The 461,373-nt window shown below is 29.8% G+C and carries 378 protein-coding genes, 3 tRNA genes, 3 rRNA genes and 1 riboswitch (2 of these 385 cut by a window edge); of the genes, 206 read left to right on the top strand and 178 right to left on the bottom strand.

What is annotated here, in order from left to right; all coding sequences use genetic code 11:
- The 3 genes from BLV71_RS11140 to BLV71_RS11150 all read right to left on the bottom strand — a co-directional run.
- Positions 1–1,926: the 5' portion of a SusC/RagA family TonB-linked outer membrane protein gene (locus BLV71_RS11140; protein WP_093870622.1), read on the bottom strand. 1,176 nt of this gene lie to the left of the window's left edge; 1,926 of the gene's 3,102 nt are visible here — the first part of the coding sequence; it begins with the start codon at positions 1,924–1,926; the stop codon falls past the left edge of the window.
- Positions 1,927–2,156: 230 nt separating this feature from the next.
- The gene (locus BLV71_RS11145; protein ID WP_093870623.1) at positions 2,157–3,656 is read right to left on the bottom strand and encodes a hypothetical protein; all 1,500 of its coding nucleotides are present in this window, start codon (positions 3,654–3,656) and stop codon (positions 2,157–2,159) included.
- Positions 3,657–3,719: 63 nt separating this feature from the next.
- On the bottom strand, positions 3,720–4,763 hold the full coding sequence (locus tag BLV71_RS11150) for a glutaminyl-peptide cyclotransferase (RefSeq protein ID WP_093872011.1): 1,044 nt from the start codon (positions 4,761–4,763) through the stop codon (positions 3,720–3,722).
- A 189-nt stretch (positions 4,764–4,952) separates the two neighbouring features.
- On the opposite strand from BLV71_RS11150, the gene BLV71_RS11155 reads away from it, so the two are divergent.
- The 3 genes from BLV71_RS11155 (at position 4,953) to BLV71_RS11165 (ending at position 7,943) form a co-directional block, all read left to right on the top strand.
- A complete protein-coding gene (locus BLV71_RS11155) occupies positions 4,953–5,204 on the top strand; it encodes a type B 50S ribosomal protein L31 (RefSeq protein ID WP_093870624.1) in 252 nt (83 codons plus the stop codon).
- A 95-nt stretch (positions 5,205–5,299) separates the two neighbouring features.
- Positions 5,300–6,811 carry an FMN-binding glutamate synthase family protein gene (locus tag BLV71_RS11160; protein ID WP_093870625.1) on the top strand — a complete coding sequence of 504 codons (1,512 nt, stop codon included), beginning with the start codon at positions 5,300–5,302 and terminating at the stop codon, positions 6,809–6,811.
- Positions 6,812–6,851: 40 nt separating this feature from the next.
- Entirely contained in the window at positions 6,852–7,943 is a 1,092-nt protein-coding gene (locus BLV71_RS11165) for a class I SAM-dependent methyltransferase (RefSeq protein WP_093870626.1), read from the top strand.
- Between the two features lie 90 nt (positions 7,944–8,033).
- Here BLV71_RS11165 and BLV71_RS11170 read toward each other — a convergent pair whose 3' ends face one another.
- Together BLV71_RS11170 and gcvP are read right to left on the bottom strand one after the other, a co-directional pair.
- A complete protein-coding gene (locus tag BLV71_RS11170) occupies positions 8,034–8,678 on the bottom strand; it encodes an outer membrane beta-barrel protein (RefSeq protein WP_093870627.1) in 645 nt (214 codons plus the stop codon).
- A 309-nt stretch (positions 8,679–8,987) separates the two neighbouring features.
- The gene (gene gcvP / locus BLV71_RS11175; RefSeq protein ID WP_093870628.1) at positions 8,988–11,843 is read right to left on the bottom strand and encodes an aminomethyl-transferring glycine dehydrogenase; all 2,856 of its coding nucleotides are present in this window, start codon (positions 11,841–11,843) and stop codon (positions 8,988–8,990) included.
- 128 nt (positions 11,844–11,971) lie between these two features.
- Here gcvP and BLV71_RS11180 point away from each other — a divergent pair, with 128 nt between their 5' ends.
- Together BLV71_RS11180 and serA are read left to right on the top strand one after the other, a co-directional pair.
- Positions 11,972–12,784 (top strand): UbiA family prenyltransferase, encoded by an 813-nt coding sequence (locus tag BLV71_RS11180; RefSeq protein WP_093870629.1) that lies wholly within the window; start codon positions 11,972–11,974, stop codon positions 12,782–12,784.
- A 134-nt stretch (positions 12,785–12,918) separates the two neighbouring features.
- Entirely contained in the window at positions 12,919–14,820 is a 1,902-nt protein-coding gene (gene serA / locus BLV71_RS11185; protein WP_093870630.1) for a phosphoglycerate dehydrogenase, read from the top strand.
- Between the two features lie 52 nt (positions 14,821–14,872).
- Here serA and BLV71_RS18590 read toward each other — a convergent pair whose 3' ends face one another.
- Together BLV71_RS18590 and BLV71_RS11190 are read right to left on the bottom strand one after the other, a co-directional pair.
- Positions 14,873–15,040 (bottom strand): hypothetical protein, encoded by a 168-nt coding sequence (locus BLV71_RS18590; protein ID WP_176974391.1) that lies wholly within the window; start codon positions 15,038–15,040, stop codon positions 14,873–14,875.
- An 8-nt stretch (positions 15,041–15,048) separates the two neighbouring features.
- Positions 15,049–15,741: an IclR family transcriptional regulator gene (locus BLV71_RS11190; protein ID WP_255405163.1), complete on the bottom strand. Its 693-nt coding sequence runs from the start codon at positions 15,739–15,741 to the stop codon at positions 15,049–15,051.
- A gap of 242 nt (positions 15,742–15,983) precedes the next feature.
- Between BLV71_RS11190 and kynU the strand changes: the two genes are divergently transcribed.
- The 17 genes from kynU (at position 15,984) to BLV71_RS11275 (ending at position 30,430) form a co-directional block, all read left to right on the top strand.
- Positions 15,984–17,243, top strand: a complete 1,260-nt coding sequence (kynU, locus tag BLV71_RS11195) for a kynureninase (RefSeq protein ID WP_093870631.1) — start codon at positions 15,984–15,986, stop codon at positions 17,241–17,243.
- Positions 17,240–17,674 (top strand): SRPBCC domain-containing protein, encoded by a 435-nt coding sequence (locus BLV71_RS11200; RefSeq protein ID WP_093870632.1) that lies wholly within the window; start codon positions 17,240–17,242, stop codon positions 17,672–17,674. The genes kynU and BLV71_RS11200 overlap by 4 nt, the downstream gene beginning before the upstream one ends.
- Positions 17,675–17,683: 9 nt before the next feature.
- Positions 17,684–19,078 carry an FAD-dependent oxidoreductase gene (locus tag BLV71_RS11205; protein ID WP_093870633.1) on the top strand — a complete coding sequence of 465 codons (1,395 nt, stop codon included), beginning with the start codon at positions 17,684–17,686 and terminating at the stop codon, positions 19,076–19,078.
- Positions 19,079–19,603 (top strand): DUF1697 domain-containing protein, encoded by a 525-nt coding sequence (locus BLV71_RS11210; RefSeq protein ID WP_093870634.1) that lies wholly within the window; start codon positions 19,079–19,081, stop codon positions 19,601–19,603.
- The gene (locus BLV71_RS11215) at positions 19,603–20,010 is read left to right on the top strand and encodes a RidA family protein (RefSeq protein ID WP_093870635.1); all 408 of its coding nucleotides are present in this window, start codon (positions 19,603–19,605) and stop codon (positions 20,008–20,010) included. Before BLV71_RS11210 ends, BLV71_RS11215 begins: the two co-directional genes overlap by 1 nt.
- Before the next feature lie 4 nt (positions 20,011–20,014).
- Positions 20,015–20,710 (top strand): phytanoyl-CoA dioxygenase family protein, encoded by a 696-nt coding sequence (locus BLV71_RS11220; RefSeq protein ID WP_093870636.1) that lies wholly within the window; start codon positions 20,015–20,017, stop codon positions 20,708–20,710.
- Positions 20,707–22,149 carry an aldehyde dehydrogenase gene (locus BLV71_RS11225; RefSeq protein WP_093872012.1) on the top strand — a complete coding sequence of 481 codons (1,443 nt, stop codon included), beginning with the start codon at positions 20,707–20,709 and terminating at the stop codon, positions 22,147–22,149. Before BLV71_RS11220 ends, BLV71_RS11225 begins: the two co-directional genes overlap by 4 nt.
- Positions 22,142–22,360 carry a DUF6500 family protein gene (locus BLV71_RS11230; protein WP_093870637.1) on the top strand — a complete coding sequence of 73 codons (219 nt, stop codon included), beginning with the start codon at positions 22,142–22,144 and terminating at the stop codon, positions 22,358–22,360. Before BLV71_RS11225 ends, BLV71_RS11230 begins: the two co-directional genes overlap by 8 nt.
- A gap of 2 nt (positions 22,361–22,362) precedes the next feature.
- Positions 22,363–23,139 (top strand): SDR family oxidoreductase, encoded by a 777-nt coding sequence (locus BLV71_RS11235; protein ID WP_093870638.1) that lies wholly within the window; start codon positions 22,363–22,365, stop codon positions 23,137–23,139.
- Between the two features lie 112 nt (positions 23,140–23,251).
- Positions 23,252–23,812: a hypothetical protein gene (locus BLV71_RS11240; RefSeq protein WP_093870639.1), complete on the top strand. Its 561-nt coding sequence runs from the start codon at positions 23,252–23,254 to the stop codon at positions 23,810–23,812.
- Positions 23,813–23,997: 185 nt separating this feature from the next.
- Positions 23,998–24,528 carry a 3-hydroxyanthranilate 3,4-dioxygenase gene (locus tag BLV71_RS11245; RefSeq protein ID WP_093870640.1) on the top strand — a complete coding sequence of 177 codons (531 nt, stop codon included), beginning with the start codon at positions 23,998–24,000 and terminating at the stop codon, positions 24,526–24,528.
- Positions 24,529–24,569: 41 nt separating this feature from the next.
- On the top strand, positions 24,570–24,938 hold the full coding sequence (locus BLV71_RS11250) for a PaaI family thioesterase (RefSeq protein ID WP_255405166.1): 369 nt from the start codon (positions 24,570–24,572) through the stop codon (positions 24,936–24,938).
- Between the two features lie 33 nt (positions 24,939–24,971).
- On the top strand, positions 24,972–26,060 hold the full coding sequence (locus BLV71_RS11255) for an amidohydrolase family protein (protein ID WP_093870642.1): 1,089 nt from the start codon (positions 24,972–24,974) through the stop codon (positions 26,058–26,060).
- 4 nt (positions 26,061–26,064) lie between these two features.
- Positions 26,065–27,177: a hypothetical protein gene (locus BLV71_RS11260; RefSeq protein WP_093870643.1), complete on the top strand. Its 1,113-nt coding sequence runs from the start codon at positions 26,065–26,067 to the stop codon at positions 27,175–27,177.
- Positions 27,174–27,911 carry a carbon-nitrogen hydrolase family protein gene (locus BLV71_RS11265; RefSeq protein WP_093870644.1) on the top strand — a complete coding sequence of 246 codons (738 nt, stop codon included), beginning with the start codon at positions 27,174–27,176 and terminating at the stop codon, positions 27,909–27,911. The genes BLV71_RS11260 and BLV71_RS11265 overlap by 4 nt, the downstream gene beginning before the upstream one ends.
- Positions 27,912–28,033: 122 nt before the next feature.
- On the top strand, positions 28,034–29,581 hold the full coding sequence (locus BLV71_RS11270) for a peptide MFS transporter (protein WP_093870645.1): 1,548 nt from the start codon (positions 28,034–28,036) through the stop codon (positions 29,579–29,581).
- 45 nt (positions 29,582–29,626) lie between these two features.
- Positions 29,627–30,430 carry a class I SAM-dependent methyltransferase gene (locus BLV71_RS11275; protein ID WP_093870646.1) on the top strand — a complete coding sequence of 268 codons (804 nt, stop codon included), beginning with the start codon at positions 29,627–29,629 and terminating at the stop codon, positions 30,428–30,430.
- Positions 30,431–30,529: 99 nt separating this feature from the next.
- Here the strand turns inward: BLV71_RS11275 and BLV71_RS11280 are convergent, their stop codons facing one another.
- The 6 genes from BLV71_RS11280 to rsfS are packed head-to-tail and all read right to left on the bottom strand — an operon-like array spanning position 30,530 to position 35,180.
- Positions 30,530–31,156 (bottom strand): YceI family protein, encoded by a 627-nt coding sequence (locus BLV71_RS11280; RefSeq protein ID WP_093870647.1) that lies wholly within the window; start codon positions 31,154–31,156, stop codon positions 30,530–30,532.
- Positions 31,153–31,431, bottom strand: a complete 279-nt coding sequence (locus BLV71_RS11285; RefSeq protein WP_093870648.1) for an acyl-CoA-binding protein — start codon at positions 31,429–31,431, stop codon at positions 31,153–31,155. The genes BLV71_RS11280 and BLV71_RS11285 overlap by 4 nt, the downstream gene beginning before the upstream one ends.
- 19 nt (positions 31,432–31,450) lie before the next feature.
- A complete protein-coding gene (locus tag BLV71_RS11290; protein WP_093870649.1) occupies positions 31,451–32,248 on the bottom strand; it encodes a phosphatidate cytidylyltransferase in 798 nt (265 codons plus the stop codon).
- A 3-nt stretch (positions 32,249–32,251) separates the two neighbouring features.
- On the bottom strand, positions 32,252–32,839 hold the full coding sequence (locus BLV71_RS11295; RefSeq protein WP_093870650.1) for an LUD domain-containing protein: 588 nt from the start codon (positions 32,837–32,839) through the stop codon (positions 32,252–32,254).
- Positions 32,840–32,852: 13 nt separating this feature from the next.
- Positions 32,853–34,787: an ATP-dependent zinc metalloprotease FtsH gene (gene ftsH / locus BLV71_RS11300; RefSeq protein ID WP_093870651.1), complete on the bottom strand. Its 1,935-nt coding sequence runs from the start codon at positions 34,785–34,787 to the stop codon at positions 32,853–32,855.
- A 24-nt stretch (positions 34,788–34,811) separates the two neighbouring features.
- Positions 34,812–35,180 (bottom strand): ribosome silencing factor, encoded by a 369-nt coding sequence (rsfS, locus tag BLV71_RS11305; protein WP_093870652.1) that lies wholly within the window; start codon positions 35,178–35,180, stop codon positions 34,812–34,814.
- 86 nt (positions 35,181–35,266) lie between these two features.
- Between rsfS and BLV71_RS11310 the strand changes: the two genes are divergently transcribed.
- Positions 35,267–35,998, top strand: a complete 732-nt coding sequence (locus BLV71_RS11310) for a biotin--[acetyl-CoA-carboxylase] ligase (protein WP_093870653.1) — start codon at positions 35,267–35,269, stop codon at positions 35,996–35,998.
- 16 nt (positions 35,999–36,014) lie between these two features.
- On the opposite strand, the gene BLV71_RS11315 is transcribed toward BLV71_RS11310, so the two are convergent.
- Both BLV71_RS11315 and pyrE read right to left on the bottom strand, forming a co-directional pair.
- The gene (locus tag BLV71_RS11315) at positions 36,015–36,404 is read right to left on the bottom strand and encodes an orotate phosphoribosyltransferase (RefSeq protein WP_093870654.1); all 390 of its coding nucleotides are present in this window, start codon (positions 36,402–36,404) and stop codon (positions 36,015–36,017) included.
- Positions 36,405–36,419: 15 nt separating this feature from the next.
- Positions 36,420–37,070 carry an orotate phosphoribosyltransferase gene (pyrE, locus tag BLV71_RS11320; RefSeq protein WP_093870655.1) on the bottom strand — a complete coding sequence of 217 codons (651 nt, stop codon included), beginning with the start codon at positions 37,068–37,070 and terminating at the stop codon, positions 36,420–36,422.
- Between the two features lie 7 nt (positions 37,071–37,077).
- On the opposite strand from pyrE, the gene BLV71_RS11325 reads away from it, so the two are divergent.
- From BLV71_RS11325 to BLV71_RS11395, 15 genes are all read left to right on the top strand, one after another.
- Positions 37,078–37,680, top strand: a complete 603-nt coding sequence (locus tag BLV71_RS11325; protein WP_093872013.1) for an NUDIX hydrolase — start codon at positions 37,078–37,080, stop codon at positions 37,678–37,680.
- A 133-nt stretch (positions 37,681–37,813) separates the two neighbouring features.
- Positions 37,814–39,718, top strand: a complete 1,905-nt coding sequence (gene dnaK / locus BLV71_RS11330) for a molecular chaperone DnaK (RefSeq protein ID WP_093870656.1) — start codon at positions 37,814–37,816, stop codon at positions 39,716–39,718.
- Positions 39,719–39,862: 144 nt separating this feature from the next.
- Complete coding sequence (locus tag BLV71_RS11335; protein WP_176974392.1) at positions 39,863–42,724, top strand: sensor histidine kinase; 2,862 nt, start codon at positions 39,863–39,865, stop codon at positions 42,722–42,724.
- Between the two features lie 131 nt (positions 42,725–42,855).
- Positions 42,856–44,091, top strand: coding sequence for a sensor histidine kinase (locus BLV71_RS11340; RefSeq protein WP_093870658.1), 1,236 nt, complete (start codon positions 42,856–42,858; stop codon positions 44,089–44,091).
- A gap of 2 nt (positions 44,092–44,093) precedes the next feature.
- Positions 44,094–45,311 (top strand): sensor histidine kinase, encoded by a 1,218-nt coding sequence (locus tag BLV71_RS11345; protein WP_093870659.1) that lies wholly within the window; start codon positions 44,094–44,096, stop codon positions 45,309–45,311.
- A 1-nt stretch (position 45,312) separates the two neighbouring features.
- Positions 45,313–46,539 (top strand): sensor histidine kinase, encoded by a 1,227-nt coding sequence (locus BLV71_RS11350; protein WP_143032782.1) that lies wholly within the window; start codon positions 45,313–45,315, stop codon positions 46,537–46,539.
- A 2-nt stretch (positions 46,540–46,541) separates the two neighbouring features.
- A complete protein-coding gene (locus BLV71_RS11355; protein ID WP_093870661.1) occupies positions 46,542–47,756 on the top strand; it encodes a sensor histidine kinase in 1,215 nt (404 codons plus the stop codon).
- On the top strand, positions 47,749–48,492 hold the full coding sequence (locus BLV71_RS11360; protein ID WP_093870662.1) for a LytR/AlgR family response regulator transcription factor: 744 nt from the start codon (positions 47,749–47,751) through the stop codon (positions 48,490–48,492). Before BLV71_RS11355 ends, BLV71_RS11360 begins: the two co-directional genes overlap by 8 nt.
- A 98-nt stretch (positions 48,493–48,590) precedes the next feature.
- On the top strand, positions 48,591–53,600 hold the full coding sequence (locus BLV71_RS11365; protein ID WP_093870663.1) for an InlB B-repeat-containing protein: 5,010 nt from the start codon (positions 48,591–48,593) through the stop codon (positions 53,598–53,600).
- A gap of 75 nt (positions 53,601–53,675) precedes the next feature.
- The gene (locus BLV71_RS11370; RefSeq protein WP_093870664.1) at positions 53,676–53,993 is read left to right on the top strand and encodes a hypothetical protein; all 318 of its coding nucleotides are present in this window, start codon (positions 53,676–53,678) and stop codon (positions 53,991–53,993) included.
- A 257-nt stretch (positions 53,994–54,250) separates the two neighbouring features.
- Positions 54,251–55,600, top strand: coding sequence for a hypothetical protein (locus BLV71_RS11375; RefSeq protein ID WP_143032783.1), 1,350 nt, complete (start codon positions 54,251–54,253; stop codon positions 55,598–55,600).
- A 23-nt stretch (positions 55,601–55,623) separates the two neighbouring features.
- Positions 55,624–56,841 (top strand): hypothetical protein, encoded by a 1,218-nt coding sequence (locus BLV71_RS11380; protein ID WP_093870666.1) that lies wholly within the window; start codon positions 55,624–55,626, stop codon positions 56,839–56,841.
- Positions 56,842–56,919: 78 nt separating this feature from the next.
- The gene (locus tag BLV71_RS11385; protein WP_093870667.1) at positions 56,920–57,459 is read left to right on the top strand and encodes an NUDIX hydrolase; all 540 of its coding nucleotides are present in this window, start codon (positions 56,920–56,922) and stop codon (positions 57,457–57,459) included.
- Between the two features lie 20 nt (positions 57,460–57,479).
- A complete protein-coding gene (locus BLV71_RS11390) occupies positions 57,480–57,902 on the top strand; it encodes a secondary thiamine-phosphate synthase enzyme YjbQ (protein WP_093870668.1) in 423 nt (140 codons plus the stop codon).
- Between the two features lie 200 nt (positions 57,903–58,102).
- Positions 58,103–61,345, top strand: a complete 3,243-nt coding sequence (locus BLV71_RS11395; protein WP_093870669.1) for a M36 family metallopeptidase — start codon at positions 58,103–58,105, stop codon at positions 61,343–61,345.
- 86 nt (positions 61,346–61,431) lie between these two features.
- On the opposite strand, the gene BLV71_RS11400 is transcribed toward BLV71_RS11395, so the two are convergent.
- The 15 genes from BLV71_RS11400 to BLV71_RS11470 form a co-directional block, all read right to left on the bottom strand.
- A complete protein-coding gene (locus BLV71_RS11400; protein WP_093870670.1) occupies positions 61,432–62,379 on the bottom strand; it encodes an MBL fold metallo-hydrolase in 948 nt (315 codons plus the stop codon).
- A 4-nt stretch (positions 62,380–62,383) separates the two neighbouring features.
- The gene (locus BLV71_RS11405) at positions 62,384–62,896 is read right to left on the bottom strand and encodes an endonuclease V (RefSeq protein ID WP_093870671.1); all 513 of its coding nucleotides are present in this window, start codon (positions 62,894–62,896) and stop codon (positions 62,384–62,386) included.
- Between the two features lie 20 nt (positions 62,897–62,916).
- Positions 62,917–63,987 carry a hypothetical protein gene (locus BLV71_RS11410; protein WP_093870672.1) on the bottom strand — a complete coding sequence of 357 codons (1,071 nt, stop codon included), beginning with the start codon at positions 63,985–63,987 and terminating at the stop codon, positions 62,917–62,919.
- Positions 63,988–63,997: 10 nt separating this feature from the next.
- The gene (locus tag BLV71_RS11415) at positions 63,998–64,399 is read right to left on the bottom strand and encodes a glycine-rich domain-containing protein (RefSeq protein ID WP_093870673.1); all 402 of its coding nucleotides are present in this window, start codon (positions 64,397–64,399) and stop codon (positions 63,998–64,000) included.
- Positions 64,400–64,402: 3 nt separating this feature from the next.
- Positions 64,403–65,410, bottom strand: coding sequence for a potassium channel family protein (locus BLV71_RS11420; RefSeq protein WP_093870674.1), 1,008 nt, complete (start codon positions 65,408–65,410; stop codon positions 64,403–64,405).
- Positions 65,407–65,703 carry an S-adenosylmethionine decarboxylase family protein gene (locus BLV71_RS11425; protein WP_093870675.1) on the bottom strand — a complete coding sequence of 99 codons (297 nt, stop codon included), beginning with the start codon at positions 65,701–65,703 and terminating at the stop codon, positions 65,407–65,409. The genes BLV71_RS11420 and BLV71_RS11425 overlap by 4 nt, the downstream gene beginning before the upstream one ends.
- 6 nt (positions 65,704–65,709) lie before the next feature.
- Positions 65,710–67,272 (bottom strand): polyamine aminopropyltransferase, encoded by a 1,563-nt coding sequence (locus BLV71_RS11430; protein WP_093870676.1) that lies wholly within the window; start codon positions 67,270–67,272, stop codon positions 65,710–65,712.
- Complete coding sequence (locus BLV71_RS11435) at positions 67,260–68,138, bottom strand: DUF350 domain-containing protein (RefSeq protein ID WP_093870677.1); 879 nt, start codon at positions 68,136–68,138, stop codon at positions 67,260–67,262. Before BLV71_RS11435 ends, BLV71_RS11430 begins: the two co-directional genes overlap by 13 nt.
- A 28-nt stretch (positions 68,139–68,166) precedes the next feature.
- Positions 68,167–68,991 carry a hypothetical protein gene (locus BLV71_RS11440; RefSeq protein ID WP_093870678.1) on the bottom strand — a complete coding sequence of 275 codons (825 nt, stop codon included), beginning with the start codon at positions 68,989–68,991 and terminating at the stop codon, positions 68,167–68,169.
- 2 nt (positions 68,992–68,993) lie between these two features.
- Complete coding sequence (locus tag BLV71_RS11445; protein WP_093870679.1) at positions 68,994–69,548, bottom strand: DUF4178 domain-containing protein; 555 nt, start codon at positions 69,546–69,548, stop codon at positions 68,994–68,996.
- Between the two features lie 38 nt (positions 69,549–69,586).
- On the bottom strand, positions 69,587–74,443 hold the full coding sequence (locus BLV71_RS11450; protein WP_093870680.1) for a DNA repair ATPase: 4,857 nt from the start codon (positions 74,441–74,443) through the stop codon (positions 69,587–69,589).
- A gap of 118 nt (positions 74,444–74,561) precedes the next feature.
- Complete coding sequence (locus BLV71_RS11455) at positions 74,562–76,631, bottom strand: flotillin family protein (RefSeq protein WP_093870681.1); 2,070 nt, start codon at positions 76,629–76,631, stop codon at positions 74,562–74,564.
- Positions 76,632–76,649: 18 nt separating this feature from the next.
- Entirely contained in the window at positions 76,650–77,354 is a 705-nt protein-coding gene (locus tag BLV71_RS11460; protein WP_093870682.1) for a hypothetical protein, read from the bottom strand.
- Positions 77,355–77,356: 2 nt separating this feature from the next.
- Positions 77,357–78,073 (bottom strand): PspA/IM30 family protein, encoded by a 717-nt coding sequence (locus BLV71_RS11465; protein ID WP_093870683.1) that lies wholly within the window; start codon positions 78,071–78,073, stop codon positions 77,357–77,359.
- 12 nt (positions 78,074–78,085) lie between these two features.
- On the bottom strand, positions 78,086–78,481 hold the full coding sequence (locus tag BLV71_RS11470) for a type III secretion system chaperone family protein (RefSeq protein WP_093870684.1): 396 nt from the start codon (positions 78,479–78,481) through the stop codon (positions 78,086–78,088).
- Positions 78,482–78,721: 240 nt separating this feature from the next.
- Here BLV71_RS11470 and BLV71_RS11475 point away from each other — a divergent pair, with 240 nt between their 5' ends.
- Positions 78,722–79,477 (top strand): XRE family transcriptional regulator, encoded by a 756-nt coding sequence (locus BLV71_RS11475; RefSeq protein ID WP_093870685.1) that lies wholly within the window; start codon positions 78,722–78,724, stop codon positions 79,475–79,477.
- A 5-nt stretch (positions 79,478–79,482) separates the two neighbouring features.
- On the opposite strand, the gene BLV71_RS11480 is transcribed toward BLV71_RS11475, so the two are convergent.
- On the bottom strand, positions 79,483–80,127 hold the full coding sequence (locus BLV71_RS11480; RefSeq protein WP_255405173.1) for a response regulator transcription factor: 645 nt from the start codon (positions 80,125–80,127) through the stop codon (positions 79,483–79,485).
- On the bottom strand, positions 80,127–81,998 hold the full coding sequence (locus BLV71_RS11485) for a sensor histidine kinase (protein ID WP_093870686.1): 1,872 nt from the start codon (positions 81,996–81,998) through the stop codon (positions 80,127–80,129). The genes BLV71_RS11480 and BLV71_RS11485 overlap by 1 nt, the downstream gene beginning before the upstream one ends.
- Before the next feature lie 148 nt (positions 81,999–82,146).
- On the opposite strand from BLV71_RS11485, the gene BLV71_RS11490 reads away from it, so the two are divergent.
- Both BLV71_RS11490 and BLV71_RS11495 read left to right on the top strand, forming a co-directional pair.
- A complete protein-coding gene (locus tag BLV71_RS11490) occupies positions 82,147–83,367 on the top strand; it encodes a beta propeller repeat protein (protein WP_093870687.1) in 1,221 nt (406 codons plus the stop codon).
- A gap of 11 nt (positions 83,368–83,378) precedes the next feature.
- Entirely contained in the window at positions 83,379–84,653 is a 1,275-nt protein-coding gene (locus BLV71_RS11495; RefSeq protein WP_093870688.1) for a metallophosphoesterase, read from the top strand.
- A gap of 27 nt (positions 84,654–84,680) precedes the next feature.
- Here BLV71_RS11495 and BLV71_RS11500 read toward each other — a convergent pair whose 3' ends face one another.
- A complete protein-coding gene (locus BLV71_RS11500) occupies positions 84,681–85,124 on the bottom strand; it encodes a DUF7738 domain-containing protein (RefSeq protein WP_093870689.1) in 444 nt (147 codons plus the stop codon).
- Between the two features lie 86 nt (positions 85,125–85,210).
- On the opposite strand from BLV71_RS11500, the gene BLV71_RS11505 reads away from it, so the two are divergent.
- From BLV71_RS11505 to BLV71_RS11520, 4 genes are read left to right on the top strand one after another with little or no spacing between them, the layout of a single operon-like run.
- A complete protein-coding gene (locus BLV71_RS11505; RefSeq protein WP_093870690.1) occupies positions 85,211–86,515 on the top strand; it encodes an NAD(P)/FAD-dependent oxidoreductase in 1,305 nt (434 codons plus the stop codon).
- Positions 86,508–86,819 (top strand): hypothetical protein, encoded by a 312-nt coding sequence (locus BLV71_RS11510; protein WP_093870691.1) that lies wholly within the window; start codon positions 86,508–86,510, stop codon positions 86,817–86,819. Before BLV71_RS11505 ends, BLV71_RS11510 begins: the two co-directional genes overlap by 8 nt.
- A complete protein-coding gene (locus BLV71_RS11515; protein WP_093870692.1) occupies positions 86,816–87,172 on the top strand; it encodes a hypothetical protein in 357 nt (118 codons plus the stop codon). Before BLV71_RS11510 ends, BLV71_RS11515 begins: the two co-directional genes overlap by 4 nt.
- A complete protein-coding gene (locus BLV71_RS11520) occupies positions 87,169–88,095 on the top strand; it encodes an AraC family transcriptional regulator (RefSeq protein ID WP_093870693.1) in 927 nt (308 codons plus the stop codon). Before BLV71_RS11515 ends, BLV71_RS11520 begins: the two co-directional genes overlap by 4 nt.
- Before the next feature lie 57 nt (positions 88,096–88,152).
- Here BLV71_RS11520 and BLV71_RS11525 read toward each other — a convergent pair whose 3' ends face one another.
- The 3 genes from BLV71_RS11525 to BLV71_RS11535 are packed head-to-tail and all read right to left on the bottom strand — an operon-like array spanning position 88,153 to position 89,554.
- A complete protein-coding gene (locus BLV71_RS11525; protein ID WP_093870694.1) occupies positions 88,153–88,626 on the bottom strand; it encodes a DUF6428 family protein in 474 nt (157 codons plus the stop codon).
- Between the two features lie 31 nt (positions 88,627–88,657).
- Complete coding sequence (locus BLV71_RS11530; protein WP_093870695.1) at positions 88,658–88,987, bottom strand: ArsR/SmtB family transcription factor; 330 nt, start codon at positions 88,985–88,987, stop codon at positions 88,658–88,660.
- 57 nt (positions 88,988–89,044) lie between these two features.
- A complete protein-coding gene (locus BLV71_RS11535) occupies positions 89,045–89,554 on the bottom strand; it encodes a flavodoxin family protein (RefSeq protein ID WP_093870696.1) in 510 nt (169 codons plus the stop codon).
- 146 nt (positions 89,555–89,700) lie between these two features.
- Here BLV71_RS11535 and BLV71_RS11540 point away from each other — a divergent pair, with 146 nt between their 5' ends.
- Genes BLV71_RS11540 through BLV71_RS11555 form a run of 4 tightly spaced genes read left to right on the top strand, consistent with a single transcriptional unit; the run spans position 89,701 to position 94,880 of the window.
- Positions 89,701–90,555 carry a PPK2 family polyphosphate kinase gene (locus tag BLV71_RS11540; RefSeq protein WP_093870697.1) on the top strand — a complete coding sequence of 285 codons (855 nt, stop codon included), beginning with the start codon at positions 89,701–89,703 and terminating at the stop codon, positions 90,553–90,555.
- A gap of 37 nt (positions 90,556–90,592) precedes the next feature.
- On the top strand, positions 90,593–91,420 hold the full coding sequence (locus BLV71_RS11545; RefSeq protein ID WP_093870698.1) for a 3'-5' exonuclease: 828 nt from the start codon (positions 90,593–90,595) through the stop codon (positions 91,418–91,420).
- Positions 91,421–91,438: 18 nt separating this feature from the next.
- On the top strand, positions 91,439–91,924 hold the full coding sequence (locus tag BLV71_RS11550; RefSeq protein ID WP_093870699.1) for an ABC transporter ATPase: 486 nt from the start codon (positions 91,439–91,441) through the stop codon (positions 91,922–91,924).
- A gap of 37 nt (positions 91,925–91,961) precedes the next feature.
- A complete protein-coding gene (locus tag BLV71_RS11555; RefSeq protein ID WP_093870700.1) occupies positions 91,962–94,880 on the top strand; it encodes a glycoside hydrolase family 3 N-terminal domain-containing protein in 2,919 nt (972 codons plus the stop codon).
- Here the strand turns inward: BLV71_RS11555 and BLV71_RS11560 are convergent.
- The 7 genes from BLV71_RS11560 to BLV71_RS18595 all read right to left on the bottom strand — a co-directional run bounded on the left by BLV71_RS11560 (position 94,867) and on the right by BLV71_RS18595 (position 102,360).
- The gene (locus BLV71_RS11560) at positions 94,867–95,910 is read right to left on the bottom strand and encodes a lysophospholipid acyltransferase family protein (protein WP_093870701.1); all 1,044 of its coding nucleotides are present in this window, start codon (positions 95,908–95,910) and stop codon (positions 94,867–94,869) included. The two genes, BLV71_RS11555 and BLV71_RS11560, sit on opposite strands and share 14 nt — an antisense overlap.
- Positions 95,910–96,827: a bile acid:sodium symporter family protein gene (locus tag BLV71_RS11565; RefSeq protein ID WP_093870702.1), complete on the bottom strand. Its 918-nt coding sequence runs from the start codon at positions 96,825–96,827 to the stop codon at positions 95,910–95,912. Before BLV71_RS11565 ends, BLV71_RS11560 begins: the two co-directional genes overlap by 1 nt.
- The gene (locus BLV71_RS11570; protein ID WP_093872015.1) at positions 96,811–97,452 is read right to left on the bottom strand and encodes a DUF4159 domain-containing protein; all 642 of its coding nucleotides are present in this window, start codon (positions 97,450–97,452) and stop codon (positions 96,811–96,813) included. Before BLV71_RS11570 ends, BLV71_RS11565 begins: the two co-directional genes overlap by 17 nt.
- A gap of 490 nt (positions 97,453–97,942) precedes the next feature.
- Positions 97,943–99,013 (bottom strand): helix-turn-helix domain-containing protein, encoded by a 1,071-nt coding sequence (locus BLV71_RS11575; RefSeq protein ID WP_093870703.1) that lies wholly within the window; start codon positions 99,011–99,013, stop codon positions 97,943–97,945.
- Positions 99,014–99,155: 142 nt separating this feature from the next.
- Positions 99,156–99,866: a 16S rRNA (uracil(1498)-N(3))-methyltransferase gene (locus BLV71_RS11580; protein WP_093870704.1), complete on the bottom strand. Its 711-nt coding sequence runs from the start codon at positions 99,864–99,866 to the stop codon at positions 99,156–99,158.
- Entirely contained in the window at positions 99,866–100,984 is a 1,119-nt protein-coding gene (locus tag BLV71_RS11585) for a GNAT family N-acetyltransferase (RefSeq protein WP_093870705.1), read from the bottom strand. The genes BLV71_RS11580 and BLV71_RS11585 overlap by 1 nt, the downstream gene beginning before the upstream one ends.
- Positions 100,985–101,007: 23 nt before the next feature.
- On the bottom strand, positions 101,008–102,360 hold the full coding sequence (locus BLV71_RS18595; protein WP_176974393.1) for a transporter: 1,353 nt from the start codon (positions 102,358–102,360) through the stop codon (positions 101,008–101,010).
- 162 nt (positions 102,361–102,522) lie between these two features.
- On the opposite strand from BLV71_RS18595, the gene BLV71_RS11595 reads away from it, so the two are divergent.
- Together BLV71_RS11595 and BLV71_RS11600 are read left to right on the top strand one after the other, a co-directional pair.
- On the top strand, positions 102,523–102,798 hold the full coding sequence (locus tag BLV71_RS11595) for a DUF4834 family protein (protein ID WP_233487098.1): 276 nt from the start codon (positions 102,523–102,525) through the stop codon (positions 102,796–102,798).
- Positions 102,799–102,800: 2 nt separating this feature from the next.
- Positions 102,801–105,209, top strand: a complete 2,409-nt coding sequence (locus tag BLV71_RS11600; RefSeq protein WP_093870707.1) for a YfhO family protein — start codon at positions 102,801–102,803, stop codon at positions 105,207–105,209.
- On the opposite strand, the gene BLV71_RS11605 is transcribed toward BLV71_RS11600, so the two are convergent.
- Positions 105,206–106,900 (bottom strand): AraC family transcriptional regulator, encoded by a 1,695-nt coding sequence (locus BLV71_RS11605; RefSeq protein WP_093870708.1) that lies wholly within the window; start codon positions 106,898–106,900, stop codon positions 105,206–105,208. The two genes, BLV71_RS11600 and BLV71_RS11605, sit on opposite strands and share 4 nt — an antisense overlap.
- Before the next feature lie 309 nt (positions 106,901–107,209).
- Between BLV71_RS11605 and BLV71_RS11610 the strand changes: the two genes are divergently transcribed.
- From BLV71_RS11610 to BLV71_RS11635, 6 genes are read left to right on the top strand one after another with little or no spacing between them, the layout of a single operon-like run.
- On the top strand, positions 107,210–107,731 hold the full coding sequence (locus BLV71_RS11610) for a methyltransferase domain-containing protein (protein WP_093870709.1): 522 nt from the start codon (positions 107,210–107,212) through the stop codon (positions 107,729–107,731).
- Positions 107,732–108,823: a non-hydrolyzing UDP-N-acetylglucosamine 2-epimerase gene (wecB, locus tag BLV71_RS11615; protein ID WP_093870710.1), complete on the top strand. Its 1,092-nt coding sequence runs from the start codon at positions 107,732–107,734 to the stop codon at positions 108,821–108,823.
- Positions 108,820–110,034 (top strand): glycosyltransferase, encoded by a 1,215-nt coding sequence (locus tag BLV71_RS11620; protein ID WP_093870711.1) that lies wholly within the window; start codon positions 108,820–108,822, stop codon positions 110,032–110,034. Before wecB (BLV71_RS11615) ends, BLV71_RS11620 begins: the two co-directional genes overlap by 4 nt.
- A gap of 1 nt (position 110,035) precedes the next feature.
- A complete protein-coding gene (locus BLV71_RS11625) occupies positions 110,036–111,316 on the top strand; it encodes a glycosyltransferase family 4 protein (RefSeq protein WP_176974394.1) in 1,281 nt (426 codons plus the stop codon).
- Positions 111,313–112,398: a non-hydrolyzing UDP-N-acetylglucosamine 2-epimerase gene (gene wecB / locus BLV71_RS11630; RefSeq protein WP_093870713.1), complete on the top strand. Its 1,086-nt coding sequence runs from the start codon at positions 111,313–111,315 to the stop codon at positions 112,396–112,398. Before BLV71_RS11625 ends, wecB (BLV71_RS11630) begins: the two co-directional genes overlap by 4 nt.
- 1 nt (position 112,399) lies before the next feature.
- Positions 112,400–113,899 (top strand): lipopolysaccharide biosynthesis protein, encoded by a 1,500-nt coding sequence (locus BLV71_RS11635; RefSeq protein ID WP_093870714.1) that lies wholly within the window; start codon positions 112,400–112,402, stop codon positions 113,897–113,899.
- A gap of 134 nt (positions 113,900–114,033) precedes the next feature.
- Here BLV71_RS11635 and BLV71_RS11640 read toward each other — a convergent pair whose 3' ends face one another.
- From BLV71_RS11640 to BLV71_RS11670, 7 genes are all read right to left on the bottom strand, one after another.
- The gene (locus tag BLV71_RS11640) at positions 114,034–114,612 is read right to left on the bottom strand and encodes a Crp/Fnr family transcriptional regulator (RefSeq protein WP_143032784.1); all 579 of its coding nucleotides are present in this window, start codon (positions 114,610–114,612) and stop codon (positions 114,034–114,036) included.
- 47 nt (positions 114,613–114,659) lie between these two features.
- Positions 114,660–115,277, bottom strand: coding sequence for a WbqC family protein (locus BLV71_RS11645; protein WP_093870716.1), 618 nt, complete (start codon positions 115,275–115,277; stop codon positions 114,660–114,662).
- Entirely contained in the window at positions 115,277–116,860 is a 1,584-nt protein-coding gene (lepB, locus tag BLV71_RS11650; RefSeq protein WP_093870717.1) for a signal peptidase I, read from the bottom strand. The genes BLV71_RS11645 and lepB overlap by 1 nt, the downstream gene beginning before the upstream one ends.
- Positions 116,861–116,933: 73 nt before the next feature.
- Positions 116,934–117,635, bottom strand: a complete 702-nt coding sequence (gene dapB, locus BLV71_RS11655; RefSeq protein ID WP_093870718.1) for a 4-hydroxy-tetrahydrodipicolinate reductase — start codon at positions 117,633–117,635, stop codon at positions 116,934–116,936.
- Positions 117,636–117,639: 4 nt separating this feature from the next.
- Entirely contained in the window at positions 117,640–118,221 is a 582-nt protein-coding gene (locus BLV71_RS11660) for a DUF5683 domain-containing protein (protein ID WP_093870719.1), read from the bottom strand.
- Positions 118,222–119,109, bottom strand: a complete 888-nt coding sequence (locus tag BLV71_RS11665) for a ParB/RepB/Spo0J family partition protein (RefSeq protein ID WP_093870720.1) — start codon at positions 119,107–119,109, stop codon at positions 118,222–118,224. It lies immediately after the preceding gene.
- Positions 119,110–119,116: 7 nt separating this feature from the next.
- On the bottom strand, positions 119,117–119,881 hold the full coding sequence (locus tag BLV71_RS11670; RefSeq protein ID WP_093870721.1) for a ParA family protein: 765 nt from the start codon (positions 119,879–119,881) through the stop codon (positions 119,117–119,119).
- Positions 119,882–120,271: 390 nt separating this feature from the next.
- Here BLV71_RS11670 and BLV71_RS11675 point away from each other — a divergent pair, with 390 nt between their 5' ends.
- Positions 120,272–121,228 (top strand): hypothetical protein, encoded by a 957-nt coding sequence (locus BLV71_RS11675; RefSeq protein WP_143032785.1) that lies wholly within the window; start codon positions 120,272–120,274, stop codon positions 121,226–121,228.
- A 77-nt stretch (positions 121,229–121,305) separates the two neighbouring features.
- Here BLV71_RS11675 and dnaN read toward each other — a convergent pair whose 3' ends face one another.
- Complete coding sequence (dnaN, locus tag BLV71_RS11680; protein ID WP_093870723.1) at positions 121,306–122,424, bottom strand: DNA polymerase III subunit beta; 1,119 nt, start codon at positions 122,422–122,424, stop codon at positions 121,306–121,308.
- 71 nt (positions 122,425–122,495) lie between these two features.
- The gene (locus BLV71_RS11685; RefSeq protein ID WP_093872017.1) at positions 122,496–123,446 is read right to left on the bottom strand and encodes a lipid A deacylase LpxR family protein; all 951 of its coding nucleotides are present in this window, start codon (positions 123,444–123,446) and stop codon (positions 122,496–122,498) included.
- Between the two features lie 69 nt (positions 123,447–123,515).
- Here BLV71_RS11685 and ppk2 (BLV71_RS11690) point away from each other — a divergent pair, with 69 nt between their 5' ends.
- Positions 123,516–124,373, top strand: a complete 858-nt coding sequence (ppk2, locus tag BLV71_RS11690; protein WP_093870724.1) for a polyphosphate kinase 2 — start codon at positions 123,516–123,518, stop codon at positions 124,371–124,373.
- Positions 124,374–124,377: 4 nt separating this feature from the next.
- Positions 124,378–125,160 (top strand): polyphosphate kinase 2, encoded by a 783-nt coding sequence (gene ppk2 / locus BLV71_RS11695; protein WP_093870725.1) that lies wholly within the window; start codon positions 124,378–124,380, stop codon positions 125,158–125,160.
- A 25-nt stretch (positions 125,161–125,185) separates the two neighbouring features.
- On the opposite strand, the gene BLV71_RS11700 is transcribed toward ppk2 (BLV71_RS11695), so the two are convergent.
- Entirely contained in the window at positions 125,186–125,641 is a 456-nt protein-coding gene (locus BLV71_RS11700) for a low molecular weight phosphatase family protein (protein ID WP_255405180.1), read from the bottom strand.
- On the bottom strand, positions 125,610–125,825 hold the full coding sequence (locus BLV71_RS18875) for a hypothetical protein (protein WP_255405181.1): 216 nt from the start codon (positions 125,823–125,825) through the stop codon (positions 125,610–125,612). The genes BLV71_RS11700 and BLV71_RS18875 overlap by 32 nt, the downstream gene beginning before the upstream one ends.
- Before the next feature lie 81 nt (positions 125,826–125,906).
- On the opposite strand from BLV71_RS18875, the gene BLV71_RS11705 reads away from it, so the two are divergent.
- The 5 genes from BLV71_RS11705 (at position 125,907) to BLV71_RS11725 (ending at position 149,595) form a co-directional block, all read left to right on the top strand.
- Complete coding sequence (locus BLV71_RS11705) at positions 125,907–126,452, top strand: Smr/MutS family protein (RefSeq protein ID WP_093870726.1); 546 nt, start codon at positions 125,907–125,909, stop codon at positions 126,450–126,452.
- A 15-nt stretch (positions 126,453–126,467) separates the two neighbouring features.
- Entirely contained in the window at positions 126,468–127,604 is a 1,137-nt protein-coding gene (locus BLV71_RS11710) for a cysteine desulfurase family protein (RefSeq protein ID WP_093870727.1), read from the top strand.
- Positions 127,605–127,984: 380 nt separating this feature from the next.
- A complete protein-coding gene (locus BLV71_RS11715) occupies positions 127,985–146,494 on the top strand; it encodes a tandem-95 repeat protein (RefSeq protein WP_093870728.1) in 18,510 nt (6,169 codons plus the stop codon).
- A gap of 34 nt (positions 146,495–146,528) precedes the next feature.
- Positions 146,529–147,452 carry a PorP/SprF family type IX secretion system membrane protein gene (locus BLV71_RS11720; RefSeq protein WP_093870729.1) on the top strand — a complete coding sequence of 308 codons (924 nt, stop codon included), beginning with the start codon at positions 146,529–146,531 and terminating at the stop codon, positions 147,450–147,452.
- Positions 147,388–149,595, top strand: a complete 2,208-nt coding sequence (locus tag BLV71_RS11725) for an OmpA family protein (RefSeq protein WP_255405183.1) — start codon at positions 147,388–147,390, stop codon at positions 149,593–149,595. The genes BLV71_RS11720 and BLV71_RS11725 overlap by 65 nt, the downstream gene beginning before the upstream one ends.
- Positions 149,596–149,651: 56 nt before the next feature.
- Here the strand turns inward: BLV71_RS11725 and BLV71_RS11730 are convergent, their stop codons facing one another.
- The 9 genes from BLV71_RS11730 to BLV71_RS11770 all read right to left on the bottom strand — a co-directional run bounded on the left by BLV71_RS11730 (position 149,652) and on the right by BLV71_RS11770 (position 158,465).
- Positions 149,652–149,849 carry a hypothetical protein gene (locus BLV71_RS11730; protein WP_093870730.1) on the bottom strand — a complete coding sequence of 66 codons (198 nt, stop codon included), beginning with the start codon at positions 149,847–149,849 and terminating at the stop codon, positions 149,652–149,654.
- Positions 149,850–149,960: 111 nt separating this feature from the next.
- On the bottom strand, positions 149,961–150,227 hold the full coding sequence (locus tag BLV71_RS11735; protein ID WP_093870731.1) for a hypothetical protein: 267 nt from the start codon (positions 150,225–150,227) through the stop codon (positions 149,961–149,963).
- 94 nt (positions 150,228–150,321) lie between these two features.
- On the bottom strand, positions 150,322–151,014 hold the full coding sequence (locus BLV71_RS11740; RefSeq protein ID WP_093870732.1) for an HAD family hydrolase: 693 nt from the start codon (positions 151,012–151,014) through the stop codon (positions 150,322–150,324).
- Positions 151,007–151,747 carry a 3-deoxy-manno-octulosonate cytidylyltransferase gene (gene kdsB, locus BLV71_RS11745; RefSeq protein ID WP_093870733.1) on the bottom strand — a complete coding sequence of 247 codons (741 nt, stop codon included), beginning with the start codon at positions 151,745–151,747 and terminating at the stop codon, positions 151,007–151,009. The genes BLV71_RS11740 and kdsB overlap by 8 nt, the downstream gene beginning before the upstream one ends.
- A gap of 176 nt (positions 151,748–151,923) precedes the next feature.
- On the bottom strand, positions 151,924–153,072 hold the full coding sequence (locus BLV71_RS11750) for an energy transducer TonB (protein ID WP_093870734.1): 1,149 nt from the start codon (positions 153,070–153,072) through the stop codon (positions 151,924–151,926).
- 363 nt (positions 153,073–153,435) lie between these two features.
- The gene (locus BLV71_RS11755; protein WP_093870735.1) at positions 153,436–154,113 is read right to left on the bottom strand and encodes an energy transducer TonB; all 678 of its coding nucleotides are present in this window, start codon (positions 154,111–154,113) and stop codon (positions 153,436–153,438) included.
- A 191-nt stretch (positions 154,114–154,304) separates the two neighbouring features.
- A complete protein-coding gene (locus BLV71_RS11760; protein WP_093870736.1) occupies positions 154,305–155,234 on the bottom strand; it encodes a peptidylprolyl isomerase in 930 nt (309 codons plus the stop codon).
- Positions 155,235–155,261: 27 nt separating this feature from the next.
- Positions 155,262–156,851, bottom strand: coding sequence for a hypothetical protein (locus BLV71_RS11765; protein ID WP_255405184.1), 1,590 nt, complete (start codon positions 156,849–156,851; stop codon positions 155,262–155,264).
- Between the two features lie 24 nt (positions 156,852–156,875).
- Positions 156,876–158,465 (bottom strand): peptide chain release factor 3, encoded by a 1,590-nt coding sequence (locus BLV71_RS11770; RefSeq protein ID WP_093870737.1) that lies wholly within the window; start codon positions 158,463–158,465, stop codon positions 156,876–156,878.
- 107 nt (positions 158,466–158,572) lie between these two features.
- Between BLV71_RS11770 and idi the strand changes: the two genes are divergently transcribed.
- From idi to BLV71_RS11785, 3 genes are read left to right on the top strand one after another with little or no spacing between them, the layout of a single operon-like run.
- Positions 158,573–159,094: an isopentenyl-diphosphate Delta-isomerase gene (gene idi, locus BLV71_RS11775; protein ID WP_093870738.1), complete on the top strand. Its 522-nt coding sequence runs from the start codon at positions 158,573–158,575 to the stop codon at positions 159,092–159,094.
- Between the two features lie 3 nt (positions 159,095–159,097).
- A complete protein-coding gene (locus BLV71_RS11780; RefSeq protein WP_093870739.1) occupies positions 159,098–159,511 on the top strand; it encodes a 6-pyruvoyl trahydropterin synthase family protein in 414 nt (137 codons plus the stop codon).
- Between the two features lie 6 nt (positions 159,512–159,517).
- The gene (locus BLV71_RS11785) at positions 159,518–160,498 is read left to right on the top strand and encodes a type I phosphomannose isomerase catalytic subunit (protein ID WP_093870740.1); all 981 of its coding nucleotides are present in this window, start codon (positions 159,518–159,520) and stop codon (positions 160,496–160,498) included.
- Here BLV71_RS11785 and BLV71_RS11790 read toward each other — a convergent pair.
- The 4 genes from BLV71_RS11790 to BLV71_RS11805 form a co-directional block, all read right to left on the bottom strand.
- Positions 160,495–160,956: a hypothetical protein gene (locus BLV71_RS11790; protein WP_093870741.1), complete on the bottom strand. Its 462-nt coding sequence runs from the start codon at positions 160,954–160,956 to the stop codon at positions 160,495–160,497. The two genes, BLV71_RS11785 and BLV71_RS11790, sit on opposite strands and share 4 nt — an antisense overlap.
- A 2-nt stretch (positions 160,957–160,958) precedes the next feature.
- Positions 160,959–161,516, bottom strand: a complete 558-nt coding sequence (locus BLV71_RS11795) for a hypothetical protein (RefSeq protein ID WP_093870742.1) — start codon at positions 161,514–161,516, stop codon at positions 160,959–160,961.
- A 30-nt stretch (positions 161,517–161,546) separates the two neighbouring features.
- Positions 161,547–162,092, bottom strand: coding sequence for an RNA polymerase sigma factor (locus BLV71_RS11800; protein ID WP_093870743.1), 546 nt, complete (start codon positions 162,090–162,092; stop codon positions 161,547–161,549).
- A 61-nt stretch (positions 162,093–162,153) separates the two neighbouring features.
- Complete coding sequence (locus tag BLV71_RS11805; protein WP_093870744.1) at positions 162,154–163,596, bottom strand: nicotinate-nucleotide adenylyltransferase; 1,443 nt, start codon at positions 163,594–163,596, stop codon at positions 162,154–162,156.
- 81 nt (positions 163,597–163,677) lie between these two features.
- On the opposite strand from BLV71_RS11805, the gene BLV71_RS11810 reads away from it, so the two are divergent.
- Both BLV71_RS11810 and yaaA read left to right on the top strand, forming a co-directional pair.
- Positions 163,678–164,460 (top strand): MBL fold metallo-hydrolase, encoded by a 783-nt coding sequence (locus BLV71_RS11810; protein ID WP_093870745.1) that lies wholly within the window; start codon positions 163,678–163,680, stop codon positions 164,458–164,460.
- A gap of 100 nt (positions 164,461–164,560) precedes the next feature.
- Positions 164,561–165,319, top strand: a complete 759-nt coding sequence (gene yaaA / locus BLV71_RS11815; protein ID WP_093870746.1) for a peroxide stress protein YaaA — start codon at positions 164,561–164,563, stop codon at positions 165,317–165,319.
- Between the two features lie 35 nt (positions 165,320–165,354).
- Here yaaA and BLV71_RS11820 read toward each other — a convergent pair whose 3' ends face one another.
- The gene (locus BLV71_RS11820) at positions 165,355–166,782 is read right to left on the bottom strand and encodes an L-serine ammonia-lyase (RefSeq protein WP_093870747.1); all 1,428 of its coding nucleotides are present in this window, start codon (positions 166,780–166,782) and stop codon (positions 165,355–165,357) included.
- Between the two features lie 86 nt (positions 166,783–166,868).
- Positions 166,869–167,210, bottom strand: coding sequence for a DUF2853 family protein (locus tag BLV71_RS11825; RefSeq protein WP_093870748.1), 342 nt, complete (start codon positions 167,208–167,210; stop codon positions 166,869–166,871).
- Positions 167,211–167,416: 206 nt separating this feature from the next.
- Between BLV71_RS11825 and BLV71_RS11830 the strand changes: the two genes are divergently transcribed.
- From BLV71_RS11830 to gap (BLV71_RS11845), 4 genes are all read left to right on the top strand, one after another.
- The gene (locus BLV71_RS11830; RefSeq protein WP_093870749.1) at positions 167,417–168,787 is read left to right on the top strand and encodes a tetratricopeptide repeat protein; all 1,371 of its coding nucleotides are present in this window, start codon (positions 167,417–167,419) and stop codon (positions 168,785–168,787) included.
- 342 nt (positions 168,788–169,129) lie between these two features.
- On the top strand, positions 169,130–170,116 hold the full coding sequence (pfkA, locus tag BLV71_RS11835; RefSeq protein ID WP_093870750.1) for a 6-phosphofructokinase: 987 nt from the start codon (positions 169,130–169,132) through the stop codon (positions 170,114–170,116).
- Positions 170,117–170,125: 9 nt separating this feature from the next.
- Positions 170,126–171,124 carry a type I glyceraldehyde-3-phosphate dehydrogenase gene (gene gap, locus BLV71_RS11840; RefSeq protein WP_093870751.1) on the top strand — a complete coding sequence of 333 codons (999 nt, stop codon included), beginning with the start codon at positions 170,126–170,128 and terminating at the stop codon, positions 171,122–171,124.
- A 153-nt stretch (positions 171,125–171,277) separates the two neighbouring features.
- Positions 171,278–172,270: a type I glyceraldehyde-3-phosphate dehydrogenase gene (gene gap, locus BLV71_RS11845; protein WP_093870752.1), complete on the top strand. Its 993-nt coding sequence runs from the start codon at positions 171,278–171,280 to the stop codon at positions 172,268–172,270.
- A gap of 68 nt (positions 172,271–172,338) precedes the next feature.
- Here gap (BLV71_RS11845) and BLV71_RS11850 read toward each other — a convergent pair whose 3' ends face one another.
- Both BLV71_RS11850 and BLV71_RS11855 read right to left on the bottom strand, forming a co-directional pair.
- The gene (locus BLV71_RS11850; RefSeq protein ID WP_093870753.1) at positions 172,339–172,719 is read right to left on the bottom strand and encodes a Rid family detoxifying hydrolase; all 381 of its coding nucleotides are present in this window, start codon (positions 172,717–172,719) and stop codon (positions 172,339–172,341) included.
- Between the two features lie 26 nt (positions 172,720–172,745).
- Positions 172,746–175,454 (bottom strand): putative LPS assembly protein LptD, encoded by a 2,709-nt coding sequence (locus tag BLV71_RS11855; RefSeq protein WP_176974395.1) that lies wholly within the window; start codon positions 175,452–175,454, stop codon positions 172,746–172,748.
- 92 nt (positions 175,455–175,546) lie between these two features.
- Here BLV71_RS11855 and BLV71_RS11860 point away from each other — a divergent pair, with 92 nt between their 5' ends.
- From BLV71_RS11860 to BLV71_RS11880, 5 genes are all read left to right on the top strand, one after another.
- Positions 175,547–176,773 (top strand): N-acetylmuramoyl-L-alanine amidase family protein, encoded by a 1,227-nt coding sequence (locus BLV71_RS11860; protein WP_093870754.1) that lies wholly within the window; start codon positions 175,547–175,549, stop codon positions 176,771–176,773.
- Positions 176,774–176,838: 65 nt separating this feature from the next.
- Complete coding sequence (locus tag BLV71_RS11865) at positions 176,839–177,798, top strand: MlaD family protein (RefSeq protein ID WP_093870755.1); 960 nt, start codon at positions 176,839–176,841, stop codon at positions 177,796–177,798.
- A gap of 14 nt (positions 177,799–177,812) precedes the next feature.
- Positions 177,813–178,415, top strand: coding sequence for a carboxymuconolactone decarboxylase family protein (locus tag BLV71_RS11870; RefSeq protein ID WP_093870756.1), 603 nt, complete (start codon positions 177,813–177,815; stop codon positions 178,413–178,415).
- A gap of 16 nt (positions 178,416–178,431) precedes the next feature.
- Positions 178,432–179,748: a 4Fe-4S dicluster domain-containing protein gene (locus BLV71_RS11875; protein ID WP_093870757.1), complete on the top strand. Its 1,317-nt coding sequence runs from the start codon at positions 178,432–178,434 to the stop codon at positions 179,746–179,748.
- A 78-nt stretch (positions 179,749–179,826) separates the two neighbouring features.
- Positions 179,827–180,606 (top strand): (Fe-S)-binding protein, encoded by a 780-nt coding sequence (locus BLV71_RS11880; protein ID WP_093870758.1) that lies wholly within the window; start codon positions 179,827–179,829, stop codon positions 180,604–180,606.
- Positions 180,607–180,683: 77 nt separating this feature from the next.
- Here BLV71_RS11880 and BLV71_RS11885 read toward each other — a convergent pair whose 3' ends face one another.
- Positions 180,684–180,941 carry a hypothetical protein gene (locus BLV71_RS11885; RefSeq protein ID WP_093870759.1) on the bottom strand — a complete coding sequence of 86 codons (258 nt, stop codon included), beginning with the start codon at positions 180,939–180,941 and terminating at the stop codon, positions 180,684–180,686.
- A gap of 549 nt (positions 180,942–181,490) precedes the next feature.
- On the opposite strand from BLV71_RS11885, the gene BLV71_RS11890 reads away from it, so the two are divergent.
- From BLV71_RS11890 to BLV71_RS11935, 10 genes are all read left to right on the top strand, one after another.
- Complete coding sequence (locus tag BLV71_RS11890) at positions 181,491–182,678, top strand: glycosyltransferase (RefSeq protein WP_093870760.1); 1,188 nt, start codon at positions 181,491–181,493, stop codon at positions 182,676–182,678.
- Between the two features lie 82 nt (positions 182,679–182,760).
- The gene (locus tag BLV71_RS11895; RefSeq protein ID WP_093870761.1) at positions 182,761–183,975 is read left to right on the top strand and encodes a response regulator; all 1,215 of its coding nucleotides are present in this window, start codon (positions 182,761–182,763) and stop codon (positions 183,973–183,975) included.
- 101 nt (positions 183,976–184,076) lie between these two features.
- Complete coding sequence (locus BLV71_RS11900; protein WP_093870762.1) at positions 184,077–184,475, top strand: hypothetical protein; 399 nt, start codon at positions 184,077–184,079, stop codon at positions 184,473–184,475.
- Between the two features lie 89 nt (positions 184,476–184,564).
- Positions 184,565–185,512 carry a 1,4-dihydroxy-2-naphthoate octaprenyltransferase gene (gene menA, locus BLV71_RS11905; RefSeq protein ID WP_093870763.1) on the top strand — a complete coding sequence of 316 codons (948 nt, stop codon included), beginning with the start codon at positions 184,565–184,567 and terminating at the stop codon, positions 185,510–185,512.
- Between the two features lie 20 nt (positions 185,513–185,532).
- Complete coding sequence (locus BLV71_RS11910) at positions 185,533–186,339, top strand: DUF4349 domain-containing protein (protein WP_093870764.1); 807 nt, start codon at positions 185,533–185,535, stop codon at positions 186,337–186,339.
- A 4-nt stretch (positions 186,340–186,343) separates the two neighbouring features.
- Positions 186,344–187,021 carry a metal-dependent hydrolase gene (locus tag BLV71_RS11915; RefSeq protein WP_093870765.1) on the top strand — a complete coding sequence of 226 codons (678 nt, stop codon included), beginning with the start codon at positions 186,344–186,346 and terminating at the stop codon, positions 187,019–187,021.
- A 19-nt stretch (positions 187,022–187,040) separates the two neighbouring features.
- Positions 187,041–187,556, top strand: coding sequence for an SRPBCC family protein (locus BLV71_RS11920; RefSeq protein ID WP_093870766.1), 516 nt, complete (start codon positions 187,041–187,043; stop codon positions 187,554–187,556).
- A complete protein-coding gene (locus tag BLV71_RS11925; RefSeq protein ID WP_093870767.1) occupies positions 187,556–188,593 on the top strand; it encodes an o-succinylbenzoate synthase in 1,038 nt (345 codons plus the stop codon). Before BLV71_RS11920 ends, BLV71_RS11925 begins: the two co-directional genes overlap by 1 nt.
- 3 nt (positions 188,594–188,596) lie before the next feature.
- Entirely contained in the window at positions 188,597–189,565 is a 969-nt protein-coding gene (locus BLV71_RS11930; RefSeq protein ID WP_093870768.1) for a CPBP family intramembrane glutamic endopeptidase, read from the top strand.
- A gap of 1 nt (position 189,566) precedes the next feature.
- Positions 189,567–190,604 (top strand): AMP-binding protein, encoded by a 1,038-nt coding sequence (locus BLV71_RS11935; RefSeq protein ID WP_093870769.1) that lies wholly within the window; start codon positions 189,567–189,569, stop codon positions 190,602–190,604.
- A gap of 11 nt (positions 190,605–190,615) precedes the next feature.
- On the opposite strand, the gene BLV71_RS11940 is transcribed toward BLV71_RS11935, so the two are convergent.
- Positions 190,616–191,722, bottom strand: coding sequence for an alkene reductase (locus tag BLV71_RS11940; protein ID WP_093870770.1), 1,107 nt, complete (start codon positions 191,720–191,722; stop codon positions 190,616–190,618).
- A 97-nt stretch (positions 191,723–191,819) separates the two neighbouring features.
- Between BLV71_RS11940 and BLV71_RS11945 the strand changes: the two genes are divergently transcribed.
- Positions 191,820–192,665 carry an AraC family transcriptional regulator gene (locus BLV71_RS11945; protein ID WP_093870771.1) on the top strand — a complete coding sequence of 282 codons (846 nt, stop codon included), beginning with the start codon at positions 191,820–191,822 and terminating at the stop codon, positions 192,663–192,665.
- Positions 192,666–192,673: 8 nt separating this feature from the next.
- On the opposite strand, the gene BLV71_RS11950 is transcribed toward BLV71_RS11945, so the two are convergent.
- The 5 genes from BLV71_RS11950 to meaB form a co-directional block, all read right to left on the bottom strand.
- Complete coding sequence (locus BLV71_RS11950) at positions 192,674–193,546, bottom strand: aldose 1-epimerase family protein (RefSeq protein WP_093870772.1); 873 nt, start codon at positions 193,544–193,546, stop codon at positions 192,674–192,676.
- A 151-nt stretch (positions 193,547–193,697) separates the two neighbouring features.
- Entirely contained in the window at positions 193,698–194,798 is a 1,101-nt protein-coding gene (locus BLV71_RS11955) for an SMP-30/gluconolactonase/LRE family protein (RefSeq protein ID WP_093870773.1), read from the bottom strand.
- Between the two features lie 67 nt (positions 194,799–194,865).
- Positions 194,866–195,441 (bottom strand): Crp/Fnr family transcriptional regulator, encoded by a 576-nt coding sequence (locus tag BLV71_RS11960; protein ID WP_093870774.1) that lies wholly within the window; start codon positions 195,439–195,441, stop codon positions 194,866–194,868.
- Positions 195,442–195,526: 85 nt separating this feature from the next.
- Entirely contained in the window at positions 195,527–195,877 is a 351-nt protein-coding gene (locus BLV71_RS11965) for a tRNA-binding protein (RefSeq protein WP_093870775.1), read from the bottom strand.
- A gap of 43 nt (positions 195,878–195,920) precedes the next feature.
- Positions 195,921–196,991, bottom strand: a complete 1,071-nt coding sequence (meaB, locus tag BLV71_RS11970) for a methylmalonyl Co-A mutase-associated GTPase MeaB (RefSeq protein ID WP_176974396.1) — start codon at positions 196,989–196,991, stop codon at positions 195,921–195,923.
- Positions 196,992–197,090: 99 nt separating this feature from the next.
- Here meaB and BLV71_RS11975 point away from each other — a divergent pair, with 99 nt between their 5' ends.
- From BLV71_RS11975 to lgt, 7 genes are all read left to right on the top strand, one after another.
- The gene (locus BLV71_RS11975) at positions 197,091–197,639 is read left to right on the top strand and encodes an RNA polymerase sigma factor (protein WP_093870776.1); all 549 of its coding nucleotides are present in this window, start codon (positions 197,091–197,093) and stop codon (positions 197,637–197,639) included.
- On the top strand, positions 197,632–198,210 hold the full coding sequence (locus BLV71_RS11980) for a hypothetical protein (protein WP_093870777.1): 579 nt from the start codon (positions 197,632–197,634) through the stop codon (positions 198,208–198,210). Before BLV71_RS11975 ends, BLV71_RS11980 begins: the two co-directional genes overlap by 8 nt.
- A complete protein-coding gene (locus tag BLV71_RS11985) occupies positions 198,191–199,648 on the top strand; it encodes a hypothetical protein (protein ID WP_143032786.1) in 1,458 nt (485 codons plus the stop codon). The genes BLV71_RS11980 and BLV71_RS11985 overlap by 20 nt, the downstream gene beginning before the upstream one ends.
- 104 nt (positions 199,649–199,752) lie before the next feature.
- Positions 199,753–201,231 carry a cysteine--tRNA ligase gene (gene cysS / locus BLV71_RS11990; protein ID WP_093870779.1) on the top strand — a complete coding sequence of 493 codons (1,479 nt, stop codon included), beginning with the start codon at positions 199,753–199,755 and terminating at the stop codon, positions 201,229–201,231.
- A gap of 5 nt (positions 201,232–201,236) precedes the next feature.
- A complete protein-coding gene (locus BLV71_RS11995) occupies positions 201,237–201,752 on the top strand; it encodes a GNAT family N-acetyltransferase (protein WP_093870780.1) in 516 nt (171 codons plus the stop codon).
- Positions 201,739–201,990, top strand: a complete 252-nt coding sequence (yidD, locus tag BLV71_RS12000; RefSeq protein WP_176974397.1) for a membrane protein insertion efficiency factor YidD — start codon at positions 201,739–201,741, stop codon at positions 201,988–201,990. The genes BLV71_RS11995 and yidD overlap by 14 nt, the downstream gene beginning before the upstream one ends.
- 72 nt (positions 201,991–202,062) lie before the next feature.
- Positions 202,063–202,929 carry a prolipoprotein diacylglyceryl transferase gene (lgt, locus tag BLV71_RS12005; protein ID WP_093870781.1) on the top strand — a complete coding sequence of 289 codons (867 nt, stop codon included), beginning with the start codon at positions 202,063–202,065 and terminating at the stop codon, positions 202,927–202,929.
- A 71-nt stretch (positions 202,930–203,000) separates the two neighbouring features.
- Here lgt and pepT read toward each other — a convergent pair whose 3' ends face one another.
- The 3 genes from pepT to BLV71_RS12020 are packed head-to-tail and all read right to left on the bottom strand — an operon-like array spanning position 203,001 to position 205,921.
- Positions 203,001–204,242, bottom strand: a complete 1,242-nt coding sequence (pepT, locus tag BLV71_RS12010; RefSeq protein WP_093870782.1) for a peptidase T — start codon at positions 204,240–204,242, stop codon at positions 203,001–203,003.
- Between the two features lie 26 nt (positions 204,243–204,268).
- Positions 204,269–204,820 carry a hypothetical protein gene (locus tag BLV71_RS12015; protein WP_093870783.1) on the bottom strand — a complete coding sequence of 184 codons (552 nt, stop codon included), beginning with the start codon at positions 204,818–204,820 and terminating at the stop codon, positions 204,269–204,271.
- 33 nt (positions 204,821–204,853) lie between these two features.
- Complete coding sequence (locus tag BLV71_RS12020; protein WP_093870784.1) at positions 204,854–205,921, bottom strand: DUF3810 domain-containing protein; 1,068 nt, start codon at positions 205,919–205,921, stop codon at positions 204,854–204,856.
- 129 nt (positions 205,922–206,050) lie between these two features.
- Between BLV71_RS12020 and dnaB the strand changes: the two genes are divergently transcribed.
- Positions 206,051–207,577, top strand: a complete 1,527-nt coding sequence (dnaB, locus tag BLV71_RS12025; protein WP_093870785.1) for a replicative DNA helicase — start codon at positions 206,051–206,053, stop codon at positions 207,575–207,577.
- A 72-nt stretch (positions 207,578–207,649) separates the two neighbouring features.
- Complete coding sequence (locus tag BLV71_RS12030) at positions 207,650–208,909, top strand: asparagine synthetase B (protein ID WP_176974398.1); 1,260 nt, start codon at positions 207,650–207,652, stop codon at positions 208,907–208,909.
- 180 nt (positions 208,910–209,089) lie between these two features.
- Here the strand turns inward: BLV71_RS12030 and BLV71_RS12035 are convergent, their stop codons facing one another.
- The gene (locus BLV71_RS12035) at positions 209,090–212,344 is read right to left on the bottom strand and encodes a S41 family peptidase (protein WP_093870787.1); all 3,255 of its coding nucleotides are present in this window, start codon (positions 212,342–212,344) and stop codon (positions 209,090–209,092) included.
- Positions 212,345–212,548: 204 nt separating this feature from the next.
- Here BLV71_RS12035 and BLV71_RS12040 point away from each other — a divergent pair, with 204 nt between their 5' ends.
- The 3 genes from BLV71_RS12040 to BLV71_RS12050 all read left to right on the top strand — a co-directional run bounded on the left by BLV71_RS12040 (position 212,549) and on the right by BLV71_RS12050 (position 215,254).
- Entirely contained in the window at positions 212,549–213,394 is an 846-nt protein-coding gene (locus BLV71_RS12040) for a transketolase (RefSeq protein WP_093870788.1), read from the top strand.
- A 140-nt stretch (positions 213,395–213,534) separates the two neighbouring features.
- Entirely contained in the window at positions 213,535–214,665 is a 1,131-nt protein-coding gene (bshA, locus tag BLV71_RS12045) for an N-acetyl-alpha-D-glucosaminyl L-malate synthase BshA (protein ID WP_093870789.1), read from the top strand.
- 16 nt (positions 214,666–214,681) lie between these two features.
- Positions 214,682–215,254: a sigma-70 family RNA polymerase sigma factor gene (locus tag BLV71_RS12050; RefSeq protein WP_093870790.1), complete on the top strand. Its 573-nt coding sequence runs from the start codon at positions 214,682–214,684 to the stop codon at positions 215,252–215,254.
- A gap of 95 nt (positions 215,255–215,349) precedes the next feature.
- On the opposite strand, the gene BLV71_RS12055 is transcribed toward BLV71_RS12050, so the two are convergent.
- Both BLV71_RS12055 and aroB read right to left on the bottom strand, forming a co-directional pair.
- On the bottom strand, positions 215,350–220,575 hold the full coding sequence (locus BLV71_RS12055) for a M43 family zinc metalloprotease (RefSeq protein ID WP_093870791.1): 5,226 nt from the start codon (positions 220,573–220,575) through the stop codon (positions 215,350–215,352).
- A 377-nt stretch (positions 220,576–220,952) separates the two neighbouring features.
- Positions 220,953–222,011 (bottom strand): 3-dehydroquinate synthase, encoded by a 1,059-nt coding sequence (aroB, locus tag BLV71_RS12060; RefSeq protein ID WP_093870792.1) that lies wholly within the window; start codon positions 222,009–222,011, stop codon positions 220,953–220,955.
- Positions 222,012–222,116: 105 nt separating this feature from the next.
- On the opposite strand from aroB, the gene BLV71_RS12065 reads away from it, so the two are divergent.
- From BLV71_RS12065 to typA, 3 genes are all read left to right on the top strand, one after another.
- Positions 222,117–223,280, top strand: a complete 1,164-nt coding sequence (locus tag BLV71_RS12065) for a proline dehydrogenase family protein (protein WP_093870793.1) — start codon at positions 222,117–222,119, stop codon at positions 223,278–223,280.
- Positions 223,280–223,585 (top strand): LETM1 domain-containing protein, encoded by a 306-nt coding sequence (locus BLV71_RS12070; protein ID WP_093870794.1) that lies wholly within the window; start codon positions 223,280–223,282, stop codon positions 223,583–223,585. The genes BLV71_RS12065 and BLV71_RS12070 overlap by 1 nt, the downstream gene beginning before the upstream one ends.
- Before the next feature lie 139 nt (positions 223,586–223,724).
- The gene (gene typA / locus BLV71_RS12075) at positions 223,725–225,497 is read left to right on the top strand and encodes a translational GTPase TypA (RefSeq protein ID WP_093870795.1); all 1,773 of its coding nucleotides are present in this window, start codon (positions 223,725–223,727) and stop codon (positions 225,495–225,497) included.
- Between the two features lie 81 nt (positions 225,498–225,578).
- Here typA and BLV71_RS12080 read toward each other — a convergent pair whose 3' ends face one another.
- Positions 225,579–227,120 (bottom strand): sodium/proline symporter, encoded by a 1,542-nt coding sequence (locus BLV71_RS12080; protein ID WP_093870796.1) that lies wholly within the window; start codon positions 227,118–227,120, stop codon positions 225,579–225,581.
- A gap of 274 nt (positions 227,121–227,394) precedes the next feature.
- Between BLV71_RS12080 and BLV71_RS12085 the strand changes: the two genes are divergently transcribed.
- The 14 genes from BLV71_RS12085 (at position 227,395) to BLV71_RS12150 (ending at position 243,339) form a co-directional block, all read left to right on the top strand.
- Positions 227,395–227,928, top strand: a complete 534-nt coding sequence (locus BLV71_RS12085) for a cysteine dioxygenase (RefSeq protein WP_093870797.1) — start codon at positions 227,395–227,397, stop codon at positions 227,926–227,928.
- Positions 227,929–227,956: 28 nt separating this feature from the next.
- Complete coding sequence (locus BLV71_RS12090) at positions 227,957–229,345, top strand: pyridoxal phosphate-dependent decarboxylase family protein (protein WP_093870798.1); 1,389 nt, start codon at positions 227,957–227,959, stop codon at positions 229,343–229,345.
- Positions 229,346–230,185: 840 nt separating this feature from the next.
- Positions 230,186–231,715 (top strand): tetratricopeptide repeat protein, encoded by a 1,530-nt coding sequence (locus tag BLV71_RS12095; protein WP_093870799.1) that lies wholly within the window; start codon positions 230,186–230,188, stop codon positions 231,713–231,715.
- Positions 231,716–231,789: 74 nt separating this feature from the next.
- Positions 231,790–232,695 (top strand): ABC transporter ATP-binding protein, encoded by a 906-nt coding sequence (locus tag BLV71_RS12100; RefSeq protein ID WP_093870800.1) that lies wholly within the window; start codon positions 231,790–231,792, stop codon positions 232,693–232,695.
- An 11-nt stretch (positions 232,696–232,706) separates the two neighbouring features.
- A complete protein-coding gene (locus BLV71_RS12105; RefSeq protein ID WP_176974399.1) occupies positions 232,707–234,923 on the top strand; it encodes an ABC transporter permease in 2,217 nt (738 codons plus the stop codon).
- 301 nt (positions 234,924–235,224) lie between these two features.
- Positions 235,225–236,082, top strand: a complete 858-nt coding sequence (gene hisG, locus BLV71_RS12110; RefSeq protein ID WP_093870802.1) for an ATP phosphoribosyltransferase — start codon at positions 235,225–235,227, stop codon at positions 236,080–236,082.
- Positions 236,083–236,093: 11 nt separating this feature from the next.
- Positions 236,094–237,380 (top strand): histidinol dehydrogenase, encoded by a 1,287-nt coding sequence (gene hisD / locus BLV71_RS12115; protein WP_093872023.1) that lies wholly within the window; start codon positions 236,094–236,096, stop codon positions 237,378–237,380.
- On the top strand, positions 237,373–238,398 hold the full coding sequence (gene hisC / locus BLV71_RS12120) for a histidinol-phosphate transaminase (protein WP_093870803.1): 1,026 nt from the start codon (positions 237,373–237,375) through the stop codon (positions 238,396–238,398). Before hisD ends, hisC begins: the two co-directional genes overlap by 8 nt.
- Entirely contained in the window at positions 238,395–239,528 is a 1,134-nt protein-coding gene (gene hisB / locus BLV71_RS12125) for a bifunctional histidinol-phosphatase/imidazoleglycerol-phosphate dehydratase HisB (RefSeq protein ID WP_093870804.1), read from the top strand. Before hisC ends, hisB begins: the two co-directional genes overlap by 4 nt.
- A gap of 5 nt (positions 239,529–239,533) precedes the next feature.
- The gene (gene hisH / locus BLV71_RS12130) at positions 239,534–240,115 is read left to right on the top strand and encodes an imidazole glycerol phosphate synthase subunit HisH (protein ID WP_093870805.1); all 582 of its coding nucleotides are present in this window, start codon (positions 239,534–239,536) and stop codon (positions 240,113–240,115) included.
- Between the two features lie 24 nt (positions 240,116–240,139).
- The gene (gene hisA, locus BLV71_RS12135; RefSeq protein WP_093870806.1) at positions 240,140–240,853 is read left to right on the top strand and encodes a 1-(5-phosphoribosyl)-5-[(5-phosphoribosylamino)methylideneamino]imidazole-4-carboxamide isomerase; all 714 of its coding nucleotides are present in this window, start codon (positions 240,140–240,142) and stop codon (positions 240,851–240,853) included.
- Positions 240,847–241,599, top strand: a complete 753-nt coding sequence (gene hisF / locus BLV71_RS12140; RefSeq protein ID WP_093870807.1) for an imidazole glycerol phosphate synthase subunit HisF — start codon at positions 240,847–240,849, stop codon at positions 241,597–241,599. Before hisA ends, hisF begins: the two co-directional genes overlap by 7 nt.
- Complete coding sequence (gene hisIE / locus BLV71_RS12145) at positions 241,596–242,180, top strand: bifunctional phosphoribosyl-AMP cyclohydrolase/phosphoribosyl-ATP diphosphatase HisIE (RefSeq protein WP_093870808.1); 585 nt, start codon at positions 241,596–241,598, stop codon at positions 242,178–242,180. The genes hisF and hisIE overlap by 4 nt, the downstream gene beginning before the upstream one ends.
- A gap of 196 nt (positions 242,181–242,376) precedes the next feature.
- The gene (locus BLV71_RS12150) at positions 242,377–243,339 is read left to right on the top strand and encodes a fasciclin domain-containing protein (RefSeq protein WP_093870809.1); all 963 of its coding nucleotides are present in this window, start codon (positions 242,377–242,379) and stop codon (positions 243,337–243,339) included.
- A gap of 87 nt (positions 243,340–243,426) precedes the next feature.
- On the opposite strand, the gene BLV71_RS12155 is transcribed toward BLV71_RS12150, so the two are convergent.
- The 3 genes from BLV71_RS12155 to BLV71_RS12165 form a co-directional block, all read right to left on the bottom strand.
- On the bottom strand, positions 243,427–245,271 hold the full coding sequence (locus BLV71_RS12155) for a PLP-dependent transferase (RefSeq protein WP_093870810.1): 1,845 nt from the start codon (positions 245,269–245,271) through the stop codon (positions 243,427–243,429).
- 109 nt (positions 245,272–245,380) lie between these two features.
- Positions 245,381–245,929 (bottom strand): hypothetical protein, encoded by a 549-nt coding sequence (locus tag BLV71_RS12160; protein ID WP_093870811.1) that lies wholly within the window; start codon positions 245,927–245,929, stop codon positions 245,381–245,383.
- 19 nt (positions 245,930–245,948) lie between these two features.
- Positions 245,949–246,287: a hypothetical protein gene (locus tag BLV71_RS12165; RefSeq protein ID WP_093870812.1), complete on the bottom strand. Its 339-nt coding sequence runs from the start codon at positions 246,285–246,287 to the stop codon at positions 245,949–245,951.
- A gap of 91 nt (positions 246,288–246,378) precedes the next feature.
- Here BLV71_RS12165 and BLV71_RS12170 point away from each other — a divergent pair, with 91 nt between their 5' ends.
- Positions 246,379–247,530, top strand: a complete 1,152-nt coding sequence (locus BLV71_RS12170) for a class I SAM-dependent methyltransferase (protein WP_093870813.1) — start codon at positions 246,379–246,381, stop codon at positions 247,528–247,530.
- A 4-nt stretch (positions 247,531–247,534) separates the two neighbouring features.
- Here the strand turns inward: BLV71_RS12170 and BLV71_RS12175 are convergent, their stop codons facing one another.
- Positions 247,535–249,046, bottom strand: a complete 1,512-nt coding sequence (locus BLV71_RS12175; RefSeq protein ID WP_093870814.1) for a hypothetical protein — start codon at positions 249,044–249,046, stop codon at positions 247,535–247,537.
- 149 nt (positions 249,047–249,195) lie between these two features.
- Here BLV71_RS12175 and yiaA point away from each other — a divergent pair, with 149 nt between their 5' ends.
- Together yiaA and BLV71_RS12185 are read left to right on the top strand one after the other, a co-directional pair.
- Positions 249,196–249,675, top strand: coding sequence for an inner membrane protein YiaA (gene yiaA, locus BLV71_RS12180; protein ID WP_093870815.1), 480 nt, complete (start codon positions 249,196–249,198; stop codon positions 249,673–249,675).
- Positions 249,676–249,981: 306 nt separating this feature from the next.
- Positions 249,982–250,905 (top strand): EamA family transporter, encoded by a 924-nt coding sequence (locus BLV71_RS12185; RefSeq protein ID WP_093870816.1) that lies wholly within the window; start codon positions 249,982–249,984, stop codon positions 250,903–250,905.
- Here BLV71_RS12185 and BLV71_RS12190 read toward each other — a convergent pair.
- From BLV71_RS12190 to BLV71_RS12230, 9 genes are all read right to left on the bottom strand, one after another.
- Positions 250,880–251,695, bottom strand: coding sequence for a DUF1853 family protein (locus tag BLV71_RS12190; RefSeq protein WP_093870817.1), 816 nt, complete (start codon positions 251,693–251,695; stop codon positions 250,880–250,882). The genes BLV71_RS12185 and BLV71_RS12190 overlap by 26 nt on opposite strands.
- Before the next feature lie 4 nt (positions 251,696–251,699).
- Positions 251,700–252,203, bottom strand: coding sequence for an OmpH/Skp family outer membrane protein (locus BLV71_RS12195; protein ID WP_093870818.1), 504 nt, complete (start codon positions 252,201–252,203; stop codon positions 251,700–251,702).
- Positions 252,204–252,291: 88 nt separating this feature from the next.
- Positions 252,292–253,620 carry a glycoside hydrolase family 25 protein gene (locus tag BLV71_RS12200; protein ID WP_093870819.1) on the bottom strand — a complete coding sequence of 443 codons (1,329 nt, stop codon included), beginning with the start codon at positions 253,618–253,620 and terminating at the stop codon, positions 252,292–252,294.
- A 153-nt stretch (positions 253,621–253,773) separates the two neighbouring features.
- The gene (locus tag BLV71_RS12205) at positions 253,774–254,967 is read right to left on the bottom strand and encodes a hypothetical protein (protein ID WP_093870820.1); all 1,194 of its coding nucleotides are present in this window, start codon (positions 254,965–254,967) and stop codon (positions 253,774–253,776) included.
- Position 254,968: 1 nt separating this feature from the next.
- Positions 254,969–255,280 (bottom strand): hypothetical protein, encoded by a 312-nt coding sequence (locus tag BLV71_RS12210; RefSeq protein WP_093870821.1) that lies wholly within the window; start codon positions 255,278–255,280, stop codon positions 254,969–254,971.
- Between the two features lie 169 nt (positions 255,281–255,449).
- Positions 255,450–256,352 carry a tRNA (adenosine(37)-N6)-dimethylallyltransferase MiaA gene (miaA, locus tag BLV71_RS12215; protein ID WP_093870822.1) on the bottom strand — a complete coding sequence of 301 codons (903 nt, stop codon included), beginning with the start codon at positions 256,350–256,352 and terminating at the stop codon, positions 255,450–255,452.
- Entirely contained in the window at positions 256,352–257,170 is an 819-nt protein-coding gene (locus BLV71_RS12220) for an ion transporter (RefSeq protein ID WP_093870823.1), read from the bottom strand. The genes miaA and BLV71_RS12220 overlap by 1 nt, the downstream gene beginning before the upstream one ends.
- A 107-nt stretch (positions 257,171–257,277) precedes the next feature.
- Positions 257,278–257,832, bottom strand: coding sequence for an acyl-CoA thioesterase (locus tag BLV71_RS12225; protein ID WP_093870824.1), 555 nt, complete (start codon positions 257,830–257,832; stop codon positions 257,278–257,280).
- Positions 257,813–258,202: a 6-phosphogluconate dehydrogenase gene (locus tag BLV71_RS12230; RefSeq protein WP_093870825.1), complete on the bottom strand. Its 390-nt coding sequence runs from the start codon at positions 258,200–258,202 to the stop codon at positions 257,813–257,815. Before BLV71_RS12230 ends, BLV71_RS12225 begins: the two co-directional genes overlap by 20 nt.
- 172 nt (positions 258,203–258,374) lie before the next feature.
- Between BLV71_RS12230 and BLV71_RS12235 the strand changes: the two genes are divergently transcribed.
- Both BLV71_RS12235 and BLV71_RS12240 read left to right on the top strand, forming a co-directional pair.
- Positions 258,375–259,160, top strand: a complete 786-nt coding sequence (locus BLV71_RS12235) for a choice-of-anchor V domain-containing protein (protein ID WP_093870826.1) — start codon at positions 258,375–258,377, stop codon at positions 259,158–259,160.
- Between the two features lie 88 nt (positions 259,161–259,248).
- The gene (locus BLV71_RS12240) at positions 259,249–260,424 is read left to right on the top strand and encodes a GlmU family protein (RefSeq protein ID WP_093870827.1); all 1,176 of its coding nucleotides are present in this window, start codon (positions 259,249–259,251) and stop codon (positions 260,422–260,424) included.
- A 37-nt stretch (positions 260,425–260,461) separates the two neighbouring features.
- Here BLV71_RS12240 and BLV71_RS12245 read toward each other — a convergent pair whose 3' ends face one another.
- Genes BLV71_RS12245 through BLV71_RS12255 form a run of 3 tightly spaced genes read right to left on the bottom strand, consistent with a single transcriptional unit; the run spans position 260,462 to position 263,695 of the window.
- The gene (locus BLV71_RS12245) at positions 260,462–262,210 is read right to left on the bottom strand and encodes a M14 family metallopeptidase (RefSeq protein ID WP_093870828.1); all 1,749 of its coding nucleotides are present in this window, start codon (positions 262,208–262,210) and stop codon (positions 260,462–260,464) included.
- A 3-nt stretch (positions 262,211–262,213) separates the two neighbouring features.
- Positions 262,214–262,666: a pantetheine-phosphate adenylyltransferase gene (gene coaD / locus BLV71_RS12250; RefSeq protein ID WP_093870829.1), complete on the bottom strand. Its 453-nt coding sequence runs from the start codon at positions 262,664–262,666 to the stop codon at positions 262,214–262,216.
- A gap of 54 nt (positions 262,667–262,720) precedes the next feature.
- The gene (locus BLV71_RS12255) at positions 262,721–263,695 is read right to left on the bottom strand and encodes a D-alanine--D-alanine ligase (protein WP_093870830.1); all 975 of its coding nucleotides are present in this window, start codon (positions 263,693–263,695) and stop codon (positions 262,721–262,723) included.
- 114 nt (positions 263,696–263,809) lie between these two features.
- Here BLV71_RS12255 and BLV71_RS12260 point away from each other — a divergent pair, with 114 nt between their 5' ends.
- Together BLV71_RS12260 and BLV71_RS12265 are read left to right on the top strand one after the other, a co-directional pair.
- Positions 263,810–264,391 carry a PASTA domain-containing protein gene (locus tag BLV71_RS12260; RefSeq protein ID WP_093870831.1) on the top strand — a complete coding sequence of 194 codons (582 nt, stop codon included), beginning with the start codon at positions 263,810–263,812 and terminating at the stop codon, positions 264,389–264,391.
- Between the two features lie 17 nt (positions 264,392–264,408).
- On the top strand, positions 264,409–265,449 hold the full coding sequence (locus BLV71_RS12265; RefSeq protein WP_093870832.1) for an RluA family pseudouridine synthase: 1,041 nt from the start codon (positions 264,409–264,411) through the stop codon (positions 265,447–265,449).
- 215 nt (positions 265,450–265,664) lie between these two features.
- Here BLV71_RS12265 and cmk read toward each other — a convergent pair whose 3' ends face one another.
- Entirely contained in the window at positions 265,665–266,354 is a 690-nt protein-coding gene (gene cmk / locus BLV71_RS12270; RefSeq protein WP_093870833.1) for a (d)CMP kinase, read from the bottom strand.
- A 39-nt stretch (positions 266,355–266,393) separates the two neighbouring features.
- Positions 266,394–267,443: a type IX secretion system protein PorQ gene (gene porQ / locus BLV71_RS12275; RefSeq protein ID WP_255405191.1), complete on the bottom strand. Its 1,050-nt coding sequence runs from the start codon at positions 267,441–267,443 to the stop codon at positions 266,394–266,396.
- Between the two features lie 176 nt (positions 267,444–267,619).
- On the opposite strand from porQ, the gene BLV71_RS12280 reads away from it, so the two are divergent.
- From BLV71_RS12280 to BLV71_RS12320, 9 genes are all read left to right on the top strand, one after another.
- Positions 267,620–269,845, top strand: coding sequence for an Ig-like domain-containing protein (locus BLV71_RS12280; protein ID WP_093870834.1), 2,226 nt, complete (start codon positions 267,620–267,622; stop codon positions 269,843–269,845).
- A 6-nt stretch (positions 269,846–269,851) separates the two neighbouring features.
- Entirely contained in the window at positions 269,852–271,699 is a 1,848-nt protein-coding gene (locus BLV71_RS12285) for a PorP/SprF family type IX secretion system membrane protein (protein ID WP_093870835.1), read from the top strand.
- Between the two features lie 49 nt (positions 271,700–271,748).
- Complete coding sequence (locus tag BLV71_RS12290) at positions 271,749–293,330, top strand: T9SS type B sorting domain-containing protein (RefSeq protein ID WP_093870836.1); 21,582 nt, start codon at positions 271,749–271,751, stop codon at positions 293,328–293,330.
- Between the two features lie 2 nt (positions 293,331–293,332).
- Positions 293,333–294,280, top strand: coding sequence for a PorP/SprF family type IX secretion system membrane protein (locus tag BLV71_RS12295; protein ID WP_093870837.1), 948 nt, complete (start codon positions 293,333–293,335; stop codon positions 294,278–294,280).
- 75 nt (positions 294,281–294,355) lie between these two features.
- Positions 294,356–295,177 carry a 23S rRNA pseudouridine(2604) synthase RluF gene (gene rluF / locus BLV71_RS12300; RefSeq protein ID WP_093870838.1) on the top strand — a complete coding sequence of 274 codons (822 nt, stop codon included), beginning with the start codon at positions 294,356–294,358 and terminating at the stop codon, positions 295,175–295,177.
- An 81-nt stretch (positions 295,178–295,258) separates the two neighbouring features.
- Positions 295,259–296,389 (top strand): tRNA guanosine(34) transglycosylase Tgt, encoded by a 1,131-nt coding sequence (gene tgt / locus BLV71_RS12305; RefSeq protein ID WP_093870839.1) that lies wholly within the window; start codon positions 295,259–295,261, stop codon positions 296,387–296,389.
- A 1-nt stretch (position 296,390) separates the two neighbouring features.
- Complete coding sequence (locus BLV71_RS12310; protein ID WP_093870840.1) at positions 296,391–297,476, top strand: LptF/LptG family permease; 1,086 nt, start codon at positions 296,391–296,393, stop codon at positions 297,474–297,476.
- Entirely contained in the window at positions 297,463–298,368 is a 906-nt protein-coding gene (locus tag BLV71_RS12315; protein WP_093870841.1) for a DMT family transporter, read from the top strand. The genes BLV71_RS12310 and BLV71_RS12315 overlap by 14 nt, the downstream gene beginning before the upstream one ends.
- Before the next feature lie 93 nt (positions 298,369–298,461).
- Positions 298,462–299,415 carry an acetyl-CoA carboxylase carboxyltransferase subunit alpha gene (locus BLV71_RS12320; protein ID WP_093870842.1) on the top strand — a complete coding sequence of 318 codons (954 nt, stop codon included), beginning with the start codon at positions 298,462–298,464 and terminating at the stop codon, positions 299,413–299,415.
- A 78-nt stretch (positions 299,416–299,493) separates the two neighbouring features.
- Here BLV71_RS12320 and chrA read toward each other — a convergent pair whose 3' ends face one another.
- The 6 genes from chrA to BLV71_RS12350 are packed head-to-tail and all read right to left on the bottom strand — an operon-like array spanning position 299,494 to position 304,614.
- Entirely contained in the window at positions 299,494–300,636 is a 1,143-nt protein-coding gene (chrA, locus tag BLV71_RS12325) for a chromate efflux transporter (protein WP_255405192.1), read from the bottom strand.
- Between the two features lie 26 nt (positions 300,637–300,662).
- Positions 300,663–301,775: an ABC transporter substrate-binding protein gene (locus BLV71_RS12330; protein ID WP_093870843.1), complete on the bottom strand. Its 1,113-nt coding sequence runs from the start codon at positions 301,773–301,775 to the stop codon at positions 300,663–300,665.
- A 6-nt stretch (positions 301,776–301,781) separates the two neighbouring features.
- Entirely contained in the window at positions 301,782–302,312 is a 531-nt protein-coding gene (gene cobC / locus BLV71_RS12335; RefSeq protein ID WP_093870844.1) for an alpha-ribazole phosphatase, read from the bottom strand.
- Positions 302,297–303,064 carry an adenosylcobinamide-GDP ribazoletransferase gene (locus BLV71_RS12340; RefSeq protein WP_093870845.1) on the bottom strand — a complete coding sequence of 256 codons (768 nt, stop codon included), beginning with the start codon at positions 303,062–303,064 and terminating at the stop codon, positions 302,297–302,299. The genes cobC and BLV71_RS12340 overlap by 16 nt, the downstream gene beginning before the upstream one ends.
- Before the next feature lie 3 nt (positions 303,065–303,067).
- A complete protein-coding gene (gene cobT, locus BLV71_RS12345) occupies positions 303,068–304,105 on the bottom strand; it encodes a nicotinate-nucleotide--dimethylbenzimidazole phosphoribosyltransferase (protein ID WP_093870846.1) in 1,038 nt (345 codons plus the stop codon).
- Between the two features lie 5 nt (positions 304,106–304,110).
- Positions 304,111–304,614: a bifunctional adenosylcobinamide kinase/adenosylcobinamide-phosphate guanylyltransferase gene (locus tag BLV71_RS12350; RefSeq protein WP_093870847.1), complete on the bottom strand. Its 504-nt coding sequence runs from the start codon at positions 304,612–304,614 to the stop codon at positions 304,111–304,113.
- A 103-nt stretch (positions 304,615–304,717) separates the two neighbouring features.
- On the opposite strand from BLV71_RS12350, the gene BLV71_RS12355 reads away from it, so the two are divergent.
- The 7 genes from BLV71_RS12355 to BLV71_RS12385 all read left to right on the top strand — a co-directional run bounded on the left by BLV71_RS12355 (position 304,718) and on the right by BLV71_RS12385 (position 313,423).
- A complete protein-coding gene (locus BLV71_RS12355) occupies positions 304,718–305,638 on the top strand; it encodes an ABC transporter substrate-binding protein (RefSeq protein WP_093870848.1) in 921 nt (306 codons plus the stop codon).
- A 27-nt stretch (positions 305,639–305,665) separates the two neighbouring features.
- Positions 305,666–305,864, top strand: a riboswitch (cobalamin riboswitch).
- A 32-nt stretch (positions 305,865–305,896) separates the two neighbouring features.
- A complete protein-coding gene (locus BLV71_RS12360; protein ID WP_093870849.1) occupies positions 305,897–307,768 on the top strand; it encodes a TonB-dependent receptor domain-containing protein in 1,872 nt (623 codons plus the stop codon).
- Positions 307,769–307,770: 2 nt separating this feature from the next.
- Entirely contained in the window at positions 307,771–308,841 is a 1,071-nt protein-coding gene (locus BLV71_RS12365) for a DUF5074 domain-containing protein (RefSeq protein WP_093870850.1), read from the top strand.
- A 256-nt stretch (positions 308,842–309,097) separates the two neighbouring features.
- Entirely contained in the window at positions 309,098–309,799 is a 702-nt protein-coding gene (locus BLV71_RS12370) for an ABC transporter ATP-binding protein (protein ID WP_093870851.1), read from the top strand.
- Positions 309,800–309,801: 2 nt separating this feature from the next.
- A complete protein-coding gene (locus tag BLV71_RS12375; RefSeq protein WP_093870852.1) occupies positions 309,802–311,031 on the top strand; it encodes an ABC transporter permease in 1,230 nt (409 codons plus the stop codon).
- Between the two features lie 2 nt (positions 311,032–311,033).
- Positions 311,034–312,251, top strand: a complete 1,218-nt coding sequence (locus BLV71_RS12380; RefSeq protein WP_093870853.1) for an ABC transporter permease — start codon at positions 311,034–311,036, stop codon at positions 312,249–312,251.
- Between the two features lie 35 nt (positions 312,252–312,286).
- Positions 312,287–313,423, top strand: a complete 1,137-nt coding sequence (locus BLV71_RS12385) for an efflux RND transporter periplasmic adaptor subunit (protein ID WP_093870854.1) — start codon at positions 312,287–312,289, stop codon at positions 313,421–313,423.
- 390 nt (positions 313,424–313,813) lie between these two features.
- Here BLV71_RS12385 and BLV71_RS12390 read toward each other — a convergent pair whose 3' ends face one another.
- Positions 313,814–314,227 carry a DUF1573 domain-containing protein gene (locus tag BLV71_RS12390; RefSeq protein ID WP_093870855.1) on the bottom strand — a complete coding sequence of 138 codons (414 nt, stop codon included), beginning with the start codon at positions 314,225–314,227 and terminating at the stop codon, positions 313,814–313,816.
- A 173-nt stretch (positions 314,228–314,400) separates the two neighbouring features.
- Here BLV71_RS12390 and BLV71_RS12395 point away from each other — a divergent pair, with 173 nt between their 5' ends.
- Positions 314,401–317,040 (top strand): valine--tRNA ligase, encoded by a 2,640-nt coding sequence (locus tag BLV71_RS12395; RefSeq protein ID WP_093870856.1) that lies wholly within the window; start codon positions 314,401–314,403, stop codon positions 317,038–317,040.
- A gap of 79 nt (positions 317,041–317,119) precedes the next feature.
- Here BLV71_RS12395 and folD read toward each other — a convergent pair whose 3' ends face one another.
- The 7 genes from folD to BLV71_RS12430 all read right to left on the bottom strand — a co-directional run bounded on the left by folD (position 317,120) and on the right by BLV71_RS12430 (position 322,645).
- The gene (gene folD / locus BLV71_RS12400; protein WP_093870857.1) at positions 317,120–317,998 is read right to left on the bottom strand and encodes a bifunctional methylenetetrahydrofolate dehydrogenase/methenyltetrahydrofolate cyclohydrolase FolD; all 879 of its coding nucleotides are present in this window, start codon (positions 317,996–317,998) and stop codon (positions 317,120–317,122) included.
- Between the two features lie 89 nt (positions 317,999–318,087).
- Complete coding sequence (gene ffh / locus BLV71_RS12405) at positions 318,088–319,416, bottom strand: signal recognition particle protein (protein WP_093870858.1); 1,329 nt, start codon at positions 319,414–319,416, stop codon at positions 318,088–318,090.
- A 74-nt stretch (positions 319,417–319,490) separates the two neighbouring features.
- Positions 319,491–320,105 carry a hypothetical protein gene (locus BLV71_RS12410; RefSeq protein WP_093870859.1) on the bottom strand — a complete coding sequence of 205 codons (615 nt, stop codon included), beginning with the start codon at positions 320,103–320,105 and terminating at the stop codon, positions 319,491–319,493.
- Between the two features lie 46 nt (positions 320,106–320,151).
- Complete coding sequence (locus BLV71_RS12415) at positions 320,152–320,688, bottom strand: GNAT family N-acetyltransferase (RefSeq protein WP_093870860.1); 537 nt, start codon at positions 320,686–320,688, stop codon at positions 320,152–320,154.
- 18 nt (positions 320,689–320,706) lie between these two features.
- Entirely contained in the window at positions 320,707–321,261 is a 555-nt protein-coding gene (locus BLV71_RS12420) for a DUF1572 family protein (protein WP_093870861.1), read from the bottom strand.
- Between the two features lie 53 nt (positions 321,262–321,314).
- On the bottom strand, positions 321,315–321,776 hold the full coding sequence (gene msrB / locus BLV71_RS12425) for a peptide-methionine (R)-S-oxide reductase MsrB (protein ID WP_093870862.1): 462 nt from the start codon (positions 321,774–321,776) through the stop codon (positions 321,315–321,317).
- Entirely contained in the window at positions 321,773–322,645 is an 873-nt protein-coding gene (locus tag BLV71_RS12430; protein ID WP_093870863.1) for an alpha/beta hydrolase, read from the bottom strand. The genes msrB and BLV71_RS12430 overlap by 4 nt, the downstream gene beginning before the upstream one ends.
- A 123-nt stretch (positions 322,646–322,768) precedes the next feature.
- Between BLV71_RS12430 and BLV71_RS12435 the strand changes: the two genes are divergently transcribed.
- The 3 genes from BLV71_RS12435 (at position 322,769) to BLV71_RS12445 (ending at position 329,867) form a co-directional block, all read left to right on the top strand.
- Entirely contained in the window at positions 322,769–323,578 is an 810-nt protein-coding gene (locus BLV71_RS12435) for a M48 family metallopeptidase (protein WP_093870864.1), read from the top strand.
- Positions 323,579–323,648: 70 nt separating this feature from the next.
- A complete protein-coding gene (locus BLV71_RS12440) occupies positions 323,649–324,944 on the top strand; it encodes an MFS transporter (RefSeq protein WP_093870865.1) in 1,296 nt (431 codons plus the stop codon).
- 150 nt (positions 324,945–325,094) lie between these two features.
- Positions 325,095–329,867, top strand: coding sequence for an excinuclease ABC subunit UvrA (locus tag BLV71_RS12445; protein ID WP_093870866.1), 4,773 nt, complete (start codon positions 325,095–325,097; stop codon positions 329,865–329,867).
- A gap of 40 nt (positions 329,868–329,907) precedes the next feature.
- Here BLV71_RS12445 and BLV71_RS12450 read toward each other — a convergent pair whose 3' ends face one another.
- The 3 genes from BLV71_RS12450 to BLV71_RS12460 form a co-directional block, all read right to left on the bottom strand.
- A complete protein-coding gene (locus BLV71_RS12450; RefSeq protein WP_093870867.1) occupies positions 329,908–330,630 on the bottom strand; it encodes a hypothetical protein in 723 nt (240 codons plus the stop codon).
- A gap of 180 nt (positions 330,631–330,810) precedes the next feature.
- Positions 330,811–331,530 carry a hypothetical protein gene (locus BLV71_RS12455; protein ID WP_143032787.1) on the bottom strand — a complete coding sequence of 240 codons (720 nt, stop codon included), beginning with the start codon at positions 331,528–331,530 and terminating at the stop codon, positions 330,811–330,813.
- 50 nt (positions 331,531–331,580) lie between these two features.
- Positions 331,581–331,937: a hypothetical protein gene (locus BLV71_RS12460; protein WP_093870869.1), complete on the bottom strand. Its 357-nt coding sequence runs from the start codon at positions 331,935–331,937 to the stop codon at positions 331,581–331,583.
- A gap of 203 nt (positions 331,938–332,140) precedes the next feature.
- Between BLV71_RS12460 and BLV71_RS12465 the strand changes: the two genes are divergently transcribed.
- From BLV71_RS12465 to BLV71_RS12475, 3 genes are all read left to right on the top strand, one after another.
- Positions 332,141–334,507, top strand: coding sequence for a TonB-dependent receptor (locus BLV71_RS12465; RefSeq protein WP_093870870.1), 2,367 nt, complete (start codon positions 332,141–332,143; stop codon positions 334,505–334,507).
- Between the two features lie 63 nt (positions 334,508–334,570).
- The gene (locus tag BLV71_RS12470) at positions 334,571–335,632 is read left to right on the top strand and encodes a sensor histidine kinase (RefSeq protein ID WP_093870871.1); all 1,062 of its coding nucleotides are present in this window, start codon (positions 334,571–334,573) and stop codon (positions 335,630–335,632) included.
- Positions 335,629–336,372: a LytR/AlgR family response regulator transcription factor gene (locus tag BLV71_RS12475; protein WP_093870872.1), complete on the top strand. Its 744-nt coding sequence runs from the start codon at positions 335,629–335,631 to the stop codon at positions 336,370–336,372. The genes BLV71_RS12470 and BLV71_RS12475 overlap by 4 nt, the downstream gene beginning before the upstream one ends.
- Before the next feature lie 85 nt (positions 336,373–336,457).
- On the opposite strand, the gene BLV71_RS12480 is transcribed toward BLV71_RS12475, so the two are convergent.
- The 10 genes from BLV71_RS12480 to BLV71_RS12525 all read right to left on the bottom strand — a co-directional run bounded on the left by BLV71_RS12480 (position 336,458) and on the right by BLV71_RS12525 (position 348,255).
- Positions 336,458–337,249 carry a helix-turn-helix domain-containing protein gene (locus tag BLV71_RS12480; RefSeq protein ID WP_176974400.1) on the bottom strand — a complete coding sequence of 264 codons (792 nt, stop codon included), beginning with the start codon at positions 337,247–337,249 and terminating at the stop codon, positions 336,458–336,460.
- 8 nt (positions 337,250–337,257) lie between these two features.
- A complete protein-coding gene (locus tag BLV71_RS12485; protein WP_093870874.1) occupies positions 337,258–337,536 on the bottom strand; it encodes a putative quinol monooxygenase in 279 nt (92 codons plus the stop codon).
- Between the two features lie 66 nt (positions 337,537–337,602).
- The gene (locus tag BLV71_RS12490; protein ID WP_093870875.1) at positions 337,603–338,610 is read right to left on the bottom strand and encodes a formimidoylglutamase; all 1,008 of its coding nucleotides are present in this window, start codon (positions 338,608–338,610) and stop codon (positions 337,603–337,605) included.
- A 2-nt stretch (positions 338,611–338,612) separates the two neighbouring features.
- Positions 338,613–339,845 (bottom strand): imidazolonepropionase, encoded by a 1,233-nt coding sequence (gene hutI / locus BLV71_RS12495; protein ID WP_093870876.1) that lies wholly within the window; start codon positions 339,843–339,845, stop codon positions 338,613–338,615.
- 170 nt (positions 339,846–340,015) lie between these two features.
- On the bottom strand, positions 340,016–340,897 hold the full coding sequence (locus BLV71_RS12500; protein ID WP_093870877.1) for a hypothetical protein: 882 nt from the start codon (positions 340,895–340,897) through the stop codon (positions 340,016–340,018).
- A 101-nt stretch (positions 340,898–340,998) separates the two neighbouring features.
- On the bottom strand, positions 340,999–341,877 hold the full coding sequence (locus tag BLV71_RS12505; RefSeq protein ID WP_093870878.1) for an AraC family transcriptional regulator: 879 nt from the start codon (positions 341,875–341,877) through the stop codon (positions 340,999–341,001).
- Between the two features lie 110 nt (positions 341,878–341,987).
- Positions 341,988–342,785, bottom strand: a complete 798-nt coding sequence (locus BLV71_RS12510; protein ID WP_093870879.1) for a TrmH family RNA methyltransferase — start codon at positions 342,783–342,785, stop codon at positions 341,988–341,990.
- Between the two features lie 81 nt (positions 342,786–342,866).
- On the bottom strand, positions 342,867–344,162 hold the full coding sequence (locus BLV71_RS12515) for an amidohydrolase family protein (RefSeq protein WP_093870880.1): 1,296 nt from the start codon (positions 344,160–344,162) through the stop codon (positions 342,867–342,869).
- Positions 344,163–344,181: 19 nt separating this feature from the next.
- Complete coding sequence (locus BLV71_RS12520) at positions 344,182–347,136, bottom strand: amidohydrolase family protein (protein ID WP_093870881.1); 2,955 nt, start codon at positions 347,134–347,136, stop codon at positions 344,182–344,184.
- Positions 347,137–347,211: 75 nt separating this feature from the next.
- Positions 347,212–348,255 (bottom strand): WD40/YVTN/BNR-like repeat-containing protein, encoded by a 1,044-nt coding sequence (locus BLV71_RS12525; RefSeq protein WP_093870882.1) that lies wholly within the window; start codon positions 348,253–348,255, stop codon positions 347,212–347,214.
- A gap of 39 nt (positions 348,256–348,294) precedes the next feature.
- Here BLV71_RS12525 and BLV71_RS12530 point away from each other — a divergent pair, with 39 nt between their 5' ends.
- Both BLV71_RS12530 and BLV71_RS12535 read left to right on the top strand, forming a co-directional pair.
- Positions 348,295–349,221, top strand: a complete 927-nt coding sequence (locus BLV71_RS12530; RefSeq protein WP_093870883.1) for a patatin-like phospholipase family protein — start codon at positions 348,295–348,297, stop codon at positions 349,219–349,221.
- On the top strand, positions 349,218–350,111 hold the full coding sequence (locus BLV71_RS12535) for a DUF72 domain-containing protein (RefSeq protein ID WP_093870884.1): 894 nt from the start codon (positions 349,218–349,220) through the stop codon (positions 350,109–350,111). The genes BLV71_RS12530 and BLV71_RS12535 overlap by 4 nt, the downstream gene beginning before the upstream one ends.
- Before the next feature lie 54 nt (positions 350,112–350,165).
- Here BLV71_RS12535 and BLV71_RS12540 read toward each other — a convergent pair whose 3' ends face one another.
- The gene (locus BLV71_RS12540; RefSeq protein WP_233487081.1) at positions 350,166–351,575 is read right to left on the bottom strand and encodes a S41 family peptidase; all 1,410 of its coding nucleotides are present in this window, start codon (positions 351,573–351,575) and stop codon (positions 350,166–350,168) included.
- Position 351,576: 1 nt separating this feature from the next.
- Entirely contained in the window at positions 351,577–353,025 is a 1,449-nt protein-coding gene (locus BLV71_RS12545) for a S41 family peptidase (protein ID WP_093870886.1), read from the bottom strand.
- A gap of 159 nt (positions 353,026–353,184) precedes the next feature.
- On the opposite strand from BLV71_RS12545, the gene BLV71_RS12550 reads away from it, so the two are divergent.
- The 6 genes from BLV71_RS12550 to msrA all read left to right on the top strand — a co-directional run bounded on the left by BLV71_RS12550 (position 353,185) and on the right by msrA (position 358,630).
- The gene (locus BLV71_RS12550; RefSeq protein ID WP_093870887.1) at positions 353,185–353,694 is read left to right on the top strand and encodes an RNA polymerase sigma factor; all 510 of its coding nucleotides are present in this window, start codon (positions 353,185–353,187) and stop codon (positions 353,692–353,694) included.
- Positions 353,681–354,157, top strand: a complete 477-nt coding sequence (locus BLV71_RS12555; RefSeq protein WP_093870888.1) for a hypothetical protein — start codon at positions 353,681–353,683, stop codon at positions 354,155–354,157. Before BLV71_RS12550 ends, BLV71_RS12555 begins: the two co-directional genes overlap by 14 nt.
- A 53-nt stretch (positions 354,158–354,210) precedes the next feature.
- Positions 354,211–354,711 carry a DUF4252 domain-containing protein gene (locus BLV71_RS12560; protein WP_093870889.1) on the top strand — a complete coding sequence of 167 codons (501 nt, stop codon included), beginning with the start codon at positions 354,211–354,213 and terminating at the stop codon, positions 354,709–354,711.
- Between the two features lie 66 nt (positions 354,712–354,777).
- Positions 354,778–355,317: a DUF4252 domain-containing protein gene (locus BLV71_RS12565; RefSeq protein ID WP_093870890.1), complete on the top strand. Its 540-nt coding sequence runs from the start codon at positions 354,778–354,780 to the stop codon at positions 355,315–355,317.
- Between the two features lie 246 nt (positions 355,318–355,563).
- Positions 355,564–357,939 (top strand): M1 family metallopeptidase, encoded by a 2,376-nt coding sequence (locus BLV71_RS12570; protein WP_255405194.1) that lies wholly within the window; start codon positions 355,564–355,566, stop codon positions 357,937–357,939.
- Positions 357,940–358,006: 67 nt separating this feature from the next.
- Complete coding sequence (gene msrA, locus BLV71_RS12575) at positions 358,007–358,630, top strand: peptide-methionine (S)-S-oxide reductase MsrA (RefSeq protein ID WP_093870892.1); 624 nt, start codon at positions 358,007–358,009, stop codon at positions 358,628–358,630.
- 79 nt (positions 358,631–358,709) lie between these two features.
- On the opposite strand, the gene BLV71_RS12580 is transcribed toward msrA, so the two are convergent.
- From BLV71_RS12580 to BLV71_RS12600, 5 genes are all read right to left on the bottom strand, one after another.
- Positions 358,710–359,135 (bottom strand): DUF2147 domain-containing protein, encoded by a 426-nt coding sequence (locus tag BLV71_RS12580; protein WP_093870893.1) that lies wholly within the window; start codon positions 359,133–359,135, stop codon positions 358,710–358,712.
- Positions 359,136–359,205: 70 nt separating this feature from the next.
- Positions 359,206–359,661 (bottom strand): DUF1772 domain-containing protein, encoded by a 456-nt coding sequence (locus BLV71_RS12585; RefSeq protein WP_093870894.1) that lies wholly within the window; start codon positions 359,659–359,661, stop codon positions 359,206–359,208.
- Positions 359,662–359,856: 195 nt separating this feature from the next.
- On the bottom strand, positions 359,857–360,432 hold the full coding sequence (locus BLV71_RS12590) for a Crp/Fnr family transcriptional regulator (protein WP_093870895.1): 576 nt from the start codon (positions 360,430–360,432) through the stop codon (positions 359,857–359,859).
- Positions 360,433–360,459: 27 nt separating this feature from the next.
- Positions 360,460–360,987, bottom strand: a complete 528-nt coding sequence (locus tag BLV71_RS12595; protein ID WP_093870896.1) for a KdsC family phosphatase — start codon at positions 360,985–360,987, stop codon at positions 360,460–360,462.
- On the bottom strand, positions 360,971–361,723 hold the full coding sequence (locus BLV71_RS12600; protein ID WP_093870897.1) for a Rossmann-like and DUF2520 domain-containing protein: 753 nt from the start codon (positions 361,721–361,723) through the stop codon (positions 360,971–360,973). Before BLV71_RS12600 ends, BLV71_RS12595 begins: the two co-directional genes overlap by 17 nt.
- Positions 361,724–361,875: 152 nt before the next feature.
- Here BLV71_RS12600 and BLV71_RS12605 point away from each other — a divergent pair, with 152 nt between their 5' ends.
- From BLV71_RS12605 to BLV71_RS12635, 7 genes are all read left to right on the top strand, one after another.
- Positions 361,876–363,285, top strand: coding sequence for an MATE family efflux transporter (locus BLV71_RS12605; protein ID WP_093870898.1), 1,410 nt, complete (start codon positions 361,876–361,878; stop codon positions 363,283–363,285).
- Positions 363,286–363,322: 37 nt separating this feature from the next.
- On the top strand, positions 363,323–364,480 hold the full coding sequence (locus BLV71_RS12610) for a trans-sulfuration enzyme family protein (RefSeq protein ID WP_093870899.1): 1,158 nt from the start codon (positions 363,323–363,325) through the stop codon (positions 364,478–364,480).
- A complete protein-coding gene (gene bshB1, locus BLV71_RS12615) occupies positions 364,477–365,193 on the top strand; it encodes a bacillithiol biosynthesis deacetylase BshB1 (RefSeq protein WP_093870900.1) in 717 nt (238 codons plus the stop codon). The genes BLV71_RS12610 and bshB1 overlap by 4 nt, the downstream gene beginning before the upstream one ends.
- Before the next feature lie 55 nt (positions 365,194–365,248).
- Positions 365,249–365,324, top strand: a tRNA-His gene (locus tag BLV71_RS12620).
- Between the two features lie 559 nt (positions 365,325–365,883).
- Entirely contained in the window at positions 365,884–366,834 is a 951-nt protein-coding gene (locus BLV71_RS12625) for a DUF2157 domain-containing protein (RefSeq protein WP_093870901.1), read from the top strand.
- The gene (locus BLV71_RS12630) at positions 366,822–367,898 is read left to right on the top strand and encodes a DUF4401 domain-containing protein (RefSeq protein WP_093870902.1); all 1,077 of its coding nucleotides are present in this window, start codon (positions 366,822–366,824) and stop codon (positions 367,896–367,898) included. Before BLV71_RS12625 ends, BLV71_RS12630 begins: the two co-directional genes overlap by 13 nt.
- Positions 367,899–367,926: 28 nt before the next feature.
- Positions 367,927–368,373, top strand: a complete 447-nt coding sequence (locus BLV71_RS12635) for a GDYXXLXY domain-containing protein (RefSeq protein ID WP_255405195.1) — start codon at positions 367,927–367,929, stop codon at positions 368,371–368,373.
- Positions 368,374–369,859: 1,486 nt separating this feature from the next.
- On the opposite strand, the gene BLV71_RS18880 is transcribed toward BLV71_RS12635, so the two are convergent.
- The 3 genes from BLV71_RS18880 to BLV71_RS18605 all read right to left on the bottom strand — a co-directional run bounded on the left by BLV71_RS18880 (position 369,860) and on the right by BLV71_RS18605 (position 371,285).
- The gene (locus BLV71_RS18880; protein WP_255405196.1) at positions 369,860–369,994 is read right to left on the bottom strand and encodes a hypothetical protein; all 135 of its coding nucleotides are present in this window, start codon (positions 369,992–369,994) and stop codon (positions 369,860–369,862) included.
- Positions 369,995–370,434: 440 nt separating this feature from the next.
- Positions 370,435–370,605 carry a hypothetical protein gene (locus BLV71_RS18600; RefSeq protein WP_176974401.1) on the bottom strand — a complete coding sequence of 57 codons (171 nt, stop codon included), beginning with the start codon at positions 370,603–370,605 and terminating at the stop codon, positions 370,435–370,437.
- Between the two features lie 521 nt (positions 370,606–371,126).
- Entirely contained in the window at positions 371,127–371,285 is a 159-nt protein-coding gene (locus tag BLV71_RS18605) for a hypothetical protein (RefSeq protein WP_176974402.1), read from the bottom strand.
- A 185-nt stretch (positions 371,286–371,470) separates the two neighbouring features.
- On the opposite strand from BLV71_RS18605, the gene BLV71_RS12640 reads away from it, so the two are divergent.
- The 3 genes from BLV71_RS12640 to BLV71_RS12650 all read left to right on the top strand — a co-directional run bounded on the left by BLV71_RS12640 (position 371,471) and on the right by BLV71_RS12650 (position 373,021).
- Positions 371,471–372,013 carry an HD domain-containing protein gene (locus BLV71_RS12640; protein WP_093870904.1) on the top strand — a complete coding sequence of 181 codons (543 nt, stop codon included), beginning with the start codon at positions 371,471–371,473 and terminating at the stop codon, positions 372,011–372,013.
- 77 nt (positions 372,014–372,090) lie between these two features.
- Positions 372,091–372,714 carry a Crp/Fnr family transcriptional regulator gene (locus BLV71_RS12645; protein WP_093870905.1) on the top strand — a complete coding sequence of 208 codons (624 nt, stop codon included), beginning with the start codon at positions 372,091–372,093 and terminating at the stop codon, positions 372,712–372,714.
- Between the two features lie 67 nt (positions 372,715–372,781).
- Positions 372,782–373,021, top strand: coding sequence for a hexameric tyrosine-coordinated heme protein (locus BLV71_RS12650; RefSeq protein ID WP_093870906.1), 240 nt, complete (start codon positions 372,782–372,784; stop codon positions 373,019–373,021).
- 1,014 nt (positions 373,022–374,035) lie between these two features.
- Here BLV71_RS12650 and BLV71_RS18610 read toward each other — a convergent pair.
- The 3 genes from BLV71_RS18610 to BLV71_RS18620 form a co-directional block, all read right to left on the bottom strand.
- Positions 374,036–374,176 carry a hypothetical protein gene (locus BLV71_RS18610; RefSeq protein ID WP_158530800.1) on the bottom strand — a complete coding sequence of 47 codons (141 nt, stop codon included), beginning with the start codon at positions 374,174–374,176 and terminating at the stop codon, positions 374,036–374,038.
- 156 nt (positions 374,177–374,332) lie between these two features.
- Positions 374,333–374,482, bottom strand: coding sequence for a hypothetical protein (locus BLV71_RS18615; RefSeq protein ID WP_158530801.1), 150 nt, complete (start codon positions 374,480–374,482; stop codon positions 374,333–374,335).
- 200 nt (positions 374,483–374,682) lie between these two features.
- Positions 374,683–374,859: a hypothetical protein gene (locus BLV71_RS18620; RefSeq protein WP_158530802.1), complete on the bottom strand. Its 177-nt coding sequence runs from the start codon at positions 374,857–374,859 to the stop codon at positions 374,683–374,685.
- Positions 374,860–375,119: 260 nt separating this feature from the next.
- Here BLV71_RS18620 and BLV71_RS12655 point away from each other — a divergent pair, with 260 nt between their 5' ends.
- From BLV71_RS12655 to BLV71_RS12665, 3 genes are all read left to right on the top strand, one after another.
- Positions 375,120–376,769: a DUF4419 domain-containing protein gene (locus BLV71_RS12655; RefSeq protein ID WP_176974403.1), complete on the top strand. Its 1,650-nt coding sequence runs from the start codon at positions 375,120–375,122 to the stop codon at positions 376,767–376,769.
- Positions 376,770–376,793: 24 nt separating this feature from the next.
- Positions 376,794–377,378: a Crp/Fnr family transcriptional regulator gene (locus tag BLV71_RS12660; RefSeq protein WP_093870908.1), complete on the top strand. Its 585-nt coding sequence runs from the start codon at positions 376,794–376,796 to the stop codon at positions 377,376–377,378.
- 139 nt (positions 377,379–377,517) lie between these two features.
- Complete coding sequence (locus BLV71_RS12665; RefSeq protein WP_093870909.1) at positions 377,518–378,198, top strand: type 1 glutamine amidotransferase domain-containing protein; 681 nt, start codon at positions 377,518–377,520, stop codon at positions 378,196–378,198.
- A 655-nt stretch (positions 378,199–378,853) separates the two neighbouring features.
- Here the strand turns inward: BLV71_RS12665 and BLV71_RS12670 are convergent.
- Positions 378,854–379,801 (bottom strand): tRNA dihydrouridine synthase, encoded by a 948-nt coding sequence (locus BLV71_RS12670; protein ID WP_093870910.1) that lies wholly within the window; start codon positions 379,799–379,801, stop codon positions 378,854–378,856.
- Positions 379,802–379,893: 92 nt separating this feature from the next.
- Here BLV71_RS12670 and pbpC point away from each other — a divergent pair, with 92 nt between their 5' ends.
- Positions 379,894–382,239, top strand: a complete 2,346-nt coding sequence (pbpC, locus tag BLV71_RS12675; protein WP_255405197.1) for a penicillin-binding protein 1C — start codon at positions 379,894–379,896, stop codon at positions 382,237–382,239.
- Here pbpC and BLV71_RS12680 read toward each other — a convergent pair.
- Together BLV71_RS12680 and BLV71_RS12685 are read right to left on the bottom strand one after the other, a co-directional pair.
- Complete coding sequence (locus BLV71_RS12680; protein WP_093870912.1) at positions 382,223–384,442, bottom strand: SulP family inorganic anion transporter; 2,220 nt, start codon at positions 384,440–384,442, stop codon at positions 382,223–382,225. The two genes, pbpC and BLV71_RS12680, sit on opposite strands and share 17 nt — an antisense overlap.
- 5 nt (positions 384,443–384,447) lie before the next feature.
- Positions 384,448–385,275: a universal stress protein gene (locus BLV71_RS12685; protein WP_255405198.1), complete on the bottom strand. Its 828-nt coding sequence runs from the start codon at positions 385,273–385,275 to the stop codon at positions 384,448–384,450.
- 78 nt (positions 385,276–385,353) lie between these two features.
- Here BLV71_RS12685 and BLV71_RS12690 point away from each other — a divergent pair, with 78 nt between their 5' ends.
- From BLV71_RS12690 to BLV71_RS12710, 5 genes are all read left to right on the top strand, one after another.
- On the top strand, positions 385,354–387,177 hold the full coding sequence (locus BLV71_RS12690; RefSeq protein WP_093870913.1) for a cation:proton antiporter: 1,824 nt from the start codon (positions 385,354–385,356) through the stop codon (positions 387,175–387,177).
- A 98-nt stretch (positions 387,178–387,275) separates the two neighbouring features.
- Complete coding sequence (gene recN / locus BLV71_RS12695) at positions 387,276–388,928, top strand: DNA repair protein RecN (protein ID WP_093870914.1); 1,653 nt, start codon at positions 387,276–387,278, stop codon at positions 388,926–388,928.
- 88 nt (positions 388,929–389,016) lie between these two features.
- Positions 389,017–389,829, top strand: a complete 813-nt coding sequence (locus BLV71_RS12700; RefSeq protein WP_093870915.1) for an enoyl-ACP reductase FabI — start codon at positions 389,017–389,019, stop codon at positions 389,827–389,829.
- A 79-nt stretch (positions 389,830–389,908) separates the two neighbouring features.
- Entirely contained in the window at positions 389,909–390,688 is a 780-nt protein-coding gene (locus BLV71_RS12705; RefSeq protein ID WP_093870916.1) for a DUF3050 domain-containing protein, read from the top strand.
- Complete coding sequence (locus tag BLV71_RS12710) at positions 390,688–391,641, top strand: glycosyltransferase family 2 protein (protein WP_093870917.1); 954 nt, start codon at positions 390,688–390,690, stop codon at positions 391,639–391,641. Before BLV71_RS12705 ends, BLV71_RS12710 begins: the two co-directional genes overlap by 1 nt.
- Positions 391,642–391,692: 51 nt before the next feature.
- Here BLV71_RS12710 and BLV71_RS12715 read toward each other — a convergent pair whose 3' ends face one another.
- The 3 genes from BLV71_RS12715 to prfB all read right to left on the bottom strand — a co-directional run bounded on the left by BLV71_RS12715 (position 391,693) and on the right by prfB (position 396,091).
- Positions 391,693–394,515 carry a M16 family metallopeptidase gene (locus BLV71_RS12715; RefSeq protein WP_233487085.1) on the bottom strand — a complete coding sequence of 941 codons (2,823 nt, stop codon included), beginning with the start codon at positions 394,513–394,515 and terminating at the stop codon, positions 391,693–391,695.
- Between the two features lie 113 nt (positions 394,516–394,628).
- Positions 394,629–394,970, bottom strand: a complete 342-nt coding sequence (arsC, locus tag BLV71_RS12720) for an arsenate reductase (glutaredoxin) (RefSeq protein WP_093870919.1) — start codon at positions 394,968–394,970, stop codon at positions 394,629–394,631.
- A 14-nt stretch (positions 394,971–394,984) separates the two neighbouring features.
- Positions 394,985–396,091, bottom strand: coding sequence for a peptide chain release factor 2 (gene prfB / locus BLV71_RS12725; RefSeq protein WP_093872027.1), 1,107 nt, complete (start codon positions 396,089–396,091; stop codon positions 394,985–394,987).
- Positions 396,092–396,185: 94 nt separating this feature from the next.
- On the opposite strand from prfB, the gene BLV71_RS12730 reads away from it, so the two are divergent.
- Both BLV71_RS12730 and BLV71_RS12735 read left to right on the top strand, forming a co-directional pair.
- Positions 396,186–398,570, top strand: coding sequence for a zinc-dependent metalloprotease (locus BLV71_RS12730; protein ID WP_093870920.1), 2,385 nt, complete (start codon positions 396,186–396,188; stop codon positions 398,568–398,570).
- 25 nt (positions 398,571–398,595) lie between these two features.
- Positions 398,596–399,615: a threonine aldolase family protein gene (locus BLV71_RS12735; RefSeq protein ID WP_093870921.1), complete on the top strand. Its 1,020-nt coding sequence runs from the start codon at positions 398,596–398,598 to the stop codon at positions 399,613–399,615.
- 34 nt (positions 399,616–399,649) lie between these two features.
- Here the strand turns inward: BLV71_RS12735 and BLV71_RS12740 are convergent, their stop codons facing one another.
- Positions 399,650–400,264 (bottom strand): hypothetical protein, encoded by a 615-nt coding sequence (locus BLV71_RS12740; RefSeq protein WP_093870922.1) that lies wholly within the window; start codon positions 400,262–400,264, stop codon positions 399,650–399,652.
- Positions 400,265–400,272: 8 nt separating this feature from the next.
- The gene (locus BLV71_RS12745) at positions 400,273–400,767 is read right to left on the bottom strand and encodes an RNA polymerase sigma factor (RefSeq protein WP_093870923.1); all 495 of its coding nucleotides are present in this window, start codon (positions 400,765–400,767) and stop codon (positions 400,273–400,275) included.
- Positions 400,768–400,962: 195 nt separating this feature from the next.
- Here BLV71_RS12745 and BLV71_RS12750 point away from each other — a divergent pair, with 195 nt between their 5' ends.
- Genes BLV71_RS12750 through BLV71_RS12785 form a run of 8 tightly spaced genes read left to right on the top strand, consistent with a single transcriptional unit; the run spans position 400,963 to position 405,130 of the window.
- Positions 400,963–401,376 (top strand): DUF2141 domain-containing protein, encoded by a 414-nt coding sequence (locus BLV71_RS12750; RefSeq protein ID WP_093870924.1) that lies wholly within the window; start codon positions 400,963–400,965, stop codon positions 401,374–401,376.
- A gap of 12 nt (positions 401,377–401,388) precedes the next feature.
- The gene (locus BLV71_RS12755) at positions 401,389–402,744 is read left to right on the top strand and encodes a 2TM domain-containing protein (RefSeq protein WP_093870925.1); all 1,356 of its coding nucleotides are present in this window, start codon (positions 401,389–401,391) and stop codon (positions 402,742–402,744) included.
- 32 nt (positions 402,745–402,776) lie between these two features.
- Entirely contained in the window at positions 402,777–403,061 is a 285-nt protein-coding gene (locus BLV71_RS12760; RefSeq protein WP_093870926.1) for a 2TM domain-containing protein, read from the top strand.
- A gap of 5 nt (positions 403,062–403,066) precedes the next feature.
- Positions 403,067–403,354 (top strand): 2TM domain-containing protein, encoded by a 288-nt coding sequence (locus tag BLV71_RS12765; protein ID WP_093870927.1) that lies wholly within the window; start codon positions 403,067–403,069, stop codon positions 403,352–403,354.
- A 2-nt stretch (positions 403,355–403,356) separates the two neighbouring features.
- Entirely contained in the window at positions 403,357–403,674 is a 318-nt protein-coding gene (locus BLV71_RS12770; protein WP_093870928.1) for a 2TM domain-containing protein, read from the top strand.
- A gap of 20 nt (positions 403,675–403,694) precedes the next feature.
- Positions 403,695–404,030 (top strand): 2TM domain-containing protein, encoded by a 336-nt coding sequence (locus BLV71_RS12775; RefSeq protein WP_093870929.1) that lies wholly within the window; start codon positions 403,695–403,697, stop codon positions 404,028–404,030.
- The gene (locus BLV71_RS12780) at positions 404,014–404,331 is read left to right on the top strand and encodes a 2TM domain-containing protein (protein ID WP_093870930.1); all 318 of its coding nucleotides are present in this window, start codon (positions 404,014–404,016) and stop codon (positions 404,329–404,331) included. The genes BLV71_RS12775 and BLV71_RS12780 overlap by 17 nt, the downstream gene beginning before the upstream one ends.
- A gap of 43 nt (positions 404,332–404,374) precedes the next feature.
- Entirely contained in the window at positions 404,375–405,130 is a 756-nt protein-coding gene (locus BLV71_RS12785) for a LytR/AlgR family response regulator transcription factor (RefSeq protein ID WP_093870931.1), read from the top strand.
- Positions 405,131–405,214: 84 nt separating this feature from the next.
- On the opposite strand, the gene htpG is transcribed toward BLV71_RS12785, so the two are convergent.
- Positions 405,215–407,128, bottom strand: a complete 1,914-nt coding sequence (gene htpG / locus BLV71_RS12790) for a molecular chaperone HtpG (RefSeq protein WP_093870932.1) — start codon at positions 407,126–407,128, stop codon at positions 405,215–405,217.
- 185 nt (positions 407,129–407,313) lie between these two features.
- Here htpG and BLV71_RS12795 point away from each other — a divergent pair, with 185 nt between their 5' ends.
- Positions 407,314–408,321: a 3-oxoacyl-ACP synthase III family protein gene (locus tag BLV71_RS12795; protein WP_093870933.1), complete on the top strand. Its 1,008-nt coding sequence runs from the start codon at positions 407,314–407,316 to the stop codon at positions 408,319–408,321.
- A gap of 69 nt (positions 408,322–408,390) precedes the next feature.
- Here the strand turns inward: BLV71_RS12795 and BLV71_RS12800 are convergent, their stop codons facing one another.
- The 3 genes from BLV71_RS12800 to BLV71_RS12810 all read right to left on the bottom strand — a co-directional run bounded on the left by BLV71_RS12800 (position 408,391) and on the right by BLV71_RS12810 (position 416,383).
- Complete coding sequence (locus BLV71_RS12800) at positions 408,391–411,225, bottom strand: M20/M25/M40 family metallo-hydrolase (protein ID WP_093870934.1); 2,835 nt, start codon at positions 411,223–411,225, stop codon at positions 408,391–408,393.
- A 153-nt stretch (positions 411,226–411,378) separates the two neighbouring features.
- Positions 411,379–413,772 carry a TonB-dependent receptor gene (locus BLV71_RS12805; protein ID WP_093870935.1) on the bottom strand — a complete coding sequence of 798 codons (2,394 nt, stop codon included), beginning with the start codon at positions 413,770–413,772 and terminating at the stop codon, positions 411,379–411,381.
- Positions 413,773–413,971: 199 nt separating this feature from the next.
- A complete protein-coding gene (locus BLV71_RS12810; protein ID WP_093870936.1) occupies positions 413,972–416,383 on the bottom strand; it encodes a TonB-dependent receptor in 2,412 nt (803 codons plus the stop codon).
- A gap of 104 nt (positions 416,384–416,487) precedes the next feature.
- Here BLV71_RS12810 and BLV71_RS12815 point away from each other — a divergent pair, with 104 nt between their 5' ends.
- Positions 416,488–416,850 (top strand): CoA-binding protein, encoded by a 363-nt coding sequence (locus tag BLV71_RS12815; RefSeq protein WP_093870937.1) that lies wholly within the window; start codon positions 416,488–416,490, stop codon positions 416,848–416,850.
- On the opposite strand, the gene BLV71_RS12820 is transcribed toward BLV71_RS12815, so the two are convergent.
- The 5 genes from BLV71_RS12820 to pyrR are packed head-to-tail and all read right to left on the bottom strand — an operon-like array spanning position 416,847 to position 419,995.
- Positions 416,847–417,788 carry a ribonuclease Z gene (locus BLV71_RS12820; protein WP_093870938.1) on the bottom strand — a complete coding sequence of 314 codons (942 nt, stop codon included), beginning with the start codon at positions 417,786–417,788 and terminating at the stop codon, positions 416,847–416,849. The two genes, BLV71_RS12815 and BLV71_RS12820, sit on opposite strands and share 4 nt — an antisense overlap.
- Before the next feature lie 2 nt (positions 417,789–417,790).
- Positions 417,791–418,111: a T9SS type A sorting domain-containing protein gene (locus BLV71_RS12825; protein ID WP_093870939.1), complete on the bottom strand. Its 321-nt coding sequence runs from the start codon at positions 418,109–418,111 to the stop codon at positions 417,791–417,793.
- A gap of 36 nt (positions 418,112–418,147) precedes the next feature.
- Positions 418,148–418,480 carry a hypothetical protein gene (locus BLV71_RS12830; RefSeq protein ID WP_093870940.1) on the bottom strand — a complete coding sequence of 111 codons (333 nt, stop codon included), beginning with the start codon at positions 418,478–418,480 and terminating at the stop codon, positions 418,148–418,150.
- 3 nt (positions 418,481–418,483) lie between these two features.
- On the bottom strand, positions 418,484–419,416 hold the full coding sequence (locus BLV71_RS12835) for an aspartate carbamoyltransferase catalytic subunit (protein WP_093870941.1): 933 nt from the start codon (positions 419,414–419,416) through the stop codon (positions 418,484–418,486).
- A 36-nt stretch (positions 419,417–419,452) separates the two neighbouring features.
- Positions 419,453–419,995, bottom strand: coding sequence for a bifunctional pyr operon transcriptional regulator/uracil phosphoribosyltransferase PyrR (pyrR, locus tag BLV71_RS12840; RefSeq protein ID WP_093872028.1), 543 nt, complete (start codon positions 419,993–419,995; stop codon positions 419,453–419,455).
- A gap of 147 nt (positions 419,996–420,142) precedes the next feature.
- On the opposite strand from pyrR, the gene BLV71_RS12845 reads away from it, so the two are divergent.
- On the top strand, positions 420,143–422,035 hold the full coding sequence (locus BLV71_RS12845; protein ID WP_093870942.1) for a SulP family inorganic anion transporter: 1,893 nt from the start codon (positions 420,143–420,145) through the stop codon (positions 422,033–422,035).
- A gap of 64 nt (positions 422,036–422,099) precedes the next feature.
- Here BLV71_RS12845 and BLV71_RS12850 read toward each other — a convergent pair whose 3' ends face one another.
- Positions 422,100–423,041 (bottom strand): hydrogen peroxide-inducible genes activator, encoded by a 942-nt coding sequence (locus BLV71_RS12850; protein ID WP_093870943.1) that lies wholly within the window; start codon positions 423,039–423,041, stop codon positions 422,100–422,102.
- 114 nt (positions 423,042–423,155) lie between these two features.
- Here BLV71_RS12850 and BLV71_RS12855 point away from each other — a divergent pair, with 114 nt between their 5' ends.
- Together BLV71_RS12855 and BLV71_RS12860 are read left to right on the top strand one after the other, a co-directional pair.
- A complete protein-coding gene (locus BLV71_RS12855) occupies positions 423,156–423,626 on the top strand; it encodes a Dps family protein (RefSeq protein ID WP_093870944.1) in 471 nt (156 codons plus the stop codon).
- Positions 423,627–424,115: 489 nt separating this feature from the next.
- Positions 424,116–429,050, top strand: coding sequence for a GEVED domain-containing protein (locus tag BLV71_RS12860; RefSeq protein WP_093870945.1), 4,935 nt, complete (start codon positions 424,116–424,118; stop codon positions 429,048–429,050).
- A 117-nt stretch (positions 429,051–429,167) separates the two neighbouring features.
- Here the strand turns inward: BLV71_RS12860 and BLV71_RS12865 are convergent, their stop codons facing one another.
- The 3 genes from BLV71_RS12865 to BLV71_RS12875 form a co-directional block, all read right to left on the bottom strand.
- A complete protein-coding gene (locus BLV71_RS12865; protein WP_093870946.1) occupies positions 429,168–430,193 on the bottom strand; it encodes an NAD(P)/FAD-dependent oxidoreductase in 1,026 nt (341 codons plus the stop codon).
- Positions 430,194–430,195: 2 nt separating this feature from the next.
- Entirely contained in the window at positions 430,196–432,619 is a 2,424-nt protein-coding gene (locus BLV71_RS12870; RefSeq protein ID WP_093870947.1) for a LodA/GoxA family CTQ-dependent oxidase, read from the bottom strand.
- A gap of 126 nt (positions 432,620–432,745) precedes the next feature.
- Complete coding sequence (locus BLV71_RS12875; protein ID WP_093870948.1) at positions 432,746–433,519, bottom strand: sulfite exporter TauE/SafE family protein; 774 nt, start codon at positions 433,517–433,519, stop codon at positions 432,746–432,748.
- 116 nt (positions 433,520–433,635) lie between these two features.
- Between BLV71_RS12875 and acs the strand changes: the two genes are divergently transcribed.
- Positions 433,636–435,552 carry an acetate--CoA ligase gene (gene acs / locus BLV71_RS12880; protein WP_093870949.1) on the top strand — a complete coding sequence of 639 codons (1,917 nt, stop codon included), beginning with the start codon at positions 433,636–433,638 and terminating at the stop codon, positions 435,550–435,552.
- On the opposite strand, the gene BLV71_RS12885 is transcribed toward acs, so the two are convergent.
- From BLV71_RS12885 to BLV71_RS12900, 4 genes are all read right to left on the bottom strand, one after another.
- The gene (locus BLV71_RS12885) at positions 435,545–435,823 is read right to left on the bottom strand and encodes an STAS domain-containing protein (RefSeq protein ID WP_093870950.1); all 279 of its coding nucleotides are present in this window, start codon (positions 435,821–435,823) and stop codon (positions 435,545–435,547) included. The two genes, acs and BLV71_RS12885, sit on opposite strands and share 8 nt — an antisense overlap.
- 101 nt (positions 435,824–435,924) lie before the next feature.
- Entirely contained in the window at positions 435,925–436,467 is a 543-nt protein-coding gene (locus tag BLV71_RS12890; RefSeq protein WP_093870951.1) for an RsmD family RNA methyltransferase, read from the bottom strand.
- Positions 436,468–437,298 carry a DUF3822 family protein gene (locus BLV71_RS12895; protein ID WP_093870952.1) on the bottom strand — a complete coding sequence of 277 codons (831 nt, stop codon included), beginning with the start codon at positions 437,296–437,298 and terminating at the stop codon, positions 436,468–436,470.
- Entirely contained in the window at positions 437,276–438,010 is a 735-nt protein-coding gene (locus tag BLV71_RS12900) for a hypothetical protein (RefSeq protein WP_093870953.1), read from the bottom strand. Before BLV71_RS12900 ends, BLV71_RS12895 begins: the two co-directional genes overlap by 23 nt.
- A 103-nt stretch (positions 438,011–438,113) precedes the next feature.
- Between BLV71_RS12900 and BLV71_RS12905 the strand changes: the two genes are divergently transcribed.
- The 3 genes from BLV71_RS12905 (at position 438,114) to BLV71_RS12915 (ending at position 443,002) form a co-directional block, all read left to right on the top strand.
- Entirely contained in the window at positions 438,114–439,541 is a 1,428-nt protein-coding gene (locus BLV71_RS12905; protein ID WP_093870954.1) for an ATP-dependent DNA helicase, read from the top strand.
- A gap of 157 nt (positions 439,542–439,698) precedes the next feature.
- Complete coding sequence (locus tag BLV71_RS12910; protein ID WP_093870955.1) at positions 439,699–440,394, top strand: energy transducer TonB; 696 nt, start codon at positions 439,699–439,701, stop codon at positions 440,392–440,394.
- A 112-nt stretch (positions 440,395–440,506) separates the two neighbouring features.
- Positions 440,507–443,002: a PIG-L family deacetylase gene (locus tag BLV71_RS12915; RefSeq protein WP_093870956.1), complete on the top strand. Its 2,496-nt coding sequence runs from the start codon at positions 440,507–440,509 to the stop codon at positions 443,000–443,002.
- A 78-nt stretch (positions 443,003–443,080) separates the two neighbouring features.
- Here the strand turns inward: BLV71_RS12915 and BLV71_RS12920 are convergent, their stop codons facing one another.
- From BLV71_RS12920 to BLV71_RS12940, 5 genes are all read right to left on the bottom strand, one after another.
- A complete protein-coding gene (locus BLV71_RS12920) occupies positions 443,081–444,703 on the bottom strand; it encodes a class I SAM-dependent methyltransferase (RefSeq protein ID WP_093870957.1) in 1,623 nt (540 codons plus the stop codon).
- A gap of 110 nt (positions 444,704–444,813) precedes the next feature.
- Entirely contained in the window at positions 444,814–445,356 is a 543-nt protein-coding gene (locus tag BLV71_RS12925) for an NUDIX hydrolase (protein WP_093870958.1), read from the bottom strand.
- 36 nt (positions 445,357–445,392) lie between these two features.
- The gene (locus BLV71_RS12930) at positions 445,393–446,481 is read right to left on the bottom strand and encodes a M42 family metallopeptidase (RefSeq protein ID WP_093870959.1); all 1,089 of its coding nucleotides are present in this window, start codon (positions 446,479–446,481) and stop codon (positions 445,393–445,395) included.
- Positions 446,482–446,516: 35 nt separating this feature from the next.
- Entirely contained in the window at positions 446,517–447,320 is an 804-nt protein-coding gene (locus BLV71_RS12935) for a lysophospholipid acyltransferase family protein (RefSeq protein ID WP_093870960.1), read from the bottom strand.
- A gap of 58 nt (positions 447,321–447,378) precedes the next feature.
- On the bottom strand, positions 447,379–448,005 hold the full coding sequence (locus BLV71_RS12940; RefSeq protein ID WP_093870961.1) for an NUDIX hydrolase: 627 nt from the start codon (positions 448,003–448,005) through the stop codon (positions 447,379–447,381).
- 103 nt (positions 448,006–448,108) lie between these two features.
- Between BLV71_RS12940 and BLV71_RS12945 the strand changes: the two genes are divergently transcribed.
- On the top strand, positions 448,109–448,405 hold the full coding sequence (locus BLV71_RS12945; RefSeq protein ID WP_093872029.1) for a hypothetical protein: 297 nt from the start codon (positions 448,109–448,111) through the stop codon (positions 448,403–448,405).
- Positions 448,406–448,458: 53 nt separating this feature from the next.
- On the opposite strand, the gene BLV71_RS12950 is transcribed toward BLV71_RS12945, so the two are convergent.
- From BLV71_RS12950 to fdhD, 3 genes are all read right to left on the bottom strand, one after another.
- The gene (locus tag BLV71_RS12950; RefSeq protein WP_093870962.1) at positions 448,459–449,961 is read right to left on the bottom strand and encodes a hypothetical protein; all 1,503 of its coding nucleotides are present in this window, start codon (positions 449,959–449,961) and stop codon (positions 448,459–448,461) included.
- 36 nt (positions 449,962–449,997) lie between these two features.
- The gene (locus BLV71_RS12955) at positions 449,998–450,627 is read right to left on the bottom strand and encodes a hypothetical protein (protein WP_093870963.1); all 630 of its coding nucleotides are present in this window, start codon (positions 450,625–450,627) and stop codon (positions 449,998–450,000) included.
- A 69-nt stretch (positions 450,628–450,696) separates the two neighbouring features.
- A complete protein-coding gene (fdhD, locus tag BLV71_RS12960; RefSeq protein WP_093870964.1) occupies positions 450,697–451,494 on the bottom strand; it encodes a formate dehydrogenase accessory sulfurtransferase FdhD in 798 nt (265 codons plus the stop codon).
- A gap of 117 nt (positions 451,495–451,611) precedes the next feature.
- On the opposite strand from fdhD, the gene BLV71_RS12965 reads away from it, so the two are divergent.
- From BLV71_RS12965 to BLV71_RS13000, 8 genes are all read left to right on the top strand, one after another.
- Positions 451,612–452,343: a DUF4294 domain-containing protein gene (locus BLV71_RS12965; RefSeq protein ID WP_093870965.1), complete on the top strand. Its 732-nt coding sequence runs from the start codon at positions 451,612–451,614 to the stop codon at positions 452,341–452,343.
- A 653-nt stretch (positions 452,344–452,996) separates the two neighbouring features.
- Positions 452,997–454,516: ribosomal RNA gene (locus BLV71_RS12970) — 16S ribosomal RNA — on the top strand.
- 82 nt (positions 454,517–454,598) lie between these two features.
- Positions 454,599–454,673, top strand: a tRNA-Ile gene (locus tag BLV71_RS12975).
- Positions 454,674–454,762: 89 nt separating this feature from the next.
- Positions 454,763–454,839, top strand: a tRNA-Ala gene (locus tag BLV71_RS12980).
- 159 nt (positions 454,840–454,998) lie between these two features.
- Positions 454,999–457,876 (top strand): 23S ribosomal RNA (locus BLV71_RS12985).
- 101 nt (positions 457,877–457,977) lie between these two features.
- Positions 457,978–458,086, top strand: a 5S ribosomal RNA gene (rrf, locus tag BLV71_RS12990).
- Together the 16S, 23S and 5S rRNA genes with 2 tRNA genes alongside form the textbook arrangement of a ribosomal RNA operon.
- Before the next feature lie 279 nt (positions 458,087–458,365).
- A complete protein-coding gene (locus BLV71_RS12995; RefSeq protein ID WP_093870966.1) occupies positions 458,366–458,686 on the top strand; it encodes a hypothetical protein in 321 nt (106 codons plus the stop codon).
- 3 nt (positions 458,687–458,689) lie between these two features.
- A complete protein-coding gene (locus tag BLV71_RS13000; protein WP_093872030.1) occupies positions 458,690–459,397 on the top strand; it encodes a LytR/AlgR family response regulator transcription factor in 708 nt (235 codons plus the stop codon).
- A gap of 8 nt (positions 459,398–459,405) precedes the next feature.
- Here BLV71_RS13000 and BLV71_RS13005 read toward each other — a convergent pair whose 3' ends face one another.
- Positions 459,406–460,890, bottom strand: coding sequence for a tetratricopeptide repeat protein (locus BLV71_RS13005; protein ID WP_143032788.1), 1,485 nt, complete (start codon positions 460,888–460,890; stop codon positions 459,406–459,408).
- 143 nt (positions 460,891–461,033) lie between these two features.
- Between BLV71_RS13005 and BLV71_RS13010 the strand changes: the two genes are divergently transcribed.
- Together BLV71_RS13010 and BLV71_RS13015 are read left to right on the top strand one after the other, a co-directional pair.
- The gene (locus BLV71_RS13010; RefSeq protein ID WP_093870968.1) at positions 461,034–461,324 is read left to right on the top strand and encodes an STAS domain-containing protein; all 291 of its coding nucleotides are present in this window, start codon (positions 461,034–461,036) and stop codon (positions 461,322–461,324) included.
- Positions 461,325–461,332: 8 nt separating this feature from the next.
- Positions 461,333–461,373 carry the start of an oligosaccharide flippase family protein gene (locus BLV71_RS13015; protein WP_255405199.1) on the top strand. 1,210 nt of this gene lie beyond the right edge of the window, so the window shows 41 of its 1,251 coding nt (coding positions 1–41); the start codon lies at positions 461,333–461,335; its stop codon lies off the right edge, out of view.

Below are 461,373 nucleotides of genomic sequence, written 5' to 3' on the forward strand. Positions count from 1 at the left end.
ATCACCCCATCTAACTGATTCATCAAATTTTGTAGAACCATCACGTCTGTATGACCCTTCAAGGTAATACTTTTCATTATAGTTATAAGAAAGTCTACCTAAATAAGATTCTAATCTTTCTTCATTGATAAATCCACCAACATTTTCTGGAGTTGTACTACCATCTAATACTTGTACGTTTGGTAAAAATCCAACACCTTGAGCATTTAAACCTTCAGTTTTTAATTTGTATGCCTCTTGAATTAAACTAGCAGAAAGACTATGATTTCCAAATGTCTTAGAATAATTTAAAGCATTAATAAAGTTAAGAGTAGAAGTAATATTTCTATTTTGTGTAACTCTACCACCAACATTAGCAGCAAATCCAAATTCATTATGAACATATGCATAAGAATCAAAAATTACTTTTTCAAAACCTAAAGTAGATCTAAAGTTTAAATCTTCAGTTAAGTTAAATTGAATATGTCCATTAGCCTGTAAGTTATCACGCTTATTAACATTGATATAGTTAAAAAGAGCACCATACCCATTTTCTCCTTCAAAAACAGCTCTTGTTCCGTTTACTGCTTGACCTGCAGTATTACCGTAATCAAAAATTTTATTTCCTTTGTTATCTAATACAAATTGACCGTTTGCATCTCTTCTGTATACAGGGTATAATGAAGAAACACTTGTTGTCCATTGTGTAGCAGCTTGGAAAGAATTTCCAGATTGTGTAGGGTTATTTTGGCTTGACGTAGAATAAGAAGTATTGAAACCTAATTCTAACCAATCTTTTAACTTACCTGAGTAGTTTAACCTTGTAGTAACACGTTCAAAATCAGATTTTGAAATTGTACCTTCTTGATCTAAGTAATTAACTGAGAAGAAGAAACTAGAAGTTTCACTACCACCAGATGCAGTTAAACCATGCTCTGTTCTAATAGCAGAATCATTAAATAATAAAGCTCTCCAATCAGTATCCCATAATTTGTTAGATGTAACAAGGTTACCATTAGCATCTACTGGATTTGGAACACTTGGTCCGTAAGGGTTGTAACCAAGACCAGATACTAAACTATTAGATGCGTTAGTTCCAGCTAAAGCTGCAGATTGACCATTTACATACTGATTAGTATTTCTAATTGCTTCCCAAGTATATCTAAACTGATCATCAGTACTCATTAACTCATGAGGCTTAACAGCTTGATTTGCGAAACCAACAGAAGATCTAACAGTTACTCTTGTAGGTGCATTAAATTTACCTTTCTTAGTAGTAATTAAGATTACCCCGTTTGAACCCCTAGATCCATAAAGAGCGGTAGAAGCAGCATCTTTTAATACTGTCATAGACTCAATTTGATCAGAACTAATAGAGTTAATGTTACCATTATAAGGAGTACCATCTAAAACGATAAGTGGAGAAGCATCTGCATTAATCGAAGCTACACCACGAACACGAATCGTTGGGTTATCACCAGGTTGACCCCCAGCAGAAATAATATTTACCCCAGGAACACTACCTTGAAGTGCATTGGTAACAGATACTACTTGTTGCTTTTCTATAATCTCATTATTTAAAATAGAAACCGAACCTACAATAGCTTTTTTACTTTGAGTACCATATGCTACAACTACAACTTCATCAAGAAGATTGTCATTTTGTAACGTGATATCAATTCTATTTGAAGATCCAACAACCTTTTGAGCAGTTTTCATTCCTACAAAGCTAAAAACAAGAATATCACCTGTTTTAACTTTTAAAGAATAATTACCATCAAAATCTGTCTCAGTACCATTTGTGGTACCTTTCTTTAAAATAGTAACCCCAGGTAAAGGACCAGATTCATCTGAAACAGTACCTGAAATGACTTTATCTTGCGCATAGGTAACATGAACAAGAAACGCTAACAAGAGCGTTAAAATTCCATTAAACTTTGTTCTCATTATATAATTATTTGAATTAATTAGTCGCTAAAATTTTAATTTATTCTTAAAAAAACAACTTTTTTAACAAAAACTATCTAGCAGAAGCCTTTATTTTATTGAAGATTTTATAAAATATTTAAAGATTTAAACTAATTTTTTTAATAATTATTAATTAGTGAAAAGGAAGATGTGTGTTTCTTATGGTGTTAATTAATAGTTAGTTAAGTGGGGTGTGTTTGTGATTGAGTTTAAAAAGTAATGTGTTGATATGCACCTAAATCTATATTTGTTGCTCTGCTAACCCCAAGAATATCAGAAGTAACTATAGTGGGGATTCCTTTGTTAATAGCTTCGCTTTTATCTCCAATAATAAAACTATTAGAGAAAACATCTTTAAAATTTGAAGGTTTATTTAAATAAATATTTTGATAATGTAAAGTATTGTCAAATTTTAGCTCTAGATTATTTGTAAAGCTATTATTAATGTCATTAAATTTAATCATACAGTTCTTTATGTTATAATTAAATAAACTTTTATCACTTTTATCTAAAATAAATTCAATATTGTTATTGCCATCAATAATACAGTTAGTGAAATTAGCTGCAAATAAATCTCTTGTTAAAGTGTTTTCTTGACCATTACTATTTGTGAAAATTATAAAATTATTAACTAAAACAGCAGGTAACTGTCGTAAACTGTTGTTCCAAAAATTAGAGAAGGTAGCATGAGTAAAATTATAAGTGCCACCAAATGTGCAAGCCAAAGAGGATTGTCCTGTGTTTCCAATAACTAAATTCTCACCTAATATATTGGTATTTCTACCTAAAATCCCATAACTAGAATTGTTGTAAATCTCTGTGTTTTTAATTGTTAAAGTAGGAGTGCTATTATGCCCTATACTGTCTACTAAAATACCAACAATTCCGTTTTTTATTAAAGTATTGTTTAATACATTTTCCTTACTTCCTGCTCGCATCCATATTGTACCCCATTGTCCTGGTACATCTTTAAAACTATGTTCTAATCTATCTCCTTGAAAAACTATTTTTTTGTTTAAAGTTCCATTTGCTTTTAAACTTGCTTTCGTATCTATAATTAATCCAGAATTTCTATGGAAGTGAAGTTTAGCACCAGGATTTATAGTTAAAGTTTTATCATTAGGAACAGCTGCATATCCATAAATTACATAGGGTTTATCATCAGTAAAAATTAGTTCATTGTCTTTAAGAAAGCGTCCTTGTATTTTTGAATCTTTACCATCTATAGTAAGTGTTTCAATTCCCACATTGTTTTTAGCAGGGAAAATAAAATGAGCATCTTGAACCAAAGTAACTAAATCTACATCTTGTTGATTATTACCATTATCAAATAAAATTTTATCAGTGTAAAGAGGGTTTGTTACAGTATTGAAATCAATAGTAGTTTCAACGAAAACATACATACTGTCATTTGCTAAAATTTCAACATTTTTAAAATCCTTTCCAGGTGTTCCATCTACATTTAAACGATAGTTAGATGTTGTTCCGTTCTCTAGCTTTATTTCAGGGATGGTGATAGCTTTATTACTTTTATTATAAACTTTTAAATTATAGGTAGCTGAACCTATATTACTAAAAATAGTATCTAAAAAAACTGTGTCTTTTGAGAATTCTAGGCTTCCAAAACTTGGAATAGTTTCAAAATCTTTTCTGCAAGAACTACTAATAATTAATAAAAAAACTAATAAAAAGCAATAAACATACCTCATAAGTAAAGTATCATAAGTTTAACAAAGTGATAAAAATAACAATATAACCTTAGATTATTGAAATTATTGTTTTACCAATTCAATTTCAAATAATTTACCCCAATGCTTACCTGTAACATATAAGTGATTATTTTCTGAATTGTAAGCTATTCCATTTAAAACATCATCTTCATCTACTAATTTTTGTGTTTTTTGCATTTCTTTTACTAAGCCTTTTAGATTTATAATTCCTTCTACTACACCATTTTTAGGATTGATAATAGCAATTAATGGTTTTTGCCAATAATTAGCGTAAATTTTACCATTAATTAATTCAAGTTCATTTAATTTTTCTAAAGAAAGTTTATTGGTGTAGGCTTGTATATTTCTTTTTTCTTGTTGATTATTAGGGTTTAAAAACCAAATTTTATTTGTGCCATCAGATTTTATTAGTTCATCTTTACTATGAGTTAATCCCCATCCTTCATTACTATTATTGTAATTAAATTCTCCTAACTTTTTAAAACTTTCTAAATCATAAATAAAACCTTTACGAGCTTGCCAAGTTAGCCAATAAATTTTGTTTTTAAAGATGGTCATTCCTTCTCCAAAGTATTTTTTATCTAAGTCAATTTTTTGTATAACTTTTCCTGTTTCCAGTTCTACTTTTCTTAAAGAAGATTTCCCTCTTTTTCCAGTTGTTTCATATAAAAAACCGTTATAGAATTCTAGTCCTTGTGTATAAGCATTTTTGTCATGAGGATAAGTATTTATAATTTTATATTTATAACTATCATATTTTTTGTTAGCTAAAACCTCAATAGAATTATTTAGTTTTTTTGATTTTTTCGGATAAAAAACAACTGCAGTTACAGCATGTTTACCGACTCCAAAATCATTTGTATTTATAGCAATACTGGTTTCTTTATTATTAATACGTTTACTGTTTACATATAAATGAACAGAATCAATTGCATCTCCCTTTAATTGTTCAAGTTTAACAGCAGCCTTATCTCCTAATTTAACTTTCTTGCTTGTGCTTAATTTGAATTTATAACTGGTTTCACTACAGGATGTTAATGCGATGATAGGTAGTGCTAGTATTGTTAAGTATTTATAGATGCGCATATTTTGTTGTTTGATTTTCAATTTATGTATTAATACTACAAATTAAAACATTTTTTTGTTTGGAAATTAAAAAAAAGAATTAAATTTGCAACTTCAAATAGCCATTGCAGGTTTTTGATTTTACTGAAAGCGTTTATAATCTTACCAATTATAAATAATTTCACTATAAAGTTTAAAGTTTTTTAAAAGATGAAAAAAGGTATACACCCAGAAAATTATAGAATGGTAGCATTTAAAGATATGTCTAACGGAGATGTATTTTTAACTCGTTCAACAGCTAATACTAAAGAAACATTAGAAGTTGAAGGGAAAGAATATCCATTATTAAAATTAGAAATTTCTAGAACTTCTCATCCGTTCTATACAGGTAAATCTAAATTAGTAGATACTGCAGGACGTATTGATAAATTCAAAAATAAATATTCAAAATTCAAAAAGTAATTTTGTTTATTCACATATAAAAAAAGCTCTGATATTTATCAGAGCTTTTTTTATGATGAAAATCTTGTATTTTAGCGAGTAAAATTCAAAAAAAAATGAGAGACACTATTTTGGCAGTTGTTATTATTGCAAATGTTTTATGTGGCGTATTGGTTTATTTTATACCTGATATGGGGAATTACATTTTGCTAACCATTGCATCGGCATTCACCATGTTAGCGATATATGATGCTTTTTTACAAAAAAAACATTCATTAATGAGGGCGTTTCCAATAGTAGCTAGATTACGTTGGGTTTTTGAAGAAGAGCGTGAAAAAATTCAGCAATATTTTATAGAGGATGATTTAAATGGAACACCAATAAATAGAGAGAAGAGAAGTATAGTGTATCAACGCTCAAAAAAAGAAATTGAAACAGTTCCTTTTGGTACACAGCATAATGTATATGAAAAGGGGTATGAGTTTGTAAAACATTCTCTGTTTCCAAAAGATCATCATAAAGTAAAAGGGGATAGGGTTTTAATAGGTTCAGATAAGTGTATTCAAAAGTATGATACTTCTATTATAAATATTTCAGCAATGTCTTTCGGTTCTTTGAGTAAAAATGCTATAATGGCGCTAAACCAAGGAGCAAAAATGGGGGATTTTGCACATAATACAGGTGAAGGTGGTATTTCACCCTATCATTTAGAAGGTGGTGATTTAATTTTTCAAGTTGGAACTGGTTATTTTGGTGCTGGAAAAACAGTTAAAGGTAAGCGTGTTTTTGATGAGGAGATTTTTAGAGAAAATGCTGTAAGACCGGAAGTTAAGATGATTGAAATTAAAATTTCACAAGGAGCAAAACCAGGACATGGAGGTATTTTACCAGCTAAGAAAAATACAGAAGAAATTTCTAAAATTCGTTCTGTTGAGCCATATACTAGGGTTGACTCTCCACCCAATCATGATGCCTTTTCTAATTTTGAAGAAATGATAGCTTTTATTCAAAAGGTTAGAGATTTAAGTGATGGAAAACCTGTTGGAGTTAAGTTTTGTGTAGGCGATAATGATGAGATTGAAGAAATGATTAAAACTTTTGCAGAGGTTAAGAACTATCCAGATTTTATTTCAGTTGATGGAGGAGAAGGAGGAACAGGTTCAGCACCTCTTGAGTTTTCTAACTATGTTGGTACTCCTTTGCTAGATGGATTGGTTTTTGTGAATAAAACATTAAAAAAGTATAAATTAAAAGAACAAATTAAAATTATAGCAAGTGGTAAGGCAATTGATGCTTTTGATGTGGTTAAATATTTAGCATTGGGAGCAGATGTAATAGGTATGGCTAGAAGTTTTATGTTAAGTTTAGGGTGTATTCAGGCGCGTGAATGTAATTTAGATACTTGTCCCGTTGGAGTGGCAACACAAGATGAAGATTTAGTAGAAGCCCTGGTTGTTAAGTACAAAAACGTTAGGGTTAAAAATTATCATAGTAAAACAATTGATGCAGTTAAGGAGGTAGTTGCAGCCATGGGTAAAGATAAAATTAGCGATGTTACTTCAAAACATGTATTTAGAAGAGATAAAGCTGGAGCTATTATTTCTTTAAATGAAATTTATGAAAATTAAATTTTCATAAAAATTTATAAATCAAAACAAACAAGATTTTTTGGAATCAACTCTTACTATAAACAATCAGAAATATCAATTAGAACGTTATCCAAAAACAAAAGATAATACTTTAAAGGCATGGAGTAATGCTGAGTTGTTGGTGTTGAATAATGTTATAAGTAAAGACGTAAAAAATATTCATTTATTTAATGATCGTTTTGGTTTTTGGAATTGTACATTAAATGATAAAAAAGTAACTACTATTTGGAATTACGCAAGTCAGCAAAAGGCAATTAATCATAATAAAAACCTTAATGAATTAAATTCGAATATTATTTATAAAACTTCTTTAGATGATTTAGAAAAAGTAGAGTTGGCATTGATTAAGATACCTAAATCATTAGAGTTATTTGAATTGTTTTTACAACAAGTCCATAAAGCTTCAATTTCTTCTACGGAAGTTGTATGTGGATTTATGACTAAGTATTTTTCACCTTCTTTTTTAAAAATAGCTTCAAATTATTTCGAAATTTCGGAACAATCAAAAGCATGGAAAAAAGCTAGATTGTTAGTGTTAAAACAACCAAAAGAGGATATTGAATATAAAGAATGTAGTAATAAAATAGGTTACAAAGGAAAAGAATTTAATCAATATTACGGAGTGTTTTCATCTGGGCAAATTGATATTGGGACACAGTTTTTTTTGAAACATATAAAAGTGTTACCAAGTGAATTGAAAGTTTTAGATTTAGCTAGTGGTAATGGTGTAATTGCTCATGAGTTAATAGGTAAATATCCAAATATAGAAGCTACTTTAATTGATGATTTTAATTTGGCAATAGCTTCGTCTAAACTTAATTTAAAAAATAAAAAAGCTACTTTTATTTGTGATAATAATTTAAATAATTTAGAAGAAGGGTGTTTTGATTTGGTGGTTTCTAATCCACCTTTTCATTTTGAACATGAAAATAATATAGAAGTAGCTTTAGAGTTATTTAAGGGAGTAAAGAGGGTTTTAAATGGAGACGGTCGTTTTCTTTTAGTTGCGAACAAACATTTGAATTATAAAACTCATTTAACTATTCTATTTAATAACGTTACTGTAATGGCTGAAAATGCAAAATTTATAATTTATGAATGTGTTAATTAGAGGTAAATATGATAAAGAGTAGTTAGAATTTATTAAAATATAAAAAAGCCACATGTTTAATGTGGCTTTTTTGTTGATTTTAAAAGTTAATTACCAATAATATGACATTCCAAAAATTAATTGAGAAGGGTTTAAGTTAAGATCAAATCTATTTTGATTTTCTTTAAATGAAGTACCATTTTTAATAGTAGTATTTGTGTATCCTAAAGATCCAAAGTAGGCTTGAATAGCTATTTTATTTGTTAAAAAATAGCTTACTCCTGGTCTAATTCCTATGAAAAATGTATTAATATCACTGGTTGGTATATTACTTGAGTTTTGAAAAATAGTTTTTGTTTTTCCAGTTTGATAATTCACTTCACCCTGTAAGAAAAAAGATAAATTTGAAACAATAAAATAATGTTTTTTGATGTAAGAGTTGAAACTAAAAGTATTTGTGTTTTGTGTAGTTAGATTTTGATTGTTGTCTGTATTATCATTGTTTCTATAATTATACCCTATTCCAAAGCCAAGACTAAGGTTATCACCAATAAAATAATTTAGTTTTGGTGTGATATTAAATGAAAAAGTTGAGTTTTCATTTTTAATTTGGTCATAGCTTCGATTAAAGCTGTAAACAGAAAGATCAGTTGTGAAATTCCATGTTCCTTTTTCGATTTTAGTGACTCCCTTATTTTCTTGAGCATTTAAAATTCCGCTTGCGATAAAAATTGCAGCAATTATTATTTTTTTCATAAAGTTATTTATTTAAATCTAATGTAAAAAAACATTATTTCTATTATAGGTGAGTTGATTAATTTCCGAATGGACTAATTTAATTTCCAGATACAAAATATGTTAATAATTATTGTACTAGTGGGTGTTTTTTTATTAAGGATAATTAGAGATAATTAATACTGGTAAGTAGCTAGTGTTTTTGTGAAATTAATATGGAAAATAAAATTGAGTTAATTAGAAAGCGTAGAAAGGGGGTAGAGAGTTAAATAAATAAAAAACCACCTAAAGTTTCTTTTAGGTGGTTTTGTGAATATAAAGTATTTGCTTTTAAGCTTCAACTTCCATGTAGTCTTCAATAGGGTTGCATGAACAAATTAAATTTCTATCTCCATAAGCATCATCAACTCTTCTAACAGACGGCCAAAATTTATTTTCAGCTATATATTCTAGAGGAAAGGCTGCTTCTTTTCGAGAATAAGGTAAGTCCCATTCATCAGCAGTTAACATCTCTTGAGTATGAGGAGCATTCTTTAAAACATTGTTGTTGTTATCTTTTACAGCTTCATTAATTTCTTTTCTGATGGATATTAATGCATCACAAAAACGATCTAGTTCAGTTATGCTTTCACTTTCTGTAGGTTCTACCATTATAGTTCCAGCTACAGGGAAAGATACAGTTGGTGCATGGAAGCCATAATCCATTAATCGCTTAGCTATATCTACTACTTCAATACCGTTTTGTTTAAAAGCTCTACAGTCTAAGATCATTTCATGAGCCGCGCGCCCCATTTCACCTGTATATAAGGTGTCAAAATGACCTTGCAATCTTTCCTTTATGTAGTTTGCGTTTAATATTGCATTTTTAGTAGAGTTTGTTAATCCATCTGCACCTAACATTGTAATATACCCGTAAGAAATTAAACAAGCTAAAGCAGAACCCCAAGGAGCTGCTGAAATTGCTGTGATGGCATTATCACCACCTGTACTAATAATTGGGTTTGTTGGTAAAAAAGGAACTAATTGAGGAGCAACGCAAATTGGGCCAACTCCAGGTCCACCACCACCATGAGGTATAGCGAAAGTTTTATGTAAATTTAAATGACAAACATCAGCTCCAATTGTAGCAGGGTTTGTTAAACCTACTTGAGCATTCATGTTAGCACCGTCCATGTAAACTTGTCCTCCATTATCATGAATAATTTGTGTAACCTCTTTAATGGCTTTTTCATAAACTCCATGAGTAGATGGGTAGGTAACCATTAATGCCGCTAAATTATCTTTGTGTAATTCGGCTTTGACACGTAAGTCTTCAACATCAATGTTTCCTCTTTCATCAGTTTTAGTAACAACTACTTTCATACCAGCCATGATAGCAGAAGCAGGATTGGTACCATGTGCAGAAGCGGGTATTAAACAGATGTTTCTGTGATCATCACCGTTTGATTTATGGTATGCTCTAATAACCATTAATCCAGCAAACTCTCCTTGTGCGCCTGAGTTAGGTTGTAAAGAAGTACCTGCAAAACCAGTAATAACATTTAATTGTTGCTCTAAATTGATAAGCATTTCTTGATACCCTTGAGCTTGATTTAAAGGAGCAAAAGGGTGAATATTACCCCATTGAGGGTTGCTTAAAGGTAACATTTCAGAAGCTGCATTTAACTTCATAGTACAAGAACCCAAAGAAATCATAGAGTGATTTAAAGCTAAATCTTTGCGTTCTAATTTTTTAATATAACGCATCATATCTGTTTCAGATTGATACGTATTAAATACTTCGTTTTCTAAGAAAGTAGTATTTCTTTGAATGTTTGTTGGTATTACATCAACAGAAGTAAATTCAGTTATAGTAATATCTTGTATATTGAAAGTTTGTTCGAAACAATCAATAATTGTGTTTATTTCTTTTAAACTAACAGTTTCGTTTACAGAAATTGAAACATGATTTTCATCAATGTAGTTAAAGTTTATTCCATTTGATTCAGCTACAGAACGTAACTTACTAGTTTCTACTTCAACTAAAATAGTATCAAAATAAGAACTATTTTTTTGTTTGAAACCTAATCTTTCTAACCCGCTAGCTAATGTTGTAGCAGCAGTGTGAACTTGATTAGCAATGAAATTTAAGCCGTCTTTACCGTGGTATACGGCATACATACCAGCCATAACAGCTAATAATACCTGAGCAGTACAAATATTTGAAGTAGCTTTTTCTCGTTTGATATGTTGTTCACGAGTTTGTAAAGCCATACGTAAAGCACGGTCTTCATTTCTATCTTTAGTAACACCTATAATACGACCAGGTATACTACGTTTGTAAGCTTCTTTAGTAGCAAAATAACCAGCATGAGGACCTCCATATCCTAATGGAATACCAAATCTTTGTGTAGTACCAACAACTACGTCAGCTCCAAATTCAGCAGGTGCTTTTAATAAAACTAAAGATAAAATATCAGCAGCTACAGCTACTTTTATGTTGTTTTCATTTGCTTTAGCAACGAAATCAGTATAGTCATATACTTGTCCATGTTTTCCAGGGTATTGAACAATGGCCCCAAAAAACTCATCTGAAAAATCAAAGTTTTCATGGTTGTCAATAACTAGTTCAATTCCAATAGGAATAGCTCGAGTTTGTAATACCGATAACGTTTGCGGTAAAATATCTTCAGAAACGAAAAATTTGTTAGCACCAGCTTTTTTCTTAGCTCTTTCACGAACATCAAATAATAAAGCCATTGCTTCAGCAGCGGCAGTACCTTCATCTAATAAAGAAGCATTAGCTAATTCCATTCCAGTTAAATCACAAACCATTGTTTGATAATTTAATAAAGCTTCTAAACGTCCTTGAGCTATTTCAGCCTGGTAAGGAGTATAAGCAGTATACCATCCTGGGTTTTCTAAAATGTTACGTTGAATAACACTAGGTACAATACCTTCGTGGTAACCTAAACCTATATAACTTTTAAAAACTTTATTTTTGGCAGCTAGTTCATTTATATGCCCTAAATATTCATATTCACTCATTGCGGGAGCTAAATTTAACTCTTCTTGTAATCGAATATCGTCAGGGATAGTTTCATTAATAATTTGATCTAAAGAATCTACACCGATGGTCTTTAGCATGTTTTCTTGATCCTTAACACGAGGACCAATGTGTCTTAATTGAAATGAATTCGTGTTCATTTGTGCTGTTTGTTTTAAGTGCCTCAAAAATAATTAAAATAGATGATTTAATAAGCATGTTTTTATCGTAAACTATATAATTTATTACCTATATATATAATAATAAACATATGTGTTATTTTTGTTTAATGGATTACTTAAAAAAAGTTGTAAATTTTTATATAAATTCAAGTATTCATGTAGGGTTTTCTGTGTATGCTTTTATGAGGTTAACAGAATTGTATTTTGGATTACCTTATAATGAACCGTTAGATTTTTTTGTGTTTTATGGAACAATAACAGGTTATAACTTTGTTAAGTATGCAGGTGTAGCAAAATTACATCATAAAAGCTTGACTAATAATCTGAAATATATTCAAGTTTTTTCTTTAGTGTGTTTTCTCTTAGCGTGTTATTATTTAGCTCACTTAAAAGTAAAAACACTAATACTAACTCTACCATTTGGTTTATTGACTTTATTTTATGCTGTGCCTTTTATAGGGAAGCTTCAAAAAAATTTACGAAATATTAGTTATTTGAAAATTATAGTAGTTGCATTAGTTTGGGCTGGAGTAACTGTGTTGTTGCCAATATATGATGCGGGCAATCAGTTAGATGTTAAAACTTTTTATATGTTATTTCAACGTTTTTTATTTGTAATAGTATTAATTCTGCCTTTTGATATAAGAGATATAAAGTTTGATGCTATTTCTCTTCAAACGATACCAAGAAAAATAGGAATTGAAAATACTAAAAAAGCTGGCTTTTTTATTTTAATGATATGTTTGTTTCTAGAGTTTTTAATAGCAGAGGAGAATGTTTTTAGAAAGGTGTTTTTTATTGTTTTTCTACTTTTTTCTACAATGTTAATGAGAGCGAAAGAAGAACAGTCAAAGTATTATAGTTCTTTTTGGGTAGAAGCTATTCCTTTGTTGTGGTGGGGAATGCTTTTGATTTTTTAAAAAATAAGGGGTAAAAGTTTCTTTTTTTAAGCAAATTAACTTAAAAAAGAAAATGTTATCATTTTGTGATACTTTTTTAACACATCCTTTGTAATTTGCGCTGACACAACACAACATACTAAAATATTTAAAAAATGAACACAGTAAGTACTTTAAAAAGAAATTATATTTTTGATTTTGATAGTACGTTAACTAAAGTAGAAGCACTAGATGTTTTAGCTGAAATTACTCTAGTTAATAATCCTAAAAAAGAAGAGATTATTAATGGTATAGTTAATATAACAAACTTAGGGATTGATGGCGAAATTTCTTTTCCTGAATCTTTGGAAAGACGAATTCAGTTATTGGATGCTAAAAAATCAGATTTGACAGTTTTAATAGAGGAGTTAAAACAAAAAGTATCTTTGTCAATTGAAAGGAATAAAGAGTTTTTTGAAAATTTTTCTGATGATATTTATGTTATTTCCGCTGGTTTTAAAGAGTTTATTGATCCTATAGTTGCCGCATATAATATTCCATCTGAAAGAGTGTATGCAAATACTTTTGAGTTTGATGAAAATGATGTTATAGTTGGTTTTGATAAGGATAATGTGTTATCAACTCATAATGGGAAGATCCAATGCTTGAAAAATTTAGAGCTTGAAGGAGAAATTCAAGTGATAGGTGATGGATATAGTGATTATGTAACTAGAGAAGCAGGAGTAGCAGATAAATTTTTTGCTTATACTGAAAATGTATCAAGAGATAAGACAGTTGCTAATGCTGATTATATTACTCCAAATTTAGATGAATTTTTATACGTAAACGATTTGCCAAGAAATATTTCATACCCAAAGAATAGAATTAAAATTTTATTATTAGAAAATGTACATGCTGATGCTTTTACAAAACTTTCTGCTGATGGTTTTTCTGTAGAAACTGTGTCAAGAAGTTTATCAGAAGAAGAGTTGATAGAGAAAATAAAAGATGTACATGTATTAGGTATTCGTTCTAAAACTCAAGTTACTGAAAAAGTGATTAAGGCTGCTGAAAAATTAATGGTCGTATCAGCTTTTTGTATTGGTACTAAACAAATAAATTTAGAAGCTTGTAAAGAAAATGGAATTGTAGTTTTTAATGCGCCATATAGTAATACACGTTCGGTAGTTGAGTTGGCTATTGGAGAAATTATCATGTTAATGCGTAGTGTTTTTCAACGAAGTACAGAATTACATAACGGAGAATGGAATAAAACAGCACAGGGCTCTAGAGAGGTTAGAGGTAAAAAGTTAGGGATTGTTGGTTATGGTAATATTGGTAAACAGCTTTCTATATTGGCAGAAGCTTTAGGTATGGATGTGTATTATTATGATGTTGAAGATAAATTAGCATTGGGTAATGCAACGAAAATTAACACTTTAAAAGAGTTGTTAAATATCTCAGATGTAATTACGTTGCATATTGATGATAACGCTGCAAATAAAAATTTTATTGGAGCAAAAGAGATAGCTGAAATGAAAGATGGTGCACACTTAGTTAACTTGTCAAGAGGTTTTGTAGTGGATATTGAAGCTTTAGTTGAAGGGTTAAAGTCAGGGAAATTATCTGGCGCAGCTGTAGATGTGTATCCTGAAGAGCCAAGGAAAAATGGTGATTTTTATACTGAATTGAAAGGGTTGAATAATGTTATATTAACACCACATGTAGGAGGAAGTACTGAAGAAGCTCAAAAAGATATAGCGGATTTCGTACCAAATAAAATCATGAGTTATATTAATTCTGGAAATACGGTAGATGCTGTAAACTTCCCTAATATTAGATTGCCAAAGCATAAAAACGCACATCGTTTTTTGCATATTCATAAAAATGTACCTGGTGTTATGGCAGAAGTTAATAAGGTGCTTGCAAAATATGAATTGAATATTACAGGTCAATACCTTTCTACTGATGAGAAAGTTGGATACGTTATTACTGATGTTGATAAAGAGTATAACCAAGAAGTGATAGGTAAGCTTAAAAAAGTAAATGGTACAATTAAATTTAGAGTATTGTACTAGTAATTAAGTTTAAAATTTATTAAAATGCCTTGAAGTTAATTCGAGGCATTTTTTATGGTAAAAAAATAAGTTTAAGCAATAAGTAATTTTCAGTTTGACCATTAGAAAGAATAGTTTCTTTTTTATTGAATTCAATTTTTTTTAATTTAGAAGAGAAATATGTCCAGTCAGCGTCTGAAATGTTAGATAATTCATTTAAAGAGTTTCTTATTTGATTCATAATGTATTTTATAAAGTGTCAAAACTACTTAACTCTGTTTCAATAATATTTGCGCCTTTTTGTAATGTTGTAATATAGTTAGTGATGTTTTCAACTTTAAATCTACTTAAAGGCCCAGAAGCACTAATGCTAGCGATTACTTTTTTATTTTTGTTTTTTATTGGAATAGCAATACACACTAGACCAGATTCTAACTCTTCCATGTCTAAGGCATATTCTTGTTTTTGTATTTTTTCTAACTCTTTTTTTAATAAAGAAATAGAAGAGATAGTGTTTTTATTATAAGAAGTTAATTCAATATTTTCTAAAATATTTTCTTTGATAGAGGTAGAAGAGAATGCTAATAATAATTTTCCTGAAGCTGTAGCATGAATTGGTTCAAATGATCCAATTGATGTGTTGATCTTTAAACCATGTAAGCTATCTGCTTTGTCTATATGAAATACCTTATTGTCTTTAAGTATACTAAATAAAACTGTTTCTTGTATTTCAAGAGCTACTTTTTTTATAGACTTATTGGTGAGTTTAGTGATTGCTTTATATATGGAAACTCGATTGCCTAATTCAAAAATTTTACTACCTAAACTGTATTTTTCGTCACTGTTTTGATGAACAATATTTAATGAAGTTAATGTGTGCAATAAACGATAAGTTGTGCTTTTGTTGTAACCAGTTTTTATAGCTAGTTCTCTAACCCCCACGAAGATTTTTCTTCAGTAAAAGCATCTAAAAGTTTAAAAGCTTTTATGATAGATTGATTTAATTTATTGTCGTTAACTTCTTTCATCTAATAAAAAATAATTGTATTACTTATTTGCTAAAGTAATAAAAAAGATATAAATTTATAAAACACCGTTTTAAATAGTGAAACACTTATTGTTTTTTATGTTATATAAATTGAGCATTTAAAAGCTCTTTTTACTAGGTGATTTAAAAAGAAAGTATGTATAAAGCAACATTAGAATACGCGTTAGGGTTAGATAAAGAAGATAAATTATCATATTTACGTGAAGAGTTTCATATACCAAAAGATGAAGATGGGAATGATTGGTTATATTTTACAGGAAACTCTTTAGGATTGCAACCTAAACAAACACAAAAATATATTCAACAAGAATTAAATGACTGGGCTAATTATGGAGTTGAAGGTCATTTTGAAGGTAAAACACCATGGTTACCTTATCATGAGTTTTTAACGGAAACTATGGCAAAAATAGTTGGCGCAAAACCATTAGAAGTTGTTGTAATGAATACATTAACAACAAATTTACACTTGTTAATGGTTTCTTTTTATCAGCCTAAAAAAACAAAATATAAAATAGTTATTGAAAGTGATGCATTTCCATCTGATAGATATGCAGTTCAGTCGCAATTAAAATTTCATGGTTTTGATGTTGAAGAAGGATTAATTGAATGGAAGCCAAGAGAGGGAGAAGAGCTTTTAAACATAGAAGATTTAGAAAGTATTGTTTCTGAGCAAGGTGATGAAATTGCTTTATTGTTAATAGGAGGAGTAAACTATTATACAGGTCAATATTTAGATTTAAAAAGAATAGCAGAAATAGGTCATGCTAAAAACTGTTTTGTAGGTATCGATTTAGCGCATGGAGCAGGTAACATATCTCCAGAGTTACATGATTCAGGAGTGGATTTTGCTGCTTGGTGTACATATAAATATTTAAATTCAGGACCAGGAAGTTTAGGAGGCTTGTTTGTACACGAGAAACATGCAGAAAATAAAGAGTTACCGCGCTTTTCAGGTTGGTGGAATCATAATAAAGAAACACGTTTTAATATGCGTCAACCTTTTGACGTAATGGCTGGAGCAGAAGGCTGGCAATTGTCAAATCCTCCTATATTATCAATGGCAGCAATTAAGGCTTCTTTAGATATGTTTAATGAAGTAGGGATGGAAGCATTACGTGAAAAATCTGAAAAACTAACAGGTTATTTTGAGTTTTTAATAAATGAAATAAATTCTGATGACATTAAGATAATTACTCCTTCAAACCCAAAAGAAAGAGGTTGTCAGTTATCTATTCAAGTAAAGAATGCAGATAAAAGTTTACATAAAAAGTTAACTGAGAATAATATTATTACTGATTGGAGAGAGCCAGATGTTATTCGTTGTGCACCAGTACCAATGTATAATAGTTTTGAAGATGTTTATAAAATGGTTTCAATTTTAAAAGGACTATTATGAGTTTAGAAGTTCATATTAAAGATGTAGTTAAAAGAGATGTAAATACTGTTTTTAATGCAGTAGTAAATAAAAATATAATTTCAAAATACTTTGTTTCTAATGCAAGTGCTGATTTAATTGAAGGAACGAAAGTAAAATGGGAGTGGAAAGATTTTTGTGCCGAATGTTTGGTTACCGTATTATCAATTAATGAAAATAGTAAGATTATTTTTAGTTGGAAGGGAAATAAAGTTACCACTGAAGTTGAAATGGAATTTAATAGTCAAAGTGATAATGTAACTGAAGTAAGTATTAAAGAAAGAAGTTATGATAATAATGAAGAAGGGATTAAAAAAGTAATGCAACAAACTCAAGGATGGACAGATTTTATTTGTTCATTAAAAGCGTATTTGTATACAGGGATAAATTTAAGAAACGGAGAAATGAACTAATTTAGTTTTATGAATAAAAAAGATAATATACTTATTATAGGAGCTGGTTTATGTGGTTCATTGTTAGCTTTACGATTAGCACAAAGAGGATACAAAGTTGAATTATTTGAAAGTAGGCCAGATTTACGAACTAATGATATATCAGCAGGTAGATCTATTAACTTAGCATTATCGGATAGAGGCTTTAAAGCATTGCGTTTAGCTGGAGTTGAAGATAAGGCACGAGAGATATGTATTCCAATGCACGGGCGTTTAATTCATGATGCTAAAGAAAATACATTTGCTTCAAATTATTCAGGAAGACAAGGGGAATATATTAACTCAATTTCTAGAGGAGATTTAAATGGTATTTTGTTAACTGAAGCAGAAAAGCATGAAAATGTAACCATACATTTTAACAAAAAATGTATTTCAGTAGATATTGAAGAAACGGTAGTACGTTTTAAAGATTATAAAACAAAAGAAGAGTTTTCAGTAAATGGAGATGTGATTTTTGGAACTGACGGAGCCGGTTCTGTATTGAGGAAAAGTTATTATTTAGAAAGGAAATTTTTGTTTAGTTATTCTCAAAATTACTTAACACATGGATATAAGGAGCTTGAAATCCCTGCAGACGCATTAGGAAATCATCAAATAAGTAAAGACCATTTACATATTTGGCCTCGTGGAGAATACATGTTAATAGCTTTGCCAAACTTAGATGGAAGTTTTACCGTTACTTTATTTTTAAGTTATGATGAAGGAGAATATAATTTTAATAACTTAACAACTGAAAAGAGAATAACTGAATTTTTTGAAAAAGAATTTCCAGATGCGTTAAAATTAATTCCAAGTATAAAAGATGAGTTCTTTAATAATCCAACAGGAGCATTAGGAACAGTAAAATGTTCTCCATGGTTTTATAAAGGAAATACAGTGCTTATGGGAGATGCAGCTCATGCGATTGTTCCATTTTATGGGCAAGGTATGAATGCTTCTTTTGAAGATGTAACAGTTTTTGATACAATTTTAGATAAACATGAAGGTAACTGGGAAGCTGTTTTTAAAGAATACCAACTGGTTAGAAAAGAAGATACAGATGCAATAGCCGATTTAGCAATAGATAATTATTATGAAATGCGTGATCATGTTGCTAACCCATTATTTAAGCAAAAACGTATGTTAGAAATGTCGTTAGAAGAAAATTTTCCTAAAGAGTATTTCTCAAAATATTCAATGGTTACTTTTAATGAAAACATACCCTATTCAGAAGCAATGAAGAAGGGAAGAGCGCAAGACAAAGCATTGTTAAATATGGTTGCTCATAATGATTTGAATTCAGTTTCTAATTTAAAAGAGGTACTTAGAAAGGTGCAAGAAGAAACGAATGAGATTTTAGAGGAAGATAAGATAGCAGGTTTATAGATGAGAAGATACATAGTTTTATTACGAGGTATTAATGTGTCAGGAAAAAATAAAATTCCTATGGCAGAATTACGAGAGTTATTAAACAATTTGAAATTTAAAAATGTACAAACATATATTCAAAGTGGAAATGTTATTTTAGATTCTGACGATTCAAAGGAAGTTATCTGTCAAAAAATAGAAAAAGAAATTACTAGCAAATACGGGTATAAAGTTCCTGTATTTGCAAGAAATCAAGAAGAATGGGAAAAAGCAATTACAGCTTATCCTTTTTCATTAGAGAATGAAAAAATAGTTGCATTTTCTTTTTTAAATAAAAAACCAGCATCTACCGAGATAGAAGTAAAAGGGATTAAAGATGATAAATATAAAGTTGATGGTGATGTTGTGTATTTAAATTGTGTGTCTGGTTTTGGAAAAACGAAACTGACAAATAATAGCATTGAAAAAAAATTAAATGTAGTAGCAACTACAAGAAACTATAAAACAACTGTAAAATTATTAGAGTTGGCAACAAAAGAATAATGGGAGAAAAAAAAGTAACACCAAGAGGAGCTTATCCACATGTTAAGGTAGTAGGAGATTTTATTTTTGTATCAGGAACAAGTTCGCGCCGTGCAGATAATTCAATTGCTGGAGTAGATATTATTGATGAAATGGGAACCAAACGTTTGAATATAGAAACACAAACGCGTGAAGTTTTAAAAAACATTGATAAGAATTTACAAACAGTTGGTGCTAGCATAAAAGATGTAGTAGATGTTTCTACTTTTTTGGTAAACATGAATGATTTTGCAGGTTATAATAAAGCATATGCTGAGTTTTTTGAAAAAGAAACAGGTCCTACACGTACTACTGTAGCTGTACATCAATTACCACACCCTGATTTAGTGGTAGAAATTAAAGTTACAGCATATAAAAAAGCAAACTAATTTAATGAGTGAATTCAGTCAAAATAAAAAAGAGCTAATTAATAAAGGTTATTCAATTACTGAGTCTATTTTTAGTGATGAAGAACGTTTACAATTAATTCATTTGATTGAAAGTTCAGAAAATAAATATGCTATTAGGCAATTAGTAAACAAGGTGCCAGAAATAAAAGAAGTTATTTTTAAAAATGAAAAATTTAAAAAACTATATGCTTCTGTTTGTTGTACTGATTATTTTTTGTCAAAAGCTATCTTTTTTAATAAAATAGGGAAATTTAATTGGTTTGTTAGTCATCATCAAGATTTAAGCATTAGTGTAAAAAAGAAATTAATTATTGAAGGCTATACTAATTGGACTAATAAAAACGCGCAGTTAGGAGTTATACCTCCTAAAGAAATTTTAGAAAACATAATCACTTTTAGAATACATTTAGATAAAACAGACGAAACTAATGGTGCTTTAAAAGTGATATTAGAGAGCCATAAAAATGGAATTATTAGAATTGATGAAAATTTTAAAAAAGAAAATATAGGTAAAGAAGAGTTGTGTATTGTAAATGAAGGTGGAGTTATGTTAATGAAACCATTACTATTACATGCATCTTCTAAATCAATAACAAATCATGATAGAAGAGTAATTCATTTAGAATTTTGTAATCAAGAAATTCCAATGGAGTGGTTAGAAAGAAAAGAGATTATATGAACATAAAAAACTACATAAATGGCGAGTTTCTGTCTCCAATTAATGAGAATTACATAGATAACTATAATCCATCAATAGGAGAAGTATACGGTACAATACCTAACTCGACTAAAGAGGATGTTGCATTGGCTTATAAAGCAGCAAGTGATGCTTTTCCTGAATGGTCTAATAAAACATTGGAAGATCGAAGTAGAATTCTAATAAGAATATCTGAGTTATTAGAAGCTAATCTTGAACGTTTCGCTAATGCAGAAGCTAAAGATAATGGTAAACCAGTTTCGTTAGCAAGTGTGGTTGATATCCCAAGATCTGCAAGTAATTTTCGTTTTTTTGCAAATGCCATTACTCAGTTTTCATCAGAGTCTCATGAAAGTATTGGATTAGGTGCTGTCAATTTTACATTACGTCAACCTATTGGCGTAGTTGGTTGTATATCACCATGGAATCTTCCCTTATATTTATTTACATGGAAAATAGCTCCGGCAATTGCAGCAGGTAATTGTGTTGTAGCAAAACCAAGTGAAGTAACGCCAATGACTGCGTATTTATTAGGGGAAATATGTAATGAAGCTGGATTACCAAAAGGAGTATTAAACATAGTTCATGGTTTAGGACAAACTACTGGACAAGCAATTATTGAGCATCCTGAGGTAAAAGCAATTTCATTTACAGGAGGTACAGCAACAGGAGCACATATTGCAAGAACTGCAGCACCTATGTTTAAAAAGTTGTCTTTAGAACTTGGTGGAAAAAATCCGAATGTCATTTTTGCAGATTCTGATTACGATAAGATGTTAACTACAACGGTACGATCTTCATTTGCTAACCAAGGTCAAATTTGTTTATGTGGAAGTAGAATTTTTGTTGAAGAATCTATATATGAGCAATTCAAGAAAGATTTTGTAAAAAAAGTATCTGAATTAAAAATAGGTAACCCTTTTGATAATGATACAAATGTAGGAGCACTTGTTTCAAAACAACATTTAGAAAAAGTAAAATCATATATTGATATAGCCGAAAATGAGGGAGGAAGAATTCTTTATGGAGGAAATCGAGTAGTGGTAGAGGGAAGTGAAAACGGATACTATTTACAACCTACAATTATCGAAGTTGGAGATAATAAATGTGTATTGAACCAGGAAGAGATATTTGGACCTGTAGTAACCTTAATGTCTTTTAAAACGGATAAAGAAGCTCTATTGTTGGCTAATGATGTAAAGTATGGGTTATCAGCAACTTTATGGACTAATAATTTAAACAGAACAATGCAGTTTTCTAAACAATTGAATACTGGAATTGTTTGGGTAAATACATGGATGTTGCGAGATTTAAGAACGCCTTTTGGTGGACAAAAAGCGAGCGGAGTTGGACGAGAGGGTGGTTTTGAAGCATTGCGTTTTTTTACTGAACCTAAAAATATTTGTATAAAATATGAATAATGAAATACGACAAAGAATTGTTGAGGTTTGTGATAAAAAAATAGCTCAAAAAGGAGATCAAGTTGGAGTTTCATTCTACGCATTTTTTAAAAATAAAAATGATGATCCTAAATTACTCATGGAAGTGGCAACTTGGTGGATTCAAACACATCAATTAGATCATTTTGAAAAAGCAATTAAAATTAAAAGAAAGGTTAAGAATAACGAATAGATATGAATTTAAATATACAAAATAGGAATGCCTTAGTTTGCGGAAGTACACAAGGTATAGGAAAAGCTTCAGCAATTCAATTAGCTGAAGAAGGAGTTAATGTAACCTTAATAGCTCGTAATGAAGAAAAGTTAAAAAAGGTTTTAGACGAGCTACCAAATAATAATCAAAGGCATGCTTATATTGTTGCCGATTTTTTAAACCCTAAAGAGTTAAAAGAAAAAATAGAAGCTACATCTTTAGAATTTCATATTTTAATAAATAATACAGGAGGCCCTGCTGGTGGTCCTGTTTTCAATGCTCAATTAGATGAGTTTGAAAGAGCATTTACTCAGCATTTAAAATGTAATCATGTGTTGGCTCAGGCAATAGTGCCGTTTATGAAAAAAGAAGGATATGGAAGGATTATAAATGTAATTTCTACTTCTGTAAAACAGCCACTTGACGGATTAGGAGTGTCTAATACAATAAGAGGTGCAGTAGCTAGTTGGTCTAAAACATTAGCAAATGAATTAGGACAGTTTGGAATAACTGTAAATAATGTATTACCAGGAGCTACAGGAACCGAGCGTTTAAACGAAATAATAAATAACAAAGCAACAAAAACGGGTAAAACAATAGAAGAAGTATCTGAAGCAATGAAAAATGCTTCACCAGCTAAACGTTTTGCAAAACCAGAAGAAATAGCAAATGCAGTAGTTTTTTTAGCAAGTGATAAAGCAAGTTTTATTAATGGAATTAATGTCCCTGTTGATGGGGGTAGGACTAAAAGTTTGTGATGATTTTAAGGTTAAAATACTAAAAAAAATAAGGGGTAGCTAAAAAATATATATAAATATAGTAACTTTATAACTTAGTAAATAATTAATTAACCAACTTAAATATTAAAGTATGAATCGCAGAAAATTTATTACAACTTCAGCTATTGGAGCAGGTGCATTAACAATGCTTCCAACTTCAACTATTGCTAGTAACAATGTAAACTCTTTGTCTAGTTTAAATAAAATTAAAAATATTTCATTGAGTAGTTTACCATTTAACTTTACAAAGGCACATGAAGGTTTAATAGCAGAGCTGAATCAATTAGGGTATATGTATGATTCTAATAAACTAGTTAAATTATCTAGTAAGTGTTATGCTATTTCGGTACAGAAAAAATCCTTATTAGGGTTTACAAGTGATGAGTTAGCAATACTTATTGAAGAGAACGGAACGAGTAAGTATTATATTTTAGAAGAGAAGTTAGCTGTTGAGTTTAATACTTTAATAAAAAACTATAGCTATAATATGGATGCAAATGGTTTTAGCTATGATTTAGCTGAATTCGCTTTTCCTGTAAAAATACAAGAAGCTAAAAAAGGTAAGGAAAGTATTTTTTCTTATAAAAATAAATTGAATAATACTATTACGTTAAAAAGTAATAGAAAAAAATCTAGAGCAATTATCTGTTAGATTAAAAAAGTAACTAAGGTTTCTTAAAAGGAGATTGTCTAGAAAGTATATCATTTAAAATAAATCAATAGAGTCTTATATAAATCATAAATTTTGATTAAGGCTGTTTTTGTAAATTGTTTTTTATGAAAAAGTGTTACTTTTTTAGACAATCTTTTTTTTGACCTATTATAGAATAATAAAAAATGAGCAAGTTAGTACAACCTTTAAATTTTAAAAAGTGGATTGATGAAAATCGTCATTTATTAAAACCACCAGTAGGTAACAAACAAGTTTGGGATAATGGAGAGTATATTGTTATGGTAGTTGGAGGCCCAAATAATAGAAAGGATTATCATTATAATGAAACACCAGAATTTTTCTATCAAGTAGAAGGAGATATGGTGTTGAAAATTATTGATGATAAAGGAGAAATGATAGATGTTGAAATTAAAGAAGGAGATATTTATTTATTGCCAGGAAAAGTACCTCACTCACCACAACGTAAAGCTAATACCGTAGGTTTAGTTATTGAATATCCAAGAGATGAGGGTATGTTAGATGCTTTAGAATGGTATTGTGAAAAATGTGGTACGCAGCTTTATAGAGAAAAATTTGCTTTAGATAATATAGAAACTGATATGCCTATTATTTTTGATAAGTACTATTCTAATACGGAAAAATGTACCTGTTCTAACTGTGGAACAGTAATGGAATCTCCTAGTAAAGTAAAATAATGATTGATGAGATAAAGAAAAGTTTTTCTAAACAGGGTTTTATGAAAACTCTAGGAGCAAAAATTCTTCATATCAAAGAAGGAGAAGTGAAAATACAGTGTATGAAGGTAGATAATCTTACCCAGCAACATGGTTTTTTTCATGCTGGCGTACTAACAAGTATTATGGATGTTGCTTGTGGTTATGCAGCGTTAACAGTAATGCCAGAAAATTCAGATGTTTTATCTGTAGAATTTAAAACAAATTTATTACGACCAGCTAATTCTAAATTAGTTGTAGCCACAGGAAAGGTGGTAAAGTCGGGAAAAACTCTAGTGTTTTGTGAAGCTAAAGTTGAAGATGAACAAGGCACATTGTATACTACTATGCAGGCTACAATGATTTGTTTACAGAAAAAGAATGCTAATTAATATTATAAATTATAGTTGCAATTAAAATAAAAAATGAAACAACGAAAACTACGAATAAACGGTCACTCACACTTATTACCTTATCCAGAACAAATTCCTCAATTTATGAAGGAAAAAGAAATTTTTTGGGTAGATGATGAACGTAAACATATGCTTCAAAAAGGATGGAAAAGACCTGTAACTGACTCTAGTTTTTTCTTAGATGAGAAATTGATTTGGATGGAGAAAAATAGATTAGATCATGCAGTGGTTCTAAATCTTTCTCAATTATATGGTAACGGGTTGCGTTTAGAAGAAATGAAAAAAGCATTGCGTTTTCAAAATGATTTTAATGCAAAAGTTCAGCATGATCATCCAGATAAGTTTACTTGTGGTTTTGTAGTTCATCCAGGGTTTATTTACGGAGCATTATATGAAATGGAACGTTGCGTAGAAGAGTTGGGGTTAAAAGTATTGTGTTTGCCAACTCATTTTATGGATTCAATTGGTCAATGGCGTTGTGTATTTGATAAAGAAAATGACCGTATTTTTGAGTTAGCAGATAAGTATAAGTTAGCTATTGAAATTCACCCGTATGATGGAGATAAAATGATAAAATTAGAGAACACTAATTGGCGTTTTCATTTAATTTGGATGTTGGCGCAATGTGGTGATGCTTATCATTTTTATACATTAAATGGAATGCAAGAACGCTTTCCAAATATTAGAACATGTTTTGCACATGGAGGGCAATTAGCTCAAATGAATTTAGGACGACGTATTCAAGGATTTGATGGAAGGCCAGATTTGTTTGAAGGAAAAACGCATCCAAGGAAGGCGGTAGGGCATCCTAATATCTTTTTTGATACGTTAGTTCATGATACAGATTCTTTAAAATTAATGATAGATCGTCAAGGGTCAAATCAAATAATAATGGGGCTAGATGATCCATATCCGTTAGGAGAAATGGAAAGTGATGCCCAATCATCATATCCAGGAAAATTATTAGATTTAGCAATTGATAGAGATATTATCGACCAGAAGCAATATGATGAAATTTGGGAAGATAATACTTTACGATGGTTATTTGGAGATGATGTAAAAGCAAAACAGGATTTGGTAAATAAGATACTTTCAAAATAAAAGTATGTCAGAAGTAACACAGTTTCATAACCTGTCACATATTTTTATCTCATTAATAGGTGCTGTTTTACTATTGGCAATTTATTATAATATAAGAAAACGTTTTTTTTCGGTATTAGAAGATGGAAACGGAATTAAACGAGTAGATAAAGGGTTATTATATTTTAGCTTTGGTATGTTGGTGTGGGTGTTTTCAGGTTCATGGGGACTCATTGCTAATTATTTTAATTTTCAAGACACATTATCGTACCAAATAGGAATAAATATATTATCTACTATAAATAATTTATTTTGGTTATTGGCGCTACATTATGTGCACGATGCTCCTAAGTTTATTTATAGAAATGAAAAAAATGTAAAAATTATTTCTATTATTATAATTATAGCTGCTTCATTAACATTATTGTTATCTTTTATAATTGGTACTAATATTTACTATGGAATTAAACTTGTTGGAATTCCTGATTTCTTATTAACAACTTTTCTATGTTATTTAATGGGGGTTTCATTTTATAGAACCTTTATGCATAGAGATTTAAAGTTAGTAGCTGTTATTTCAATAATTGCAATTTTTTTATTGTTTATTTCACAGTTTTCAGATGTGTTCACAGTCTTGAATAACGATTTTTTTAATCAGCTTATTAGAATTATAACTAAAACCTCGTTAGTTTCCGTTTTTCTAGTTTTAGCAACAAGTTGGGTTATTCAACTAGCGAATACACCAAAACCAAATGAAATGAAAATAAAGTTTCTAGATTGGTCTTTAGTCGAATTAACTATTCCTTCTAAAGGAATTATAGCAGAGAAAATTGATTTTGGTTCAAAAACTACTCAGTATAAAAATTTACTGAATTTTGCATATAAAAGAAAGTTTAATGAAGTTAATAAGCAAAGTATTGTTGTTAGTTATGGAGGTGAGATAAAGAGTCAAACATATTTAACAAGGATTATAGATAATATAAATGTAATACTTCAATTAACAGATGAAAATAAATTAGAGCGTAAAGATTTAATTACTTTTATAGGAGAAAGTAAATATAGATTACGAATTATTCCAGAACATATATTTGTTGATGAAGCATTATTAGAAGAGTATAAAAAACTTGTAATTAAATGAAAATAGCAGCAACTCAAATTGATGTAAGTGTAGGTAAAATTGAAAAGAATATTATTGCTCATATCAAAGCTATAAAAGAAGCTGTAAAAGAAAAAGTAGATTTAATTACATTTCCTGAAATGTCAATAACTGGATATTGTAGAGAAGAAGGAAAAAGATTAGCCTTTATAAAAAAGGATAAAAGATTAAATAGCTTAAGAAAATTATCTAAAGAGAATAATATTATAATTGTTGTTGGAGCTCCAATATTGTTAGATGATATGTTATACATAGGGTCTTTCATACTAAAACCAAAAGGAGACGAGGAAATTTATACAAAGCAATATTTACATTCAGGAGAAGAGATGTACTATAAAAGTTCTTTTTTATACAATCCAAAAGTAACTATAGTAAATGAACAATTGTCTTTTGCTATTTGTGCTGATATCGATAATGTAGAACATCCTAAACAAGCAAAGTTAGATAAGTCAACAGTTTATGTTCCTAGTATATTCTTTTCTAAAGAAGGTATTGATAAAGGGTATTCGTCTTTAAAAAGGTATTCTGAAAAATACATGTTACCAATTCTTATGAGTAACTTTTGTGGAGAACATTGGGGTGTTAAAGCTGGAGGTAAAAGTGCCTTTTGGAATGAAAAAGGAAAAAAAATAGTAGCCTTAGATTCTGAAAAAGAAGGGTTAATTATTGTTGAAAAAGATAGTGTAAATTGGAAGGTTAAGTCTATTATGTTTTAAAACTCTTAAGCGCTGATTTTTAGTGTTACAGAAACTCACAAAAGGTTATTTTTTATTACAATTAACTACAATTGTAGAAAGTGGTTTTAGCAGATTTTATATTCGCTCAAAACTATTTTTATATGAAAAATCATACATCAACAAAAGATGTTTTAGGTCATCCTAGAGGATTGTTATATTTATTTTTTGCAGAATTATGGGAACGCTTTTCTTTTTATGGAATGCGAGCATTATTAGTTCTATACATGACCAAACATTTGTTATTTACAGATGAAATGTCTTTTGGTATTTATGCAGCCTATATGTCATTAGTATATGTAACGCCAATGATAGGAGGAATGTTAGCAGATAAAGTATTAGGTTTCAGAAAGGCAATTGTTTTAGGTGGGGTATTAATGGCTTTAGGACACTTTTTTTTAACTTTTGAACAACCTATATTTTTTTATGGATCACTTTCTTTAATAATTATTGGAAATGGTTTTTTTAAGCCTAATATATCTTCTTTTGTAGGGAAGTTATACAATGAAGGAGACACAAGGCGCGATGCTGGTTTTACTATTTTTTATATGGGAATTAATATTGGTGGAGCTGTAGCTCCATTATTGTGTGCATGGTTAGCTGAATTGTATGGATGGCATTACGGATTTGTTTTAGCAGGAATAGGAATGCTTTTAGGGCTTTTAGTGTTTAAAAAAGGATTAAATAATAATGTATTTGATAAGCATGGTGCTGTTCCGAATTTAGCGGTATATAATCAAAAAAAGTTTGGTATTAAAATGGGGAGTTTAATAACAGTCTGCGCTTTATTATTCGTGCCTGTTTTTGCTTTAATTGTAAGATATCATCAGTTTGAACACTATTTAGTTTGGATTGTTTCGTTGTTTTTGGTTTTATATATAATTAATGTTTTACGAAATGTAACTGTTTCTGAACGCCAAAAATTATTAGTAGCCGTTTACTTTACAGTATTGTATACTGTGTTTTCAGCAATATTTGAACAAGCTGGTAGTTCACTAACGTTATTTGCAGACAGAAACGTGAATTTAATAGGAATAAATGCTGCTCAAACTAATAGTATAAATTCAAGCTTTATAATTTTATTTGCCATACCATTTTCAATGTTGTGGATGTACTTAAATAAAATAAACAAAAATCCAAATTCTGTCATTAAGTTTGGCGTAGGTATAGCTCTTTTAGGATTAGGGTTTGTAGTTTTTGCAATGTCTGCATACCAAGTTGATGAGTTTGCTAAAACACCAATGAGTTATTTGATAGTAGGTTATTTAGTGTTAACTATGGGGGAGCTTTTTTTATCTCCAATAGGGTTGTCAAAAATAACAGAATTATCTCCAACTAAATATGTAGCTTTTATAATGGGAGTTTGGTTTTCTGCTAATTTTTATGGGCATTTTTTTGCAGGGAGAATAGCAAAATTAACAACAGTGTCAGATGGTGATTTAGGAGTTTTTTCAAATGGCTTATTAGGAGAAATAACAACATTTATAACAGGAATGTCAAGTGAAGTAATTTTATCTAAAGAACCAATATTTCATCAATTATATTCTTATGTTTCTGTGTATTCTGGTTTTGGATTTTTTACTTTTTTAATAGGTGTGTTGGTAATGATATTTTCAAAAAAAATAAAAAGAATGATGCAAAATGTACATTAGTATTAGCTTAAGGGTTTAGTTTTTATTTTTTTATATATTGGTACTATGGAAACTACTGAACATTATTTTAAAACAAATAAAGAAACTTGGAATAAAAAAGTTGCTGTGCATGCTAAAAGTGAAATGTATAATTTAAAAGCATTTAAGGAAGGTGAAAATTCATTAATGAAATATGAGTTGGATGCTTTAGGAGATGTCTCAGGGAAGTCATTATTACACTTACAATGTCATTTTGGACAAGATACTTTAAGTTGGAGTAGAAAGGGGGCTAAATGCACTGGCATCGATTTATCAGATGAAGGAATTAAGTTAGCAAGAGAGTTAAATGAAGAATTAAAGCTAGATTCTAAATTTATATGTTGTAATGTATATGATGTAAATAAACATGTTTCCGAGCAATTTGATATCGTGTTCACAAGTTATGGAACCATTGGTTGGTTGCCAAATTTAAAGCCTTGGGCAAAAATAATAGCATCTAGATTAAAAGAAGGAGGGGTTTTCTTTATTGCAGAATTTCACCCAATCGTGTGGATGTTTGATTATCTAAAGAAACCTGCAGAACTTAGTTTTGGATACAATCAAAAAGAAGTTATCTATGAAGAATATTCAGGTACTTATGCAGATGAAAAAAATGAAGTTATCAGTAAGGAATATGGGTGGAATCATGGTTTAGGAGAGATAATTACAGCCTTAACATCTGAAGGATTGCAGATAGAGTACCTAAATGAGTATGACGAAAGCCCCTATGATGTTTTTCCTGATCTTGTAAAAACTGAAAATGGAATGTTTACGACAAAAGATAAATTATATCCATTAATATTTACATTAAAAGCAACAAAAAAGAGTTAAACAAGCATCTTTGTATATTTAAATAAGAAAATGTATTTAAGAAACTAAAAAAGGTCGTCTAAAAAATTAGACGACCTTTTTTATTATGTTTATTTCTTTTTATTTAAATACAGAAACTATATTTATAGCTACTTCATCCCAGGTTTTAGAAACTCCATCTGCTCCCTTATGCAAGTCTTTGCATATTGTGTTTAATGAATCTAAAGCTTTTCGTGCTTCCCAGTTACTTACTTTCATAGTTGCATTTAAACTAAATTTTTTTCCATCTAAAGTATAAGTAAAAGGTAATTTTTTAGTAACATTATTCATTGTGATGTCAGAATACCCAATAGAATCATTCTCTAAAACTAATTTTCCAGAAAGTAATTCAGTCTTGTCCATGATACCAAAAAAGAATTTTTTAATTTTAAAATCTCTTCCAGAGTCAGAAGTGAAAATACTGCTTACAGGAATTGAAAATTCAGCGTTATTAAGTGCTTCTTTAGCAGAGTTTCCTTCACCACCAGCGGTGATGTTTACTTTTTTAAATTGACCTTTTACAGGTATTTTTTCTGTGGTTTTATAAGCTGTCCAGTTTACTTTATTATCAGCATTTTTTAATGAAAAAGGAGCTTGTTTTTTTTCAACTTTAGCTTCCTTTTGCTCTTCTTTTTTTGTTTCTTTTTTACAAGAAGTTAGCTGTAAAGTAATAGCACATAATAAGAGAGGAAAGATTAATTTTTTCATAAGTATTGTTTTATAATAGTATTTACTAAGTTAATATATTCTTTTTTTGCATCTTCAGGACTCATGCCTTTCAACTGTACCCAAGCATTGAATTTAAATGCACTTCTCAGGCCTGTAGTTGTGTTATTATTAGCGTTAAAAGAAAATTGATCTCCTTTCATAGCTTGTTTATAATACGCATATAATTTAAGCATAATATCTTGAGGTAATTTACCTTGCATGTTTGAAGCTATTTTATAAGCCTCCTGAAATTGTATGTCTAAATCATTTATCATAAATAATATGTAAATGGTATTACATTAAAAAGTGTATATACAAATATACAAAAGGAGCAAGGAAATATAAACTATCTAAACGATCAAGTAATCCACCATGTCCTGGCATTATGGTTCCGCTATCTTTAACATTTGCTCTTCTTTTAAACATCGATTCAACTAAATCACCAAAAGTACCAGCTGTAGAAACAATTAAAGCAATGATAATCCAGTTAAATATAGATAATACAGAAGAATAATAACCAATTAAAACACCAACAATTAAAGAGAAAAATAAACCTCCAATAAATCCTTCAATAGTTTTTTTAGGAGAGATTCTTTCAAATAATTTAGTTTTACCAAAATTCTTTCCAACTAAAAAAGCAAAACTATCGTTAGTCCATATAAGAACTATAATATATATTATAACATATGGATGATAGTTGTTGTTTATAAAAGGAAGTAAAGTTAAAAAAGTAAAAGGTAAAATAATATAACGAATACCTACATCTAATTTATCCATAAATGTTTTTGGATATTCTGAATTTTTACTTCTATATAGGTTATAAATCATCTGAAAAGAACAAATTAATGTAATAATCAGTATGAATAAAAGAGTTCTTCTAGATGCTATTTCTTTAGTGTAATATATAGCTATAGGGAGTATTATATATGGAATATAATTTTTGAAATTAATGATTTTATTAAATTCCCACAAGCATATAGCAGAGAAAACTGCAATTAAGGCAGTATATGATTCTGCTGAGTATAATATTGCAGAGATAAAAATAATAGCATAAACAAGTCCAGAAATACTTCTTATTACTAAGTTTCGCATGTTTTAGAGGTCTTCAAAAAGAAGTAAGTATAAATTTTTTGAATTGCTATTACCGTAATTCAAAAAATCATCATTATTCTTTTGTATTGTATAATTGGTTATAGAACTAATATTAGTAGGGATATTACCTTTAAAATGGGTTTTAATACCTGTTAAACCTTCACTAATGTTTTTCACTAGTTGACTTGTGGTTGCGTAAATAATAAAGTTCTCAGATAATTCAGATATTTTATTACTTCCTAATTGGTTTGAAGAAAATAATATGTCTCCTTTATTAGCAATTAAATGCTCACAACTAGTAAAAAAAGGAATAGTATTGTTAGGTGTATCTTGAGATTTTATTTTTAATTGCTGGGTGATTTTTAATAAATCAAAATCAGTACAAGTTATATTTTCCCAGTTATTCTCTTTCAAAATATTTTCTAAATTGATGATAACTTCATTAATACTTGTAGAATATAAAAATTTCCCTCCTTTGTTAATAAAATGATGTACAAACAAATCATCTAAAGAAAGATTAACCGGTTGACGATTAATTTCTTCTTTAGATGATTCTGTATATGATTTAAATAGTTTTTTAAAAAAATTCATTAAAACAAAAAACTTATTCTTCTGTTATTGGATTTGTATTTTCTTTTGTTTCGTCTTTTTCAAATGGTCTTTTACCAAATAATTTAATTAAATCGTCTTTAAAGATAACTTCTTTTTCTAGTAAACGATCAGCCAATAGTGTTAATTTATCTTTATGTTGCTCTAATATTTCAATAGCTCTAACATATTGACCTTCTATTATTTTTGAAATTTCTTCATCTATAGTTTTAGCAGTAGCATCACTATAAGGTTTTACAAAACCATCATTACCAGATGAATCATAATATGTAATATTTCCTACTTTATCGTTTAATCCGTATACAGTAACCATTGCTCTTGCTTGTTTAGTTACTTTTTCTAGATCACTTAAAGCTCCAGTAGAAATTTTGTTAAACATTAATTTTTCAGCAGCTCTTCCTCCCATGGTAGCACACATTTCATCTAGCATTTGTTCAGTTTGAACAATCTTTCTTTCTTCTGGAAGGTACCACGCTGCACCTAATGATTGTCCACGTGGTACAATAGTAACTTTAACTAAAGGAGCAGCATGTTCTAACATCCAACTTACTGTAGCATGACCTGCTTCATGAAAAGCTATTACTTTCTTTTCTTTAGGAGTAATTACTTTGTTTTTCTTTTCTAAACCTCCAACGATTCTATCAACAGCATCTAAGAAATCTTGATGTTCAATAGCTTCTTTATTATTTCTTGCAGCTATTAAAGCAGCTTCATTACATAAATTGGCAATATCAGCACCAGAAAACCCAGGAGTTTGTTGAGCTAAAAATTCTAAATTAGCATTGTCTGCCAATTTCAAAGGCTTTATATGTACTTCAAAAATTTCTCTTCGTTCGTGTAAGTCAGGTAAGTCAACATAAATTTGACGGTCAAAACGACCAGCACGCATTAAAGCTTTGTCTAAAACATCTGCACGGTTTGTTGCGGCAAGTACAATAACATTTGTATCAGTACCAAAACCATCCATTTCAGTTAATAATTGGTTTAACGTGTTTTCGCGTTCATCGTTACCACCAGTCATACTATTTTTACCTCTTGCTCTACCAATAGCATCTATCTCATCAATAAATATAATTGAAGGAGACTTTTGTTGAGCTTGTTTAAATAGGTCTCTTACACGTGAAGCACCAACACCTACAAACATTTCAACAAAATCAGAACCAGATAAAGAAAAGAAAGGTACACCAGCTTCACCAGCAACAGCTTTAGCTAATAAAGTTTTCCCAGTTCCAGGAGGTCCTACTAATAAGGCCCCTTTTGGTATCTTTCCACCTAATCTTGTATATTTTTCAGGACTCTTTAAGAAATCTACAATTTCTTGTACTTCTTCTTTAGCACCTTCTAAACCAGCAACATTTTTAAAAGTAGTTTTTACTTTAGTGTCTTGATCAAAAAGTTTAGCTTTAGATTTACCAATGTTGAAAATTTGTCCACCACCACCGGCACCACCACCAGATCCTGACATTCTTCTCATAAAAAATAACCAAATAACAATTAGTAAAATAAAAGGTAAAAAACTTATAATGGTATCCATCATACTAGTTTTACTATCATTCCCTTTATCAAAATCTAAAGAATATGTATCTTTTGCTTTTTGAAGTTCTTTTTCAAAATTTTGTAAATCCCCAAAATTATATTTGTAAAGTGGAGCCCCTTTTCTGTAAAAAGGAGAATTACTTAATTTTTTATGAGATTCTTTACTCAAAGATTCATCTTTAATAAATATTTCTGCGTATGATTTATTGTATATAAAAATTTTAGAAATATCATTATCCTTAAGAATTTGATTGAATTCGTTTTCAGATAAATTTTTAGAACCCATTGAACCTGAGTTAAAAAAAGTTAACCCTATAAATAAAACTGCTATTGGAATATATATCCAAAGAGAATTAAAGGTTAGTTTAGGTGTGTTTTTTTTCTTATCACTCATAAAATTTGTTTCAAAATATATTAATTATGCCGGATTTATTTGCGTTATTTTTGCATCTCCCCAAAGGCTTTCAATATCATAAAATTCACGTGTTTGTTTTTGAAAAACATGTACTACTACGTTTACATAATCCATCAAAACCCATTCAGAGTTTCCTTGACCTTCTACATGCCAAGGTTTATCCTTTAGTTCCTTACTAACGACTTTTTGTATTGAACCAGATATAGCATTAACTTGTGTGTTTGAATTACCAGAGCAAACTATAAAATAATCGCATACGGTATTATCAATTTCTCTTAAATCAAGTAGTTGAATGTCTTCTCCTTTTACGTCATCAATCCCCTTTATAATCACAGCTATTAAATCGTCTGTGCTTGCTTGTTTTTTAGTCATTAAAAAAAATTAAATTTTAGCAAAGTTATTATTTTTTTGCGAGTAAATAGTGTATTATTGATACTACTTTTACTTATAAAATATTTATGAAAATAATCAAACTTGATGCCATTGATTCAACAAATACTTTTTTGAAAGAAATGGCAGGAAATTCAATACTAGAAAATTTTACAGTTGTTGTAGCTAAACATCAAAGGTTAGGTAGAGGGCAAATGAAAACTGAATGGAATTCTAAAGAGGGTAAAAACCTGACTTTTAGTGTTTTTGTTAAGTTTAAAGGTTTGTTGGTAACAAGTCAGAGATATTTAAACTTTTCTGTTGCTATAAGTGTATATGAAGTACTTAATGAGTTGAAATTGCCAAAAATGTCTATAAAATGGCCTAACGACATTCTGGCAGAAGGAATGAAGATATGCGGAATTTTAATAGAGAATTCTTTGAAAGGCAATGAAATACAATCGTCAGTAATAGGTGTTGGGTTAAATGTTAATGAATCTTTTTTGTCTAATAAAGAATTAAAAGCTGTTTCAATTAAAGATATTTTAAAAGAAGAATTAGGTTTGGATGATTTATTAAAAAAAGTAGTTGTTAGATTAGAAAAAAATATAGAAATTTTAAATGCAAAAGAGTATGACTATCTTGAATCAAAGTATTTAGATGTGTTGTATAAAAAAAACGTTCCGAGTATGTTTAAAACAAATCAAAACGTTTTATTTATGGGTAAAATAGTTGGAGTATCTAAAAATGGTAAACTCCAAATAGAATTAAGCGATGAAACTATTAAAGAATTTGAAATTAAAGAAGTTTCATTTGCTTAGTACTAAAAATATACTGTTATAATTTAGCTATATTTTCTGTTAGGGTTTCGATAAATTTAGTTAAAGGTTTTTTTACCATCATGGCCATCATAGGATTAAAATCTCCATTAAATTTTAATGTAACCTCACTTTCATTTTCAGATATTTCTTTGATGTCTGAAGCCAAGGTAAAAGGTAATTTACTACTAGCAGCACCTAAAGTTACATTTGAAAACTCAGTTTTCTCTTTCATAACCAATCTAATTTCTGGCATACCTTTTAATCCAAAAATAAAACTATCACCATCAACTTCAAATTTTTGAGTGTTTTCAGGCATTAATTGCTCATAATTCTCAAGTTTAGTAAAAAAATTAAAAAGTTCTTCCGAAGATTTTTTTACTCTTACAATATTTCCTTCAATATTCATTAATCTATTTTTTAACTATTCTTCTTTTTGTTTCCAAGTACTAGGAGAAACTCTCCAATCTTCTAAAGTACGAAGTTCTTCACTAGTTATATATTTGCTATCTAAAGCTTGTTCTAATAAAAACTCGTAATTACTTAAAGTGGTTAATTCGACATTATCATTTTTAAAGTTTTCAGAAGCTATATCAAATCCATAAGAAAATATAGCAACCATACCTTTTACAGTAGCGTTTGCTTCTTTTAAAGCTTTAACAGCATTCAAGCTACTTTTACCAGTACTTATCAAATCCTCAATAACCACAACATTTTGTCCACTTTCTAAGTAACCTTCTATTTGGTTTTTTCGACCATGCTTCTTTGGCTCTGGTCTTACATATATAAAAGGAACACCTAATTCTTGAGCAACCAATACACCTATGGCTATTGCTCCAGTAGCAACACCTGCAATAACATCAGGCTTACCATGCTTATCTTCTACAATTTTTGCTATTTTTTCTTTTAAAAAATTTCTAACTGAAGGGAAAGATAATGTAATTCTATTATCACAATAAATTGGAGACTTCCATCCTGAAGCCCATGTAAATGGCTCTTTAGGGCTAAGTTTAATCGCTTTTATTTGTAAAAGGAGTTCAGCCGTTTTTTTTGCCGTATCTTTGTTAAAATCCATGTCGCAAATGTATAAAGTTTTTGTTAATGATAAACCAATAATATTAACAACTTCGATAAAAAAAGAAGAAAACTATCCTGTTTATCTTTTTAAAAACACTGTTATAGAGGAGCTAATTTATAAGTTAAAAGCAAATATTTTATCAGGTGTTTACCTGTTTTCTACAAATTTAGATGAAGATTGGAGAAGATTTAGAGAAAAATTTAATCCTATTGTAGCGGGAGGAGGGTTAGTTTTGAATGAAGAAAAAGAAGTTTTATTTATATACAGAGGAAATAAGTGGGACTTGCCAAAAGGAAGAATTGAAAGAGGAGAAGAAATTGAAGAAACTGCCATTAGAGAGGTAGAAGAAGAATGTGGTATTGAAAATTTAGTAATAAAGAAATTCTTGTTAAATACATACCATCTTTTTTTACAAAATGGAGAAAAAAGACTTAAAGAAACATATTGGTATTTGATGCACTCAAATTATAAAGGAGAATTAAAGCCTCAAATAGAAGAAGGAATTACCGATGTGTGTTTTAAGAATGAAAAAGAAATAGAAGAAGCACTACAAAATACATACGCTAATATTAAATTAGTTTATAAAGAATACCAAAAAGACATGTAAAATGACATTGTGTCATTGAATACTTCTGTTTTTTTATTAATTACTGACAAATTATTGCTAAATTTCTATTGGCATACAGTTTGTCTATCTCTACTCGTAAAATTGAATTAAAAATAAAAAAATAAATAGTATTATGAGTAAAATTATAGGTATTGATTTAGGTACTACCAACTCATGTGTTTCTGTAATGGAAGGAAATGAGCCAGTAGTAATTCCAAATGCAGAAGGAAAAAGAACTACACCATCTATTGTGGCTTTCGTAGAAGGAGGAGAGCGTAAAGTTGGTGATCCAGCAAAAAGACAAGCAGTTACTAATCCAACTAAAACTGTTTATTCTATAAAACGTTTTATGGGGAATAAATTTTCTGAATCTTCTAAAGAAGCAGGAAGGGTTCCTTATAAAGTTGTTAAAGGAGATAACGATACACCTCGTGTAGATATTGATGGACGTTTATATACGCCACAAGAAATATCTGCAATGGTATTACAAAAAATGAAAAAAACTGCTGAAGACTATTTAGGTCAAGGAGTTTCTGAAGCTGTTATTACAGTTCCAGCATATTTTAATGACGCACAACGTCAGGCAACTAAAGAAGCTGGAGAAATTGCAGGATTAAAAGTTCGTAGAATTATTAACGAACCAACTGCTGCAGCTTTAGCTTATGGATTAGATAAATCTCATGACGATAAGAAAATTGTTGTATTTGATTTTGGAGGAGGTACACATGATGTTTCTATTTTAGAGTTAGGAGATGGAGTATTTGAAGTATTAGCTACTGATGGAGATACACACTTAGGAGGAGATGATGTTGATGAAAAATTAATCAACTGGTTAGCTGAAGAGTTTAAAGCTGAAGAAAACATGGACTTACGTCAAGATCCTATGGCTTTACAACGTTTAAAAGAAGCTGCAGAGAAAGCGAAAATTGAGTTATCTAGTACAACTTCTACTGAAATTAACTTACCGTATATTACTGCTACTGCAAGTGGACCAAAGCACTTAGTTAGAACAATGACTAGAGCTAAATTTGAGCAGTTAATTGATGATTTAATTAAAAGAACTATTGAGCCTTGTGCTACTGCTTTAAAAAATGCAGATTTATCAATTGATGAAATTGATGAAGTTGTTTTAGTTGGAGGTTCTACTCGTATTCCTGCTATTCAGGAAGCGGTTGAGAAGTTTTTCAAAAAAGCACCAAGTAAAGGAGTAAATCCTGATGAAGTAGTTTCTTTAGGAGCTGCAATTCAAGGAGGAGTTTTAACTGGAGATGTAAAAGACGTTTTATTATTAGATGTAACGCCTTTATCTTTAGGAATCGAAACTATGGGTAACGTATTTACTAAGTTAATTGATGCAAATACAACTATTCCTACAAAAAAATCTCAAGTGTTTTCTACAGCAGTAGACAACCAACCTTCTGTTGATATCCATGTTTTACAAGGAGAAAGAGCAATGGCTGCAGATAATAAAACAATTGGACGTTTCCAATTGACTGATATTCCACCAGCGCAAAGAGGAGTTCCTCAAATTGAAGTAACTTTTGATATTGATGCAAATGGAATTATCAATGTTTCTGCTGCAGATAAAGCTACAGGGAAATCTCAAGATATTCGTATCGAAGCTTCTTCAGGATTATCTGATGAAGAAATTGAGAAAATGAAAGCAGAAGCCGAAGCAAATGCAGATGCAGATAAGCAAGCTAAAGAAACTGCAGAGAAAATTAATGGTGCAGATTCTATGATTTTCCAAACGGAAAAGCAATTAAAAGAATTTGGAGATAAATTATCAGCAGATAAAAAAGAGCCAATAGAAGCAGCTTTAGAGGAGTTGAAGAAAGCTCACGAATCTAAAGATTTAGCGCAAATTGATACTGCAATGGAGAAGATTAATGAAGCATGGAAAGTTGCTTCAGAAGAAATGTATGCTGCACAGCAACAAGCTGGTGGAGCAGATGCAGGAGCTCAACAACAAGCACAACCTGAAGGTGATGCTCAAGGTGATAATGTTGAAGATGTAGATTTCGAAGAAGTGAAGTAATTACATTCTAATATATACATTAAACCCATTGCAATTTATTGCAATGGGTTTTTTCTATTATAATAATAACTACATTTGAAAATATAGATCTGAAGAAGTATTATGAATAAAATAACCCTTTACTTTTTATTTTTTTTACTGTTTTTGAGTAAGTTAACTTTTGCTCAACATCCAGTATATAATCACTTAACAGAAAAAGATGGTTTACCAGATATTGAATTTTATGGCGTTATAGAAGATAGAGAAGGTTTTGTATGGCTAGCTGCAGATAAAGGTCTCTTTCGTTATGATGGAAAGGAATTTAAAAATTATTCACACCCTGACAAACGAGGGTTATCAGTATTCGGATTGAAATTGGATGAAAAAGGTAGGGTTTGGTGTAATAATATTTCTGGTCAGTATTTTTATATAGAAGATGATAAACTAAATTTATCTGTAGATATAAAAGAACATGCAAGTGGCCAATTAGCAAGCTTTTTTTTATACAAAAATAGTTTGATAGCTTCAAATTTAGGTTATGTAGCAAGAATTGATTTAGAAACAAAAGAAAAGAAAATATTTAAAGATGGTGTTAATGTAGTTGCTTCGGTTTTTAGAAGCAAGGACTCACTGTTCTTATTAAGTACTAATTATTATAAGTATAGTCTTAATGGTAAGGAATATTCCAATGAGTTTTCATTGGGCTCTAATATTTCAATAGAAGGAGCTACAAGTTATTTTACTCATAAAAATAAGCAGTTTGTTTATTCCTTTAACTTTCAGGCTGATGGGGTGAATGTTGAAAAACCATCAATTTTAATGAAGCAAGGTAAATCTTTTAAAAAGATATTACTTCCAAGAATTTTAAGAGGTAATACAATTGTAAAAAGTTTTTACGATGCCGGAGATGAATTTTGGTTTGGAACTAATAAAGGAGTAATAATTTGTGAATATAAAGAAGGAGAGTTTTTTTATAAAAGAACAAATTTTGAAGGAAAGTATATAACTGGTTTTTTAAGAGATAGATATAACAATTATTGGTATACCACTCATAGAAATGGTGTTTTTATAGTACCAAATTCTTATTTGAATAAGTATGAATTAGATGAAAGCAGGCAAAATATTAGTGCCATGGATAGGGTAGGGGATAATAGTGTATTGTTTGGGGCTACTAATGGAGATATTGGTGTTATTGATATTAAACAAAAAACACTTAAGAAATTTGATTTAAATGATAAACAAAAAGTGTTTGCTATTATAGGATTGACTGATGAACTAGCTTTAATAAGTTTTGCTACCTATTGTTATGTTTTTAATATAAAAACTGAAGAGTATAAAAAATTCCAGATGAATGGTAATGTAAAAGACTTTTCATTCATAGATAAAAATAGAGTAGTGATGGCGGCCTATTCCTCAGCAGCTATTGTTTTAGTAGATAATCCAAAAAAGAATAAAAGAATTGGATCTAAAAGATCATACTCAACCTATTATAGTAAAAAAAGTAAAAAAATTTATGTAGGATATGTGTACGGGGTAAAAGAATATGATGAGAATTTAAAAAGTAGGACAATAACTTTTAAAAATAGAGAAATTTTTGCAGTTGATATTGATGAAACAGCTAATGGTGTGGTGTGGTTTTCTACATTTAAAGATGGTATAGTTGGTTTAAAAGAAGATGGGACAATTATTAACTACACACAAAAAAATGGGTTGCTTTCTAATTTAACAAGTGTTATAAAAAGTGATGGAGATTATTTATGGATTTCTACTAACAAAGGTGTACAAGTATTAAATACAATAACTGGTAGGTTTAGAAATTTAACTAAGAGGCATGGATTAAATTCTTTTAATATTTCTGATATCTCAATTTTTGATAAAACTGTTTTTTTAAGCTCTAATAAAGGTGTTTTTCAAATAGATAAAGAAAAGGTTTTTACCAATACTGTTCTTTTAGATTTCTATTTCACTAAGATTTCAGTTGAAGATAAGCAGGTTTCTATAAAGGAAAGTTATAAGCTTGATTCTAATACAAAAAAAATTCAGTTTAGTTTTCATACCAATGGCTTTTTAGCTGAAGACAACATTGAATATAAGTATCGATTACTAGGAGCATCAAAAGAATGGAGTTTGATTTCACAAGGTGTTAATCAGGTTACTTTTAATAATTTGGCTGCTGGATCTTATACGTTTGAATTAAAAGCTGTTCAAATAAATGGAAAAGAAGAAACAGCAGTAAAAACCATTAAATTAAAAATAAATCCCCCTTTTTATAAAGAATGGTGGTTCATTGTAGGTGGCTTGTTGTTGTTGTTTGTATTTGTGTGGTTTTATTTTACGAATAGGATAAAGAGCTTAAGAATAAAACAAAAACAATTGTTAGAAAAAGAACGAATGCAAAAACAATTGGTATCTTCTAAATTAGAAAGCCTTCAATCTCAAATGAATCCACACTTTACGTTTAATGCGTTAAATTCTATTCAAAACTTAGTATTAAAGGGTGAGAGGCATGAAGCGTATGATTACTTAACTAAATTTTCATTTTTAATTAGAGAAAATTTAAATATGAGTAAAAAAAGTTTTGTTCAATTTGATAATGAATTACAGTTGTTAGTTAAGTATTTAGAATTAGAAAGACTTCGTTTTGGAGGGGAGTTTGCTTATGAAATTAAAGGAGATAGTAAGGTTGAAGATATAAAAATACCTACAATGATAATTCAACCTTATCTAGAAAATGCTTTAAAACATGGTTTATTACATAAGAAAGGAGATGATAAAAAAATAATTTTAGAATTTTCTCAAGAAGATGGTGTTTTAAAATGTGTTGTATTTGATAACGGAATTGGGGTAGAAGCAGCTAAGAAAATTAAAAAAGAAAGTAACATAACTCGTGAGTCATTTTCTACTAAAGCAATTAAAGATCGACTAGTTTTTTTGAAAGATTATTATAAAACTGATATAGGAGTGGTCTATGAAAAAGTTCCTATAGGAACTAAAGTTGTTATTAAAATTCCATTTACAAAAGTGTAAAATATTCATTTGGAAACAAATTTGCTTGATTAGGAAGAAGATTTAAGTTATCGAAAAAAATAAAAATATATTACAGGAATATTCTTGAAAAAAGAAAGTGTTTTTCCTTGTTTTAAGATTATAAAAGCTCAATGAATTCTATTGTAAAAAAAATATTTGATACAGGTATACAAAATACTAAGGGGACAAAAGAAAATAAAAAGATAAAACTTTTAAATATATTTTGTTTTACATGGTCTGTAATGATTCCTGTGATAACTATTTTTGATATTATTTTTGGAAGAGAGTTGGAAGGTAGTTTGATAATGCATGGTGTTTCTTATATTTTAATAGCATTCATTTTTTATTTTCAAAGTAAACAATTCTATACATTAGCAAGGGTCTTATTTTTGAGTTCTATAATTGGTGTTACATTTGTGTTTGCAAATTATACTACTCCATTAAATTTAATTGAAAATTTTTACTTTGTTTACCCTCTAATAGCTTTGATACTAGTAGATAAAAAATGGATTAATATAGTTATTCTTGTAGTATGTTTTCTATTATATTTTGTGCCAAATTTATATTACGAACACTATCCTAAAAATACCATTTTACCAGTCTTAGTGTTTTCAGTATTTGTTGCTGCCTTCGTAATTTTAAATTATGCCGAAACTTTAAATAAAAAGCATGAAAAAGAATTGTTACTAAATAAAGAGCAGTTAGAACAGGCGTTTTTAGAGTTAGAAGAACGTAAAAAAAGTGAGTTGGCTAGTTTACAGTTAAAAGCATTAAAAGCTCAAATGAATCCACACTTTTTATTTAACGCAATAAACTCAATACAAAATTTAATACTTACAAATAATAAAGAAGAAGCATATAAATACTTGACAAAATTTTCTTTATTAATGCGAGAAAGTTTAAAAACAAGTGAGAAAAGTTTTATAGGTTTTGATGTAGAATTATCAATGTTAAAAAAGTATTTAGAACTTGAAAAATTACGTTTTGGAGAAGATTTCATATATGAAATAAAAGGAGAGAAAGAAATTCAAAGAATAAAAATACCGTCTTCAGTAATACAATCGTTTATAGAAAATGCTATTCGTTATGGTTTGCTGCATAAAACTGATGGAAAAAAAATAATTACAATAGAGTTTTATCAGAGTAAGATATTTACTTGCGTAATAACTGATAACGGTATTGGTATTGAAGCATCTAAAAAGGTAAGTGTACTTAACACTAAATCGAATATTAATGAATCATCAATAATAGCAATACAGAATAGGTTACAGTTATTAAATGAATTTTATAAAATGGATATTGGAGTTTCCTACGAAGAGGTTGAAGAAGGAACAAAGGTTGTTATAAAATTACCATATACAATATAGAGATGGAGGTTTTAAGAAGAGGATATAAATTTGCTTTAAATATTGGTATTTATGATACTAATGAAAGAGAACATAAAAAAATAAGGTTACTGAATGCGTTTTGTTTAACATGGGCTATTTGTATTTGTTTTTTTATGATTTTAGATCCTTTTTTTTCACAAAGCTTAGATAGAAGTATTGTTTTACATTTATTTTCATTTGTAACTATTGTATCTGTATATGGATTACAGAAACATAAGAAATATATTACAGCAAGAGTCTTATTTATAGTAACGTTAATAGTAGTGACGTTTATTTTTGCAAATTTTATAGAGCCATCTAGAATGATGGAAAATTTTTACTTTGTATATCCATTAGTTGCTCTTATTTTAATAGATAATAAGAAAATAACAATTTCAATAATGATATTTTGTTGGTTGTTATATTATGTACCCTATAAATTAATACCAGGTATTTATCCCATTGAAATATTTAATCCATTATTATTGCTTTCTGCTTTTGTAGGATGCTATGTAATTCTTAATTACTCACAGTCATTAAATTTAAAAAATGAAAAAAAATTAGAAAAGGCTTATCAAGAGCTCGAAGATAAAAAAAAGAATGAATTAGCACATTTACAATTAAAATCACTGAAGGCACAAATGAATCCTCACTTTATGTTTAACGCCTTAAATTCAATTCAAAGTTTAATTTTAAAGGAAGATAAACATGCAGCTTATGTGTATTTAACAAAGTTTGCATCATTGATTCGAGAGAATTTAAATATGAGTGAAAAAAGTTTTGTTCATTTCGAAGAAGAATTATCGTTACTGAAGAAATATTTAGAATTAGAAAAACTACGTTTTAAAAATGATTTTAAATATCAAATAAAAGGAATAGAAAATATTGGTGATATAAAAATTCCATCAATGATAATTCAACCTTTTGTAGAAAATTCAATAAAGCATGGATTACTTCATAAAATTGAAGGAATAAAAGAATTAACAGTATCTTTTTCTAAAGGAGAAGTTTTTAAATGCGAAATAATAGATAATGGAGTAGGTCTTGAGAAATCAAAAGAAATAAATAAGCTGAATAATAAAGAAAAATCGTTTTCTACAAGTGCAATTTATGAAAGGTTAAGTTTATTAAAAGAATTTTATAAAACAGATATAGGTTTTGTTTATGAAGAAGCTTTAGAAGGGGTGAAAGTTGTTATTAGAATACCATATACTATATAAAATGAATGGAATAAAAAATGTATACAAGAGTATTATAAGTATTGGTGTTCATGGCTATTTATCTCAGAAAACCGTAAAGAGGATTAAAATATTAAATTTTGCAGCTTTTTTTATGGGGTTAAATCCATTAATAGCATTAGTGGTTAAATACTTTACAAATGATTTACCTGATAAAATGGCTTTGTTATTTTTGTTAGAATCAGTATTGTATTTTTCAGTTTTAATTGTTAGTTATTTTAAAAAATACGAAGCTGCCAAGTTTTTATTTATCATATTATTCACTTCAATTTTATTTTTACATAATAATTTCTTGTATAAAGGGGAGTATACGGAATACTATTATTTAGTAGTTCCAATTGGAACATTACTGTTTTTTGACAACAAGTGGGTCCATTATATTTTTTTAATAATTGCTTTATTACTGTTTTTTATACCCAATTACTATTTAAATATTTATGAAAAGGAAAGCTTTGGTTTCTTTCATGTAATTCCTTTTTTTTTAGGAATGTTTGTGGCTGTGCAATATTTCAGGAATGAAAATATTAAAAACGAAGACAAGTTAAAAAAAGCTTATGTTGAATTAGAAGACAAGAAAAAAAATGAATTAGCACATTTACAATTGAAATCATTAAAAGCGCAAATGAATCCTCATTTTATGTTTAATGCATTAAACTCTATTCAAAGTTTAATTTTAAAAGAAGACAAGCATGAAGCATATACTTATTTAACCAAATTCGCTTCTTTGATAAGAGAAAATTTACAAATGAGTGAAAAGAGTTTTGTGTATTTTGAAGAAGAATTATCGTTATTAAAAAAATATTTAGAATTAGAAAAGTTACGATTTAGAGATAATTTTGAATATAAAATAAAAGGAATTGAAAATATAGAAGATATAAAAATACCTTCAATGATAATTCAGCCTTTTGTAGAAAATTCAATAAAACATGGATTACTTCATAAAGTTACTGGATTAAAAAAAGTAAACATACATTTTTATCAAGAAGAAGTTTTTAAATGTGTAATAATTGATAATGGAATTGGAATAGAAAAATCAAAAGAGATAAATACTTTAAATAGTAAAGTAGCGTCATTTTCAACAAAAGCAATACAAGAACGATTAACTTTTTTAAAAGATTATTATAAAAGTGATATAGGTTTTGAATATGAAAAAATAAATGAAGGAACAAAAGTGATTGTTAAAATTCCTTATGTAAATAAAGATGAATAAGAATGAGTCTGTTATATAAAATTATTCATACAGGAATAGTAAAAGAATTAACAACAACAGATGTTAAAAGAATTAAAGTTTTAAATTACTGTTGTGCTTTTGGTTTGTTGTCAGCTGTATTTTTTTTAACAGTTGATTTTTTTTTAGGTCAATTAGATATAAGTAAAACACTTTCTTTTGTTGTGCAAATTGTTGTTTTTATAACTATATATTATTTACAGAGTCAAAAAAAGTATAAAATAGGAAGGGTGTTATTTGTTATGCTAGTGATAATAGCTTTATTTTATAATACAAATTTTGCTTTTAGAGGTTTTTATGGAGAGTATAGTTATATAATACTACCATTATTGGCATTGTTTTTTTTCGATAATAAAGTAATTCATTTTGGTGTGCTATTCTTAGCAATAAGTTTATATTATTTGCCAAATTATATAAACCCTATTTATCCAGAAAAATATTTTGGTTATCTGAATGTGTTATTTCAATTTTTTGGAACATTTATTTTAGTAAATTATTTTAAAAAACAAAATCAAAAAAATGAAAATGAGTTAGCGTATGCATATAAAGAACTAGAAGATAAAAAGAAAAATGAATTAGCACATTTGCAATTAAAATCATTAAAAGCACAAATGAATCCTCATTTTATGTTTAATGCGTTAAATTCTATTCAAAGTTTAATTTTAAAAGAAGATAAGCATGAAGCATATACTTATTTAACAAAATTTGCTTCTTTAATTAGAGAGAATTTACAAATGAGTGAAAAGAGTTTCGTTTATTTTGAAGAAGAATTATCGTTATTAAAAAAGTATTTAGAGTTAGAAAAACTTCGATTTAGAGATGATTTTGTATATGAAATAAAAGGAATTGAAAATATTGAAGATATAAAAATACCTTCAATGATAATTCAACCTTTTGTAGAGAATTCAATCAAACACGGTTTACTTCATAAAATTACTGGACTAAAAAAAGTAACTATTAATTTTTATCAAGAAGAAGTTTTTAAATGTGTGATAATTGATAATGGAATTGGAGTGGAAAAGTCAAAAGAAATAAATATTTTAAATACAAAAAAAGCTTCGTTTTCAACCAAAGCAATTCAAGAACGATTAACCTTATTGAAAGATTATTATAAAACCGACATAGGTTTTGAATATGAGGCAATCAATGAAGGAACGAAAGTAATTGTTAAAATACCCTATGTAAATAAAGATGAATAAAATACAAGCTGTAATAGTCGATGATGAATTAAATGCAAGAGAGAATTTAAGATACTTATTAAATGCATTTTGTAAAGAAGTTGAAATTGTTTCAGAAGTAGCAAATGTAGATGAAGCTACTGTTGCTATAAATAAACATAAACCGCAATTAGTTTTCTTAGATATTGAAATGCCTAGAAAAAATGGATTTCAATTATTGGATGAGTTTTCAGAGATTGATTTTCAAATTATTTTTATAACTGCTTATGATATGTATGCTATAAAAGCTTTTGAGGTAGCAGCAATTGATTATTTATTAAAGCCTATAGATATTGAGCGTTTACAAGAAGCGGTAAAAAAGGTAAAAAAATCAATTAAAAACACTGAATTTTCAAAAGCCAATTTAAATGTTTTAAAAGAGAATAAAAAAGCATTGCAAAAAATTGCGATACCATATAAAACAGATTATGTAATATTAGATATTGATAATGTATTGTGTATTGAAGCAGATAGAATGTATTCAGTAGTATATACAAAAAATAATAAAAAATATATGGTAGCAAAAAAATTAAGCTATTATGAAAATTTATTATGCAATAAAAAAGATTTTGTAAGGCTTCATCGTTCGTGGATTGTAAATATCAATAAAATAGAAGTATATTCTAAAAAAGAAAAAGAAGTAACGTTAGAATCTGATTTTAAAGTACCAGTAAGTAAAAGCTATAAGGAGAACTTCGAAACACTTTTTTACACATAAAAAGAGAAGAAATATTTAGTAAAAAGTTCATTTGGAAAATAAAATACTTCATTCGGAAGTAAAAATGAATTCTACTACTTGGGTTAAACTTTCTTTGTTTGAGAAATAATATAAAATTCTTTAAACTTAGAGATGTTATGGTAAAAAAAATACTATTAATATGTTTGTTTGTAACTAGTGTTGTAAGTGCACAATTCCCTACGAATAACTTAATTGTTCAATATGGCTTCAACAATGGAAGTGTTTTGGTTGATGGAGTTAATGGGGGGGCGCTTTCGGTTTCAGGAACAACATACACTGAAATAAATGATAGGTTCAATGTTGCACCAACTAGTGCAGTTAAATTAAGTGGTAGTTCATTTAATACTAATTATTCAACTAGTAATTCAACAATTGATACAAGTATTAGTTTTTGGGTTAAAACAAGTGAGGTGTCATCAGATTCAAAAATAATTTTTGAAAAAAGCTCAAGAGGTAATGCAGCTAGCTCAACTAATATGTTAGGGTATTCAGTAAGACTAGAAAATGGCAAAATAAGAGTAGAAAATGGATATGAGTTTACTTTTTATAATGGATTAAGAAGGTTAGATAGACATTCAGCTATATCAAATAGAATTGTGAGTGATGGTGAATGGCATCATATAGTAGTTTCAATATTTAATAGATCAGATAATATTGGAACAAGTAAAGGAGTTGACAATTTTATAAGAATATATGTAGATGGGGCTCTAGATACAAATCATAAAAAGAACAAAAGACCAAATACTTTCTTAAATAGACAGTTAAGGGTTACTAATGGACATTCTCAAAATGTACGTAAATTTCAAATCGCAAATTTAAATGGTGGTAATGCTCCTGTAAATTACAAATATGCTAACGATATTGATGATGTATTAGTGTATGGAAGATTATTAACTGCAACGGAAATTAATAATATAGGTTCTTATAATAATTTTTGTAGATCAATTTCAGCAGAGATATTATCAGCTTCTAATGTAACAGAGGATACAATTAATATTAATATTTCAGGATCTCAAGCTATAGATGTAGCTTATCATAAAATTGCTGACTCTTTTTCTTCAGCAACTATTATTACAAATAAAACAGGGAGTTTTACTCTTAATAATACTTCTCCTAGTACGTACAAAGTTTATGTAAGAAGAAATTGTGGGGCAAGCACTACTTCTCCATGGTCTGAGTATAAAATATTCAAAAATGAAAGGGTTCCAGTTTATGTGAATAAAAATGCAACAGGAAGAAATGATGGTTCTAGTTGGGTAGATGCTTTTGTAAATTTAAATGATGCTTTGACAGAGGTTTATGAAAATAATGAAATATGGGTTGCAAAAGGAACCTATTTACCATCAACTTCGGGGAGATCTAATTCTTTTACAATTTCTAAAAAAGGAATTAAAATATATGGAAGTTTTGCAGGTACTGAAACAGAAGTATCTCAAAGAAATATAAATGCAAATAGAACTGTATTATCTGGTGATTTATTAGGGAATGATAATTCTACTTTAGAGTTTACTAACACTACAAGAAATGATAACTCTTATCATATTATAAAAGTTAATAATGATGATGTAGTTCTTGATGGTTTAACTATTCAAGGAGGTCATGCCAATGGAACAGCGTCTGATGATCAGTCTGGAGGGGCTATTTTCAAAGGTCATTCAGTGATAAATTTAGAAATTGCAAATTGTATTATAGATAATAATGTATCGACTTCAGCAGCGGCGGCTATTTTATCAAGGTTTGAAGAGTCTGGATATTTGAAAATTAGAAATACGATTGTAAAAAATAATTTATCAAGATATGGAACTGCGATATATAGTTATACTGGAAATAACAAAATAGCAACTATAAAAATTAAAAACTCTGTTTTTGATAATAATATAGCTAAAGATAATGGTACAAATAAAGGTCATGCAGGAAGTGCAGGCTGGTTTAGAGCTTATGGTACTGGATCTACAATGAATTGTGATTTAATAAATAATACTTATGTTAATAATGTTAATTTAGGAACAACAAGTGGTCTAAATAATTTTAATAGGTCAGCTGTTGGTATGGGAAGAACAAACGGAGTGTTTAATGGAAATATGGCAAATTGTATTTTTTGGAAAAACACAACTACTGGAGGTGTTGTTAGTAAATCTATAGCTCAAGTTCATACAACATTAGGGCAAAATATTACTGTAAAAAACTCAATTGGAGAAGATAGCTTTTCAAATTTACCAAGTTCAAGAGTAACAAATGTATCTAATTCTGATCCTTTATTTACAGATTTGGCAAATAATGATGTTTCATTAACTACAGCTTCTCCTGCAAAAGATACTGGGGACAATGCAGTAATGATTGGAGCTTCTGATGTAATAGGGAACGTAAGAATTCATAATGGAACTGTTGATATGGGGGCTTATGAGTTTGGTGCGTCTACTTATGTTAGTAGAATGTTGAAAATAAAAGCTGAAAATGGAAGTGTTACTGCAAATCCAGTAGCTGTTGATGGTGGGTATAGTCAAGGAACAAGTGTAGTATTAACAGCAACTCCTGATGCTGGATATAAATTTGATGGATGGGCTAGTGATGCAAGTGGAACAACTAATCCTTTGACAGTAGTAATGAATTCAGATAAAACAATTACTGCAAAATTTAGTAGAATAAAATACACATTAACAGTAGCCAGCACTAATGGTACAGTAACTACAAATCCTAATCCAGTAAATGGAAAATATAACGAGGGGCAAGTGGTGGCATTAAATGCTACTCCAAATCCTGGTTATCAATTTGATGGTTGGACAGGTGACGCTACTGGTATTGCTAATTCAGTAAATGTTACCATGAACTCTAATAAAATAGTAACAGCAAAGTTTAGTGTTATCTGTATAGTATCTATACCGGATGTTAATTTTAAGAATGGACTATTAAATCATACGCCAAAAATTGATATAAATAATGATGGTAAAATACAATGTACAGAGGCAAATGCTTTTACAGGAACTTTAAGTATACGTGTTAAAAACATTAGTGATCTAACGGGTATTGAGGAGTTTAAAAATATCACAAAATTTAATTTTGAAAGAAATAAGCTAACAAGTATAGATTTATCAAGTAATATTGCTTTAACAGAAATTGATTGCTCACAGCAGCAAGCATCATTAACAACTTTAATTTTACCTCAAACAGGAACTTTGACTAAGGTTAATTGTTTTAACAATGATATAACAGCTTTAGATTTATCTGGTAACCCAAATATGATTGAATTGAAGTGTTCTGTGAATAAAATTGTTACTTTGAACACTACTGGATTAACAAAACTAATAAAGTTAGATGCTCAAATTAATAAAATATCAAGTTTAGATTTGACTACGAATACAGCTTTAAAAGAATTGATTAGTGCTGATAATGAGCTTACAGCTATTAATGTTTCTTCTAATATAGCTTTAGAGGTTCTTAATTGTAGAAAGAATAATATATCAAGTTTAAACTTATCTAATAACACTTCATTAAAAACCGTAAACATTTACCAAACATTAATTAGTAGTTTAGATGTGTCTCAAAATTCTAACTTAACAGGGGTAGATGCTAGAAATAGTAAGTTAACGAGTTTAAATGTAGCTAATGGTAATAATACACAGTTTATTTATATGACGGTAACTGGAAATCCAAATTTAAGTTGTATTCAGATAGATTCAGGATTTACGCCAACTTCGGTATGGAATAAAGATGCTACTGCTAGTTATAGTGTTAATTGTACAGCTAAATATTCACTTACAGTTAATGCAACAAATGGAGCAGTAACAACAAATCCGAATCCAACAAGTGGAACGTATGATGATGGAGCAAGTGTTGTGTTAACTGCTACGCCAAATGCTGGATATCAATTTGACGGTTGGAGTGGAGATGCAAGTGGAACTACGAATCCAGTAACAGTTGTAATGAATGCTAATAAAACAGTAACAGCTACGTTTAGCAAAATCCAACGTATATTAACAATCAATGCTACTAACGGGGCAGTAACAACGAATCCGAATTCAACAAATGGAAAATATGATGATGGAACAAGTGTTGTGTTAACAGCTACCCCAAATGCAGGATATCAATTTGACGGCTGGAGTGGAGATGCAAGTGGAACTACGAATCCAGTAACAGTTGTAATGAATGCTAATAAAACAGTAACAGCTACGTTTAGCAAAATCCAACGTATATTAACAATCAATGCTACTAACGGGGTAGTAACAACGAATCCTAATCCAACAAATGGAAAATATGATGATGGAACAAGTGTCGTGTTAACTGCTATGCCAAATGCAGGATATCAATTTGATGGTTGGAGTGGAGATGCAAGTGGAACCACGAATCCAGTAACAGTTGTAATGAATGCTAATAAAACAGTAACGGCAACGTTTAGTAAAATCCAACGTACGTTAACAATCAATGCATCTAACGGAACAGTAACAACGAATCCTAATCCAACAAGTGGAACGTATGATGATGGAACAAGTGTTGTGTTAACTGCTATGCCAAATGCAGGATATCAATTTGATGGTTGGAGTGGAGATGCAAGTGGAACTTCGAATCCATTAACAGTTGTAATGAGTGGAGATAAAACGGTAACAGCAATGTTTAGTACAATAATGAGAACATTAACTGTAACTAAAGCAGGAAATGGAACAGTAACTACAAATCCAAATGTTACAGGTGGATATGTTGATGGAACAAATGTAACATTAACAGCTACTCCTGACTCTGGATGGAAGTTTGATGGTTGGAGTGGTGATGCAAGTGGAACTACCAACCAAATTACAGTTACTATGAATGCAAATAAATCGATTATAGCAACGTTTAGTCAAGTAACAGCTGGGATAGAAGATGAGAAAAGATTAAAAGATTTTGCTGTATATCCTAATCCAGTAGAAACAATTTTAAGATTACAATTAAATGAGCAGGTTAAAGAAATAACTATATATAGTATTCAGGGACGAGAAGTAAAAACATCAAAAGAAAGAGAAATAAATATCAGTGACTTATCTTCAGGTATTTATTTAATAAAAGTACAAACAGACAATGATAAAATAGGAATCAAGAAGTTTGTTAAAAAGTAGTGTTGTTAAAAACTGTATGAGATACATATTGTCTCATGCAGTTTTTGTTTTTAAAATTAACTAAAAAATAATCAAATGAAATTAGTATTTATTATTGTATCAACAATTGGAGCTTTATTATTTAACTCACCAAAAGAAAGTAAAACCTTTAAAGAAGTAAAGACAGAAAAAATAATTGGAAGCAGTTTTTCATTAATAAATGATACTAAAAGTAAAGTGTCAATTTATACAGGAACTGGTTTTGTATCCTTAAATAAAGGGTCAAAAACAAGTATTTCATGTAAAGTGGGAAAAGAAGTACGTTGGGCAAAAAGTGGTAGAAAAGGAAAAGTAATTTTTAAAATAGAAAGTAAGCATTGTGGCAAGGTTTTAAAATTGTCAAAATTATTATAACGTAAATTTTTTTAAAGAGATTAATAGCCAAAACTAGGATACTAGTTTTGGCTTTTTTTATTGGAGGTTATTTTTTGATGTTTCAGGTTTTTTAATTGTTTGCGTGTTCAAATTATTGGTTTATAGGTTTTTGTATGTTTTTCATTCGGAAGTAATTTAGTGTGTTTGGGAAGTAATTTTCTGCTTTTTTGATATTAGCAAGCGTTATTTGTATAAGAATTAAAGAGGGGTATAAACAGAATTAAATAGAAGTAAACATGAAGAGAATTTTATTAATAATAGTAGTGCTTTTTACATTGATAGCTTCTGCACAACAAAACCAGAATGAAATATTAGCAAACTATAATTCTGGAAAATATACAGTGTATAAAGTTAAAAAAGTTTCTTATGGTAAGTATAAAATGGTAAAAGTTAAGAAGCAATGGCCAATACAATTTTCAAAATCAGGAGATAAAACCAGCACAGTTTTAGTAAAAAGAGCAGGTATTTTAGATGAAACTTTTAAACCAGACGTACCAGGTCATCCAGCATATTTTTCTTTTTCAACATATCGTTTAACTTTTATAGATGGTATAGGGGTTTATTATAGTTGGAATGGAAAAGAGCAAGCAACAACAAAATATGTTTTTACAAAAGGTGGTTTAAATAAAAACTATAAAGAGCTAAATAAGTTAGTAGAAAATTATTCAAAAGCTGTATTTAAAAATCAAACGAATGCCAGAGCAGAAGTAAAAGAACAAAAATCAGCTATAGCCGAAGCAGAAAGAAAGAAAAATTCTTTACAAAATAGAGAGGTACGTAAAATAGAAATTGAGTTAGTGAATACTCCTAATAAAGTAGCTCATTTTTCTGAAGCTATAAAATATGGTGTTGTTGCAATTCTTAAAGATGGAAGTAAATTATCAACAGAAAATTTAGGAGGTAAAATTCCTTGGAGTGATTTTATTCTTAAAAACAAAGGTTGTAGTAATACAATTGATGAAGTAAGAATTGATGAAGATGCTAAAACTTTAAAAGAAGATAGAATTACGCTTCAAGCTATTTCAAAATTTCATAAAACATTGAAAGCTACTAAGCATATTAACACAACAAACAACTTGTCTATACAGGTAAATCAAACAGGTTTTTGGGGGCATGAAAGACATAAATATGTAACTGTTTTTCAAGGTCAAAATGGACAACATGCTGGAAGAGGTGATAATTTAACAATTAAAGTTAAAACGGTTTCACACAAACAAACTGGAGTGAAATTAAATAAAATAGAAATATTCAATACAACTAAAAATAAATTGGTTGTGAGGTATAAGTTAACACCAAACACTAAGCTAATTGTAAATAATAATGGTGGTCAGGGAATGAATGGGTTTGAAGGAAGAAAAGGCTCTCCAAATGGAGGAAATGGAGGAAATGGTGGAGCAGGAGGTAATATTTTATTAATTAAAGATCCTTCTGTTACCAAATTAAATATTGTTTTAAATAATGCAGGAGGAGCAGGTGGAAAAGGAGGAGCTCCTAAATATTCATATGCAAGTAGAGGAAGAAATGGAGTAAGAGGAGATAAAGGAAGAATTAATAAACAAGTAAAAGCAGTTAAATTAAGTTTCTAAATAAACTATTAAATTCAAGTATAATGAGAAAACAAATATTAGTAACATGTGCGTTAAGTATAGCAATGCTATTCGGAACAAGTAATGAGTCAAATGCTCAGTTTAAAAGATTATTAAAAAAAGTAACTTCTAAAAAAAGTTCATCTAAAAAATCTAAATCTGGAGGAGCTTCAGGGGGAACGTTTTCATATTTAAACAATGAAAAAGATGATTTAGGTTTAAGTGGTGAGTATCATGGATTAAAAGATAAAAAAGCATTTGGCTTTAGATTTGTAAAAGAAAATGAAGGGAAAGTTGTTAATGAATTACATTATTGGGAAAAAAAACAAGAAAAGCCTCAATTAAAAATGAACTTTAAGGAGAGTTATTACAGAAAAAAACAAGTAAAAATGTTTTTTGTATGGATGTCTTCTTATGCAAAGTCTTATGTTGAGGTTTTTGAAGTGGCACCAGGGGTTTTAGCACAAACTCAACAAACAAGTAGAAGTATTAATAAATACGAAGAGTCTGTTCCATTAGATTCAAAAAGAACAGTAATTGAGGTAATGGCAAAAAATAAAGCTGACTTAGATACTTGGGATATTGAAACAGCACAAGCTAAAGTTGATATGTTAATAAGTAGTTTAAATACTGCTAAAATAGCTAAAACTAAAAAGAAATTAATGCGTTTTGAAACGTATAAAAATTACCATGGTAAAGTTGCATTTGCTAAGCAAACGCACTATTTAAAAAGTTCAAAAGCTAATCAACCGGTTGAAAAATCTGCTAATTTTATAACAAAAAGAGAGTTGGGTGAAACAGTAGCTTTTAAGCCTTACTTTGAGCAGCCGTTATCAGTTTCTCATCCAGGAGCGTGGTTTAATATTACGTATGAGATGGCAGGGCAAAAAACCAGTAGAGAGGCTTTAAGAAAAACGAGTACAAAGTTTTCTAAAAACATTCCTCAATTAACAGATTATAAAAATGATTTTTACTTTTTTTATCCTAAAGTAACGATTAATACTTCTAACAATATTGCTGATTATGCTTTTTTAGAGTTATTAAGATTAACGCAAGATAATTTAACTCAAGGAAAAGTATATGATTTAAAAGTAACTGTATGGGCTTATAAAGATGGTCAAAATATTGATCCTGTAGCTACAGGTACAATTCAATTAGAGTATACTAAAAATACTGAAAAACTATTACTAGATCCAGTTAAGGGGTGGATCACAGTTTTAGAGGATTATTTAGATGAATAAATCCATTTTTTGATTATTTAAGTTTGAACCGAATAGTGGAAAACACTATTCGGTTTTGTTTTTAAAATATATAATAGAATGAAGATAATTTTGTTAATAGTATTGTTTTTAATAAGTGCAAAAATTGTAGGTCAGTCTGAAGTAGTTTCTACCAATTATTCTTTCTTTAAATTAATTATAACAAATAATAAAAAAGAAATTTTATTAGTTAAATGGGGAGATTCATGGGAAATACAAGGGAGAAAATATAAAGGCAACTATTCGCTATATAAATTTATTGAGAGAATGGGTGACGGAGTTGGGGCTAAAATTAAAAAAATTAAACTAAGAGGGTTGTTTACTTTTCATTATAAAGGTCGTGTAAAACCAACATTAATGCATTATTATCAAGCCTCGTACAAATCAGGCGATTTAAAAATACCTAAGTCGTGTTCTGATATCAGATGGTTTTCATTGGTAGATGCAATGAAGGTTATTGAGTATTCAGATATGAAGGCTATAATGAAACAACTAAAAGGCAATGATAAAGTATGGGGAGGTGCTTTAGAAATAACTACTAAGAGTGAAAACAATGAAAGAATGTTTAAAAAAATAGATGATTTTTATGAATTAAATTAATAGTCTTCTATTTTTAGCAAATGAAAATTTACCAAAGAGAAATTCAATTAAATGAATATAGAAGAGGTTATCATTTAATAACAGATATTTTAGTTAGAGAAATGCCTGAAATAGGAGATATTATAACCGGACAGTTTCAAGTGTTTCTTAAGCATACTTCTGCTAGCTTAACAATTAATGAAAATGCTGATCCAACTGTAAGATTAGATTTTGAAACACATATAAATGAAATGATACCGGAAGGAATGTCTTACTATAAACATAATTATGAAGGTGATGATGATATGCCTGCTCATATTAAAAGTTCAATATTAGGTTGTCAAGTTTTGATTCCTGTAACGAATGGTAAATTGAATATGGGGATTTGGCAAGGTATATATTTAGGAGAACATAGAAATTGTGGAGGGAAAAGAAAGCTGGTACTAACTTTGACGGGAGTGTAGACTTTAATTATGTTTTATTGAAAAATTTAATGTTTTTTCACTGTTAATTTGTGGTTTAATTTATTTTGTTGTTAAAAAAATGATTTAAAAGTGTGTTTTTTTGTTAAAAAACGATATTATGTTTATTTTTTTAACATTTTAAAGTTTTGGGAGATGGTTTGTTAACTTTACGTAGATATAAATCCCTCAAAACCAAACAAATGAAAAAAAACTACCTGTTTGTTGTATTACTTTTAATATGCCAAACAAATTTTTCGCAAACACAAACCCCTAAAAATTTAGGACTGATCCAACAACATTTTAATGATTTACAGAAAGCTCGAAAAACGACATCTTTAGATTATGCTGAATGGAAAGTAACTAGTACTGCGTCTTCCTTAAAAAAAGGATTGACGCATTATTATTTAACACAGTATTATAATGGTATTCCTATTGTAAATGGTACTTATAATTTATCAATTATAAATAATAAAGTTAATTATTCAAAAAATCAATTTGTTAATGATATAAAGATAAAAACATCTAAACAAAAATCAATATCTATAACGGAAACACAAGCTATAAATGAAGTTATAAGAGCTCATAAATTAACTAGTGCTAAATTAGTTAAAACAATGAGAAAAAGTAAAGGAGATGATTTAGTTGAGTTTAAGAATTCAGGAATTACAGAAGATAATGAACCCATTCTTGTTAAAAAGGTATACTTCTTACATGAAGGTGAATTACGTTTGTGCTGGAATGTTAATTTATATGAAAAAGGAGGTAAAAACTGGTGGAATAGTTACGTAGATGCTTCTTCAAATAAAATTATATCGGAAAGTAACTGGGTTATAACTTGTAATTTTGACACTCATCATGGTCATGATTCTCATACAACTCATGATTCTTCTGAGTTTTTTAATTCAAATAAAGAATCTAGTACTCCATATTTAAAAGAATCTAGCATGTTAGCGCCAGATTCTTATAATGTATATGCAATGCCATTAATTAACCCAGATGATGGAGGAAGAACAGTTGTTACTAATCCAGCTAATTCTGTAGCATCACCTTATGGGTGGCATGATACAAATGGTGTTGCAGGTGCTGAACATACAATTACAAGAGGTAATAATGTATGGGCTCAAGAAGATGCAAACGGAAATAATGGCACTGGAGCTTCTCCAAGTGGAGGTTCTAGTTTGGATTTTAATTTCCCAGTTAATTTAACTCAAGCACCTAGTACTTATCGTGATGCTTCAACTACTAACTTATTCTATTGGAATAATATTATGCATGATGTATGGTATCAATATGGTTTTGATGAAGCTTCAGGAAACTTTCAAGAAAACAACTATGGAAAAGGAGGAGCAGGAAGTGATTCTGTAAATGCTGATTCTCAAGATGGAGGAGGAACTAATAATGCAAATATGGCAACTCCAACAGATGGAGGTAATGCAAGAATGCAAATGTATTTATGGACTAGAACAAATCCTAATAGAGATGGTTCATTTGATAATATGATTATTGCTCATGAATATGGACATGGTATTTCTACAAGATTAGTAGGTGGAAGGAATGCGAATGTGTTAGGAGGATCTGAACAAATGGGTGAAGGTTGGTCTGATTGGTTCGGATTAATGCTAACCATGAAAGCTGGTGATAAAGGAACTGATAGAAAAGGAGTTGGTACTTATGCGTTAGGTCAGGCTTTAGATGGAGTAGGAATTAGGCCAACGGTGTATTCAACTGATAGATCTGTGAATAATACAGATTATGCTGATATAGGCGGATTAAGAGTACCGCATGGAGTTGGTTATAGTTTTGCTTCAATATTATGGGATATGACTTGGTTGATTATAGATCAAGAAGGTTTTGATCCAAATTTTTATACCGGTACTGGAGGTAATAATGTTGCAATGGCTTTAGTTATAGAGGGTTTAAAAAATACAGCAAGTAATCCTGGTTTTGTATCAGGTAGAGATGGTATTTTACAAGCTGATCAAGATTTATACGGAGGAAAATACAAATGTTTAATTTGGAAAGCTTTCGCAGGTAGAGGAGTTGGAGAAGGAGCTGTAGAAAATAATAATGGAGGTAGTAATACTAACTCTGATCAAACAGTATCGTATACCAATCCATGTGATGGAGGTAATCCAGATCCAGGAAGTTGTGCTGGAGATGTTACTTCGTTCCCTTTCAATGAAAGTTTTGAAACTAATTTAGGCTTATGGAAAGATGCAACCACTGGAGATGATTTAAACTTTACAAGAGATTCTGGAGGAACTCCTTCAAGTAATACTGGACCAAGTAATGCAGCTGATGGTTTTACGTATTTATATGTTGAAGCTTCAGGAAATGGTTCAGGGTACCCTAATAAGAGAGCTATTTTAAATTCTCCTTGTTTAAATTTTGGTTCGGTAGCAAATCCTAAATTGGCTTTTCAATATCACATGTATGGTAGCGCAATTGCGACTTTAAAAGTTGAGGCAAGAAAAGACAATACAGGTACTTGGACATCAGTGTTTAGCAAAAGTGGAGATCAAGGAAATAGCTGGAAAACTGCAACTATTGATTTAGGTGCTTATGCTAATGAAGCAAGTGTACAATTAAGGTTTAATGTAGTTACTGGTTCTGGAAATAGTGGTTGGCAAAGTGATATTGCTATAGATGCAATATCTATTACTAATGGAGCAGGAGACCCAGGAGGTGATTGTACAGCTTTGAATTTTAACGATTTTACTATAAGTCCATTTTCTAATCAAGATTCAAGTGGAAATTATTCTATTGGAGGCTCAGGAGGTTCACTAGCATTAACGAATAATACTTGGAAGTATATTTTAATGAATTATACAGTTACATCTAACACTGTAATAGAGTTTGAGTTTAGCAGTACGTCTGAAGGTGAGATTCACGCAGTAGGATTTGAAAATGACAATAATTTAACTTCTTCAAGATATTTCAAAGTTCATGGAACTCAAAATTATGGAGTAACTAATTTTGATAATTATGTAAGTGGAACAAAAAAATATGTAATTCCTGTAGGTAGTTCTTATACAGGAACCATGGATAGGTTAGTTTTTATTAATGATAATGATGCTGGATCAGGAAATAATTCTACTTTTTCTAATGTGAAAATTTATGAAGGCTCTTGTGGAACATCATCAATTAATGTAAGTGAATTTGGCATTCGAACAGACGTTATTGGTACTCAGGATGAAGGTGTGTTTTCTTCAATCGAAGTAGCTCCGAATCCAGTTAAAAGAGGAGAGCTTCTTTATTTAACAGGAAATAGTAAGAATTTATTAAATGCTTCTTATAGTGTTACGAATATGTTGGGGCAGGTACTGGAAACTGGAAAACTAGCAGGAAGAAGTATTCAAACAGATAAATTAAAAACTGGTATTTATATTTTAACAATAGAAAATAAATATACCAAAGAAGATAAACGATTTATTATTAAATAACTTATGGTTATTCTAAGATAATAAAAAGAAGTTGTTTTTTATTTATTTTAAACCCTTTGAGCTTTTATAAAATTCAAAGGGTTTTTTTAGTTTTTGAAAACTGTTTTAAATTCTGAAATAATTTCCTCTATTTGTTGTTCGTTATATTTTCTAGAAAAGTGTACAGGTATTGCCTCATTTATTTTAGATGCGTTCATTATTTCTCCTGATTTTTCTGAGTAGCTATGATAATTAAGGTGAGCATATTCTTTGTCTTCATTTTTATAAAAACATTCTATGTATATTTTATTAGATTGAAAAAAATGCTTTTTAATCTTAGAATGATTTTCAAAATTAGCAGCATGATCCATAATAACTCCTATCGAATCTCCTTCTTGGGTGTGTAGTAAATGAAATAAATCTTTAGATTCATAGTTTTTACCTTCAATATTTATAGCAACGGTTTCTTCTTTTTTTAGAAAAGCGTTTTTTAAATCATTTACCCATTTTCCTCCTTTAAAATTACTGTTTTTAAGGTTGATTTTAAGTGTGTCTTTTTCTTTAAATTTATAGCTTAGAGAAGGTGTTTTATGGTTAAGCAATATTCCAGTTACTATAAAGTTATTTTCTTCAAAAAGAATGTTGTTATGTTTAATAGAAGTTTTTTTAAGTTCCCATACAGGAGGTTCTATTTCATAGATATGAATTTCATTGTCAGAAATCATTTCACGTATTTCGTAAATAATAGCATCTTTTTCAATCAAATTCCAAGTGTAACTTTTTATTCTATTTTGAACTTGTTTAGCTATATTTTTAGGGCCACAGATAAGAATTCTTCTTTGTGTACCTATTTGATGTCTTATGATAGCGTCAAAGTTTACAAAGTGATCTATATGGGTATGACTAATAAAAACCGCATTCGTATTTTGTATCTCTTTTACGGTTAAGTTACTAGCATCACCACATTCACAAATATAATTCCAAGGGTGATTATCTGGTTTTATTAAGATAGAGATATCTTCGTTGTAATTACTTTTTATTTCAGAAAAGAACATAAGTTTAGTTTGTAAGGTTTTCTCTACCTAGTGAGTCTACTTTTTTTAATAAATCAGGAAAACGAAACTCTCCGTGCATTTCTTTAATTTTTTTGGCAGCAATGTTTACATCCATTCCTATTGCAGTAATATGTAATGCTTTTTTACTAGTACCTCTTACAATCGATGTTTTGTGAGTATTGATATTTTTAAAATCATTTTTGGCTACACCAATTACAGGAATGTTATCTTTTAATGATTTATAAAGGTGTCCACCTAGTCCTAGTTTTTTGTTGTCATCTAAAAAAACAAATCCATCTATAATTATTGCGGAACAATTATCTAGGTTAATTTTTTTAAGTAAGCTTAAAATGCAAGGTAATTCTCTTTTGTAAAATTCTCCAGGAATATAGTCAGAAATACCAGTTAAAGTTTCTTCATAAACCTTAGTAGTTTCCTTACTGTTCCAGTTATTAAATTGTATACAAACGGTTTTTGCTTGGTTTTCAAAATAATAGGTATCAAATGCTAAAATCAATTTTCAATATGTTTTTAATATTAATCACCACCACAAGAAGCACAGCTTGAACATGATGAACAGTTAGAGCATGGGCTACTACTGAAATCAAATCCATTTGAATCTGAATCACCACCCCAAGAATTGAAATCAAACCAGTTACTTGATTCATCTGTTGGTGGTTCATTAATACTTAAAGGGTCTTCTTCAAAAGTGACAGAATCTGTTAAGTCATTATTAGATTCACTATTAAAAGCATCATTTGAAACTTCTAACTCTTTGGCATATCCAATATCTTCTCCAGAATCATTTTCATAATAAGAATCTGTTATAACTATATTGTTATTATGATGCATGATATCTGACCAAATTAAACTATAAAAAAGATAGTCATCAAAGCCATGATATCCACCATAAATCCCCCCTCTTTTTGTATTGTATCTAATATCTTCTTTTGTATTTACTTTTTGTTTAGGTAGTACGTGTTTGTTTTTAATGAAAGATTGAATATCATCAGTTTCTACTTGTTTTTTTAATTCAAGTTTTATTTTGTTTAAAAAATAATCAAATCTTGAAGTCTTCTTTTCTTTAAACTGGTCAAATTTTAATTGAGAACTGGTTGCCTGAGATATAGTTTTATTAGGATTTCCTGATTCAAGTTCTTTAAATAACCCTGAAATTTTAATAACTAAAGGGAAAACTCCTATTTTGTGATCTCTATTTATTTCAATTTCTATCAGGTATTTAAAATCGAAATCTTCATGCTCTAAAACAAGTTTTAGTTGCTTGAAATGAATAGACATAGCATCGTTTACCTCTATTTCATATTTATCGAGAGCATGTTTTAAATCATTTTCTTTTCCATCTTTATCATGATAGAAATCAATATCATCATGTGATATTTTAATGATATTGTTGATTTTTAAACTTCTAAATGTGGCGTTTAATTGTTGCAGTATTGCTACAGCAGTAAAAGTTTCGCGTTCTTCTTTATCTGAAATAACTCCAAGCGTTAGGTGATGGAAGAATTTTTTAAAAGCTTTTGTTGGTTTTACTTTTTTAATTTCTGTTAATTGACTAGGGTCAATGGTAATAATTCCTTCTAAATACATAGGCTAATTTTTAATTATGACAAGCCCCACAATTATTAGATTCCCATTGGGTCATAGCATAAGATCCCCAAATAGATTCTGGTGGTTTATTATAATGTTTAATATATAATTTTATTGTTTTTTGATAAATAGTATAATCTTCATTTTCACTAGGAGTATGATGTATAAACCTATTATAATGAGTAGAGCAAAACTTTTGGTAATACCTAGTGAATAAAATAAATTCATGCCATGCTAAATCAATTAATAAGGATGGACTTAATTTTGTTTTTGTAATATGAATAAGGTTAAGAAATTTTAGCATTTCTATTAATAATTCATCTTTATCTATATTATTTTCAAAACTTATTTTTTCAACTTTTTTCCTTAATAAAGGAATGTTTGTTAGTATATCATTTAATTGATTGTCCATAGGCTAATTTATAAACTGTTTATTTTCCCCATTAGCTATATATATTATAACATCATTCTCTTGAAGTGTAAGATGGTTTTCAGGGTTTTTAATGAGTTGTCCTTTTCTGCTAAGTGCTACTAGTGTAATACCATATTTTTCTTTTAAATGAATAAAAGTTTCTAAATAAGTGGTGTTAATATAAGTATGTTTACTTGATAGCTTAGTTTCGCAAATGTCTAAATTACTTTTGTCGTTAGAAGTAGAAATTAAATCTTCTGTAAGTAAAGCAACATTAGGTTCAAATATATAACTAGCTATAAATTTTGAAACAATTTCATTTTTTGGAATAATGAACTGAACTCCCAAATAGTTGAAAGAAGATTTTAATTCTATGTTTTCTATAGCAACTACACAATTAATGTTTTCAAATCGTTTTTTTAGACTAATTGTATAAACTAATGTGTCGGTATCATTTTCAAAACTGATATAAACTCTTCTTGATTCTTTAAGCTTTATTTTATCTAATGCCTTGTAATCATTAAGGTCAGTAAGTAAAACAAAGCAATTTTTATCAGAGTATAATTGCTTAATAGTTTTTAAGTCAGATTCTTTATTCACAACTATTGCTAAGTCTTCTTCAGCCTTAATAATTTGATCTGCTACTTGTTTAGAAAAAGCATTCCATCCAATAATTATACAGTGGTTATTCATGTCTGTTCCAAAGTATCCCATTTCTCTTTTTTTTAAGTATTCTGATATTTTTAAGCTTAATTCTGTTACGATGTATCCTAAGACACCAAGACTTCCCAATACAAATAAAATACCGATGAGTCTTCCCCAGAATGTTATAGGATAAAAATCACCATAACCAACAGTTGTTAATGTAACAATAGAATACCAATAAGCATCAGCAAGGTTATTTATATTAGTATTTTCAAAATTAGATTCAAAATGATATAGGCTATATACTAGTATATTATAGATTCCAGCAACTAGTATAAAGAATATTAATTTTTGTTTGGAACTCATGCTTGCATCAAGTTTTTAAATACGTTCAATTTTTCTTGATTACAGCTACTAAGTTCTATATAGGTTTTGTTACTCTCAGGAAACGTATGAATGGCTAAATGACTTTCTCCTAGTAGCCAAAAACAGGTGTATCCTTGTTGTTCAAAATGATGTTCGTTAAAAGCTAATAAAGTAAATTTACTTTGTTGTAATAAATTTTCAAAACTCGTTTTTAAAATCTCAGGATTAGTTTCAGAAATCCATTCTTGAAAATTATATATATTGGCTTGTATGTGTTTGTAGTCAGTGTTCATTTTGTGTTAGTATAAATCCCAATTTCCTTTTAAATAATATTGATATAATACTGGGTTTTGAATTTTATTAACTTCAACTTTATTTGTGCCAATATTAAAAAAATCTTTCTTACCAAAAGAAGTGATTAGTAACATAGCTTCCTTATTAATCCATTTTGTTGATACTGATGAAAATTGTAGGTTTCGAAGTTTTTGCTTAAATTTCTCTTTAGAAACATCTTTGTTTTTTGTTCCTATAATCCATCCCCATTCTCCCATAGATATAATTTGATTGTGCATTGGAACTGTAGTGAAACCTGCAGATTGCATTGTTAAATCAATACATTGAAAAGCTTTGGTTGCAAAATAAGGACTACCAGATTGTGTGATGATTAATCCATGAGGTCTTAATTTACGTTTGCATAATGTATAAAATTCATGAGAATAAAGTCTGCCCAATTCAACACTTCTTGGATCAGGTAAATCTATGATAATAACGTCGTAGAAAGATTGATTGTCTTGTTCTAGATGCACGTAAGCATCTTTGTTGTAAATTTTAAGTTTTTCACTATTCATTGACCCTTCATTAATGTTGATAAGAATTGGACTGCTTTTTCCAAGTTCAGTCATGTTAGGGTCAAGATCTACCATATCAATTTTATCAACTGAAGGATATTTTAGTAGTTCTCTTACAGCGCATCCATCACCTCCTCCTAGAATTAGTATTTTTTGAGGATTTGGGTGTAGTTGCATAATTGGGTGTACCAAAGGTTCATGATACATTTCTTCATCTATTGAGCAAAATTGTAAGTTTCCATTTAAGTATAGCCAATGTTCATCTTTCCATTCAGTTAGCACAATTTTTTGATATTTACTTTGGGTTGAATAAACAATTTTATCTTTATATTTTTTTTGTTCACCCCAGGTAATAATTGTGTCAGTAAAACTCATTCCCATGATAAGTGTAATTAAAACAATACTTATCATAGCTAACATTGATTTTAATTGGTTTTTTATCATTTTACCTTTAAAGCGATAAAACACTAAACAGGCTACAAAAAAATTAATGAACCCTAAAATAAAAGGAGTATAGGTGAGTCCTAGTATAGGTAAGCCTATAAAAGCAAAGAATACTCCACCTAATAAACTTCCGTAATAATCTTTTTCTAAAATTGAAGAAATGTTAGTTTTTAAATCTTCATATTCTTTATTAATTCTTACAACTAAAGGGATTTCTAAACCAATTAGTAAACCAACAAGCATACTTAAAAAATAGATAACTGCATCATAGTATGATGATACTGCTGCTAGTGTATACACTAATACAGATGAAAAAGCAACAATTAGTGATAAAGCTAATTCAAGTAATAGAAAATTTCTAATTAAGTTCTTAGTAAACCTTTTACTAAGTCTGCTTCCTAATCCCATACAAAATAGCATTAAAGAAACAATCATTGTCCATTGAAAAACTGAATTTCCAATAAAATATGTAGCTAAAGTTGATAGCACATATTCAGCTACAATTCCGGCAAAACCTGTAGCGAAAATGGCCGATTTTAGAATAAATGAATTGTTTTTTAGATACTCCATGTAATTAATATAGCTGAACCAACATAAGCAAATGCTTCTATTAATCCTGCACCGATATTTGGTTTTTCTTGATTAATGATTTCATCAGTTAATTTTCTTCCAGGTAATAATATTTTGTCTGTTAAGAAGCGCATAATTGGTAACAAGATAATTCCTAAAATAGTTTGTAAGCTAACATCGATAAGAGTTGTTGTCCAATCAATAAAAGGATCAATTAATGCATTCATTATTATAATCCCAATAGCAAGTATGGCTCCTCCAAAACTAACACCTACCGCTACATTATCCTTTTCAATGTGCTTGTGTACATCAAAATTAATCCATAAAGTAAAGATTTTTGTTGCTATAATGAGCATAAAGTTTCCTATTGCCCAATAGCTAATAAATGTTAAAAGTCCTTCTTGTAAACTAGTAGATTCACCAATAAGAGCTCCATGAAGTAACAATGCATTGGCGATATATATACAAGCCTCTATAATTCCAGTACCTTCATTTTTATCTTCTATAATCTCTTTTTTAATGTCGAATTTTGGAAGGATTAACTTGTTGCTAATTAAAATTGATATATGCAATAAAATGACCCCTGCTATTCCATAAACTCCAATATGAATTAGGTCAGTATAAAAACCAGCACTTTCTCCTACAATTGCTCCTCCAAGGATAGTAATAAGTCCGATAAAATACCCAACATATGAAAGGATAAAAGCAAAATTATCTTTTTCTATAAGTTCGTGTGTTATATTAATTTTAGGGTTTAATAATTTATAAATTATTTTCCCTAAGTAAAAAATTATAAAAGCAGTTGCTACATATCCCAAAGAATGTAGTAAGCTGTTAATGTTTATATATTCGGTTAGATTTTCCATCTATTTTGTTTAGTTTTTTAAATCGTTGTTATTTACCAAATCCGCCACTTCTAGAACGAGAGGATGATCTACTATATCTTGAACTACTTCTTTTTGTTTTACTATAGCTTTTACTAGAAGTATATCCTCTAGACTTTAAACTAGAAGCACTTTTACTAACCTTTGAATTTACTCTGCTTTTAAATGTTTGTGGTTTTTTACTCCATGAAGTATTGGTGTTACTTCCATATTTCGTTCCGTATTTATTTGAACTACCATAGTATGATTTTTTATTTCTATAATTTCTATTATAGTCATTCCAATCATTTCTAGGGTAGCCATATCCATAACCATATCTAGACCCATAAAATAAATCAGAGAATAAACGATAACGACCGTAAAAAGCCCAAAAAGAACTACCATTGCTATGAGTTCTCCATTCACCGTATCTAGAATTTCCAACGTAACTATTTACACCAGCTGGAGCTGAGTTTTTGTCGAGTTTACCATTTTTCTTACTCAATATGGTCATTCCTAAATCATTTTTGTATTCGTCAAAAGTTATAGGAGAAACCTCTTTCCAATCAGTGTTTACAATTTTTACATCAGTAGGTTTATTAATTGTGTCATTTAATTCTTCTTTTGTTAAAAAAGGTTTAGATTCTTCAATTAGAATTCGATATTTATGAAAATACTTATCAGTATCTTCTTTATAATCCATATCTGCTAATATGACATTGTAATTATTCTTATCAATATATTTTGTAATTATATTGTCAATAGGTGATTTTACAAATTTTGGTTTTCTACTTGCACCACATGCATTTATTAATAAGCATATAGTTAATAGAAAAAAGTACTTAATAAGGCGCATAATTATTCGTTATATGATGGTAAAATATTACTAATTTCAAATGTTTTAAGTGTTTTTCCAACGCTGGCTTCAAAATCATTTTCATCCCATTGTTCTATAGTTAAACATTTATTTTCATCTTCATTTAAATAGTCAAAAGAAATAAGCTCCTCCCAGTTTTCAGCTTCTACATTTCTATAGTATCCTGAAGCTTCTTCATCTAAATAATAGGTAATATCTTGGTAAGAAATTTCTTTAGGTGGTTTTCCGTTATTTTCTATATAGGTTGTAACGGTTGTACCAAGTTTTCTATATTTTAATTCTTCTGAAAGAGTGATAATAAGTTCATCATCATCCTCAATATGAAGAAATCTTTTTTTTCCTTTTGATTCTATAGTAAATTCTCTAGTGAAAAAATTATTACCCCAATCATATTCAGACATTTTAGTAACAGTCCAGGTTTCTAAGTCGTAATCTAGTAAGTATCCTTTTTCTAAATCCGTTATTTTAATATTTGTAGGGTCGTAATGTTTTTCTTCTTTTTCTTTGTTGTTTTTGAATAGGTCAAAAAATCCCATAGTGTTAGTTTTAGTTAGTTTTTTATGTAAACATAATATTATTTATCTAAGCCTTTTTTTAAAACAGCTTTAATTCCTTCTAAATTATCAGAAAAAGCCATCATTTGACTTAAGATTTGAGCCATTTCATTTTTATCACCAAAACCTTTTAATTTATTATTTTTAATAAATATTTGTTTGATGCTATCCCATCGAGTTAACTCATCATTTGATAAATTATTTATTAATTCTCGGTATTTTAATAAATTAGCTTCAGCCGATGAGGTTAACGTTTGAGATTCACTTTCATAATGAGATAATAGTAATCGTTGCAATTCATCATCATTCATTATAGGTACAATTTTTGCAACCAATTTATTCATATCACGATATGATCCTTGTAATTTGAATGAAGGTTCAGTTCTATATGCATCCTCCATTGCAGCCGATTGTATATAGGTTTGATTTACTTTTAAAATAGTATCACGAACTGTAATCACTTTTTCTAAAACAGCAGTATAGTCTTGTACTTCTTGTTTTGTATGATTTCCTTTTAAGTTAATTTCTTGAGTATTGTTTTCAACTTTATCAATAAGCGTATATACGTCTTCAAAATATTTACTACTAAGTTGATGCAGTACAGGGTTTGAAGTCATTGAATTTTCTATTAAACTCAACTTGAATAAATGTTCAGTATCTCCGATTATATCTCCTAAGTTATATATGTCAGCTCTATTGGCAAGCATATCTGGTATTTGAAACTTATCACCACTTTCAGTATATGGGTTTCCAGCCATTATTACACAAAACTTTTTACCACGTAAATCGTAGGTTTTAGGTTTTCCATTATAAACACCTTCAATTTTACGAGTACCATCAGACAGTGAAATAAATTTTTGTAAAAATTCAGGATTACAATGTTGAATATCGTCGAGATATAACATAACATTGTCTCCCATCTCAAATGCAAGATTTAATTTCTTTAGTTCTTCTCTAGAGGCTGAGTTATTAGCAGACATAGGATCAACAGAAGTGACTTCATGTCCAATAGCTGGGCCGTTTATTTTCATAAATACCAAACCTAAACGATTTGATAAATATTCCATTAAAGTAGTTTTACCATATCCAGGAGGAGAAATTAATAATAACATTCCCATCCTATCGGTACGTTTATTATTGCCAACAGTTCCTAGCTGTTTTGCTAAATTATCTCCAATTAATGGAAAATAAACTTGATCTATCAATTTATTTCTAACAAAAGAAGAAAGTACTCTTGGTTTAAATTCTTCTAATTTTAATTCTTCTTTTAAATTTTCAGTAATCTGATGTTTTGCTTCTCTGTACTTTTCAAAATTAGGAACTTCAATTTCAATAAACTGTTGTAAGTCTGTTATAAATTGATGGTAATTGAAATTAAAAACACCATCATTTATGGTTAAATGATTTCCTTTTAAATCTTTTAAACTTGTATTAGGATGTACACTTACAATGTTTGATTTAGAAAGGGTTTCAAAAAGAAGTAAACATACTACTTCATGAGTATAGTTTTTAAAAGCTGGCTTTTTTGTGCTAATAAAAGAGGTTACCCATTGTGTTGCTAATTGTATTTTAGCGGTATATTTTTCAAGTTTTTGTATTCCAGATTTAAACTTATGCAAGGCATCTTGTTTGTCTAAAGTTTTAATAAATAGATTTTTAATATCTATAGCATCCGTACTAATTTGAAATGTGTTATTTTGTTGAAATTCTTTAAAAATGTATTCTGCTACCTCTCTACAATTAGTAATGTTTAATAATTGTGATTCTTTATTGAATATTTGAACAGCGTTTTCTAATTCACTAATTATAAAATCGTAAGAAGTACTGTTTGGAAAAATACTTAGTACTTCACCAGAGGCTTTTATAGTTGTGTTATAGCTGTTTTGTTGGTTTTTAGTTAAGTGATGCCAAAAATATTGAGCAAATGCTCTTGTATTTGACGAATAGGTGAGTAGCCCTAGTTCATGATTTTTGTGAGTTAAAGTATATAAAATTTTTGTAGCATCAACATCGTGAACCCCTTTTAAATAGCCTTCAGAATATAAATTACTACTTTCTTTTTGAACAAGAGTTAGTAAATTTTCTTCTGATAAATTAATCAGTTCTTGCTCAGGGAATTTTCTAAATAATTTATAAGCTAAATAAGAAGAACGATAAACAGTGTCATTTTCAGATATTAATTCCTGGTTCCAATATTTTTTGGAAGATAAAAGAGTTTCATTCGTGATTTCTTCATAAAAATTAGTTCCAGTTAAATGGTAAAAAAGGCCTTCATTTTTATAAACAATAGTAAGGTCTAATGATTGTTTGTTAACACCAAATTTATGTTTTCCTAGTCTAATTACATTTTCACCATCTTCATAAAGTTCTTGTTTGTCTTTAAGCTTACGTAAAGAATCTTCTTTGGCAACTTTTAATTGTGTTTCTAAGGTTTCAGCTTTACCTATATCATCAAGTTCTTTTAATTGATTAATGATGTCTCTAACTTTATTAATCATTAAATCAGCTGCAAAATAGCCATTTATGTCTTCGATTGTGGTAAAAGATTGAGCTTTTTTATTAACTCCTTTTAAAATACGTTCAGAAGCAGTTTGTAATGCAACTGTTTTTTTATTTCGTTTTTCAATTAAACTATTTTTCCTACTATCAAACGCATTATGAATTTCTTCCCTTTTCTCAATTATTTGGGTGATAAACTCTTCAAAATCGGCAAATTTACCTTCTAATTCTTCTAATTGAATAGCAGTTTTAGTAAGAAATTCATCACATTTTTCAGGAGTGGTAGCCATGTCAATATAATTAATGATACTTTGATCAATTAACTTTAATTGAGCTGTAAAATCAGCTTTAGCTTCTTTACTACCTAAACTTTTTATAGTGTTTTTTATACCAGATTTTAATTGATTTAAACTGGCAAAAATTAAAGATATATTATCTATTATTTTTGTTGATTGTGAGGTGTCTTCAATTTCTAAATTAGTCACAATTTCGATTAACATTTCTAAATCAGCTGTAATTTGATTTACTTCTTTTTCAAGTGATTTAGCGTCAATTACTTTTTTTATTGTAGGTAAGGCTTCTTGTTTTTCATTAACTCTTTTATGATATGGAGCTAATGCTTTATCATTAAGTAAAAACTGAACACATCGTTTAGATATTAAGTTATTTTGTTCTGCAACTTGAGTTTCTAAATCAGTTAATAATTCGATATTTATATAACGAATATCATGAAGGCTAATAACTTCACCTCGTAAAGTTCTAAGTTTACTTAATAGTACTACAAAATCATCAATAGATTTAAAGGAAGTACTTTTTATTTTACTAAAAAGTTCATCAGATTTTTGATTGATAATTTTGGTTTCTGATTCTGCTTGTTTTTTTAATTGTACTACTTTTTCAAATTCATCAATAGCGGCATTTGCAGCTTCATTAATTTGTGAAATAGGAAGGTTTAATTGATGAGTTTCTTGTTCTAGTATCCAGTAGTAAGCATCATTGATGTTTTTTGATATTCGAGCAATATCATCGTATAAACCAGTATAGTTATCTTCTTTGTTTAAAAGGTTTATTAATTCATGGCATTCAGCCATTGCACTAACAATATCTTTATTCCCTATTTTGTATAATAGACTATCTTGATGTTGAGAAGGTATAAAATCGCCTTTTAAATATGGTGTTTGCCAAATTTGAACAACATGGTGTTTGGTTTGTTCGTTTTCTGTACGAAAATAACAAAGTTCACCATTTTCTAAAACGGTAAATCCATTACATATTATTGGGGTTTTTACTTCCTGTTCAATAATATTGTAAGACATTAATATGTATAATCCACGAATGGTTGCGTAAAATACATATAAGAAATCTTCTCCATTTGGTGAAATTATTTTTTCTTGAAATTTAACATCTTTCGTGTCGCTTTCAAATAATTTGTATTCTCCAGTTTGAAGGTAATAACCGTTAGGGAAAATAATACCATGATCATCAGGTAACTGAACAGCTGTATCTTTTATACTATCAATTTTTTTTACTTCTTGTAACTTATGATTGTAAACAAAGTATCTAGGGTCTTCCTGGAATGGTTTTACTTCAAGAGTAATTAAATTTCCTAGATTTCCATAACGAAACTGACCATCGTCTAAAGTTTGATCAATATGTTCAACAGGTTCTGACAATACACCTTTTCCATCATTTGTATTATCTTCAATTTTAATAGTTAAGTCACCACCAATAGTTTCAACAAAAATTTTATCTAAAATGGAAATATGTGGGTGTGAACCATAACGATGCATATCTCTAGATACTTCTTGCCATTTAAATTCATGTTGGGTGGGAAACTTGTATTCATGTTCACTTCTGTTGTCAATATATTGAAGTGAGTTTTCTTTAATAAGCCATTTAAAAGCTTTAATATCGTTTTTATTTTCACTTAATTGGAAAACCATATATAGGTAGTTTCCAATAATAGCAAACTTAGAAAAAATAGTATTTCTGTAGTATTTATATAAATTGGTAAAATCATCAGTAAAAATAGCATCATTTAATAAGTTCAATGATTGTAGATGAAAGTGATTGTCTTTAAATTCATAAATACTAAATACATCTGAAAGTTTTATATCGGTTCGTAACCCAAAGTGTACGTTGTATCCAAATATTGAAGTGTTACCTAGAGAAACAATATCTCTGGCAATACAATTGTTATCAGTATTTATTCTATCATTAGCAATTAATTTGGTTTCAATGGTGCCAAAAACATGTTTTCTAGCATCATTTAATTTATGCAATCGTTCTAGTAAATCTTGCTTTTGTTTTTGCAATCTACCTTGAATAATTTCATAAGTTCCGCCGTCTAATTGTTGAGTAGTATTTTGGTTTTCCATATGTTTTTTATAAGGTAAAGAAAGGAGTTCTTTTTCGGAATTATGGCTTTTATTCTTGTAAAGTATTGTGAAATACAAACTATGAGGTTAGTTTTAAATTAACCTCATAGTTTATGTATTATGATAACTTATTATCAGATAGTCCTAAACCTTTAGCAAGATTAAATAGGTTACCAAATAAGTTTTCTTCATCTGAATTTGTTGCTTTTCCTTTTAAATCCATTAAAAGGTTGGCAATCGTTAAATTTTTAATATCCTCAGTTGAAATTCCATACTGGTTAGCGAAATCTTTTACTTTTTCTAGTAAATTCCCCTTAACATCATCACTTCCCAAAATAGCATCTTTTACATCTTGAATATTGGTACTGTGCTTAACAAGTCTATCCACTCCTTTAGCTTTAGTAATTTGACCAATTATTTGATCGAAGAACATTGTTTCTCCACCTACAATATCAATATTGGCAGCTTTTAAAGCATCTCCAATAACTTGAGCTTGTGCATCTGCAATATCTTTTTGAACGTTAATATGAGCTAAATCAACTTTTAATTCTTTTTCTAAGCGTAATTTAAACTCTTCGTGCTCTTTACCAACACCATCAAGTTTTTTCATTGCCTCCGCTTTTTCTTCAATTCCTGTAGCTTCTGCTAATGCTTTTTCTTTAATAACTTCAGCTTCAGCAATCCCTTCTTCTTTTAAAGCTTCTGCTTTTGCTAAAGTTCCAGCAGCTTCCGCTTTCGCTTTTTTCTCAATAATAGTTGCATCAACAAGTCCTTGACGTTCGTTGGCATCTGCCTTTGCATGCATTACTTGTGCTTCAGACATTCCTATAGTAGCTTCTTCTTTAGCTTTAGCTTCTGCTAATGTTTTTCTTGCCTCTGCTTCTTTTTCACTCGCTTCTTTTTGTGCTTGAGCTTCAATATTAATTTCTTCAGCTTTTTGCTTAGCAGCTTCTTTTTGTGCTTCAGCAGCTTTTATTGTTTTAATTAAAGCTTCTTCTGCATCTGCTTCAGCAACTGTAATTTTTACTTGTTTGTTACGATCGGCAGTTTTAAAAGCTTCAATATCTTTCATGTTTTCTTGTTCTTCAACCACGCCTTTTTCTAAAGTTACACGATCACGAATAACATCTTGAATATTTTTCTTTTCTACTTCAACTACTTTTTCTTTTTCAATTTGAGCAAGAGTAACAATACGTTCACGTTCTGTAGCTTCTAGCATTCTGTCTTTTTCTACACGTTCAGTTTCTACAACATCGGTACGTTGTTTGTTTTTTGCAGCAACAATAATTTGACGTTGCATATTCTCTTCTGCAACTTGTACTTTTTCTTCGGTTGCGATTCTTGCTGTTTCTGACTTTAAACGTTCTTCTTCAGAAACTTTTAAAGTTTCTGCTTGTTCACGTGCCTTGATGTTAGCAATTTCACGTTTTTGTTGTTCTTCTTTTTCTGCTAATTGCTTATCTAACTCTAAAATTGCTTCACGAGCTTCAACATCTTGTTTACGAATTACTTTTTCTTCATCACGCATAATTAAGTTAGACTTAATGTTTTGTGCTGCTGTTAATTCAGTGATTTTTTTAATCCCCTGAGCATCTAAAATATTATCAGCTTTTAAGAAAGAAACAGGTGTTTGTTCTAAGTAATCAATAGCACAATCTTCTAAAGTGTAACCATTTAAATCAGTACCAATAATATCAACAATTTCATCTCTAAATTCACGACGAGCTTCATATAATTCTGTAAACTGAAACTTCTTTCCAACCGTTTTTAATGCTTCAGAAAACTTAGCTTCAAATAATTCTTCTAATGTTGTATGATGTGAAGCTCTTTCACATCCAATTGTTTGTGCTACTTTTTTTATAAACTCTACTTCATTATTAACACGAACAAAAAAGGCTACTTTAATATCAGCTCGCATGTTATCTTTACAAACAAGTCCATCGTTACCTAAACGTTCTATTTGAATTTTCTTAACAGAAATATCCATGATTTCTACACGGTGAAATACAGGAACTACATACATTCCTCTGTCTGTAGCAACTTTGGTTCCCTTAAAACCTGTACGAACCAAAGCTTGTCCTTGAGGTACTTTTTTGTAAAACATTGCAACGATTGCAAAGTATGCAATTACCAAGAATAAGATTAACCCGATTGCAATAGATCCTATTTGTATTAAATTTTCTAGCATAGTAATTAATTAGTTTTTTTAGTTGATATATTTTTGTGCGTAATAAAATGTTTTGTCTGCGCTTTGTTTTATGATTAATATTTGATCTCTAAATTCGATTAACTCTCCATTTAAGGACTTAATATTAATAGAAAGAGTAACTCCTTCTGCTTTTATTTCAGCAGAACCTAATTTTTTGTTTGTTATTTTTGATAATGAAACACCAGTTCTACCAGTAATGTCAATTGGTTTATCACCATCTTGATTTAAGTTTTTGAAAAAACTTTTAAAGGGCGATGTGAAAACTTTAGTAATAAATAATGAAGGAAAGAATCCCGCAAGCATTAATACAAAACCAAAAGTGGTATTAAAGCTATTTGTTATTGTAGTACTAACTGTTGTGCAAATCCACCAAATGAATATCCAAGAGGTAAAAGTAAACATAAATGGAAGTCCAACAAAGTTGAAGTAAATAAGGATTACTTGCCACCATTTTAATGGCTTTCGTCTCTTACCTACTACATCTTCTTTATTTACTTCTGTATTTGCAATATCATGAAAGTCAACATTTCCTCCTTCAATACCTGCATCCACATCTACATCAACGTCTACATCGATGTCCACATCAAGGTCAAAATCAATACCAGAAACCATAGTTACAAGCCAATAAATAACTAGTATAATAACTAATATGGTTAATGTAATGTTTACATTAGAGAATATTATGTCGGTTAGTGAATTCAATATTATGCTTCTTTATCGTTATTAATACCTAATTTTTCTTTTAATTTTTCTAAATCACTTAAAGCGCTATCTTCTGTAGTGTCAGTAATAGCATCAAGCTCATCATCTATACTTTTTGATTCGTTTGCAATGTCTCCATAAGCTTCAGCTAAAGCTTCTTCTTGTTGCACCTTTTCTTTCATTCGTTCTAACATTGTTACAGTACTAGAACTATCAATTTCAGCCATTTGTTTGTTTAAGTTTTTAGTAGCATTACTAACTTTAACTCTAGCTTTTAATGTTTTTAATTCATTTTCCCATTTACTAATGTTTGATTTTACTTCAGAAACATTTTTTTCAAGTTGAGTAACAGATTTGTTAAATTTATCAGCCTCTTCAGAAGTTCTAGCTATGTGTTTTGTAGCTTCTTCCTTTTTAATTAAAGCCTCTTTAGCTAAACGATCTGCTTCTGAAACATCTAAATCACCATTTTGAGCTTTTTTCAAAATAAGCATTGCTTTATTTTGGTAATCTTCTGCTTTAGAAGTATACTCTTCTTTTTCATTGTTGGCTCTAATTGCCATTGCTTTTACTTGTGCTAAAGCTTCAAGACTTTTATCTAAATCTTGCTTCATATCTCTGATACCTTGTTCGGTCATCTTAATTGGATCTTCCATTTTATCGATGGCAGAATTTGCTTCAGCTTTTCCTATTTTAAATAATCTTCTAAATATGTTCATGATAATTTTTTTTTAATATTTTGAATATGTTATAATTTGTTCTGAGTATTCACTCAATAATAAACTAAGTGAGTTTAAACTTCCTTCTAATTCGTTTAAATCTAAATTTTCTAATTGTAAAGTGTCTCTAAAAATAACGCGTTCACCACTGTCGTCTAGAACAAAAGCTCCGTGAATTATATCTCTATTTTTCTTTAAAAGATTTTTGAAAATTTCTTCATTTGGTTGATTTACTTTAAAAAGAAATTGTTCCATAATAACTATAGGATATGCTACACCTACAATTAAGTTTTTTATACCAAAACTTTCCTTTTCAATGACAAAAACCCCATCAGCTTCATTTTCTTTTGTGATGTTAAAATTAAGTTCTTGTAAAAAGTTTTTAGTCTTAGTGAAATGATTGATCATAAGCAATTGAGTTAGTTAATTTAATTGTTTTCTTTAAACGTGTAATATTACAAAAAAGATCCTAAAATAAGACTTGTAACATAGATAGTTATTAATACCATTTTTTTTAGTTTTGAGGTTGTAAATTTAATTTTTTTTGAAATTTGACTAAAAATTTTAGCAAAAACCAAAAGTATTAGCTAATATTGTTAGTGTAAAAGTACACAATATTTTTAATATTGCAAATAAAATTAGCAAATAATGTCTTTTTTTGGAAAAAATATAAAAAAAATAAGGGGAGTTAAAGGGTTAAGTCAGCAGGCTTTTGCCGAGTTGTTTGATCTAAAGAGGGCTACTTTAGGGGCTTACGAGGAAGGTAGGAGTGAACCTAAGATAGATACTTTAATTAAGATTGCTAATTTTTTTAGCATTCCTATAGGTGATTTGTTAACGGCTGAATTAACTGTAAATAAATTATTACAATTTAAAGATGATTTAACGCTTCAGGCTGAAAAAGTTGAAAAAGAAGAATTGGCAAGTGTACCATTAATAACTGATGTAAATAGTGGTGAGTATGTAAAATATTTTGATAAGAAAAATTTTATAAACGATTTGCCAATGATGCAATTACCATTAAATTTATCAAAAAACTTTAGAGCTTTTACTGTTAGTAATCTTGAAATGTCAATGCATGACAAAGGCTTATACCCTAAAGATATTGTTGTAGGAGAATATGTTCCTTTGGCTATTATACCTAAATTAAATAATGGAGATTTAGTTTTGGTATTAGTGAAAAATGAGTTGATATTAAGGCGTTTTTATGTGGCTAAAAAAGAAGTTGTTTTGAGGGCAGATCATAAAAATATAGATGACAAAACTTTTAATTTAGCAGATGTAAAAGAGTTATGGCGTATTAGATATGTGTTTTTTAAACGCTTGCCAGAACTCGGTGATCCTTTAGAAGATAAGCTCCTTTTTTTAGAAAAAGAATTTGCTAAACTTAAAAATAAAATGTGATTCGTTTAGTTTACTAAACCTTGTTGGATAGCATATTTTACTAAACCAACCATGTTTTTTGTTCCTATTTTCCGCATTAAATTTTTTCTATGAGTTTCAACTGTATTGAATGAAATGAATAATTCATTGGCAATTTCTTGTGTGTTTTTTTCTTGAGAGATTAAAAGTAGTACCTCATTTTCTCTACTGCTTAATTTTACCGATTGTTTTTTTGTTTTAATTGGGTTGAATATGCTGTTACTAATTATTTCTTTTATGTTGTTTGAAAAATAATTTTGCCCACTAATAACTGTTTCAATAGCTTTAAAAAGTTCTGTTTTACCAGTGTTTTTTAATAGGTAACCATTAGCTCCTTTTTTTATAGCTTTAGTTATTGTTTCTCCATTTGCATGAGAACTAACAATTATGATTTTAATATTATTGTGTGTGTGTGTTATTTTTTGAGTAAGTTCTATACCGTCCATAGAAGGCATATCAATATCGCTTATAACAATATCAAAATTAGTGTTTTTTAAAGTTTTTAATGCTTCTTCTCCATTTGTAGCTACGTGAATATTTTTAATTATGGGTGATTTTTGTAAAATAGATTGAATTCCTTCTAAAAACATTTTATGGTCGTCAACAATTAAGATATTTACTTTTTCAATCATTATTTCACAGGTATATTTATATTAATAGTAGTGCCTTTTTTTAAAGTTGAATCTATTTCTAAGTTTCCATTGAGTTTTGTAACTCTTGAAGTAATGTTGTTTAAGCCAATTCCTTTTTTACTTTTATTGATGTCAAAACCTAAACCATTATCTTCAACTAATATATTTAAATAATTTTCATGAAGAGTTGTATTAATCATAGTTTTTGTTGCTTCAGCATGCTTTATAACGTTGGTTATTAGTTCTTGTACTATTTTGTAAACTTCAGATGAAATAATTTGAGATATCTTGTTTATTTCTTTTTCAGGGTAACTGTCAAATTCAATTTTTAAATCGTTTGATTTATATAGGTTAATAAGTTCATTAATATTAGTTGTAAAGCTTATGTTCTCTTTTGGAAGTAAATTGTGAGATATAATACGAACTTCATTGTATGTGTCGTCAATGTTTGCTATTATTTTTTTTATTTCAGAAGTATCACTGCTATTTATATTTGTTAATTTAATTTTTATAGCAGCTATATTTCCACTAATACTATCGTGTAAATCTTTGGCAATTCTTTTTCTTTCTTTATTTTGACCATTTAAATGAGATTGCATTGTTTTAACTTTTTGAGATTCTAAAAGGGTTTTTAATTTCTCTTTTGATAGTTGTTTTTGTGTATGTAATTTTTTACGGTATAATAAAATAGTAAAAACAAGAAGAACAAGAATTAATATAAGAGCAATAAATAGTATTTTGTTTCGACTGTTTTGTTTTTGGATATGTACTTTTTGCTTTTTTATTTCATCTTCTTTAGCTAGGTTCATGTATTTTGACTCTAGTTCTTTTGCTAAAAAAATATTATCTCTGTTATGAATGCTGTCCTTAATTTGTTGAGCTTTTATTTGATATTTACGTGTTTTGTTAAAGTTTCCTTTTCTCTTATAAAAATTTGTAAACCGTTTGTATAGTATTTCTATATCAAATTTATAGTTGTCGTTAATTAAATAACTTTCAGCCTTAGTTAAGTATTTTAATTCTTGCGAAGTGTTTTTTTCGTGAAAAGCAATTTCAGATAATAAAAGGTAAGTTTTACCTAGAAAAATAACATTATCATGTTTTTGTTGATAATTCTCAGCGTTTAATAACATTTTTTTTGCCTTATTTAGTTTTCCCTTTTTTATGAATACTTCAGCAATACTGGTATTATTGGCAAAAAATGTTGGGAGATTATTTTTTTTAAAAAATAAAGATGCTTTTTGATAAAAATATAAAGAAGAGTCTAGGTTTGAGGTTAGGTAAATTTTACCTAGAGTTATATAATTTAAATTTTGAGTTAGTTTAGTTGTGTTTGGTGTTTTTAATACTTTTAAAGCGTTTTTTTTAGCTTTAGATTTGTAGTTCATTAGTAAATTTAAATCAGCTAAACTACTTAGTATCCTGCTTTTATTGTTGATGTTAAATGTGTCTAAATTTTTTAAAGTATTTGAGAGTATTGAAAAAGCGTTATAATAATTCCCTTTACTCTTTTCATAGTGAGAAATACCTAGTGCTAATGAAGTATATTTTTTTGGAAGTTGCGTTATAAGTACTCTATTCTGATTGAAAAAGTTAAGAGCTTTTTTAAATTCTGCTTGAGCTGAATCAGCTTTTTGTAATATAAAAAAACTTATACCCTTTATATGATGAGCTTTTATTTTATAGATATTATGGTTTGGGGTTGATTTAAGTGTATACAGTATTGAATCAGCTATACGTATGTTTTTCAAAGGAGTTTTACCATTTGTTATTTCATTTATTATTAGGTCTAATTTGTTCTTTTCTTCTTGAGAATAAGAATGTAAAGAAGTGAGAATAATAAATAAAAAAAAACTAAATGAAAGTTTCATGTGTTTTACTGATGAATGTATACAAATTAAAGAAAAATAAAAAAAAGAGCTATAACGGAATTCAGTTATTATAAAATTACCTGAATATGGTTATTTAATTACGAAATACAATATTCAATTTTGTGTCATAATTTTAAATAATCAACTTGTGAATAAAATATTGTACATATTTACTTGCCTTTTTTTAGTTGTATCATGTAAAGAAAAAGAAAGCTTTTTTTTAGAAGGTAGTATTGATGAACTTTCATCGAACTTTGTAGAAAGAAATACTCAGCTAAAGTTGTTTGGGATTGATATTCCTAAAGATATAAAGGTGTATTTGAATGAAGATCTATTAGATATTATTTCACTATCTAAAAATAATTTAAAAATTAAAATACCTGCAAATGCTTCAAGTGGAGTTTTAAAAATATTATTAGGAAATCATAATAAAGAAATCTTTCAGCATTATTTAAAAGTAAAAGATTTCAATTGGCAGAAATATGATTTACCTGAGTCTTTTAATTATGTAGAATTTGTAAATGATAAAATTGGTTTTGGTGTTACTATTAATTCTAATGTTTTTAACAAAAGTTTTATTTATAAAACTATTGATGGGGGGAAATTATGGGATGTACTTATAGATGAGTCTGATGTTTTTTTAGACTTTAAAGTAGTAAATGAAAATTTTATTTATTCTAGAATGAGTGATAAGTATAAGATCTCAATAGATGGAGGTAAGAACTGGTTAGCTGTAAGTGTTCCAAAAATAGAGTACCTAACTAGAGATTTCATATGTTTTAACTCTAAAGACATGTTAATGTTAGCAAATAAAAGAGGGAAAGGGTATGTTTTACAATCTTCAGATGGGGGCAGTTCATGGAAGGAAGGATTTGAATTAGCTAATATTAGAGGTAGTTATAGGGATGTTAAATATATAAAAGAAGTATACCTTAATAAAGATACGGTTTGTTTGTTTGATACAAAGGCCAAAAGTCTATTGAGGAGCTTTGATAAGGGGGCTACCTGGGAAGAGGTTAAATTAGATTTGAAAAAAACTAGTTTGTTGGCTTTTGATTTTTTTGATGAAACTAATTTTTTGTTTTATGACTTTTTAGAAGAGGAACTTTTTATGTTCGGTGAAGGAGGAGTTAAAAAAAATAAAATACAATTACCAGTTTTATCGAATGAAAATGAGAAAATAGAAAAAATAAAAATATTAAATCGTGATAAAATAGTTGTTTTAACAAATCAAGGAGGTTTAGGTTATACTAATAATAGAGGTTTAGATTGGGAGGTATTTTATTTAGAAAATAACTCTATAACTATGATTGGTAGTTTACAAAAGAGTATTTACATGTTGAAAGGTAATGAGTTATTTCGTAAGTAAAAAATTGGGTAATGAAAAAAAACAGTATAAAAGTTTTAAAGTGGAGCGGTGTTTTAATGATTGCTTATTTAGTGTTAACAACAATAATATTAGGGTACCAAGATACAGATACAAAAAAAGGAAAACACAATTTTTATTGGTCAGGGTTGAATGCATTATGGTTAAAAAATAAAGTTTTTGGGTTTAAGATTAATGAGCAAGTAGAAGTTGCTTTTAATGGAGTTGATGGTCCTTATATTGTTAAAGATAGTTTGTTTTTTGTAACTGATAAAAATGAATTTAAAAGAGCGAAAAAAGAAAACAACAACATAGTAGTAAAAACAAATTGTAGGGAGCTGAGTAAGTTTAATGTTAACTTAAAGAGTTCTTTAAAAAAGGAAGTAGATGTATATAAAATGCCTAATAAACTTATTGCTATATCAGACATAGAAGGTAATTTTAATGGTTTTTATAGCTTTTTGAGAAGTAATAAGATTATTGACAAGTATGCTAATTGGATTTTTGGAAATGGACATTTAGTTTTAAATGGTGATTTTTTTGATAGGGGAAATCAAGTAACACAGGTTTTATGGCTAATTTATCATCTTGAAAGTGAAGCTGAGAAAAGTGGAGGAAAAGTACACTTTATTTTAGGGAATCATGAAATTATGAATATGTATGGTAATGTTTCTTATAATGATGAAAAATATATAGAGGTAGCTAAAAAAATAAGTAAAAAAACAAGTTGGGATGATGCTTTAAGGTTTTTATATTCAAATAAAACGGAGTTAGGAAAATGGTTAAGAACAAAAAATATAGTTGAGAAAATAGGAGATTTAATATTTGTTCATGGGGGGTTAAATAAATTTCATTACGAAGGTAATTATAGCATTACTGAACTAAATAATATAGCCAAGAATTATTATGGAATTGTAACTAGCCTTAAAAACCTTAAAGAAGAAAGAGACAAGTATGTTATTGGTTCAATTAATAGTCCATATTGGGATAGAAGGTTAAACTTAGATATTAAGCATAGTACAGCTCTTTTAATGAATGGAACTTCTGTAGAGAAAACATCAGGTGATGATTTATCAAATATTTTAAAAATGTATAACGCTTCAAAAATTATTATTGGACACTCATTAGTTGATGATGTTTCTAGTGATTATAATAATAGAGTTATTAAAATAGATGTAAAGCACGGGGAAACATTTGAGTCTGGAGAAACAAAAGGAGTGTTAGTTGAATATGCAGCTTTTTATAAAATAAATGATTTAGGTGAAAAAAATAAACTTTTTAAAGAATAAAGAATGATGTAAAGTATTGGAGTGATCCTATAAAAGTTTATAGCTTTTGTTTACTCCAATACTAAAACCATAACGGATTTCGTTTTCACTACCCAGCCTTAGAATTGAAATATCTCCTAATGAAATTTTATCAAATTCATTATTAGTAATATTTTCATCATTTAAAAATAATTCTCCACTAAATTGTTTTTTAGTATTGTATTCGCTTCTATCTTTTTTGTTTTGAAAAAAGTTAATAGAAAAAATTTCTTCGGTATCGGTATATCTACAAAAAACGCCTAATGAATCCCAAAAAACATAATTTTTACTTTTGTTTAAATTTCTGTTGGGCTCTCCAAAAATAGCTACTAAAGAGTTGTAATTGGTAGGGAAAGTAAATTTCTGATCATTGATTATAACTTCATCAGTTTTACAGCTAACTATTATGTGTTTTTTATTTTTTCTGAAAAAACGTAGTACAAAATTTTTCATTTTATAAAGCTATAAAAAAACTGAATATAAAGAAGAATTTTTAGCTAAATTTGTTCTTACAATAATATATTTAATTACTAAGATATATGAATATACCTCAAACCAGTTTTCCGCGTGTTATAATAGTAGGTGGAGGTTTTGCTGGATTAGCAGTTGCAAGAGGATTGGAAAATCAAGAGCTTCAAGTAGTTTTAATTGATAAACATAATTACCATACATTTCAACCTTTATTATATCAAGTAGCTACAGGTGGTTTAGAACCAGATAGTATTGCTTTTCCACTTAGAAAAAGATTTAATGATGTTGATAATTTTTATTTTCGTTTAGCTGAGGTTACCAATGTAAACGCTAAAAGAAATGTAATAGAAACATCTATAGGAAATTTAGAGTATGATAAATTGGTTATAGCTACTGGATCAACAACTAATTTTTTTGGAAATACTAATATTAAAAAATTTGCAATGGAAATGAAGTCTGTTCCGCAGGCATTAAACATCCGTAGTTTAGTATTAGAAAATTTTGAAGAAGCTTTACTAGAAAAGAATCTAGAGAAGCGTTTGGCTCTAATGAATTTTGTTATTGTGGGTGGAGGGCCTACAGGTGTTGAGTTAGCAGGTGCTTTAGCTGAAATGAAAAAAGGTATTTTACCTAAAGATTATCCAGATTTAGATATAAGGCAAATGAAAATAAATCTAATTCAAAGTTCTGGAGAATTGTTAAAAGGAATGAGTAAGAAAGCTTCTGAAAAAGCAGAAGATTTCTTAATCAAATTAGGGGTTGATGTTTGGAAAAACTTACGAGTTTTAGATTATAATGGAGTAACTGTTAAAACTGATGGAGAAGATCATTTTGATGCGCAAACAGTAATATGGGCAGCTGGGGTTAAAGGAGATGTAATTGAAGGTTTAGAAGGTACTTGTTTAGTTGAAAGAGCAAATAGATTTAAAGTTAGTAAGTATAGTAAAATACTTGGTTATGAAAATGTATATGCTGTAGGAGATGTTGCTTGTATGGAAACTGAAGGTTATAGTTATGGACATCCTATGATGGCTCAACCTGCAATTCAGCAGGGTAAGTTATTGGCGAAAAATATTATTCTCGAATTAAAGGGGAAAAAACTAAAGCCTTTTATTTATAATGATAAAGGTTCAATGGCTACCATTGGAAGAAATAAAGCAGTAGTAGATTTACCAAAGCTGAAATTTCAAGGAGTGTTTGCTTGGTTTGTATGGATGTTTGTTCATCTTTTTTCATTAATAGGATTTAGAAACAAAGTAATTGTTTTTATGAATTGGGTGTATAACTATATTCGTTTTGATAGAGAAACTAGACTGATTATTAGACCTTATAAAAAGAAAAATAAATATTCATTCGAAAAAGAAAATGTCTAAAATCAAAACAAATATTAAATGTTCGAAGTGTGGAGTTTTTACTGAGAATTCTGATTATTGTAAAAGTTGCGGAAATTTAATATCTCATAGAAAAAGACAAGAATTAAAAGTAGCTAAGTTTAAGCAAGAGCAGATTGAAGAGGTTAAAAAAGAATTAGAGAATCCAAATTTAGCAAAAAGACTAATAAAACATCCTTTTGTTTTGTACAGAGTTGCAGGTTGGGTATTACATTCTGTTTTTTTAGTTGTAAGTGCAATAGGGGCTTTTTTAGCATGGTTTATAGCTATGGTGGCAGCTGGATGAAAAAGAAAGGGTTGTTATACTATTTTTGTTTTTCATGTTTACTTGGGAGTTTTGTTTATTTAGCTTCATTGTATAAGATAGAGCTACCTGGATTTGTTCGTTTTTATGTAAATGACTTTTTAATTGTTCCAATAGTTTTATCTATATGTTTGTATGTTTTAAGATGGAGTAAAGGAAATGAAAAATATTGTATTCCTATTTGGGGTGTATTATATATTTCTTTATTTTATTCAATTGTATTTGAGTTTTTTTTACCACAAACTAACATAAGGTATACATCGGATATTATAGATGTAGTTTTGTACTTTGTTAGTGGTTTTTTATTTTATCAACTTCAAAAAAAATATTCATGAGTTTACCCAATATTATTTCTAATAAAACTATCATAAGAGTAGGTAGAGCAATTGATTTTGTAGAAGAAAATTTAGATAGAAAACTTAATTTAGAAGAGGTAGCAAAAGCTGCTTATTTTTCTCCATATCACTTTCATAGACTTTTTAAAATTGTAACTAAAGAAACACTTAATGAGTTTGTTTTTAGAAAAAGAATAGAAAAAGCGGCTCATTTTTTATTACATCAAAAAGAAAAAACAATAACAGAAGTGTCTGAAAAAGTAGGATTTACTAGTTTATCGTCCTTTTCTAGAGGATTTAAAAAATTTTATGGAGTTTCCCCAGAAGAATTTAAGAAACAAAGTCCAAGTAAATTTAGCAAGATTTGTAAAACCAAAAGCAAAGATGGTCAAATAGAGGTAAGGTTTGAGCAATATATTTACAATATTAATAATGCTTTAAACTGGATTAAAATGAATGCAATAAAAACAGATGTGAAAACAGTACCTGATATGGAGTTGGCTTATATAGGTTATCAAGGAAAAATGGATTTAATAGGTAACGCTTATAATGAACTTATTAAATGGGCAACTCCAAGAGGAGTAATGAATCAAGAAAATGTTAGAATGTTGACTATTTATCATGACAGTCCAAAAATAACTGATCCAAATAAGATTAGAATGAGTGCTTGTGTGGTGTTAAGTCAAAAAGTTACTTCAGATGGTCAAGTAAATTTGAAAGTATTACCTGCTACAAAGTGTATTGTTTCTCGTTTTGAAGTAACTTCAAAAGAGTTTCAACAAGCTTGGGAAAGTAGTTTTGTATGGATGAGTGAACAAGGGTATAGAAAATCAGAAAGAGATCCTTTTGAGATTTATTATAATAACGGGCAAGAGCATCCAAATGGGAAATGGATTGTAGATTTGTGTATTCCCGTTGAATAGATTGAGAATAAAATTTAAATGCCGTTATTTTATTTTAAAATAACGGCATTTTTATATTTAGCAACAACCACTAGTTGGATCACAAGAAGATGTTTGTTTGTTTAAATCCGATAGGCTAACCTTAGGTTTCTTATTGGAAGTAATACCACATTGATCTTCAGCTAAACAAGCTGTTGCTTTATTAACTAGTAAAAAGTTTTTACTATTAAAATCTAAAGCATATTTACCAATAGTATCACCTTGATATTCTACTTCAATTTCTAAATCTTCAATACCTAAAGTTTTTTCTGATAACTCAATAATGTGAGTTAATTTTTCTGGGTGCAAACGATGGTCATAATCATCCTTGTTCCAAAGTTGAAAATTAACAACTTCTTCTTTTCTAACAGTTCCTCCGCAATCAATAAAGTGTTTACTTACTTTACCTACTTCAGTAACATGAAAGTGAGAAGGAACAAGGCTACCATCAGGTAATTCAAACGCAATAGTTTCTAATTTTTGAAGATGTTTTTTTATTTCTGAAAGTTTCATAGTGTTATGATTTTCTATTAAATTATTATTGTTAACAGCAATTGTTATTTTTGTTTTCTTGTGAAAAAATACTTAATAATTTTTCTTGTATAATTGGCCAGTTTTCTTGATCAATACAATAGCAAACACTAGTACCTTCAATATTGCCTTTAATGATTCCTGTATTTTTCAGTTCCTTTAAATGCTGTGATATGGTAGGTTGAGCTAAGCCAATTTCGTTTACTAAATCCCCGCAAATACATGATTTTATTTTTAAAATATGTTGAATTATTGCTATTCGAGCTGGATGCCCTAAAACTTTAGCGATTTTTGCAATATCATTTTGCTCTTCTGTAAATATTTCAGATTTAGTAAGGCCCATTTAATTGATTATTATATTGCAATATTACGATTAACAATTGTGTTTTAAAATTTTTAATTAAAATAATTTTCTAAAAGTGTCGATGTTATCTTTTGCTTCAATAGTAATATTAGTTCCATCTTCTGTAAACCAAGCATGCGTGTCTCCAAGGTAGTTCATACCTAAATAATTTGCGCTTTCAATAAAAGGCATAGTAAAACCTTGCTTTAAGTCGTTAGCACCAGAGTTACTAATCATAGCCATGTTTTTACCTCTCATTTTACGTCCTAACTCTTTCTTATAATGTAAAAGGTCAGACATCCTATCAAAAAAATCTTTTAAAATACCACTCATACTGTACCAATATACTGGTGTAGCAAACACAATAGTGTCGTATTTATTAATAATATCTTCTAGTAAAGGGATAAAATCATCTTCCTTGTTTTTGAATTCGTAATCAAATGGGCCTATGTTTTTGGTTTTTAGGTCGATAATGTCAAAATTTTCATCCTTGTTTAAATAATTAATTACTGTATTAGTATTACCGTAACTTTTTGAACTTCCTTGAATTATAATAGTTTTTTTCATGTGTTAAGTTTTGAATGGTTAAAATTCAAGAATAAAAACGAAAAATAATAATAAGAGTAATTGAATTAATTGATAAAAACCAAGATAAAATCAATCATTAAACGCAGTAATTTTAGTACATTTATAGTATAATTACTATTTTTTTTATGAACGTAGAACACTATAAGGTTTCCAAAGAAATTAAATTAAGTACTTTAAGTACAAAAGAAGTAAAAGAAGATGCTAAAAAGGAGCTTAAAAAACTTCGAAAAAAAATTAGTGAATTACAGGATACTATGTATGCAGAAGGTAAATATGGTGTTTTGATATGTTTACAAGGAATGGATACTTCAGGAAAAGATAGTTTAATACGAGAAGTTTTTAAAGATGTTAATGCCCGAGGGGTAGAGGTACATAGTTTTAAAGTACCTACTGAATTGGAGTTAAAACATGATTTTTTATGGAGGCACTATATAGCACTTCCAGCTAAAGGAAAAATAGGTGTATTTAATCGTACTCATTATGAAAATGTATTGGTTACAAGAGTACACCCTGAGTATGTGTTTTCAGAAAGTATTCCTACGGTAAAGAATTTAGAAGATTTAAATGATGATTTTTACCATTCAAGAATGGATAGAATAAATCAATTTGAAAAGCATTTAGAAGAAAATGGAACTGTAGTTTTGAAATTCTTTTTAAATCTATCAAAAGATGAACAAAAGAATAGGTTATTACGACGTTTAAATATTCCGGAAAAGAATTGGAAATTTTCTGCAGGAGATTTAAAAGAACGTAAATTATGGGATAAATATCAGGAGTGCTATGAAGATGTTTTAAATAGAACATCAACAAATTATGCGCCTTGGTATGTTGTTCCTGCTGATGATAAACCAACTGCAAGGTATATTGTAGCAAAAGTTTTATTAGAAGAGCTACAACAATATAATTTTAAAGAGCCTACTTTATCACAAAAGGTGATAGATCAAATTGATGAATTTAAGGCACAATTAAATAACGAATAAATAAAAAGCTTTTATAAGCTTAACACAATAAAAATAAATGGAATTAAATTTAAAAAAACCAATTGTATTTTTCGATTTAGAAACTACAGGAATAAGTATTGCAACAGATAGAATTGTTGAAATATCAATATTAAAAGTTTTTCCAAATGGAAATAAAGAAAGTAAAACATGGTTGGTAAACCCAGAAATTGAAATACCAGAAGCATCAACCGCTATTCATGGAATTACAAATGAGAAAGTAGTTACTGAACCAACTTTTAAAGATTTATCTGTAAAAATTAACGAAATGATTGAAGGTTGTGATTTGGCAGGATTCAATTCTAACCGATTTGACATTCCTTTATTAGCTGAAGAGCTGATGAGAGTTGGAATTGATTTTGATATGACTAATAGAAAGGCTATTGATGTTCAAGTTATATTTCATAAAAAAGAACAAAGAACATTAAGTGCAGGGTATAAATTTTATTGTGGTAAAGATTTAGAAGGTGCTCATTCTGCTGAAGCTGATACCTTAGCAACCTATGAAATTTTATTAGCGCAACTAAGTAAATATGATGATATAGGAAACACTGTAGAAGAATTAAGTGAGTTTTCTTCTCATACACAACGTGCAGATTTTGCTGGTTTTATTTTATTCAATGACGACAAGCAAGAAATTTTTTCTTTTGGTAAATACAAAGGGCGTTTAGTAGAGGATGTGTTAAAAGAAAATCCTGGATATAATTCCTGGATACAAAATGCAGATTTTCCTTTATACACTAAAAAGGTTTTACGACAAATAAAAGAAAGAATGACTGCACCTGTTAAAACAATGTCTGATGATGAAAAATTAAAAGCATTACAGGCAAAGTTTAATATGAAGTAATTAATAATACCAAAGAAAATGTTTATAGAATATAAAAATTTACCTGACCATTCAAGAGTTTGGATATATCAAGCAGATAGAGAGTTTACTCAAGAAGAAATAGAATTAATAAGTGCTAAAGCTTTATTGTTTATTGATAATTGGACACGACACGGAGATGACTTAAAAGGATCGTTTACAATAAAATATAGTCAGTTTTTAGTACTAGCAGTTGACGAAGGTTTTAATAACGTTTCGGGATGTTCTATAGATTCTTCTGTACATTTTGTTCAAGAAATTGAAAAAGAATTAAATATTGATTTAATGGACAAAATGAATATTTCTTTTAAAGATGGAGAAAATATTAATATAGTTAAGTTGTCTGATTTTAAGAAGTTTGTAGACGATAAAAAAATAACTTCAAATACTATAGTATTCAACAATATGATAAATACAAAAGAAGATTTTGAAACAAAATGGGAAGTACCTGCAAACGAAAGTTGGCATAAACGATTTTTGGTATAACTATTGAGTTTAATAAAAGAGTATTTATAGTTGAAGTATGAAGAGAAAAGTAGTTTTATTTGTTTTAGTAATTATTGCAAACTTGGTAAATGGACAAGAATTAGATCCATTAGAATCAAAAAATAAAGAAGCACAAACCATTTGGGTAGATAGCATATTGAAATCAATGTCTATTGATGAAAAAATAGGGCAGCTATTTATGATTCAGGCGTATTCCAATAGAAACGATGAGCATGAGAAGTATATTAAAAATATGCTTACAAAATATCATGTTGGTAATTTGATTTTTATGCAAGGAACTCCTGAAAAACAAGTGTTACTAAATAACAAATATCAGGCTACAGCTAAAGTGCCTTTATTGATAGGCTTTGATGGTGAATGGGGATTAGATATGCGTTTAAAAAAAGCGTATCGTTTTCCTTGGAATATGACCTTAGGAGCAATAACAGATAATAAGTTATTAGAAGAAACAGGTAAAAGGATAGGAGAGCATTGTAAAAGAGTAGGTATTCATATAAATTTCGCACCAGTTGTTGATATAAATACAAATCCAAATAATCCTATTATTGGTAATCGTTCATTTGGAGAAAGTAAAGAAAACGTAACAGAAAAAGCAATAGCATTTACTAAAGGAATGCAAAGTGTTGGTGTGTTAGCAAATGCAAAGCATTTTCCTGGGCATGGTGATACAGCTACAGATTCGCATAAAACACTTCCAACTGTAAATTTTACAGAGCAACGTTTAGACTCTATTGAGTTATATCCGTATAAAAAGATGTTTAAAGCTGGTGTTTCTAGTGTTATGGTTGCTCATTTAAGCATGCCTCAATTAGAGCAAAATATTGAATTACCATCTTCGCTATCAAAAACAATAGTAACCGATTTATTACAAACTAAATTAGGGTTTAAGGGGTTGGTTATTACTGATGGCTTAAATATGAAAGGTGCAGCCAATTACAATACTCCAGCTTCAATAAATTTAGCTACTTTTTTAGCAGGGAATGATTTGTTGTTGATTCCTCAAGACATTCCAGGGACCATAAATTTATTTAAAGAAGCTATTTTAAAAAATGAGCTAACTGAAGAAAGAATTAACCATTCTGTAAGTAAAATTTTAAAGGCAAAATTTTTAGCTGGATTAGCTAATTATAAACCGATATCTATAGATAGTTTAAAACAAGACTTGCATAGGCCAAAAGATAATGTTTTGCATAGGAGATTAATAAAAAAAGCAATTACTGTTGTAAAAAATGATACTGAAAACTTACCTATACAAAACCTTGAAACCAAAAAAATAGCATATGTTTCTTTAGGAAATGCAAAAGGAAATGACTTTTTTAAAATGCTTAAAAATTATGCTAAAGTTGATCAAGTTTCTGATAAACATTTAAGTGTTTTGAATCAAAAATTGAAAAAATACACAACAGTAATAGTAGGGTTTCATAAATCAAATAAACATCCATGGAAAGGGTATAAATTTACAAACAAAGAGTTAGTATGGCTACAAGAAATTTCTCGTAATAATAATGTAATATTAACTGTATTTGCGAGTCCTTATAGCTTGTTAAAGGTAAAGTCATTTACAAACATTAAAACGGTAGTAGTCTCTTATCAGAACAGTAAATTATCTCAAGAGTTAACAGCCCAAGCTTTATTTGGAGCTTTTAAAATACAAGGTAAATTACCAGTGAGTATTCATGATACTTTTAAAGTAGGTGAAGGGATTGTAGTAAATGATCTAGATGTTTTAGAGTATACTATTCCTGAAGAAGTAGGTGTTTCTTCTGAGAAGTTAAAGATTATTGACAAAAGAATAGATACTATTTTAAAGAAAAGAATGGCACCAGGTGGTCAAGTTTTAATAGCTCGAAATGGAAAAGTTTTTTACCATAAAAGTTTTGGTTACCATACACTTTCTAAAAAAAGAAAAGTAAAGAAAACCGATATATATGATTTAGCGTCGTTAACAAAAATATTAGCATCGTTACCTATGATTATGAAGGCTGAAGAAGATAAGAAAATTAGTCTTTTTTCTAGTTTAGGAGATGTATTGCCTAGGTATTCTAAGTCTAACAAAGATACATTATTGTTAAAAGAAATACTGTCTCATTATGGACGATTACGTTCTTGGATTCCTTTTTATTTAGAAACTAAAGATTCAATTACTGGTGAAAACTCATTACAATATTATAGAAAAAGAAAGTCTAAAGAGTTTAATATAAAAGTTGCAAAGAACTTATATTTAGCAAAAAGTTATAGAGATACAATATATAAGCATATTGTAGATTCAGAACAAAGAGAAAGGCCTGGATATAAGTATAGTGACTTAGGGTACTACATATTTAAAGAGATTATTGAAAGAAAATATAAGAGACCGTTAAATAAATTAGCATATGAAATGTTTTATAGTTCTTTAGGGGCATATAGAATGACGTATTTACCACTTAAAAAGTTTAAAAAGAGCCAGATTGTACCTACGGAAAAAGATTCTTATTATAGAAATCAATTAGTGCATGGTTATGTTCATGATATGGGAGCAGCTATGTTAGGTGGTGTTGGTGGTCATGCAGGTTTATTTGCAAACGCTAATGATGTAGCTAAAATAATGCAAATGTACCTTCAGAAAGGAAGCTATGGGGGTAAGAAATATTTTGAAGAAGAAACAATTGAGAAGTTTAATAAAAGATATTATGCCCATAAAAAAGTAAGAAGAGGTTTAGGGTTTGATAAACCACAAATAAGACCTCAAGAAAAGCCAACTTGTGGATGTGTTTCTGATAAAAGTTTTGGACATAGTGGTTTTACAGGAACTTATACTTGGGCAGATCCTGAAAGTGGTATTTTGTATGTGTTTTTATCTAATAGGATATATCCAACAATGCGTAATAGAGGGCTTGTAAGAAGTAATATGCGTACAAAAATACAGCAAGATATACAAGACGCTATTCTGTATTAGTAGGGGATAGCTTTGCGTATGCAAGAATAATAAAGAAACTAATAATTAAATAAATTATAGCGATTTCTTTATTAAATATATAGTTAATAATTAAGCTTTGAAAAATATAAAAAAAAGGAAATAAGATAATATTAAAACCAAAACGAAACGTATCTAAAAATTCAATTTCATCTACTTTTTTAGAAGCAATTTTCCATAATGTATATGGAATAATACTATTTAATATAACTAAGAAAAGTAATGGTTTTAAATAGTTAAATGTACTTTTTGAATTATCGTTAATATTATTAGTATAATCTAAATTATTTATTTTATGAATTTCTGTAAAATCAACATTAGCTTTATTTAATTTAGTAAGTGTTTTTTCATAATTAGCATCATCTGGAATATGAACAGTTAGTTGTTTAAGCTGTTCAAGAACCTCTTTTTTTAAGTTTTTAGTTACTTCAAACCTATTCACCTCGTTCATACATGAGTTGGTTTCAATAGGAATACCAAAACTTAAAGCAATTTTTGAGGGGTATTTTGAAGAGTTTTGATAAGTAATACCAACTGGAACTACGTAAAGCTTTGTTTTTGGGTGTTTATCAAGTGTTTGAAATATAATTCGAGTAAAACCTTTACTTAATGGCCTAATTGATCTTTTACGATTATGACTCCCTTCAGGAAAAATAAGAAGTGTTTTGTTTTTTGATAATAACTGCTCACACTTGTTAAAAATGGCTTCATTTTTTGATAATTGTTTGATACCGTCTCTAATTCTATAAACTGGCATCATTCCTAATAGATCAAAAAAATATGCAACAATAGGTTTTTTAAATACAGCAGCTCTTACTAAAAAGTGAGTTTTACGTTTAATATGTGTTGCAATTAATATTGGGTCTATTAATCCATTTGGATGATTAGCCGTAAATAAAACAGCTCCATCTTTGGGAATGTTTTGACTACCATTTATTTTTATTTTTTTAGAATAAAAAAATAAACCGGTTTTAATAAAAAATTTAAAAGTATAATATAAAATAGTACGCATTATGTTTTCTTTTTTCTTCCCCAGTAGGTAGCTAATAACATTCCTGAAAAGATGTCCCAAACTCCCCAAAAAGCAGCAAGTAAAGCCATTCCTCCAAGGCCATCAAAAAAACTAAAAATAAGTAACAATCCTAAGCCACCATTTTGTATTCCAGTTTCTATTGAAATTGTTTTACAATCTTTGGTCGACAATTTAAACAATTTAGCTGTTGAGTATCCAATGAAATAAGCAAATAGATTATGAAAAATTACTAAGAATAAAACTAAATGTATGTGGTTTTTAAAAATATTAGCATTGTCATATAATGCAATTATTATTAATAAGAGAAATACGGAAACTGAAAACGGTTTTAAAACAATGTTTATTTTTTTTGCCATTTCTTTGTGATAATAGTTAACCAGCATTCCTAACAAAAGAGGGATGCCTAAAATGAGTAAAACAAGTTTTGTTAATTCGTAAGGGTTAAGGTTAACTGTTTTTAAAATAGCTTTAGTGGGAGGGTATAAACTACCCCATAAGTTTAAGTTAATAGGGGTTAAAGCAATACAAACCAAAGTAGCGAAAGCAGTTAAGCTAATTGATAATGCAGTATTCCCTTTTGCCATTTTACTGAAAAAATTAGATACATTACCTCCTGGACATGCGGCTATTAATATCATTCCTAAAGCAAAACTAGGATGAGGTTTTATAATAATAACTAGTAAAAATGTAAATAAAGGTAATAAAATGAATTGTGATAGTATTCCTACTAAAATAATTTTCGGGTTCTTAAATAGTCTTTTAAAATCGTCTATAGAGATATCTAATGATACACCAAACATAATGATAGCTAATGCTATATTTAGCATCCAGAGTGCTTCTGTGTCAAAATTTATTTGAATAGAATCTATTTGAAAAAGTTTAATGTTTAAAAGCATACTCAATAATATTAGCTCCCATTTTTAAAGCTTTTTCTCTTGTTTCTTTTGGGTTGTTATGTACAGGAGAATCCTCCCAACCATCATTTAAGTCACTTTCATAGTCATAAAACAAAACCAACCTGCCATTATGAAATAGTCCAAAACCTTGTGGCTTTTTTTTGTTATGCTCATGTATTTTAGGAAGCCCTTTTGGAAAAGAAAAAGTTTGATTGTAAATAGGATGGTTTAAAGGTATTTCTTGTAATTCACTTGTAGGAAAAACTTTTTTTAACTCCCTTCTGATATATTTATCTAAGCCATAATTATCTGAAATATGCAAAAAACCACCAGATGTAAGATAGTTTCTTAAGGTTTCAGAATCTTCGCTATTAAAAAAGATATTACCATGACCAGTTATAAAAATTATAGGGTAATTAAATAAAGCATTATCATTTAAAGAAACTGTTTGCGGTTCTTTGTCAATTGATGTTTTTGTGTAGGTATTTGTGTAGGTAATCAAATTTGGTAGAGCTGTTGGATTTGCATACCAGTCACCACCACCTTGATATTTCAAAATTGCTATCTGTTGAGCGTTAACAAAAAATGAAAAAAAGAATAAATAAATATATATGTTGCTTTTCACTAAAAGTATTTTAGTTGACAATATAATAAAACATAATTAAAAAACACCAGCTATAATAACTGGTGTTTTCTTTTTTCCCCTTAAGAAATTTAATATCATTAAAGCTTTCTATCTCAGAAATATAAAATTCAATTAATTTCACTACAATAATAATTGTTTTTTTTATTTGTAGAGTTCGAAAACGTCCAGAATGGGTGTTTTCGAACTAATTTTCGTGCTTTTTAAAAAATATTCATTGAATTAATTTAAATAAAAAACACCAACTATACATAGCTGGTGTTTAAGGTTTAAACCTTTTCTTTCTCATCGTTGAGCCTCTTAACTCAACAATATCTTTTAGAAATTATATTTAATAATAAAAAACCCCTTCAAAATTTTTGTATTTTAAATATTTATTTCTCTTAAATCAAATTTAGTGTATCTATTTATAAATTGAGTTCGAAAACGTCCAGATTAAGTGTTTTCGAACTAATTAAGTGTTAAAATCATCTTAAATAGCTAAAGAAGCTTTGTTTCGATAATTAAATGGAGTTAAACCTGTATGTTTTTTGAAAACGGTAAAAAAAGTTGATTTTGAATTAAATCCAGATTCAAGACCTATTGAGGCAATTGTATAATTTTGATATTCTGAATTAATTAATAAATTTTTAGCTTGCTCAATCCTCATTTCATTTAAATAATCAATAAAACTTTTATTTGCTATTGTATTGATTATAAGAGATAATGTACTAGGGCTAAAGTCAAAATCTTCTGAAAGGTTTTGTAATGTATACTTTGTAAGTAAAAATTTTTTTTCTGCTCTTATAAAACTATCTATCTTGAAAAAATATTCTTTATATTTTTCAAGTTGTTCATTAGAAATCGCTGTTTCAGTTGAGTTTAAATTAACTTCCTGTTTTGTTTCTGAAATTATAGGGTATGTTAAAAGAACTTCCCTTAGGTGTTGTCTTTCTTTTAAAACTCTAAGTTGTCTAAGTCCTTGGTAACCTAACCAATAAATTAATACGGTTGTATATATTCTTAAAGGGTAATAAGAAAACATAAACCCTTTGAAATTCATACTTACTTTAATTACTAATGCAGTAATCCATAAGATGTAGCCAACTGATGAAAGTTTGAAAAAAGTATTAATCCATTTTAAATTATCGTATGATAATATTTTTGGAAATAATTTTTCTCTTCTGTAAAGAATATAGAACGAATAGATAAAAAGGCTAATAGATATTGAGAAACTAATTATTTCTTCAATTGAAGTATAGCGTTCGTAAATAAAATCTTGATGCTCATTTGAATTAACAGCACTATAATATAACACAAAACTAACTTGTGCAACTATTGAAGAGATGAAAAGAGGAATTATAAGTTTAAGTAAGTTATAAGTTTTAGAAGTTATTTTTAAATAATTAATTAAAAACATATACAAAAAAGGCATAGCTAAAAAATGCCAAGGTATTTGAATATAATCTAAAGCGAACTTATGTTGAAATAACTTGTTTTCTAGGACCCATGACTGTATGTTGTTTAAAGAAATAGATAGGATAAGTAAATTTAAGTATAGCATACTTTTATCCTTGCCGTTTTTTGATGAAAACAGAATTATACTAAACGCAAACCCATGTAACGCGCTAATAAGTAAGAACAAATTAAAGAAATCTGATGTACTCAATGTTAGTTTTTAATTGAGTTAAATATACAAAAAAGAATTATTGATGTAAAAAACTAATTTGTTGTACTGCTGTTAATCCAGCTGTTTCTGTTCTTAATCTTGTGTTACCTAGGGTTATAGGAGTGAATTTTTGAGATAAAGATTTTTTAATTTCATCTGTGGAAAAATCACCTTCAGGACCAATTAGTATTGTATAACTTGAAGCTAAATCTATACCGTCTTTTAAAGTATTCTTTTTAGCGTCATCCTCACAATGAGCTATAAATAATTGACTTGAAAGTTTTTGTTGAATAAATTCAGAAAATTTAACTGGCTCATTTAGTTTAGGTAATTTATACTGCAATGATTGTTTCATAGCAGCTTGTATTATTTTAGCTAACCTTTCAGTTTTTACAACTTTCCTTTCAGAATTTTTACAAATAATAGGTGTGATTTCATCAATACCAATTTCTGTAGCCTTTTCAAGAAACCATTCTAAACGATCGTTGTTTTTTGTAGGAGCAATGGCAACATGGAGATAATAATTTCGTGAACTTTTTTTTTCTTCTTTTTTAATAATAGTTACAATACATTTCTTATCGCTGGCAATTACTATTTTTACAGTAAATAAATAGTGATTACCATTGGTTATGTAAAGTATATCACCTTCTTTTTTACGTAAAACACGAACTATATGTCTGCTCTCATCTTTATCAAAAGTGAATTGCTTTGTGTCTTCAGAAATATGTTGATTATAAAATAACTGCATTATAAATTAATTCTATAAGTTCTTCTTCTTTTATGAGTTTCTGGATTAAAATCTTTCCAAATTTTATGAATAGCTTCGTTTTCTTCTAATTCAGGAGTTCGAATACAGTTTTCAATATTTCTATCTGAAAAAGTTTCACAATATTGGCTAAATAAAATAGCAGTAACACCTTTATTTTGATAGTCAGGATGTACACCAATTAAATAAAAAGTAACATCTTTAGAGTTTTTTCTTGCGTTTAGTAAATGAAAAAGACCAAAAGGAAAGAGTTTACCTTTTGCTTTTTGAAGCGCTTCAGAAAAAGAGGGCATTACAATAGCAAAACCAACTAGTTTATGATTACTATCAATAACAAATTTTATATACTCAGGATTAATAAAACTGATGTATTTTTTTTTGAAATATGCTATTTGTTCATCAGAAATAGGAACGTAGGTTGAAAGTTTTGAATAGGTTTTACCAAATAAATCAAACATTTCATCTACATAAGGCATTATTTTTTTAGTAGAAGTGAAATTTAGTTGTTTTAAATTATATCGATTTTGAATTAAGTTACTTATTCTTTTATATTTTTTTGCATCAACATTTTTAAAAAGAAATTTATTTTCTAAATATTCTTTTTCTTTTTTAAAACCTAATTCTTCTAAATGAACTTTATAATAAGGATGGTTATACCATGTGATCATAGTACCAATATGATTAAAACCTTCTGTCAAAACACCTGTCTTGTCAAGATTATTAAAGCCAATTGGACCTTCTACGTATTCAAGCTTGTTTTTATATCCTATTTCTTTTACTTTATCTAATAAAGCTTTGCTAACATTGACATCATCAATAACATCATACCACCCAAACCGCATTTTTTTTAATCCTTGTTTCTCTACTTCATAAGTATTAATAATAGCTACAATTCGTCCAACTATTTTGTCGTTTTTTAATGCAATAAAAAATTGAGCATTAGCATGTTCAAAAACTGGGTTTTTTGTTTTATCAAAACTGGCTATTTCGTCATTTATTATTGGTGGTACCCAGTAAGGATTATCTTTATAAAGTGAAAAAGGAAATTTAACAAACTGTTTCATTTCCTTTTTAGTATTTATTTCTTTAATGGTAATCATATAAAGTGTATGATTTCTGTTTTTTAATTATCGTCTTCTTCTTTCTTTTTTTCTTTTTCTTCCTCTTTTTTTATTTCTTCTTCTAGTTCTTTTATTTCTTTTTCAAGTTTTAAACGTTCTTTAGCTTTACGTTCAGCTTCTTTTATTTTTTCCTTTTCCAGTTTTAAGCGTTCCTTTTCTTTACGTTTAATTTCTTTTTCTTTTTCTTTTTCTTGACGTCTCTTTTCTTTTTCTACCTTTTTTGCCGCCTTTTTTGCCGCTTTCTTTTCAGCTTTGCTAGCTTTCTTTTTATCCTTTTTGTCTTCTTTAGAAATAATATCGATTAACGATTTTTCTCGCTGTCTTCTAGGTTTTTCTGTTCTAATAGTAGAATTATCTTTATTAGGAGAAATATCTAAATCAACTTTTTGTTCTCGTTTTTTATCTTTTTTAAATAGTCTTTTAATCTTGCTAAATAACCTTCCAAAGAAACCTCTATTTTCATCATATTTTATTGGCTTATCTTCTTCTATTTTATTTCCAAATTCGTCAATTTCAGCAAAGGTATCAAAATGCCTGTCTAGCCTATATGAAACACCAATAGTTGAAGTAATACCTATTTCTTTTCTTTCAAAGTTAGCTCTTACAGAAGCATTAATTTGAAGATTTTTGTTAAATAAATAGGCAGCGCCACCTCCAATACTACTTTTGTTTTCATATTTTTCAAAAACACCTTGCATTTCAGCAAAACCAGACCAATAATCATTAAAATTATAGGTACCAGTAACAACATATGAGTATTCAGAAAATTCAGTACCTATGTTGTTGTAAAATAAATTAGTAACTACATTTAATTTATCGGAAAATTCATTTTGAAGTAAAACACCAACTCTAGGGCTCATTCCACCTTTCTCGTGATAATCATTTAAAAAATTACCAAAACTAAGTCCAGCATAAACACCAACATGAGGAATCCATCGCTTATAATCAAAAGAATGTCTGGCTTTCCAACTTCTAATTTCTTTAGTTTTATCATCATATTTAGGTGCATATACCAAATATTTTGCACCAATAGTAAATTCACTTAAACCAGTTTTGTTATATGACGATTCAAAAATATTTTTAAATGCTATTTTATCATTAGATAAAGAGGTGTTTAAATTCAATTCAAGTTTTTCATTAATGAAACTTGTTCTAAAAAATAAATTTAAACCAATAGATTGAGGGTTACTAAATGTTGCAGTTATTGGAACCTTTCTATAAAAAAGACTTGATTCAAGTTGATAAACTCCAGAACCTACACTATATGGGCTTTCTGATAACCCAGGTCTATTTGAGTTTATAACAGTGGTGTACTGTGCTTGTACAAAGGTTGTTGTACAAAAAATAAAAAACAAAAAAAGCCTTTTTATCATGTTGTAAAAATCAAATTTAAGGAGTAATACAAACATACAGTAAAAATATGAATTACTCTATATTATAAGTTTTGTAAACTCTTAACGTTACCTTTTGTTTCAAATTGTTATTTTTGGGTAATTTTTTTGAATATTTTTATTTGTATGATAATACATCAAGCTGGACCTATGACTCTTTTACGAACTATTTTAATTATTCTTTTAGTTTATTATGCTATTAAGTTTTTAGCAAAACTATTTGGCCCATACTTATTAAAGAAAGCAGTTGATAAGGTTCAAAAAAAAGCACAACAGCAGTATGGTGAAAAACAAAGTTCTACTGTTAAAGAAGGTGAAACAATAATAGATAAAAAACCTAATAACTCTAAAGAAAGCAATAACTCAGTAGGAGAGTATGTTGATTTTGAAGAAATTGATTAATTATGAATTTTAAAAAGTTTTTACCTTACGTGATAGCTATTGTAGTTTTTACAATAGCTTCATTGATTTATTTTAATCCAGTTTTAAGCGGAAAACAAATTAAACAGAGTGATATTACTCAGTTTAAAGGGATGTCGAAGCAAGTTGTTGATTATAGAGTTGAGAATGGAGAAGAACCTTATTGGTTAGGAAATGCTTTTAGCGGTATGCCAGCTTTTCAGGTTAGTGCGTATTATCCAAATGATTTTGTACGTTACCTTGATAAAGGATTACGTTTTTTACCTAGGCCTGCTGATTATTTATTCTTATATTTTTTAGGATTCTTCTTATTGTTAATTGCTTTAAAGGTTGACTGGAAACTTGCAATACTAGGTAGTTTGTCCTTTGGATTCTCAACTTATCTAATTATCATTTTTGGAGCTGGTCATAATGCCAAGGCTCATGCAATTGGGTATATGCCTATGGTAATTGCAGGAGTTCTATATTTATTTCAAAAAAGATATTTACTTGGTTTTGTGGTTACTTCTTTAGCAATGGCTTTAGAAATTTATGCAAACCATCCTCAAATGACATATTATCTTGGTTTTTGTTTATTAATTTTAGTTATTGTTGAAGGAATAGAGGTTGTAAAAACTAAAGAAGTTTCTGTTTTTATTAAGCAGGTGTCAGTTTTAGTAGTAGCTGTAATTATTGGAGTTAGTGTAAATGCTACACGATTGATGTCAATGAAGCAATATGCTGATTTTAGCACAAGAGGGAAATCTGAATTAACAATAAATCCAGATGGTACGCCGAAAGAAAAATCAACAGGGCTAGATAAAGAGTATATTACTGAATATAGTTATGGAATTTCAGAAACCTTCAACTTAATAATGCCTCGTTTCATGGGAGGTGGAACTTTTGAAAAGTTAGGTGAAGATTCTAATTTTTATCAAACTTTAGAAAGTAATGCAGGGAAAAGTGTAGCAAAAGAATATTCAAATCAAGTATTAACGTATTGGGGGAAACAGCCAATAGTAGAAGCTCCTGCTTATATTGGAGTTATACTTTTCTTTTTATTTTTTCTTGGGGTGTTTTTAGTAAGAGGCCGATTAAAGTACTGGTTAGTTTCTGCTACGATTTTTTCAATACTAATGAGTTGGGGTAAAAATTTTGAAGTATTAACTAACTTTTTTATTGATTATGTTCCTCTTTATAATAAATTTAGAGCAGTTTCTTCTATTCAAGTTATAGCTGAACTATGTGTTCCTTTATTAGGAGTTATAGCTTTAAAAGAGTTCTTTTCACCAAAAGTGTCTAGTGAAGAGAAAAAAGAAGCTCTTAAAAAAGCATTATATCTTATTGGTGGTTTGTTGTTGGTTTTTACTGTTTTTGGTTCAAGTTTATTTGCTTTTGAAGGTATTAGAGATGCACAATATCAACAGTTACCAGAATTAATAGATGCATTAAAATCTGATAGAAAATCAATGTTATTTATGGATGGTATTCGTTCACTTATATTAGTAACGTTATCAGCTGGATTATTATGGTTTTTACTAAAAAATAAACTAAAAGAAACACCTGTTATTATTGGATTAACAGTATTAATTCTTTTCGATTTAATCTCTGTAGATATAAATTATGTAAACAAAGAAGATTTTACAACTAAGCGAAAAGTGATAAAGCCATTTGTTGCTAGTAAAGCAAATAATGAAATTTTAAAAGATAAAAGTTATTATCGTGTAGCTAATTTTGCTACAAACCCTATGATGGATGGAAGGACTTCTTATTTTCATAATTCTATAGGTGGGTATCATGCAGCAAAAATGAAACGTTATCAAGAATTATTTGATTATCAAATAGCAAAAAATAATATGGAGGTGTTAAACATGTTAAACACGAAGTATTTTATTGCAGGAGAAGATAAGTTTCAAGAAAATCCTGAAGCAAACGGAAACGCATGGTTTGTGAATAATATTAAATTAGTGAATTCAGCTGATGAAGAGATTAAGGCATTAGATAATTTAAAAACAAATGAAGTAGCTGTGTTGAGAAAATCGAGTTTAGAGAATTCGAAAATAAACTTTCCACAGGAAAAAGATTCAACTGCTACAATTGCTCTAATTAAAAATGCTATAACTGAATTAGTTTATAAATCAACAACAAGAAAAGAGCAATTTGCTGTGTTTTCTGAGATTTATTACAAAGATGGTTGGAATGCGTATATTGATGGGGAATTGGTTCCACATTATAGAGTAAATTACGTTTTAAGAGGAATGTTAGTTCCAAAAGGAAATCACACTATTGAGTTTAAATTTCAGCCAAAAGTTATAAAAACAGGAAGCACGATTGCATTATTATCTTATGTGTTGTTACTATTAGTTCCAATAGGTTGGTTTTTCTTAAATAGAAAAAAAGAAGAAAAGGCTTAATTCTCTAGAGTTTTTAAAAAAGAAGATGGAGTTAATCCTGTTTGTTTTTTAAAGGCTCTAGAGAAAGCAGAAGCATTTGTATAACCAATTTCTTCTCCTAAAGCTTGTATTGAGTATTTCTTGTATTCAGTATTAGTTTTTAATTTTTCAATGATATAATTAATTCTTTTTTTAGTGTAAAACTGTTTAAAGGACTTTTTATAATGTTTGTTAAATACAAAAGAAATATATGTTGAATTTGTGTTGATTTCTTCAGCGATTGACGAAACTGAAAAATCTGATTTTAAGAAAGTATTTGAACCATTAATTTTTTCTATTGCAGAGAGTATTTGGTTTTCAAGTTCTATATCAATATTATATTCTTTCTTAATTGTTTGTTTTTCTTGAGTTTTGCTATTAAGTTTATTAATAGCAGATATTTTCTTTTTATTTTCTTTTTTTAATTTTAAGTATCCTAACAGAAAAACTAGAATTACTATAAAGGAAAAAACAATGATTAGATAATTTTGGTTTCTATTACTTTGTTTTTTTATTTCTTTATTAAGTTTGATTACTCTATTAAAATCATTTTCATATAATAATTGGAATGTTTTTTCTTTGTTCTTTTTAGCTAATTCGTATTGAAGCATAGTTAGCTTAGAATATTTAAAAGCACTATCTATTTTTTTTAAATTATTATATTGATTAGATAAAATATCGTACAAAGCAATTAACGTACTGCGTCTACAAGTTGTTTTTTTATTATTTAAAAGCTTATTTGAATAAAAAATTGTAGAATCAGCATTTTTTAAATTGTAATAACAAATGGCTTTTTGAAAATATTCATAATGATTATAGTTATATCCATTATGTATATTTTTATAGTTGTTTATTGATTTTAAGGCATTAGAATATTCTTCTTTAGCTATTAAAATCTTTGTTTTTTTGAAGTTATATATTATCTCCGAATCTTTATGAGGAGGATTAAATTTTTTAGCTACATTATAACCTTTTTTATAATAAAAAGAGGCAGAATCTATATAATGTAAATTTTGATTTTTTTTACTTAAAGATAAATATACATTACCTATAGAGTTTAAAATGTTTGACTTAAATTTTAATGAATGATAGGCGCCTATTTTGTCTTTTCTATAAACTTTATCAATAAGTTGTAATGTAGGCTTTAGTATTCTAAGAGCTTCATCATAAAATCCTAATTCAGATTTAATAATTGCCAAATGATTTTTGAGAGATAGTTTATTAGTATGATAAAACTTATCTTTTAAAACTAAACTATTTAGAACTTTTTCCTGTTCCATTAAATAATTATAAGCAATATTATACTCTCCTAACTTTTTCTTTAACCAAAATAAACGAGTATATATTGAGATTTTAATTGCTTTAAAACAGAAATCTTCATTGTTTTTAATTTTAAGGAGTACCTCTTTGCAAATCAATTCTGTTTTCTTGTAATTTCTATTTAGATAAGCCAGTTTAGCTTCATAAGTATAAGCTTGATATAAGCTACATTCATTATTTAAGTTTTTTAATTTACGTATGTAATATTTTATACTGTCTTGATTTCTATTAATAAAGAAAAGACATTTTTTATTGTATAAACTTATTGAGTCACTAGAATTAAAATTAGTTTTAGTTTGAGAAAAAGAGAAGAGGGTTAAAAATAATAAAATAAAAAATATAGATTTCCTCATAAAGCGCAACTAGTAATGATTATAGATGTTTGCTTTTTATAAAAAGCGAGATTTGTAAGCAAATATAAATTAATTTAGAGTGTGCTTTTTATAAAAAAAGGAATATGTTTTTTTTTTGAATTAAAAATGATTGATATGTTTGTTATATGAATGTCCGAACATTTAGGGAAGATTGAAAGAAAAAGTAGTACTATGTTTTTATTAAGAAATCAAAATGTATAATAAACGTTTTGATTTTTTTTATTTAAAGTCTTAATAGTTTTTTCCAGTAAAACTAAAATAGTGATACATTTGCTTAAAAATAGATAAATGTATAATCAACTTCCAATTAAAAGATACGCACATACTATTAAATTTTTACAAAAAAATATACCTGCTCCTGCTGTAATTCTAGATTTAGGGGTTAGAAATCCATTTAGCGAAGTTATGGAAAAACATGGTTATACTGTTTTCAATACTAATGGAGAAGATCTTGATTTAATGCCCGAGTTGGTAAAAAAACATAAGGTAGATGCAGTAACAGCTTTCGAGATATTTGAACATTTATTGGCGCCATTTAATGTGTTAAGAGAGATAGAAGCGACTAAAATAATAACTACTGTTCCATTAAGGTTGTGGTTTAAAGAAGCTTATAGAAGTAGAACAGATATGTGGGATAGGCATTATCATGAATTTGAAGATTGGCAATACGATTGGCTACTTGAAAAATCTGGATGGAATATTATTCAAACAGAAAAATGGACAAGTCCGATTAATAAAATAGGAATTAGACCAATTTTAAGAAAATTTACTCCAAGGTATTATGCTGTTTATGCAGAAAAAAATAACTAAATGAAAAAAAATATTTTATTAATAGTAGGTACACGTCCTAATTTTGTTAAAATTACACAATTCAAAAGAATAGCTAAAAAGTATCAAAATATCGATTTAAAAATAGTTCATACTGGGCAACATTATGACGAAAAAATGTCAGACGTGTTTCTGAAACAATTTAATATTGAAGTTGATTTTTTTTTAAATGTTAAAGGTACTACTCCAAATAGTTTAATTGGAGAGATAATGATTGAATTAGAAAAAGTAATTGAAGCTTTTAAACCAGACTTATTACTTTCAGTAGGAGATGTTAATTCAACTCTTGCAGCTTCTATAACAGCAAATAAGTTAAATGTTAAGTTAGGTCATATTGAAAGTGGACTCAGAAGTTTAGATAGACGGATGCCAGAAGAGATTAATAGGATATTAACCGATGAGATTTCTGATATTTGTTTTGTAACTGAAGAAAGTGGAATTACAAACTTAAAGGAAATAGGTAAAACTGACTCTCAAATAGCTTTTGTAGGTAATACAATGATAGATACATTAGTTTATTTTGAAAAAGAAATTGAAAATTCAAATATATTAAAAGAGATTGGAAGTGAAAGCTATGTGTTAATTACAATGCATAGACCTAGAAATGTAGATGGAAAAGAGGCTCTTCATAAGATTATTGATTTATTAAAAAGTGTAACAAAGAAATGTAGTATAGTTTTTTCTTTACACCCAAGAACAAAAAGTAGTTTTATAAAAAATGATTTGTATGATAAGCTTTCTAAAATTGAAAAATTAAAAATTATTCCTCCACAAAATTATTTTGCATTTCAAAAATTAATAAAGTATTCTCTTTGTGTTATTACTGATAGTGGAGGTATTCAAGAAGAAACTACTTTTCAACAAATTCCATGTATAACTCTTAGAGAAAATACAGAACGTCCAATAACAATAACTAAAGGGACAAACGTATTAATGTCTTTTGATAATGAAAAAATATTAGTTCTTTTAGAAAAGATAAAAGATAAAAAAAATAAAAAAGGTGTAGTTCCTGAATTATGGGACGGAAAAGCTACAGAGAGAATTTTGGAAAAATGTATTAATTTTTTAATATGAGTTATATAGGAATGGTAGTCGATGCTTCTTACCCTAATGATATAAGAGTAAGAAAAGAAGCTGATGCATTAGTAGCAGCTGATAAGAAAGTCATTGTTATATGCCCTCATAGGAAAAATGAAGTGCAAATTGAAACGATTAATGGAGTAACAGTTTATAGAATAGGAAAGAATTATTCAAATTTTAAAAAAGGAATTTTAGATATATTTGAAAGTGTTTTTAATGTTAATCCTTTTTTTTATTTTGGAATAAAAAAAGCGTTGATAAAATATAAAATTGAATATTTACATATTCATGATTTACCTTTAGCAGGAACAGGGTATTTATTCAAATCTAGGGTTAAAGAAATAATTTTAGACTTACATGAAAATTATCCGGAGGCATTAAAAACATGGTTTTCATGGAAAAAAAATCATTTAATTAAATTTAAAAATTTCCTTTTTATGAACCCTAAATTATGGTCAAAAAAAGAAAGGAAATATTGTCTTAAATATAAAAATATAATATGTGTAGTAGAGGAGATGAAGCAAAAGCTAGTATCAAATTTTGATATTGACCCTAGTAAATTAATTGTAATTTCAAATCAAGAAAAGAAAGAGTTTGCTTTAAATTTTAAAAATGAGGTACTTCAAAATGTTATAAACCCTGATAGTTTTTCTATAACTTATGTAGGTGGTTTTGGACCACATAGAGGACTTGATACAGCAATAAAAGCTATGCCAGAAATTGTAAAATCAATTAAAAATGCTAAGCTTTTTTTAATAGGAAAAGGGAGTACAGATGTTGAGGAGCAATTAAAAAATATTGTGAAAGAAAATCAAATGGAGAAGTATGTTGATTTTGTTGGATATCGACCATTTACTGAAGTCTCAACTATAATGAAAAAGTCTACAGTAAATATAATACCTCATAAAGCTAATGAACATACAAATAATACAATTCCTCATAAATTATTTCAAATAATGATGAGTAAAAGTTTATTATTGGTAAGTTCATGTAAGCCATTAAAAAGAATTGTTGAAAAATATGATTCTGGTCTTGTTTTTAAAGCTGATGATTTTAATGATTTTACTAAAAAAATTTTAATGATTTATAAAAATAAAAAGTTATTAGAGATTAAAACAGAAAACGCTTATAAAGCTGTAATGGATGAAGGTGAAAACTGGGATGAAGAAAGTATAAAGCTAGTTAAATTCTATAATAATTTATAAATTGAAAGTTTTAATAGTAACATATTATTGGGTGCCAGCTGGAGGTTCAGGTGTGCAACGTTGGCTTAAATTTGTAAAGTATTTAAGAAGCTTTGGGATTGAGCCTGTTATATATACTGTTGAAAATCCTAACTATCCACTTGTAGATACTTCTTTATGTATTGATATTCCTGAAAATATAGAGATTATTAAAAGTCCTATTTTGGAACCTAATAATTTACTATCAAGATTTAAGAAAAAAGGATCTAAAACTAGCGCAGGATTTTTAAATCCTAATCCCACTTTTTTTGGTAAAATATTACAATATATAAGAGCAAACTACTTTATACCTGATGCTAGGAAGTTTTGGGTTAAGCCGTCAGTTAAAAAACTTAAAAACTATTTAAAAGAAAATACTGTAGATATACTTATAACTACTGGGCCTCCTCATAGTATGCATTTAATAGGTTTACAGTTAAAGAAAGAATTAGGAATAAAGTGGGTAGCTGATTTTAGAGATCCTTGGACAGATATAGATTATTTTCATCAATTACCATTAACCAAAAAATCAATAAAAAAGCACCATAAATTAGAAAAAGAGGTTTTAAAAAAAGCTGATGCAACTTTAGTTATTGGCAAAACTATGAAAGAAAATTATTGTGACTATTCTAATAAAATTTATGTAGTAACGAATGGATATGATAATGAAGAAGACCAAAAAGAAAAGATTAATCTAGATGTAACATTTTCTATAACTCATATAGGATTAATGAATGCCGATAGGAATCCTAAAATTTTATGGGAAGTATTAGATGAAATTTGTAAAGAAAATATTCAGTTTTCAAATGATTTAGAAATAAAACTAATAGGTAAAGTAGCCAAAGAAATTGATGAAACTTTAGAGAAATATTCCTTTAAGGGTGTAAAAAAAATTAATTATGTTCCACATAATGAAGTGTTGAACTATCAAAAAAAATCACAAATTTTATTATTAGCTGTAAATAACGTACCAAGTGCAAAAGGTATTATAACAGGTAAAATTTTTGAATATTTACAAGCAAAACGACCTATATTAGCAATTGGACCAGAAAATGGTGATTTAGCAGAAATTTTAAATGTTACTAATTCAGGCGACATAGTAAGTTTTGATAATAAAAGAAAGTTAAAAATAATAATAGCTAATCTGTATAATAGTTATAAAGCCCAAAATTTAACTGTTGATTCAAAAGATATTGGTAAATTTCATAGAAAAGAATTGACAAGGCAATTAACAGAAATACTTAAAGAAATTAATAATTCTTGAAAAAAATAGTAACCATATTAGGAGCAAGACCACAGTTTGTAAAAGGAGCTGTGTTAAGTAGAATTATAGTTGAACATAATGATTTTCAGGAAATCATAGTTCACACAGGTCAGCATTATGATGTTAATATGAGTGCTGTTTTTTTTGATGAAATGAAAATCCCAAAACCTAAATATAATTTAAATATTAATGGACTAAATCATGGGGCTATGACTGGTCAAATGATGGAAAAAATAGAAGAGGTTTTATACAAAGAACAACCAGACGCAGTAATTGTTTATGGAGACACTAATTCAACTTTAGCAGGGGCTTTAACTGCTAAAAAAATGAATATTAAGATTGTGCATATTGAAGCTGGTTTACGGTCATTTAATATGGAAATGCCAGAGGAAGTGAATAGAATAGTAACTGACAGGATTGCAGATTTGTTGAGTTGCCCAACTAATAGTTCTTTAAAAAACTTAAAAATTGAAGGGTTTGATAGTTTACCGATTAAAATTGAAAAGCATGGTGATATTATGAAAGATGCTGTTGAGTTTTATAGTAAGCTTTCAGAAGAGAAATCGACTATAATTAACAGATTAAAATTAGCTGAAAACAATTTTGTTTTAGCAACTATTCATAGACAAGAAAATACAGATTCAAAAAAATCACTTGAAAGTATTTTTAAAGCTTTAGAAGAGATAAATAAAAAGACTCCAGTAATTTTACCATTGCACCCAAGAACAGCACTTAAATTAAAAGAATTCGAAATAGAATCTCAAATTACCTTAATAGAGCCTATAGGGTATTTTGATATGTTGGAGTTATTAAAAAATTGTACTATGGTTATAACTGATAGTGGAGGATTACAAAAAGAAGCTTTCTTTAATAAAAAGCATTGTGTTATAGCTCGAACAGAAACTGAATGGGTAGAATTAGTTGATAATGATTATGCGTTAATTACAGGATTCGAAAAGAAAAAAATAATAGAAGCTTTCAACTATTTTTTAACTTCAACTAAGTTGTTTGATAAAGAATTGTATGGTGATAATGTTGGAGAGAAAATTTATACATCAATAAAAAAACTAATTCAAGTATAATTTGGGAATAGTATTAAAACAATCGCTTAAAAACACTCTTGTTATTTACTTAGGATTTATAATTGGAGGTGTTAACACCGTTTATTTATATGACCGATTTTTAACTTCAGAATATTATGGGTTAGCCACGTATGTTTTTGCAGCTTCAAACCTTATAATGCCAATAATAGCTTTTGGAATTCATTTTACTATTGTCAAATTTTTTTCTAGTTATACTTCAAAAATAGAGAAAGATAAATTTTTGAATTTAGTTCTTTTTTTACCACTATTTATAGCTTTACCTGTAGGTTTTTTGTGGGATTCTGTTCATGATTTAATAATGAATTATGTTTCAAAGAGTAATTCAAAAGATAATTTGATTATTGAGAATTATACAATTTACATATATATAATTGCAGTTTGTTGTGCTTATTTTGAAGTGTTTTATTCTTGGGCTAAAGTACAATTACAATCGGTATTTGGTAATGTTTTAAAAGAATTATACAATAGAGTAGCTGTTATGAGTTTGCTTTTTGCAGTTTCTTTTGATGTTATTACAAAACAAGAATTTCTTTTTTATATGGCCCTAGCTTACGTTTTAAGATCGATATTAATGATGCTGTATGCGTTTAAGTTATATATACCTAAATTTTCATTTGGATTACCCTCTAATTTTAAAGAAGTATTGAAATACACTTCATATATACTTTTAGCAGGTAGTGCAGGTGCCATTGTTTTAGATATTGATAAGGTTATGATACCAGGTAAAGAAGGATTTGCAATGGCTGCTTATTACTCTGTAGCTGTTTTTATAGGGTCGTTCATTGAAGCGCCTAGTAGAGCAATGACCCAAATATTACAGCCATTAACGTCAAAGTCTATAAATGAAAATAATAGCAAGGAAGTTGAAAGTTTATATAAAAAGAGTTCTATAAACTTATTATTGATAGGAGGATTGTTTTTTATATTGGTAAACACGAATGTTTCCGAGTTGTTTAAAATAATGCCTAGTGATGGTTATGCTGGAGGTGAAAAAGTTGTTTTAATGATTTCTTCAGCTAAACTATTTTTAATGTTATTAGGTAGTAATGGAGCTATTATTAACAATTCTAAATTTTATAGAATAGTATTGCCTATTGGATTGGGTATGGCATTAGGTGTTTATTTTTTAAATGATTATTTCTATTATAATTTAAATTTATCTACCGATGGCTTAGCGTTAGCTACATTGATAATTACTTTTTTCTTTGGAGGTTTTAAATTATGGTTTGTTCAAAATAAATTAAAAATGAACCCTTTTACATTCAAAACTATTATAATGATTTTTATAATTGTTCTATTATATTTTATTTTTAATTTTTGGAATTTTTCTATACCTGAAATGTCATTATTAAACTTTTCTATTCACCCAATAATAAATATTGTTTTAAAAAGTATCTTGATAATTCCTATATATATATTTATAGTATATAAACTAAAGATATCAACACAGTTCAATGGTTTGTTAAATAGATTCGTATAAAAAAAGGTTTATTAATTAAAATAAACCTTTCTATATAAATGTGGGGAGACTGAATTTTTCAGAATTCTCATTATTTTATGAACCGACAAAATTAGGGGTTATAATAAGAGTTTTTGTTAACATATGTTTACATGTTAACTTGAATATAACTTTCTTCTAATTCGACTTAATTGTACTGCAGTAACATTTAAATAAGACGCTATTTGATGTAAAGGAATTTGTTTTTCAATTTCTGGAACCGTTTTTTTTAACATTAAATACCTTTCTGTAGCGTTTAAAGTGGTTAATTGTGTTACTCGAGTTATTAACTTTAGGTATTCTTGCATTAATATTTTTGAAAATAATATTGAAATATCATGATTCTTTTCAGTCAAAGACAAGAACAAGTTTAATTTTGTTTCTAAAATAATAGAATCAGATAAACAGTAATAATCTACATTTAAATTAGGTGCATTTATTAATGATTTATGAGGAGCTATAACTGAAATAGGAGTAAATAATGTTCTAATATAATTTTTACCCTTTTGATCCACTAAAAATGAGCAGACTACTCCCTTTTTTAAAATAAAAAACTTAGATTCTTTTTGGTTTTTACCAGCTATGATATCACTTTTTTTATAATGTTTTAAAGTAAGAGCACTTTCTAATTTATTTTTCGAAGTAGTTGATAAAGAGCTCTTGTATTCCGATAAAAATTGTTCTATTGTATTCATTTTAAATGTAATAGGAAACAATTATATTTGGGGAGAGTATAATTCGTTTATCTCAAATTTAAGGAAATTTTTTCTAAAAAACTAATAGCATTTGGTCCCTCCATAAATAATAGGTCTAATATAGAAAGGTTTGGGATAAAACCATGTTTATCATCAAACATTTGAATATAAGTATCCATTTCTACTTTTATACCCTTTTTAGCTATAGCTAAACTTCTAAAATCTTCTTTAGCAGTATCATCATAACAAGTAGTTTTTGAGTAAGATTCACTTATTTGTAAAGCATCAGCAACAAATAAATGAGTATCTACAACAACATCATGTAAAAAAGAATACTTTTTACTAAATATTTTATGAATATCGTCTTCATAGAACTCAAAAAAAGGAGAAGTATGGTAAGCAGATTGTAACGATTTAAAATGCTGTTGTTGCCATGGAAATTCATTTTCAACCATAGCATCTTTTGTTTTTTTTCTACCTTCTGATTGTTTGTGTTTTACAGGTATATTTAAAGAAAGTTTCCCATTTGCTCCATATATATAACAACGGTTTCTATAGGTTTGTTTTTGAAAATTATCTTCAAATTCAAATGTAACAGAATCACATTGTGAAATTTTAGAGTACTGAGCAATTGGAGCAAAATAAGTAGGAATAAAAAGAGCCATTATGCTTTCTTTTTACTTTTTCTGATACTATAAAAAATATAACCAGCAATCAATACGATTACAACCCATAAATAAGAAACTGGTTTTCCACTTCCTCCAACAGTTGTAAACATTCTATCCCAACGAATTGATTTTAATTTTTCACCAAAACTTTTAGCTTTTGGGTCCCAACTTAACCAAACCATTACAGGTTTCCCAACAACGTGATCAAAAGGCACATATCCCCAATTTCTGGCGTCTAAAGAGTTTTGACGATTATCACCCATCATCCAGTAATAATCTTGCTTAAAAGTGTATGATGTTGCCTTTTTACCATTAATGTATATGTTGTTACCAAAAATGGTTAAATTGTTATTTTCATACCTTCGAATAATTTGCTCATAAAAAGGAATACTATTTTCGTTTAATTTAACAGTTACTCCTTTTTTAGGAATATAAATAGGTCCAAAATTATCTGAAGACCAAGCGTATTTAGGACTGTGTGGGAAAACAGATTTATCATAGTGACCTTTTGGTCTTAATGTTTTTGTTATGCTTTTAACTATTGGGTCTTTTTTAATTAAAGCTGCTTCATCGTCAGTTAAATTTAAAATATATTTCCCATCTCTAGGAGCCCATTCTCGAATGTTATATTTTTCAGCAGCACCTCTACTAAAGTTTTTTCCTTCTGTATCAACCTCAAAAAACCATTGAGGCTTAGCTCTGTCTGGTAAAATAGTTTTCTTTCCATTAATAAAAACATATCCATCTCTAACTTCTAAACTATCACCAGCAACACCTACACATCTTTTTACATAGTTTGTACGTTTATCTATAGGCTTATAGGTAAATTTTCCTGAATTATCTCCCCACATTGCTTTTAAAGAATCTGCAGGCCAACTAAAGACTACAATATCATTACGTTTAATTTTTTGAAGCGCAGGCAAACGCATGTATGGTAATGATAATTTATTTTTCCAACTATTTTTATTTTCAGGGTTATCATCTGATAAAAATGACTTAGCACCCAAACCAGGAATCGTATCATGAGCCATCGGAGCAGCTACAGTAGTCATTGGAACACGTGCCCCATAATGAAATTTACTAACAAATAAATAATCACCAACTAATAATGTTTTTTCTAAAGATGAAGTTGGAATAGTATATGGTTGCATAAAATAAGTATGCACTAAAGTAGCAGCAATTACGGCAAAAGCAATAGAACTTAACCATTCATCTACAACATTTGGTGGTTTTAAACTACGATTTTTTATGTGAGAGCTATTAGTAGCATAGTTTATGTAGTAGATATATAAACCTAGTGTAAAAATTGCTAAAATGGTATCTTTTCCTTTATTAAAACCAAAACTTCTACAAGTTTCTACCCAGACAATAGGAAACATTAATAAGTTAACAATAGGAACAAATAATAAAATAACCCACCATATTGGACGGTTTAGTATTTTCATTAAAATAACAGCATTATAAACTGGTACTGCAGCTTCCCATGCTTTCCTTCCTGCTTTTACATATAGTTTCCAAGTTCCTAAAAAATGGATTGCTTGAATTATTAAAAAGAAGATAAACCATTCAGTAAATGTCATAATTTAAATTTTTTATTCCCTATTAGGGCAAAAGTCAATTTATTAGTGCTTTTATAGTTAAAAAGTTACGTTTTTAACCTAAGTTTAACACGTCATTCATAGTGTAAACACCTGTTTTATTTGCAAGCCATTCTGCAGCTACAACAGCACCTAAAGCAAATCCTTGCCTATTATGTGCTGTATGTTTAATATCTATAGAATCAACTTCAGATTTATAAGTAACAGTATGTGTTCCTGGTACTTCAGGTGTACGGATGGCCTTTATTGGAATACTATTTTCTGAAACTTGTTTATCTAATTCCCAAGATGTTTTATGGGTGTTTTCAATAATACCCTCAGCAAGCGTAATAGCAGTTCCACTAGGAGCGTCTAATTTTTTTGTATGGTGAATCTCTTCCATAGTAATATTATATTGCTCTAATGAACTCATCATTTTAGCTAACTGCTTATTTAGCTCAAAAAAGATATTAACGCCTAAACTAAAGTTTGAAGCATAAATAAAAGCCCCTTTTTTTTCATCACATAGATTAACAATATCCTCATATTTATCTAACCATCCAGTGGTTCCAGACACTACAGGAACTGTATTGTTAATGCAATTAGAAATATTAGTAAAAGCTACATCAGGAATACTAAAATCAATAGCTACATCTGCTAATTTGATATTATAATCTTCTTCACCAGAGTATTTAATTACAACTTCATGACCTCTTTGTAAAGCAATTTTTTCAATTTCTTTACCCATTCTACCATATCCAAGTAAGGCTATTTTCATTTTTTTAAAAAGAATATTTAAATGTTAAACCAACTTTTGGAGATTCAATAAGCATTGGATCAGTTGAAATAGTTGGATTTATAGATAAGTTGTCATCGGTGTTAAATTGAAGTAAATGTGCATTTACACTTGCTTCAACTATTTGTAAAACATAAAGTAAAACTCCAGTTAATAAGGATAAATCTCTATTTTTCCGAAGTACTTTTTGAGCGTTCTCTAAACCAGCAGTAGATATTATATAATCACCATTACTGTCAGTAAATTCATCTTTTAAACCTTGTTTTCTTAATTTAAAAGCATTTCTAAAACGATCATATTCATTACTATTTGTTGTGTAATAATAAATACTAGCACCAATTGCACCCCAAACAATAGGGGCTTTCCAGTATTTTTTATTATAAATTTGTCCTCCTCCAGGAAAAATAGCTGAATAAAAAGCTGCTTTTGATGGTGATAGAGGGTTGTATTTTTTAGTAGTAAATTTAGATTTTTTTATTTTTATAGCCAAAGTATCTTTCTTTTGACCATAAGAGTTATACGATAAAAAGAAACCTAAAAATACTAGTATAATTTTTTTTTGAAACACTTATTTTAATAAGTTTTTTATACGATTAAAGTCTTCTTCAGAAGTAAAAGGGATAGATATCTTTCCTCTTCCACGATTATTAACAGTAACGTCTATTTTATTACCAAAGTATTCATTAAAGTCATTAACGCTTTCTGAAATATATTTTGGTAAAGCTTTTTTCTTAGCCGCTTTAGTAACTGTTCCTGCTTTTAAGTTTTTAACAAGTTCTTCAGTTTGACGAACAGATAGTTTATCTCTAAGGATTTTTTCGTAAATATTTAACTGATCAGTAGCACTGTCAACGTTAATTAAAGCTCTACCATGTCCCATAGAAATAAATCCATCACGCATACCAGTTTGAATAATAGGGTCTAACTTTAGTAAACGTAAATAATTCGTTACAGTAGAACGTTTTTTTCCAACTCTAGTACTAAGTTCTTCTTGTGTTAATTGAATTTCATCAATTAAACGTTGGTATGATAAAGCTACTTCAATAGGATCAAGGTTTTTACGTTGAATATTTTCAACTAAAGCCATTTCTAACATTTCTTGATCATTCGCTAAGCGAATGTATGCAGGAACAGTTTTGTTTCCTATTAATTTTGAAGCTCTAAAACGACGCTCACCAGAAACTAGTTGGAATTTATCGCTAGCTAATTTACGAACAGTAATTGGTTGAATTACACCTAACTCTTTAATTGAACTAGCTAACTCACGTAAAGCTTCCTCATCAAAATAAGTTCTTGGTTGATAAGGGTTAACATCAATAGAATTAATATCTAGTTCAACGATGCTTCCTACTAATTTATCTGCATTTTTATCTGAAGCAGAGTTTACTTCTGCGGTTTCTTTTAATAATGCTGATAACCCTCTACCTAGAGCTTGTTTTTTTGTTGCTTTTGCCATTACTATACTATGCCTTTTTATTTAAAATTTCGTTCGCCAAATTTAAGTAATTTACGGCACCTTTACTGGTTGCATCGTAAGAAATTATGCTTTCACCATAACTTGGAGCTTCACTTAAACGGATGTTTCTATGAACTATTGTTTCAAAAACCATAGAACTAAAGTGTTTACGAACTTCTTCAACAACTTGGTTTGAAAGACGTAAACGAGAATCGAACATTGTTAATAGTAAGCCTTCAATATCTAGATCTTGATTATGAATTTTCTGAACACTTTTTATAGTATTCAATAATTTACCTAAACCTTCAAGAGCAAAATACTCACATTGTATTGGTATAATTACAGAATCTGCAGCAACTAAAGAGTTTAAAGTTATTAAACCCAAAGAAGGAGCGCAATCAATTAATATATAATCATACTCATCTTTAATGCTTTCTAATGCTTTTTTTAGCATGTACTCTCTTTCTTGTTTGTCTACAAGCTCTATTTCAATAGCAACCAAATCAATATGTGCAGGAATTAAATCTACATTAGGAGAAGTAGTTTGTATAATAGTATCTTTTGGAGGAACAGTTAGTTCTAAAACTTGATAAGTTCCCTTTTCAATACTTTCTACATCTATACCTAAACCAGAAGTAGCATTTGCTTGCGGATCAGCATCAATTAATAGTACTTTATTTTCTAAAACCCCTAAGGCTGCAGCTAAGTTAACAGTGGTTGTTGTTTTACCAACACCACCCTTTTGATTTGCTATTGCAATAATTCTACCCATTGTAATTTGTCTAGTTTGAAAGAGGTAAATTTACAATTATTTATGGTTTTTTAAAGCGAAAGATGTTAACAAAAAACAATAATCTCATTATTAACTGTATTTTAAGATGTTTTAAGAGTCAATAGATGAAATTATTTTTTTATTTAAAATGCTTTATTTTAAAATTTAATAATGTTTTTATGATTAGGTATTATCGAAAATAAAGCATAAATAAAAAATATCTTATGTGTTTCAAAAATTTGTTTGTTTAATGTTCATTTGGAAATATAACTGCTTACTACGGAAACTTATTGAAGTAATTATTTTTAGTTAGTGATAGGTTTGAACTTGAAATCTATCGCGGATGCCGAAAAGCGTATGAGTAGGTAAAACTATTAAATATTATTTTTTATGAAAAAAATTATTGCACTAATCATGTTAAGTATCATGATTATTTCTTGTCAAGAGGAAGAAATTAAAGAAGAAAAAAAAGAAAACGAAACTAAAGTTATCTCTAAAGAAGATAGTAGAATACTTTCTTTTTCATCGTTTAAAGAATTTGAGTATTTTATTAAAGAAAGTATTGAATCTAATAATGATTTGATAGAGTTGTCTAAATCAGATTTTGATAGAAATGGTAGAGTTTCTTTATTGTTAGCGTATAACGTTGAAGCTAAAGAGGCTAAAAATTATCAGTTGAATAAAGAAGAAATAGCAGAAGTAAGTTCTAGTGATAGCATGCTGTTATATCTATTAAATAAAAATGGAGAAGTTAGTATTGAAGGATCTATTTATAGAATAGATGGTGAGTTTGTTTATACATACAAAAGTGGAAATGAAAATGGGATTGAATCATTCTTGGCAGATTACAAGTTAGGTAAAGTTAAAATTTCTGATCAAAAAATGATTACATACAATAAATTCTTAAAAGTATATAAGCATGGTAATAATAAAAAAGAATATTTTTCAAGAGGAATTGTTAATCATGAACCATTTTTAAATGATAGAAGTGTAAGAATGAGACTTGAACAATTTGATCAACATTGGTACTTTTATAGTTCTATTGGAGCAAAAACTAAAACAGAACAATACAGACAAGTGTGGTTTTGGAATGCTTGGGTAACCGTTAGAACTAACAATAGATTAAAGTTTGGAGTGGCTTATCAAGCAAGAATTGTGGGAACCAATTTCAGAATGAACAGAAACCCTTTATTTGATAATATATCAAATCATACAAATGAAGTGATGAAAATTTATGAATTTTGTGTAGGTGATCCAGCGTTGTTCCATTATATACCTGTAGAAGGCTATACTGAACATTGGGCAGAGTGGTATGGAAATACTGCTTTTAAGGTTGTAAACTACTAGGAAGTGTATGTTTTATAAATAAGAAAGACCGTTTAAGTACGCTTAAACGGTCTTTCTTATTTATATTTTTAGAAAGTTTAGCTGTTTAACATAACAGGCATTACTAACATAGTAACTTGCTCTCCTTCTTCTGTACCATCAATAGGTGTTAAAATCCCAGCTCTATTAGGTAAACTCATTTCAATTAATACATCATTTGAGTTTAAATTGTTTAACATTTCACTTAAAAAACGAGAGTTAAATCCAATTTGCATGTCGTCTCCTTGATAATCACAAAGTAAACGTTCATCAGCTTTATTAGAATAGTCTAAATCTTCAGCAGAAATATTTAACTCAGTACCTGCCATTTTTAAGCGGATTTGATGAGTTGTTTTACTAGAAAATATTGAAACACGACGTACAGAGTTTAAAAATGAAGCTCTGTCAACAGTCAATTTATTTGGGTTTTCTTTAGGTATTACAGCCTCGTAATTTGGGTATTTTCCATCAATTAAACGACAAATTAATAATACATTATCAAATGTAAATTTAGCATTAGTGTCATTATACTCTATGGTTACATTTTCTTCTGAGCCACCTAGTATACCTTTTAATAAGTTTAAAGGCTTTTTTGGCATTATAAACTCAGCAGATTTATCTGCAGTAACATCTTTACGAGTGTATTTTACAAGCTTGTGAGCATCTGTAGCAACAAAAGTTAATTCTTTTGAGTTGAATTGAAAAAATACACCACTCATTACTGGTCTTAAATCATCATTCCCAGCAGCAAATATAGTTTTAGTGATTGCTGTAGCTAAAATATGTGATGGTATTTCAGTGCTACTTGGAGATGGTAATTCAACAGCTTTAGGAAATTCTTCTCCGTTAAAATAAGCCATGTCATACTTTCCTTGCTCAGAAATAATTTCAATAGTGCTATCACCTTCAGTTTTAAATGTAAGGGGTTGATCAGGAAAAGTTTTTAAAGTATCCAATAATAAACGAGCATTAATTGCAATAGCTCCAGCATCGGTACTTTCAACTTCTACAACGGCACTCATTGTAGTTTCTAAATCTGATGATGATATTTTTAATTGATTTTCAGATAATTCAAATAGGAAATTATCTAAAATTGGTAGCGTATTATTGCTGTTTATAACTCCTCCTAAAACTTGTAACTGTTTTAATAATTGAGAGCTAGATACGATAAATTTCATTGATTAAGTTTCTAATGATTAGAACTACAAATATATCTTAATTTGACGATTTTAAAAATTTATTTTACAAACTAATTAAATTGATAGTTTATTTGGATGCTTCCGTAAAAGTTTCCTGATGGTACTTGAATGCTTTTTAGTTTTTTTGTGTGGTAATGTATGGTGTATCCTAAATTAAAACGATTTGCTGTAAAACGAATACCAATTTCGGTTGAAAACATAAAAGGCATAACTGAATATGTTATTGGACTAACAGTATTTAAGAAACTACCTTGAATTGTAGCGTCATAAAGAATGTAACTAACCATTGGTTTTATATAGATAAAAGATTCTATTTCATTATTGAATTTAGAGTTTTTATCGTTAAGGTTACTGTTGAAAGCTATTGAATTAACAAGTTTTTGTAAAGGTTTTAAGCCAATTCTACCATAAAAACCAGAAGACATGTTAGTAAAAACTGTACCTATAGATGCATTATTCGTCCAGTTTATATCGTAGTAGTTTGATTTGTCTTTAAATAAAGGTGTGGTAAAACTTGTATTAAAATTTAAAGCAAAGGCATTTTTTATTTGATATTTCCATCCAATAGCTTTTCTGAAACCATAAATATCATGTATGAAGTCTTGTAGTTCTTGTCCTAATGAAGCTGGTCCCACAACACCAATTTCTAATGAGGTTTTTAAGATGTTGTTATTTTTAAGAAAATAATTAATCCCAAAATTACCATATAAATATGAAGCAAAAGGTCTGTCATGCTCTCCGTATGTTTGCACTGTTGCTTTGAAAGGAGTATACATTTTATGGCCTAATTGTAGTTCATATATTTTTTTTTCTACTTTTTTATTAGTCTTTTTACTTAGGTATCGGTATGTGAAAAACATTCCATTGGTATAATACCTATCTTGACTTAAAGATATATAAAGGTCATTATCGTTAGAAAAACTAAACTCTTTTTTATACTTACGTTGTGAAAATGAGGTAAGAGAAGATAAGATCAATAAAAAAGCAATAATTTTTTTCATAAAAGTAAATATCATCTTATTTTAGCAATACTACAATTTAACTGCAAATATTATATTTTTTTATTATATATGGAAGAAAAACCAAAATTGACTATAACAGATTTTCAAAGTGTTTCTACGAATGATGAATTAAGGGAGTTGATTAAAGAAAAAGGAGTTTCTATTGAGAAGGTTGATGTTAAAATAAATTATGAGAATGAGCTTAAAAAACTTCAAATAGAACTGGTTAAGTTACAGCAATGGGTTGCTAAAAATAATAAAAGAGTAGCTGTAATTTTTGAAGGTAGAGATGCTGCTGGTAAAGGAGGAAGTATTCGTCGATTTATGGAGCACTTAAATCCTAGATCTATGCGTTTAGTAGCATTAAACAAACCTACAGAAGTAGAAAAGGGACAGTGGTATTTTCAGAGGTATATTAAAGAACTACCCAATCCTGGTGAAATAGTTTTTTTTGATAGAAGTTGGTATAATAGAGCAGTAGTAGAGCCAGTTATGGGGTTTTGTAGTGAAAATCAATATAAAAAATTCTTGGTACAGGTTCCTGAATTTGAGCATATGTTATATGAAGATGGAGTTACTATTATTAAATTTTGGTTATCTATATCTAAAGAAGAACAGTTAAGGCGTTTTGATTCTCGAAATAAAAATCCACTAAAGAGGTGGAAATTTAGTCCTGTAGATAAAAAAGGACAAGAATTGTGGGATAAGTATACGTTTTATAAAGATCAGATGTTTAGCAAAACACATACAACATATAGTCCATGGATTGTTGTGAAAACGAATGATAAGAAAAAAGCAAGAGTAGAATGTATGCGTCATGTATTGTCTCAATTTAATTATGAAGGAAAAGAAGATGCTAATACAATATTAAATCCTGATCCTAATGTGGTAATGCGTTATTACCGTTCAGTAAATCATTTAGATTAATTATATGGAAAACTTAACACAGAAAGACGTTAATAAACTTAATTCTAATAGAGGGTTAAAAGCTATTTTATCAAAAGAACCTTATAATATAGAGCGAGCAATTCGTTATGTGGATTATGAGCGTAAGTTAAAAAAGCTACAGTTAGAATTGATTAAGTTACAAACTTGGGCAATAGAGAAAGATGAACGTATTATAGTTATTTTTGAAGGTAGAGATGCTGCAGGAAAAGGTGGTGCTATTAGAAGGATTACTGAACGAATCAATCCTAGGCATATGCGAATAGTTGCATTACCCAAACCAAATGAAGATGAAAGAACCCAATGGTATTTTCAGCGTTATGTAGAGCGATTTCCTAAGGCGGGCGAAATGGTGTTTTTTGATAGAAGTTGGTATAACAGAGCGGTGGTTGAGCCAGTAAATGGTTTTTGTACAGAGAAAGAGTACGAGGTATTTATGAATCAAGTGAATGATTTTGAACGAATGATTTTAGAGTCAGGTATTCGTTTAGTTAAAATTTACATGTCAATAAATAAAAGAGAACAAGCAAAAAGATTTAATGATATTAAAAATGATCCATTGAAGCAATGGAAAATGACACCAGTAGATGAAAAAGCACAAGAGCTTTGGGATGATTATACAGAGTATAAAAGAACAATGTTCTCTAAAACTAATACGGTGGTTTCTCCTTGGAAGGTAATTAGAGCTAATAGAAAAACCATAGCAAGAGTAAATGTGATAAATCACATTTTAAAAAGTATTCCTTATGATAAAAATATTAAGGTATAAATTATTAATTTATACCTTAATATTTTTAGGTTGTTATGTTTTTCTTTACTTCTTCAAAAATGAAAAATATTTCTCCAGCTATTTGTTTGCTAGATGCTAAATAGGTTTCTTTAGTATCTTCTCTTTCGTCAGATATTTTTGGATCTGTAAAGGGTAAATGAAATCGTTCAATTGCATCAGGAATAAAAGGGCAATTTTCATCAGCACTGTCACAAGTAGTTATGGCAATATATGGATAGTCATTGTGTGAATTGTCAAAAATCTTTGAAAAAGCCATTAAAGGTGTTTTGCATCCATGAAAAGAAATTAAATATTTAGGGTTTTGATGTGAGAAATTATCAACATTAAATTCAAAACCATTTTTCTGTAAAGCTCTTACTGTATTTCTATGAAAAGCAGTAGTTTCTGTTCCACCAGAGAAAGAGAAAATATTTTCAATTGAAAAATAATTAATAGCAAAAAAAACTCCATACTTGAGCAAATTGACTTCTTCTAGAGTTGTGAGTGCAAATAAAATTTAGATTCAGTTTATCGCGTTCAAAATACTCGTCAATAATAGTGTCGGCAATTTTTAACAATAGCTCTTTACGTTCGTCACTTAAAACCAAATTTCTTTTTGCTTCTTCAAAGAAAATTTTTGTGTCTATGTTTTTAGTGTTAATCATTTATTTAATGTTCTTTTGCAAATTAAAATATCGCCAAAAATAAGAGTTAAAGCGTTAAGGTAAATTAAATAATAGTTAATTATGTGTTTTGAAATTGGAAACAAAGTAGTTGTTATAGATGATGTTATACGAGGAGAAGTTTTTGGTTTTCTGGATGAATTAGTTTTGGTGAAAGATGAGGAAGGTATGGAGTATCGGTTTTTAAAAACTGAGTTAGTAAAAATTGAAGTAGAGCAAAAAGAGTTAAGTAAATATCTTAATATAAATAATACTATTTTAAAAGAAAAGATAAGTAAAGAGCAACCAAAAAAAAATAACTTTATTAAATCTAAAAATGAAGTTGTGATGGAGGTTGATTTGCATGCTGAAAAAATATTAAAATCTACAAAAGGTATGGATAATTATGATATACTTTCATTTCAGATAGAAAAGGCTAGGCAGAAAATAGAGTATTGTTTATCTAAGAAAATATCTAAAATTGTATTTATTCATGGTGTTGGTGAAGGAGTTTTAAAAACTGAATTGAATTATTTATTAAATAGGTATCCAGTCAAGTATTATGAAGCTTCTTATCAAAAATATGGAATGGGAGCAACTGAAGTTTATGTGTATCAAAACCCTAATTAGTATTACTTTTGTAGAATGAAAAGAATTTATTTAGATAATGCAGCAACTACACCTATGTTGCCAGAGGTGATAGAGTTAATGTCTGATTCAATGCGTGTTAATTTTGGTAACCCATCATCAACACACCAGTTTGGAAGAACAGCAAAAGTTTCTGTTGAAACAGCAAGAAAGAATATAGCGAAACACTTTAATGTGTCTGCAAGGGAAATTATTTTTACCTCTGGAGGTACGGAAGCTGATAATTTAATTTTGCAAAATGCAGTTGCTAATTTAGGAGTAGAAACTATTGTTACAACTAGAATAGAACATCATGCTGTTTTACATACTATTGAATTTTTGGAAAGTAAGTATGGGGTAGATGTAGTGTGTCTAAAAGTGAATGATGATGGTGGAATTGATTTAGATGAGTTAGCGAGTGTTTTAGAGAGTGTAGATACAAAAGCATTAGTTAGTTTAATGTGGGTGAATAATGAGATTGGTAATTTGTTGCCAATTAAAGAGGTTGCTAAGTTGTGTGAAATTAATGGAGTATTGTTTCATTCTGATACTGTTCAGGGGATAGGGCATTATGAATTGGATTTAAAAGAAGTGCCTATAGATTTTATTACGGCAAGCGCTCATAAATTTCATGGACCTAAAGGAGTTGGTTTTGCTTATGTGAAGAAAAATATTGGTGTTTTTCCTATGTTCCATGGAGGTGATCAAGAGAGAGGGAGTCGCTCAAGTACAGAAAATGTACATTCAATTCTTGGAATGGAAAAGGGATTAGATATAGCGATGAGAAGAATTGAAAAAGATACTATATATATTAAAGGAATTAAAAAACAATTGATTGATGGCTTGATTAAAATATTTCCTGAAATTCATTTTAATGGATTATCTAGTAATATGGATAAGAGTACGTATACTGTTTTAAATGTAAGGTTTCCGTTTACAGATAAGTTGTTACTTTTTAATTTAGATTTGTTTGGGATTTCTGTCTCTGGAGGAAGTGCTTGTCAAAGTGGAAGTGATAAAGGATCTCATGTTTTGGATGATTTTTTGAATAAGTATGAGGCTGAAAAAACTTCAGTGCGTTTTTCTTTTAGTAGATTCACTAAAAAGGAAGATATAGTTTCGGTTTTAAGTTTTTTTGAAGCTTTAAAAAAATAAAACACGATTAGGGTGTGTTTAAGGTGTTTTTTTTAAGTGAATGGTACTGCTTATTGGTTTTTTCATAATAAGGTCTTAAGGTTAATTTATAGAGTTTGTTTAAATAGTTTTTAAATATATAAAACTTCACTATTATAGTTTTTTGTTATTATTGTGGTGTGACTTTTTTTTATAAAAAGTTTCTAAATAAATGTAGAATGTAAATAAAAGTTAATTATATTTGCATCGTTTATTAGAAACGTCCCCCCAAACTATAGATTTGTCGTTGTAACGGCTAAATGTATTTTTTTGGGGGCTTTTTTATGCCCTCCATGTAATTTATTAAAATTAAAATAACACTAAATATAGTGTTGTAACAATATATACTAAATTCAATTTATATGGAGAAGTATTACTTTTCAAGAATAAGAGTTAATGCAGCTTTGGTGGCTTTTTTCTTATTTTCTTTTTTGTTTTCTTTTAATTCTTACAGTCAATGTGGGTTTGCTTCTAATGGAGGAACTGGTTTTACATGGTATAATACTGGTTTAACTGTAACACCAACAGTTGCTACTCAATTAACACCTAATTATTATACTGGAGGCTATTTTCTAATGAATGTAGTTACTGGAGGTGTTTATAATGTAAATACTTGTGGGGAAGCTACATATGATACCCAGTTGTCTCTATATAATAATGGAACTGGAGGTTTTTTAGCTTATAATGATGATAGTTGTGGTACTCAATCAAGTGTTAGTTATACATCAACTTTTACAGGAGTTGTTAGGGTAGTTTTTACAGAGTTTAATTGTAATGGTTTTGTTAATACAAGTACTCCTTTTAGTCAAATTGAATATTCAGGAACTGTCCCTGTAACTGATACTGATGGAGATGGTGTAGCTGATGGCTCTGATATATGTAATGGTTTTGATGATAATAATAATGCTGATGGAGATACAGTACCTGATGGTTGTGATTACGATGATGATAATGATGGAATATTAGATATTAATGAATTAGGAATTTGTGCAACAAGTAATTCTACGTTAAATTGGAATAATTTATATGCAGAGAGTACTAGTACAACTGATCCTGCTTTAGGAGATGATCCAGTTGTTGCTAATGCTAATTTAACTGTTAATGGAACAGGAGTAAGGTTAACTAGAGATGGAGGTGGGCTATCCACACAAGAGTATAGAGTTAATAATTTTGAGAGCTCGGGTTCTTCTTATACTTTATATCAAAAAGCAGAAAACGGAGGAGAATCTAGACATAGTTTTGAGTTTGATGAACCAGTGTATAATTTAGGTTTTACTCTTATAGATGTTGATGAAGGTGGTGGAAATACTACGTTTATAGATGAAGTAGAATTAATTTTGACTAAAACAGACGGAACTACACATACATTAAGTGCTTCTGAATATACATTAGATGGGCAAACATTTGCTTCTAATGCTTTTAGAGGACAAACAGCTAGTCGTGATAGAGATGTAGTAATAAATGGGGTACAAGCGTGGATTATTAAACTAGAAGTTGTATATAAAAACTTAACAACAGCACCTGTAGCTAGTCAATTCCAATTTGCAGGTTTAAGTAATTTTACATTTTGTAACACCCATTTAGATTCTGATAATGACGGAAGACCAAACTATTTAGATACAGATTCTGATAATGATGGTTGTTTTGATGCTTTAGAAGGTAGTAATACAGGGTTAACATTATCAAGTGTTGATAGTAATGGTAGATTAACTGGAGGTGTTGGTTCTACTGGTATTCCTAGTTCTGCTGGAGCTGGTCAAACTAATGTTAGTTCAACAAACTCTGGTGTAACAGGTGGCCAATGTGATGATGATGGAGATGGAGTAATTAATACTTCTGATGTTTGTGATGGTTATGATGATGCGATTAATAGTGATGGAGATACAGTGCCAGATGGTTGTGATTTAGATGATGATAATGACGGTATTTTAGATGCTGTTGAAGGATATTGTGATCAACCATTAGTTGCTAATTCTACTTCTGGTTCGGGAACTTTACAAGATCAGTTGTACTTTTTTAATTGGACAGGAACTGATTTTACTAATGGTATACAAAATGGAGATTCTCAAACATTTAATTTACCGGATGGCTTAGTTGTAACAGCTACATTTTCAAATGCAACTGGAAATACAAGTTCATTCATTCCAACGGATATGAATACATGGAGTGGTTCAAGCCTTAAGGATATGTATAATACTTCAGGAACAACTGAAGCTTTTTATGGAACAGTTAATGGAGCAGATGTGTCTTTCACTGTTACGTTTACAGCAACTAAATCTGGTAATCCTTATCCTTTATATTTATTGGCATTAGATGCTGAAGCTACAGCATCTGGTAGTGAGTCAATTCAGTTTAATACGAATGGAGGTGATTGGACTCTTTTAGAATCAATTGGAACTGGAGGTTCTTTTTCTGGTGCAGGTTCAAAAACTTTAATAGATACATCAACAACGTTAGGTAATAATTCTATTTATTATTCTGAAAATGCTTCTGTTTTAAATGTTACTATAAATCAAGGGGGGCTTGAAGGTGTTGCTTTTGGTATTCGTTTACTTTGTGATACGGATAGTGATGGAATTCCTAATTTAAGAGATACAGATAGTGATAATGACGGGTGTCCTGATTCAGTAGAATCTGGAGGAACAGATGCTACTAAAGATGGAGTTTTAGACGGAACTGGTTTCGATAGTAGTGGTCGAGTAACTGGAGGAACAGGAGGTTATAATGGAGTTAATGGAACTGAAATTATTAGTGAAGTGATTTCGAACGTTGTCATAACACCTGATCCGGCTTCAGTTTGTACTGGTAGTAATATAACATTAACAGCTACACCAACTGGACTTCGAGTTACTAATTTTGGAACAACCGGAGCAACAGGAGATGATATAACAACAGCTATTCCTTCAGGAGATTATGTGTATAAATGGTTTTTAGGAACTAGTACTACTCCTTTAACAAATGTAGCACCTTATAGTGGTACTTCTACTGCTTCTTTAGTAATTACAAATGCAACAGCAGGTTTATCTGGTAATAATTATAGAGTTGAAGTAACATCAACAAATAATAGTTGTCCACAAGAAGATACAGTAGCATTAACGGTTAATACTACTCCAGCAACACCAACAGTAAGTGTAACAGCAGCAAGCTGTTCAAGTGCAGCGGTAGTAACGGTAACAAATTATGTAGCAAGTGGTGTTACGTATACCTCTAGTCCAGCAGGCTTAACCGTAGGAGCAGGAGGAGTTGTAAGCGGAGGAGTAGATGGAACTTCTTATACCATTACAGCTACTAGTACCAGCGCAGGAAGTTGTCCAAGTACGGCCTCTTCAAGCTTTACTAATGATACCGATAGTCAATTAACAGTACCGAGTACGCCAGTAGTAAGTGTAACAGCAGCAAGCTGTTCAAGTGCAGCGGTAGTCACGGTAACAAATTATGTAGCAAGCGGGGTAACCTATACCTCTAGTCCAGCAGGTTTAACCGTAGGAGCTGGTGGAGTTGTAAGCGGAGGAGTAGATGGAACTTCTTATACGATTACTGCTACTAGTACCAGCGCAGGAAGTTGTCCAAGTACGGCCTCTTCAAGCTTTACGAATGATACCGATAGTCAATTAACAGTACCGAGTACACCAGCAGTAAGTGTAACAGCAGCAAGCTGTTCAAGTGCAGCGGTAGTCACGGTAACAAATTATGTAGCAAGTGGTGTAACCTATACCTCTAGTCCAGCAGGCTTAACCGTAGGAGCAGGAGGAGTTGTAAGCGGAGGAGTAGATGGAACTTCTTATACGATTACTGCTACTAGTACAAGCGCAGGAAGTTGTCCAAGTACGGCCTCTTCAAGCTTTACTAATGATACCGATAGTCAATTAACAGTACCGAGTACACCGGCAGTAAGTGTAACAGCAGCAAGCTGTTCAAGTGCAGCGGTAGTAACGGTAACAAATTATGTAGCAAGTGGTGTAACCTATACCTCTAGTCCAGCAGGATTAACCGTAGGAGCAGGAGGAGTAGTAAGCGGAGGAGTAGATGGAACTTCATATACGATTACTGCTACTAGTACTAGCGCAGGAAGTTGTCCAAGTACGGCCTCTTCAAGTTTTACTAATGATACCGATAGTCAATTAACAGTACCGAGTACGCCAGTAGTAAGTGTAACAGCAGCTAGCTGTTCAAGTGCAGCGGTAGTAACGGTAACAAATTATGTAGCAAGTGGTGTAACCTATACTTCTAGTCCAGCAGGATTAACCGTAGGAGCAGGAGGAGTTGTAAGCGGAGGAGTAGATGGAACTTCTTATACGATTACAGCTACTAGTACCAGCGCAGGAAGTTGTCCAAGTACGGCCTCTTCAAGCTTTACTAATGATACCGATAGTCAATTAACAGTACCGAGTACGCCAGTAGTAAGTGTAACAGCAGCTAGCTGTTCAAGTGCAGCGGTAGTAACGGTTACTAATTATGTAGCAAGCGGGGTTACGTATACTTCTAGTCCAGCAGGCTTAACCGTAGGAGCTGGTGGAGTTGTAAGCGGAGGAGTAGATGGAACTTCTTATACGATTACAGCTACTAGTACCAGCGCAGGAAGTTGTCCAAGTACAGCCTCTTCAAGTTTTACTAATGATACCGATAGTCAATTAACAGTACCGAGTACGCCAGTAGTAAGTGTAACAGCAGCAAGCTGTTCAAGTGCAGCGGTAGTAACGGTTACTAATTATGTAGCAAGCGGGGTTACGTATACTTCTAGTCCAGCAGGCTTAACCGTAGGAGCAGGAGGAGTTGTAAGCGGAGGAGTAGATGGAACTTCTTATACGATTACAGCTACTAGTACCAGTGCAGGAAGTTGTCCAAGTACAGCCTCTTCAAGCTTTACGAATGATACCGATAGTCAATTAACAGTACCGAGTACGCCAGTAGTAAGTGTAACAGCAGCAAGCTGTTCAAGTGCAGCGGTAGTCACGGTAACAAATTATGTAGCAAGCGGTGTAACCTATACCTCTAGTCCAGCAGGCTTAACCGTAGGAGCAGGAGGAGTTGTAAGCGGAGGAGTAGATGGAACTTCTTATACGATTACAGCTACTAGTACTAGCGCAGGAAGTTGTCCAAGTACGGCCTCTTCAAGCTTTACGAATGATACCGATAGTCAATTAACAGTACCGAGTACGCCAGTAGTAAGTGTAACAGCAGCCAGCTGTTCAAGTGCAGCGGTAGTAACGGTAACAAATTATGTAGCAAGTGGTGTAACCTATACTTCTAGTCCAGCAGGATTAACCGTTGGAGCAGGTGGAGTTGTAAGCGGAGGAGTAGATGGAACTTCTTATACCATTACAGCTACTAGTACTAGCGCAGGAAGTTGTCCAAGTACAGCCTCTTCAAGCTTTACTAATGATACCGATAGTCAATTAACAGTACCGAGTACGCCAGTAGTAAGTGTAACAGCAGCCAGCTGTTCAAGTGCAGCGGTAGTAACGGTAACAAATTATGTAGCAAGTGGTGTAACCTATACTTCTAGTCCAGCAGGATTAACCGTTGGAGCAGGTGGAGTTGTAAGCGGAGGAGTAGATGGAACTTCTTATACCATTACAGCTACTAGTACTAGCGCAGGAAGTTGTCCAAGTACAGCCTCTTCAAGCTTTACTAATGATACCGATAGTCAATTAACAGTACCGAGTACGCCAGTAGTAAGTGTAACAGCAGCCAGCTGTTCAAGTGCAGCGGTAGTCACGGTAACAAATTATGTAGCAAGCGGTGTAACCTATACCTCTAGTCCAGCAGGTTTAACCGTAGGAGCAGGTGGAGTTGTAAGCGGCGGAGTAGATGGAACTTCTTATACGATTACTGCTACTAGTACCAGCGCAGGAAGTTGTCCAAGTACGGCCTCTTCAAGCTTTACTAATGATACCGATAGTCAATTAACAGTACCGAGTACGCCAGTAGTAAGTGTAACAGCAGCCAGCTGTTCAAGTGCAGCGGTAGTCACGGTAACAAATTATGTAGCAAGCGGTGTAACCTATACCTCTAGTCCAGTAGGTTTAACCGTAGGAGCAGGTGGAGTTGTAAGCGGCGGAGTAGATGGAACTTCTTATACCATTACAGCTACTAGTACCAGCGCAGGAAGTTGTCCAAGTACGGCCTCTTCAAGCTTTACTAATGATACCGATAGTCAATTAACAGTACCGAGTACGCCAGTAGTAAGTGTAACAGCAGCCAGCTGTTCAAGTGCAGCGGTAGTCACGGTAACAAATTATGTAGCAAGTGGTGTAACCTATACCTCTAGTCCAGCAGGATTAACCGTAGGAGCAGGTGGAGTTGTAAGCGGAGGAGTAGATGGAACTTCTTATACGATTACTGCTACTAGTACCAGCGCAGGAAGTTGTCCAAGTACGGCCTCTTCAAGCTTTACTAATGATACCGATAGTCAATTAACAGTACCGAGTACGCCAGTAGTAAGTGTAACAGCAGCCAGCTGTTCAAGTGCAGCGGTAGTCACGGTAACAAATTATGTAGCAAGTGGTGTAACCTATACCTCTAGTCCAGCAGGATTAACCGTAGGAGCAGGTGGAGTTGTAAGCGGAGGAGTAGATGGAACTTCTTATACGATTACAGCTACTAGTACCAGCGCAGGAAGTTGTCCAAGTACAGCCTCTTCAAGCTTTACTAATGATACCGATAGTCAATTAACAGTACCGAGTACGCCAGCAGTAAGTGTAACAGCAGCCAGCTGTTCAAGTGCAGCGGTAGTCACGGTAACAAATTATGTAGCAAGCGGTGTAACCTATACCTCTAGTCCAGTAGGATTAACCGTAGGAGCAGGTGGAGTTGTAAGCGGAGGAGTAGATGGAACTTCTTATACGATTACAGCTACTAGTACAAGCGCAGGAAGTTGTCCAAGTACGGCCTCTTCAAGCTTTACTAATGATACCGATAGTCAATTAACAGTACCGAGTACGCCAGTAGTAAGTGTAACAGCAGCCAGCTGTTCAAGTGCAGCGGTAGTCACGGTAACAAATTATGTAGCAAGCGGGGTAACGTATACCTCTAGTCCAGCAGGATTAACCGTAGGAGCAGGTGGAGTTGTAAGCGGAGGAGTAGATGGAACTTCTTATACGATTACTGCTACTAGTACCAGCGCAGGAAGTTGTCCAAGTACAGCCTCTTCAAGCTTTACGAATGATACCGATAGTCAATTAACAGTACCGAGTACGCCAGTAGTAAGTGTAACAGCAGCCAGCTGTTCAAGTGCAGCGGTAGTAACGGTAACAAATTATGTAGCAAGCGGTGTTACGTATACCTCTAGTCCAGCAGGATTAACCGTTGGAGCAGGAGGAGTTGTAAGCGGCGGAGTAGATGGAACTTCTTATACCATTACAGCTACTAGTACTAGCGCAGGAAGTTGTCCAAGTACGGCCTCTTCAAGCTTTACTAATGATACCGATAGTCAATTAACAGTACCGAGTACGCCAGCAGTAAGTGTAACAGCAGCAAGCTGTTCAAGTGCAGCGGTAGTCACGGTAACAAATTATGTAGCAAGCGGGGTAACCTATACCTCTAGTCCAGCAGGCTTAACCGTAGGAGCAGGAGGAGTTGTAAGCGGCGGAGTAGATGGAACTTCTTATACCATTACAGCTACTAGTACTAGCGCAGGAAGTTGTCCAAGTACAGCCTCTTCAAGCTTTACTAATGATACCGATAGTCAATTAACAGTACCGAGTACGCCAGTAGTAAGTGTAACAGCAGCAAGCTGTTCAAGTGCAGCGGTAGTCACGGTAACAAATTATGTAGCAAGCGGGGTAACCTATACCTCTAGTCCAGCAGGCTTAACCGTAGGAGCAGGAGGAGTTGTAAGCGGCGGAGTAGATGGAACTTCTTATACGATTACTGCTACTAGTACTAGCGCAGGAAGTTGTCCAAGTACAGCCTCTTCAAGCTTTACTAATGATACCGATAGTCAATTAACAGTACCGAGTACGCCAGTAGTAAGTGTAACAGCAGCCAGCTGTTCAAGTGCAGCGGTAGTAACGGTAACAAATTATGTAGCAAGCGGGGTAACCTATACCTCTAGTCCAGCAGGTTTAACCGTAGGAGCAGGAGGAGTTGTAAGCGGCGGAGTAGATGGAACTTCTTATACGATTACTGCTACTAGTACCAGCGCAGGAAGTTGTCCAAGTACAGCCTCTTCAAGCTTTACGAATGATACCGATAGTCAATTAACAGTACCGAGTACGCCAGTAGTAAGTGTAACAGCAGCAAGCTGTTCAAGTGCAGCGGTAGTAACGGTAACAAATTATGTAGCAAGTGGTGTAACCTATACCTCTAGTCCAGCAGGTTTAACCGTAGGAGCAGGAGGAGTTGTAAGCGGCGGAGTAGATGGAACTTCTTATACGATTACAGCTACTAGTACCAGCGCAGGAAGTTGTCCAAGTACAGCCTCTTCAAGCTTTACGAATGATACCGATAGTCAATTAACAGTACCGAGTACGCCAGTAGTAAGTGTAACAGCAGCAAGCTGTTCAAGTGCAGCGGTAGTAACGGTAACAAATTATGTAGCAAGTGGTGTAACCTATACCTCTAGTCCAGCAGGCTTAACCGTAGGAGTAGGAGGAGTTGTAAGCGGAGGAGTAGATGGAACTTCTTATACGATTACTGCTACTAGTACCAGCGCAGGAAGTTGTCCAAGTACAGCCTCTTCAAGCTTTACGAATGATACCGATAGTCAATTAACAGTACCGAGTACACCAGTAGTAAGTGTAACAGCAGCAAGCTGTTCAAGTGCAGCGGTAGTAACGGTAACAAATTATGTAGCAAGCGGGGTAACGTATACCTCTAGTCCAGCAGGCTTAACCGTAGGAGCAGGAGGAGTTGTAAGCGGAGGAGTAGATGGAACTTCTTATACGATTACAGCTACTAGTACCAGCGCAGGAAGTTGTCCAAGTACGGCCTCTTCAAGCTTTACTAATGATACCGATAGTCAATTAACAGTACCGAGTACGCCAGTAGTAAGTGTAACAGCAGCAAGCTGTTCAAGTGCAGCGGTAGTCACGGTAACAAATTATGTAGCAAGCGGGGTAACGTATACCTCTAGTCCAGCAGGTTTAACCGTAGGAGCAGGAGGAGTTGTAAGCGGAGGAGTAGATGGAACTTCTTATACGATTACTGCTACTAGTACCAGCGCAGGAAGTTGTCCAAGTACGGCCTCTTCAAGCTTTACTAATGATACCGATAGTCAATTAACAGTACCGAGTACACCAGTAGTAAGTGTAACAGCAGCAAGCTGTTCAAGTGCAGCGGTAGTAACGGTTACAAATTATGTAGCAAGCGGTGTAACCTATACCTCTAGTCCAGCAGGCTTAACCGTAGGAGCAGGAGGAGTTGTAAGCGGAGGAGTAGATGGAACTTCTTATACCATTACAGCTACTAGTACAAGCGCAGGAAGTTGTCCAAGTACAGCCTCTTCAAGCTTTACGAATGATACCGATAGTCAATTAACAGTACCGAGTACGCCAGTAGTAAGTGTAACAGCAGCCAGCTGTTCAAGTGCAGCGGTAGTCACGGTTACAAATTATGTAGCAAGCGGTGTAACCTATACCTCTAGTCCAGCAGGATTAACCGTTGGAGCAGGAGGAGTTGTAAGCGGAGGAGTAGATGGAACTTCTTATACCATTACAGCTACTAGTACCAGCGCAGGAAGTTGTCCAAGTACGGCCTCTTCAAGTTTTACTAATGATACCGATAGTCAATTAACAGTACCGAGTACGCCAGTAGTAAGTGTAACAGCAGCCAGCTGTTCAAGTGCAGCGGTAGTCACGGTAACAAATTATGTAGCAAGCGGTGTAACCTATACCTCTAGTCCAGTAGGTTTAACCGTTGGAGCAGGTGGAGTTGTAAGCGGAGGAGTAGATGGAACTTCTTATACCATTACAGCTACTAGTACCAGCGCAGGAAGTTGTCCAAGTACGGCCTCTTCAAGCTTTACTAATGATACCGATAGTCAATTAACAGTACCGAGTACGCCAGTAGTAAGTGTAACAGCAGCAAGCTGTTCAAGTGCAGCGGTAGTAACGGTAACAAATTATGTAGCAAGTGGTGTTACGTATACCTCTAGTCCAGCAGGTTTAACCGTAGGAGCAGGAGGAGTTGTAAGCGGAGGAGTAGATGGAACTTCTTATACGATTACTGCTACTAGTACCAGCGCAGGAAGTTGTCCAAGTACAGCCTCTTCAAGCTTTACTAATGATACCGATAGTCAATTAACAGTACCGAGTACGCCGACGAATGGGGCAATAACACAACCAACATGTACAGTAACGATAGGAAGTTTCCAAATAGTAGGATACAATGCGTTGAATACTTATAATTTCACTCCAAGTGTTGTGAGTATTTCATCAACAGGATTGGTAACAGGAAATCCAGGGACTTATACATTTACAGTAGAAAATACAGCAGGATGTATATCATTAGCAAGTTCAAATATTGTTATTAATGAAGGTAATTGTACCGATGCAGTAGTTGATATCACAAATACATATGTTGATGTAGCTGTAAGTGGAAATGTATTAACGAATGATGAGGATTCAGAAGGAAACACTCAAACGGTAAGCTCAAATACGAATCCAAGTAACGGAACGGTAACGATCAGTGCAAATGGAGATTACACATATACACCAAATATAGGGTTTACAGGAGAAGATACTTTTACTTATACAGTATGTGATAATGGAACACCACAAGCATGTGATACAACAACAGTAACTATTGAGGTATTACCAGTAACAAGTGTAGGAGTAAATGATGGTCCAATCGCTAATAATGACACAGGAAATACTGAAGTAGGAAGTCCAGTAAGTGGAAACTTAGTATCGAATGACTTTGATCCAAATGGTGATCCATTAACGATCAATACAACTCCAGTAAGTAATCCAAGTAATGGAACAGTAACCATCAATGCAGATGGAACGTATACATATACACCAAATGCAGGATTTAGTGGAGAGGATACATTTGAATATGAAGTATGTGATAATGGAAGTCCAGCTTTATGTAGTACAGCGGTAGTAACAATTACAGTAAGTCCAGTAGATGGAACGAATGATAGTTATGCAAACGATGATGCGTTTAATGGAGATTCAAACAGTACTATCTCAGGAAATGTATTAACGAATGATACTGATCCAGAGGGTAATACTCAAACCGTGAATACAACAGCAGTAACAGGTCCAACAAATGGAACAGTAGTTATTAATGCAGATGGAACGTTTGTTTACACACCAACTGCAGGATATACAGGAACAGATAGTTTCGTATATGAGGTATGTGATAATGGAAGTCCAGTAGTATGTGATCAGGCAACGGTTTACTTAACTGTTAATCCAGTAAACACAACCGATGCAGTAGTTGATATCACAAATACATATGTTGATGTAGCTGTAAGTGGAAATGTATTAACGAATGATGAGGATTCAGAAGGAAACACTCAAACGGTAAGCTCAAATACAAATCCAAGTAACGGAACGGTAACGATCAGTGCAAATGGAGATTACACATATACACCAAATATAGGGTTTACAGGAGAAGATACTTTTACTTATACAGTATGTGATAATGGAACACCACAAGCATGTGATACAACAACAGTAACTATTGAGGTATTACCAGTAACAAGTGTAGGAGTAAATGATGGTCCAATCGCTAATAATGACACAGGAAATACTGAAGTAGGAAGTCCAGTAAGTGGAAACTTAGTATCGAATGACTTTGATCCAAATGGTGATCCATTAACGATCAATACAACTCCAGTAAGTAATCCAAGTAATGGAACAGTAACCATCAATGCAGATGGAACGTATACATATACACCAAATGCAGGATTTAGTGGAGAGGATACATTTGAATATGAAGTATGTGATAATGGAAGTCCAGCTTTATGTAGTACAGCGGTAGTAACAATTACAGTAAGTCCAGTAGATGGGACAAATGATAGTTATGCAAACGATGATGCGTTTAATGGAGATTCAAACAGTACTATCTCAGGAAATGTATTAACTAATGATACAGATCCAGAGGGAGATACACAAACTGTAAACACAACAGCAGTAACAGGTCCAACAAATGGAACAGTAGTTATTAATGCAGATGGAACGTTTGTTTACACACCAACTGCAGGATATAGTGGAACAGATAGTTTCGTATATGAGGTATGTGATAATGGAACACCAGTAGTATGTGATCAGGCAACGGTTTACTTAACTGTTAATCCAGTAAACACAACCGATGCAGTAGTTGATATCACAAATACATATGTTGATGTAGCTGTAAGTGGAAATGTATTAACGAATGATGAGGATTCAGAAGGAAACACTCAAACGGTAAGCTCAAATACAAATCCAAGTAACGGAACGGTAACGATCAGTGCAAATGGAGATTACACATATACACCAAATGCAGGGTTTACAGGAGAAGATACTTTTACTTATACAGTATGTGATAATGGAAGCCCACAAGCATGTGATACAACAACAGTAACTATTGAGGTATTACCAGTAACAAGTGTAGGAGTAAATGATGGTCCAATCGCTAATAATGACACAGGAAATACTGAAGTAGGAAGTCCAGTAAGTGGAAACTTAGTATCGAATGACTTTGATCCAAATGGTGATCCATTAACGATCAATACAACTCCAGTAAGTAATCCAAGTAATGGAACAGTAACCATCAATGCAGACGGAACGTATACATATACACCAAATGCAGGATTTAGTGGAGAGGATACATTTGAATATGAAGTATGTGATAATGGAAGTCCAGCTTTATGTAGTACAGCGGTAGTAACAATTACAGTAAGTCCAGTAGATGGGACAAATGATAGTTATGCAAACGATGATGCGTTTAATGGAGATTCAAACAGTACTATCTCAGGAAATGTATTAACTAATGATACAGATCCAGAGGGAGATACACAAACTGTAAACACAACAGCAGTAACAGGTCCAACAAATGGAACAGTAGTTATTAATGCAGATGGAACGTTTGTTTACACACCAACTGCAGGATATAGTGGAACAGATAGTTTCGTATATGAGGTATGTGATAATGGAACACCAGTAGTATGTGATCAGGCAACGGTTTACTTAACTGTTAATCCAGTAAACACAACCGATGCAGTAGTTGATATCACAAATACATATGTTGATGTAGCTGTAAGTGGAAATGTATTAACGAATGATGAGGATTCAGAAGGAAACACTCAAACGGTAAGCTCAAATACAAATCCAAGTAACGGAACGGTAACGATCAGTGCAAATGGAGATTACACATATACACCAAATGCAGGGTTTACAGGAGAAGATACTTTTACTTATACAGTATGTGATAATGGAAGCCCACAAGCATGTGATACAACAACAGTAACTATTGAGGTATTACCAGTAACAAGTGTAGGAGTAAATGATGGTCCAATCGCTAATAATGACACAGGAAATACTGAAGTAGGAAGTCCAGTAAGTGGAAACTTAGTATCGAATGACTTTGATCCAAATGGTGATCCATTAACGATCAATACAACTCCAGTAAGTAATCCAAGTAATGGAACAGTAACCATCAATGCAGACGGAACGTATACATATACACCAAATGCAGGATTTAGTGGAGAGGATACATTTGAATATGAAGTATGTGATAATGGAAGTCCAGCTTTATGTAGTACAGCGGTAGTAACAATTACAGTAAGTCCAGTAGATGGGACAAATGATAGTTATGCAAACGATGATGCGTTTAATGGAGATTCAAACAGTACTATCTCAGGAAATGTATTAACGAATGATACTGATCCAGAGGGTAATACTCAAACCGTGAATACAATTGCAGTAACAGGTCCAACAAATGGAACAGTAGTTATTAATGCAGATGGAACGTTTGTTTACACACCAACTGCAGGATATAGTGGAACAGATAGTTTCGTATATGAGGTATGTGATAATGGAAGTCCAGTAGTATGTGATCAGGCAACGGTTTACTTAACTGTTAATCCAGTAAACACAACCGATGCAGTAGTTGATATCACAAATACATATGTTGATGTAGCTGTAAGTGGAAATGTATTAACGAATGATGAGGATTCAGAAGGAAACACTCAAACGGTAAGCTCAAATACGAACCCAAGTAACGGAACGGTAACGATCAGTGCAAATGGAGATTACACATATACACCAAATGCAGGGTTTACAGGAGAAGATACTTTTACTTATACAGTATGTGATAATGGAAGCCCACAAGCATGTGATACAACAACAGTAACTATTGAGGTATTACCAGTAACAAGTGTAGGAGTAAATGATGGTCCAATCGCTAATAATGACACAGGAAATACTGAAGTAGGAAGTCCAGTAAGTGGAAACTTAGTATCGAATGACTTTGATCCAAATGGCGATCCATTAACGATCAATACAACTCCAGTAAGTAATCCAAGTAATGGAACAGTAACCATCAATGCAGACGGAACGTATACATATACACCAAATGCAGGATTTAGTGGAGAGGATACATTTGAATATGAAGTATGTGATAATGGAAGTCCAGCTTTATGTAGTACAGCGGTAGTAACGATCACAGTAAGTCCAGTAGATGGGACAAATGATAGTTATGCAAACGATGATGCGTTTAATGGAGATTCAAACAGTACTATCTCAGGAAATGTATTAACTAATGATACAGATCCAGAGGGAGATACACAAACTGTAAACACAACAGCAGTAACAGGTCCAATAAATGGAACAGTAGTTATTAATGCAGATGGAACGTTTGTTTACACACCAACTGCAGGATATAGTGGAACAGATAGTTTCGTATATGAGGTATGTGATAATGGAACACCAGTAGTATGTGATCAGGCAACGGTTTACTTAACTGTTAATCCAGTAAACACAACCGATGCAGTAGTTGATATCACAAATACATATGTTGATGTAGCTGTAAGTGGAAATGTATTAACGAATGATGAGGATTCAGAAGGAAACACTCAAACGGTAAGCTCAAATACAAATCCAAGTAACGGAACGGTAACGATCAGTGCAAATGGAGATTACACATATACACCAAATGCAGGGTTTACAGGAGAAGATACTTTTACTTATACAGTATGTGATAATGGAAGCCCACAAGCATGTGATACAACAACAGTAACTATTGAGGTATTACCAGTAACAAGTGTAGGAGTAAATGATGGTCCAATCGCTAATAATGACACAGGAAATACTGAAGTAGGAAGTCCAGTAAGTGGAAACTTAGTATCGAATGACTTTGATCCAAATGGTGATCCATTAACGATCAATACAACTCCAGTAAGTAATCCAAGTAATGGAACAGTAACCATCAATGCAGACGGAACGTATACATATACACCAAATGCAGGATTTAGTGGAGAGGATACATTTGAATATGAAGTATGTGATAATGGAAGTCCAGCTTTATGTAGTACAGCGGTAGTAACGATCACAGTAAGTCCAGTAGATGGGACAAATGATAGTTATGCAAACGATGATGCGTTTAATGGAGATTCAAACAGTACTATCTCAGGAAATGTATTAACTAATGATACAGATCCAGAGGGAGATACACAAACTGTAAACACAACAGCAGTAACAGGTCCAATAAATGGAACAGTAGTTATTAATGCAGATGGAACGTTTGTTTACACACCAACTGCAGGATATAGTGGAACAGATAGTTTCGTATATGAGGTATGTGATAATGGAACACCAGTAGTATGTGATCAGGCAACGGTTTACTTAACTGTTAATCCAGTAAACACAACCGATGCAGTAGTTGATATCACAAATACATATGTTGATGTAGCTGTAAGTGGAAATGTATTAACGAATGATGAGGATTCAGAAGGAAACACTCAAACGGTAAGCTCAAATACAAATCCAAGTAACGGAACGGTAACGATCAGTGCAAATGGAGATTACACATATACACCAAATGCAGGGTTTACAGGAGAAGATACTTTTACTTATACAGTATGTGATAATGGAAGCCCACAAGCATGTGATACAACAACAGTAACTATTGAGGTATTACCAGTAACAAGTGTAGGAGTAAATGATGGTCCAATCGCTAATAATGACACAGGAAATACTGAAGTAGGAAGTCCAGTAAGTGGAAACTTAGTATCGAATGACTTTGATCCAAATGGTGATCCATTAACGATCAATACAACTCCAGTAAGTAATCCAAGTAATGGAACAGTAACCATCAATGCAGACGGAACGTATACATATACACCAAATGCAGGATTTAGTGGAGAGGATACATTTGAATATGAAGTATGTGATAATGGAAGTCCAGCTTTATGTAGTACAGCGGTAGTAACGATCACAGTAAGTCCAGTAGATGGGACAAATGATAGTTATGCAAACGATGATGCGTTTAATGGAGATTCAAACAGTACTATCTCAGGAAATGTATTAACTAATGATACAGATCCAGAGGGAGATACACAAACTGTAAACACAACAGCAGTAACAGGTCCAATAAATGGAACAGTAGTTATTAATGCAGATGGAACGTTTGTTTACACACCAACTGCAGGATATAGTGGAACAGATAGTTTCGTATATGAGGTATGTGATAATGGAACACCAGTAGTATGTGATCAGGCAACGGTTTACTTAACTGTTAATCCATTAACAGAAACTGATACAGATGGAGATGGAGTTCCTGACAATGTTGATGAAGATGATGATAATGATGGAATAGCAGATGTTGATGAAGGATCTGGTAATAACAATGCTACTGGAGATGAAGATGGTGATGGAATACCAAACTGGCAGGATACTACCGATGATGGAAATACAGGAGATAGTTCTATAACTGATTATACAGATAGTAATGGTGATGGTATTCCTGATGTTTATGATACAGATGGAGATGGAGTTCCTAATCATTTAGATTTAGATAGTGATAACGACGGAATTTTAGATGTAGATGAAGGTGGAAATGGAGCTTTAGATACTAATGGAGACGGTGTTATAGATTCTAACGATAGTGGATATAGTGATGCTGATGGAGATGGACAAGATGATGATTCTGAAAATATTTCTGAACCAGATACCGATGGAGATGGAGTGCCAGATTATTTAGATCTTGATAGTGATAATGACGGAATTAATGATGTTATAGAAGATGGAAATGTAGATAATAATAATGACGGTATTGCTGATGGAGGAGATGCTGACGGTGATGGTATTGTTGATAGTGCAGATAGCGATGATTCAGGATTTGGTGAAGGTAACGGAGGAGAATCTGACAATACTGATACTGATAATGATGGAGTACCAGATTATTTAGATCTAGATAGTGATGATGATGGAGTTAATGATGTAGAAGAAGGAGGTAATGATGATGTAGATGGAAATGGTTTAGTAGATGGGCCAGATTCAGATGGAGATGGTATTCTTGATGTTGTAGATGAAGACGATAGTGGTTTTGGAGATTCAGGAAACTCAGATGTAAATGATACTGATCCTACAGATCCAAATGATGGAGGTACAGGTGTTGTAACTGATAGTGGTACTGATTCTGATGGAGATGGTATTTCAGATAGTGAAGATGGAGCAAATGGAGCGTTTGGAGATGCAATTGACACAGATGGAGATGGAGTTCCAGATAATATAGATGAAGATGATGATAATGATGGAATAGCAGATGTTGATGAAGGATCTGGTGATAATAATGCAACAGGTGATGAAGATGGTGATGGTATTCCAAACTGGCAAGATACTTCTGATGATGGAGGTTCAGGAGATAGTTCAACAACTGATTATACAGACAGTAATGGAGATGGTATCCCAGATGTTTATGATACCGATGGAGATGGAGTACCAAATCATTTAGATTTAGATAGTGATAATGACGGAATTTTAGATGTAGATGAAGGTGGAAATGGAGCTTTAGATACGAATGGAGATGGTGTTATAGATTCAAATGATACTGGATATAGTGACGCAGATGGAGATGGACAAGATGATGATTCTGAAAATATATCTGAACCAGATACTGATGGAGATGGAGTACCAGATTATTTAGATCTTGATAGTGATAATGACGGAATTAACGATGTTATCGAAGATGGAAACGTTGATGTAGATAATGATGGTATTGCTGACGGAGCAGATGCAGATGGAGATGGAATTGTTGATAGTGTTGATAATGATGATTCTGAATTTGGTGAAGGTAACGGAGGAGAATCTGACAATACTGATACTGATAGTGATGGAGTACCAGATTATTTAGATCTAGATAGTGATGATGACGGAATTAATGATGTTGAAGAAGGAGGTAATGATGATGAAGATGGAAATGGGTTAGTAGATGGGCCTGATAGTGATGGAGATGGTATTCTTGATGTTGTAGATGAAGATGATAGTAATTTTGGAGACTCAGGAAATTCTGATGTAAATGATACTGATCCAACTGATCCAAATAGTGGAGGAGATGGAGTAGTAAGTGATAGTGGAACTGATTCTGATGGAGATGGTATTTCTGATAGTGTAGATGGGGCTGATGATGTATTTGGTGATAGTTATGATTGTATAACAATTTTTAACGAATTTAGTCCAAACGGAGACGGAGTAAATGATGCTTTACAAATTGATTGTATAGAGAATTATAAAAACAATACAATTGAAATTTTTAATAGATGGGGTAATACTGTTTATAAAGCAAAAGGATATAATAATGAAGATGTAGCTTTCAAAGGAGTATCAAATGGTAGAGTCAACATTAATGTTGATAGTAAGTTGCCTGTAGGAACATATTTTTATGTATTAGATTTAGGAGATGGTAGCCCTGTTAAAAAAGGATGGATATATATTAACAGATAATAATTATCATATTTTAAGACAATAAAACTATAAAATGAAATCATTTTCAATATTAACTTGCATACTAGGTATTTGTTTAATAACAAATACCTATTCGCAACAAGATCCGCAGTTCACTCAATATATGTTTAATACATTAAGTGTTAATCCTGCATATGCTGGTTCTAGAGGTCATGCTGTAATAACAGCTTTAGGAAGAACACAGTGGGTAGGTTTTGAAGGAGCTCCTGATACACAAAATTTAAGTTATGATACACCTATTGGTAGGTCAAAGTTGGGACTTGGATTAAATTTAGTAAATGATAAAATAGGGCCATCTCATGAAATTTATTTTGATGGAAACTTATCATATACTGTAGAGACAGGAGAAGTAGGAAATTTAGCTTTTGGACTTAGATTAGGAGGAAGGATATTAAATATTGATTGGACAAAAGGAAGATTGGTTAAAGATGAAGCTTTGTTTGCCAGTAATATTAATGGTAAATTTTTACCAACAATAGGAGCTGGTATATACTACCACGAACCTGAATGGTATATAGGTTTATCTGTACCAAATTTTATAAGAACTGAACATTATGATCAAAAATTAGCTTCTACAACAACAACAGCAGTTGAAAGAATGCATTTTTTCTTAATAGCTGGTTATGTGTTTGAATTAAATGAAAATATAAAGTTTAAACCAGCCGCGTTAGCTAAAATAGTTTCTGGTGCTCCATTGTCATTAGATGTTTCAGCTAATTTTTTATTTAATGATAAATTTAGAGTAGGTGTAGCATGGAGATGGGGAGATTCAATAAGTGCTCTATTAGGTTTTCAAGCCACTGACTCATTATTAATTGGATATGCTTATGATTTAACTACATCTAATTATAATGTAACAAATTCAGGAACTCATGAAGTTATGCTTAGGTATGACATATTTAAAGAATATAAATATAAATCACCAAGGTTCTTTTAAACTAGAAAAAGTAGAATTAATGAAATCACAAAAAATATTACTAATACTATTAATAGTAATAAGTGTTAATACAGTTTTTGCACAAAGCAGAAGAGTCGCTGATAGATATTTTGAAGAGTTTTCTTATATCCAATCAGCAGAATTATATAAATCTATAGTGGTAAAAAAAGGAGACACTTCAAAACATGTTTTAAGTAGGTTAGCTGACTCATATTACAATAATGCTAATACTGAAGAAGCATTAATTTGGTATGAGAAATTAGTGAAAATTTATAGAAATGAGGTAACGGATAGATATTTATTTAAGTATGCCCAAACTCTAAGAAGTAAAGGAGATTATAAAAAATCAGATTCTATCTTTTTAGTTTTGTCTGAAAAAAATGATAAGAGTAATAGGAAAATTGAATTAGAAAATGAAAATTATCTTCTTGATTACTCAAATAATAAAGACCAAAGAATAAGTATTAGAAATTTAGCAATTAATACTCCATATTCTGATTATGGAGGTTTTATTTTAGATGGAAATGCCTATTATACATCTGCTGCTCCAAAAAAAGGTAAAAAACAACGTTTATATAAATGGAATAATCAACCATTTTTAAATATTTACAAAGCTAAAGAAAGTATAGAAACCATAGAGGGAAATGAAAAGGATACAGTTTTAGAGTTAAATAATCATAAAATTTTACCTGAGCCTATTACTACAAGATATCATGAAGGTAAACCTGTTTTTACTAAAGATGGTAAAACTGTTTATTTTACAAGAAATAATTTTGATGGTAAAAGATTAAATAATGATAAGAGAAGATCTGTTAATTTAAAAATATATAGAGCTTCATTAGTAAATGGAGTGTGGAGTAATGTACTTGAATTACCTTTTAATAGTAATGAGTATTCTACAGGGCATCCAGCTTTAAGTCCTGATGAAAAATTATTATATTTTGTTTCTGATATGCCAGGAGGTTTTGGAGCATCTGATATTTATAAGGTAAAAATCAAAGAAAACGATGCATTTGGTAAACCTATTAATTTAGGTGATAAAGTAAATACTTCTGATAAAGAAAAATTTCCTTTCATTGGAAATGATAATACGTTGTATTTTTCTTCAGACGGGCATTTAGGGTTAGGATTACTAGATGTTTTTCAAACTAAAATTAAAAACGATTCAACTTTTACAAAAGTTACTAATTTAGGAGAGCCTTTTAACAGTAAAAGAGATGATTTTGCTTTTTATATTCATGAAGATGGTAAAAAAGGTTTTTTCTCATCTAATAGGAAAAAGGGAAAAGGAGATGATGATATTTATAGTTACTATATATATACAACACCTTCAATTTGTACGAAAACTATAACAGGTACTGTTGTTGATGCTAAAACCGGTGATATTATACCTGATGCTATATTAAAATTAGTAAATGCTTCAGGTGAAGTAATGCATGAAACTATTTCTGATATTTCTGGTAATTATAAATTTGAAAAAGTATTATGCGACTCAAAATATGTTATTAAAGCAAGTAAATTAGATCATAGACCAGATCAAAAACCTATTGATACTATGTCTAAAGAAATTGAAGTTGTAAAAGTTGATTTAAAACTTATTCCTTTAATAATAGGAGATCAAATTGTTATAAACCCAATTTATTTCGATTTTAATAAATCATTTATTAGAGAAGATGCCGAATATGAGCTGGAAAACATTGTTACAGTAATGAAAAATCATCCTGAAATTGTAATAAAAATAGAGTCTCATACTGATAGTAGAGGTAAAGATGCCTACAATAAGTTTTTATCAGACAAAAGGGCAAAATCTACAAGAGATTATATTATATCAAGAGGCATACCTAAGAATAGTATAGAAAGCGCTGTAGGGTACGGTGAAGAGCAGTTATTAAACAATTGTAATAATGCTAATCAAAGAAAGTGTTCAGAAAAGGAACATCAAGTAAATAGAAGATCATATTTTTATATTGTTAAAGGAAAAGATAGAATACAAGCTAAGCAACAGGCAGAAAAAATTAAAGTAAAAAAAAGAATAAGTAAGCGTAATAGTTACTTAATGTTTTTAAGAAATAATTTTAAATCAAATGGAAATAATCCAAGTCAAAATAAATGTACAAAAGATAGTGATTGTGAAGAAAAATAAAAAATGATAGTATTAATTAAAAAAGGAAGGTATTTTAAAATACCTTCCTTTTTTTTTTAATTTCTAACTATTGACATGCAGACATAAAGCTCCGGCTTGTTTGCCGTAAATTCTTTAAGCCAAATTGTTAATTCATTAATTTCGTGAGGAAGTAATCGATTTAAAGCTTTCTTTAATTCCTTACAAAACAAATCAGAGTTAAAACTTACTTTTTTAAGTACCGTTTTAGTGTAGTCATACATAGCTCTTGCCATTTTAAGGGGATTTGAGTTATAATTATTAATCGTAATTTACGAAAAAATATTATGTGAACAATGTTAAAGTTAAGCAAAAAAAAGCCAGCTTTAAAAAAACTGGCTTTTTGATTATAAACTATTTACTTTTTGTATAAGTTCTTTAGCTTTGATTTCTAGGTCTTTACTAATGTTTTTGAAATGACTTTTTTTGTTTTCAATATTTTTAGCATGTACGTTATCTAGTAAACCATCAAATGTAGCGATTGCTTCATCTATAATTGCTTCAGATTTTGCTGTATCTTCTTTAGGGTTTAATAGCTCCCATACATAACATTCTTCAATGATATCCCCTAAGGTATAATTAATATCTTTCTTTAAGTTTTTTATACTTGCCATAATTATAAATTTGATGCAAATTTACTAGTTTTTATTCTTTTAATATCAAATAAAATACGAAATAAAACCTATTTTATAAAATACTCGATAAACATTACAATGAATTTAAAATATCAGTAATTTTTGTGTAGGATTTATAATTGAGATTAGTTGTGTCTTGAGTTACTTTCTCATGTTCCCAAGTAGTATGAAAAGGAATATGAATTGCAGAAGCACCAATATTTAATAAAGGTAGAACATCTGACTTTAAAGAATTACCTATCATTAAAAACTCACTAGCTTGAATATCTAAATGGTTAATTAATTTAGTATAATCATTTTCTTTTTTTTCACTCATTACTTCAACATGATGAAAGTATTTAATTAAGCCAGACTTTTCTAATTTTCGTTCTTGATCTAATAAATCACCTTTTGTAGCAACAATTAATTTATAATCTCTTTTTAAACTATTTAAAACATCTATTACACCATCTAAAATTATAACAGGTTTTTGTAACATTTCTTTACCTATATTTATTATTTTACTAATAGTTTTTTGATTAATAGTATTATTAGAAAGTTCTAAAGCACATTCTATCATTGATATAACAAATCCTTTAATTCCATAGCCATAAATTGGCAAGTTTTCAATCTCTTTTTTATATAACTCTTGATGTATTTTATTTTCTGTTTCGTAATTTGATAATAGAGTAGCGAAAGCATTTTCAGCTTCTCTAAAATAAGTTTCATTTACCCAAAGTGTATCATCAGCATCGAAAGCTATAACTTTAATTTGTTTTTTAATCATTTTGTTTAGATAAATATTTTTTTGCTTTTTCTAAATCTTCAGGAGTATCAATACCAATACTTTCAATAGTAGTTTCTATCATTTTAATTTTTTTGCCAACTTCTAAATACCTGATACATTCTATTTTTTCAGCAGTTTCTAAAGGAGTCATAGGTGTGTTATAAAAATCTAATAAAGCTGATTTTCTAAATGCATAAACCCCTTTGTGCTTGAAGTATGTAATACTTTGATCCTTTTCCCTATGAAAAGGAATAACACTTCTAGAAAAGTATAATGCAAAGTTATTTGCATCAGTAATTACTTTTACATTATTAGGGTTTTCAATCTCTTCTCTTTCTTTTATAGCAACTTTTAAAGAAGCTAAATCAATAATGTGTTTTGTATCTTCTTTGAAAACAGCTATTAGTTTTTTTAAAGATATAGTGTCAATAAAAGGTTCATCACCTTGAACATTTACAACAATGTCAGTTTCTATGTTTTCTACAGCTTCAGCTATTCTATCAGAACCGCAATCATGCTCTCTTTTACTAATAATAACTTTTCCATTTATATTATGTATTGTTTGAGATATAATTTCAGAATCTGTTACAACATAGACATCATCAAAAAGTTTCGATTTAAGAGCAGCTTCATAAGTTCTAACTATTACAGGCTTTCCTGCTAAGTCTTTCATTAATTTTCCTGGAAATCTTGAAGCTTGATATCTTGCAGGTATCATTGCAATAATATTCATAAGTTTTTATCTAAAATAATTTCAAATATACCATTTTATAGGTTGAATATTATAATTGTTTCGTGAAGTATAAAATTTAGGAAAATAAATAGGAGGGAAGAATAATAATTAAAAAATCCCGAAACAATTAAGTTTCAGGATTTTTATTTATATTATATGATGAATTTTGATAAACCTTAATCGTTTAATTTAAAGTTGATAGGTATAGTATATTGAACATTAGCTAACTCTCCATTTTGTTTTCCAGGAATAAATGTAGGTAATTTAGTTACCATTCTTTTAGCTTCTAATTCTAAAAGGTGTCCATCTTTAGGCCCTCTCATTTGAACATTTCTAACTTTACCTTCTTTACTAATTACAAAAGTAACCCATACTCTTCCTTCAATATTTTTTCTTGCAGCAACTTCTGGATAGTTAAAGTTTCTTTGAATATGACTAATCATTCTTTCATTAAAACAATTTAACCTTTCAAAATCAGAAGCATTAGCACATGCTTTAAATTGAGGAATAGATTGAACTTTATTAAATTTGATGATATTAGTAAGACGAGCTTCCTTAACAACTGGTGCTGCTTTCTTAACAGGTGCTTTCTTAATAACTTTTCTAGCTACTACTGCTCTTTTAGTTTTAGCTTTTCCTTTAGAACCTGGAACTTTAAAAGTAATTGGAATACCATACTTTACTTTTACTACTTTTCCATTGTGTTTCCCAGGGATGAATTTAGGTAATTCAGTTACTAACCTCTTAGCTTCCTTTTCCAATAATTCTCCACCTTTAGGACCACGCATTCTTATATCTTGTACAGCTCCATTTTCATTGATAGTAAATTGAACTAATACTCTTCCTTGAATTTCATTCTTTAAAGCTTCTTCAGGATATTTAAAGTTTTTTAAGATATGCTTATTCATTTGCTCTTCAAAACATTTTGCTTGCTTGATTAAAGGCTGGCTTTCACATTTTGAAAATAATGGAATCTCTTCAACTATGTTAAATGGAATCTTTTTAAGAGCTTCTCCTGAGTCTTCAAGTTCTAACTTACCAACTAACAACGTTTTTTTCTTAACGTTAGCTAATTGATGAGAATTATTTGAACCTCCAATAGCAGAAACGGCTGATTTGTTTTTACGAACAACACGTCTTCTTGTAGAAACTTCAATTGATACTTGTTTTTTTGCTGAACCATCAGCACCTTTTACTTCTTCTACTGCACACTTAGTAATACTATTTGGGTCAGCTATACTTTCGTCTGGAGTAGCACATTGCTCTTGAGCTGTAGCTATAAAAGAAAATAATATAGCTATAATTAACAAGGGGAATCTCATCATAATCTTGCTTAATTTAGGGGTTAATAATTTTGATTAACATTGTAAACATAATAAAACAAATTTTAAATTCAAAGAAAAATAACAATTACTTTACTGTTAAATTAATATTTATTTTACCTACTTTAAAAATACCTTTCAAAGTAATGTTCTATTATTATGACGCAAAAATATGTAAAAAGTTACAAAAACAAGTAATTATTTGTTTAAAAATTAACTAGTTATGTTTTTTATTATCTTTTTTTATTCATTTTCCCTTTGTTTTAAAGGAGTCTTGTAATAATCGTTGAAAATATTTTTTTTACGTTTTTTTTTGAAGAAATTTATTTTTTAACTTTTTTTTTCAAATTTATGGCTGTTTTTAATTTACTCGCTTGTTAAGTTAATAGGAAAAACATAATCAACATTAACAGGTAGCCCATTAACTTTACCAGGTTGTAAACTAGGGAGTTTTGATAATGTTTTAATGACTTCTTCTTTTAATTTGTTGCTCTTCTTTGAACTTATTATTTGTGGCTCTTTTATACTTCCATCAATAGCAATTTTAAAACGTATAATCACTTTTCCAGAAATATTATCTTCGACTATTGATTCAGGATCAAAGTTTTTAATAAAATGTTTTTGCATATTATTTTTAAAACATTTAATATTTTCTATTTTATCTCCGTTTGAACATGATGGAAATAAAGGTACTTCATCAACAAGTTTGAATAGCACACTTTTGGTGTTTAGTTTATTTTTAGTGGTACTCGAGGTATTAATTAAAGCTTGTTTTAAATTATTATTTAAGCTTAAATTTGATTTAATACGTTTAGGAGTTGTTTTAAACCTACTAGTAATTCTTTTTCTTGATGAAATTGAGGTTCTAGTTATTTTTCGTTGTGTTGGTTTTACTTTTTTTTCTTTAGTGTTTTCTATTTCACATTTACTGATAGATATACTATTTAAATCGGTTATGGTTTCTTCAGATGATTTACATACTTCTTGACTAAAACCATTTAATGATAATAATAAAAAGATTGATGTTAATAAATTTGCTTTCATGATTTATGGGGCTTACTTGGTTGATGTAAATTTCTCTTTTTTACATCGAAAAGCCTTTACCTTAATATCATAAATGCATTAATTAATGTTATGCTTAATGTTAGGAATGTTAATTTAAAATTAATAGAATATTTATAAAAAAATAAAACTCCCATTAAATGAGAGTTTTATACAATAGTATGTTTATTTAATTATTTTACGTTCATTAATTCAACGTCAAAAATTAATGTCGCGTTAGGAGGTATGACCCCACCAGCACCAGCTTCACCATAAGCTAAGTTTGACGGTATAACTAAACGAGCTTTATCTCCAACTTTTAATAATTGAATTCCTTCATCCCATCCAGCAATTACTTGACCAACGCCAATAGCAAAATCAATAGGTTGTTTACGTTTGTATGAAGAATCAAAAACAGTTCCATCTAACAATTGACCTTTATAATGAACAGAAACTGTTGCTCCTTTAGTAGCTTGTTTACCATCGCCTTGTTGTAAAACTTTGTAACGTAGCCCACTATTAGTTTCATCATATCCAGCAGCCACAGAGTCTAATAATTCTTTTTGTTTAGCTTTTTCTTGTTCTTCACGCTTTTCTCTAGCTCCTTCAAAAGACCTAAAAGCTTCAACTGCGTTGAAAGCTTCTGCAGTATCACCTACACGAATTATTTCTACATTCATTTCGTCTTCTTGGGCTACAGCATCAACTACATCTTGTCCTTCAATAACACTTCCAAAAACAGTATGTTTACCATCTAACCAAGGAGTAGCTACATGCGTAATGAAAAACTGAGAACCATTTGTTCCTGGTCCAGCATTTGCCATAGATAATTTACCAGGAGCATCATGTTTTAATTCAGGATGAATTTCATCATCAAATTTATAACCTGGATTTCCTGTTCCTGTTCCTTGTGGGCAACCACCTTGAATCATAAAATCAGGAATAACACGGTGAAACTTTAATCCATTATAATAAGGAGTTCCTTGAGGTTTTGCTGAATTTTCTAGGTTACCTTCTGCTAAAGCAACAAAATTACCAACTGTACCAGGTGTTTTTTCGTATTCTAAATTCACTAAAATATTCCCTTTAGAAGTAGTGAACTTTGCATAAATTCCGTTATTCATCTTTTTAATTTTAAAAACTATTTTACATTATTTTGAAACGGACAAACTAGCAAAATTGAAGTTAAATCCGATATTAATATTTGTTGATTTTACATTGCCAAAAGGCGAATATAATTTACCGCCAGAGGCAGTAATTGAAAAATTATTTGTGATATTATAATTTAAACCAGCTGTAGGTCTTATAATAATACCTTCATCTGTATCAACTCCAGCGCCGCCAGCAGCTCCAGCAGTAAGATCTAAAAAGGCATTTAGTTTATTATTAAAAAAGGTATTAGTTTTAAAACCTAATCCAACTAATCCATGAGCATAACCACCAGATTGACCTTCATAAGCAAAGCCAGCTTCACCAATTAAATAGATGTTTTTGGTTAAATCATAGTTAAATTGTAAAGCCAATAATTGTAAATCTACTGAGTATATTTTATTTGGAGGGTCTTTTTTAGCAACATTAAAGTAAGATTGATTTTCCATACTTAATGTGATACCTTTAGTTTTAAAAGTAGCTGTTTCGTTGTTAGAAGATGTTTTAGTACCACCGTTTAATCCTATATATTTTACACCAAAACCAAGAGTATAAGCTTCTAGGTCTCCAGCTAAAGCTCTATAATAACCACCATGTCCACTTAAAGCAAAATTGTTAGATAGTTTTAAGTCCATTCCAATAGATGGGTATATCATTAAACCACCTTCAGGAGCAATTCGTCCACCTGCAGCACCAACTCCTAGCTTAGTAAACAAATTAATATATTTAGATTGGTATGGATGGTATCCAGCACCTATAAATAAATCCATAAAACCAGCACGTAAACCTTTGTAAATGGCATCTGTATGTGCAAATAAGAAGGTGTTTTCGTTTAAATATTTTTGATACTCAAAACCAAGTACATATAAGGTTTCTGTTAAAGGAGTACGATCATCTTTTTTAGATTTACCAAAAGGAATGAAAAAATCAAAGCGTACTTGTTGTACATTTTTAACTGTTGAACGTTTCCAGAAATTATTAGAAGAGAGGTTTGAATTAATAAAATTTTGATGAGCTGTATCATAATTAGAAAAACGTAATAGGCTTGGGATTTCTAAAAAAAATGAAACAGAATTGCTTTTTATTTCTCCAGAGTAAAAATTTACATGACTATATTGGACGCCAAAAGAGTAGTTGTTTTTTTTATATTGTAAACCAATGTTTGGATTAATAAAAGCACCATCGTTAACATAAATTCTATAACCACCACCTCCACCAAAGTGGAAATTAGCATCAAAATATAGATTTCTATATAGTTGTTTATTAATTCCTAGCTCAACACCTAAAGTAAATAAACCACCCTGATCTCCTGTTAAAGCAGCATGCATTGCAGCTCCACCATATAACCAATCATTGAATGGCATTTGATAATGTAAGCCCATCATTCCCATAGTTGGTTTCAAATCAGGGAACTTATTTGAAGGCATCTGAACAGGAATAAAGTTTAATCGAACTTTATTATGTAATTCCTTTCCTTTCAAAAGAGATAAATTTTCTTGTGAAAAAGTAAAAGAAGTAAATAGTAACAAAAAACTGAAAAGGAACAATTTATTTTTTGTTGTCTCAATATTAATTAATGTTTTTACTATCATAATAACTTACATTTTTAATATTATTTACTGAAATTCACTTGTGAAATGTAATTTTACACTAGGATATTTACTTTGAGTCATTTGAATAGTAAAAGCAGAATCAGCTAAAAATACCAACTGACCTTGTTTGTCTTTTGCTAAATAACGTTGTTTAACACGTTTGAATTCTTTGAATTCTTCATTTTTAGGGTCTTCAGGTTGTACCCAACAAGCTTTGTGTACTGAAATATTTTCATAAGAACATTTAGCACCATATTCATGCTCCAAACGATATTGTATTACTTCATATTGTAAAGCTCCAACAGTACCAACAATTTTACGTCCGTTCATATCCATTGTAAATAATTGAGCAACACCTTCATCCATTAACTGATCTAAACCTTTGTATAGTTGCTTGGCCTTCATTGGATCAGCATTGTTTACATAACGGAAATGTTCAGGAGAAAAACTTGGTATTCCTTTGAAATTAAGTTGTTCACCTTCTGTTAAAGTATCTCCAATTTTAAAGTTTCCAGTATCATGTAAACCAACAATATCACCAGGGAAAGATTCATCTACAATTTCTTTTTTTTCTGCAAAAAAGGCATTAGGGCTAGAGAATTTTACTTTCTTTTTATTTCGTACATGTAAATAAGGAGTGTTTCTTTTAAAAGTACCTGATACAATTTTTATAAAAGCTAAACGATCACGATGTTTAGGGTCCATATTTGCATGTATTTTAAATACAAAACCGGTTAGTTTCTCTTCTTTAGAATCTACTAAACGTTCCTCAGCTTTTTTAGGTTGTGGCTGTGGTGCAATATCAATAAAAGCGTCTAATAATTCTTTAACTCCAAAATTATTTAAAGCAGAACCAAAAAACACAGGTTGTAATTTTCCTTCTAAGTATTCTTGTTGATTAAATTCAGGGTATATTCCATATACCATTTCAATTTCCTCTCTTAGTGTTTCAGCAGCATCTTCTCCTATAATTTTATCTAATTCTGGATTTGTAACATCATCAAATTGAACACCTTCAGAAATAGTTGTTTTGTTTTCTCCAGAAAAGATATTAAGTTTCTTTTCCCAAATATTATAGATTCCTTTAAAATCATACCCCATACCGATAGGGAAACTCATAGGAGTTACATGAAGACCTAACTTTTGTTCAACTTCATCTAACAAATCAAAAGCGTCTTTTCCTTCACGGTCTAATTTATTGATAAATACAAGCATAGGTATGTTTCGCATCCTACAAACTTCAACAAGTTTTTCCGTTTGAGGTTCAACTCCTTTAGCAACATCAATCACAACAATAACGCTATCAACAGCAGTTAAAGTTCTAAAAGTATCTTCAGCAAAATCTTTATGTCCAGGTGTATCTAGAATATTAATTTTCTTATCTTTATAAATAAAAGCCAATACAGAAGTAGCAACAGAAATTCCTCTTTGACGTTCAATCTCCATAAAATCAGAAGTGGCTCCTTTTTTTATCTTATTATTTTTTACAGCACCAGCTTCTTGAATTGCCCCACCAAATAATAATAATTTTTCAGTTAAGGTTGTTTTTCCAGCATCTGGATGTGATATAATTCCGAACGTACGTCTTCTCTGTATTTCTTCTAAAAAACTCATCTATAAATTTTAAGGTTGCAAAGATACATTTAATTATAAAACCGTTCAAAGTATTAATTGTTGAACTGCTGTCAATTTTGTAAGTTTGCTTTCATTAATATCGACAAATGAAAGAACAGGTAATTTTAGTTGATGAACAAGACAATCCTATTGGATTAATGGAAAAAATTGAAGCTCATGAAAAAGCATTATTACATCGTGCTTTCTCTGTTTTTGTTTTTAATAACAAAGGTGAGTTAATGTTACAACAAAGAGCTAAAGAAAAATATCATTCACCTTTACTCTGGACAAATACATGTTGTTCTCATCAACGAGATGGAGAAACTAATATTGAAGCAGGTAAGCGTCGTTTACAAGAAGAAATGGGGTTTGTTTGTGATTTAGAAGAGGTTTTTAGTTTTATATATAAAGCCCCTTTTGATAATGGTTTAACTGAGCATGAATTAGATCATGTACTTGTTGGTAAGTTTAATGATGTTCCATTAATCAATAAAGCAGAGGTGGAAGCTTATAAATGGATGCCATTGCAAGAGGTGAAAAATGATATTGATAAGAAACCAGAAATTTATACTGAATGGTTTAAGATAATTTTTAAAGAATCTTACGAAAAAATTTATAAATTTATATAAATTATGCCAAAAGTTACTGTACATAGAAAAGCTCATTTTAATGCTGCCCATAGATTATATAACAAAGAATGGTCAGATGAAAAGAATGTTGAAATTTTCGGAAAATGTAACAACCCTAATTATCATGGACATAATTATGAGTTAATCGTATCTTTATCTGGTGAGATTGATAAAGAAACTGGGTATGTTTATGACTTAGGAAAATTAAAAGAATTAATTAAAACAGAAATAGAGGATGTTTTTGATCATAAAAACTTAAATTTAGATGTTAAAGAATTTATGAATATAAACCCTTCAGCTGAAAATATAGCTGTTGTAATTTATAATAAGTTGCGATTGAAAATAGAAAATGAATTTGATTTAAAAATTACATTATACGAAACCCCTAGAAATTACGTAACCTATAGCGGTGAATAAAATTATATGATAGACCAATTACTTAGATTTAAACCTATATTAAAACAAAAAATATGGGGAGGAGAGAAATTAAAAACTGTTTTAAATAAGATAACGGAAGAAGATTCTGTTGGAGAAAGTTGGGAAATTTCAGATGTAAGAGGAGATGAATCGGTAGTAAGTAATGGTGAGTTTATAGGTAAAACTTTAAAAGAACTTTTAAAAAACTATAAAAGTAGTTTAGTTGGAGAAAGTGTTTATAAAGATTTTAAAGATGATTTTCCTTTATTGATTAAATATATTGATGCCAAAGAAGTATTGAGTGTACAATTGCATCCAAATGATAATATGGCTAAACAAAGGCATGATTCTTTTGGTAAAACAGAAATGTGGTATGTAATGCAAGCGGATGAGAAATCTAATATTATTGTTGGTTTTCAAAAAGATTCAAACGAAGAGGAATATCTTCATCATTTAAAAAATAAATCATTACTAGAAATTTTAAATATAGATGAAGTTTCTAAAGGAGATGTATATTTTATTCCACCAGGTAGAGTCCATGCGATTGGTGGTGGAGTTTTAATTGCAGAGATACAACAAACATCAGATATAACGTATAGAATTTTTGATTGGGATAGAAAAGATAAAGATGGTAGTTATAGAGAGTTGCATACAGATAAAGCTTTAGAAGTTATAAATTACAAATCACAAGTTTCTTATAAAACTGATTATGTGAAAAAACAAAATGAAACAACTAAAGTTGTTTCATGTGTTTATTTTACCACTAATGTATTACCTGTAAAAGGTAAATTATCTATAAATCACTACGAAAAAGATAGCTTTGTTATTTACATGTGTGTAGCTGGTAATGTAACCTTTACTTATAAAAATCAAATTGAAAAACTAACAATGGGACAAACAATTATGATTCCTGCTTGTTTAAAAGATTTTGTTATTAGTTCACCAGAAGAATCAGAATTATTAGAGGTTTTTATGCCAAAACATTAATGTTTTTTCCTTTTATTATGATGTAGCTTTTTCATTATTTTCCATTTAAACTCGTGTTCAGCAACTTCAAGTGTTAGTGCTTTTTTATACGATAAGAATGATGATAGTTTATCAAAGAATAAATTTTTTAAAACGGTTTTCTTTTTATTTATTGATTTTATTTTTAATAATATTTTTTTAGCATCTTCTTCGGAAATGCTTTCAAAATCACCGTTTTTAGAAATTCTCTTTTTTATTTTGTAGCGCTCTTCTTTATGAAGTTGTCTCATTTTTTTACTATAGTCATTATATATAGGCCAAAATTTTTGAGCTTCATTTTCAGTTAAGTTAAGTTTTTCTGTTATGTAAGCTATTTTATAAGCTTGTATCTTACTTTGTTTTTTTCTTTTAAATTGAGCTTGCGAATAGAAGCTAGAAAAAAGAAAAAATATAGCGATAAGTAGTGTTTGTTTTTTCATTTTTATTCTATTTCATTAAAAATTGTACTGTTTTCAATAGTATTTAAATATTCTTCTATGTTATCGTTATTTAATTCAATAGAAGTAATTATGTCTTCTTCAAGGTTCAAATTCGTTGAGTTAATAGCTAATGACAAATCTTCTTCTGTAGTATTTATATAACCATTTTCATACCACTCTTCAATATCAGCTGTAGTTATATTATTAAAATCGATAATTTCATTAGTAGTATTGAAATTAAAATAAGTATAGCTTAAAAAAATAAGAACACAAGCAGCTACTGCAGTAGGGATAAGTTGTATTGTTTTTTTATATATTGATATTACTTTACTCTTAGGTTGTTTTTCAATATTAGTTATTTTATTTATAATTGAATTTTCTAAGTCTTCAAAATAATTATCAGGTGTTTTAAAAGGATGTTTTTTGCTTAAAGCTGGATTACTATCAACCAATATTTTTTGTTCAAGTTTTTCAAAATAATTTTCAGGAACAGTAAAACCATTAACCTTATTGGTTTGGTTAGTTATGTATTTTATGCTATCCTTTATATTATTGTTCATGTTTATTTGACTTACTTTTTATAAAAAGGTTTAATTACTATTTTTAATATATGCCTCAATTTTTTTTACGGCATGATGATATGATGCTTTAAGGCCTCCAATACTTAAGTTTAAGATTTCTGAAATTTGATTGTATTTCATGTTGTCAAAATACTTCATATTAAAAACTAATTGTTGTTGTTGAGGGAGAGTAGCTATAGCTTTTTGAAGAATTATTTGAATTTCATCTCCATTAAACCAATAATCACCATTTAAGTTAGAAGTTAATTCTTGTTGATAATCATTTATATCAACACTTTTACTTTTTGCTTTTTTGTTTATAAAGGTAATAGCTTCATTAGTAGCTATTCTGTACATCCAAGAAAATAGTTTACTATCTCCTTTGAATGAATCAATGTTTTTAAATACTTTGATAAAAGTATTTTGTAAAACATCATCAGCATCAGCATGTATTAAAACAATCTTTCTGATATGCCAATACAACCGTTCTTTGTATTCGGATATTAGACTTTTAAACGCTATTTCTTTTGTAGAAGCGTCTTGCAGTTGATTAATAAATGTTATTTCGTCTGTCAACCAATTTAGTTTAGCTGTTAGACCATAAATTTATTAAAAGGTTTAATTTAAATGCGAAATTTTATTTTCTTTTTTTGAAGAAACCAAACAGGCGTTTTTCTTTAATGGTTTCAGAAACTCCTTTCGGAAGCATTTCTTGCCAACCTTCTTCGTCTTCTTTTATCATTTTTAAAACTTTACGAGAAAAGATACTTAGAATTTCAGGGTTAAACCCTTTAATGTCTACTAGTTTACCATTTGATTTGAAGAACTTATAAAGTTCTTTTACACGTGGGTGAACTTTTAAGTTTTCACTTGTTATATATTCACCTGATTCTTCTTCTTTATAAGGATACATATAAACTTTTAAATCTCTATAAAAAAGTTTACCAAATGCTTCAAGAATTCCACCACTTAAACTTCGGTAGTACTTCTCGTCAAAAATTTGAATAAGATTGTTTACTCCCATAGCTAAAGCCATACGTTCTTTGGTAAATTCACTAAAATATTCAACCAACTTGAAATATTCTTGATAATCGGTAATCATTACGTTTTGACCAAGTGAACATAATAATTCAGCTCTGTCTAAAAAGTCACGTTCATTAATTTTACCTTCAGCTTTAAGGTTACTTAAGGTAATTTCAAAAATTATTTGAGTTTTCTCAGGATCTACTTTCTTTTCGGCTAAAAATAATTCTTTAGACTTTTGAAACATATCCATATTTACTTTAGTTACAGGTCTAAAGCTACCACGTAGAGCAAGTATGTTACGTTTGTATAATACTTGAGCAGGCAATAAATTGTTACCATCAGAGTCAAACATTACGGCGTTAGTCATACCGTTTTTAACTAATTGTAAACTCATTAATCGATTATCAACATACATAAACCTTGGTCCAGAAAAGTTGATCATATCAATTTCTAAACGATCTTTATCTATATTGTCATAAAAAGATTTAAGTAGTTCTTTAGGGTTGTCATTTAAGTAAAAAGCTCCATAAACTAAGTTTACACCTAAAACACCTAGAGTTTCTTGTTGTAATCTTGCATCAGTTTCTTTAAAACGTAAATGCAAAACGATTTCGTTATAGTCTTCTAAAGGATCAAGTTGAAAACGGATACCAACCCAGCCATGTCCTTTAAATTTTTTAGAAAAGTTTATAGTAGCTACGGTATTTGCATAACTAAAAAAAAGTTTATCTGGATGTTTTTGACGATCTAAACGTTCTTCAATTAAATCCATCTCATGCCTAAGCATTTTTTTTAATCTAGCTTCCGTAACATATCGATTATCTTTTTCAATACCATAAATAGCATCAGAGAAATCTTTATCATAAGCACTCATTGCTTTTGCAATTGTACCAGAAGCACCACCAGCTCTGAAAAAATTACGAACAGTTTCTTGTCCTGCTCCAATTTCGGCAAAAGTACCATAAATATGAGCATTTAAATTGATTTTTAAAGCTTTAGTTTTGGTAGTTTGAACCGTGTTTATTTTTTGATCTCCCTTTAACGTAATTGCCATTTTGTTATTTTTTGTTACGTGAAGCAAATGTACTGAAAATTGAAACTATCAGTCAATTTTTATCGTATTTTTGTGTTAACCATGAGTAAAAAAAAACAAATAAAAGTAACTTTTTTAGGAACAGGCACTTCAACAGGTGTTCCAATGATTACAAGTAACCACCCTGTAGCGTTTTCAAAAGATTTTAGAGATAAAAGGTTGAGGTCATCAATAATGATTTCTTGGGATAATGTTAACTATGTTATTGATTGTGGACCAGATTTCCGACAACAAATGATTCGTGAAAATGTTCAATCAATAAATGGAATATTATTTACTCATGAACATTCTGATCATATTGCTGGATTTGATGATATAAGACCTTTTGGATTTCGAATGGGAAAAGTACCTATATATGTAACAGATAGAGTGCTTAAAGCATTGCAAAAAAGGTACGATTATGTTTTTGTTACTGAAAATAAATATCCAAGTGCACCAACGGTTGAGGTAATTCCTGTTTCTCATAAAAAAGTATTTGAATTAAATGAGGTTACGGTTACACCTGTAGAAGTTTTACATGGAAGTTTACCTATTTTAGGGTATCGTTTTGATAATATAGCTTATATCACAGATATTAAAACTATTTCTATTGAAGAAAAAATAAAACTACAAAACTTAGATGTTTTAATAGTAACTGGATTAAGAAAAGAACCACATGCAACACATTTCAATATAGAAGAGGCATTAGCTTTTATTAAAGAATTGAAACCTAAAAAAGCATATTTAACTCATATAAGCGAGCTGTTAGGGTTTCATGAAGAAGTAGAGAAAGAATTACCTAATAATGTGTTCTTAGCATATGATGGATTAAATGTTAGTGAATAGATAGATTTTAATGATAAAGGAATAAAATTTAATTAGTACAAAAACAACATTTAGTTTGTAAACATTTATACCTTTAAGAACTGTAAAAAGATAGTTACCAATGAAAATTATAATATCACCTGCTAAATCGTTAGACTTTGAAACAAAAGCAACAACAAGCTTATATTCAGAGCCTAGATTTTTAGATAAATCAGAAAAATTAAATAAAAAACTAAGAACATTATCAAAGAAAAAAATATCAGAATTAATGAAAATATCTGATGATTTGGCAATGTTAAATTATGAAAGAAACCAAGAATGGGAGCTTCCTTTTACATTAGAAAATGCTAAACAGGCTATTTATGCTTTTACAGGTGAAGTTTTTAGAGGGGTAGATGTTGTTACTTTACCTGAAATAAAAGTGCCTATTTTACAAGATAAACTAAGAATTTTGTCTGGATTATATGGTTTACTAAAACCTCTTGATTTAATTCAGCCGTATAGGTTAGAAATGGGAACTAGATTAAAAGTAGGAAGAGCAGATAATTTATATAAATTTTGGGATGACCAATTAGCAAATTCACTAAATGAAGAATTAGATAATAATGAGTTATTAATAAATTTGGCAAGTTCTGAATATTTTAAAGCAGTGCCTAAAAAAGTATTGAAAGTACCTATGATAACTCCAGTTTTTAAAGATTTTAAAAATGGTCAATATAAAACTATCATGACATATGCAAAAAAAGCTAGAGGACTAATGGTGCGCTATATAATAGAGAATGATGTTGAAACATTAGAAGAGTTGAAAGGGTTTAATGTAGATGGATATGGTTTTTCTGAAGAAATATCTACAAAAACAGATTTAGTTTTTACAAGGTAGAAAAAAGCACTCTTAGAAAGAGTGCTTTTTTATTTTTAACAATCAGCTAAACCAACAGTAATTGCTAAACCTCCTTCAGAGGTTTCTTTGTAATTTCTATTCATGTCTTTAGCGGTTTCCCACATGGTGTCTATAACTTTATCTAAAGGAACTAAAGAGTCTTCAGGATTAGTTTCTAAAGCTAACTCAGCGGCATTTATTGCTTTTATAGCTCCCATAGCATTACGTTCAATACAAGGAATTTGAACTAAACCACCAATAGGATCACAAGTTAAACCAAGGTGATGTTCCATAGCTATTTCTGCGGCTACTAAACATTGAGATGGAGTACCTCCTAAAAGCTCAGTAAGGGCTCCAGCAGCCATTGCAGATGAAACTCCAATTTCAGCCTGACAGCCTCCCATTGCTGCAGATATAGTAGCGTTTTTCTTAAATACACTTCCAATTTCACCAGCAACTAGTAAGAATTTTTTGATGTGTTCAAAGTCGGCATTATGATTTTCTATAACTAAGTAATACATTAAAACTGAAGGTATAACTCCAGCGCTTCCATTTGTTGGAGCAGTAACAACTCTTCCTAGAGAGGCATTTACTTCATTAACAGCCAATGCACAACAACTAACCCATTTTAAAATTTCTCTAAACTTAACTTCTGTACTTCTTATAGCAGTAATCCATTCATCTTTATTTGTATAAGCAGCCTCCTTAATTAACTTTTTATGAGTTTCAAACGCTCTTCTTTTTACATTTAAACCTCCAGGTAATGTACCTTTAGTGTGGCAACCAATATACATACACTCAAGCATTGTGTTCCAAATACGTAATAATTCAGAGTCAATTTCTTCTTCAGTTTTTAAAACTAATTCGTTTTGTAAAACAATTTCAGAGATTTTTTTGTTTTTTGAATTACAATAATCTTCTAGCTCAGAGGCTCTGTTTATAGGGAAAGGGAAGTTTTGTTTGTTAATCTCAGTAGTGGTTGAAGTTTTAACTTCTTCTTGAATAACAAAGCCACCACCTATAGAATAATAAGTCTCACTAGATATTTCATTTTTTTCTTTAGAAAAAGCTCTGAAAGTTAAACCATTAGAGTGAAAAGGTAAAAAGTCTTTGTTGAAAATGACTTGGTTAATTGAGAAATTTAAAACTTTTTCAGCGTTGAAATTAAGGGTGTTAGTTTTCTTTATTTCAGAGATAATATGTTCTATATTATCAATAGGGATATATTCAGGATCAGTTCCACTTAAACCTAATAGAACAGCTAAATCAGTAGCATGTCCTTTTCCTGTTAAAGATAAAGATCCGTAAAGATCAACTTTTATAGAGGAAACGGTTTCTATAAGTTCGTCTTTTTTTAGTTTTTGAATCCATTGTTGAGCAGCTCTCCATGGACCTAAGGTGTGCGAGCTTGAAGGCCCTACACCAATTTTTAACATATCAAAAACGCTAATAAATTGTGACATAGTAATTAGTTGTTTGTAACGGGCTAAAATAAAAAAATCCTGCATTAATACTAACGCAGGATCTATTTTTTAAAAAAGAAAAAATATTACATTCCGTAAACAGATTCTTTGTCAAATTTCTTTGTTAGCATGTAGTATACTACAGCACGGTATTTATTTCTTTCAGATTTTCCAATTCGTTCCATAACTTCATTGATTGCTTCGTCTAATTTTGGACCATCAGCTAAACCTAATTTTTTTATCAAAAAGTTCTTTTTTACTGTTTCTAATTCTTTTGCATCAGAACCAGATACAGTTTCTGCATCTTTTTTATAAATAGAAGGACCTAATCCTTTTGTAACTGCTTTTAATAAATCAGTATTTGAACGAATGTCTCTGTCGTCCATAAATTTTTTATACAATTCTACTTTTTCGTCAAATTTACTCATGATTTTTTGTTTGAAAATTAAATTTTTATTCTGTTTGAATTTTTAATCCATTCAAATATAGAAAAATAATTTATTGTTTCAAATTAGTTTAGGGTATTATGTTTAGCAGTTATAATTGTTAATTATTTTGTTAACAATAAAAGTAAACAAACGTTTTTAGGCATTGTTGTTGTTGTAAATTTATATATAATTCAAATCAAAAGCCTATGCCTGTATCAAAATTTGAATCCATGTTAAAAACAAATAGCGTTTATTTTTTCGATGCTACAGAGTTTGAGTATATTATAGAACATTATTTAAACATTGGTAAACACTCATTGGCAAAAAAAGCAGTGAAGTTAGGTTTAGAACAGCACCCTAGTTCAATCCAATTAAAACTAATGCAAGTAGAATTGTTGATTTTTGATGGAGAACTACCGTCGGCAATTCAACTATTAGGAGAGATTGAAGCTGTTGAGCCTCACAATGATGAAGTATTTATACAAAAAGCCACGATTTTATCTAAAAAAAATAAACACAAAGAAGCAATAGAGGTTTTAAAAGAGTCTTTAGAATATGTTGAAGGCCCTGAAGATATTTGGTCTATGATGGGGATGGAGTATCTATATTTAGATGATTATGAAAATGCTCGTTTAAATTTTGCTAAGTGTATTGATGTTGACTATGAAGATTATTCATCACTTTATAATATTGTTTATTGTTTTGAAATGGAACAAAATAGTGAAGAAGCAATAAAGTTTTTAAATAGTTATATAGATAAAAACCCATACAGTGAAGTTGCTTGGCATCAATTAGGAAGGCAATATTTTGAAATTAAGATGTATAATAAAGCTTTAGAGTCTTTTGATTATGCTGTTATTATTGATGAAGCTTTTATAGGTGGGTATTTAGAAAAAGCTAAAACGCTTGAAAAGCTTGAGAAATATGAAGATGCAATCGATAATTATTTAATAACATTAGAGTTAGATGATCCAACTGCATACGCATATATAAGAATTGGTGAATGTTATGAGAAATTAGGGAACGTTTCTACAGCAATTCATTTTTATAAAAAGGCTGTTCATGAAGATCCTTTATTAGATAGAGGATGGATGATGTTAACTAATGCATGTTATACTAATAAAAATTATCCTAAATCTTTATATTATGTAAATAAAGCAATTCAAATAGATGAAGAAAATGCACTTTATTGGAGGAAATATGGAGATATAAATTTGAAACTAAATTTTTATGAAGAAGCAGTAAAAGCTTTTTACAAATGTATAGATTTAGGTGATAAAGAAATTGAAATATATGTAGCTCTAGCAGATATTTTATTGTTTTTAGGTGATTTTAATGATGCATTGGTTGTGTTGATTAAAGCTAAAAAAATATATAAAGAATTTGCTGAAATAGAATATCGTTTATGTGGTTTGTTTATGATTCTAGATAAAGAAGAGTACAGTTTAACACATTTAAAAAACGCGTTAGCTATAGATTATGAATATAATTTTATAATCAAAGAATTGTACCCGACAGTTTTTCAAAACATAAAGGTAAAAGAAATAATAAATAATTTTAAAAGAGTAGTTAAGTAGTTTCATTCTTTTAAATAGTAAAGTTTGATATTCCCTTTTTCGTAAATAGATAAAGGGTTTTTTTGTGCCTTTTTTTATTTCAATTAGAATATGAAGATAAAATACTTTATTTAATAGTTTAAAAAATAAACTAAAGCTAAAAAGGGACTATTAAAAATGATCAGTAACTATTATAATTTATTTTAACAGATTAATAAGAAGAAAAATTAATTTTTCTTTTTTAAATTTATACTTAAATATTTAATATAAAATAGTGTGTTTTTAACAACTAAAACCGAAAACGGTTTCGTTTTTTTTTGTTGAACCGCTCTAAAAAACAACTAGATTTGATACTATAATTTTATGGCAAAAAGAATAAAAAAAATAGCAGTAATGACTTCTGGAGGAGATTCTCCAGGAATGAACGCAGCAATAAGGTCAGTAGTTAGGGCTTGTGCTTATTACAGAACGGAATGTGTAGGAGTTTATAGAGGTTATCAAGGAATGATTGAAGGAGACTTTACATTAATGACAGCTAGAAGCGTGAATAATATAATTCATAAAGGAGGAACTATTTTGAAATCAGCTCGGTCAAAAGAATTTATGACTGTTGACGGTAGGAAAAAGGCTCATGAAAACTTATTAGAGCATAATATTGATGCATTAGTGGTGATAGGTGGAGATGGTTCCTTTACAGGAGGAGTTGTTTTTAATAAGGAGTATAATTTCCCTGTAATTGGTATACCAGGAACAATTGATAACGATATTCATGGAACATCACACACGTTGGGATATGATACAGCTTTAAATACAGCAATGGATGCTATTGATAAAATAAGAGATACAGCATCATCTCATGATCGATTATTTTTTGTAGAGGTAATGGGAAGAGATGCTGGGTTTATTGCTTTAAATGCTGGAGTTGGAGCTGGAGCAGAAGAAATATTAATTCCAGAAGAAGATTTAGGACTAGATAGAATGCTTGAGTCTCTTAAGAAGAGTAAAAGATCTGGAAAGTCATCAAGCATTGTGGTTGTAGCTGAAGGAGATAAATCTGGTAAAAACGTATATGAATTAGCTAATTATGTTGAAGAGAACTTACCAGAATATGAAGTAAGAGTTTCTGTGCTTGGTCATATGCAACGAGGAGGGTCTCCAACTTGTTTTGATAGAGTTTTAGCAAGTAGGTTAGGAGTAAAGGCAGTGGAGCTCTTAATAGATGGTAATTCAAACTTAATGGTTGGTTTAAAAAACAATGAAGTAATAGCAACTGATTTAGAAAAAGCAATAAAAGGGATACAAAATATAGATATGGAACTCCTGCGAGTTTCTGATATTATGACGACTTAAATAAATATTATGATAAAAATAGGGATTAACGGATTCGGTAGAATAGGTAGATTAGCATTTAGATCTGCAGTAAAACGGACAAATGTACAAGTAGTGGCTATAAATGATTTAATTGATGATGTAAATTATTTAGCATACATGCTTAAACATGATTCAGTTCATGGAGATTTTGACGGTACTGTAGAGGTTGTTGACAATAAATTAATTGTTAATGGAAATCATATTAGAACAACTGCTGAACGTAATCCTGAAAATTTAAAATGGAATGAAGTCGATGCAGAATATGTTATTGAAAGTACAGGTTTCTTTACATTAAAAGAAAAAGCAAAAATGCACATTACAGGAGGTGCTAAAAAAGTAGTTATTTCTGCACCATCTCCAGATGCTCCAATGTTTGTAATGGGGGTGAATAATAAAGAATTAAAAAAAACTGATACTATTTTTTCAAATGCATCATGTACTACAAATTGTTTGTCTCCAGTAGCTAAGGTATTAAATGATAATTTTGGAATAGAAGAAGGGTTAATGACTACGGTACATGCTTCAACTGCTACACAAAGAACAGTTGATGGACCTTCTTTAAAAGATTGGAGAGGTGGAAGAGCTGCAATGCATAATATAATACCTTCGTCTACAGGTGCTGCAAAAGCAGTAGGGAAGGTGATACCAGAACTGTCAGGGAAACTTACAGGAATGGCTTTTAGAGTTCCTACAATGGATGTTTCAGTGGTAGATTTAACTGTTAGGTTAAAAAAAGAAGCAAGTTATAATGATATTAAAAAAACAATGTTAAAGGCATCTGAAAATGAAATGAAAGGTGTTTTAGGGTACACAGAAGAAATGGTGGTTTCTCAAGATTTTGTAGGTGATACTAGAACTTCTATTTTTGACGCAAATGCAGGGATAGCTTTATCAGATAATTTTGTAAAAATAATCTCTTGGTATGATAATGAGATAGGATATTCAACTAAAATAGTTGATTTAGTAGAGTATTCTGCATCTTTATAAAGTATTATTAAATCTTTTATTAAAAACTGATAGGAATTTAACTCCTATCAGTTTTTTTATTTTTATAAGCTTTATATTTGTAATAGTTAAAAGCAAAAGAATTTTAAAAAAACTTTTCACTTTGTTTTTAAGTGAATAGATAAATAAAGTAGAATGATAAAAATTGGAATTAATGGATTCGGAAGAATAGGAAGGTTAGCGTTCCGTTCTGCCGTTCAAAGAGATAATATTCAAGTAGTGGCAATAAATGATTTATTAGATATAGATTATTTAGCATATTTGTTAAAATATGATTCAGTTCATGGTCGTTTTAATGGAACTGTTGAGGTTAAAGACGGTAATTTAATAGTTAATAATAAAGTTATTCGTGTAACAGCTGATAGAAACCCTGAAAATTTAAAATGGGATGAAGTAGAGGCTGATTATGTAATTGAATCAACAGGTTTTTTTACAGATAAAGATAAAGCAATGTTGCATATTAAAGGAGGAGCAAAAAAGGTTATTATATCAGCGCCATCCAAAGATGCTAATATGTATGTTATGGGAGTAAATCATGCTGATTTAACCAATGATGAAATTGTTTTTTCAAATGCCTCATGCACTACAAATTGTTTAGCTCCTTTAACAAAAGTAATTAATGATAATTTTGGGTTAAAAGAAGGTTTAATGACTACCGTTCATGCTGCAACTTCAACTCAGAATGTTGTTGATGGACCTAATAAAAAATGGCGTAGAGGTAGGTCAGTTGTTAATAATATAATACCAACAACTACTGGAGCAGCAAAAGCAGTAACTAAAGTAATACCAGAATTAAAGGGAAAGTTAACAGGAATGGCAGTAAGAGTTCCTGTAGCTGATGTATCTTTAGTAGATTTAACTTTTAGAACAGAAAAAGCAACCTCATTAAAAGATATTTTAAAAGCTTTAAAAGAAGCTTCTGAAGGAGATTTTAAAGGAATTATCGGTTATACCGAAGATGAAGTAGTTTCTCAAGATTTTGTTTCTGAACCTAGAACTTCTGTTATTGATGCTGATGCATGCTTAGAGTTAAATGAAAACTTTTTTAAAGTGATATCATGGTATGATAATGAATTTGGATACGCTACTAAAATAGTAGATTTATTAGAGTATTCTGCATTACTATAAGTTTTAAAGAAAGTATTAAAATAAAAAAACTCCCTTATTTGAAGGGAGTTTTTTTATTTTAACTGTAATTATTTTATAGCAATCATACTGATTTCTACATTTACAAATTTAGGTAAATTAGCTACTTCTACTGTTTCTCTTGCAGGTGCAGTTTCTTCATTGAAATAAGTAGCATACACTTCGTTAATTTTAGAGAAATTGTTCATGTCTGAAATAAAAATTGATGTTTTTACAACATTTTCAAAAGTCATTTCAGCAGCAGTTAACACTTCTCTCATATTTTCCATTACTTGTTTAGTTTCTAGTTCAATAGAATCTAAAACTAGTTCGCCAGTTTCTGGATTGAAAGCTATTTGACCTGATGTATATAAGGTGTTTCCACTTAATACTGCTTGATTGTATGGGCCAATAGGAGCTGGGGCTTTACTTGTTGTTATTATTTTTTTCATGAAATTATATGTGTGTTTGTTTAGTTTTAAAATAATACCCTATCTGGTGGTTTGTTTTTGTCCCATTTTAAGTCTCTTAATACAGATGACTTAACACCAATAAAAAAGTTGTAAGAAGCAAATTGACCGAAAGGAGTCCAAGAAAAATTAAAATTCCAACTATCTAAATCTCTAGCAAATCTTAATGTGGTATTAGTAAAGGCATTTCTTTTTATGTCATAACCAGAATTGATTCCTACTTTCCATTTAGGAGATAATTCCACATTACCGCTAAACATTAATGAATTGTTACCAATACCACTAACTATACCATTATTACTGTAATTAACGGCATATACTATATTAAGGTTCCAAGGAATGTTTGCTTTATATAAGTTAGCTTTTTTTGTAGTATTTTCAGAATTTAAATTGTTTTGAGTATTGCTAGGGTTAGAACTGAAATCATTTGTAGCGGGAAGGTTTTCTCCAAAAACATCAGGGGTGTTTTGAGCACCATTTCCAGATTTATTTTCACCTTTTTTTTCTTCTTTTTTGTCAAAATCTCTACTAGAAATAGAATAGTTTGCACTAATTCCAACATTTGTAATTCTAAATATATCAGAATTAAATTTGTCAATTAAATTCCCCTTGCTGTCTACTTGATATGGGTTTAGAGTAGCGTTAAGGTTTACTGCTAATTTATCTTTAAAAAGACGAGTACCTGCACTAGCTTGTACTGGGCTCCAGCGTAAACTATCGGCAGCAATATTATAGCTACTGCTAAAGTTTAAGTTGTTTAAAATAGTTATCTTTTGATCTTCTTCATCACTGTCAGGATCTTTGGGGGCTACTTTAGCTTCTAATACATTGTTTAAAGAAATACCTATTGAATTTGATACACCGCTTGCAGGAGTTCCATAAATCCCTCCCTCAAAAGGAGAGTAAGTTAATAAGTCGTTAGGGTTGCTACTTTGTTGTACTTGTAGGTTATGGTTTTTAGCAAAATCTGGTCGATAACCATAAGAAATTGAAGGTCTAAACGTATGTCTAATAGCTTTTAATCTTCCTTTTTTAAAGTTAAAAGTACCATATACATTAGTAGAAAGTGAAACTCCAAAATTATAATCATTAAAACGATTAAATCCACTTATAGTATCATTAACAACCGCACCTTGATTACCATTTGAATTACGTATATTAGGGTCAAAACGTTTATTAATTTTTCTAAAATACCAAACATCTTTATAATTTACACTTGGTGATAAAGTAAAATATTTAAAAGCTTTTATATTAGTATTTGCACTTGTGTTATGTTGAATTCCGGCATTTGCTTTTTTAAACATCATAGGTTTAAAAAACTCTGCATCTGTAGTGTTAATTCTATATTCTCCACTCATACTATAACCAATTCCCATTTTTTGAATAGGGTTATCTTTTAAACCACCTTTACCAGTAAAAGGATAAATTCTATCCATGTTTACTTGTAGTGAAGGAAGTGTCATAGTAATAGAATTATTGTTGGTGTTTTGAGAATGTGTAGCTGTAACATTCATGTTAAAAGGAGTGCCAACAAAGTTTTTAAAATATGATATAGAAGAACTTAAAGTGTTTGTTAATCGTTGAGAGTTATTTAACTCGTTAATAGATTGATTGTAATATTGACTACTACCAACATTAACAGAAGCTGAAAATCGGGAGTTTGGACTCGATTTTGAATCTTGGCTATGGTTCCATCGAATATTGAAATTAGATCGTTTACTATAGCCAGTTAAACCTCTAACTCCTTCAATAATATTTTCAAATCTAACACTGAAATTACCACTGAATTTGTAACGTACGTAATAATCAGAGTCACTGCTAAGCCCCCAACTACCATTAGTATATATATCACCTAAAAGAGTTAAATCAAAATAATCACTTAAAGCAAAGTAATATCCTCCATTAGATAAAAAGAACCCTTGGTTAGAACGTTCACCATAAGATGGAATAATAAATCCTGAAGAACGTTTATCTGCTAAAGGGAAATATGCAAAAGGTAAAAATAAAGGAGTTGGAACGTCTGCTATTACTAAATGACTTCCTCCAACTATAATTTTTTTACCAGGTACTAGCTTTGCTTTATTTGTAGCAATATAAAAATCAGGATTTTTCTTTTTAGAAGTTGTAAAGCGAAGTTTACGCATAAAAACCGTTGAATCATTAACCCGTTTGGTTTTTTCACCATAAGTAATTATACCACTTTGAACAGTTTTAACTCCATAAACTAATGCCTTTTTTGTTTTAAAATTAAAAAGGATAGAGTCTTGTTCACTTTCTTGATCTCCTTGTTTAAAAACAGGTCTTTGATGGTAGCCTAAACTATCTTTTATACCTTTAGCGTACAAAGTGTTTTTCTTGTAATCTAAAATAATAATACCAGCTTTTAAATCTATATCGGTGTATGTAACTCTAGCTTTATTGTATAAAGTTACAGTTCTGTTTTTTGCATTTTGTATTGTGTAATCTTCAGCGTCATGGGTAATAATACCATCAATAACCTCTTTGGGTTTTATTGAATCAGTAACGGTTGAGTCTTTGATTTTTTTTAATTTACTTTCTTTTTTGACATTAAAAAGAGTGTCTTTAGAAATTTTTAACTCCTTTTTTTGTTGAGGTTTCTGAGAGCTAATCCCTTTTTTACCAAATTCTTGAGCGTTACTTAATTGAAAACAAAAAAGGTAGAAAGCTAAAAGTATGTAAGTTAGATTTGTTTTCAATATATTAAATACTATTTTTGTGTTTAATTAAATATATGGCTTACTATTTGCGTTAACAAATTTTAAATGTCAAAATTACTTAAAATTTATTGATGAAAATCTTAAAATTCACCAAAAATAATATCAAAAATTTAACTTTTATATTTTTTATAGGAATTACTTTTTTTACGTGCGTTACATCGGTAAACGCTCAAAAGAAGTATGTTGTTGTTCTTGATGCTGGGCATGGAGGGAAAGATCCAGGTAATCTAGGTAACGGATATAGAGAAAAAAATATAGCACTACGTGTTGCGTTAGATGTAGGTAAAGAATTACTAACATCTAGAGATATAAAAGTTGTTTTTACCCGAAAAAAAGACGTTTTTGTAGAGTTACATAACAGGGCGAAAATAGCAAATAACAAAAAAGCAGATTTATTTGTTTCTATTCATTGTGATTCATATTCTAAAGATAGAGCACATGGAGCAGGAACTTTTGTTTTAGGATTAAGAGGTAATAGCGGAAATTTAGAAATAGCAAAAAGAGAAAATGCTTCTATTTTATACGAAGATAATTACGAACAAAATTATGACTATAATCCAAACTCTCCTGAATCACTAATCGGTTTATCAGTGTTACAAGAAAAAAACTTAGATAATAGTTTAGCGATAGCTGGTCATATTCAATCTAATTTTTCTAATTTAAAAAGGTTTGACAGGAAAGTAAAACAAGATAACTTTTTAGTATTAAGAGAAACGATTATGCCTAGTGTTTTGGTAGAACTTGGTTTTTTAACTAATAAAGCTGAAGGCCGTTTTTTAAATACTAGAAGAGGTCAAATAAAAATGGCAAAAGCCATTGCTGATGCAATAAAGAAGTACGTTAATCAATTAAAAATTAATACAGTTGGGGGTAGTCTACCTGTAATTGTTGAAAAAACTAAAAAAGAAATTGTAGCTAAAAAGAAGCCAGCACCAAAAGAAATAGTTACTAAAAAAATAGTTACACCAAAAAAGAAAGTTAAAAAAGATAAAAAGAAAACTCAAAATATTGTTGTAAAAAAGCAAAAGATAAATAAATCTTTAATAGAGTTTAAAGTTCAAATTGCAGCTTCTAAAAGAAGTCTAACAAAAAATAATTTTAATTTAAAAGGATTGAGAAACGTAAAATCATTATTTATTGATGGGTATTATAAATATTATTATGGTAATACTGTTGTTTTTCAAGAGATTAAAAAGTTTTTGTCTGAAGCAAGAAAGGCAGGACATAAAGATGCTTTTGTTGTAGCCTTCAAAGGAGGAAAAAAGATTTCAATAAAAGAAGCATTAAAAACAAAGTAAATTAAATACTAACTGCCCAATAACTCCAAAATAATTGTTATTTTCGCTTGTAATAATTTTTTTAGATGTCTAAGGAGTTAAAAACAGGAATTGTAGCAGTTGTAATCATAGCATTATTTGTATGGGGGTATAATTTTTTAAAAGGACAAGATCTTTTTAGCCCAAATGCAAGACATTTTTATGTTGAATATGATAATATAAATGGACTAAATCAAGCTAGTTTAGTAACCATAAATGGATTAAAAGTAGGTAAAGTTGCAGAAATAAACTTTAGCTCTAATCCTGAAAGAAAAGGAAAAATAGTTGTTAAAATTTTTCTTGAAAATAAATTTAAATTTTCTAAAAATAGTATCGCCAAGATTTATTCAGCTGGTTTAATGGGGGGGCAAAATTTAGCTATTGTACCATTTTATGATGGCGAAGAAGCAAAAACTGGAGATTTTCTAAAAGGAAAAGTAGAGTCAGACCTTATAGCTTCTTTAAGTGAAAAGTTAAGCCCTAAAATAGAAAGTACATTGGTTGGTGTTGATACCTTGGTAAATGCTTTAAATCAAGTTCTTAATACTAAGTCAAGAGAAAGTTTAAATAGAAGTATTTTAGGACTTGAAGGAACTATTTCTGATGTTCGAAAAACTTTAGCTTCAGTAAATCACTTAGTAACTAGTAATAGATCAAATTTAGATTCTACTCTAAATAATGCTAAAAAAATAACAGATAATTTTTCTAAAGTGTCTGAAGAATTAGCCAAAGCTAACCTTTCACAAACGGTAAAGAAGCTTGAAACGGTATTAGCCAGTGCTAATGTCATATTATCAAATGTTAAAAGTGGTAAAGGAACTCTTGGTAAATTAATGACAGATGAAAAAATGTATACTAACTTAACAAACGCTTCTAAAGAAATGGAAGAGTTGTTACGTGAGTTAAAATTAAATCCAAAACGATTTGTACATTTTTCATTATTTGGAAAAAAAGCTAAGCCATTTAATAAAGAAAAAAATAAGAAAAATATAAGTAATACTAAATAAATATTATCTTTTTAATGAGTTGGATTAAAATAATTTCGTTTAATGAAGCGCAAGGAAAATTAAAAAGGTTATATTCAAAAGTAACAGGACCTAATAATAATGTAGACAACATTATGTTAATTCATGGCTTAAGACCACATACAATGGTAGGTCATATGTCATTGTATAAAAACGTACTACATAATAGTAATAATACACTTCCTAAATGGTATTTAGAAACACTAGGAGTTTATGTTAGTATATTAAATAAGTGTGATTACTGTATTGAGCATCATTTTTTAGGATTGAAAAAGTTATTAAAGGACGACGAAAAATCTGACTCTATAAGAAAACAACTTGAGTTAAATAGTTATGAGTCTATTCTAGATCATAAGTATATTGAAGGATTAAAGTATGCTGAGAAATTGACTTTAGAACCTAATAAGTTAATAGAAGAACATATAGAAAAACTGAGAAAGAAAGGATTAACTGATGGAGAAATTCTTGAAATAAATCAAGTGGTTAGCTATTTTAATTATGCTAACAGAACGGTTTTAGGATTAGGAGTTTCTACAAAAGGAGATGTTTTAGGTTTATCACCTAACAGCTCTGAAGACGATAATTGGAATCATCAATAAAACTAACAAATAATACATGGAAAATTACGTACCAAACATCTTTTTTGCAATTATTTTAATAGCAGGTATAGGATATTTTGTAATGAATGTTCGAAAGCTGATCAGAAATATTAAATTAGGTAAAGATATTGACAGAACTGATAGAAAACCAGAGCGATGGAAAAATATGGCTAAAATAGCTTTAGGTCAATATAAAATGGTTCGCCGACCTGTATCAGGAATTTTACACGTAGTAGTTTATGTAGGGTTTATTCTGATTAACATTGAAATGCTTGAAATAGTTATCGATGGATTATTTGGAACGCATCGTGTTTTTCAACCAATATTGGGTGATACTGTATATGGTTTTTTAATTGGGAATTTTGAGGTTTTAGCACTTTTAGTTTTTGTTGCTGTTATTGTTTTTTGGTTCCGTAGAAATATTGAAAAGGTAAAGCGTTTCTGGAGTAAGGAAATGAAAGGATGGCCAAAGAATGATGGGAATATCATTCTATATTTTGAAATGGTTTTAATGTCATTATTTTTAATAATGAACGCAACTGATGTTGCTTTTCAAGAAGCAGGAACCGGAAATGTTATTTCACAATTTATAGCACCTTGGTTTAATGGTTTTTCACATGAAGAATTACACACTATAGAAAAAGTTTCATGGTGGTTGCATATTGTAGGGATTTTAATATTCTTAAACTACTTGTACTATTCAAAGCACTTGCACATATTATTAGCATTTCCAAATACATTTTTTGCTAATTTAAAACCTAAAGGACAGTTTACAAATGTAGAATCTGTTACTAAAGAGGTTAAAATGATGATGGATCCTGATGCAGACCCTTATGCAATGCCAGAAGAAGGAGAAGAAGAAGGTGAGCCTGAAAAGTTTGGAGCATCAGATGTTACTGATTTAAATTGGGTACAATTAATGAATGCTTATACTTGTACCGAATGTGGTAGATGTACTTCGTCTTGTCCAGCTAACTTAACAGGAAAAGAATTATCTCCTCGTAAAATAATGATGGATACTCGTGATCGATTAGAAGAGGTTGGGAAAAACATAGATGCGAATGGAGGTACATTTAAAGATGATGGAAAACAATTATTAAACGATTATATTTCCCCTGAAGAATTATGGGCTTGCACAAGTTGTAATGCATGTGTACAAGAATGTCCTATAGGAATTGATCCATTGTCAATTATTATGGAAATGCGTCGTTATTTAGTTATGGAAGAGTCAGCGGCTCCTCAAGAGTTGAATATGATGATGACCAATATTGAGAATAATGGAGCACCTTGGCAGTATAGTCAAATGGATAGACTTAATTGGAAAGATGAGTAAAGTTTTAACTTAATTAAAAACTTTATAATAATGAAAAGGAGCATTTAAAATTAATAATAAAAACTAATAATTTACAATATGAACGTACCAACAATGGCAGATATGATGGCTCAAGGGAAACAACCAGAAGTGTTGTTTTGGGTAGGAGCAGCTGGAAGTTACGATGATAGAGCAAAGAAAATAACAAAAGCTTTTGTAAAAATATTACACCAAGCTAATGTTGATTTTGCAGTATTAGGTACAGAAGAGAGTTCAACTGGTGACGCTGCTAAACGAGCTGGAAATGAGTTTTTGTTTCAAATGCAAGCAATGACTAATATAGAAGTGTTGAATGCTTATGAAGTTAAAACTATTGTAACATGTGATCCTCATTCATTTAATACCTTAAAAAATGAATATACAAGCTTAGGAGGCAATTATGAGGTTTTTCATCATACTCAATATATAAGTAAATTAATAAAAGATGGTCGCTTATCAATAGAAGATGAGATTTTAAAAAATAAACGTTTAACATATCATGATCCTTGTTATTTAGGAAGAGCAAATGATGTTTATGAAAGCCCTCGTGAATTAATTCGTCGTTTAGGAGTTAAAATGACTGAAATGAAGCGTCATAAATCTACAGCATTATGTTGTGGTGCAGGTGGAGCACAAATGTTTAAAGAGCCAGAAAAAGGTGATAAAGACATTAATATTCTAAGAACAGAAGACGCATTAGAAACTAAACCACAAATAATAGCTACTGGATGTCCTTATTGTAACACAATGATGACTGATGGAGTTAAGTTTAAGGAAAAAGAAAACCAAATAGAGGTTAAAGACATTGCAGAGTTAATTGCTGAAGCAAATAAATTATAAAAATATATAACCGTTAATATAAAAAAGGCTGTCTTATAAATGAAGACAGCCTTTTTTCTTGGGGGACTTTTAGAAATTTAATAGCTATAAACTTTTGAATCTTGTAATATTAAAAAATCAGATAAGTTTGATTTAATAAAATTTTTAAGTTTATTAGAAAATTCATAAGTAGGAACAATATCAAACTTCTTGAGTTTTGTGATATAACAAAAAGTAAGTGCAATATCTTTATCTTTTAATAAGGTGTTACTTCTCGATCTAAAAACTTTAATTAGCATGTCATCTATGCTCCCTTTTTTAATAATACTATCTTGATTAATTGTAATGTTTGCCATATAATAAAATTTGGTTAATACTTATGTTAAAAAAATACATATCTAATTTACTGATAATTAAGTATTTGTGAAATAGGTGTATGCCCCTTAATTCATTTAAGGGGTTTCCCGTAGATTTTTAAGGGGAATCCATTAAGTGTCTGTTAATCTAGCGTTTACCTTTTTTTGTTTTTTTATAAATCAGTAAAACTTAAAACAAAATATTCTTGAAAAGAATATTTTGTGAGTATTCTTAAGTTACAAACTTATGTATGTTTTTGAAATACTATTTAAATAGATTTGGTAGCTTGAAAATTTATAGAGTCTAACTTTCCTATTAAAAATAACTCTTTTTTTTGTTAAAAAATAAGTTCTACGATACTAATATTTAGTGTGAGAATAATTGTAAATAAATTGATTTTTAAATAATTAGCACAATGTTTTTTTGCTAATTACTTTATTTTAAGTATATTCATAATATTAAAGTTATATATTTTATGTTTAGAATAATTGATTTATAGGGGGACGTTCGGTTTGTTTTATTATTAACCAAATGCTTATAAATAATTTATGAAACTAGCAATTATAACTGCTTATCCACCAAGTAAGGTAACTTTAAATGAATATGGTTACTATTTGGTGAAAAATTTTAGAGTAAAAAAAGAAATAACGGAGCTTATTTTGCTAACAGATGTTACCAAAGAAGCTAAGATTATTGATTTTAAAGAAAAAGGATGTAAGATATCTGTAGTAGAATGTTGGAAGTTTAATAAAATTTCTAATTTTTTAACTATATCTAAAGCTATTGAAAAAACTAAACCAGATGCTATACTGCTTAATTTGCAGTTCATGAAATTTGGTGATAAAAAAATACCTGCTGCATTAGGCTTAACGCTACCCTATATTTTTAAATTAAAAAAAATACCTACTATAGTATTATTACATAATATTTTAGAAAAGGTAGATTTGAATAAAGCCGGTTTTACTGGTAATAAAACACTTGCTTCTATATATAATTATATTGGTACAGTTTTAACAAAGCTCATTTTAAAAGCTAATGTCGTTACGGTAACTATTAATAAATACGTTGGAATAATAGAAGATAAATATAAAGCTACTAATATTAAGTGTATACCACATGGAACTTTTGAAGAACTAACTGAGCCTTCTTATAGCATTCCTAAAGGACCAAAAAAAATAATGACCTTCGGAAAATTTGGCACATATAAAAAGGTAGAAGTATTAATTGAAGCTGTTGAGAAATTAAGAGCAACAGAAGAAATAGATTTAGAAATTATTATAGCTGGTACTGATAACCCAAATGTTCCCGGATATTTAAAAAAGGTAAAAGAAACATTTAAGCATGTACCTAAGCTTGTTTTTACAGGTTATGTTGAAGAAAGTGCTGTTCCTAAGTTATTTGAAGAAAGTAGTGTTGTTGTTTTTCCTTATACTTCTACAACTGGCAGTTCAGGGGTATTGCATCAAGCGGGTAGTTATGGACGAGCAGTTGTGATGCCAAACATTGATGATTTAGCAACGTTATCTGAACAAGAAGGATATAAAGCTGAATATTTTGAAACTGAAGATGCAAGTAGTTTAGCTACGGCTTTAAATAAAATAATTAAAGATGATACTTACAGAATGTCATTAGGAAAAGCCAATTATGAAGCAGCTACCAAATACCCAATGTCTAAAATAGCACAAATGTATTTAGATACGTTTAATACTATTATTAGTGAAGTAGATTTAAAATAAAAACTTGATTAGTAAAAATAACTTATTTCTTATATAATAAGTTATAAAAATAAATATAACCCGTCCCTATAAAAAAAGAAACATGAAAATACTTATTATTGATGACCAAGAATTAGTTTTATTACCAATTGAAAAGAGATTAAAAAAATTAGGCTATGAAGTGAAAACGGAAACAAATGGATTTAATGGAATTAAATTATTTGATTCGTTTAGTCCAGATCTTGTAATATTAGATATTAATATGCCTATAATTTCTGGATTTGATATTCTTAAACATATTAAAAAAAATAAAAAATCAACATCAAAAATAATGATATTATCGGGAAGTACTGATAATAATGATGTAGTTAAAGGTTTTGATTTAGGAATCCATGATTACATGAAAAAACCAATTAGTTTAAATGAAATCTGCGTAAGAACTAAACGTTTAATTGGAGTACCGGAATTACAAGAAAGCAATACAAATTTTAATGAAAATATAATTATTCAGAAAAGAGTAGTTGGTGTTGTAATTCCCTGTTATAATGAAGAAGAAAGATTATTAAAAGATGAATTTTTAAAGGTTTTAGATAATTATTCAGGGTATTATTTATGTTTTGTAAATGACGGAAGTTCTGATAGAACTTTAGAGGTTTTAGAAGAGTTGAAAGTAGGAAGAGAAGATTATATAACAATATATAATTGTGAAAAGAATGGTGGGAAAGCTGAAGCAGTAAGACAGGGAATGCTGTACTTACAACGTTATAAAGCTTTAGATTATGTTGGTTTTTTAGATGCAGATTTATCTACTGATTTTAATGATTTTGAAGATTTAGTGGTAACAATTGAAAATTCAGATTATAAGATAGTAAGTGGTTCTAGAATTCAAAGAATGGGAGCAAATATTGCTAAAGATTCTGCTAGAGGTCTTATAAGTTTAATCATAAACTATATTATAAGAAAAATCTTATCTATGGATATTAAAGATACCCAATGTGGTGCTAAAATATTTAGAAAAGATGTGGTAAGATTACTGTTTAGTGAAAAGTTTTTAACTAAATGGTTGTTTGATGTAGAATTATTTATTCGATTAAGAAAAACTTTTAGTTTAGAGAAAGCTAAAAAAATGATATGTGAACAACCTTTAAAGCGATGGATCCATGTTGATGGTTCAAAATTATCAATGAAAGATTCATTTAAGATTATTTTTCAATTAGGACAAATAATATGGAAATATAGAAAAAGGGAAGAAAAAATAGAATATCAACGAAGTTTTAAAGCAAAAATGACTTCATTAGAACAGAGTAGTTCTATTTAAGATATAAAACTTTCTTAAAAGTGTATTGTACTCTTATGTATATGTTTTTATGGTATAAACTTTGTTATTAGTGTAAGCTAATAATCAAAATAATATACAAAATGAAATACTTTTACACCCTTCTGTGTTTATTTCTTCTTTCATGTAACGATGTAGATTTCTCGTTAAATGAAAGTGATTTTTCATCAGTTACTTTTAAAGTAAATAGTAATGATACTAATCATCAGGCAAAAATAAGAACAGTATTTATTGAGTCAGGTTTTTTTAAATTTGATGATACATATGATGTTGGAAGTTTACCTTTTAAAAAATCATACAATGGAGAAATTAATTTTACTGCTAGTTTAGCTTTAGAATATCAAGATAAAACTACCAAAAACTTTGGAAATTACTCAATTGATATACAAATGTTCAGAGATAATATTTTAATTCAAGAAAGAGCTTTTATAATAGATTCTCCAGGAAAAAAGGTTAGTTTCGATGTTATGATAAATAAATAAAAATAGAATAAAAAGGAATGATAAAAAGGAAGATGTAGTCTTCCTTTTTTTATGTGTAAATATTTATCTTTGAAAATTATATTGGATAAATGAAAAACTACATAAAAGCAGCACGCCTGCGAACTTTGCCATTATCAGTATCAGGAATTATTGTTGGAGCTTTTTTAGGGAACTATGATTGTTTTATTACTGTTCAAGATACTTTTTTTAATTCAACGGTATGTGTAAAAAGAATACCTTTATACCAATCAGGAATTTTCTGGTTAGCAATTTTAACTACCATAGGTTTTCAAGTATTGTCTAATTTTGCTAATGATTATGGAGATGGTATTAAAGGAACTGATAACGATAGAAAAGGAGAAGCAAGAATGGTGTCATCTGGAGTAATTACACCTAAACAAATGAAAAGAGCAATGATTATTACTGCGATTATAACGTTAGTGATAGCTTTATTACTTATTTATGAGGCTTTTGGAAAAGAAAACTTTTTATACTCTGTAATTTTCTTTGCACTTGGAGTTTCATCTATAGTAGCAGCAATAAAATATACAGTAGGTAAATCTGCTTATGGGTATAGCGGATTTGGAGATGTCTTTGTTTTCATTTTCTTCGGTTTATTATCAGTAGTAGGTACTTATTTTTTATATGTAAAAGAGTTAAACTTCGTCATTTTTTTACCAGCTTTTACTGTTGGTTTATTAAGTACTGCAGTGTTGAATTTAAACAATATGCGAGATAGAGTAAATGATGCAAAATCAAATAAAAATACACTAGTTGTTAAATTAGGAGCTGAATCAGCAAAATATTATCACTATAGTTTATTAGTTAGTTCTTTCTTATTTACTTTCTTATACACAGTAATACAATATCAATCACCATTTCAATTTTTATTTATAGTAGCGTATATTCCATTAATAAAGCATTTGATTTTTGTGATGAAAAATAAAGAGGAAGTGTTATTAGATGGAGAATTGAAAAAAGTAGCTTTAAGCACATTTTTATTTGCCATCCTTTTTGGATTAGGACAAGTTTTGTAAATTTAAGCAAAAACGAGTTTATGAAAACATTTTTTAAATTAATAGTCTTATTTATTTTTATTGTTGGTTGTAAGGATAACGAAAAAATAAGCTATGGTTATTCGGAAATTGCTTTTGATGAAGATTATTCTGTACAAGGAAATCTTTTAAAAGAAGAAAAAAATCATTCTGAAACTCCTTCAAAGGAGCGGAAATTAATTAAAAATGGTTCTATTGAATTTGAAGTAGTTTATTTGAAAAAAACTAGAGCTAAAATTCTTCAAGCTGTTAAAAAGTATAACGGATATGTTTCAACGGATAATGAATATAATTCATCTGATAGAAAAAGTACAGTAATAAATATAAGGGTTCCAGCCAGTAATTTTGATATTTTACTAAAAGATATTTCTGAAGGAATTGAGAGTTTTGATCAAAAAAATATTAGAATTAAAGATGTTACAGAACAATTTTTAGATGTAGAAGCTCGATTAAAAAACAAAAAAGAGTTAGAGAAAAGATATTTAGAAATTCTTAAAAAGGCTAAAAGCGTAAAAGAAATTTTAGAAGTAGAAAAAGAAATAGGTAAATTAAGAGAAGATATTGAAGTTGCTGAAGGAAAACTAAAATATTTACAAAACCAAGTATCATTCTCTACATTAAATATCACTTTTTATAAAACAATTTCTAGTCAAACTAATTTTGGTAAAAATATTTCTGAAGCTTTTAAAAATGGTTTTAAAAATTTAAAAACATTTTTAATTTTTATAATTAATATTTGGCCATTCATATTATTAATATCTCTAGTTTTTTATTTGTTTAAAAGATGGAGAAATAAAAGAAAAAAATAAAAAAATGAATATTACTTTTTACGGACATGCTTGTTTTGGTATAGAAATAAATGGAACCAATTTACTTGTTGATCCATTCATAACAGGAAACTCTCAAGCAACTCATATAGATATTGAAACAATAAAAGCTGATTATATTTTACTAACACACGCACATCAAGATCATGTATTAGATGTTGAGTTGATAGCTGAAAAAACGGATGCTACTATTGTTTCTAATTATGAAATAGTAATGTATTATAATGCAAAGAATTTAAAAGGGCATCCTGTAAACCATGGAGGTACATTTAAAACTGATAAATTTTCTGCTAAATATGTAAATGCAATACATACTTCATCTTTTGCTGATGGAACTTATGGAGGTCAACCAGGAGGTTTTGTAATTAGTTCAGGGAATAAATCTTTATACATTGCAGGAGACACAGCAGTAACAATGGATATGAAATTAATACCGATGACTACAAAATTAACAGCTTCTATTTTTCCAATAGGTGATAATTTTACAATGGGAGTTGAAGATGCAATTATAGCATGTGATTTAGTAGAATGTAATAAAGTTATTGGATGTCATTTTAATACATTTCCTCCAATAGAAATAAATACAGAAGATGCTAAAAAACAATTTTCAATTAAAGACAAAGAATTAACCTTGTTAGCAATAGGTGAATCTATAACAATATAAATTTATAAATAGTACTATCATGAAAACAGTAAAAATTATTTTAGGAATTATCATAACATTGTCTATTGCTTTTTTTGCTACAGGGTTAATAATTAAAGAATTAAATTATGAATCTAAAGTAACTATTAATAAACCAGTAGAAGAAGTTTTTGCTATTTTTAATAATGATGAAAATTTATCAAAATGGATTCCTGAAATTAAATCTATTAAAGAAATCAATAAAGTTGATGGAATGGTAGGTAGTACCTACGCAGTTACAGTGATAAGTCAAGGGCAAGAAATGACTCTAGAAGAAAAGGTGTTAGCATATGAACCGAATAAAAAAGTAAAGTTAATGTTCAATGGAGGAGGAATGCTTAAAACAGACGACTATATATTTGAAAGTAATGGAGGTAATACTATAATTAAGCTAAAGGCAAACTGTAAAAGTACAGGGTTTATTTTAGGATGTATGTTACCATTTGTGAAAGGGAAGTTACAGGAACAAGACCAACAATATCTTACTAATTTTAAAGAGTTTGTAGAAAAAAACTAATGATAAAAGCAAACTATAAACAGTACCTGTTAAATTTTAAACAAGCAAGTGGAACTTCACGAGGTGTTTTAAGAACTAAAGAAACGTGGTTTATAATTCTTGAAGAAGAGGGAAAGAAAGGCTATGGAGAGTGTGGTTTGTTTAGAGGGTTGAGTATAGATGACACTCTTGATTATGAACAAAAATTAAAGTGGGCATGTTCAAACATTAATTTAGGGGTAGAAAAACTCTTAAGTAGCTTAATTGAATACCCGTCTATTCAATTTGGACTTGAACAAGCATTTCTATCATTAAATAGTTCTAACCCTTTTGAATTATTTCCATCAAATTTCACTGAAGGGAAAAGTGAAATTTCTATTAACGGTTTAATTTGGATGGGAGACAAAACATTTATGCAACAACAAATTAAAGATAAGTTGCAACAAGGGTTTACTACTATAAAAATGAAAATAGGGGCAATAGATTTTGAAACAGAAATCGCATTGTTAAAATCGATAAGAAAAGAGTTTTCTCCTAATGAAATAGAGCTACGTGTTGATGCTAATGGGGCGTTTAAACCTGAAAATGCATTAGATAAATTGCAAAGATTATCTGAATTAAAAATGCATTCTATTGAACAACCTATTAAACAAGGACAATGGCAAGAAATGGCTAACTTATGTAAAAAAACACCTTTGCCAATTGCTCTAGATGAAGAATTAATTGGCGTTTTTTCAGAAGAAAAAAAGCAAAAATGTATTGAAACTATACAACCACAATACATTATCTTAAAACCAAGTTTGGTAGGTGGTATAAAAGGTAGTAATGAATGGATTAAGATAGCAGAAAAATACAACGCTGGTAACTGGATAACAAGTGCGTTAGAAAGTAATATAGGGTTGAATGCTATAGCTCAATGGACGTTTACATTAAATAATCCATTACCCCAAGGATTAGGAACTGGAAGTTTATTTACGAACAATTTTGAGAGTCCTTTAGAAGTGAAAAATGGAAGTTTACAATATGTTACTAACAAAAAATGGAATTTTAAAATATAGAATATGAATTTTATACAGCAGGCATATAAAGGAGAAAATAAATGGTATTTGTATATACTTGTTATTTTTATTGTTTTTTTTGGTTGGCAATTTTTAGGTGTAATGCCTTTAGCGTTAACAGCAATTCTCCATTCAGCTGATGTTGCTGAATTTACCCAAGCAGCTAATGATAATTTTATGACATTAGATATAAATAAAAACTTGTTTTTATTTATGATGATAGTAATGTTTGCTTTGGGATTACTTTTTTTGTTTATAGGAATCAAGTTTGTTCATAAAAGACCTGTAAAAACAATAGTAACAAGTAGAAACAAAATTGATTGGAAACGTTTTTGGTTTGGTTTTTTTACTTGGGGAATTATTTCATCATTAGTAATTGGAGTTGGTATTTTATTAGAACCAGAGAGTTATGTATGGAATTTTAATGCCGTACCTTTTTTTACTTTAGTAGCTATATCCTTTTTGTTTTTACCAATACAAACTAGTTTTGAAGAACTTCTTTTTAGAGGTTATTTTATGCAGGCTTTAGGAATTTTAGTAAAAAATAGATGGCTTCCTTTACTTATAACATCAGTAGCCTTTGGTTTATTACATGGGGCTAACCCTGAAGTTGAAAAATTAGGGGCTGTTTCTATGGTGTTTTATATTGGAACTGGGTTGTTTTTTGGAATAACAACATTAATGGACGAAGGAACTGAGTTGGCTTTAGGGCTACATGCCATTAATAATATCGTAGCAGCATTTTTTGTAACGACAGATTGGACAGTTTTTCAAACAAATGCATTATTTATAGATACCTCTGAGCCTTCAGTTGGATTGGAGATGTTTCTTCCAGTATTTGTTTTGTATCCTTTAATGTTAATATTCTTTTCTAAAAAATATGGATGGAATAACTGGAAAGATAAACTTGTAGGAAAGATAAGTGCTCCAGCAGGTGATGAAGTATTAGAAGACATAGGCAAAGTAAATTAATATGAATATTGATTTTCAGTTAAATAGTCGAAGTTTTACAGATGTGGAGGAATTATTAGAGTATTCTAAAAGTTTATCTGTTGATAGTTATCATTTTTTCTCTAATTGGTTTAATGATGAAGATTTTATTGTAGTACAAACTTCTGGATCAACAGGTACTCCTAAATCTATACAATTAAAGAAAGAGCACATGCGTAATTCAGCTATAGCTACTGGAACTTTTTTTAATTTAAAAGAAAAAACTACAGCGCTTTTATGCATGTCTACTAACTATATAGCAGGAAAAATGATGTTGGTAAGAGCATTAACTTTAGGTTGGCATATTGATGTGGTTGAACCAAAATCTAATCCACTTGATGGTATTGATAAAGTTTATGATTTTTCTGCAATGGTACCTTTACAGTTACAGGCATCTTTGAATGAAATATATAGAGTGAAGAAATTAATAGTTGGTGGTGGTGTAGTTTCAACTGATTTAGTAGAAAAAATACAAGGAATCTCTACAGAGGTTTTTGCTACTTATGGTATGACTGAAACTATCACGCATATTGCTGTTAAAAAGTTAAATAATTTTTCTTCATCGAAAAATAGACCTGAACAATCTTTTTATAAAACATTACCTAATGTACTTGTACAAAAAGATGAAAGGCAATGTTTAGTAATTAAAGCATCCAAAGTATCAGAAGAAATAATAATAACGAATGATGTTATAAAATTAATATCTGAAACTGAATTTGAATGGTTAGGACGGTATGATAATGTTATTAATTCTGGAGGAGTAAAATTACATCCTGAAGTAATAGAAGAAAAACTTTCGAATATTTTATCACAGCGTTTTTTTGTAGCTGGAGTTTCAGATACTGTTTTAGGAGAAAAGTTAATTTTAATTGTTGAGGGGAAGAAATGTAGGTTAGATTTAGATAAAAACATTTTATTATCTAAATATGAGTACCCAAAAGAAGTGTATTTTATTTCTGAATTTATAGAAACAGAAACAAAAAAAATCCAACGTAAAAAAACATTGGATTTACTATTTTAAGGATAAGTTTTTTACTTTTTTATGAAAGGATAATCAGTATAGCCTCTTGTGTCTCCACCGCCAAATAATGTGTGATTATCAATCATTTCGTTCATTTTTAAATTCATTTCAACTCTTTTTGGGTAATCAGGATTGGTTAAAAATCTTCTACCAAAACCAACTAAATCAACTAAGTTTTCTTTTAATAACTCATCAGCTTCTTCTGGAGTTTTATTTCCAGTAGCTATAATAGTTTTACTAAATATATTTCTTAATTCTTTTCTAAAGTTGATTGGAATTTGAGGAGCATCATCCCAATCAGCTTCACATAAATGAATATAAGTTATACCTATTTTTTCTAGCTTTTTAGCAGCTAACATTATTATTTCTAAAATCTCCGGATCATTCATATCTTTAAAACTTATAAAAGGTGATAAGCGAACACCAGTTTTATCAGTTCCAATTTCATTTACCACTGCGTGAGTTATTTCACTTAAAATACGAATCCTATTTTCTTTACTTCCCCCATATTTATCTTTTCTAATGTTAGAGTTACTTCTTAAAAATTGGTCTATTAAATACCCATTAGCTCCATGGATTTCAACACCGTCAAATCCAGCATCTATAGCATTTTTAGCAGCTATTTTAAACTCTTCAATAACTTGTTTAATATCATTTGGGTTCATTTCTTTTGGTTCTTCAACAGGAATAAAAGTTGCGTCACCATTAGGAGCACCATCAAAAATGTAGACATTGGTTTCTTTGGCTATTTTTGAAGATGGGCCAATAGGTTGTAATCCATTTACTCTTGAACTTGATACTCTACCTACATGCCATAATTGTAAAAATATTTTACTTCCTTTTTTGTGTACTTCTTCAGTAATTAATTTCCATCCTTTAATTTGTTCAGGGGTATAAATCCCTGGAGTTTTAGCATATCCCTTTGCTTGTAAGGAAATTTGAGTAGCTTCAGTAATAATAATACCAGCAGAAGTTCGCTGTCCATAATAAGTAGCCATTAATTTATTAGGAATGTCACCAGGTTGGGCAGCTCTTGAACGAGTCATAGGTGCCATTAAAAAACGATTTTTTAATGAGATTCCATTCATATTATATGGTGTAAATAAAGTAGTTTTCATTTTTGTATTAGGATTTGTTAGTACAAAGTTATGTCGTGTAATTAGTGGTATTGATGTATAAATTCATTATATATTTGTATAAATATGTGAATAGCTTATGGCAACAAGATTTAATCTAGAAAAATCATTAGATGTACTAGAGTTTACTTCAATTAATGAGTGGGGACATCCTAAGCATAAACATAATTTTTTTGAGCTTACCTTTATTTTAAAGGGAAAAGGGAAACATGTACTAAATGAAAGTATAATTAATTATAAAGAAGGAGATTTGTTTTTTTTAACACCTAAAGATGAGCACGAGTTTTTAATTTCTGAAACGACTAAATTTGGAATTATAAAGTTTACTGAGCAACTATTTATTGAAAAAACAGAATTCTTTTCTAATACTAGTTGGAAGAATCGAGTTGAGAGTGTAATTTTTCATACCAATACAATTACTGGAAATATTGTAAAAAATGATGTTGATAGAAAACAATTGTTTGCTTTATATGAACTAATTAAAACAGAAATAAAAAATACGTCTGTTTATAGTAGAAATGTATTACTTGAATTATTTGGTGCTTTACTTATTATTGTTTCAAGGAATATAAAGGCAAGCTTTGATTTATCTGATAACATAATCCTTTCAAAGAAAGAAAGAATAGAAAATATATTAAGTTACATACGTCAAAACATACTTGATAAAGAAAAAATTAAAATAAAAACAATAGCAAAAGAGTTTAATATGTCTCCTAATTATGTAAGTGTATTTATAAAAAAAGAAGCTGGTATTTCCATTCAGAACTATGTAACGAATTCGAAGATGAAAATAGCTGAGCGTTTATTAAAACAAACAAACTTAAATATGTCAGAAATAGCAGAAAAAATAGGGTTTGTTGATTCGAGTCATTTTAATAAAACTTTTAAAAAATATTTTGGTAAAAACCCTAGTGAGTATAATTAATTAAAGTTTTAAAAAACTTCAAAACGATATTCATTTTCATAGGTTTTATTTACAGAAAGTTCTTGAATTCCCTCTTTAGTTGAATAAACTTGATCTGTATTTTCATTATCCGCAATACCCATCCATGGTTCAAAACAAATGAAAGGAGTGTTTGTTTTTTTTGTCCAGAAGGCTAAATATCTCCAATTAGGAATATGTAAATGTATTCCATGATTATGTTTTTTAGACTTTAAAGAAACCTTTTTTGATTCAATTCCTTCAAACATTAAAGCATCATTTTTGAATAAATCATAAGATAGATCTATTTGTTGTTCAAGATTTATTGTTTTAGAAATATTATTTCTGAATCCAGTTTGTGGGTTTAAAAACAATTGGGTAGGTTTCTCTGCTTTTTCAAATTCAAGGTAATAATCGTTAAAAGAAGTTCCTTTAACAAGAGGACAATTAAAAGCTGGATGTGCGCCAATAGAAAAAAATATTGTTGTATCGTCAACATTAATGACTTTGTAATTAACTAACACTTGATTTTTTTTCAATTCATAACTAACTTGTAGGGTGAATTTAAATGGGTAGTTAATTAGTGTTTCTTTTGAATAAGTAAGTTCAAAAGTAATTTTAGAAGTAGTTTTATTAACAATAGAAAACTCTAAGTCTCTAGCAAACCCATGTTGAGGTAATTCATAAAATTCACCATTTATTTTATAGGTATTACCTTTTAATTTACCAACAATTGGAAATAAAATAGGAGCATGACGTTTCCAAAAAGTTGCATCACCATTCCATAAATAATTTAACTTAGTTTCTTTAGAGTATATTTTAGTTAGCTCTGCACCTAATTTTTTAAATTGAATAGTTAGATATTCGTTTTCTAATGTAATCATTATTTTAATAAACAGATTTTAATTAAAGGTATAAAATAAAAACATAAACACCTTAGTAATGTTTGGTGTTTATGTTTTTAACACATATTAATATTGAATTGTGCATACTTTATAAAGTAAAGATAGTGGTATAAATAAGTTGATTAAGTTTTTATTCCAATTTAAACTTCCCTATATGATTAGCAATATCTCCACCAATGTATATGTAACCATTATGTTCTTCAATTGAACTGGCTTCAGCTACAAATTTACCTGTAGTATCATAATATGTTTTTAATATATCTCCTTTTTTACTTACGTGCATAATCATTCCAAAAGAAGCTACTTTAGGTTGTAACCAAAGAGGAAGGCCATAAACAATTTTCTTAAGTAGTGGGCTAGGCTGTATCTTATCTAACATATCATCTCTTTTAGTAGAAAAACCAAGCCAAAAACTACCATCTTTCCTTCTTGAAATTCCGTTTGGAAATCCAGGTAAATTTTCTAAAAAGATATCTGTTTTCCCTTTATTATCACCTTTCAGCCAGTATCTAATTATACGATATTTAGTTAAGTCTACCATTAAAACAAACTCATCATTTTCAGATACAGCAACCCCATTACCAAAATAAGAGCCATCAATTAAAGTCTTAACATTTTTTGTAATTGGATTAAAACTATAAAGACCACCATCTGGCTTAACTTCCATTAAGATTTTCCAAATATGTTTTCTGCTAAAGGATATTTTTGATGATGTATTTGAAAAATAAATGATTCCATCGCTTGCAATATCTACATCATTAGGGATTATAAATTTATTACCTTTTTCATCTTCTTTGGCTAAAGTTGTTATTTGGCCTTTTTTATCAATACTTATTAGTCCTCTTTTTAAATCGCAGGCTATGAGGTTTTCATTTTTATCAAAATGTAATCCAGCTACCCAAGATTGAGTATTACAAAAAACGGATATTTTTCCTGTAGTGTCAATTTTTAAAATTCTCCCATCTGTGAAATCTGTTTCTGTAATATGAACACCACAATATAGATTTCCTTGGCTATCTATTGCTATGTCTTCAGGTCCGTACCAACCATTTAAATTTACTTTTTTTGTTGTTTTTAGTAATTCGTTTTTTGAGAAAACACCGTTAAATTTAGGGTTTACTGGTGGCTTCCAAGCAGAAGGTTTTAGAGAACAAGCTTTAAATAAAATACTAGTTATAAAAAGAACTATTGCGGTGGTAATTGATACTTTAATTATAGAAGTAAACTTCATTGTATTTTTGTTTTAGATTTATTAAAACAAAGAAACAATAGGTATAAAGTACCTGCATTGATATTTGTTAAGAAATAGTAATTTCCTTTCTAACTCTACTAAGAGATTCAGGCGCAATTCCAAGAAAACTTGCTATTTGATGTTGCGGTACTCTTTGGACAATTTTTTTATTATACTTTTTTATAAAATCTAAGTATTTCTCTTTAGCGGTTTTTGTTTGCATAGTAGAAGTTCTCTCAAGAGCACACAAATAATTTTTTTCAGCTAAAATTCTACCTAACTTTTCAAAATTTGCTGATTTGGTATATAATTCCGACAAAGAATAATATGATAATTCATAAACGCAACTATCTTCAATAGTTTCTAAAATTTCTAAAGAAGGAGTTTGATTTATAAAGCTAGAAAATATAGATATGAATTGGTTATCACATGAAAAATAAGAATTGATTTCTTTGCCATCTAGAAAATAATAAGACCTTAGTAATCCAGAATCAATAAAATATAAGTTTTTAGCAATACTTCCTTCTTTAATGATTAATGTTTTAGCTTTTACGTCTCTCTTTTTTAAAAGAGATTTAAAAACACCCCACTCATTATCTGTTAAACCAATAAGTTCTTCTAGTATTTTATGTAATTCATTCATTTTTGAATAAAATCTAGTTTGTTAATAACAATGCAATTTTCTTTATAAAGAATAGCTACTATTAAAACTATTACTTTAATAGTAGCTATCCTATTCTGGTTCCGTTTTTAATATTTCGTTCAGGAGCTATAAGAGTTACTTCCTTATTCTCACCAATTCCACCTAAAACTAAACATTCACTCATCATAGTTGCTATTTGTTTTTTAGGAAAATTAATAACAGCAATTACTTGATTACCAATTAATTCTTCAGGGGTATATAGTTTTGTTATTTGAGCTGACGTTTTCTTGATTCCATATTCACCAAAATCTATTTGCATTTTGTAAGCAGGATTTTTAACTTCTTTAAATATTTCTGCAGTTATAATAGTACCAATTCGCATTTCAACTTTTGTGAAATCACTCCATGTTAATTCGTTATTTTGAATGTTATTCATTGTTTGTGTTTTAAGCTATTTTATTAGTACAAGTATTTATAGTTTATATATTTAATAATCTTTTAGCAGCGCTAAACGGTGATGTTTTTCCATTTTCTAATTTTGAAATTTCAGTACTTAGTAATTTTGAAACTTCTGGGTTGTTGTAAAAATTTGCTTTTAATTGTTGGTTAATGGTTTCTAATAACCAATATTTATTTTGAATATTTCTTTTTGATTTAAAAAAAGAAGTGCTTTTAGCCTCAGAAATATAATCATTGATCATTTTATAAATATTATCAATTCCTTGATGTTTAAGAGCACTTGCTACTAAAACTTTAGGAACCCATCCATTTTCTTTAGGAGGGTATAAATGAAGTGCTCTAGTAAACTCAACTTTGGCAATTTTAGCATTTTTAGCATTATCTCCATCGGCCTTATTAATAACAATTGCATCTGCCATTTCAATAATACCACGTTTTATTCCTTGAAGTTCATCACCAGCACCAGCTAATTTTAAAAGTAAAAAGAAATCTACCATAGAATGTACAGCAGTTTCTGATTGTCCAACACCAACAGTTTCTATAATTATACTATCAAAACCAGCAGCTTCACATAAAATAATACTTTCTCGAGTTTTTTGAGCCACACCACCCAATGAAGTTCCAGAAGGAGAAGGGCGTATAAAAGCGTTTTTATCGGTAACTAACTCTTCCATTCTAGTTTTATCTCCTAAAATACTACCTTTATTTATAGAACTGCTTGGATCTACAGCTAATACAGCAACCTTTTTACCTAAGGAAGTTAAATGTTTTCCAAATGACTCAATAAAAGTACTTTTCCCTACACCTGGAACCCCAGTAATACCAATCCTAACAGAGTTATTGGCATGAGGTAAACAAGCATCTAAAATTTCATTGGCTTTTTTTTGGTGCTTTGGATTAGTGCTTTCAATCAAGGTAATGGCTCTACTTAAAAAAGTAATATCACCAGCTAAAATGTTTTTTATAAATTTATTAGCAGAAGTTTGTTTTCTTCTGTTTAATTTAATTTTTTGAGCAGATTTTTTACTGGTAGTTTCAGGTTGAGAAACTCCATCTTTTTCAGAGAGTGCCGATTTGTTTTTTTTAATCATTAAAGTAAAAACGAATTATTAATGTAAATTTAAAAATAAATTTTTAGCTAAAATGCAACACTCCTAAAAAAGAATCGTCTTTAGGGCAAGAAATTAAAAATGAAACCAACTAAACAGCTACATCAATCTATTATTGAGGCTTGTAAGCAAAATAATGCAAAGGCACAAATGCAGTTGTATGATTTGTATTATGAAGCTATGTATACAGTAGCGTTGAGGTATGTAAAAGATTCTTTTGAAGCAGAAGATATAATGCAAGATGCCTTTATTAAAGCTTTTAGAAAAATATATTTATATAAAGAAGAAGTCGCTTTTGGAGCTTGGTTAAAAAGAATTGTAATTAATCAAAGTATTGATTGGTTAAAAAAAAGGAAGTTAACTCTAGTTTCTATAAATGAAGAAGTAACTTCGATAGAAGAAAATGATGATTGGAACGTAGGGATGAATATATCGTATAATGATATTGTTAGTAGTATAGATAAATTAAAAGAAAAATATAGAGTTGTGTTAAGTTTATATTTATTAGAAGGATATGATCATAAAGAAATTTCTCAGATTTTAGAAATATCAGAAGTTACTTCTAGAACACATTTAATGAGAGGAAAGAAAAAGGTGCAAGAACAATTAAAAAACGTGTATTATGGATAAAGATATTAGAGATATATTAAAAAATAATACAAATAATAATGTTGAAATATCATCTAAACATCGTGTACGATTTCAACAAAAATTATTGAGTGAATTACACGAAAAACCAAGTAAGGTAAAAAAATATAAGTGGTTATATGTTGCAGCATCAATTGTTTTGTTAGTAGGAGTAGGAATCAAATTTTCTACAACAAACATTGAAGGAGAATCTTTACCAAAAATAACAAATTCAGTAGAGTTAAATAATGATTCACAAATTAGTTTAGGAAGCATCTCTCCTGAATTAAAAACAATAGAATCATATTACATAAATACAATTAATTACGAATTAAGTCAGTTAGAATTAACAAAAGAAAATAAAGAATTATTTGATGGTTATTTAACCCAATTAGGGTTGTTAACTAAAGAATATAAGTCGTTAACCCAAGAGCTCAACAAAAAAGGAATTAACGATGATACTATCAATGCATTGATTGGAAACTTGCAAATGCGTTTACAGCTGTTAAAACGTATGCAAAAACAATTACATGAATTTAAAAATCCAAATCAAAATGACACTCAAACCATTTAAAATAAGTGTATTTTTATTACTGATAACAAGTTCCTTGTTGGCTCAGAAAGTAGAAAAAAAGTTTAATGAAAAATTTTATACTAATAAAGATGTAGAAATAGATATTAATGCTTCAAATGCTGAAATAGAGGTGACTACCTGGAATAAAAATGAAGTTGCTGTAGAGGCTACAATTGAAATAGAAGGTATAGATAAAAAAGAAGCAGAAAAGTATTTGAAAAGATGGAACTTTGAAGCTTTAGGTAATAAAAGTACTGTTAAGATAAAAGCAAATAGTAATAGCTTTCACTCAATAGGGAATGATAATATATTTTTTTATAATTCATCTGGGAATACTAATTTTCCTAAAGGAACAGTATACAACTTAAGCAATAATAATGATCATAATTTATTTGTGCTTCCTGAAATAGAACTGGAAGATTTTAACATTGACATTGATGATGCTATGAAGGGGCTAGAGAATATTGAATTTGATTTTGATAAATATTCAAAAGATGGAGATACTTATTTTTTTCAATGGAAAGATGGAGTGAATAATGTTACTATAAAATCAAAAAAGGAATGGGAAAAGTTTAAAAAAACGAAAGAATATAAAAAGTTTAAGAAACAGCAAGAAAAAAGAAAAAAAACATTAAAAAAACGTTCAAAAGCATTAAAAAAGAAACGCTTAGAAAAAAGAGAGGCGTTAGCAAAAGCAAGAAAAGAGCTTAGAAAGATTAATAGGGTTGAAGTGAAAAAAGCATTAGAATTAGCGAGAAAACAGCTTAAAAACACTCAATTAAGTTACTCATACATTACTAATAGTAAAGGAAATGATTTAATGATTAATGGAAAGAAAGTTAAAATAGTAAAAAAAATAAAAGTAAAGGTTCCTAAGAATGCCACATTTAATTTAAATACTCGCCATTGCAAGGTTAAATTACCTAAAACAAAGGTAAACGGAAAAGTAAGTTATGGTAACTTCAAAGCAGATGCTTTAAACGGAGGTAAATTGAATATTTCGTTTTCACCAGTAAAAATTAATTCATTAAATACAAGTACATTGTTTTTAAATAATGTAACCGATGCTAAAATAGCATCGGTTACTAACACAGTTGTAAATTCAAAATCTTCTGATATTACAATAGTTGATGTGTATAAAAATGTTAAGTTAGTTCATAAATTTGGAGATTTAAAAATAGATAAAATTCATCCAGATTATGGTCAGTTTAAAATGTTTTTAAGTTCAGCAAATGCTTCTGTAAACCTTTCAGGAATCAATCAACAATTTAATTTTGAAATAAAAGAAAACCCTTCATTGTATTCCATAAGAAAGCCGATTACTGTCACGCTTAAAGAAATGGGAAGTAAAAATATTAACGGAACTTTTTTAATAGAATCTAAAAATAAAAAAATTTACATAGAGGGTAAATATTCTCAGTTAGCAATTACTGAATAACTTTTGTTTATTCTTAACATTTTTTTTAAAACTTCACTAAAATTCCATTTCGCCATTCTTCATAAAGTGCCTATCTTTAGCATTTGTAAATAGTCACTTTTTCTATGGAATTATATAAAGAAAATCAACTTAAAGTATACAACTCATTATCAAAAAGCAAAGAGCTTTTTAAACCTGTAATTGAAGGAAGGGTAGGGATGTATGTTTGTGGTCCCACCGTTTACAGTAATGCTCATTTAGGAAACGTAAGAACTTTTATGTTCTTTGATGTAGTATATCGTTATATGTTACATTTAGGATATAAAGTACGTTATGTACGTAATATTACTGATGCAGGTCATTTAGAAAATGATGCTGATGAAGGAGAAGATAGAATTGCTAAAAAAGCACGTTTAGAAGAGATAGAACCAATGGAAGTGGTTCAACGTTATACAGTTGACTTCCATGATGTGTTAAAAAATTATAATTTTTTACCTCCAAGTATTGAACCAACAGCTACTGGTCATATAGTTGAACAAATTGAAATGATTAAAGAAATCATGGATAAAGGATTTGCTTATGAGGTAAATGGATCTGTATATTTTGATGTGTTGAAATACAACAAAACAGGTAATTATGGAATCTTATCTGGAAGGAAAATTGAAGATGCAATACATAATACTAGAACTTTAGATGGACAGTCTGATAAAAGAAATCCTCAAGATTTTGCTCTGTGGAAAAAAGCAGATGAACGTCATATTATGCGTTGGCCATCTCCTTGGAGTGATGGATTTCCTGGTTGGCATTTAGAGTGTTCTGTTATGAGTAAAAAATATTTAGGAGAACAATTTGATATTCACGGAGGAGGAATGGATTTAAAGTTTCCGCATCATGAATGTGAAATAGCGCAATCTCAAACATGTAGTGGTAAAGCACCTGTTAACTATTGGATGCATACAAATATGTTGTTGTTAAATAGCCAAAAAATGGCTAAGTCTACAGGGAATTATATTTTGCCTAATGAAATTTTAACAGGAGAAAACGATGTTTTAAGTAAAGCATTTATGCCAAGTGTTGTTCGTTTTTTTAATTTACAAGCTAATTACCGTAGTATATTAGATTTTTCAAGTGATGCATTAGAAGCTTCTGAAAAAGGTCATGGAAAGCTAATGGATGCTGTTAATTATTTAGATAAAATTGAAGCAGGAAGTGAGTCAACTTTTAATGTTCAAGACTGGAAAAAAGAATGTTATGCCGCCATGAATGATGATTTTAATACTCCAATTTTAATTTCTCACTTATTTGAAGCAGTTAAAATAATCAATTTAATTCGTGAGCAAAAGGCTAGTTTAACTGAGGAAGATTTATTAGAGTTAAAGAAAACCATGAATGCGTTTGTTTTTGACGTATTAGGTTTAATGAATGAGGTAACTCAAGGAAGTTCTGATAAAGTTAATGGAGTTGTAGAATTGCTAATTAAATTACGTAAAGAAGCAAGAGAAAATAAAGACTGGGCATTGTCTGATCAAATTAGAGATGAATTATTAGAATTAGGTATTCAATTGAAAGATGGTAGAGAAGGAACTAGTTTCTCAATAAATTAGAAGGTATGGTTTTTCAATCTGAAAGACTCATCGTTAAAGCGATACAAAAGATTCATAAAAAAGAATTTGTTGAGTTATTAACGGCTGAAGAAATAATAAAAGCTATTCCTCAAAATAAACCCTCAGAAGATAATATTGAAAACAAATTTCAATTAGCACTTTCTTTTAATGGAGATATAGTAGGAAATAGTTTAAGTCTTTTAGGTGTTTTTGAAAAAAATAAAGAAGATTTAATTGGGTTGATAGGTTTTCTAACAAATGAAGAAAAAAATAGAGAATTAGGATATCGTTTTAGAAAAGATTTTTGGGGTAGAGGATATGCTACTGAAATAGCTAAAAAAATGATAGAATATTCTTTCAATGTTTTAAAATTTGAAAAGATTACTGCTGATGTATGGGTTGAAAATATAGCATCAAATAAAATTTTAGCTAAGTTTTTTAAGCCAGTAAAAGAGTTTTATAATGAATATGATAATTGTACTGATAGAAGGTATGAATTATTAAAAAATGATTGGAATTAATTTGAAAAAAATACTAACATATCCGTTTGTTTTATTAGTACGTTTTTATCAAACAGCAATATCACCATTTACACCTGCTACCTGTAGATATTCACCTACATGTTCACATTATACAATAGAGGCATTACAAAAGCACGGGTTGTTTTACGGTGGGTGGTTGGCTTTAAAAAGAATCTTTAGTTGTCATCCTTGGGGTGGAAGTGGGTATGATCCAGTGCCAGAAAAAAAAAATAAATAATCGTTATTGCAAGAGAAATAAAAAAGTAATTTTATTCAACTTGTAGTAATATAAAAATTAAATTTAAAATACATGAGTTTTTTATCTATCGTATGGGATTGGAATCCTGAGATTATTAAAATAGGAGGTTTTGGTATTAGATGGTATAGTTTAATGTTCGTAGCTGCTTTTATTTTAGGATTGCATTTAATGAAGAAAATTTATATAAATGATAAGGTTCCTGTTGAAAAACTAGATCCTTTATTTATGTATGTTTTTGTATCGATGTTAATAGGTATGCGTTTAGGAGAAGTATTTTTCTATAATTGGGGTTATTACCAAAATAATTTATTAGAAATATTTTTACCTTTTAAAAAACAAGATGGAGCTACTGCTTTATTTGGTTTTTTAAAAGATTGGAAATTTACTGGTTTTACAGGATTTGCTAGTCATGGTGCAGCAGTAGGAATTCCTTTAGCTTTATACTTTTATGCGAAAAAACATCTGCAAAAACCGTGGTTATTTATTTTAGATAGATTAGGTATTATGGTTGCCTTAGCAGGTTTTTTTATTCGCTTAGGAAACTTTTTTAACTCAGAAATTTATGGGAAAGCTACAGGTTCAAGTTTTGGTGTAATATTTAAAAGAGCTGGTGAATCAGAACCACGCTATCCAACTCAATTGTATGAAGCGTTTAGTTATTTAGCCTTGTTTTTTGCGTTATGGTATTTTTATTGGAAAACTGATAAAAAGAAGCAAACTGGGTTTTTATTCGGGTTGTTCATGGTTGTGTTGTGGTCTTTACGATTTTTCATAGAGTTCTTAAAAGAAGCACAAATTGAAGGAAGAGAGGATTGGGTGTTTAATACATTAAATACAGGTCAAGTGCTAAGTATTCCTTTAGTAATGATAGGGATTTGGTTAATGTTTAGAAAAACAAAAATACCTCAAGAGGATTAAAAAATATAAACAGCATAAAAAAAAGACTTAGTTTTAACTAAGTCTTTTTTTTATGCTGTAACTAAAAGTTTTTATGAAGAAAATTTTTGAGCTACCTTTTGAGTAATTCCAACAATAACTTCACTTGCTTTTACAATACTTTCAGCAGGAACATATTCATATCTTCCGTGAAAATTATGTCCACCAGCAAAAATATTAGGGCAAGGTAATCCTTTATATGATAATTGAGAACCATCTGTACCACCTCTAATAGCTTTAATTAAAGGAGTAATTCCCATGTCATTCATCACTTCTTCAGCAATATCAACTATATGCATAACAGGAGTAACCTTCTCTTTCATATTATAGTATTGATCCTTCATTTCAATTTCAATTAAGTCTTTACCCAGTTTTTGATTCATAACATCAACTAAATCAAGCATTGCTTGTTTTCGGTTTTTAAATAAATCCATTTCATGATCTCTTATAATATAGTGTAAAGTAGTTTTTTCTACTTCACCTTCCATATTATGTAAATGAAAAAAACCTTCATACCCAGTAGTTTTTTCAGGAACTTCATTTTCAGGTAAAGCATTAATAAACTCACTAGCAATTGTCATTGAGTTGATCATTTTTCCTTTGGCATAACCAGGGTGAACAATTTTACCGTTAATTGTAATTTTGGCCCCAGCTGCATTGAAGTTTTCGTATTCTAATTCACCAATTTGACTACCATCCATAGTGTATGCCCACTCAGCCCCGAATTTTTCAACATCAAATAGGTGAGCACCCTTACCAACTTCTTCATCAGGTGTAAAACAAATACGTATTTTACCGTGTTTTAATTCAGGGTTTTGAATTAAATATTCCATGGCAGAAACGATTTCAGTAATTCCAGCTTTATCATCGGCACCAAGTAAAGTAGTACCGTCAGTTGTAATTATAGTTTGACCTTTATATTGTAATAAATCTTCAAAGTAATTAGGAGATAAAACAATGTTTTCTTTTTCATTTAAAAGAATATCTTTTCCGTCATAATTTTCATGAATTTGTGGTTTTACATTTGCTCCAGTAAAATCAGGACTTGTATCTATATGTGCAACAAAACCAATAGTTGGTACATCATAGTCTAAATTACTAGGTAATGTTGCCATTAAATAACAATTACTATCTAATTCAACATCAATCATACCAATTTCTTTTAATTCTTTTTCAAGAACTTTAGCAAGGTCCCATTGTTTTTCAGTACTAGGGAAAGCAGGGTTGTTAGGATCACTTTCGGTATCAATTGTTACGTACTTTATAAATCGATCAATTATATGTTGTTTGTTCATTGTTTTAATTTTAAAATCAAAAATACTTATTTCAACTGTATTTCGTTAATTAAATTTATGGCTTTGCAAATACGTTCATCAACTAAATCATCACCATAAACTTCTGTTTTTACATGTAAAAAATTATCACTATTTACTTTCGTGAAAACATTTAAAATATGATAGGGATATTTTCCTTTTTTTCCTTTAGCTAAACTATAATAGGAGTCTTTATTAAATAACTTGAAATCTTTTGTTTTTACTTCTTGTAATTTCATTTTAGTATTATCAGCTGAAACCTTTTGCTTAAATGTAGCATCAATAAATGTAGGGGAATGAATTATAGAAGCATCTAATAAAGTAGTTTTGGTAAGACTTAATGTGGTGTCAGCTGCATAAATAGAAGTTTGCCCGTTATCATAATATAGATTAACCTTCCATTTTTTTGGTAGTTTTATAGCAAATAAATTTCTAAAATCATCAAATTTTTTTAAACCAGAATAATTTGAGCCTACTGAGCAGTTAAAATCTTTTTTTAATTCAGAAGAATTACAAGATATAAATAGTGAAAAAAGGAAAAGAGCAATAAGTTTTTTCATAATACTGAATTTGTCAATATTTTTAGATAGTTTTTAGTTGTTTTTAAAATAAGCAATAAGCAAATCTACTACATAACTGTAAGATTTAATCCCATTAGCTTGATTGTTTGCTTTTAAATATGAATTATAGCCTTTCTTTAAATAAGGTTCAATAGGGTTGTCAAATTGTTTCCAATGTAAATAACTGTTTTTATAATCTTTAAAAACACCTTTATTTACTGTTTTTTTAAGAGTATTGGCAAGCTTTTTATCTCGTTTGTGTAGCTCATTTATACAGTAACGAAAAGCCATTCTATAACCAGCATATTTAAAATAAATATCATTATTGTTTATGCAAGCTAAAAAACCTACAAAGTTAGCATCGTTTTCAGCAGACCATCCAATTTGATGTGCCATCTCATGGCAAGTAGTAGAGGCATATCCTGTTTTAGGAATTTGATTGTTTACTTGAGCTTCCCCTGTTATTGGATTAATGTATCCAGAAGTGCCATTATATGATTGTAACAAACTAACTAATGAACTTTTTACAGACGATGTTTTATAGGAAAGTTGTGGGTAAATCTTAGCTAATTCATCAAAACCATTAGGAGCTAATTGGTATATTTTTTTTGAAGAATACGGTACAATAACTTCTAGCGTGTCATTTTGAGTAATTTGAAAATGAATTTTTGTTAATTGAGTAGCTATTTTTTCAGTAGCATTATAAAGCTGACTAGTGGTGTATTCAGATTGTTGTAATCCTAAGTTTTTTGCCAAAGGTTCTCTAAAATAATTCAAGCCCCAAAAAGTATAAAAGCAAAAATAAATTACTGAAAAAAACGAAAGAAGTTTTAGTAATTGAGGAATGAAAGTTGTAAATTTAGTTTTGATTAATTTATAAAGTCCTTTTATAAAAAGAAGTATTAAAAGAAGTCCTATAATATCACCAAAAGAAAAAGGAATCCATCCTAAAATTGCACGAAGTGTTTTTGATATTATTTTATAAATCCCGTTGCTATAATACTGCTCAATCCAAATTGGTTTTTGGCTTAAAAATTGCACTAATAGTACTTGAATAGGTAATAATATTGCTAATAAAATGTTTGTTTTAGAGTATTTCATTGCCATCAAAAATAATAAAGATAGAACGTTATCAACAAGTTAATAACAATTTTGTTTACAAAAAATGTGTAAAAAGAAAGTTGAGGTTAGCTCCTACAAATATCATCATAAAAAATTACATTTGTCGTCATGGAGAAAATGCAATCAGTTAGAGGTACAAAAATAGATAAAGCACGTATTGTTAGTTTAGAAAAAGGGAAGCTTCCACCACAAGCTTTAGACCTTGAAGAAGCTGTTTTGGGTGCTATGATGATTGATAAAAAAGGAATTGATACCGTAATTGATATTTTACATCCTGAAGCGTTTTACGACAAACGTCATCAAGAAATTTACACTGCTATATATGCACTTTTCCAAAATTCTGAACCTATTGATTTATTATCTGTATCGAATCAGCTAAGGAAAAATGCAAAATTAGAACTAGTAGGTGGCGACTTTTATATTATAGGTTTAACACAAAAAGTAGCTTCATCTGCACATATTGAATTTCACTCAAGAATTATTCTTGAAAAATATATTCAACGTAAGTTAATTACTATTTCTTCTGAAATCATTGAAAATGCATATGATGAAACTGTTGATGTTTTTGATTTATTAGATGATGCTGAAGGGAAATTATTTGAGGTAACTCAAGGTAACCTTAAGAAAGGGGCAGAAAAAGCAGATTCATTAGTACAACAATCTATAACAAAGATCCAGGAAATTTCTACCAAAGAAGGAATGAGTGGTTTGGCAACAGGTTTTACAAAATTAGATGCATTAACTTCTGGTTGGCAACCTTCCGATTTAATTATTATTGCAGCTCGTCCTGGTATGGGAAAAACTGCCTTCGTAATATCGATGGCTAAAAATATGGCTATTGATTTTAATCATGCAGTAGCTGTGTTTTCATTAGAGATGTCATCTGTACAATTAATAACCCGTATGATTTCTTCGGAAACAGGGTTAACATCTGAGAAATTACGTAAAGGAAATCTAGAGCCTCATGAATGGGAACAATTAAATGTTAAGGTTAAAAAACTTTCTGATGCTCCAATTTTTATTGATGATACTCCAGCATTATCAATTTTTGATTTACGTGCAAAAGCACGACGTTTAGTATCGCAACATGATGTTAAAATATTAGTTATTGATTATTTACAGTTAATGACAGCTGGTGGGTCAGGTGGTAATCGTGAACAGGAAATTTCTACTATTTCACGAAACTTAAAAGCTCTTGGTAAAGAATTAAATATACCGGTTATTGCTTTATCACAATTATCACGTTCGGTAGAAACTCGTGGAGGTAGTAAACGACCATTATTATCCGATCTTCGTGAATCTGGAGCAATTGAGCAGGATGCGGATATTGTATCGTTTATTTTTAGACCTGAGTATTATGGAATGACTGAGTGGGATGATGATGATCATTCTCCATGTGAAGGACAAGGAGAATTTATTGTTGCAAAACATCGTAATGGTGGATTGGATAATATACGTTTGAAATTTACTGGTCACTTAGCAAAGTTCTCAGATTTAGAAGAAGGATTTAGTAGTGAATTCCAATCAAGTATGAATTCAAGTTTTAATGATGAAGTTGCATCAAACAATTTTACTTCTCCTGAAGATGCTTTTGGCCCTTCTGATAATGGTGGTATGGATGACGTTCCTTTTTAAAATAATAAACAAATTATAAAATTATATAAATACACAGTTACATAAATGTAATTGTGTATTTTAGTTTTTGAAATGAAGAAAACGATATACACATTAATTTTTATATTCTTATCAAATACTATTTGGGCATCATTTATTTATGTGCCAATGAGCCACGATAATCAAAAAAATCATTTAAAAGCATACGGAATTGTTTATTATGCGTTGCAAAACGGTTTAAAAGCAAAATGGTTATTAAATTATGATGGAGGTGCTTTTTTAATTGAAAACAACGAAGCTATAGAGAAGGAGTGTAAAATTCGAGGGGTTTCATATAAGATAATAAGTGATGCAAAATCACAACTAATTTTAGAAGGAATTTCCTCACCCTCAAAAAATCAAGAGGCGGTAACATTAGAAAAGGCTCCAAAAATAGCAGTATATTCTCCAAAAAATAAAATGCCTTGGGATGATGCAGTTACAATGGTTTTAACCTATGCTGAAATTCCTTTTGATGTTGTATATGATGATGATGTATTAGGAGATAAATTATTATTGTATGAATGGTTACATCTTCATCATGAGGATTTTACAGGCCAATATGGACGTTTTTATGGAGCTTTCAGAACTGCGCCTTGGTATATTCAACAAAAGATAGATGCTGAAGCGTTAGCTAAAAAATTAGGCTATAATAAGGTATCTGAAGAAAAAGCAGCAGTAGCTAAAAAAATAAGAGATTATGTAATTGGTGGAGGTTTTATGTTTGCTATGTGTTCTGCTACCGATAGTTTTGATATCGCTTTAGCTGCAGATGGAGTTGATATTTGCGAAGGAATGTTTGATGGAGATCCTTCGGAACCAAGTTATCAATCAAAAATAGATTTTACTAAAACTTTTGCATTTAAAGATTTTGAATTAATTAGAAACCCAACTACTTACGAGTTTTCTTCAATTGATATGACTAGAAAACGTAGAATTAATAAAGAGACTGATTATTTTACATTGAAAGAATTTTCTGCAAAGTGGGATCAAGTACCAACAATGCTTACTCAAAGCCATACGCAATTAGTAAAAGGTTTTATGGGGCAAACTACTTCATTTGACAGAAAGTTGATAAAATCTACTGTGATGGTGTTAGGAGATAGTAAAACCAACGGAGAAGCACGATATATTCATGGTACGAAAGGAAAGGGGATGTTTACTTTTTATGGAGGTCACGATCCAGAAGATTACCAACATAGAGTTGGAGACCCAAAAACTGAATTAGATTTGCACCCAACATCACCTGGGTATCGCTTAATTTTAAATAATGTGTTGTTTCCTGCCGCTAAAAAGAAGAAACAAAAAACCTAAGTAATTTGTTACTGTGTTTTATAGGATAGTAAATTATAATATAGATTAATGCGATTTTTATATTTCTAAAACTAAAATAAATTAAGCCTTAATTAGAAAAAAATATCATACAGTACAGCAATGAAAAAAGGTTAAAGTATACTATACTTTAACCTTTTTTCAGTTTTTTTATGTAAGAAATTACTTGATGTCTTTCAGCATTTCAGATACAGATCGTTCTAATTGTTGATCACGACCGTTATCAATAATACCTGGCATATTTTTTACTTTAATCATAGGCATCGTTTGATTGTTTTCCATCCATCTTCCCGACTTATCTTTAGCACTTACAGGAACAACTCCCCAGTAGCTTCCGTTTGGTAAACCTTCCCATCCTGCAAAGCTACAAGTACCAGGAACTGGCATACCTACAGTTTTTCCAATTTTAAGATCTGTATATCCAGCAGCATAACAATGTCCGTCAGAATACATGCTTTCATTAAAAATAGATAGTGTTGGTTTAGTCCAACGAGAAGTAGGTTCACCTCCAACTACTTTAGCTTCTGTTTCATAAGAAATAAAAGGAACACCTGTAAAGAACATAGCTAAATCTGCTACTAGATCACCACCACCATTAAAACGTGTATCGATAATAATTCCTTTACGTTCTGAAAATTTCCCCATGATGTCTTTATAAATACTTCTATAAGGACCATCGCTCATTCCTGGAATATGCACATAACCTAATTTACCATTACTTAATTTGTTTACCTCTTTTTCATTGATGTTAACCCATCTTTTATATAGTAAACGACCTTCTTGACCTAAAGAGATAGGTTTAACAGTTATTGATTGTTCTTTTTTTGTTTTTGGATCTTTAATATCAAGTAATACAAATTTCCCTGCTTTTCTATTTAAATATTTGGCAACATCTTCATTTTTATTAATGGTAACACCGTCAATTTTTTCTATTATCATACCAGCTTTGACATTGAAAGATGATTTATCAAGTGGTCCATCTTTGATAATTTCATCAATTAAAATACCATTATCTTTATGATTGTAATTCATAAAAATACCTAATGAAGCAGTTGCATCTGCATTTCTAATACTTGTTCTGTAACCAGCCCCAGCATGAGATACGTTTAATTCACCTAACATTTCAGAAAGCATTTCAGAGAATTCAAAAGAATTACCAATAGAAGGTAAGTATTTTTTATATTCTCTTTTCATTTTATTCCAATCAGTTCCATGAAAATCAGGGTGGTAAAAAATAGCATTGGTTCTTATCCATACGTGATTAAACATTGCTTCTCTTTCAGCATCGGTATTCAGCATCATTTCACCTTTTATTTTCACTGACTTTTTACTCTTTTTAGCTGGACTAATTTTTGAAATTCTACCACCACTTAAAAGGTATAAGTTTTTCATTTGCTTATCCCATTGTAAAGAACCGAAATTGGCATTTAATCGCATTACCATTTTTGTTTCTTTGGTTCGTAAATTTGTACTCCAAAGATTCATTTTACCTTCAAAACGTGCTAAATAATATAAAATATCACCTTTTTTAGATAAAACAGCATCACCAAGGCTAGAAGAATGTATAGTTAATCTTTTGGTTCTATCTTTCATACTATCCCAGTCAAAAGTAAGTGGCTTTACATCTTTTTTGTCTTTAGCTTTCTTTTTATCTTTTTTCTTGTCTTTTTTATCTTTCTTGTCAGTAGCTTTTTTCTTCTCTTTCTTTTTTTGTTCAGCCTTAATAGCTTTAATGGCCTTCATTAATTTAAACTCCTCATCGCTAAGATTAAATTCGTCCCAAGCTTCTTGAGTAAAAAACATACTGTGAACATCAGTTTGTGAACGTCCACTTGTAGCATAAGATTTTAATCCGTTTCTATTACTAAACCATAACATTTGTTTTCCTCCATTAACCCATTTCGGATAATAATCTCTATAACCACTTTCAGTTAGGTTTATACGTTTAGTTCCGTCAGCAGCCATTAATAACACTTCGCTATTGCTTAATGTTTTGCTCCATCCAACTAATAGCCATTTACTATCAGGGCTCCAAGTAAAATATTTATCTCCATCACTCATGTGAAATAAATCTTTAGGAGTTAATAAAGTTACTTGCTTTTTAGTTTTTAAGTCCATTACCTTTAATGTACGCCTTCCTTCAACAAATGCTATTTTAGAACTGTCAGGTGAAAACTCAGGTAAATAATTATCTAATTTGTTTTCTATAATTGGAGATTCTTTAACTAGAGTAGAAGCAAAAAAGAAAGGTTCTTCTTTTCTAACTTTTTCTGTTTTATAAATACTCCATTTCCCATTTCTTTCACTACTATATACAACTGATTTTCCATCAGCAGACCAAGTTACAAAGCGTTCTCTTTCTGGTGTGTTAGTTAATCTTTTAGTAAAAGATTCGTTTACAGAAGTAACAAAAACTTCACCCCTAGAAATAAAAGCTATTTCTTTTCCATTTGGAGATATTGCCATTTCATTAACACCACCATTGATTGATATGAATTTATCACTATTATCTTTATCTTGAGTTCTAATAATAACTGATACTTTAGAAGGTTTTTTACCTTCTTTCATTGTATATAACTCACCATCGTATCCAAAACTTAAAATACCATTACCAATACTTAAAAAACGTACTGGATGTAATTTGAAGTTAGTTAATTGTTGATCCTGATTCGAATTGTTAATATTCATTTTATGAACATTAAAAGAGCCACTTTTCTCGCTTAAATAATACATACTCTTTTCATCTTCAGAGAAAAAAGGATGCCTGTCTTCTCCAGCAAAAGAAGTAATCATTTTATGAGTATTATTTTTGGTATCATACTTCCATATATCTCTAGTAATAGAAGATTTATGATGCTTACGCCATTCATTTTCACCACCTTTTTTATCGTGGTATAACATGGTGTTACCGTTTTTAGAAACCTGAACATATTCAGCAGGTACGGTGAACAGTTGGCTAACTCGTCCAGCAATTGTAGGTACACTATATAATTCTGGTTGAGAGCCTGTAGGATATTGTCTATGATTTACTAGATCTTGACGTTGCGCTCCGAAAATAACATCTTTATTGTTTGCAGAAAAAGTAAAAGGAACTTCATCACCAGAGTGAAAAGTTAACCTTTTTGCTTCACCACCTCTGGCATCCATAATAAAAATGTCAAAATTTCCATATCTATTAGAAGAAAATGCAATTTTTTTACTGTCTTTACTCCAAATTGCCTTGTAATCGTGTGCTTTATGAAAAGTTAATTGAATTGCATTACCACCGGTTGAAGGAACTTTATATAAATCGCCTTTATAAGTAAAAACAATCTCTTTTCCATCTGGGGATATTGAAGAGTGTCTTAACCAATTTGGGGCCTCTTGTGAGAAGAGTTGTAGTGTTAAAAATGTAAATAGTAGTGAAAGGTGTTTCATTTGAATAATTTTTCATGCAATCTACTAAATTGTAACACCTAATTATGTTAATTTAAGTTAAAATGAGAGGGATGTTTATTTTTCTGAATTTTTAATGAAAAACATTATATATTTTTAAATTCAATTTTCTTATTAATAAATAAAAAAAGTAATTGGCAATTCTTTTTTAAACAATTACTTTTGTCAGCATAAAACAAAACGATAATGCCAACAACACAACAACTTCAAGATTTTACACAACAAGTTAGAAGAGATATAGTTCGCATGGTTCATGCGGTTAGTTCTGGGCATCCAGGTGGTTCATTAGGATGTGCTGAGTTCTTTACTTGTTTGTATCAAGAAATCATGGATTATTCTACTGATTTTAAAATGGATGGTGAAAATGAAGATTTATTCTTTTTGTCAAACGGACACATATCACCTGTTTACTATAGTGTGTTAGCACGTAGTGGTTTTTTTCCTGTTGCTGAGTTAGCAACATTTAGAAAATTAGATACACGTTTACAAGGGCATCCTACAACTCATGATCATTTACCGGGTATTCGTATTGCTTCAGGTTCATTAGGACAAGGAATGAGTGTCGCTATTGGAGCAGCTCAAGCTAAAAAGTTAAACGGAGATGATAAAATTGTATATACATTACATGGTGATGGTGAATTACAAGAAGGTCAAATTTGGGAAGCTGCAATGTATGCATCAGCTAAAAAGGTAGATAATTTAATTTCTACAGTTGATGTAAATGAAAAGCAAATTGACGGAACAACTGACCAAGTATTAGCTATGGGAAGTTTGAAAGCTAAGTTCGAAGCTTTTGGTTGGGATGTACTTGAGGTTAAAGAAGGAAATAATGTAGAAGCTATTTTAAGTGGAATGGCTGATGCAAAATCAAGAACAGGTAAAGGAAAACCAGTTTGTGTGTTATTATATACTGAAATGGGGAATGGGATTGATTTTATGATGAATACACATGCATGGCATGGTAAAGCACCTAATGACGAGCAGTTAGAGGCTTCATTAGCACAGAACCCTGAAACTTTAGGAGACTACTAAGAATAAATAATATAGTATTATATAGAAACGTCATTACTGAGTTAGTAATGACGTTTTTTTGTGAAAATCTTTGCAGAAATAAGTAAGCAATAACGTAAATTTACGTCATAAACCATATTTAAAATTAATAGCGATATAATATGAAGATAGGAATTGTGTGTTATCCAACTTTTGGAGGTAGTGGAGTAGTGGCAACAGAGTTAGGAATGGCACTTGCTGATAAAGGCCATGAAGTACATTTTATTACATACAATCAACCAGTTCGCTTAGATTTTTTTTCACATAGATTGCATTTTCATGAAGTAATGTTAGAAGAATATCCATTATTTCAATACCAGCCTTATGAATTAGCTTTATCAAGTAAAATGGTTGAAGTAGTAGAGAAAAATCAATTAGAAGTATTGCATGTACACTATGCTATACCACATGCATATGCTGCTTATATGGCTAAAAAAATGTTGTTAGATAAAGGTATAAATGTTAAAGTAGTAACAACATTACATGGTACAGATATCACTTTAGTAGGAAGTCATCCTACTTATAAAACAGCTGTTGAGTTTAGTATTAATAAATCTGATGAAGTAACAACAGTTTCTCAAAGTTTAAAAGATGATACATTACGACTATTTAATATAGATAAAGATATAAAGGTTGTTTATAATTTTATTGATGGAGAAAAATACGATAAAGCTCATCAAACAGAATGTCAAAGAAGTGCTTTAGCGAATGAAAATGAGCGTATTTTAACTCATATTAGTAATTTTAGACCAGTAAAACGTACTGATGATGTTATTAAAATTTTTAATAAAGTACAAAAAGAAATTCCATCTAAACTATTAATGGTTGGAGACGGACCAGAACGTATAAAAGCTGAGAATTTAGTAAATGAATTAGGGCTCCAAGATAAAGTATTGTTTTTAGGGAATAGCAATGAAGTAGCCAAAATTTTGTGTTATTCAGATGTGTTTTTACTACCTTCAGAAACTGAAAGTTTTGGATTGGCAGCTTTGGAAGCAATGGCAGCAAGTACGGTTGTAGTATCTACTAATTCTGGAGGGCTTCCTGAAGTTAATATTCATAATAAAACTGGTTTTTTAAGTGATGTTGGAGATGTTGCTGATATGGCTAAAAACGCTATCTACGTTTTAAAAGAAGATGAAGTATTAAATGAATTTAAAATAAATGCAAAGAAGCACATTGAATTGTTTTCATTAGAGCATGTATTACCACAATATGAAAGCATTTATAAAAAGTGTTATATAGGAGTTTAAAAAAAGAAATTTTCAAATGGAATTTAATACAATTTGGAATACATATAATAGTCACTTATTAAATTTTGTAAAGTCAAAAATTGAAGATAAGATTCATGCAGAAGATATTTTGCAAGAAATAGGACTTAAATTGTATGCAGTATTAAATAAAGGAGAAAAGATAAATAATTATAAATCGTGGCTTTTTCAGGTAGCAAGGAATTTGATAATTGATTATTATAGAAAAGAAAAAGTAAAAAAGAATAGAGAAAGTACATATTCTGAAATAAATGATGAGGGAATTTGTGTTTGTGACTTGTCAAGTTTTGTCATTCAAAATTACTTACCTAAAAAGTATGGAATTCCTTTGTATAAGAGTGATATAGAAAAAAAATCGCAAAAAGTAATTGCTAATGAATTAAATATATCATTACCAGCAGCTAAATCAAGAATACAAAGAGCAAGGGTTAAGTTAAAAGAATTAATAGAAGAATGTGTAACAATAACGTACAATAAAAACGGTACAATTGTAGACTATCAATTAAAGAATACTTGCGAAATACCTAAAGAACTTCAAGAGGAAATTAAAAGAATAAATTTAACGTTATAAGTTGAGTTTTTCTTACTAAATAGATTAATTTTTACTTTAATAAAAAACCTCCTAATTTTTAAGTTAGGAGGTTTTCGGGGGAGAATTGAAATAAACTATTTCTTTATAACAACTAAAGTTTCTGTTTTTTTGCTTGTTTGAACTCTAATAAAATAAGTTCCAGAAGTTTTAATTTGATCTCCTAATACTATTTGCTTAGGATTGTTTTGATAATTTTTATGTATTAACTCTTTTCCTAAAATAGTATAAACGCTTAATGTAAAGTCATTATCACCAATTGATGAAACGTTTATAGTTATATTTTCTTCAAAAGGATTTGGATATGATGTTATTGGACTAAAAGATGATTTAACTTTATTAGCTTTACTAACAGTTGGTCGCTTAGTGGTTAAACCTTTACCAGCTTCGCTATTGTAAGCGTAGTCTTTAAAAGTAATTGACTTACCATCATTCGAAACCGTTGCATGTAGCCATCCATAATGTGTATTTCCACTAATTTTAAAGCTAAAACCTATGTATCCAGATTTTCCATTCCAATTGGTATAAGAAGAAGAAGCTACAATAAATGAGCTAGATTGTGATTTAAAAGTACTTGAAACTCCAACAATTGTTCCTTCTGAAAGAATTGAAGCATTATTGGTATTTCCTTCACAAATTACTTCTTTATTATAGTTTACTAGATTAATAGCATTTGAAGAAAACCAAGGGCCAAAATATCTTTGATCTCCTTTTTCAATTTGGAAAGGAGCCCAGCTATTACTAGAATTTACTGTAACGTCTGCCATATCTACGTATACAACAGTTCCATCATTAGGAGGAGTTGATGTTTCTTCAGTAGTTATGTTTATTGTATTACTAGTAGCTTCGTTTCCAGCTGCATCTTTCGCTTTTATAGAAAAATTATAAGCGGTAGCAGCAGTTAAAGATGTAACTTCAAATGATGTAGTATTTGTTGTTGCTACATTGTTACCATCTTGATACACTTCATATTCAGTAACAGCTACGTTATCGGTTGAAGCAGCCCAGGTTAAAGTTAACGATGTTTGAGTTATATTTGAAGCTACTACATTACTAGGTGCAGAAGGAGCTTGAGTGTCTGTACCAGTTCCATCATTGGTTATATTTACGGTAAAATCTTGAACTGATCCGTCACCAATGTTTCCACAAGAACTTGAAGGTGCTCCATTATATTTCATAGAAACTCTCATTCTAGTTTCACCTAATTTAGCCGATGAAGGAACGGTAATAGTACCCGTTTGAGCATTGTTTTTGGCAGTACCAGAATCAAAAGCTACCTCATTAGTGTCAAATTCACCATTTTGATTGTAATCAATCCAAACTTTAAAATATTCAGGAGTAGGGTTTCCTGGGTATCCAGGTGTTAAGGTTGTTGAGGTTGCAACACCTATAGATAATGGTATCGTATTACTTGTTAAATCAATATAAGTTGCAGCGGTAGATGTTTTACTAAATGCACCTACTTGAACTCCTTCGATCCATTCGTAAGTTACTCTTGTACCTGAAGAAGCACAATAGGTAATTGGGGTAGTATCAGGTTCTATAACAGTTATGTATCCAGTTTTTGATTCAGAATCGCTTCCAACTGTATTAGTAGCTGTTAAAGTTACTTGGTATACACCAGGTGTATTATACGTAATTGAAGGATTTTGAACTGAAGAACTTGATGGGGTTCCACCAGTAAAAGACCATGACCATGAAGTAGGTGAGTTTGTTGATTGATCAGTAAATGAAATAGAAGTTCCTTTGTCTACTGATGTTGAATTTGCAATAAACTCTGCAACTGGAGCAGTAACAACATTTCCGTCATTAGTAATATCTACATTAAAATCTTGAACAGATCCGTCACCGATATTTCCACATGAACTAGCAGGTGCGCCATTATATTTCATAGACACTCTCATTCTAGTTACTCCTAATTTTGCACTTGAAGGGACAGTAATAGTTCCAGTTTGTGCATTCTTTTTTGCAGTTCCTGAATCAAAAGCAACTTCATTGGTGTCAAAAGTTCCATTTTGATTGTAATCAATCCACACTTTGAAATATTCATTGGTTGGGGTTCCTGGATATCCAGGCGTTAGTGTGGTACTAGTAGCTGTGCCTATGTTTAAAGGTATAGTTTTAGATGTTAAATCTGTGTAGGTTGCAGCAACAGAAGTATTAGAGAATATTCCAATTGTTACTCCAGCAATCCATTCGTATTGAACTCTTGTTCCAGCGGATTCACAATAGGTTAATCCTCCAGAAGTATCTTCTTTAGTAGTGATATTTAAAATAGTACTAGCTACTGATTCATTTGCTTTTGCATCTTTTGCTTTTATAGAAAAAGAATATGATGTATTAGCTGTTAAATTAATTACATTATATGTTGTAGTTGTAATAGATGCTATTTTTGTTCCTCCTTGATATATATCATATCCGGTAACTGCTACATTGTCTGTAGACGCCAACCAGTTTAAAGTTAAAGAGGTTTGTGTAATGTTAGAAGCAGTAAGGTTACTAGGAGTAGAAGGAGCCTCTGTATCTGCAGGTATATCTTCTATTCTTGTAACTGTAATGAAATTATTAGATACATCAAAATCACCAGTTGCTAATCCAATATCTGAAATGTTTTTATTGGTAACCTGTAAATTTCCTTCAAAAGCAATTCCATACACTTTACATATTCCTATTGTTGCTCCTTCAAAATCATGTGAAGATTTTTCAGAAGTTAAAATTTTACCAACTTCATCAGTAATTAAATAAGAATAATTAGTATTAGAGGTGCTTGTATTTTTGAAAGCGATAACATCAGCAATGCCATCTCCAGTTGTAGTTGTTATTTGCGTTTTATCGTCAGTAGTAGAAACTGTTCCTGCATCAATTGGATCAGGAGTAGTAATAACTCCGTCAAATTTAACTTCAAAAGTAATAGTTTGTACAGCATTTGCATTACAAGTAGTAGTATTAGTAACTGTAGCAGTATAAATTCCAGCATGAAGGTTTGAATCTGCATTTTCTGTAATTTTTGCAGTACTTAATTTCGAACTGAAATTATTAGGGCCTGTCCAATTAATAGTTCCGTTAAAAGAAGTACTAGGTAATCTTAAGCTAATTTCATCACCTGTTTTTATAGTAACTTGATTATTTGTAGTACTATTAAAGTTAGCACTATTAATTTTATGTTCTATTTTATTGGTTAAATCTTCTATGCCAACTTTAAGAGTAATTGTTGTTGAAGAATAACATTGTCCGTTATTAAATTCTAACTTGTATACTCCTTCGTGTGATTTTTGAATATTATTAATATCCCAGGCAGTAGCTGAATCTGGTGTTGTATCAACAGTACCATCAGGGTATGTAATTTTCATATTTTCAACACCATATTTTGTGTTAGTACCTAAGGCAATATTATCTCCTTCACATGCAAATAAAGTTCTACTTTTTGTCCATTTGTTAGCATTGTCTTTCACCCAACCATCTAAAGCTTCTCTTCTTGGTCTTATTTCAAGTTCTACTGACCCAGAACAAGAAGCAGGGTCATTCCATGTAATAGTATATGTTCCATAGTTTTGATCAGTAATACTTGTGAATTCAAATCCAGTTCCAAGATCTGGAGTGTTATCAGAAAAATTATTAGGTCCAGTAATAGTAACATTTTCTAAACCAATATTTTTTATTCCTAAATGAACCTTTTCACCAACACATGCTTCAACAAAAGATCGTTGTACCCATTTTCCGTTTAAAGCTACCCAAGGAGTAATATTGTTCTCGGTTATTAATTCTACTTGAGTAGAATATGTACAGCCTCCCATGTCATATAATATGGTATATACACCTGCATCTTGAGTAGTGATGTTATTAAATTTCCAAACCCCATTGTCAGCAGCAACTGTGTGTAAATTACCATTTGGTAGTCTTAAGGTTGAGGTTCCTGGTCTATTAGCTTGCATACCTATGCTAATATTAGAGCCAGGACAAGCTTTAAGTTTATTTAAGTTGAACCAGTTTGTAGTAGTATTATCGTATTGTACCCATGGTCTAACTTTAAATCCAACATAAAGTCTAACTGTACCAAAACCAAAATTTCCGTTAGCATCTGTATATTTAATTAGGTAAGCTCCAGCATCACTTTCTTGAACATTATTAATGTTCCAATAGGTACTAGCGTCAGGAGTGGTATCTATTTCTCCATTTGGTTTTAAAATTTCTACATTATTTAATCCTACATTTTGTATTCCTATTTTAACATTAGTGCCAGGACATACTTCAATCCAAGATGCATTTTCTTTCCATTTTGACCCATCATGCATTCTAGTAGTTACAGCAAGACTACCACCAGTACCAGTGGCAACTAGATTAGCATTTTGCCATAAAGGAAATCTAGCTTCATGATTTAAAGCAGCATACATCCTATCTGTTTGTCCTTTTGTAAACATTTTTGCACATCCACCGGTAGAATCATACCCCATGTAATTTTCATAGTTAATTAATGAATCACCACAATCAGTAGCTCCTGCTAAACAAAAATCATCAGCTGAAGCTACGTCTTCTTGTGGAGTGTCTTCTACATAGTCTTGGTTTATACTAGAACATCCACCTTCAAAAGTATGTAATAGGTTTAACCAATGTCCAAATTCATGGGTTAATATAGAAGCAAATTCATCATCAGTATTTCCTTTTAAGTAACGACCGTTATAAGTTACACGAGCACGCTTGGCGTCAGAATGTGTTTTGTTAGGGTACCAAGCAATACCGCTATTAGTTGTTACACCATCATCATGAATGTCGGCAGTTATATATACATTCATATATTTATAGTTGTCCCAAGCATCAGCAGCAACGATAGGGCTGTCATAGTTTCCTTGACCACCAGCTACAGGATGATCAACAATTCCTGATGTTGGATTACCATTTGGATCAATAGTAGCTAGTTTAAAAGTAATATTTGTTGTAGATCGTCTATCTTTAAATAATGGGTCAACTGTATGGAAATCTGGATTTAATCCATGAAAATCATCGTTAACCATTTGTAGAGAATTTAGAATTTTTTCATCCGTAACTGTTGCTCCGTTTTGTTCTCTTCCGTAAATGTGAAAGACAACAGGAATAATAATGTTTCCAGAAATACCTTTTGCTGAGGTTTTTAATTTGTTAGCACTTCGCTTTTTTGTGTAATCATTGAATTTTAGGAACTCTGCGTATTCTTTAGGGTTCTCTTTGTAGTATTTATTCATTGCTCTTGAAGTACCACAACCTATCTCTTGAGCTAGAGAGGAAAGTGTAAAGCATAAAAATAAAAATAAAGTAATTGGTTTTTTCATATTTCAGGGTGTTATTATATGGTAAAATCATAATTATCATACTCTTAATTAATTCTATTAAAACTTATGAATATGTTAATTATTTGGTGATATTAATGAAAAAAAACAATCAAAAATAACTTATGGTAATATGATATGTTATTTGGATAGTATTTGAGTAGTATGAAGTTAACTTTAAGATAATGTGAGTTTTTTGGAATAGAAAACTATATTTCTTTAGTTTTCTATTCACTTATGAAATATTGTTTAGGATTTGATTAAGAAAATAAACTTAAAGCATAGAAAAAAACTTATACGGTTAGTATAAGTTTTTTTAATAAGATTATTATAATCAGAGGTTTTGAAGAACTGATTCAGTAAAGAAATTTTATTTGTTTTTATAAGTTATAAAACTCAAGGCTATCTTTAATTAGTTGATTTTGAACTTTACAATCAATTTTAAAATTTTGGTAATCGTTTAATAAAACAAAGTTAATTTCACCACCAACATTCTTTTTATCGTGCTTCATTAAATCAAAAATAGGAGTAAAATCATCTTCTAATAAATTAGTTTTACCGTATATGGCAATAATAGCTTTTTTAATATCCGTAAGTTTCTCTTTCGGAAAGCCTAAAAGTTTATGAGAAATATACGCTTCACAAACCATACCTATGGCAATAGCTTCACCATGAGTTAAGTTTTCTTTTGCATCGCTTTCTAAAAAATAAGACTCAATACCATGACCAATTGTATGACCCCAGTTTAAGACTTTTCGAACACTCTTTTCTTTAGGATCTTCTAAAACTACTTCATTTTTTATTTCAATAGAACGATGAATTAAGTCTACAATATTTAGCTCAGGATTATCTTTAATTTGGTTGAATAAATTAATATCATGAGTCATTCCATATTTAATAATTTCAGCAGTACCTGATCTAATTTCTCTTGGAGTTACAGTATGTAAGTATTCAGGGTCAATTACAATCATTTCTGGATTAGCAAAAACTCCAATCTGATTCTTTAAAACACCTAAATCTACTCCTGTTTTACCTCCAACAGAAGCATCAACCATACTTAGTAAAGTTGTAGGGATGTTTATAAAATCAATACCACGTTTAAAAGTAGAAGCAACAAAACCACCTAAATCAGTAATAACACCACCACCTAAGGTAATTAATAAACTACGCCTATCAGCACCTAATTCAGTCATAGCATTCCATACACCAACACAAGTTTCAATATTTTTATAAACTTCTCCAGGAGTTATTTGGATAACTTCTATAGGTTTATTGGTATTCAATAATTGCATAAATCGAGGATAACAACATTCTAGTGTGTTATCATCTACTAAAATAAAAATAGACGAGTAATTTTTAGTAGCTATTATTTTAGCCAATTCATCGTATGCTTTTTCTTCAAAATGGATAGGATATGTTACTGCCTGAATTGATGTCATTTTCTATTATTTTATAAAGGTGCAAATTAAATAGAAAAAATTGATATATGTCATACTAGTCGGTTATATTTGTTTTTCAAATTAAACAATAATAGTACTTAGTTGATGAAACTATTTGACAACACACAAACAGCATTTAAACTAAAATCTGACTCAGAGTTAGAAAGAGCGTATTTTTTATTTAGAATGATACAAAATCAACCAATGGTTCGTATCGGTACAGCAGTAACAAACTTTGCTTTAAAAGCACATTTACCAGTAGAAGGATTAATTAGGTCAACAGTATTTGATCATTTTTGTGGAGGAGTAACAGAAGAAGACTGTATTCCAACAATAGAAGAAATGTACAATAAAGGTGGAGTATCTAGTGTTTTAGATTATTCAGTTGAAGGTAAAGCTGAAGAAGCTAGTTTTGACGAAGCTTTAAATAAAATTTTAAAGATAATTCAGTTTTCTGAAGAAAAACAATCAATTCCATTTGCTGTATTTAAGCCTACAGGTTTTGGACGTTTTGCTTTGTACCAAAAATTAACGGAAGGAAAAGAGTTAACAACTAATGAAAAAAGCGAATGGGATAGAGTTGTAAATCGTTTTCATACTGTATGTAAAGCCGCAGTTAAAAAAGATGTTCCTTTATTAATTGATGCTGAAGAAAGTTGGATGCAAGATGCCGCAGATGATTTGATAGAAGAATTAATGGAAATTTACAATAAAGAAAAAGCTATTGTGTTTAATACATTACAAATGTATCGTCATGATAGAATGGAGTATTTACGTAATTTACACCAAAGAGCACACCAAAAAGGTTATCACATTGGAATGAAAGTGGTAAGAGGAGCTTACATGGAAAAAGAAAGAGCTAGAGCTGAAGAAAAAGAATATGAGTCTCCAATTTGTGTAAACAAACAAGCAACAGACACCAATTATGATGAAGCAGTTCGTTATATGATGGAGCATAAAAACATGGCTATTTTTGCAGGAACACATAATGAGGAAAGTTCTTTTTTACTAATGGAGTTAGCAAAAAAACATAATATAGCTGTAAGTGATAAACGTATGTGGTTTGGTCAATTATATGGTATGAGTGATCATATTAGTTTTAATTTAGCCGAAGAAGGTTATAATGTAGCTAAGTATGTTCCGTTTGGACCTGTAAGAGATGTGATGCCGTACCTAATTCGTAGAGCAGAAGAAAATACCTCAGTAGCAGGGCAAACCTCAAGAGAATTAAATTTATTAAAAACAGAAAAAGCACGTCGTAAACTTTAATGAATACTGTTGACGAAATAAAAGAAGCTATTCAAAAAAATAAAAAAAGATTAGCTAAAGAACTTAAAGAAAGCAAAGAGTTGGTTTCTTTAATAAAAAAGTCAATAACTACTTCTTTAACAAGTGAAGAAAGAAATAAGGTAAAAGAACAAATGTTAGACATTTGTAAGGCTGTTCCTGCGTTTACAATTTTTATGTTGCCAGGAGGAGCCTTATTGCTACCTTTATTAATAAAACTTATACCAGATATTCTTCCAAGTGCCTTTAGAGAAGATGATGATTCAACAGAAAAAAAGGAAAAATAAATTAATAGCAAATAGAAAAATATATTGATTTAATAGCTAGTTAATTAACCTTTCGGGCACATTTTTAAAATTCGTATTTCAAAATTCATATTTTTTTAATAATAATACACTACTTTTGCGCCAAATTTAACGTAGCAAAATGCAATCAATTAGAAACATCGCTATTATAGCACACGTTGACCACGGAAAAACTACCTTGGTTGATAAAATTATAGATCAAGCTAAAATTTTAGATGACCGTAAAGAACGTACTGACTTATTATTAGATAATAATGATTTAGAGCGTGAACGTGGTATTACTATTTTATCTAAAAATGTATCTGTAAATTATAAAGATGTAAAAATCAATGTAATTGACACACCTGGGCATGCCGATTTTGGAGGAGAAGTAGAGCGTGTATTAAAAATGGCCGATGGTGTTTTATTATTGGTTGATGCTTTTGAAGGTCCTATGCCTCAAACTCGCTTTGTATTAGGAAAAGCAATAGAGTTAGGATTAACACCTATCGTTGTTGTAAATAAAGTAGATAAAGAAAACTGTACACCAGATTTAGTACATGAAAAAGTATTTGATTTAATGTTTGCTTTAGAAGCAACAGAAGATCAATTAGACTTTAAAACAATTTACGGTTCAGCTAAAAATGGATGGATGAGTACAGACTGGAAAGATGAAAAAACAGATATTATCGATTTATTAGATGCGGTAATTGAAACAATTCCTGAAGCTCCTTACCGTGAAGGAAGTCCACAAATGCAAATTACTTCATTAGATTATTCTTCTTTTAAAGGGAGAATTGCTATTGGACGTGTATTTAGAGGAGATTTAGAAAAGAACAAAGATTATATGCTTTGTAAGGCTGATGGTACAAATAAAAAAGTACGTATTAAAGAATTACACGTTTTTGAAGGAATGGGTAAGGTTGAAACAGATAAAGTACGTAGTGGAGATATTTGTGCTGTAACAGGTATTGATGATTTTGAAATTGGTGATACTATTGCTGATATTGAAGCGCCAGAAGCATTACCTAGAATTGAAGTAGATCAACCTACAATGAGTATGTTGTTTACTATTAATAATTCACCATTCTTTGGTAAAGAAGGAAAATTTGTTACTTCTCGTCACTTACGTGATCGTTTATTTAAAGAAATGGAAAAAAACTTAGCATTACGTGTTGATACTACTGATTCTGAAGACAAATTTAATGTTTTTGGTCGTGGAGTACTTCATTTATCTGTATTGATAGAAACAATGCGTCGTGAAGGGTATGAATTACAAGTAGGTCGTCCTCAAGTAATTTTAAAAGAAATTGATGGTGTTAAATGTGAGCCTTATGAAACATTATCTATTGATGTTCCTGAAGATGTTGCATCTAAAGCTATTAATTTAGTATCTCTTAGAAAAGGTGATTTATTAGTAATGGAGCCTAAAGGTGATTTACAACACCTAGAATTTACAATTCCTTCAAGAGGATTAATAGGTTTACGTAATAAAATATTAACTGCTACTGCTGGTCAGGCTATTATTAACCATAGATTTAGTGAGTATGGACCTTTTAAAGGTGATTTTACTGAAGATATAAAAGGAGCGATAGTTTCTTCTGCAGCTGGTAAAGCAACTGCATATGCAATTGATAGATTACAAGATAGAGGTAGATTTTTTATTGATCCTAACCAAGAAATATATATTGGTCAGGTAGTAGGAGAGAATGCTAAGTCTGATGATATGGGAGTGAATTTAATTAAAGGGAAAAAATTAACAAACGTACGTTCTTCTGGAACTGACGATAGTGTTAAGATTGCTCCAAAAATTGATTTCTCTTTAGAAGAATGTATGGAGTATATTAAAGGAGATGAATATTTAGAGGTTACTCCTGAGAGCTTACGTATGCGTAAAATAACATATAGACCATAATTTGGTTTTTAAATAGTTTAAAAAAGCTCAAGTTATTAACTTGAGCTTTTTTTATGCTTTTATATGATAAAGTATAAGGTGTTATTTTTCAGGTTTTGAATCAATTTCATCAATCATTTTAATAGCTTCTGCTCTTGGAGGAAATATTTTTGATACAATAATACCAATAATCATTGAAACTAGAAAAGAAGGAGCAAGTACGTCAAGAGCAACAAAGTATTCACCTATATTTTCTAATTCTTTAAAAACAAAATTAAATAGTATTACAGCTATAAAGCCTGATATCATGGAAGCAATAGCCCCTTTTTCTGAATAACCTTTCCAAAAAAGAGAGAGAATAATAACTGGGCAAAAAGTAGCTGCTATACCAGACCAACCGAAAATGATTACCCAGAATATTTGTCTGTCAGGCGATATGTAATTCATTATAATAGCAATTATTAATGCTGTAAATGCCATTATAATAGTTGAAGTTCTTGATATTTTTGTAAGATTTTCATCTTTTATATCTGGACGAAATATTTTTTGATAAAAATCTCTTGTAATAGCACTTGATGCTAAAATTAAAAGCGAATCGATAGTAGACATTATTGCAGATAAAACGATTGCGATAAAAACAGCAACCAGTATTGTGGGTAAAAAGCTTTCAGTAATCATACTTAATACATCTTCACCGTTATTTCCTAGAATGGTTTCAGGATCTTGTCCTTCCTTTGTAAAATAAATACGAGCAAGAATTCCTATAGTTACTGCCGCTGCATCAGTTAACAATGTAAATATAACAGCAATCCATTTACCTTTATCTATTTCTTTTTTGTTTTTTATAGACATAAATCGGACGTAAACCTGAGGGGAACCAAGAAAACCTAAACCAATCATAGAAAACCCTAAAATTGTAAAAAGATTCATCCATCCATCTTCACTTCTTCCCATTATTTGTGTTAATGTTGGGTCTATAGCATTTAAACTATTAGTAACTCCAGTTCCGTTATCCATAGAAAACCAAACTACTATTGGTAATAAAACGAGACCAAAGAACATGAGTAATCCTTGGAATAAATCTGACCAAACTGCGGCAACAAACCCCCCAATAAATATATAAGCAAGTACTATTAAAAATCCAATTAAAGCCCCTATTTTATAATCAATTCCTAGCATAGATCTAAAAGCAACTCCTGTAACATCTATTTGAGAAGCAACATATATAACTATAAAAATTACTAATACTGATGCGGCTAAAATTCGTAGTGTTTGAGTTGTTGATTTAAAATGACTATGAAGATAATCAGGGATAGTAATTGCTCCATAGGAATCTGATCTTTTCTTGAAACGTTTAGCCATAAACTGCCAAGAAACAAATACACCTAATAATTCACCAACAACAACCCAATATCCAGAATATCCTGCCATAGCACCCATTCCAGTTAAACCAATGAGTAACCAACCAGATTCACCAGTTGCTCTTGCAGAAAAAGCAACAGCCCAGAAGCCCATGTTTTTTCCACCTACATAATAGTCACTCATACTTTTTATTCGTTTTGAGGCAAATATTCCAATTAAAAAAAGTATTCCAACATAGACTATTAATACAGCTATCTTGATTGTTAAATTTGGGTCTTGCATAATGGTTTAATTTTTGGTTAGTTGTGTACTTTTATGTGCATAAATAACTTATGAGTTTATTAAAAATATTTTAAAGGTTTTGAAAAGTACTCAAAAAATGATCAGAATTGGTGTTTTTTTATATATTTTAAGCTAAAAAAATAATAAAAATCATAAAATTGGCTATATTTGTTAAACTTAGCATGATTGAATTAATCATATTAAATTATTTAGTTGGATTTAAGGAATGACCTTGAATTTGTAAATTAAATGAACCCCAAAAGTAGAAACCTATTTGAATTCTAGCGAACACACTCCAAAAGTACCACAATCATTAGATGAATTAATTACTGCTCTCACTGAGGGAGAGAGGACGACTTTTAGTCACATAATACAATCCATAAAATTTAAACCGAACGCATTTGATAAATATAGTTCCTGGTCTAACGAGTGTTATACTAGAAATTGCATCATTAATAATGAAAATTTTGAACTGATATTAATTTGTTGGTGTGAAGGACATGCTACTCCAATACACGATCATGGAGGTGAAGAGTGTTGGGTGAAAGTTATTGATGGTAAATTTAGAGAGGTTATATATAAAGAGAATGAAGAAGGAGAGTTATATGCTATTAAATCAACAGTTTCTAAACCTAATGAAGTTACTTACATGAAAGATTTTATGGGATTTCATAGCTTGGAAAATGTTTCTAAACAAAGAAGTATGTCACTTCATTTATATGCAAAGCCAATTCGTGAATGTAGAGCTTATGATGAAAAAACAAAAACTTTTATAAGTAGATTTTTAACTTATAATACGACAGTTTAATTAATAATAAAATTTAAAAAGAGTAAAAATGTCTAATATAAATAATGATTTAACTTTATTTAATGAGCTAGTAGAAACTCTTATTAAAGAAGAGGAAAGTACTCCTGTTGCTGAGAGAATTGACGCAAAAAAATTATACGATTCAATTGATTTATCTCTTAATGATTCAGGAATGATAGATGATGAATTTAAAACGTTATTACGTCAAATTCTTGTTTCAACTCCAAAAACAGCAACTAAATTGTTTTTTAATCAACTTTTTGGAGGAAGGCAGAGTAAAGCAATTTTAGGTGATTTATTGGCAGTAATGCTTAATAATAGTATGTATACATACAAGGTGGCTGGTCCTCAAGTTGGTATTGAACAAGAAATTATTAGACAATCTTGTGATTTAATAGGGTATGGAGCTAAAAGTAATGGTACATTTCCAACAGGAGGTTCAATGAGCAATTATATGGCGTTGGTAATGGCACGTGATGCTAAAGATCCCAAATGTAGATTAGAAGGGATGTCTAAGCCATTAACTGTTTATACGTCAAAGGAATCTCATTACTCAAATTCTAAAAATGTTAGTTTTACAGGAATAGGAAGAAATAATATACGATATATAAAAGCTGATTCTAAAGGAAGAATGATTCCAGAATTGTTAGAAGAGCAAATTATTAAAGATATAAATAAAGGATTTATACCTACCTATGTTAATGCTACGGCAGGTACAACAGTATTAGGTGCTTTTGATCCAATTGATGATATTGCTAATATTACAGAAAAGTATAAAATGTGGCTTCATGTAGATGGTGCTTATTGTGGAAGTGTAATTTTTAGCGAAAAATATAAACATCTTCTAAAGGGAGTAGAAAGATCAAACTCTTTTAGTTACAATGCGCATAAAATGCTTGGTACACCGTTAACTTGTTCAATTATCTTAGTAAATGATAAAAGGCAGTTGTACGATTCATTTAGTAATGATGCTGATTATTTGTATCAAACTGATGGCGATGATTTTAATTTAGGTAAAACGTCCTTTCAATGTGGTAGAAGAAATGATGCTTTAAAATTTTGGACATTATGGAAATCTGTAGGAGGAAAAGGGTTAAGAAATATTGTAGATAAGCAATTTGAACTAGCTAATGTTGCTCTTGATTATATTAGAAATAATTCTGATTATACATTATATAGTTTTAATGATTCAATATCTATTTGTTTTAATTACAAAAATATTGATCCTACTGAGCTTTGTACTGCATTGTATGAACATCAAGTAACTGTTGTTGGCTTTGGTTCTTTTGAAGAAAATACTTTCATTAGGTTAGTTACGATTAATGCAAATAATGAGAAGGAAGATATACTAAACTTTTTTAAAGTTTTAGAAGGTTTTGTTGAGAAAACACCTAGTTTAAAGAAAATTAGTATTTAAAAAAACTTTTATTGAATAAAAAAGCACCTTTTTAAGGTGTTTTTTTTTGTTTACAGCTGTTTACAGCGTTAGTTAATTATAGAAGTTTTATTCAATTATAAATATTGAAAAGACGACTCTTTGTAAGTTTAAAAACTTGTATTGTTTTAGAAGTGATAGTAAAAAATAAAAAAGCTATCAAAAACAGGGATGAAATTTTTTTAATTTTTCAAGGGAATGATTGTTTTGATAGCTTAATAATTGAAATTACTAAAAAGGGGAAACAATTAATAAATTCTTTACAAATATACTAGATAAAACAAGGCTTTATAGCTATGTAGTAGTATTGATGTGTTATATTTTTATACTACAATTATACTTAATGAAATAGTTAAAGTGTTTGAAAATCAGTTTTTTGTTTTCTTTTTGAAGCTTGTTGGTAATTACTCTAGAGAAAAAATAAAAATAGTAGTGTAAATTAATAAGTGAGGTTTGTGTGAAAAATAAAAAAATTACCAAAAATGCAATGTAGTAGGTAATATTATAATTGCTTTTTGGTAATTTATTATAGATGAATTAACAAGGGGAAAATTAATAAATCTTTAATCAAATATATAAGTTGAATTAGCACAAAAACTGATTGTAGTGTTTTTGAAGTATATTTAATTTAGGTTTAAAAACCTTGATTTATTGCTTTTTATTGTTGTTTATTAGTTTGTTACAACTAATAAATTGAAGTGTTTAAATAATCGTTTTTTTATCATATGTAGTATTTTTGATGTATATTTATAGAACTTAAAAAGTAAGGATAAGGGGTTTTCTTTAAATTTTAACTAAAATTATTTATAGAATTTGGACGTAATGAAAATAAGTACTGCTTTTATGTACTGTTTTTTTGGCTTTTGTAGTTTTTTCTTAAATGCACAGAGTTCTGATAAACAGTTAAAACCTAATAATTATAAAGAACAAATTGTTCACAGTTATTATTTGTTTCAAAAATATGAAAATGAGCGGTTATTAGATAGCGTATTGCGTTTTATTAAATTAAATGAATTTGTAATAAAAGAAGATTCTATAAATAGTAAAATTTATTATTTAAAAGGAGTAAGTAATCTTTATTTGAAGAGGTATGAAAAAGCTGATGCCTATTTTTTAAAATCATTTGATTTAGCTAAGAAAACAAATGATATTCTTTTAAAAGGTACTATTTATAACTCAAGAGGTGTTTGTGTCTCAATGGGAAAAAAGAATTATATAAAAGCTGAAGAATTTTATAAAAAAGCGATAAATAATTATGTGAAAATAAATGAACTTCCCCAACAAATAGATTCTTATTATAATTTGACATTAAATGAAAGGAAAAGGAAGAATTGGGGAAAATCTTCAGAGTATGCAATAACTTGCTTAAAGTTAATTGATGAAGATAAAGAGCGTGTTGCTGGTATTAGTCGTTTATATTATTTCATAGCTGATAATAGTTTTGAATTGAATAAAAATGAAGAGGCAATTCAAAACTTACAGAAGGCTGAAAAATATGCAGCACCAGATGATAGTTATGTAAATGGATTTATTAATGAAACATATGCTAAAATATATGAATCTAAAAAAGAGTATACTTTAGCTTTAGACAGGTATAAAAAAGTTAATAAAAACTTGCGACAAACTAATGAGAAGAATGAAGGTAAGTTAAGTAAGTCGTTTATAGAAGAATTAGATTTAGAAAGTAAATTAAAATCAGAAAAAGAAGCTATAATAAATACTCAGAATAAACAGTTACTAGTAAGTGTTTTGATAATTGTAACTTTTCTATTGTTAACACTAGTTCTTTATTGGTTAATTAAAAAAAATAAGAAAAAAAATAATAGAATTAAACAATTAAACTCTGATTTACAAAGTTTAATTTTGAATCTAAAAAATAAAAATCAAGATTTAGTTGATAAGAAACAAGAAATAGAAAACTTATTAAAATTAAACGAGCAAGCTACCTTCTCTAGAGTTTTAAAAATAAATACTTACAATGATGCTATTAGAAAAATAACTGACGATATTGAAATTTATACTGAAAATAATTCTAGCGCTTCTAGTTATTTAATTACAGTAAATAAAAAACTTTTAGCTTTGATTTCTGAAGAAGAACTTTGGCAGGATTTTAAAATACAGTTTGAAAAAATTAGACCTGATTTTTTTAATAAATTGAAAGAACATACCCCTAGTTTGTCAATAAATGATCTAAAGCATTGCACATATATTATTTCAAACTTAAAAAGTAAAGAAGTAGCTCAACTTATAAATGTGTCGCCAAGAAGTGTTGAAACAACAAGGTATCGAATTAAGAAAAAAATGGGGCTTGATAAAGAAGATAATATTTATGATTTGTTGAGTGTGTTGTAGTTAAAAGGATTGTTAAATATTAAATTTCTATAATAGTGATATATATTATATATTTTTGTTAAAAAATATAAGTAATGAAAAATACCGCTATTAAAATTGAAAATTTATCCTTTTCGTATTCAAAAAAACAAAAAGCTTTAAAAAATTTAAATATAAATGTACCTAAAGGTGCAATTTATGGTTTTTTGGGGGCTAATGGTGCAGGTAAGTCAACTACAATGCAGTTGCTTACAGGTATACTTTCTAGCTCTAAAAAAAACGTATTTCTCTTTGAAAAAGAATTACAAAGTCAATTTCCATTTATTTTTTCTAAAATAGGAGCTTTAGTTGAAACTCCAAGTTTGTATTTACATTTAACAGGTATAGATAACTTAAGGTGTATTACAAAGTTAAAAGAAGTTTCTGAAGATAAAATTTCTGAAGTTCTAGGGCTAGTTGGTTTAAGTGATAAAGGTCATTTAAAAGTAAAACAATATTCTTTAGGAATGAAACAGCGTTTAGCTATTGCTATGACACTTTTAGGTGAACCTGAACTTCTATTATTAGATGAGCCAGTAAATGGGCTTGATCCAACAGGAATAACTGAGATAAGAGAGTTACTAGTGAAGTTAAATAAAGAAAAGGGAACAACAATTTTTATTTCTAGCCATTTACTTTCTGAAATTGAAAAAATGTGTACTCACATTGGGATTATAGATAAAGGGGAGTTAAAGTTTGAAGGTTCTATTGAAGAGCTTGAATCTCTAACAAAAAAACACAAAATTTTGGTAAAAACAAAAGATATAAGTACAAATATTGAGTTGATAAAAAATAGCTATAAAGATGTTAGAGTTGAAAATAATGATTGTGTTATGATTGAATTAAATAGTAAAGAAGAGATACCGGTTTTAACTAAGTTTTTAATAACGAATGATATTCCTGTTTATGAAATTAAAATTGTGGATGGGTTAGAAGAATGGTTTTTATCATTAACAAAATAAAATTATTTAAAATGAAAAAGATTTTTAAAAACATAAAAAAAGCAATAGAGGTTGAATTAATTAAGAAAAAACGTTCAGGAATATTTAGTTTAAGCTTTATTTTTGGAATGTTTTTTCCATTTTTGTTATTTATAGTGAAAGCTATCCGTTTTGTAAAAAATGATGACTATGAAACAAAAATTCCAGAAAACTTTTATTTAGATTATTTAGAAGATAGTTTAACACCGTTTACGATGTTCTTTTTCCCTATACTTATTGTTTTCTGTGCTAGTAAAATTTCACAAATAGATCATAAGAACAAAGGGTGGAGTTTAATGGAGACTTTACCAACAACAAAGTTTTCAATTTACTTTTCTAAGTATTTATTATTAATTTTTAGTAACTTATTAGCTATTGCTTCTTTATTAATATCATCACTTCTTTTTGGCTGGTTACTTTCTTTGTTTTTTGAAATTCCTTCAGATAAAATAGTGATCATGCCTTTTTTAGATTTTTTTGAAATTGGCATTCGCTTGTTTATGATTAGTTTATGTTTATCTGCTTTTCATTATGGGGTATCTGTGTTAATTTCAAGTTTTATATGGCCTATGATAATTGGTTTCATTGCTATTCTTGTACCAATGATATTTAATAAATATAAAATATTTTATTATTGGTATCCTTACCAGTCATTAATACAAATTAGTAGTTTTCCAAAGGGAAGTGATTTTGGTTATTGGGTCACATATTTAGAAATGTTAAGTTTATTATATACCATAGTATTTTTATATATTGGATATAATTGGTATAACTTTAAAAGTTTTATAAAAGCATTTTTTAATTCAAAAAAGAAAGCCTTAAGTTTTATAGGTGTTTTAATAGTGATATTACCTTTAATTTATTTGGTGTTAACTCCAAAACAACAAAAAACATACAGTAAAACAGTTATTTGTGGTCAGATACTTAGTGATGAAAAGATAGAAAATGTTTATGTTTTAAATCCATTTTTAGATGATACAATAGCAAAAATAAAAGTTGAGAATAATAAATTCTATCATTCATTTAAACGAAGTTTGAAGCCAGATTTCTACAGAGTAAATTATGAAAAGTATGTTTATCAAAAAGTTTTTTTTGGAGACAACGATAGTATTAATTTAAGTTGTAAATTTTTTAAAAAGCAATATGTGAAAGTTGGAGTAAAAGGAACTAGAATTCCTGAAAATATGGAAAATAAATATGAGTTTCCTTATGCTATTTGGGAAAGGATGTTGTATGGTAATGCATATATTGATAATGCGAAATATTATATGGAGAATATAAGTAAGGATTGGAAAAAAAATAGAGCAAGAATAGGGAAGCATTTAAGTGTTGATAATTTAAGCTCAAGAGCTGATTTTATAAAAAGAAAAGAAAAATTAATAACATTAAGGTACTTAACGTTTTGGAATATGTTTGTAAAAAAAAGAAAAGCACTTTTTCCTTTTAAAAAATATGTAGTTAGCGATGATATAAAAAAACTTAAAAATAGTCTATCCTTAAGGGATGAAGTTATGTTGTCTAATTCAAGTTATTTTAAGTATGTTTTAAATGAACTAATACAAAAAGACAATAGAAATATTTCACGTGAAAAGAAAGCTTTTTCTGCAATAGAAAAACTTGAAAAAGGAGAGTTTAAAAATCGAATGTTATTTCAACAATTAAATAAATCTTTATTTGAATCTAATAAGATAAAAGTAAGAGATTCTTTAATGAAAAAGTATTTTAATTTAATTACTAATAAAAGTTATAAAAAAATACTTCAAAAATATAATTATGAATACAATAGATTAACAAAAGGAGAAAAAGCTCCAGATTTTGTTGCGTACAACGCTGAAGGAACTAAATTTAATTTAGCTAGTTTTAAAGGTAAATATATTCTAATAGATTGTTGGGCAACTTGGTGTAAGCCATGTAAAGATCAAGAACCTTATTTTGAAAGAAAAGCATTTTTATATAAAAATATGCCTATTCAATTTATAGCTATTAACAATAACTCTAATAAAGAAGATTGGTTAATAGATATAAAAGATAAACAAAATCAAGTGTTACATTTAAGGCCCGAAAACATTAAGCTTTTTGGAGAAAAATATTCTGTTAATTCACTTCCTAGGTTTATTTTAATAGATAAAGAAGGTAGGTTTGTAAATTCGGAATTTGTAAGGCCACAAGACAAGGTTTTTGATAAGTTATTAAAATCATATTTAAAATAAATTTATAGAATTATTTTTTTAAACAAAAGCAGTAAAAATGTTTAAATATAATTTTTATTAAAAATAACTTGTGTAATCAAAAAAATATTACAGATATTTGCATCAACAAAAATAAGAACATGAGTTTTATTCAATTACATCATCATCATCATCATATTTGCACTCAAGCGAACTGAAGATGTATTGAATAAAAACAAAATATATTTTAAACCCGTTTGAGTAAATCAAACGGGTTTTTTATTTCTGATTAAAAGGAAATTATCTTCACGAAAAGATTTACTCAAACAAATAAACTAACAACATGAGTAAATTAAGAATAGCAATTCAAAAATCAGGAAGATTAAATCAAGATTCCTTACAACTTCTAAAAGACTGTGGTATATCCATAGATAATGGTAAAGACCAATTAAAAGCATCGTCAAGTAATTTTTCATTAGAAATTTTTTACTTGCGTAATGGAGACATTCCTCAGTATTTAAAAGATGGGGTAGTTGATGCTGCAATAATAGGAGAAAACTTATTAGTTGAAAAAGGAGGCGATATTCAGTTTGTAGAAAAATTGGGCTTTTCAAAATGTAAAGTTTCTTTAGCTATCCCTAAAGGAGAAGAGTATGAGGGATTGTCTTTTTTTCAGAACAAGAAAATAGCAACTTCTTATCCTAAAACAGTTCAAGATTATTTAGCAAAAAATAATATCAGTTCTCAGTTACATATTATTAATGGGTCTGTAGAAATAGCACCTAATATAGGATTAGCAGACGGAATATGTGATATTGTATCAAGTGGATCTACGTTATTTAAAAATAACTTAAAAGAGGTAGAAGTAATATTGAAATCAGAGGCAGTATTAGCCGTTTCTCCGAAATTAGAAGTTGCTCAACAAGATATTTTAAATAAATTACAGTTTAGAATTCAATCAGTTTTAAAAGGAAGACGCTCTAAATATATTCTATTAAATGCTCCAAATGATAAGCTTGAAAAGATTATAGATATTTTACCAGGAATGAGAAGTCCAACTGTATTACCATTAGCAGAAGAAGGATGGAGTTCTGTACATTCAGTTTTAGATAAAAACCAATTTTGGGAAATTATTGATGAGCTTAAAAGTAATGGAGCTGAAGGTATTTTAGTATGTCCAATAGAAAAAATGGTAGTTTAAAAATAAAGCAGATGAAAGCAGTAGAATTGAATAAAGATAATTGGGAATCATTATTACAAAGACCAACAAAATCTGTAGAGGATATAGAGCAAACGGTTAATCAAATTTTCAAAGAAGTTAAAGAAGGCGGAGACGCTATTATAAATAAATACACACAGGTATTTGATAAGGTTGAATTACAAACATTAGAAGTAAGTTCAAATGAAATTGAAAACGCTGAAAAGTTAGTTTCTAAAGAGTTGAAGGATGCTATTCAAGATGCAAAAAGAAATATTGAGACTTTTCATACTGCTCAAAAAACAGATAAAGTTGAAGTAGAAACAGTAGAAGGAGTTTTATGCTGGCAAGAGAAAAGGGCTATTCAAAAAGTAGGGCTATACATTCCTGGAGGAACTGCACCTTTATTTTCTACCGTTTTAATGTTAGCGGTTCCTGCAAAAATAGCAGGTTGTAAAGAGATTGTTTTGTGTTCGCCTCCTGACGGTGAAGGTAAAATTAATCCAGTAATATTATATACAGCATCATTAGTAGGAGTTACTAAAATTTTTAAGGTAGGTGGTATTCAAGCTATCGCTGGTTTAACGTTTGGAACAGAAAGAATACCTAAAGTGTCTAAGATTTTTGGACCAGGAAATCAATATGTAACTGTTGCAAAACAGTTATCAACCAAATTTGGGGTTGCAATAGACATGCCAGCAGGACCAAGTGAATTATTAGTAATAGCTGACGACTCAGCAGATGCGGCTTTTGTTGCATCAGATTTATTAAGTCAAGCAGAACATGGAGAAGATAGTCAAGTTGTTTTAGTGTCAGATTCATTAGACTTATTTTCTAAAGTTGAAATAGAAATAGAAAAACAATTAGCAAAATTACCAAGGAAGGAAATTGTAATAAAAGCATTAGAAAATACAAAATCAGTATTGATTAAAAATGAGGATGAAGTAATAAGTTTTGTAAATGACTATGCACCTGAACACTTAATAATAGTAACTAAAAATGATGGTTTCTTTATAGATCAAATTGTAAACGCAGGATCTGTATTTATAGGAAAATACACCCCAGAAAGTGCTGGTGATTATGCGTCTGGTACTAATCATACTTTACCTACTAATGGGTTTGCAAAAGCATATTCTGGAGTTAATTTAGATAGTTTTACAAAGAGTATTACGTTTCAAAAAATTACTAAAAAAGGAATTCAAAATATAGGTAAAACTATAGAATTAATGGCAGAAGCAGAAGGTTTACAAGCACATAAAAATGCAGTAACTCTAAGATTAAAAGAGATAGATAATGTTTAATTTAGAAAAAATAGTTCGTACCAATATAAAAGCCTTAAATGGGTATTCATCTGCAAGAGATGAGTTTAAAGGAGTCGCAGAGGTTTATTTAGACGCGAATGAAAATCCATTTGGAACCTTAAATAGGTATCCAGACCCAAAGCAAATTAAAGTTAAAAAACGATTATCTGAATTAAAAAATGTTGAATCAGAACAAATTTTTATTGGTAATGGAAGTGATGAAGTAATCGATTTAGCTTTTAGAATTTTTTGTGAACCAGGAAAAGATAAAGCATTAACTTTTTCTCCCACTTATGGGATGTATGATGTATCTGCTACTATTAATAATATTGAGTTGATTAAACAACCACTTTTAGCTGATTTTCAAATTAATTTAAATCAATTGCAGCCTTATTTAGAAATGGATGAAGTAAAGTTAATTTTCATTTGTTCTCCAAATAACCCTACAGGTAACTGTTTTAATGATGATAGTATAACATATATACTTGAAAACTTTAATGGAATGGTGATTATTGATGAAGCATATATTGATTTTAGTTCAAGAGCATCCTATATTACTAAATTAGAAGCATCCCCAAATTTAATTATAAGTCAAACATTTAGTAAGGCATGGGGTTTAGCTGGTGTAAGAGTAGGAGCAGCATATGCTAACTATGAAGTAATAAATTTATATAATAAAGTAAAGCCACCTTATAATGTAAGTACATTAAATCAAAATGCTGTTTTAGAGTCGTTAAACAGTATAGCACAGTTTGAGATAAACAAAAATATTATTATCAATGAAAAGGAAAAATTAGTAAAAGAATTTAGTAATTTAAAAATAGTAACTAAAATATATCCATCAGAAGCTAATTTTATTTTGGTTGAAGTAACTAATGCTAATACTATTTATTCCAATTTAGTAGAACAGAAAATAATTACAAGAAATAGAAATACTTTAGTAGCCAATTGTTTACGAATAACCGTAGGAAGTGCAGAAGAAAATACTAAGTTAATAAACGCATTAAAACAATTATGAAAAAAATATTATTTATAGATAGAGATGGAACTTTGATTAAAGAACCAGCAGATGAACAAACTGACTCATTTGAAAAATTAGAATTTTATCCTAAAGTATTTCAAGGCTTAAGTAAAATTGCTTCTGAATTAGATTTTGAATTGGTTTTAGTAACTAACCAGGATGGTCTAGGGACTGAGGTATATCCTGAAAATACTTTTTGGCCTGTTCATAATTTCGTTATGAATACTTTAAAGGATGAGGGTATACTTTTTACAGAAGAAATTATTGATAGAACTTTTGCTAAAGATAATCAACCAACCAGAAAACCTAATACAGGATTGTTAACCAAGTTTTTTTCTGAAGAATATGATTTAGCAAATTCATTTGTAATTGGAGATCGTTTAACCGATGTTGAGTTAGCAAAAAATCTTGGAGCAAAAGGGATATATATAAATGATGAAACTTTTTTAGGTACAGATGAAATTACTGTTAAAAGAAGTGAATTAGATAAATTTATAGCTTTAGAAAGTAATGATTGGAATGCTATTTATGAGTTTTTAAAGTTAGATGAAAGAACAGCTAGTGTAGTAAGAAATACAAATGAAACAAAAATTAATATTCAATTAAACCTAGACGGAATAGGCAAAAGTAAGATTGATACAGGAATTGCTTTTTTTGACCATATGCTTGATCAAATTGCACGTCATGGGCAAATGGACTTAGATATAAATGTTGTTGGCGACCTGGAAGTAGATGAACACCATACTATTGAAGATACTGCTATAGCTTTAGGTGAAGTTTTTAATAAAGCTTTAGGGAATAAACTAGGAATTGAACGCTATGGTTTTTGTTTACCCATGGATGATTGTTTAGCACAAGTAGCTATAGACTTCGGGGGTAGAAATTGGTTAGTATGGGAAGCGGAGTTTAAAAGAGAGATGGTTGGTAAAATGCCTACTGAAATGTTTATCCATTTCTTTAAATCATTTACTGATGGAGCAAAATGTAACTTAAATATTAAAGCAGAAGGAGCTAATGAACATCATAAAATAGAAGCAATTTTTAAAGCTTTTGCTAAGGCAATAAAAGTAGCTGTAAAACGAGATACTAGTAAAATGATTTTACCTTCAACTAAAGGGACTTTGTAATTAATATGATAGCAATTATAAAATATAATGCAGGTAATATACGATCTGTACAAAATGCAATTACGCGTTTAGGCTTTGCCAGTATAATAACTGATGATGCTGAAGAAATAAGAAAGGCTGAAAAAGTTATTTTTCCTGGGGTAGGTGAGGCAAGTTCTGCAATGGCGTATTTAAAAGAAAGAAAATTAGATGAGGTTTTAATTTCTTTAAAGCAGCCAGTGCTTGGTATTTGTTTAGGATTACAGCTTATGTGTACTTTCTCTGAGGAGGGAAATACTAAGTGCTTAGGTATTTTTGATACAGTTACAAAGCAATTTCCACCTTTAAAAAAAGTACCTCATATGGGTTGGAATAATTTTTCAGAAATAAAAGAATCTAAGGTAGTTGAAAATTTGAATGAATTAGATGATGTTTATTATGTACATGGTTATTATGCAGATGTATGTAGTGACACAGTTGCTAGTTGTAATTATATACTTCCTTTTAGTTCTATAATGCAGAAGAATAATTTTTATGCAATGCAGTTTCATCCCGAAAAATCAGCTAGCGTTGGAGAAAAATTATTAAATAACTTTCTAAACATTTAAAAAATAACCGTTAAATAAAGAAAAATGAGAATTATACCAGCTATAGATATTATTGAAGGAAAATGTGTACGTCTTACAAAAGGAGATTATGCAACAAAAAAAGTATACAATGAAAACCCAGTTGAGGTAGCAAAAGAATTTGAAGACAGTGGTATTCAATTTTTACATTTAGTAGATTTAGATGGAGCAAAATCTAATCATATAGTAAACTATAAAATTTTAGAACAAATAGCTTCAAAGACTAATTTGAAAATAGATTTTGGAGGAGGATTAAAGTCTGATGATGATTTACGTATAGCTTTTGAAAATGGAGCTAGTCAAATAACGGGTGGTAGTATAGCTGTTAAAAATCCAGATGTTTTTATAGGATGGTTAACTAAATACGGAAGTGATAAAATTATTTTAGGAGCAGATTGTAAAAATAGAAAAATAGCAACACATGGTTGGTTAGAAACTTCAGAGGTGGATGTTGTTGATTTTATTAAAGAATATGAGGAAATAGGAATGAAGAATGTCATTTGTACTGATGTTGCTAAAGACGGAATGTTACAGGGAACTTCTAATGTTTTGTATAAAGAAATAATAAAAGAAACGAATGTAAATCTAATAGCAAGTGGAGGAGTTTCATCTATTAATGATTTATTAGTATTAAAAGAAATGAAATGTGAAGGAGCTATTTTAGGAAAAGCAATTTATGAGGGGTACATAACCTTAAAAGAATTAGAGCAATTATGTTAAAAAAACGAATTATACCATGCTTAGATATTAAGAATGGCAGAACAGTGAAAGGAGTCAACTTTATAGATATTAAAGACGCTGGAGATCCTATTGAATTAGCGAAGCAATATGTAAAAGATGGTGCAGATGAGTTAGTGTTTTTAGATATTACAGCTACCGTTGAAAATCGTAAAACATTAGTAGAATTAGTTGAACGTATTGCTGAAGAAATTAATATTCCTTTTACTGTAGGTGGAGGAATAAGTTCAGTAGATGATGCGTTAGTTTTAATTAAAGCAGGTGCTGATAAAGTGAGTGTAAATTCATCCGCAGTTAAAAACCCACAATTAATTACAGATTTAAAAAACCGTTTCGGAAGTCAATTTGTAGTTGTTGCTATTGATACTAAATATGTAAATGAAAAATGGAAAGTATTTACAAAAGGAGGTAGAAATGAAACTGAATTAGAAACAATTTCTTGGAGTAAAGAAATAGAAAAACTTGGAGCCGGAGAAATTTTACTAACCTCAATGAATAGTGATGGAACTAAAGCCGGATTTTCAATTGATATAACAAATTCAGTTAGTAAAGCTGTTAATATTCCTGTTATTGCTTCAGGAGGAGCAGGAAAAGAAGAGCACTTTAAAGATGTGTTTACAAAAACTGAAGCTAGTGCAGGATTAGCTGCCAGTATTTTTCATTTTGAAGAAATACCAGTGCCAAAACTTAAACAATATTTAAAAAAACAAAATATACCAGTACGATGAATATAGATTTTACAAAAGGAGATGGATTAGTTCCAGTTATAATCCAAAATAATTCCACATTACAAGTTTTAATGCTGGGGTATATGAATAAAGAAGCTTTTTTGAAAACTAAGAAAGAAAAAAAAGTTACATTTTTTAGTAGAAGTAAAAATAGATTATGGACTAAAGGAGAAGAATCTGGTAACTTTTTATTAGTAAAAGATATTCAAATTGACTGTGATAATGATACCATTTTAATAAAAGTTGTGCCAGAGGGGCCAACTTGTCATAAAGGAACGACTTCATGTTTTGCTGAAGAAACGTCAAAAGGCTTTTTATATGAATTAGAAAGAATTGTAAGTAATCGTATAGATAATGATATAGAAACGTCATACACTAATAAGTTGTTTAAAAGAGGTATTAATAAGGTAGCTCAAAAAGTAGGAGAAGAAGCTGTAGAGCTTGTTATTGAAGCAAAAGATGATAATGATAGTTTGTTTAAAAATGAAGCGGCTGATTTACTATATCACTTTGTAATTTTATTAAAGGCAAAAGGTTTTACATTACTCGAAATTGAAGATGTTTTGAAGAAAAGAAATTAATGTTTAACTTTTTTTATTGTTTGTTAAACAAAAAATCGTATATTTGGATAACGCTTTTAGAAATCTTAATCAAAGCGTTATTTTTTTAGCTAAATCAATTTTGTTTAGCTTTTTTGTACAAATGTTAAACAATGTCTAAATTAACCGAAAAAAGACATAAAAAAAAGAGTAGGTATTAATGTAAAATCTATTAGAAATGTTTACTAAAAATTTTAAAACTGTTCTAACACTTAGTTTATTATTGTGTCTTTCATCTTTTACTTCATGTAGCGATGATGATGTAATTGATGAAAAACAAAAAGATATTGTTGAATTAGCATCTGCAACTTCAACATTAAGTACTTTAGTTTCTGCTGTTCAAAAGGCAGGCTTGGTTGATGCATTAAAAGCTGATGGCCCATTTACCGTATTTGCTCCTACAAATGATGCTTTTCAAGCATTGTTAGATTCTAACAGTAGTTGGAATTCATTGGATGATATTCCTGTTGAAACCTTAAAAACTGTATTAATGTTTCATGTACTAACCTCAAAAGTTAAATCAACAGATCTATCAAATGTTTATGTAAATACATTGGCTACTGGTCCGAATGATGAAAATTTATCATTACAAGTTGAAACAACTGGAGGTGTTGAATTTAATGGAGACTCAAAACCTGTTACAGTAGATGTGGAAGCTAGAAATGGAGTAGTACATATTATTGATAAAGTAATGTTACCTCCAAATGTTGTTACATTAGCATTAAATAATTCAGGTTTTACTAATTTAGTAACTGCTTTAACGGATAGTAGGCATACAACTGATTTTGTAACTGTTTTGAAGGGAGATGGTCCTTTTACCGTTTTTGCACCTACTAACAGAGCTTTTGAAGAATTATTAGCCACTAATTCTTCTTGGAATTCAATTGGGGATATTCCAATAGCTACTCTTGATGCTGTATTAAAATATCATGTTGTTAATGGAGCAAATGTTCAGTCTAAACAATTAACGAATAATCAAGAGGTAACAATGCTATCAGGAGACAAAATAACGGTTGACTTGTCAAGTGGTGCAAAATTGAAAACAACTAGCAATCAATCAGTAGTTATATCTTCAACTGATGTACAGGGAGCAAATGGAGTAATTCATGTAGTTGATAGTGTTCTTTTACCTGCAAACTAGGTTTGTAGTAATTAATATTTAGGGATTAAAAACTGTCTAAAAATAATTTTTTAGACAGTTTTTTTGTGAAATGATAATATGTAAGATTTAGATTTGGTTAACAAAATCTAAAAAAACTTTTTTATGACGTTCAAAATCTAAATTAGATGAAAGTGCAACACGAACAATATAGTCTTTGTCTCCTTCTTTAGTTGTCCCTTGAGTTGAGGTTGCAGGTATTGTCCAGTAGCATCCTTTTAATTGACCATAACTTACACAAAATTTACTTTCATTAGGGATTTCAGTGATCATTAAATTTATTAATTTAAGATTTAAAGCCCTTTTGTAAGTTTCTCTTTCTTCATCAGTATTTCCTTTTGTTGGAAGATCTAATGAAAAAACAGAAGGGGTAAATCCACTTTTTGCTAATTCTTCTGACACAAAATTTATTTTTGCATCTGGTAGATTTTCTTTTATGAAGTTTACAAATTCACGAGTATATTTATAAGCATCATGAATTCTTTGATTCATAGTTGGCAATTGTTTTGCTAAGATTTCCATTTGAAGGTTTGTAGCTTCATTATCACAAAGGCGTAAATGAAAATCTATTTTTTCCATTAAAGCTTCCGATTTTTTATTAGCAACACAATATCCAGCTGTACATTGACCACCACTAGGGAATTTAGATCCGCTAACATATGATATAGTTTTGGTAGATGCAAGTATCTCGTTTTCACCTAAAAAATGAGTGTTTGGGCAAAATGTTTGATCTAAAATAAAAACAGGATCAATAGCAGTCTCACCAGTTGATGTAGTTCGTTTTTTATTTAAAACATTTTTCAATTCTAATAAATCAGGTACTTCAACTCTAGGGTTTGTAGGGATCTCTGCTATTATATAAGGAACAGCGTTTTGGTTTGCAATTTCTTCTAAAACAATATCAATACTTTTAACCATGTCATTACCACCATCAACAGGTAAGTCCATTACTTCAACATCATTTATACATGTAGCAACTCTTCTAGCTTGATCATTAGTACCTCCATAACAATTTGGAGGTACAATTATTTTAATAGCTTTTCCTTTATGATTTTCAACAGCGTCATGAATTAGTCCCATTACAATAGCATATTGCATAGAAAGACCACTTGAAGCAACAACAGCTTTGGTGTTTGCTCCGGTAATTTCTTTAATTGAGCTTAAAACACTTGATTTAGTTATATCAATGTTGTTTGTATTACTGCTAGGTACTTTTAGGTTTAAAAGAGACTTTAAAGCATGAAGAGTATTAGCAGGTGTCATAGCTATAGTTTCTCTTCTTCGAACATGTTGAATTTCTGAAATATAACTTTTGTTATCATTGCCATTTACAACTAAAATGCTTCCTAAATTATCATCGATGTTAATAAAGAAGTCAATATTAGAAGTAAGATTGAAATCACATATTTTGTTTTGTTGAGAAATAAAAATAGTACTTCCATTAAACTCTAACACTTCGTTAATATTTTCAAATTTTATCAACTCAAATTGATAGCCATATATATCTTTTACTATTTCAGTATCAAAAAAATCTGGTAGTTTACCAGTGTAAATTATTCGAGTATTTTTTTTTGCTAATAAGTTTTTTCTTAGAATAGCTAAAACAGGAATAGTTTTAGATGAAAAAGAAATAACATTTTCAGCATCTAAATTATTTAGGTTTGCAATAGCCCATTCAAGTAAGCAAGATAAAGGATGACCTAAGCGTATATAATCAAAAGCAGTTGGTAGCTCGCTTAAAGCTATTGAGTTCGCGTCGTTTTTTTCATATAAAGCCTCAAATTGTTCTAAAAATTGAGTTTTAGCTAATTTTTCTTCGTAAATATCTAGTCGATGTGTAGTTAAATTAAGCCAATCAGTAGGCATGTTTTCTACTACATCTTTAATATAATTTAGCATTTTATTGTCTTGCATAATTGTTATCTTAAGATAGGTTTGCAAGATACGTTAATTAGAAATTTTTTAAATAATTTTTAAGACGTTTAGTTATATATTAACAGTTGATAAATTAGCGTAAATATTTTTATGCTTTTTTTAAGCTTGTCATTCTATTATTTAATTTCTGAACAATTATCCTACCTAGTTTCTTTGCTTCCTTTCCATCTTTTCCCTCAATTAAAAAACTGAATATTTCAATTTTAGATTTTGAGTTTATTAAATATAAAGTTATATTTTGGTAGTAAGTGTTTGTTTTTGATTTAGTGTACTCACGATATTGAGTCATTTTTATTTTTATGTTAGAATTTAAAGTAAAACATTGAGTTTTTAATTTATGGTTAAATTTAATTTCTTCTTTTGTAATTTTAATATAATTAGAAGTTTGATCAATAAGAGTTAATAGAGAAATAATAAACATTATTCCTCCTAATAAACCTCCTAATATTATTGAAAACCAGTCTGTAGATTTAAAAATTGAAACATATATTATAAATATGCCCCCCAAAAAAATTAAAAGAACACCAATATTAGATTTATTTGAAACTTTAAATACAGATTTGATTATTAATTCTTTTTGATTTTCAATTAATTTAATGCTAGCTTTATTCAAGATTGAATTTAATTCAGTATTCATAAAGTGTATTTATACTTTATTATTTTAAACTTTTTCCCCATTGGCGGTAGCCAACACTTAATTTACCATCATTTAGTAAACCTATCCCAATATCAGTTGTAGTATTATTATTTATCCATGTTAAATAATAGTACCCAGCTTGAAAAGAAATAATTAACTCTAATTTTGGTGATTTGACTCCGTTTATATCTGTATATTCAATTTCAAAAGTACCTTCAAACCTATTTAAGGTGTTTAGTTTGGTTATTCGTGTACCAATACCAAATCCTTTATTGATATTTTTATTCTCAGAAAAAATCCATTCAGCTTTAATACCAGATTTTGTTTCGGTATAAATAACACAGCCAATATCGTTCATGATTTTCTTTTTATTTAGTAAGTAAATATAACCTTATTTTTAGTGTCCTTGTCTGGTGTTTAATTAGAAACATATTAACTATTTTTGCATCATGAATGAATTTCAACAATTAAGAGATACTTTAAGTCAAAGCATTTTAAATGCTAATTTTGTGAAAATGACTTTAAGTAAGCCAATAAAGAAGAGTGATGGGTTACCAAATGTATATATAAGATTAGTAAAAATAAAAGGTGCAGAAGTTTTACAATTCACATATCATTATACTACAAATGATAAAGTGAAAAACTATACAATAACTGAAGCTTTGTCTGAATTAGAAATTTTATTATTAGATAATTTTAGAGCTGCAACGTTATTTACTTTAAAAAATGATTTATTAGTTTTTATTTCTAAAAAGAAAAAAGTTTCATATAAACTTAATGCCCCAAGTTTTAAAAATAAGTTACCAGATACTCACGATAAACCGAAAGAGCGTCTAGCAGAGGCAGGTAAGTATTTACAGTATTTAGGTATCACTGATAAAGAAGGGAAGGTCATTCATAAAATGGCAGACAAGTATCGTCAGATAAATAAATATTTAGAAATTATTGAAGGCCTTTTAAAGTCAACTAAATTACCAAAGCATATTAATATTGTTGATATGGGTTCAGGTAAAGGGTATTTAACATTTGCTTTGTATGATTATTTAGTGAATCAGAAAAAGTTTAATGCTACTGTTACAGGAATAGAGTTACGTAATGAATTAGTAAATTATTGTAACGATGTAGCAAGGAAGAGCGAATTTAAAAATTTATCATTTGTAGCACAACCAATTCAGGAGTATGACAATAATAAAATTGATATTTTAATAGCGTTACATGCTTGTGATACAGCAACTGATGATGCTATTTATAAAGGATTGTTAGCAAATGCTGAATTAATTATATGCGCACCGTGTTGTCATAAACAAATTCGCCAACAAGTTAAAGGTAAAGAACAAGAAAGTCCACTTTTAAAATATGGAATATTTAAAGAGCGTCAATTTGAAATGGTAACTGACACAATTCGTGCGTTAATTTTAGAGAAAAATAATTATAATACTAAAGTATTTGAATTTATAAGCAATGAACATACACGTAAAAATGTAATGTTAGTAGGGAGTAAATCATCTAAAAAGATTGATAGTTCTAAGATAGAATCTAAAATATCAAGTTTAAAAAATACCTATGCTATTGAAAAGCATTATTTAGAAACATTATTATAATCAACTATTCTAGTTTAATTTGTTCAATTAAATTTAGAGTACTAATAAATATAGGTTGTTGGTTCATTTTACTTTTTAGCCAAGCATAGAAGCTCATAACAAAAATATCTTCTTGTTTAGCTCCAATAAACTCAAATGAACTTTCAACTTTATTAAAAAAATCTTTTGTAGTAATAATTTGGGGGTTTTTATAATAAACTTCTACAAGTTTTAAAAAATTGATAACTCTAAACTGTTGTATGTTTTTTAAATAAGTATAATGTTTTCTTTTGAAACTTAATAGTCTTGATTCAAATACATCAATTTTTCTTAATTCTAGGTGTAATAAGATTTCGATTAGGTTTTTCTTTATTGTCCATTCAATTCCATTTTTATCAATATACCATTTATCAGAGTGGTAGAATTTTGAAAATAATTGACTTGCTTTTTTTAGTTGATTGTTTTGAAAATAAAACATGATCAGACTTAGATGAACATCTAAAGCAGTTTTAGTTTCGATATTTTTTTTGGTGATGACATTCTCTAAGATTTGTATGGCTTCACTTTGATTATTAGTGTAATTCTTGTTTAAAGCAAAAAGAAGTAAATAGTTAAACTTAAAATTGTTGTAGTACTTTTTTTTGTTTAATAGCATATAAGTATGCATGAGATTTAAATAATAAATAGATTTTTCAAAATTTTTATTTCTAAATAAAGTATTTGCTATTAGGTAAAGTATTCTGATATGATAAAATAGTTGTTTATTATTTTCTTTTTTGTTTTCTAGTTTTTTATAAGTACTTATTAAAAATGATTCTACTGATATAAAATCTTTAGTAGCAAAAGCAGAAATGCTAACTATAGTTATTAGTTGATATAATGATTTAAATGACATTGAGTCGTTAATACTAATATTATGCTCTTTAAAAATAGAACTAGTTATTGTTTGAAAGTCTAGAAGGTTTCCATTTTTCTGATTAACTTTTTTTAAATTTTGTCTAATTTTAGCATATACTATATTTAACTCTTCTTGAAGAAGCTGATTTTTCTGGTTCTCTTTAAAGGAATCAATTATTTCATTAATGTTAATGGTTGGAATTGTGTATGCGTATTGTATTTTAGTGTGATATATTTCAGTTAAAATTGTAAAAAGTTGAAACTCTCTTGCTACTAGTTCTGCTTTATCTAGTATTTTATATGCTGCTTTATAATTTTTATGCATAAAGAAATCTCTAGCTACTAAAATATATTTTACTAATTGTATGTCAGTTGAATTCTCACCTTGTAATTTATTGGCGGCAATAAAATCAATTAAAGAGTTGTATAATCTTTGTTTAAGTGTATAATAAGCATCTTTTTTTAAGCTACCATATAATGTTTCACAAATAATCTTTGTAGAAGTTTCACCTTTTAAGATGAGTTTAAACAAATCAACATTCTTGGTGTCTTTTCTCTTGTTCTTTTTTTCTAAAAAAATAATAAATTTTTGCTGTTCATCGGTAGAGAAAGAAGAAATTATTATTTCGATATTAGACATTATATAGTTGGTTTAATTTTTATTTTTCTCTGTAAATATAAGGTTAATTGTAATTTTTACGTAGAATATATCATTAGTTTTTGTGTAATTATGTTTTTTTTATAATTAGATCAATTATCATTTTTGTAGCATATTTAAAAATAAAAAACATGAACAATCAAGTAGAAGGTTTTGAAGATAAAAACAAAACAAAAAGAAAGAAAGAGAAAATAAATGAGGTATTTAATCAAAAGCCAACATCAGCTTTTATCGGTGCTTCTTGGTCAGTATTATTAATAGGTATTTCTGCTTATTGTATTGGGTTATGGAATGCTGATATGAAGTTGAATGAAAAGGGGTATTATTTTACAGTATTATTGTTTGCTCTTTTCTCTGTTATTTCTGTACAAAAATCTGTAAGAGATAAGTTAGAAGGGGTTAAAGTGACTGAGATATATTATGGAATGAGTTGGTTTACAACTATTACTTCTATTGTTTTATTGGTGATTGGACTTTGGAACGCTGAGTTATTGTTGAGTGAGAAAGGATTCTATGGTATGTCTTTTACTTTAAGTCTTTTTGCTGCTATATCAGTACAAAAAAACACAAGAGATATAGAATATATTAAAATAAATTCACAAAATGAATAAAGAAGCGAAGATATTTACCTTATAATAAATCGCTATATGATTAGCTTGTAAAAGTTAAAATTAAAAAGAGGCAGTCCCCCCGGATTACCTCTTTTTTTTTCAAACTAACTACTAATTTATTTACTAAAAATGAAAATTAAATTTTAAATTATAGTTTAAAGATATTATAGATATGTACTAAAAGAATTGCTTTTTAGTTAAAGGAACCAAAAGTGTAGATGAATGATTAATTTTAATAAGTGAATAAAAAAAATCTAAGGATTAAAGTAAATAAAGCAGTACATTTATCTACGTAACAATAACTTCATGAAAAAATCAACATTATTAATAATACTAGCGTTTTTCTCAATTTATGTAATTTGGGGATCTACTTATTTGTTTAATAAAATTGCTGTAGCTGAAATACCGCCTTTTTTATTAGGTTCTATGCGTTTTACTTCAGCAGGTATATTAATTATGATTATAGCGAAAGCTATGAAAAAACCATTGAAAATAACCAGAAGCCAATTTTTAAACTCAACTATAGCTGGTTTTCTTTTTTTAGTGTATGGGAACGGTGTTTTTGTTTGGGCGTTAAGATATGTAGATAGTGGTTTTGCTGCTTTATTAGCTTCAACACAACCATTATTTGTGTTGTTTTTAATGCGCTTAATTGATGGTAAAAAAATGCAAAGAAAATCAATTATAGGAGTTGGTTTAGGGGTTTTAGGTATGTATCTATTGGTAAGTCAACAAGAGGTTTCAAATACAGAAGGAAGTATTTTGGGGATTTTTATGATTTTTAGCTGTGTACTTAGTTGGAGTTATGGTAGTGTTTTTGTTTCTAAAGCAGATTTACCTAAAAACTTTTTTGTAAGTACAGGGTATCAAATGTTGATAGCTGGTTTTTTATTATTTGTAGCTAGTTTAGTATTTGGAGAAACTTGGAATCCGCCTACTAACTGGACTTTTAAAACTCAAATATCAATGGTACTTCTTATTATATTTGGAGGTATTGTAGCATTTACGGCATTTAATTATTTATTAAAATCTGTTTCTACAGAAAAAGTAGCCACATCAGCATACGTGAATCCAGTTATAGCATTGTTTTTAGGATGGTATTTTTTAGATGAAGAATTAACAACACAATCAATAGTTGCTTCTATTATATTACTTACTGGAGTTTATTTTATTACTTCAAGGAAAAGAATAGCAAAACTTAAAGTTACCACCAAACCACAAAAAATTTAATTAATTCACCATTACTTTTTTTTAACCAACAAAGAGGCGAATTTTGTTCTGACATAAATATTGTTAGTTCTTGTAAAAATGACGAATGTGTATGCCAATTAACATTCGTATGAGGTATAATAAGCCAATCGTGTTTTTTGGGAATAAAAAATTTACAATCTGAAAATTGAAATAATTCTTTTGTAGAACAATAAAAACCATTAATACATTGATTGTTTATTAGTAAATATTCTTTCTTTATGTCTTTAATAGGAACAAATAGTTGTGCTTTAAAATATATTTGCTGTTTAATTTGATTAATAGGTAGACTTAATTGAGCTAAATATTTTTTACACTCTTCAGAGTAGAGTAGAGGTAGTTGTTTTTCTTTGAGTTTTGTTAGTTTTTGGTATAAAGAATCATTTCTGTTAGGGCCAATCCAATGGTAAATGTCACTCGATCCTTGAGAAGAGTCATATAAATAGAATTTATATATTATTTCTAAATGAATAGGTGTGTTGTTTTGAGTAAGTAAACAATCTAATTCTCCACGGGTAATTTTTTCTCGTTGTATTTGAATGTTTTCTGCAAGTATCTTAATCGAATCTTTTTGTTCTAATTCGAAAGAAACAAACCGTTCTACTAATTTACCGAGCCTAAGTTTCTTTTCAATGGTAGCAGAAAAAGAACTTGTGTTAGAAGTATTACTTTCAAACTGCATCAAATCAAAAACACCTTTTCCATGCCATAGAAAAGGTGTTTGTATAAATCCTTCGTATTGTAATTGCAAATCTTTCGATTTTTGATGCATAAAATTATTCTTTAATGCCTAGTTTACTTAATACTAATTTAGTAATGTCATAACGATCGTCAATATAAGCAAATTCATTTCCATTAGTGGTTAAAACTTGACTATAACCATTAGCTTTAGCTACTTCTTTAACAATCTCATTTAACTTTCTATATAGTGGGCGCATATATTCATCACGGCGAAGTTGCATCATAGTGCTACCGTTTTTACGGAACTTTGCCATATCTTGTTCTATAGCTGCTAATTCTTGAATTTTTGTCTTTCTGTCATTATCAGTAATGGTTTTTTCTACTTTTTTAAAAGCTTCTATTTTTGATTGGTAAGTTTTAGCTTTTAATTGAAAAGAAGAGTCTAATTCTTTACTGTAATTTTCAAGTCTTTTTATAACACTTTTCATTTGAGGCATTTTACCAATAATTAAATCGCTATTAACAGTACCTACTTTAGTTTGAGCACTAGCTAATCCGATAAAAAAAATAGTTATAAAAAAAGTGATTTTTAATTTCATGTTTTCTCGTTTTCAGCAAATATATAAAAGTGAGTGAGGTAGTAATCTAAAAAATAGTTAAAAATTTATTTTAATGAATATAAAACCATTAATTTTTCTTTTGATTAAGTACGTTTAAGTCGGTTAAAATTGAGTTAACTTTAAAAGAAGAGGTTTTTTGCCAAAGTAACCAGCCTTTGTCTTTCCAAACATTTGGTACTTTGGGTTGTTTTTTAGAATCATAATCAGCTACCCATAGAGGATATCTGCTAAAGAGTTTATTAGTTAAGTATTCGTTGGCATAATAATAGCTTGAATATATTATAGGGCGAACTCCTGATAAATTTTCAAGATGGGTAATAAAAGCTAGTAAATTTTTTTGAATAGTGCTTGCATTAGGAATAGAGTTGGTACTCCCACTTTCAATATCTACTATTGGAGGGAAATCGTTAATATTTCTATCTTTAATCCTACTCCAAAAATACTCAGCTTGTTTTACAGGTGAATCTTCAATGATGAAAAAATGGTAAGCTCCTCTTTTTAGATTCATTTTTTGTATTCGTAACCAATTTAATCGAAACATAGGGTCAGTTAAAGTTAAACCTTCTGTAGCTTTGCATATAACAAATGAAAGACTATCAGGAAGAGAGTGGTTTAAAACATTTCCATTCCATCTTGAAATATCTATTCCGTATTTTTTAATAGCAACTTTAGTTGGAGTAGTTATTATTGGTTTTTTATGTGGGATTATGGAATCGTACTTTTGTAGTAATTGTTGTGTTTTTTTGTGATGATGAGTGAAAAATAAGCCTGTTAAACATAGTAGTAAAAAAGCGGGTATAAGGCTTAGTAAATGAAACTTATGAAAAAAGTTTGTTTTTGGTTTAATGATTTCTTCTGTTTGAGGTTCAAAAGATTTTATAAGCTCAAAAATACGATCGGATATTAATAGTTTTCCAATCATGTTTTTAATAATGAAAAAACTATCATTAAATTCAATTCCTTTATAAAGTACTACACCGTTTTTATTTTTAATTTCTTCAGGTTTTATGCTATGTAAACCTTCATTATTTAAAACTAATTTTTTGTTTTCAATTCTAGGGTTAATAAACTCATCACTTATAAAGCTTACTCGTTCTCTTACATAATGATTATTTCTGAATATAGAAATATATCCATGTGAATCTAAATAATTTAATACAGTAACAAACTGACTAAATTCTTGAATGGCAGTTTTTCTTTTGTCAACATCATCAAAAATTTCAACTGATAAAAAATACATTGCGTATTGTTCATTTAGTTGTATAATAATTGCTTTACCTTCAGATTTGTTAAAGAAGATTTTTTCCAAGATGTTTTTTACATCAGTAATCTCATTAATAGGAGACTTACTAATTTCTTGTATAATTTTCTTTTCAAAATCATTAAAAGTTTTCATTTAAATAAAGGACTTTCTAGGAATGTTTTTAAATTAAAATAGTAAGTAGCGTTATATTTAACGCTACTTACTTAAAATATATAAAGTTCTATTTAATAGTTTATTATTCCATTTTTAGTTTTAAAACGTAACCATGGAAAGCTATTAATTAAACTATTCATCAGAAGCACCAGAACTGTCAGAAGTGCTTGATGTGCTAGAAGTACTACTAGTACTATCATCAGCGGCACCAGCCTGATTGTATTTGTTTGGATAGTATTTTGCTAACCAAGCTCTTGCTATTTCAGATTGACTTATTGGTTTTAAGTAATAGTTTACAGGTACACCAAGGTTATCACCACCTTCAATACATTTATTCACGTAATCTTCTAATGCTGTCATCATAGAGTTAGTATCGATAATTTGATTTTGCCCATCATCAATATCTGATACACCACTAAGAGTTGCTGCAATAGTAGCGTTTTTAAGCTGAATCATTTGTTCGCCAGTTCTAGCAGCAGTTGCAGCTTCACCTATAGTGTTATTTTCACTAGCAGTAGCTCCTTGTAAAGTAGCTAGCTCTTCCATAGATTTTTGAGGATCAAAATCAGTAAAGCTTTTAACAGCCATTGCTACTTGATTTGATTTAATAGAAGGTATTATACCCATAGTTATAAGGGTAGCATGTGAAGTAACGTTTTGTGTGCTTAATAAATTTTTAGCACTATTAGAAAATGAAGAACTTACTCCAAAACCACCAGTACCAGAGGCAAACCATCCACCAATATCAAATGTTTCTTGCATAGAAGCAGCAATTGATTCCATACTTTGACTAGACTGAGATTCAGTAGTATTTAACACATGTACCATACCAACAAAAGATGATCCATAAGTTGCTCCTGACAAAATATTGAAAGAGCCATCTTCTTTAGTGTCAGATTTAGCTTCTATAGCTGCAATTGAACCAGGGTCGTTAGTCTTAATCATATTGTCTGGGTTCATACTGTTCCATACTCTAACAGCTTTATCAACATCAAGTATATAAGGTGCAAATACTTGAGCATTTTTATGTGTACAAGTAATAGTTACCACTAATGTACCAGCAATACTATGGCGTGAGTGTTGACTATTCATTTGTGTTTGAGCAGAAGCTGAAGCTTGAGAAGATCTTCCTTCTCCAAAAATACTTAATGATTCACTAACAAAAGCAGAAACTGTTGCTGCATGACTAGCTGAGCTCTGAGTGTTTTGATCAAATGAAAAATATTGACAGTTCATTTGTAAAGAGTCAGAAGAAATAGCTAATTTTTTTAACTGACTTTTATTGTAGTCAATTGGACTTTCAACACTTTCGTTAACAGCATTCATTTTAGACTTTAAAGGCTGTATTTTTTTTCTCTGATGCAATTTTAGCTTTAGCATATGCAACCACTGCTGTTTTTATTTGATCTCCTACTTGTTGAGATTCTTGAATAACTTCATCAGCATCTATTCCCATACCAATCATTTCTTGGATGGTCATGTCTATACTTCTCTTTAACGCTATAAGTGAATTCATTTCACTTTCAGCAGCATCAGCAGGAGTTTGTAATTTTGAAATTTGAACAATGTTTTCTAATTTTTGTTTAGAAACAATATTTCCTAAAACTAAGGAAGGGTCATATGGAATTGTAGATGGCATATATATAGTTTTATTTTAAGTTTGAATACGTAAAATTATTGGTAAAAAAATAAAATATATAGCCGAATTCCTTTAGAAATACAAATTTGAGAACAAGCGTAACTTAATAAGGAATTAAAGCGCCAAAATAATAATTAATATGAGATGTAGAAAAAAACAAGATGCTTTTTTATAAAAAAGAATCAATTTTATTTATGATTGTTAAATGATTTTCTTTAAAATCAAACCAATTAATATTTGGATCTTTTCTAAACCAAGTTCCTTGGCGTTTAGCAAATCTTCGCGTATTTTTTTTAATTTCCTCTACCGCAAAACTTAAAGGAAAATCACCATCAAAGGAAGAGAATAATTCTCTATAACCAACTGTTTGCAATGCGTTTAAATGTTTATGTTGATATAAACTTTTTGCTTCTTCAAGTAATCCAGAATTCATCATAATGTCAACACGTTTGTTTATACGGTTGTACATGATTTCTCTATCAGCTGTTAAACCTATTTTAATACTTTTAAAATTACGAAGTGTTTTAGGTTTGTTTTTAAAAGAAGAATATGTTTTGTTAGTGCCAATACAAATTTCTAAAGCACGAGTTAATCTGTGAGGATTGTCTATAGCTATGGTGTTAAATGCTTCAATATCTAGTTTTTCTAATTGTTGTTGAAGGTGTTCAATTCCTTTTTCTTCTAATTGTTGTGTTAAATCTATTCTAATTTGTGGATCAACATCAGGAAAATAGTCTAAGCCTTTTAAAACAGCGTCTACGTATAAACCACTACCACCAACCATTATTTGAATAGGTTTTTTCTTAAAAAGTGTATCTAGTTTAGCTAATGCCTCTTTTTCAAACTGACCTACATTATAATCTTCAAAAATGCTTCTGTTTTGAATAAAATGATGAGGCGCAGATGCAAGTTCATTGTCATCAGGAACTGCAGTTCCAATTTTCATTTCTTTATAAAATTGACGAGAGTCGCATGAAATAATATCACAACCAAAGTGCTGTGCTAGTTTAATACTTAAAGCAGTTTTACCTATAGCGGTTGCGCCAACAATAGTAATTAGAGTATTTGTCATTAATTGTGTAATTTACTACCACAATGATTACAGTATATGGCATCATCATTATGGTCTCCATGAGAACAATTCGGGCACGATTGAGTGTTTAGGTTTACATCACTAATTTTAGTCATTTCAGAAGTAACAATACCTGTAGGCACAGCAATAATTCCATATCCTAATACCATAATAATACTCGCAACAAATTGACCAAAAGGAGTGTGGGGAGCAATATCTCCATAACCAACTGTGGTTAATGTTACTACAGCCCAATAAACACTTCTAGGAATGCTTGTAAAACCATTTTCACCTCCTTCTATTAAGTACATAATTGTACCAAGAATCATACATAAAATAAGTACAAAAAAAAGAAACACCGCTATCTTAGCTCTACTTGCTTTTAATGCTTTTATAAAATTATTAGACTCTCCAATAAATCGAGCTAGTTTTAAAATTCTAAAAATACGTAATAAACGTAGTGCTCTTAAAGCAACTAAACTATGGGTTCCTATAAAAAATATAGAAAGATATTTAGGAATAGTTGATAAGAAATCAATAATACCATAAAAGCTAAAAATGTATTTTGATGGTTTTTTTATTGAGATTATTCTAAGAATATATTCTATGGAGAAAAGAATGGTTAAAACCCATTCTCCAACATTTAAGATGTTACCATATTTTAATTGAATATCATCAACACTTTCTAACATAACAAAAAGCACAGAAGATAAAATAGCGATTAATAAAATAATATCAAAAAACTTACCACCACGCGTGTCAGCTTCATAAATAACTTCATGAAGTTTGTCTTTCCAATTTTGTGGTTGCTTTTTCAAAAATGATTTTTATTTATTTAATAGTATAGCAAAAGTATGTTTTTGAATTTGTGTAGCCAAATTTTGTAGTTGTTAGAAGAGAGAATAACAATTTAAATATTGGTAGATTATAAATCTATTTTTACGTTATAAGCTTCTAAATCTTTAATATAATTATTGGGTGTAAAATGATCACTGTCAAATTCCTCTTGTCGATTTTTTTTCATTTCAATACGTTTAATTGCCTTTAAAAAACGTCTCATTTCAATATCGTCATTAATAATAATTCCAGGAACAGAAATCCCTTGGCCATCTTCGTTTTTAGAAACCATAGTAAAATAAGAAGAATTACAGTGGTTAACTTTCCCTGTTTGAATATTTTCAGATTCTACACGAATTCCTACAACCATTGAGGTTTTCCCTACATAATTAATTGAAGCTTTCATTGTTACCAGTTCACCCACCTCTATTGGATTTAAAAAATCAACTGTATCAACAGAAGCAGTTACACAATAAGTACCTGAATGTTTTGAAGCACAAGCAAAAGCAATTTGATCCATTAAATTTAGAATATAACCTCCATGTATTTTACCACTAAAATTAGCGTGTGAAGGAAGCATAAGTTCAGAAATCGTAATACGAGTTTCTTCTACATTTTTAAAATTATTTTTCTTTTGTGTCATTTGTAACTCCTCTAAAATGTGGCGATTGTTCTTCTTCTACCTTTGTGATGAAATATTTAGTATCTCCTAACCAAAAAAAAGTACTAAAACGTTCAGTGTAATGTACTTTTACATATCGACCTTGGTATTTTTGTAAGTCTTTAATTACTTTCTCATTTCTGTCTTCTACAGAAAAAGCAAAAATTTGTGCTCCAGATATTCCTTGACTAATTTCGCCCTCCCATGTTTTTATAGCAATACCTTTATAACTAATTTTTATAAGTTCACCTGAACGTACACCTTCACTATAAGGAACAAAGTATATAAATGCATAGTATAATCCAGCAATTAATGTTATTATAATTAATATTAAAGCAAGTATTTTCTTCATAAATATATTTTATGATGTAAAGATAAATATAAAAACTATAGGTAGGGTTTTTTGTATTGGAACTGTCGTATAAATAATGTTTTTATGTATTAATTTAATGATTGATAATAAATTAATTGTAATTAACGTATATTACTAACGACTTAAACTAAATATTAAAAATCCAATAATTATGAGGAAAGACTACTTTTTTAAATTAACACTATTTTTAATTCCTTTATTAGGCTTTATGTTTATTTCTTTTTCAGGAGGAAGGGATAGTGCTTTTTCAAGCTCTCCAGGAGATTCAAATAATAATTGTACTACTTGTCATGCGGGTACAGCAACAGCTGCAAACTTGTCGGTAACAACAGATATACCAGTAACTGGGTATGAGTTTAATACAGAATACAATATAACTGTTACAAACTCAGGAGGAGGAACTAGAAATGGATTTCAAGTAACAGCAGAAAAAGATTCGGATAATTCTAAAATAGGGACTTTTGCAGCTGGCGGTGCAGATACAAAAGCAGTTAACAGTAATTCTAGAGCAACTCACACTAGTTCAGGTAATAGTCAAAGTACATGGAGTGTGAAATGGACATCGCCTTCTAGCGATCAAGGAAAAGTAACTTTTTATGCAGCCTCAATATCTGGTAATGGAAATGGAAATACTGGTGGAGATGCTACATTTACAGGTAAATCAGGATCAACACCTTCTTTAGGTGTAGATGATGCAAAATTATTAAACTTTAAAATGTATCCTAATCCGGTAGGAAATGTTGTAAAGATAGATTTACCTTCAGACACAAGAGAAGCTAAGGTACAGGTATATGACTATACTGGAAAATTATTGAAATCGGAGAATGTATCTTTACTTCAAAAAGAAGTTAATATTGAAGAGCTACCAATAGGAATGTACTTATTAAAAATAATTTCTGAAGATAAATTAGGAGTAAAACATTTTATAAAAAAATAACGAAAATAAAGGACTATTTTTCTAACCGATTGTAATTTTTACAATCGGTTTTTTATTGTAAGTTTGTTCATCTTCAAAAATAAGAATAATGAATTATATTTTATTTGATGGTGATGTACGAAATGCTTTATTACCATTTACATACACTAAACCTGTAGCTGACTTAAGAGTTGGTATTTTGACTATTAGAGAGAAATGGGAGAACTTTTTAGGGGGTACAACCACTACAGTTACTGAAGAGTATTTAGAAGAGAAGTACCCAATGGTTGAAATGGAAGAAAATGTATTAATTAATGCTTCTTTTTTACCAACAGAAATATTGATTGAAAATATTAAAGGTTTAAAGCCGAATCAAGCAATATTTAAAGATGAAGATGTAATAGCTTTTTATACTACGGATACACAAGAAGAAGTTGATTTTTCAAGATATGAAGCTATAGAGTTTGAAGGAGAAGTATTACAAATTAAAAATACTTGGGATATTTTTTCATTAAATGCGAAAGCGATAAAAGCTGATTTCGATTTAATAACAGAAGGACGAGAGTCTGAACCAATTCCAGAAACAGTTAATTGTATAAACAAAGAAGATATTTTCTTAGAGGAAGGAGCTAAGTTAACTTTTGCTACTTTAAATGCAACTAATGGACCTATTTACATAGGTAGGAATGCAGAAATAATGGAAGGTTGTGTTATTAGAGGAGGATTAGCAATGTGTGAAAACTCTGTTTTAAAAATGGGAGCAAAAATATATGGAGCTACTACATTAGGTCCATATTGTAAAGTAGGAGGAGAGGTGAACAACTCAGTGCTTTTTGGGTATTCAAGTAAAGGTCATGAAGGTTATTTAGGTAATTCAGTACTAGGTGAGTGGTGTAATTTAGGAGCAGATACCAATAATTCTAATTTAAAAAATAATTATGCTGAGGTTAAATTATGGAATTATGAAACAGGTAGATTTGCTAAAACTGGGTTGCAGTTTTGTGGCCTAATGATGGGAGATCATTCTAAATGTGGTATCAATACAATGTTTAATACAGGTACAGTAATAGGAGTGTCTGCTAATATTTTTGGTAGTGGTTTTCCTCGTAATTTTGTACCATCATATAGTTGGGGAGGAGCATCAGGCTTTACAGAGTATAAGACAAATAAAGTTTTTGAAGTTGCTGAGGTAGTAATGAAAAGAAGGCATATAGAATTTGATGATCAAGAAAGAAAAATTCTTGAGCATGTTTTCGAAGAAACTAAACAATATAGAAATTATTAAAAATAACCCCCTCAGTTTTTTGAGGGGGTTATTATGTTTAAAAAAATTTATAAATAGGAAGTTTTAGATGAGCTTGTTCATAATGCGGCGTTTTTTTGTATACAAAATACAATTGCGCATATGGGTTTTTAGCAAAGCCATCATCTACTTTTATTTTTTCTTCTAACTCTTTTTTAACTGCGGGATTTTCTTTCAAGAATTGGACTGCAATATCTTCAAAAACATAGCTAGAGAAACCTTCTTTTTGTTGTAAAATAGTATCAAAAAAATTCCAGTTAAAAAAAGAATCAGTAGCTTCAGCTTCTAGAGTTTCAATAATGTATCGTATTCCTTTTTGTTGTGTTGAAATGTAAATATCACCTTTTCTGAATTTAATAGTTTTAGTTGCTTTCTTTACCGTAGTATTATAGTGTAAATAATGTCCTTCATAAGCTGATTTTCTAGTATTGAAATTAGCTATATGTTGAGTCTCGACAGTTAGGGTTGTGTCATTTTTAAAGTGTGTGAATACTATTTTATTGTTTTTAAGCCTTTCAATTACTTTATGCCAACCTTGCTGTATGATATAAGCTTTTGGGATTGTTATTTCTTTTGTTGTATTAAAGTTGTTGTAATAAGATATTTTTTTATTGTAAGGTTTAGATTTATCATAAAACAAGCGTTTTCCATTGGTTACTTCACTATTAATATAAATACCTTCATAGCCTTTAAAATTTAAAGTACTAGGATTGTTTTTGTCAACTTTGAAAGTAATTGGATATGTTTTCTGAGTTAGTAACTCTTTAAGGTTTCTTTTTCGTAGGGTTTTAATTCTCGATGATTCTTTTTCTGAAAAATCTAATGTAGAAAGTAATAGTTCATAGGTTTGCTCAACACGAACTTTATAGGGTTTTAACATGTGAGTTTCTACCATTAACCCTAGAGTGTTAAATAAAGTAGTATATCCTGTTGAATATCTTGGAGAATCGAAAAATTGAGACCAGCCTTTCTCTGGAGTGTTTCCCCATACATTTACATAAGGAGTAATAGGGATTTGTTTTTTAGCCAAAGATTTTTCAATATGCGGACGCATTTCTTTTTCTAAAAAAACACCAAGGTTTCCACCTAACTTATTGTGTTGTGTAAATAAATGGGTAATTGCATATTGATAATCGGCACCGTTACTTACATGATTATCAATAAAAATATCTGGATTTACTGAGTGGAAAATAGTTGCAAAAGCTGCTGCGTTTTTAGTATCTTGTTTTATGAAGTCTCTATTTAAGTCAAAATTCCTGGCATTACCTCTAAAACCGTATTCTTTAGGACCGTTTTGATTAGCTCTAGTGTGTGAGTTTCTATTAAGAGATCCACCAATATTATATATTGGTATAACACAGATTAAAGAGTTATTATATGCTTTTTTTAAAGAATCATTTTGAACAATATCTCTTAATAACATCATGGAAGCGTCAATCCCATCTGATTCACCTGGATGAATACCATTGTTGATTAAAATTCTATTTTTTGAAGATTTTTTTAAACTTTTTAAATCGATTTTACCATCGTTATTAAAAACAGCTAAATGTAGTGGTTTTCCAGAATCTGTTTCACCTATTTCAAATAGTGAAATTTCGCTGTAGGAATCAGCTAAGTTTTTATAAAAAGAAATTACATCATTGTATTCAGGAGTCTCGGTACCGTTAGATTTTTCAAATAATGTTGTGAAGTTTTTCTTTTCAAATTTTATGGCTTCTTTACAAGAATTTAAAAATATGAATAGTAGTAGTAGCGATAGTTTTTTCATGATTTAAATTTTTACAGCATCAGGTACTAGTCCAGTGTAATCACCATCATTTCTTATAACATCACGAACAATTGACGATGATATGTAGCTCTTTCCAGATGAGGTTAATAAGAAAACTGTTTCGATTTCAGAAAGTTTACGATTAGTATGTGCTATAGCTTTTTCAAATTCAAAATCAGCAGGGTTACGTAAACCTCTTAAAATAAACTGCGCATTAACTTCTTTACAAAAGTTAACAGTTAATCCGCTATAAGTAACTACTTTAATTTTTGGTTCATGTTTAAATGTTTCTTCAATAAAACGTTTACGTTCTTCTAAGGAAAACATGTATTTTTTATCTGAATTTATACCAATAGCAATAACTAGCTCATCAAATAAGGTAACTCCACGTTCAATAATATCAACATGGCCTAATGTAATAGGGTCAAACGATCCTGGAAAAATAGCTTTCTTCATATATTTTGTAATTCTTGATTTATATCTTATTAAAAACTGTATTGCGTATATTTATTATTTGATAGCCATTTCAATAGCATTTTCAAATAACTCACTTAACGATATTCCTACTTCATTTGCCTGTTGCGGTAAAATACTAGCCTCTGTTAAACCAGGTACGGTATTCATTTCTAAAAAATGAGGTTCATCATTTACCAAGATATATTCAGATCTAGAAAAACCACTCATATTTAATATTTCATATGCTTTTTTAGCTATTTCTCTTACTTTGGCTTCTTGTTGTTCTGTTAATCGTGCTGGTGTAATTTCTTTTGATTTACCTAGGTACTTTGCTTCATAGTCAAAAAAGTCATTTTCAGAAACTATTTCGGTAATTGGTAAAACTGTTGTTTCTCCTTTATATTGAATAACTCCTACAGAAACTTCAGTTCCATCTAAAAAACTTTCAATTAAAATTTCAGAATCTTCTTTGTATGCTTTTTCTATTGCAGGAATAAGTTTTTCAATAGAGTGTACTTTTGAAATACCAAAACTAGAACCTGCATTGTTTGGTTTTACAAAGCAAGGAAGTCCTACTTTTTGAATAATATCATCCGTAGAAAATGTATCTCCTTGATTAATATATACTGATTTAGCAGTAGGGATACCATAATGTTTTACAACACTTAAGCTATCTCTTTTATTAAATGTTAAAGCCATTTGGTAGAAAGGAGCAGAGGTGTGCTTCATTTGTATAAGATCAAAATATGCTAAAAGACTACCATTTTCTCCAGGGTTTCCATGTATTGCATTAAAAACACAATCAAAAGTAATTTTAGTAGTGTTTTTTGTAAATGAAAAGTCATTTTTATCTATAGGATATTCAGTTTCATCAGCATCAACAACTACCCATTTGTTAGATAAGATATGAACTTTATATGTATTGTATTTTTCTTTATTAAGATGTTTGTAAACAACTGCACCGCTTTGTAAGGATATATTTACCTCTGAGGAATACCCTCCCATAACAATAGCTATATTTTTTTTCATGAATAATCTGAGTTATTTATACAAACTTACCAAAAAAACTCGTTTAAGAGTTGTTGAATTTTAAATTAGTAATAAATTTTACAGTAAATTTGTATCATCTTACAAAAAATCAATATGAGTAAATTTTCAGAACGTATTAAAGGTTTATTTGAGTTTATTAAAAGTAAAAGCTTTTTTATGCAATTAGGAATTGCAATTTTGAGTGTTGTTGTTTTAATATTCCTATTGCAATGGTGGTTAGGTATTACTACTAATCATAATCAAAAAATCGAAGTGCCTAATTTAGCTAAGTTATCATTAACAAATGTTGAAACTAAGTTAAATGAACTTAATTTAGATTACGTAGTTATTGACAGTGCTACTTATAATCCTAATTATCCTAAAAAGGCAGTGTTAGAGCAAAATCCTGAAGCTGGTGATTTTGTAAAAGAAGGAAGAAAAATATATTTAACATTGAATCCTTCAAAATATCGTGATGTTGAAATACCAGATTTAAATGGACGTACTCGTAGGCAAGCAACTACACATTTAAGATCTATTGGTTTTAAAGTTGGAAAAGATGTTACTTGGGTTCGAGATTTAGGTAAAGATGTAGTAAGAGGATTAAAGTATAAAGGAAACAAAATTGAACCAAAAACTAAGTTACCAAAACAATCTACAATAGATTTAATTTTGGGTGATGGTAATGGTAATTAATATTATAGATTAGATTGATGCAGGAAGATACAACTCCAGATTTAGAAAACGACGATTTATACGAACATTATAAATTTGTAGCAAATGATGGGCAAGTTCCATTAAGAGTAGATAAGTTTTTAATGAATTTTATAGAAAATGCTACGCGTAATAAAATTCAACAAGCGGCAAAAGCGGGGAATATTTTAGTGAATGATGTAGTGGTTAAATCCAACTATAAGATCAAACCAAAAGATATAGTTAGGGTAGTACTATCGTATCCACCAGCAGAGAACTTATTAGTTGCTGAAGATATACCTTTAAATATAGTATATGAAGATGATCAGGTAATTGTTGTGAATAAAGAACCAGGAATGGTTGTTCATCCTGGTCATGGAAACTATTCAGGTACTTTGGTTAATGGATTAATACATCATATTGAAAATTTACCTACAAACAGTAGTGAGCGTCCAGGTTTAGTTCATAGAATAGATAAAGATACTAGTGGTTTATTGGTAGTTGCAAAAACTGAGTTTGCTATGACGCATTTATCTAAACAGTTTTTTGACAGGACTACAGAACGTTTATATTATGCTTTAGTTTGGGGAAATATAGAAGAAGATGAAGGAACTATTGAAGGTAATATAGGAAGAAGTTTAAAAAACAGATTACAAATGGCTGTTTTTCCAGATGGTGAATTTGGTAAACCTGCAATAACACATTTTAAAGTTTTAGAACGTTTGACTTATGTTACTTTAGTGCAATGTAAATTAGAAACTGGAAGAACACATCAAATTAGAGCACATTTTAAATATATTGGTCATACACTTTTTAATGACGAACGTTATGGTGGTGATAAAATATTAAAAGGAACAACATTTACAAAATACAAACAGTTTGTAGATAATTGTTTTAAAGTCTTACCAAGGCAAGCATTACATGCAAAAACTTTAGGGTTTACTCATCCTACGAGTGGAGAGTTTTTAAAATTTGATTCAGAAGTACCTAAAGATATTGCTGAATGTATAGAAAAGTGGAGAACATATTCTACGCATACTAAATTTGAAGAAGATTTATAAAAAGATCTTTTTTATAATAAAGTTAAAGTATATGAAAACCAGTTTTATATAAAACTGGTTTTTTAGTATAAAGCTCTTTATCGGTAGTTTTAGTTTTTGTTAACCCTTCTGAGAATTGAGTATTTAATTTTAATACGTATTTGTGTACAAATAATTAATTCTGAGAGACTACTCATTGATAAGTAAAAACAATTAAATAGTATTGATGTATTGTATTATTCTATAGCAGTGTTAACCAAGCTCATGATTCTGTTAAATTGATCTTTTAATCCCATGTTTGAGTTGTCAAATTCAATAGCATCATCTGCTAAAATTAAAGGAGAATCTTCTCGGGTAGAGTCTATACGATCTCTTTCTTCTACATTTTGTAATATCTCTTCGTAGTTAACCTTATCACCTCTATCTATAAGTTCTTTATAACGTCTTTTAGCGCGCTTATCTGCAGAGGCAGTCATAAATAATTTTAATTCTGCATTAGGGAAAACAACAGTTCCAATATCACGTCCATCCATTACAACACCTTTATTTTTACCCATTTCTTGTTGTTCACTAACTAGTTTTTTTCTTACTTCCGAAATTGTAGAAATTTTACTTACTAGTTTTGAAACTTCAAGAGTTCTTATTTCTTTTTCAACGTTCTTTTTATTTAAAAACATTTCAGCAAACCCCATTTCTTCATTAAAGCTAAAAGAAAGAGAAATATTGCTTAAATCACTTATTAAATCATCAGTATTAAAATGTGTTTCTGAAATATAATTTTGTTGCATAGCGTATAATGTAACGGCTCTATACATAGCTCCAGTATCAACATAAATATAACCTAATTGTTTTGCTAATTGTTTTGCGATGGTGCTTTTTCCTGTAGATGAAAAGCCATCTATAGCTATGGTAATTTTTTTTGTCATAGTAAAAGAATTAAGAACAACAAAGATACGTTAGATATTCTAATATCGAGTAGGATTTTTTCCTTTTGGGCGCTTGTCAAGATCAATTTGTAAGCTGAAAGTGCTTACGTTTGAAGCTGAATGAAACTTAGAATATGCGTAGTTAAACTTTAGTTTGTTCATCTTTAAACCAAAACCAAAAGATAAACCACCAAATGAACGTACATTTTGTAATTGTAGTTCTTTGCTTCTTCTAAAATTATAACCCACACGTATGTTTATGGCACTATCAGGAAATAATTCTGCACCTACAATGACATGTCTAAAAGCATTGTCTAAAAAAGAAATACTTTCTTGTGTAGTATTGCCTTCTAAATTAGTAGTTTGATTTGTAGGATTTGAAACTCCAACTTTCCATTTTTGAAGGTTGTCTAAGGTGAGATACCATCTTAGAGGTACTTTTTCTAACTTATAAGAAGCGCCTAAAATTATTTCAAAAGGTAGTTTTTCACGAGTACCGTTAAAAGATGTTATTTGTGTACCTATATTTCTTGCTACTAAAGCAATGATAAAAGGATTATTAGCGCTGTAATAGGTGATTCCAAAGTCAACAGCAATACCGCTTGAAGAAAAAGAATCTATAGAAGAGTAAATTAATTTCAAATTAGCTCCATAATAAAAATCACTTCTTGGAATGTTTTTAGCGTACCCTAAAGAAATAGCAATGTCATTGGCACTAAAAGAACCTTGTTCATTTCCTTCTTCATCAGCTCTGATAATTTCACCATAATTAACGTATTTTATGTTTCCATGAAGAGTCTCAAAATGTTTGTTGATTTCATAGGCATAAGAAACAGATCCTATATTTATTCCTGTTAAGTAACTAGTATAATTTACAGAAAGCTGTTTATGAAGACTATTACTAATAGTAGCAGGATTCCAACTTGGTTGGTTTACATCATCAATAAATGTTAAAATTTTACCTCCTAAAGCTACTTGACGAGCAAATGTAGGAGTGTTTAGAAAACCATAAATGTTTTCACCACCAGTTTGAGAATGTACATAATTACTGAAAATTAGTAAGAAAAAAAGATATATTGATTTATTCACAAGTAAATATAAACGTTACTACAAAAAACGTAAAAAATATTTATTATTTCATAGCTGTAGCATCTTTTCTTGTAAAAGTGATTTATATTTTTTAACTTTCCATGGTGTAAAATTTATTTTTTTGATTGTTTTTATCAAAAAATGTTTAAATTTGGCACCCCCTAAATATCCCTTAAATGAGTGAAAAAATAGCTAAAAGCGTAAAAATACTTTTAGTAATATGGTTGTTATGTCACACGACAGGCTTGTTTTCACAGGTCTTGTTAAAACCTGAGCTAAAATTTAGCTTAGCATGTAGCAACGCTACAACTAAAGATTTTTCTATAGATTTTCAGTTTACAACTACACCTTTTAATGCCGATAATCAGTTCTTTGTTCAGATTTCTGATAAAAATGGAGTGTTTCCTTCTAATACTACTGATAATAGGGTTTCTGCAGCGATTGTAGGACAGAATACTAATTTTAGAAAGATATCAACTTCATTTCGAGTGCCAAAAGATACTTATGGGACGGGGTATAAGGTAAGAATGGTGTCAACATCACCTGAAATGATGAGTCCAGAATCTGATGCATTTGAGGCATATGATACGGTTGAAGGAACTTTGTGGATTAATGATAATAATGCGACAGATTTCATTTGTGGTTCGGGTTCATTAGAATTGAAATTGAACACAGATAAAGAAGGGGTTTACCAATGGTATAGAGATAGAACTATTTTAGTTGGTACTACTACTGAACCTAAAATAACGGTTACAGAAGCTGGCACATATGAAGCAAGAGTAGATTATGGAAGATGTGGTATTGTAAATTCTATATTGATAAATGTTGTTCGAATTAGCACAGCAGATGCACAAATAAAAGGAGGTACACCAGTTGAGATTTGTGCTGATAAAACTCATACTTTTGAAGCAACAACAAATAATAGTGCGCTTACCTATAGATGGTATAAAGATGATGTATTAGTGTCAACATCTAATACCAGTACTTATACAACACCTAATACTGGGCAGTTTGGTATTTATAGATTAGAAATTGAAGCAAATGGATGTATATCTAAATCACAAAATGTTGAGTTAAAACAAAAAACAGCAGCAACTTTTAGGATAACTTTAGTAGGAGAACAGACTGCAGTTTGGTTACCTACTCAAACAAGATTGTTGGAAATTACAATAGAGCCATCATCTACACCTGTAACAGTGCAATGGTATAAAGATGGAGCACTTTTACCTGGTAAAACTGGATTGAAAATTAATGCTACTGAGGCAGGTGTTTATCACGCTGTAGCTACTGATAGTTCAGGGAGCTGTCCTTTTTCTGTTGAGTCTGATAAGTTTACGTTATTAACCACAAAATCTATAAATACTGTAATAAAAACTGCAGATGATTATGTAGAGTGTGATAGTGATAAAACGGTATTAACAATAGCAAGTATAAAAGCTACTGGTTCTGATGATGTTGAATATGATTTAACACCTGAACAAATAGCAATATTAACCTACCAATGGTATAAAGATGATGTTTTGCAAACAGGTAAAACATTAAATGAATATGCAGTTGATTCTTATTTAGATAATGGAGTATTTGATTTAGAGGTAAGTTCAGGTGTAGGGCTTAGTAATAAGTCGAATAAATTAGATGTTAAACTAACAATTGCAAGCCCAGCTATAGCTTCAACTTCTGCATCAAATTCATTGTGTCCTGGAGGAACAATTACACTTACCGTTTCTGATGTTGTAACCGGATTTACTTATAAATGGTTTAAAGATTCTGTAGAGTTAACAGTAGCAGATCCTAAAACTTTAGAAATAATCGAAACAGGTGAGTATAAACTTCAAATTTCAGGCTTTGACTGTGTAAAGGACTTAGCACCGATAAATGTGGTGCCTTTTGATGATTCAGCGGTACTTTTATATGATAGCTCAGGGAATGAAATAGGGCCTTCTGGAAAAATAGTATTATTAACAGGACAGCCAACAACAATTAGAGGTGAAGGAGCAAATACGTATCAATGGGTAGATAGTAATGGAGACCCATTATCGTCAACAAACATTGTTAGTGTAACTCAAGCAGGTTTTTATACATTAATAGCAACTGTTGATAGTTGTGAAGTAAGAAAAACAGTAGAAGTAGTTGAACAAGATGATCAAATTATTGTACCAAATATTGTGTCTCCAAATACAGTTGATGGTATTAATGATACCTGGGAATTATCTAATAGATATGCATTTCAACCATCTGTAACGATAGCTATTTATAGTTCTGATGGTAAGGAAGTATTGATGACAAAAGAATATAAAAACGATTGGCCTTCTGAAGATTTAGGTAATCAACGAATTTTTTATTATAAAATAATTAGAGATGACAAGCTTATTAAAGCGGGTAGTATCTCTGTTTTAGATTAAAAGTATATGATTAAAAGAAACACTATTTTTATATTAATGTTCATTAGCTCTTGTGTGTTTTCACAAGTGTCTAATAACGCTGAAATATACAATAGTTTCACTTCTCGTAGTTTTATGAAGTTTAACCGCTTTTTAACGGTACCAACTTTTTCTGCGTTAAGAGAAAATAAAACTTCAATGAGTGCTATTGTTAGAAACAGTAATGTGTCTTTTGAAGATAACCCTAAATTATATTTGTTAAGCTATTCTGGAAAAATGAGAGAGAATGTTGGTGGAGGTTTAGCTGTTTATCAACAAGAAATAGGTGTTTTTAAAGATTTTGGTGCTATTGCAAATTATGCACAAAGAATTCAAATGAATGAAAATTTAGATTTAACATTTGGATTTAACGTATTATACAGTCGAAGGAGTGCTGATGGTTTAAAAGTAAACTCTCAAGTTCCTGATCCTGCATTAAGTAATTTTCAAGATATTCCAATTGTTAATTTTCAACCAGCAGTAACTGTTTCGTTTGGAAAATTTGATGTAGGAGTGTTTTTTGAGAATTTATTAGATTTTAATTTAAAAAGTAATGAATTAGCTACGTCATTTTCAGAAAAAACATTTTCTGGTCATGCAATGTATTCTCATGAGTTTACATATGCTAGTGGAATTTTTGAAGGAGCTGATTTACGAGTATTAGCATTAGCAAGAAAACCAGGTAATGGTTCTTTTGGTTTTGGAGGAAATGTAATTCTTGATTTGCCTAAAATGGGTTGGTTAAAAGCAGGTTATGATAAGCAATATGGTATATCTGCTGGAGCTGGTGTTAATTTATCGGATAAATTATCAATAGGATTCTCTTATGAAAAAGGAGATTTTGCAGCAACTAATGAAGTTGGAATTATTTATAATTTCGGAGAAAAGAAGTTTAGCAGAAGAAGACCAGTGAGAAGAACAGGGAGTGTTAGTATTAAATTACCTGAAAGAAAGCCTAAGCAAGAGTATAAAAATGAAGAACATAACGATTTATCGGATGAAATTCAAGAAGCATATGACTCTATTAGTAAGTTGAATAAAAAAGTAGATGAAATTTTAAGGTTACTTAATAATAAACCGAAAATTGTTGATGTAATTAGAGAAGAAAATAAAGCTAAAGATTCAACAGCAACATCTTCTGATGAAAAGGACACTTCTTTAAGAAGGAGAAAAAATACACCATGGAGAGAGAAAACAGTAACTCGTACAGGTGGTGGTGGAACAATGTATTATATTGTAACAGATAGGTTTAGAAAGAAAGAGAATGCGGATGCATATGTAAAAGAAAAAAAGAAAATTTTTGAAAAAGCAGATTTAAAAATAAGGTATGTTTTTGACCCAAAAACAAAGCATTACTATATGTATGTAGATAGATTTGCTAAAAAGAAAGATGCAGAAGAAAGAAAAGACGAGTTTAAAGAGAATACTCTTTTTGAAAGTAATAGTAAAGGTGAATTAGCAGGCCTAGGAACAAAGACAGCAAAAGATGCAGTGTATGTTTTTAAAATAACACTTGGTGATGATGTAAAACCTGAGAGTTATAAAGAACCTAAATCAAGACCAAAAGCAAGGGTGTTAAGAATGAAGAAAGTAGGAGGTTTAGAAGAAGGTTTCTATTTACAAATAGGTGTTTTCTCTAAAAAAGCCTTTGCTGATAGGTTTGTTGATGAATTACGTAGTGATAACATAGATGCAAATTATTTTGTGAATCCTACAACAGGCTACAGACATATATATATATTAAAAACAAGTAGTAGAAGTGAAGTGATTAAATTATATGAGAATAATTTAAATGGTTCTTTTTATGACCCAATATCTATCATAAATATTAAATAAAATAAGTAAAATACAATACTAGCTAAATATTAAATTCTCCCCTGAATCCATGAAAAAAATAGTATTAATATTAATAGCTTTCATTAGCTTTATAACTAACTCGTATTCTCAAGATAAGAATGCGAAAAGAGTTAGGAATTACATAGAAAATAATAGAAAAAAAGTTATTCTTAAAGAAAGTGCTGTTAGGCTTCGACCAGACAAAGCATTTACACAAAGGTTAGCTGCTGGAGGTGTCAATGTTAGAGGTAACATGACGTTTATAGCTAATAGTATTGTAAATAGAGAGTATGTAACTACATATACAAGAAGTTCTCGTAGAAGTTGGATTTGGAATGCGGCTTGTGGTTTTTGGTATAGAGACTATACCTATACGGTTTCAGGAACTACTTTAGATGCTAATGATAATTTTCCAAGTGCACTAACTTTATATGCATTAACATCTACGGATGGTTGTGGCATTAATTACTATTCTAATATTAATAATTTAAACAATGGACAGCAAAACATGCAGTACATTGATGTTGATGATGCAGATGGAATTACAGGAAGTGGATCTACTTTTTCATCTAGTAAATCAACTTTAACTTTACCAAGTTGTTCAAGAGTAGTGTACGCTGGATTATACTGGGCTGCAATTTATCCTTATGAAACTTGGGCAGGACAGGAGACAAGAAGTAGTAGTTTTAATACAATTAAATTTAAATTACCAAGTGGGGATTATGAAACTGTAACTGGAGAAGTAATTTATGATGATGGTTCTGCTACACAAAAGCCTTACGTATGTTTTAAAGATATTACTACTGAGGTTGCTGCTCAGGCGAATGCAAACGGAGATTATTATGCTGCTGATATTAAGGCGGTAACTGGTACTGATACTAATGGATTAGGAGGTGCAGGTGGTTGGACAATGGTAATCATTTATGAAAACCAAAATGAGTCTAGTAAAAATATTTCTATTTTTGATGGTTTTCAAACTATTGACGGTTCAAATGATGTAGATGTAACCTATAGCGGTTTTAAAACAATTCCTGCAGGTCCAGTAAGAGCTGAATTTATTGTAGGAGCTTTAGAAGGAGATGATGGAATTGGAGGAGATCAGTTTCAAATAGAAGATAATACAAATACATATGTAGATATTTCTAACGCTGTAAATCCAGCAAATAACTTTTTTAACGGAAGTATCTCAAGAAATGCTGCAATTACAACTACAAGAACTCCATCAAGTACTAATACATTAGGGTTTGATGTAGATATTTTAAGTATAAGTGGAAGTACGAATCCAAGTAATAGTATAATAGGAAATGGAGATACCACTGCTGATGTAAGATTTACCACAAGTGGAGATGTATATTGGCCATTTTTAAATGCAATGTCTATAGAAATCATTGAACCAAAAATTCAAATGATTAAAACGATAGAAGATTCTGCAGGAAATGATATTTCTGGTACTTCATTAGCATTAGGAGCTGAATTATGGTATAACGTTAGTTTCCAGAATGTAGGTACAGATAATGCTTTAAATACTGAGTTTGTTGATATTTTACCTAAAAATGTTGATTTAATTGTTGCTGATATTACTTTACCAGCAGGTATAGATCGTAATGATCCTACTCAATTTCAATATGAACCACCAGCTTTAGCTAATGGTTTTAGAGGAAAAATTACCATTAATATACCAGATAGTATGGTAGAAGAAAATGGCGCAAAATATGATATTCGATTTAAAGTTCAAGTAGTTTCAGATTGTAATCAATTAAGAGATGTTTGTTCTAATCGTATTGAGAATCAGGCTTTTGCAAATTACGATAGTGATAGAGGAGGTACACCAAGAACACTTAATGAACCAAGTTTTGCAGGAATAGATGCCTGTAATTTTGGAGTAGTAGGAACTTCAAATTTTCTTGCTGATACTAGTGGATGTACTTTTGAAAGAGATGAGATTTTATGTGGTGCTAATTTAACTTTAACTGCAGGTAGTGGATTTGCTTCCTATGAGTGGAGAGATGCTGGAGGTACAATAATTGGAACTACGCAATCTATTGTAGTTACAGCAACAGGAACATATACTGTAAGAAAAACAGCACCAGTTGGTTGTATAGATGCAACTGAAACTATTAATGTTATTCCTTATAATTCTGAACCAAATCCATTAATTCCATTTGCAGACAGAATGTTAACATGTCCTAATGATGGTTCAGATTTAGCTGAAATATTTTTATGTGGTACAGGTAGCTCTAGAAGTATAAATTTACCATTTGATCCTGCTTCAGCTACAACAGTTAAATGGTATAAATTAGATGAAACTTCTTGTCCTGATGTTACAACAGTTGGTTGTGCAAACGTAAATACAAGTTGTACTTGGAATGAAATAGGTTCAGCATTTAATCAAAGTATAGCTGATGAAGGAGAATATCGTGTAGATGTACTATATGATGGAAGGTGTCCTAATACATATTATTTCAATGTATTCAAGGCAACATTAACACCAGATATTATTAAGCAAGATATAACGTGTGGTAATGATGGTCAAATAGTTATTAATGGAATACCAGCTGGATATCAGTATAGATTAACAGGACCTTCTGGTTATGATGTAGGATTTCAAAATTCAAATACATTCTCAGGATTAACTAATGCAGGAGATTATAATTTACAAATACGTATAAATAATCCTACAGCAGCTTCTTGTACTTATGATTTTGGACCAATAAATATTCAAAATAATGATATAACTATTGATGTAACACCTACACATATAGTTTGTTCTGGTGATATAGGGAAAATTAGAGTACAAGTTAATAATGTACCAGGTCAATATACCTATACATTATTACAAGGAGCTACTACAATTGGAACACAAGGCCCAATAAATAGTAATGATTATACATTTGATGTAACAACTGGAGGAGCATATCAAGTAAGAGTTACAACTGCAGATTGTTCAATAACTGAAAATGTTACTATAAATCAGGCTCCAGATTTAACACTTACAGCTGCTAATACAAAAAACATTTCCTGTACAGGAGGATCTTCTGATGGAATTATTACTTTATCAGGAAGTGGAGGAACTTTAACTACGGGTAGTCAATATAGTTATGCAGTATGGACAGATAAAGGAACAGATTTATATACTGCAATTTCAGATATTCCTGCTGGTGCTTATTTTTCATCAAATACCTATTCTGTAACAAATGGAAATGAAGGAACGTACAGATTTGTAATTATTGATAGTAATAATTGTTACACGATTTCTAATCCAATAACTATTTCTGTTGAAGCTCCTTTAGCATTTAATCATACTGCAACAGATATTTCTTGTACAGGTCAAGTAGATGGTTCTATTAATGTTTCAGTTAATGGTAGTAATCAAGGATATTTAGTTGAGTATAGTATTGATGGAGGTTCAAATTGGGATACTTCAGGTAATTTTACAGGGTTAGCTGTTAACACATATACCATAGATATTAGAGCTTCTAAGCCTTCATATTTATGTACATATTCCATTGCTAATGTTCAAATTGAAGATAAAACACCTATTGTTAGTTCTGCAAGTTTAACACAGGATTACACATGTACTACTTTTGGACAAATAACTTTTGTAGCAGCAACTGGAGGTACTCCAACTTTTACTTACGGTATTAATGGAGTTTACAATACTGATTTAGTTTATAACAATTTAACTGAAGGTACTTATGCTATAACAGTACGTGATTCAAATAATTGTGTTTTAACATTACCAAGCATAACCATTGATCCATTACCAGTAATACCAGTATTCACAAACAGTGTAGCTTATAACTGTGATGGAACAGGTAATATAACATTAACACCACCAGCAACACCAACATTAACCTATAGTTATAGTTTGGATGGAGGAACTGCTCAAACAAGTAATGTTTTCAATAATGTCGCTACAGGAGCACATACAATTACTGTTACTGCACCGCGAGCTTGTCCAAGAAATGTAGTCGTTAATGTAGCTTCAAACCAGGAGTTTAGAGGAAGTATATTAGGAAGTGCTGATAGTGTTTGTCATGGAAGTGATAATGGATCTATTACTATATTTGCAGAAAACTTCACAGGAGCTAGTTATGAATATTCTACTGATGGAGGAACAACATGGAGAGAAGCAGTAGACAATCCTTATAAAATAGTAGGTTTAGCTAATGGTTCATACAATATTTTCATTCGTGAAAATGATGGTGTAGTAAATTGTCAAGTAGATTTAGGTTCTGCTACTGTAAATGAACCACCAGCATTAACATTAACAGCTTCAGTTGATAATCCACCTTCATGTGTTGGAGCTGGGGCAACATTAACTTTTACAGCTGTTGGAGGTGTACCACCTTATGAATATAGTATAGATGGTTTTGCAACATGGCAATCATCACCAGTTTTTCCAAATGTACCTCCAAGTGCAACACCTTATATAGCAAATGTAAGAGACAGTAGAAACTGTGATGAATGTGGTTGTTCAGTAGATCCTTTCCAAAACGGAGGTTTTGAAACGCATCCATTTACAATTTCAACATATAGAATAGTAAATGAAGATGATGTACCTGGTTGGGATACAACTGCTTCTGATAATAGAATTGAAATATGGAGGTCTGGTTTCAATGGAGTACCAGCTTCTGAAGGAGAATATTTCTTAGAATTAAATGCAAATGTCAGTTCTTCTTTATATCAAGAATATTGTACAAAACCAGGAGATGTTATTACATGGTCTGTTGATCATAGAGGAAGAGCTGGTACTGATGTTGCTACCGTTAGAATTGGTGGCGATTTAGCAACAGCAGGAGTTCAAGAAACAATGAGTGACGGAACATCTGCTTGGGGTTCTTATTCAGGTACATATACAGTTCCTGCTGGACAAACAACAACAATTATAGCTTTCGAAGCAGTTTCTACCGCAACAGGTAGTTTATCTGTAGGTAACTTTATAGATAATGTTGACATTGCCATTAATAAGGTAGGATGTACACCTGTTACAGTTAATGTTAATCCTCCTAGAACAATAGATTTTACAGCAGTACCAACGACATGTTTTAATGGAAGTAACGGACAAATAGATATAACAGTAAATGATGGAAATGGTGATTACCAATTTATTTTAAATGGTGGGTCAGCACAAACTCCAACACCAACTACCTCTAATACGTATACTTTTAGTGGGTTAAGTGCAGGAACATATACAGTTGACGTAGTAGATGGAGCTGGTTGTAATGGTGTTCAACAAAGTATAACCATCAATGGTCAGTTAACCGGAACAGCTGCGACAACAAATGTTACATGTAATGATGGAAGTTTAACAATCACACCACAAGGCGGAGATGGAACTTATACCTATGCAGTAATAGCCAACGGAAGTGGAGCGACTCCAGTTTATGGAGCAACAGCAACTTTCCCAATTACCACCTCAGGAGATTATGATTTCTTTATTCGAGATGGATCAGGGTGTAACTATAGTTCAACGATAAATGTAGGACAAACTACAAATCCATCATTTACAACCACAGCAACCCAAATAAGTTGTAATGGAGGAACAGGAAGTATTAATGTAAGTATTTCAGATGGTATTGCACCATATACAATAAACTTCAATGGAACTAATACGACTCAAAGTGGAAGTACCATTTTATATGACACATTAGCCCCGGGAACGTATAGTGTTCAGGTAACTGATGCCAATGGATGTACACAAACCCCAGTAAATGTTACTATAAATGCATTAACAACGGTATCAAGTACTGCAAGTGTAACACAAGATTACACATGTACAACTTTAGGACAAATTACATTTACAGCAGCAACAGGAGGAACAGGACCATATACTTATGGAGTAGATGGTGTTTATAATAGCGCTTTAGTATATAACAATTTAACAGAAGGGAGTTATGTATTAACAGTACGAGATAACAACGGATGTACTCAATCAGTAGGAACATTAACTATAGATCCATTACCAGTAATACCAGCATTCACAAATAGTGTAGCATATAACTGTGATGGAACTGGAAATGTAACTTTAACAGCCCCAGCAACACCAGTTTTAACTTATACTTATAGTTTAGACGGAGGAACTACAACTCAGGCAAGTAATGTATTTAATAATTTAGCAGTAGGTACACATACAGTAACAGTAAATGCTCCACGCGCATGTCCACGAAATTTTGTAGTAACAGTAGCCGCAGGTCAAGCTTTTGGCGGAAGTGTAACAGGAAGTACAGATGTAACGTGTAATGGCGGAACCGATGGAACGATTACTATAGAAGCAGTCAACTTTACAACTTCATATCAATATAGTACAGATGGCGGAACGAATTGGGTAACCACTACTAATGCAGCGACTACAATTACAGGATTAGATAACATAAGTTATACGATTCAAATCCGTCCAGATGCAAGTTCATTAGCAGCGTGTACAGTTAGTTTACCAGCAGTAACTTTAAATGAGCCAACAGTTGTAGGCTCAAGTGCGGCGATAACAAAGGTTATAACGTGTTCAACACCAACAGGAGCAACAATAGAAGTAACAGGAACAGGAGGAACCCCAGGATATACTTATAGTATAGATAATGGAGGAAGTTTCCAAGCGAGTTCAACATTTACAGGCTTAACAGCAGGGAATTATAATGCAGTAGTACGCGATAGTAATAATTGTGATTCACCAGCCTTTGCAATTACTGTAGCTCCAGCTTTAGGACTTACATTTACAGCAGTACCAACGACATGTTTTAATGGAAGTAATGGAGAAATAGTTGTAACAGTAGCAGCAGGAGGAAATGGTAATAATCAATTTATCATAAATGGCGGGTCACCACAAACTCCAACACCAGCAACCTCAAATACGTATACCTTTAGCGGATTAAGTGCAGGAACGTATACGATTGATGTAATAGATGGAGCAGGATGTTCAGGAACACAACAAAGTGTAACGATCAACGATCAGTTAACCGGAACAGCTGCGACAACAAATGTTACATGTAATGATGGAAGTTTAACAATCACACCACAAGGCGGAGATGGAACTTATACGTATGCAGTAATAGCCAACGGAAGTGGAGCTACGCCAGTTTATGGAGTAACAGCAACTTTCCCAATTACCACCTCAGGAGATTATGATTTCTTTATTCGAGATGGATCAGGGTGTAACTATAGTTCAACGATAAATGTAGGACAAACTACAAATCCATCATTTACAACCACAGCAACCCAAATAAGTTGTAATGGAGGAACAGGAAGTATTAATGTAAGTATTTCAGATGGTATTGCACCATATACAATAAACTTCAATGGAACTAATACGACTCAAAGTGGAAGTACCATTTTATATGACACATTAGCCCCGGGAACGTATAGTGTTCAGGTAACTGATGCCAATGGATGTACACAAACCCCAGTAAATGTTACTATAAATGCATTAACAACGGTATCAAGTACTGCAAGTGTAACACAAGATTACACATGTACAACTTTAGGACAAATTACATTTACAGCAGCAACAGGAGGAACAGGACCATATACTTATGGAGTAGATGGTGTTTATAATAGCGCTTTAGTATATAACAATTTAACAGAAGGGAGTTATGTATTAACAGTACGAGATAACAACGGATGTACTCAATCAGTAGGAACATTAACTATAGATCCATTACCAGTAATACCAGCATTCACAAATAGTGTAGCATATAACTGTGATGGAACTGGAAATGTAACTTTAACAGCCCCAGCAACACCAGTTTTAACTTATACTTATAGTTTAGACGGAGGAACTACAACTCAGGCAAGTAATGTATTTAATAATTTAGCAGTAGGTACACATACAGTAACAGTAAATGCTCCACGCGCATGTCCACGAAATTTTGTAGTAACAGTAGCCGCAGGTCAAGCTTTTGGCGGAAGTGTAACAGGAAGTACAGATGTAACGTGTAATGGCGGAACCGATGGAACGATTACTATAGAAGCAGTCAACTTTACAACTTCATATCAATATAGTACAGATGGCGGAACGAATTGGGTAACCACTACTAATGCAGCGACTACAATTACAGGATTAGATAACATAAGTTATACGATTCAAATCCGTCCAGATGCAAGTTCATTAGCAGCGTGTACAGTTAGTTTACCAGCAGTAACTTTAAATGAGCCAACAGTTGTAGGCTCAAGTGCGGCGATAACAAAGGTTATAACGTGTTCAACACCAACAGGAGCAACAATAGAAGTAACAGGAACAGGAGGAACCCCAGGATATACTTATAGTATAGATAATGGAGGAAGTTTCCAAGCGAGTTCAACATTTACAGGCTTAACAGCAGGGAATTATAATGCAGTAGTACGCGATAGTAATAATTGTGATTCACCAGCCTTTGCAATTACTGTAGCTCCAGCTTTAGGACTTACATTTACAGCAGTACCAACGACATGTTTTAATGGAAGTAATGGAGAAATAGTTGTAACAGTAGCAGCAGGAGGAAATGGTAATAACCAATTTATTATAAATGGAGGATCACCACAAACTCCAACCCCAGCAACCTCAAATACGTATACTTTTAGCGGATTAAGTGCAGGAACGTATACGATTGATGTAATAGATGGAGCAGGATGTTCAGGAACACAACAAAGTGTAACGATTAACGATCAGTTAACCGGAACAGCTGCGACAACAAATGTTACATGTAATGATGGAAGTTTAACAATCACACCACAAGGCGGAGATGGAACTTATACGTATGCAGTAATAGCCAACGGAAGTGGAGCTACGCCAGTTTATGGAGCAACAGCAACTTTCCCAATTACCACCTCAGGAGATTATGATTTCTTTATTCGAGATGGATCAGGGTGTAACTATAGTTCAACGATAAATGTAGGACAAACTACAAATCCATCATTTACAACCACAGCAACCCAAATAAGTTGTAATGGAGGAACAGGAAGTATTAATGTAAGTATTTCAGATGGTATTGCACCATATACAATAAACTTCAATGGAACTAATACGACTCAAAGTGGAAGTACCATTTTATATGACACATTAGCCCCGGGAACGTATAGTGTTCAGGTAACTGATGCCAATGGATGTACACAAACCCCAGTAAATGTTACTATAAATGCATTAACAACGGTATCAAGTACTGCAAGTGTAACACAAGATTACACATGTACAACTTTAGGACAAATTACATTTACAGCAGCAACAGGAGGAACAGGACCATATACTTATGGAGTAGATGGTGTTTATAATAGCGCTTTAGTATATAACAATTTAACAGAAGGGAGTTATGTATTAACAGTACGAGATAACAACGGATGTACTCAATCAGTAGGAACATTAACTATAGATCCATTACCAGTAATACCAGCATTCACAAATAGTGTAGCATATAACTGTGATGGAACTGGAAATGTAACTTTAACAGCCCCAGCAACACCAGTTTTAACTTATACTTATAGTTTAGACGGAGGAACTACAACTCAGGCAAGTAATGTATTTAATAATTTAGCAGTAGGTACACATACAGTAACAGTAAATGCTCCACGCGCATGTCCACGAAATTTTGTAGTAACAGTAGCCGCAGGTCAAGCTTTTGGCGGAAGTGTAACAGGAAGTACAGATGTAACGTGTAATGGCGGAACCGATGGAACGATTACTATAGAAGCAGTCAACTTTACAACTTCATATCAATATAGTACAGATGGCGGAACGAATTGGGTAACCACTACTAATGCAGCGACTACAATTACAGGATTAGATAACATAAGTTATACGATTCAAATCCGTCCAGATGCAAGTTCATTAGCAGCGTGTACAGTTAGTTTACCAGCAGTAACTTTAAATGAGCCAACAGTTGTAGGCTCAAGTGCGGCGATAACAAAGGTTATAACGTGTTCAACACCAACAGGAGCAACAATAGAAGTAACAGGAACAGGAGGAACCCCAGGATATACTTATAGTATAGATAATGGAGGAAGTTTCCAAGCGAGTTCAACATTTACAGGCTTAACAGCAGGGAATTATAATGCAGTAGTACGCGATAGTAATAATTGTGATTCACCAGCCTTTGCAATTACTGTAGCTCCAGCTTTAGGACTTACATTTACAGCAGTACCAACTACATGTTTTAATGGAAGTAATGGAGAAATAGTTGTAACAGTAGCAGCAGGAGGAAATGGTAATAATCAATTTATCATAAATGGCGGGTCACCACAAACTCCAACACCAGCAACCTCAAATACGTATACCTTTAGCGGATTAAGTGCAGGAACGTATACGATTGATGTAATAGATGGAGCAGGATGTTCAGGAACACAACAAAGTGTAACGATCAACGATCAGTTAACCGGAACAGCTGCGACAACAAATGTTACATGTAATGATGGAAGTTTAACAATCACACCACAAGGAGGAGATGGAACTTATACCTATGCAATAATAGCCAACGGAAGTGGAGCGACTCCAGTTTATGGAGCAACAGCAACTTTCCCAATTACAGCATCAGGAGATTACGATTTCTTTATTCGAGATGGATCAGGGTGTAACTATAGTTCAACGATAAATGTAGGACAAACTACAAATCCATCGTTTACTTTAAGTTTACCTAATACTACACCTGAATGTTTTGGAGAGCAAGAAACAGTTAATGTTGCTATTGCAAACGGAACAGCTCCATATACGATAAATATAACTAATGGAGGAAGTGTTAATACTACCACAACAACAAATAGTTTAACTAGTAGTTTTTCAGGATTAACAGCAGGAACTTATACAGTTTCAATAACTGATGGAAATACATGTTCTCCAGCTAACCAGACTATTACTATTATAGAGTTGCCAGAGTTAACAGCAACTTTAAATGGAAGATTACCAGCTACATGTGTTAATTTTGAAGTAGATAATAGTGCTTATGGTTTTGAATATGATTTATCAGGTACAACATTACCATCTGCACCTTATGTATTACAATTAAGAAGGTTAAATGGAACTTGGACTGCGGATCATACAGAAAATGTATTTTTAGGTATTGACCCAGGAACAGTGGTAAATCCAGCAATGAGAATTGTTGATGGAGGAGGTACTGTTATTTGTATGAAAACTTTGCCACAATTTATAACTCCATTCTTAGTTGATGGATTAATTGTAAATCCTGTAGCTAATCCTGGTTCTTGTGCTTCAGGTTTTAGTGTAACGGTTGAAGCGGTAGGAGGAGTTGGTCCATTTCAATTTGCAATATCTAATACAACAGGAACTTGGTATAATGCAGATGCTACTAGTCCACCACCACCACCACCAGCACCAGTACCTTCGCAAGACAGGACTTATACATTTACTGGATTGACTCCAGGGTTAACGTATGTGTTTTATGTAAAAGATACTAATGAAAATGCAGGGGGAGCAATTCCAGGTGATGCAAGTGATGATTGTATTAAACAGAATAATGAAGATGTATATGCAGATTTTACACCTAGCATACCTATAACAACAGCAGTTAACTCAAACCAATGTAACGGAGCATCTAATGGTGAAATAACATTTACTATTGATACAAGTAGTCCAGATATAAGTTCTCCATTCACATGGACTTTATTTAAGAGAAATGCCTCTAATGTTGGTGTAGCAGTAACTACACCACCTTATAGTGGAATATCTCATTCTTATACGGGTACATCAACAACGGTTACTGCTTCTGGTTTAGATGCAGGAAGTTATTACATAGAGGTTACATCAGGAGCTTGTTCTTGGGGTAGTTTAGATACTCTTATTCAAGAAGGAGATCCTATAACAGGAAATGTGATTAAAGGGAATGATATTTCATGTAGCCAAAATGGTACAGTAAATATTACAAATGTTATTGGAGGTTTCCCTGGGTATACATATGCGCTTAATATTACTAATGCTACAGGAATTACGACGCCAACATCATCAACGTCTATTAATATTCCTTATGCAAATGTTACAGACAAAACATTACCTGTAACGGTTGAAGTAACAGCTACAGATACAAATGGATGTTCTGCAGTTATTGGAAATGTAAGCTTAAGTGTAAGTCAATTACCAGTTATTAACTCAGTAACTTCAAACAGTTGTGGTACTAATAATACAATAACTGTTGATATGGCAAGTGGTTTAGCTCCATATCAATATTCTATTGATAATGGAACTACATACACAGCAGCTACATCAACTGACCCATATACATTTAATAACGTTACAGAAGGTAATCACACAGTTATTGTTAGAGATGCAAATGGTTGTGAGAGTGCAACACAGGCAGTAACTATACATCCTGATATTGATTTCAATTTAGTGGTTAGTCAAAACTTAAATTGTACACCAGGTCAAGCACAAGTTACAGTTAATGTAACTTCAGGTTCAGGAGGAACTTATAATTATACCATTTTAGGAGTAGGAGCAACAGCAAACCCTCCAATTACAGCAGGAAGTTTTGCAACAAATTCAACAACACACAATGTAACTACAAGTGGAACTTATGAAGTAACAATTACTGATGCTTCTTCTACATGTTCAATTGCTAGGCAGGTTGTTGTAGCACCAGCGATTGCACCAAGTTTTACTGCAACAGCAAGTGTAAATGATATATGTAATGGAGCAAGTACCGGAGAAATTCAATTAACGGAAGTAAATAATAGTATTAACCCATTAACATATAGTATAGCACCAGTAGCCGGAACATTTACTGCCGGAACATTAACTTATACGGGCTTACCAGCAGGAAGTTATGTAATTACAGGAACTGGAACTAACGGATGTATTTCTACACAGAATGTAACTATTACGGAAAACAATGCAGTAGATGTAAGTGGGGCAGTAGCAGTTGTAGAGTTTGGTTGTACAACAGGAAACACTACAAACAATGCAACGGTAACGGTAACACCAGGATCAATCACCGGAGGAACAGGAACCTTTGTACGTTATGTATTTGTATATACCCCAGTAAGTGGTACACCAGTAACACAAGATAGTTCAAGTGCAAGTTTCACAGCAACGAATGAATCTGGCGGAACAGTAAGTGTAACAGCTTATGATGATAAAGGATGTTCAGGAGTAACCAATGCAACAATAGCAGCATTTAACGGAATGACCAATGCTACTATCACAGTAGATAAAGCAATAGATTGTGCTTCCGGAGAGAACATTACAGTAGGCTATACATCAGTATCAGCAATACCAGTAGTAGAATATAGTGTAACAGGTATTAACGGAACAGTTTTCGCGACGGTAACTCAAACAGCCCCTGCAGCAAATCCAGAAGTATTTACAGGATTAGGAACAGGAAGTTATGAGGTTGTAATTTACAATCCAGTAACCGGGTGTAGATTATCAACAGTTCATCAGGTAGCTGCAGCACCAGTGTTTAATTTAGATATTAATAAGACCAGTGATGTAGTTTGTTTTGGAACATCAACAGGAGAGTTAACATTTGATTTCAGTAGTGGAAGTCCATATACAGGTCTTTACAACTATCAATTAATGAATACCAACGGAACACCAGCTACAGGAGATGATACGACAGTAGGAGCAGCAGTAGTAGGTGTAACAGGAGGAGTATTACAAACTGTAGGAAGTTTAGCAGTAGGAGAATACTATGTAGTAGTAACTATGACAGCAAGTCCATTCTGTCCAGTAACATCCGCAGTTGTATCTATAGCTCAGCCAACAGCAGGATTAGGAATTACAGCAGTACCAGTAGCGGTAAGTTGTAATGGAGGAAATGACGGAAGCATTACAGCAACAGCTACTAACGGATGGGGTGGTTATCAATATAGTTTAACGCCAGTAACAGGAACATCACCAGCGGTTGCATTAGGAAATAGTAATGTATTTAGTAATTTAGAATCAGGAAGTTATACAGTAACAGTACGAGATGCTAACGGATGTGAGGTTTCAACAACAGAAACGGTTGTAAATCCAGTAGCCGTAAGTTTTGGATTAACCAAAGATGATAGTGCATGTAACTCAAGTACAGGAGGAAGTATCACAGCAACTCCAGCAGGTGGAACAGGAACTTATACATTTGTATTAACAAATACAACTACAAGTACAGTAGTTCGTACCGAAACAGGAACAGGAGCGTTTACATTTACCAATGTAGCAGCAGGATCTTATTCTGTAACAGTATCAGATAGTAATAGTTGTAGTGCATCAGCACAAGCGATAACGATGTTACCAAGTTTAGCGTTTACAGTAACTCAAACAAAGAATATAGATTGTAGTGCAAGTCCAGCAGGAGTTGTAGCATTAAATATCACTTCAGGATCAGGAACGTATGAATATGCAGTAACAAATTCAGGAGGAACGGTAGTTGCTCAAACAAGTACAGGAGGAACGACAGTAAACTTCTCAGCAGCTACAGCAGATACCTATACAGTAGAGGTGTTTGATATGGGAGCTACTCCAACATGTTCAAGTACCACCACGATAGTAATTTTACCAGCGATAGAGCCAAACTTTAGTGCGGTTGCGAGTGTAAATGGGATTTGTAATGGAACAAGTACAGGAGAGATTCAGTTAACAGAGGTAAATAATAGTATTAACCCATTAACATATAGTATAGCACCAGTAGCCGGAACATTTACTGCCGGAACATTAACTTATACGGGCTTACCAGCAGGAAGTTATGTAATTACAGGAACTGGAACTAACGGATGTATTTCTACACAGAATGTAACTATTACGGAAAACAATGCAGTAGATGTAAGTGGAGCAGTAGCAGTTGTAGAGTTTGGTTGTACAACAGGAAACACTACAAACAATGCAACGGTAACGGTAACACCAGGATCAATCACCGGAGGAACAGGAACCTTTGTACGTTATGTATTTGTATATACCCCAGTAAGTGGTACACCAGTAACACAAGATAGTTCAAGTGCAAGTTTCACAGCAACGAATGAATCTGGCGGAACAGTAAGTGTAACAGCTTATGATGATAAAGGATGTTCAGGAGTAACCAATGCAACAATAGCAGCATTTAACGGAATGACCAATGCTACTATCACAGTAGATAAAGCAATAGATTGTGCTTCCGGAGAGAACATTACAGTAGGCTATACATCAGTATCAGCAATACCAGCAGTAGAATATAGTGTAACAGGTATTAACGGAACGGTTTTCGCGACGGTAACTCAAACAGCCCCTGCAGCAAATCCAGAAGTATTTACAGGATTAGGAACAGGAAGTTATGAGGTTGTAATTTACAATCCAGTAACCGGGTGTAGATTATCAACAGTTCATCAGGTAGCTGCAGCACCAGTGTTTAATTTAGATATTAATAAGACCAGTGATGTAGTTTGTTTTGGAACATCAACAGGAGAGTTAACATTTGATTTCAGTAGTGGAAGTCCATATACAGGTCTTTACAACTATCAATTAATGAATACCAACGGAACACCAGCTACAGGAGATGATACGACAGTAGGAGCAGCAGTAGTAGGTGTAACAGGAGGAGTATTACAAACTGTAGGAAGTTTAGCAGTAGGAGAATACTATGTAGTAGCAACTATGACAGCAAGTCCATTCTGTCCAGTAACCTCTGCCGTTGTATCTATAGCTCAACCAACAGCAGGATTAGGAATTACAGCAGTACCAGTAGCGGTAAGTTGTAATGGAGGAAATGACGGAAGCATTACAGCAACAGCTACTAACGGATGGGGTGGTTATCAATATAGTTTAACGCCAGTAACAGGAACATCACCAGCGGTTGCATTAGGAAGCAGTAATGTATTTAGTAATTTAGAATCAGGAAGCTATACAGTAACAGTACGAGATGCTAACGGATGTGAGGTTTCAACAACAGAAACGGTTGTAAATCCAGTAGCCGTAAGTTTTGGATTAACCAAAGATGATAGTGCATGTAGTGGAAGTACAGGAGGAAGTATCACAGCAACGCCAGCAGGTGGAACAGGAACTTATACATTTGTATTAACCAATACAACTACAAGTACAGTAGTTCGTACCGAAACAGGAACAGGAGCCTTTACATTTACCAATGTAGCAGCAGGATCTTATTCTGTAACCGTATCAGATAGTAATAGTTGTAGTGCATCAGCACAAGCGATAACGATGTTACCAAGTTTAGCGTTTACAGTAACTCAAACAAAGAATATAGATTGTAGTGCAAGTCCAGCTGGAGTTGTAGCATTAAATATCAGTTCAGGATCAGGAACGTATGAATATGCAGTAACAAATTCAGGAGGAACGGTAGTTGCCCAAACAAGTACAGGAGGAACTACAGTGAATTTCTCAGCAGCTACAGCAGATACCTATACAGTAGAGGTGTTTGATATGGGAGCTACTCCAACATGTTCAAGTACCACCACGATAGTAATTTTACCAGCGATAGAGCCAAACTTTAGTGCGGTTGCGAGTGTAAATGGGATTTGTAATGGAACAAGTACAGGAGAGGTTCAGTTAACAGAGGTAAATAATAGTATTAACCCATTAACGTATAGTATAGCACCAGTAGCCGGAACATTTACTGCCGGAACATTAACTTATACGGGCTTACCAGCAGGAAGTTATGTAATTACAGGAACTGGAACTAACGGATGTATTTCTACACAGAATGTAACTATTACGGAAAACAATGCAGTAGATGTAAGTGGGGCAGTAGCAGTTGTAGAGTTTGGCTGTACAACAGGAAACACAACAAACAATGCAACGGTAACGGTAACACCAGGCTCAATCACAGGAGGAACAGGAACCTTTGTACGTTATGTATTTGTATATACCCCAGCAAGTGGTACACCAGTAACACAAGATAGTTCAAGTGCAAGTTTCACAGCAACGAATGAATCTGGCGGAACAGTAAGTGTAACAGCTTATGATGATAAAGGATGTTCAGGAGTAACCAATGCAACAATAGCAGCATTTAACGGAATGACCAATGCTACTATTACAGTAGATAAAGCAATAGATTGTGCTTCCGGAGAGAACATTACAGTAGGTTATACTTCAGTATCAGCAATACCAGCAGTAGAATATAGTGTAACAGGTATTAACGGAACGGTTTTCGCGACGGTAACTCAAACAGCCCCTGCAGCAAATCCAGAAGTATTTACAGGATTAGGAACAGGAAGTTATGAGGTTGTAATTTACAATCCAGTAACCGGGTGTAGATTATCAACAGTTCATCAAGTAAATGCAGCACCAGTGTTTAATTTAGATATTAATAAGACCAGTGATGTAGTTTGTTTTGGAACATCAACAGGAGAGTTAACATTTGATTTCAGTAGTAGTAGTCCATATACAGGTCTTTACAACTATCAATTAATGAATACCAACGGAACACCAGCTACAGGAGATGATACGACAGTAGGAGCAGCAGTAGTAGGTGTAACAGGAGGCGTATTACAAACTGTAGGAAGTTTAGCAGTAGGAGAATACTATGTAGTAGCAACTATGACAGCAAGTCCATTCTGTCCAGTAACCTCTGCCGTTGTATCTATAGCTCAACCAACAGCAGGATTAGGAATTACAGCAGTACCAGTAGCGGTAAGTTGTAATGGAGGAAATGACGGAAGCATTACAGCAACAGCTACTAACGGATGGGGTGGTTATCAATATAGTTTAACGCCAGTAACAGGAACATCACCAGCGGTTGCATTAGGAAGCAGTAATGTATTTAGTAATTTAGAATCAGGAAGCTATACAGTAACAGTACGAGATGCTAACGGATGTGAGGTTTCAACAACAGAAACGGTTGTAAATCCAGTAGCCGTAAGTTTTGGATTAACCAAAGATGATAGTGCATGTAGTGGAAGTACAGGAGGAAGTATCACAGCAACGCCAGCAGGTGGAACAGGAACTTATACATTTGTATTAACCAATACAACTACAAGTACAGTAGTTCGTACCGAAACAGGAACAGGAGCCTTTACATTTACCAATGTAGCAGCAGGATCTTATTCTGTAACCGTATCAGATAGTAATAGTTGTAGTGCATCAGCACAAGCGATAACGATGTTACCAAGTTTAGCGTTTACAGTAACTCAAACAAAGAATATAGATTGTAGTGCAAGTCCAGCTGGAGTTGTAGCATTAAATATCAGTTCAGGATCAGGAACGTATGAATATGCAGTAACAAATTCAGGAGGAACGGTAGTTGCCCAAACAAGTACAGGAGGAACTACAGTGAATTTCTCAGCAGCTACAGCAGATACCTATACAGTAGAGGTGTTTGATATGGGAGCTACTCCAACATGTTCAAGTACCACCACGATAGTAATTTTACCAGCGATAGAGCCAAACTTTAGTGCGGTTGCGAGTGTAAATGGGATTTGTAATGGAACAAGTACAGGAGAGGTTCAGTTAACAGAGGTAAATAATAGTATTAACCCATTAACGTATAGTATAGCCCCAGTAGCTGGAACATTTACTGCCGGAACATTAACTTATACGGGCTTACCAGCAGGAAATTATGTAATTACAGGAACTGGAACTAACGGATGTATTTCTACACAGAATGTAACTATTACGGAAAACAATGCAGTAGATGTAAGTGGGGCAGTAGCAGTTGTAGAGTTTGGGTGTACAACAGATAATGTAACAAACAATGCAACGGTAATGGTAACACCGGGATCAATCACAGGAGGAACAGGAACCTTTGTACGTTATGTATTTGTATATGATAATGGAACACCAGCAAACTTATCTGATGATATTACACAAGATGATTCAAGTACAATTTTTACTGTTACTAATATAGCAGGTGGAAATGTATCAGTAACAGCTTATGATGATAAAGGATGTACTGGAGTAACAAATGCTGCAATAGCAGTATTTAACGGAATGACAAATGCTACTATTACAGTAGATAAAGCAATAGATTGTGCTTCAGGAGAGAACATTACTGTAGGCTATACTTCAGTATCAGCAATACCAACAGTAGAATATAGTGTAACAGGTATTAACGGAACGGTTTTCGCGACGGTAACTCAAACAGCCCCTGCAGCAAATCCAGAAGTATTTACAGGATTAGGAACAGGAAGTTATGAGGTTGTAATTTACAATCCAGTAACCGGGTGTAGATTATCAACAGTTCATCAGGTAGCTGCAGCACCAGTGTTTAATTTAGATATCAATAAGACCAGTGATGTAGTTTGTTTTGGAACATCAACAGGAGAGTTTACTTTTGATTTCAGTAGTAGTAGTCCATACGCAGGAACGTACAACTATGAAGTTTTTAATTCAGGAGGAGTAACAACAGGAGTAACAGGAACAGGAACAGGGTTAACCACAATAGGAAGTTTAGCTGTAGGAGAATATTATGTAGAAGTAACTATGACAGCAAGTCCATTCTGTCCTGTGACATCTGCACCAGTAACAATAACACAACCAACAGGTGGTTTAGGTATAACAGCAACGCCTACCCTTATTAGTTGTGTAGGACCTAATACCGGTCAAGTTATATTGAGCGCAACAGGAGGTTGGGGTAATTTTGATTACGAATTAGTAAATACAACAACTGGGATTACAATACAAAGTTTTGATACAAATAATGTTATTATAGGATTAAATGCTGGGCAATATTCAGCAACGGTTAGAGATCTTAATAATTGTAGAGAAACTATAATGTTTGAATTATTTGATCCTACTCCGATAACAGCGAGTTATAATGTTAATAATAATTTATGTATAGGAGAACAAACAGCTACAATAACGTTAACTAATACAACAGGTGGTCAAGGAGCAATTCCAGTATATACTTATACATTAACCTATCCAGATGGTACAACTTCTGCTAGTCAGACAAGTACTATGTTTACAAACTTAAAAGCTGGTGATTATGTAGTTAATATATACGATGAGTATTCTTGTCAAAGTTCACCTATAAATATTCAAATAACTGACCCTACTAAAGTAGTAGCTCAAGCGGGTGTTACTACCGCAATAACTTGTGATAGAAACTTAGCTACTGTTGTGGTAACTGGTCAAGGAGGAACAGGAGCATATACTTATAGTGTTGATGGTGTCAATTTTGTACCGAGTAATCTTTTTGGTGTAGTAGCAGGTAAACATCAGTTCTATGTTAGAGACGCTAACGGATGTACTTCTGATCCATTTACTTTAGTAACTGTTGATCCTTATGAAGAGTTAGTTTCTAGTCTAAGGGTAATTACAGGATTTGTTACTTGTAATGGAGATAATAATGGAGTTTTATCAGCTATAACTACTGGTGGTTTAGGTAATTATGAGTACCAATTATTAGATCCTTCTAACACTATTATAAGACCAACTCAAGCATCTAATATGTTCTCAGGTTTAGTTGCAGGTAATTATAAGATTAGAGTTTTTAGTACAAATGCAGATGGAGATGTTTGTCAAATAGATACAGGAGTACATGAAATAACTGAACCAGATGCTTTACAATTAAGTGAAACTCATACAAATGTTAATTGTAACGGAGGAAGCGATGGTACTATTACAGTTAATGCATTAGGAGGTAATTCTGGATATGAGTATAATATAAGTTCAGAGCCACCAAATAAATTTGTTAAAACTAACGTTTTTGAAAATTTAGCACCAGGTACTTATACAATAACTGTTAAAGATAGAGTAGGATGTTATGATACTATTGAAGTAGAAATTTTAACTCCAACACCTTTAGCTGTAAGGTTAGTAGATGTAACTCAACAAGTTTGTATAGCAGACCCAACACCAGTAATAAGGATTGAAGCTACTGGAGGAGGTATTTTACCAGGTTCAGCAACTTATATTGTAAGTATTAATGGAATTGATTTACCAGGAAGATATAATGAAGGTATAATCGTTTTAGGAGCTTCTGAAGGTATTGAAGCAAATAAAAAATATGGAATTTCTGTTAGAAATAGTAATGATGTATGTAGTCCAGAATCTTTACCTTTAATAGAAACTGTAAGACCTATAGATTTACAATTACAAGTTAATTTAGAATATACTTGTCCTGTAGGAAATGTAATTACAGCAATGGTACAAGATGAGTATAAAGACGCAGTAGTATATTCATTATTAGATTCTGGAGCACTAGTTTCTTCTAATGATACTGGTATCTTTACGAATGTAGCACCAAGTAGTAATTATACAGTTACAGTAGAACACGCTGTGAGTTCATGCCCAGTTACACTTAATGTAGATGAAGTATTAGATATTCAAGAGTTAGTATTAACAATAGATGATTCTCAGAAAAACAAGTTAATAGCAAATGCTAGTTTTGGTTTACCACCTTATGAGTATAGCATTGACGATGGAGAATTTAGTTCTGAAAACGAGTTTACTATTTTTGAAACTAGAGAATACAAAATTAAAGTTAGAGATAGTAGAGGATGTGAAACTGAGTTAACAATTGAAGGAGTTTATATTACTATTGAAGTACCTAATATTTTTACACCAGATGGAGATGGAGTAAACGATTATTGGTATCCTTTAGAAGTAGAAACATATCATGAATTAAGAGTGTTTATTTATGATAGATATGCTAGAAAAATAACTACTTTTAATGGTGTTCAAGCTCAAGGTTGGGATGGTACATATGATGGGAAAGAATTACCATCAGGAGATTACTGGTATACTATATATTTTAAAGAGTTATCAGGTCAAGAAAGAAAAATAATGGGTCACTTTACATTATATAGATAAGGATGAAAAAGATTTTATTAACGATAAGTATTATAATCTGTAGCGTAAGATTAGTAGCGCAGGAAGTTGAGTTACCTCAATATGTAAGTCACTTAGCAGATAACCCATTCCTAATATCACCAACATATGCTGGTATTGGGTCTGGATTACAAATTAGACTGAATGGAGTTAGTCAATGGATTGGTGTTGAAGGCTCTCCTGATACCCAATCTGTAACAGTTGAGGCGAGATTAGCTGATAGATTTGGAGGTGGATTAACTATTTTTAATGATAGAAATGGTTTTACAACGCAGCAAGGAGCTAAATTATCTTTAGCAAGTCATTTAACATTAAGTGATTTTCATGATAGTTTTTTATCTTTTGCATTGAGTTATAGTTATATCCAGTTTGGTATTGATACCTCTCAAAATAATACCTCACAATCTTTAGCAAATAGATCTGTAGGTAATTCAAATTTTGATGTTGGAATGTTATACCGTTATGAACGCTTTAGCATAAGTGCTAATGTTTCAAATTTATTAGATAAAAAAGTTAGAGATTTTAATTCAAGTGAACCAAAAGTATTAAGAAAATACACGATGTATTCATCGTTTACTTTTGATAAAATAAGTAGAAATTTTGAGCTAGAACCATCTCTTTTAGTTGAGTATCGTGAATTTGATAAACGTTCAAGAACTGATTTAAATATTAAAGCAAGAAAAGGAATTAGAGACGGATATGTTTGGGCAGGATTGAGTTATACTTTTTTAAATGATCAATTTTTTGTACCAAATGCAATAGCACCATTATTTGGATTAAAAAAGAGTAATTTTTATGCCTCTTATGGTTTTAGTATTAATATGAATAAAACACAAGACTTTAACTATGGTACACATATGATTACAATTGGATTTGATTATGAAAGAAGACCTAGTTTAGCTCGTTGTACTCAAAAAATGATGATTTTTTAATACAAAATAAAAATAATTTTAAAAATCCTCAAATACATTCATGTACTTTGAGGATTTTCTTTTTCTTTGTTCTTAATGGAAAATACTAACGATAAATCAATAAATCTTAATAAATATATTAGTAGTACTGGTATATGTTCTCGACGTGAAGCAGAAAAATTTATAAGTACTTCGAGGGTTACCATAAATGGAAAAGTTGCACAGTTAGGGAATCGTGTTTTTGAAGGTGATTTGGTTAAAATTGATGGAAAACCATTAAAATCAAAACCTAAAACTATATATATCGCTTTAAATAAACCAGTAGGTATTGTTTGTACAACTGATAGTAAAGAAAGAAAGAACATAGTAAAGTTCGTAGGTTATCCTCAAAGATTGTTTCCTATTGGACGATTAGATAAACCATCTGAAGGACTTATATTTCTTACCAATGATGGAGATATTGTAAATAAAATTCTTAGAGCTGGTAATAATCATCAAAAAGAGTATGTTGTTACTGTAAATAAAACCATTAATGAGCGTTTTATTAAAAGAATGAGTAATGGAATACCCATTCTAGGTACAGTAACAAAAAAATGTAAAGTTGAACAAATAAATGATACAACTTTTAAGATAATTTTAGTTCAAGGATTAAATCGTCAAATTAGAAGAATGTGTGAGTATTTAGATTACGAAGTAGTTAAACTAAAGCGCACACGAATTATGAATGTTTCCTTAGGTAAATTAAAAAGAGGAGAGTGGAGAGAGTTAACATCCCAAGAAATGGATGAAATTACTAAGCTAGTAAGTACATCTTCTAAAACTCAAGAAATATCAAAAGAACCTAAAAAGAATCAAAATTTAAAATCAGGAAAAAGAACAAATTTTAATTCTAAATTTGGGAGAAAGAGAAATAAATAGAACTTATAAAATAAATAACAATAAGAAACTTTTAACTTTCTACTTTACAACATTAAACTTACATGCTTATCTTTGCCAACTATGCAATTTGACTTAAAAATAACTGATCCAAAAAGTAAAGCGCGTGCAGGAGTAATAACTACTGATCACGGAACTATAGAAACTCCAATATTTATGCCTGTAGGTACAGTTGCTACAGTTAAAGGAGTTCATCAATCTGAATTAAAGGAGCAAATAAATCCTGATATAATATTAGGAAATACATACCACTTATATTTACGACCACAAACAAAGATCCTTGAACAAGCTGGAGGGTTACATAAGTTTATGAATTGGGATCGTAATATTTTAACTGATAGTGGAGGATATCAAGTATACTCTCTTTCTGGAAGAAGAAAAATAAACGAAGAGGGAGTAAAGTTTAAAAGTCATATTGATGGCTCTACACATTTTTTTACACCAGAAAATGTAATGGAAACACAACGTACAATTGGAGCGGATATTATTATGGCTTTTGATGAATGTACACCATATCCGTGTGATTATAATTATGCAAAAAGATCAATGCATATGACGCATCGTTGGTTAAAAAGATGTATTAATCATTTAGAAAAAACACCTTTAAAATACGATTATAATCAAACTTTTTTTCCAATAGTACAAGGGAGTACTTATAAAGATTTACGAAAACAATCTGCAGAATATATTGCTTCTGTAGGAGCAGAAGGGAATGCAATTGGAGGTTTATCTGTAGGGGAACCAGCAGAAGAATTGTATGCAATGACTGAGGTTGTTACAGAAATTTTACCTGAAGATAAACCTAGATATTTAATGGGAGTTGGAACTCCAATAAATATATTAGAAAATATAGCTTTAGGAATTGATATGTTTGATTGTGTTATGCCAACACGTAATGCTCGTAACGGAATGTTGTTTACAGCGCATGGAAGTATAAATATAAAAAATAAGAAATGGGAAAATGATTTTTCCCCTATAGATGAAATGGGGATTACTCATGTAGATACTATGTATTCTAAAGCATATTTAAGACATCTTTTTGCATCTAAAGAAATGTTAGGTAAACAAATAGCATCTATACATAACTTAGGGTTTTACTTATGGTTAACCCGCGAAGCAAGAAAGCATATTTTAGCAGGAGATTTTGTTGAGTGGAAAGACAAGATGGTAAAACAAATGGACAAACGTTTATAATTTGAAATTATTAGATAGGTACATATTAAAACGTTATTTGGTAACTTTTCTGTTTACCTTACTTATATTGATACCAATAGCGGTTGCTATTGATATTGCTGAGAAAATAGATAAGTTTTTAAGAAATGAAAGCTTAACATTATTTGAAGTTGTAAATGATTATTATGTAAATTTTATAATTTACTATGTTAATACATTTATGCCATTAGCATTGTTTATAGCTGTGATTTTATTTACATCTAAGCTTGCTAATAACACTGAAATAGTTGCTATTAATAGCTCACAAATATCGTTTACTAGATTTTTATATCCATATTTTGTTGGTGCTACTATTATAACAACAGTTGCACTTTTAATGAATCATTTTTTTGTGCCATCTAGTAGTAAAACAAGAAGGACATTTGAAAAAAAATACCTATCAAGTAGACATTATGTTGATAATTCTATAAGGGACTTTAGTTTACAATTAAATGATAGTACTTATGTTTTTATACAAAGATTTAACTTAGAAAGAAATTCGGGATACAATTTCTCAACTGAAACTTATAAAGGAATTCAATTAAAATATAAATTAACTTCAGAAAATATAAATTGGGATAAAAACGATAGCGTTTTTAAATTATATAATTGGAAAATACGTAAAGTACTAAAAGATAGAGATATTATTTCTTCAGGAAATAATATGGATACAACTTTTGCATTTACACCTAAAGATTTTAATTATAAGTCTATTGTTGCCCAAGAAATGGGATCAAATGAGCTGATAGATTTTATTACCATATCTAAAAAAAGAGGTATTAAAAATTTAAACGCTTATTATGTTGAGCTGTATAAAAGAACTAGCTTACCTATTGCTTCATATATTTTAACTTTAATAGCAGTAGCTTTAGCATATAAGAAAAAAAGAGGAGGAATTGGAGTTAATTTAGCTTTTGGTTTAGCTATTATGTTTGTGTACATATTTGTTTTAAAAATAGCTGAAGTTCTTGGTGCTGTTGCCGATGCAAATCCTTTAATAAATGTTTGGACGCCAAATATCATATTTGGTATTTATGCGATATACTTATATATAAATGCAAGAAAGTAAACTTAAGCATTATTTACTATTACATTTTATAGTTTTTATTTGGGGCTTTACCGCTATTTTAGGAGCTTTAATAACTATTAATGCTGTACCATTAGTTTGGTTTAGAATGCTACTAGCTGTTATTTTTATAGCTATTTATTTTATTGTAAAAAAGAAGAGCTTTAAAATAGAAAAAAAGGCAATTTTAAAATTTGTAATCTCAGGTTTAATAATAGCATTACATTGGATAACTTTTTTTAAAGCAATAAAAGTATCAAATGTATCAGTAGCTCTAGTAACTATGAGTACAGGAGCTTTTTTTACTTCATTAATTGAGCCTGTTTTTTTCAAAAGAAGAATAAAAGCAATTGAAATCTTACTAGGTTTATTGGTGATTTTTGGGTTATATATTATATTTAATTTTGAAAGCAAATATACTTTAGGAATTATATATGCATTGATTTCCTCTTTTTTGTCTGCTTTATTTTCAGTATTAAATGGATTATTTGTAAAAAAGTATGAAGCAGACTTAATATCATTTTATCAACTACTTTTTGGCGTTTTAGGTGTTACTGTATTTTTGATTTTTACAAATCAATTTTCATTAGAATTTTTTAGTTTACCATTGTCAGATTGGTTTTATCTATTATTATTAAGTAGTATTTGTACTGCTTATGCTTTTATAGCCTCCGTTCACGTAATGAAATATTTAACTCCATATACAGTAATGCTAACTATTAACTTAGAGCCCGTATACGCTATAATATTAGCTTTAATTATTTTTGGAGAAAAAGAACAAATGAATATAGAATTTTATTACGGAGCTGCTATTGTTTTATTTGTAGTATTATTAAATGGTTTACTGAAGAATAAAAGAGCTATTGAAAAAAAAATAAGAACAAAAAATAAGTAAAAAAGAGTTAGTAATAATATAACTGTGCAAATTTTTAGTATGTTTGCTTTTACAAACAACTGATTAAATAAGTAGAAAATCAAACTATACACAATGGAATATTTAGATTTTGAAATGCCAATTAAAGAATTAGAAGATCAATTGGCAAAATGCTTTGATATAGGAAAAGAAAGTGATGTTGACGTTACAGAGACCTGTAAGAAAATTGAAAAAAAATTAGAGAAAGCTAAAAAAGATATATATAAAAACTTGACACCTTGGCAACGAGTACAATTATCACGCCATCCTAATAGACCTTATACTCTAGATTATATTAAAGCTATTTGCGGAAATACTTTTATGGAATTACATGGAGATAGAAGTGTTAAAGATGATAAAGCAATGATTGGTGGTTTAGGTAAAATAGGTGATCAATCGTTTATGTTTATCGGACAGCAAAAAGGGTATAATACTAAAACACGTCAATATCGTAATTTTGGTATGGCTAATCCTGAAGGATACCGTAAAGCTTTACGGTTAATGAGAATGGCTGAGAAATTTGGTATACCTGTAGTAACATTAGTAGATACTCCAGGTGCATATCCTGGTTTAGAAGCTGAAGAAAGAGGTCAGGGTGAAGCTATTGCTCGTAATATACTTGAAATGACTCGTTTAAAAACTCCTGTAATAACTATTATTATTGGAGAAGGAGCATCAGGAGGAGCAGTTGGTATTGGAGTAGGAGATAGAGTGTATATGATGGAAAACACATGGTATACTGTAATTTCTCCTGAGTCTTGTTCATCAATATTATGGCGTAGCTGGGAGTTTAAAGAACAAGCTGCTGAGGCATTGAAATTAACTAGTGATGATTTGAAAAAATTAAAACTAATTGATGGAATAATTGAAGAACCAGTTGGTGGAGCACATTCAGACAGAAACGGAGCTTATGAAGCTGTAAAAAACCAAATTTTAACTGCTTTTGAAGAATTGAAAGTGTTAGATAAAGTTGAGTTGGTTGGACAAAGAATGGAAAAATATGCTAATATGGGAGTATATAAAGAGTAATTTTTTTCCTAAATTATATATAATAAAAGAGCATCTTAAATTTATAAGATGCTCTTTTTTATAAAAGTAATTTTAGAATTAAATAAAAGTTAATAAATATCCTAGAAAAGAGCTTCCTAAAACAATAAAAGCACTATTTAATTTTTTAAATAAAAAAACAATAAGTAAACTAACTATCGCTATTAAAGTTGTTCTCCAATCTGTGATAGTATTTTTAGCCATTTCTAAACAAACGGCTATAATTAAAGCTACTGCAGCTACATTAACGGTATCTAAAATATTTCCTATTACTTTTGATTTTCGCATTTTAGGAATTAATGGGTTTAGTATTAAAACAAGAAGGAAAGAAGGTAGAAATATTCCAAATGTAGCAGCTAAAGCTCCTAAAAAACCATTCATTTGCCACCCTATAAAAGTAGCTGTAGTTAAAATTGGCCCAGGAGTTATTTGTCCTACAGCAATAGCGTCTAGTAAGACTTGTTTAGTAAGCCAACCATTAGCTACTAATTCTGAGTCAAGGAAAGCAAATAATACATAACCACTACCATAAAGTATTGCTCCAATTTTAAGGAAAACTAAAAACACACTTAAAGTTGATACTTTGGTTTCTGTGCTAAATTGCATAATGAATAAAGGAATAATGCTGTTTAAATAATTATTATTTCTTTTAATAAAAAATAATAATACACCTAAAATAGCAGCTCCAAAAAGAACAATAATTTCATTTACTCCAAACAAGCATGCTATTATTGCTAAAATACAAAGTAAGGCTAACAGTTTACTTTTTATAGCTTTTTTACTTAATTTATAAGCTGCCATTAAAATTATTGAAATTACAGCTGGTTTTATACCATAAATAAAAGGATTGATATCTGGTAATTGGCCATATTCTTGGTAAAGCCAAGCAAAAACTCCAGTAATTAAAGCTGCAGGAAAAATAAAGCAAATCCCAGCAACAAATAATCCTTTCCATCCGGCTCTTTCATGTCCACAATGCATAGTCATTTCGGTAGAATTAGGGCCTGGAATTAAATTAGTAGCACCTACAAGATCTAAAAAATGTTCTTGAGTCATCCATTTTCGTTTTGTAACAACTTCATCTTCCATCATTGCTATATGTGCAGCTGGTCCACCAAATGCAATACATCCTAGTTTAAAAAATAAAGTAGCTACTTCTTTTAAGTCTTTTTTTTGTGATACTGTTTTATTTATTTCGCTCAAAATATTTTGTTATATAGCTAAACTAGTTATTTTACACGATTGTAAAAAGATAATTGATAGTTTGGTAATAAATTTGGTTGAGTAATTTTTATTAAATCTTTTAAAACAAGGTCTGGACGTACTGGAGATAATTCAAAATATATTAAACCACCAGTTTCACCTTTATTGTGAGCAATAGAATATAAGTTGTTGTTTATAAAAGCATCAAATTCTTTGTAATGAATATTGGCAGTTGTTAATTGTGTTTTTGTTTCATACAGTCCACAATTAAACCAAAAATTTGCTTTTTTCCCTTTATCTAAAACCTCTTCAAAACTAAGTTGTAAACTACCTGTTCCATTCGTGTCTTTCCATAAATAATTAAGATTTGCGTCTTTAAAATACGATGAAAAAAAACTTTTTCCTGCAGGAACATTCCAAACATCCTTAAACATACTGCCCGAAATAACAGTGATATTTTTATTATTTTCTTTGGCAATATTCTTAGCTTTTAAATATTCTGCTTCTATTTTGTTAAAAATACTATCGGCTTCTTTTTCTTTGTTAAGTAAAGCACCAAAAAACTTTATCCATTCTGCTCTACCTAAAGGAGTTTCTTCTAGCCAATCTCCGTTAAAAACTACAGGAATACCTGCTTTTTTTATATTCTCATATAATTTATTGTTTGGGTGTAATGAAAAACCAACAACAAGTTCAGGGTTTAAGTCCATTAATTTTTCCGTATTCATACTTTGCTCAGAACCTAATTCGATTACTTTTCCTTGCTTAATTCTATTTCTAGTTTTTTTAGAAGATATATATTGGGTATTAGGAAAACCTACTAAAGCGCTTTCTGAACCTAATAATTCTAGCATTGGAATGTGCGTAGTACTAGTAACTACCAGTTTTTTAACTGGCACTTTAATTTCATTTTTATTGTTTTTAGAGTTACTAAGTATGTAAGAAAATTGTTTGCTTGACTTTTGAAATACCTTTTTTATAATTAACTCTTTATAACCATTTTTAGTAATAATTTCAAAACCTTTAGCATATTTTAATACGCTTATTTTATCTGTTTTTTTAATACTTTCTTTTTGATTAGATGATTTACATTGAATTAAAAAAAAAGATATTATATATAATAATAAAAATTGTTTCATAATATTTTAAACTAAATTTAGTTTTATAATAGCACCATAAGCAAGTTTTAAATCAAAGGATTTTTCTAATGGTATATTGTTTATATATGACCAAATACTTCTAATCACTCCTGCATGAGTAACTATTATAGCCTTTTTTGTTTTATTTTGTTTCACTTCTTTTAAAAAAGATGTAGTTCTTTGATGTAAATCAATATATGATTCTCCATTTTTTGTTGGAACATTAACGAAATCGTTCATCCAAATATCTAAATCCACTCTATTAATTTCATCCCATTTTTTTAGTTCCCAATCACCAAAGTTCAATTCTTTTAATCGATTGTCAAAAGTAATTTTTGTAGTTAATTCTTTTGCTAAAATTGCACAACGTTTTAATGGACTACTATAAAAAGTTACATTTTCATTGTTCACAGGCATTTCTTTTAAAATAGGCTTAATTTCTTCTAAAAAAGAATCTCTAATGTTAATATCTGATTGACCATAACAAATACCTTTTGCTATATCAGGTGTAGTATGCCTTATTAAAATAATTTCCATAAACTTAAAATAGATAAATAAAAAATAACTTCAGAAATTTGTTGTAAGGCACCAGCACAATCTCCAGTTTGTCCGCCAATCCATTTTTTAAAAAAATGTCCCATGTAAAGAAAAGTAACTAACAATGGAAGTAAGGCTAAAAAGATTATATTTTTTTGAAAAAAAAGTAAAGGGAGTACACCAAATACACCTGATATGATTAGTGATTTGGTACTCATTTGTTGGGTAGTTGGTTTTACTTTAGAACTATCAATATCTCTAACATATTCGTGAGTATAGAGTAATAAAGTAGCTATAAATCGACTAATACTATGTCCAGAAATAATAACAATAATAAGGTTAATTGATAGGTCTTGTAAATGATATAAAGCTAGAAATTTTAAAGCTAAAATAAATATTAAACCACTTACTCCAAAAGTTCCTAGTCTAGAATCTTTCATAATCATTAATATTCTTTCCTTAGTCCACCCACCTCCAAAACCATCACATACATCTGCAAACCCATCTTCATGAAAAGCACCTGTAATCCAAATAGATGTTATCATACTTAGTATGATAGCAATATCCTGAGTAAAAAGAAAAGAAGTAATAAAATATGATAAGGAAGCTATTGAGCCAACTAATATTCCTACTAAAGAAAAGTATCTACTACTTTTATTTAATATTTCAGGAGAGTGATCAACCCACTTAGGGCAAGGTATTCTAGTGAAAAATAGTACAGCTGTTAAAAAGTAATGAATTTGATTTTTCATGTTTTAAGCTTCAGAAACGTTTGCACTTTTAAAAGTAGCCATTTCATTTAAAAAGTTTACACTAGATTTAATTATGGGAAAAGCAACAGCACATCCAGTTCCTTCACCTAATCGTAAGCCTAAATTAATTAGAGGTGTAGCGTTTAGATAATTTAACATTTTTGTATGGCCTTGCTCTCCAGATGTATGACAAAAAATACAATAATCTAAAATATTTGAATTAAGTGCATTCGCAGCTAATAAAGCAGAAGTAACAATAAAACCATCAATTAGTATTGTCATTTTTAATGAAGCTGCCTCTAACATGGCTCCACACATCATAACAATTTCAAACCCACCAAAAGAAATTAAAGCATCAATGGGAGTATTTAGTGAGTTTTTATGAAAATCATATACTTCTTTTAATGTATTTATTTTAGTTTTTAAACCTTCATCATTTACTCCGGTACCTCTACCAACACATTGTTCTATAGGTGTATTTGTGAAATAACTCATTAAAAGCGATGCTGAAGAAGTGTTTCCAATTCCCATTTCTCCAAAACCTACAATATTACAACCTTCACTGTATATTTTTCGTACAAGTTTTTTTCCTTTAGTAAACGCTAATTCACATTCTTGTAATGACATGGCTTTTTTTAAACTATAATCAGCTGTTCCTTTAGCTATTTTTGCGTTGATTAATTCAGAGTTAGTTTCAAAATCGGCATTAACACCTGCGTCAATAATTTTTAAATTAATAGAATTTTGTTTACAAAAAACATTGATAGCTGCCCCTCCATTTAAAAAATTAAAAACCATTTGTTGTGTTACTTCTTGAGGGTATGGACTCACCTTGTTTGTTTTTGCGATACCATGATCACCCGCAAAAACCATAATAGTAGGTTTTGATAGAATTGGGGTAGAAGTGCTTTGAATTAACCCTATTTGTAAAGCTATGGTTTCTAATACTCCTAATGCTCCAATTGGTTTTGTTTTATAATCTATTTCTTCTTGAATAGTATTTTGTGATTTTTTAGAAAGAGTGGGTATTATTGTATTCATTGAGTTTATTTTAACGTTAAAGGTAGTCCAGAAACCATAAAAATAGCTTTATTAGCATGTTTTGAAATGTATTGGTTGGTCCAACCTTGTAATTCAGTAAATTTTCTACCTACTTCAGTTTGAGCATGCAGTCCCATGCCTATTTCATTAGAAATGATAATAATGTTAGCATCTATTTGAGCTAACTTATTTATTTCTTTTTTTGCTAATTCTAAACTTAACTGCACATCGTTTTTTGTATCTAGATAAAAATTGGTAAGCCATAAAGTAACACAATCTATAACTACAGTTTGTTTTTCAGAAATAAAGGTACTAATTAATTTTTCTTCTTCAATAGTTGTCCAACGATCATCTCTGTCAGAAATGTGTCTTTCAACGCGTTCTTTAAAATTATCATCCCAAATACGAGAGGTTGCAAGGTATATTGGAGTATCAGATAAAGATTCAGCAAGTTTTTGAGCATAACTGCTTTTTCCTGAACGTTCACCTCCTGTTATATAGTAAATCATAGATATGTTAAATAGAGAAGACAAATATTGCAAAGATTTTTAATAAAACGAAGATTAAAGTAAATTACTATTTACTTTTGTTTTTTTTAGATAAAACAAACAAATGATTGTATCCTCTTTTATGCCAGCAGTAACCCAAATGATTTACGACATGGGGTTGCAAAATTATTTAAATGGAATAACTTTTGAATGCCCTAAAATAGCATTAAAAGAAAAAGAAGTTGCTGTTCGATATAAATTAGAAGGAAAGGAATTAACCAGTAAAGAAATAACTGATATTTTTTCAAGAACTAAAGCTGAAGGAGGTACTTTGTACTATGTAGATGAACCTATTCTTAAGAGTATATCGCCTGACCTTATTTTTACGCAAGATGTATGTGATGTTTGTCAAATAGATACAGAATCTGTTGCAAAATCAGCTTACAAGTTAGCGAAGCACCCAAAATTAGTTTCAATAACACCAAACTCTTTAGAAGATGTTTTTAATAATGCTTTGACTATTGCAAGAGAAATGAACCAAGAAAGTATTGGAATTAATTATGTAAACGGATTAAAAGAAAGAATATATAATATTGTAGATATTCAAAGGATACATAAAATACAATCTAAAAGTGTATTATTATTAGAATGGATTGACCCTTTGTTTAATTGCGGACACTGGATTCCTCATCAAATAGGATATGCTGGAGGGGTAGATTTATTATCACATCCATCTGGAGATAGTATAGTTATTTCTTGGGATAAAATTGTTAAGTATAATCCTGAAGTGTTAATTATAGCACCTTGTGGTTATGGAATAAAAAGAACTCTTGAAGATATGAAGTTTTTAGAAGATAAAAAAGAATGGAATACTTTAAGAGCAGTGAAAAATAAAAAGGTATACATTGCTGATTTTGCTATGTTTACTCAATCATCAGCAAGTACTTTAGTAGATGGTATAGAGTGTTTGGCCCAAATGATTCACCCTAATCATTATACTATTGCTGATGAGTTAAAAGTTAAATTTTCAAATTATTACAGCTAAGTTGTTGTAGGTATGTAATAATAGAATACATTTGCCATTATTTTTGGTTTTTCTTTAACAATTAATTAAAGGAAATTAAAAGGGAATTCGGTTAAAAACCGAGGCTGTTCCCGCAACTGTAAGCTAATAATATTGTAATTAATCTTTACGTCACTGTTTTATTTTAAATGGGAAGACAAATTACAATAAGCAAGCCAGGAGACCTGCCAAATAATATTGATGTAAATCAAACTTTCGGGATAAAAGTTTAATGTAAAGATGATAAAAAAAATAATAGCCTTTTCATTCTTTTTTTATACACTTATAAGTGTAAGTCAAAACGACTCTATTTATAATCGTTTAGACGAAATTATTATTAATTCTACTAAAAAATTACAAAAATATTCAGATGGTCAGAAAATAATAAACCTTTCTGATTCCGTTATAACTAGAAATTTAGGGTCATTTACAGATTTAATTAGGTATAATTCATCAATATACTTAAAAGAGTATGGTAAAGGAGGAACTAGTTCAGTAAGTTTTCGAGGAACAAGTGCCTCCAATACAGCTGTAGTTTGGAATGGGATAAATATAAACTCAGTTAATAACGGCCAAACAGGATTTAATTCATTAACAGTTAATTTATTTGATGCAATTGATATAAGAAGTGGGGGAGGAAGTATTGAATATGGTTCTGGAGCTATAGGCGGGACAATACATTTAAACGATATACTTCAATATAATGATACATTTAAAATTAATAACGAATTTATTTTTTCTGGAGGAAATTATTCTACATTTAATTCTATCTATAAATCAAAAATTTCTGATAATAATTACACTGTTTCGTTAGGGATATCTCATAATTTCTCTGATAATGATTTTAAGCTTTTTAATACTGAGTTTAATAATACAAATGGTAATTATGAGAATTATGGAATAAATTTAGGTTTTGGATATCGATTTAAAAATAATTCTGAGCTTAAGTTTTTTAGTACGAGTTATTTAGGAGAACGTCATTTTTCGGGAACATTGCCAAACCCAAGTTCAGCAAATGAAAAATATAAGGATACTAATTATAGAAATATGTTGATTTATGGTTTTTCATCTCGAAATATAAATCATGAAATAAAAGTAGCTTACTTAACACAGAAGTATCAATACTTTTCAAATAAACTTTCAGAAAAATTTAATTTTGGAAAGTCAAGAAGATTTATAGGAGGGTATTCAGTAGATTTAAAACTTCCTCAAATAAATGCAACAGTATCTTCTTTTTCTGAATATGAATCTACCTTTGGTTCAACAGACATGATTCAAGAAAAAAATAGGAAACAATTTTCTCAATATTTCATTTATAGCCAAAACATCAAAAAACTTATTTCATTTAATATTAAATTAAGAAAAGACTTCAATTCTGACTACAATGTTCCATTTGTATATTCCGCAGGATTAAAAATAAGACCGTTTTCAAAATTTTATATAAGAGTTAATGGATCTAAAAATTATAGAGTACCTACATACAATGATTTATTTTGGCCTGGACAAGGTAATTTAGATTTATTACCAGAAATATCTTTACAAGGAGAAGTTGGTGTTGGGTATAAAAATAAAAAGCTATCTATTGATATAGGCGGATATTATATTAATACTGAAGATAAAATTGTTTGGACTCCTTCAGGAGATCCTAATAGACCAGGAGTATGGGTGCCTATTAATTTATCAAAAACTAAGAATAAAGGAATTGAGGCAAGTTTTAATTATAATCTTGACTATAAAAACTATAAAGTAGTTACAAGTATTAATTATAATTATACTCTTGCTAAAAATACAAGAACAGATAAATTTTTAACCTTTGTTCCTAAGCATTTATTAAATAGTAATTTGACTATTAGTTATAAAAAAGCTTCTCTATTTTTTCAATCATTATTTAATGGAAAAATATATACAACTGAAGAAAATTCAGAAGACTTTAATGTTCCAAGTTTTTTCTTGTTAAATACAGGAGGTGAGTATAAAGTATTTCAGAAACTAAATAAAAGTTTAACCTTAGGGTTTAAAATAAATAATTTACTTGGTAAAAAGTATGTAGTTTTGCCGAGGAGGCCAATGCCAGAAAGAAATTTTAATATAAATATCAATTATAAATTTTAAAAATGAAAATAACTAAATTATTTGGGGTATTATTTTTAGGAACCATTCTTTTTACATCATGTAGTGATGATGCTGAATCGAATTTACCTAAAGGAGATTATGAGAATGGAATTTTAGTGAGTGGTGAAGGAACAACAACGGTTTCAGGCTCGGTTTCATATGTGTCAAATGATCTTTCAACTGTAGAAAAATCTATTTATAAAAAAGTAAATAAAGTAGAATTAGGAGAATATGTTCAATCAATTTCTTTTGATAAAGATAGAGCGTATATTATAGCAGATAATCAAAATACGATTACTGTTGTGAATCGTTTTACTTTCGAAAAAGAAGGAACAATTACAACAGGTTTAATTAAACCAAGATATATGACCATTGTAGGTGATAAAGGATATGTAACAAACTGGGGAGCAACCGATAATGATAATGATGATTTTGTTGCTATTGTAAACTTATCTTCATTTCAAAATGAAGGTAAAATAGATGTTGTCTTAGGTCCTGAAAGAATAGTATCTAAAAATGGTAAATTATATGTGTCACATAAAGGAGCGTTTGGAACTAATAACAAAATAAGCGTGATAGATATTTCTACAAAAAAGGTAGATAAAGAGATTACAATTAAAGACAAGCCGGATGAACTATATATCAACAATTCTGGTAAATTAGTTGTTTTATGTGAAGGAAAAACAATTTATGATACAAGTTGGAATGTAACTGGTCATACTAAAGGAGCAATTACTTTTATTGATACAACTGAAAATAGATGGGAATCAGAGTTAACGTTTAAAGAAGGAGATCACCCGTCTCAAATGGTAGTTAGTAACAATAGTATTTATTACAGTTTAGGTAAAGATATTTATAAAGTAGAAGACAATGCAATAGTTCTTCCAACAGCAAAATTGATAACAACTGATGCTGGTTATTTATATGGGTTGGCAGTAAAGGATAATAATTTATATATATTAGATGCTAGTTTTACTGGATTAAGTAAGTTGAATGTTTATGACTTAGTAACAAAAACCAAAAAAGAAACAAAAGAAGTTGCTTTAGGAGCTTCTAAAATTTATTTTAACTAATAAGTTTATAATAATATCTCCCCTTAAATCTATAAAGTTCATTTATAGTAGCAAAAGTTCACTTAAATGTGAGCTTTTGTTTTTTATATAAGTTGTTAGTTTTCAGCCCTGACTTTTTTTTGTGTAAAATTATTATATTTTTTTGTAACATAATTTTAAAACAAACGTCTTGTAGGAAAGTAATTAACGTTTTAACAGAGAATTAGTATATAAATAGTTAATCGATTTTTACTTTAGTATAAAAATTAACTAACGAATGATAAGAATTGAAAATTTACATAAGTCTTACCCAATAGGTAAAGAGTCTCTTCATGTTTTAAAAGGCTTAGACCTACATATTAAAGAAGGAGAATTTGTATCAATTATGGGGTCATCAGGATCAGGAAAATCTACTTTATTGAATATAGTAGGACTACTTGATACACATGATGAAGGAAACTATTATTTAAATGGACAATTAATTGAAAATTTGAATGAAAAAAAAGCAGCTGTTTTACGTAATAAATTTTTAGGTTTTGTTTTTCAGTCTTTTAACTTGATATCCTACAAAACTGCATTAGAAAATGTAGCTTTACCATTGTATTATAAAGGAATGGGGAGAAAAGAAAGATTAGAAACAGCATTAGCTTACTTAGATAAAGTAGGGTTGAAAGATTGGGCAAATCATTTGCCTAATGAACTTTCAGGAGGACAAAAACAACGTGTTGCCATTGCTAGAGCTTTAGTAACTAAACCAAAAGTTGTATTGGCAGATGAGCCTACAGGAGCATTAGATTCAACTACAACAGATTCTGTAATGGATTTATTAAAAGAAATTAATGATGAAGGGATGACTGTTTTTGTGATAACTCATGAGGAAGAAGTAGCAGAACAAACGAATAGAGTTGTTCGCTTAAAAGATGGAGTGATTATTAGTGATGAATTGACTGGAGTAAAGAATAAAGCCAAAGCAATATAATTATGTTTGATTTAGATCGTTGGAGAGAAATATTTCAAAGTATTAGTAAAAATAAATTACGTTCTGCATTGTCTGGTTTTACTGTTGCTTTTGCTATTTTACTTTTCACTTTGCTTTTTGGTATTGGAAACGGACTTCAAAATACATTTAAAAATGAGTTTGCTAAAGATGCAATCAACTCAATTTATATTTGGGGAAATAGAACTACAAAAGCTTATAAAGGAAATCAAATTGGGCGTAGAATTCAATTTAAAAATGATGATTTCGAATTTTTAAAAGAAAAGTATTCCGATAAAATTCAAATGATAAGTCCACGTATACAAAGAGGGGTAAAGGTGGTGTATAAAACAGAAGAAGATAATTATACTATGCGAGGAGTTTATCCTAAGTATGATTTATTAGAATCTGCTGAAGTAACAGAAGGACGTTTTTTAAATATTAGAGACATTAACAAAAGATCTAAAGTTGTTGTTATTGGTCGCATGGTTGAAAAAGACTTATTTGGTCAAATTAGTGCTTATGGTAAACTTTTAAATATAGGTGGAATCATGTATAAAATAATTGGAGTTTTTTCTGATCCAGGAGGAGACAGTGATGAACGATATATTTATACACCGTTTACAACAATGCAGCAAATTTATGGGAATAATGACCATATTGGTGAATTTGGTATGACGTACGACCCTAAGTTAAGTGTAGATGAAGCAATTGCTTTTAGTAATGGTATGCTTAGGGCTTTAAAAAAGAAACATGAAGTAGCACCTAATGACCAAAGAGGAATTAGAGTAAATAACTATGCTGAAGGTAACAAGAATGTATCAGGAATGATGGTTGTTTTAGGTATTTTAATTTTAATTATTGGTTCGGGTACATTAATAGCGGGTGTTGTAGGTATTAGTAATATTATGGTATACATTGTAAAGGAGCGTACTAAAGAATTAGGAATTAGAAAAGCTGTTGGAGCAACTCCTAAATCTATTATTTCTATGATTATGTTAGAAGCTATTTTTATTACAGCATTATCAGGGTATATAGGCTTAATGTTTGGTGTAGGTATTTTAAAATTATCAGGACCTACTTTAGAAAAATACTTTATTCTAAACCCAGGAGTTTCAACCCCGGTTGTTGTAGGCGCGACCATTACACTAGTTTTAGCAGGTGTTATAGCTGGTTATTTACCAGCGAAAAAAGCAGCGAACATTAAACCAATAGTAGCCTTAAGAGCAGATTAATTATGAAATTTTTATTCGATAAAGACAGCTGGCAAGAAATTTATGAAAGTATTCGTAAAAATAAAACAAGAACAGCAATTACAATTTTTGGTGCTTTTTGGGGAATCCTATTATTAGTAGGGTTATTAGGAGCTGCTAAAGGAATTGAAAATGGTTTTAATAGCATGTTTGGTGATTTTGCTACTAATAGTGTTTTTATGTCAGGTGGGAGGACTTCAAAAGCATTTAAAGGTTTTCAAGAAGGTAGACAAATTACTTTAACAACAAGTGATGTAGAAAAAATCAGAAATGAAGTTGATGGAATTGAATTTGTTGTACCTAGAAATGTAACCGGAGGAATGGTTGTTTATGGTTTAAAAACTGCTAACCTTACTATTTTTGGTGATTATCCGTTGTTAGATAAAATTCAAAAGAAAAACTTAACAGAGGGACGTTTCATTAATCAAAATGATATTAATGAAAACAAAAAAGTTTGTGTTATTAGTACTGAAGTATATAAACAACTATATGATAAAGATGAAGAAGCTTTAGGTTCATATTTAAAAGTAAACGATATAGGTTATAAAGTAGTAGGTATATATAAACCAAGTAGATTTGAAGGAACAAATAACGTTCATATTCCTTTTAGTACATTCAGGTTGGTATATAATAAAGGGAACAAATTTGAATGGATGGTAGTTACAGGTAAGCCAGAGTCTGATATTGAGCAGGTTGAGTCTGATGTAAAAGTGTTATTAAGAAGTTTACATAAAATCCATCCTGATGATAACAGGGCCTTTAACGGGTTCAATTTAGGTAAAGAAATAGCTAAAGTGACAGGTTTTTTAACAGGTATGCAATTTTTAACTTGGTTTGTTGGTATAGCAACGTTAATAGCGGGAGTTTTTGCTATTGGAAATATATTATTAATTACAGTTAAAGAGCGTACAAAAGAAATTGGAATAAGAAGGGCTTTAGGTGCCACACCAGGTAAAATTAAACAACAAATTATATTAGAATCAGTATTCTTAACCTTATTAGCTGGTTCATTGGGTATTATTGCTGGAGGACTAATTTTAATGGTGATAGATAAAATGGATTTATTAACAAATCCAACAGTAAACATACCTATTGTATTAATTGCTTATGCTGTTTTAGTAACCTTAGGAACATTAATAGGTTTTATACCAGCATACATGGCAACAGTTATTAAGCCAATAGAGGCATTAAGAGAAGAATAAATATAGCATCAATTAATAAGAATAAATAAAAACAGATGAAAAAAGTAATCATTTTTGGCGGAATAGCGTTAGCATTGATAGCAGTGTTAATATGGTTTGGTAAAAAAAATAGCGCTTCACCAGTTGAGTATGAAACTGAAAAAGCATTTAAAGCTACAATAGTTAAAAAAAGTGTTGCAACTGGTAAAGTAATACCGTTAGAAGAAGTTGAAATTAAGCCACAAATAGCTGGTATTGTAGATAAAATTTTAGTTGAAGAAGGAGCAATTGTAAAAACGGGTGATTTAATAGCAACTGTTAGAGTTGTACCAAATGTTGCTTCTTTAAATAGAGCAAATGGAAGTGTTAAAAATGCAAGGCTGTCATTTAACAATGCAAGAGTGCAGTATGAAAGAAACAAGAAATTATTTGATAGAGGAGTAATATCGCGTCAAACATTTGAAAATTCAGAATTAAGCTTTAATAATGCAAAACAAGGATTATCAAATGCACAATCTGATATGGATATTATTAAAAAAGGAACAACATCTGGTTTAGGTAGTGCAGCAAATACAAGTATTAGAGCAACAACATCAGGAATGGTAGTAGAAATTCCTGTGAAAAAAGGATACCAAGTTACACAAACAAATGATTTTAATGCTGGTACTACTATTGCGCGTATAGCAGATATGACCAAAATGATTTTTGAAGGTAAAGTAGATGAATCTGAGGTAGGAAAACTTATAAAAGGTACAAACATAGATGTAGCAATTGGAGCAATTGAAGAAAAAAAGTTCCCTGCTGTATTAAACTTTATAGCACCAAAAGGGACTGATGAAGGAGGAGCTGTGCAGTTTAAAATTAAAGCAGATGTGTCATTAGATGATAAATATTTTATTAGAGCTGGGTATAGTGCAAACGCTGAGATAGTATTAGCAAAGAAAGATAGTGTATTATCTTTAAAAGAAGCTTTATTACAGTTTGATAGAAAAACAGAAAAGCCTTATGTTGAAATAAAAGTGGGTGATCAGAAATTTGAAAAAAGAGAGATTAAATTAGGGTTATCTGATGGAGTTAATGTTGAAATTATTGAAGGTATAACTGCAGATGATGAAATTAAAATTTGGAATAAGGTTTCCAAAAAAGGTAAAAATAAAAATGATAATGATAATGATAAAGATGATGACGATTAAAGTAAATCGAATATAAAATAAGAAAACGTCTATAAGCTGAAATTTATAGACGTTTTTTGTTCTATGATATAGTTGTTTTTAACTATTTTAATAAGTATATTAATACAATTGTAGTAGCTATACATTGAATGAGTATATAGACTCTTTTTACTTCTTTTAGGTTTAAAATTGAATTTTATTAAATAATGAAAAGTTTAATTATATTTAATTAATATAGCGCTTATTAAATTGTAGTAAAAAATAAATCAGCATATTATAACTACTTCATTTTATTTCCTAAAGGAAAAAGTTTAAAGAGAATGATATAAAGTTAAAAATTTTATTTTTTTAAATAAAAAGACCGATGAATAGAAATATTCATCGGTCTTTTTAAATATTTTAAGTAATAACTTATTCAGTTCCTCCGGTAGAAACCATGCTCTTAGCTTTAGTAGGAACAAGTTTTTTAGCGATAAAACCTTTTATCTTTAATACAGTTCTAGCTTTCTTAGCGTTAGACATAACAGTAATTTGTTTAGAAAAACCTCCAGGTCTATTTGTGTCATAAGAAACTTCTATTTGTCCTTTTTCTCCTGGCATAATTGGCTTTTCAGGTTTTTTAGGTACTGTACAACCACAAGTAGATCTAATGTCTTTAATAATTAAAGGAGCATCACCTACATTCGTGAATTCAAATACACGCTTACCTTCAGATCCTAAAGCTACTTTACCATAGTTAATCACTTCGTTTTCAAATTTAAACTCTTGAGCACTTACAGTTAAAGTGATAAAGCAAATAGCTACAAATGATAAAATTGTTTTCATAATGTTTATTTTATTTTAGGGGTTATATAACCGGTTACAAATTTATAATTATTTTTTGATACTAAAAAAAAGGCAACTATTTTTCTGTAGCTCACAGATAGTTGTATTTTTGCTAATCAATTTTCAAAAATAATGCCAAAAAATATTTATTAGGCTAAATATAGTAAAAACATATGAATATTCCATCAAAATACAATTCTAAAGAGGTAGAAGGAAAGTGGTACGAATACTGGATGAAACATAATTATTTTCATTCTGAGGTAGATGATCGTGAGCCATATACAATTGTAATACCGCCACCTAATGTCACAGGAGTATTACATATGGGGCATATGTTAAATAATACGATTCAAGACGTTTTAATACGTAAGGCTCGTTTACAAGGAAAAAATGCATGTTGGGTTCCTGGAACTGATCATGCTTCGATTGCTACTGAAGCAAAAGTTGTAGCGAAACTAAAAGAGCAAGGAATTAATAAAAACGATTTAACTCGTGAAGAGTTCCTTGAGCATGCATGGGAATGGAAAAATGAGTATGGAGGAATCATTTTAGATCAACTGAAAAAGCTAGGAGCTTCTTGTGACTGGGAAAGAACTTCTTTTACTATGGATCCTGCATTATCTGAATCAGTAATAAAAGTATTTGTAGATCTTTATAATAAAGGATTAATTTATAGAGGTTACAGAATGGTAAACTGGGATCCTGAAGCAAAAACTACTTTATCTGATGAAGAAGTAATTCACGTTGAAAAACAAGGAAACCTTTATTATTTAGAATATAAAATTGAAGGTTCTGACGATAAATTAACAATTGCTACAACGCGTCCTGAAACTATTTTTGGAGATACGGCTATTTGTATTAATCCAAATGATGAGCGTTTTACTCACTTGAAAGGGAAAAAAGCGATTGTTCCATTATGTAATAGAGTAATTCCTATTATTGAAGACGAATATGTTGATGTAGAGTTTGGTACAGGATGTTTAAAAGTAACTCCTGCTCATGATGAGAATGATAAGGTTTTAGGAGACAAACATAATTTAGAAGTAGTTGATATTTTTAATGATGATGCTTCTTTAAATTCTTTTGGATTGCATTATGAAGGAAAAGATCGTTTTGTTGTTCGTAAAGAAGTTACTAAAGAACTAGAAGAAAAAGGATTTTTAGTGAAAATAGAAGTTCATACTAATAAGGTTGGAACATCAGAAAGAACTAAAGCAGTTATAGAACCAAGGTTATCTGATCAATGGTTTTTAAAAATGGAAGAGTTAGCTAAGCCAGCTATTGAAGCTGTTTTAGGAGAGGATAGTGATGTTAAGCTATATCCTAAGAAATTTGAGAATACTTACCGTCATTGGATGGAAAATGTTCGTGATTGGAATATTTCTCGTCAATTATGGTGGGGGCAACAAATTCCAGCATATTTCTACGGAGATGGAAAAGAAGATTTCGTAGTTGCTGAGAGTAGAGAAGAAGCATTAGTCTTAGCAAAAGAAAAAACAGGAGAAACAACGTTATTAGCATCTGATTTACGTCAAGATGAAGATGCATTAGATACTTGGTTTTCTTCTTGGTTATGGCCAATGTCTGTTTTTGATGGAATTAGAAACCCAGAAAATGAAGAAATTAAATATTATTATCCTACAAACGATTTAGTAACTGGGCCAGATATTTTATTTTTCTGGGTTGCTCGAATGATTGTTGCTGGATATGAGTATAAAGATGAACGTCCGTTTGAAAATGTATATTTAACAGGATTAGTACGTGATAAACAACGTCGTAAAATGTCTAAATCGTTAGGGAATTCACCTGATGCACTTAAGTTAATTGAAGACTTTGGAGCAGATGGGGTTCGTGTTGGTTTGTTATTGAGTTCAGCAGCTGGTAATGATTTAATGTTTGATGAAGCTTTATGTCAACAAGGTAAAGGATTAGGAAATAAGGTATGGAGTGCTTTTTATTTAACAACTTTATGGGAAGTTTCTGAGACTATCGAGCAACCTGCCTCTAGTAAATTAGGTTTAGAATGGTATAAAGCTAAATTTCAGCAAGTATTAGTTGAAATTGAAGATCATTATAGTAAATATCGTTTAAGTGATGCTTTAATGGCTATTTACAAATTAATATATGATGATTTTTGTGGTTGGTTACTTGAAATTGTAAAGCCAGCATATCAACAACCAATTGATATTAAAACATATAAGGAGGTAATAGCAATTTTTGAAGATAATTTAAAGATTTTACATCCGTTTATGCCATTTATTACAGAAGAAATTTGGCAATCAATAGCAGAAAGAGCACCTGAAGAGGCTTTGATTATCGCTAAATATCCTTCAGTATTAGAGTTTGATAAGGAATTAATAAGCGAGTTTGATTTTGCAGCTAATATCGTTTCAGGAATTAGAACAATTAGGAAAGAAAAAAATATAGCATTTAAAGAAGCTATAGAATTATCAGTTGTTAATACTGAAAATTATACTCAGAATTTTGATCAGGTTATTCAAAAATTAACGAATACATCTGTAATAAGTTATGTTTCTGAAAAAGTAGAAGGAGCAGCATCTTTTAGAGTAAAGTCGAATGAATATTTTGTGCCAATTTCTTTAGATAATATTGATGTTGAAGCTGAAATTATAAAATTAAAGGCTGAACTAAAAAGAGCAGAAGGGTTTTTGTTTGGAATTCAAAAGAAATTATCTAATGAGCGATTTGTAAATAATGCTCCAGAACAAGTAATTACTTTAGAACGAAAAAAGGAATCAGATACTATAGCTAAAATTGAAACTATAAAAAATAGTTTGGTTAGTTTGCAGTAAAGAAATATCTAGATAAATATAAAAAAAGACTACAATATTTGTTATTGTAGTCTTTTTATTTATAATGTATTTTAATAAATTAATTTTCTTGTCTGTACAGAGCAAGTAAGGTGTTTTTCAAAAGCATTGCTATGGTCATTGGTCCAACACCACCAGGTACAGGAGTAATATGAGAGGCTTTTTCTGACATTTCATTGAAATCAACATCACCCACTAATCTGAATCCATTCTTTTTTGAAGAGTCAGCAACTCTTGTAATTCCTACATCAATTATAACTACTCCTTTTTTTACCATATCACCTTTTAAAAATTCAGGAATACCTAAGGCAGCTATAATAATATCAGCTTTTTTAGTTACTTCTGATAGGTTTTTAGTTCTACTATGTGTTAAAGTAACAGTTGCATTTCCAACTTTTCTTTTTTGAGCTAATAAAATACTCATTGGACTACCAACAATATGACTACGTCCAATTACAACAACATCTTTACCCGAAGTTTCAATATTATAACGTTCTAACAACTCTAAAATTCCAAATGGAGTAGCAGATATAAAAGTAGGAAGATTTAATGCTAATTTACCAACATTCATTGGGTGAAAACCATCTACATCTTTTTCTGGATCAATAGCCATTAATATCTTTTGTTCATCAATATGATCTGGTAATGGTAATTGAACAATGAAACCATTTATATCTTTATCTATATTTAAAATTGCAATTTCATTAAGTAATTCTTCTTCTGTAGTTTCTTTAGGTAAACGAATTAAAGAAGATTCAAAACCAACACGCTCACAAGCTTTTACTTTCGCATTTACATAAGTTAAGCTTGCTCCATCACTTCCTACAATAACTGCAGCTAAATGAGGTGCTTTTTTATCTTGTTTTTTTAGTTCTGCTACTTCTAACGCAATTTCTTCTTTAATATCTGCTGATGTTTTTTTACCGTCTAGTAATATCATGTAGTGTAATGTTGTTGTGTTGTGTTTATTGTTATTATAAAATTTTATATAAAAGTAAAAAGAGAAGTCTACAGCTTCTCTTTTTACTTTTATTTCATTCCTTTCATCATTTGCATCATTTTTCTTCCGCCACCACCTTGCATCATTTTCATCATTTTGCTCATTTGATTAAACTGCTTCATTAACTGATTGACTTCTTGAACAGAAGTTCCGGAACCTTTTGCAATTCGTTTTTTACGACTAGCATTAATTACGTTTGGAGTACTTCTTTCTAAAGGAGTCATGGAGTGTATAATGGATTCAATTCCTTTAAAAGCATCATCATCAATATCAACATCTTTTAAAGCTTTTCCAGCTCCAGGTATCATTCCTACTAAATCTTTCATGCTACCCATTTTTTTGATTTGTTGAATTTGACTTAAAAAGTCATCAAAACCAAATTGATTTTTAGCAATCTTCTTTTGTAGTTTTCTAGCTTCTTGTTCATCGTATTGTTCTTGAGCACGTTCTACTAACGATATAACATCTCCCATCCCTAAAATACGATCGGCCATACGATCAGGGTGGAAAACATCAATAGCATCCATTTTTTCACCAGTACCAATAAACTTAATTGGTTTATCTACTACTGATTTAATAGATAATGCAGCTCCACCACGAGTATCACCATCTAATTTGGTAAGTATTACACCATCAAAATTTAAAAGATCATTAAAGGCTTTAGCTGTATTAACAGCATCTTGACCAGTCATGGAATCTACAACAAATAAAGTTTCTTGTGGAGTAACCGCTTTATGAATGTTAGAAATCTCTGTCATCATTTCTTCATCTACAGCTAAACGACCAGCTGTATCAATGATCACTACATTTTTACTATTAGCTTTTGCATGTTTAATAGCGTTTAATGATATTTCAACAGGATTTTGATTTCCTACTTCAGCATATACTTCAACACCAATTTGTTCACCAACAACTTGTAATTGGTTTATTGCCGCAGGACGATACACATCACAACCAACTAATAAAACTTGTTTAGCTTTCTTAGTTTTTAAATAGCTAGCAAGTTTACCAGAAAAAGTTGTTTTACCAGAACCTTGTAAACCAGACATTAAAATAACAGTTGGTGAGCCTCCAAGATTAATTCCTACAGTATCACCTCCCATCAAATCAGTTAATTCATCTTTAACTAATTTAACCATTAACTGTCCAGGGTTAAGCGTTGTTAAAACGTCTTGACCTAAAGCTTTTTCTTTTACTCTTTTAGTAAATTCTTTCGCTATTTTAAAATTAACATCGGCATCTAATAAAGCTCTACGAACCTCTTTTAGAGTTTCCGCAACATTAACTTCAGTGATTTTTCCGTGTCCTTTTAGCGTATGTAACGCCTTATCTAATTTTTCGCTTAAATTATTAAACATGTATCGGCTCCATTTTTTAGAAGCACAAATATAGGAATTTTAGTTGGTTGTAGGTAGTTAATAACTAGTAGAATTTAACTTTTATTGGTAATTTTTTTTTGTTTTCGATACCCAATAATCATTCCTAAAAGGCTAATAGTAAGAAAGCTTAAAAAAATAAGGATAAAACTATTTTTAGAGGTAATTAGTTTTGATATAATAGTAAGAAAGAAAAATATTCCCCCAATTATTGACCATATAAAATCATTTTCTAACCTTGGTTTAGTTGAAAAAGTTGGAGTTTTATTGATTAATATTTTTAATGTATTCCAATCCCAAGCAATTAAAATAAAAGTAGCTACAAGTATTAGCCCAGTTATAATAGGTGTTCCTTTAAAATCGTAAGAAATAGTGATAACAAAAATATTTAAAATGATTGGTAGAAAAAGGATAACGCCTAATTTAGCATACCGTTGAGTCATTAATAAAAAACCAGCTATTAATTGACCATACCCTAAAAATTTCCAGTAAATTCCAGATTGATACATAGTTTCAAAAAAATGCCAAGCACTATTTATTGGATTCAGTGCACCACTTTCAGAAGTAAACCTGAGTCCTTGTATTTTAACAATACTAGCATAGACAAACGCACAACCTAATAAATAACGTAAATAGATAATAAATATCTGTGGAAGTGTTTTGTTTTTCATTAGAATAAATTTAAAACTTTATTTATCCTATTGACGATAGAAAACTTTATTTGTTACTTATTTTATATAACACACATTTTTCTAATTCTTGAAAAGCACTTAATAGTGGGTGGTTAAATTTTTTTATTTTTTTCATACCAATTCTTTCCATAACTGTAATTGAAGGTGTATTAATTTGGGGAGCAACTGAGATTATTTCAGGTAATTTTAATTGAAAAAAAGCGTAATTTAAACATTGTAAAGCTCCTTCTTTAGCATATCCTTTTCCCCAAAATTTTGGAGATAATCGCCAACCAATGTCTATAGATGGATTAAAATCAACTTCATATGTTTGTTCTGAAATACCAATAAAACCAATAAATTGTTTAGTATCTATTACTTCAACAGCAAAGTAGCAAAATTTATTTTTTATATATTGTTGTTGCATTCTATGAATAAACTTTTCACAATCTTCTTTTGTTAGAGTAGAAGGAAAGTATTTCATAACTTCAATATTCGAATTTATTTCGAATAAATTGTCAATATCTGAAAGTTTCCAATTTCTAAAACCTAAACGCTTTGAAGTAAATAGATAATTTTTCATAAAGCAAAAATATAGATTTTATAAATCGTCCGTAAAATGTTTTCTTGATTTTTCTATGTTAAACTTTTCTTGATTATATTGCTTTGAGGAGTTTTTAGGAATAGACAATGATTCCCAATTTTCATTTTGGAGCATTTTACCTAAAAATACAATTTGACCAATGTGATATGGATAGTGACAAATTTGTCTATTAATAGCTTCAGTAACTGTATGTCCTTGATTTCTGATATAAATAATACGTTCTAAATCTTTTTCATTAAGAGAATTTAATGTATTTGAAAAAGTACTCCATCCTTTTTCCCAATATGCAATCATAGCTTCTTTAGAAGTAAAGGTATTAACAAATTCATCATCTCTATTTCTCCACGATTTTTCGCCATCTTCAGTAAAAATATTGGTCCATCGTGATAACATATTTCCAGCAATATGTTTAACAATAATAGCTATTGAATTACTTTCATTATTTTGTTGGAAAAAAAGCTGTTCTTTGGTTAATTGGCAAAAGGTTTTATCACCTAAACTTTTATAATAAGTAATTTGTTTTATTACGCTTTCTAAATAAGAATTTCTCATAAAAGATAACTAGTTTATTTTATTTCTAAAGTAGTCATTTTTTATGAGAGCTATTATTGAAGAATAAACTCTAAGGCAACCCCGTTAATGCAATGACGTTTCCCCGTAGTTTCACTAGGACCATCATTAAAAGAGTGCCCTAAATGCCCTCCACAAGTATTACATTTTAGTTCAGTACGAGCATATCCAATTTTATAATCAACATCTAATTCTACATTTTCTTTTATAGCTCTATCAAAAGAAGGCCAACCTGAGCGAGAATCATATTTATGTTCAGATTTATATAAAGGTGTTTTACAAGCAGCACACACATAGATTCCTTTTTTATAATTTTTATTCAAGGGGCTAGAAGATGGTCTTTCAGTACCCGCTTCTCTTAAAACATAATATTGTTTTGGAGTTAATAGTTTTTTCCATTCACTATTAGGCTTTGAAACTTTATATTTTTTGTTTTGGGCTGTACCAGTAAAATTAAAAAAAAGACTAATAGTAATTATTAAAATGCAGTTTTTCATGAGTTGTTTTGAATGAAATCTATAATTTTAGAAGTAACATTTTTATCACGTAAAATTTTAGTATGTCCTAAACCTTTAGTAATTAAAAGTTCTCCTTTTTTTATATTTTGACGTATGTTTAAAGCACAACTTACATCTACATCACCATCAAAACTATCATGAATTATTAAAGTTGGTATTTGTATGTTTTTGGCAACAACACTTGAAGAATGGTCATCAATATTTTTACCCCATTGTTTATCGTATAGTTGTTTTATTTTTTTAGCGATTAAAGGTTTTATTTTTAAGCTTTTTGTGAAATTTAAAAGAACATCAGAAATTTTATCTGCAGCACCTATTGTTACTAATTTTTTTACAGATAAACCATCAGAAACAGCATTATACAAACATAAACCTCCAAATGAATGGCCAATTACTACTTCAAAAGGACCTAGTTCTTCATCTATTTGTTTAATTGCTTCTAGAAATTCAGGCATAGAGGTTGTTTTTCCTGAAGACTTCCCATGTGCCGGACCATCAAAAGAAATAAACATATAGCCTTTTTCTAATAATTTATCAGCTGTCATAAATAATTGAGTACTTCTACCAGCCCAACCATGAACAAATAAAACTTTCTTTTTTGAATAGCCATATGATAATACTTCTATTTCTTTGTTAATAGTTTTAATTGTTATGTTCTTTTTCTGAGCACTTTTATAAAGTGCTTTTTCTCTTTCAGGAACAGAAAAGTTAATTGGAGTAATAAATAATTTAGAACCAAATTTAGTAACTAAATTAGTAGATAATGTTTGTAAAAAGTTTGCTAAAAGTGTTATACTCTTCGGGATTTTTATGCTTTTAGGATTTTTACGAGTACTTATAAAATTCATTAAGATAATTTTTATGCTAAAGATAGAATTTGTAAATTTAAAGATATAATTTTGATTATATTTTGTGACATATCCTCTTATTTTGTGTCATAATTTATAAAACCCGAACAAAATCAAATAGTAATGAAAAAAATATTAGCTTTAGTTTTTGTAGCTACTATGTTAGTAGAGTGCAGTACAGTACCAATTACAGGTAGAAAACGTTTAAATATTGTTGGAGATTCACAAGTTTTACCAGCTAGTTTTGCACAGTATAAAGGTTTTTTAGAAAAAAATAAATTATCTAAAGATGTGGCGAAATCTAATCAAATAAAAAGGGTAGGAAAAAAAATATCAGCAGCAGTTGATAGGTTTATGCGTGCTAATGGAATGACAGCTGAGGCAAATTCTTATAAATGGGAATTTAATTTAGTAGATGATAAAACTGTAAATGCTTGGTGCTTACCAGGAGGAAAAGTTGTTTTTTATACTGGAATTATGCCAATATGTGATAATGAGAATGGTGTAGCCGCAGTAATGGGGCATGAAGTAGCACATGCCTTTGCAAAGCATGGTCAAGAGCGTATGACAAGTGCTTACGGACAACAATTAGGTGGTATTGCTGTTGCTTTAGGTACTAGGAATAGTAAAAATTCTCAACTTTGGAATATGGCATACGGTATAGGCTCACAAGTAGGAATGCTATCTTTTAGTAGAACACATGAAAATGAAGCTGATAAATTAGGATTGGTGTTTATGATCATGGCTGGGTATAAAGGAGAAGAAGCAGCTGAAGTGTGGGTTCGTATGAGTCAACGTGCTGGATCAAAAAAATCACAACCAGAATTTTTAAGCACTCACCCTTCAAATGAAAGTCGTATACAAACATTAAGAGCATATTTACCTGAAGCTACAAGACTAGCAGCAAAATATAATGTGCCAGCCAAAAAGTAAGATATAATTTTTAAATATACTATATTGCAAACTGTTCGTTTAATCGAACGGTTTTTTTATTTAATAAATTATGTATAAAATAGGTAATAAGAAATTAATTAATGCTTGGGCTTTTTACGACTGGGCAAACTCAGTATATTCATTAGTAATAAGTACAGCAGTTTTTCCGTTGTATTATAGTGCAGTTACAGATGGTAAGTCAGTTCGTTTTTTAGGAATTGATTGGGAGCATCCAGATAGTTTATATAGTTATGCGTTGTCTTTTTCATTTTTAGTTGTAGCATTTATTTCTCCTATTTTATCAGGTATTGCAGATTATACAGGAAGTAAGAAAAAGTTTATGAAATTTTTCTGTTGGATGGGATCGTTATCAGTAATGAGCTTATATTTTTTTGATAGTATAGATACTGTTTGGGTAGGTATAGTTTTTACAATTTTGGCAAGTATTGGTTTTTGGGCTAGTTTGGTTTTTTACAATGCATATTTACCTGAAGTAGCATTGCCTGAACAGCAAGATAGAGCCAGTGCTAAAGGATTTATTTATGGGTATATAGGTTCTGTTATACTATTGATAATAAACTTAGTATTAATTCAAATGCCAGATTTATTTGGAATTACTTCTGGTATGGCTTCTCGTATATCATTTGTAATGGTTGGTTTATGGTGGCTAGGTTTTGCACAAATAACTTTTAAACGTTTACCAGATGATATTTATAATAAAAAACCTGAAAAGGATTATATATGGAAAGGTTTTAAAGAATTACAAAACGTGTTAAAAGAAGTAAAACAGTACCCAACATTAAAACGTTTTTTAATTTCATTTTTTTTATTAAGTATTGGTGTACAAACTATTATTTTAATGGCGGCAATTTTTGGCTCTACTGAATTAGGACTTGAACCAACCAATATGATTATTACAATTTTATTAGTGCAAATTGTTGCTATTGCAGGTGCTGCATTGTTTTCTCGTTTATCTGAAAAGTGGGGGAACATAAAAGCTTTAAAAGTAACTTTAGGAATATGGACTCTTGTTTGTTTTTGTGCTTTTTTACTAGATAAAAATCAAGAAAATGTAGGGCTCTATTTTTATGGATTAGGTGGTTTATTAGGATTGGTACAAGGAGCTATTCAATCATTAACGCGTTCTACATATTCTAAATTATTACCTGAAACTGAAGATCATGCTACTTATTTTAGTTTTTATGATGTTACTGAAAAAATAGCAATTGTGTTAGGTACATTTGTATATGGTTTCTTATATGCAAAAACAAATTCAATGCAATGGAGTGTATTGTGTTTAGCTGTTTTCTTCTTAGCGTCATTTATTATTTTAAGCACTTTAAAGAAAACGAAGTACGTTTCATAATAGTACATATATATTTAATGGTTTTTTAAGGTATAGTAGGTTTCCGTAGTATACTTTATTTTGACAAAATCTATTTTTTTAAGTAATCAAACTCCTTTATAATATATAAGGAGTTTGATTCGTAGTTAATACAATTTATTTCATTTTTTTATGAATTCAATTGCACCTTCTGAAATAATAATTAAAGGAGCTAAAACAAATAATCTGAAAAATATTTCATTGAGGATTCCACATAACAAATTTATTGTGGTTAGTGGAGTATCTGGGTCAGGTAAATCAAGTCTAATTTCTGAAATAATAGCTAAAGAAGGTCAACGTAGGTACTTTGAAACATTACCATCTTTTGCAAGGCAGTTTTTAGGAAAGTTGAAAAGACCTGATGTAGATGAAATAGAAGGACTTTCCCCTGTTATTTTTATTGGACAGCAAACTGCAGGAATGCATGCACGTTCTACAGTAGGTACTATATCAGATATTTATGATTTGTTACGGTTGTTATTTGCAAGAACTGGTATTGGAACTGAAAATGTTGTATTGTCTCGTGCTCTTTTTTCGTTTAATTCTGAAGTTGGAAAGTGTAAACGTTGCAACGGAATAGGAAAAGAGGAACAAATTGATTTAAATAGCTTAATTACTTTTCCAAAAAGAACAATTAGAGAAGGTGCATTAGCTCCAACATTACCAAATGGGTATATTATGTACTCTCAAGTAACGATTGATGTACTTAATCATGTATGCAATTCTGAAGGGTTTAATGTAGATATTCCATGGAATGAATTAACAAAAAAACAGCAAGATGTTATTTTATATGGTAGTACTAAAATAAAAGTACCTTTTGGAAAGCATAGCCTCGAGTCTCGTTTAAAATGGACAGGTATCAAGGCTAAACCTCGTGAAGAAGGTTATTACAAAGGAATGATTCCGATTATGTCGGATATTTTAAAAAGAGATAGAAATGCTAATATTCTTAAATATGTACATGCTGTAATTTGTGAGGATTGTAATGGTAATCGATTAAATAAAACGGCTTTAAATGTATGTGTTCATGGAAAGTCAATTGCAGAAATTGTTACTTTAGAATTGACTAAGCTTAAATCATGGATAAAGACTAATTCTTGGGGTGATATAGCTACTGAAATTATAAAAAAAATTGAATCTCAAGTTAGTTTATTGGAAGATTTAGGATTGGGACATTTAACTATTGATCGTTCATCATTTTCACTTCGTTCAAGTGAAATTCAACGTATTCGAGTAGCAAATCAAATTTTAACACCTTTGAGTAATGTTCTTTATATTTTTGATGAGCCTTCAATTGGATTACACAAAGAAGAAAATGAAAAATTGATTTACCATTTCAAACAATTGGTAAAAAAAGGAAATACAGTTATTGTAGTAGAGCATAATTTAAATACAATTACTAATGCTGATCATATTATAGAAGTTGGACCCAAAGCCGGAATTAATGGTGGTGAACTTGTTTTTAATGGTTCATTTTTAGAATTTATAAAGCAGAAAACATTAAAAGATGTTAGCCCAACATTCAGAGCTATAAATAAGAATTATTTACAGTTAGATTCAAAGAAAAAAACTAGTACAGATTTTATACATCTAATAGGGTGTTATGAAAGAAATTTAAAGGACATAGATGTTAAATTTCAATTGGGAAAATTGAATGTTGTTAGTGGTAAGTCGGGTTCAGGAAAAGCTAGTTTAGTAAAAGAAACTTTAATCAAAGTTATTGAAGGAAAGCTAGGGAATAAAAGTCAAAAATTGCCAAAATTAGAAAGCTATAAAAATATTGATAGTATTGATAAACTAGTTTATATTGATCATACTCCAATAGGAAAAACACCACGAAGTAATCCTGCTACTTATTTAGGTCTCTCTGATCATATTCGTGATATCTATGCAAAGCAGCCTGAATCAAAATTATTAGGATTTACCAAATCTCGTTTTTCATTTAATAACAAAGGGGGGAGGTGTGAAGTTTGTCAAGGTGCAGGAAAAACTCAAATAGGTATGCATTTTTTAGGTACTATTGATTTAATATGTGGTACCTGTAATGGTGATCGATTTAATAAAGAAACACTTCAAGTAACATATAATGGATTATCAATTGCCGATATTTATAGGTTATCGGTTAACGATGCTTTAAAATTTTTTGAAGGCCATAAAAAGATAACTCAAGGACTTGAAACACTAAAAGAAATTGGGCTTGGATATTTAACTTTAGGACATTCATCAACAACTCTTTCTGGAGGAGAGGCTCAGCGTATTAAAATTGCAAATCAGTTACAGAAAAAAGATACAGGTAATACATTATATGTTATAATTGAGCCAAGTATTGGTTTACATCAAGATGATATTGAATCACTTCTTAATTTATTTAAAGCTATTCAGAACAAGGGGAATACTATAGTTTGTGTTGAACAAAATCAAACAATTATAAGTGTTAGTGATTGGCATATTGAATTAGGACCTATTGGAGGTGTTAATGGTGGGAACATTCTTCATCAAGGTATTCCAAATCGTAATGAGGAATCACGATATAATACAATCAATAATCAAATAGAAGAAACGGTTATTTCTAATGATATAGTGTTGAAAGGTGTAACAACTAACGGACTTAAAAATATAGATGTTCGTATTCCTAAAAATCAGTTAACTGTTGTAACTGGAGTTTCTGGAAGTGGAAAGTCATCTTTGGTATATGATACATTATTTGCTGAATCAAATGCTCGATTTACGGAATCATTGTCTACATATAATAGAAGTTTTTTAAAACAAAACAGTAATGCTGAGTTGGAATCTTTTTCAGGTTTAGGTCCAGCAATTGGAGTAAATAGAAGAGGGGGGACTACTACAAAGAGATCTACTGTTGGAACATTGTCAGGAATTCATGACGCATTTAGATTATTGTACTCTAGAATAGCCCAGTATGAAGAAAAAATATATACAGCTCAACATTTTTCTTTTAATCATCATTTAGGAGCGTGTCCAAGTTGTGAAGGAATTGGTGTGAAGCTGAAATGTAATCCTGATGAAATAATTATTTTTCCTGAAAAGTCAATATTTGAAGGAGCAATTTCTACCAATAAAGCAATAGCTTATTATTCGGATGTAAATGGTCAGTTTATGGCAATTCTTAATGAAGTTGCCAAACAAAATAAATGGAATTTACAACTTCCTTGGGAAGATTTGGATGCTGAGATTAAGAATGTAATTCTTTATGGAACAGGGGAAGAGGTGTGGAGTCTCACTTGGAATTTTAAAACTAAATCAAGATCAGGAACGCAAGAATTAAATGCTAAATGGTTAGGGTTATGCAATTATATTGATAGTGAATACCAAAGAAAAATTCATAATAAAAACAAGAAAAATTTAGAAGATTTATTACATGAGGTTGAATGTTATACATGTAAAGGAAGTCGGTTAAAAAATGAATTATTGCATGTAAAATTCCAAGGTAAAAATATTTATGAAATATCAAAACAGAACATCGTATCTTGTTATGAATTGATTGAAAGTATACCTTCTAATCTTGATAAGGTTATACTGGAAATTAGTAAAGTAGTTTTACCAGCTGTAAAAAAATCGTTAAGAACTATTATAGATTTAGGATTGGGTTATTTAAGTTTAGATAGATCGGTAACAACACTTTCAGGAGGAGAGCGTCAACGTATTACTTTAGCAGGTCAATTATCGAGCCATTTATATGGAGTAACTTATGTGTTGGATGAACCAACAATAGGACTAGATGATAAGCAAGTTACAGTTTTATCAAAAGTATTAAAAAAAATTGTAGCCAATGGAAATACTGTTGTAGTTGTAGAACATGATATTTCATTCATTAAAAAAACGGATTATATTATAGAAATGGGACCAGGAGCAGGTAGATTTGGAGGTGAAATAATATATCAAGGAAAGATTAATGGTATTAATAAAGTAAAGCAATCAATTACTAGAAGGTTATTTGAGTTAGATGAAAATATTATAGAAAAAGTATTTAATGAAAAAGGTAAGCCTTTTGAAATAAAAGGAGCTTTTGCTAATAATCTTAAAAAAATAGATGTAAAATTTTATTCAGGACAGGTAATAGCACTTACTGGTGTTTCTGGAAGTGGAAAATCTAGTCTAGTTAAAGAGGTATTATTTAACTCTTGGTTGAAAAAGAAACCAGTTAATTGTTATTCGTTACACGGGTTAAATCAATTTGAAGATGTATTATTAATTGATCAGGAAATTCTGGTGCAAAATAGATTAGGTACCCCAGTAGTATACACTGGGATAATTGAGAGTTTAAAAAAGATATATTCAAGTACTGAGTTGGCTAAAAAAGAGGGGGTAAAAAAAGCAGATTTCTCTTATCAAAGTAAAAAAGGAAAATGTGAAACTTGCGCTGGGCATGGTAAGGTAAAAACCAGTATGGATTTTATGAGTGATATATGGCTTTTATGCGATACTTGTAAAGGTTTACGTTACAATGATGCTATTCTAGCATGTAAGTATAAAGAGCATTCAATTGGTGAAGTGTTAAAAATGACTGTAGTTGAAGCAATCGATTTTTTTAAAACTGAAGAAATTATTTTGAAGCAATTACATATTTTGAAGAAAGTAGGAGTAGGGCATATAGTTTTAGGGCAATCTGGAAATACATTATCAGGAGGAGAATCTCAACGGTTAAAACTAGGAGTATCTATGATGCAAAAAAAGAAAGTAAAAACCTTATATCTTTTTGATGAGCCAAGTACTGGCCTTCATTATTTTGATAATTTACAATTAATAAGTGTTTTTCAATCGTTAATTAATAATGGAGATACCGTATTATTTATTGAACATAATAAAACTCTAATTAATTCTGCGGATAAAGTAATTAAATTAGGGCCTGGTAGTGGAGAAAAAGGAGGGATAGTGATCGATTAATATTTTTTTTAAACTATTAGTATTTAAGTAAGTTACTAGCTTAAGATAATGAGCTTCGTTCAATTTTCTCCATACGAGTGTATAAAATTTGTTCATTTACATGTAAAAGATTAATAAGGTTAAGCGCTGTAAATATAGCAAGTCCAATAGTTCCTTCTTCATCATTATTAAACTCAATTTGTAGTTCAACATTATTGGTGTGATCATCATTTGATACTCCATCAGGATCATTCCAAGTACCTGTAACATTCATTTCTGTTACTGCCTTAAGAAAAGATAATGAGTCACTTTTACTTTTGGGTAACATGATTGTTAGTATTTCTTTCTGATTACGTTTTAAATCAACGTTAATAGTAATATCTCCATATAAAGATACATAAAGCATATCTTCAACTTTTTTAAGTAGCGTTTCTCCTTTTATTGATCTTTGCTGAACAGCTATAGAATTTAATCCCATTTTTGGAGGGTTTAATAGTAATCCAGATTCTTCTAAATTAGATCTATTGATTTTTTGATACTTACCTATAAAGTCACTTAACGTTTTACTATTATAGCCTATGTTTTTGATTCTAGTTAGGCGTTTTTTAATGTTTTCAAAGTTGCTTTTTTGTTCATGTAAACTATGTCTTTCACATGTAAGAAATATGATTTGATCAATTAGCCAATCTTTATCTTTTTTCTCTAATTCTAATCGAATTTTCGCTTCTAATTCTGGAAATATATCGTTTTGAGCCTTTTTTATAATATTATTTATGCTATCCATTTGATCTATTTAGTATTGTTTTAAGAGTTTTTACTTTAACCTGTATGATACAGAGATTATTAGAATATCAATTATTAATTTATTGAGGTAATAGATTTTATTTGTGTCTAATTCTTTTAAATTCTGTAAAGGTTTATTAATAACAAACATGTGTATTTGTTAAGAGTTTAATAAGTAATTTTACTCGTTTCTTGTGTTTAGATATTCTTTTATTTCTTTTCTTAAATTTCCAATTTTTTTCTTTCTATTTTGAGAGGCACGGTATCTATCTGATTTACCAACTCCTATTTTCCATAAATAGCTTTTCAATAAATTCCTTTCTGTTTTTTTTAGCACTAAAGGTAATTTTATTCCAACTAAGTTATAAGTTGTATCATATTTAAAATTTGGGGCAATAAATTGATTTATCCTATGAAAGTAGTTAGGCATAAATTTATATTCACTATGCTCTTCGTTAAATTTTCTAGCTAATTCATAGTCGACTTCATATAGATTTATAATTTTACTTCTAAGACTATCACTTTTAATAGTCTCCAAACCTTTAGATTTTAAAGATTCATATCCAGATTTGTTTTGAACAACTATGCTCTCTCTGGAAAAAAGATAATAGAACATTACTAAAGAATCATTTTTAATAGTTTTTCCATCAATGATGTCACTAAAATAGTTTAAGCCTCTAAAGGCAACTTTGAAATATTGCTCATCATTTGCAATATCTATGCTATCACGCTCTAAACCGTTATAAATTTCTTTAAGAATTTTATTTTCTGCAATATTATTTTTTCTTTCATCATTCCACCTGTCTAGCAAAAAGGCTAAAGTAACAGCTAGAAAAATAGAAAGGAATTCAAATAAGTATTTATTCCATTTTTTGAATTTAATTCGACTTTTCAATTTCAAGATTTGTGTTTTTATATTTGTTACTCTGGTAATTGTTTTAATAATTTTTATTACCCTATGTTTAGATGTTTTGTATTCCAATCTAAAGACTTATTAAAAATCAATAATTTTAAATTTTCAAGTTTTTTTGATTTCTTTATATCTGGGGTTTGTTTTTCCAAAACATTGATTAGTTTTTTCATTTCTTTTAATTTAACCATTGTAAAGTGTTCATTCCATATAACTGCTGTTCCAAATTTTACAATTCCATCAATATGATTATTCTCTATTGCTTTTTTTAAATTTTTCCAATCAGATTCAATTGTCATAAGATGACTTTTCTTTCTGTTATTAGACCAGAATAAGAATGATATGTATATTCCGATCAATATAATAAAGGTTAATAAAATAACAATATCTCCTTCCATAGTAGCTTTTTATTTTTTGAATGATTTTTCCAAAATAGTAAATTTAAGTATAAAAATATGTAGTTAAAAAAGAAAACGATTAACTGTTTATTTTAATTACCCTTAATTCATTTCATTTTTTCCTCAATTCATTTCATAGCTATTTCAAAAACAACCTTCTGAAGGTACTTTTGAAGTGTTATTAATTTTGAATTACTATTATTATGAAAACCATAGCAACATTTTTATTCATTTTTATTTGTTCAATTAGTTTTGGACAAACGTTTACAGGAAAAATAGTTGATAAACAAAACTTACCTATTTCATTTGCGAATATTATATTAAAAAACAAAGCAGATAATTCACTTATTACAGGTGTGATTTCTAACGAAAATGGAAAGTTTTCTATCAACTCAAAAAAGGAAAATGTGTATTTAGAAATTAGTTTTGTAGGTTTTATTACAAAAAAAATATATCCTACAAAATCGAGTATCGGAACAGTCGTTTTAAATGAGGAAGGACAACAACTACAAGAAGTAGTAATAACTGCTCGTAAAAAACTCATTGAACAAAAAGTAGATAGATTGGTTTTTAATATAGAGAATACAGTGGCTGGAACAGGAGGAACTGCCCTTGATGCATTAAAAACAACACCAAGTGTAAATGTAGATACAGATAAATTAGCTATTGTAGGTAAGGGAAATGTAAGAGTAATGGTAAATGATAGAATTATTCAATTATCAGGAAGTGAACTAAATGCTTATTTGGGTACCATTGCGTCAGATGATATTAAAAATATAGAAGTGATTACAACACCTCCGTCGAAATATGATGCAGAAGGTAATAGTGGACTTATTAACATAGTTTTAAAAAAATCAAAAGAAAATAGCTGGAATAATCAATTAAGAACGTCTTATACGCAAGCAACATACGCTTTACTTAATGTTGGAAACACATTTAATTACAATAAAAACAAAGTAAGTTTAATTGCTTCTTTAAATGGAACTAAAGGACATACAGCGCAATTTAATCAATTTGATATTATTTATCCTTCAGCTTCAACAGTATCAAATCTTGACATGAAAAATAAAGAAAATGTAATATCAGGTAGGTTAGGTTTAGATTACAGTTTAACAGATAATGTTACTGTAGGAGTTTTATACTCAGGCTCGTTTGAAGATAAAGCTATAAAAGATGGTGGAAGAACATTAATAAATGATGGAAATGGAACCTATACAGTTAATGAAGGTAATGCAGATACGAATAACAAAAACCATTCAATAAATGCTCATTACATCCAAAAATTAGATACTCTAGGTAGAAAGCTATCTATTGATGTTGATTATTTTAATTATAATAATTCTTCTAATAGAGTTTTTAGCAGTGAACAATTTATTACAAATCAAAGCTATTTTGAAGCGAAAAACAGTATAAATCAAAATATTAAAAATTATAGCGGGAGAATAGATATAGAGTACCCAAGTAAGTGGGCGAATTTTTCATACGGAGTTAAAACAACATTTACTAAAACAGATAGCGATGTAGCTTTTTACAATACTACTACTGGTACACCTGTTTTTGATTCAACGCAAAGCAATACATTTATGTATTCTGAAAACATAAATGCATTATATGCAGATATGTCTAAACCATTAAGTGAAAAATGGCAATTAAAAATGGGACTTCGTTTTGAAAATACTAGAACAAAAGGAGTTTCAAAAACAAATAGTCAAACTGATATTAACTCGTATAACAAACTATTTCCATCAGTTTTTTTAGGGTACAATCCTAGTAGAACAAACATGTTTAATTTGAGTTATAGTAGAAGAATTCAACGACCTAGTTTTGAGCGTTTAAATCCATTTCGTTTTTATATTAATCCTATTTCATATCAAGAAGGGAATCCATTTTTAAAACCGCAAATTTCTGAAAATTTTGAATTAAAGCATATTTACAAAGGAAAATTGATAAGTAAAGCATTTGTAAGCTATGTTGATAACGGTTATTTTAATATTATTAAGGCTGAAGATGGGGTACAGCAAAGAATAGTTGTAACATTTGATAATTTTTATACAGCTTATAATTACGGGATAACAGAAACTTTTATATACAATCCAACAAAATGGTGGAATACAACAACTCAAGCAGCTTTATCAAAAATGGATACCCGTTATAAAGATGGATTTAATTTAGACGCTAAGTTATTAAGTGGATGGAACTTTCAATTTTATAATAGAAATACGTTCCATTTAAATGAAGCAAAAACTGTACAAGCAGAAGCTACATTTATTTATGCTTCTCCACAAAAATTAATGTATTTTTCAACAACTGAAATGGTTAACTTAGATTTAGGATTAAAATTTTCATTACTAGATAAAAAACTAAACTGTACCCTTGCTATAAATGATATTTTAAAACAAAGAGCAACAAGTGTTAACACTAAAACAAACGGAATAAATCAAACATATTACAACTATTTTGATACGCAAAGTGTAAAAATTAGTTTAAACTATAGTTTTGGAAATAAAAAAATTAAAGTTAGGCAACGTAGTTCAGGTAACTCAGAAGAACAAAATAGAGCTAAAAAATAATAACTTATAATAAAGCGATTTAAACAATTAAATATTTTTTAAAAGCTTTTTTTTAAACTAAAAATGTATTTTGTAATTCTAAAAATTCTAAAAGAAGTGAAAATTTTCAATCAAAAAATAAATATAAAACAAGTTTTAGTAGTCATAGTATTATTGTTATTTGGTAATTCTGGTAAAATTTATTTGTTACATAATGTGCGAGTTAATAGCGATATTGATTTTTATGACTATTTCGATCACGTTTCTGTTTATCTATTCTCCTTAGTTTCGTTAATTTCTGTAATTGTTTCATGGAAAGTTATTAATAAAATAGACAGAACAAATACAATTTTAAAATTTGTAAAGGTTTATATTTTATCGTTTTTATTATTTGTTACTGTGGGAGTTATTATTGATTATGTTCTTTTAGGTATTATAATGAATAGTAAAGAGTATAATTTTATAATTAGATTTATAAATACAATGTCCGTTGCTTTTATACTTGTTGATATTTTTGCACTTACTTCAGCATTTTTATATTTCAGGCAATCTCAAAAAACAACATTAGAATTAGAACAAACAGAAAAAGAAAAGGCAGTATTACAATCTCAAATGTTACAAAAGAATCTAGAACCACATTTTTTATTTAATAATTTAAGCGTTTTATCAGGATTGGCAAGAAAAAATCCAGAACAAATAGAAGGTTTTATTGATGATTTTTCGGATGTGTATCGTTATTATTTAAACCATGGAAAAAAACAATTGGTTGAGTTAAAAGATGAGTTGTCATTCTTAATAAGTTATATGAATTTAATGGAAAAACGTTTTGGAAATACTTATCAAATTAAAAATAATATAGAAAATACTGATGGTTTTATTATTCCGTGTTCATTACAGTTGTGTGTTGAAAATGCAATAAAACATAATAAGGCAAGTGAAAAAAATCCACTATTTATTTATCTTTCATTAAAAGAAAATAGAATTGTAATAAAAAATAAACTAAATAAAGTTGATTTTACACTTGGTACAGGAACGGGAAATGATTATTTAAAACGCCAATATCAACTAAATTTTAACAAAAATGTTATTTTTACAGAAGCTGATAATGAATTTACTGTTAAAATACCGCTAATTTCTGAAGTATGAAAGTATTAATTATTGAAGACGAGTCTATTAATATCGAAATTATTACTGATCATATTCTTCGATACAATGACAAAATTGAAATAGTAACTTCGTTACAAAGTAAAGAAGAAGTAGAAAATTGGTATGAAACTAATGGACAAGTTGATTTAGTGTTTTCTGATATTGAGTTGTTAGATGGAAATGTATTTTCTTTATTGAAAACTAGTATTATTAAATGTCCAATTATTTTTACAACTGCCTATAATACTTTTTACCAAGATGCTTTTGATGTAAACGGAATAGCTTATTTATTAAAACCTATAAGCTACAATAAGTTTTGTAAAGCAATGGAAAAGTTTAATAATTTACAAAGTAAAGAAGTTGATTGGACGAAAATATCTGAAGCTATTCATGGATTGAACAATAATTACAAAGAACGTATTATTGTAAAAACTAAAACAGAATTAAAAATTTTAAGCACAAAAAATACTGGAGCAATTTTATCTAATTCAGGTAAATGTATTGCAATTGATGAAAACGGAAAAGAAAATGAATTTCGCTATAAATTATCTGATTTAATAAAAGAGTTAAATCCAAAAGAGTTTTTCCAAATTAATCGGGGAGAAATTGTAAATATCAATTTCATTGAGAAAATAGAACCTTACTTTGGAGATAGGCTGGCCGTTTCGATTAAAAAATACAAACAACATTTAATTACAAGTGCATCTTCAACAAGTGAGTTTAGAAAATGGATTGAGTAAAAACTTTTAGTTTAAGAGTTTAATTTCAGATTCATATATAATGACTTTTACTCATACTTAGATTTTTGAATATAAAAGCAAAATATTACACAAGAGATTTATAATAAAAGTGGTTTTCAAAATTATCTTCAGTAAAGTATTTAGAAGGTTTAGTACCAGAAAGTAAATAGAAATCTTTTATAAAATGACTTTGATCATAATACCCGTTATCTAAGGCTATGTGTAAATAATGAGTGTTTTTACTTAAAAGAACTTGTTTAACAGTGTTTTGTAATCGAGTAATACGTTGAAACTTTTTTGAAGTTATGCCAAAATGTTGTTTAAAATTTCGTTCAAATTGACGATAACTTAAATTGGTATTGCAAGCTAATTCTTGTAAATTAATAGTGTTGAAGTTTTTATATAAAGAAGTAATAACTCCATCCCAATTAGTGGTCTCCTTAATTTGATATTTTGATAATTTTGATATTAAAAATTGTTCAATCAATTGTATTTTATCATTAATTTCTGATGTTTCTTGTAGTTTACTTATAAGTGTTTTACCAGAGTTTTTCCATAAATTTTCAACCGACAAATAACTATTTATAATTTCTGTGTGCCCTAAAGGACTAAAGTGCCTAAATGCACCACTTTTAAATCTTACAGCAATGTAATTTACCTTAGAATTAGTATTTATTTTTAAGTGTTCTCTGGGGCAAAGAATATGTGCTTGACTTAAAGTTTGGTTATTAATATTGAATGATTCGTTTATGTGAAAAAGTAATTCTAATCCTGTACCAGGTAAAATTAATGGAAGTTTTTCAAATTGTTTACAAATAAAATACCTATCAACATAAGATGATAGGTTTTTTGATGGTTTGTAATATTTTTTATTCACGTTTATTTTTAATAAATATTAATGATAGGCTCTTTACTTAGTAAAGAAGAAATATCATTTAAAAAAGCATTAAAATGAAAAGATGTATTGTGTAGTTTTACTGCTTTTTCATTTTGATATTTCTCATAAAATAAAAAGCTACTTTTATTATAAACGTCATTTAATAATTGATAGGTAATACATCCTTCTTCTTGATTGCTTGTTTTTACCATTTCACTAGCTAGTTTTAAAAAGGTAGCTATTTGATTTTCTTTTACTGTTATTTGTGCTATTATAATTTTTTCCATGAGTCAAAAATAATTTAGCAATAAAAGAAAGCATAGTAAAAAAACGACATTGATTAAAAAAGTTAATTAATTTTCTTTTGCCTTTATAAAATCTGAAATTAAATAACTAATAAATTTACCAACTTGTACAGCAGCTGTAGGCTCGTTTTTAACGCTAGGTGCACCTTCACATATATGAATATAAGAAGCATTGTTGTTTTTAGCAAAACTATAAACAAACTGCCTTGTTTGCTGAGGCGTAAAACCAGTAGGCGTCATAGCACTACTAGGAAAATGTTGCACGCAATCTAAATCTATTTCAATACCAAAAGGTTTATTGTCAATAAAACTTTTAGCTCGTTGTAATTCATTTTTAAAATTAGCTATAGCGTATACTTCTAATTCTTCAAATGTATTATATTCTAGTTTCATGTTATTATGGATCATGTCAAAAACATATTGAGGTGTATAGTTTTCATGCAAACCAAACATAAAATACTTATCGAGATAATTTTCGTGTAAAGCATATGAAAAACCATTACCACTGTGACGTTCTTCTAAACGGCGTAAATCAGTGTGTGCATCTAAATTAATAACATTTACAGCTTGTTTACTAGCTTCTGACAGTCCTTTGATATTCCCAAATGCATTGTTATGGCCACCTCCAATTATAATAGGTGTCTTACCACATTCAATAATTAACTGTACAATGTTAGATACTTCTTTGTCAATTTTTTTAACTAGTAAATCACCTTTTTCTCTATCATCGCTATCAAAATTTATGACATCATCTAAGCAATCTAAATATCCTAAAACGAGTATTTTATTTCCGTCAATAAATTGATTTTGCTGAGTGTTTAAAAAAGCTTTTATAGCAGGAATAAACGATGTATGTGCACCACCATTACCATCATTCATACGAACACCAATATCTTCTGGTATACCAAGAATAACAAAATTAGTTGGTGAATCATTTAATTCATCTCTTAATGTTTTTTTTGAATTAATTACTGAAACACATTCTCCTAGTTTAGTTTCACCATTTCTAGTATTAGTGAAATTAGCAATTGCTTGTTGTGTAAAAAGATGTAACATTTTTATATTTTTTCACCGTTAATATATACAGAATCGATTAAGTTAGAACCGAAACTATAAGGTATAAAACCATATGAAGGAATTTCTTTAGTAATAATAAAGTTTGCTTTTTTACCTTTAGTAATACTTCCTACTTTATCTGCTAAATTCATAGCGTAAGCACCATTAATAGTTGCTGCATTAATAGCCTCTTCTGGAGTCATTTTCATTTTAATACATGCTGTAGCTACAACAAAATTCATGTTTCCAGAAGGTGTTGATCCTGGATTAAAATCAGTAGCTAAAGCTAATGGAAGATTGGCATTTATAATATCACGAGCTGGTGTATAAGGAATACTTAAAAAATAAGAACATGAAGGTAGTGCTACTGGCATTGTTTCTGATCCTTGAAGAGCTTCAATATCTTCAGTATTCATTACCTCTAAGTGGTCAACAGATATTGCATTCTGTTTTACACTCATTGCTACACCCCCTATTGTTGTAAATTGATTAACATGTACTTTAGGGGTTAATCCGTATATTTTTGCAGCAGTTAAAACTCTATCGGTATCTTCAACTGAGAAATAACCAGTTTCACAAAAAGCATCAACAAATTCAGCTAAGTTTTCTTCAGCAATTTTAGGTAACATTTCATTAATAATTAAATTAATGTAGCCTTCTTTATTGTTTTTATATTCTGATGGAAAAGCATGAGCGCCTAAAAAGGTAGCTTTAATAGGTAGTTTATAATTTTCCTTTAATTTTTTAATTACACGAAGCATCTTTAGCTCAGCATCAACTGTTAATCCGTAGCCAGATTTTATTTCAACAGCTCCAGTACCTAAAGCGATAACTTCTTCTAAACGTTTTGAAGATTGTTTGTAAAGGTCTTCTTCTGAAGTAGATTGTAGTTTTTTAGCAGAATTTAAAATACCTCCACCATTATTGGCTATTTCTTCGTAGCTTAAACCATTAATTCTATCAACAAATTCTTGTTCTCGATTACCTGCATATACAATGTGAGTATGTGAATCACACCAAGTTGGTAAAATCATTTTTCCTTCACAATCAATAATATTATCAGCAGAAGAAGGAATATTTTCCATATTTCCATAATCAATAATGATATCATTTTCAATAAGTAAGAAGGCTTTTTTTAAAGTAGGTAAAACATTCATGTCTTTACCTGCTACTTTTTTTACACTGTTTTCACGTATCTGTATTAATTCCTTGATGTTTATTAATAAAGTTGTCATAGGTAGTTTCAAATTTTACTAGACAAACTTACATTAAAAAGTACAAATTATGATATGTTTTTTTGATAACTAGACACTATTTTTTGTAATTTTAATTAAAAGTTACTTTCTGTTTTTTTATAAAAAAAGAAACTTATAAACCCTTAGATGGTTTATAAGCTTCGGAAAAATTAAAACATACCATTATTATGAGCCATTTTTTTTGGAGTCTCTTGAATAACATCCCAGTGCTCAACAATTTTAGCATTTTCTAACCTGAATAAATCATAAAAGGCATGAGGTTTATTATGCCATTCTCCTTCACTTATAGTTAACACAAAATTACCTTCACCTAAAATTTTATGAACTTTCTTGTATACAAACATGTCATTTTGAGAAACTAAATAATCAATAGCTTTTCCAAGCCCGTCTAATCCGTCTGCAATATTTGTATTATGTTGATAGTATTTTTCAGTACTAATATAGTTAGTTATTTTATTAGGATTATTACCAAATAAAACATCATTAATAAAATTTTCTACAATTTTTTTGTTATCCTGAGTTTTATTTAGGTCGGTAATTTCAGTCATTCCATCAAATTGACTTCTTCCACTTGTTGTTGTTTTAACAATAGGAGACACCGCATCCCAATGTTCGGTAACTTTTTCCTCATCTATTTTCCAAACATCAAAAGTAACTACTTCTTTGGCACCAAAAGCTTCAGCATTATTATAAGTATTATGCATTACAATATAGTTGTTGTCTTGTAGCATACGATGTGTTTTACTGGTAGTACCTGCTTTTTTTAGTATCGGTAAAAACTCGAGTACAGGCCCAATGCCAGTAGGAATATTAGGGTTATGTTGAATGTAATTTTTTGAAAAATATTTTTTAATACCTTCTTCATTATAGGTACTAAAAAAAGCTTCTTGAGCTTTTTTTGCTGTGTTTTTTAAATTTTTACTCTCCATTTTTTTTGTTTTTTTAGAATTTGAATTTGATTCTTTAACTGTATTGCAACCAATTATAAGTACTAAGAAAATAGTAGATAAAATTATAGATATAGTTCTCATTTTGTATAATTATTTATAGTTAATAATTGATTGCAAAGATGAGATGACTTCGTTGTTAAGAAGCTATAGAAAAACTTCTAAAAACTGTAAAAATGGGAAAGTTACTTGTTTTTACTTCTAAAGAGATCAGGTGATAGGTTAGTTTTACGTTTAAAGTATTTGTAGAAATTTGTACTTTCTTCAAATCCAGAAAGATAAGCTACTTTTTTTATAGGGTATTCAGTGTTTAATAATAAACGTTTGATTTGTTTAATGTAGATATTATCAATGAATTTTTTGGCAGATTGATTAACAATACTTTTTGTGATAGTATTTAAGGTTTTTGTAGAGATACCCATCTCTTGAGCATAATAGTTAACTTTAGAATGTTTTATCACACTTTTTTCTACTAATTTTTGTAGTAGAATAAAATCATTTAAGTATTTTTTATTTTTGACTATCTGGTTGTTTTTTGATTTTATTCTATATAATTGAGTGATAAGAATATGAAGTAAACTTCTAATAATGCTTAAAGAATAACTATCGCTAATAGATAAATATTCATTCTGAATTTTTAAAATAATTTCGTTAATATCATTCAATTCCTTCTCTGTTAATTGTATTTTAGGATTACCTAATAATTCATTAAAGAGCTGTATAGTTTTTTGATTCTCTATTTCTTCAAGATAAGTTACCAGAAAATTATCTGTAAAGAGAAGTAAATTACCTTTTACATTTTCATTAACATGGAATTTATGAATTTGATCTTTTCTAATAGTTAGTAAAGTTCCTTTTTGATAATCATAATCTGTAAAATCTATGGTGTGTTTTCCTGAATCTTGTTGTACTAGAACTATCATATAAAATTCAACTATTTGTAATTCTCTAATTGAATTGTCTAAATCTTCTCTTTTAAATAAATCTTCAAGTTGAAGTATATCAAATTCCGAATTAGGATTTTGTTGATTATTAAATTTTATATGAATAGGAAGCTTTTCCATTACACAATAGTAGTATAATTGTTTTAAAATTAAATACAACTACAATTATTTAATCTTGATTTTTATGATTATAACTTATGTGAAAAATACCCATAAGATAGTTTTTATATTTAAATTTTAAATTTTCTTTGCCTTTTGGCCTCAAAAGTTAATATAGCAGCTGCTACAGATACATTCATAGAGTCTATTTCTCCTTGCATTGGGATGTTAATATTTTGAGTTGCTACGTCTCTCCAAATTTGAGTAAGTCCTGTTGCTTCGGTTCCAACAGCTATGGCTGTAGGTTTGGTATAATCATTTTTATGATACTCATTTGAATTTTGAAGAGTAGCGCTATAAATATGTATGTTTTTATTCTTCAAAAAATTAGAAACATCTTCAGAGCTACCAACCGCTATTTGATTTGTAAATAAACACCCTACACTAGATCGAATAATATTTGGATTAAACATATCAGTTTTAGGATTAGCTATAAAAACAGCGTCTAATTTTGCGGCATCTGCAGTTCGTAACATTGCTCCTAAATTTCCAGGTTTTTCAATTCCTTCCAGTACTAAAATAAGTGGAGTAGGAGTGTTAAATTCAATGTTATCTAACTTAAACTCTTTTGTTTTTACTACTGCGATTACTCCTTCAGTAGAATCTCTATAAGCTAGTTTTTGATATACCTCTTTTGTTATTTCTATATATTTTGAAGTAGGTATATTTAATAGTATAGCTTTTTCTTTAGAAAAAACTTCAGCTACAAATAAAATAGAGTCTATTTCATAATTTCCTTTAAGAACTAAAGAAATTTCACGTTGGCCTTCTACTAAAAAAAGCCCTTTTTTCTTTCGTTCACGTGATTTATCTTGTAATTTTAATAGATCTTTTATGTATGAATTCTGTATACTACTAATTATTTTCATTTTGCAAAAATACTATTATGTTTTATAAAAAAAAACGCTATTTTTTTTAAGAAATAGCGTTTTTAAGGGGAGGGACAATAGTTAATTTTTATATTTATTCGTATAGCGTTTCCAAAGTTTTGTTTGATGTGTTTCCAAACTTAACTTTCTTCCTTGAATAAATGCATTTAAGAGTATATTTCCTCTCATGTCTAATGCATCACCTTCTGAGATAAATAATGTAGCATCTTTACCAACTTCTAAACTACCAGTAAATTTGTCAATACCTAGAATTTTAGCATTATTTAATGTAATTAGTTGTAAAGCTTGTTCTTTTGTTAATCCGTAAGCAGCATAAGTACCAGCATAAAAAGGCAAATTTCTTGTACTCATGCGTTCCATACTACCATTCATTCCTAAACCTACTAATAAACCAGCATCAGTTAATGTTTTAGCAGAACGAAAAGGTAAATCATAATCTTCGTCTTCACTTGAAGGTAAACGATGTGCTCTTTCTATAACAACTGGAATATTATTCGATTTTAATAAAGGAGCTACTTTTTCAGCTTCAGCGCCCCCAACGATAACTATGTTTTTTATAGTAAGTTCATGAAATAAATTAATAGCATCAGTTATTCTATTTTTACCGTTTACATGAATAAAAACTTTCTGTGTTCCTTTAAATACATTTTTAAGGGCTTCATAAGGTAAGTTTTTATTAGTTTTTTTACTGTTTAAATACCTTTTTGCTTTAAAAAAATATTCTTTAATTTTTGTAATGTTTTTTACATAATTTTTATTTGGTTTTAAAGCAGGATCTTCTCCTAACCACCAACGACCTCTACTAAAATTACTAGGCCAATTTAAATGGATAGCGTCATCAGTTTTAATGCTCGCATCTTCCCAATTCCATGCATCAAATTGTACTACTGACGATGTACCAGATATACTACCACCTCTCGGAGTAACTTGTGCCATTAAAACTCCATTTGGTCGCATGGTTTCTATAATTTTACTTTCCGTATTATACGCTATGATAGTTCTTATATGTGGTAGCATACTACCAACTTCGTCATAATCTTTAGTAGCACGTACAGCATCAATTTCAGCTAACCCTAACGAGCTATTTGCAGCAATAAAGCCAGGGTATACATGCTTTCCTTTTGCTTTAATTACTGTTCCTGTTCTAGCTATTCTTGTATTGGCACTACCAACAAAAGAAATTTTTCCTTTAGAAAACATAATTAATGAGTTTTCTATTATTTGTCCATTTCCTAAATGAGCTGTAGCACCTTCTATAGAGTAGTCATTTGTTTGTTTAGGAGCTGGAGTTTGTTGAGCAAGTATATTCCCTATGAATAAGAAATAAACTAAACTATATAAAATGGTGTTTTTCATGAGTTGTCTTTTAAAATTCTTATTCAGTATCACAGTGAAATAATTTTTTAGTTTTTTTAACTGGGGCTTGTGTTTTAGCTCCTTTAATTTTTTCTTTTAACATCATATTAATAAGTTTAGAGCGCTCTGCTTTTATAGCATTACGTTTTGCTAGGTCTTGTTTAATGTCAAAATAAATAGCTCCGTCAATAATTGTTTTTTCAGCTTTAGCATAAATAGATAAAGGATTTCCACTCCACAATACCACATCGGCATCTTTTCCTACTTTAATACTTCCAGTTCGATCATCTAAATGTAATAATTTAGCAGGGTTAATGGTAATCATGCTCCAAGCTTCTTGTTCAGTCATACCTCCGTATTTGATAGTTTTTGCAGCTTCTTGATTTAACCTTCTTGACATTTCTGCATCATCAGAGTTAATTGCAACTGTAATACCTTGTTTATGCATTATTGCTGCATTGTAAGGAATTGCATCGTTAACTTCATATTTATATGCCCACCAGTCAGAAAAAGTAGAACCACCAACACCATGTTTTTTCATTTTATCAGCAACTTTATATCCTTCTAAAATATGTGTAAACGTATTAATGTTAAAATTGAATTTTTCTGCAACTTTCATTAACATATTTATTTCTGATTGTACATATGAATGACAAGAGATAAAACGTTTTTTATTAATAATTTCGGCTAATGTTTCTAACTCAATATCCTTACGGTAAGGCTTTCCACTTTTCTTTTTAGTATCATATTCTTTAGCTCTTTGAAAATAATCAATATAAACTTGTTCAACTCCCATTCGTGTTTGAGGAAATCTAACAGTGTTATTATCTCCCCAATTGGATTGCTTTACATTTTCACCTAAGGCAAACTTGATGAATTTTGGAGAATTTTTGTAAATTAATCCATCTGCATTCTCTCCCCATTTTAATTTTAATATTGCAGAACGTCCGCCAATAGGGTTTGCAGAACCGTGTAATATTTGAATTGATGTTACACCACCTGCTAAGTTTCTATAAATATTAACATCACTAGGATCAACAACATCTTCAATCGTAACTTCGGCTGATGAATTGTGTCCTGCTTCATTTATTGCAGAAGCAGCAATATGAGAATGTTCATCTATAATTCCTGCTGTTAAATACTTACCTGTTCCATCAATTACTTTGGTATTTCTAGCATTAATATTAGTACCAATTTTAGTTATTTTTCCATTAGAAATTAAAACATCAGTATTATTTAATACTTTTTGATTATCAGAAGTCCAAACAGTAGTGTTTTTAATTAAAATAGACTCTTGTTGTGGTATGTTATAGTTTCCATAACCAATATTAGGATAACTAATAGAAACTACTTCATTGGCTTTTTTATCTTTCTTCTTTTTTCCTTCTTTCTTTTTCTCTTCCTTCTTTACTTTTTTAGAAGCAGACCATTCTATATCATTACCATTATTATCAACTCCATTTCCTTGCATAAGGTTTGCTGAGTTAGTAATTCTACCAGAAAGCCTAGTGAAATTTCCATTGTCATTTAAAGTAATTTGAATCCAATCATTTTTAAATGAAAACTTACCATTTATTTTAGTTTTTTCTTGTTTAAATGTAGCTTTTTGTTTTGTACCCTTACCCGTAATTGTCATGGTATAGTTTTTACCATTAGCGTATAACATATATTCACCAGTAATATCTTTAATGTCCATAGGAGTAACACTATTTTTATTTCCTTGCACCCAATTTTCATAAAGTGTGGTTTTAGAATCAAAAATATCACCAGAAGTAATTAGGAAGTTAGCATAACTTCCTTTATTTAAGTTACCTATGCTGTTGTTGTTAAGTATTTTTGAAGGTATTGTAGTTAAAGCTTCTAAAGCTGTTGTTTTATCTAATCCATACAAAATAGCTTTTTGTAAGTTCGTAGAAAATCCTTTAATGCTTTTAAGTTTATAAGTAGTTAAGGCAAAGGGAACATTGTTTTTAGCTAAAATGCTTGGGTTAGAAGGTTCTTGATTCCATTTGCGCATATCACTTAAAGCTATTTTATTAGCTAAAGCAATGTTACTAACATCATACGCTTTTCTAAAGTTAATTGGTATAATAAATGTAGCGTTTGTCTTTTTTATATCGTTAACGCGTTCATATTCGTCTCCACCACCTACAATAGTGTATTGAATACCAAATTCATCTCCAATTTTGTCAGCACGTAAACTATTGAGGTAATCTCCAGCTCTAAAAATTTGAGGTAAATCTTTTTTGTTATTTAAAGCTTCTAAGGCTAAGTCAGAGTTTTTTGCATTTCCATTAGCGTACCAATTAGCATCTAAATAAGTTTGTCTTAATAAAGCCATAGCTCCCATACGAGAAGATGGATATGATTGACGTGATTTACTACTTTTAGAAAAAGATAAATAATTAGCTGACTTTTTATTCAGTATTCTATATGCATCAGAACTATTAGAATTTAAAGCTATTAACACCCCATTTCCTTGCATGATTCCATCATCACTATGTGAGTTTACAACACCGAAACCTGCATTTAAAAGCTCTTTAGCTTTTTTACTGTCATATTTAAATTGATTAAAAGCATCTGTGTCAGGACGGATATGATCGTTCCAGTAATAGCCTTTTCTATTAGCATCATATTGTGGACGCCTGCTAAAGTTATTGTTTCTTTTTGCTTTTTTTACACCAAAATTAGCATATACATCAATAAATGAAGGGTAAATTGATTTTCCTTTTAAATTAATAATTTGAGCATCTTTAGGTATGCTTACAGATTTACCAACATTTAATACTTTACCATCTTTAATAAGTAAAGTTCCTTTTTTTATAACTTGTTTAGGAGTAACATAGATAGTTGCATTTTTTAAGGCGATTAAACTACTTTTTGTAGTTTTAACTCCTTTATTGGTAGGGAAGTATTCTTGTGCTTTAATGTGTGAAATACACAAGCAGAATAATAGTATGAAAATTTTTTTCATTATGTTAAAGTTGAATTAGTTCTTAAATGTATTGATTTCTTAAATCTTAAAATTTTGTTTAACAAAATATTAAGATTATTTTAAGATTAGTTTTCCCATTTTTTCATGGCCAGATAGCCATGCTGTATTTTGATTTACAAATTGGATAGCATAAAAAGATTCATCGCTTAATTTTTTCCAATTTAGGCCTCCATCATTTGAAAAAGAAATACCTGTTTTTCCTACTGCTATAATTTCTTTACCTTTTGAATTAGGAACGTATTGAATGCAGCTTTTATAATTAGGTTCTTGGTTGTCTGCTACAAGAGTCCATGTTTTACCACCATCTGAGGTAATTGCTTTGTTAGCACAATTATCATTTGAATTTGAATAATCTCCACCAATAGTAATTCCATGTAATTCATCATAGAAATCAACAGAATACATGCCTTGTGGCCCATTACCTTGTACAATAGGCGTATCATATATGTTCCAAGTGTTACCTTTATCTGTAGATTTTAACACACGAGCTTTTTTCCCCCCAGAAACTATCCATACAGTATTGTTTACAATTTTAATATTTGTATTACTAGCAGCAAAAAATGCTTCACCATCTTCAAAAACTGGAAGTTTTGAGCATGGTATTTTTTTCCAGGTAGTTCCTCCATTTGAAGTAATAATTATTGAAGGACAATTTTCTGTAGGATCTCCAACTGCAATTCCGTTTTTACCATCAGGGAAAAACTGTAATGCATCGTAAAATACTTTTGGATGTTCTTCTTTATATACTATTTTAGTTTCATTAGCATTAATTTTATATAATAACGCAGGATTAGCTATAGATAAAGCAAAAATATTTTCTTTATTCACAGCAATACTTCTAAAATGTGGAGTTATAGAATCATTGTAAATAATTTTATTAAAACTCCAATTCTTTCCTCCATCTTCCGTTTTACCTATGTTTCCTTTTGAATCAGCAAAAATCACATTGTTATTATCAATAGCTTTTATTGCCCTTATACTTGAGCTATCTATTTTAAAAGTTGTAATATCTGCGTTATTAATTTTTCTAGGTTGGTATTCTTTTTTGCAAGAAATAAATATAATTGCGACTAAAAAAAAGAGTTCGATTCGTTTCATTTTTAATATTTTTACAGAACTAAAATAGGCAAAATATCAATGAAAAAGGCATTAGTAATTTCTGGAGGAGGAAGTAAAGGAGCATTTGCTGGCGGTGTAGTTGAGTATTTGATGAAAGAAAAAAATAAAAAGTATGATTTATTTTTAGGTACATCTACAGGAAGTTTAATGGTTTCTCATTTAGCTTTGCGTAAAGTAGATGCTTTAAAAGAACTTTATACGAAAGTAAATCAACAATCTATTTTTAGTAATAGCCCTTTTAAAATAAAAACGATTCATGGAGAAAAAGTAATTTCAATTCGTCATAGAAATACTTTATGGAACTTTTTAAAGGGAAGAAAAACATTTGGAGAAAGTAAAAATTTACGACGTTTAATAAGGAAAAACGTTACTAAAGAAATGTATGACGAAATTAGAGAGAAAAATAAAGAAGTAGTTGTTACTATATCTAATTTAACAGCTAATAAAATAGAATATAAATCTATTTTAGATTGCTCTTATGATGATTTTTGTGATTGGATATGGGGATCATGTAATTATGTGCCTTTTATGAGTTTGCTTGAAAAAAATTCTTGCCAATATGCTGATGGAGGCTTTGGTTGCTTAGTTCCTATTAGAGAAGCTATTTTAAGAGGAGCAAAAGAAATTGACGCTATTATTTTAGAAACTGAAGTAACTCAAATAAATAGAATGCCAGCTAAAAATCCTTTTTCTTTAATGCTTAACGTTTTTGATTTTATGTTAGAACATGTTGAAAAGCATAATGTGACTATAGGTAAATTATCAGCTAAACATAATGACGTTAAATTAAATCTTTATTATACACCTACTGTTTTAACAACTAATTCATTAGTTTTTGATAAAAAATTAATGAAAAAATGGTGGAAGCAAGGATATTACCATGCAAAGTATAAAGATGATACTTCAATGAACGATTTTAGAACAGAATTAATTGGAGATAAATGAAATTTGGAAAAGTTGACCATCCAGAATTAATAGATTTTACAATGCCTAATAACACTAAGGCTACTATTGATTTGTTATCTAAAAATAAAATATCTGATAGTCCAAATGTTTATGTAGGGTGTGCAAAATGGAATAAAGCAGATTTAAAAGGTTTTTACCCTAAAGGAACAAAAGATGAATTGGGGTATTATTCTAAACAATTTAATTCAATTGAATTAAATGCAACTTTTTATCGACAATTTTCAGGAGAACAGTTTGCTAAGTGGAAAGATAAAACTCCAAGTGATTTTAAGTTTTTCCCAAAACTGACTCAAGAAATTAGCCATTGGAAACGATTAGAAGGAGTACAAAAAGTTGTGAATTATTATATAGACAATGCACTACGATTAGAAGAGAAATTAGGTACTGTTTTTTTACAAATGCATTCTAATTTTGGATCTAAAAACTTTTCTAAGATAGAAAATTTTGTTAAAAGTTGGCCTAATGAAATTCCTTTAGCAGTTGAGGTTAGGCATCCAGATTGGTATACTGATAAAAGTATTTTTGAAGAGTATACTCAATTATTAGAAGAAAATAATGTAGCTAATGTATTAGTTGATACAGCAGGAAGGAGAGATATGCTTCACATGCGTTTAACAAATAATGAAGCATTTATTCGTTATGTAGGTGCAAATCATATATCGGATTACTCTCGTTTAGATGATTGGGTAGTAAGGTTAAAAGAATGGACAGATTTGGGTTTAAAAAACATTCACTTTTTTATTCATCAAAATTTAGAAGTTGAGTCTCCTTTATTAGCTTCTTATTTCATTAAAAAATTAAACAAAGAACTAAGTATTAATTTAAAAATTCCAAACGAAGATACTAATCAACAAATGTCATTACTGTAAATAAAAAAGCTCTGTTTTTAATACCAGAGCTTTTTATTTATATTTTAAGTATGATTATTTTAAATCAACATACATATTATTATAGTTTGGATTATTTGATTTAGAATTACCAATTGATTCTAATTCAATAATTGTTTTGTTATAAACAGAACCACGTTTACCAGTTGTTATTAATTCAATTGTTCTAGCTAGCAAAGGTTCATTTTTATCGCCTAAAACCCCCATGTTACCATAACTCTCTGGAAGATTTATAGTTGGGTCAATTCCATCTTTATCGTTATAATTGTTTTTATTTACTATTTCTAATACGATAGGCTGCATTGCCCAATTATGATTTTGGTTTACGCCACTTTTTGTAAAATTAGGAGAATCGTATAATGTTACAGATCCGACGTATTTACCATGTGTTTTAGTACCAACAGTTTTTACATTAATGTGGGGAAGCAATCCGTTAATAATTAATTCAGAAGCAGAAGCAGAACTTCCAGTAGTAATAAAATAAATATTAGTTAAGTTCAAACTATTTATAATTTCACTATTTCCAATTTTATCAGGGAATCTATCAATAAGAGCATCAGGTGAAACAATACTCATATATTTTTTGTTCCAAAGTTGTTTTGCAAAAATGTCACCAGTAAATTGTCCAGTAATCATACTTGCTAGCCTTGTTGCAGTTCGAACAGACCCACCACCATTATATCTTAAGTCAATAATTAAATCTTTAACTCCATCTGTTTTAAATTTAGAAAAAGCTAAATTTAATTTAGAATCAAAATTGGCTGTAAAACTATTATACATTAAATACCCAATTTTTTTGCCTCCTTCATCAATAGTTTTGGCAATATGGATTGGATTTTCAGTAAAACTACTTTTACTTAATGAATATGTTGTTGAGTTTGTTATTGGATCTCCACTATTATAATTAGCTAAATGTATTGTATAAGAATTTGATTTTGAAAATAACAAATCTCTATAGTTTTTATCTGTAATAGTTGTACCGTTTACTTTAGTAAAAATCATACCCCTTTTTACACCTTTATTAGCTGCATCTGTACCTGGAACAACATAACGTACATATCCAAAAACATTTGAAGAATTTGTTTTAAATCTTTTTAAACCAAATTCCATTCCAGTAGTTTCTGTTGTACCTTGAAATGATTGCTCTAAAGCAACATAATCACTAACAATCCATGACCATTTATCAACAATGTTTCTTTGATATAATAAACTTTCAAATAGGTTGTCAGGATTGTTGTATGTTGCTAAATAGTTGTTTTTTTGTTGATCTGTAGAAAATTTTCTGTCAGATAAATCTGGGATTTTTTCTTGCCATAAATAAAATTTATTTAAGCCATTCCAAATAAAAGAATTTACCCCATTATTAATTTGGTTAGGTTCTGTTTTTGAGCATCCACTAATAATAAAAGTAATTAAAAGAAGATTTAAAACGATACTTTTTTTCATATTAATTAGTATTAGGTAAATTTTGTGTTATAGTTACGTTTTGATTTAAGTTTCTTTGAGGTGTTATGCTGTTGTATAAATATTCAAAATTATTAGCGTTACACCTTGGTGTTGCACCAACAGCTCCTGATGATATATAATTTAAAACCCTATCTAATATAGGATCTGTATTTTCACCTAAAACTCCCAAGTTCAAAACATCTTCATTTGGGCAAAGTTCCATATTGGGTGTAAATCCGTTTTCATAGGTCACTTTATCTTTATTTAAAAATTTTAAAACAATAGGTTTTAAAGCAAAAGTGTGAGTAACATTTCTGTTGTCAAAATCATAATCTTCTGAATTATATAAAAGAATAGTTCCAGTATTATTACCTTCAGTTTGTCTACCTATAACATGTACATTAATATGAGGTTTCAAACTGTTAATTAATAATTCAGTGGCCGGAGAACCTGTAAATTCATTCCCATTTAAAATAATGTATACATCTGTTAAATTCAAACTATTAATAGCTGTGTTTTTATTTAACTTTTCTGTGAACTTAGTGTTCAATGAATCAGGTTGGTTAATTTCAAACCATGATTGAGCTTTAGTGTTCCATTGTTTTTTTATAAAAACTTCATCTTTAAATTGCCCAGTAATCATAGATGCAATTTTAGTAATATTTTTAGCAAAACTTCCACCTCCAATATTATAGCGAAAATCAATAATTAATTCATTTACCGATTGGTTTTTAAAGTTTAGAAAAGTTGTATTTAAGTCACTAATGTAATTTGTAGAAAAATCATTGTTATAAATTAGGTAACCTATATTATTAGTCCTATTTGTTATTACTTTTTCATGAAATACAGCAGGAAAGTCATATTGAGCTTTAACTAAAGCTACCCTTTTTGTATTAGGAGTAACAATAGTACCATTAAAATTAGCCATTTCTAATGTATATGCATTTTGATTAGTAACTAGCAATGATTGAAAATTAGTTCTTGTTAGTTGTACATTATCAACAGCATGAAAAAATTCACCACGAGTAATATTTTTCGTAGCTGCATCTGAATTAGGCAAAATATGTGTTACATACCCTAATACATTCTCAGTACTTCCTGGTTCGGCAATGATTCCAAATTCTAATCCACTGGTAATGGCATTTCTTTTAGGATTTTCTATGGTTGTATAATCATCTAAAAGTGTAGATCTATCATCATTAGCTATTAATAAGCTTTTAAATAAATTTTGATTATCATTAAATCCATTTAAATAATCATATAATTGCTGATCAGAAGAAAAACGTCTATCAGATAAGTCAGGAATTTGATCTTGCCATAAGTAATAGGCATTTAATCCTTTCCATACAAAATCTTGTACTTCAATATTCTCAGGAGTAGGTTCTTTTTCACTACAAGAAGTTATAGTAAAAAAAACAAGTAAGAATAAAGGTATTTTAAAAAATTTCATATAGTAGGCTTTTGCTAAAAATTATAACGCAATTTAATGAATTATATTATTTTTTTTATAATTGATGTAACAAACATTATACTGTGTCGTCGTAATTATGTAAACCTGATAAAAAAGAATAAAATTATTTATAAGTTTACCTAACTAATTAACTAAACAATGAATCAATCAAACTTTTTAAAAGTTGTTTTACCATTTAAAGACAAGGTCTTTCGTTTGGCAAAAAGATTGTTAGTTTCTACAGAAGAAGCTGAAGATGCCACACAAGAGTTGTTTTTAAAGTTATGGAGAAATAAAGGAAAACTTTCAGAGTATAAAAATGTTGAAGCTTTTGCTATGACTATGACAAAAAATTATTGTTTTGATAGATTAAAATCTAAGCAAGCAGGTAATTTAACATTAGTTCACAGTAATTATAAAGAAAAAGAAACACCATTAGAAAAAAAAGTAGAAAATAACGATACAGTAAACCAAGTACACAGGCTAATTGAAAAACTACCAGAACAGCAAAAAATAATAATTCAATTAAGAGATATTGAAGAGTATGATTTTGATGAAATATGTAAAGTGGTTGATATGAAACCGACAGCAGTAAGGGTAGCACTTTCAAGAGCAAGAAAAACAATAAGACAAGAATTAATAAAAAAGCACAACTATGGAGTTAGCTAGCATAGAAAAGTTATTAGATAAATATTTAAACGCAGAAACAACTTTGCAAGAAGAGAAAGTATTACAAAAGTACTTTAGAAGTAATAATGTAGCACCTCACTTGCATGAATATAGTGTAATGTTTAATTATTTTAAAGAAAGTAAAGATGAAGTTTTTACGAAAACCATTCAGTTAAAACCTGAGATAAAAAGAAAAAAGAACTGGAAATGGTTATCAGTAGCAGCATCAGTAGTTTTATTAATTAGTATTTACACAGGGAAACAAAAGTATGATGAGCATTTACAGAGAAAACAGTTTGCACAAATAAAAGAGGCATTGCAAATGGTTTCAATCAACTTAAATAAAGGAAACGAAGCATTATATGCAGTTTCAAGTAACATTAATAAAGGAAAAAATGCAATTGGACAGTTGAGTACCTATGAAAATACTGTAAATAAAGTAATAAAAACAGTAAACAATTAATTAAAATACCAAGTAAACTAAAAATAAACCAAGTACATTAAAAATAGAATATCATGAAAAAAATAATATTTATACTAGCATTTATCATAACATCAAGCATATCATTTGGACAATCAATGTTCGATAAATTAGAAGATTTAGACGAAGTATCAGCTGTAGTAGTAACAAAAGATATGTTTGTTTTACTAGAGAAGTTTCCAGATGCAAAATCTGATGATATGGAAATATTTAACATGGCTAAAGGATTAAATGAGTTAAAGATATTTTCTACTGAAGATGGAAGTGTAGCTTCTAAAATGGAAAGTATGGTAAATAAGGCTATTAAAAGTTCTAATTTAACTCAATTAATGCGTGTTAAAGATAAAAATTCACGAGTAAAAATTTATATTAAGGCAACAAAAAACAAAGAAATAGTTAGTGAAGTATTGATGTTTGTAAAAAACATGAATAAAGGAGGTGATAATAAATCAAGTTCTACGGTTATTTCATTATCTGGTGAAATAGATGTAAATAAGCTGTCAAAAATTGCCAATAAATACTCAAAAAATAAGTAGTAAAGATTAAAGGAGAGTTGAACTCTTAGTTCAACTTTCTTTTTCATTAATTTAAAAATTAAGAACATGAAAAAACTATATATATATTCCATAATGCTTTTTGCATTAGTAATTGTTTCTTGTAATAATAAAGAATCTTTACAAACTTATTTAGTAGATAGTCAAGATAAAAAAGGTTTTATATCATTAGATATTCCAGCAAGTGTTGTACAATTAACTTCAGATAGTACTAGTGAAGAAGACAAAAAAGCTTACGAAAGTATTAGAAAAATAAACGTTACTGGATTACCGTATACTAATACTGACGATGCTACTTACGAGGCTGAGAAAAAAAAGATAAAAGATATTTTAAGTAAATCATCTTATAAAAAGTTAATGAATTTTAAAAAAGATGGAATGAATGCAGCTATTTATTACTCAGGAGAGACTGATGCAATAGATGAGATAGTTGCTTTAGGTTACGGTAAAAAATTAGGTGTTGGTATTGCTCGTATATTAGGAAAAGACATGAATCCTGCTAAAATTATGGACATGATGCAAAAAGCAAAAATTAATACTGATAATGTTAACCTAGATCAGTTTAAAATGATTTTTAAAGATAAATAAAAAATAAAACAAACTTTTTTTAACCATTATACTTCATTGTATAATGGTTTTTTCTTTTTAACGGCTCATTAACAAGCCTAACGTCATATTTTCTTATTTTTGAAATTCCACAACTTTTTAATTACGGTATAATATTACTAAAACGAAAAAGTTTAATTAGTTAAGAAAAAATTTATGAAGTTTCAAAAACCGTTTATCCTCGTATTTTTATTTTTTTTTAAGATAACGCTAGTACAGTCTCAGGGAGTGTATAGAGCCGAGCATGAAAAAATACATGATATAATTCACACTAAATTAAAAGTTGATTTTAATTTTAAAGAGAAAACATTAAATGGTGAAGAATGGGTTACTTTAAAACCTCATTTTTATGATACTGATAGATTAATTTTAGATGCCAAAGCAATGATTATTCATTCTGTAATGTTGAATGATAAAAAATTAAGTTATAATTATGATAATTATAAGTTAATTATTGATTTGCAACGCATGTATAAACGTGATGAAAAATTTACTGTTTATATAAAATATACAGCACAACCAGAAAAAGTTAAACAAAAAGGAAGCGCTGCGATTACATCAGCAAAAGGGTTGTATTTTATAAATCCAACAGGTTTGGATAAAAATAAGCCTACACAGATTTGGACACAAGGAGAAACTGAAGCAAGTAGTTGTTGGTTTCCAACCATTGATGCTCCGAATCAAAAAACTTCACAAGAAATTTATATAACTGTTCCTGGAAAGTTTGTTACACTATCCAATGGTAAATTAGAAAAACAGACAAAAAATAGTAATGGTACTAGAACAGATTATTGGAATTTTACACAAAAACATGCTCCTTATTTATTTTTTATAGGGGTAGGGGAATATGAGGTTGTTAAGGATTCATATAAAAACATTCCAGTTAATTATTATGTAGAAAAAAAATACGCCCCATTTGCAAAACAGATTTTTGGAAATACACCAGAAATGCTGGCTTTTTTCTCAAAAGTTACAGGAATTGAATATCCTTGGAATAAATATGCTCAAATTATAGGAAGAGACTACGTAAGTGGAGCTATGGAAAATACAACAGCTGTAATTCATGGTGAGCAAGCATATCAAATGCCAGGGCAATTAATTGATGAGAATACACATGAAAATACGATTGCTCATGAAGCTTTTCATCATTGGTTTGGAAATTTAGTAACTGCAGAAAGTTGGAGTAATTTAACAGTAAATGAAAGTTTTGCAAACTATAGTGAATATTTATGGCTGGCTCATAAATATGGTAAGAATGAAGCAGAAGCTCATTTATTAGAGGATAGAGAGGCGTATAAAAATGGACAAAATTTTGATAAACATTTAGTGCGTTTTGACTATGATAGTAGAGAAGATATGTTTGATGCTGTTAGTTATAATAAAGGAGGGGCAATTTTACATATGTTAAAAAATTATTTAGGGAACGATGCTTTTTTTGAAGGGTTGAATAAATATTTATCACAAAATAAATACAAAACTGCAGAAGTACATCAATTACGTTTAGCTTTTGAAGAAGTTAGCGGAAAAGATTTGAATTGGTTTTTTAATCAATGGTATTTTAATAGTGGACATCCAAAATTAAACATATCTTATGATTATAATAAATTACGTAAAACAGTAACTATTAATATTATCCAAGATCAAGCCAATGAGTTTAAATTCCCTTTAGCAATTGATATTTTTGAAGGAAGTAAAAAAACGCGTCATCAGGTTTTTGTTACTGGTAAAGATGCCTCTTTTACCTTTCCATTTATAAAGCATCCTAACCTGATACAGATTAATTCTGATGGTGTTTTATTATGCGATATCATAGAGAATAAAATTTTAAGCGATTATATTCATCAGTTAAAATATGCTGAAAATTATGCTCATAAAAAGGAAGCTTTATTAGAGGTATCTAAAAGGCAAGATGATAAAAAAGCATTCAGAGCAATAGCAAATGCAATGAACGATGATTTTTATAAGATTAGGATTTTAGCTTTAGAGAATATTAATTTAATTAATAAATATTCAAAGAAAGCAGTAATAAACAAGATTAAACAAATAGCAATGCAAGACACTAAAACATTAGTGCAAGCGGCTGCTATAGAAACGTTAGGTAAATTAACTGATCTAGAATTAAAGCCCGCCTTTGAAAAAGGATTACAGAGTAAATCATATGCAGTTTTAGGAAAGTCATTAGTGGCAATGTATTATGTTGATAAGCAACTAGCAATACAAAAATCAAAAACATTACCATTAGAAGTCAAAAAGATAATAGCAACTCCTTTAACACGTATATATTTAGAAGAAAATGATGAAGATGAATTAAATTTTATTGCAAGTAATGTAATGTCGGGCATGTTTTTGAGTCAAAATAAAAAGATTCAATCATTATATAAAAAAGCATATGATAAAATAGCTAAGAGTAATAACTTTAATGCAATACAAAATTTATCAAATGATATTGTAGCAAAAGGAATACAGTATAAACAATATAGTTTTGATAAGGTAGGAGTTAATTTATTACGTCAAATGGTTCAGATGCAGAAAAAAGAAAATCATACTAATAAGCATCAAAATATAGAGGTTATTAAAACAGCAATGGCTAAATTATTAGAGTAATTAAAGTTGTGATTTTATAAAAATGAGTATTTGAATCTGAAAAAATTAATAAAATAAAAGTTAATAAATGAAAGGTTTAAAATTAGTTGTAGCATTTTTAGTATTGGCAGTTTTCTTTAGTTTTAAAGAAAAAGCTCCTAAAAAGGTAATTAAAGAAACTCAAAAATTAGAAGTAGCATATTTTGCTAGTGGTTGTTTTTGGTGTGTTGAGGCAGTATTTGAAAGTGTAAAGGGAGTAGAAGAAGCAGTTTCTGGTTATTCAGGAGGTTTTACTAAAAATCCAACATATCAAAAGATAGGAACAGGTAGAACTGGACATGCAGAAGCGGTGGCTGTTTATTACAATCCTAAAAAAGTAAGTTTTAAAACTTTAGTAACTGTTTTTTATGGTTCTCATAATCCAACAACCGTTAATGGACAACATCCTGATTATGGATCACAGTATAGGTCTATTGCTTTTTATAAAAATCAAGGTGAAAAGGAAATAATAGAAAACGCAATTAAAAAATTAAACAAAGAGGTTTATAATGGTAAAATAGCTACCGAAGTAACAAAATTTAAGAAGTTTTATAAGGCTGAAGAATACCATCAAAATTATGAACGATTACATCCTGAAAATTCTTATGTAAAGAACGTTTCTATACCAAGGTTAAATCGATTTAAAAGAAAATTTCCTCATTTATTAAAATAATACCTAAAAGTAAATCATAAAAAACAGCCATTACAAATATATTTGTAATGGCTGTTTTTTAATAATGAATAAAATAGTATTATTTTTTTCTATACCAATAAGCGGTTCTTCCAAGTAAAGAAAAGCCAATGTACCCTCTAATTTTAAGCTTGTTTTTATCTTCTAGTTTAATGTAACATTTGTATTCTTTTCCATTTTTTGGGTCTAGAATTTTCCCACCATTCCATTCTTTTCCATCCTTTTTTAAACCAGATAAAATATTCATGCCTAAAATAGCTTTGTTTTTTTGTTTACCAGTACATTTATCACAAACTGCAGTTTGCCTGTTTTGATCAGTAATTTCAATAATTTTAGCATATGCTTTTCCATCTTTTTGATAAACCTCAATAACACTATCTACCTTGTTTGTTTCTTCATCTCTATTTTCCCATTTACCAAAAATAGATTGAGCATTAATGTTTGTGAATATTAAGGTTAAAATAAAAGTAAGAAGTAATTTTTTCATTTTTATATGTTTATTATAAGTGTTATGCAAATACTATACCTTAAAAGGGCTGTAGTTTTTTATGTTTTATTTAATTTTTCATTAGTAATAGTAATGAGCAGGTAAAAGCTATGAATTCAAAAAAAATTCTACTCCAATGCCAATTCCCCCATTTTATTAACTCTTTTTGAAGTTTTTTATTATCTATACTTCTTTCTGAAAAACTCTTATTAGTTTTTCGAAAATACAAAAAATAGGTTAGAAAAAAAGCTATTGTAGAAAAGCCCATTACTCCTAATAAAAGATTGTTTTTATTTGTTTGACAAAAAATATGAACAATAATAGTAATTAAAGGAACAAATACTGCTGCGATAGTTAATGGAGCAAAAAAATGATGAATTTTTTTACCATAGACTTTATGTAATTCAAAGAAGTCATTTTCTTTCAAATTTTTCCAGTAGGGAACTAAAAGAAAGGCTTCTGCAATTTGAGCTCCTAGAAAGATGCCTAATATTCCACTAGATAATAATAGAAGTACTACCATCATTTAAGATTTTTGGTTTTTAAATTTCTATAAAAAATATGTGTTTTAAAATTAATGAGTTTTGTTTGAGTTACACTTAAATAATATTTATTAAGATTAGTAGGTGATAAATACTTCATATTAGTAATTGTTTTTAAATTTATGATAGAACAAAATTGGACCACCTTTTTATCTATTTCAATTACATATGTACATAAATCACAATTGAAGGATTTTTTTTCTAATCCTACTTAATTGAGTTGCAGATATTCCTAAATATGAAGCAATATAATATTGAGGAATTAAAGCTTCAAGAGAAGGGAATTCTTTTCTTAGAATTAAGTATCGCTTATCAGCGTCAAGCAGAGCCATTTCTATTTCTTTTTTTTCTTTTTCTAAAAAATAAAGTTCCGCTATTTTTCTACCCAACCGTTCTATTTCATGGAAGTCGTTGTATAACCCTTCAATTCTTTCATAATCTGCTACGAGAATCTTGCAATCAGTTAATGCTTGTTGGGCAATAGTATTTGGTTGCTTGAGAAGTAATGATGTGTAAGCACCAATTATAGAAGGCCCAATAAAAAATTGTTTATTATATTCTTTTCCTTTTTCATTAAAAAAAAATGCTCGTACAATCCCTTCTTGTAAGAAGCCAATTTTACGAGCATACTCTCCCTCACGAACAAAAAAATCCTTTTTTTGTAATTGAAGTGGAGTAAAACATTTCTCTAGTTCTCGAAATACATTTTCATTTAGGTAACTAATATTGTTTATATACTCTTTAAGTTTATTCATTTTAAGTGATTACTTTAAAAAGTACCCTTAATCATACTGGGCATCAAAATTGTCGTCCCATTTTTTTTGTACTCTCATTACCTGTTCAATAATGTCTCTAGCACAACCTTCACCACCTTTTTTATCTGAAATATATTTAGCTACTTGCTGAATTTCTCTAGCACCATCACTAGGGCTACATGGCATTCCTACAAGTTTCATAACAGGATAATCAGGAATGTCATCACCCATGTATAGCACATTTTCAGATTTCAAATGGTATTTATTAACCAATTCGTTGTACTGTTCAGTTTTATTATGAGCACCTAAGTAAATATCAGTAATACCAAGATTTGATAACCTGGTTCTAACACCTTCATTTTTTCCTCCAGAAATAATACAAACTCTAAAACCAGCCTTTACTGCTGCTTTTAAAGCATAGCCATCTTTTATATTCATATTTCTAATTAATTGCCCATCAGGCATAACGGTAACAATTCCATTAGTTAACACTCCGTCAACATCAAAAATTAATGTATCAATTTGAGGTAGTATTTCTTTATAACTTTTTTCCATTTATAATTGACTCTGTTAATATTGTATAAATTTCTTGTTGTTTATTAGTAAGCAAATCTAAGTGATTTTTTATTGTTTTGGTATCATTTCTTTTAGCTGGCCCTGTTTGGGCATCTTCAGGAGAAAGCGATTGAATTTTTAAAGCTGTTTCTTTAATTAATGGATATAAAACTTCAAAAGGAACATCATATTTACTACAAATGTCATTACCTATTGTATATAAGTGGTTAACAAAATTATTTACAAATACAGCTGCTACATGTAAATGCTTTCTTTGTTCAGAATTTATGAAATATATTTTTTTACCTATAGATAAAGCTAGTGTTTCTAAAGTTTTTAAATCGTCTTTATTTTCAGCTTCTAGGCAAAAAGGAATAGTATCAAAATCTACTTTTTTATCTTTTGAAAAACTTTGCAATAAATAAAAAACACCTTTTCTTCCACTGTTATTCAATGAGTTTATAGAAACACTTCCTGATGTATGTACAACTAAACCTTTTGTTTTTATTTTTGAAGAAATTGTACCAATGGCATTATCAGAAACTGCAATAATGTATATATCAGCTTCTTTTAACAACTCTATATTATTTGTTATAGAAACATGGTTTTTTAAGTGAGTTATTTTTGTTATATCTCTAGCATATACTTGAATTAATTGAATATCAGTTTTTGGTAGTAAAATATCTATTAAATGGCTAGCAACATTTCCAGCTCCAAGAATAACAACTTTAATCATAAAAGCGAAGATATTGATTTTATCTAAAGACCTTTGTTATTTTTTTTGCATATTTGCCATATGATTGTTTAAGTTTTACTTCGTACATACCTATTTAAAATAGAACCTTGTAAATACAAGGTTTATAATATTACGTTTAAAACAATATTAAAATGACTGAAAACAATCAAACTTCAAAACAGAATATATTTTCACTTTTTAAAGATGCTGTACTAGGAAGACAGCAAGATTTTACACAAGGAAGCATTAAAAAAGCAGTTTTTATGTTAGCTATCCCTATGATACTTGAAATGCTAATGGAATCTATTTTTGCTTTAGTAGATATTATTTATGTATCAAGAGTAAGTGTAAACGCTGTAGCTACTGTTGGTCTTACAGAATCGGTATTAACACTAGTTTATGCAGTAGCAATAGGTTTAAGTATGGCAGCAACTGCTTTAATAGCAAGAAGAACTGGAGAAAAAGATAGTGTAGGGGCAAATCAAACTGCTGTTCAAGTTATTTTTTTAGGTATAGGAATATCTATATTAATTAGTATTTTAGGAATTGTATACCCAAAAGAAATTTTAGCTTTAATGGGAGGTGAACCAAATTTAATAGAAGAAGGTTTTGGTTATACTAGAGTATTATTAGGTGGGAATATTACAGTGATGTTACTTTTTTTAATTAATGCCATATTTAGAGGAGCTGGGAATGCTTCTATTGCTATGTGGACGTTGATTTTATCTAATGGGTTAAATATAATTTTAGATCCTATTTTTATTTTTGGATTAGGCCCTATACCTGCTTATGGGGTTGAAGGAGCTGCAATTGCTACTACAATTGGAAGGGGAGTAGCAGTAATAACTCAACTGTTAATTTTATTTTATGGAAAGGGAAAAATAAAATTAGTTATAAAAGATTTAGTATTAAATATAGCTTTAATTTTTAATATTATAAAAGTTTCACTTGGAGGTATTGGTCAATTTATTATAGGAACTTCAAGTTGGGTGTTTTTGATGAGAATAATGTCGGAATTTGGAAGTGAAGTGTTAGCAGGATATACCATTGCTATTAGGATCATGATGTTTACATTAATGCCAGCTTGGGGAATGAGTAATGCAGCTGCAACATTAGTAGGGCAAAATTTAGGTGCAAATAAACCTGATAGAGCTGAAAAGTCAGTTTGGATTACGAGTAAATATTGTGCTTATTTTATGGGAATTGTATCTGTAGTGTATATACTTTTTGCATCTACTTTTTTAGAATGGTTTTCTAATAATCCTGAAGTAGTTAGTAATGGGGCTTTATGTTTACAAGTAATAGCAGCTGGTTATATTGCTTATGCTTATGGTATGGTAGTAATTCAATCTTTTAATGGTTCAGGAGATACAAAAACACCAACATTAATAAATTTTGGTTGTTTCTGGTTGTTTCAACTTCCATTTGCTTATTTAATGGCAATTACATTTGATTTTGGTCCTCAAGGGGTATTTTGGGCAATTACATTGGCTGAGGTTTTAATAGCAATTATAGGTATATTACTTTTCAAAAAAGGAAAATGGAAAACAGTGAAGGTATAAGGTAGTTTTTGTAACTTTAGCTACTAAAGTTTTTCAAATGAATAAAAATACTAATTTAGGAATAAATACAATTTGTACACATGTAGGTGAATTAAAGGATGAACAGTTTAAAGGAGCTATTTCACCCTTATATATGTCTACCTCATATCAGTTTGATAGTGTTGATGTAAAGAGGTATCCAAGATATTTTAACACTCCAAATCAAGAAGCCTTATGTAAAAAAATAGCTGCCTTAGAAAAAACTGATGACGCCTTAATTTTTGGATCAGGTATGGCTGCAGTTAGCACTAGTTTATTAGCTTTTTTAAAACAAGGAGATCATGTAGTTTTACAAGAAACATTGTATGGGGGTACTTATAATTTTGTGGTAGAAGAGTTTGATAAGTTTGGAATAGAGTATTCATTTACTAAAAGTTTAGCGATTAAAGATTTTGAAAGAGAAGTAAAAAGTAATACTCGTGTAATTTTTATAGAAACCCCTTCTAATCCGCTATTAAAAATTGTAGATATGAATGAAGTTTCTCTTTTAGCAAAGAAACATGGAATTATTACGATGATTGATAATACGTTTGCATCTCCTATAAATCAAACTCCAATAGATTTTGGGATTGATATTATGATACATTCTGCAACAAAGTATATGGGAGGGCACTCTGATATTTTAGCAGGGGCAGTGGCAGCTTCAGAAGAACATGTGAAAAGAATATGGAATATAGCAAAAAACTTAGGAGGTAGTTTAAGTGATTTTACAGTTTGGATGTTAGAGCGTAGTTTAAAAACTTTAAACTTACGTGTAAAAAGACAAAGTAAGAATGCACTTAAAATGGCAAAGTATTTAGAGAAAAATAAATATATAGATACTGTATATTATCCTGGATTAAAATCACATGAAAACTATAAATTGGCAAAGGCTCAAATGAAATATTTTGGAGGTATGCTGTCTTTTGAATTAATAAAAGAAATAGACACGATGAAATTTCAACGTAATTTACAGTTAATAAAACCGTCTATGAGTTTAGCAGGAGTAGAAAGTACTGTATTAAGCCCAGCACAAACATCTCATGCTTTGCTTTCAAAAGAAGAGAGAGACAGTCAAGGAATAAAAGATGGATTAATTCGTTTTTCTGTGGGAATAGAAGAAACAGAAGATTTAATAGAAGATATAGAACAAGCTTTATATAATACGATAAAATGAAATTAGACATATTAGCATTTGGAGCACACCCAGATGATGTAGAATTAGGTTGCAGTGCAACTATAGCCAAAGAAATTTCTTTAGGTAAAAAAGTAGGAATAGTTGATTTAACTCGTGGAGAATTGGGAACTAGAGGTTCTGCAGAAATAAGAGATCAAGAAGCTGCAAATGCTGCAAAAATTTTAGGAGTATCTGTTAGAGAGAATTTAAAGTTTGCTGATGGTTTTTTTACGAATGATAAGCAGCATCAGTTAGAAGTGATTAAAATGATTAGGAAGTATCAACCGGAGATTGTTTTATGTAATGCTGTTGATGATAGGCATATTGATCACCCAAAAGGAAGTAAGTTAGTATCTGATGCTTGTTTTTTAAGTGGACTATTAAAAATAGAAACAACTATTGAAGGAGTAAACCAAGAAAAATGGAGACCAAAACAAGTGTATCATTATATACAATGGAAAAATATAGAACCAGACTTTGTAATTGATGTATCTGGTTATATGGATAAGAAGATTGATGCTGTATTGGCATACTCTTCTCAGTTTTATGATCCTAAAAGTGCAGAGCCTGAAACACCAATAACAAGTAAAAATTTCACAGATAGTATTAATTACCGGGCAAGAGACCTAGGAAGGTTAATTGGAGTTGATTTTGCAGAAGGCTTTACATCAGAACGTTACGTTGCTGCTGAAAATTTAAGTAAATTTATTTAAAAAAAAGTTTTGTAGATATCAGAAACAGTCTTATATTTGCACTCGCAATTCAAATGGTGGTTGTAGCTCAGTTGGTTAGAGCATCGGTTTGTGGTACCGAGGGTCGCGGGTTCGAATCCCGTCTTCCACCCAGAAATAGAGTCCCTGTATTTACAGGGACTTTTTTGTTTTTTACAATCCTGCAAGATTTACATTTTAAACAAACGTGACTGCAAACGGGACAAAAATGTAAGTAAAAAATGAAGAAAATTATTTCACTTTCAAGTGGCTGTTCAGTCACTTTTTCATCAGTAATTCCTTAAAATTAGAAAACAGGAGGTAGAGAAACACTTTTAAAAGAATGGGTTATTTATTATTATTTTACTGATCAGTTGTATAAAGATGAGTAACTAAAAGTAAAATGAATAAATCAATAGGTATATAATTTACTTTGGTTTTGAATTTGATAGAGAGGAAAAAGAATTTTTAGTTGAGATATTAATTTCTTGCAATAGATACTTGTGAATTTACCGTAGAATATATTTTAATCAGGAATAAACTATATAGAGTAATGTTTAAACTCAATTTAGGCTGGTTTTCTTGCCGGAAATCAGTACTTTTAAAACAATTTTAGTCACGGTTCGAAAATTTTGGTGGTTTTCTTCCTAAACTGAAACTTAAAAACCCGTTAGGTAAAATCAAAAAGGTAGAATGACAAAGATTGAAAGAGAAGATATTCATATAATTACTAGACACAGTAATTGGTCAGAAAAGAGTATTGACAACGTTTTGAAAAAGAATATCTACAACGATAAAAAATCTTGGTATAAATTCCTTAGGCTTTTTTTCATTAGCCTAGGAGTAGGTTTTATAGTTGCGGGAATTATTTTCTTCTTTGCATACAATTGGGCTGACTTACATAAATTCATTAAAATTGGATTAATTGAAGGTTTAATTATTATTTTAATTTTGATAATACTACTCACAAAAATTAGCATAAATATAAAAAATATATTACTTACTGGTACATCAATATTAGTAGGTGTTTTATTTGCTGTTTTTGGACAAGTCTATCAAACTGGGGCAAATGCCTATGATTTTTTTCTAGGCTGGACAATATTTATCACAATTTGGGTTTTAGTTTCAAATTATGCCCCATTATGGCTTCTCTTAGTAACTTTAATAAATACAACAATCTTATTATATTCACAGCAGGTAGCACATAGCTGGTCAGAAGTTTTTGTTTTTACTTTACTTTTCATCATCAATATATTATTCTTATCAACTATATTATTAGGAAAGAAATTTAATTATGAGATTGAGTCTCCAATTTGGCTTTCAAATATAATAGCATTAGCTTCTGTATTTTTTAGTACAGTAGGCATTGTAGTTGGTATTTTTGACAAAAACCAAACATCTTTCTTTCTGTTATTTATAGCTACATCAATACTCTATATTGCTGGAATTAAATATGGATTAAAAGTAAAAAGTAGTTTTTATCTTTCTATAATTCCTTTTAGTATAATTGTTATTATTTCTGCTTTCTTTATAAATTTATCTGATGATGCAGGTATGTTTTTCTTTATCTGCTTTTTTATTATTGGAAGTATAACGCTTGTAATTAAAAATTTAATTGATCTTCAAAAGAAATGGATAAATTAACTAGGAAAAAGGCTCTATTAGATAATGTTCGACTATCAGAAGGTGCTAAATTTGAATGTAACGAAAATGCTATTTTCGAAGAATACAATACTCAAGAAGAAAACAAATCCAGTTTAGTAATTAAAGTACTTTCAGTTTTCGGAGGTTTTTTAGCATCTCTAGCATTCCTTGGTTTTTTAGCAATTTCTGGACTTTATAACTCTGAATTTGGATTGTTAATATTTGGTTTAGGTTTTATAATTTCGGCTATTTGGCTTAATAAAGTCTATGATAGACTTATTATAGATACATTTAGTGTTTCAATATATTTAATAGGCTTTGCTTTGTTTGCTTTTGGTTTATCAGAAATGAAAGTTGATGAAAATATTATTGCATTATTAATAAGTTTTATAGCACTTAGTTCTTTGTTTATTTCACAAAATTTTATTTTGTCATTTATTTCAGTACTTGTTATTAGTAGTAGTCTTATATTTCTAATAATATATAATAATTCATATGATTTAATACATTTATATATTTCTATTAATACTTTAGTGGTAACATATTTTTTTTTAAATGAAGCAAAAATAATCTCATCAGATAACAGGTTATCTATGCTTTATAACCCAGTTAGAATTGGTTTGGTTATTTCTTTGTTATTTGGTCTTATTTCAGTTGGTAAAAAACATTTAATACCAATATCTCAAAGTCATATTTGGCTATCGTCAATTGTAATTATTTTAGTTACTATGTATTTAGTTTATACAATCGTAAAAATAAACGAAATAAAAACTATTAAAAGCAAAATGATGATTTATATATTAAGTGCATTAATACTAGCGTCAACAATATTTTCTCCCTCAATTTCAGGGGGAATTCTGATTGTATTATTAAGTTTTTTAGTAAATTATAAAAGAGGGTTGGCTATAGGAATAATTTCAATCATTTATTTTATCGCACAGTATTATTATGACTTAAATTTCACATTGCTAACCAAGTCAATAATCTTATTTATATCTGGAATTATATTTCTGTTATTCTATTTATTCACTATTAAAAATTTAAATCCCAATGAAAAAATATAAGTGGATAATCATTCTAATTAATCTTATCATGTTACTTGGATTTTTTAATAACTCTATATTTCAAAAAGAAGAGTTAATAACTGACGGTCAACTTGTTTTATTAGAATTAGCGCCTGTTGACCCTCGTTCATTAATGCAAGGGGATTATATGAGATTAAGATATGCTATTTCAAGTAGTATTAATTCTGATAGTATTTCTAAAAGAGGGTTCTGTGTTGTCAAATTGGAAGAGAATGGAGTTGCCAAAAAAGTTCGAATTCAAGAAAATAAAATGCCAATCAATGATAATGAGTTTCTTATAGAGTATACTTCAAAGAAATGGAGTAATATAAATATAGGTGCAGAGTCTTATTTTTTTGAAGAAGGTGAAGCAGACAAGTATGAAAAAGCGAAATATGGAGGGATAAAAGTAGATAGTCAGGGAAATAGTCTTTTGATTGGTTTGTATGATGAACAACTAAAAAGAATAGAATAAACTTAGCTTAGCAATGGTTATCCTTAATGTAAGTTTTGTTATTTATTTTAAAGTAAATAAATATTCCCAAATTTAAAGGGAAACAGAAAGTGAAGTATATTTTAATCTCTTACTAAACATGGTAAAACCATTGAAAAAAATAACAAATGGTAAATATATACTACAATGAGTTTGAGTAATCGCTAAACCTGATAACTATTCATTTCAGAGCTAGCTAAAGAAAAAAGTAAATTTATTACTTATAACTTCTCACAACCTTCAAAATTATTAACGATAATTTTCCACAAAAAAAGAAAAGAAGTAACCATAAAGAATACTTCTTTTCTAATAACTAACCAAACGAATTTCAAAAATGAAATTCAAAACTACACTATAAAAATAGTATAAGATTAGTGTTGTTAATTAGTGTTTTAGATGAAATGATAATAAGTTGCGGTAAGTGGTAAGGTTTTGTCTATGTGTTTATAAAACAGATAGTTATTTTTTGTGTAATTTACCTTAGTAAATGAGTAATAGATGAGAAATAGATGAGAAATTGTATTGTATGAGTAAACAGTGTTATAAGAAATATATGAAGAAATGAATAAAAACAAGTAGAACGAAAAAGAAAAGAAGTAGTCCCCCCGGATAACTTCTTTTTCTTGTCCGTCCTATGTTAAAAATATATAGCTAAAATTATTCTTTTAACCGAATCAAAATAACGGACAATATATTAAAATATGAATACTTAAAATCCCTGAATTCTAACTAATGGAAAACCATTAGTAAATTACGCAAAAAGTTAATAGATAAAAGAAAAGAAGTAGTCCCCCACGGAATACTTCTTTTACTTAACCAAACTATTACTAAAAATGAAAAATTAAATTTTTAAACTATACAGTAAATATACTTTATGATAAAAATAAATTAATTGAATATTTGATGAAGTAAGTATAAGTATCGATAAAAGGAATGTTTTTAAAGTTAAAATGAAAAAAGGATTAATTAAGTGCTTTTACAAAGTTCTAGTTAATTGTTAAACATCTTATAAAGGGAGAGGATTTTTTATCTACCATTTTTTTGAGATATGACTACGGAATTTAATGTATGCTAAAACAATTTTTTAATAGTATTTAACTAGGTTTATGATGTAGTTTACATTGTTTAAAGTGAAATATTTTTTATAGTTTGTTATTGTAGTGATGTATTGGTAAACAATGTTTCTAATAATATTGAATGAGCTATAATATTATAAAAAAGAAAGCTAGTTTAAAATAAACTAGCTTACCGTTCTTTATTAAGGATCCCCTTATAAATCCTGAATAATATGAAGTAAAATTAAGTAAAAAGCTAATAATAAAGAATAAGGGATTGCCCTTGAAATTTTACTAGGGTAAACCATTAAGTTGTCAGGGAAAACCATTAGTGGAGTATTTAATGGTAAAATAAAATTGAAACAAGAGAAGGTAAAAAAAGCGAACACTAAGTTCGCTTTAATAAAATATGGTTATTCACATTGACGTAAATTACATCCTAAAGCTCCTTTTCTAGCACAAGGAGGGCAGTATATAACTCCACCGTTAATTGTTTTTTGTTCTGCCTTATTTAAAGCTGTTCCTAAAGTTGAAATGTTTTTTAGCATTATAAAATAATTTAAATTAATTTTTTAAAGTTAATTTCTTTAAAATCAAATGTGAATATTTAAACTATAAACATAGTAAGGATAAACCTTACTTTTCGGGCTAAATACTATCAAGAGAGCAATTAATCATTATGGGGAATTTATTTAAAAAAAGTATTAATAAAAAATACCCACCATTATAGTGGGCATTATAAGGGGATGTTAAAATAAAAATAGATATTATTTATCATCCCATTACAAAAATGTAATACCTAAATATACAAAATTAAATTTAAATAAGAGAAAAAGTAGTATAAAAAAATGCTGGCCTATTCAAAATGTTAGACCAGCATAAGTTAAAACCGTCCCCACGGATCTAAAAAATCTTTTTTATAATATACAAAATTAAATTTAAATAATTGAGTTAGATAATCAATTTATCTAGGAGTTTTAGAAACATCCTAAACCTTATTAGATATTAGCTTTTTTTCTTTTATATAACCCCAAATTAAACTAGCACCACAAATAAAACCAATAATACTAGTACTTGTTTCGTTGCCTGAAATAACATGATAACCGCAAAAGATTAAACCTACAATACCGATAAATAGTAAAAAATAATTAGCTTTCATATAACTTATGTTTTAATAATAAGTAGCTAAAAATAATTTTTTGTTACAAAAAAAATAATATGAGTAAAATTTATAGTGAATATTTTGGTGTAAAATAATATTTAAATAAAAAAATAAGCTTCCGAAGAAGCTTATTTGTGTTAATCTCATAAAACTTCTTTACCCCTAAATTTATTTTATGAAGTTGTATAACAGTTTAAAATAAGTTAACCCTAAAAAAAATCTAAAAAAATAAGTAATCACTTTCAGAATGCTTTGTTTTAGATCTAATCAATTTATTTCAAAAATAACTTAAGATTGAAGTAAGTATACAGTTTAGTTTTTATTTAGTAGTAAAGTATATAAATTTAAAAAAGCTCCCGAGGGAGCTTTGCTTTATTAACTACATAAAATTAGATTTATATTCTTAAAACCTTTTATGAATAAGTAGAACAATTAAAGTTTAATATACCCTAATAATAACTGTACGAGTATTTGAAATGTACAGTTATAAAAAAGTGAACCGAAAGTTTACTTACATTTTATAAACAAACAGAGTCCATAGGTAAAGCACATAATATTCCCCATTCTCCACCACATCTTAAACATTCCTCTTTTGTAGTTGGCCAAAAACCACCGTTAATTGTTTTTTGATCTGATTTTTTTAAGATAGAACCTAATTTTGATACATTTTTAAACATAATTAAATAATTTAAAGTTAATTTCTTAAAAATAGTTTCTTAAAAATTAAAAGAATAAAAATGAACCTTACAATAAGTAATGCTAAACCTTACTTTTTTCTCTACAAAAAAAAATATTTATTAATAAAGTAAATAGTAACTTTAGATAAAATTTTAAGAAACTTAAATTAAGTTATAAAGCGTATATGACACAAGAATTATATCAAAATGCAATCAAATTTGCTGGAGAAAAACACTGTAATCAAAAAGTGCCAGGAACTAATTCTAATTATCTTTTACATCTTTCAAATGTAGCGATGGAAATATTAGTTGCTTATAATTTTAAAAGTAATTTTGATATTAATTATGCAATTCAAGTAGCTTTGCTTCATGATACGATTGAGGATACAGATACTAAATTTGAAGAATTAAAGGATAAATTTGGAGAGTCAATAGCAAATGCTGTTCAAGCGTTGAGTAAAAATGAAGATATAGCTTTAAAAGAAGATAGAATGCTTGATAGTTTAATGCGTATAAATAAGCAGGAAAAAGAAGTTGGAATGGTTAAGATTGCTGATAGAATAACAAATTTACAAAAACCACCAATACACTGGAGTAAAGAAAAAATAATTAAATATTGTGAAGAAGCCAAATTGATATCAATTACACTTAATAATAAAAATGATTATTTAAATAAAAGGTTAGAAAGTAAGATAAAGGAATATGAAAGTTTATTTAATAGTTTTTAATATTTAAAAAATATATACTTTCTTGTAAGTATGTAAACCAATGTTGTATTAGTAAATAATTAAAAATAACACCTATAATGAAAACTTCTTTTTTAGCTAAATGTTTTCCTGTACTTGAAAAAGAACTTTTGAATGAAGTTGAAGAACATTCAATTTTAAAAAGTTTTAAAGCAGGTGATTTTGTTGTTAAGCAAGGAAGGTTAATACGTTTTTTGCCTATAGTTTTAAGTGGTAATATTAAAGTGTTTAGTAATGAAGATTCTATACAGTTTCTTTTATATTATATTTCATCAGGAGAAACTTGTATTTATAGTTTTGCTCATATATCAAGTAAAGAACTAGCAGGGTTTTCAGCTATTGCAGAACTAGATAGTGAATTATTATTACTTCCAATTGATAAGGTTAATAAGTGGTTAAAAAAATATCCATCCTTTGGTAATCTAGTACTGTCTGATTATAAGAGACATTATAAAGATTTATTAAATACAACAAAACAAGTACTATGTTATAATTTAGAGGAAAGGTTATTAAATTATTTAAAAAATAAAGTACAAATTAAAGCATCGAATGTTTTAAGTGTTTCCCATCAAGAAGTTGCTGATGATTTAGGTACTTCAAGAGAGGTAATTACAAGGTTATTGAAAAAATTAAGTATTGCTAATAAAGTACTTCAAGAGGGAAGAAAAATAAAAGTTTTGTAAAGTGACAGAAGTCACTGTTTTTGGATATTATGAGTTATAGCTTTGTTTTATATTTAAAAATAAAATAATGTTAGATAAAACACAATTAATACCAGAAAACACGTTAATCACCAATTCACCTGAAGAAGGAAGAGCTTTAGCTGTAAAAATAGCAAGGTTAACTATTAAAATAACTCAACCTAATGCTGAGGTAAGAGATCAATTACGTCCAGTATATGCAAATGATGCCGCAATGTTAATAGCTATCGGTCAAACTGTAGCGTTAGAATTTTCTACTATATCTAAAGCAAATAATTATTGGAGATAATAAAAAATATTAGATTGATATTATATAATAAAAAGCAGCACTTATTGAGTGCTGTTTTTTGTAAAAATAAGTTTAATATAAAAGAAGAAGTACCCCTTCAAAAATACTTCTTCTTTCCAACTAATTTAAACTAACTAAAAATGAAATTACTTAAAACTTCATCATAAAGATACTTTAAAACAAAAGTTTAAATTAAAAAAAATAGTTGAATAGAACTTAACTGTAGATGAATGGTATTTAATAAAAAAGCTGGCCTATTAAATAATATAATAGACCAACAAACCTTAAGCCCGTCCCCACGGGTCTTAAAAACTATCGTTAAAGATAAAAACGTGTTTATCTTCTTTTTATTTGTAAGACTCTAAAAAAATAAAAAAGTCACATAAAGAACTCTATAGTAAGCTAAATAAATCAGAGTAAATTAAGAGGAGAGTTATTGTTGTTTTTATTAAAAGGTAGGATAACATGTTGCTTTAAAAAAAGAAAGGAGCTTATAAAGCTCCCTTCTAAACAATAATTAAAACCCTTCTAAAAATTTAACGATTATTGTTTTTAAAGAGTGCAAATATTGTATAAATCAAGAAATTTTAAAATAGGTAAAAACCCTGAATTTTTACTAAGGGTAAACCATTAGAAAACTCAGTGTTTTAGAGAGGTTTAGAAGGTTTTTTGATATTGTAAATAACTTAAAAATGTAAATATTAATAAAAATATTATTTTTTTATTATAAAGCTAATGAGTAAGATAAAAAACATAGAAATCGCTAATTATTTAATAGAAATAATTGTAATTTAGTAGTGTCTTGTAAAACAAAAAAACTCCTCTGAATATTTCTTTTCTGGTAACTATTTTTTTCTAAAAATTAAAAACTAACTTTTAAATTATATAACAATTATAACTTAATTCAGTAGAAAGCAATTTATGTATTAGATGAAGTATGTCTATGTTTATTTAAAAAATATTTTAGTGTAAGTAAAAAAACAGGTTTTATCCTGCTTTTTTTAATATTATTAATTACCTACAAGACCACGAACGTGTAGATGGATTATATTTTGCTTTTAATGGATAAGGACAAAGTGGTGCTTTTCCTCCGTTAATTGATGTTTGTTCTGTTTTGTTTAAAGTAGTACCTAATTTTGAAATGTTTTTTAACATAGTATTAAATTTTATATTATTTAATAAGCAAGTTAAAATTGATTTTTGAAAAATAATCTGAAATATTTCCGAGTTCTATGAAATAACTTCTAGAGGTAACAAAAAAGAAAAATAACTAGCTAAAACTGTTTCATAACTTCACTAAAGAAGATAAGCTTATATAAATTTATATTCTTCAGGATTATTAGACATTTTGTTGTAGCAATAACGATCAATAGTTATTTCGAATTTAAGTTTAGGAAATTTAACATCATATTTATTTCCGTACGATTTGATAAGCTTTACTAATGTTGGTTTTGATTTCATAATTATAGATTTTATTCTTTTAAAATACTTTATAAAATCAATAAAATAATCAAAAATTAGATAATTACATGGAGAAGTTAAGGTGAGTTGTAAGTAGCTTTAGATATATAGATTGGTTATATATTCTTTTAAGAAAAGAAAGATAGTTAAAGTAAACTACAGGAGAACTTTTTAACCCCAGTAGTTTACTTTTATTTACATTATAATAAAATACAACCACCCCAAGAATAACATCTACAAGGTTCTCTTAATACATATCCATTAGGTAATGTTCTACAACAAGTTGAATTTCCACATTGAGTCCAATTACCACCATTAATAGATTTTTGTTCACTTTTGTTTAAAGTTGTTCCAAGATTTGAAATTTTTTTTAACATGATGTTTATTTTAAGTTGTTTAAAATTAATGTTTTAAGATGTTTTTTTTGAAATAGTAACCTTACTAAAAGTAAGGTTATTCCTTACTTTTAGTAAGGTTACTTAGATTATGATAGCGCCCTAGTTTAAATAATAAGAAAGTTAGTGAACCTTTCGTTTTAGAAAATAAAAAAGGAATTAAAAAAAGGAGTATAAATAATCGTATTCGAGTATTTAATTTAAATTTACATTATAATTGCTTTAAAATGATATTAAACACTATGAACTTTTTTTGTAAAACATTTATGCTTATAAGTTTTACATGTTTATTTTTCGCCTGTAGTTTTGAGAAAAGAAAAAAAAACACAGAGATAACTTCAGATACTCTTAAACTTCAGAAAGTTGATGATTTTTTTTTAAATGAAAACAAATCTGTAAATGGAATAAAGTTTAAAGTAGACAATGTATTAAAGAATGACACCCTTCTTGAAACATTTCCAGCTAAAAAAGTTGTAGCAAATTTTATAAGAAAACAAATTACTTATTTCCCAGATAGTAATGATACTCAATTAAAGTTGGTTCCAATAAGTGGTAATGGGCTTATTAACACTATAAATATATGTTATGGACAGCATAGACCGTTAGTATTATCTCCAGATGTTATATGGATGACAATAGCTCAAGGGGTTTCAACACATATAAATAAAGAATTTAAACAATTAGATGTTAAATTATTTAAGAAAAATAAGCCTAAGGTTCTAAAAGTTAGAAACGACTCTTTAGAGTATGGAGTAAAACATTGGAAAAGTTTAATAACTAGCTTAACAAATTCAACAAGAAAATACACAAAAGAAGATATGTTTTCTTTTTTAGCTCCCAAATTTTCTACCACAACAGAAAATATTCATATAGCTTATCAAGCTAATATTTTATATGGATATAAAAAGGCTTTTACATACTTAGGTGAAGGAGGTTGCGGCATTCCTTATATAACCCTAACGGGAACTAAATCTGATTGGATAAAAATAAAAGAAAGTTTATCAAACTTAGATGATTTAGAATTAGGTTTTTGGCGTAAAGAACTAGAACTTATTCTAGATGAGTTTATAGCAGTCTATACTAATACTATGAACGAAAAATTTTGGAGAAATATTTATAAAGAATATTTAGATTATGGTGAGTTCTCTATTTCTGGATGGATCATTAAACTTTATCCTTATATAGAAGTTTTAGGAGCAGGTGTTTACGATAAGGAATTAGGAATGATGAAGGTTGAACATAGGTTTTTAAAAAATGAATACGTAGTTGGTGATAAATACTTATACTCAAAATTAAATATTGATGTTTTTCCAAATTATAAAAGTGAAGCGAATATTATTTGGGAAAATCACCTAAAAAATGAAAGAACTAAACTATTTCTTTACTCTGGAATTATGGGAGCAAAGCAATATGTAGATGGTTCATTAATGCCATGGGTTACTTGGGCTATTTCTAAAGAAAATGAAAAAGAACCTGCCTTATTAAGGTCACAAAGTAATGAAGTCATTCATAGAGACCCTAAATGGATACCACATATATATGAGAATGATTCTACAGTTATTCAAAAAGCAATATATCCTATAAAAAAAGATTTTCAGTTTGAAGAGGGACTCACTCATTTTAGGAAACAAGTATCAAAAATAGTTTATCCTAATTATAGTCAGAAAGGTGACACATTAACTTTTTATATATTATCAAATGGAAAACCAATTATTATAACGGATAATAAAAAATTAGAGTTAAAAGTACAAACTTGGTTAAATGAAAAAGGTGTTAAGTGGAATCCGGCAAAGGTGAAGCTATCTGAGGCAGTTATGTTTAAAGAAGAAGTAGACTCAACTAAATTAGTTAGCGTAAATAGTAAAATTAAAATAGTAATAGAGAAAAATTGAAAATTTTCCAATAGTATATTAAAAATGAATTCAAAAACATCCATATTACTATCTATTTTTAAAGGTATAAATTTTTCTGTTGATGAAATAAGCACTGTTGAACGTAAATTTGAAAAAATCATTATAAAAAAGGGAGACAGACTTTTAAATTCTGGAAAAACAGTAGGTAATCAATATTATATTTATAGCGGTTGTTTAAGAGCTTATTTTATAGGTAAAGATGGTAAAGAGCATACTATACAATTCGCTATTGAAGACTGGTGGATAAGTGATTATACAGCTTTTTTTACAACTTCAAAAGCAATTATGACTATAGATTGCATCCAGGATGCAGTTGTATATAAGATATCTAAAGAGTCAATGGAAAGTTTATATACAGTTATACCAAAATTAGAAACTTTTTTTAGAAGGAAAATGGAAGGAGCTTTTTCTAGTTTTCAAAAAAGAATACTTGGTGCTTTATCTCAAACAGCAAAAGAAAGGTATATTACTTTTGTTAAAACATACCCAAATATAGAAATAAGTGTAAAAAATTACCACATAGCTTCCTATTTAGGAATAACAACAGAAAGTTTAAGTAGAATTAGAAAAGAAATTGCTGAAAAATAGTTTTCTTACCATACATCAATTATTTTAAGTCTTAAGTATTATAGTTTTGTTTAAGTATCAACTTGAGTATATATAAATATTCTCCTGCGATACAATGATCATTAAATAAAATAATTTACTCAGACAAAAAGTAGAAAAAATGAAAAAAGTATTATTTGTATTAACTAGTCATGATGAACTTGGGACTACTGGTGAAAAAACTGGATTTTGGATAGAAGAGTTTGCAGCTCCCTATTATTTTTTTAAAGATAATAATGTTGAGGTTATTTTGGCATCACCTAAAGGAGGGCAACCACCAATAGATCCAAAAAGTGAATTGCCAGATTTTCAAACTGCATCCACAATTAGGTTTTATAAAGATGAAGAAACAAAAGAGATTGTATCAAAAACAATAAAATTAAACACAGTTGATCAAGCAGATTATGATGCTGTATTTTATCCAGGAGGGCATGGTCCTTTATGGGATTTAGTAGAAGACAAAGATTCAATTTTACTTATTGAATCATTCATAAAAAATAATAAACCGGTAGGAGCTGTTTGTCATGCACCAGCTATTTTTAAACATACAAAAAATGAAGAGGGAACTCCGTTAGTAAAAGGGAAAAAGGTTACTGGATTTTCTAATACTGAAGAGGAAGCTGTGCAATTAACAAACGTGGTTCCGTTTTTAGTAGAAAATATGCTAAAAGAAAATGGAGCAATATTTTCTAAAGGTGATGATTGGGCACCTTATGTTTTAGAAGATGAATTATTAATTACTGGTCAAAATCCTGCATCTTCTGAATTAGTGGCTGAAATTTTATTAAAAAAACTGAAATAAAACTACATAAAACATGATAAGAGCGATTTGAATTTTTATCCAGGTCGCTTTTTTATTAGTATGCTTTTTATAAATAAAAAAGAAAAGAAGTAACCCTTCAAAATTACTCCTTCTCTCAAACTAATTTAAACTTACTAAAAATGAAATTATTTAAAACTTCTACATAAAAGTAATTTAAAGAAAGAGTTTTGTTGAATTAAATTAGTTGAATAGAATGTATCTATAGATAAACGGTATTTGAGATTTTATAGTAAAACAACTAAAATAAGTTTTATAAAAAAAGAAAGAAGTATTCTTGCGAAGACTTCTTTCCTAACTAACCAAACATTTTCCAAAAAATGAAAAATCAAATTTTAAACTACACTGTAAATATAATTTAAGAACTAAGTAAGTTGTCTGATTATTAGTTGAATAGGTGTTATGTTTCGATAAGTAGTATTAAAACACCATTGAATTGAAAAAAATAGAAAAAGAAACTTTAAGTTAGGATATCAAAAAATAAAGGAACTCATAGTATGAGTTCCTTTTTATTTAAGTGATAGTAAATTAACCCTTCAAAAATTAAAATCTATCCTTTCAATTCTAGTATGCTTAGTCGTTAGTTAATAGCAATCATTACAAATAAAAAAAATATTTTTTAAGTTATAAACTTTTTTTATTTTTCATTATTAAATATTTCTTTAACAGCTACTTGATATTTTTTTTGATTCCCTGCTTTTTTTATTTTCTTGTAAGTTTTTCTTGGGTCAGAAAAAGATTTAGAAAAGTATTCCCAAAAACCGAGCATTTTCATTTTAATAGGAGTAGGACCAGACAATGCCTCGTCGTATTGTTGATAAATTTCATTATGAAAAGCTTCAAAACGTTGCCATCTATCAGTAGGATATTCTGTAGTGTTATCTTTTATCATTTGTGGTAAAAACGGATCAGCAATTAAACCTCGTCCAATCATAAAATGAGTAATGCTAGGAAAACGTTCTGTCATTAACTTGAATCCTTCTACAGAAGTAATATCGCCATTATAGTATAATTGATGTTTTGAAGTATCAATACATTTTTGAAAAGCGTCTAAATCAACTCCACCTTTATATAATTGCTTTCCTATTCGTGCATGAATGGCTACATTTTTAAGAGGATATTTATCTAAAGTAGGGAATGCGTGTAGAATTTCTTCGCTATTTTCATATCCCATTCGCATTTTCATAGAAACTAAAATATCAGTTTCATTATGTGCTTTAGATAAAACTTCATCAATTCTTGCTGGGTTACAAATTAAACCAGATCCCATTCCTGATTTTGTAACCATTGGATAGGGGCACCCCAAATTCCAATTTAATTCTTTGTAACCAAGACTTTGTACATATTTAGCTACAAATAAAAATTCATCAGGATCATTTGTTATTACCTGTGGTATAACCGTTAAAGTTGTGTTATTTTCAGGTTGTAAATCACGTTCATAACTTGATTTTATTTTAAATTTCCCATTTAAACGAATATAAGGGGCATAAAAAGTATCAATACCACCAAAATATTTGTTTTGTGCATTTCTAAAACGGAAATCTGTAAAACCTTGTAAAGGTGATGAAAGTAAGGTAAAACTCATAGTAAATTCAAAGCTGCAAATATAGCAGACTTATCTGTGATATTTTAACTATAAACTTTATACTTTTGATATGTATAAATTGTAAAAGAAAAGTGGTGTTAGTTTTTTTTAAAAAACATAAAATAAAAATAATTAGTAGTGCTATTTTATTAGTTCTATATTATTTCTGTTTACCCGAAAAACTATTTGAAGATCCTACTTCAACAGTTGTTATTGCAAAAAATAAAGAATTGCTAGGTGCACTTATAGCTGATGATGGACAATGGAGGTTTCCAGAGTTAGATTCTATTCCTAAAAAATTTGAACAATGTATTTTACAATTTGAGGATGCTCATTTTTATAAACACTTTGGTTTCAATCCAGTTTCTCTTGCAAAGGCATTAAAAGAGAATATTAAAGCTAAAAGAGTTGTTAGAGGAGGAAGTACTATTACTCAACAAGTAATTCGTTTGTCGCGTAAAAATAAAAGACGATCTTATATTGAAAAATTAAAGGAATTAATTTATGCAACTCGTTTAGAGTTTAGAATTTCAAAAAAAGAAATATTAAAGTTATATGCGTCACATGCACCTTTTGGAGGAAATGTTGTAGGCTTAGAAATGGCTTCTTGGCGTTATTTTGGGCTACAACCTAACCAACTGTCTTGGGCTGAAAGTGCTACTTTAGCAGTGTTGCCTAATGCACCATCATTGATATATCCAGGTAAAAATCAATTAAAATTAAAAAAGAAACGAAACAGGCTATTAAATAAACTTTACAAAAAAAAAATAATTGATAAAACTACTTATGAATTAGCTTTAGAAGAAGAGTTACCTCAAAAACCCTTTCCTCTTCCTTCTATTGCTCCTCATTTTGTTCAAGAAGTAGGAAAGGAACTCAAAGGAAAACATATAAAAAGTACCATAGATTTTCATTTACAAAAACGTGTAAATTATTTAGTAAAACAACATTACGAACGACAAAAGCAGAATGAAGTTTTTAATATTGCTGTACTAGTATTAGACGTTGAAACTAGAAAAGTATTGAGCTACATAGGGAATTCTCCAACTAATAAAAAACATCAAAAAGATGTAAATAATGTGATTTCTCCAAGAAGTACAGGTAGTACTTTAAAGCCTTTTTTATATGCGCAAATGCTTCAATCAGGAAATTTACTTCCTACTCAATTAATACCTGATGTTCCAACAGAAATTGCAGGCTATACACCAAAAAACTTTGACCTGACTTTTGATGGAGCAGTTCCAGCCAACGAAGCATTAACTCGTTCGCTGAATATTCCTGCCGTACGTATGTTACAGTCGTATGGATTGGAAAAATTCAGAGAAGATTTAAAAGAGTATCAGATAAAGCATATTAATAAATCAGCTGATTATTATGGGTTATCTTTAATTTTAGGTGGAGCAGAGGCTAGCTTATGGGATTTGTGTAAAACCTTTGCAAGTTATTCAGGTATTGTTAATCATTATGAAAAATTGGGACATAAATATTATGAAAATGAATTTATAGAGCCTATTTTTATAGAGTTGAATGAGGTTAATTTTGGAGCTACAACTGAGAAATACAATAAAATAGATGCAGGCACCGCTTTTTTAACACTAAATACCTTAACTGAAGTAAATAGACCATTTACAGATCAAGCATGGAAATATTTTGATTCTTCTCAAAAAATAGGATGGAAAACTGGTACTAGTTTTGGTAATAAAGATGCATGGGCTATAGGAACTAATTCAAAGTATGTTGTAGGTGTTTGGGTAGGTAATTCTGATGGGGAAGGAAGGCCAGATTTAACAGGTGTAGGTAGTGCTGCTCCATTAATGTTTGATGTTTTTGATGTTTTACCAAAGTCAAATTGGTTTTTAGCCCCTTATGAAAACTTGGTTGAAGAAAGTATTTGTGAAAAAAGTGGTTATTTAGCATTACCAATATGTAATTCAATTATTAAAAGAGTCCAAAAAAATGGAGTACGAGCTAAATCATGCCCATATCATAAGCAAATAACTATTGATCAAACTGAAAAATTTAGAGTAAATTCAAATTGCGAATCTGTTACTAGTATAAAAAATAAAACATGGTTCATATTGCCTCCATTAATGGCACATTATTACCAGCAAAAAAATGCTAATTATAGAGTATTACCAAGTTATAGAAGTGATTGTGTTATTTTAGATTCCAATACAATGGACTTTGTTTTTCCAACAAAACAATATTCAAAAATCTCATTAACAAAATCTGAGGATACTAAAACAAACCCACTAATACTTAAATTAACTCACGCAAATGCAGAAGCTAAAGTTTATTGGTATTTAAATAATGTGTTCATAGGAGAAACAAAAGAATACCACGAGCAAGCTATAAACCCTAAAGAAAAAGGAGTCTATAAAATTACTGTAATAGACGATTTAGGAAATGAAAGAAAGAGAACTATAGAACTGCTATAGGCTCTTCCTTATGAATAACATCTTTTAAACGAATTCCAAAATTAGCTAGTTGTTTAATTTCTTTAACACCAGCTAAACGTTCTTTACCGATAATTAGTAGTCCATTTTTACTACCTTCAATATGATAATAATTATTACTTTCAAAAAATAAAATTAATTCATCAGTGAAAAAACTTCTTATGTCAAATTGGTTTTTTCCAGATAAATAAAAACGCCTAGAAAAATCAGGGTGGTCTTCAATATCAATATCTTTAAAGCCTGCAAAATGATAGATGTATTCGAAAATTCCTTCCCTATCTAAAGTAAACTCAGGAACTTTTTCATCTATACTAATATAAAACATTGTTGCCTTAATAATTTGCTTAGCGATTAATTCTCCTTCAGAAAATTCAACATCAAATAAAGCACAATTTTCATTTGATAAAATGTTAGATACTTTATTAATTTGGCGTGTTTTAAAATATCCAAATTCTGGGATTTCAGTAACTTCTTTTGGAGTGGTTTTATAACTCCAACCTAACTCTTTACTAATTTTAGAAACTGATTTTTGGCGTTTTGTTAAAACAGTTTTTTTCGATTTATCAATTAAATTTGTTGGTATGTTTTTACGTAAAGCAAATGGATGTTCACTTCCAGTTTTGTAACCATCTAAACCAATAATTTCAAAGTATCCGCCTTTTCGTTTAAAAGTCTCAATGTAGTTGTTCATATTTTCCATAATTGAATGGTCAACAAAATCACATAAAGAGAAATCTACAATAGCATCTTCATGTTCAGGTATTTGGTTTAGCTTAGATTTTAAACGAGTATAGTTTAAAAAGCTTGAGAAATTTTCAACTGAAACGTAATATTTACCATCTTCAGTAAACATTAAAACATTTGGCTTTAATAAGTTTCTAATGAAAAACATGAAACTTTTATTAATAATTACATGAATAATAAAGGTAGAAAATATACCAACAAGGATTCCTGTAATTAAATTGGTAGTAATAGTGGTAAATAATGTAATTAAGAATATAATTAATTGCTCTTTTCCTATTTTAAATACTTTTTTAATATTTTCAGGTGAGGCTAATTTGTAACCTGTATAAACTAAAATAGCTGCAAGAGCAGGTAATGGTATTTTACGTAACTCTGAAGCAAATAGTAAAATAAAAGCAACTAAAAAAGATGCATGAAAAAAGTTAGCAGAACGATTACTCCCTTTGTTGTTAACATTTACTGAGCTACGAGCAATAACTGTAACCACATTTAAACCACCTAGAAAACCACTGATTACCGTAGCTAATCCTAAAGCTCTAATATCTTTATTTACATTTGAACGTCTTTTTAAAGGGTCTAGTTTATCAACTGCTTTTATACTTAATAAACTTTCAATACTAGCAATTAAAGTAATTGCAATAACAGCATTAATAAATTCAAAATCGTATACTTTTCCAAAATCAGGGAAAGCAAAGCTAGAAAGTACATTATCAGGTAAGTTTATTAATAAACTTTTATCTATTGGATATGTTGAAGGTGATACCATATCAAAGTAATAATACATACCAACACTTAAAACAACAATCCACATAGGAGCAGGGATTAATTGAAAGTATTTATTACGTATTTTACTATAAAATATCATTATAAGTAAACTTATAACACCAACCATTCCAGCATAAAAAACACTTTGACTATCTGTTTTTGTAAAATTAACAATGCCTTCAGGTACTTGAAGTAACAAGTCAATAATACTACCCTTAGCATCCAGGTTACCAAACATAACATGTATTTGTTTGGCGAATATTCCTATACCAATTGCAGCTAACATTCCTTGGATGGCGGACGAAGGAAAAAAGTCTCCTAAAGAACCAAGTCTAAGGAAACCAAGGATAATCATGATAACTCCAGAAACTACAATAGCAGCTAATGTATATAAGAATCCTTGCTGCATATCACCAGCACCTAATGTTGTAATAGCAGCTAAAATAACAACAACTAAACCATTACCAGGACCAGTTATAGTAACATTAGATCCACCTAAAATAGCAACTACAGATCCACCAACTATTGCGGCTATAATTCCTGACATTGGTGGAGCACCAGAAGCTAAAGCTAATCCAAACCCCAAAGGAAGGGCTATTAATGAAACAACAAAACCTGCAAATATATTTTGAGGTAACTCTCCTAAAAATGTTTTAATATTATTCTTTCTTCCCATCTATATTATTTAACTATTAAAACATCGGTTGGTAATTCTGATAAGATATATTCTATATCATGAGGGAAAATTCTATGTAAAATCCCTGTTTTTTTTGGAGCATTCATTATAAGTAAATCAGCTCTTTTAACTTTAGCATAATGCCCAATAGAATATCCTCTTCTACCGAAAATACTTTGCGTTTTTACATTTATATCTTTAATATCTATAGTTTTAAGTATGTTTTTTACACGTAAATCTTCTCTGTTTTTTAACTGTTCTTTTACTTCAGTTGCTTTGAGAAGTGTTTTATCATCACTTACTGTTACGTTTAATTCGTTTTGACTAATTTCTTCTACAATGGTAACTCTTTTACAATCTAAATTTTTTGAAATAGTAAAAGCTGTTTTAATAGTTTCTTCTGTGTCTTCATCCTGTAAACCATTAACAACAATATGTTTACAAGGAACACGTTCAGTAGAAGGTTTTATTAAAAGTAAAACAGAACAAGGTGATTTTCTTGTTAGTTTTCGAGCGATAGATCCTACATAATATTTATAGATATTTTCTTTTTGTAAGGCTCCTAAAATAAGTAAATCTGCTTGCTGTTGAGTTGTGGTACTCAAAATAACATCTACTGGCTCTCCTTCTTGCCAAATAGTTGTAAATCCTTTTAGTAGCTTTGGTGCTTCAAAAAGCAACTTTTTTAATTGATTTTCTTTTTGAATTGATTTTTCACCAACATGAACACCTATCAATTCTGCTTTAAACATGTTCGCTAATCTGATAGCCTCTAGTAAATTGGCTTTTAAATTAGGAGAAAATGCAATACCTATAATAATTTTGTTAATCAAAATTGTAAATTTTAGACTTCGAATATAAAATTTTATTGTAGTTTTAGGAAACAAAACTATGAAACTTAAATTTAAACTATGATTGAATTAGCTGGGATTATAATTTTAGGGATTTTAGCACAATGGGTTGCATGGAAGTTTAAGATTCCTGCTATTTTACCTTTAATATTAATTGGATTGATTGTAGGGCCTATTGCGGCTCAGTTTTTTAATGAAGATGGTAGTAAATGGATTGAGCCAGTTTGGAATGGAGAAAAAGGATTATTTCCTGGAGATGGGCTGTATTATTTTGTTTCATTGGCTATTAGTATTATTCTTTTTGAAGGAGGATTAACGTTAAGAAGAGGGGAAATAAAGAATATTGGACCTGTTATTAGTAAGTTAATAACGCTAGGATCGGCAATTACATTTTTCGGAGCAGGGATTACTGCTCATTACATATTCAATTTAAATTGGAAACTTTCATTTTTGTTTTCAGGTTTAATTATTGTTACAGGACCAACGGTAATTACTCCTATTTTAAGAAATATACCTTTAAAGAAGGATGTTTCTGCTGTACTAAAATGGGAGGGAATATTAATTGATCCTATTGGAGCATTAGTTGCCGTATTGGTATTTGAGTTTATTAGTGTTGGAGGAGGAGCTGGATTTACTTTAACAGCTTTATTGGAGTTTTTAAAAATTTTATTATTTGGAACAACATTCGGATTTACATTTGCGCACGCTTTAATTTTCATAATTGATAAAAAATGGGTTCCACATTACTTGTTAAATGTAGTTTCATTATCAACTGTATTGTTAGTTTTTGTAGAGTCTGAATTGTTTGCGCATGAATCAGGCTTATTAGCTGTGGTAGTTATGGGAATGGTACTAGGAAATAGCAAGTTAAAAGATTTAAAAGAAATATTATATTTTAAAGAATCACTTAGTGTATTATTAATTTCTATATTATTTATTTTATTAGCTGCGAATATGGATTATAAAGAGCTAATGCTATTGTACGAGTGGAAAACATTATTACTTTTTGCATTAATAGTTTTTATAATAAGACCTTTAGCAGTGTTTTTAAGTACGCATAAATCTAATTTAAAAACAAATGAAAAGCTTTTTATTAGTTGGGTAGGACCAAGAGGTATAGTTGCAGCAGGTATTGCTTCTTTATTTGGATCTAAGTTAATGAAGCAAGGAGTAGACGGAGCTGAGTATATAACTCCGCTTGTTTTTATGGTTGTTTTAGGTACTGTATTGTTAAATGCAACTACTGCAAGATTGTTTGCTAAATTAGTAGGTGTGTTTTTAAAACGATCAAATGCAATAATGATAATAGGAGCATCTGAAGTAGCTAGATTAATAGCAAAGTATTTGCAAGAGAATGATAGAAGGGTAGTGATTATTGATTCTAACAGAGATAATATAGAAAAGGCTAATAATGAAGGATTAGAATCCTATGAAATTAATGTATATGACAATGAGCTTACTGATAACATAGAGTTAAATGACGTAGGTTATATGATAGCAATGACAGGAAGTGACTCAATAAATGAATATGCAATGTCAAATTTCTCGTCTATTTTTGGAGAGCAAGGTTCTTACCGTTTAGCTAACTCTAAAGAAGTAAATACAAAAGAATATGAAGATGAGGAAAAGTTATTTACCAAAGAAGATGATTATTTTAGTTTACTAGAGGCTATCAGAGAATTTCCTGAAGTTCATGAAACTCTTATTAAATCTAAGGAAGAGTATAAAACTGTACTAGGGAAAATCAATGAAGAACTGAAATCTATTCCTATTTTGGTAAAAAATAAATCAAATGAAATCTTATTAATTTCAGAGTTTGAAAAAAAGATTACATCTATGGAAAACTGGAGTTTAGTTTATGTAGGTAAAAATTTAGAATTCTAATTAAAAACTGATGTTTTAAATACCAAAATACTTTTAAAAATCTATATGTTTTTTATTCATTCAAAATACTTACTTTTATCTTTCAGAAAGTTTAGAATTTGCTTACACATTTAAAAATACATAATTACGCTTTAATCAATCAATTATCGATTGATTTCACCAAAGGGCTATCTATAATAACTGGTGAAACTGGAGCAGGGAAATCGATTTTATTAGGAGCTTTAGGTTTAGTAATGGGAAATCGAGCTGATTTGTCATCACTAAAAAATGCAGAAAAAAAATGTATTATTGAAGCTCAGTTCTTATTAGGTGGATACAATTTAGAATCCGTTTTTGAGGAATTAGATGTAGATTATGAAGAGGAAACAATTATAAGAAGAGAGATTTTACCATCTGGTAAATCTAGAGCTTTTGTAAATGATACTCCTGTAAATCTATCAGTTTTAACAGCTTTAAAAGTAAAATTGATAGATATACACTCTCAGCATCAAACTATACAGTTATCTGATATTAACTTTCAATTTTCAATTCTTGATGCTCTAGCTAAAAATCAAGCTAAAATAGCTTCTTATAAAAGAGGTTTACGTAAGTATAATGGATTAAAAAAAGAATTAAAAGAGTTAAAAGATCAGGCTCAAAAGTCAACTGAACAATACGAATATAATCTTCATTTATTTAATGAACTAGAAGAAGCAAACCTTAAAGTAGGAGAACAAAAAACTTTAGAAGAGAAGATTGAAAAACTTAATAATATTGAAGATATTAAGTTAAACTTATCTGAAGGTTTACAAATAACTGTTAATGAAGATTTAGGTATACAAACTCAATTACATTCTTTAGAAAGTAAGTTACAGAAAATAAGTTCTTTTTCAGCTGAATATGAAGAGTTAACTTCTAGAGTTTCAAGTATAAAAATTGAATTAGACGATATTGTAACTGAATTAGAATCTGCCAATGAACAAGTAGATTTTAATCCGAATGAAATAGAAGAACTAAACGATAGACTACAACTTATATATAACTTAGAAAAGAAACATGGTGTGGCTACGATTGAAGAATTACAAAAAATTCATGAATCATTATCAGAAAAAGTAGCACAAGTTGAAGGAGCGAGTGAAAATATAACTAAGAAGGAATCTGAAATTATAGCTGTAGCTGTTAAATTAGATGAAGTAGCTAGTTTAATTACTAAAGGAAGAAATAAAGGAATACCTAAGTTACAAAAAGAGTTAAAGTATTTATTAACTGAGTTAGGTATGCCAAATGCACAGTTTTTAATAGAAGTAAAACCAAGTGTAATTTATACAGTAAATGGTAAAGACGAATTAGTGTTTTTATTTTCAGCAAATAAAGGTGGTAATTTCGGTGAACTAAAAAAAGTAGCTTCTGGTGGTGAACTTTCCAGAATAATGCTTTCCATTAAAAAAATACTTTCAAGTAATATTCAATTGCCAACCATTATTTTTGATGAAATAGATACAGGTGTTTCTGGAGAAGTTTCAAATAAAATAGCAAAAATAATGAATGATATGGGTGAGAATATGCAAGTAATAACTATTACACATTTACCGCAAATAGCTTCACAAGGACAGCAACATTATAAAGTTTTTAAGGGAGAAGAAAAAGGGGTAACTACTTCAAATTTAAAACGCTTAAACTATGATGAAAGAGTTGCTGAAATAGCAGAAATGTTAAGCGGAAAAGATTTTTCTGAAAGTGCATTAACACATGCTAAAGAATTATTAGGATAATAATAATAAAAGTTTTTCATTGATTAGGTAAACTACTAATTTAAAGAAGAAATACTCAAATAACTAAAGAAAAGACTATAACAACACTATGTATAATTTATTAAAAGGTAAAAAAGGAATTATTTTTGGAGCTTTAAATGAACATTCAATAGCATGGAAAGTAGCAGAGAGAGCACATGAAGAAGGAGCTGAATTTGTTTTAACAAATGCTCCTATAGCAATGAGAATGGGAGAATTAAATACGTTGGCTGAAAAAACAGGATCACAAATTGTTCCAGCTGATGCAACTTCTATGGATGATTTAAATAATTTAGTAGAAAAATCTATGGAAATTTTAGGGGGTAAAATTGATTTTGTTTTACACTCTATAGGTATGTCGGTAAATGTGCGTAAAGGTCGCCATTATACTGATTCAAAATACGATTTTACAATGAAAGGGTTTGATGTTTCGGCATTATCTTTTCATAAAACAATGAATGTTTTGTACAACAAAAAAGCAATGAATGAATGGGGTAGTATTGTGGCTTTAACATATATGGCTGCTCAAAGAGTGTTCCCTGATTATAATGATATGGCTGATAATAAAGCATATTTAGAATCGATAGCTCGTAGTTTTGGGTATTTCTTTGGACGTGATCATAAAGTTAGAGTAAATACTGTATCACAATCTCCAACTCCAACTACAGCAGGAAGTGGTGTAAAAGGATTTGATGGGTTTATTTCTTATGCTGAAAAAATGTCACCATTAGGAAATGCAACAGCATTAGAATGTGCAGATTATACAATTTCATTATTTTCAGACTTAACAAAGAAAGTTACATTACAAAACTTATACCATGATGGAGGGTTTTCTAATATGGGAGTTAGTGATGCCGTAATGGATAAATTTGTTACAGAATAAAAGAATTTTTTTAAGAATTCATAAAAAAACATAAAATGCAAATCGTTAGATTTGCATTTTTTATTGAAACTAAAAGAGTATGGATCGTATTTTATTAATAGAGAAAGAGTTAGAAGGGTTAAGGTTAGAGTTAAGAGAGCATGAATTATATGCATCATTAAATACAATTGATGATGTAAAAGTATTTATGGAAGAACATGTTTTTGCTGTTTGGGATTTTATGTCATTATTGAAAGCCTTACAACAACAGCTAACTTGTACAAACTTACCTTGGATACCAGTTATTAATTCGACTGCAGCTCGTTTTATTAATGGAATAGTTTTAGAAGAGGAGACCGATTTAAATGAATTAGGAGAACCTAGAAGCCATTTTGAAATGTATATAGATGCAATGCAACAAGTAAAAGCTAATACATTGCAAATTTCAACTTTTATTTCTGAATTAATAGAAGGAAAAAGTATTGAAAATATTATAGGTAAGTTATCAATAAATGAAGAAACAAAAGAGTTTTTATTATTTACTTTTGAAGTAATTAATACAAAAGAACCTCACATAATTGCATCTAGTTTTACTTTTGGAAGAGAAGATGTAATACCAGATATGTTTATTGAGATTGTTAAAAAAACAGAAGAAAAGGAAAATACAAATTATAGTAAATTACTTTTTTATTTAAACAGACATATTGAGTTAGATGGAGGAGAACATGGCCCGTTAGCTTTGCAAATGATTGAAGAGTTATGTGGAAATGATGAACAAAAGTGGAATGATGTGCTTTATTACGCAAAAGCTTCATTAGAAAAAAGAATAGCACTTTGGAATGGAATTGCGAAAAAAAATAAGAAATTAACACTTGTTTAATGGAGTTATATTTTTCTATAATAATACCTGTGTATAATCGTCCTGATGAAGTTGATGAATTATTAGAGAGTATCACAAAACAAGATTATCAAGATGAATTTGAGGTTATTATTATTGAAGATGGTTCTGATCAGTCATCTGTTAGTATAGTAGAAAAGTATAATGCTAAATTAAATATAAAATATTTTTATAAAGAAAATACTGGAGCAGGTTTAAGTAGGAACTATGGAATGAAAAAGGCCTCAGGAAATTATTTTATTATACTAGATTCAGATGTAATTGTACCCCAAAAATATTTGTCAATAGTTAAAAACGAATTAACTAAAAATTTCACGGATGCTTTTGGAGGGCCTGATGCGGCTCATCATAGTTTTACTGCCATTCAAAAAGCAATTAACTATTCTATGACTTCTACTATAACTACAGGAGGCATTAGAGGAAAAAAGAAAAGTGTAGGTAAATTTCAACCAAGAAGTTTTAATTTCGGGTTATCTAAAAAAGCTTTTGAAAAAACAAAAGGCTTTTCTAAATTAAAGGCTGGAGAGGATATTGATTTAAGTTTCCGTTTATTAGAAAGTGGGTTTAATACTCAATTACTGGAAAAAGCATTTGTGTACCATAAGCGGAGAACTACTATTAAACAGTTTTTTAAACAAACTTTTGCTTTTGGTACTGCAAGACCTAAATTAAATAGAAAATACCCTGAAACAGCTAAAATTACTTATTGGTTTCCAAGTTTATTTATTATTGGAATAGATATCACTATCATTTTATTATTATTTGGTAGTTGGATACCTATTCTTTTTTATGCATTTTATTTTGTAATACTTTTTTTAAATTCATTATTTGAAAACAAAAGCTTTAAAGTTGCTTTTTTGAGTATAATTACAACATTAACTCAATTCTATGGGTATGGATTAGGGTTCTTACAATCTAAGTTTATAGAAAAATAAAAGTCCTCAATTAAATTGAGGACTTTGTATATTATTAATTTATTGAGTGTCTTATTTTTCAGGGTTTAAAACTCCTAAAATATAGCCATTAGTTAAATATTTTTTAGCTACGTTTTGAATATCTTTTTTAGTTAAAGCATTAATTCTATTTTCAAAATCACTTGGATCAGAAGCCTCGTTCTTTTGATAATCAATGTTTTTAATAGTTCTTAACCAAAAACGATTCTTTTTAAGGTCATCTCTATAATCTGAAATCATTCCCTTTTTGGCCTTCATTACGTCTTCTTCAGTTGGTCCATCTTTAATAACAGAAGCAACATGGTTAACAGAAATGTTTTTAAGTTTCTCAACATTTTCAGGTGCACAAGGGTAAGAAATACTAAAGTTAAACCAACCGTAAGGCATTTTTGATATTCTACCACGTGTTCTTGATGAATATACACCACCTTCTTGTTCACGAAGTTTTTCAGTTAACTTAATAGCAACTACATCTCCTAAAATAGAAAAAGCTAAAGCTTCTTTTTTATTGTATTTAGCTTTCCCTTGATATGTTATTCTAACATTACTTTTTGGTGCTTTTCCTTTCTGAATTGTTTTTGTATGGTTTCCAGATTTTGGACGAAAGTTATGTACTTTATAGTTTTCCTTCGAATTCTTGTTAGGTAAACCAGCAATATATTTCATTGCATATTCAGCTAATTTTTTTTCATCAATATTACCAACAAAATAAAAATTAAAATCACCAGCATCAGCAAAACGTTCTTGATATTTTTTGTAAGCTAAGTTATAGTCAGCTTTATCATATGCCTCTGGAGATGGGAATCCTGAATAACGAGGATTACCAGCATTCATAAAATCACCCATTTCTTTTTGAAAGAAAAAGTTTGGACTAGCTAATAAATTACCTAAGAAACTCTTTTGTTTATTTACAAATGATTTAAAAGCCTTTTCATCTTTATTTAAAGAGGTGAAATATAAATGAACCATTTGAAACATATCTTCTAAGTTTTTAGGAGAAGCAGAACCTCTAAAGCCTTCACTATATGTACCTATATATGGGGTTACACGAGCAATTTTACCCGACATCATTTTTGATAAATCAGTTTTTGAATATCCATTAACTCCAGCTTGAGATAATGCTCCGTTGGCAAAAGTAGTAGCTTTTAAATCACTATCACTATATAATGAGGTACCACCAAAACTGAAAGCATCAAATAAAATTTCATCATTTTTAAAATCAGTTTTTTTGTAAGTAATTTTAGCACCATTACTTAAAACTAAAGTAACTGTTCCTAATTTATCATTTTTAGAAGTACTAATAATTGTACCAGACTTAGGAGCTTTTGTAATTAATGAAGTAGCAACTACTTTATCTTCATATGGTTTTAATTCTTTTGTTTTAACTTCTTTTAAAGCTTGGGTAACTTGCGATTCTGTAACTACTTTTTTAGGGCCAGTTATAACAACCACTCGATTATCATCATGTAAAAAGTTTTTAATAATACTGTTTACTTCTTCTAATTTAATAGAAGGTAATAATCCCATATGAGCTTTATACTCCCAACTAATTCCAGGAATAGCTTCTTGTTCTAAAAAGTTATTTACGTACTGCCCAACTATTCTTCTAGACTCTCTTTTGTCTTTATCTTTAAAAGCTTTTTCAATACGAGCAATTACATTTTTCTTAGCTCTATCAAGCTCACCGGCTTGGAAACCATATCGTTTAACTCTTTCATTTTCATTTAATAAAGCCTTTAACCCATTTAATTGGCCATCAGCACTTGTTCCTGCTGTTGATTGGTATGCATTTTTACCTCTAGCCCAAGTTCCTCCATGATAACTAAAACCATAAACAAATGGAGGTTTTTCACTTTCTCTTAATTCACTTAATCTGTTATTTAACATTTGAGAAAATAATGACTTAACTAAAGAATTTCTGTAATCATTGATAGTTACATCTGCTTTAGCTTCATCATAGTCTTTATACATTAATTGTACTCTTGAAAAAGCAGCTTCTTTATCAGCTTCAATTGCGATAAATGTTTCTTTGTGGTTTTTTAAAGTTGAAACTTTTCTTTTTCTTGGGTTTTTTACTGCTGGAATCCTTTCGAAATGAGCTTTTATTTTTTGTTCTAAAGTAGCAACATCAACATCACCAACAGCAATAACAGCCATTAAGTCTGGACGGTACCAGTCTTTATGAAAACGACGAATACTTTCATGTTTAAAAGTTTCAATACTTTCTTTGGTTCCTATAGGTAATCTTTTAGCATATTTAGAGCCATGCATAACTTTAGGTAAGTATTTTTCTAGCATACGGCTATCTGCACCTCTTCTAGAGCGATATTCTTCTAAAACAACACCACGCTCTTCATCTATATCTTTACCATTTAAAAGAGCTCCATGCGCCCAATCTTCAATAATTTGAAAACCTTTTTCAAGTTTTTTATCATCATCACTTGGTATAGGTAAAATATAAACAGTTTGATCAAAACCAGTATAAGCATTTAAATGAGCTCCAAACTTAACACCAATAGATTGTAAATAATCAATTAGCTCGTTTTTCTTAAAGTTTTTGGTTCCATTAAAATTCATGTGCTCCATAAAATGAGCAACTCCTAATTGATCATCATCTTCTAAAATAGAACCTGCATTGATTGCTAAACGCAATTCTACTTTATTAGCTGGTTTAGGGTTTTGTTTAATATAATAGGTAATACCATTTGAAAGTTTTCCAATTTTAACAGAAGGGTCGGTTGGAATTGGCATTGACTTAATACTTTCTTTTCCTTTTGGTGCTTTTTTTAAAGCCTGACTATACCCGGGTAGTGTCATCAGTAAAGCGAAAGAAATTGAATAAAGAATTTTTTTCATAGTGAATAAGTATTTGATTAAGTAGCTAATATACATCAAATACTTTACAAACTAAGTTTTTAGTTGTTAATTAGTGTTAAAAAGAAAGCTCCCAATTACTTGAGAGCTTTATATTATAAAATTGTAGTGATATTTTCTGGTGGGCGACCTATAACCGCTTTTGAGCCATTTATTACAATAGGGCGTTCTATTAACTTTGGGTAATGAATCATTGCTTCAATTATTTGATCGTCTGTTAATTCTTTTCCTTTAAAATTCTCTTTCCAAATCTTTTCGTTTTTACGAACTAATTGCAAAGGTTCTATGCCTAATAATGTAATAATTTCTTTTAACTCTTCTTTTGAAGGAACCGTATCTAAATACTTAACTATTTCAAATTTTTTTCCAGAATTTTCAAGTATCTCCAAACCGCAACGAGATTTACTACATCTATTATTATGGTATATTTTTATCATTTTATGTTTTTGTATTAAAAAGTTTTATCTGTTTCTTTTTGCCCCATCATCATTAAATAAGACTTTAAAAAAGGATTTATGTTTCCATCCATAACAGCATCTACATTTCCAGTTTCATGAGCTGTTCTAACATCTTTTACTAATTTATAAGGGTGCATTACATAATTACGAATTTGGCTACCCCATTCAGTCTTTAACTTTCCAGCTTCAATATTCTCTCTAGTTGCTAATCGTTTTTGTAATTCAATTTCATACAATTGAGATTTTAACATTTTTAAAGCTGTAGCTCTATTATCATGTTGTGATCTAGAATTTGAACATTGAATTTGTATACCAGTTGGTTTATGAGTTAATTGAACTTTAGTTTCAACCTTATTTACATTTTGACCTCCAGCACCGCTAGAACGAGCAGTAGTTATTTCAATATCTGCTGGGTTTATTTCTATTTCAATTGTATCATCTGCTACAGGAAAAATATATACAGAACCAAAAGTAGTATGCCTTTTATTATTACTATCAAATGGTGAAATTCTAACTAAACGATGTACACCATTTTCTCCTTTTAACCATCCAAAGGCATAATCACCATCAATTTCGATGGTTACTGTTTTTACACCAGCGATATCACCTGCTTGATAGTTAAGTGTCTTTAGTTTGTATCCTTGTTTTTCTGCCCACATGGTATACATACGCATTAACATTTCTACCCAGTCGCAACTTTCTGTTCCTCCTGCACCAGCTGTAATTTGTATGGTAGCACTTAAACTATCACCTTCTTCAGATAGCATATTTTTAAACTCAATATCTTCTAAAAGAGTACTTGTTTTTTCATATTGTTCAATAACTTCAGATTCTTCAACATCACCTTCTTTATAAAAATCGTATAAAACAATAAGGTCTTCACTTAAAGTAACAATAGAGTTATAATCATTAACCCATTTTTTCTTAAAACGAAGTTCTTTCATTAAAGCTTCAGCTTCTTTTGGGTTATTCCAAAAATCAGGATTGGCAGTTTTTTCTTCTTCGTTATTTATTTCAATTAATTTTTTATCAATATCTAAATACGATTTTAGTTTAACTACTCGCTCTGAGATATTTTTTAACTGTTCTTGTGTTATCATAATCATCACAAAAATAAGTTAAAATTTAAGATTGACAGAAGTGTTTTTAAATAACCAATAGTATTTTTCTATTTTTATAGAAATATTTAACATAATGAAAAAACTAACTACATTTATTTTATTTTTTTGTGTAACATTTTCTGGATTTTCACAATTTTTTGAAGGAAATAAAGAAGTTACTAAGTATAAAGGATATTTTACTTTTTATTATGATGAAAGTAATGATAAAATATTTTTAGAAGTAACTAAATTAAATAATGAGTTTTTATATGTTAATTCATTATCAGAAGGACTTGGATCAAATGATATTGGTTTAGATAGAGGGCAATTAGGAAATGGTGTTGTGGTTAAGTTTTTAAAAGCAGGAAATAAATTATTATTAATTCAACCTAATCAAGACTACAGAGCTATAACTACTAATAAAGAAGAAAAAGAATCTGTAAAAGAAGCTTTTGCTAAATCAGTTTTATACGGATTTAAAATTAAAGAATCTAAAAAGAATAAATATTTGGTTGATGCAACAGGTTTTTTTATGAGAGATGCTCATGGTGTAACTAATACACTCGCTAGAAATAAGGAAGGAAGTTATCGATTAGATAAGAGTAAGAGTGCATTTAATTTGGGAAGAACTAAAGCATTTCCTAAAAATGTAGAATTTGATATTATGCTTACTTTTTCTGGAAAACCAAAAGGCTATAATGTTAGAAGTGTAGCCCCTAATGCTTCCTTAATAACAGTGCATCAACATCATTCTTTTGTGGAGTTACCAGATAATAATTATACTCCTAGAAAGTATGATCCTAGATGTGGTTCTTGGCAAATGACTTATATGGATTATGCTACCCCTGTTAATGAACCAATAAAGAAAAGATTTATTACAAGACATCGTTTAGAAAAGAAAAATCCATCAGCGGCAATTAGTGAAGCAAAAGAACCAATTATTTATTATTTAGATAGAGGAACACCTGAACCAGTTCGCTCAGCTTTATTAGAAGGAGGAAGTTGGTGGAATCAAGCTTTTGAAGCAGCAGGTTATAAAAATGCATTTCAAATAAAAATGTTGCCTGAAGGAGTAGATCCATTAGATGTTCGTTATAATATGGTTCAGTGGGTCCATAGATCAACTAGAGGTTGGAGTTATGGAGGAAGTATTACTGACCCAAGAACTGGAGAAATAATAAAAGGTCATGTTAGTTTGGGATCTTTACGTATACGTCAAGATTTTTTAATTGCCCAAGCTTTACAAGCTCCTTATAAAAATAATACTGCAAATGATTCTTTTGCTTTAGATATGGCTTTAGCAAGAATTCGTCAACTATCAGCCCATGAAATTGGTCATACTTTAGGTTTTGCACATAATTTTGCAGCAAGTACAAATGGAAGGTCTTCAGTAATGGATTATCCACACCCTAAATTATCATTAAAAAATGGTACACTAGATTTTTCAGAAGCATATGATACTAAAATAGGAGTATGGGATAAAGTTACCGTAGCTTATGCTTATCAAGATTTTGAAAGTAATGAAGAAAGTAACTTAAATAAAATTTTAGAGAATGCTTTTGCACAAGGATTACGATTTATAACTGATTCAGATTCTCGTTCTAAAGGGAGTGCACATGCGTATGCACATTTATGGGATAATGGAGAAAGCGCAAGTGATGAATTAGATACTATTTTAGAAATAAGAGCACATGCCATCCAAAGTTTTTCTATTGACAATATTAAAAGTAAACAACCATACTCTGTGTTGGAAGATGTATTTGTACCTCTTTACTATTTTCATAGATACCAAGTTGATGCGACTTCAAAAACTATAGGAGGTTTAGATTATACCTATGCAGTTAAAGGACAAAAAGAAAAAGTTGTTGAAAGAGTTAGTGGTAAAGCAGAGCGTAAAGCGTTAAAAAGTTTATTAAAAACAATTGATGTAGAAAAAATAGGAATTCCTAAAAAAATATTAACTTTATTTCCTCCACGTGCATATGGATATTATAGAACTAGAGAAAGCTTTAAAAGTAAAACAGGAGTTGCTTTTGATCCATATGGAGCAATGCAAACTGCTACTGAATTTACATTAAGCTTTTTACTGCACCCAGAAAGGATAAATAGGTTAATTCAACATAAAAATTTAGATGAAAGTCAACTAGGGTTAAGCGAAGTTTTAGACAAGTTAATAACTAAAACGTTTAAAAGATCGTTTAATGATAGTTATTATAAGGGATTAAATGAAATGGTTAAAGAAGAAGTGTTGAAAGGAATGTTTTCAATAATTGTAGATAAGAATATATATTCTCAAGCTAAGGCAATAACAAATAATGAAATAAATAAGTTAGTAAATTATCTTACAAAGAAGAATAAGAATTTAATGGATATTCAATATTTGGAAATGATTCAAGATTTTAAAAAGAATCCTTTAAAGTACAAAAAACAAAGAGCACCTAAAATGCCTGATGGTTCACCGATAGGAACGAGATATTAATATTAAAAGAAGAATAAAAGTATTTATGGAAATCAATTTAATAAGTGATACAGTTACCAAACCAACAAAAAAAATGTTAGAGGTAATGATGAATGCTGAAGTAGGAGATGATGTATTTAAAGCTGACCCAACAGTAAATAAGTTACAAGAAAAAGTAGCCGCTATGTTTGGTATGGAAGATGCATTGTTTTTTCCATCTGGAACAATGGCAAATCAAACAGCTATAAAAATTCATACTCAACCAGGAGATAGAATGTTTTGTGATAAATGGGCCCATGTGTACAATTATGAAGGTGGAGGAGCAGCATTTAATGCTGGAGTAACTTCTTGTTTAATAGATGGAGATAGAGGTATGTTTACTGCTGAACAATTAGAAGGGTTAGTAGCTGGAAGAAATGATATTCATACGCCATATAATAGATTAGTTTGTGTGGAAAACACAACAAATAAAGGTGGAGGAGCTTGTTGGGATTTTGAAGAGTTAAAAAAAATACAAAGAGTAGCTAAATCTAATGATTTAGCATATCATTTAGATGGAGCAAGATTGTTTAATGCATTAGTAGCAAAGAATGAAACCCCAAAGCAATACGGTGAATTGTTCGATACGATTTCTATATGTTTGTCTAAAGGATTAGGAGCACCAGTTGGATCTGTTTTGATAGGAACTAAAAAACAGATGGAAAAGGCTCTAAGGGTTCGAAAATTATTTGGAGGAGGTATGCGACAAGCTGGTTTTTTAGCTGAAGCAGCTATTTATGCATTAGATAATCACGTAGATAGATTAAAGGAAGACCATCAAAAGGCGAAACAAATTGGAGATGTATTAACATCTTGTAGTTATGTGAAAAAAGTAGAACCAATTGAAACGAATATTATTATTTTTTACGTGAATGACTCTATAAACCCTGATGAATTTATGGAAAAAATGAAAGAAAAAGGAATTTTACTAATTTCGATGGGGGAAGGAAAAATAAGAATAGTAACGCATTTGGATTTTACAGATAATATGCTATCAATTCTATTAAAAGAATTAAAAGAATATTAAAATAGAAAAGAGAAGCTTAAAAGCTTCTCTTTTTTTAGTTAGGACTATCTAATTTAGCCAGTTCTTTATAATTTTTATTCAATTTTCGTAATAAGATTCCGTATAAGAGTTGGTATATTAACCAGATACAGCCTATTAAAAGTATACCAAATGCTATAGATACTAAGGATGTTATAATTATTTCTTTAGTGCCTAAATTATTAAATTGAGTTTTTATAGTTGCGAACACTACTACAATTAAAGTGATAAAAGCATACCCTAAGTTTAAAAATATATAATTACGTACAGTTTTTCTGGTTTTTAGTATTTTTTGCATTAACTCTTTAGTGGTATCAGTTGTATAAATGTTTTTATAGTTTTTATAAAACAAAAACAAGAAAACAAGAACAACAGGATATAATATAATTTGAGAATAAAATGCATAATTAGCTAAACCAAGTTTAGCATAGGTATCATCTAATTTGTCTAAATCAAAAAATAGATACATGGATAGTGGTATAATAAGTTCCAATAATCCGATAATAAATATCCATTTAACAATAGACGATGATTTTGATTGTGCCATTTTGTATATATCTACCTTAGAAACCTTATTGGTTTCTTTAGGTTGATTATCCCAAGCTTTTTTGTATTTATCTAATGCATCCATATAATACGTTAGGGTGTCAGTATTTTTTTTAATTTATCTTTTGCTCTATTCATTTTCACTCTAGCATTTACTTCACTTATACCTAATGTAGCAGCAATTTCTTTATAGGCTTTATCTTCGAGGTATAAAAAAATAAGAGCCTTATCTATATCATTTAATTTATGAACAGCTTTGTATAGAGATTTTAACTGTTGCTCTTCTGTATCATCATATTCATTAGACTGTATTTTATAAGTAAAGTCACTAATATCTTGTGTCTTTATCGTTCTAGTTGATTTTCTATATAATGAAATGGCTGTATTTAAAGCAACTCTATACATCCACGTACTAAATTTTGCATCACCTCGAAATTTGCTGTAATTTTTCCAAAGTTGAATAGTTATTTCTTGGAACAAATCATTATGAGCATCTTGGTTAGTAGTATAAATTCTACATACTTTATGCACTATATTTTGATTAGTTTCAAAATCGGATAAAAATTTATTTTCGAGTTCTGTTTGCACTAAGTTTAGTAACTGTTGATATTGAATAAGTAGATCAAAAATAAGAAACGTTACACTATTATTTCAATTTTTTTATAATTTATAATATTCAAGTGACAATTCAGCCTAAAAAAAATACAGTTGAGTAGTTTTTAATTTAAAAAACACAACTATGATTAGATATTTGTAGTGTAATTAAACTTAAAACATACACAGATGAGATTTTTAACAAGTATTTTAGTATTAATAATAGTATTTACAATAGAAACAGTTTCGGCTCAAAAGCAAACAATTACTGCAACAGTTGTAAATGTAACATCTAACAAAGGAAAAGTAAGTTATGCTTTATATAATAAAGATAATTTTATGAAAGAGCCAGTAAAAGCAAAGTCTTCAAAAATTGTTAATGGAAAAAGTACAGTAGTTTTTGATGATGTTCCTGCTGGTGAATATGCAATTGTTTGTTATCATGATAAAAATAATAATAATAAAATGGATTTTCAACCTAATGGTATGCCGATAGAAAACTATGGTGCATCAAATAATGTGATGAATTTTGGACCACCGCAATATGAAGATGCAAAGTTTACTATTATTGATAATAACGTATCTTTAGAAATTAGATTTTAACATACAAATAGAATGAATACAGAAAATAAAAACGTAATAAATAAACTAAAACAAGATTTCTGGGTTTGCTTAAAAATGACATTAATTTTCGGGGTGTTTTTTATTATAGTTAACAGGCAGTTTAGTATTAAAGGAGCAGGTATTATTTTTCTCTTTTCAGCAATGTATTCGTTCGTTTTAGGTATGGGAAATGGCTATATAAATGATTATTTAAGTTCTAAATGGAGTTGGGTTGAAGAAACAAACCAACGAGTTTGGGCAGGAGTTATAACAACAGTTATTTTTAATGTTATTGCCGTATTATTAATTCATTATATACAATACATTATAATTTTTGATAGAGGTATTAATAATTTTTTTAAAGGAGAATTATTTTGGACACATTTATTTGCTGTAATGTTAGCTTTAGGAATGGCTGCTTTTTTTCATGCGAGAGGCTTTATGAAAAACTGGAAAGAATCAGTAAAAAAAGAAAGTACGCAACAACAAATAGTTGCCAAAACAGAAACGGCAAAGTTTGAAACATTAAAAAGTCAGATAGATCCACACTTCTTATTCAATAGCTTAAATGTATTAACCTCTTTAATAGGTGAAAACCCATATCAAGCTGAAAAGTTTACAACTAAACTATCTAAAGTTTATAGGTATGTATTAGAACAAAGAAATAAAGAATTAGTTCCAATTCAAGAAGAGTTGTTGTTTGCAAAAACATATATGGAGTTGTTACAAATGCGTTTTGAAGATGCTGTAAAGTTTACGATTCCAACAACATTAAATAATCCTGAATTGAAAATAGTACCGTTGTCTTTACAGTTATTACTTGAAAACGCGGTAAAACATAATGTAGTTTCTTCAAACAAACCTTTAGAAATAAAAATTTATGAAGAAGAAGGTTTCTTACAAGTACAGAATAATATAAATCCTAAAGAAGCTATAGGAAAGAGTACAAAAGTAGGATTAAGAAATATTGCAGATAGATATGGTTTAATAACCAAAAGAAATGTGCAAATAACAAAAAATAATAAAACATTTACAGTGAGCTTACCACTGTTAACAAAAGTAAAAGATATGAGAATTGATACAAATGATTTAGAGAATAATAAATATGTAAAAGCGGTAGAGAGTTTAGAGAAACTTAAAGAATTTTACCAAAATTTAATTTCATATTGTTTAGTAATACCTTTTTTAATATTTATAAACCTTAGAGTATCACCACAATTTCATTGGTTCTGGTTTCCAATGATAGGATGGGGGATAGGTGTAATATTTCATTTCTTAGAAGTAAATAATTACAGAATGTTTTTAGGAAGAAATTGGGAAGAGCGTAAAATAAAAGAACTAATGGAAGAAGAGGATAAGTACCAATAATAAGAATTAGTTAATTGAAAAATATAGAAAAAATGGAAAAAAATTATACATATGAGTACAAATATGCTAAAGCGAAGAAGCGAATAGAAAAAATTAAAGGATTTTATATTCATTTATTAGTAACAATAGTATTAATACCTTTTTTAATTTTCATTAACCTAAGATTTGTTCCTCAATTTCATTGGTTTTGGTTTCCTATTATGGGAATGTCAATTGGGCTTTTTTTTCATTGGTTTGGAGCTTTCGGTTTTGATAAATTAGGATTTGGTAAAGACTGGGAAGAGAAAAAAATTAAAGAATATTTAGATAACAACTAATAATTATGGATACTAATTATACTCAAGAAAAAAAATATATTGAAGCGAAAAAAAAGATAAAAAAAGTAAAAGCTTTTTATATACATGTTGTAGTAAACATAGTTTCAATTGTTATAATAGTTTCAGTGAACTTAACATTTGTACCTTATTTTCATTGGTTTTGGTTTCCTGTCATGGGAATAATATTGGTAACCTTTATTCATTGGATGATAGTTTTCGGATCAGATGTAATAGGGTATGGTAAAGATTGGGAAGAACGTAAAATAGATGAGTATATAAAAAAGAATAAATAAAGATGGAGAAAGATTATAAAAAAGAGCATAAATATTTACTTGCAAAGAAAAAAGTAGAGAAAATAAAAGGATTTTATTGGCATTTAATATCATATGTAGTAGTAAATGTTTTTATTTCATCAATGGTAATTTTTGGGTTAATGTCTGATGATGGAGATTCTTTAATAGAAGTGTTACAAAATTTCGGGGTATACTCAACCTGGATATTTTGGGGAATAGGTTTGTTTTTTCATTGGCTAGGAGTATACGGAGATTCTTTATTTTTTAATAAAGATTGGGAAAAACGTAAGATAGATGAGTATATGAAAAATGATGAATAATAAATAAAAACTTAATCAAAATGAAAACAGATAATTATACAAAGGAGCAAAAATATTTTAGAGCGCAAAAGAAAGTTGAAGAATTAAAAAAGTATTATATTCATCTATCTGTATATATAGTAGTTAATATATTTATAAGTGTAAAAAAGATAGTAAGAAATGTTGGTAATGGAGAAACTTTTCAAGAAGCTTTTTTCGATTTTGGAACTTTTGCAATTTGGTTTTTTTGGGGAATAGGTTTAGTATTTCATACATTTAAAGTTTTTGGTTTTGATTTCTTTTTAGGTAAAAACTGGGAAGAACGAAAAATTAAAGAACATATGGATAATCAAACTAGGTATGATGGAAACAGATAATAAAAGAATTAAAGCAGAACAAAGAGTAAAAGAGTTAAAAGAATTTTACAAGCATTTATCAGCATATTTAATTGTTAATTTAGCATTTACGTTTATATCGAATTATTTTGATGTTGTTGTTAGAGTTTTTGATGGACTAAGAGTTAGTAATAAGTTTACTGAAAATGGTTTTGAACATTATCCATTGTGGGGTATATGGGGAGTTATTTTAATAATAGATGTTTTTAGAGTGTTTGGTTTTAGAAAGTTATTTGGAAAAAACTGGGAAGAAGAAAAAATAAAAGAGTTTATAAATAAATAGTTAAAAGTTAAGTAAAATTAAATTATAAAGAAGACTGTAAGTAATGAATATTATAATCATTGAAGATGAAAAACCAGCTGCAAGAAGACTGCAAAGAATGTTAGCTGTTTTAAATTTAGAAGCTCAACAAATGTTACATTCAGTAGAAGAAGCAATTAATTGGTTTCAAAAAAACGAACATCCTGATTTAATTTTTTTAGATATTCAACTATCTGATGGATTGTCTTTTGAGATATTTGAAGAAGTACCAGTGAAGTCATCTATTATTTTTACTACTGCTTATGATGAATATGCTTTAAAGGCATTTAAATTAAATTCTATAGATTATTTATTAAAGCCATTAGATGAAGATGAATTAAAAGTAGCGGTAGATAAATTTATTAATAATAAACCTAAAGAAACCGACATACAGGTTAATATTGATGATATAAGGAAGTTACTTATCAACCCTATCGATAGAAAATATAAAAAACGTTTTACAATAAAAGTAGGACAGCATATAAAAATTATACATACAGATGAAATTGAGTGTTTTTATTCAGAGAATAAGGCTACTTATATTCATACAAATTCTAATAGAAATTATTTAATAGATCACTCTTTAGAATATTGGCAAGAACAATTAGACCCAGAACAATTTTATAGGGTTAACAGAACTTATATAGTTCATATTAATGCAATAAAAGATATAATATCATATACTAACTCACGACTACAATTGAAATTATATACTTATGATGAAGCAGAAATTATTGTAAGTAGAGAGCGTGTTAAAGATTTTAAAAATTGGATAGAATAATTTAAAATTACTTTGTTTAAATTTTAAAATAAAAAGCCTCTTTATAATTAATTATAAAGAGGCTTTTGAATATGATAGTGAGTTTTATTTTATTAACTCATAACTTCTTTTAATGAAGTTAGTTAACTCTTCACCATGTAATAAGTTTTGAGATAGTTTAGCTAAATCAAAAGCTTGTGTTATTAGTTCTTTTTTCTTGCCCTCTTCAGCAGTTAAAATTTCAGAAACTAATGGGTGATTTGTATTTACAACTAAGTTATACATTTCAGGTAAATTACCCATTCCCATCATTCCACCTCCACCACCAGAAGCTTGCATTTCTTTCATACGGCGCATAAATTCTGGCACAGTAATTAAGAAAGGTGAAGAAGAAGAGTCCATAGCTTCTAATTGAACAGTATAGCTCTTGTTGTTAACAGCTCCTTCAATAACTGGTTTTAAAGTTTCTTTCTCTTCATCAGTTAATTTAGATATAACTGTATCATCCTTTTTAATTAAATTATCAATAAAATCAGAATCAACACGGGTAAACTGAACTTTAGATTCACCAGAAGTTTCTAGTTTTTGCATTAAATGTGATACAATTGGAGAATCTAATATAACAACCTCATATCCTTTTGCTGTAGCATCTTGAATATAGCTGTGTTGTGCTTCTTTGTTAGATGCGTACAAAATGATGTGATTTCCATCTTTATCAGTTTGAGCATCTTTTGTTTTTTCAATTAACTCATCAAAAGTGAAAAATGAATCGCTTACTGTAGGGTATAAAGCAAACTTTTTAGCTTTATCAAAGAACTTATCTTCAGATAACATTCCGTACTCAATAATAACTTTAATGTCATTCCATTTTTGTTCAAAATCGGCACGATCTTTTTTAAATAATGAACTTAATTTATCAGCTACCTTTTTAGTTATATATCCAGAAATCTTTTTTACAGCTCCATCAGCTTGTAAGTAAGAACGAGAAACATTTAAAGGAATATCTGGAGAATCGATAACTCCTTTTAACATTTGTAAAAAGTCAGGAACTATACCTTCAACATTATCTGTTACAAAAACTTGGTTTTGATACAGTTGAATCTTATCCTTTTGCATGTCTAAGTTTTGAGATAACTTAGGGAAAAATAATATACCTGTTAAGTTAAAAGGATAATCAACATTTAGATGAATATGAAATAAAGACTCTTCAAATTGCATAGGATACAATTCACGATAGAAGTTAGTATAGTCTTCTGCTTCTAAGTCAGCTGGCTTTTTAGTCCAAGCAGGGTTTGTGTTGTTGATAATGTTATCAACATCAATTTGCTTATGTGGCTCAGTAGTTTCTTTACCGTCTTTATTAGTCGTTGTTTGAGGTGTAAAATCAGGATCGTTTACTTGTTTAGTTCCAAATTTAATTGGTACTTGATTAAAACGATTATATTTATTTAATAAACCTGAAATTTTAGCTTCTTCTAAAAATTCAGTAGAGTCATCAGCAATATGTAAAATAATTTCTGTTCCTCTGTCAGATTTGTCGTGCTCTACTAAGGTATATTCAGGAGAACCATCACATGTCCAGTGAGCTGCTGGTTCATCTTTAAATGACTTTGTAATTAAATCAACTTTATCTGCTACCATAAAAGCAGAGTAAAAACCTAAACCAAAGTGACCAATTACACCTGTTTCATTTTTATCGTCTTTATATTTTTCTAAAAACTCTTCAGCTCCTGAAAATGCAATTTGATTAATGTACTTTTCTACTTCGTCAGCAGTCATACCTAAACCTTGATCTTTAATAGTCAATGTTTTTGCATCTTTATCAATGCTAATTTCAATTTTAGCATCTCCTAATTCAGTTTTAGCTTCACCAATAGATATCAAATGCTTTAACTTAGTAGTAGCATCAGTTCCATTAGAAATTAATTCACGTAAAAAAATCTCGTGATCAGAATATAAAAACTTTTTAATCAGTGGAAATATATTTTCTACCGATACATTAATGTTTCCTTTACTCATAATTTATATATTTTATTTGATATTATTTTCTGGTTAATTTTATTGTCAAAAAAAATACCAAAAATAGATATGTGCCAAGATGACATATAAAATGACTATAGTGATTGTTTTTGTGTGAAAAGTTAAAAATTACTACTTTTACAAGCTACGCATTTGCATAAAAGTAAAAAATAACATAAAAAATTATGTATAGTTCAAAAATTACAGGATTAGGGTATTACGTGCCTGACAACGTGGTAACTAATGATGATTTAACCCAGTGGATGGATACGAATGATGAATGGATTCAAGAGAGAACTGGTATTAAAGAACGTCGTTGGATTGACCCAAAAACAGGAGATAATACATCTTCAATGGGAGCTAAGGCTGCTAAAATAGCTATAGAAAGAGCAGGTTTAACTAAAGACGATATAGATTTTATTGTATTTGCAACTTTAAGTCCAGATATGTATTTCCCAGGAGGAGGAGTTCGTGTTCAAGATATGTTAGATATGCCTACTATTGGTGCTCTTGATGTTCGTAATCAATGTTCTGGTTTTATTTATTCTCTTTCAGTTGCTGATCAGTTTATAAAAACTGGGATGTATAAAAATATATTAGTTATTGGATCAGAGAATCATTCAGGTGGTTTAGAAAGATCAACTAGAGGAAGAGGTGTTACTGTTATTTTTGGAGATGGAGCGGGAGCTGCAGTTTTGTCACGTTGTGAAGAAGAAGGAAAAGGTATCTTATCTTCTCATTTACATTCTGAAGGAAAACATGCAAAAGAGTTAGCATTAGAAGGACCATCAACTGGACGTTGGGTACCTGAAATATTAGAAGCTAATGATCCTGAAGATGTTTCGTATTTTCCATATATGAACGGACAATTTGTTTTTAAACACGCTGTTGTTCGCTTTTCTGAAGCAATAGTAGAAGGTTTACAAGCTAATAATTTACAAAAAGAAGATATTGATATGTTAATTCCTCATCAAGCGAATTTACGTATTGCTCAATTTATTCAGAAAAAGTTTCAATTAGCTGATGATAAGGTGTATAATAATATCCAAAAATATGGAAATACTACAGCTGCATCAGTAATTATTGCGTTAACTGAAGCTTGGGAAAAAGGAAAAATAAATGATGGAGACTTGGTAGTATTAGCTGCTTTTGGTAGCGGATTTACTTGGGGGTCTGTAGTTATTCGTTGGTAAGACGTTTGATAAAATAAAAGTAAAACCGTGTGAAAATTCACACGGTTTTTTTTATGACAAATAAATTATTTATTTAATAATTACTTTTTTAGAATAACTTTTTGAGTTATTAAAAAGTGTTAAGAAGTAAATACCAGTACTAAGTTTTGTAGTGTTTACAAAAGTTGATTTATCTTTTAACTTTAGTTCTTTTAATATATTTCCTCTTATGTCAAAAAGAAGAACAGTTCCAGCTTTCCAAAGTTCATTATTAACTGTTATAGTTATGTTTTTTTGACTTGATGGGTTAGGGTAAATATTTAGTAAAGAATTATCATTTGCTAAAATTAAATTATTTTCAATATTATTTCTTTCTGAAGTTATACAGTTTCCAATACGATTCCATCCATCAGTTGTTCTTTCATATAACGATCCAGCATAAGAAACAAGATCTTTTTCATTATAGTTTATAGAGCTATCATATGATTTTGCTTTAGAACATAAATCAGATTTACTGTTAATGTTTATTGATGAATTAACAATATTAACAGTATAATCTTCTACCTCACCATCAGGAAATGTTTCACATGCTGTAGATGCTCCATTGTATTTCATAGAAACACGCATTCTTGTTTGGCCTAAAGTAGCAGTTGAAGGTATTGAGATATTTGCTGTTCTGTTTCCAGCTATGTTAGATAATCCTATAGCAGTTTTTTCACTACTTTCAAAAGTACCGTTTCTATTATAGTCAATCCAAATAGTGAAGTATTCATTATATGCTGTATTGCTAAAACCAGCACTTACAATGATTTGATTAGTAGTTCCTTGCGTAACAGTAGCTATTTTTGATGTGAAATCACCATAACCTCCATTAGCTGTTGTTGTATTTGTCATACCTCCAAATGAAACATAGTCTATCCATTCATAAGTAATTCTTTCCCCTTTTGAGTTACAATAAGAAGGGAGGTTATCTAATGTTGTTACATTAAGGTCATTACTTTTAGGAGAAATATTTCCTGCGGCATCTTTTGCTTTTATAGAAAAGGTATATGCAGTACTTGCTGTTAATCCTGTTACATTATATGAAGTTGTAGTAACAGTTTCTAGTTTCGTAGTACCTTGATAAACATCATAGCCTGTTACCGCTAAATTATCTGTAGAAGTGGTCCAGTTTAAAGTTAAAGTTGTTTGTGCAACATTAGAAGAGACTAAATTACTAGGAGTAGTCGGAGGTTGAGTATCTGCTTGAGCTGATGTAATATTAACAGAATAATCTTCTGTTTCTCCATAATTATAAGATCCACAAGAACTAGGAATGGTATTATACCTTAAAATAACACGCATTCTTTTTTTTCCTTCTGAAACTGTTGAAGGAACAGTAAATGTTCCAGAAACAGGAGTTTCTTTTGAAGGAGATTTTGTCCATACAGTTTCTCCTGAGTCAGAAAAGTCTCCATCATTATTATAATCTATAAACACAGCATATCCTTCATTATATTTAGTACTTGCCCATTTAGGAGTTATTAAAATTGTTTGTGATTTACCTTTTTCTAAATCTGTTGAAATTGATGTGTGATTAGAATACCCATTGGTACCTTGATTTGAATTATTATTTATAGAACCGATATTCACATTACTAATATATTCATCAGATGTACTTTGTCCATTAGAACTACAATATGTTGGTTCACCGCCACCACCTCCAGATCCAATGTTTGAAATTTCAATAAGATATTCTAAGGCAAGTTTAGCAAATTTAGCAGCGTGTGTAGCATTTGCTGTTGGAAACCTTGAAGAAGTATCTTTAGCGGTATGAATATATGGGTTTGATTCACTTAATGTAGCTTCTATAGGAAAAGCAGTTTCGTATCCTTGTTGAGCAAAACTATGATGATCAGAACAACCATAATTACAACGAGAAGTACCATAGGTAATTTTATGAGTACCTGAAGCATTATAATGATCCATCAATTGAGTTAAATAGTTGTTTAAAGAAGTACTATTATAAGAGTCTGTTGTAATGTAAATATCATTTGTAGAACCTTTATAATTCGTCATATCTAATTGTAAATAACTAATGATATTCACATTCCTATTTTTATAATCTCTAGCTATTTCTTTAGATCCTACAAGACCAATTTCTTCAGCAGCGAAAGCCATAAATTCAACTGTACGTTTAGGTTTGTAATTCATGCTCAATAGTACACGAGCAACTTCAGTTATAGTTGCTATTCCTGATGCGTTATCATCTGCGCCAGGAGCGTTGGCATTTCCTTCTCTAGAAGTAGAGTCTAAATGTCCACCTAAAATAACATATTCATCAGGTTTTTCAGAACCAGTAATTGTCATTACTACAGAAGACATTGGTGTGTTTGTATGACTTACTAGTTTTACAGAAATATCACTTCTAGTGCTACTCATGTTTTCCCATTTAGTTTTTAAATCTACAGCAGATTGTTGTGCAGAAGAAAATGTATGGAATCTAGTTCCATAGCTTTCTAATTGGGTGATTTGGTTTTTGATATTCGTGTTATTTACAAGGTTTAAACTTTGGTTAACTAGTACATCTTGTGTTATGGAAAGGGGTATAGCTCTTTTAGAGCTTGTTAGTTTTCTTTTTTTGATTACCTGAATTTTTTCTATGGCTTTAATAGCCTCTTCTTTAGAGTTTTCTAAGAAATAACCAGGTCCGTGTCTTAAACCAGTATGATGAAGTTCTTCTGCTGAGGTATGGTTAAGCATTACAACACTGTAATCGGTGTAAGATTTTATGATTTTCACATCTTTAGGGTGGTTCTTTTTTAAGTTTACAGCATCATTGGTTCCCATGGTTGCATAAAACATTTTTTGCTTTTGAGCAAAAATGTTAAATGACACTAGTGTTATAAGCGTCATTGTTAGGGTAAAATTGATAAGTTTTTTCATTGTTTAAAATAATTAGAGGGTTAATTATTTTAAAAACAGTTATTTATGATTTTTATTGTGTATTTTTTATTTATTTATGTTAATTTTATTTTTATAGATATTTTTTTAACAAATTAACGAATGTTTTGTGTAAAAATGACAATATGATATTGTTTAAAATAAACCTCCATCAGTTTCATTGTTATCCCTATGTTTTCTATTTCTTGATTTATTTTTGGTTCCACCAAAATTATATCTAAAGCCTAAATAAAATGAGTTGTATTCTAGATTGTAGTTTCCTTTCTCTAAAAAAGGGTTTTCAGAGAAATAATCGTAATTAAGTCCGTTAAAAATATCTGTTCCTCTAAGAGTTATAGTTCCTTTCTTTTTTAAAACACTTAAACTAGCTCCAATATTAACCATAGTATAGGGTTTTACTTCAAATTGTATATTTTTACTTTTACCTCTATAAATAGCTGTTAATTGTAATCGTATTCTTTTATTTATTTTAAAGCTGTTGTTTAAAGTAGATTTAAAAAGAGTGTTTTTAACTTGTTCATTTTTAGTATTAATTATTCCTTGTGAATCTTGAATATATGTTTCTATTTGAGGCCTAATTTTCCACCAAGAAAATGCTTTATAACTCCCAAATATTTCTACACCGTAACTGTTAGCTGTATTGTAGTTTCCATAAGAAAAAACCTGTTTATTTGGGGCTGAAGTATCTTTTTGTATGGTTCTACCAATTTTATTTGAAATTTTACGATAAAATGTTCCAAAAGTAACTGTTCCTTTAGAAAAAGATTTTGAATAATTTAATTCAATAGAATTAGTAAATTGAGGAATTAAATTTTGATTACCTTCTGAGGTAGTAAATGGGCTAACCCATTCTTGTATAGGAGTCACTTGATATATTGAAGGTCTATCTACACGTCTACTATAAGCTAGTTGAATATCTTCTTTGTTAGTAATATGGTAGGTTAAAAAAGCTGATGGGTATATACTAAAAATTTTATCAGAATAAATGGAAGGATTACTCTGTTGAGTATTTGAAAATAATCCATTAACAATGAATTGTTCTAGTCTGATACCAGCTTGAATTGACCATTTTTTAAAATTGTTATTTATGTTGAAATATCCAGAATACATACTTCTATCATAGTTGAAATCAGTATTTCCCTTAGGTTGTTGAGAAACTGGAGTTCCAATTTCAATAACCTGATCTGTTTTAATTGAGCTTACTACTTTTTGATTTCGGTATTCAATACCTAATTCTAGTTTTGCTGTTTCAAAAAGAGGAGTTTCATAATCTAGATTTACTAACCAAGATTTTTTAGTGTCTGAAATTGAGTTGGTATAATTAAATAATTTGTTATTTGTATCTTGAAGAAGTCTGTTAATTGATTCTTCAGGGTTTTTATGAATACTATAATTAACTTCTAGCTCAATATTTTCGCCTTTATTATTAGTTGTTAATTTATAATCGACATTATAGTTTTGTTCTGATTCATTGTATTTTGAATGGTTAGGAGCTTCTAATATGTTGTTATTTATACGTGAAAAAGAATTGGTGTATAAAGTTGAATTACTAAAATTCTGATATGTATAAAGTGATAATGTATTGTTTTTATCAAGATAAATATCTGAGCCAATTTTAAAAGCATGATCAGAGTAGTCGTGCAAAAAATTAAATTTTTGTTCTAAATTATTAGTAGTTCTTACTAATTGTTGTATAGTAGAGTTTTTCCCCCAGTTACTACTATAATTACCAAATAAGTTTATTTTTCCAGTATTATAATTTAAATTTAAAGAAACATCTGGTCTTGTGTTTTTGCTGTGTTCAAAGCCTACAGAAATTGTTCCGTTAAAACCAGATTTCATATTTTTCTTTAAAATAAAATTAATAATACCACTCATACCTTCTGGATTGTATTTTGCTGAAGGCGTGGTAATAATTTCAATTTGTTTTATTAAAGAAGAAGGAGTTTGTTTTAATAGTTGAGAAGTGTCCATGTTAGAGGGTTTTCCATTAATTAAAACACGAATATTTTCATTACCTCTTAAGCTAATAGAACCAGTTTGAATATTAACATTTACTGAGGGTATGTTTTGTAACATTTGTAATGAATTAGTTCCAGTAGCAATTAAATCTTTGCCTACATTTATAACTCTTCTATCAACTTTTTGAACAACACTAGTCTCTTCCGCATGTATTTCAATATCTTTTAACTTGGTATTTTTATCTTTTAAATAGAGTTTTTTTAAGTTAATTATAGGAGTAGCTTTACTTAACACAATTTCTTTACTCAAAGTTGAAAAACCTATAAACTGTATTTGAATTATATATCTTTTTAAAGGTAATTGTTTAATAGTAAAAATGCCTTTTTCATTTGCTATTCCTCCAGAAATTATTTTATTATCCAAGTTTTTGCAAACTATTGTAGCATAAGGTATAGCGGTTTCATTTTTTTGATTTATAACTAACCCAGAGATTTCTCCTAGATTCTTTTTTTGTGAGAATATTAAAAGTGTGTTTATATATAAAATTATAAATAATAATTTTTTCATTTTAAATAGTAGTACTAAAATAAAATATGGAGGTAACGATAATTGATATAATATCAATTAACTAATAAGGAATAAGAGGTAATTATATATAGCCAGTAAGTATATTTTATACATATAAAATACCAAGTGCAATTATATGAAAAAAACTTCAGATAAATTAATATCTGAAGTTTTTATATATTTATAGCAAAAGTTGTTGTTAAATGAACCCTCCGCTACCTTGTTTTTCATTACTATCTCTTCTTCTTCGAGATTTAGCTTTATTTTTTCCTCCACCAAAGCGGTAGTTAAAGCCTATATAAGCTGATTGACTTTCCCAATTGAATTGTCCGTTTTGAGTAAATGGTGTTTCAGCATCAAAGGCAAATCTCATTCCTTTGAAGATATCATTAACTCTAAGTGTTAAATTACCTTTACCTTTTAATACTCTTAAACTAGCACCGGTATTGATCATCCACATAGATTTACTATTAAATTGTATACCATCCTGACCACCACGATACATTGCAAATAATTGAAAACGTAAATTCTTAGTTGCTGTAAAACTGTTACTAATTCTTGAATTGAAAACATTTGTTTTTACATCTGTAGTTCTTTCATTAGCTTCTTTGTAGTTTACAATACCTTTTTGAGATTGAGAATAGAAATCTAAACTTGCATTTGCTCTCCACCATTTTGCAATTCTATAATTTGCTGAAAACTCTAAACCATAAGCATCATTATCTGGGAAGTTAATGAAAGATAAAATTTGTTTTACCTTAGGTACATTTGTGTCTAAAGGATCTTTGTAGGTTAATCTAGATATGTTATCATTTATTTTTCTGTAAAAAGTTCCAAAAGTTAAAGAACCTCCTTTAATTCTACGTGTATAATTAACTTCAAAAGAATTAGTAAACTGCGGACGTAATGTTGGTTCTCCAATCGATGTTATTAAAGGAGTACTCCATTCTCTAATAGGATTTAATTGACCTATACCAGGACGATCAACTCTTCGGCTATAGCTTAACTGAAACTGATTCTTATCAGACGGATTATAGGTAAAAAAGGCTGAAGGGTAAACAGTGAAAATATCATCAGTAATCTTAGCAGTTGAAGTTCCATTAACAAAATCACCTTCTATTTCATACTGCTCTAAACGAGCTCCTATTTGCATAGTTATTTTATTAAACTTATGACTGTAAGTTATGTATGAAGAAAATATATTTCTATCATAATTAAATGAAGAGTTGTTTAGGTTTTCTTGATTGGTAATAATACTATTAGAAGTTTTGTTTATTCTAACTTCTGCACCTAATTCAAGTTTACCATTTTTTGAAACAGGATTTGTATAATCTAAATTAAGTAACGTATTGTCTCTATTGTTAGTAACACTATTATTATAGTTTAAAGATTTATCACTAGGATTAATTAGTTCGTTAAATACCGCTACTTCAGGGGATTTTGAATTAGAAAAGTTAGCTTCAAATTCAATGTTATGGCCTTTTTTATCAAAATCTAACTTATAGTTAAAGTTATAAGCACTTGAATTACTTTCAGAATTTGAAACAGTAGGAGCATTAGTAAGTAATACACCATTATTTCTAACCATTGTTGATCCAGTTGCTAAACCATCAAACCAATTTTGAGTAGTATAAACTGATAAAGTATTTTTATCATTTATATAGATATCAGCTCCAACTTTTAATAAATGAGATGTATTGTCGTTATCAAAAACAAAGTTTTGATTAATAGTTTGTGGTGAAGTACGATTAACATATCCATAATTATGTCTTTTTCCTAAACGTGTACCATAATTAGCAAAAAAATTAACATTACCTGTTTTATAATTCATGTCTAATGAACCATTATAACGAACATAATGCCCAGCTTCAACACCAGTATTAATTGAACCATTAAAGCCCATGTTTGCTTTTTTATTTAAAATGATATTGATAATACCACTCATACCTTCAGGGTTATATTTAGCAGAAGGGTTGGTTATTAATTCAATACTTTTAATTGAACTTGAAGGGATTTGTTGCAATAATTGAGCAGCACTAATATTTGTAGGTTTTCCGTCCACTAATACACGTACATTGTCATTTCCACGTAAACTTATGTTTCCTGTTTGACTATCAACACTTACTGATTGTACGTTATTTAATAACTCTGAAGCTGTTGCTCCTGCAGATGTTAAATCTTTACCTACATTTATTACTTTTCTATCCACTTTTTGTGTTACAGTAGATGTTTCAGCACGAACTTCAACTTCATCTAACGTAGTAGCGTCTTCTAGTAATGAAATAGTTCCTAAATTAATTTTTTTACGACTCCCTTTAATAGCAATTGGTTTGTTAATAGTTTTGTATCCTATAAACTGTATTTCAACAATACTATTTCCTTCAGGAATATTTTTCACTGTAAATATTCCGTTTTCATTAGTAATTCCTCCAGTTATTATTTTTTTGGCAACATCTTTGATTATAATGTTAACGTATGGTAAAGGTTCTTTTGTAGTTTGATCAATTACCTTTCCGTAAACTGATCCAGGTTTAGATAAATTACCTTTAGACATTTGGGCATATGTATTCATGCTTAAAATGGTTAAAAGTAAAAGTAGTATTTTTTTCATTTTGTTAATTTTATGTAATTTTGAATTGTCTTAATAACTAATAGACTATAGGTATTATATTTTTGTTACCTTAATTAACTCTATTTAACGTATTATTAACAGGTATGAAAAACACAACTTTAGTTTTAGGAGCTTCTTTAAAAGAGAATAGATATTCAAATAGAGCTGTTAAGTTGCTTGATAATAAAGGGTTTAGTGTAAGGGCAATTGGTAACAAAGAAGGTAGTATTAATGCTATTAAAATTGTTACAGAAAAATTAATGTTAAAAGATATAGATACTGTTACATTGTATTTAAGTGCTAAAAACCAAGTAACTTATTATGATTATATTCTTAGTTTAAATGTGAATAGAGTAATTTTTAATCCAGGAACAGAAAACAGTGAATTTAAAAATTTGCTTGAAGAGAATGGTGTTAAAACAGAGGTAGCATGTACTCTAGTATTACTTTCAACAGGGCAATATTAGTTTAAAACTTGAATAGGGAAGGAGTCTATAGAATAACGTTTACCAGCTTCTGCTAATTCAACATTTTCAAAAACAGTTTGAGCTTCGTTTTTAAAATCATTGATGTTATTGTACCTGCTTGAATAATGCCCAATAATTAATTTTCCAACATTAGCTTGACTGGCAATTGAAGCAGCTTGTTCAGCAGTAGAATGTTTAGTTTTATCACATAAATCTTCTCTATCTTTTAAAAAAGTAGCTTCATGGTACAAAACATCTACATCTTTTATGATAGGTACTATATCTGGTTTGTACTCAGTATCACTACAAAAAGCAAAACTCTTTGGTTTTGAAGGCTCAATGGTTAATTTTAAATTAGGAATTACTTCTCCCGAAGATAAAATAAAATCTTTTCCAGCTTTTAAATTATGATAGTCACAGGTGTCAATTTCATCATATTGTTTTATATTTTCAATATGTAGTTTTTTTAATTTTGGTTTTTCTGTAAATAAATAACCGTTTGTATATACTCTGTGGCTAAGAGGGATTGTATGTACAGAAACTTTATCGTCTTCAAAAATTAATTCACTTTCATTAGATGATAACTCATGAAATACGATGTTGTATTTTGTCCAAGATTTAGAAAGTTTTAATTGTAGTACTGTAACTTCTTTTATTCCTTTTGGACCATAGATATGTAAATCTTTTTCTCTGTTTAAAATACCAAAAGTAGATATTAAGCCAATTAAGCCAAAAAAATGATCACCATGTAAATGGGAAATAAAAATATGGTTAATTTTAGAAAAACCTATTTTGTATTTGCGCATTTGGCGTTGGGTACCTTCACCACAATCAATTAAGAAATGTCTATTATTTATTTCTAAATATTGTGAGGTAGGATGCGCATTTACACGAGGGGTAGCAGAGTGGCACCCAAGAATGGTAAGGTTTAAGCTCATTATTATTTAATAACAAAGCGTTTAGAGATTACTTCTTTGTTCGTTTGTATTGCGTAAATATACATACCTGCTTTTAAATCGTTGCGCCTAAAAGGGAATGAATTTCTTCCTTTTTTAACTTTTAATTTTTCAGTAAAAACAGTTTTTCCTAAAACATTTTTAACAGTTAATAATACAGGTTGATCATTATTTACATTAAAAAAAATAGTTGTATTATTTGTAAAAGGATTAGGAGATGCTACTAATTTACTAATGCCTTTCTGTTGAGAAAAGATAGAAAAAGAAACAAAGAAAAATATAATTAATAGTAATTTTTTCGTCATAAATAATTCATTAAGGGGTTATGAATAGTTATAAGGTTAAAAACCTAAATCACGCTGTATATCTTCCATTTCAATAATATCTTCAGCTTCAACTAGTGTTGGCACTATATTAAAAAATTCAGGAAAATTATCAACATTAACCTCATTACATATAACAACAAAAGATGTGGCACTTTGTTGTTGTAAATCAGCGTATTTCAAAAATACTAAAATATTCTTTTCGGTGAAATTATTTTTAGGAGAAATTTCAACAATTAAATGTTTTCCTTTCAAATTAGTATAATTTTCATCAAAATTTTCAATGAATATTTCAAAAGAAGATTCATTGGACGAAATTAAGTTATAATTATTTTTCTGTATTATATTCATACTTTATCTTTTTATTTGCTGAGCTAACAAATAAATAACAGCCATTCTAACAGCTACACCGTTTTCTACTTGATTTAAAATAATAGATTGGTCACTATCAGCTACATCACTTGTTAGTTCTACACCTCTGTTAATAGGACCAGGATGCATAATAACAATTTTCTTGCCAAGGTTATCTAGAATTTGTTTATTGATTCCAAATAGCTGTGTGTATTCTCTTGTTGAAGGAAAGTATTTAATATCCATTCTTTCATGTTGCACACGTAAAACATTAGCAACATCACACCATTCAAGAGCTTTCTTTAAATTTGTTTCAACTTCAACTCCTAAGCTAGATATGTAGCGAGGAATTAATGTTGTTGGTCCACATACTTTTACTTCAGCTCCTTGTAATTGTAAAGCAAAGATATTTGATAAAGCTACACGTGAATGTAAAACATCACCAACAATTACTATTTTCTTACCTTTTAAATTACTATTTAAGGCTTCACGCATAGAAAAACTATCTAATAAAGCTTGAGTTGGATGTTCATGCGTACCATCACCAGCATTTATTATTTTAGCATCTACGTGATTTGATAAGAATATACCAGCTCCAACACTTGAATGTCGCATAACAACAATATCAACTTTCATAGATAAAATGTTGTTTACTGTATCTATAAGTGTTTCTCCTTTTTTAACAGATGATTGACCGGCAGAAAAATTAATTACATCAGCAGATAATCTTTTCTCAGCTAATTCAAATGATAACTTTGTACGTGTACTGTTTTCAAAAAATAAATTAGCAATAGTTATATCTCTTAATGAAGGTACTTTTTTTATAGGTCTGTTTATAACTTCTTTAAAATGAGAGGCAGTTTCAAAAATGATATCTAAATCATTTTTATTCAGGTACTTTATGCCTAATAAATGTTCAACACTTAATTGCTTCATTCTAGTGTAATTTTTTTATCATAACTATATCAAGCATTATTGCTTGTTCTCTAGGTAAATGGTATCTTTTTTGTGAGTTTCCTTCCAATGAACAACTACTTTTTCTTCATTAATAGCGTCAACTTGCCTACCTCTATAATTAGGTTGAATTGGTAAATGACGACTAAATCTACGGTCTATTAATACTAGTAATTCAATGTTTTCAGGTCTTCCATATGATTGAATAGCTGTTAAAGCTGATCTAACGCTTCTTCCTGAATACAAAACATCGTCAATAAAAACAACATTTTTACCTTCTATAAGAAAGTTTATTTCAGTTGTAGTTGCTTCTAGGGGTTCGTCTCTTCTTCGGAAATCATCACGGTAAAAAGTTATATCTAATAATCCCAATTGTAAGTTCTTTATACCGTAATCATTCTTTAATAATTTAGCTAAACGTTGTGCTAAGTATGTTCCTCTCGGTTGAATACCTATTAATACTGTATTAGAAAAATCGTTATGATTTTCGATTAACTGACAGGCTAATCGATGCAGAATGATTTCAATTTCTTTTGAAGTAAGTAGTGTTTTTCTGCTCATTGTTGCTACCAATTTTTGTTTGATAGTTTCAATATTCAAAATTAAGACAAAAAAATACGTTGGCAAAATTAAAGTTAATGAAACATAAAAGTAAATCAATAAAATTATCTTTACATTTGCCAACTTTTAGAATAGCCTCGTAATATTATGATGAAATACATTAAGAATAAGAAGATTAAGATAAAAGATGATACGTTAGCTGGTATTACTGTTTCCTTAGCAATGATACCAGAGGTTGTTGCTTTTGCCTTTGTAGCTCAAATAAGCCCTATTGTAGCATTGTTTGGTGCGTTTGTGGTAGGTATAATTTCTGCGATTTTTGGAGGTAGGCCTGGTCTAATTTCGGGAGCAGCTGGAGCAGTAGCAGTTATTTTTGTTCATATGATTCAAGAAGGGCATGCCAAAGGTCTTTTATTTGATTCTCCAGTAGAGAATATGGGGTATTTCTATCTTTTGGCTGCAGTAGTTTTAATGGGAGTTATACAAGTTTTGGCTGGTGTTTTTAAATTAGGAAAGTTTGTTAGATTAATACCTCATCCAGTAATGATGGGGTTTGTAAATGGACTTGCTATCGTTATTTTTATGGCTCAGCTAGGGATGTTCAAAGAAAACTCAAAAGATTTATTTGGGCAGAACAAACGTAAAACTGATTCTAAGGAACTTGTATATAATGTCGCTAATAATGAAGTTAAAGATGTAATGTCTGGTACAATTTTATATGCTATTAAAGAAAACTCTGTAATAAATTTAAAAACAAACAAAGAAGCTTTTGTAATATCTGATGGTCAGGTGTTCAATCCTGAAACTAAAAAAGTTGTATTTAATGTAAAAGATGATGGCTTTTATTCTATAAAAGATAGTGGAGTAGTAAAATCTACTATGCAAGGAGAAAAGTTATATACCATGATAGGTTTAGTATTATTAACAATGCTTATTGTATGGGGGCTACCTAAATTGACTACAAAAATACCAGCAGCTTTAACTGCTATATTAATAGTTTCTTTTGTAGTTATTTTTGGAGGTATTAATTCTATTAATGTAGGTGATTTTATTAGAGATGGGGGAGGAGCCGGATTAAATGGTTTTGATGAATTATCTAAAAAATTAAATCTATTTGAGTTATGGAGTAACCTTCCTTTTAATTTGGATACATTGAAATTTATAGCGCCTTATTCATTTTTAGCGGCCTCAGTTGGTTTAATTGAAACGCTTATGACAATGAATTTAGTAGATGAATTAACTGACTCTAGAGGAAATGGAAATAAAGAGTGTGTTGCTCAAGGTGCTGGAAATATGGTTAGTGGATTGTTTGGAGGAACTGGTGGTTGTGGAATGATTGGCCAAACAGTTATTAATATTAATGCTGGAGGTAGAGGTAGATTATCTGGAGTAATGATGGCTTTAACTTTATTAACTTTTATTTTATTTGCTGATAAATATATTGAACAAGTGCCTATTGCCGCATTAGTAGGTGTGATGTTTATGATGGTTATAGAAACTTTTGCGTGGTCTAGTTTTAGAATCATGAATAAAATACCTAAAACAGATGCATTTGTTTTAATTATAGTATCTGCTGTAACAGTATTCTTTGATTTAGCAATAGCTGTATTTGTAGGTGTTATAATCTCTGCATTAGTTTTTGCATGGGAAAATGCAAGAAAAATTAGAGCAAGAAAACGTACAAAAGATGACGGTACTAAAGTTTATGAAATTTGGGGCCCTTTATTTTTTGGAAGTATAACTGCTTTTAATGAGAAATTTGATATTAAAAATGATCCAGATAAAGTTGAAATTGATTTTGTAGAGTCACGTGTATCTGATCATTCAGCTATAGAGGCTATTTTTAATTTAGTAGAAAAATATCAAGCAGCTGGGAAAAAAATAATATTAAAGCATTTAAGTGAAGATTGTAAAGTATTAATGTATAAAGCTAGTGATACTTTTCATGATATTATTATAGAAGATATTGATGACCCTCGTTATCACTTAGCTGAAAATCCTGAAAAGTTTCCGAAGCCATTATCTGAATATAAATTTTAAAAAAATAACATAAAAAAACCATTTTAATTTTAAAATGGTTTTTTTATGTTATTTAAATGCTTAGTTATTTCTTTTGTAATGGACTGATTATTTCTACATCACTAAAGGCTATTGCGCCTCTAACAACACTATCTATAGTGCTTTTTAAAGCTTCAATAAGTTGCATTTTTAACTGTGATTTGTGATACAATAAACTTACCTCACGCGCAGGAGGGGGTGTTTCAAACTCACGTAAATGCTTTTTATCTTCCTCATGTAAATCTAATGTATTTAGATAAGGTAAAAGAGTCATACCTAACCCATCTTTTGAAAGCTTAATTAAGGTATCAAAACTCCCACTTTCAAGTTGAAACTGTAAATTTCTATTCTTTTTATTTGTTCTACATAAATTAATAACACTGTCTTTAAAGCAATGTCCATCTTCTAATAATAATATATCATCTACTTCAAGTTCATCTACTTTAATTTTATTTTGACTAAAAAGTTTATGCTCTTCAGGAACCAAACCAACAAATGGTTCATAATATAATACACGTTCTTTTATAGCTTCATTTTCAAGAGGGGTTGCAGCTAAGGCAGCGTCAATATGACCGTCTGTTAATTTACGTACAATCTCTTCAGTTGTAAGTTCCTCGATAATTAATTGAACTTTTGGATAGTTTCTATTAAAAGTTTTTAGGAACATAGGTAATAATGTTGGCATTATTGTAGGTATAATTCCTAATTTAAATTCTCCGCCAACATATCCTTTTTGTTGATGTACAATATCAATAATTCTATTACTTTCATCGACAATAACTTTTGCTTGTTCAATAATTTTTTTTCCTACTTCAGTTAATTCAATAGGCTTTTTTGATCTATTAAAGATTTTAGCATCTAATTCATCTTCTAGTTTCTGAATTTGCATACTTAAAGTTGGTTGTGTAACAAAACAATGCTCAGCAGCGACAGTAAAATTTTTATATTCAGCTACAGCTAATGTATATTTTAGTTGAGTGATAGTCATTCTATAATATTTTTTGATAAAGATATTAAAACAATCAATTGAATTTATAGTTTTACTCGTTAAAATTGCAATAATTTTGAATCAGTTTAAAACGCAACACAAAATCAATAAGATATGGAAACTACAATATTAGGATTAGATAAAAAGAAGACAGAAAACTTAGTAGAAGAATTAAATGTTCTATTAGCTAATTTTCAAATATACTATCAGAATGTAAGAGGACTTCACTGGAATATTAAAGGAAAAAACTTTTTTGAATTGCATGTTAAATTTGAAGAGTTTTATACAGATGCACAAGAAAAAGTAGATTTAATTGCTGAACGTATTTTAACTCTACAAGGAGTACCTTTACATACTTTTAACGATTACAGTAGTTTGGCTAAAGTTCCTGTAGGGAAAAATATTTATGAAGATGTTAAAGCTGTAGAATTAGTAGTTGAGTCTTTATCAGAACTGTTAAAAATTGAAAGAAGTATTTTAGAATTATCTGATGATGCAGATGACGAAGGAACAAATTCTATGATGAGTGATTTCATATCAGAACAAGAAAAAACATTATGGATGATGAATGCTTGGTTAGGCTAAATCATCTTTTTTTTAAGGGGAGAAAAAGACAACATTAATTTGTTGTCTTTTTTATTTTAAGTATATAGTTTTCTTTTTATGTAATAGTATTCATTAATAATTGTAATGTTAGTATCTTTATTTAATGATAGTAATAATAAAATCTCTTTATTTCCTAATCCATTTAACTGAATTTTTACTCAGATTGTATCTTTTGAAAAAATAGAAATCTTACAAGTTCTTAAGAAAAATTAAATATTTTTTTTTAGCTCAAAATCACTTTTTCATTATGTTGAAAAAGTGATTTTTTTAAATGTTTTAATTTCAATGTAATATTAGTTAAGTTGATTAAATATTACTTTAAGTGTTAAAAAATGATAAAGAATTTATTTTTTAAGTTAAAGAACTGTTAATTAGGTAGTATAGTATTCGGATGAATTAAAATAGTATAAAGTAAAAAGAATAAGTTAAAATAAATTTACCAAAAATACTTATTAAAACCTTTCTATCATGAAAAATCAAATATCATTACTCTTAGGAGTATTCGTTTTTGGTTGTGGATTCTCACAAACTAACAACTTCTGGAAAAAAAACACTCAACCAATTCAAAACAAGACTATTATTTTAGTTGGGAAGAAGATAGTTACGCCAAATAACACTTATAACCTTAGTGTTGAAAAACTAAAAAAAGTATTGTCTTACTGCCCTAAAAGGTACGAGTCATTTGGTAAATCAAATGTTATTATCACGCTTCCTAGTGAAGACGGAAAATTTAAAAAATACCGTATAAAGGAGACTAATGTTTTACATCCAGATTTAGCTAAAAAATTCCCAAATATTAAATCTTATGTGGGTACATCTGTAAGTGGAGAAAATGAATTAGTACATTTTAGTTTGGGGAATAATGACTTTAGGGCTATGATTATGAAGTCAGATGCTACAATAATTAATATCAAGCATCCTACTATCAATAGTAAAATGTATATGATTACTTCAAAAAAGGAAAAATCAGAACCTATAAGTTGCCAAACTACAGATAATTATTTCGAAAATTTTTTAGAAAAAAAGACAACAGGATCTAAAGAGCTACCAAAAAGAGCCAGAAGAGATGCTAATGATAGTCGTCTTAGAGTTTATCGAATGGCCATAGCAGTAACGGGAGAATTGTCTAAAATATATACAGATAAAGCAAGTGTTACAAATGGTTCAGTTCAACAAAGGAAAGCTGCTGTACTTGCTGAGTTAAATGCACTCATGACAAGGGTGAATGCGGTTTATGAACGAGATTTAGGAACTACATTTGAATTAGTACCTAACATTTTAAATTCCATTTTCCTTGATCCAGTAACAGATGGTATTACACATGGTAATACGGGAATATCTATAAATGAATCTCAAGGTATTCTTGATGCTCAAATAGGTAATGCTAACTATGATATAGGTCATGTTTTAGATTCAGATGGAACCGGACGTGGAGCTTTAAACTCTGTATGTGTTGATGATAAAAAAGCGCAAGGATCTACAGGTGCGCATCCTTTCACATCTGTAAATGATTATTTCTTCCGTACATTCGTTCATGAAATTGGTCATCAATTTGGTGCTAATCACTCGTTTAATAATGCATGTGGTGGTAATCGTTTGGATGAAGGTGCCGTTGAACCAGGAGGAGGTAATAGTATTATGGCATATCAAGGTTGTGCACCAAATTACGATTTACAAACTTCACATGTTTTCTTTCATGCTAAACAGATAGATGAAATGTGGAATCATATTGTAAACACAGCAGATTGTGGTATAACAAAGTCAGTAGGTAATAGTGCACCAGTAGCTAGTATAGGAGGAAATTATACGATTCCAAGATCTACTCCATTTATATTAGAAGGATCTGCTACTGATACTAATACACCAGCCAACCAACTAACATATACTTGGGATCAAATGGATAAAGAAATAGCTCCTATGCCCCCTCTTGCTACATCAACAGGTGGCCCTTTATTTCGTTTTAAACCACCTACAACATCTCCTATCCGATATATGCCTGATCTTGGTACAGTAAAAGCTGGAAATTCTTCTTCTGAATGGGAGGTAACACCTTCTGTTGCTAGAACGATTAATTTTAGATTTACCGTAAGAGATAACCACGCTGGAGGGGGGAATACAGATTCTAGAGATGCTGTTATTACGGTAGCTGGAAATGCCGGCCCTTTTGTAATAACTTCCCAAAACAGTAGATTTGATGCACCAGTTGGCTCTACGCAAACAGTAACCTGGAATGTAGCAGGAACTACAGGAAATGGAGTTAATGCAGCAAACGTAGATATTTTATTATCTACAGACGGAGGAAATACATATCCAATAACTTTAGCGTCGGCGGTACCTAATGATGGTTCTCATCAAATTACAATACCAGATGAACAAGGAGGTGTAAATAGAATTATGGTAAGAGGTACCAACAATATTTTTTTTGATATTACAAACGCTAACTTTAGCATAACGGATGGTAACTCTGATCCTATGCCTACAAATTATTGTGCTGCTGGTTATCAAGGTAATAATTATATAGATGAAGTCATCTTTGGAGATATCAATAATAAAAGTGAAAATAGTGGATATTCTGATTTTACCAATCTAGGGACAAATGTTATCAAAGGCCAACCTGTTACTTTAACGGTTAATCCAGGAATTGATACCTGGGATCCTAATTATTTTGGAGCTTGGATTGATTGGAATAAGGATGGAGATTTTGAGGATACAGGTGAAGAAGTTTTATTAACAACCAATGGGCAAGGTGGAGTAACAACAACTGTTGTAGTTCCAAATACTGCAAAAAATGGTGCAACCAGATTAAGAGTGCGTTATAAATTACATACTGCTCCTGAACCTTGTGGAATAGCATCATCGAAAGGTGACGAAGTAGAAGATTATTTTGTGTTTATTAAAGGTAATTCAACTCCAGATTCAGAGGCTCCAAGTACACCAACTAATTTAACTGCTTCTAATATTGAAAGTACTTCTTTAACATTAAATTGGACAGGTTCTATCGATAATATAGGAGTATCTGGTTATGATGTATTTAGAAATAATGAAGTGACTCCGATAGGAAGTCCTTCAGGAACTATATTTAATGTTACAGGGTTAACTAAAAATACTTCTTATTCTTTTTATGTAAAAGCTAAGGATTTTTCTAATAATACTTCTGGAAATAGTAATACTATTAATATAGTAACTAAAGACGGTCCAAGCCCTGGAACTGATCCTTGTGCTGCATCTACAACACAAAATAGTACTTTACATATCACGAATGTAAGCTTTGGTTCTATAAATAATAGCTCCACAAATGCAGCATATAATGATTTTTCAACTATTTCAACTAATCTTTCAGTGGGGCAGTCGGAAACAATTACTATTGACGTAAATAATAGTAGTTGGACATTTAATGACGTAGGAGTTTGGATCGATTGGAATAATAATGGTCAATTTGAAACTTCAGAAGAAGTATATGCTCGATATGGAGCTGGCCCTTATTCAGGTAGTGTTACGCCACCTAATACAGCTGTTTCGAATACCTTATTACGTATGCGAGTACGATTAGGTTATGGAAGTAGTGAGAGAGCTCAACCATGTGGTACGGATACTTCTTTTGGGGAAGTTGAGGATTATTCAGTAGTAGTAAGTGGTGGAGTAACTGGTGATACGCAACCCCCAACTGCTCCAAGTGGGTTAGTAGCTTCTAGCATTACAAGTACTTCACTAACATTAATATGGACGGATTCTACTGATAATGTAGGAGTAACTGGATATGATGTGTATCAAGGAAACATTAATTTGGGTACAGTTACAGGAACTTCGTATAATGTGATTGGTTTAACTGGAAATACTTCTTATAGTTTTACCGTTAGGGCTAAAGATGCAGCAAGTAATCAATCTACTGAAAGTAATATAGCAAATGTAACAACTACAGGAGGTACAAATCCTGATCCAACATTACCAACAGGTTATTGTAATGCAGGAAGTCAAGGAACCAATTATATAGGTGGAGTTACATTTGGAAGTATTAATAATACGAGTCAAAATAGTAATTATACAAATTTTACAGCTCAAAGCACAAACGTTTCTATTGGACAAACCTTAACATTAACTGTAACTCCAGGAATCACAGCTTCTAATTGGTCGGCTAATGTAGTTGGTGCCTGGATTGATTGGAATAGAGATGGTGATTTTACAGATGCTAATGAAGAAGTTTTAATGAAAACTCCTGGTACTGGTGGTGAAACAACTTCAGTTACTGTACCCAATAATGCTCAATCTGGAGCCACTAAGTTACGTGTACGTTACAGATGGGCAAGTAATCCTAATCCTTGTGGAACTAGTGCTAATGATGGTGATGAAGTAGAAGATTATGTAGTTGTAATTGGTGGTAGTACTGGTGATACACAAGCACCAAGTACGCCAACAAATTTACTAGCTTCTAATGTAAATGAAACAACCTTAACATTAAACTGGACTGCTTCTACAGATAATGTAGGGATAACAGGATACGATATATTTCGTGGAGGAACTTATATTGTTACAGCTACAGGTACAACTTACAGTGTAACTGGTTTAACTGCTAATACAGCGTATACTTTCTCTGTTAGAGCTAAGGATGCAGCGGGTAATCAATCAGCTTCGAGTAATACCGTTAATGTTACCACCCAACAAACGAATCCAAATCCTACCTATTGTTTTGCTACAGGGAATGATGGACCAGAGGGGATATCAAATGTTGTTTTTGCTGGAATTAATAATTCTTCTGTAAGAAATGTTTCTGGATATGATGACTTTACTTCTATTTCTACTAATGTAAATGTAGGGACAAGTCATAACCTTACAGTTACAATACTGGGTTATCAAGGAGGTAGTAATGATGAAATCTATGCATTCTTTGATTGGAACCGTGATGGTGATTTTTCGGATGCAGGAGAGGAATTTACTTTGATTAAGACAAATGGCCTTACAGGTGCAATATCAGTAACGGTACCACAAACGGCAATAACAGGTTCAACAAGAATGCGTTTACTAGTCTCATATTATGATACAGAAAAGAATCCATGTGATACTGGTACCAATGATGTACGATATGGAGAGTATGAAGATTATACAATTAATGTAACGAACTCTAGTGCTAATGCTAGTCCTAGTTTATTTAGTAACGGCAGTAATAAGTTTTCTTTATTTCCAAATCCATTTAATAAAAGTTTTACTTTGAATGTAACTTCTTTTAAAAGTACTAACTTTAATGTAAGTATTTATGATATCGTTGGAAGACAGATTTACTCTCAAGAATACAATGGAAATCAAACTAAAATAGAAAATTTAGGTGAACGTATTACCGCTCCTGGTAACTATTTTATTAGAATTCAATCTAATGATAGAACAGAAGTCTTAAGGGTTCTTAAAAAATAAATAAACCTAAATATTTTGTTAATAATAAAACACCTTTTCAACTTAATGAAAAAGGTGTTTTTTTTAATCCCATTTTAAGAGAAAAAGAGATAATATGAATTTATAGTCTTTTTTATTTTACGCATATAGTTTTTCTTTTACATTATAGTATTCATTAAAAACAGCATTGATTGTTTCTTGATATTTATTAAAAGAAGTTCCATCGTTCTTAGTAATTAAATCATTAATACTTTCACTTGCTTTTAAAGAACAAAATATAGCGTTAGAAATACCATGTGATGAAATAGGATCAAAAGCCATGGCTGCATCGCCGATAGATAACCAATTATCACCTACAATTTTTTGTGGGATAGATGAGTTTGCTAGTCTTCCAGTAACTTTAAAATTACCAGTAGGTAAATGTTTTTTTAATATTTTGGTATTGGTTAATATTTCACACCAATTAGAAAAAGTTTTTAATTTTTTATGGAGAGCATCATTTTTTGAAGAGTATAGAGTCATAATTCTTGTTGTTTCATTTAAATCAGAAACGGTTCCCCATCCACTTTCATATGTCTCAGTAAAAAAACCATATTTAAGCGATTCTTTAGTTTTTGGTAAATAACATATAAAAGCAATGTTATTATCATATGAAATTATAGGTACTTTAAAGAAATTTAAAATAACTCGATTTCGTCCAGTAGCGTCAATAATTAATTCACTATCAATATTGTATTTAGTATTGTTTAATTGAACAGATGTAGTTGTTGATGTTATGTTCTTTAGTAAATTATAGTTTATTATTCTTGATTTTACTTTTTTTTCTAATTCTGAAATGACCTTTCTTTTGTTTAGTTTTAATCCATATTTAAACGGATTATGTTTGAAAAAATCTTCACTATGAAAAATATTGTTCCATATTGATTGATAGCCATATGTTTTGGAAGCACATTCTTCAAATAGAGTAAGTAAGTCAATGTTTTTTAATAGGCTAAGTGTAGAAGGAGGTATAGTTTCTGCAAGAATAGTAGCAGATGTATTTACTTCTTTGTTAAGTAGTATACATTCAATTCCTTTTTTTTCTAATAAATAACATAAAATGAGTCCTGAGACTCCTTTCCCAACAATAAGTACTTTTGTTTTTAAGTGTGTCTCAGGATTCATAATTATTTAATAATTAAGTACATATTTGTAGCTGATTCGTATCCACCACATTTATCAATATAACTAACCTCAATAGTAACAAAATTATTACTATAAGGTTTTAAATTTTCTGTAATGTCCATTGGAGGAAGCGGAGTTATTTTTCCACTACAACCATTACTGAAATCTTGATTTAATACAACGTTTCCATTTATTTTAAGTTCTAAAACATCGTCTACAGAAACATCACCTGTACCATCTTTTGTAGATGATAAAAATATTTCCTTACCAGAAGGAAGCCATACCATTTCTCTTACATTTGAATAGAAAATACTTGGAGGGTTTAGTTTTACAGGTCTAGAGGTTATTTCTTTACCTAAAAATATAACTAGTTTGTCTTTAACATTTTTGCTATCAGAAGCTACATACACTATTTCAGGAACTCCATTTACATTAGCATTACGACCTGCAACTACACCTACATCTTTCCATTTGTAAACCATATTAATTAAGCCATTTAAATAGCCACCTTCAGCGTGATAACCAACATATCCTGTATCACTTGTCATTAACCATGGAACTCGATTAGCATAAATATATTGTTTAGTTTCATCTCCTAAAGTAGTGTCTTGCATTTTAACTAAACTTTCTTCAGTTAATACATCAACTGGTAAATTTGCAGCCCACCATGCAGGTATTGGGTATTGACTGTCTAGAAAAACTTTTTGACAGCTCCCAGCATCAGATTGCCATGGAATTCCCATCCATTTAGTTAAATCTCCTGGTGTTGTTTTCCATAACCAATTTTCTTTATTTGATGGATTTAATGAAGCTTTTACATCATCTGAATTCATTTGAAATCCAAAATCATTATAAAAAATTTCAGATTGTTCATTTTTTGTAGCTGAAGCAATACGTATTTCACGTAGTCCAAAGAAAGAAGCACCTTCAGTAACATTTTTAAATGTTAAATTATTTGCTGAATACATTTGTTCATGACGCATTGGCCAAGTAAGTTCTACTCCTGGGTGGAAACCACCTCCATATAAAGTTTCTAAAACAGCTCGTGTCATTAATAAAGCACTTTTTGTTTCATCTTTTGAAGCTTGAATGTATATATTTTGATAATAATGACCTATTTCATCCATAGTTGTGAATTCAAAATCTAAGCTTTCAAAATTTCCATCTCTCCAACTTTCAAGTTGCTGATATAAAATAGGAGGGATTGCAAACCATTGCGCAGGACTTCCAGGATAATTAATTCCATCACCTGGATAAAAAGGGTATTTTAATTCTTCTGTTCCACTACCAATATTTGTAATATCAGTTGTACTCTTACTAGGTATAACTGGTTCGTTGGTATAAGCATAAGCTGGATTTCTAAATAAGCTAAATATTTTTTCCCTTAAGGGTTGAGCTTCATCAGAGCTATTATATAAAAATTTAAATTCTTCAGTAGTTAATTGATCAATAATTTCTCTAAATGATGGAGCAAGGAAATCACTTGCATTTACCCATTGCATTCTATATAACCTATATAATACAGGGAAAACTAAACTGAAATCTGTAGAATACGTATCATTTGAAGTGCCACAAATAAGATCGTACATTGTAGCTAATGGTTGTATTTGTGGAGCATAATCTGGTGGAGCAGTAGCTATCCAAGCTGCCGATTTAGGATCGTTTACTTCGTATGTTTTTCCATCTATTGTTACTTTAGCAGTAATTCTTCCGTCACAAATATCATCATACCAATTAGAGTTATCAGCAAAATCAGTATTCAAATCTGATGGATTTAAAGCTGCGGAAACCCCATCTCCAGGATAAAAAATTAAAGTTCCATTATCATGTTCAACTGTTCCTAAATTTACACTTTTACTTTCCATGTGCATTGCTTTTGCAATTTTACTCTTTCCTTCAGGGTTTAAAGGAAAAGGAAATTGTCCTCCAATTTTTTGCTTTTGATTACTTGAGGATACACTAACAGGTGCGGGGCAGTTAACTAACTCTTTTCTATAATTTTGATCATCAGAGTTTATTAGTTTTTGATCTAATACATTAGGATTTCTTCTTGAAGTACTAATTCCAGGAGCTATTTTTTCGGTAAAAAAAGTTGAGCTTAAATTTTCATTATCTGTATTTACAGAAAGATCTAAACTATTATTAAAATCATACCAAAATGGTTTTTTATTAGCTACCTCTACAGTCCATTCAACTTGACTAATATTGGCGTCTAATTTACGAATAGGGTTACCCTGATCGTCACATTCATAAATATAAAAACGTTGAGCTTGTTTTTTTAATGCACCATCAGCAGTGTGATACTCTTCTCCAGTTTCATATAAATTAGCCCATGGAACTTCAGGGCTAAAAACGACATCTTCTTTTGTTGCAGGACCATTACCCATTCGAGCAATTCCTATTGATGGATAAATTTTAAAATTCATAATAGTTTAATTTATATAGTTAGAAAAATTAGATATATATATAAAACTATAAATAGAAAGATTAGTAATTGGAAAAATACCCATAAACGTGTTCTTTTGGAGAACGAGAGCAGGATTATTAAGAACTTAAATATTTATTAAAATACGTATGCTAACAAAGGCAATTAATATAGCAGTAGCTTTTTTTAATTGAATAGGTGTAAGTATTTTATTACTTAATCTATTACCAATTTGACCTCCTACAAATACAATGATAAGAAGAATAGAGGTTAGATTCCAGTTGATTGAAAAATTAGGGTTTGTGTATTGGCCAATTAGGCCACTAATTGAATTAACTAAAATAAATAAACTTGCAGTTGCTGCTATTTTTTTAGGTGTTTCCCAGTTAGTTAGATGAAGTAAAGGGGCTAAAAAAATACCTCCACCAATACCTACCATGCCTGAAACAAATCCAATTAGACCTCCATATAAAGCATTTTGGGGTAATTTTAATTCTTTAGAACTAGTTTTTTTCGAGATAACTTTTTTTGAAACCCACATAGTTATGGCTGCGAATAATAATGTAAAGCCTAACAAGATAAAGAAGAACGTTTGATCAATTCGTAGATACCCACCTAAAAAAGCTAAAGGGATACTAAAAATAACCAAAGGAGTTACTTTTTTCCAATTGTACTGTTTTTGTTGTTTGAAAATTAAAACATTACCTGTTACAACAATAATATTACATAATAAAGCAGTAGCTCTAATTTCAGTAAAAGCTAAACTAGTTAAAGCTAAAACTGCTAAATAACTTGATCCACCTCCAAAACCTACTGATGAATATAGAATAGCAATGCTAAAAAATAAAAAGACTATATGCCAATTTTCGAGAACAGTTTTCAAAACAATTAAAAGCTCCATATAAATCAAATATATATATTTATAAGTGATCTTATGTTGTTAGTAGAAAAAATATAAAAACTATTTAAAAAAAACTGTAGATTAGTTTTTTATTAAAAACATAAAAGATTTTATAGATGAGTAATTATCACATAAAACATTTAGAAGAATATTATCAAGTTTATAGAAAATCAATAAGAAGCCCTGAATTATTTTGGGAAGAAATTGCTGAGGAACATTTTGTTTGGAGAAAAAAATGGGATAACGTATTGAGTTATGACTTTTCTAAACCAGAAGTAAAATGGTTTGAAGGAGCAAAATTAAATATAACAGAAAATTGTATTGATAGGCACCTTCAAATTAGAAGGGATAAGACTGCTATTTTGTTTGAGCCTAATAGTCCAGATGAAGAAGCTCTTCATATAAGTTATAATGATTTACATAAGCGAGTATGTAGGTTTGCTAATGTTTTAAAAAATAATGGAATAGGTAAGGGTGATAGAGTATGTATTTATTTACCAATGATTCCTGAGTTAGCAGTTTCAGTATTGGCTTGTGCTAGAATTGGAGCAGTTCATTCTGTGGTTTTTGCTGGATTTTCATCAACAGCATTATCTACAAGAATAAACGATTGTGAAGCAAAAATGGTAATTACAGCAGATGGATCATATAGAGGAGCAAAAACGATCGATTTAAAGAGTATTGTTGATGAAGCATTAGATAGTTGTAAATGTGTTAATACAGTTTTAGTTGTAAAAAGAATAGCTACTGATATTAATATGAAAGAAGGTAGAGATAAATGGATACAGCCTTTATTAGATGTAGCTTCTGAAGAATGTGAACCTGAAATAATGGATGCAGAAGATCCTTTATTTATTTTATATACTTCGGGTTCAACCGGAAGTCCAAAAGGAATGTTACATACAACTGCTGGTTATATGGTGTATACTGCATATACGTTTAAAAATGTTTTTAATTATAGAGAAAATGATGTGTATTGGTGTACAGCAGATATTGGTTGGATAACTGGTCATAGCTATATTGTATATGGACCTTTAGCTAATGGAGCAACTACAGTTATGTTTGAAGGAGTTCCTAGCTATCCAGATTTTGGCCGTTTTTGGCAAATAGTAGAAAAACATAAAGTAAGTCAGTTTTATACAGCTCCGACAGCTATTAGAGCTTTGGCAAAAGAAAAATTAGATTATGTTGATTCTTATGATTTATCATCTATAAAAGTTTTAGGGACCGTTGGTGAACCTATCAATGAAGAAGCATGGCATTGGTACAATGATAATGTAGGTAAAAAAAAGAGCCCGATTGTAGATACTTGGTGGCAAACAGAAACTGGTGGAATGATGATTTCACCAATACCATATGCTACACCAACTAAACCTACTTATGCAACATTACCACTCCCTGGAGTTCAATTGGCATTAGTAGATGAAAAAGGAGAAGAGATAAAAGGAAATCAAGTAGATGGTCGATTGTGTGTTAAATTTCCTTGGCCGTCAATGGCAAGAACAATATGGGGAAATCATCAGCGATATAAAGAAACTTACTTTTCAGCATTTGAAAATAAATATTTTACTGGTGATGGTGCTCTTCGTGATGAAGTTGGTTATTATCGTATAACAGGTAGAGTAGATGATGTTATTATAGTTTCAGGACATAATTTAGGAACAGCACCTATTGAAGATGCTATAAATGAGCACCCTGCAGTTGCTGAAAGTGCCATTGTAGGTTTTCCTCATGATATTAAAGGAAGCGCATTATACGGTTATGTTATTTTAAAAGAAACCGGTGAAGGTAGAAATCATGATAATTTACGAAAAGAGATTAATCAAATTATTACCGAACATATTGGACCAATTGCCAAATTAGATAAAATTCAATTCACAATTGGGTTACCTAAAACACGTTCGGGAAAAATTATGAGACGAATTTTACGTAAAATTGCACTTAATGAGTTAGATAATTTAGGAGATGTTTCTACGTTATTAAACCCAGAAATTGTACAAAATATTATAGATAGTAGATTAGAAACTAAATAATATTTCTATAATCTAGTTCATCATAAAAATCTTTAGCACCAAAACCTTGAATACTAATATCTTTATTATTATTTGAGGTTTTGGTATATAAATTAATGAGAGAATTAACTGTAAAAGTATCTATTTCAGTAACTTCATTAATGTTTAAAACTATTTTGTTATTCGATTTTAGAAAAGAGTTAATAATAGCTTTTAAGCGAGAATAATTATTAAAGTTTAAATTACCTTTAAGATGAAAACAGTTTTTTTCGTTGGTTATTTGTAAATTCATAATAATATAGTTTTTTACTAAAAATAATTATGAATTAAATAAATTTCAACTTTTTTTCGTTCAAATGTATGTTCTTGTGGATGAATGGAAACGATAAAAAATTATTCTTTTATTTCAAAAAAACTAAAAACATTACCTCCATAACGTTTCTCATAGCTAAAACATGGATGATTTGACAAGGTGGTATGTTTTGAATGTTCAATAATTAAAAGTCCCTCTTCTTTTAAAATATTTCTGTCAAAAATAGTATCAGCAATTTTTAAAAACTCTTCCTCTTTAAAATCATAAGGAGGATCAGCGAAAATAACATCAGCTTTTAAAGGAGTTTTTTCTAAAAATTTATAAACATCACTTTTAAAAGTATTTATATTTAAATCAAGATCCTTTGATGTTTGATTGATAAATTTGATACAATTAAAATGAGCATCAATAGCGTAAATTTCTTCAGTACCTCTAGAAGCAAATTCATAACTGATATTTCCAGTACCAGAAAATAAATCTATTACAGATATACTATCAAAGTAATATAAGTTATTTAGAATATTAAATAATGATTCTTTAGCCATATCTGTTGTTGGACGAACAGGTAGATTTTTAGGAGCTGAAATTCGCTTACTTTTATGTTTTCCAGAAATTATACGCATTTATGAAAGTAATATATAGTTTGAATGGTTTGAAAAATCATCATCTTCATTAAAAAAACAAGTTGTACTTTCAATAAAGTTAATATTTCTAATATAGTTATAGGTTATTTTATATAATTCAGAATCCGATTCAATTTTACCTAAAAAGGTTAATTGGAATTCTTCAGGATTCATTTGTAATTGTTCAGCAGTAAATAATATGTAATAAATAAAATCTTCTTTGCAAGAGTATGAAAATGAATTATACATACTTAATTTATCATTTTCAATAATTATAATGTCCATCAAGTTTGGAGCAACATTAACAAAAAATCCTGTTTTTGTTGATGAGTTTTTTATTTTATTTATAAGTTTATCTATGAGTACAGATGCATGATGCATGTATTCAAACTCTCCGAAATTTTGAAATAAATAATTATTAATGTTTACATATGGGATATACACTGTATTGGCATTAATAGAAGACAGGTTATCATATGTAATAAAATCTGTAGCTAATGTTTTTACAGAGTATTTTAAATAAGGAACTAAATTATTTCTATCAAAAAAATCATTAGGCACAATAGTAGCTAGGTTGTTTTGATGTATAGCAGATACTGATTTAAAATCTTGCTGTAAATCTTTATCATTAGCAAAAATGTACATTATTTTCTCTAACAATAATTCGGGAGAAGCAATAGTTTTTTCAAAAATGTATTCAGAAAAAAGATTAACATCATTAGTTGTTAAATCAGTAATACAAAAAGAAAATCCATCCAAACTAAATTGGATGGATAGATTTTTATTTTGCGCAATTGCGCTAATTTTTTTACTCTTTTTTTGCAGCTGCATCTTCTTTGTCGTAAAATGGAGGCCAGTTACCACCTGTAGTAACTTCTGATAGAGACCCTACAGAGATAAAAGGACCTTTTACTTGATCCGTTTCAACTGCTTCTAATTCTATTTTTATTAAAGAACTATTCATTCCTTCTAAAATAGGTTTTTTATCTACTTTAGCTTCAAATACAGGAACTAATAAACCAGCTACTTTTTCTATTTTATCCGTTGCTAACTCAAATTGTTTGTCAGTACCTGGTACATTAAACATATTTTGGAAGTCTTTCCCCTCAAAATATTTAATTACTGGCTCATAATCAATAGTGTCAGTTTGTTTAACAGATATTTTATCAGTTAAACCACCAGATAAAGTAACTTCTTTTTCTATATTTTTAGTTTCTGTAATAGCTAAAGAATCATTTTGGATAAAGCTAATTAAAGCATTTTTATCTTTAGTATAATCACCTTTAGCTTCCTTATATTTAATTTGAGCGTCACGTATTAACTTTAAACTTTTAATAACTTTAGCGTAACGAACCTTTTTATCTTTATTAAATTTTATTGGCTCCATAATTCCGCCATAAATTTTATAGGCTAAGAAGATAGAGGCAACTAATAGTAATATAGAAACTAACCATCTCATTTTTAGAGGTACAAATTTAACAATAAGTACAGCTAAAAGAAACGCAACAACTGCTGCTGCTAAAATCATTAATAATAAATTCATTTTTTTAATTTTTAATATATGATATTCGCAAATCTACAATTTTTTTTCAATGAAGAAAATTTTTAACTATAAATAGATATATCTTTGGAAATTATTTTATTTTATGATAGCATCTGCACACAAATTTTATACTGAAATATTACAAAAATTCCCTTATACACCAACCTACAAGCAAAATAAATTATTAAATGAATTAACTAATTTTATTTTCGAAGATAATGAAAATGCCTTATTTGTTTTAAAAGGGTATGCGGGTACTGGAAAAACTACAACTATAAGTACCGTAGTAAATAACCTATGGAAGGCTGGTAAAAAGGCTGTTTTATTGGCGCCAACTGGTAGAGCTGCTAAGGTAATATCAGGGTATTCAGGTAAGCAAGCATTTACTATTCATAAAAAAATATATTTCCCTAAAAAACAAAGTAATGGTGGAGTAAGTTTTGTAATGCAACCTAACAAGCATACAAACACTATTTTTATTGTTGATGAATCTTCAATGATTTCAGATGAAAAACAAAATGCCAAATTGTTTGAAAATGGTTCTTTACTTGATGATTTAATGGCATATGCATATTCAGGAAAAAATTGCAAAATTGTTTTTATAGGAGATACAGCTCAGTTACCTCCTGTAAAATTAACAATGAGCCCAGCTTTAGAAGCTGATAAGTTATCATTTGAGTTTAATAAACAAGTTACTGAAATTGAATTAGATGAAGTTGTACGTCAGCAAGAGGATTCAGGTATTTTATACAATGCTACTGATTTAAGATTGTTAATAGAAAATAAAGCTGTTGATTTTCAATTCGATGTAAGTTTTCCAGATATTATCCGATTGGAAGACGGTTATGAAATTCAAGATGCAATTACTTCTGCTTATGATGGTGAAATAGGAGTAGAGGATACTGCAATTATAGTACGCTCTAATAAAAGAGCTAACCAGTATAATGATCAGATTAGAACAAAAATTAGAGGGCAAGAAAATGAAATATCTACAGGAGATTATGTAATGGTAGTTAAAAATAATTACTTCTGGCTAAAAGATTCTTCGTCGGCTGGTTTTATTGCGAATGGGGATATTTGTGAAGTAATGCGAATTAATTCCATAAAAGAATTATACGGATTTAAATTTGCTGAAGTTGAAGTTCGTATGATTGATTATCCAGATATGAAGCCTTTTGAAACAGTATTGTTGTTAGATACGTTAACAAGTGAAAGTCCTTCATTAACTTATGAAGAGTCAAATAAGTTGTATGAAGCTGTTAAAGAAGATTTTGCTAATGAAAAATCAAAGTATAAGCAATTTATGGGAGTTAAAAAGAATAAATATTTTAATGCCTTACAAGTGAAATTTTCTTATGCGATGACTTGTCACAAGTCTCAAGGTGGACAATGGAAAACAATTTTTATTGAGCAACCATATCTTCCAGATGGTCCTAGTGTAGAGTATTTAAGATGGTTGTATACTGCAGTAACACGTGCGCAAGAAAAATTATATTTAATAGGTTTTAAAGATGAATGTTTTGTAGACTAATAATCTAATTTCACCTATTTCCATGATAAAGTATATTTAACATTCCTGTTTTCATAAATCATTAATGATTCTTGTATAAATGTGACTTATTTTAAAATTTAGTGTCATATAAATTAGAAATCTATTGTAAATAGAGGTTAATCTAATAAAATTCATAATGAAGGAAATACTATTAATTGTTGCTTTATTAACTTTTCAGGAAAGCTTTACTCAACAGGTGTGTAAAGAAAATCAAAAAGCTGATTATGTAGAGGTAAATAATATATCAATTAATAAATGTAATACTAACTCATCTTCGGAGAAAAATATAAAAGACAACAAAGTTTTAGAAGTTAAGAGATTTAGATATCTAAAAAAAAGAATAAATGAGAGAGATTTTATTCAAACAAAAACATTACATAAAAAAATAAATATATTAAGTAATACTCTTGAGGGTAGTAAGATTGAGTTAGTTAAAAAAAATGTTAGTGCAATGATTTCACTAATAGATAAAAGAAAAGAAAATAAAATAATTTCATTTAATGAAGTAAATGAAATTCCTAAATTTCTAGATTGCGATAAAGCAAGCGAAGATTGTTTTAATAACAGTATGAAGTTACATATAGAAAATAACTTTAGATACCCTAAAGAAGCAATAAATAATGAAGTTGAAGGTGAATTGTTAGTTTATTTTGTAATAGATTCTAACGGTAATGTTGGTAATATTAAAGTTTCTTCTACTAAAGAAATAACTATTTTAAATAAAGAAGCAATTAGAATTGTGTCATTGTTGCCAAAATTTATTCCAGGAAAACAAGATGGTCATGTAACGTCTGTGTCATATAGTTTTCCTATGAACTTCAAATTAAAGTAATTTAAAAATTATTACTTGAATAAAAATAAATGCAAAATGTTAGCATTTTGTTAATTTGTTAAATTCAACAAACAAAAAAGTTACATTTGTTACCCAATTCAAAATATTAAGGATGAGGAATAAAGTAACTGTTTTTCTTTTATTTTTATTGATTTCAACATCGATAGAAGCACAAAAACCGCAAAAGTTATCTTCTAATCAGATATACGAAAAATTACAAAAATTAAATTTTTTAGGTTCTGCATTATATATAGCAGCTCATCCAGATGATGAAAATACTAGATTAATTGCTTACTTAGCTAATCATGAAAAAGCAAGAACAGCATATTTATCATTAACAAGAGGAGATGGAGGACAAAATTTAATTGGTTCAGAAATACGTGAGTTGTTAGGTGTAATTCGTACTCAAGAATTATTGGCAGCAAGAAGAATTGATGGAGGTGAGCAACGTTTTTCAAGAGCTAATGATTTTGGATATTCTAAACATCCTGATGAGACGTTAAAAATATGGGATAAAAAGAAAGTTTTAGCAGATGTTGTTTGGGCGATACGAACTTTTAAACCAGATGTTATTATAAACAGGTTTAATCATAGAACCCCTGGAACTACTCATGGGCATCACACTTCATCAGCAATGTTAAGTGTTGAAGCTTTTGAACTAGCTGGAGATAAAACTAAATATACTGAACAGCTAGCCTATACAGATATATGGAACCCAAATCGATTGTTTTTTAATACATCTTGGTGGTTTTATGGTAGTCAAAAAAAATTCGCAGAAGCTGATAAAAGTAAAATGTTAAGTTTTGATATTGGAACTTATTACCCATTAAAAGGTTTGTCAAATAATGAGTTGGCATCTATTGCAAGTAGTCAGCATTTGTGTCAAGGTTTTGGACGTTTAACAACACGTGGTAGTCAAACAGAATATGTAGAGTTTTTAAAAGGTGATTTCCCTAAAGATAAAAAAGATATTTTCTCAGGAATTAATACTACGTGGAATCGTATTAAAGGAGGAGGAGAAATAGGTGAAATTTTATACAGTGTAGAAAAGAATTTTGATTTTGTGAATCCATCTAAGCATTTACCGAATTTAATGAAAGCCTATACTAAGGTTCTAAAGTTAGAAAATGAACATTGGAAACGTATAAAAACTAAGCAACTAGAAGAGATTATAATTGCTTGCTCTGGTTTGTATATTGAAGCCTCAGCTACTAGTTCTAGTACAACACCTAATAGTACTATTAATGTTAATTTTGAAGTATTAAACAGAAGTAATACTTCAATGGAGTTAAATTCTGTTGAATTTCTATCAAATGGAAAGAAAATTGCAAAAGAAATAAGATTGAAAGCTAATGATAAAAGAAATTTTAAAGAGGTTATTACCATAGGTGATTTACCATATTCATCACCTTATTGGTTAAATTCTGAATGGAATTTAGGTATGTATAAAGTACCTAATCAAAAAGAAAGAGGAAACCCAGAAACTAAAAGACCTGTTGAAATTAAATATAATCTTATCATAGATAATAAATCAATCTCTTTTATTAAACCTTTAATATATAGATATTCTAAAAGAGATAAAGGAGAAATTTATGAACCTTTTGAAATTTTACCACAGGTAACTACAAAATTAAAAGATAAAGTATTAATTTTTTCTACACAAGAAGCACAGAGAGTTTCTGTAGAAGTTAGATCAGGAGGAAAAAACACTAAGGGTTCTTTAAGTTTAAAAGCTCCAGATGGTTGGGAAGTAACACCTAATAAAGTTTCGTTTTCTATAGAACAAAAAAGTGATGTAAGATCAATAAATTTTATGGTTAAACCTACCCAAAAAGAGTCAAACGGGTTACTAAAATCAATAGCAGAAATTGATGGTAAAATTTATGATAAAGAGTTGGTAGAAATTAATTATGAACATATACCAAAACAATCAATATTATTAGCTTCACAAGCAAAAGTTGTTCGTTTGAATATTAAAAAGCAAGGAACTAAGATAGGTTACATCCTTGGTTCTGGAGATGCAGTGCCAGAAAGTTTACGTCAAATTGGGTATACTGTAACTGAGATAAATCCTGTTGAGATAAACGATAAAACTTTATTGGAGTTTGATGCAGTAGTACTAGGTATTAGAGCATACAATACAAAGAAAGAGCTTCAGTTTAAACAAAAATATATATTAGATTATGTAAAAAATGGGGGTAATGTAATTGTACAGTATAATACTAATAGGAGGGTAGATGTTAAGGCTCCTTATGAATTACAGTTGTCAAGAGACCGAGTTACTGATGAGTATGCAAAAGTTAATTTAATAGCAAAAGAGCATCCAGTACTGAATTATCCAAATAAAATTACTAACGTAGACTTCGAAAATTGGGTGCAAGAAAGAGGTTTGTACTTCCCTAATAAATGGAGTAAAGAGTATACTCCAATACTTTCAATGAACGATAAAGGTGAAAGTATTAAAAAAGGAAGTTTATTGGTAGCAGCATATGGTAAAGGAAATTATATTTATACAGGCTTAAGTTTTTTTAGAGAACTGCCTGCAGGGGTTCCAGGAGCATATAAGTTATTTGCTAACTTATTGTCCTTAAAAAAGAATGAAAGATAAACCCAGAAAAACCTCGAAATATTTTTCGGGGTTTTTTATTGATTAATTATTGTAGACAAAATATTTTGTATTTATAAATTAAGAAACCTTTGGTTTAAAAAGATTAATTGAAACTGTAGCTAAATCTGAATTAGGAAATTTTTTAAAAGTATTTTCATCAGGTATTAATCCAATCGATTTCATAGCATTCATGTATTCTTCAATTTCAATTATATATTGATCAGAATATCCATGGGTAGCATCATAAGCAGTAGCAGCAGTTCTTCCTAAATTTTGACTAACTAATTCAGGTTTTGATGTGTGAAGTTCTATTAAAAGTAAACCAAATTTATGAATATAAGGAGTCCATTTTTTGAAGTGTTGTTTTAGCGATTCAATTACTAAATTATTATCTAAGCGTTTGCCTTTATGAGCATAAGCACCAGTTGAAGTACTTATAGCAATGTTATTGTTTAATTTTGGTTCTTCCCAAATACGATTATGATCTAAAAACGTACGAACGTTTAATAAATCGGATAAGTTAATATTATATTTTTGTTGCAGATCTTCTGACATGGCTTTAGGATTTCCAATATCTCCCCAAATTACTTTAGCCCAAATATCAGCCTGTACTAAATTTTTTCTAGTAATTTTTAAGGCTGCTTCATTATAATCTACTCCAATTAATAATAAAGGATACTCTTCCAAAACTTTGCCTCTGTTTGTTTGATTTTCAATTACATTAAATAGATGTTTTAAAAATGCTCCATTACCACAACCAACATCTAAAATACCTTTTGGCTGTTCATGTATAGGTTTATTAAATAAGTTGATAATGATTTCATCAATTACTCTAAAGTATGCTGCATGTGCACCTCCACTTCCCCATACATTCATTTCTCGATCTACATGAACCTCTTCAGCGGCAGTGTTAGCGTTTCTTAAAATTGTAGAGTCTTCAAAAATAAGCTTATCTAATTTTCTTAAAGTAGGAATATAAGATACAGTTACTCCATAAGCGCTTGCTCTTCGTGCAAAAAATAGTCCTTTATTTGTAAATTCATAAGAATCTCCAGTTTTCGTAAACCAATCTAAACCTGTAAGTATATCTAATAAGCGGCTAAAATTTTTAGCATCTTTATGAAACTCTTCCGCTTTAAATTTTGTTTGCATAAAATATTTATGAAACATCCCACTCATACCTAATAATACAACAGTGGGTCCAATAATTATACCCTCAATATGTGTTAAAATTTGGTTTAATATTTCATTTTCTTTTGAATTAGGTGGAGGTGAAACATTAAAATTATTTTTAAAGTTTTGATATAGTTCTTCTAGTTTTAAAAATGGTTCTGTTTCAAATTTTCTAGAGTTGTAATTTTTTGAAAATTTAAGTAATAAATAAGCTTCTTTGTAAATATCGAAATAAGAAAAAGCGATTGCTGACAACTCATTTATTTCAAAGTGTACAGTATTAGTTGTGTTATTTACTTTTTGATTTAACCAGCCTTGTGAGCATAAAGTGCGTAAAGCTACATTTAAATAACCATCATTAGCATTAAAAGTCGATGTGATTTCTGTTAAACTAACTGATTTTTTTTTCAATAAATATTTAGTGATACCTTTTTCTTTTAGAATATATGCTGCAGGACAGGTTACAATTCCGTCTAAATGACGAAATAAACTACTTCTAAGTGTTGATTTTTCTTTATTAGATAACATTGACTAAGTATTTTTCCTTTAAATATACTTATTTTTAAATGTCTTTCATAATAAAATAAAGAGTTAATGTTTTGTTATATAAGCTTATATAACAAAGAGTCTTTACATGTTTACTTTAGTTTTTCTACTATTTTATCATAAACAAAACTATAATAGTCATGATATTGAGGTAATAAAATATTCTTTAAATTTTTAGTGGTTATAATAGTTTGTAAATCAAATAATTTAATCTCATCTACCTCTTCTTTTTGAATTATTAAATCTTCAATAGATGTTTTTAATTCTGCTATAAAAATGTGATGATATTCGTTATCTATTATACCATTATTATGGTTTATTTGATGTTTTCTCACACCAATTTTATATAAGTCATCTGGATTTATTGTGTAATCAATTTCTTCTTGTATCTCCCTAACTGCTCCAACAATAGTATTTTCACCTGCTGCTATATGGCCAGCTACTGAAATGTCCCATAAACCAGGGAATACTTTTTTAGTTAAAGCTCTTTTTTGAAGTAAAATTTTGTAATCTGAAGTATATAGCCATACATGAATAGTAGGGTGGAAGTAACCATATTTATGAGCTATTGATTTTAAACAGGTCTTGCCTGTGTAATTACCAAATTCATCAAGAATGTCAATTATTTCATCCATAAAAAAAGAGTCCCGCATTTTGCGGGACTTAGTATATTATTTAAAATAAGAGAAATCTTCTCCGTTTTCAATTTTTAAGAGACTTTGATATATCATTTTAATAACGTTTTCAACATCTTCTCTGTGAACCATCTCAACAGTGGTGTGCATATAACGTAAAGGCAAAGATATTAAAGCAGAAGCAACTCCACCATTGCTATAAGCAAATGCATCAGTATCAGTACCTGTTGCTCTTGATAAGGCAGAACGTTGGAAAGGAATATCGTTTGCTTCGGCTGCATCAATAATTAAATCACGAAGTTTTTGTTGTACAGCTGGTGCATAAGCAATAACTGGACCTTTCCCAATTTCTAATAAACCAGCTTTTTTCTTATCAATCATTGGAGTAGTAGTGTCATGAGTAACATCGGTAACAATAGCTACATTAGGTTTAATAGTTTGGGTAATCATTTCTGCACCACGTAAACCAATTTCTTCTTGTACAGAGTTTGTAATATATAAACCAAATGGTAAGTCTTTTTTGTTTTCTTTTAAAAGCCTTGCAACTTCAGCAATCATAAATCCACCCATTCTATTATCTAGGGCTCTACAAACAAATTTATCTCCATTTAATATATGAAACTCATCTGGGTATGTAATAACACAACCAACATGAACACCTAATTTTTCAACTTCTTCTTTAGTTGAGCAACCACAATCAATAAAAATATTATCTGGTTTTGGAGCTTCTTCTTTAGCTTTGTTACGAGTATGTATAGCTGGCCAACCAAAAACACCTTTTACAATACCGTTTTTAGTATGAATGTTTACTATCTTACTAGGTGCTATTTGATGATCACTACCTCCATTTCTAATTACATAAATAAGTCCGTTATCAGAAATGTAATTTACATACCATGAAATTTCATCAGCATGTCCTTCAATAACTACTTTATATTTAGCATCAGGATTAATAACTCCAACAGCACTTCCATAAGTATCTGTTATAAATTCATCTACATAAGGCTTTAAATAGTCCATCCAAATTTTTTGGCCTTCCCATTCATAACCAGTAGGTGCTGCGTTGTTTAAATATTTTTCTAAGAAGTCTATCGACTTTTGATTTAAAATTGATTTCTCAGCCATGTTTTTATTAATAAGATTTTATGAGAACTAAAAGATTAACTCCAAAACTTACGTTTTTCGTTTAATTCTTCTTGTTCTTTTATTTGTTTAGGAGTCATTACTTTTAAGAAAGATGGGTGTTGCTCAATGGCATATTCTATTCTTTCAACAATGTTTTCAATGCTCTCATTTTCGTAATCGATATCCAAAGGCTCTTTAATAACCATTGATTGTAAAACGTTACGCTTTTTTATTTGTAATCCTTTTTTATCAAAAGAACGTCTAAATCCATCAATTACAATAGGTACAACTACTGGTTTGTATGTTTTAATTAAATGCGCTGTTCCTCTTCTAATAGGTTTAAAAGCTGTCGTAGTACCTTGAGGGAAGGTGATAACCCATCCATCGTCTAAAGCTTTTTTAATATTAGAAATATCTGATAATTTAACTTGTCTATTAACATCTTTTCCACCACTACGCCAAGTTCTGTCAATAGATACTGATCCAGTATAAGCAAAGATTTTAGGTAAAATACCAGAACGCATGGTTTCACCAGCAGCGATGTAGTATACATTTAATTTAGGATTCCATATGTAACCAATGTTTCTAATATTATCAATACGTCCTTTTAAAGAAGCATTAAATACATGAAACATAGCAGCAACATCAGCAAAATATGTTTGGTGATTGGAAATGAATAAGACATTTTGATTTGGAAGTTGGCGTAAAATTTCAGAACCTTCAATTTGAAGTTCATTAAACCTACGATAACGTCCATGAGAAATAACTCCTAAGATACGTATAAGCCATTTTTTTATCCATAATATATGTCCAAAAGGATTCCTTTTAAATAAGGGCATATTGATGCAGGTTTTATTAGTATAAATGCTAAATTACAAAAGAAAAATAATACTGTTACTATTTAATTAAATCTTTAATTTCTGAAAGCATCATAGCAGTTGCTCCCCATACAATGTAATTATTTAGTTTAAAGGATGGTACCTCGATATTTTTCATGTATGATGTTTCCATTGGAGTGTAAACAATATTATCGTCATCCAGTAAATCTTGTGCTAATACCTCAATAATTGTAGCAACTTCATTATTTGGATTGAAAATTGGTTTTTGGTTACAGAACCCAATAAAAGGAGTAACTAAAAAATTACTTGGAGGAATATATGTGTTAGATAATTGTCTTATTACAGTAATATCTTTATTGTTAACCCCAACCTCTTCGTAAGTTTCTCTTAAAGCAGTTTGTTGAAGATTAATATCGATTTTATCTACTTTTCCACCAGGAAAACTTATTTGTGCAGAATGCGCACCATTATAACTTGCTCGTTGTGTTAGTAAAAAGTTTGTTTTATTTTGTTTATCGGGATAAAACAAAGCTAAAACTGCTGCTTTTTTAGGAGATTTTTGTGTAATCATTTCTTCTGTATATTTTCTCCTTAATTCAGGAGCTAGCTTAAATTGAGAATCTAAACCTCCTAAAGTACTATTTTGAAATCGTTGTATTTGATTAGTGAAATCAGAAAAAATCATTTTTTATAGTATTTTAGACAAACATATTGATTTTAATAGCACGAAGTCAATTTTTTGGCTCGAATTTTGTATTTTAAATACTATTAAAAATCAAATAAAATATATGAGTAAAAAATATAAATATAGAAAACTAGCTTTGAGTTTAATTTTTGACGCTGTAGGTTATGCATCTTTTATTTTACCAGGATTAGGAGAAATTACAGATGTTATTTGGGCTCCAATCTCTGCATTTTTAATGACTAAGCTATATAAAGGGAATAAAGGGAAAATTGCAGCGGCAGTATCGTTTATAGAAGAAGCAATGCCAGGTTTAGATGTGATACCTACTTTTACACTTATGTGGCTATATACTTATGTTTTTAGATCTTCTGATGAAAAGAAAAAAACAATTGAAATATAACCAAAACCAAGTAAACTATATGTTTAGTACCAGATTTTGGTTATTTATTATTGTTATTTTTTCATACTTAAAAATGAGAAATTATAGCTAATACCTAAATTCATATATGTTGAATTTAAACTACCACCTTTAGCTTTAACATGACCTAAAGCTCCTCTTAATTTTAACTTATCAGTTAATTTATAGTTGATACCTAAGCTAGGCTTTATTATTAAACCTTGACCAGTACTAATTCCACCACCACCAGCAGCTCCTCCTAATACTTGAAGGAAAATAGAGGTAGTATTATCAAATATTTTTTTTGATTGGTATCCTAAACCAACTATACCTTCAGCATAAGCTCCAGCATCACCAAAGTTAGCAAATGAGGTTTGGCCTGCTCCATAAATATGTTTATTTAAAAAGAAGTTAATTTGTAGTGATATCTGATGCATATTTTGACTAATCCCACTAACTCTTTGTGCGTTTATATATAAATCTTGTTTCAATATGGTTTCTAAACCTTTAAATACTCCTTTTGAAAAAGACAATGTTTTTGAATTTATGCCATCCTTATCTACATAATATTTTAGCCCAAAACCAAGAGTAGAGGAGGTGAAATGAGAATCTGGACTCATTAAATAACCTTTATTTAAAGTAGCATAAAAGTTGTCAAAAAGTTTTTGTTCAATTGAAAGATCAGGATAAATTAAAAAACCACCTTTTGTATCAACACCACCACCACCACCAGCACCTATACCAAATTTAGCAAGAATGTTGGTTCTGTTTTTATTCATAGAAAAATGATATCCTCCTCCTAGAAAAATATCCATATAACCAGCTTTAATTCCATGATAAGCACCGTCGGCTTTTACAAAAAAGAAAATGTTATCTGTTAAATATGAATTAAATTCAAATCCAGCTAACCGTATTGTTTTTCCTTTATATGAACCTTTAGTAACTGATAAGTTATTTAAATGCATTAATAAGGACAATCTACTACTAGGTTTGTTCCAGTCAGAGTCTTTTAAGTTGTTAAAAGAAAATTCAGTTTCTTTTTCGTCAAAACTTGAAGTTTGAAAGGATAAAGGAACTTGAACAGCTACATTTAATTGACTCCCTTTAATAGTTCCTTTATCAAAAAAGTTAACATAACTATAACCAGTTGAGATTGAAAAGTGTTTAAAGTCATATCCTAAATTAAAATGTGGTAAAATGAATGCACCACCTCCATCTGGAGCGTTTGCACCACCACCACCACCAAAATGAATACCGGTATCTATAAATAAATTATCAGTGATGTTTTTTTGAATTCCTGCGTTAATTCCTAAAGTGAAGAAACCACCTCTAATACCTCCAACAGCACCATAAAAGCCTACACCTGCATAACTCCATTTATTTATTTTTAAATTGTAATGTAAACCTGTGAAATCCATATTAGGCTCATTTTCAGGCATCTTTATTGAAAGGAAATCTAATTGACCAAAACCAATTTGGGTAACTTTGTTTGGTAATTTCTCTTGTGCGTAAAAAAAATGAACACTCAATGTTATACTTAACACAAGTGTTCTTTTCATTATGTTTTTAAACATATAAAATAATTGAATTAATTTTTAATGATGAATTTTCTGTCGTTTATTATTTATGTATGATGCTACAAAAGCATCTTTAAAACCTATTTTTGCTAGTTCTTTTTTAAAATATTTAGCTTCATTTAAAGTTGAAAATAATCCTAATGAATATTTAAAGTAACCATTTTTAGATGATATAATTCCAGGTATTAGATTATTTGAAAGTAATGGGTATTTTTTTGTTTGAAAAACTCCTAGTTGAACTGAGTAAATTGTTTTTCCTTGTACATTAGATTCAACTTCATTTATGGTGTCATCTAAATTATCAGTACTTACCGAAGCCATATCTTCTTTCTCTACTTTTTTATTAACTCTTTTTAAGCTGTCAATAACACGTTCAGCCTCTCTAGCTTTAATTTCAGAAATATTAACTTTATTATTAGTTATAATACCCTTATCATTTAATTTTCCGCTTTTAAATAAATAGATAATACCTAATGCTAACCCCAAAAAAAGACCTAATATAATATAAATGGTTCTAGATTTTTGCTTATGGTGTTTGTATGTTTCTTGAAGCTCACTTAACTCTTTTTCAGATTCTTCTCTTTTAAGTTTTGCTTTGTCAAAATCTTCCTGCATTAATTGATACTTCTCTTCCTCGATGAATGGCATACCGTTGTTGTTTTTAGTTGATTTTCGACCACTAAAATACAAATCTTTTTTTAGTAGTGTTTTTTATGATCAGTAATTGATATATTGAGGGTTAGCGTATATTGTCATTTTATCATCTCTACTAAAACCTATAAGGCATATTCCAAACTCTTTAGCAAAATCTACAGCTAATGAAGAACAAGCAGAAACAGCAATTATTATAGGTATTTTAGCAAAAAACGCTTTAGATACTATTTCGTAGGAAACACGACCACTAACTAGCATTATTTTAGCATTATTTAAATCTTTTTCTTTTAATAAACTTCCAATACATTTATCAACGGCATTATGTCTACCAATATCTTCTTTACAGGTTAATAATTTTTGATTTTTATTAAATAAAGCACAAGCATGACTTCCTCCAGAAGATTTAAATGTAAACTGTAGTGATGTCATTTGCAAAAACATTTGCTGAATTTTATTTGAATTTAAGGTATAAGTGTTTTTTATAGGTTCTCCAGAAACTTGAATATCGTTGATTTCTTTTTTACCACAAATACCACATGAAGAGACTGATAATAAAGTTCGTTTATTTAAGTAGCCTTTACCTATTTTTTCTTTATCAATAGTAACATTTATAATATCATGATGATTATCTTTTTTAGTTGTAGTATTAAAAGATAATGGTTCATTGCTTCTGTAAATATCTTCAGCATATAAAAGACCAGTAATTAAATCAATATCATTATAAGGAGTTCGCATTACAACGGTATAAGCTTCTTCATTAATGTTTATTTGCAAAGGAGCCTCTATAACTAAATTGTCATTTAACTTATTTGAAATGTTATTAGATACTTTTATCGATTGGTATGCGTTTACTTGTGTCATAGAGAACAAAAGTAAATAATAAAAAAAACAAAAATAAGAAAATAGGGTAGCATTAAAATAATTAACTTTATGCCCTGTTACTTTAAAAGTAGAGAGATTGATCTATATCTTATTATAATGAAAAAGGTTTTAAGTATTTATATTGTTTTTTTTAGTTCGTTAATTATAGCTCAGGTGAAAGATACATTACCAAGCTTTGTAGATGAATATTACCTTATAAAGAATGGTGATTCATTAATGATACAACTTAATGAAGTGTCAGTATTACCTAAGCATAAGTTTACTTCAAAAGTAGATGTACATTATTATTACTGGTTTAGAAGAAAGGTGTTCAAAGCTTATCCTTATGCCATGTTAGCTTCAAAAAGAATAGATAGTCTTAATGTACGTTTAAATAGAGTTTCTTCAAAAAGAAAGAAAAAGCAATATATAAAAAGAGTTCAGAAATATCTTGAAAACGAATTAACAAATAGGTTGAAAAAATTAACAAGAACGGAAGGTAGAGTGCTTTTAAAGTTAATTCATCGCCAAACAGGAAAAACTGCATTTGATAATATAAAGGAATTACGAAGTGGTTGGAAAGCTTTCTGGTATAATACTACAGCTAATTTATTCAAGCTATCGTTGAAGTCAAAATATAATCCAGAACTTAATAATGAAGATTATCTAATAGAAGATGTTTTACAAAGAGCATATATAGATGAAGCATTGATTTATCAAGAGCCTAAGTTAAAAATGAACTATGTAAGTATATTAGCAAATAAAAAAGGAGGGATTAATGTAGAAAAGTATAAAAAAATGTTTGCTAAACAACGTAAAAGAAAGAAAAGACGTAACACAAGGAAGTAAGCTACTAAACAATACAGTATAGGTATTACTGTAGGAAAATTGGCTTTTATAATAGTACACAAAAAACTTTTTGATTTAAAAGCTTAGTAGGTAGATAATTAAGAGTTGCTTTAAAAATAACTTCAAAAAAGTCATTGTCATGTTAGAAAAGGGGTCTATATTTGCACCCGCAAACGGATAAGCGTAGAGTTTAAAAGTAAGCAAAGTTCATTAAAATAGGGTTATTAAGATATTAAGCGAGGGTTAAAAAATAAGTTAAAAAAAGCTTGTTTAAAACAAATGAAAGTGAGTATCTTTGCAGTCCGAATTTTAGGGAATAGTTCATTGATTTATGGGATTTACAAATTAAAAAAAAACTTCAAAAAAGTTTTTGTCAGATTAAAAATAGTTTGTAGGTTTGCATCCGCTTAGAGAAAGCGACACGATTACAGAGATTTTGGAAAGACCGTTAAAAAGTCAGTTAGTTCGATTCTAACGTTTCTACAAAAAGTTAATTAAGGTTTTGATTGAGAGATATCAAGTATTAAGGTTAACAAAGTTCATTGAAAATATTGAAATTGACAGCGTAATTAAAGAGTAGAATTACCACAGTCTAATTAGTTAGATTAAAAAAATTCTTTTGAAACTTATTCATTAATAATATTAAAGATTATACAATGAAGAGTTTGATCCTGGCTCAGGATGAACGCTAGCGGCAGGCTTAACACATGCAAGTCGAGGGGTAACAGGGGAGCTTGCTTCCGCTGACGACCGGCGAACGGGTGCGTAACGCGTATAGAATCTGCCTTGTACAGGAGGATAGCCTTTAGAAATGAAGATTAATACTCCATAATATTGAGAAGTGGCATCGCTTTTTAATTAAACATTTATGGGTACAAGATGACTATGCGTCCTATTAGCTAGATGGTAAGGTAACGGCTTACCATGGCAACGATAGGTAGGGGGTCTGAGAGGATTATCCCCCACACTGGTACTGAGACACGGACCAGACTCCTACGGGAGGCAGCAGTGAGGAATATTGGTCAATGGAGGCAACTCTGAACCAGCCATGCCGCGTGCAGGATGACTGCCCTATGGGTTGTAAACTGCTTTTATACAGGAAGAAACAGTCGTACGTGTACGGCCTTGACGGTACTGTAAGAATAAGCACCGGCTAACTCCGTGCCAGCAGCCGCGGTAATACGGAGGGTGCAAGCGTTATCCGGAATCATTGGGTTTAAAGGGTCCGCAGGCGGTCAATTAAGTCAGAGGTGAAATCCCATAGCTTAACTATGGAACTGCCTTTGATACTGGTTGACTTGAGTTATACGGAAGTAGATAGAATGTGTAGTGTAGCGGTGAAATGCATAGATATTACACAGAATACCGATTGCGAAGGCAGTCTACTACGTATATACTGACGCTCATGGACGAAAGCGTGGGGAGCGAACAGGATTAGATACCCTGGTAGTCCACGCCGTAAACGATGGACACTAGTTGTTGGGATTTATCTCAGTGACTAAGCGAAAGTGATAAGTGTCCCACCTGGGGAGTACGATCGCAAGATTGAAACTCAAAGGAATTGACGGGGGCCCGCACAAGCGGTGGAGCATGTGGTTTAATTCGATGATACGCGAGGAACCTTACCAGGGCTTAAATGTGGTCTGACAGCTTTAGAGATAGAGTTTTCTTCGGACAGATCACAAGGTGCTGCATGGTTGTCGTCAGCTCGTGCCGTGAGGTGTCAGGTTAAGTCCTATAACGAGCGCAACCCCTATCGTTAGTTGCTAACAAGTAAAGTTGAGGACTCTAGCGAGACTGCCGGTGCAAACCGTGAGGAAGGTGGGGATGACGTCAAATCATCACGGCCCTTACGTCCTGGGCTACACACGTGCTACAATGGTATGGACAATGAGCAGCCACTATGCGAATAGGAGCGAATCTATAAACCATATCACAGTTCGGATCGGAGTCTGCAACTCGACTCCGTGAAGCTGGAATCGCTAGTAATCGGATATCAGCCATGATCCGGTGAATACGTTCCCGGGCCTTGTACACACCGCCCGTCAAGCCATGGAAGCTGGGGGTGCCTGAAGTCGGTTACCGCAAGGAACTGCCTAGGGTAAAACTGGTAACTAGGGCTAAGTCGTAACAAGGTAGCCGTACCGGAAGGTGCGGCTGGAACACCTCCTTTCTAGAGAAAGATGGTGAGTTACAAAAGAGGTACATTTTGCTCTTTGCTGTTAATTTTAAAACACACTAATATATAGCTATTATAGTCTCGTAGCTCAGCTGGTTAGAGCGCTACACTGATAATGTAGAGGTCGGCAGTTCGAGTCTGCCCGGACTACAAATAAAGAAGTATATATTAGGAAGGAAATTCTGGAAGTTAGAGAATTCAACATTCATAATTGAGGATTCATATTCTGAATTTCATAATGGGGGATTAGCTCAGCTGGCTAGAGCGCTTGCCTTGCACGCAAGAGGTCATCGGTTCGACTCCGATATTCTCCACCATTAGACTATAGGTCTAAAAACGTTCATTGACATATTGGTAAAAATGATATCGTAAAGAATCAAGATAGAGAAGTTAGATTACGATCTAACAACAATATTTTTATAAAAATAAAGAATTATAAAGAGCTCGTTGTAGTAGAGATACTGCAGCAAAAAGTACAATAAGCTAAATAAGGGCGTATGGCGGATGCCTAGGCTTTCAGAGGCGATGAAGGACGCGATAAGCTGCGATAAGTTACGGGAGTGGCACACACATTATGATCCGTAAATTTCCGAATGGGCAACCCGGCATGTTGAAGACATGTCACCTATTTATAGGAGCAAACCGGAGAACTGAAACATCTAAGTACCCGGAGGAAGAGAAAACAATAGTGATTCCGTTAGTAGCGGCGAGCGAACGCGGATTAGCCCAAACCAATGCTGTTACGGCAGTATTGGGTTGTAGGGCTGCGACATTAGAGTCTAAGTGAACTAGAATCGTTTGGAAAGACGAACCAAAGAGAGTGATAGTCTCGTATAGGTAAGCGAAGATAATATAGCAGTACCCTGAGTAGTGCGGGACACGAGTAATCCTGTATGAATCTACCGGGACCATCCGGTAAGGCTAAATACTCCTGAAAGACCGATAGTGAACTAGTACCGTGAGGGAAAGGTGAAAAGAACCCTAAGTAAGGGAGTGAAATAGAACCTGAAACCGTACGCCTACAAGCGGTCGGAGCACATTTACTGTGTGACGGCGTGCCTTTTGCATAATGAGCCTACGAGTTACTGTTGCTAGCAAGGTTAAGGATTTAAGGTCCGGAGCCGAAGCGAAAGCGAGTCTGAATAGGGCGACCATAGTTAGTAGTAGTAGACGCGAAACCGAGTGATCTACCCATGGCAGGTTGAAGCTGTGGTAACACACAGTGGAGGACCGAACCAGTTGACGTTGAAAAGTCTTTGGATGACCTGTGGGTAGGGGTGAAAGGCCAATCAAACTCGGAAATAGCTCGTACTCCCCGAAATGCATTTAGGTGCAGCGTTGAGCGAAAGTTTTATAGAGGTAGAGCTACTGATTGGATGCGGGGGCTTCACCGCCTACCAATTCCTGACAAACTCCGAATGCTATAAAATGTTACTCAGCAGTGAGGGCATGGGTGCTAAGGTCCATGTCCGAGAGGGAAAGAACCCAGACCATCAGCTAAGGTCCCCAAATATATGTTAAGTTGAAAAAACGAGGTGAAACTGCTTAGACAGCTAGGATGTTGGCTTGGAAGCAGCCATTCATTTAAAGAGTGCGTAACAGCTCACTAGTCGAGCGGTTTTGCATGGATAATAATCGGGCATAAACATATTACCGAAGCTATGGATTTTATACTAAGTATAAAGTGGTAGGGGAGCATTCTATTTGCGCAGAAGGTGTACTGTAAGGTATGCTGGAGCGGATAGAAAAGAAAATGTAGGCATAAGTAACGATAAAGGGGGCGAGAAACCCCCTCACCGAAAGACTAAGGTTTCCTCAGCGATGCTAATCAGCTGAGGGTTAGTCGGGACCTAAGGCGAATCCGAAGGGAGTAGTCGATGGCCAACAGGTTAATATTCCTGTACTTCTTATAATTGCGATGGGGTGACGGAGTAATGAAAGCACCGCGAACTGACGGAATAGTTCGTTGAAACATGTAGGTATTAGACTTTTAGGTAAAATCCGCTAGTCTAGCTGAAGTGTGATAGTACAACAAGTCTTCGGATGCGTTGATAGTGTGCCTAAGGGCTTCCAAGAAAAACCTCTAAGCTTCAGATTATGAGAACCCGTACCGTAAACCGACACAGGTAGTTGGGATGAGAATTCTAAGGTGCTCGAGAGATTCATGGCTAAGGAACTAGGCAAAATAGACCTGTAACTTCGGGAGAAAGGTCGCCAGCAGCAATGCTGGCCGCAGTGAAAAGATCCAGGCGACTGTTTATCAAAAACACAGGGCTTTGCTAAATTGAAAGATGATGTATAAGGCCTGACACCTGCCCGGTGCTGGAAGGTTAAGTGGAGGGTTTAGCTTCGGCGAAGATCTAAAATGAAGCCCCAGTAAACGGCGGCCGTAACTATAACGGTCCTAAGGTAGCGAAATTCCTTGTCGGGTAAGTTCCGACCTGCACGAATGGTGCAACGATCTGGATACTGTCTCAGCCATGAGCTCGGTGAAATTGTAGTATCGGTGAAGATGCCGATTACCCGCAGCGGGACGAAAAGACCCCGTGAACCTTTACTATAGCTTCGTATTGACTTTGGATAAGTAATGTGTAGGATAGGTGGGAGATAATGAAGCGGCGTCGCTAGGCGTTGTGGAATCATCCTTGAAATACCACCCTTTGCTTATCTAGAGCCTAACTCAGCGATGAGAACAGTGCGTGGTGGGTAGTTTGACTGGGGTGGTCGCCTCCAAAAGAGTAACGGAGGCTTCTAAAGGTTCCCTCAGCACGCTTGGTAACCGTGCGTAGAGTGCAATGGCATAAGGGAGCTTGACTGAGAGACATACAGGTCGATCAGGTACGAAAGTAGAGCATAGTGATCCGGTGGTTCCGCATGGAAGGGCCATCGCTCAAAGGATAAAAGGTACTCCGGGGATAACAGGCTGATCTCCCCCAAGAGCTCACATCGACGGGGGGGTTTGGCACCTCGATGTCGGCTCGTCACATCCTGGGGCTGGAGAAGGTCCCAAGGGTTGGGCTGTTCGCCCATTAAAGTGGCACGCGAGCTGGGTTCAGAACGTCGTGAGACAGTTCGGTCTCTATCTGCTGTGGGCGTTAGAAATTTGAGTGGATTTGACTTTAGTACGAGAGGACCGAGTTGAACTGACCTCTAGTGTACCTGTTGTCACGCCAGTGGCACTGCAGGGTAGCTACGTCGGGAAGGGATAAGCGCTGAAAGCATATAAGCGCGAAACCCACCACAAGATGAGATTTCTTTAAAGGGTCGTGGGAGATTACCACGTTGATAGGCTATAGGTGTAAGTGCAGTAATGTATGTAGCCAAGTAGTACTAATAACCCATAGGCTTATGTACGTACTTCCCCTCCTTGTGAGGGGAAGCAAACTCTTTGAAACTTTACAATATTATATTTATCAATATGTTAACTTATACAGTTGAAATACACTGAAACAATTTAAGGTGATTATTGCAATGGGGCTCACCTCTTACCATTCCGAACAGAGAAGTTAAGCCCATTAGCGCCGATGGTACTGCCACAGGTGGGAGAGTAGGTCGTTGCCTTTCTTTTAAACCGTTCTTTAGTAAGATAAAGAACGGTTTTTTTTTGTGCTATACCTTACTTTTTTAACACAACCTAAATAATCAGTAATTCAATACTGTGGGAGTAGATCGTTGGAGAGTTTAAACTCTTAATTCTATATATTAATTAGTTTAATTTTTTAATTATTTTGATTAAAATTAAGTTGGTTTTAATCGCTAGTAGAATTTTTATTTAGAATTTTTCAAATTCTTTTTTGAAATATTATATTTTTTAAGTTATATTTATGTTGACTAACTATAATAATGAAAAAATTGCCTAATTTATTTAAGTTTGATGAAATATCTGATGGAGATAATGACTTCAAAGATTTAATGATAGGAATTTTTAAAAAAGAATTTCCTATTGAAAAAAAAGCTTTTTTTGACTCATTTGAATCTGAAAAATATAAAGAAAGTGCTGAAGTTGTTCATAAATTAAAGCATAAAATTAATCTGTTGAGTTTAGAAGAAGGTTACATATTAGCTTCAAATTTTGAAAGCCAATTGATTAATAATTCTTTTGAATTATTTGATGAATTTGTTATTATATTAGAAACAATTGAAAATTTCCTAAAAAAAATATAAATGATTAATTCAATAATAATAGATGATGATGAATTAGCTAGAGTTATTATTTCAAAATATTGCTCTAGATTAGATCATGTATCTGTATTAAAGTCTTTCGATAATGCTTTAGATGCTTTAGATTTTATTAATAAAAATAAAGTTGATTTAGTTTTTTTAGATATACATATGCCAGATTTAACTGGATTTGACTTTATTGATAGCTTAAATAATCCTCCAAATATTATTTTAACTACTTCTGATGTTAATTTTGCTCTAAATGCTTTTGAATATAAGTGTATAGTTGACTATCTAGTAAAGCCAATTAAATTACCAAGATTTATAAAAGCCGTTTCTAAAATTGAAGTAGAAAAAAACACATCGGATGCAGATAAAGAAGTAAAGAGTGAAGATAGTAATAATGAGTTGTATGTTAATATTGATAGAAGGTTAGTTAAAATTCTTATTTCTGATATTTATTTAATTGAAGCTAAAGGTGATTATATAAATATTAAGACTGAATCTAAAAATCATATTGTACATACTACAATGAAAAAGATTGAAGATAAACTTCCTGAAGATCTTTTTTTAAAAATACATAGATCTTATATCATAAACCTTAAACAAATTATAGATATAGAGGATAATAGTGTTCTAATTAAAAAAGAAGTAATACCAGTTAGTAGGTCAAATAGACCAGAATTGATGAAAAGACTTAACCTTTTAAATTAGATTATAATTTAAAGGTTAATTTTTAATTCAATACCTATATCATTAAACTCGAAACCTGAAGCATTACCAACTGCTTGATTGCTATATTTTCCATATAGTTGAGCTGTTATTTTTTCTGATGGCTTATATCCAAAATATAATTCACATCTAAAACTTTGTTGTTTAGGGTCTTCATTAATTAATTGATAACCATAAGCAGCATTTCCTTTTGTAATCCATTTCTTTGAGCTAGGAAATAAACTAAAATCAATAAATGCTTCAAATACATAGTATTTTTCAGGGCTAAAATATACATTAGCTCTTTCTTTATCAAACCCCATAATAACTGAATTTAATCCTACTTTTATGGGAGTTTTTTTATTAACTAAATAATAGAGTGAAGTAAATAACAAGTTTCTACTATTCTCATCAGATTGTTTTGTATAATAATATTGAGTAAATAAACCTATATCATATTTTGTTAGTATATGATAATTAGCAAAAAGATGATTTTGACTAATTTTTGAATTAATTAATTGTACATTAAAATTATGATACTCTTTTTGATAATAAATATTAAAATTCTGATTATAAGCTAATCTTGTTTTTAAACCAATTTTATAGGTTACATCATTATAATTAGTAGCTCCTTTTACTTTTAAACTACCTATTTCTCCTTCTAATTGTATCTTGTTAGTTAAATTATATGAGGTTTTTAAACCTATTGATGTTTGTTTTGAGGTATCATTGTTTAATAAAAAAGTAGATACTCTGTAGTTATAATACCCTCCAATACTAAGTTTAGTTGATAATGGATAAATAACTTCTGTATTGGAATTGATTGATTGATTATCACCACTATCAGATGTTATACTTAACTTTTGATGAATTTTAGGTGTATACTTTTTTCGTATTGTTTTTTTTAAGTTTAATAATTGTGTGTTTGATTTATCTAAAAGTAATGCTTTATCAATTGTTTTTAAAGCTGCTTTATTTTGGTTATTGGCTAAATGTGTATAGGCAAGGCCAATATATATTCCAAGTATTTTAGGATCTAGATTTATACCTTTATTATAATGATAGATGGCTTTACTAAATTTTTTTAAATTACTATATGTATTTGCAAGACCTAATTGAATTATAGGATTAGATTGATATTTTTTTGATAGATTCAAATATTTTTTGAGAGCTATATCGTATTCTTTATTCCATAATAAACATTCTGCAGCGTTTATGTTAAATTCAAGATTTTCAGGTTCAATAGTTAATAATTCATTAAAAATTAACTTGGCTTTTACAGGGGCTCCATTCAAACCTACAGCTCTACCATAGCATAGTTTTGCTGTTTTATTTGTTGGGTATTCTTTCAAATAAGATTTAAAAAATATCTCAGCGTCTTTAAAGTTACCTTTTTCTAGGTAATTAAAGCCTCTATCCATTGAAGATTGGCCTATTCCTTTATGGTTTATTAAAAAGATAATAAGCAATAGTAATGATTTCAATAATCTTTTCATATCTTATATTTTTTATTTATGCCAAGTTAAGACATAAATACCTTTTATTAATCTATAGTAAACTGCATTTTGTCGAAACTAATTGAAATATGGAAGTAAAAACAGGAACTTTGAACATGTTAAATTTTTTAAATTGATTAAATATGTTACAAATAAACTATATTAAAGGAAAATATGAATTAGAAGGAAATTTAGTTTTAGAAAATTCAAGAAGTTTAAAATCGTATTTAGAAACGTTATTAGACTATAATTCTAAAGTTATTTTAAGTTTGAAAAATATTAAAGCTATCGATAATTCAAGTATAGAAGTTCTTTTTGAGTTATGCAAAAAAGCATCACAAAATAATAAAGTACTAAAGGTTTTTGGAAAAGCGAATAAAAAAATAACGAAAACTTTAAATAATTCTAAATTAAAGGAGTTTATAAAAGATTAATAGTGTTAATGGGAATTTCAATACTAAAAAAAGAATTTAAAATTAGTGC

Source organism: Tenacibaculum sp. MAR_2010_89, assembly GCF_900105985.1.
Taxonomy (GTDB): Bacteria; Bacteroidota; Bacteroidia; order Flavobacteriales; family Flavobacteriaceae; genus Polaribacter; species Polaribacter halocynthiae.

Coding starts and splice junctions, on each gene's coding strand:
- BLV71_RS11145 (WP_093870623.1), bottom strand. CDS start 3,656: ATGAGGTATGTTTATTGCTTTTTATTAGTTTTTTTATTAATTATTAGT.
- BLV71_RS11150 (WP_093872011.1), bottom strand. CDS start 4,763: ATGCGCATCTATAAATACTTAACAATACTAGCACTACCTATCATCGCA.
- BLV71_RS11155 (WP_093870624.1), top strand. CDS start 4,953: ATGAAAAAAGGTATACACCCAGAAAATTATAGAATGGTAGCATTTAAA.
- BLV71_RS11160 (WP_093870625.1), top strand. CDS start 5,300: ATGAGAGACACTATTTTGGCAGTTGTTATTATTGCAAATGTTTTATGT.
- BLV71_RS11170 (WP_093870627.1), bottom strand. CDS start 8,678: ATGAAAAAAATAATAATTGCTGCAATTTTTATCGCAAGCGGAATTTTA.
- gcvP (WP_093870628.1), bottom strand. CDS start 11,843: ATGAACACGAATTCATTTCAATTAAGACACATTGGTCCTCGTGTTAAG.
- BLV71_RS11180 (WP_093870629.1), top strand. CDS start 11,972: ATGGATTACTTAAAAAAAGTTGTAAATTTTTATATAAATTCAAGTATT.
- serA (WP_093870630.1), top strand. CDS start 12,919: ATGAACACAGTAAGTACTTTAAAAAGAAATTATATTTTTGATTTTGAT.
- BLV71_RS18590 (WP_176974391.1), bottom strand. CDS start 15,040: ATGAATCAAATAAGAAACTCTTTAAATGAATTATCTAACATTTCAGAC.
- kynU (WP_093870631.1), top strand. CDS start 15,984: ATGTATAAAGCAACATTAGAATACGCGTTAGGGTTAGATAAAGAAGAT.
- BLV71_RS11200 (WP_093870632.1), top strand. CDS start 17,240: ATGAGTTTAGAAGTTCATATTAAAGATGTAGTTAAAAGAGATGTAAAT.
- BLV71_RS11205 (WP_093870633.1), top strand. CDS start 17,684: ATGAATAAAAAAGATAATATACTTATTATAGGAGCTGGTTTATGTGGT.
- BLV71_RS11210 (WP_093870634.1), top strand. CDS start 19,079: ATGAGAAGATACATAGTTTTATTACGAGGTATTAATGTGTCAGGAAAA.
- BLV71_RS11215 (WP_093870635.1), top strand. CDS start 19,603: ATGGGAGAAAAAAAAGTAACACCAAGAGGAGCTTATCCACATGTTAAG.
- BLV71_RS11220 (WP_093870636.1), top strand. CDS start 20,015: ATGAGTGAATTCAGTCAAAATAAAAAAGAGCTAATTAATAAAGGTTAT.
- BLV71_RS11225 (WP_093872012.1), top strand. CDS start 20,707: ATGAACATAAAAAACTACATAAATGGCGAGTTTCTGTCTCCAATTAAT.
- BLV71_RS11230 (WP_093870637.1), top strand. CDS start 22,142: ATGAATAATGAAATACGACAAAGAATTGTTGAGGTTTGTGATAAAAAA.
- BLV71_RS11235 (WP_093870638.1), top strand. CDS start 22,363: ATGAATTTAAATATACAAAATAGGAATGCCTTAGTTTGCGGAAGTACA.
- BLV71_RS11240 (WP_093870639.1), top strand. CDS start 23,252: ATGAATCGCAGAAAATTTATTACAACTTCAGCTATTGGAGCAGGTGCA.
- BLV71_RS11245 (WP_093870640.1), top strand. CDS start 23,998: ATGAGCAAGTTAGTACAACCTTTAAATTTTAAAAAGTGGATTGATGAA.
- BLV71_RS11250 (WP_255405166.1), top strand. CDS start 24,570: ATGAAAACTCTAGGAGCAAAAATTCTTCATATCAAAGAAGGAGAAGTG.
- BLV71_RS11255 (WP_093870642.1), top strand. CDS start 24,972: ATGAAACAACGAAAACTACGAATAAACGGTCACTCACACTTATTACCT.
- BLV71_RS11260 (WP_093870643.1), top strand. CDS start 26,065: ATGTCAGAAGTAACACAGTTTCATAACCTGTCACATATTTTTATCTCA.
- BLV71_RS11265 (WP_093870644.1), top strand. CDS start 27,174: ATGAAAATAGCAGCAACTCAAATTGATGTAAGTGTAGGTAAAATTGAA.
- BLV71_RS11270 (WP_093870645.1), top strand. CDS start 28,034: ATGAAAAATCATACATCAACAAAAGATGTTTTAGGTCATCCTAGAGGA.
- BLV71_RS11275 (WP_093870646.1), top strand. CDS start 29,627: ATGGAAACTACTGAACATTATTTTAAAACAAATAAAGAAACTTGGAAT.
- BLV71_RS11280 (WP_093870647.1), bottom strand. CDS start 31,156: ATGAAAAAATTAATCTTTCCTCTCTTATTATGTGCTATTACTTTACAG.
- BLV71_RS11285 (WP_093870648.1), bottom strand. CDS start 31,431: ATGATAAATGATTTAGACATACAATTTCAGGAGGCTTATAAAATAGCT.
- BLV71_RS11290 (WP_093870649.1), bottom strand. CDS start 32,248: ATGCGAAACTTAGTAATAAGAAGTATTTCTGGACTTGTTTATGCTATT.
- BLV71_RS11295 (WP_093870650.1), bottom strand. CDS start 32,839: ATGAATTTTTTTAAAAAACTATTTAAATCATATACAGAATCATCTAAA.
- ftsH (WP_093870651.1), bottom strand. CDS start 34,787: ATGAGTGATAAGAAAAAAAACACACCTAAACTAACCTTTAATTCTCTT.
- rsfS (WP_093870652.1), bottom strand. CDS start 35,180: ATGACTAAAAAACAAGCAAGCACAGACGATTTAATAGCTGTGATTATA.
- BLV71_RS11310 (WP_093870653.1), top strand. CDS start 35,267: ATGAAAATAATCAAACTTGATGCCATTGATTCAACAAATACTTTTTTG.
- BLV71_RS11315 (WP_093870654.1), bottom strand. CDS start 36,404: ATGAATATTGAAGGAAATATTGTAAGAGTAAAAAAATCTTCGGAAGAA.
- pyrE (WP_093870655.1), bottom strand. CDS start 37,070: ATGGATTTTAACAAAGATACGGCAAAAAAAACGGCTGAACTCCTTTTA.
- BLV71_RS11325 (WP_093872013.1), top strand. CDS start 37,078: ATGTATAAAGTTTTTGTTAATGATAAACCAATAATATTAACAACTTCG.
- dnaK (WP_093870656.1), top strand. CDS start 37,814: ATGAGTAAAATTATAGGTATTGATTTAGGTACTACCAACTCATGTGTT.
- BLV71_RS11340 (WP_093870658.1), top strand. CDS start 42,856: ATGAATTCTATTGTAAAAAAAATATTTGATACAGGTATACAAAATACT.
- BLV71_RS11345 (WP_093870659.1), top strand. CDS start 44,094: ATGGAGGTTTTAAGAAGAGGATATAAATTTGCTTTAAATATTGGTATT.
- BLV71_RS11350 (WP_143032782.1), top strand. CDS start 45,313: ATGAATGGAATAAAAAATGTATACAAGAGTATTATAAGTATTGGTGTT.
- BLV71_RS11355 (WP_093870661.1), top strand. CDS start 46,542: ATGAGTCTGTTATATAAAATTATTCATACAGGAATAGTAAAAGAATTA.
- BLV71_RS11360 (WP_093870662.1), top strand. CDS start 47,749: ATGAATAAAATACAAGCTGTAATAGTCGATGATGAATTAAATGCAAGA.
- BLV71_RS11370 (WP_093870664.1), top strand. CDS start 53,676: ATGAAATTAGTATTTATTATTGTATCAACAATTGGAGCTTTATTATTT.
- BLV71_RS11375 (WP_143032783.1), top strand. CDS start 54,251: ATGAAGAGAATTTTATTAATAATAGTAGTGCTTTTTACATTGATAGCT.
- BLV71_RS11380 (WP_093870666.1), top strand. CDS start 55,624: ATGAGAAAACAAATATTAGTAACATGTGCGTTAAGTATAGCAATGCTA.
- BLV71_RS11385 (WP_093870667.1), top strand. CDS start 56,920: ATGAAGATAATTTTGTTAATAGTATTGTTTTTAATAAGTGCAAAAATT.
- BLV71_RS11390 (WP_093870668.1), top strand. CDS start 57,480: ATGAAAATTTACCAAAGAGAAATTCAATTAAATGAATATAGAAGAGGT.
- BLV71_RS11395 (WP_093870669.1), top strand. CDS start 58,103: ATGAAAAAAAACTACCTGTTTGTTGTATTACTTTTAATATGCCAAACA.
- BLV71_RS11400 (WP_093870670.1), bottom strand. CDS start 62,379: ATGTTCTTTTCTGAAATAAAAAGTAATTACAACGAAGATATCTCTATC.
- BLV71_RS11410 (WP_093870672.1), bottom strand. CDS start 63,987: ATGTATTTAGAAGGAATTATTACCATTGACCCTAGTCAATTAACAGAA.
- BLV71_RS11415 (WP_093870673.1), bottom strand. CDS start 64,399: ATGGACAATCAATTAAATGATATACTAACAAACATTCCTTTATTAAGG.
- BLV71_RS11420 (WP_093870674.1), bottom strand. CDS start 65,410: ATGAGTTCCAAACAAAAATTAATATTCTTTATACTAGTTGCTGGAATC.
- BLV71_RS11425 (WP_093870675.1), bottom strand. CDS start 65,703: ATGAACACTGACTACAAACACATACAAGCCAATATATATAATTTTCAA.
- BLV71_RS11430 (WP_093870676.1), bottom strand. CDS start 67,272: ATGGAGTATCTAAAAAACAATTCATTTATTCTAAAATCGGCCATTTTC.
- BLV71_RS11435 (WP_093870677.1), bottom strand. CDS start 68,138: ATGGAAAATCTAACCGAATATATAAACATTAACAGCTTACTACATTCT.
- BLV71_RS11440 (WP_093870678.1), bottom strand. CDS start 68,991: ATGCGCCTTATTAAGTACTTTTTTCTATTAACTATATGCTTATTAATA.
- BLV71_RS11445 (WP_093870679.1), bottom strand. CDS start 69,548: ATGGGATTTTTTGACCTATTCAAAAACAACAAAGAAAAAGAAGAAAAA.
- BLV71_RS11450 (WP_093870680.1), bottom strand. CDS start 74,443: ATGGAAAACCAAAATACTACTCAACAATTAGACGGCGGAACTTATGAA.
- BLV71_RS11455 (WP_093870681.1), bottom strand. CDS start 76,631: ATGCTAGAAAATTTAATACAAATAGGATCTATTGCAATCGGGTTAATC.
- BLV71_RS11465 (WP_093870683.1), bottom strand. CDS start 78,073: ATGAACATATTTAGAAGATTATTTAAAATAGGAAAAGCTGAAGCAAAT.
- BLV71_RS11470 (WP_093870684.1), bottom strand. CDS start 78,481: ATGATCAATCATTTCACTAAGACTAAAAACTTTTTACAAGAACTTAAT.
- BLV71_RS11475 (WP_093870685.1), top strand. CDS start 78,722: ATGTCTTTTTTTGGAAAAAATATAAAAAAAATAAGGGGAGTTAAAGGG.
- BLV71_RS11480 (WP_255405173.1), bottom strand. CDS start 80,127: ATGATTGAAAAAGTAAATATCTTAATTGTTGACGACCATAAAATGTTT.
- BLV71_RS11485 (WP_093870686.1), bottom strand. CDS start 81,998: ATGAAACTTTCATTTAGTTTTTTTTTATTTATTATTCTCACTTCTTTA.
- BLV71_RS11495 (WP_093870688.1), top strand. CDS start 83,379: ATGAAAAAAAACAGTATAAAAGTTTTAAAGTGGAGCGGTGTTTTAATG.
- BLV71_RS11500 (WP_093870689.1), bottom strand. CDS start 85,124: ATGAAAAATTTTGTACTACGTTTTTTCAGAAAAAATAAAAAACACATA.
- BLV71_RS11505 (WP_093870690.1), top strand. CDS start 85,211: ATGAATATACCTCAAACCAGTTTTCCGCGTGTTATAATAGTAGGTGGA.
- BLV71_RS11510 (WP_093870691.1), top strand. CDS start 86,508: ATGTCTAAAATCAAAACAAATATTAAATGTTCGAAGTGTGGAGTTTTT.
- BLV71_RS11515 (WP_093870692.1), top strand. CDS start 86,816: ATGAAAAAGAAAGGGTTGTTATACTATTTTTGTTTTTCATGTTTACTT.
- BLV71_RS11520 (WP_093870693.1), top strand. CDS start 87,169: ATGAGTTTACCCAATATTATTTCTAATAAAACTATCATAAGAGTAGGT.
- BLV71_RS11525 (WP_093870694.1), bottom strand. CDS start 88,626: ATGAAACTTTCAGAAATAAAAAAACATCTTCAAAAATTAGAAACTATT.
- BLV71_RS11530 (WP_093870695.1), bottom strand. CDS start 88,987: ATGGGCCTTACTAAATCTGAAATATTTACAGAAGAGCAAAATGATATT.
- BLV71_RS11535 (WP_093870696.1), bottom strand. CDS start 89,554: ATGAAAAAAACTATTATAATTCAAGGAAGTTCAAAAAGTTACGGTAAT.
- BLV71_RS11540 (WP_093870697.1), top strand. CDS start 89,701: ATGAACGTAGAACACTATAAGGTTTCCAAAGAAATTAAATTAAGTACT.
- BLV71_RS11545 (WP_093870698.1), top strand. CDS start 90,593: ATGGAATTAAATTTAAAAAAACCAATTGTATTTTTCGATTTAGAAACT.
- BLV71_RS11550 (WP_093870699.1), top strand. CDS start 91,439: ATGTTTATAGAATATAAAAATTTACCTGACCATTCAAGAGTTTGGATA.
- BLV71_RS11555 (WP_093870700.1), top strand. CDS start 91,962: ATGAAGAGAAAAGTAGTTTTATTTGTTTTAGTAATTATTGCAAACTTG.
- BLV71_RS11560 (WP_093870701.1), bottom strand. CDS start 95,910: ATGCGTACTATTTTATATTATACTTTTAAATTTTTTATTAAAACCGGT.
- BLV71_RS11565 (WP_093870702.1), bottom strand. CDS start 96,827: ATGCTTTTAAACATTAAACTTTTTCAAATAGATTCTATTCAAATAAAT.
- BLV71_RS11575 (WP_093870703.1), bottom strand. CDS start 99,013: ATGCTATACTTAAATTTACTTATCCTATCTATTTCTTTAAACAACATA.
- BLV71_RS11580 (WP_093870704.1), bottom strand. CDS start 99,866: ATGCAGTTATTTTATAATCAACATATTTCTGAAGACACAAAGCAATTC.
- BLV71_RS11585 (WP_093870705.1), bottom strand. CDS start 100,984: ATGATTACCATTAAAGAAATAAATACTAAAAAGGAAATGAAACAGTTT.
- BLV71_RS11595 (WP_233487098.1), top strand. CDS start 102,523: ATGATAATACATCAAGCTGGACCTATGACTCTTTTACGAACTATTTTA.
- BLV71_RS11600 (WP_093870707.1), top strand. CDS start 102,801: ATGAATTTTAAAAAGTTTTTACCTTACGTGATAGCTATTGTAGTTTTT.
- BLV71_RS11605 (WP_093870708.1), bottom strand. CDS start 106,900: ATGAGGAAATCTATATTTTTTATTTTATTATTTTTAACCCTCTTCTCT.
- BLV71_RS11610 (WP_093870709.1), top strand. CDS start 107,210: ATGTATAATCAACTTCCAATTAAAAGATACGCACATACTATTAAATTT.
- wecB (WP_093870710.1), top strand. CDS start 107,732: ATGAAAAAAAATATTTTATTAATAGTAGGTACACGTCCTAATTTTGTT.
- BLV71_RS11620 (WP_093870711.1), top strand. CDS start 108,820: ATGAGTTATATAGGAATGGTAGTCGATGCTTCTTACCCTAATGATATA.
- BLV71_RS11640 (WP_143032784.1), bottom strand. CDS start 114,612: ATGAATACAATAGAACAATTTTTATCGGAATACAAGAGCTCTTTATCA.
- BLV71_RS11645 (WP_093870716.1), bottom strand. CDS start 115,277: ATGGCTCTTTTTATTCCTACTTATTTTGCTCCAATTGCTCAGTACTCT.
- lepB (WP_093870717.1), bottom strand. CDS start 116,860: ATGACATTTACTGAATGGTTTATCTTCTTTTTAATAATTCAAGCAATC.
- dapB (WP_093870718.1), bottom strand. CDS start 117,635: ATGAAAATAGCCTTACTTGGATATGGTAGAATGGGTAAAGAAATTGAA.
- BLV71_RS11665 (WP_093870720.1), bottom strand. CDS start 119,109: ATGGCAAAAGCAACAAAAAAACAAGCTCTAGGTAGAGGGTTATCAGCA.
- BLV71_RS11670 (WP_093870721.1), bottom strand. CDS start 119,881: ATGGGTAGAATTATTGCAATAGCAAATCAAAAGGGTGGTGTTGGTAAA.
- BLV71_RS11675 (WP_143032785.1), top strand. CDS start 120,272: ATGAAAAAAATTATTGCACTAATCATGTTAAGTATCATGATTATTTCT.
- dnaN (WP_093870723.1), bottom strand. CDS start 122,424: ATGAAATTTATCGTATCTAGCTCTCAATTATTAAAACAGTTACAAGTT.
- BLV71_RS11685 (WP_093872017.1), bottom strand. CDS start 123,446: ATGAAAAAAATTATTGCTTTTTTATTGATCTTATCTTCTCTTACCTCA.
- ppk2 (WP_093870724.1), top strand. CDS start 123,516: ATGGAAGAAAAACCAAAATTGACTATAACAGATTTTCAAAGTGTTTCT.
- ppk2 (WP_093870725.1), top strand. CDS start 124,378: ATGGAAAACTTAACACAGAAAGACGTTAATAAACTTAATTCTAATAGA.
- BLV71_RS18875 (WP_255405181.1), bottom strand. CDS start 125,825: ATGATTAACACTAAAAACATAGACACAAAAATTTTCTTTGAAGAAGCA.
- BLV71_RS11705 (WP_093870726.1), top strand. CDS start 125,907: ATGTGTTTTGAAATTGGAAACAAAGTAGTTGTTATAGATGATGTTATA.
- BLV71_RS11710 (WP_093870727.1), top strand. CDS start 126,468: ATGAAAAGAATTTATTTAGATAATGCAGCAACTACACCTATGTTGCCA.
- BLV71_RS11715 (WP_093870728.1), top strand. CDS start 127,985: ATGGAGAAGTATTACTTTTCAAGAATAAGAGTTAATGCAGCTTTGGTG.
- BLV71_RS11720 (WP_093870729.1), top strand. CDS start 146,529: ATGAAATCATTTTCAATATTAACTTGCATACTAGGTATTTGTTTAATA.
- BLV71_RS11725 (WP_255405183.1), top strand. CDS start 147,388: ATGAAGTTATGCTTAGGTATGACATATTTAAAGAATATAAATATAAAT.
- BLV71_RS11730 (WP_093870730.1), bottom strand. CDS start 149,849: ATGGCAAGAGCTATGTATGACTACACTAAAACGGTACTTAAAAAAGTA.
- BLV71_RS11735 (WP_093870731.1), bottom strand. CDS start 150,227: ATGGCAAGTATAAAAAACTTAAAGAAAGATATTAATTATACCTTAGGG.
- BLV71_RS11740 (WP_093870732.1), bottom strand. CDS start 151,014: ATGATTAAAAAACAAATTAAAGTTATAGCTTTCGATGCTGATGATACA.
- kdsB (WP_093870733.1), bottom strand. CDS start 151,747: ATGAATATTATTGCAATGATACCTGCAAGATATCAAGCTTCAAGATTT.
- BLV71_RS11750 (WP_093870734.1), bottom strand. CDS start 153,072: ATGATGAGATTCCCCTTGTTAATTATAGCTATATTATTTTCTTTTATA.
- BLV71_RS11755 (WP_093870735.1), bottom strand. CDS start 154,113: ATGAAAGCAAATTTATTAACATCAATCTTTTTATTATTATCATTAAAT.
- BLV71_RS11760 (WP_093870736.1), bottom strand. CDS start 155,234: ATGAATAACGGAATTTATGCAAAGTTCACTACTTCTAAAGGGAATATT.
- BLV71_RS11765 (WP_255405184.1), bottom strand. CDS start 156,851: ATGATAGTAAAAACATTAATTAATATTGAGACAACAAAAAATAAATTG.
- BLV71_RS11770 (WP_093870737.1), bottom strand. CDS start 158,465: ATGAGTTTTTTAGAAGAAATACAGAGAAGACGTACGTTCGGAATTATA.
- idi (WP_093870738.1), top strand. CDS start 158,573: ATGAAAGAACAGGTAATTTTAGTTGATGAACAAGACAATCCTATTGGA.
- BLV71_RS11780 (WP_093870739.1), top strand. CDS start 159,098: ATGCCAAAAGTTACTGTACATAGAAAAGCTCATTTTAATGCTGCCCAT.
- BLV71_RS11785 (WP_093870740.1), top strand. CDS start 159,518: ATGATAGACCAATTACTTAGATTTAAACCTATATTAAAACAAAAAATA.
- BLV71_RS11790 (WP_093870741.1), bottom strand. CDS start 160,956: ATGAAAAAACAAACACTACTTATCGCTATATTTTTTCTTTTTTCTAGC.
- BLV71_RS11795 (WP_093870742.1), bottom strand. CDS start 161,516: ATGAACAATAATATAAAGGATAGCATAAAATACATAACTAACCAAACC.
- BLV71_RS11805 (WP_093870744.1), bottom strand. CDS start 163,596: ATGGCAATTACGTTAAAGGGAGATCAAAAAATAAACACGGTTCAAACT.
- BLV71_RS11810 (WP_093870745.1), top strand. CDS start 163,678: ATGAGTAAAAAAAAACAAATAAAAGTAACTTTTTTAGGAACAGGCACT.
- yaaA (WP_093870746.1), top strand. CDS start 164,561: ATGAAAATTATAATATCACCTGCTAAATCGTTAGACTTTGAAACAAAA.
- BLV71_RS11820 (WP_093870747.1), bottom strand. CDS start 166,782: ATGTCACAATTTATTAGCGTTTTTGATATGTTAAAAATTGGTGTAGGG.
- BLV71_RS11825 (WP_093870748.1), bottom strand. CDS start 167,210: ATGAGTAAATTTGACGAAAAAGTAGAATTGTATAAAAAATTTATGGAC.
- BLV71_RS11830 (WP_093870749.1), top strand. CDS start 167,417: ATGCCTGTATCAAAATTTGAATCCATGTTAAAAACAAATAGCGTTTAT.
- pfkA (WP_093870750.1), top strand. CDS start 169,130: ATGGCAAAAAGAATAAAAAAAATAGCAGTAATGACTTCTGGAGGAGAT.
- gap (WP_093870751.1), top strand. CDS start 170,126: ATGATAAAAATAGGGATTAACGGATTCGGTAGAATAGGTAGATTAGCA.
- gap (WP_093870752.1), top strand. CDS start 171,278: ATGATAAAAATTGGAATTAATGGATTCGGAAGAATAGGAAGGTTAGCG.
- BLV71_RS11850 (WP_093870753.1), bottom strand. CDS start 172,719: ATGAAAAAAATAATAACAACAAGTAAAGCCCCAGCTCCTATTGGCCCA.
- BLV71_RS11860 (WP_093870754.1), top strand. CDS start 175,547: ATGAAAATCTTAAAATTCACCAAAAATAATATCAAAAATTTAACTTTT.
- BLV71_RS11865 (WP_093870755.1), top strand. CDS start 176,839: ATGTCTAAGGAGTTAAAAACAGGAATTGTAGCAGTTGTAATCATAGCA.
- BLV71_RS11870 (WP_093870756.1), top strand. CDS start 177,813: ATGAGTTGGATTAAAATAATTTCGTTTAATGAAGCGCAAGGAAAATTA.
- BLV71_RS11875 (WP_093870757.1), top strand. CDS start 178,432: ATGGAAAATTACGTACCAAACATCTTTTTTGCAATTATTTTAATAGCA.
- BLV71_RS11880 (WP_093870758.1), top strand. CDS start 179,827: ATGAACGTACCAACAATGGCAGATATGATGGCTCAAGGGAAACAACCA.
- BLV71_RS11885 (WP_093870759.1), bottom strand. CDS start 180,941: ATGGCAAACATTACAATTAATCAAGATAGTATTATTAAAAAAGGGAGC.
- BLV71_RS11890 (WP_093870760.1), top strand. CDS start 181,491: ATGAAACTAGCAATTATAACTGCTTATCCACCAAGTAAGGTAACTTTA.
- BLV71_RS11895 (WP_093870761.1), top strand. CDS start 182,761: ATGAAAATACTTATTATTGATGACCAAGAATTAGTTTTATTACCAATT.
- BLV71_RS11900 (WP_093870762.1), top strand. CDS start 184,077: ATGAAATACTTTTACACCCTTCTGTGTTTATTTCTTCTTTCATGTAAC.
- menA (WP_093870763.1), top strand. CDS start 184,565: ATGAAAAACTACATAAAAGCAGCACGCCTGCGAACTTTGCCATTATCA.
- BLV71_RS11910 (WP_093870764.1), top strand. CDS start 185,533: ATGAAAACATTTTTTAAATTAATAGTCTTATTTATTTTTATTGTTGGT.
- BLV71_RS11915 (WP_093870765.1), top strand. CDS start 186,344: ATGAATATTACTTTTTACGGACATGCTTGTTTTGGTATAGAAATAAAT.
- BLV71_RS11920 (WP_093870766.1), top strand. CDS start 187,041: ATGAAAACAGTAAAAATTATTTTAGGAATTATCATAACATTGTCTATT.
- BLV71_RS11925 (WP_093870767.1), top strand. CDS start 187,556: ATGATAAAAGCAAACTATAAACAGTACCTGTTAAATTTTAAACAAGCA.
- BLV71_RS11930 (WP_093870768.1), top strand. CDS start 188,597: ATGAATTTTATACAGCAGGCATATAAAGGAGAAAATAAATGGTATTTG.
- BLV71_RS11935 (WP_093870769.1), top strand. CDS start 189,567: ATGAATATTGATTTTCAGTTAAATAGTCGAAGTTTTACAGATGTGGAG.
- BLV71_RS11940 (WP_093870770.1), bottom strand. CDS start 191,722: ATGAAAACTACTTTATTTACACCATATAATATGAATGGAATCTCATTA.
- BLV71_RS11945 (WP_093870771.1), top strand. CDS start 191,820: ATGGCAACAAGATTTAATCTAGAAAAATCATTAGATGTACTAGAGTTT.
- BLV71_RS11950 (WP_093870772.1), bottom strand. CDS start 193,546: ATGATTACATTAGAAAACGAATATCTAACTATTCAATTTAAAAAATTA.
- BLV71_RS11955 (WP_093870773.1), bottom strand. CDS start 194,798: ATGAAGTTTACTTCTATAATTAAAGTATCAATTACCACCGCAATAGTT.
- BLV71_RS11960 (WP_093870774.1), bottom strand. CDS start 195,441: ATGAATGAATTACATAAAATACTAGAAGAACTTATTGGTTTAACAGAT.
- BLV71_RS11965 (WP_093870775.1), bottom strand. CDS start 195,877: ATGAATAACATTCAAAATAACGAATTAACATGGAGTGATTTCACAAAA.
- meaB (WP_176974396.1), bottom strand. CDS start 196,991: ATGATTAAAAAAAACAAATCGGCACTCTCTGAAAAAGATGGAGTTTCT.
- BLV71_RS11975 (WP_093870776.1), top strand. CDS start 197,091: ATGAAACCAACTAAACAGCTACATCAATCTATTATTGAGGCTTGTAAG.
- BLV71_RS11980 (WP_093870777.1), top strand. CDS start 197,632: ATGGATAAAGATATTAGAGATATATTAAAAAATAATACAAATAATAAT.
- BLV71_RS11985 (WP_143032786.1), top strand. CDS start 198,191: ATGACACTCAAACCATTTAAAATAAGTGTATTTTTATTACTGATAACA.
- cysS (WP_093870779.1), top strand. CDS start 199,753: ATGGAATTATATAAAGAAAATCAACTTAAAGTATACAACTCATTATCA.
- BLV71_RS11995 (WP_093870780.1), top strand. CDS start 201,237: ATGGTTTTTCAATCTGAAAGACTCATCGTTAAAGCGATACAAAAGATT.
- yidD (WP_176974397.1), top strand. CDS start 201,739: ATGATTGGAATTAATTTGAAAAAAATACTAACATATCCGTTTGTTTTA.
- lgt (WP_093870781.1), top strand. CDS start 202,063: ATGAGTTTTTTATCTATCGTATGGGATTGGAATCCTGAGATTATTAAA.
- pepT (WP_093870782.1), bottom strand. CDS start 204,242: ATGAACAAACAACATATAATTGATCGATTTATAAAGTACGTAACAATT.
- BLV71_RS12015 (WP_093870783.1), bottom strand. CDS start 204,820: ATGAAAAAACTTATTGCTCTTTTCCTTTTTTCACTATTTATATCTTGT.
- BLV71_RS12020 (WP_093870784.1), bottom strand. CDS start 205,921: ATGAAATACTCTAAAACAAACATTTTATTAGCAATATTATTACCTATT.
- dnaB (WP_093870785.1), top strand. CDS start 206,051: ATGGAGAAAATGCAATCAGTTAGAGGTACAAAAATAGATAAAGCACGT.
- BLV71_RS12030 (WP_176974398.1), top strand. CDS start 207,650: ATGAAGAAAACGATATACACATTAATTTTTATATTCTTATCAAATACT.
- BLV71_RS12035 (WP_093870787.1), bottom strand. CDS start 212,344: ATGAAACACCTTTCACTACTATTTACATTTTTAACACTACAACTCTTC.
- BLV71_RS12040 (WP_093870788.1), top strand. CDS start 212,549: ATGCCAACAACACAACAACTTCAAGATTTTACACAACAAGTTAGAAGA.
- bshA (WP_093870789.1), top strand. CDS start 213,535: ATGAAGATAGGAATTGTGTGTTATCCAACTTTTGGAGGTAGTGGAGTA.
- BLV71_RS12050 (WP_093870790.1), top strand. CDS start 214,682: ATGGAATTTAATACAATTTGGAATACATATAATAGTCACTTATTAAAT.
- BLV71_RS12055 (WP_093870791.1), bottom strand. CDS start 220,575: ATGAAAAAACCAATTACTTTATTTTTATTTTTATGCTTTACACTTTCC.
- aroB (WP_093870792.1), bottom strand. CDS start 222,011: ATGACATCAATTCAGGCAGTAACATATCCTATCCATTTTGAAGAAAAA.
- BLV71_RS12065 (WP_093870793.1), top strand. CDS start 222,117: ATGAAACTATTTGACAACACACAAACAGCATTTAAACTAAAATCTGAC.
- BLV71_RS12070 (WP_093870794.1), top strand. CDS start 223,280: ATGAATACTGTTGACGAAATAAAAGAAGCTATTCAAAAAAATAAAAAA.
- typA (WP_093870795.1), top strand. CDS start 223,725: ATGCAATCAATTAGAAACATCGCTATTATAGCACACGTTGACCACGGA.
- BLV71_RS12080 (WP_093870796.1), bottom strand. CDS start 227,120: ATGCAAGACCCAAATTTAACAATCAAGATAGCTGTATTAATAGTCTAT.
- BLV71_RS12090 (WP_093870798.1), top strand. CDS start 227,957: ATGTCTAATATAAATAATGATTTAACTTTATTTAATGAGCTAGTAGAA.
- BLV71_RS12095 (WP_093870799.1), top strand. CDS start 230,186: ATGAAAATAAGTACTGCTTTTATGTACTGTTTTTTTGGCTTTTGTAGT.
- BLV71_RS12100 (WP_093870800.1), top strand. CDS start 231,790: ATGAAAAATACCGCTATTAAAATTGAAAATTTATCCTTTTCGTATTCA.
- BLV71_RS12105 (WP_176974399.1), top strand. CDS start 232,707: ATGAAAAAGATTTTTAAAAACATAAAAAAAGCAATAGAGGTTGAATTA.
- hisG (WP_093870802.1), top strand. CDS start 235,225: ATGAGTAAATTAAGAATAGCAATTCAAAAATCAGGAAGATTAAATCAA.
- hisD (WP_093872023.1), top strand. CDS start 236,094: ATGAAAGCAGTAGAATTGAATAAAGATAATTGGGAATCATTATTACAA.
- hisC (WP_093870803.1), top strand. CDS start 237,373: ATGTTTAATTTAGAAAAAATAGTTCGTACCAATATAAAAGCCTTAAAT.
- hisB (WP_093870804.1), top strand. CDS start 238,395: ATGAAAAAAATATTATTTATAGATAGAGATGGAACTTTGATTAAAGAA.
- hisH (WP_093870805.1), top strand. CDS start 239,534: ATGATAGCAATTATAAAATATAATGCAGGTAATATACGATCTGTACAA.
- hisA (WP_093870806.1), top strand. CDS start 240,140: ATGAGAATTATACCAGCTATAGATATTATTGAAGGAAAATGTGTACGT.
- hisF (WP_093870807.1), top strand. CDS start 240,847: ATGTTAAAAAAACGAATTATACCATGCTTAGATATTAAGAATGGCAGA.
- hisIE (WP_093870808.1), top strand. CDS start 241,596: ATGAATATAGATTTTACAAAAGGAGATGGATTAGTTCCAGTTATAATC.
- BLV71_RS12150 (WP_093870809.1), top strand. CDS start 242,377: ATGTTTACTAAAAATTTTAAAACTGTTCTAACACTTAGTTTATTATTG.
- BLV71_RS12155 (WP_093870810.1), bottom strand. CDS start 245,271: ATGCAAGACAATAAAATGCTAAATTATATTAAAGATGTAGTAGAAAAC.
- BLV71_RS12160 (WP_093870811.1), bottom strand. CDS start 245,929: ATGAATACTGAATTAAATTCAATCTTGAATAAAGCTAGCATTAAATTA.
- BLV71_RS12165 (WP_093870812.1), bottom strand. CDS start 246,287: ATGAACGATATTGGCTGTGTTATTTATACCGAAACAAAATCTGGTATT.
- BLV71_RS12170 (WP_093870813.1), top strand. CDS start 246,379: ATGAATGAATTTCAACAATTAAGAGATACTTTAAGTCAAAGCATTTTA.
- BLV71_RS12175 (WP_093870814.1), bottom strand. CDS start 249,046: ATGTCTAATATCGAAATAATAATTTCTTCTTTCTCTACCGATGAACAG.
- yiaA (WP_093870815.1), top strand. CDS start 249,196: ATGAACAATCAAGTAGAAGGTTTTGAAGATAAAAACAAAACAAAAAGA.
- BLV71_RS12185 (WP_093870816.1), top strand. CDS start 249,982: ATGAAAAAATCAACATTATTAATAATACTAGCGTTTTTCTCAATTTAT.
- BLV71_RS12190 (WP_093870817.1), bottom strand. CDS start 251,695: ATGCATCAAAAATCGAAAGATTTGCAATTACAATACGAAGGATTTATA.
- BLV71_RS12195 (WP_093870818.1), bottom strand. CDS start 252,203: ATGAAATTAAAAATCACTTTTTTTATAACTATTTTTTTTATCGGATTA.
- BLV71_RS12200 (WP_093870819.1), bottom strand. CDS start 253,620: ATGAAAACTTTTAATGATTTTGAAAAGAAAATTATACAAGAAATTAGT.
- BLV71_RS12205 (WP_093870820.1), bottom strand. CDS start 254,967: ATGAATGCTGTTAACGAAAGTGTTGAAAGTCCAATTGACTACAATAAA.
- BLV71_RS12210 (WP_093870821.1), bottom strand. CDS start 255,280: ATGCCATCTACAATTCCATATGACCCTTCCTTAGTTTTAGGAAATATT.
- miaA (WP_093870822.1), bottom strand. CDS start 256,352: ATGACAAATACTCTAATTACTATTGTTGGCGCAACCGCTATAGGTAAA.
- BLV71_RS12225 (WP_093870824.1), bottom strand. CDS start 257,832: ATGACACAAAAGAAAAATAATTTTAAAAATGTAGAAGAAACTCGTATT.
- BLV71_RS12230 (WP_093870825.1), bottom strand. CDS start 258,202: ATGAAGAAAATACTTGCTTTAATATTAATTATAATAACATTAATTGCT.
- BLV71_RS12235 (WP_093870826.1), top strand. CDS start 258,375: ATGAGGAAAGACTACTTTTTTAAATTAACACTATTTTTAATTCCTTTA.
- BLV71_RS12240 (WP_093870827.1), top strand. CDS start 259,249: ATGAATTATATTTTATTTGATGGTGATGTACGAAATGCTTTATTACCA.
- BLV71_RS12245 (WP_093870828.1), bottom strand. CDS start 262,210: ATGAAAAAACTATCGCTACTACTACTATTCATATTTTTAAATTCTTGT.
- coaD (WP_093870829.1), bottom strand. CDS start 262,666: ATGAAGAAAGCTATTTTTCCAGGATCGTTTGACCCTATTACATTAGGC.
- BLV71_RS12255 (WP_093870830.1), bottom strand. CDS start 263,695: ATGAAAAAAAATATAGCTATTGTTATGGGAGGGTATTCCTCAGAGGTA.
- BLV71_RS12260 (WP_093870831.1), top strand. CDS start 263,810: ATGAGTAAATTTTCAGAACGTATTAAAGGTTTATTTGAGTTTATTAAA.
- BLV71_RS12265 (WP_093870832.1), top strand. CDS start 264,409: ATGCAGGAAGATACAACTCCAGATTTAGAAAACGACGATTTATACGAA.
- cmk (WP_093870833.1), bottom strand. CDS start 266,354: ATGACAAAAAAAATTACCATAGCTATAGATGGCTTTTCATCTACAGGA.
- BLV71_RS12280 (WP_093870834.1), top strand. CDS start 267,620: ATGAGTGAAAAAATAGCTAAAAGCGTAAAAATACTTTTAGTAATATGG.
- BLV71_RS12285 (WP_093870835.1), top strand. CDS start 269,852: ATGATTAAAAGAAACACTATTTTTATATTAATGTTCATTAGCTCTTGT.
- BLV71_RS12290 (WP_093870836.1), top strand. CDS start 271,749: ATGAAAAAAATAGTATTAATATTAATAGCTTTCATTAGCTTTATAACT.
- BLV71_RS12295 (WP_093870837.1), top strand. CDS start 293,333: ATGAAAAAGATTTTATTAACGATAAGTATTATAATCTGTAGCGTAAGA.
- rluF (WP_093870838.1), top strand. CDS start 294,356: ATGGAAAATACTAACGATAAATCAATAAATCTTAATAAATATATTAGT.
- tgt (WP_093870839.1), top strand. CDS start 295,259: ATGCAATTTGACTTAAAAATAACTGATCCAAAAAGTAAAGCGCGTGCA.
- BLV71_RS12315 (WP_093870841.1), top strand. CDS start 297,463: ATGCAAGAAAGTAAACTTAAGCATTATTTACTATTACATTTTATAGTT.
- BLV71_RS12320 (WP_093870842.1), top strand. CDS start 298,462: ATGGAATATTTAGATTTTGAAATGCCAATTAAAGAATTAGAAGATCAA.
- BLV71_RS12330 (WP_093870843.1), bottom strand. CDS start 301,775: ATGAAACAATTTTTATTATTATATATAATATCTTTTTTTTTAATTCAA.
- cobC (WP_093870844.1), bottom strand. CDS start 302,312: ATGGAAATTATTTTAATAAGGCATACTACACCTGATATAGCAAAAGGT.
- BLV71_RS12340 (WP_093870845.1), bottom strand. CDS start 303,064: ATGAAAAATCAAATTCATTACTTTTTAACAGCTGTACTATTTTTCACT.
- cobT (WP_093870846.1), bottom strand. CDS start 304,105: ATGAATACAATAATACCCACTCTTTCTAAAAAATCACAAAATACTATT.
- BLV71_RS12350 (WP_093870847.1), bottom strand. CDS start 304,614: ATGATTTACTATATAACAGGAGGTGAACGTTCAGGAAAAAGCAGTTAT.
- BLV71_RS12355 (WP_093870848.1), top strand. CDS start 304,718: ATGATTGTATCCTCTTTTATGCCAGCAGTAACCCAAATGATTTACGAC.
- BLV71_RS12360 (WP_093870849.1), top strand. CDS start 305,897: ATGATAAAAAAAATAATAGCCTTTTCATTCTTTTTTTATACACTTATA.
- BLV71_RS12365 (WP_093870850.1), top strand. CDS start 307,771: ATGAAAATAACTAAATTATTTGGGGTATTATTTTTAGGAACCATTCTT.
- BLV71_RS12370 (WP_093870851.1), top strand. CDS start 309,098: ATGATAAGAATTGAAAATTTACATAAGTCTTACCCAATAGGTAAAGAG.
- BLV71_RS12375 (WP_093870852.1), top strand. CDS start 309,802: ATGTTTGATTTAGATCGTTGGAGAGAAATATTTCAAAGTATTAGTAAA.
- BLV71_RS12380 (WP_093870853.1), top strand. CDS start 311,034: ATGAAATTTTTATTCGATAAAGACAGCTGGCAAGAAATTTATGAAAGT.
- BLV71_RS12385 (WP_093870854.1), top strand. CDS start 312,287: ATGAAAAAAGTAATCATTTTTGGCGGAATAGCGTTAGCATTGATAGCA.
- BLV71_RS12390 (WP_093870855.1), bottom strand. CDS start 314,227: ATGAAAACAATTTTATCATTTGTAGCTATTTGCTTTATCACTTTAACT.
- BLV71_RS12395 (WP_093870856.1), top strand. CDS start 314,401: ATGAATATTCCATCAAAATACAATTCTAAAGAGGTAGAAGGAAAGTGG.
- folD (WP_093870857.1), bottom strand. CDS start 317,998: ATGATATTACTAGACGGTAAAAAAACATCAGCAGATATTAAAGAAGAA.
- ffh (WP_093870858.1), bottom strand. CDS start 319,416: ATGTTTAATAATTTAAGCGAAAAATTAGATAAGGCGTTACATACGCTA.
- BLV71_RS12410 (WP_093870859.1), bottom strand. CDS start 320,105: ATGAAAAACAAAACACTTCCACAGATATTTATTATCTATTTACGTTAT.
- BLV71_RS12415 (WP_093870860.1), bottom strand. CDS start 320,688: ATGAAAAATTATCTATTTACTTCAAAGCGTTTAGGTTTTAGAAATTGG.
- BLV71_RS12420 (WP_093870861.1), bottom strand. CDS start 321,261: ATGAGAAATTCTTATTTAGAAAGCGTAATAAAACAAATTACTTATTAT.
- msrB (WP_093870862.1), bottom strand. CDS start 321,776: ATGAAAAACTGCATTTTAATAATTACTATTAGTCTTTTTTTTAATTTT.
- BLV71_RS12430 (WP_093870863.1), bottom strand. CDS start 322,645: ATGAATTTTATAAGTACTCGTAAAAATCCTAAAAGCATAAAAATCCCG.
- BLV71_RS12435 (WP_093870864.1), top strand. CDS start 322,769: ATGAAAAAAATATTAGCTTTAGTTTTTGTAGCTACTATGTTAGTAGAG.
- BLV71_RS12440 (WP_093870865.1), top strand. CDS start 323,649: ATGTATAAAATAGGTAATAAGAAATTAATTAATGCTTGGGCTTTTTAC.
- BLV71_RS12445 (WP_093870866.1), top strand. CDS start 325,095: ATGAATTCAATTGCACCTTCTGAAATAATAATTAAAGGAGCTAAAACA.
- BLV71_RS12450 (WP_093870867.1), bottom strand. CDS start 330,630: ATGGATAGCATAAATAATATTATAAAAAAGGCTCAAAACGATATATTT.
- BLV71_RS12460 (WP_093870869.1), bottom strand. CDS start 331,937: ATGGAAGGAGATATTGTTATTTTATTAACCTTTATTATATTGATCGGA.
- BLV71_RS12465 (WP_093870870.1), top strand. CDS start 332,141: ATGAAAACCATAGCAACATTTTTATTCATTTTTATTTGTTCAATTAGT.
- BLV71_RS12470 (WP_093870871.1), top strand. CDS start 334,571: ATGTATTTTGTAATTCTAAAAATTCTAAAAGAAGTGAAAATTTTCAAT.
- BLV71_RS12475 (WP_093870872.1), top strand. CDS start 335,629: ATGAAAGTATTAATTATTGAAGACGAGTCTATTAATATCGAAATTATT.
- BLV71_RS12485 (WP_093870874.1), bottom strand. CDS start 337,536: ATGGAAAAAATTATAATAGCACAAATAACAGTAAAAGAAAATCAAATA.
- BLV71_RS12490 (WP_093870875.1), bottom strand. CDS start 338,610: ATGTTACATCTTTTTACACAACAAGCAATTGCTAATTTCACTAATACT.
- hutI (WP_093870876.1), bottom strand. CDS start 339,845: ATGACAACTTTATTAATAAACATCAAGGAATTAATACAGATACGTGAA.
- BLV71_RS12500 (WP_093870877.1), bottom strand. CDS start 340,897: ATGAGAACTATATCTATAATTTTATCTACTATTTTCTTAGTACTTATA.
- BLV71_RS12505 (WP_093870878.1), bottom strand. CDS start 341,877: ATGGAAAAGCTTCCTATTCATATAAAATTTAATAATCAACAAAATCCT.
- BLV71_RS12510 (WP_093870879.1), bottom strand. CDS start 342,785: ATGAAAATAATTAGTAGTATACAGAATTCATACATAAAAGATCTATTA.
- BLV71_RS12515 (WP_093870880.1), bottom strand. CDS start 344,162: ATGAAAAACACCATTTTATATAGTTTAGTTTATTTCTTATTCATAGGG.
- BLV71_RS12520 (WP_093870881.1), bottom strand. CDS start 347,136: ATGAAAAAAATTTTCATACTATTATTCTGCTTGTGTATTTCACACATT.
- BLV71_RS12525 (WP_093870882.1), bottom strand. CDS start 348,255: ATGAAACGAATCGAACTCTTTTTTTTAGTCGCAATTATATTTATTTCT.
- BLV71_RS12530 (WP_093870883.1), top strand. CDS start 348,295: ATGAAAAAGGCATTAGTAATTTCTGGAGGAGGAAGTAAAGGAGCATTT.
- BLV71_RS12535 (WP_093870884.1), top strand. CDS start 349,218: ATGAAATTTGGAAAAGTTGACCATCCAGAATTAATAGATTTTACAATG.
- BLV71_RS12540 (WP_233487081.1), bottom strand. CDS start 351,575: ATGAAAAAAAGTATCGTTTTAAATCTTCTTTTAATTACTTTTATTATT.
- BLV71_RS12545 (WP_093870886.1), bottom strand. CDS start 353,025: ATGAAATTTTTTAAAATACCTTTATTCTTACTTGTTTTTTTTACTATA.
- BLV71_RS12550 (WP_093870887.1), top strand. CDS start 353,185: ATGAATCAATCAAACTTTTTAAAAGTTGTTTTACCATTTAAAGACAAG.
- BLV71_RS12555 (WP_093870888.1), top strand. CDS start 353,681: ATGGAGTTAGCTAGCATAGAAAAGTTATTAGATAAATATTTAAACGCA.
- BLV71_RS12560 (WP_093870889.1), top strand. CDS start 354,211: ATGAAAAAAATAATATTTATACTAGCATTTATCATAACATCAAGCATA.
- BLV71_RS12565 (WP_093870890.1), top strand. CDS start 354,778: ATGAAAAAACTATATATATATTCCATAATGCTTTTTGCATTAGTAATT.
- msrA (WP_093870892.1), top strand. CDS start 358,007: ATGAAAGGTTTAAAATTAGTTGTAGCATTTTTAGTATTGGCAGTTTTC.
- BLV71_RS12580 (WP_093870893.1), bottom strand. CDS start 359,135: ATGAAAAAATTACTTCTTACTTTTATTTTAACCTTAATATTCACAAAC.
- BLV71_RS12585 (WP_093870894.1), bottom strand. CDS start 359,661: ATGATGGTAGTACTTCTATTATTATCTAGTGGAATATTAGGCATCTTT.
- BLV71_RS12590 (WP_093870895.1), bottom strand. CDS start 360,432: ATGAATAAACTTAAAGAGTATATAAACAATATTAGTTACCTAAATGAA.
- BLV71_RS12595 (WP_093870896.1), bottom strand. CDS start 360,987: ATGGAAAAAAGTTATAAAGAAATACTACCTCAAATTGATACATTAATT.
- BLV71_RS12600 (WP_093870897.1), bottom strand. CDS start 361,723: ATGATTAAAGTTGTTATTCTTGGAGCTGGAAATGTTGCTAGCCATTTA.
- BLV71_RS12605 (WP_093870898.1), top strand. CDS start 361,876: ATGACTGAAAACAATCAAACTTCAAAACAGAATATATTTTCACTTTTT.
- BLV71_RS12610 (WP_093870899.1), top strand. CDS start 363,323: ATGAATAAAAATACTAATTTAGGAATAAATACAATTTGTACACATGTA.
- bshB1 (WP_093870900.1), top strand. CDS start 364,477: ATGAAATTAGACATATTAGCATTTGGAGCACACCCAGATGATGTAGAA.
- BLV71_RS12625 (WP_093870901.1), top strand. CDS start 365,884: ATGACAAAGATTGAAAGAGAAGATATTCATATAATTACTAGACACAGT.
- BLV71_RS12630 (WP_093870902.1), top strand. CDS start 366,822: ATGGATAAATTAACTAGGAAAAAGGCTCTATTAGATAATGTTCGACTA.
- BLV71_RS12635 (WP_255405195.1), top strand. CDS start 367,927: ATGTTACTTGGATTTTTTAATAACTCTATATTTCAAAAAGAAGAGTTA.
- BLV71_RS18880 (WP_255405196.1), bottom strand. CDS start 369,994: ATGCTAAAAAACATTTCAACTTTAGGAACAGCTTTAAATAAGGCAGAA.
- BLV71_RS18600 (WP_176974401.1), bottom strand. CDS start 370,605: ATGAAAGCTAATTATTTTTTACTATTTATCGGTATTGTAGGTTTAATC.
- BLV71_RS18605 (WP_176974402.1), bottom strand. CDS start 371,285: ATGTTTAAAAATGTATCAAAATTAGGTTCTATCTTAAAAAAATCAGAT.
- BLV71_RS12640 (WP_093870904.1), top strand. CDS start 371,471: ATGACACAAGAATTATATCAAAATGCAATCAAATTTGCTGGAGAAAAA.
- BLV71_RS12645 (WP_093870905.1), top strand. CDS start 372,091: ATGAAAACTTCTTTTTTAGCTAAATGTTTTCCTGTACTTGAAAAAGAA.
- BLV71_RS12650 (WP_093870906.1), top strand. CDS start 372,782: ATGTTAGATAAAACACAATTAATACCAGAAAACACGTTAATCACCAAT.
- BLV71_RS18610 (WP_158530800.1), bottom strand. CDS start 374,176: ATGTTAAAAAACATTTCAAAATTAGGTACTACTTTAAACAAAACAGAA.
- BLV71_RS18615 (WP_158530801.1), bottom strand. CDS start 374,482: ATGAAATCAAAACCAACATTAGTAAAGCTTATCAAATCGTACGGAAAT.
- BLV71_RS18620 (WP_158530802.1), bottom strand. CDS start 374,859: ATGTTAAAAAAAATTTCAAATCTTGGAACAACTTTAAACAAAAGTGAA.
- BLV71_RS12655 (WP_176974403.1), top strand. CDS start 375,120: ATGAACTTTTTTTGTAAAACATTTATGCTTATAAGTTTTACATGTTTA.
- BLV71_RS12660 (WP_093870908.1), top strand. CDS start 376,794: ATGAATTCAAAAACATCCATATTACTATCTATTTTTAAAGGTATAAAT.
- BLV71_RS12665 (WP_093870909.1), top strand. CDS start 377,518: ATGAAAAAAGTATTATTTGTATTAACTAGTCATGATGAACTTGGGACT.
- BLV71_RS12670 (WP_093870910.1), bottom strand. CDS start 379,801: ATGAGTTTTACCTTACTTTCATCACCTTTACAAGGTTTTACAGATTTC.
- BLV71_RS12680 (WP_093870912.1), bottom strand. CDS start 384,442: ATGGGAAGAAAGAATAATATTAAAACATTTTTAGGAGAGTTACCTCAA.
- BLV71_RS12690 (WP_093870913.1), top strand. CDS start 385,354: ATGATTGAATTAGCTGGGATTATAATTTTAGGGATTTTAGCACAATGG.
- BLV71_RS12700 (WP_093870915.1), top strand. CDS start 389,017: ATGTATAATTTATTAAAAGGTAAAAAAGGAATTATTTTTGGAGCTTTA.
- BLV71_RS12705 (WP_093870916.1), top strand. CDS start 389,909: ATGGATCGTATTTTATTAATAGAGAAAGAGTTAGAAGGGTTAAGGTTA.
- BLV71_RS12710 (WP_093870917.1), top strand. CDS start 390,688: ATGGAGTTATATTTTTCTATAATAATACCTGTGTATAATCGTCCTGAT.
- BLV71_RS12715 (WP_233487085.1), bottom strand. CDS start 394,515: ATGAAAAAAATTCTTTATTCAATTTCTTTCGCTTTACTGATGACACTA.
- arsC (WP_093870919.1), bottom strand. CDS start 394,970: ATGATAAAAATATACCATAATAATAGATGTAGTAAATCTCGTTGCGGT.
- prfB (WP_093872027.1), bottom strand. CDS start 396,091: ATGATAACACAAGAACAGTTAAAAAATATCTCAGAGCGAGTAGTTAAA.
- BLV71_RS12730 (WP_093870920.1), top strand. CDS start 396,186: ATGAAAAAACTAACTACATTTATTTTATTTTTTTGTGTAACATTTTCT.
- BLV71_RS12735 (WP_093870921.1), top strand. CDS start 398,596: ATGGAAATCAATTTAATAAGTGATACAGTTACCAAACCAACAAAAAAA.
- BLV71_RS12740 (WP_093870922.1), bottom strand. CDS start 400,264: ATGGATGCATTAGATAAATACAAAAAAGCTTGGGATAATCAACCTAAA.
- BLV71_RS12750 (WP_093870924.1), top strand. CDS start 400,963: ATGAGATTTTTAACAAGTATTTTAGTATTAATAATAGTATTTACAATA.
- BLV71_RS12755 (WP_093870925.1), top strand. CDS start 401,389: ATGAATACAGAAAATAAAAACGTAATAAATAAACTAAAACAAGATTTC.
- BLV71_RS12760 (WP_093870926.1), top strand. CDS start 402,777: ATGGAAAAAAATTATACATATGAGTACAAATATGCTAAAGCGAAGAAG.
- BLV71_RS12765 (WP_093870927.1), top strand. CDS start 403,067: ATGGATACTAATTATACTCAAGAAAAAAAATATATTGAAGCGAAAAAA.
- BLV71_RS12770 (WP_093870928.1), top strand. CDS start 403,357: ATGGAGAAAGATTATAAAAAAGAGCATAAATATTTACTTGCAAAGAAA.
- BLV71_RS12775 (WP_093870929.1), top strand. CDS start 403,695: ATGAAAACAGATAATTATACAAAGGAGCAAAAATATTTTAGAGCGCAA.
- BLV71_RS12780 (WP_093870930.1), top strand. CDS start 404,014: ATGATGGAAACAGATAATAAAAGAATTAAAGCAGAACAAAGAGTAAAA.
- BLV71_RS12785 (WP_093870931.1), top strand. CDS start 404,375: ATGAATATTATAATCATTGAAGATGAAAAACCAGCTGCAAGAAGACTG.
- htpG (WP_093870932.1), bottom strand. CDS start 407,128: ATGAGTAAAGGAAACATTAATGTATCGGTAGAAAATATATTTCCACTG.
- BLV71_RS12795 (WP_093870933.1), top strand. CDS start 407,314: ATGTATAGTTCAAAAATTACAGGATTAGGGTATTACGTGCCTGACAAC.
- BLV71_RS12800 (WP_093870934.1), bottom strand. CDS start 411,225: ATGAAAAAACTTATCAATTTTACCCTAACAATGACGCTTATAACACTA.
- BLV71_RS12805 (WP_093870935.1), bottom strand. CDS start 413,772: ATGAAAAAATTATTATTTATAATTTTATATATAAACACACTTTTAATA.
- BLV71_RS12810 (WP_093870936.1), bottom strand. CDS start 416,383: ATGAAAAAAATACTACTTTTACTTTTAACCATTTTAAGCATGAATACA.
- BLV71_RS12815 (WP_093870937.1), top strand. CDS start 416,488: ATGAAAAACACAACTTTAGTTTTAGGAGCTTCTTTAAAAGAGAATAGA.
- BLV71_RS12820 (WP_093870938.1), bottom strand. CDS start 417,788: ATGAGCTTAAACCTTACCATTCTTGGGTGCCACTCTGCTACCCCTCGT.
- BLV71_RS12825 (WP_093870939.1), bottom strand. CDS start 418,111: ATGACGAAAAAATTACTATTAATTATATTTTTCTTTGTTTCTTTTTCT.
- BLV71_RS12830 (WP_093870940.1), bottom strand. CDS start 418,480: ATGAATATAATACAGAAAAATAATTATAACTTAATTTCGTCCAATGAA.
- BLV71_RS12835 (WP_093870941.1), bottom strand. CDS start 419,416: ATGAAGCAATTAAGTGTTGAACATTTATTAGGCATAAAGTACCTGAAT.
- pyrR (WP_093872028.1), bottom strand. CDS start 419,995: ATGAGCAGAAAAACACTACTTACTTCAAAAGAAATTGAAATCATTCTG.
- BLV71_RS12845 (WP_093870942.1), top strand. CDS start 420,143: ATGATGAAATACATTAAGAATAAGAAGATTAAGATAAAAGATGATACG.
- BLV71_RS12850 (WP_093870943.1), bottom strand. CDS start 423,041: ATGACTATCACTCAACTAAAATATACATTAGCTGTAGCTGAATATAAA.
- BLV71_RS12855 (WP_093870944.1), top strand. CDS start 423,156: ATGGAAACTACAATATTAGGATTAGATAAAAAGAAGACAGAAAACTTA.
- BLV71_RS12860 (WP_093870945.1), top strand. CDS start 424,116: ATGAAAAATCAAATATCATTACTCTTAGGAGTATTCGTTTTTGGTTGT.
- BLV71_RS12865 (WP_093870946.1), bottom strand. CDS start 430,193: ATGAATCCTGAGACACACTTAAAAACAAAAGTACTTATTGTTGGGAAA.
- BLV71_RS12870 (WP_093870947.1), bottom strand. CDS start 432,619: ATGAATTTTAAAATTTATCCATCAATAGGAATTGCTCGAATGGGTAAT.
- BLV71_RS12875 (WP_093870948.1), bottom strand. CDS start 433,519: ATGGAGCTTTTAATTGTTTTGAAAACTGTTCTCGAAAATTGGCATATA.
- acs (WP_093870949.1), top strand. CDS start 433,636: ATGAGTAATTATCACATAAAACATTTAGAAGAATATTATCAAGTTTAT.
- BLV71_RS12885 (WP_093870950.1), bottom strand. CDS start 435,823: ATGAATTTACAAATAACCAACGAAAAAAACTGTTTTCATCTTAAAGGT.
- BLV71_RS12890 (WP_093870951.1), bottom strand. CDS start 436,467: ATGCGTATAATTTCTGGAAAACATAAAAGTAAGCGAATTTCAGCTCCT.
- BLV71_RS12895 (WP_093870952.1), bottom strand. CDS start 437,298: ATGCAGCTGCAAAAAAAGAGTAAAAAAATTAGCGCAATTGCGCAAAAT.
- BLV71_RS12900 (WP_093870953.1), bottom strand. CDS start 438,010: ATGAATTTATTATTAATGATTTTAGCAGCAGCAGTTGTTGCGTTTCTT.
- BLV71_RS12905 (WP_093870954.1), top strand. CDS start 438,114: ATGATAGCATCTGCACACAAATTTTATACTGAAATATTACAAAAATTC.
- BLV71_RS12910 (WP_093870955.1), top strand. CDS start 439,699: ATGAAGGAAATACTATTAATTGTTGCTTTATTAACTTTTCAGGAAAGC.
- BLV71_RS12915 (WP_093870956.1), top strand. CDS start 440,507: ATGAGGAATAAAGTAACTGTTTTTCTTTTATTTTTATTGATTTCAACA.
- BLV71_RS12920 (WP_093870957.1), bottom strand. CDS start 444,703: ATGTTATCTAATAAAGAAAAATCAACACTTAGAAGTAGTTTATTTCGT.
- BLV71_RS12925 (WP_093870958.1), bottom strand. CDS start 445,356: ATGGATGAAATAATTGACATTCTTGATGAATTTGGTAATTACACAGGC.
- BLV71_RS12930 (WP_093870959.1), bottom strand. CDS start 446,481: ATGGCTGAGAAATCAATTTTAAATCAAAAGTCGATAGACTTCTTAGAA.
- BLV71_RS12935 (WP_093870960.1), bottom strand. CDS start 447,320: ATGCCCTTATTTAAAAGGAATCCTTTTGGACATATATTATGGATAAAA.
- BLV71_RS12940 (WP_093870961.1), bottom strand. CDS start 448,005: ATGATTTTTTCTGATTTCACTAATCAAATACAACGATTTCAAAATAGT.
- BLV71_RS12945 (WP_093872029.1), top strand. CDS start 448,109: ATGAGTAAAAAATATAAATATAGAAAACTAGCTTTGAGTTTAATTTTT.
- BLV71_RS12950 (WP_093870962.1), bottom strand. CDS start 449,961: ATGAAAAGAACACTTGTGTTAAGTATAACATTGAGTGTTCATTTTTTT.
- BLV71_RS12955 (WP_093870963.1), bottom strand. CDS start 450,627: ATGCCATTCATCGAGGAAGAGAAGTATCAATTAATGCAGGAAGATTTT.
- fdhD (WP_093870964.1), bottom strand. CDS start 451,494: ATGACACAAGTAAACGCATACCAATCGATAAAAGTATCTAATAACATT.
- BLV71_RS12965 (WP_093870965.1), top strand. CDS start 451,612: ATGAAAAAGGTTTTAAGTATTTATATTGTTTTTTTTAGTTCGTTAATT.
- BLV71_RS12995 (WP_093870966.1), top strand. CDS start 458,366: ATGAAAAAATTGCCTAATTTATTTAAGTTTGATGAAATATCTGATGGA.
- BLV71_RS13005 (WP_143032788.1), bottom strand. CDS start 460,890: ATGAAAAGATTATTGAAATCATTACTATTGCTTATTATCTTTTTAATA.
- BLV71_RS13010 (WP_093870968.1), top strand. CDS start 461,034: ATGTTACAAATAAACTATATTAAAGGAAAATATGAATTAGAAGGAAAT.